General features: G+C 57.2%; 356 protein-coding genes, 3 tRNA genes and 7 pseudogenes (2 of these 366 running past the window's edge). 184 read left to right on the top strand and 182 right to left on the bottom strand.

What is annotated here, in order from left to right:
* Nucleotides 1-3,471, top strand: the 3' portion of a protein-coding gene (locus AC5S27_RS04670) for an Ig-like domain repeat protein (RefSeq protein ID WP_493933403.1). Its footprint begins 411 nt before the window's first position; 3,471 of the gene's 3,882 nt are visible here — the last part of the coding sequence; the start codon falls outside the window, past its left edge; the stop codon is at nucleotides 3,469-3,471.
* A gap of 8 nt (nucleotides 3,472-3,479) precedes the next feature.
* Nucleotides 3,480-4,061, top strand: a complete 582-nt coding sequence (locus tag AC5S27_RS04665; RefSeq protein WP_493933402.1) for an outer membrane beta-barrel protein — start codon at nucleotides 3,480-3,482, stop codon at nucleotides 4,059-4,061.
* 86 nt (nucleotides 4,062-4,147) lie between these two features.
* On the opposite strand, the gene AC5S27_RS04660 is transcribed toward AC5S27_RS04665, so the two are convergent.
* Nucleotides 4,148-12,058, bottom strand: a complete 7,911-nt coding sequence (locus AC5S27_RS04660) for a choice-of-anchor D domain-containing protein (RefSeq protein ID WP_493933401.1) — start codon at nucleotides 12,056-12,058, stop codon at nucleotides 4,148-4,150.
* Nucleotides 12,059-13,258: 1,200 nt separating this feature from the next.
* Between AC5S27_RS04660 and AC5S27_RS04655 the strand changes: the two genes are divergently transcribed.
* Nucleotides 13,259-13,567, top strand: coding sequence for a hypothetical protein (locus AC5S27_RS04655; protein ID WP_493933400.1), 309 nt, complete (start codon nucleotides 13,259-13,261; stop codon nucleotides 13,565-13,567).
* Between the two features lie 162 nt (nucleotides 13,568-13,729).
* Here AC5S27_RS04655 and AC5S27_RS04650 read toward each other — a convergent pair whose 3' ends face one another.
* Entirely contained in the window at nucleotides 13,730-13,888 is a 159-nt protein-coding gene (locus AC5S27_RS04650) for an SOS response-associated peptidase family protein (protein ID WP_493933399.1), read from the bottom strand.
* A 999-nt stretch (nucleotides 13,889-14,887) separates the two neighbouring features.
* Here AC5S27_RS04650 and AC5S27_RS04645 point away from each other — a divergent pair.
* Both AC5S27_RS04645 and AC5S27_RS04640 read left to right on the top strand, forming a co-directional pair.
* On the top strand, nucleotides 14,888-17,227 hold the full coding sequence (locus AC5S27_RS04645) for a glycosyl hydrolase family protein (RefSeq protein WP_493933398.1): 2,340 nt from the start codon (nucleotides 14,888-14,890) through the stop codon (nucleotides 17,225-17,227).
* 632 nt (nucleotides 17,228-17,859) lie between these two features.
* Entirely contained in the window at nucleotides 17,860-18,810 is a 951-nt protein-coding gene (locus AC5S27_RS04640; protein ID WP_493933397.1) for a hypothetical protein, read from the top strand.
* Nucleotides 18,811-19,140: 330 nt separating this feature from the next.
* Here the strand turns inward: AC5S27_RS04640 and AC5S27_RS04635 are convergent, their stop codons facing one another.
* From AC5S27_RS04635 to AC5S27_RS04565, 15 genes are all read right to left on the bottom strand, one after another.
* Nucleotides 19,141-23,265: a non-ribosomal peptide synthetase gene (locus AC5S27_RS04635; protein WP_493933396.1), complete on the bottom strand. Its 4,125-nt coding sequence runs from the start codon at nucleotides 23,263-23,265 to the stop codon at nucleotides 19,141-19,143.
* Between the two features lie 53 nt (nucleotides 23,266-23,318).
* Nucleotides 23,319-24,587, bottom strand: a complete 1,269-nt coding sequence (locus AC5S27_RS04630) for a cytochrome P450 (RefSeq protein ID WP_493933395.1) — start codon at nucleotides 24,585-24,587, stop codon at nucleotides 23,319-23,321.
* 204 nt (nucleotides 24,588-24,791) lie between these two features.
* Nucleotides 24,792-26,054 (bottom strand): cytochrome P450, encoded by a 1,263-nt coding sequence (locus AC5S27_RS04625; RefSeq protein ID WP_493933394.1) that lies wholly within the window; start codon nucleotides 26,052-26,054, stop codon nucleotides 24,792-24,794.
* A gap of 6 nt (nucleotides 26,055-26,060) precedes the next feature.
* A complete protein-coding gene (locus AC5S27_RS04620; protein ID WP_493933393.1) occupies nucleotides 26,061-27,893 on the bottom strand; it encodes a non-ribosomal peptide synthetase in 1,833 nt (610 codons plus the stop codon).
* Nucleotides 27,894-28,059: 166 nt separating this feature from the next.
* Entirely contained in the window at nucleotides 28,060-30,102 is a 2,043-nt protein-coding gene (locus AC5S27_RS04615; protein WP_493933392.1) for an alginate lyase family protein, read from the bottom strand.
* A gap of 165 nt (nucleotides 30,103-30,267) precedes the next feature.
* A complete protein-coding gene (locus AC5S27_RS04610) occupies nucleotides 30,268-31,095 on the bottom strand; it encodes a hypothetical protein (RefSeq protein ID WP_493933391.1) in 828 nt (275 codons plus the stop codon).
* Between the two features lie 34 nt (nucleotides 31,096-31,129).
* Complete coding sequence (locus AC5S27_RS04605) at nucleotides 31,130-32,422, bottom strand: flippase (protein ID WP_493933390.1); 1,293 nt, start codon at nucleotides 32,420-32,422, stop codon at nucleotides 31,130-31,132.
* Nucleotides 32,419-33,858 (bottom strand): O-antigen ligase family protein, encoded by a 1,440-nt coding sequence (locus AC5S27_RS04600; RefSeq protein ID WP_493933389.1) that lies wholly within the window; start codon nucleotides 33,856-33,858, stop codon nucleotides 32,419-32,421. Before AC5S27_RS04600 ends, AC5S27_RS04605 begins: the two co-directional genes overlap by 4 nt.
* A 67-nt stretch (nucleotides 33,859-33,925) precedes the next feature.
* Nucleotides 33,926-34,879, bottom strand: a complete 954-nt coding sequence (locus tag AC5S27_RS04595) for a hypothetical protein (protein ID WP_493933388.1) — start codon at nucleotides 34,877-34,879, stop codon at nucleotides 33,926-33,928.
* Between the two features lie 75 nt (nucleotides 34,880-34,954).
* Complete coding sequence (locus AC5S27_RS04590) at nucleotides 34,955-35,926, bottom strand: glycosyltransferase family 2 protein (protein WP_493933387.1); 972 nt, start codon at nucleotides 35,924-35,926, stop codon at nucleotides 34,955-34,957.
* Between the two features lie 184 nt (nucleotides 35,927-36,110).
* Nucleotides 36,111-37,037: a glycosyltransferase family A protein gene (locus AC5S27_RS04585; RefSeq protein ID WP_493933386.1), complete on the bottom strand. Its 927-nt coding sequence runs from the start codon at nucleotides 37,035-37,037 to the stop codon at nucleotides 36,111-36,113.
* A gap of 13 nt (nucleotides 37,038-37,050) precedes the next feature.
* Nucleotides 37,051-37,872, bottom strand: a complete 822-nt coding sequence (locus AC5S27_RS04580) for a WecB/TagA/CpsF family glycosyltransferase (protein ID WP_493933385.1) — start codon at nucleotides 37,870-37,872, stop codon at nucleotides 37,051-37,053.
* 288 nt (nucleotides 37,873-38,160) lie between these two features.
* The gene (locus AC5S27_RS04575; RefSeq protein WP_493933384.1) at nucleotides 38,161-39,000 is read right to left on the bottom strand and encodes an SLBB domain-containing protein; all 840 of its coding nucleotides are present in this window, start codon (nucleotides 38,998-39,000) and stop codon (nucleotides 38,161-38,163) included.
* Nucleotides 39,001-39,058: 58 nt separating this feature from the next.
* Entirely contained in the window at nucleotides 39,059-41,356 is a 2,298-nt protein-coding gene (locus AC5S27_RS04570; protein ID WP_493933383.1) for a GumC family protein, read from the bottom strand.
* Nucleotides 41,357-41,467: 111 nt separating this feature from the next.
* Nucleotides 41,468-42,007, bottom strand: a complete 540-nt coding sequence (locus AC5S27_RS04565; protein ID WP_493933382.1) for a UpxY family transcription antiterminator — start codon at nucleotides 42,005-42,007, stop codon at nucleotides 41,468-41,470.
* 222 nt (nucleotides 42,008-42,229) lie between these two features.
* Between AC5S27_RS04565 and AC5S27_RS04560 the strand changes: the two genes are divergently transcribed.
* A complete protein-coding gene (locus tag AC5S27_RS04560; protein ID WP_493933381.1) occupies nucleotides 42,230-42,664 on the top strand; it encodes a hypothetical protein in 435 nt (144 codons plus the stop codon).
* A 444-nt stretch (nucleotides 42,665-43,108) separates the two neighbouring features.
* Nucleotides 43,109-43,927, top strand: coding sequence for a helix-turn-helix transcriptional regulator (locus AC5S27_RS04555; RefSeq protein ID WP_493933380.1), 819 nt, complete (start codon nucleotides 43,109-43,111; stop codon nucleotides 43,925-43,927).
* Nucleotides 43,928-43,931: 4 nt separating this feature from the next.
* Here the strand turns inward: AC5S27_RS04555 and AC5S27_RS04550 are convergent, their stop codons facing one another.
* Together AC5S27_RS04550 and AC5S27_RS04545 are read right to left on the bottom strand one after the other, a co-directional pair.
* Complete coding sequence (locus AC5S27_RS04550) at nucleotides 43,932-44,147, bottom strand: hypothetical protein (RefSeq protein ID WP_493933379.1); 216 nt, start codon at nucleotides 44,145-44,147, stop codon at nucleotides 43,932-43,934.
* 251 nt (nucleotides 44,148-44,398) lie between these two features.
* Nucleotides 44,399-44,959 (bottom strand): annotated as a pseudogene (locus AC5S27_RS04545) (PDDEXK nuclease domain-containing protein).
* Between the two features lie 299 nt (nucleotides 44,960-45,258).
* Here AC5S27_RS04545 and AC5S27_RS04540 point away from each other — a divergent pair.
* A complete protein-coding gene (locus tag AC5S27_RS04540) occupies nucleotides 45,259-45,924 on the top strand; it encodes a metallophosphatase domain-containing protein (protein WP_493933378.1) in 666 nt (221 codons plus the stop codon).
* On the opposite strand, the gene AC5S27_RS04535 is transcribed toward AC5S27_RS04540, so the two are convergent.
* Complete coding sequence (locus AC5S27_RS04535; RefSeq protein WP_493933377.1) at nucleotides 45,921-46,052, bottom strand: hypothetical protein; 132 nt, start codon at nucleotides 46,050-46,052, stop codon at nucleotides 45,921-45,923. The two genes, AC5S27_RS04540 and AC5S27_RS04535, sit on opposite strands and share 4 nt — an antisense overlap.
* Nucleotides 46,053-46,849: 797 nt before the next feature.
* Here AC5S27_RS04535 and AC5S27_RS04530 point away from each other — a divergent pair.
* The 4 genes from AC5S27_RS04530 to AC5S27_RS04515 all read left to right on the top strand — a co-directional run bounded on the left by AC5S27_RS04530 (nucleotide 46,850) and on the right by AC5S27_RS04515 (nucleotide 48,602).
* Nucleotides 46,850-47,089 (top strand): hypothetical protein, encoded by a 240-nt coding sequence (locus tag AC5S27_RS04530; RefSeq protein WP_493933376.1) that lies wholly within the window; start codon nucleotides 46,850-46,852, stop codon nucleotides 47,087-47,089.
* A 79-nt stretch (nucleotides 47,090-47,168) separates the two neighbouring features.
* Nucleotides 47,169-47,423, top strand: a complete 255-nt coding sequence (locus AC5S27_RS04525; RefSeq protein WP_493933375.1) for a helix-turn-helix domain-containing protein — start codon at nucleotides 47,169-47,171, stop codon at nucleotides 47,421-47,423.
* Nucleotide 47,424: 1 nt separating this feature from the next.
* A complete protein-coding gene (locus AC5S27_RS04520; RefSeq protein WP_493933374.1) occupies nucleotides 47,425-47,655 on the top strand; it encodes a hypothetical protein in 231 nt (76 codons plus the stop codon).
* Nucleotides 47,652-48,602 carry a tyrosine-type recombinase/integrase gene (locus AC5S27_RS04515; protein WP_493933373.1) on the top strand — a complete coding sequence of 317 codons (951 nt, stop codon included), beginning with the start codon at nucleotides 47,652-47,654 and terminating at the stop codon, nucleotides 48,600-48,602. Before AC5S27_RS04520 ends, AC5S27_RS04515 begins: the two co-directional genes overlap by 4 nt.
* Nucleotides 48,603-48,766: 164 nt before the next feature.
* Here the strand turns inward: AC5S27_RS04515 and AC5S27_RS04510 are convergent.
* Nucleotides 48,767-48,859: transfer RNA gene (locus tag AC5S27_RS04510), tRNA-Val, on the bottom strand.
* Nucleotides 48,860-49,168: 309 nt separating this feature from the next.
* On the opposite strand from AC5S27_RS04510, the gene AC5S27_RS04505 reads away from it, so the two are divergent.
* Both AC5S27_RS04505 and AC5S27_RS04500 read left to right on the top strand, forming a co-directional pair.
* Entirely contained in the window at nucleotides 49,169-49,756 is a 588-nt protein-coding gene (locus tag AC5S27_RS04505; RefSeq protein WP_493933372.1) for a DUF6088 family protein, read from the top strand.
* Nucleotides 49,749-50,765, top strand: a pseudogene (locus AC5S27_RS04500) (nucleotidyl transferase AbiEii/AbiGii toxin family protein). Before AC5S27_RS04505 ends, AC5S27_RS04500 begins: the two are co-directional and overlap by 8 nt.
* A 232-nt stretch (nucleotides 50,766-50,997) precedes the next feature.
* Here the strand turns inward: AC5S27_RS04500 and AC5S27_RS04495 are convergent.
* From AC5S27_RS04495 to AC5S27_RS04480, 4 genes are all read right to left on the bottom strand, one after another.
* Entirely contained in the window at nucleotides 50,998-51,384 is a 387-nt protein-coding gene (locus AC5S27_RS04495) for a hypothetical protein (RefSeq protein WP_493933371.1), read from the bottom strand.
* Between the two features lie 715 nt (nucleotides 51,385-52,099).
* Nucleotides 52,100-54,148: a PKD domain-containing protein gene (locus AC5S27_RS04490; protein ID WP_493933370.1), complete on the bottom strand. Its 2,049-nt coding sequence runs from the start codon at nucleotides 54,146-54,148 to the stop codon at nucleotides 52,100-52,102.
* 95 nt (nucleotides 54,149-54,243) lie between these two features.
* Nucleotides 54,244-55,827 (bottom strand): tetratricopeptide repeat protein, encoded by a 1,584-nt coding sequence (locus tag AC5S27_RS04485; protein WP_493933369.1) that lies wholly within the window; start codon nucleotides 55,825-55,827, stop codon nucleotides 54,244-54,246.
* A 4-nt stretch (nucleotides 55,828-55,831) separates the two neighbouring features.
* Nucleotides 55,832-59,377 (bottom strand): carboxypeptidase-like regulatory domain-containing protein, encoded by a 3,546-nt coding sequence (locus AC5S27_RS04480; protein WP_493933368.1) that lies wholly within the window; start codon nucleotides 59,375-59,377, stop codon nucleotides 55,832-55,834.
* Nucleotides 59,378-59,605: 228 nt separating this feature from the next.
* On the opposite strand from AC5S27_RS04480, the gene AC5S27_RS04475 reads away from it, so the two are divergent.
* Nucleotides 59,606-60,925 (top strand): hypothetical protein, encoded by a 1,320-nt coding sequence (locus tag AC5S27_RS04475; protein WP_493933367.1) that lies wholly within the window; start codon nucleotides 59,606-59,608, stop codon nucleotides 60,923-60,925.
* Between the two features lie 587 nt (nucleotides 60,926-61,512).
* On the opposite strand, the gene AC5S27_RS04470 is transcribed toward AC5S27_RS04475, so the two are convergent.
* The 10 genes and pseudogenes from AC5S27_RS04470 to AC5S27_RS04425 all read right to left on the bottom strand — a co-directional run.
* Nucleotides 61,513-65,193: an ATP-binding protein gene (locus AC5S27_RS04470; protein ID WP_493933366.1), complete on the bottom strand. Its 3,681-nt coding sequence runs from the start codon at nucleotides 65,191-65,193 to the stop codon at nucleotides 61,513-61,515.
* On the bottom strand, nucleotides 65,190-66,452 hold the full coding sequence (locus AC5S27_RS04465) for a hypothetical protein (RefSeq protein WP_493933365.1): 1,263 nt from the start codon (nucleotides 66,450-66,452) through the stop codon (nucleotides 65,190-65,192). Before AC5S27_RS04465 ends, AC5S27_RS04470 begins: the two co-directional genes overlap by 4 nt.
* Nucleotide 66,453: 1 nt before the next feature.
* Nucleotides 66,454-68,205, bottom strand: coding sequence for a dynamin family protein (locus AC5S27_RS04460; RefSeq protein ID WP_493933364.1), 1,752 nt, complete (start codon nucleotides 68,203-68,205; stop codon nucleotides 66,454-66,456).
* Between the two features lie 36 nt (nucleotides 68,206-68,241).
* Nucleotides 68,242-70,389 (bottom strand): dynamin family protein, encoded by a 2,148-nt coding sequence (locus AC5S27_RS04455; protein ID WP_493933363.1) that lies wholly within the window; start codon nucleotides 70,387-70,389, stop codon nucleotides 68,242-68,244.
* A 61-nt stretch (nucleotides 70,390-70,450) separates the two neighbouring features.
* Nucleotides 70,451-72,019 (bottom strand): hypothetical protein, encoded by a 1,569-nt coding sequence (locus tag AC5S27_RS04450; RefSeq protein WP_493933362.1) that lies wholly within the window; start codon nucleotides 72,017-72,019, stop codon nucleotides 70,451-70,453.
* 4 nt (nucleotides 72,020-72,023) lie between these two features.
* Nucleotides 72,024-72,539 carry a hypothetical protein gene (locus tag AC5S27_RS04445; RefSeq protein WP_493933361.1) on the bottom strand — a complete coding sequence of 172 codons (516 nt, stop codon included), beginning with the start codon at nucleotides 72,537-72,539 and terminating at the stop codon, nucleotides 72,024-72,026.
* 48 nt (nucleotides 72,540-72,587) lie between these two features.
* Nucleotides 72,588-73,268, bottom strand: a complete 681-nt coding sequence (locus AC5S27_RS04440; protein ID WP_493933360.1) for a hypothetical protein — start codon at nucleotides 73,266-73,268, stop codon at nucleotides 72,588-72,590.
* A 92-nt stretch (nucleotides 73,269-73,360) separates the two neighbouring features.
* On the bottom strand, nucleotides 73,361-73,930 hold the full coding sequence (locus AC5S27_RS04435) for a hypothetical protein (RefSeq protein ID WP_493933359.1): 570 nt from the start codon (nucleotides 73,928-73,930) through the stop codon (nucleotides 73,361-73,363).
* Between the two features lie 22 nt (nucleotides 73,931-73,952).
* On the bottom strand, nucleotides 73,953-74,711 hold the full coding sequence (locus AC5S27_RS04430) for an RNA polymerase sigma factor (protein ID WP_493933358.1): 759 nt from the start codon (nucleotides 74,709-74,711) through the stop codon (nucleotides 73,953-73,955).
* Nucleotides 74,712-74,883: 172 nt separating this feature from the next.
* A pseudogene (locus AC5S27_RS04425) lies at nucleotides 74,884-75,045 on the bottom strand (IS30 family transposase); the annotation flags it as partial.
* Nucleotides 75,046-75,666: 621 nt separating this feature from the next.
* Here AC5S27_RS04425 and AC5S27_RS04420 point away from each other — a divergent pair.
* Complete coding sequence (locus tag AC5S27_RS04420) at nucleotides 75,667-75,798, top strand: AAA family ATPase (protein WP_493937268.1); 132 nt, start codon at nucleotides 75,667-75,669, stop codon at nucleotides 75,796-75,798.
* Between the two features lie 695 nt (nucleotides 75,799-76,493).
* On the opposite strand, the gene AC5S27_RS04415 is transcribed toward AC5S27_RS04420, so the two are convergent.
* The 12 genes from AC5S27_RS04415 to AC5S27_RS04360 all read right to left on the bottom strand — a co-directional run bounded on the left by AC5S27_RS04415 (nucleotide 76,494) and on the right by AC5S27_RS04360 (nucleotide 89,655).
* Nucleotides 76,494-77,129: a class I SAM-dependent methyltransferase gene (locus AC5S27_RS04415; RefSeq protein ID WP_493933357.1), complete on the bottom strand. Its 636-nt coding sequence runs from the start codon at nucleotides 77,127-77,129 to the stop codon at nucleotides 76,494-76,496.
* 34 nt (nucleotides 77,130-77,163) lie between these two features.
* Complete coding sequence (locus AC5S27_RS04410) at nucleotides 77,164-77,778, bottom strand: FkbM family methyltransferase (RefSeq protein ID WP_493933356.1); 615 nt, start codon at nucleotides 77,776-77,778, stop codon at nucleotides 77,164-77,166.
* Nucleotides 77,775-79,340, bottom strand: a complete 1,566-nt coding sequence (locus AC5S27_RS04405; RefSeq protein ID WP_493933355.1) for a carbamoyltransferase C-terminal domain-containing protein — start codon at nucleotides 79,338-79,340, stop codon at nucleotides 77,775-77,777. The genes AC5S27_RS04410 and AC5S27_RS04405 overlap by 4 nt, the downstream gene beginning before the upstream one ends.
* Entirely contained in the window at nucleotides 79,337-80,299 is a 963-nt protein-coding gene (locus tag AC5S27_RS04400) for an NAD-dependent epimerase/dehydratase family protein (RefSeq protein ID WP_493933354.1), read from the bottom strand. Before AC5S27_RS04400 ends, AC5S27_RS04405 begins: the two co-directional genes overlap by 4 nt.
* A complete protein-coding gene (locus AC5S27_RS04395; protein ID WP_493933353.1) occupies nucleotides 80,286-80,999 on the bottom strand; it encodes a phytanoyl-CoA dioxygenase family protein in 714 nt (237 codons plus the stop codon). The genes AC5S27_RS04400 and AC5S27_RS04395 overlap by 14 nt, the downstream gene beginning before the upstream one ends.
* A 780-nt stretch (nucleotides 81,000-81,779) precedes the next feature.
* Nucleotides 81,780-83,051, bottom strand: coding sequence for a methionine adenosyltransferase (locus tag AC5S27_RS04390; RefSeq protein ID WP_493933352.1), 1,272 nt, complete (start codon nucleotides 83,049-83,051; stop codon nucleotides 81,780-81,782).
* Complete coding sequence (locus AC5S27_RS04385) at nucleotides 83,048-83,956, bottom strand: radical SAM protein (protein WP_493933351.1); 909 nt, start codon at nucleotides 83,954-83,956, stop codon at nucleotides 83,048-83,050. Before AC5S27_RS04385 ends, AC5S27_RS04390 begins: the two co-directional genes overlap by 4 nt.
* 734 nt (nucleotides 83,957-84,690) lie before the next feature.
* Nucleotides 84,691-85,305, bottom strand: coding sequence for an ABC transporter permease (locus AC5S27_RS04380; protein WP_493933350.1), 615 nt, complete (start codon nucleotides 85,303-85,305; stop codon nucleotides 84,691-84,693).
* Between the two features lie 206 nt (nucleotides 85,306-85,511).
* Nucleotides 85,512-86,498, bottom strand: coding sequence for an ABC transporter permease (locus AC5S27_RS04375; RefSeq protein WP_493937267.1), 987 nt, complete (start codon nucleotides 86,496-86,498; stop codon nucleotides 85,512-85,514).
* 14 nt (nucleotides 86,499-86,512) lie between these two features.
* Nucleotides 86,513-88,291 (bottom strand): peptide ABC transporter substrate-binding protein, encoded by a 1,779-nt coding sequence (locus AC5S27_RS04370; RefSeq protein ID WP_493933349.1) that lies wholly within the window; start codon nucleotides 88,289-88,291, stop codon nucleotides 86,513-86,515.
* 330 nt (nucleotides 88,292-88,621) lie between these two features.
* Nucleotides 88,622-88,849: a ParB/RepB/Spo0J family partition protein gene (locus AC5S27_RS04365; RefSeq protein WP_493933348.1), complete on the bottom strand. Its 228-nt coding sequence runs from the start codon at nucleotides 88,847-88,849 to the stop codon at nucleotides 88,622-88,624.
* An 80-nt stretch (nucleotides 88,850-88,929) separates the two neighbouring features.
* Nucleotides 88,930-89,655 carry a zincin-like metallopeptidase domain-containing protein gene (locus AC5S27_RS04360; RefSeq protein WP_493933347.1) on the bottom strand — a complete coding sequence of 242 codons (726 nt, stop codon included), beginning with the start codon at nucleotides 89,653-89,655 and terminating at the stop codon, nucleotides 88,930-88,932.
* Between the two features lie 273 nt (nucleotides 89,656-89,928).
* Here AC5S27_RS04360 and AC5S27_RS04355 point away from each other — a divergent pair, with 273 nt between their 5' ends.
* Nucleotides 89,929-90,153, top strand: a complete 225-nt coding sequence (locus tag AC5S27_RS04355) for a hypothetical protein (protein ID WP_493932670.1) — start codon at nucleotides 89,929-89,931, stop codon at nucleotides 90,151-90,153.
* Complete coding sequence (locus tag AC5S27_RS04350; protein ID WP_493932671.1) at nucleotides 90,122-92,230, top strand: recombinase family protein; 2,109 nt, start codon at nucleotides 90,122-90,124, stop codon at nucleotides 92,228-92,230. The genes AC5S27_RS04355 and AC5S27_RS04350 overlap by 32 nt, the downstream gene beginning before the upstream one ends.
* A gap of 14 nt (nucleotides 92,231-92,244) precedes the next feature.
* On the opposite strand, the pseudogene AC5S27_RS04345 reads toward AC5S27_RS04350, so the two are convergent.
* Nucleotides 92,245-92,460: pseudogene (locus tag AC5S27_RS04345) on the bottom strand (DUF1738 domain-containing protein); the annotation flags it as partial.
* Between the two features lie 983 nt (nucleotides 92,461-93,443).
* Between AC5S27_RS04345 and AC5S27_RS04340 the strand changes: the two are divergent.
* The 7 genes from AC5S27_RS04340 (at nucleotide 93,444) to AC5S27_RS04310 (ending at nucleotide 101,290) form a co-directional block, all read left to right on the top strand.
* Entirely contained in the window at nucleotides 93,444-95,000 is a 1,557-nt protein-coding gene (locus AC5S27_RS04340; RefSeq protein ID WP_493933346.1) for a hypothetical protein, read from the top strand.
* A 213-nt stretch (nucleotides 95,001-95,213) separates the two neighbouring features.
* Nucleotides 95,214-95,471 (top strand): PqqD family protein, encoded by a 258-nt coding sequence (locus tag AC5S27_RS04335; RefSeq protein WP_493933345.1) that lies wholly within the window; start codon nucleotides 95,214-95,216, stop codon nucleotides 95,469-95,471.
* Between the two features lie 8 nt (nucleotides 95,472-95,479).
* Nucleotides 95,480-96,817: a phosphotransferase gene (locus AC5S27_RS04330; RefSeq protein ID WP_493933344.1), complete on the top strand. Its 1,338-nt coding sequence runs from the start codon at nucleotides 95,480-95,482 to the stop codon at nucleotides 96,815-96,817.
* Entirely contained in the window at nucleotides 96,805-98,823 is a 2,019-nt protein-coding gene (locus AC5S27_RS04325) for a prolyl oligopeptidase family serine peptidase (protein WP_493933343.1), read from the top strand. The genes AC5S27_RS04330 and AC5S27_RS04325 overlap by 13 nt, the downstream gene beginning before the upstream one ends.
* On the top strand, nucleotides 98,804-99,187 hold the full coding sequence (locus AC5S27_RS04320) for a lasso peptide biosynthesis B2 protein (RefSeq protein ID WP_493933342.1): 384 nt from the start codon (nucleotides 98,804-98,806) through the stop codon (nucleotides 99,185-99,187). Before AC5S27_RS04325 ends, AC5S27_RS04320 begins: the two co-directional genes overlap by 20 nt.
* 13 nt (nucleotides 99,188-99,200) lie before the next feature.
* Complete coding sequence (locus tag AC5S27_RS04315; RefSeq protein ID WP_493933341.1) at nucleotides 99,201-101,048, top strand: asparagine synthase-related protein; 1,848 nt, start codon at nucleotides 99,201-99,203, stop codon at nucleotides 101,046-101,048.
* Nucleotides 101,049-101,143: 95 nt separating this feature from the next.
* Nucleotides 101,144-101,290: a hypothetical protein gene (locus tag AC5S27_RS04310; protein ID WP_493933340.1), complete on the top strand. Its 147-nt coding sequence runs from the start codon at nucleotides 101,144-101,146 to the stop codon at nucleotides 101,288-101,290.
* A gap of 129 nt (nucleotides 101,291-101,419) precedes the next feature.
* Here AC5S27_RS04310 and AC5S27_RS04305 read toward each other — a convergent pair whose 3' ends face one another.
* From AC5S27_RS04305 to AC5S27_RS04290, 4 genes are all read right to left on the bottom strand, one after another.
* The gene (locus tag AC5S27_RS04305) at nucleotides 101,420-103,567 is read right to left on the bottom strand and encodes a prolyl oligopeptidase family serine peptidase (protein ID WP_493933339.1); all 2,148 of its coding nucleotides are present in this window, start codon (nucleotides 103,565-103,567) and stop codon (nucleotides 101,420-101,422) included.
* A gap of 57 nt (nucleotides 103,568-103,624) precedes the next feature.
* Entirely contained in the window at nucleotides 103,625-106,726 is a 3,102-nt protein-coding gene (locus AC5S27_RS04300; protein WP_493933338.1) for a TonB-dependent receptor, read from the bottom strand.
* An 89-nt stretch (nucleotides 106,727-106,815) separates the two neighbouring features.
* Nucleotides 106,816-108,084, bottom strand: a complete 1,269-nt coding sequence (locus AC5S27_RS04295) for an anti-sigma factor domain-containing protein (RefSeq protein ID WP_493933337.1) — start codon at nucleotides 108,082-108,084, stop codon at nucleotides 106,816-106,818.
* A gap of 32 nt (nucleotides 108,085-108,116) precedes the next feature.
* Nucleotides 108,117-108,755 carry an RNA polymerase sigma factor gene (locus AC5S27_RS04290; RefSeq protein ID WP_493933336.1) on the bottom strand — a complete coding sequence of 213 codons (639 nt, stop codon included), beginning with the start codon at nucleotides 108,753-108,755 and terminating at the stop codon, nucleotides 108,117-108,119.
* 232 nt (nucleotides 108,756-108,987) lie between these two features.
* Here AC5S27_RS04290 and AC5S27_RS04285 point away from each other — a divergent pair, with 232 nt between their 5' ends.
* From AC5S27_RS04285 to AC5S27_RS04265, 5 genes are all read left to right on the top strand, one after another.
* Nucleotides 108,988-109,203 (top strand): helix-turn-helix domain-containing protein, encoded by a 216-nt coding sequence (locus tag AC5S27_RS04285; protein WP_493933335.1) that lies wholly within the window; start codon nucleotides 108,988-108,990, stop codon nucleotides 109,201-109,203.
* 84 nt (nucleotides 109,204-109,287) lie between these two features.
* Nucleotides 109,288-112,428, top strand: a complete 3,141-nt coding sequence (gene mobF, locus AC5S27_RS04280; protein ID WP_493933334.1) for a MobF family relaxase — start codon at nucleotides 109,288-109,290, stop codon at nucleotides 112,426-112,428.
* 51 nt (nucleotides 112,429-112,479) lie between these two features.
* A complete protein-coding gene (locus AC5S27_RS04275) occupies nucleotides 112,480-113,208 on the top strand; it encodes a hypothetical protein (protein WP_493933333.1) in 729 nt (242 codons plus the stop codon).
* 282 nt (nucleotides 113,209-113,490) lie between these two features.
* Entirely contained in the window at nucleotides 113,491-114,867 is a 1,377-nt protein-coding gene (locus tag AC5S27_RS04270) for a hypothetical protein (protein ID WP_493933332.1), read from the top strand.
* A 745-nt stretch (nucleotides 114,868-115,612) separates the two neighbouring features.
* Nucleotides 115,613-116,806, top strand: coding sequence for an amidohydrolase (locus tag AC5S27_RS04265; protein WP_493933331.1), 1,194 nt, complete (start codon nucleotides 115,613-115,615; stop codon nucleotides 116,804-116,806).
* Nucleotides 116,807-116,944: 138 nt separating this feature from the next.
* Here AC5S27_RS04265 and AC5S27_RS04260 read toward each other — a convergent pair whose 3' ends face one another.
* The gene (locus AC5S27_RS04260; RefSeq protein ID WP_493933330.1) at nucleotides 116,945-117,799 is read right to left on the bottom strand and encodes a hypothetical protein; all 855 of its coding nucleotides are present in this window, start codon (nucleotides 117,797-117,799) and stop codon (nucleotides 116,945-116,947) included.
* Between the two features lie 582 nt (nucleotides 117,800-118,381).
* Here AC5S27_RS04260 and AC5S27_RS04255 point away from each other — a divergent pair.
* The 6 genes from AC5S27_RS04255 (at nucleotide 118,382) to AC5S27_RS04230 (ending at nucleotide 134,193) form a co-directional block, all read left to right on the top strand.
* The gene (locus AC5S27_RS04255; protein ID WP_493933329.1) at nucleotides 118,382-118,537 is read left to right on the top strand and encodes a twin-arginine translocase TatA/TatE family subunit; all 156 of its coding nucleotides are present in this window, start codon (nucleotides 118,382-118,384) and stop codon (nucleotides 118,535-118,537) included.
* A 410-nt stretch (nucleotides 118,538-118,947) separates the two neighbouring features.
* Entirely contained in the window at nucleotides 118,948-125,529 is a 6,582-nt protein-coding gene (locus AC5S27_RS04250) for a hypothetical protein (RefSeq protein WP_493933328.1), read from the top strand.
* Between the two features lie 14 nt (nucleotides 125,530-125,543).
* Complete coding sequence (locus AC5S27_RS04245) at nucleotides 125,544-129,860, top strand: hypothetical protein (RefSeq protein ID WP_493933327.1); 4,317 nt, start codon at nucleotides 125,544-125,546, stop codon at nucleotides 129,858-129,860.
* A gap of 604 nt (nucleotides 129,861-130,464) precedes the next feature.
* Nucleotides 130,465-130,773, top strand: coding sequence for a hypothetical protein (locus AC5S27_RS04240; RefSeq protein WP_493933326.1), 309 nt, complete (start codon nucleotides 130,465-130,467; stop codon nucleotides 130,771-130,773).
* A gap of 118 nt (nucleotides 130,774-130,891) precedes the next feature.
* On the top strand, nucleotides 130,892-131,905 hold the full coding sequence (locus tag AC5S27_RS04235) for a hypothetical protein (protein ID WP_493933325.1): 1,014 nt from the start codon (nucleotides 130,892-130,894) through the stop codon (nucleotides 131,903-131,905).
* A 1,271-nt stretch (nucleotides 131,906-133,176) separates the two neighbouring features.
* The gene (locus AC5S27_RS04230) at nucleotides 133,177-134,193 is read left to right on the top strand and encodes a hypothetical protein (RefSeq protein WP_493933324.1); all 1,017 of its coding nucleotides are present in this window, start codon (nucleotides 133,177-133,179) and stop codon (nucleotides 134,191-134,193) included.
* Between the two features lie 676 nt (nucleotides 134,194-134,869).
* Here the strand turns inward: AC5S27_RS04230 and AC5S27_RS04225 are convergent.
* A complete protein-coding gene (locus tag AC5S27_RS04225; RefSeq protein WP_493933323.1) occupies nucleotides 134,870-136,048 on the bottom strand; it encodes a metallophosphoesterase family protein in 1,179 nt (392 codons plus the stop codon).
* Nucleotides 136,049-137,375: 1,327 nt separating this feature from the next.
* Entirely contained in the window at nucleotides 137,376-137,720 is a 345-nt protein-coding gene (locus AC5S27_RS04220; protein ID WP_493933322.1) for a hypothetical protein, read from the bottom strand.
* A gap of 360 nt (nucleotides 137,721-138,080) precedes the next feature.
* On the opposite strand from AC5S27_RS04220, the gene AC5S27_RS04215 reads away from it, so the two are divergent.
* The 3 genes from AC5S27_RS04215 to AC5S27_RS04205 are packed head-to-tail and all read left to right on the top strand — an operon-like array spanning nucleotide 138,081 to nucleotide 145,328.
* A complete protein-coding gene (locus AC5S27_RS04215) occupies nucleotides 138,081-141,446 on the top strand; it encodes a helicase-related protein (protein WP_493933321.1) in 3,366 nt (1,121 codons plus the stop codon).
* On the top strand, nucleotides 141,436-144,672 hold the full coding sequence (locus AC5S27_RS04210) for an Eco57I restriction-modification methylase domain-containing protein (protein WP_493933320.1): 3,237 nt from the start codon (nucleotides 141,436-141,438) through the stop codon (nucleotides 144,670-144,672). The genes AC5S27_RS04215 and AC5S27_RS04210 overlap by 11 nt, the downstream gene beginning before the upstream one ends.
* A 2-nt stretch (nucleotides 144,673-144,674) precedes the next feature.
* Entirely contained in the window at nucleotides 144,675-145,328 is a 654-nt protein-coding gene (locus tag AC5S27_RS04205; protein WP_493933319.1) for a hypothetical protein, read from the top strand.
* On the opposite strand, the gene AC5S27_RS04200 is transcribed toward AC5S27_RS04205, so the two are convergent.
* The 3 genes from AC5S27_RS04200 to AC5S27_RS04190 all read right to left on the bottom strand — a co-directional run bounded on the left by AC5S27_RS04200 (nucleotide 145,318) and on the right by AC5S27_RS04190 (nucleotide 148,073).
* Nucleotides 145,318-147,255 (bottom strand): hypothetical protein, encoded by a 1,938-nt coding sequence (locus AC5S27_RS04200; RefSeq protein ID WP_493933318.1) that lies wholly within the window; start codon nucleotides 147,253-147,255, stop codon nucleotides 145,318-145,320. The genes AC5S27_RS04205 and AC5S27_RS04200 overlap by 11 nt on opposite strands.
* 100 nt (nucleotides 147,256-147,355) lie before the next feature.
* Nucleotides 147,356-147,652 (bottom strand): toxin-antitoxin system HicB family antitoxin, encoded by a 297-nt coding sequence (locus tag AC5S27_RS04195; protein WP_493933317.1) that lies wholly within the window; start codon nucleotides 147,650-147,652, stop codon nucleotides 147,356-147,358.
* 1 nt (nucleotide 147,653) lies between these two features.
* Nucleotides 147,654-148,073 (bottom strand): putative toxin-antitoxin system toxin component, PIN family, encoded by a 420-nt coding sequence (locus tag AC5S27_RS04190; RefSeq protein WP_493933316.1) that lies wholly within the window; start codon nucleotides 148,071-148,073, stop codon nucleotides 147,654-147,656.
* A gap of 447 nt (nucleotides 148,074-148,520) precedes the next feature.
* Here AC5S27_RS04190 and AC5S27_RS04185 point away from each other — a divergent pair.
* A pseudogene (locus tag AC5S27_RS04185) lies at nucleotides 148,521-148,727 on the top strand (DUF1738 domain-containing protein); the annotation flags it as partial.
* Between the two features lie 14 nt (nucleotides 148,728-148,741).
* Here the strand turns inward: AC5S27_RS04185 and AC5S27_RS04180 are convergent.
* Both AC5S27_RS04180 and AC5S27_RS04175 read right to left on the bottom strand, forming a co-directional pair.
* The gene (locus tag AC5S27_RS04180; RefSeq protein WP_493932671.1) at nucleotides 148,742-150,850 is read right to left on the bottom strand and encodes a recombinase family protein; all 2,109 of its coding nucleotides are present in this window, start codon (nucleotides 150,848-150,850) and stop codon (nucleotides 148,742-148,744) included.
* Complete coding sequence (locus AC5S27_RS04175; protein ID WP_493932670.1) at nucleotides 150,819-151,043, bottom strand: hypothetical protein; 225 nt, start codon at nucleotides 151,041-151,043, stop codon at nucleotides 150,819-150,821. The genes AC5S27_RS04180 and AC5S27_RS04175 overlap by 32 nt, the downstream gene beginning before the upstream one ends.
* Before the next feature lie 279 nt (nucleotides 151,044-151,322).
* Between AC5S27_RS04175 and AC5S27_RS04170 the strand changes: the two are divergent.
* From AC5S27_RS04170 to AC5S27_RS04130, 9 genes and pseudogenes are all read left to right on the top strand, one after another.
* Nucleotides 151,323-152,078: pseudogene (locus AC5S27_RS04170) on the top strand (zincin-like metallopeptidase domain-containing protein); the annotation flags it as partial.
* Nucleotides 152,078-152,494, top strand: a complete 417-nt coding sequence (locus AC5S27_RS04165) for a DUF6908 domain-containing protein (RefSeq protein ID WP_493933315.1) — start codon at nucleotides 152,078-152,080, stop codon at nucleotides 152,492-152,494. The pseudogene AC5S27_RS04170 and the gene AC5S27_RS04165, both read left to right, overlap by 1 nt.
* 85 nt (nucleotides 152,495-152,579) lie before the next feature.
* The gene (locus tag AC5S27_RS04160; protein ID WP_493933314.1) at nucleotides 152,580-153,356 is read left to right on the top strand and encodes a ParB/RepB/Spo0J family partition protein; all 777 of its coding nucleotides are present in this window, start codon (nucleotides 152,580-152,582) and stop codon (nucleotides 153,354-153,356) included.
* A gap of 100 nt (nucleotides 153,357-153,456) precedes the next feature.
* Complete coding sequence (locus AC5S27_RS04155; RefSeq protein WP_493933133.1) at nucleotides 153,457-154,452, top strand: tyrosine-type recombinase/integrase; 996 nt, start codon at nucleotides 153,457-153,459, stop codon at nucleotides 154,450-154,452.
* Nucleotides 154,449-156,866: a tyrosine-type recombinase/integrase gene (locus tag AC5S27_RS04150; protein ID WP_493933132.1), complete on the top strand. Its 2,418-nt coding sequence runs from the start codon at nucleotides 154,449-154,451 to the stop codon at nucleotides 156,864-156,866. Before AC5S27_RS04155 ends, AC5S27_RS04150 begins: the two co-directional genes overlap by 4 nt.
* A 252-nt stretch (nucleotides 156,867-157,118) precedes the next feature.
* Complete coding sequence (locus AC5S27_RS04145; RefSeq protein WP_493933131.1) at nucleotides 157,119-157,445, top strand: PadR family transcriptional regulator; 327 nt, start codon at nucleotides 157,119-157,121, stop codon at nucleotides 157,443-157,445.
* A gap of 56 nt (nucleotides 157,446-157,501) precedes the next feature.
* Nucleotides 157,502-160,120: an ABC transporter permease gene (locus tag AC5S27_RS04140; RefSeq protein WP_493933130.1), complete on the top strand. Its 2,619-nt coding sequence runs from the start codon at nucleotides 157,502-157,504 to the stop codon at nucleotides 160,118-160,120.
* 363 nt (nucleotides 160,121-160,483) lie between these two features.
* On the top strand, nucleotides 160,484-161,425 hold the full coding sequence (locus AC5S27_RS04135; RefSeq protein ID WP_493933313.1) for a hypothetical protein: 942 nt from the start codon (nucleotides 160,484-160,486) through the stop codon (nucleotides 161,423-161,425).
* A gap of 54 nt (nucleotides 161,426-161,479) precedes the next feature.
* Nucleotides 161,480-161,761, top strand: a complete 282-nt coding sequence (locus AC5S27_RS04130) for a hypothetical protein (RefSeq protein WP_493933312.1) — start codon at nucleotides 161,480-161,482, stop codon at nucleotides 161,759-161,761.
* A gap of 232 nt (nucleotides 161,762-161,993) precedes the next feature.
* Here the strand turns inward: AC5S27_RS04130 and AC5S27_RS04125 are convergent, their stop codons facing one another.
* The 3 genes from AC5S27_RS04125 to AC5S27_RS04115 all read right to left on the bottom strand — a co-directional run bounded on the left by AC5S27_RS04125 (nucleotide 161,994) and on the right by AC5S27_RS04115 (nucleotide 166,493).
* Nucleotides 161,994-163,322: a transposase gene (locus AC5S27_RS04125; protein WP_493933311.1), complete on the bottom strand. Its 1,329-nt coding sequence runs from the start codon at nucleotides 163,320-163,322 to the stop codon at nucleotides 161,994-161,996.
* Nucleotides 163,323-163,513: 191 nt separating this feature from the next.
* Nucleotides 163,514-166,162: an ABC transporter permease gene (locus AC5S27_RS04120; RefSeq protein WP_493933310.1), complete on the bottom strand. Its 2,649-nt coding sequence runs from the start codon at nucleotides 166,160-166,162 to the stop codon at nucleotides 163,514-163,516.
* 1 nt (nucleotide 166,163) lies between these two features.
* Nucleotides 166,164-166,493: a PadR family transcriptional regulator gene (locus AC5S27_RS04115; RefSeq protein ID WP_493933309.1), complete on the bottom strand. Its 330-nt coding sequence runs from the start codon at nucleotides 166,491-166,493 to the stop codon at nucleotides 166,164-166,166.
* A gap of 386 nt (nucleotides 166,494-166,879) precedes the next feature.
* On the opposite strand from AC5S27_RS04115, the gene AC5S27_RS04110 reads away from it, so the two are divergent.
* From AC5S27_RS04110 to AC5S27_RS04100, 3 genes are all read left to right on the top strand, one after another.
* Nucleotides 166,880-167,734 (top strand): RepB family DNA primase, encoded by an 855-nt coding sequence (locus AC5S27_RS04110; RefSeq protein ID WP_493933308.1) that lies wholly within the window; start codon nucleotides 166,880-166,882, stop codon nucleotides 167,732-167,734.
* Nucleotides 167,735-168,104: 370 nt separating this feature from the next.
* Nucleotides 168,105-168,476, top strand: a complete 372-nt coding sequence (locus AC5S27_RS04105; RefSeq protein ID WP_493933307.1) for a single-stranded DNA-binding protein — start codon at nucleotides 168,105-168,107, stop codon at nucleotides 168,474-168,476.
* Nucleotides 168,477-168,742: 266 nt separating this feature from the next.
* Nucleotides 168,743-170,524, top strand: coding sequence for a hypothetical protein (locus tag AC5S27_RS04100; protein ID WP_493933306.1), 1,782 nt, complete (start codon nucleotides 168,743-168,745; stop codon nucleotides 170,522-170,524).
* A 150-nt stretch (nucleotides 170,525-170,674) separates the two neighbouring features.
* On the opposite strand, the gene AC5S27_RS04095 is transcribed toward AC5S27_RS04100, so the two are convergent.
* Together AC5S27_RS04095 and AC5S27_RS04090 are read right to left on the bottom strand one after the other, a co-directional pair.
* Nucleotides 170,675-173,548 (bottom strand): hypothetical protein, encoded by a 2,874-nt coding sequence (locus tag AC5S27_RS04095; RefSeq protein ID WP_493933305.1) that lies wholly within the window; start codon nucleotides 173,546-173,548, stop codon nucleotides 170,675-170,677.
* Nucleotides 173,538-174,149, bottom strand: coding sequence for a hypothetical protein (locus AC5S27_RS04090; protein ID WP_493933304.1), 612 nt, complete (start codon nucleotides 174,147-174,149; stop codon nucleotides 173,538-173,540). Before AC5S27_RS04090 ends, AC5S27_RS04095 begins: the two co-directional genes overlap by 11 nt.
* A 475-nt stretch (nucleotides 174,150-174,624) precedes the next feature.
* Here AC5S27_RS04090 and AC5S27_RS04085 point away from each other — a divergent pair, with 475 nt between their 5' ends.
* Entirely contained in the window at nucleotides 174,625-174,972 is a 348-nt protein-coding gene (locus AC5S27_RS04085) for a hypothetical protein (protein WP_493933303.1), read from the top strand.
* A 295-nt stretch (nucleotides 174,973-175,267) separates the two neighbouring features.
* Here the strand turns inward: AC5S27_RS04085 and AC5S27_RS04080 are convergent, their stop codons facing one another.
* Nucleotides 175,268-175,888, bottom strand: a complete 621-nt coding sequence (locus tag AC5S27_RS04080) for a DUF6988 family protein (RefSeq protein WP_493933302.1) — start codon at nucleotides 175,886-175,888, stop codon at nucleotides 175,268-175,270.
* A gap of 220 nt (nucleotides 175,889-176,108) precedes the next feature.
* On the opposite strand from AC5S27_RS04080, the gene AC5S27_RS04075 reads away from it, so the two are divergent.
* Nucleotides 176,109-176,867 carry a TIGR02391 family protein gene (locus AC5S27_RS04075; RefSeq protein ID WP_493933301.1) on the top strand — a complete coding sequence of 253 codons (759 nt, stop codon included), beginning with the start codon at nucleotides 176,109-176,111 and terminating at the stop codon, nucleotides 176,865-176,867.
* Nucleotides 176,868-176,897: 30 nt separating this feature from the next.
* On the opposite strand, the gene AC5S27_RS04070 is transcribed toward AC5S27_RS04075, so the two are convergent.
* Both AC5S27_RS04070 and AC5S27_RS04065 read right to left on the bottom strand, forming a co-directional pair.
* Nucleotides 176,898-177,164: a hypothetical protein gene (locus AC5S27_RS04070; protein WP_493933300.1), complete on the bottom strand. Its 267-nt coding sequence runs from the start codon at nucleotides 177,162-177,164 to the stop codon at nucleotides 176,898-176,900.
* 16 nt (nucleotides 177,165-177,180) lie between these two features.
* The gene (locus AC5S27_RS04065; RefSeq protein WP_493933299.1) at nucleotides 177,181-177,996 is read right to left on the bottom strand and encodes a hypothetical protein; all 816 of its coding nucleotides are present in this window, start codon (nucleotides 177,994-177,996) and stop codon (nucleotides 177,181-177,183) included.
* A gap of 64 nt (nucleotides 177,997-178,060) precedes the next feature.
* Between AC5S27_RS04065 and AC5S27_RS04060 the strand changes: the two genes are divergently transcribed.
* Nucleotides 178,061-178,792, top strand: a complete 732-nt coding sequence (locus tag AC5S27_RS04060) for a hypothetical protein (protein ID WP_493933298.1) — start codon at nucleotides 178,061-178,063, stop codon at nucleotides 178,790-178,792.
* Nucleotides 178,793-178,937: 145 nt separating this feature from the next.
* On the opposite strand, the gene AC5S27_RS04055 is transcribed toward AC5S27_RS04060, so the two are convergent.
* The 18 genes from AC5S27_RS04055 to AC5S27_RS03970 all read right to left on the bottom strand — a co-directional run bounded on the left by AC5S27_RS04055 (nucleotide 178,938) and on the right by AC5S27_RS03970 (nucleotide 199,103).
* Nucleotides 178,938-179,201, bottom strand: coding sequence for a hypothetical protein (locus AC5S27_RS04055; protein ID WP_493933297.1), 264 nt, complete (start codon nucleotides 179,199-179,201; stop codon nucleotides 178,938-178,940).
* Between the two features lie 43 nt (nucleotides 179,202-179,244).
* The gene (locus AC5S27_RS04050) at nucleotides 179,245-180,093 is read right to left on the bottom strand and encodes a tyrosine-type recombinase/integrase (RefSeq protein WP_493933296.1); all 849 of its coding nucleotides are present in this window, start codon (nucleotides 180,091-180,093) and stop codon (nucleotides 179,245-179,247) included.
* A 219-nt stretch (nucleotides 180,094-180,312) separates the two neighbouring features.
* On the bottom strand, nucleotides 180,313-181,380 hold the full coding sequence (locus AC5S27_RS04045) for a PDDEXK nuclease domain-containing protein (protein WP_493933295.1): 1,068 nt from the start codon (nucleotides 181,378-181,380) through the stop codon (nucleotides 180,313-180,315).
* Between the two features lie 159 nt (nucleotides 181,381-181,539).
* On the bottom strand, nucleotides 181,540-185,202 hold the full coding sequence (mobF, locus tag AC5S27_RS04040; RefSeq protein ID WP_493933294.1) for a MobF family relaxase: 3,663 nt from the start codon (nucleotides 185,200-185,202) through the stop codon (nucleotides 181,540-181,542).
* A gap of 2 nt (nucleotides 185,203-185,204) precedes the next feature.
* Nucleotides 185,205-187,301 (bottom strand): type IV secretion system DNA-binding domain-containing protein, encoded by a 2,097-nt coding sequence (locus tag AC5S27_RS04035; protein WP_493933293.1) that lies wholly within the window; start codon nucleotides 187,299-187,301, stop codon nucleotides 185,205-185,207.
* Nucleotides 187,282-187,686, bottom strand: coding sequence for a hypothetical protein (locus AC5S27_RS04030; RefSeq protein WP_493933292.1), 405 nt, complete (start codon nucleotides 187,684-187,686; stop codon nucleotides 187,282-187,284). The genes AC5S27_RS04035 and AC5S27_RS04030 overlap by 20 nt, the downstream gene beginning before the upstream one ends.
* 208 nt (nucleotides 187,687-187,894) lie before the next feature.
* Nucleotides 187,895-188,221 (bottom strand): hypothetical protein, encoded by a 327-nt coding sequence (locus tag AC5S27_RS04025; protein ID WP_493933291.1) that lies wholly within the window; start codon nucleotides 188,219-188,221, stop codon nucleotides 187,895-187,897.
* Nucleotides 188,222-188,244: 23 nt separating this feature from the next.
* Nucleotides 188,245-189,195 (bottom strand): RepB family DNA primase, encoded by a 951-nt coding sequence (locus AC5S27_RS04020; RefSeq protein WP_493933290.1) that lies wholly within the window; start codon nucleotides 189,193-189,195, stop codon nucleotides 188,245-188,247.
* A 68-nt stretch (nucleotides 189,196-189,263) separates the two neighbouring features.
* Nucleotides 189,264-189,659: a single-stranded DNA-binding protein gene (locus AC5S27_RS04015; protein ID WP_493933289.1), complete on the bottom strand. Its 396-nt coding sequence runs from the start codon at nucleotides 189,657-189,659 to the stop codon at nucleotides 189,264-189,266.
* 578 nt (nucleotides 189,660-190,237) lie between these two features.
* A complete protein-coding gene (locus tag AC5S27_RS04010) occupies nucleotides 190,238-191,206 on the bottom strand; it encodes a TadA family conjugal transfer-associated ATPase (protein ID WP_493933288.1) in 969 nt (322 codons plus the stop codon).
* Nucleotides 191,203-192,000 carry a VirB8/TrbF family protein gene (locus AC5S27_RS04005; protein WP_493933287.1) on the bottom strand — a complete coding sequence of 266 codons (798 nt, stop codon included), beginning with the start codon at nucleotides 191,998-192,000 and terminating at the stop codon, nucleotides 191,203-191,205. The genes AC5S27_RS04010 and AC5S27_RS04005 overlap by 4 nt, the downstream gene beginning before the upstream one ends.
* A gap of 237 nt (nucleotides 192,001-192,237) precedes the next feature.
* Nucleotides 192,238-192,777, bottom strand: coding sequence for a hypothetical protein (locus AC5S27_RS04000; protein WP_493933286.1), 540 nt, complete (start codon nucleotides 192,775-192,777; stop codon nucleotides 192,238-192,240).
* Between the two features lie 16 nt (nucleotides 192,778-192,793).
* Nucleotides 192,794-194,074 (bottom strand): TrbI/VirB10 family protein, encoded by a 1,281-nt coding sequence (locus AC5S27_RS03995; protein ID WP_493933285.1) that lies wholly within the window; start codon nucleotides 194,072-194,074, stop codon nucleotides 192,794-192,796.
* 2 nt (nucleotides 194,075-194,076) lie between these two features.
* The gene (locus tag AC5S27_RS03990) at nucleotides 194,077-194,913 is read right to left on the bottom strand and encodes a TrbG/VirB9 family P-type conjugative transfer protein (RefSeq protein WP_493933284.1); all 837 of its coding nucleotides are present in this window, start codon (nucleotides 194,911-194,913) and stop codon (nucleotides 194,077-194,079) included.
* A gap of 36 nt (nucleotides 194,914-194,949) precedes the next feature.
* Entirely contained in the window at nucleotides 194,950-197,304 is a 2,355-nt protein-coding gene (locus AC5S27_RS03985) for a VirB4 family type IV secretion system protein (protein ID WP_493933283.1), read from the bottom strand.
* Nucleotides 197,288-197,548, bottom strand: coding sequence for a VirB3 family type IV secretion system protein (locus tag AC5S27_RS03980; RefSeq protein WP_493933282.1), 261 nt, complete (start codon nucleotides 197,546-197,548; stop codon nucleotides 197,288-197,290). The genes AC5S27_RS03985 and AC5S27_RS03980 overlap by 17 nt, the downstream gene beginning before the upstream one ends.
* Nucleotides 197,549-197,561: 13 nt before the next feature.
* Entirely contained in the window at nucleotides 197,562-197,963 is a 402-nt protein-coding gene (locus AC5S27_RS03975; protein ID WP_493933281.1) for a hypothetical protein, read from the bottom strand.
* A gap of 129 nt (nucleotides 197,964-198,092) precedes the next feature.
* Complete coding sequence (locus AC5S27_RS03970) at nucleotides 198,093-199,103, bottom strand: LysR family transcriptional regulator (RefSeq protein ID WP_493933280.1); 1,011 nt, start codon at nucleotides 199,101-199,103, stop codon at nucleotides 198,093-198,095.
* A gap of 324 nt (nucleotides 199,104-199,427) precedes the next feature.
* Here AC5S27_RS03970 and AC5S27_RS03965 point away from each other — a divergent pair, with 324 nt between their 5' ends.
* Nucleotides 199,428-199,652, top strand: a complete 225-nt coding sequence (locus AC5S27_RS03965) for a helix-turn-helix transcriptional regulator (RefSeq protein WP_493933279.1) — start codon at nucleotides 199,428-199,430, stop codon at nucleotides 199,650-199,652.
* A gap of 44 nt (nucleotides 199,653-199,696) precedes the next feature.
* Nucleotides 199,697-200,902, top strand: a complete 1,206-nt coding sequence (locus AC5S27_RS03960) for a tyrosine-type recombinase/integrase (RefSeq protein ID WP_493933278.1) — start codon at nucleotides 199,697-199,699, stop codon at nucleotides 200,900-200,902.
* A 6-nt stretch (nucleotides 200,903-200,908) separates the two neighbouring features.
* Here AC5S27_RS03960 and AC5S27_RS03955 read toward each other — a convergent pair.
* Nucleotides 200,909-200,985: transfer RNA gene (locus AC5S27_RS03955), tRNA-Val, on the bottom strand.
* A gap of 347 nt (nucleotides 200,986-201,332) precedes the next feature.
* Between AC5S27_RS03955 and AC5S27_RS03950 the strand changes: the two genes are divergently transcribed.
* The gene (locus tag AC5S27_RS03950) at nucleotides 201,333-201,992 is read left to right on the top strand and encodes a CDP-alcohol phosphatidyltransferase family protein (RefSeq protein ID WP_493933277.1); all 660 of its coding nucleotides are present in this window, start codon (nucleotides 201,333-201,335) and stop codon (nucleotides 201,990-201,992) included.
* Nucleotides 201,993-202,032: 40 nt separating this feature from the next.
* Here the strand turns inward: AC5S27_RS03950 and AC5S27_RS03945 are convergent, their stop codons facing one another.
* Nucleotides 202,033-202,197, bottom strand: a complete 165-nt coding sequence (locus AC5S27_RS03945) for a hypothetical protein (RefSeq protein ID WP_493933276.1) — start codon at nucleotides 202,195-202,197, stop codon at nucleotides 202,033-202,035.
* Between the two features lie 254 nt (nucleotides 202,198-202,451).
* On the opposite strand from AC5S27_RS03945, the gene AC5S27_RS03940 reads away from it, so the two are divergent.
* From AC5S27_RS03940 to iscX, 8 genes are all read left to right on the top strand, one after another.
* Entirely contained in the window at nucleotides 202,452-202,916 is a 465-nt protein-coding gene (locus tag AC5S27_RS03940) for an RrF2 family transcriptional regulator (protein ID WP_493933275.1), read from the top strand.
* 127 nt (nucleotides 202,917-203,043) lie between these two features.
* Entirely contained in the window at nucleotides 203,044-204,297 is a 1,254-nt protein-coding gene (locus tag AC5S27_RS03935) for an IscS subfamily cysteine desulfurase (RefSeq protein WP_493933274.1), read from the top strand.
* A gap of 112 nt (nucleotides 204,298-204,409) precedes the next feature.
* Complete coding sequence (gene iscU / locus AC5S27_RS03930) at nucleotides 204,410-204,832, top strand: Fe-S cluster assembly scaffold IscU (protein ID WP_493933273.1); 423 nt, start codon at nucleotides 204,410-204,412, stop codon at nucleotides 204,830-204,832.
* Nucleotides 204,833-204,910: 78 nt separating this feature from the next.
* Nucleotides 204,911-205,330, top strand: a complete 420-nt coding sequence (locus AC5S27_RS03925; RefSeq protein ID WP_493933272.1) for a HesB/IscA family protein — start codon at nucleotides 204,911-204,913, stop codon at nucleotides 205,328-205,330.
* A gap of 10 nt (nucleotides 205,331-205,340) precedes the next feature.
* Nucleotides 205,341-206,030, top strand: a complete 690-nt coding sequence (gene hscB / locus AC5S27_RS03920) for a Fe-S protein assembly co-chaperone HscB (RefSeq protein ID WP_493933271.1) — start codon at nucleotides 205,341-205,343, stop codon at nucleotides 206,028-206,030.
* Nucleotides 206,031-206,068: 38 nt separating this feature from the next.
* Entirely contained in the window at nucleotides 206,069-208,069 is a 2,001-nt protein-coding gene (dnaK, locus tag AC5S27_RS03915; RefSeq protein ID WP_493933270.1) for a molecular chaperone DnaK, read from the top strand.
* 134 nt (nucleotides 208,070-208,203) lie between these two features.
* The gene (locus tag AC5S27_RS03910) at nucleotides 208,204-208,575 is read left to right on the top strand and encodes a 2Fe-2S iron-sulfur cluster-binding protein (protein ID WP_493937266.1); all 372 of its coding nucleotides are present in this window, start codon (nucleotides 208,204-208,206) and stop codon (nucleotides 208,573-208,575) included.
* A gap of 25 nt (nucleotides 208,576-208,600) precedes the next feature.
* On the top strand, nucleotides 208,601-208,819 hold the full coding sequence (gene iscX, locus AC5S27_RS03905) for a Fe-S cluster assembly protein IscX (RefSeq protein ID WP_493933269.1): 219 nt from the start codon (nucleotides 208,601-208,603) through the stop codon (nucleotides 208,817-208,819).
* A 3-nt stretch (nucleotides 208,820-208,822) separates the two neighbouring features.
* Here the strand turns inward: iscX and AC5S27_RS03900 are convergent, their stop codons facing one another.
* The 7 genes from AC5S27_RS03900 to cysS form a co-directional block, all read right to left on the bottom strand.
* Nucleotides 208,823-209,269: a PIN domain-containing protein gene (locus AC5S27_RS03900; RefSeq protein WP_493933268.1), complete on the bottom strand. Its 447-nt coding sequence runs from the start codon at nucleotides 209,267-209,269 to the stop codon at nucleotides 208,823-208,825.
* The gene (locus AC5S27_RS03895) at nucleotides 209,266-209,571 is read right to left on the bottom strand and encodes a type II toxin-antitoxin system Phd/YefM family antitoxin (RefSeq protein WP_493933267.1); all 306 of its coding nucleotides are present in this window, start codon (nucleotides 209,569-209,571) and stop codon (nucleotides 209,266-209,268) included. Before AC5S27_RS03895 ends, AC5S27_RS03900 begins: the two co-directional genes overlap by 4 nt.
* A 68-nt stretch (nucleotides 209,572-209,639) precedes the next feature.
* Entirely contained in the window at nucleotides 209,640-210,116 is a 477-nt protein-coding gene (locus AC5S27_RS03890) for a YraN family protein (RefSeq protein ID WP_493933266.1), read from the bottom strand.
* Nucleotides 210,117-210,269: 153 nt separating this feature from the next.
* Nucleotides 210,270-211,664 (bottom strand): acetyl ornithine aminotransferase family protein, encoded by a 1,395-nt coding sequence (locus AC5S27_RS03885; protein ID WP_493933265.1) that lies wholly within the window; start codon nucleotides 211,662-211,664, stop codon nucleotides 210,270-210,272.
* A gap of 392 nt (nucleotides 211,665-212,056) precedes the next feature.
* Nucleotides 212,057-212,758 (bottom strand): hypothetical protein, encoded by a 702-nt coding sequence (locus tag AC5S27_RS03880; protein WP_493933264.1) that lies wholly within the window; start codon nucleotides 212,756-212,758, stop codon nucleotides 212,057-212,059.
* 227 nt (nucleotides 212,759-212,985) lie between these two features.
* A complete protein-coding gene (locus AC5S27_RS03875) occupies nucleotides 212,986-213,531 on the bottom strand; it encodes a DUF4337 domain-containing protein (protein ID WP_493933263.1) in 546 nt (181 codons plus the stop codon).
* Between the two features lie 10 nt (nucleotides 213,532-213,541).
* Nucleotides 213,542-215,020, bottom strand: a complete 1,479-nt coding sequence (gene cysS, locus AC5S27_RS03870) for a cysteine--tRNA ligase (RefSeq protein WP_493933262.1) — start codon at nucleotides 215,018-215,020, stop codon at nucleotides 213,542-213,544.
* 369 nt (nucleotides 215,021-215,389) lie between these two features.
* On the opposite strand from cysS, the gene AC5S27_RS03865 reads away from it, so the two are divergent.
* Nucleotides 215,390-216,508, top strand: a complete 1,119-nt coding sequence (locus AC5S27_RS03865) for a carboxypeptidase-like regulatory domain-containing protein (protein ID WP_493933261.1) — start codon at nucleotides 215,390-215,392, stop codon at nucleotides 216,506-216,508.
* A gap of 2 nt (nucleotides 216,509-216,510) precedes the next feature.
* Here AC5S27_RS03865 and tsaD read toward each other — a convergent pair whose 3' ends face one another.
* Entirely contained in the window at nucleotides 216,511-217,740 is a 1,230-nt protein-coding gene (gene tsaD, locus AC5S27_RS03860) for a tRNA (adenosine(37)-N6)-threonylcarbamoyltransferase complex transferase subunit TsaD (RefSeq protein WP_493933260.1), read from the bottom strand.
* A 42-nt stretch (nucleotides 217,741-217,782) separates the two neighbouring features.
* A complete protein-coding gene (locus AC5S27_RS03855) occupies nucleotides 217,783-217,938 on the bottom strand; it encodes a DUF3309 family protein (protein WP_493933259.1) in 156 nt (51 codons plus the stop codon).
* Between the two features lie 180 nt (nucleotides 217,939-218,118).
* On the opposite strand from AC5S27_RS03855, the gene AC5S27_RS03850 reads away from it, so the two are divergent.
* Genes AC5S27_RS03850 through AC5S27_RS03840 form a run of 3 tightly spaced genes read left to right on the top strand, consistent with a single transcriptional unit; the run spans nucleotide 218,119 to nucleotide 221,231 of the window.
* Nucleotides 218,119-219,534, top strand: a complete 1,416-nt coding sequence (locus AC5S27_RS03850; protein ID WP_493933258.1) for a CCA tRNA nucleotidyltransferase — start codon at nucleotides 218,119-218,121, stop codon at nucleotides 219,532-219,534.
* Nucleotides 219,531-220,706: a BaiN/RdsA family NAD(P)/FAD-dependent oxidoreductase gene (locus tag AC5S27_RS03845; protein WP_493933257.1), complete on the top strand. Its 1,176-nt coding sequence runs from the start codon at nucleotides 219,531-219,533 to the stop codon at nucleotides 220,704-220,706. The genes AC5S27_RS03850 and AC5S27_RS03845 overlap by 4 nt, the downstream gene beginning before the upstream one ends.
* A 39-nt stretch (nucleotides 220,707-220,745) precedes the next feature.
* Nucleotides 220,746-221,231: a DUF3592 domain-containing protein gene (locus AC5S27_RS03840; RefSeq protein ID WP_493933256.1), complete on the top strand. Its 486-nt coding sequence runs from the start codon at nucleotides 220,746-220,748 to the stop codon at nucleotides 221,229-221,231.
* A 58-nt stretch (nucleotides 221,232-221,289) separates the two neighbouring features.
* On the opposite strand, the gene AC5S27_RS03835 is transcribed toward AC5S27_RS03840, so the two are convergent.
* Both AC5S27_RS03835 and AC5S27_RS03830 read right to left on the bottom strand, forming a co-directional pair.
* Nucleotides 221,290-222,045, bottom strand: coding sequence for a hypothetical protein (locus AC5S27_RS03835; protein ID WP_493933255.1), 756 nt, complete (start codon nucleotides 222,043-222,045; stop codon nucleotides 221,290-221,292).
* A 166-nt stretch (nucleotides 222,046-222,211) separates the two neighbouring features.
* The gene (locus tag AC5S27_RS03830; RefSeq protein ID WP_493933254.1) at nucleotides 222,212-222,835 is read right to left on the bottom strand and encodes a superoxide dismutase; all 624 of its coding nucleotides are present in this window, start codon (nucleotides 222,833-222,835) and stop codon (nucleotides 222,212-222,214) included.
* 332 nt (nucleotides 222,836-223,167) lie between these two features.
* Here AC5S27_RS03830 and AC5S27_RS03825 point away from each other — a divergent pair, with 332 nt between their 5' ends.
* The 15 genes from AC5S27_RS03825 (at nucleotide 223,168) to AC5S27_RS03755 (ending at nucleotide 239,746) form a co-directional block, all read left to right on the top strand.
* Nucleotides 223,168-225,675, top strand: coding sequence for a glycoside hydrolase family 15 protein (locus tag AC5S27_RS03825; RefSeq protein ID WP_493933253.1), 2,508 nt, complete (start codon nucleotides 223,168-223,170; stop codon nucleotides 225,673-225,675).
* Between the two features lie 71 nt (nucleotides 225,676-225,746).
* Nucleotides 225,747-227,744 (top strand): transketolase, encoded by a 1,998-nt coding sequence (gene tkt, locus AC5S27_RS03820; protein ID WP_493933252.1) that lies wholly within the window; start codon nucleotides 225,747-225,749, stop codon nucleotides 227,742-227,744.
* A gap of 85 nt (nucleotides 227,745-227,829) precedes the next feature.
* Complete coding sequence (gene rpiB, locus AC5S27_RS03815) at nucleotides 227,830-228,297, top strand: ribose 5-phosphate isomerase B (RefSeq protein ID WP_493933251.1); 468 nt, start codon at nucleotides 227,830-227,832, stop codon at nucleotides 228,295-228,297.
* Nucleotides 228,298-228,453: 156 nt separating this feature from the next.
* The gene (locus AC5S27_RS03810) at nucleotides 228,454-229,086 is read left to right on the top strand and encodes an HAD family hydrolase (RefSeq protein ID WP_493933250.1); all 633 of its coding nucleotides are present in this window, start codon (nucleotides 228,454-228,456) and stop codon (nucleotides 229,084-229,086) included.
* Between the two features lie 106 nt (nucleotides 229,087-229,192).
* The gene (gnd, locus tag AC5S27_RS03805) at nucleotides 229,193-230,098 is read left to right on the top strand and encodes a phosphogluconate dehydrogenase (NAD(+)-dependent, decarboxylating) (protein WP_493933249.1); all 906 of its coding nucleotides are present in this window, start codon (nucleotides 229,193-229,195) and stop codon (nucleotides 230,096-230,098) included.
* Between the two features lie 172 nt (nucleotides 230,099-230,270).
* On the top strand, nucleotides 230,271-231,821 hold the full coding sequence (gene zwf / locus AC5S27_RS03800; RefSeq protein WP_493933248.1) for a glucose-6-phosphate dehydrogenase: 1,551 nt from the start codon (nucleotides 230,271-230,273) through the stop codon (nucleotides 231,819-231,821).
* 123 nt (nucleotides 231,822-231,944) lie between these two features.
* On the top strand, nucleotides 231,945-232,298 hold the full coding sequence (locus AC5S27_RS03795; RefSeq protein ID WP_493933247.1) for a four helix bundle protein: 354 nt from the start codon (nucleotides 231,945-231,947) through the stop codon (nucleotides 232,296-232,298).
* Between the two features lie 104 nt (nucleotides 232,299-232,402).
* Complete coding sequence (gene pgl / locus AC5S27_RS03790; RefSeq protein WP_493933246.1) at nucleotides 232,403-233,200, top strand: 6-phosphogluconolactonase; 798 nt, start codon at nucleotides 232,403-232,405, stop codon at nucleotides 233,198-233,200.
* Nucleotides 233,197-234,216 (top strand): glucokinase, encoded by a 1,020-nt coding sequence (gene glk / locus AC5S27_RS03785; RefSeq protein WP_493933245.1) that lies wholly within the window; start codon nucleotides 233,197-233,199, stop codon nucleotides 234,214-234,216. Before pgl ends, glk begins: the two co-directional genes overlap by 4 nt.
* A gap of 388 nt (nucleotides 234,217-234,604) precedes the next feature.
* Nucleotides 234,605-235,825: a M24 family metallopeptidase gene (locus tag AC5S27_RS03780; RefSeq protein WP_493933244.1), complete on the top strand. Its 1,221-nt coding sequence runs from the start codon at nucleotides 234,605-234,607 to the stop codon at nucleotides 235,823-235,825.
* Between the two features lie 11 nt (nucleotides 235,826-235,836).
* Nucleotides 235,837-236,289: a cytochrome c oxidase assembly factor Coa1 family protein gene (locus AC5S27_RS03775; protein ID WP_493933243.1), complete on the top strand. Its 453-nt coding sequence runs from the start codon at nucleotides 235,837-235,839 to the stop codon at nucleotides 236,287-236,289.
* A gap of 83 nt (nucleotides 236,290-236,372) precedes the next feature.
* A complete protein-coding gene (locus AC5S27_RS03770) occupies nucleotides 236,373-237,932 on the top strand; it encodes an amidase (protein WP_493933242.1) in 1,560 nt (519 codons plus the stop codon).
* Nucleotides 237,933-237,957: 25 nt separating this feature from the next.
* Entirely contained in the window at nucleotides 237,958-239,085 is a 1,128-nt protein-coding gene (locus AC5S27_RS03765; protein WP_493933241.1) for an alpha/beta fold hydrolase, read from the top strand.
* A 74-nt stretch (nucleotides 239,086-239,159) separates the two neighbouring features.
* The gene (locus AC5S27_RS03760; RefSeq protein WP_493933240.1) at nucleotides 239,160-239,567 is read left to right on the top strand and encodes a DUF6677 family protein; all 408 of its coding nucleotides are present in this window, start codon (nucleotides 239,160-239,162) and stop codon (nucleotides 239,565-239,567) included.
* Nucleotides 239,564-239,746, top strand: coding sequence for a hypothetical protein (locus AC5S27_RS03755; protein ID WP_493933239.1), 183 nt, complete (start codon nucleotides 239,564-239,566; stop codon nucleotides 239,744-239,746). Before AC5S27_RS03760 ends, AC5S27_RS03755 begins: the two co-directional genes overlap by 4 nt.
* Here the strand turns inward: AC5S27_RS03755 and AC5S27_RS03750 are convergent.
* The 5 genes from AC5S27_RS03750 to rbfA all read right to left on the bottom strand — a co-directional run bounded on the left by AC5S27_RS03750 (nucleotide 239,743) and on the right by rbfA (nucleotide 245,768).
* Entirely contained in the window at nucleotides 239,743-240,747 is a 1,005-nt protein-coding gene (locus tag AC5S27_RS03750) for a GNAT family N-acetyltransferase (protein ID WP_493933238.1), read from the bottom strand. The two genes, AC5S27_RS03755 and AC5S27_RS03750, sit on opposite strands and share 4 nt — an antisense overlap.
* A gap of 275 nt (nucleotides 240,748-241,022) precedes the next feature.
* Entirely contained in the window at nucleotides 241,023-242,846 is a 1,824-nt protein-coding gene (locus AC5S27_RS03745; protein WP_493933237.1) for an ArnT family glycosyltransferase, read from the bottom strand.
* Nucleotides 242,847-242,972: 126 nt separating this feature from the next.
* A complete protein-coding gene (locus AC5S27_RS03740; RefSeq protein WP_493933236.1) occupies nucleotides 242,973-244,229 on the bottom strand; it encodes a glycosyltransferase in 1,257 nt (418 codons plus the stop codon).
* Between the two features lie 44 nt (nucleotides 244,230-244,273).
* Nucleotides 244,274-245,305, bottom strand: a complete 1,032-nt coding sequence (locus AC5S27_RS03735) for a DHH family phosphoesterase (RefSeq protein ID WP_493933235.1) — start codon at nucleotides 245,303-245,305, stop codon at nucleotides 244,274-244,276.
* Nucleotides 245,306-245,333: 28 nt separating this feature from the next.
* Nucleotides 245,334-245,768, bottom strand: a complete 435-nt coding sequence (gene rbfA / locus AC5S27_RS03730; RefSeq protein WP_493933234.1) for a 30S ribosome-binding factor RbfA — start codon at nucleotides 245,766-245,768, stop codon at nucleotides 245,334-245,336.
* A 481-nt stretch (nucleotides 245,769-246,249) separates the two neighbouring features.
* Here rbfA and AC5S27_RS03725 point away from each other — a divergent pair, with 481 nt between their 5' ends.
* Nucleotides 246,250-249,963, top strand: a complete 3,714-nt coding sequence (locus AC5S27_RS03725; RefSeq protein WP_493933233.1) for a TonB-dependent receptor — start codon at nucleotides 246,250-246,252, stop codon at nucleotides 249,961-249,963.
* Between the two features lie 47 nt (nucleotides 249,964-250,010).
* Here the strand turns inward: AC5S27_RS03725 and AC5S27_RS03720 are convergent, their stop codons facing one another.
* From AC5S27_RS03720 to trxB, 5 genes are read right to left on the bottom strand one after another with little or no spacing between them, the layout of a single operon-like run.
* A complete protein-coding gene (locus tag AC5S27_RS03720; protein ID WP_493933232.1) occupies nucleotides 250,011-250,343 on the bottom strand; it encodes a DUF503 domain-containing protein in 333 nt (110 codons plus the stop codon).
* Nucleotides 250,344-250,361: 18 nt separating this feature from the next.
* Complete coding sequence (locus AC5S27_RS03715) at nucleotides 250,362-251,792, bottom strand: sodium:solute symporter family protein (RefSeq protein ID WP_493933231.1); 1,431 nt, start codon at nucleotides 251,790-251,792, stop codon at nucleotides 250,362-250,364.
* 50 nt (nucleotides 251,793-251,842) lie between these two features.
* Nucleotides 251,843-252,190, bottom strand: a complete 348-nt coding sequence (locus AC5S27_RS03710) for a DUF167 domain-containing protein (protein WP_493933230.1) — start codon at nucleotides 252,188-252,190, stop codon at nucleotides 251,843-251,845.
* Complete coding sequence (locus AC5S27_RS03705) at nucleotides 252,190-252,930, bottom strand: YggS family pyridoxal phosphate-dependent enzyme (RefSeq protein WP_493933229.1); 741 nt, start codon at nucleotides 252,928-252,930, stop codon at nucleotides 252,190-252,192. Before AC5S27_RS03705 ends, AC5S27_RS03710 begins: the two co-directional genes overlap by 1 nt.
* Nucleotides 252,920-253,852 carry a thioredoxin-disulfide reductase gene (gene trxB, locus AC5S27_RS03700; RefSeq protein WP_493933228.1) on the bottom strand — a complete coding sequence of 311 codons (933 nt, stop codon included), beginning with the start codon at nucleotides 253,850-253,852 and terminating at the stop codon, nucleotides 252,920-252,922. Before trxB ends, AC5S27_RS03705 begins: the two co-directional genes overlap by 11 nt.
* Before the next feature lie 99 nt (nucleotides 253,853-253,951).
* Here trxB and AC5S27_RS03695 point away from each other — a divergent pair, with 99 nt between their 5' ends.
* The 4 genes from AC5S27_RS03695 to AC5S27_RS03680 all read left to right on the top strand — a co-directional run bounded on the left by AC5S27_RS03695 (nucleotide 253,952) and on the right by AC5S27_RS03680 (nucleotide 259,913).
* Nucleotides 253,952-254,152: an allantoinase gene (locus AC5S27_RS03695; RefSeq protein ID WP_493933227.1), complete on the top strand. Its 201-nt coding sequence runs from the start codon at nucleotides 253,952-253,954 to the stop codon at nucleotides 254,150-254,152.
* 133 nt (nucleotides 254,153-254,285) lie between these two features.
* The gene (locus AC5S27_RS03690; protein ID WP_493933226.1) at nucleotides 254,286-257,279 is read left to right on the top strand and encodes an IPT/TIG domain-containing protein; all 2,994 of its coding nucleotides are present in this window, start codon (nucleotides 254,286-254,288) and stop codon (nucleotides 257,277-257,279) included.
* Between the two features lie 102 nt (nucleotides 257,280-257,381).
* Nucleotides 257,382-258,467, top strand: a complete 1,086-nt coding sequence (locus AC5S27_RS03685) for an acyltransferase family protein (protein WP_493933225.1) — start codon at nucleotides 257,382-257,384, stop codon at nucleotides 258,465-258,467.
* Between the two features lie 78 nt (nucleotides 258,468-258,545).
* Nucleotides 258,546-259,913, top strand: a complete 1,368-nt coding sequence (locus tag AC5S27_RS03680) for an NAD(P)/FAD-dependent oxidoreductase (RefSeq protein WP_493933224.1) — start codon at nucleotides 258,546-258,548, stop codon at nucleotides 259,911-259,913.
* A gap of 90 nt (nucleotides 259,914-260,003) precedes the next feature.
* Here AC5S27_RS03680 and AC5S27_RS03675 read toward each other — a convergent pair whose 3' ends face one another.
* Entirely contained in the window at nucleotides 260,004-260,846 is an 843-nt protein-coding gene (locus AC5S27_RS03675) for a helix-turn-helix domain-containing protein (protein ID WP_493933223.1), read from the bottom strand.
* A 150-nt stretch (nucleotides 260,847-260,996) separates the two neighbouring features.
* Here AC5S27_RS03675 and AC5S27_RS03670 point away from each other — a divergent pair, with 150 nt between their 5' ends.
* From AC5S27_RS03670 to AC5S27_RS03655, 4 genes are all read left to right on the top strand, one after another.
* Nucleotides 260,997-262,133: a hypothetical protein gene (locus AC5S27_RS03670; RefSeq protein WP_493933222.1), complete on the top strand. Its 1,137-nt coding sequence runs from the start codon at nucleotides 260,997-260,999 to the stop codon at nucleotides 262,131-262,133.
* A 103-nt stretch (nucleotides 262,134-262,236) separates the two neighbouring features.
* Nucleotides 262,237-263,574, top strand: coding sequence for a serine--tRNA ligase (gene serS, locus AC5S27_RS03665; protein WP_493933221.1), 1,338 nt, complete (start codon nucleotides 262,237-262,239; stop codon nucleotides 263,572-263,574).
* Nucleotides 263,575-263,595: 21 nt separating this feature from the next.
* Nucleotides 263,596-263,970, top strand: a complete 375-nt coding sequence (locus tag AC5S27_RS03660; RefSeq protein WP_493933220.1) for a hypothetical protein — start codon at nucleotides 263,596-263,598, stop codon at nucleotides 263,968-263,970.
* A 58-nt stretch (nucleotides 263,971-264,028) separates the two neighbouring features.
* Nucleotides 264,029-264,742: a LolA family protein gene (locus AC5S27_RS03655; RefSeq protein ID WP_493933219.1), complete on the top strand. Its 714-nt coding sequence runs from the start codon at nucleotides 264,029-264,031 to the stop codon at nucleotides 264,740-264,742.
* A gap of 152 nt (nucleotides 264,743-264,894) precedes the next feature.
* Here AC5S27_RS03655 and AC5S27_RS03650 read toward each other — a convergent pair whose 3' ends face one another.
* Nucleotides 264,895-266,595: a glycosyltransferase family protein gene (locus tag AC5S27_RS03650; protein WP_493933218.1), complete on the bottom strand. Its 1,701-nt coding sequence runs from the start codon at nucleotides 266,593-266,595 to the stop codon at nucleotides 264,895-264,897.
* Between the two features lie 241 nt (nucleotides 266,596-266,836).
* Here AC5S27_RS03650 and AC5S27_RS03645 point away from each other — a divergent pair, with 241 nt between their 5' ends.
* On the top strand, nucleotides 266,837-270,370 hold the full coding sequence (locus AC5S27_RS03645) for a trifunctional glycoside hydrolase family 18/polysaccharide deacetylase/glycosyltransferase family 2 protein (RefSeq protein ID WP_493933217.1): 3,534 nt from the start codon (nucleotides 266,837-266,839) through the stop codon (nucleotides 270,368-270,370).
* A gap of 13 nt (nucleotides 270,371-270,383) precedes the next feature.
* Here the strand turns inward: AC5S27_RS03645 and AC5S27_RS03640 are convergent, their stop codons facing one another.
* From AC5S27_RS03640 to AC5S27_RS03610, 7 genes are all read right to left on the bottom strand, one after another.
* Nucleotides 270,384-270,662, bottom strand: coding sequence for a HigA family addiction module antitoxin (locus AC5S27_RS03640; RefSeq protein ID WP_493933216.1), 279 nt, complete (start codon nucleotides 270,660-270,662; stop codon nucleotides 270,384-270,386).
* 19 nt (nucleotides 270,663-270,681) lie between these two features.
* The gene (locus AC5S27_RS03635; RefSeq protein WP_493933215.1) at nucleotides 270,682-270,960 is read right to left on the bottom strand and encodes a type II toxin-antitoxin system RelE/ParE family toxin; all 279 of its coding nucleotides are present in this window, start codon (nucleotides 270,958-270,960) and stop codon (nucleotides 270,682-270,684) included.
* A 42-nt stretch (nucleotides 270,961-271,002) separates the two neighbouring features.
* On the bottom strand, nucleotides 271,003-271,716 hold the full coding sequence (locus tag AC5S27_RS03630) for a hypothetical protein (protein WP_493933214.1): 714 nt from the start codon (nucleotides 271,714-271,716) through the stop codon (nucleotides 271,003-271,005).
* A 136-nt stretch (nucleotides 271,717-271,852) separates the two neighbouring features.
* Entirely contained in the window at nucleotides 271,853-272,131 is a 279-nt protein-coding gene (locus AC5S27_RS03625; RefSeq protein ID WP_493933213.1) for a HigA family addiction module antitoxin, read from the bottom strand.
* 205 nt (nucleotides 272,132-272,336) lie between these two features.
* A complete protein-coding gene (locus AC5S27_RS03620) occupies nucleotides 272,337-274,061 on the bottom strand; it encodes a hypothetical protein (protein ID WP_493933212.1) in 1,725 nt (574 codons plus the stop codon).
* A gap of 82 nt (nucleotides 274,062-274,143) precedes the next feature.
* On the bottom strand, nucleotides 274,144-274,542 hold the full coding sequence (locus tag AC5S27_RS03615) for a c-type cytochrome (RefSeq protein WP_493933211.1): 399 nt from the start codon (nucleotides 274,540-274,542) through the stop codon (nucleotides 274,144-274,146).
* Entirely contained in the window at nucleotides 274,539-275,423 is an 885-nt protein-coding gene (locus AC5S27_RS03610) for a hypothetical protein (protein ID WP_493933210.1), read from the bottom strand. Before AC5S27_RS03610 ends, AC5S27_RS03615 begins: the two co-directional genes overlap by 4 nt.
* 258 nt (nucleotides 275,424-275,681) lie before the next feature.
* On the opposite strand from AC5S27_RS03610, the gene pruA reads away from it, so the two are divergent.
* Nucleotides 275,682-277,271 (top strand): L-glutamate gamma-semialdehyde dehydrogenase, encoded by a 1,590-nt coding sequence (pruA, locus tag AC5S27_RS03605; protein WP_493933209.1) that lies wholly within the window; start codon nucleotides 275,682-275,684, stop codon nucleotides 277,269-277,271.
* A 61-nt stretch (nucleotides 277,272-277,332) separates the two neighbouring features.
* Here the strand turns inward: pruA and AC5S27_RS03600 are convergent, their stop codons facing one another.
* On the bottom strand, nucleotides 277,333-279,972 hold the full coding sequence (locus AC5S27_RS03600; protein ID WP_493933208.1) for a glycoside hydrolase family 38 N-terminal domain-containing protein: 2,640 nt from the start codon (nucleotides 279,970-279,972) through the stop codon (nucleotides 277,333-277,335).
* A gap of 234 nt (nucleotides 279,973-280,206) precedes the next feature.
* Between AC5S27_RS03600 and AC5S27_RS03595 the strand changes: the two genes are divergently transcribed.
* The 4 genes from AC5S27_RS03595 (at nucleotide 280,207) to AC5S27_RS03580 (ending at nucleotide 282,650) form a co-directional block, all read left to right on the top strand.
* On the top strand, nucleotides 280,207-280,428 hold the full coding sequence (locus AC5S27_RS03595; protein ID WP_493933207.1) for a DUF3185 domain-containing protein: 222 nt from the start codon (nucleotides 280,207-280,209) through the stop codon (nucleotides 280,426-280,428).
* A 121-nt stretch (nucleotides 280,429-280,549) separates the two neighbouring features.
* Nucleotides 280,550-281,353: an inositol monophosphatase family protein gene (locus tag AC5S27_RS03590; protein ID WP_493933206.1), complete on the top strand. Its 804-nt coding sequence runs from the start codon at nucleotides 280,550-280,552 to the stop codon at nucleotides 281,351-281,353.
* 21 nt (nucleotides 281,354-281,374) lie between these two features.
* Nucleotides 281,375-282,112: an SOS response-associated peptidase gene (locus AC5S27_RS03585; RefSeq protein ID WP_493933205.1), complete on the top strand. Its 738-nt coding sequence runs from the start codon at nucleotides 281,375-281,377 to the stop codon at nucleotides 282,110-282,112.
* Between the two features lie 58 nt (nucleotides 282,113-282,170).
* On the top strand, nucleotides 282,171-282,650 hold the full coding sequence (locus AC5S27_RS03580) for a nuclear transport factor 2 family protein (protein WP_493933204.1): 480 nt from the start codon (nucleotides 282,171-282,173) through the stop codon (nucleotides 282,648-282,650).
* A 43-nt stretch (nucleotides 282,651-282,693) separates the two neighbouring features.
* Here AC5S27_RS03580 and AC5S27_RS03575 read toward each other — a convergent pair whose 3' ends face one another.
* Complete coding sequence (locus tag AC5S27_RS03575) at nucleotides 282,694-283,416, bottom strand: response regulator transcription factor (protein WP_493933203.1); 723 nt, start codon at nucleotides 283,414-283,416, stop codon at nucleotides 282,694-282,696.
* A gap of 376 nt (nucleotides 283,417-283,792) precedes the next feature.
* On the opposite strand from AC5S27_RS03575, the gene AC5S27_RS03570 reads away from it, so the two are divergent.
* The 5 genes from AC5S27_RS03570 to AC5S27_RS03550 all read left to right on the top strand — a co-directional run bounded on the left by AC5S27_RS03570 (nucleotide 283,793) and on the right by AC5S27_RS03550 (nucleotide 290,046).
* A complete protein-coding gene (locus tag AC5S27_RS03570) occupies nucleotides 283,793-285,475 on the top strand; it encodes an FAD-dependent oxidoreductase (RefSeq protein ID WP_493933202.1) in 1,683 nt (560 codons plus the stop codon).
* 133 nt (nucleotides 285,476-285,608) lie between these two features.
* Nucleotides 285,609-287,066: an ATP-binding protein gene (locus AC5S27_RS03565; protein WP_493933201.1), complete on the top strand. Its 1,458-nt coding sequence runs from the start codon at nucleotides 285,609-285,611 to the stop codon at nucleotides 287,064-287,066.
* A gap of 179 nt (nucleotides 287,067-287,245) precedes the next feature.
* The gene (locus AC5S27_RS03560; protein ID WP_493933200.1) at nucleotides 287,246-288,229 is read left to right on the top strand and encodes a GGDEF domain-containing protein; all 984 of its coding nucleotides are present in this window, start codon (nucleotides 287,246-287,248) and stop codon (nucleotides 288,227-288,229) included.
* 9 nt (nucleotides 288,230-288,238) lie between these two features.
* On the top strand, nucleotides 288,239-289,123 hold the full coding sequence (motA, locus tag AC5S27_RS03555) for a flagellar motor stator protein MotA (protein ID WP_493933199.1): 885 nt from the start codon (nucleotides 288,239-288,241) through the stop codon (nucleotides 289,121-289,123).
* A gap of 38 nt (nucleotides 289,124-289,161) precedes the next feature.
* Nucleotides 289,162-290,046 (top strand): flagellar motor protein MotB, encoded by an 885-nt coding sequence (locus AC5S27_RS03550; protein WP_493933198.1) that lies wholly within the window; start codon nucleotides 289,162-289,164, stop codon nucleotides 290,044-290,046.
* Nucleotides 290,047-290,052: 6 nt separating this feature from the next.
* Here the strand turns inward: AC5S27_RS03550 and AC5S27_RS03545 are convergent, their stop codons facing one another.
* Nucleotides 290,053-291,918, bottom strand: coding sequence for a carbon starvation CstA family protein (locus AC5S27_RS03545; RefSeq protein ID WP_493933197.1), 1,866 nt, complete (start codon nucleotides 291,916-291,918; stop codon nucleotides 290,053-290,055).
* A gap of 155 nt (nucleotides 291,919-292,073) precedes the next feature.
* On the opposite strand from AC5S27_RS03545, the gene AC5S27_RS03540 reads away from it, so the two are divergent.
* Nucleotides 292,074-292,502: a hypothetical protein gene (locus AC5S27_RS03540; protein WP_493933196.1), complete on the top strand. Its 429-nt coding sequence runs from the start codon at nucleotides 292,074-292,076 to the stop codon at nucleotides 292,500-292,502.
* A gap of 22 nt (nucleotides 292,503-292,524) precedes the next feature.
* Here AC5S27_RS03540 and AC5S27_RS03535 read toward each other — a convergent pair whose 3' ends face one another.
* Nucleotides 292,525-293,778, bottom strand: coding sequence for a DUF3179 domain-containing (seleno)protein (locus AC5S27_RS03535; RefSeq protein WP_493933195.1), 1,254 nt, complete (start codon nucleotides 293,776-293,778; stop codon nucleotides 292,525-292,527).
* Between the two features lie 221 nt (nucleotides 293,779-293,999).
* Between AC5S27_RS03535 and AC5S27_RS03530 the strand changes: the two genes are divergently transcribed.
* From AC5S27_RS03530 to AC5S27_RS03520, 3 genes are all read left to right on the top strand, one after another.
* Nucleotides 294,000-295,946 (top strand): alpha-L-arabinofuranosidase family protein, encoded by a 1,947-nt coding sequence (locus tag AC5S27_RS03530; protein WP_493933194.1) that lies wholly within the window; start codon nucleotides 294,000-294,002, stop codon nucleotides 295,944-295,946.
* A gap of 90 nt (nucleotides 295,947-296,036) precedes the next feature.
* Entirely contained in the window at nucleotides 296,037-297,167 is a 1,131-nt protein-coding gene (locus tag AC5S27_RS03525) for an alkene reductase (RefSeq protein ID WP_493933193.1), read from the top strand.
* A gap of 119 nt (nucleotides 297,168-297,286) precedes the next feature.
* Nucleotides 297,287-299,578 carry an alpha-galactosidase gene (locus tag AC5S27_RS03520; RefSeq protein WP_493933192.1) on the top strand — a complete coding sequence of 764 codons (2,292 nt, stop codon included), beginning with the start codon at nucleotides 297,287-297,289 and terminating at the stop codon, nucleotides 299,576-299,578.
* Between the two features lie 69 nt (nucleotides 299,579-299,647).
* On the opposite strand, the gene AC5S27_RS03515 is transcribed toward AC5S27_RS03520, so the two are convergent.
* Nucleotides 299,648-300,823 carry an MBG domain-containing protein gene (locus AC5S27_RS03515; RefSeq protein WP_493933191.1) on the bottom strand — a complete coding sequence of 392 codons (1,176 nt, stop codon included), beginning with the start codon at nucleotides 300,821-300,823 and terminating at the stop codon, nucleotides 299,648-299,650.
* A 335-nt stretch (nucleotides 300,824-301,158) separates the two neighbouring features.
* Between AC5S27_RS03515 and AC5S27_RS03510 the strand changes: the two genes are divergently transcribed.
* On the top strand, nucleotides 301,159-302,757 hold the full coding sequence (locus AC5S27_RS03510) for a ribulokinase (RefSeq protein WP_493933190.1): 1,599 nt from the start codon (nucleotides 301,159-301,161) through the stop codon (nucleotides 302,755-302,757).
* 169 nt (nucleotides 302,758-302,926) lie between these two features.
* Here the strand turns inward: AC5S27_RS03510 and AC5S27_RS03505 are convergent, their stop codons facing one another.
* From AC5S27_RS03505 to AC5S27_RS03490, 4 genes are all read right to left on the bottom strand, one after another.
* On the bottom strand, nucleotides 302,927-304,927 hold the full coding sequence (locus tag AC5S27_RS03505) for an FUSC family protein (RefSeq protein WP_493933189.1): 2,001 nt from the start codon (nucleotides 304,925-304,927) through the stop codon (nucleotides 302,927-302,929).
* Between the two features lie 140 nt (nucleotides 304,928-305,067).
* Nucleotides 305,068-306,300, bottom strand: coding sequence for an HlyD family secretion protein (locus AC5S27_RS03500; RefSeq protein WP_493933188.1), 1,233 nt, complete (start codon nucleotides 306,298-306,300; stop codon nucleotides 305,068-305,070).
* Nucleotides 306,301-306,309: 9 nt separating this feature from the next.
* Complete coding sequence (locus AC5S27_RS03495) at nucleotides 306,310-306,576, bottom strand: YtcA family lipoprotein (protein WP_493933187.1); 267 nt, start codon at nucleotides 306,574-306,576, stop codon at nucleotides 306,310-306,312.
* Nucleotides 306,573-308,033 (bottom strand): TolC family protein, encoded by a 1,461-nt coding sequence (locus AC5S27_RS03490; protein WP_493933186.1) that lies wholly within the window; start codon nucleotides 308,031-308,033, stop codon nucleotides 306,573-306,575. Before AC5S27_RS03490 ends, AC5S27_RS03495 begins: the two co-directional genes overlap by 4 nt.
* A gap of 256 nt (nucleotides 308,034-308,289) precedes the next feature.
* Here AC5S27_RS03490 and AC5S27_RS03485 point away from each other — a divergent pair, with 256 nt between their 5' ends.
* From AC5S27_RS03485 to AC5S27_RS03465, 5 genes are all read left to right on the top strand, one after another.
* A complete protein-coding gene (locus AC5S27_RS03485; RefSeq protein ID WP_493933185.1) occupies nucleotides 308,290-309,762 on the top strand; it encodes a sodium:solute symporter in 1,473 nt (490 codons plus the stop codon).
* A gap of 19 nt (nucleotides 309,763-309,781) precedes the next feature.
* Nucleotides 309,782-310,675: an N-acetylmuramic acid 6-phosphate etherase gene (gene murQ, locus AC5S27_RS03480; RefSeq protein WP_493933184.1), complete on the top strand. Its 894-nt coding sequence runs from the start codon at nucleotides 309,782-309,784 to the stop codon at nucleotides 310,673-310,675.
* Nucleotides 310,676-310,706: 31 nt separating this feature from the next.
* Nucleotides 310,707-313,124 (top strand): exo-beta-N-acetylmuramidase NamZ domain-containing protein, encoded by a 2,418-nt coding sequence (locus tag AC5S27_RS03475; protein ID WP_493933183.1) that lies wholly within the window; start codon nucleotides 310,707-310,709, stop codon nucleotides 313,122-313,124.
* 158 nt (nucleotides 313,125-313,282) lie between these two features.
* The gene (locus tag AC5S27_RS03470; protein WP_493933182.1) at nucleotides 313,283-315,031 is read left to right on the top strand and encodes a glycoside hydrolase family 3 protein; all 1,749 of its coding nucleotides are present in this window, start codon (nucleotides 313,283-313,285) and stop codon (nucleotides 315,029-315,031) included.
* Between the two features lie 146 nt (nucleotides 315,032-315,177).
* Nucleotides 315,178-316,212, top strand: coding sequence for a LacI family DNA-binding transcriptional regulator (locus AC5S27_RS03465; protein ID WP_493933181.1), 1,035 nt, complete (start codon nucleotides 315,178-315,180; stop codon nucleotides 316,210-316,212).
* 68 nt (nucleotides 316,213-316,280) lie between these two features.
* Here AC5S27_RS03465 and AC5S27_RS03460 read toward each other — a convergent pair whose 3' ends face one another.
* From AC5S27_RS03460 to AC5S27_RS03430, 7 genes are all read right to left on the bottom strand, one after another.
* Complete coding sequence (locus tag AC5S27_RS03460; RefSeq protein ID WP_493933180.1) at nucleotides 316,281-319,619, bottom strand: alpha-mannosidase; 3,339 nt, start codon at nucleotides 319,617-319,619, stop codon at nucleotides 316,281-316,283.
* A 177-nt stretch (nucleotides 319,620-319,796) separates the two neighbouring features.
* The gene (locus tag AC5S27_RS03455; RefSeq protein WP_493933179.1) at nucleotides 319,797-320,747 is read right to left on the bottom strand and encodes a tetratricopeptide repeat protein; all 951 of its coding nucleotides are present in this window, start codon (nucleotides 320,745-320,747) and stop codon (nucleotides 319,797-319,799) included.
* 16 nt (nucleotides 320,748-320,763) lie between these two features.
* Nucleotides 320,764-322,248 (bottom strand): tetratricopeptide repeat protein, encoded by a 1,485-nt coding sequence (locus AC5S27_RS03450; RefSeq protein WP_493933178.1) that lies wholly within the window; start codon nucleotides 322,246-322,248, stop codon nucleotides 320,764-320,766.
* Between the two features lie 166 nt (nucleotides 322,249-322,414).
* On the bottom strand, nucleotides 322,415-323,542 hold the full coding sequence (locus AC5S27_RS03445; protein ID WP_493933177.1) for a tetratricopeptide repeat protein: 1,128 nt from the start codon (nucleotides 323,540-323,542) through the stop codon (nucleotides 322,415-322,417).
* 668 nt (nucleotides 323,543-324,210) lie between these two features.
* Nucleotides 324,211-327,810 (bottom strand): carboxypeptidase-like regulatory domain-containing protein, encoded by a 3,600-nt coding sequence (locus AC5S27_RS03440; protein WP_493933176.1) that lies wholly within the window; start codon nucleotides 327,808-327,810, stop codon nucleotides 324,211-324,213.
* A 522-nt stretch (nucleotides 327,811-328,332) separates the two neighbouring features.
* Nucleotides 328,333-329,994 carry a CRTAC1 family protein gene (locus tag AC5S27_RS03435; protein WP_493933175.1) on the bottom strand — a complete coding sequence of 554 codons (1,662 nt, stop codon included), beginning with the start codon at nucleotides 329,992-329,994 and terminating at the stop codon, nucleotides 328,333-328,335.
* A 68-nt stretch (nucleotides 329,995-330,062) separates the two neighbouring features.
* Nucleotides 330,063-331,835, bottom strand: coding sequence for a CRTAC1 family protein (locus AC5S27_RS03430; RefSeq protein WP_493937265.1), 1,773 nt, complete (start codon nucleotides 331,833-331,835; stop codon nucleotides 330,063-330,065).
* Between the two features lie 260 nt (nucleotides 331,836-332,095).
* Here AC5S27_RS03430 and AC5S27_RS03425 point away from each other — a divergent pair, with 260 nt between their 5' ends.
* The 25 genes from AC5S27_RS03425 to AC5S27_RS03305 all read left to right on the top strand — a co-directional run bounded on the left by AC5S27_RS03425 (nucleotide 332,096) and on the right by AC5S27_RS03305 (nucleotide 360,932).
* A complete protein-coding gene (locus AC5S27_RS03425) occupies nucleotides 332,096-334,129 on the top strand; it encodes a beta-L-arabinofuranosidase domain-containing protein (protein WP_493933174.1) in 2,034 nt (677 codons plus the stop codon).
* 118 nt (nucleotides 334,130-334,247) lie between these two features.
* Entirely contained in the window at nucleotides 334,248-336,425 is a 2,178-nt protein-coding gene (locus AC5S27_RS03420) for a tetratricopeptide repeat protein (RefSeq protein WP_493933173.1), read from the top strand.
* A gap of 49 nt (nucleotides 336,426-336,474) precedes the next feature.
* Nucleotides 336,475-338,601: a glutaminase family protein gene (locus tag AC5S27_RS03415; RefSeq protein WP_493933172.1), complete on the top strand. Its 2,127-nt coding sequence runs from the start codon at nucleotides 336,475-336,477 to the stop codon at nucleotides 338,599-338,601.
* Nucleotides 338,602-338,707: 106 nt separating this feature from the next.
* Nucleotides 338,708-340,240, top strand: a complete 1,533-nt coding sequence (locus AC5S27_RS03410) for a protein adenylyltransferase SelO (protein WP_493933171.1) — start codon at nucleotides 338,708-338,710, stop codon at nucleotides 340,238-340,240.
* A 55-nt stretch (nucleotides 340,241-340,295) separates the two neighbouring features.
* Nucleotides 340,296-340,505 carry a hypothetical protein gene (locus tag AC5S27_RS03405; RefSeq protein WP_493933170.1) on the top strand — a complete coding sequence of 70 codons (210 nt, stop codon included), beginning with the start codon at nucleotides 340,296-340,298 and terminating at the stop codon, nucleotides 340,503-340,505.
* A 447-nt stretch (nucleotides 340,506-340,952) separates the two neighbouring features.
* Complete coding sequence (locus AC5S27_RS03400; protein ID WP_114205728.1) at nucleotides 340,953-341,327, top strand: DUF2384 domain-containing protein; 375 nt, start codon at nucleotides 340,953-340,955, stop codon at nucleotides 341,325-341,327.
* Between the two features lie 11 nt (nucleotides 341,328-341,338).
* Nucleotides 341,339-341,968: an RES family NAD+ phosphorylase gene (locus AC5S27_RS03395; RefSeq protein WP_493933169.1), complete on the top strand. Its 630-nt coding sequence runs from the start codon at nucleotides 341,339-341,341 to the stop codon at nucleotides 341,966-341,968.
* A 257-nt stretch (nucleotides 341,969-342,225) separates the two neighbouring features.
* Entirely contained in the window at nucleotides 342,226-342,594 is a 369-nt protein-coding gene (locus AC5S27_RS03390) for a hypothetical protein (RefSeq protein WP_493933168.1), read from the top strand.
* Nucleotides 342,595-342,607: 13 nt separating this feature from the next.
* Complete coding sequence (locus AC5S27_RS03385; protein WP_158750584.1) at nucleotides 342,608-342,871, top strand: VirB3 family type IV secretion system protein; 264 nt, start codon at nucleotides 342,608-342,610, stop codon at nucleotides 342,869-342,871.
* Nucleotides 342,852-345,221: a VirB4 family type IV secretion system protein gene (locus AC5S27_RS03380; RefSeq protein ID WP_493933167.1), complete on the top strand. Its 2,370-nt coding sequence runs from the start codon at nucleotides 342,852-342,854 to the stop codon at nucleotides 345,219-345,221. Before AC5S27_RS03385 ends, AC5S27_RS03380 begins: the two co-directional genes overlap by 20 nt.
* A 30-nt stretch (nucleotides 345,222-345,251) precedes the next feature.
* Nucleotides 345,252-346,085, top strand: a complete 834-nt coding sequence (locus tag AC5S27_RS03375) for a TrbG/VirB9 family P-type conjugative transfer protein (protein WP_493933166.1) — start codon at nucleotides 345,252-345,254, stop codon at nucleotides 346,083-346,085.
* Between the two features lie 2 nt (nucleotides 346,086-346,087).
* Nucleotides 346,088-347,407 carry a TraB/TrbI/VirB10 family type IV secretion system protein gene (locus AC5S27_RS03370; RefSeq protein ID WP_493933165.1) on the top strand — a complete coding sequence of 440 codons (1,320 nt, stop codon included), beginning with the start codon at nucleotides 346,088-346,090 and terminating at the stop codon, nucleotides 347,405-347,407.
* Between the two features lie 14 nt (nucleotides 347,408-347,421).
* A complete protein-coding gene (locus AC5S27_RS03365) occupies nucleotides 347,422-347,655 on the top strand; it encodes a hypothetical protein (RefSeq protein ID WP_493933164.1) in 234 nt (77 codons plus the stop codon).
* A 236-nt stretch (nucleotides 347,656-347,891) separates the two neighbouring features.
* The gene (locus AC5S27_RS03360) at nucleotides 347,892-348,680 is read left to right on the top strand and encodes a hypothetical protein (protein ID WP_493933163.1); all 789 of its coding nucleotides are present in this window, start codon (nucleotides 347,892-347,894) and stop codon (nucleotides 348,678-348,680) included.
* Between the two features lie 31 nt (nucleotides 348,681-348,711).
* A complete protein-coding gene (locus tag AC5S27_RS03355) occupies nucleotides 348,712-349,629 on the top strand; it encodes a type IV secretion system protein (RefSeq protein ID WP_493933162.1) in 918 nt (305 codons plus the stop codon).
* A 161-nt stretch (nucleotides 349,630-349,790) separates the two neighbouring features.
* On the top strand, nucleotides 349,791-350,597 hold the full coding sequence (locus AC5S27_RS03350) for a VirB8/TrbF family protein (protein ID WP_493933161.1): 807 nt from the start codon (nucleotides 349,791-349,793) through the stop codon (nucleotides 350,595-350,597).
* Nucleotides 350,594-351,568, top strand: coding sequence for a TadA family conjugal transfer-associated ATPase (locus tag AC5S27_RS03345; RefSeq protein ID WP_493933160.1), 975 nt, complete (start codon nucleotides 350,594-350,596; stop codon nucleotides 351,566-351,568). The genes AC5S27_RS03350 and AC5S27_RS03345 overlap by 4 nt, the downstream gene beginning before the upstream one ends.
* 519 nt (nucleotides 351,569-352,087) lie before the next feature.
* A complete protein-coding gene (locus AC5S27_RS03340; protein ID WP_493933159.1) occupies nucleotides 352,088-352,480 on the top strand; it encodes a single-stranded DNA-binding protein in 393 nt (130 codons plus the stop codon).
* 92 nt (nucleotides 352,481-352,572) lie between these two features.
* Nucleotides 352,573-353,508 (top strand): RepB family DNA primase, encoded by a 936-nt coding sequence (locus AC5S27_RS03335; protein WP_493933158.1) that lies wholly within the window; start codon nucleotides 352,573-352,575, stop codon nucleotides 353,506-353,508.
* 23 nt (nucleotides 353,509-353,531) lie between these two features.
* Nucleotides 353,532-353,876, top strand: coding sequence for a hypothetical protein (locus tag AC5S27_RS03330; RefSeq protein WP_493933157.1), 345 nt, complete (start codon nucleotides 353,532-353,534; stop codon nucleotides 353,874-353,876).
* Between the two features lie 201 nt (nucleotides 353,877-354,077).
* Nucleotides 354,078-354,470, top strand: coding sequence for a plasmid mobilization protein (locus tag AC5S27_RS03325; protein WP_493933156.1), 393 nt, complete (start codon nucleotides 354,078-354,080; stop codon nucleotides 354,468-354,470).
* The gene (locus tag AC5S27_RS03320) at nucleotides 354,467-356,383 is read left to right on the top strand and encodes a type IV secretion system DNA-binding domain-containing protein (RefSeq protein WP_493933155.1); all 1,917 of its coding nucleotides are present in this window, start codon (nucleotides 354,467-354,469) and stop codon (nucleotides 356,381-356,383) included. Before AC5S27_RS03325 ends, AC5S27_RS03320 begins: the two co-directional genes overlap by 4 nt.
* A 3-nt stretch (nucleotides 356,384-356,386) precedes the next feature.
* Nucleotides 356,387-359,158, top strand: a complete 2,772-nt coding sequence (gene mobF / locus AC5S27_RS03315) for a MobF family relaxase (RefSeq protein ID WP_493933154.1) — start codon at nucleotides 356,387-356,389, stop codon at nucleotides 359,156-359,158.
* 34 nt (nucleotides 359,159-359,192) lie between these two features.
* Entirely contained in the window at nucleotides 359,193-360,086 is an 894-nt protein-coding gene (locus AC5S27_RS03310; protein WP_493933153.1) for a S1 family peptidase, read from the top strand.
* A gap of 75 nt (nucleotides 360,087-360,161) precedes the next feature.
* Nucleotides 360,162-360,932: a hypothetical protein gene (locus AC5S27_RS03305; RefSeq protein WP_493933152.1), complete on the top strand. Its 771-nt coding sequence runs from the start codon at nucleotides 360,162-360,164 to the stop codon at nucleotides 360,930-360,932.
* Nucleotides 360,933-360,966: 34 nt separating this feature from the next.
* On the opposite strand, the gene AC5S27_RS03300 is transcribed toward AC5S27_RS03305, so the two are convergent.
* The 5 genes from AC5S27_RS03300 to AC5S27_RS03280 form a co-directional block, all read right to left on the bottom strand.
* Nucleotides 360,967-361,623: a hypothetical protein gene (locus tag AC5S27_RS03300; protein ID WP_493933151.1), complete on the bottom strand. Its 657-nt coding sequence runs from the start codon at nucleotides 361,621-361,623 to the stop codon at nucleotides 360,967-360,969.
* A gap of 22 nt (nucleotides 361,624-361,645) precedes the next feature.
* The gene (locus AC5S27_RS03295; RefSeq protein WP_493933150.1) at nucleotides 361,646-362,614 is read right to left on the bottom strand and encodes a hypothetical protein; all 969 of its coding nucleotides are present in this window, start codon (nucleotides 362,612-362,614) and stop codon (nucleotides 361,646-361,648) included.
* A 176-nt stretch (nucleotides 362,615-362,790) separates the two neighbouring features.
* Nucleotides 362,791-366,024 carry a DNA polymerase III subunit alpha gene (locus AC5S27_RS03290; protein WP_493933149.1) on the bottom strand — a complete coding sequence of 1,078 codons (3,234 nt, stop codon included), beginning with the start codon at nucleotides 366,022-366,024 and terminating at the stop codon, nucleotides 362,791-362,793.
* Nucleotides 366,017-367,501, bottom strand: a complete 1,485-nt coding sequence (locus AC5S27_RS03285) for a DNA polymerase Y family protein (protein WP_493937264.1) — start codon at nucleotides 367,499-367,501, stop codon at nucleotides 366,017-366,019. Before AC5S27_RS03285 ends, AC5S27_RS03290 begins: the two co-directional genes overlap by 8 nt.
* A complete protein-coding gene (locus AC5S27_RS03280) occupies nucleotides 367,501-368,274 on the bottom strand; it encodes an ATPase domain-containing protein (protein ID WP_493933148.1) in 774 nt (257 codons plus the stop codon). The genes AC5S27_RS03285 and AC5S27_RS03280 overlap by 1 nt, the downstream gene beginning before the upstream one ends.
* A 184-nt stretch (nucleotides 368,275-368,458) precedes the next feature.
* Here AC5S27_RS03280 and AC5S27_RS03275 point away from each other — a divergent pair, with 184 nt between their 5' ends.
* From AC5S27_RS03275 to AC5S27_RS03265, 3 genes are read left to right on the top strand one after another with little or no spacing between them, the layout of a single operon-like run.
* Nucleotides 368,459-369,469: a hypothetical protein gene (locus tag AC5S27_RS03275; protein ID WP_493933147.1), complete on the top strand. Its 1,011-nt coding sequence runs from the start codon at nucleotides 368,459-368,461 to the stop codon at nucleotides 369,467-369,469.
* 2 nt (nucleotides 369,470-369,471) lie between these two features.
* Nucleotides 369,472-370,119: an SOS response-associated peptidase gene (locus AC5S27_RS03270; RefSeq protein WP_493933146.1), complete on the top strand. Its 648-nt coding sequence runs from the start codon at nucleotides 369,472-369,474 to the stop codon at nucleotides 370,117-370,119.
* Between the two features lie 28 nt (nucleotides 370,120-370,147).
* Complete coding sequence (locus AC5S27_RS03265) at nucleotides 370,148-370,990, top strand: competence protein CoiA (RefSeq protein ID WP_493933145.1); 843 nt, start codon at nucleotides 370,148-370,150, stop codon at nucleotides 370,988-370,990.
* An 8-nt stretch (nucleotides 370,991-370,998) separates the two neighbouring features.
* Here the strand turns inward: AC5S27_RS03265 and AC5S27_RS03260 are convergent, their stop codons facing one another.
* The gene (locus AC5S27_RS03260) at nucleotides 370,999-373,179 is read right to left on the bottom strand and encodes a hypothetical protein (protein ID WP_493937263.1); all 2,181 of its coding nucleotides are present in this window, start codon (nucleotides 373,177-373,179) and stop codon (nucleotides 370,999-371,001) included.
* On the opposite strand from AC5S27_RS03260, the gene AC5S27_RS03255 reads away from it, so the two are divergent.
* Nucleotides 373,111-373,293, top strand: coding sequence for a hypothetical protein (locus tag AC5S27_RS03255; RefSeq protein WP_493937359.1), 183 nt, complete (start codon nucleotides 373,111-373,113; stop codon nucleotides 373,291-373,293). The genes AC5S27_RS03260 and AC5S27_RS03255 overlap by 69 nt on opposite strands.
* Before the next feature lie 444 nt (nucleotides 373,294-373,737).
* Here AC5S27_RS03255 and AC5S27_RS03250 read toward each other — a convergent pair whose 3' ends face one another.
* The 4 genes from AC5S27_RS03250 to AC5S27_RS03235 all read right to left on the bottom strand — a co-directional run bounded on the left by AC5S27_RS03250 (nucleotide 373,738) and on the right by AC5S27_RS03235 (nucleotide 376,885).
* Nucleotides 373,738-374,838, bottom strand: coding sequence for a hypothetical protein (locus tag AC5S27_RS03250; protein ID WP_493933144.1), 1,101 nt, complete (start codon nucleotides 374,836-374,838; stop codon nucleotides 373,738-373,740).
* 143 nt (nucleotides 374,839-374,981) lie between these two features.
* The gene (locus AC5S27_RS03245; RefSeq protein ID WP_493933143.1) at nucleotides 374,982-375,815 is read right to left on the bottom strand and encodes a hypothetical protein; all 834 of its coding nucleotides are present in this window, start codon (nucleotides 375,813-375,815) and stop codon (nucleotides 374,982-374,984) included.
* Nucleotides 375,816-375,827: 12 nt separating this feature from the next.
* Complete coding sequence (locus tag AC5S27_RS03240) at nucleotides 375,828-376,469, bottom strand: hypothetical protein (protein ID WP_493933142.1); 642 nt, start codon at nucleotides 376,467-376,469, stop codon at nucleotides 375,828-375,830.
* 146 nt (nucleotides 376,470-376,615) lie between these two features.
* Nucleotides 376,616-376,885 (bottom strand): helix-turn-helix domain-containing protein, encoded by a 270-nt coding sequence (locus AC5S27_RS03235; RefSeq protein WP_493933141.1) that lies wholly within the window; start codon nucleotides 376,883-376,885, stop codon nucleotides 376,616-376,618.
* Nucleotides 376,886-377,108: 223 nt separating this feature from the next.
* On the opposite strand from AC5S27_RS03235, the gene AC5S27_RS03230 reads away from it, so the two are divergent.
* From AC5S27_RS03230 to AC5S27_RS03215, 4 genes are all read left to right on the top strand, one after another.
* Complete coding sequence (locus AC5S27_RS03230) at nucleotides 377,109-377,327, top strand: hypothetical protein (RefSeq protein WP_493933140.1); 219 nt, start codon at nucleotides 377,109-377,111, stop codon at nucleotides 377,325-377,327.
* Nucleotides 377,328-377,715: 388 nt separating this feature from the next.
* On the top strand, nucleotides 377,716-378,672 hold the full coding sequence (locus tag AC5S27_RS03225) for an ArdC family protein (protein WP_493933139.1): 957 nt from the start codon (nucleotides 377,716-377,718) through the stop codon (nucleotides 378,670-378,672).
* Entirely contained in the window at nucleotides 378,669-379,085 is a 417-nt protein-coding gene (locus tag AC5S27_RS03220; protein ID WP_493933138.1) for a DUF6908 domain-containing protein, read from the top strand. Before AC5S27_RS03225 ends, AC5S27_RS03220 begins: the two co-directional genes overlap by 4 nt.
* A gap of 86 nt (nucleotides 379,086-379,171) precedes the next feature.
* The gene (locus AC5S27_RS03215; protein WP_493933137.1) at nucleotides 379,172-379,543 is read left to right on the top strand and encodes a ParB/RepB/Spo0J family partition protein; all 372 of its coding nucleotides are present in this window, start codon (nucleotides 379,172-379,174) and stop codon (nucleotides 379,541-379,543) included.
* Here AC5S27_RS03215 and AC5S27_RS03210 read toward each other — a convergent pair.
* From AC5S27_RS03210 to AC5S27_RS03200, 3 genes are read right to left on the bottom strand one after another with little or no spacing between them, the layout of a single operon-like run.
* Nucleotides 379,457-379,909: a DUF6262 family protein gene (locus tag AC5S27_RS03210; protein WP_493933136.1), complete on the bottom strand. Its 453-nt coding sequence runs from the start codon at nucleotides 379,907-379,909 to the stop codon at nucleotides 379,457-379,459. The two genes, AC5S27_RS03215 and AC5S27_RS03210, sit on opposite strands and share 87 nt — an antisense overlap.
* Nucleotides 379,902-381,737: a tyrosine-type recombinase/integrase gene (locus AC5S27_RS03205; RefSeq protein ID WP_493933135.1), complete on the bottom strand. Its 1,836-nt coding sequence runs from the start codon at nucleotides 381,735-381,737 to the stop codon at nucleotides 379,902-379,904. The genes AC5S27_RS03210 and AC5S27_RS03205 overlap by 8 nt, the downstream gene beginning before the upstream one ends.
* Nucleotides 381,734-382,795 carry a tyrosine-type recombinase/integrase gene (locus AC5S27_RS03200; RefSeq protein ID WP_493933134.1) on the bottom strand — a complete coding sequence of 354 codons (1,062 nt, stop codon included), beginning with the start codon at nucleotides 382,793-382,795 and terminating at the stop codon, nucleotides 381,734-381,736. The genes AC5S27_RS03205 and AC5S27_RS03200 overlap by 4 nt, the downstream gene beginning before the upstream one ends.
* Nucleotides 382,796-383,027: 232 nt before the next feature.
* Between AC5S27_RS03200 and AC5S27_RS03195 the strand changes: the two are divergent.
* The 5 genes and pseudogenes from AC5S27_RS03195 to AC5S27_RS03175 all read left to right on the top strand — a co-directional run.
* Nucleotides 383,028-383,492: pseudogene (locus tag AC5S27_RS03195) on the top strand (ParB/RepB/Spo0J family partition protein); the annotation flags it as partial.
* Between the two features lie 100 nt (nucleotides 383,493-383,592).
* On the top strand, nucleotides 383,593-384,588 hold the full coding sequence (locus tag AC5S27_RS03190; RefSeq protein WP_493933133.1) for a tyrosine-type recombinase/integrase: 996 nt from the start codon (nucleotides 383,593-383,595) through the stop codon (nucleotides 384,586-384,588).
* Complete coding sequence (locus AC5S27_RS03185; protein WP_493933132.1) at nucleotides 384,585-387,002, top strand: tyrosine-type recombinase/integrase; 2,418 nt, start codon at nucleotides 384,585-384,587, stop codon at nucleotides 387,000-387,002. The genes AC5S27_RS03190 and AC5S27_RS03185 overlap by 4 nt, the downstream gene beginning before the upstream one ends.
* A gap of 252 nt (nucleotides 387,003-387,254) precedes the next feature.
* Entirely contained in the window at nucleotides 387,255-387,581 is a 327-nt protein-coding gene (locus AC5S27_RS03180) for a PadR family transcriptional regulator (RefSeq protein ID WP_493933131.1), read from the top strand.
* Nucleotides 387,582-387,637: 56 nt separating this feature from the next.
* Entirely contained in the window at nucleotides 387,638-390,256 is a 2,619-nt protein-coding gene (locus AC5S27_RS03175; RefSeq protein WP_493933130.1) for an ABC transporter permease, read from the top strand.
* Between the two features lie 40 nt (nucleotides 390,257-390,296).
* On the opposite strand, the gene AC5S27_RS03170 is transcribed toward AC5S27_RS03175, so the two are convergent.
* Complete coding sequence (locus tag AC5S27_RS03170; protein WP_493933129.1) at nucleotides 390,297-390,632, bottom strand: hypothetical protein; 336 nt, start codon at nucleotides 390,630-390,632, stop codon at nucleotides 390,297-390,299.
* 14 nt (nucleotides 390,633-390,646) lie between these two features.
* Here AC5S27_RS03170 and AC5S27_RS03165 point away from each other — a divergent pair, with 14 nt between their 5' ends.
* Nucleotides 390,647-391,537: a hypothetical protein gene (locus AC5S27_RS03165; RefSeq protein ID WP_493933128.1), complete on the top strand. Its 891-nt coding sequence runs from the start codon at nucleotides 390,647-390,649 to the stop codon at nucleotides 391,535-391,537.
* Nucleotides 391,538-392,074: 537 nt separating this feature from the next.
* Here the strand turns inward: AC5S27_RS03165 and AC5S27_RS03160 are convergent.
* Both AC5S27_RS03160 and AC5S27_RS03155 read right to left on the bottom strand, forming a co-directional pair.
* Entirely contained in the window at nucleotides 392,075-392,686 is a 612-nt protein-coding gene (locus AC5S27_RS03160) for an FMN-dependent NADH-azoreductase (protein WP_493933127.1), read from the bottom strand.
* Between the two features lie 124 nt (nucleotides 392,687-392,810).
* Entirely contained in the window at nucleotides 392,811-393,788 is a 978-nt protein-coding gene (locus AC5S27_RS03155; RefSeq protein ID WP_493933126.1) for an SDR family NAD(P)-dependent oxidoreductase, read from the bottom strand.
* A gap of 116 nt (nucleotides 393,789-393,904) precedes the next feature.
* Between AC5S27_RS03155 and AC5S27_RS03150 the strand changes: the two genes are divergently transcribed.
* Nucleotides 393,905-394,666 carry a TetR/AcrR family transcriptional regulator gene (locus AC5S27_RS03150; RefSeq protein WP_493933125.1) on the top strand — a complete coding sequence of 254 codons (762 nt, stop codon included), beginning with the start codon at nucleotides 393,905-393,907 and terminating at the stop codon, nucleotides 394,664-394,666.
* A gap of 150 nt (nucleotides 394,667-394,816) precedes the next feature.
* Here the strand turns inward: AC5S27_RS03150 and AC5S27_RS03145 are convergent, their stop codons facing one another.
* Entirely contained in the window at nucleotides 394,817-395,548 is a 732-nt protein-coding gene (locus AC5S27_RS03145; RefSeq protein ID WP_493937262.1) for an SDR family NAD(P)-dependent oxidoreductase, read from the bottom strand.
* A gap of 86 nt (nucleotides 395,549-395,634) precedes the next feature.
* Between AC5S27_RS03145 and AC5S27_RS03140 the strand changes: the two genes are divergently transcribed.
* A complete protein-coding gene (locus tag AC5S27_RS03140; protein WP_493933124.1) occupies nucleotides 395,635-396,033 on the top strand; it encodes a winged helix-turn-helix transcriptional regulator in 399 nt (132 codons plus the stop codon).
* A 150-nt stretch (nucleotides 396,034-396,183) separates the two neighbouring features.
* Here AC5S27_RS03140 and AC5S27_RS03135 read toward each other — a convergent pair whose 3' ends face one another.
* From AC5S27_RS03135 to AC5S27_RS03110, 6 genes are all read right to left on the bottom strand, one after another.
* A complete protein-coding gene (locus AC5S27_RS03135) occupies nucleotides 396,184-396,861 on the bottom strand; it encodes an EAL and HDOD domain-containing protein (RefSeq protein ID WP_493933123.1) in 678 nt (225 codons plus the stop codon).
* 152 nt (nucleotides 396,862-397,013) lie between these two features.
* Nucleotides 397,014-397,958: an NADP-dependent oxidoreductase gene (locus tag AC5S27_RS03130; RefSeq protein ID WP_493933122.1), complete on the bottom strand. Its 945-nt coding sequence runs from the start codon at nucleotides 397,956-397,958 to the stop codon at nucleotides 397,014-397,016.
* Between the two features lie 25 nt (nucleotides 397,959-397,983).
* A complete protein-coding gene (locus AC5S27_RS03125) occupies nucleotides 397,984-398,415 on the bottom strand; it encodes an ester cyclase (RefSeq protein ID WP_493933121.1) in 432 nt (143 codons plus the stop codon).
* 41 nt (nucleotides 398,416-398,456) lie between these two features.
* Nucleotides 398,457-399,191, bottom strand: coding sequence for an SDR family oxidoreductase (locus AC5S27_RS03120; protein WP_493933120.1), 735 nt, complete (start codon nucleotides 399,189-399,191; stop codon nucleotides 398,457-398,459).
* Between the two features lie 56 nt (nucleotides 399,192-399,247).
* Nucleotides 399,248-399,973, bottom strand: a complete 726-nt coding sequence (locus tag AC5S27_RS03115; protein ID WP_493933119.1) for an SDR family oxidoreductase — start codon at nucleotides 399,971-399,973, stop codon at nucleotides 399,248-399,250.
* A 21-nt stretch (nucleotides 399,974-399,994) separates the two neighbouring features.
* Nucleotides 399,995-400,186, bottom strand: a complete 192-nt coding sequence (locus tag AC5S27_RS03110; RefSeq protein WP_493937358.1) for a hypothetical protein — start codon at nucleotides 400,184-400,186, stop codon at nucleotides 399,995-399,997.
* On the opposite strand from AC5S27_RS03110, the gene AC5S27_RS03105 reads away from it, so the two are divergent.
* On the top strand, nucleotides 400,094-400,960 hold the full coding sequence (locus tag AC5S27_RS03105; protein WP_493937261.1) for a LysR family transcriptional regulator: 867 nt from the start codon (nucleotides 400,094-400,096) through the stop codon (nucleotides 400,958-400,960). The genes AC5S27_RS03110 and AC5S27_RS03105 overlap by 93 nt on opposite strands.
* 68 nt (nucleotides 400,961-401,028) lie before the next feature.
* On the opposite strand, the gene AC5S27_RS03100 is transcribed toward AC5S27_RS03105, so the two are convergent.
* Nucleotides 401,029-401,970, bottom strand: a complete 942-nt coding sequence (locus AC5S27_RS03100) for an SDR family oxidoreductase (RefSeq protein WP_493933118.1) — start codon at nucleotides 401,968-401,970, stop codon at nucleotides 401,029-401,031.
* Nucleotides 401,971-402,023: 53 nt separating this feature from the next.
* Between AC5S27_RS03100 and AC5S27_RS03095 the strand changes: the two genes are divergently transcribed.
* From AC5S27_RS03095 to AC5S27_RS03080, 4 genes are all read left to right on the top strand, one after another.
* Nucleotides 402,024-403,016: an AraC family transcriptional regulator gene (locus AC5S27_RS03095; protein ID WP_493933117.1), complete on the top strand. Its 993-nt coding sequence runs from the start codon at nucleotides 402,024-402,026 to the stop codon at nucleotides 403,014-403,016.
* 144 nt (nucleotides 403,017-403,160) lie between these two features.
* A complete protein-coding gene (locus AC5S27_RS03090; protein WP_493933116.1) occupies nucleotides 403,161-404,018 on the top strand; it encodes an NmrA family NAD(P)-binding protein in 858 nt (285 codons plus the stop codon).
* Between the two features lie 325 nt (nucleotides 404,019-404,343).
* A complete protein-coding gene (locus AC5S27_RS03085) occupies nucleotides 404,344-404,910 on the top strand; it encodes a TetR/AcrR family transcriptional regulator (protein ID WP_493933115.1) in 567 nt (188 codons plus the stop codon).
* A gap of 100 nt (nucleotides 404,911-405,010) precedes the next feature.
* A complete protein-coding gene (locus AC5S27_RS03080) occupies nucleotides 405,011-405,844 on the top strand; it encodes an SDR family oxidoreductase (protein ID WP_493933114.1) in 834 nt (277 codons plus the stop codon).
* Between the two features lie 161 nt (nucleotides 405,845-406,005).
* On the opposite strand, the gene AC5S27_RS03075 is transcribed toward AC5S27_RS03080, so the two are convergent.
* On the bottom strand, nucleotides 406,006-406,404 hold the full coding sequence (locus AC5S27_RS03075; protein WP_493933113.1) for a winged helix-turn-helix transcriptional regulator: 399 nt from the start codon (nucleotides 406,402-406,404) through the stop codon (nucleotides 406,006-406,008).
* A gap of 93 nt (nucleotides 406,405-406,497) precedes the next feature.
* Between AC5S27_RS03075 and AC5S27_RS03070 the strand changes: the two genes are divergently transcribed.
* Both AC5S27_RS03070 and AC5S27_RS03065 read left to right on the top strand, forming a co-directional pair.
* The gene (locus AC5S27_RS03070) at nucleotides 406,498-407,352 is read left to right on the top strand and encodes an SDR family oxidoreductase (protein ID WP_493933112.1); all 855 of its coding nucleotides are present in this window, start codon (nucleotides 406,498-406,500) and stop codon (nucleotides 407,350-407,352) included.
* A gap of 252 nt (nucleotides 407,353-407,604) precedes the next feature.
* A complete protein-coding gene (locus AC5S27_RS03065; RefSeq protein WP_493933111.1) occupies nucleotides 407,605-408,675 on the top strand; it encodes a saccharopine dehydrogenase NADP-binding domain-containing protein in 1,071 nt (356 codons plus the stop codon).
* 166 nt (nucleotides 408,676-408,841) lie between these two features.
* Here the strand turns inward: AC5S27_RS03065 and ilvD are convergent, their stop codons facing one another.
* Nucleotides 408,842-410,695, bottom strand: coding sequence for a dihydroxy-acid dehydratase (ilvD, locus tag AC5S27_RS03060; protein ID WP_493933110.1), 1,854 nt, complete (start codon nucleotides 410,693-410,695; stop codon nucleotides 408,842-408,844).
* Between the two features lie 96 nt (nucleotides 410,696-410,791).
* Here ilvD and AC5S27_RS03055 point away from each other — a divergent pair, with 96 nt between their 5' ends.
* Complete coding sequence (locus tag AC5S27_RS03055; protein ID WP_493933109.1) at nucleotides 410,792-411,715, top strand: LysR family transcriptional regulator; 924 nt, start codon at nucleotides 410,792-410,794, stop codon at nucleotides 411,713-411,715.
* Nucleotides 411,716-411,746: 31 nt separating this feature from the next.
* Here the strand turns inward: AC5S27_RS03055 and AC5S27_RS03050 are convergent, their stop codons facing one another.
* Nucleotides 411,747-412,316, bottom strand: coding sequence for a TetR/AcrR family transcriptional regulator (locus tag AC5S27_RS03050; RefSeq protein WP_493933108.1), 570 nt, complete (start codon nucleotides 412,314-412,316; stop codon nucleotides 411,747-411,749).
* Nucleotides 412,317-412,403: 87 nt separating this feature from the next.
* Here AC5S27_RS03050 and AC5S27_RS03045 point away from each other — a divergent pair, with 87 nt between their 5' ends.
* Nucleotides 412,404-413,444, top strand: a complete 1,041-nt coding sequence (locus tag AC5S27_RS03045; RefSeq protein ID WP_493933107.1) for an aldo/keto reductase — start codon at nucleotides 412,404-412,406, stop codon at nucleotides 413,442-413,444.
* 65 nt (nucleotides 413,445-413,509) lie between these two features.
* On the opposite strand, the gene AC5S27_RS03040 is transcribed toward AC5S27_RS03045, so the two are convergent.
* Nucleotides 413,510-414,472: an AraC family transcriptional regulator gene (locus AC5S27_RS03040; protein WP_493937260.1), complete on the bottom strand. Its 963-nt coding sequence runs from the start codon at nucleotides 414,470-414,472 to the stop codon at nucleotides 413,510-413,512.
* A 150-nt stretch (nucleotides 414,473-414,622) separates the two neighbouring features.
* Between AC5S27_RS03040 and AC5S27_RS03035 the strand changes: the two genes are divergently transcribed.
* The gene (locus AC5S27_RS03035; protein ID WP_493933106.1) at nucleotides 414,623-415,576 is read left to right on the top strand and encodes an SDR family oxidoreductase; all 954 of its coding nucleotides are present in this window, start codon (nucleotides 414,623-414,625) and stop codon (nucleotides 415,574-415,576) included.
* Nucleotides 415,577-415,843: 267 nt separating this feature from the next.
* Here AC5S27_RS03035 and AC5S27_RS03030 read toward each other — a convergent pair whose 3' ends face one another.
* Nucleotides 415,844-416,779, bottom strand: a complete 936-nt coding sequence (locus tag AC5S27_RS03030; protein ID WP_493933105.1) for a LysR family transcriptional regulator — start codon at nucleotides 416,777-416,779, stop codon at nucleotides 415,844-415,846.
* Between the two features lie 268 nt (nucleotides 416,780-417,047).
* Here AC5S27_RS03030 and AC5S27_RS03025 point away from each other — a divergent pair, with 268 nt between their 5' ends.
* Both AC5S27_RS03025 and AC5S27_RS03020 read left to right on the top strand, forming a co-directional pair.
* Nucleotides 417,048-417,308, top strand: a complete 261-nt coding sequence (locus AC5S27_RS03025) for a helix-turn-helix domain-containing protein (protein ID WP_493933104.1) — start codon at nucleotides 417,048-417,050, stop codon at nucleotides 417,306-417,308.
* 113 nt (nucleotides 417,309-417,421) lie between these two features.
* On the top strand, nucleotides 417,422-418,627 hold the full coding sequence (locus tag AC5S27_RS03020) for a tyrosine-type recombinase/integrase (RefSeq protein WP_493933103.1): 1,206 nt from the start codon (nucleotides 417,422-417,424) through the stop codon (nucleotides 418,625-418,627).
* Nucleotides 418,628-418,721: 94 nt separating this feature from the next.
* On the opposite strand, the gene AC5S27_RS03015 is transcribed toward AC5S27_RS03020, so the two are convergent.
* Nucleotides 418,722-418,798 (bottom strand) — tRNA-Met (locus tag AC5S27_RS03015).
* A gap of 152 nt (nucleotides 418,799-418,950) precedes the next feature.
* On the opposite strand from AC5S27_RS03015, the gene AC5S27_RS03010 reads away from it, so the two are divergent.
* The gene (locus AC5S27_RS03010) at nucleotides 418,951-420,156 is read left to right on the top strand and encodes a M48 family metalloprotease (protein WP_493933102.1); all 1,206 of its coding nucleotides are present in this window, start codon (nucleotides 418,951-418,953) and stop codon (nucleotides 420,154-420,156) included.
* Nucleotides 420,157-420,159: 3 nt separating this feature from the next.
* Here the strand turns inward: AC5S27_RS03010 and AC5S27_RS03005 are convergent, their stop codons facing one another.
* Together AC5S27_RS03005 and ffh are read right to left on the bottom strand one after the other, a co-directional pair.
* Nucleotides 420,160-420,819: a peroxiredoxin-like family protein gene (locus AC5S27_RS03005; RefSeq protein ID WP_493933101.1), complete on the bottom strand. Its 660-nt coding sequence runs from the start codon at nucleotides 420,817-420,819 to the stop codon at nucleotides 420,160-420,162.
* Nucleotides 420,820-420,854: 35 nt separating this feature from the next.
* On the bottom strand, nucleotides 420,855-422,246 hold the full coding sequence (ffh, locus tag AC5S27_RS03000; RefSeq protein WP_493933100.1) for a signal recognition particle protein: 1,392 nt from the start codon (nucleotides 422,244-422,246) through the stop codon (nucleotides 420,855-420,857).
* A gap of 134 nt (nucleotides 422,247-422,380) precedes the next feature.
* Between ffh and AC5S27_RS02995 the strand changes: the two genes are divergently transcribed.
* Nucleotides 422,381-424,942, top strand: a complete 2,562-nt coding sequence (locus AC5S27_RS02995) for a glycoside hydrolase family 3 protein (RefSeq protein ID WP_493933099.1) — start codon at nucleotides 422,381-422,383, stop codon at nucleotides 424,940-424,942.
* 103 nt (nucleotides 424,943-425,045) lie between these two features.
* Here AC5S27_RS02995 and AC5S27_RS02990 read toward each other — a convergent pair whose 3' ends face one another.
* Nucleotides 425,046-425,816: an alpha/beta hydrolase gene (locus AC5S27_RS02990; RefSeq protein ID WP_493933098.1), complete on the bottom strand. Its 771-nt coding sequence runs from the start codon at nucleotides 425,814-425,816 to the stop codon at nucleotides 425,046-425,048.
* A gap of 167 nt (nucleotides 425,817-425,983) precedes the next feature.
* Between AC5S27_RS02990 and AC5S27_RS02985 the strand changes: the two genes are divergently transcribed.
* Nucleotides 425,984-427,207, top strand: coding sequence for a Gfo/Idh/MocA family protein (locus tag AC5S27_RS02985; RefSeq protein ID WP_493933097.1), 1,224 nt, complete (start codon nucleotides 425,984-425,986; stop codon nucleotides 427,205-427,207).
* A gap of 129 nt (nucleotides 427,208-427,336) precedes the next feature.
* Here AC5S27_RS02985 and AC5S27_RS02980 read toward each other — a convergent pair whose 3' ends face one another.
* The 7 genes from AC5S27_RS02980 to AC5S27_RS02950 all read right to left on the bottom strand — a co-directional run bounded on the left by AC5S27_RS02980 (nucleotide 427,337) and on the right by AC5S27_RS02950 (nucleotide 436,740).
* Nucleotides 427,337-427,864 carry a hypothetical protein gene (locus AC5S27_RS02980; protein ID WP_493933096.1) on the bottom strand — a complete coding sequence of 176 codons (528 nt, stop codon included), beginning with the start codon at nucleotides 427,862-427,864 and terminating at the stop codon, nucleotides 427,337-427,339.
* A 106-nt stretch (nucleotides 427,865-427,970) separates the two neighbouring features.
* Nucleotides 427,971-429,368 carry a serine hydrolase domain-containing protein gene (locus tag AC5S27_RS02975; protein ID WP_493933095.1) on the bottom strand — a complete coding sequence of 466 codons (1,398 nt, stop codon included), beginning with the start codon at nucleotides 429,366-429,368 and terminating at the stop codon, nucleotides 427,971-427,973.
* A gap of 118 nt (nucleotides 429,369-429,486) precedes the next feature.
* Nucleotides 429,487-429,936, bottom strand: coding sequence for a hypothetical protein (locus AC5S27_RS02970; protein WP_493933094.1), 450 nt, complete (start codon nucleotides 429,934-429,936; stop codon nucleotides 429,487-429,489).
* 27 nt (nucleotides 429,937-429,963) lie between these two features.
* Entirely contained in the window at nucleotides 429,964-431,373 is a 1,410-nt protein-coding gene (locus tag AC5S27_RS02965) for an APC family permease (RefSeq protein ID WP_493933093.1), read from the bottom strand.
* 54 nt (nucleotides 431,374-431,427) lie between these two features.
* A complete protein-coding gene (locus AC5S27_RS02960) occupies nucleotides 431,428-432,795 on the bottom strand; it encodes a PP2C family protein-serine/threonine phosphatase (protein ID WP_493933092.1) in 1,368 nt (455 codons plus the stop codon).
* 11 nt (nucleotides 432,796-432,806) lie between these two features.
* Entirely contained in the window at nucleotides 432,807-434,708 is a 1,902-nt protein-coding gene (locus AC5S27_RS02955; RefSeq protein ID WP_493933091.1) for a PP2C family protein-serine/threonine phosphatase, read from the bottom strand.
* Entirely contained in the window at nucleotides 434,701-436,740 is a 2,040-nt protein-coding gene (locus AC5S27_RS02950) for a PP2C family protein-serine/threonine phosphatase (protein ID WP_493933090.1), read from the bottom strand. Before AC5S27_RS02950 ends, AC5S27_RS02955 begins: the two co-directional genes overlap by 8 nt.
* Before the next feature lie 99 nt (nucleotides 436,741-436,839).
* Between AC5S27_RS02950 and AC5S27_RS02945 the strand changes: the two genes are divergently transcribed.
* Together AC5S27_RS02945 and AC5S27_RS02940 are read left to right on the top strand one after the other, a co-directional pair.
* Nucleotides 436,840-437,481: a carbonic anhydrase gene (locus tag AC5S27_RS02945; protein WP_493933089.1), complete on the top strand. Its 642-nt coding sequence runs from the start codon at nucleotides 436,840-436,842 to the stop codon at nucleotides 437,479-437,481.
* A 204-nt stretch (nucleotides 437,482-437,685) separates the two neighbouring features.
* A complete protein-coding gene (locus AC5S27_RS02940) occupies nucleotides 437,686-440,079 on the top strand; it encodes a PAS domain-containing protein (RefSeq protein WP_493933088.1) in 2,394 nt (797 codons plus the stop codon).
* 106 nt (nucleotides 440,080-440,185) lie between these two features.
* Here the strand turns inward: AC5S27_RS02940 and AC5S27_RS02935 are convergent, their stop codons facing one another.
* The 4 genes from AC5S27_RS02935 to AC5S27_RS02920 all read right to left on the bottom strand — a co-directional run bounded on the left by AC5S27_RS02935 (nucleotide 440,186) and on the right by AC5S27_RS02920 (nucleotide 445,604).
* Nucleotides 440,186-440,728 carry a hypothetical protein gene (locus AC5S27_RS02935; protein WP_493933087.1) on the bottom strand — a complete coding sequence of 181 codons (543 nt, stop codon included), beginning with the start codon at nucleotides 440,726-440,728 and terminating at the stop codon, nucleotides 440,186-440,188.
* 209 nt (nucleotides 440,729-440,937) lie between these two features.
* Complete coding sequence (locus tag AC5S27_RS02930; protein ID WP_493933086.1) at nucleotides 440,938-442,104, bottom strand: acyltransferase family protein; 1,167 nt, start codon at nucleotides 442,102-442,104, stop codon at nucleotides 440,938-440,940.
* Between the two features lie 108 nt (nucleotides 442,105-442,212).
* Nucleotides 442,213-443,691 (bottom strand): alpha-L-fucosidase, encoded by a 1,479-nt coding sequence (locus AC5S27_RS02925; protein ID WP_493933085.1) that lies wholly within the window; start codon nucleotides 443,689-443,691, stop codon nucleotides 442,213-442,215.
* Nucleotides 443,692-444,014: 323 nt separating this feature from the next.
* Nucleotides 444,015-445,604 (bottom strand): sensor domain-containing phosphodiesterase, encoded by a 1,590-nt coding sequence (locus AC5S27_RS02920; RefSeq protein WP_493933084.1) that lies wholly within the window; start codon nucleotides 445,602-445,604, stop codon nucleotides 444,015-444,017.
* Nucleotides 445,605-445,756: 152 nt separating this feature from the next.
* Here AC5S27_RS02920 and AC5S27_RS02915 point away from each other — a divergent pair, with 152 nt between their 5' ends.
* The 5 genes from AC5S27_RS02915 (at nucleotide 445,757) to AC5S27_RS02895 (ending at nucleotide 450,405) form a co-directional block, all read left to right on the top strand.
* Entirely contained in the window at nucleotides 445,757-445,996 is a 240-nt protein-coding gene (locus AC5S27_RS02915) for a type II toxin-antitoxin system Phd/YefM family antitoxin (RefSeq protein WP_493933083.1), read from the top strand.
* Nucleotides 445,993-446,421, top strand: coding sequence for a type II toxin-antitoxin system VapC family toxin (locus AC5S27_RS02910; RefSeq protein ID WP_493933082.1), 429 nt, complete (start codon nucleotides 445,993-445,995; stop codon nucleotides 446,419-446,421). The genes AC5S27_RS02915 and AC5S27_RS02910 overlap by 4 nt, the downstream gene beginning before the upstream one ends.
* A 166-nt stretch (nucleotides 446,422-446,587) precedes the next feature.
* Entirely contained in the window at nucleotides 446,588-448,498 is a 1,911-nt protein-coding gene (gene dnaK, locus AC5S27_RS02905; protein WP_493933081.1) for a molecular chaperone DnaK, read from the top strand.
* Between the two features lie 348 nt (nucleotides 448,499-448,846).
* Entirely contained in the window at nucleotides 448,847-449,125 is a 279-nt protein-coding gene (locus AC5S27_RS02900; protein ID WP_493933080.1) for a helix-turn-helix domain-containing protein, read from the top strand.
* 287 nt (nucleotides 449,126-449,412) lie between these two features.
* Entirely contained in the window at nucleotides 449,413-450,405 is a 993-nt protein-coding gene (locus AC5S27_RS02895; protein ID WP_493933079.1) for a hypothetical protein, read from the top strand.
* A 542-nt stretch (nucleotides 450,406-450,947) separates the two neighbouring features.
* Here AC5S27_RS02895 and AC5S27_RS02890 read toward each other — a convergent pair.
* Complete coding sequence (locus AC5S27_RS02890) at nucleotides 450,948-451,292, bottom strand: hypothetical protein (protein ID WP_493933078.1); 345 nt, start codon at nucleotides 451,290-451,292, stop codon at nucleotides 450,948-450,950.
* Between the two features lie 314 nt (nucleotides 451,293-451,606).
* Here AC5S27_RS02890 and AC5S27_RS02885 point away from each other — a divergent pair, with 314 nt between their 5' ends.
* The 3 genes from AC5S27_RS02885 (at nucleotide 451,607) to AC5S27_RS02875 (ending at nucleotide 454,558) form a co-directional block, all read left to right on the top strand.
* Nucleotides 451,607-452,605 carry a DUF4434 domain-containing protein gene (locus tag AC5S27_RS02885; protein ID WP_493933077.1) on the top strand — a complete coding sequence of 333 codons (999 nt, stop codon included), beginning with the start codon at nucleotides 451,607-451,609 and terminating at the stop codon, nucleotides 452,603-452,605.
* 273 nt (nucleotides 452,606-452,878) lie between these two features.
* Nucleotides 452,879-454,102 carry a DnaJ C-terminal domain-containing protein gene (locus AC5S27_RS02880; protein WP_493933076.1) on the top strand — a complete coding sequence of 408 codons (1,224 nt, stop codon included), beginning with the start codon at nucleotides 452,879-452,881 and terminating at the stop codon, nucleotides 454,100-454,102.
* Nucleotides 454,103-454,150: 48 nt separating this feature from the next.
* On the top strand, nucleotides 454,151-454,558 hold the full coding sequence (locus AC5S27_RS02875; RefSeq protein ID WP_493933075.1) for a MerR family transcriptional regulator: 408 nt from the start codon (nucleotides 454,151-454,153) through the stop codon (nucleotides 454,556-454,558).
* Between the two features lie 159 nt (nucleotides 454,559-454,717).
* Here AC5S27_RS02875 and AC5S27_RS02870 read toward each other — a convergent pair whose 3' ends face one another.
* Nucleotides 454,718-455,182, bottom strand: coding sequence for an ABA4-like family protein (locus AC5S27_RS02870; protein ID WP_493933074.1), 465 nt, complete (start codon nucleotides 455,180-455,182; stop codon nucleotides 454,718-454,720).
* Entirely contained in the window at nucleotides 455,179-456,165 is a 987-nt protein-coding gene (locus tag AC5S27_RS02865; protein WP_493933073.1) for a hypothetical protein, read from the bottom strand. The genes AC5S27_RS02870 and AC5S27_RS02865 overlap by 4 nt, the downstream gene beginning before the upstream one ends.
* A 204-nt stretch (nucleotides 456,166-456,369) precedes the next feature.
* Between AC5S27_RS02865 and AC5S27_RS02860 the strand changes: the two genes are divergently transcribed.
* The 3 genes from AC5S27_RS02860 to AC5S27_RS02850 all read left to right on the top strand — a co-directional run bounded on the left by AC5S27_RS02860 (nucleotide 456,370) and on the right by AC5S27_RS02850 (nucleotide 459,353).
* The gene (locus AC5S27_RS02860) at nucleotides 456,370-457,002 is read left to right on the top strand and encodes a TetR/AcrR family transcriptional regulator (RefSeq protein WP_493933072.1); all 633 of its coding nucleotides are present in this window, start codon (nucleotides 456,370-456,372) and stop codon (nucleotides 457,000-457,002) included.
* Between the two features lie 53 nt (nucleotides 457,003-457,055).
* On the top strand, nucleotides 457,056-458,231 hold the full coding sequence (locus tag AC5S27_RS02855) for a glycosyltransferase (protein ID WP_493933071.1): 1,176 nt from the start codon (nucleotides 457,056-457,058) through the stop codon (nucleotides 458,229-458,231).
* Between the two features lie 192 nt (nucleotides 458,232-458,423).
* On the top strand, nucleotides 458,424-459,353 hold the full coding sequence (locus AC5S27_RS02850; RefSeq protein ID WP_493933070.1) for an Abi family protein: 930 nt from the start codon (nucleotides 458,424-458,426) through the stop codon (nucleotides 459,351-459,353).
* Between the two features lie 35 nt (nucleotides 459,354-459,388).
* On the opposite strand, the gene AC5S27_RS02845 is transcribed toward AC5S27_RS02850, so the two are convergent.
* Nucleotides 459,389-461,373, bottom strand: partial view of an ArnT family glycosyltransferase gene (locus AC5S27_RS02845; protein WP_493933069.1) — the 3' portion only. 25 nt of this gene lie beyond the right edge of the window; the window shows 1,985 of its 2,010 coding nt (coding positions 26-2,010); the start codon falls outside the window, past its right edge — the gene reads right to left on this strand; it ends in the stop codon at nucleotides 459,389-459,391.

Here is a 461,373-nt window from a genome sequence, read left to right as displayed (position 1 = left end):
ATCATTACCAATAATCCATGCAACGGGATTAACGTGGATTTTGGCGGCCCTCTCATTCAGGGCAATGTCATTAGCAACACGAACGAATCCAACAACGGAAGATGCGACAGCTTCACCGGCAGCGCCATTGTTCTGGGAGGCAATTATCCTCAGCCCAGCTTGGTGATCGGAAATACCATCATTCATAATCAGCACGCCGTGGACTACGATGGCGGTGGACTTCAAATCTGGGCTGGCGAAAACTCGGTGATCGAAGGCAACGTCTTCGCGGACAACGCCACTACGGGAGACGGCGGAGGAATCGCGACCTTCAATTCCGATAACATGATCATTGCCGGAAATCTGTTCTACGGAAACGTCGCCCAATTCGGAGGCGGAGCGATTGCCCTTCATCCGCCGGATGAAACGCAGGGGCCATTCATTGGGCTCATCCAGAACAACACGTTCATTGGCAATACATCTATCTCATCCATGGACGAGTACGGTGAGCCGGCAGCATCCCAGGTTTATCTCGATGGCAATCTCGCACAGTACGAATTTACCGATAATATTGCGGTCGGCGCAGACAAAAATGCCGTCCTGGTCTGCGGCCCGATCTATAACTATCTCAGCGCCACCCCTCTTGTATTCGATCACAACGATATCTACAATCCCGCAGGCCCAGGCTACGGGGGCGCGTGCCCCGATCAGACTGGCCAGTACGGCAATATCTCCGCGGATCCACTCTTCAAGAAGCCTGCCAGTAACGACTATCATCTGCTTGCAGGCTCACCCGCCATCGATACGGGCAACAACAGCGCACTTCAGCTTCTTGCCAATCTAGACTCTCCGCTCACCGGCGATCTTGACGGTAATCCACGGGTGCTGGATGCGACCGGCAAGGGCTATCCGGTTATTGATATGGGCGTGTATGAGAGCGCCGGTAAACTTACGGCCAATCCGACCACGGCCGTGCTCAACCCCTCCGCCTATTACGTCAATGGCGGCCAAAGCTTTACGCTGACCGCAAACATGTACTCACCGCTCGGGATACCCACGGGCACGGTGAGCTTTTTTGAAGATGGAAATCAGATCGGCGCTGCCACCATCGACGGTACGGGGGGTGCCTTGCTCACTCTGGGGAAGGGCCTCGTTCCCGGGACGCATGCTTTTCTGGCCACATACGCCGGAGAGGGCGTGTTCCCTCCCTGCGAGTCGGTCAAAATCTTTGTTCTGGTCAACGCCTACGGAGTCACTCTGAATTTGACTTCTGCTCCAAACCCATCGCTTGTCGGACAGAGTGTCACCTTCCAAACAAACATCTCCTCCGTCAACGGCGTTCCTCCTGGTGTCATCACGCTTACCGACAATACCACCAACACCACGTTGGCGACCCTCACCTCCAACGCAAGCGGCAACGCCAGCTTCCCCATTTCCACGCTTGCACTTGGTGCTCACGGGATTGTGGCTTCTTACCAGGGAAACTCGACCTATTCGAGCGCCTCTGCAAGTGTCCTCCAGGTTGTCGTGAGCCAAATCGCCACTGCGACAACGCTGTCCTCTTCGCTCGACCCATCTCCATATGGAACTGCGGTCACATTCACCGCAAGCGTATCCTCGTCCGGGTCAGGAAGCCCGACGGGTGCTATCACCTTCCTGGATGGCAGCGCTATTCTGGCGACGGTCAGTCTGGTGAACGGTGTTGCTTATTACACGACGTCAAGCTTATCTGTCGGGAGCCATGTCATTACCGCGAACTACCAGCCGACGGGGTCCCTCGGTTCGAGCACAGCTTCGCTGACCGAAGTGATCAACGGTTTTAAGACCAGCACTGTCTTCACATGCCTGCCGAACCCGCTGAATGTCGGGAATACGGCACAACTGATCGCCAGCGTTTCTTCCGCGGGTGGAACACCCACGGGGTCGATCAGCTTCACCGACAATGGAGCGCTGCTGGCAACGCGGAATCTGCTCAGCGGCACGACGAGCCTCAGCTACATTGGCTCGGTCGCAGGGACGCACAACATTGTCGCAACGTACACACCGACTGGTCCCTTTGCTGTCAGCTCGGCCAGCTGCTCCGAAGTGGTCGACGCCCTTCCAACGACCTCGACCCTGACTGTGGCTCCTGCGAGTTCTACTTATGGGTCCCCGGTCACGCTTACCGCGACGGTCTCGCCGGCCACATTGCCCGGCCCGAGTACGCCGACGGGCATTGTCACATTCCTCAACGGCGCGACTGTTCTGGGCACCGGAACTCTCGCGGGTGGAGTTGCTACCCTGAGTTCGAGCGGGCTGCCCGGCGGAACGTACAACCTTACCTGCGCGTACGGCGGCAGTTCTGTCTACCTGACCAGCACTTGCAATTCGTTTCCCGTTGTCATCCATGCTGCTGCGACTGCGCTTACGCTTGGTTCCAGCAGGAATCCTTCGCCCTTTCTCAATACGATCACGTTCACTGCTCGCCTGACCGTCAACAACCAATCCGCTGGAGCAGGCAACACCATCCATCTCAGCATCCATGGCCAGAACATCAGTCTTACGACGGATGCTAATGGATCGGCAACGTATACCCCTGGGAGCCTGCCGCCCGACAGCTATCCGGTCACTGCCAGCTTCTCGGGTACTAACGACCTTCTTGGGAGTACAGCGTCGCTAACGGAGGTCGTCACTGCCGCCGCTACTTCCACCACGCTTACCGGCGCGCCGAATCCGGGGAACGTCAATCAGGTGGTGACGTTGACGGCCACGGTCTCCGCGCAAGGGAATTCCACTCAAAGCAACGCCAGCCCGGTCGGCAGCGGCAGCGTCACCTTCTATGACGGTGACAAGCCGCTCGGCTCCTCCCAGCTCTCGGCAACGGGTACGGCGGACCTTACGACAAGTTTCTCGGTCGTTGGAGTGCATAGCATCACCGCTGTGTACGGTGGCGATACGGACTACTTCGGCAGCAGCTCAGCTGTGTTCCAGGAAACGATCATAGCCGGGGATTTCTCTATCCTCGCCACGCCTGGAGCGGCGAGCATGTATACCGGCGAAGCTGTTTCGGTTCAGGTCAGCGTGACCAGCTTAAATGGCTTCAATCAGCCGGTTGCGCTTTCCTGTTCCGGCTTGCCAGCGAATGCGACCTGCGCCTTCAGTCCGGCTTCGTTGCCGCAAGGTCAGGGTGCTGCGAAACTCGTCATCCAGACGGCGGCTCCGCACAAAGCTTCGTCTGCCTCAGCTTCCGGTCCCGCAGCGGTAATGGGCGCGCTCACATTGCTGCTACTGCCCGCGTGGAGACGCCGCCGTAGCTTGCTGGCGGGATTGTCTTCTCTGTTACTGATGATGGCCTTAGGCCTCGGGATCTCCGGATGTGGGTCAGTGAAACCGATCACCGGAGGCACGCCGCCCGGGACCTACCAGGTCGCAGTGACAGCCACGGCGACGGGAGATAGTACGGCTCTTACGCATTCCGCCGTCGTTACCCTGACCGTCAAATCCCTGTTTTGAGGCTAAGAATGGATTCCTTGAGAAAGCTCCGCTGCATCCCCGTGCTGGTAACGCTCTCCGCAGCGCTGTTGCTTGCACCTGCCCGTGCGCAGGTGGCTCCGTCGGCCTATCGCAATGTGAAGTCGATCTGGGTGGGCGCGGAGTACTCCAACGTCAACGCGTCCTTCCCGTACCAGAGCGGCCAGCGGATCTTCGGCGTTGGAGCGTTTGCTGATTTCAAGCTGAACGGACGCTTTGGTGTGGAGGGGGATGCGCGCTTTCTGCACTTCGGCGGATTTGAGAACTCGACGGAAAGCAGCTATCTTGCCGGGCCGAAGGTCTACTTTCTCAACAAGGGAAGATTTCAGCCCTACGGCAAGTTCCTGGTAGGTGAGGGCAAGATTCACTACCCGTTCGCGATCGGCGACGGAAGCTATCTTGCGCTTGCGCCGGGAGCCGGCACCGGCTATCGCCTGAGCCATCACTGGTTGCTGCGCGCCGAATATGAATACCAGATCTGGCACGACTCGCCGGGCTTCGCCAATGAGCCAAAACATGCATTGGCGCCGAATGGCTTTCATGTCGGCGTCGCCTATCGGCTCTTTCGATAAATATTCCTGATCGGCTCGATCCGTGGCACGAAAACGGGCTGGAGAGTGAGAGACCTCTCCAGCCCGCATTTGTTGGTACAGTTGTGCTAGTTCCCTGTTCCGGTCAGGGTCACGTTCTGGACTGTTCCCGCAACGTTGTTGGCGTTGTCTGTAATCGCTAGCGTGGCGGGACGGCTTCCAACCGCAGTGGGCTTGAAGAATACGACCACGATGCAGCTGCTGCCGGCCGAGAGCGACGAGCACGTGTTGTACAGCTGATAGTCGGCTGCAGCGGTACCGGTGATCGCGGCCCCGGTTACGGTGAGAGTTGAGTTGCCCGTGTTGGTGAGAACTACGGATTGTCCCGCGGACTCTGTGCCCACCTTAACCGTACCAAAGGCCATGCTGGTCAGCGAGAGGTTCACCTGGGGTGCACCTGTCGCTGTTCCTGTCACGGCTATCGTCTGCTTGGCTCCCGTTACGTTGTTGGCGTTATCGGTGATCACGACGCTGGCCGTTCGGGTGCCGGCAGCGCTGGGGATGAAGTACAAGGCTACTTCGCATTTCGCTCCGACAGCCAGGCTGGGCACGCAGGTATCGAACTCGAGGAAGTCGCTGGCGTTGGTGCCAGTCACGAGGATGGACGTCACTGTTAACGGCGCCGTACCGGCATTGCCGACGGTGATGCTGAGAGGGCCTTCCGGTTTCTCGACAGGGTCACTGGCAAAGGTAAGCGTGGTTGCGCTCAGGTTGGCCTGTGGGATACCCGCGCCGGTTCCGGAGAGTGCTACTGTTTGAGTCGCTCCTGTGACATTCCCGGCATTGTCTTTGAAGGTGAGGGTCGCGCTTCGAGTTCCCGCGGCCGTCGGTTTGAAGGTCAGGCTGACCGTGCAGGCTGCCGCCGGAGCCAGTGTGGCAACGCAGTTGGTCGAGGTTGCAGCGAAATCCGTCGCGTTGGTTCCGGACAGTGCGAAGGACGCAACCACCAGGGATCCGCTTCCCGTGTTTGTAAGGGTAACCACCTGCGCAGCGCTCGCTACCCCGATCGACGTTGATGGGAAGGTCACCGATGCCGCGCTCAACGTGACAGCGGGTACACCGATCGCGGTGCCGGTCAGCGGCACCGTCTGGGGTGAACCTGCAGCAGAGTCAGCGAAGGAAATGGCAGCGGTGCGCGTACCCGCCGCCTTCGGTGAGAAGATGACTGACACGGTGCATGTAGCACCTGCAGCGAGCGTAGAAGCGCAGGTGTTGGTCTGCGTGTAATCACCGGTGGGAACCACGCTGATGCTGGTCAGCGTGAGCGGGGCCGTACCGGGGTTGCCGACGTTGAACGTCATCGCTGCACTGCTTGCGCCGACATTCGTGGATGGGAAGGTCAGACTGATCGGCGAGAAGATGATCTTCGCGACTCCAGTCCCTGTTCCAGCCAGCGTTGCTACCTGTGTGGACCCGGTGGTGTTGCCCGCGTTGTCCGTGACGGTGAGAGTTGCAGAGCGACTCCCTACAGCTGCCGGATCGAATGTTACGGAGATCGTGCAGCTCGTGCCTGCGGTGATTCCGGTACCGCAGGTGTTGGTCTGCTTGAAGTCCGTAGCATTGGTGCCGCTGATGGCAACACTGGCTATCTTCAGTGTGTCCGTGCCTGCATTGGCGAGGGTCAGGGTCTGTGCAGCGGATGTCACACCGACCCCCGTGCTCGCAAAGGTAAGACTGGACGGCGTCAGGGTTGCCTGAGGAATACCGACACTTACGCCGGTCAAAGTGAGCGTTTGCGGCGATCCCGTTGCGTTGTCCGTCACGGAGATGGTCGCGGTTTGCGTACTGCCTGCGTTGGGGAGGAAGTAGACAGTGATGAGGCAGTCCTGCCCTCCAGCCAGAGTCTGGTTCAGGCAGCCGTTGCTGCTGATCGGGAACTCCGTGGCATTCGACGAAGTGACTCCCGTGATTTTGAGAGAGCTCGTCGATGGGCCGGTGTTGGTCACACTGAAGGTCTGCGGCGTGCTCTTGGTGTTCAGCACCTGGGTGCCGAAGTTGATGCTTGCCGGATAGAGCGCAACCGTCGGCGCGAGGGCAACGCCGGTCCCCTTGATTGTGATGACCCTGGGACCGCCGCTGGCCGTATCCGTCTCGGTGATCGTTGCTGTCCTGACGCCGAGCGAGGTAGCTGCCGGGTTGAATTGGATCGTGATCTGGCAATAGGAGTGAGGGTAGATGGACGATCCCACGCAATTATCGCTTTCGACAAAGTCCGTCGGATTGGCTCCGCCAAGGACAACCGTACTGACTGGAACTGTTGCCCCGCTCTGATTGCTGACCAGGACATAGACCGGAGCGCTCTTGGTACCGACCGTCTGGTTGGCAAAGGTAACGCTGCTCTGGGACAAGACGATCTGTTGCGTTGCTGCAATACCCGTGCCAGTCAGCGCTATCTTATGGGGCGCTCCAGTGGCGTTGTCGGGGATGGTCAGTGTACCGTTCACGACTCCTGTGGCAGTCGGCGAAAACGCTACGGAGATCTGGCAACCATAGTTGACGGGAACCGTCGTACCGCTGCAGCTATCGCTGACGAAGGAGAAGTTGCTGGTGATGGTTGAGGTTGCAATCTTGACGGGCAAATTGCCTGTATTCGTCAGGTTGAACGTCAGCACTTCGCTGCTGTCGCTGGTGGTGCCGACGATCTGCACATCGAACTGCCCGCTGGCCGGTGAAACTACGACCTTAGAGCTGCCCGCAACCGCCGTGCCAGCGAACGTGGATACAGGCGCGGCAGTTGTCTTGTCCGCGTAGGTCACGGGGAACTTGATGCTTCCCGCCTTGGCGCCGACAGTTGACGGGTTGAATGCTACCGTGACCGTGCAATAGCTGTTTGGGGAGATCGTCTGGCCGGTGCAGCCGTCGTAGCCGCCGACCGTGCCCGAGGTTGAGAAGTCACCGGTGGTCGCCGAGCCAATCACTGTATCCGAACCAATTAGTGCGCCAACAGTAAACGGAAGGTTGCCGGTGTTCCACAGATTGACCGACTGAGTTGCATCCGTACCGGAGCCGTAAACCGCCGACGCGGCCTGGTCCTGGAAGGTGATTGACGTCGGGGACAGCTCTGCCGAGTCCTTGACGGCCAGCCCTGTGCCGGTCAGCGCAACGCTGTACTGGGTGGTGGTTGCATTGGAGTAGGTGACCGGGAAGTTGATGGTCCCCGACGCTGCACCGGCAGCACTCGGAGCGAACGCAATGTACACCAGACACTTCTGGCGCGGTGCGACCGTGACACCGCTGCAACCGTCAGATCCGCCCTGCGTGCTGTTGGTCGAAAATGCACCCGTTGTGGTAGCGCCCACGATCGTGTTCGTTCCCGTCAATGTGCCTACGGTCAGCGGTATGTCGCCGGTATTGCTGAGCGTGACGAGTTGATAGGGAGAAATCGTCGTCAGCACCTGTCCGGGGAAGGCCAGGCTTACAGGATCCAGGTAAGACGAGGGTCCGACCGCCGGTGAGTAACCTGCGAGGCTGACAGGATAGGTGACGTTCTTTGAATCGGTGAAGGTCAGAGTACCGGTCTGGTATCCGGCCGTCGTCGGGCTAAAGCCCACATACACATTGCAGCCGCCGTTCGGTTGAATTGTTGCTCCGGAGCAGGTGTCCTGACCCGCTGGAATCAGGAAAGCGTTGCCCCCTGCCGTGATCTTTGCGGTCGAAACAACAAGAGCCGCAGCGGTGTAGTTGTGCAAGGTTACAGTCTGATTGGTCGCGGCGCTGGTGCCGACGGTTACCTGGTCGAAGGCCAGGATCTTAGGCGTTGGCATCACCGTAGACAACGCAGCGACACCGGTTCCCGTGACAGCAATTGTCTGGGTTCCTGCCGAATCAACGAGGCTGATCGTTCCCACTCGCGCTCCGGCGGCGGAGGGTGTGAAGTACACCTGGATATAGCAACTGGCGGCCGGCGCAAGCTGGTTCCCGTAAAAGCCGCAGCTGCCACCGCTCAAGCTGTAGTCCGCCGCGTTCGCTCCCGACATTGCACCAGAAGTGAGCGTAAGCGGAGCAGTCCCGGTATTCCTCACATAGATGTTGAATCCAGCCTGCGATCCGGTGACCAAATTACCGAAGTCGACAGCCGTTGGCGTCAAACCAATCGCAGTGGTGGCTGCAACACCGCTGCCTGTAATCGGAAGCGTCGCTGTTCCGCCAGAACTCGTAACCACGACGCTGCCTTTGTTGGGATTGGTCGCGGTCGTCGGCGTAAAGCTGATGTCAACGCCGCAGGTTCGCTGCGCGCCGAGAACATAGGGATAGGTTCCGCTGGTGCAGACGTTCACAATCGCATAATCGCCCGTGGTCGTGATGTTGGTGATGGTCGTCGGCGAATTGCCCGGATTGGTGATGGTCAGGTGCTGCGTTGCACTCGTGGTACCGATCGCCTGAACCGGATAGATCAGGGATGTAGGTTCAAGGAATACGCCGCCGGTCGCAGCAATGCCAGTGCCAGCAAGCGTGAGCACCTGCTGCGTTGTACCTGCCGTGTCGACGAACGTCAACGTTCCAGTCCGGGTTCCAATGGCCGTGGGCGTAAATACAACGCGTACGTTGCAACTGGGACTCGGCTCAAAGCCCGTCGCCGGATTTGGCTTCAGAATTGCCCCGGCGCAACTCGTGCTGAGCAGCGAATAGTCTCCGCTCACCAGAATCCTGTCGATGGTGACTGGCGAGGTACCGGTATTGAACGCGTAAAAATATGCTGCCGTCGTTGGTACCCCGATAGGCTGATCAGGGAATACGTAATTCCCAGGGGTGATCTCAATAGTCTGGCTCACCGCCAGGCCCGTGCCGGTGAGTGAAACCACCTGCGGAGTGCCGGAAGCGCTATCGGTGAACGACAGCGTTCCTGTCTCCGCGGCTGCCACGGTGGGCGTATATTGCACGGTGACCGCACACGATGACTGCGGATTGACCTGTACCACGGTTGTGGTGTTGACGCAGCTGCCGTTAAAGATGGAGAAATCGCTGGTCGCAGTCTGCCCCGTAGTAGCAATCTTGACGCCATAGATGGTGACGGGCGCGGTGCTGGTGTTGGTCAACACTACCGTCTGACGCGTCCCAGAAGTGTTGATCAGCTGCGCATTGAAATTGAGAATCGAAGCAGAAAGCGACACTGTTCCCTGTGCCGTGCCCACAATGCCGGTGCCATAGAGATACACGGACTGGTTCCCAAAGCCGTCGCCCTGCAGATAGAACGTCGCGGCGCGCGGGCCTGTCGCTAATGGTGCGAATGTCGATCCGACGGAACAGGTCGCAGCCGGGGCCAGTTGTGCGGGGCAATTCGACAACGTCAGGAAATCGCTGCCAGAGCCCCAACTGCCACGAACAGAAGAGAGTGTGATCGGTTGCAAATTCACCAGGGTCTGGCCAATGTTCGAGACCGTGATCATCTGCCCGCTGCTGATGCTGCCCAGCGCCGTGTCCGGAAAAGTCACCGTCGCGCTGGAGACCTGCAGGTAGCCGAGTGCCTCTCCTGTGCCGCTCAAAGCAATCGTGACCGGCGTAACGGTGGCGTTCGAAGCAATCGACAAGCTGGCAGTGCGCACGCCTTTCGCAGTCGGCGTAAAGGCGAGATTGAGCGTACAGGTACCGCCAGCCGGAATTGTCATCTGGCAGCTATCGGTCTCAGAGAACTCCGTCGCCGGCGTAAAGGTAATCGAGCTGATTGCAACCGGGCTGCTCCCCATATTGCGCAGCAAGAGGGGCACTGGAACTCCGGTCAGGGTTGAGCTGACGCCAATCGCCTGACCACTGTAGTTATAGTTATCGAAATTGACGCTCTTTGGGGAGGCGACGATAAGTCCGCCCGCCGCAGGACTGATCTTGGCGATATAACTTGCCGGAATGTTCGTGCCTGCCGGAAGTGTTACAGGAAAGTCCACTCCAGAAGCATTGCCTGCAAAGTAAATGTCCCCTGCTGTATCGACTGCGACCGTCGGGGTCGGAAACAGGGGCGTGCCGAAGGGAGAGGTAATCGTCCCTGTGATGGCACCGAGATAGCTTGAGAACGTTGCGCTGGATCCGCCTCCGGCGATCTGAGTAAGAAATGCAGTGGGACCGGAGTTATTCGGTATGACGGCTGTCTGGATCGGAGACACTGCCGGGAAATCAGTTGCATAGGTATAGCCGGCCACATAGGCAGCGCAATTCGAAGCACAGGCACGCGCTACCACAATCGATTGCGGAAAGACCGTGTTGGATGACGGGCTGTAAGCGCCACTTGGCCCACTTAGAAACGTTGAGTAAACGAGCGCCGTCGCCGACGGGTTTAACTCAGAGACAAATCCACCGGGATACTTCGTCTGATACGCACCGGCTGTTGTTGGGAAATCTTCAGCGTAGACCGATCCAGTGACGTAAGCATCCAGGCTGGTGTCAAGGGCTACTCCGGTAATCGCACCGGGTCCGAGATAAGCCGAGTAGAGCAGACCCGTTCCGGTCGGGTTGATCTTCGTAAGATAGGCTCCGAGCGTATAGCTATCTGAGTAACCTCCGCTGTAGGTGTAGGCACCCGATGTCACAGGGTATCCGGCATAGGATTGAATCGCGACGTAGGCATCGCCAGAAGGGTCGACTGCGATAGCAGCGCCTGCGCTCTGAATGCCCGATGCACCCACAAGCGTGGAGTAGACCAGCGACGCCGCACCCGAAGCTGCCGTATTGAGCTTGGCCACAAACGCCGCATAAGATGCCCCCGGATAAGCACTCAGATAAGCTCCCGTGGTCGTCGGGAAGGTGGTCGAGCTCTCATAGCCGGTAATAAATACCTGTCCGACGCCATTCACTGCTATGCCAGAAGCATAGTCGTAGTTATTGGTCCCGCCCAAGTAGCTCAGGTAGGTAGGCGCAGCTCCGCTCGCTGGCAATGCCGCAACAAACGGAACGGTGAAGTAAGTCTTAGTCGAAGGCGAAGTTGCCTGGTAGGCATTTGCCGTCGTAGGCAGCCCGGGGGCTGAAGATCCCGTCACGTAAATGTTATTGCTGGCATCAAGAGCAATCCCATTGGGATAACAGGTAACCGTGTTATTGCCGACGACAGTATTAAATAACAGCGCTCCCGTCGGGCCATATTTGCTGACATAGAAACCCTTGGTCTGGTTTTGCCCCGTAACATAGGTGTTTCCGGCACCATCCACGGTCATGCCACCGATGGTGTTATCGGCATAGGCAAGCTGTAGTCCATAACTCAGAACAGGATCGATGACCAGATCACGTGTCGGATCATGCTGACCGACATGGAAAGCCAGCTTCCACGACGAGTTGCCATCTGAGGCAGGTATGAGCCGATAACTTGAACTTATCGCTTCACGCTCACCGCTAGCCGAAAGCTGATAAGCGACAGGCTTCAAGAAGCGGATCGTTGTTCCGTTTACCTTCAACTCAAGGCTTCCGTTCGTACCAATCCGCGCATCTTCAGCACCGTCAATCGCTAGACGGATTTTTTCTGGGTCTGCTTTGGGATGAACATGGAAATCGTATTCCAGCATCTGTTTCTGGCCATAGAAGCTCAGATCGATTCCGGCATATACGTCACGGTAATTCACCTTTCCCCACCGGGGCACATTCAATCGCCAGGTCTTCGAATCGGAAGATGGAACGTAGTTCGAAACCCCTTCGCGCAGCGAGTCCGGAGTAATCTCAACGCCAGTACTGGAACCGACAAGACTGAGCGCAATGCCCGGTGTTATGCCACCCGCCTGGCTCGCTGGAAAGGAGATCTTCGCTCCATCTTTTCGGAGGGAAACCGCGTACCCATGTCCCCTGGCCTCGAAGAGACTCGTGGCTGCATCCGCGGGGTCGGCCGGCTCGAAAGCTAACGGCTTCTCCGCATACGATACTCCTGGGCTACGCGGCGTGTCCTGCGCTGCTACATCTGCCGAGGCAGCCAACATGGTCAGTGACGCTGAGGCAAGGACGAAACCAAGGAGCCGCAACGCTACGCGAACGCGGCAGAGCAAGGAATTGCAGATGGGATTAAGCACGGTCGATCTCCAGTAGTTCAATGGATTCAGATCCGGTACTTCGCCGCGAGAAGAGGTCCCATGGCGGGCAAGCGAGAGTACCGAGAATGACTTGTCTGGGGAGGAGTGGAGCGCAGAGCAGGATTGTGACACGAAATCTGGTTCTGCAGCGCCAGACCACAATATCACCGGAAATCGCCAGGAAATATAAACCCGGAAATATAAATTAGTCCGGTCGACTCTTGGCGTAGGCTTCGATCACCAATTCGCGGAATCCTGCGGGATACGGGAAGGGGTAATCCGTTACAGGGGAACTTCCCCGTTTGATCGGGATGTGCCACCCGCGACAAGCTGATCGCGATACCGCAACCTACGTAACATCCAGACTGTCTCTTTTGCATAGAGCGGAGCGCGCTACACGTTGTCCGCCATTCCTCTGTCTATCCGAATGGCCGCCGAGGTGGAATGGAACCTGAACCGGTACGAGAAATTTGCGTTATCGGAAAAAGAGGTCACGTACTGATCGGCACATAGCAGAATCAGAATTCGTGGGGGTGGCATTCAAATACGCACGCTCCCGACGCTCAGAATTCAGAGAGTGGAGGGGACCGCGAACAAAGTTGGACGATGGGTGAGATTTTATGGCCGACAGGCCTTGAGTTTAAGAGAAATATGGTAGGCACGAGGAGACTCGAACTCCTGACCTCTACCGTGTCAAAGTAATAAAGACCAATAGAATCAGAAACTTATAATGTAATCAAGGGAGCGAAGAGGCACTTTGGGAGCATATTTCGGAAACGAATGTGTCCTTATTTGTGCCTCCGTTTGAAACTGATCGATCGTCGTATCGCGCCGTATCGACCTGTCTACGACGGTGGCGGAACACTCTTGAACCTCAACCGCACTCGACGGGCTGGCACCCAAGAGGAAAAAGCGATCCAACGTATTAGCCTAAAATTCCTTGCGCTGTGCATGCCTACGCAGTACCGATTAGGAGAACAGGAGTAGACCGAAGAGAAGCCGGCTACGCCGGCATAACGTGCAAAAACTACCGATGCACCACTCGCTTGGGGCGGTTTGCAAAGCCAGAACACTATTATCTTCACGCCCGACAACCACAGCCGGCAGGCAATCAACCAAGCCATCCGCACGGAGCTGCACGCTACCGGCGCACTGGCAGACAACGACCGCTAGTTCCGCACTCTGACGCACCGATCCGATATGACTAGTGCAGATCGGGAATGGGCTGCCCGCTACCAAGGCGGCGACATCCTGAAGTACACGAACGGAATCAAGCTCCACGACGTCGAGCGGGAGGGTTCCGCAAGAGTGGATTCCACGAATGGACGCGACAACACCCTCACTGTGGAACGGGTGGACGGTCAAACCGTAACCTATGATCCAAAGCGGCTCAAGGGCGCGAACGTATACCAGGAGGTCACGCGAGAGTTTGCCACTGGCGACCGCATCAAGTTCATGGCAACAGACAAGCAACTTGAAGTCAACAACCGAGATCTCGCACCATCGTAAAGCTGCAAGATGAGCACCGTGCAGATGAATTCGAAGGGCCGGCGCTTCGTCACCTTCGACCCGGTGAAGATGAGGAGCTTCGATCACGGCTACGCGGTAACCTCGCACAGCTCCCAAGGGCTCACCGAGGGTCGCGTAATTGCAAATATCCATACCGGTTCATCACGCGCGCTTATCAACACGTGTTCCGACTTCCAATGCGCGCAAAAGTTCCGCCGGGCAGGGGCGAAGAGGATCGATGGGCGGATGTTGTGGGTCGCCGGAATCAAGCCAGCGATCATAGTCTTTCGGATCTAGGATGACAGGCATGCGGTCATGCAATTCTTGAGTGAGTTCATTCGTATCGCAAGGGAATATCGTAAAGGTAAGCAGGGTTCAGGGCGTTGGATCGGCATCCGAATCTGCTTTACCTCCCGGTTCTTCTGAGGTCAGTGGAAAGAGTGCCCCTTCCATCTCTTCCAGTCGATGACGTTCTTCAAGACACCTGACGCGTTCAGCCGTAGGTAAGGTCTATTTTCCGCGTAGAAGTCTCCCGTGGGCGTGTACCAGCTTATCGGCGACACAGACATCCTTCAATCGCAAGCTGGGTAGCTACGCGACGAAGCAGTCATAGTTGGCGTCCAGTCGTGCTTTCACAAGATCAGCGCTGTTGAGTGTCCGGTTGAAGTGGTCTTGACCGGTAGGCCCTGGTAGGTGATGGCGGGGTGGGGGAGGTCGGCGGCGGCCTGACATAGGTTCACGCTTGCTGCGGAAGCTGCTTTTGGAAGGGTAATGTCCGACTGCGGTGCGGGTTGCTGCAGGCTCGAGGTTGTTGCGAGGCGCCTAGCCTAGGTTACCAAAGGTCTTCATCAACGCATTCGAGGCTCGGACGTTTCAATGCCGCGACTGATTCATAGAACAACAGAGCCCCGATTCGCTGATTGGATAGATGAGCTGGGTAAAAACGCTTGACTGCTTGAACTTAAGTAACTATAACAAAGTTACCTTTTAAAACTTTAGTACACATTTCCGAGTAGCATCGGGTAAAGATACGACGGTCTCGCCGATGAACCAATTATCCACCGGATCAAGACGGCGGAGGAGTCGGTGTCGACTCAATCTTCTAAACGGGTGACCAATATGTTCGTTTTGTCAGCAGACATTATTACCGGTTCCGAGGTGGAGTCGTGGGATGTACGTCGGCAGGCTGAAGCATCGGGGCGAAGTATTCTTCTTGCGCCTCGGCAGCCTCGATGCTGGCGGATCAGGAGATGGTCAGTAAGGTTGATGGTGGTGCTGTGCGGTCTTTTCCCGATGGTAATGGCGGGGGAGGTGCGGGCGGTGGCGGCAGAGAGGACCGGGCAGGCCGCGAGCGCCGAATTTTCACGCATTATCGGAACTCCTCAGCGTACGACAAGAAAAGTGAGTTTCAGTCCGGCGGGAGTCTCGTTTCTTAATGTCGCGGTGGGCTCAACTGTGACCGAGTTTGTGACACTGACAGCAACGGGTACGGAGCCGATCACAATCATCGCTGCCCAGGTGAGGGGCGCGGGTTTCAGTGTTTTGGGAGCGAAGCTCCCGGTCAGGTTGCGCTTTGGTCAGCAAGTGAGGCTCACTGTGGAGTTCCATCCTGCCAGCGCAGGGGCAACGACGGGCCAATTGACCGTATCCACCAATGCTACGTCTGGGGGCGCTGTTATTTTGCAACTGAGTGGAAAAGGTGTGCTTCCAACGGTCAGCGGGTTGACCTGCGAGAGCGGGGCTATTACGGGGTCCGCATCGAATACCTGCACGGTTCAGGTGAAGTCTGTGCCGGTGATGAGTGCTGTGAGCGTGAAACTGTCGAGTAGCGATCCGGCAGTGACGGTTCCTGCAATGGTTACGATCCCAGCCAATAAGACGAGCGCCCCGTTTTCAGCCGCGGTGTCTCCAGTGTCGACGGCGCGGACCGTAACTCTGACGGCGAGCCAGTGGGGCACGTCAACGCAATTCAGTCTGAAGTTGAACGCGGTGGTCCCATTGCTGTCCGTGGGCACGACATCTGTTTCGTTTGGAGATGTCGTTGTGAACGGGCAAGGGGTGACGCGGAGCATTGCTTTGAGTTCAACGGGCACGGCACCGCTTCGCATCAGTGGTGCGACGGTGTCGGGTGTCGGGTTCAAGCTACTTGGGGCGACGCTGCCGATCACGTTGAATCCTGGGCAGACAACTTCGCTGGAAGTGGGGTTTGATCCGACATCCATCGCGCCCGCAATGGGGCAATTGAGTATCACGAGCAACTCTTCGGCGGCGGCTCAAGTGTCGGTGCAGTTAAGCGGAAATGGGGTTGCCCCTTCCGCCATGGCTACGGTGACGGTTGGGAGCAGTCCTGGACTGGCGATCTCGCCTACGTTTATGGGGCTTTCGCATGAGTGGGGTACAGCACAGACGATGATGGGCGATTCGACCGTCGGTGTCGACACGATTTACCGTCAGCTTTTGTCCAATCTGAAGAAGTACGGGTCGGGACCGATTGTTCTGCGAATTGGGGGCAATACGACGGACCATACAGGTGAGCCGACAGCAACGACGGCGCTTCCATTCGCAGAACTTGCCGCGTCGCAGGGGGAGCGTTTTGATCTTGGGGTGAACCTGGGATCGAATGATGTGCATCTTGCTGTTCGCCAGGCGACAGCGTTCGTAAACCAGATGCCGCCTGACTCTCTCGATGCGATCGAAATTGGAAACGAGCCGGACATTTACGGCGATAACGGAATGCGGACTGCTCCGTATACGTATCAGAATTATGTGGCCGACTTCAATCTCTGGAAGGAAAATATCTTGCCGTTACTCCATTCAGACACGAAGCTGATGGGTCCTTCCTGGGCAAGCACAGGGATGCTAAAGGATGCCCCTTCGTATCTCTCGGCAGAGGGCTCCGCTTTGGGCGTGTTCAGTACCCATTTTTATGTAGCGAATGGCAAAGAGGAAAATCCCCCCGATATCCTACTCGATCCAAAGTCGGCAACGATGGGTCCACAGGCAGTTACGAAGGCCGTCACCGAAACGCATGGCGCCGGACTGTCATTTCGAATGGGAGAGATAAATTCTCTCTATAACGGTGGAGAGGCTGGGATTAGTGATGCATTTGAATCGGCCCTCTGGTCAATCGATACGATGTTTGAATACGCCAATGTTGGTGTGGACGGAGTGAACTGGCATTCGGGCAATGGCGGTCCTTACGGACTGTTTTATTTCAAAATCCGAGCATCTGGGAACACCAATACCTATTCGCTATCTTCTGTTCGTCCACTCTACTATGGGCTCTTGTTTTTCCAGGAGGCTACGGGGAATGGTGCTCATCTGCTGGCTACGACCCTGGACACGAAGGCAAATGTGAAGGCGTGGGCGACGGTCGATGCTTCGGGAACACCTCGAGTTGCGATCATCAACAAGGACGAAAAGTCAACCGGTACTGTGAATGTTTCGCTGAGCGGATACAGTCACGCGCAGGTCTATCGCCTGACGGCACCCAGCTACAAGTCCACTTCCGGGTTGACGTTTGCGGGGCAGACGTTCGACGGGAGCACGGATGGTGTTATTCAGGGTACGGAAGAAATCGAGTCGGTAGATGTTGCCGGCGGGGTATTTTCAATTCCGATGCCGATCACCAGTGCGGCGCTGATAGTCTTTACGAAGTAGTATGGCGGATATTTCCGATCTGCCCTTCGGAAGGTAGACTCGCCTTCCGGAGGGATCTGAGGGGTTGGCGGGATTGCGATTGTATCAGATCGAGAATTTAGATCGATTGTATTAGACACCCGGCATCGCAGTGAGCTACCGCTTGAAACTTCAGGGCGATGCATGGCGCGCAGTAACAAGGATTCCAGCGCTCAAAATTGATTGACAACTTTTCACAATTGTCTCATCGGAATATTGCAGATATCTCTTGATCTCTCATCTTCTCTACTGTGTAATAACGTAGTTACTCCATTCAAAATAAGGCGAAGACTTATATTGCGTAAGTGAGTCCTGCGCTCATGCCATGAGTCTTCTTTATCAGTGCTACTGATTCACTTCAACCTAGAAGTGGAGGGTGAGTGCAAGCGAGGCGAATCCCGCTGTATGTCGCGGCACTGTTGGGCACATTCACAGCGTTGGTCTGGCCTGCCCTATGGAACCGCAGTCCCTTTTATTACTATGACACTCGAACATATGTCCGATCGGCGGATGCTGCCTTGTATCGATGGACAGGATTGGCGACCGAATGGACTGCACCCGAGAAGGTGGAGGCCAGACCGGCAAATGGGCCATTCATGCGAAGCGTCAGTGACATGTCCAGGAAGGGTGTAGTGCTGGGCCGTTCACCCTACTATGGCTTGCTTCTGTACCTGGGCGCCTATACTGGGGGGTTCTGGTTCACGGTATTGCTCCAGGCAGCTGCGGCCCTGTTGGCGACTGCCCTTGCGGTGCGGGCCTTTGGACTACCGCTCTGGCCACATTTGCCTCTGATCGCCCTGGCCTTGTGTGTCTTTTCCGACCTGCCCTTCTTTTCCAGCTTTCTTATGCCGGACATGTTCGCAGGGATTGCGATCCTGACGTGTGCTCTCCTGCTTGCATCTCCGCGGAAGTTGGAGGTGCGTGACTACGGATTGCTTTGCGGATTACTGGCTACGGCGATGCTTTTTCATGACTCCTGCATCGCCGTATCGATAGGCATGCTGGGGATTGCGTTGGCTGCGATGGGATTCCGGCGATCCTTCAGTGGCTGGGAAGGGCCGACGGCGATACTGATCTCGCTCGCGGTGGCGATGGCTGGCCAGGGTATTGTGGCTTACGGAGTGCAACGCGCGACCCACGTTCCGGCTCTTCGCTTGCCGTTCGTGTCGGCGCGATTGGTAGCCGATGGGCCGGGAACGGATTATCTTCGCGCCACATGCCCTGGGAGTGGTTTCGGATTGTGCGAGGACGTTTCGAAGTTTCCCATGATCGAAACAGATTTTCTGTTCGGTGAGACGCCCGGCCACAGCGTGTACGATCCGGCTGATTATGAACGACGCAAGCAAATCAGCCGTGAGGAACTGCGATTCGCGGTTGCGGTTTTCGAATACGATCCGATGGGTGTCGGTCTATCTGCAGTGCGCAACTTTGCCGGGCAGTTGGCGAAGTTCGGTATGAGCGACTTCAGTTATCGGCTCAGAATCAAGGCAATAGATGGCTCACTTCCTCCCGGCGCGTTGCGGCAGGTACGGTCAAGCCGGGGCTTACCTCGGAACACTGCATGAGAGCATTCTTTCGGCAGCAGTCTATGTCTCCACGCTCATCAGTTTGCTTGTTCTCCTGGCGGTGGTATTTGGAGTTCGAGGAGTGGATAAGGCGCGATCGGCATGCCGGGGGACGATCGTTTGGATTCTTGTTGGCATCGTGGTGAATGCTGGGGTTTGCGGGTGCCTGTCAGGCGTGGATGATCGATATCAGGCTCGGGTGATCTGGCTTCTCCCGCTGGTTGCTCTTCTATGTTGCTGCTCTGCTACGCGGTCCGTTCGCGGACTCCCGCAGCGCGGTGGTTTAAGGCGGATCCGTTTGTCCCGTTCGACCGCATCTCTTTAGCTTCTTCAGCGCCATCCTTCGCTGAAGGTCAAGGCGTCGTCGCGCTCATCCCGTCGGCCGGCGATGGTTGGTGGTGTGGCTTCGGTGCGGTAGGAATGCGAAGTCCCGGAGCTGTGCGAATCGAGGTGGAGGCGAATGGCTCCGGCCACACCACCAACGGATGGCGCTCTCAACAGCTCGGAGTGGTGGCCGTCGACGTATTGCCAGCACAAGCGGCTCGGTACTACTGCCTGCCATCCGGGGAGGGGCTCGACATCGGGTGGGCGGTCGGAGGCCAGAACGAGAAGGACTTTCCCGTCGTAGGTTTCGGGGCGGTAGCGGGATGCTGCGGCTTCTACCATCTCATAAGCGCTTCGAAGAGCGGTCCTGCCGGACATCGTCCTAGCCACGTATTTTCGCAGCAAGTGCCACCGAATACGGAGGTGGACGAGGCGAGACTGCCTGCCTATTCGGGCCAGTCTGCTGATTCCGTAGCGGAGGTAATTGCACTTGAGTGATAGGGAGTTGCGTGGCCGGATCCGTGAAGGATTGTACGAGTCGAGCAGGATCACCAGTGACACCTCGTGTCCCGCAGCCCGGAGTTGGGAGGCGATTTCATAGGCGAGAATGCCGTGCGCGCAAAATCCGCCGAGGGTGTATGGTCCTTCGGGCTGAGTGGCGATAATTTTGCGTCGATGGCGATCGGCGATGTCTTCGAGCCTGGGCGAGTTGCCTAGTGAGGCGACGTCTTCAGGGGTGAGGACGAGAGCGAGGAAGGGCTGATCGTCGCCGAGGGCCTCGGCCAGATTTCGATTGATGGAGTGCATCCAGAAGATGGTGTCGCGGGGACCGGCCGGCTGCAGGGCGATGACGCCGGGTGGCAGGGCGGGTTTGCCGCCAGGCTGCATCATAGCGGCCTGCTCCCGTATGGTTGGCCAGTGCAGTAACTCGGCTACCGGAATCTGTAGTTTGAACTCGCCGGCGATGCGCTGTTGAAGGGCTGCGACGAGGAACGAGTGTCCACCGAGGTCAAAGAAGTTGTCATCGAGGCCGACTGGACCGCGTCCCAGCAACTCCGACCAGATGGCTGCGAGACGGAGTTCTGCGCTGGATCCGGGTCTCCGGTCGACCAGGGCGGCTCGTGGGGAAACGGGTTCAGGCAGGCGGGCGCGGTCAATCTTGCCGTGCGGTGTTAAGGGGATCGTCTCAAGTGGGATCAGGTCTGAGGGGAGCATCGGGTCGGGGAGGGTGCTGCGCAGAAAGGAGCGCATCTCAGGGAGGGATAGAGCGGGGGCTTGATGGGCGGGGACGATGTAGAGCGCGAGTCGCAGGTTCCCGGAGGGCTCAGGCCAGGCGCGGGTGGCGGCTGCGACGACGCGCGGATGGCGCAAGGCAGCAGCTTCGACGGCTTCGAGTTCGACGCGGTGGCCTCGTATCTTCACCTGATTGTCCGTCCGGCCTAAAATTTCGATCGATCCATCCGGCCGGCGCACCGCGTGATCACCTGTGCGATAGACGCGCAGACCTCCTACGGACTCGACCACAGAGAAGCGGTCGGCTGTCCTCTCCGGTTGGTTTCGATATCCTTTGGCGAGCCCGGTTCCGCCCAGGAACAGTTCTCCTGGAACACCGATGGGTAGAGGCTGCCGTTGCGCGTCCAAAATGAAAGCAGTGGTATTAGCGATCGGCAAGCCGACAGGAATCTGAGAAGCTTCCCCTGGGAGGTCCGGAAGAACGCGGTGGATGAGGGACCAGATCGTCGTTTCTGTTGGTCCGTACATGTTCCACAACTCGGCGCCTGTGGCCAGAAGGAGGTTGGCGAGTTCGCGCGTTAACGGCTCGCCACCGCAAAGGATGCGCCGGACCGTGGACGTGGCCGATTTGGCTTGGGCGGGGTCTTGCAAAACATTCTTCCACCCGGAGAGCAACAATGCGCGCCATCTTGCGGGAGTGGTCTGCATCACGGTGCAGCACGAGTTGCGGATTGCCTGCGCGAGCAGGTATGGATCCTGGGCTTCCTGACGGCTCGCAATAACTACGGTTCCCCCACTGATTAGAGGCAGAAACAGCTCCAGCGCGGCGATGTCGAACGAGATGGGCGTGACGGCGAGGAGCACATCTTCGGGAGTAAATCCGGGAGCCGTCTGCATGGAGATCAGCAGATTGACGAGACTTTGCTGCGATATTTCAACAGCCTTGGGTTCGCCGGTTGTTCCAGATGTGTAGATGAGATACGCGGTATCTTCCGGTTCACATTCAACGGGCGATGTAGCCGCCCCTTGTGCTGTTGGGCCGACCTCAGTCAGATGTTGTCTATCGTTGTCGACCAGCACGACGGGGCACGAGGCTGAGCCGATCTGGTGCCGCAGAGACTGTTGGGTGACGACGACGGCGGGCTGGGCATCTGCCAGCAGGAGCGCGAGGCGCTCGGGGGATGTTTGCAGATCGAGCGGAAGATAGGCAGCTCTCACTTTGCTGGCTGCGAGAAGGGCAGCGAGCATCTCTAGGGAGCGATCGAGGAAGATGGCAACGATCGATCGCTTTACGACGCCGGCGGCGCGGAGGCGTGCAGCATCCACTTCAACACGGGAGTTGAGTTGCGCATAGGTCCAGCTTTCGCCGGCAAAGGTGGCTGCGATGTGATGAGGCGCTCGACTAACCTGATCTTCGAACAGATGGTTCAGGGTCGCCCGCGGGAGTGAATGGGATGTATCGTTCCAGCCGCGGGGTCCAAGCAACTGACCGCTCTCCTGGGTCGTAAGAATGGTGAGATCGGAGAGCGTACTTTGGGGATTACGACAGATCGATTGCAGCAGCACGAGCCAATTCGAAGCGAATCTGTGGATGGTCGCTACTTCCCAGATATCGGTGCGGAAGAAAAAGCGCGCGTCGATCTCGCTTTGAAGATCGCCGACCTCCAAATGCAGGTCGAATTTGGTCGTACCGGTGGTAGCGTCAGACGGGACGAGGGACCACTCTCCGATGGGGGGCGGGAGTACCGGGCGCATGGTGAAAAAGACCTGGAAGACGGGGTGGCGTCCAGGCTCACGCTCTGGCCTGAGCTCCTTCACGATGTGATCGAAGGGCGCATCGGCGACCGCAAGCGCGGCTAATACGGAGTCTCGCACGAGGGACAGGTACTCGGAGAAGGAACACTCCGCGTTGGGAGAGGTGCGCAAGGCAAACGTATCCAGAAAGTAGCCGATCACGCTCTCAAGTTCAGGACGTCTCCTGGCGTCGGTGGCACTTCCTACAATGAAGTCATTTTGCCCGGTGTAGCGGAAGAGCAAGACATTGAAAGCGGCCAGCAGCGTCATGTAGAGGGTGGCTCCGTGGTCGCGACTGAGTTGACGGAGGCTTCGGGCGAGAGGCGCTGGAATGCGGATGCGTTCCATGGCGCCGCGGTGATCTGTCGACGCGGACCGGGGATGGTCTTCAGGAAGACGGAGGGTTGGAAGTTGACCGGAAAGGTTGTCACGCCACCAGGCCAGGTGACGTCTGACGGCAGGCGACTCGACATGTTTTTCACGCCAGATGGAGTAGTCGCCGTACTGAATGGCTGGCGAAGGGAGCGTCACGGGTTGGCCGTTCTCCAGTGCGGTGTAGATGGCAACCAGTTCGGGAATGAAAATGCGCTCGTTCGAAACGCCATCGAAGATGATGTGATGGAAAGTGAGGAAGATGCGGTGCTCGTCTGGCGCCAGTCGGACCAGGGTTGCCCGGAACAGCGGGAAGCCGTCGATGGCGAGAGGAGCGCGAGCATCCCTGTTGGCGATGATGAGTGCTTGCTCTTCCCGTTCGGTGGGCGCCAGATGAGTGAGATCGATCAACGGCAGAGAGAGAGGCGCGTTGTCGTGAACGATCTGCTCCCCCTGAGAAGAGAAGCTTGTGCGCCAGGCCTCATGCCTCAAGAGAAATTCGTGGAAGGCGGCTTCGAGGATGAGATGGTTCAATGAGCCGTACTTAAGAAGGGTAACGGATTCGTTATAGACCGGCAGATCGGGCTGTTCGAGGGCATGCAGCCAGATGCGGCGCTGTTCGGCCGACAGCGGGATGCTCATGCCGGGAGTGCGGGCTTGAATGGCCGGTTCGGTCTCCTTCGCCACGCCGCGCATGCGCTGTTCGAGGAGGCGCCGCTTGACCTCAGACAAACTCGCCTTACGATCTTCTCCTATCACTTCATTGCTATTGTCGCCAGGGAGTCTCATTGTTGCACCGGGGTGAGATGGGAATCGAAGCTGATTCTTAGCGAGGTGAGACTACGAAAACCTGCGTTGCTGCGCCACTGAAGCTTTTCTTCGAGCAGTCTGGGATTTGGGAGACGCGCGAGGAGTTTGTTGAGGGCTATCTGACATTCCATGCGCGCCAACGGTGCGCCGAAGCAGAAATGAGCCGCCCAGCCGAAGGCCAGATGCCGATTGTCGGAACGCAAAAGGTCGAGATGCTCGGCATCGGGGAATCGTCTTGGATCGCGATTGGCTGCTGCAAGTCCTGCGACGATCCGTGCACCTTTCTTGATTTGTTTTCCGCCCAGTTCCATGTCCGCCGGGGCGACGCGAGCGGTGCTCTGTGAAGGAGATTCGAAGCGGAGGAGTTCTTCGACTGCGGTGGCGATGATCTCCGGATGGGTGCGGAGTTGGTCGTAGTGGTCGGTGCTCTGCAATAGAGTGAGGAATCCGCCGGCAATCAAGCTGGTGGTTGTTTCATGGCCGCCGATGAGGATGAGGATGGTGTTGGCGATGACTTCGTCGTCGGTTAGGCTCTGTCCGTCGAGGTCGGCCTGTAGGAGGGCGGAAAGCAGGCCCTGCCCGGGTTGGCTGCGCTGCTGGTCGATGTGCTGTAGGAGATATCCTTTCAGGTTAAGCAGGCTTTGCATGCCCTGAGCGACACGATTAGGGTGATGCTGATAGTTTCCGAGAATCTCGGCGAGGTCGAGAACCCAGGCGTGAAGGAGGCGATGATCCTCAACTGGAACTCCGAGCAGTTTTGCGGAGAGGATGGCAGGAAGCGGAGATGCGAAGTCAGCGATCAGGTCCATCGTTCCTGCGGCGGCGGTGTGATCTAGCAATTCATCGGCAACAATAGCAATGTCGGCTCGCAGTTGTTCAACCCTTCGCGGGGAGAATGCAGCCATGCAGAGTCCTCTCAAGCGGGCGTGATTTGCCCCGTCCATGAACATGATCTGCTGCCGCATGATCTCGGAGAACGGCTTCATGAACGAGAGTCCGAGTTGCTCCAAGTAGTCGGGTGAAACAGTGCGGTCTGCAGAGCAGGTCATGAGCACCTGCACTGCTTCGGCGTACCCAGTGACGACCCAGGCGCGAATGTAGGGATCCCAGCGGACTGGGTCAAGCTCACGCAGTGTTCGATAAAGGGTGTGGGGATCAGCTAGGACGTTCGGATCCATCAAGCGAACGAGGCTCAGCGTCTTGTCGGCTTCCCCCGTTGCCGCGCCAGCCTGAGACACTGCCATGCGTCCTTCGCTTTCCACCCAAATTCTGCCGCCGTTTCTCGACGGGGCGTATCGACATGTTCGTACAACTGAGGGTGATGTTTCCAGTGTATGGGCCAGGGAGAGTGAAGTGGGAGAAATTGCACTGCAGGGACAAACGCGTGAAGCCTGAGGAGCGCCAACCGAGTGAAGAACCGGCGGCCTGGGATCTGAAGCGACAACTGTTTAGGCGAGTCCAGTTTGCGGTTCGAAGGAGATGGGAAGGCTGATGAGACCGCGCAGGCCGGCGTTCTGTCGCCATTGCAGTGGACTGCCGCTAATGAAAGGGTTAGCGAGGCGCCGCACGATGGTGCTGAGGGCGATCTGGGTTTCAGTGCGGGCCATGAAGGCACCGAAGCAGAAATGGGCTCCCCAACCGAAAGCCAGATGACGATTGTCGGGACGAAGCAGATCGAGGCGATCCGGATCGGGAAAGCGGCTAGGATCGCGGTTTGCGGCGGCAAGGACTGCCACGACTTTAGCACCTTTGCGGAGGGATTTTCCTCCGAGTTGCGCGTCGTCTGGCGCGATGCGAGCGGTGTGTTGTACGGGCGACTCGTAACGCAGCAACTCCTCGACGGCGCTGGCAACGATCTGCGGGCGGCGGCGAAGCTGTTCGAGAGCCTCGGGGTTACGCAGGAGGGTGAAGAAGCCGCTGGCTATAAGGTTTGTGGTTGTCTCATGACCGCCGATGATCATCACAAGGGCACTGGCGATTACTTCTTCTTCGGTGAGCCTTTGCCCATCGATCTCTGCCGTCATCAGGGAGTAGATGAGGCCCTGGTTCGGTCGGTCGCGCAGAGCCAGCATGCGGGCGGCGAGATAGGTCTTCATCTCTTGAAGGCTGCGCAGAATCTCGACGATGCGATCCGGATGATGCTGGAAATTCCCGTGCAATTCAGCAATATCGTTGACCCATACGCTCAATTGAGTGTGATCTTCTTCCGGAAGGCCCATCAATTTCGCAGTCATGATAGCGGGCAACGGGATGGCGAGATCGGCGAGGATGTCCATGGCTCCGACAGGAATCACACGATCGAGCAGATCGTCGGCGACTGACTGGATGGCCTGCCGAAGCTCCTCCACCTTGCGAGGGCTGAAGGCGAAAGAACAGAGCGCGCGCAGGCGAGCATGTCCGGCGCCGTCCATGAATAGCATCTGCTGCCGCATCGTCTCGGCAAAGGGCTCAAGAAAAGAGAGCCCGAGGCGGCTGAGATGCTCCGCAGATGGTGTCCTTTCGGAGGAATAACCGGTCAGCACGGTCATTACTTCGCGATAGCCAGTGACAACCCACGCATGCATGTATGGATCCCAGTGCACTGGCTCGTACTCTCGCAACGCGCGGTAGAAGACATGAGGGCGTGCCAGTACTTGCGGATCGGCCATCCGGAGAAGCGTGAATCGTTCGCTATTCGCCTCGGCAGATGCACCTGACTCTGAAATTTGCATCTCACCCTATCCCACGAATTGCTGTTCGGCTTCTTCGTCGCTCATTGAGTCTACGGCTTCAATGAGTATCTTTTCTACAACAACAGCGAGACTTTCGACGGTTGCAGCATCAAAGAGTTGCCGCAGTGCAAGGTCAATACCAAAAGACTGCTGGATTCTCAGGACAAGCTGCGTCCCGAGTAGGGAGTGTCCACCTGCAAGGAAGAAATCGTCACCTACAGCGATGTTGTCTTTGCGAAGCAGTTCGCGGACAATGGCGAGCAGCTTTTCCTCGATGGGCGAGGCGAACGTATTAGCCGTCGTTCTCTCCGGCGTTGTTCTCTCGAGCAGGTTTGCTTCTGCAGGCGCCGGGAGCAAGTTGAGATCTAGCTTTCCATTCGGAGATATCGGGAGAGCCTGCATTCGCACAAAGACAGCGGGGACCATATAGTCCGGCAGGCTGGCTTGCATATGCCGTTGAAGCTCTGCTGGAGTGGGAAGGTGAGTCTCTGGCCGCATGAGCAGGTGCGCAACGAGCTGGGTTTCGCCCAGGTTCGATTGGGTGGCGACAGCCGCCGCGAAGGCTACGGATGGATGCTGCATGAGGACGTTTCCGATTTCGTCGAGTTCGATTCGGTGTCCGCGTATCTTCGTCTGGCGATCGAGGCGACCGCAAAATTCCAATTGTCCGTCGGGCCTTCTCAAGCCGCGGTCGCCCGTGCGGTACATGCGAGCCGCAGGGGCCGATGAGAAAGGATCCGGGAGAAAAGTGCGCTCGGTGAGATCAGGAAGATTGCGGTAGCCGCGCCCGACGACGTTACCGCCAATGTAGATTTCTCCCACCAGACCATCGGGGACCGATTGCCCATACTCGTCGAGCAGGTGAACGACAGCGCCCGTGATCGCGCGACCGATTGGCGGTATGCCAGCCAAGCCTGGCTCGAGGACTGCGTACGTGGAGACGACCGTACATTCTGTCGGTCCATATTCGTTGACAACCTGGAAGGGTAGATGGGCGGGTGGTCCGGACGGCAGTGCGTCTCCACCGACGATGAGCAGACGCAGAGCCGTTTCCAGCGGCCACTGCATGGTAATCAGATGCGCGCCGAGCACCGCGGGAACGATGCCGATGGTGACGCGCTCGCGGACCATCCAGTCCCGGGTTAACTCGGGAGAGGATCGAACATCTTCGTCAATGAAACATAGCGTGGCACCCGCGCAAAGATGGGGCCAGATTTCCAGGACGCTGGCATCGAATCCAAGTCCGAGCAGATGGCTCACGCGATCCTCGGGGACGACTCTGAAGGCAGAGCCATGCCATACGATGAGGTTCATCAAACTCGCATGCTCAATCTCAACCCCTTTGGGGTTTCCGCTCGAGCCTGAGGTGTAGATGACGTAGGCAAGCTGTTCCGACGATACGGGCCTGCGCAAGCTCTGTTCGGCGAGAGCGATCGATTTGGCGTCACGGAATGGATCGATGCCGCGAGCCTCAACCTGAAGACGATTGAGCAGTGCCTCGCGGGCAACGAGAACGGTTGCGCCGGAGTCTCTGACGGCATACTCCAAGCGCGCATCCGGCCATGCGGGATCCAACGGCACATACGCCGCGCCGGCGCGCATGGAGCCGAGAGCAGCTATGATCCAGTCGAAGGATCGCTCCAAGCAGATGGCTACTGTATCGCCAGATGCGACACCAAGCTGGATCAGATATGCGGCGAAGCGCTCTGCCCGAAAGCTGAGATCTGCATAAGTCAGGGACCGACCGTTGAGATTCAAGGCGATGCGTTGGGGGTGGGCTGCCGAAAGTTCGGCAATCTGCTCTGGAACAGACCGAACATCGATCGTCGACGAGTCCATGTGCGAGGTTCCCTTTCGAAGGCAAACTGAGAATGCAGCAAAGCAGGTTTTAGGGTAGTACAACCAGTTTGGAGCTAAGGATTAGGCGTACAAGCCATTCCCAGTTCTAGCCGGCTAACCTGGGAGCGACAGTTATGGGAGATGCATTTGTCCACAGAATCGGACATTACCAGATGTCGCCTTGAACGGAACGACTCAACTTGCCGTTGGGGAGGGTCTCACTGGCTAAAATTCCAATGGCTCCCGCACATGAGATAAACAAACGTCGCCCATCGTTGAATACCGCCGTTGCGGACACTCCATCTTTGCCCGGTTCTACTCTCTGAACAGGATTGGCCTCACCAGCTCGCAGCGGAACGAACATCGTAATCATGACATGGGTTCCTGAACCTGTAAGCGTCTGAAGTAGCGTAGTTGCAGGCACAAGTTCCGGAACAGCGTCTTTTCGGAAATTCCAACCCAGAATTTCTGGCTCTTCCTGTCCGGACACTGAGCGTACCCTCAGATGATCAACTAACAGGGGTACCACCGAAATGTTTGGGACCCCAGGATCCACTGTCACCAGGGTTTGGGTAGAAGGGTCTATTCTGCTATGCGTTGTCAGAATCTGCCAACGTGTCTGAAACTCGTGGGCAACGGAATCATTTGGATTGACGCGGTCTGCAACGACATAAATGTTCGGCTTCAGGAACAATACGTCGCGCCGTTGCGAAGCGATCTTCCTATGCGATGGACCATAGCCGTCGGCATAGACACCCGTCGCACAATCGAAGGCTGCATTGGTGTGCCAATGGGCGTCGATGGGGGCTTGACTTACAGCATTTGGGTCGTGAAATGGATCATCCTTGCTCAAGCGTTTGGTTTGCGCCATATCGTCCACGACCAACGTATTGTGCGCGAAGGCGGAAGTGGCCCACTGTCGCCATTTGCTCTTTTCGTAGCTTCCCCCACCACCATTGAAGATCAACTCACGTCCATAAGCCCACACGGTCAACCCGAGTGAATCTTGATGCTGATGCCCCATTCCCAATGGCCCGACGCGAAACAGAAGATAGTTGGCATCAGTATCCCAGCCGGAGCGCATCGCAGCCAATCCAGAACGGTTCAGGAAAACAGACTTGAATGCTGGTGGCGTTCCTCTTAGCCCATTGGTGACAAACCACTGAAAGACAGGTTGGTTCGGGAAGATGGTGGAGGCCTTTCTTAAGATTCCCGGAAGGTAAGTTGGCCATGAATCGTTGATCTTTGGCAAATACCTGTCGGGCGCAACAATGGCCGCCTGCCACTCGTAGCCCTTTTGCATTGGCGCTAGGTATCCAGCGGGAAGTTCGGCTGAATTGCCAGTCCAACGCGCAATCTCCGCAATCTTTAGAATGTTGTCCAGAGCTACATTCTGATACCCCGTTGAAAGCTCTAATTGGGCTCCATCGGGGAGAAATTGTTCTTGTCCCTCTTCAGCCAGAGTGGTTGCCGCGAAGCTTCTCCATGATGAAGCTTCCTTAAACTCCGGGAAGACCGCCCCGACTGCATAGAGCCCACTCATCTCCATTGTCAGCCAATTCAAGCGCGTATGGTAGCTCCGTAAATACCTGCCGTGCTCCAGAAAAGCTTGGACGAAGACGAGCAGATCATCGTCGGACATTGCCGGGGAATGACGAAAGGCATAAAATGCGTCAATCCAGGAACCGCCAGAACGAATCCCAGCCTCGATAGTTCTCCATGGTGATCCAGGCGCGTTGTCTGTGTGGGAAGGAACGGGACACTGCACGATCCAGGACCGTAATTCCCGTACAAACGTTTGGGCGTATCGCTCGTCTCCGGTCGCGGTATAGGCGAGCGCCAGGTCACTCCAAAAAGACATCCGGTTGAGTTGCCATTGCCATTCGTCGTTATGAGCAACTCCGGAAGTATGATCGCTGGCATTGAAATGCCAATCTATCTCCCCGTTAGGAAAGGAGTAGATAAGCGGAACAAGACCGCCCTGTAGCTTTCCTCTAACTGCCCCGTCGGCAACTGCTAGGTTCTGGGGTGAAAGATGAGGCGCTTCTTCTGTCTTCCAGCCAGTCGAGACGCGTGTACGGAAATACTGGGCAAGTCCTTTCTGAGTCCCAACTGCATTGTGACCTTTCCACGCGATTGCAACAGAAGCTAGCTCAGGGCGCGTCAAGTCGAGGGCATTGAGAAGATCGGCAGTGGTCTCAGCACTCACAACTTCGCTAACTACTCTCATTTCTTCGGCTAGCGGCGGATTGGCTGCAATACACGTGGGATACCCCAATCCAATGAGAAAGCACAATGATATATTGGCCGTCCTCGCCCATTTCATTTTGAAAGCTTGTTTCAGAACTCGCCCCTTGAATCTCAACTCGTGGATTTATTGGCACTCGCGGAGACTGACGATATCTGTAGGGCGATATGTAGCCACAATTTGAGGATCATTCTCGCCGCCTCCCAGATTACGAAGATGTAGAGCGCTAACCTGAGTCCCGGGAATATCCAGCAGACGAAACGCCTTTTTGCGGATCTGACGAACTTTGAATCCAGCGCGTATGGCTTGGAGGTGAAGCCAGACATCATCTGCTTTTGGGCAGCAGTCCTTAAAGGCAGTGCCTTCCCTCTTCAACTCTTTCTGCAGGGATGGGGGATAGAGTACCCCCCCAACCCCGATAGCAAAGTGTCTAAAGCTCGGATTTGTTGAATTAACAAACTGCCAGTTTTCATACTTGGCGATATTGTCATGGCGAAATCCCACAAAACGCGCTCGGTGACAGTGGACGACGTTTGGAAATAGCCGGAACGCCTCGGCTAGCTCCTTTAGCCAATACCTCGGATAGAGAACATCGTCGTCTGCCGTCACCAGAGGATCGGCAAACTCCGCGAGAGATTCAAGATATGGGTAATACTTCTTATGGGGACCTAGATTCACACACGGCTTTATCTCCAGCCCGCGGGCCTGCAGCCTCCGTAGGGTCAGCGGCGGATCATTCAGCGCCTTGCTATCGTCAAGCCAAAGAATGATTCGCGACGGGAGCACTTGTCCCCAACCGATCGATTCAATGGCAAGGTATACTCGTTCGATCCGACTACCGTAGCTAGTCATCGAAACGACAGGGCCGCCATCTGCCGTGACAGAGTAGCGTCCAAAATGATTCCTGAAGCGAAGAACCAACATACGCGTGTGCAGGTCAACTTCACGGAGCATTCTCAGTGAAATCCGTGCTATCACCTTTAAGCCTCTAAGCATTCTGTTCTCGTTTGCGATCAAGAGGAGAAGATGTAGATGAGATTACCTGTAAGATGCCCCAGGTGAACACGCAAAGCATCCCATCTGTGATTAAGCTTGCCCATGCTGCCCCCACCCAGCCAAACCGCGGGATAGCCCAAAGATTGATTCCAATATTGAGCACTGCGGCGCTTACCTGAGCAATGGTTCGCCTATGTTGCAACCCAGCACCTGTCAGCACACTGCCAATCATGATATGTACAGACCTAAAAACTGGGATCAGGCAAAGATAACGTAATGCGGTGACACTCTCAGCGAACCCAGCACCAGCAAAACGAGGAATCAACGGTGCTGCCAGAAAGAGGGCCAGTGCGACGAAAAGGCTAAAGGGCAAAACTCGCGTCAGTAGGCGAAAGGACAAAATGGAGGCTTCTCCAATTCCATCACGGCCGTGTTTGAAAAAGCGCGGCAAGACAGCTTCTCGGAGCGCGAAGATCGGAATCGTCGCCATGTCCACTACTCTGTACGCCATGGAATAAATACCGTTTGCTTCATTCATGCCGTAGTGGCTAAGCATCGTTTTGTCCACGTCGTTGTATACAGACATCGTTGACGAGGCGAAAGAGTAGCCGAATCCTTCAATCGCCCTCCTTCGAAACAGATGAAGTGAAAAGTGAGGCCTACCGTAGGACGCGGTGACGGTGCCAATCGCGATAACAGTCGCCAAAGTAGAGACGACCGTTGAAGCGACTGCCCACTGCCATGCCGTAGCTCTATGCAGTGTGAAGAACATCCCGACAACTGTCAGAGTACGAATCATGTTTGTCAGCAGATTCAGGACCATCGTCACACGCATCCGTTCAAACGTCTGAAAGACACGTGCTGTCTGTTCCGTCAAAGGGGCGCAAAGGCAATTCGAGATCGCCGCGAGGAGAACCAGTGAAGCGCTGGATGAATTCAATAGCCGCGGAGCAACAATGCACAGGCCACCAATGAGGACGCTACTCATAACGACAGTGGACATGAGGATATTGCCCCAGTATGCCGGAAAAGAACTGCGATCCCCTGAAACATATCGAACCAACAGCATGCCTGAACCCAGCGCGGCATACTGCATCACCAGGCCTGTAAAAGCAAAAGCGCCTACGAAGATGCCATATTCTGAAGCACCTAGCAACCTCGCTAAGACCACAAAATAGATCACCTGGAGTGTTACTCCAGTCCCCTGCCCAGCTAGCATCCAGCCAAAGTTCCGAGCTAAGACACTAGAGCGCAACCTTGCAATTTCTGCTTGAACCCCCGTCATAGAGACTGCACCCCTCGAAGTCGACGTGCTTCGGACTTCAATCCCACGAACGCTACAAACGGGAGGATGCATTCCAAGTTCGACTGCGTCATCAGGTTGCCGGCCCAGAGATTGGTGAATGCGACATAAAATAGGATAGACATGTACCACATGATCTGCTTGGAAGGGTCTTTTCGAAAGCAATAGACCGCATCCCTAACAGCGCTGAAAAAGACCCAACCATACATGACGAGAGCGACCGCTCCCAATTCAAGCCACAGTTCTATGACTCCATTTTCGGCATACCCCAATCCTGGCGAGTGCAATCGTACAATTACGTTAACTGATTCGCCGTGAAGGCCTTGCCAAAATGCCGCATAACCGTAGCCAAGAAGCGGATGCTTCAATGCTGAATCCATTAGAGTAGACCAAATTATGGTGCGACCGGTCATTGTCGGGTCTTTCCCAATTGCCATCAAGATTGCTTCGAAATTGATGGCCACAGCAATGAACGCTGCTAGCGCTACTCCAGAAGAAGCTGTACGTAAGGTTAGAGCATCGAGGGGCTTGAGTCTAATTGAAAGACGCATGGCTGCAATGAACGCAAGACACGCAAGGCATAGAACCCAAGAACCAGCAGACTGGGTCATTCCTATGATAAGCAGAAGAGTTATAGCGTATAAAAAACTATAAAACCTCGCTGAACGGCTGTTCAGTTTCACAAAGAAAATTGGTAAGAGAAGAAGCGTCATCATCCTTCCACAAATGTTTTTGTGCCCGAATATGCCTTGCCAAGCTCCCCAAGCATAATTCGCGTCTCGGCCCATAAGCCCATACTGCGGAAGAGCGATAACGAGTATTACACTGGAAAAAGCCGCGATACTCCCAACGAAGATAAGCACTATCAGCAGATCGTTTTTCGAAAAACGTGTGAACAAATAGAATGCCATTGCGACATCTAACGTCATCAGTATGGAATTTCTGAATGTAACCATCGGATCTTGTGACCAAAAACAGGATGCCATCGCCCAAACAAGTAATGCCACAATGATCATGTTCCGACCAAACTGATCTCCAATTTGCTTCGATAGTGGGAGCATCAAAGAGAAAGATACAAGGTATATCACAATCTTTTGAAATTTTATGCCGGTTGAATCATCCGAATCTTTTGCAGTGACACTGCTTTGTGCTGCTCCGACCATAGTATTTTGGCCACCGTGCTCGAACGAGAATCCGTAGGTCGAGGCAAGAACAAGGAGAATGGCACAGAGTACCCAAGTATTGATGTGGCGTATGAGCGGGGAACTAACTATAGGTTGTTCTATGAGCGTTGCGGCCGTCTTGCGATGCCGACTCGGAACGTAACGACTAGAAATGCTGGACGGCACACATCCTAAGGTTGTTGCGGTGACAGATTCTTGGTTAGCAGCTGTCATTCTTAGCTCACTTTCAAACATGACTTCACCTGCCTAAGTCAGGAGGGAATACTATACTGGGAACTACCTCACCGACTATCCTCACCACTCAGATCCCTAAAATCTTCTTCATGAAGCGTCTTGGTCTTCCGAGAAACATATCGTCCGATCGCAACCGGTCCCGCATGAAGATTAGGTGCTCCTTAGCAGTAACTCTAATTCGTTCCGGTGCACATCGAAGGTAAAGACTCAGTGCTTTCATCTTGGAGATAGTCGCGCGGAGTTGCAATAGTCTTAGTTGCTCTGCAGCTTTACGATATTCATAACAGCGTGCCCAGTCACCCGCAAAATGGATGATCTCTGGTGTCACCACCTGGCCGTACTTCATAAAGCTGCACGAGCCAAAGAGCACGTTCAAATGAATACGCCCCTTACACCCGATCGGCGTCCACATGCCTCCCTCGCGTATAGGTGTCGGTCCAAAGCCGTTGAGCGCCATGGCGACTGAAAAGATGGATTCATCATTAGGGCCGTCCTGACGAAAATCTCTGAATCGGAATTCAACACTATTTTCTAAGAGACGACGCGCTTCAGTGAAAACTTCAAGAGCTTTGGGCGATTTCGTGAAATAGTAGATTCCCCCATTGAACTTGGGAAGTCCATTGAGCTGAAAAGTATCTAGAATGAACCTCACATCCAGGAACGGATCAATGTCGCCCCTCTTCAAAATCTTGTGCCCCACGACTGCAAAGTCTTGTCCCTGAAAAGCGGACCAGATCGACGCCAAGTTTCCCAAAGCTATACAGTCGCTATCTATATACAAAGTCTCGTAGAATGGTGAATAACAATCGAGGTGAACTTTCTGTCTAACGTTTTTTCCATAGGCGGGTTCCAGTGCAATTATTTCGGAAAATAGAATTTTGAGTTCCGAGTCTAAAGAATCGGTTACCAGGGCAATCGGTATTTGAGGAGCGTGTAGCCGTAGAGAACGTGCTAGTGTTTTCGCCATCTCGATATAACGGTGGCCGCCAAACGCCAAGCTTAAGATACCACGTTGAATCATGATATTCCTCACCTTTCGAGATCGAACCTTTAATACCACATGTTGAATCTCATATGTATTACCTATTCAGTAATCCTAGTTTTCGTTTGTCTGACCCTCTCTTCGTCCGGCCCAGTTCCAATGATGACAGAGAGAAAGTGCTGCTTGATGAAGTAAGGCAATTCCGAAGCATAAGACGAGCGTTGGAGACCTCTTTACTGATTTTTCTATTTGACCCGAGAGAGAGAAGAGGGTGCCGAAGCCAGCACCCTGCCTGTTAGCATTGCGCGCGCATTGAGTCATCAGCAAGAAAGCCATAGCTCGATCAGTAAACAGAGAGCGGTTCTCCTTCGCCCATCGAAGGGTCTCCTGCCAATCAGGTGACGTGCTGATTCGTAAGAGGCCTGATTGGCGATAAAAGATCGCTGAAGCCTCGAGGAAATATGCTGTGTGGTTTTCGCATTCTTGGAAAGATCGCAAGAGCCAGTCGGTGTCCTGATTTCTTTTGAGACCAGCAGTGAAGGGATGTGCAAGGAAGAAGTCCGTTCGAACCAGCCAGGTTGATGTCTGTAGAAAGCTTGTACGACGACCTAGCGAGTCCATTTCGCAGAACAGGTATTCGCTTATGTGCTGTCGGGGAGCAGGAAAGAGCTTAGGTTGGATGGATGACCTACCAGCGTGTTTATCGATGTATCGAGTTGCGGAGAATACAACGTCCCTATCTCTCGTAAGGATCATTCCAATTTGTCTTTCGGTTTTCTTCGGAAGCCATTCGTCGTCGTCGTCTAGGAGGGCAATCCATTCGCCTTTGGCTTCGCGGGCACCGATGTTGCGTGCCTCGCTGCCGCCTACGTTTTCTTCAAGCGCGACGATTCTGAGGCGGGGTTCGTTGAGGGCTTCGAGTGCCTTTACGGTCGCTGGGTCGGGGCCGTCGACGACTACGACTACTTCCAGATTTGTGTAGGTCTGAGTCAAGGCGCTGCGAACAGCGCGGCAGACGAGGTCGGGCCGGTTGCGGGTCGGGATGACTGCACTTACCAGTGGTTGGGATGGATTCTCGTCACTCAAGATATGCCTCTGGAGTTGGTCAGCTTCGTTGCGTGATGGATGCATCTGCCTGAGAGTAGCTGTGCATTGCGGTTTCCGATCTGTGCCAGACAGGTGAACTGCAATTGGTTCGAGTGTGCGGACCGCTCGGGGTGCTGTGAATCTTCTCGCTGCGTAGGGCCTATGTCAGGCGGTGAGACTTGGCTTATGCTGCTCCCAGTTCCGAGCTCTGTTTGGAGGAACGGATTGGCATCTTGCGAATATCTTCTTTGCGAATTGATTGCTCTTGTTGTGGGAGAAGCCAGTAGTAGAAAAACAAGAGGATGCACTTCGGCGTTGCAGCGCCGTGTTTGAGGACTTCGCGGAGGAGTCGAAGTTTGATGGAGAATGGTTCCCGACACTTGACTGCTTCAGCCAGAACACGTGTTGCGATGCAATAGGCATACGCTTTGGGTAAGAAGAGTAGGCGATTCTCATGGATGGCAGCGAAGAACGTTCGCCAGGTTTTGGCCTTGAGAGCGTTGTGTTGCTGGAGACTACCGTCTGGAGCTGAAATAACGTGGACCTCGGGGAGGACTTGAAGACTTGCACCACCGAGGCCGACCGCTCTTACGATCCACACTAACTCCTGATTGAATGTGAGGCCGGGCAGGAACGGTATCGTGAGCAAGAGGGATCTTCGCGCGAGAATCGTGGATAAGTGAATATGTTCTCCAGCAGCCTGGAAGCCTCTGGGACAGCAAAGGTAAGTGTCTGCGGATTCCGACGGTAGAGGAACACGTCTTGGACACGAACGTGCATTCTCTTTCGTTGATTCCATATAGCCTGCGGCGACGATGAGATTCCTGCTTTCCTGCGTGTCGACCAGAGCCATTTGGCGGCTGAGTTTATCAGACAGCCAGTGATCTGAGTCGTTGAGGAATGCTACCCAATCTCCATTGGCTTCGCGGACGCCCAGATTGCGGCATTCCGGTTCATAGTTCGGCGAGTTTCCGGGTGCGCCGATTATGCGCACCTGTGTAACTTTCACATCGCCGAGGATCTCCGTGACATGAGATTCTGACTTGTCGGTGACTAGAATAAGTTCGACGGACGGATAGCTCTGTTCCAGGACGCTTGTAACAGCTCTCATGAGGTGGGTTGAGCTACTGTGCGAAAGGATCACGACACTCACCAAGGGGACATGGTTGCCAGGGGGTATGTACATGGCTTTCTCCCTTCAACAGCGATTGGAGGATTAGGGGTAGCAGAAAAAAGGGCTCTTGTAGGTACCGGCGGAATAGGGCTTTTGGATGATGGACGAGCCTAAACAGCCACTCCAGGCCCCATTGCCCCGTCCATCGCGGAGCGGCTTTCTGTGCGCCTACCACGTAGTCCATGGTGGCGCCACAGGGCAGAAATAGCTTAGTTGTAACGCGCTTGGAGGCGTAGGCTATCCATCTTTCCTGGAGGGGCATGCCCATACCAACCAGTACTATGTGCGGGGCAAATCCCTCGATTTCTTGAAATACCGTTGTGTCAGGGGCAAAGCCATCATAACCATGGTGAGTACGAATGTTCAGTAGTGGATACTTGACATACAAGAACTCTGGAACTGAACCAGATACCTGTGATGAACCTCCCACAAAGTAGATTCGCCATGCTTCTTTTTCCGCCATCGCCAGAAAATCATGGAACCAGTCAAGGTAACCGGTTCGGTGACAGCGCCCTAAGTCACAACCCAAAAGTCGTGCCATCAAGATGAGAGACATACCATCGATGTGGGTGAAGACATTGTGATGATAAAACCCTTGCATCTCTGGATGCCGATGATACAGATAGACGCTGTGAAGGTTGTGATTACCAATGGTGGAGTTCTGAGAATGGGAATAAACGATCGATTGTATTGCGTCCAATAAGCCATGCTTTGTGAGCGCATGGACTCTTACTCCCAAGAAGTGATATGTCAGCGCATAGACATTATCCATACTCTAGCCTTTCGAGAGTCAACGGTGTATCTTCATCGGGCGGAGTAACGATTACTTCGACGTGTCTGACACTGCGATTCAGAAGTAAGCAGCTATCCGGGAGTAATAACGGTCTCAATGACGAGATCGTGGTGAGACCTGGCAGATCTGTGCCCTGAGTAGAACGCGATATCTATGAAAAGCCGGTGACGCGAAGAGTAAGTTAGACCGTCCGGACCGTAAATGTTCAAATACAGGCTACGTATCTTTGGCTATGTTATTGTCGAGAGCGACCGGATCGTATTGAAACTAGTGGCCTGCGTAGATTGCGGCTGCGCCGGTGGCACCTACTATGCCGGCAGAACTTGTGATTAGCAGGTTCTTGGCGTAGCTAAAGGGAACATAGAGGATATCTCCTGCTGCCAGCGCAAAGTCGGGCTGCTTACCTTTCTGGATATCACCGAGGGAGATTTGGGTTTCGCTGTGATCGGCTTTCCGGATGAGACGGGCGTGGCCGAGTTTTGCGGTTTTGGCGGCACCGCCTGCGTTGGACAAGGCTTCGAGCAGCGACATTTTGGATTCATTGTTGCTCATGGTGAATCCGCCCGGCCGATTGACGTCGCCGAGAACATAGACGATGCCCGCTTTGGGGACTACTACTGTATCTCCCGGGCTGACCATGACCTGCTCCCGGAGAGCCTGGGTTGCGTTGTTACTGACGTTGTAAGGAATGGGATGGTCTTGATCTCCGTGGCGCTCTATCAGGATGTTTCGATCGGCGATCTCGTCGAGACCTCCGCCCAGGGCGATAACGTCCAGGATCGGCAGGGGCGTCGCTATGGTGTATCTGCCTGGCGTGCGGACTTCGCCGATGAGGGTAACGCTTTGTGTGGCGTATTGCTCGACGACGACAGACACCTCAGGATGGTTGAGGTAGTGAGCGCTGATCAGGCGATTGTGGATGGCGACTGCGGCTTCCGACGGGGATAACTGGATTACACGGACGTTGCCGATACCCTGAATGGGAACATCGCCGACGTCGGTGACGCGAGCGTGCTGGTCCATCTCCGGCATATCAAGGATGGAGATGTGTAGACTGTCTCCAGGGCTGATGAGCAGGCTATTTGAGGGAGGGGGGGCTTGAGCCATGCATGCAGACGCAGCCACGGCCGCCAAGGCAAGGATACTTATGGTGAAGGATTTCATGTCACACCTCGCTGTAGTAGATGGAGCCTTTGTAGCCGTAGAACTCGTTGAAGGAAGCGGAGTTGCGGTGTACGCCGTTCACAACTACCACCACGTGGCTGTCATCGACATCGCGAAGCATATGGTAGGCACGTTCCAGGCTCTTCTGGGTGCTCTGGCCATGCCGTGTTACGAGCACGGTGGTATCGACGAGCCGGGCCAGGATGAGCGCATCGGCGACGGCAAGGACGGGTGGACTGTCGATGATGACGTAGTCGTAGCTATAGGACCACTGCGTGAGATTTGCCTTGAGTTTTTCGGAGCCCAGCAACTCCGACGGATAAGTAGGCTCTGAGCCTGCGGTGAGAGCCTCAAGCTTGGGCAGTTGCGGAAATGGTATTACCATCCTGGGGACTTCACTTGAGTTGGACAGTGTATCGCTCAAGCCTTTGGTTTCGTGATCTACCAAACCATGTGGCTTTCTTTCGAATCCGATGTAACCGGATAGACCGGCGCTGCGCATGTCCGCATCAACGAGGAGAACCCGGGAGCCGTTCAGGACGAGCACCGCTGCCAGGTTGAGGCTCAGCGTGCTTTTCCCCTCCTGCTCGGCGGCGCTAGTAATCAGGATCGTTTTTGGCGGGGAGCCGCCGCGCGGGTAGAGGAGCGACGTTCGCAGACCGCGGAGGGCTTCCACGTAGGCTGTATTGGGGCCGTCCATGACTGCCAATCGCGTAGAGTCGTGATCCTGATTGCTACCGACCAACCGTCCGCGCACTCGAGCCGCGATTTGACTAAAGGCTCCTGTGGATGCCTTTTGCTGGGTCAGGGGTAGAACGGCGAGAACCTGTGCATTGAGGGATTGTTCGACTGCGGCGATGGCTTCGACGCGGTCATTAGTTGCCTCAGTGAAGAGGGCGCAGAAAGTTCCGACGAATCCACCCAGGAGCAGAGATGCGGCGAGGCAGATGAGAATATCGGGGAGCGGTTTCGACGGGACTCGCCCGGCGTCCACGACCGCCACATTTGAGGATCGAAGGCCTTCGATGACGCCGGCTTCCTTGAGGCGCGAGTAGAGTGTCTGGTAAAGATTTCGCGCGTCGCCTGCTTCCTGGCGGGCGATGAGGAGAGCGATGGCCTTATCGTTGAGGTTGTCAGCCTCCTTGCGCTCCTGATTGTAGACACCGCGCAGATTGTCCTCGACATTCTGAGCTGCCTTGTAATCGTTGGCAGCTCGCTCACCGATGCGCCTTACCTCGTCTTTAATTTGCACATTGATCGAATCCAGGCTCGCTTTTTCGTCGGCGAGCTTTGGATTAGCAGAACCGTACTTGGAGGTATCGGATGCAACCTGGCTGGCGAGTGCGGCCTGCTGCGTGCGTAGATTCTGGAGGAGCGCGAAGGAGTTATTGATGCCCGGTGATCCACCTGCGAGTGCGGAGCCAGCAAGGCCGGAAATCAATTCCGGATCAGCATTCTGGACTGTCTTGTAGAGTCCGCCCTTGAGGATCCGGCTGGAAGTAGCTGCCGCCAAAGCCTGCGTCGATTGCTGCAGACGGTCCAACGTCGCGCTGTAGGCGATCTCTTTGCCCTGGGCGTCGGAGATTCCGAGGCTATAGACTCCTGATTCCCGTTGCAGTTTTTCCACTTTGCCCTGCTGCTTTTCTGCCTCCTTCTTGATGTCTCCGAGTTGGCCGGCCAGCCAGCCAGACACCTGACTGGTCGCTGCATACCTGCTGTTGAGCGTGTAATCCACCAGTGATTTTGCAACGTCATTGACAACTGCTGCCGCTATCCTGGGGTCCGAACTCGTGTATTGAATATCGATCAGCCGTGTGCCAGACTGCGGCTTGATCTTTAGATGTTTCTGAAAGACTTTGACTGCGTGGTCTCTTCGATGCGGTGCGTTGTCAAGGGAGGTATTGGGCGCGTCCTGCTCTCCGCTAGGAGTGAGCAGGCCGAGAACCCAGCTGATCGGATTAAAGATGGGCTTGAAGTCTTCGGTGCTTTCAAGATTCAAGTCGTTGACCACTTTCAGAGCGAGGCTATCCGACTCTAGGATCTTGGCCTGGGTCTGCAGGGTGATGCTGGCGTCCAAAGCATCCGACGGACCTTCGCTGGGGCTGGTAAGATTTTGCAAACCCAAGCCGTCAGTCGCTGATTTTTGAATCTCGATTTCGCCCAATGCCTTGTATCTGGGCTTGAGGAAGATTGAAACGGTCACACCCATAAGAAGACAGATGGAGATCGACCAAAGAATCACCGATCGCCTTCGCTTGAGGATGAGCAAGAGGCCCTGAATAGTTAATTCATTGTCCATGGTGATACCTTCCAGTGCAAATTAGAGTGACCGATGATTTCCGCTGAAGCTGCATGAGCGAAGTTCGTGTTGCGGAACGGTGAATTTGCCAACTTATATAACTTCGATATGTCAGGCTGCGCATCGACCAATCACTTCAACGTCCTGACGCGAGACACTTACTGCGAGTGACTTATGAATCATCTCCATGGAGATCACCAGCCGCAAGGTGGAATTGCTCCTGAGGAGTTTACCTTCCACTCCCTGCAAGGCTCCCCGGACTACTCGGACACGATCTCCCTCGGCTAGTGGCGGGAGTACCAGGCAGTCAACGCGTCGGTCGAGTACGATTCGGATATCCTCGATTTGCCGATCAGGGATCGGCACAGGGCCTTGGTGGTTTCCCACCAAACCTACAATGCCTGGGGTTTTCAGAACCTGCAGCTTGTTCTCCTGCGATGGGTCGATCCGAACAAAAACGTAGCCGCTGAAGAGAGGTACTTCGACGGTCTGTTTTCGATCGCTCCACTGGCGGATTTCCGACTGCAGGGGCAAGAAGTGTGGAACGCCGAGAGCCTGGAGTAGAGAGGCTGCCGCTTTCTCCTGCCGTGAACGCGTCCAGGCCGCAAACCACCTAGAGCCAGGGGTGTAGCTCTCATCTTGATAATCCATAGTTCGATCCCTCAGAGCGTAGCGGCCGTCAAGGAACTTTCTGTACTGTCAGGAGCCGAGAGCTGACATAGCTTCGCCCTTTCAGTCCCAGGACTGTCTTCCGTTCTTGCCGGTTGTATACGAGGAATGAGTCACAGTGGATGTTATACGCCCCCCGATGAGCCGGAGTGGTTTTATAACAGCACCAGCATTTTCGAACTGCGATCCTAGCCAGATAACAGTATGTCGTTACCTTATTGCTGTGTAGCCGAAAGTCAGGCAGCGCGGTCGATCAAGCGCCCCAGTGTTATCGCCAAGTCAGTACAGAATCTGGCGGGTAAGGTGATCGTCGTCAAAGATCCCGTGCACTCCAAAAGCTCGACATCCGGGCTGCTCTACGACTCGTGTCACGACACCGACACACTCGATGCGAAGTTCCTCGCCGCTTTGATCGGGGGACGGAATGAGAACTTCGATGCGAACGGCGGAGCCAACCGGGGGGCACTTGCTACTAAGAATCAAAGCGCCATCGAGAGCTACGTCGCTGGTGAAGCCGCCTTCGGTGTGTTCTTCAGCTCCGTCCTTCCAATGAAAAATGACGGGCAGATGCAACTTGTACCGAATGGCTGCGCGTCGATACAGAGCGCGCTCAAGAATTGGACCCGTACTCATAGTTGAGCTGAGCTTAGAATTCCGCGGCGATCGTCGCAAGCCGTCGAAAGTTTGAAAATTTGAGGAGAGAGTTGGAGCCTGTTTCGCATCGAAACGTCTCTTGGGGGGCCCGAAGTGGTGAGGGATGGCCGGTTGACGACGGGGTGGAGATTCCTATGCGTACTAGAGACGAAAGTATGATTGTTGAAAAAAACCCTCAAATGAGTGTTTGTTGCCGTCTACAGTTATGGTAAAGATAATTAGACATACGCCCTGTTTTTTGTTTGGGTAAAGTTATAGAAGACACTGACTCTTGTAGCACTGCCTTGAGTTCCGCGCATTGACCTCCCCAGTCAGTGTGGTGATTTGAAGTTTGCGCTTGAAGCGCAGGCATGTCGACGTGTTCAATAACCGCGCCATCACGATTGTCGTTTCAGGCAAAGTTCCTGAAGCGAACAGGAGATTGAACGCATGCAAGGTTCCTCACCAAACTCACACACTGCTATTTCCAGACCGGAGGCAGGTGGCCATTGGAATTCGCTGAAGTTGAGTAAGGAAGAGAAAATCGTGAAGATCAATAAGGATGAGGATTTGCTATATAGAGTACTCATCGTGGATCGCGACTCGATGGCGAGCGGGTTGCTGGCCCATGCGCTTGTGAGCGACAGCAGATTTGAGGCCGTACCGATTCTGCCGAACGATTTGCTGCGCGCTGTATCAACGGGCGAAGTCGACCTGGTGGTGATAGCCGCTGATCTTAATGCCCGGTTGGGAACGGGGTTTCAACTGGCGGAGGCTGTCTATCGCGCCCATCCAGAGACGTACATCATTCTGCTGCTGAATGATCCGTCTCAGGAATCGCTTGCTAATGCATTTCGCGCGGGGGCGCGGGGGGTGTTTTCCCGGCAACAACCTGTCCCCGAGTTCATCGACTGCGTCGAACATGTGCGCAAGGGGTTTATCTGGGCGGGCAGAGAGGAGACCGGCTCTCTTCTGGAGCTTTTCAGGACGGTGCTCCCTGCAAATCTTGTTTCCGAGGGTGACTTACCGGAGTTAACGACGCGGGAACTGGAAGTGATCAAGCACGCCGCCAAGGGGAAGACCAACAAGACCATTGCCAACGATTTGCGATTGAGTGAACACACCGTGAAGAATTATCTGTTCCGTGCCTTTGCGAAACTAGGCGTTTCCAGTCGTGTCGAACTGCTCTTTTACCTTACAAATCGAAGACATGGTTTGCCGGCGGCGATGGTAGATATCCAAGAAGATGAAGAAGTGAGTTCTGAGTAAATCTTTAAAAGCTGAGCTTAATTTTCAGGCTGGCCAAAGTTGGATGGGCGATCTGACCAATGCGGTCGCCCGACTTTGATTCCGTACATTCTGTGAGAGGATCGGGTGTGTAAGCCTTTTCTCCCTTGCAAGCCCGGCGTTTGCCATGTTCGGTATCGAGCTTGAGGTCGTTGCCTGCACTCGCTAATGGGCTATCTAGCGTATCGACAATCAGTCGCACACTATTCATACTTCCCCTTCCATGGCGCTGGCTTGGAGTGGTAATTTCTACCACCTTGTGCGATCAGCTTCATCGCGCTTTGGCATAGTTTCGCTTGGAATACTCAGACACGGCAGAATTCAGCACCATCTCCCGCAACTCGCGAATGCAGCATTGCGGTTAGGCAGTGATTCGTCTGCCGAAAAGATCAGGGCCAGGGACGTTCTCATACTTGTATCTGAATTCGTTTCATTGCCTGGTTGCGAAACGTTTCACGAGGGAGATGAGTGTTCAAATCCCATTTGCAGCAGAATGCTGCAAAATGGGTTGACCTCGGCGAATCCGCTTTTTCTAGCGATTCCGAGGGTGTTATTCCCCATCGCTCGGCCCTTCCGCAACGTCTCTATCTTTGTGCTCCGCTTGTTTACGACCTCCTGGAGGTCCTCTACCGTGGGCAGCTCATCTTGAATTGCCACCGGCAACTCGCGGGTTAATCGATAGGTGGATACCCCGATGGGCTGGTTGATGTTTCCGAGAGCAAACCCCACCAAGGGACCGCTCCGGCTCTCGCACAGCAGAACCCCGATGCTCGGCCCCTCGACCGGAGTTCGCATCGTGCAATTCACAGCGGACAGGTAGAAGCTCAGCTTGCCGCCGTACTCAGGCTCGAAATCGCTGAACTTGAGTTCGAAGACAAAAAAGCGGTGCAGACGGGAGTGGTAGAAGAGCAGATCGATCTAGAACGTTCGATCGCCCACAGTGAGCGGAACCTGGCTGCCTACGAAGGAGAAACCGCGGCCAAGTTCCAGGAGAAGATCCCGGAAATGGCTCAGGAGGCCATTTCAACCTCGCCTCCTTCGCCGATGCCGTCACCGTTAGACAATTCACTCTGTCGTAGGTAACTTAGCGCGAGATTGCCTTCCTTTTATTGCTGTACGTCCTACAGAATCGTGCACGATAGGAGGCCGAATGCAGGAGAACGTGCATCTCACGGACATATCTTAGAATGAAAATCAAACTTTGGTAGTTGATGCAGAAGCTGCGGAAGCCATCACTATTCTGTGCCGTAAGTTTCTTGACTCAAAATTGTCGCAATCTTCCTCTCGGACGCTTGGGCGATGTAGATCTTGATATGACAACGAAAAAAGCAACTTCGCAACATGACAGCGTCACCATGGTGATGCTGGCTGATACTCACGAACTGCATCTCGAGTTGGATATACCTCCGGGCGACTTGCTAATTCATGCAGGCGACTTCACAATATTCAGTCGAAGCGCTGCGGCCATTCTAGATTTCAACGAGTGGCTAGGTGAACTGCCTCACCGCTTCAAATTGGTCGTGCTAGGCAATCATGAATTCTTCCTGGCATCTGACCCATCGAAGCGAAGCCTGATCTCAAACGCCGCTCTTCTCATCAATGAAAATATCGAGTTGCTGGGTCTAAAAATCTGGGGATCACCTGTTACCTCAGCCGTAGGCGGCGCTTTCGCCATGCCATCCGAAAGAGCTCGGCGGGAGCTCTACTCCAAAATTCCAGAAGACACCGACATAATTGTCACCCACACCCCGCCGTTTGGAATCGTCGACCAACATTCAGTGATTGATTCTCATGCAGGCTGCATCGCACTCCTAGACGCCATCAGCCGAGTCAAACCACGCCTCCATGTATTCGGCCATATACACGGCGGCCACGGGATGACCAGTAATGAGGACACCGTATTCGTCAACGCTGCGGTACTTGGGCCTGAAGGCGACCTTAGTTGGCCCGCAACTTCTCTTCGAATACCCAGAACCTAATTACGGTGCGAGAGGCTTTCCGGCAAAGTGAATGTTGAACAGAAGGTGATGTATTTGCGGTCCCAATACTTCCGCACCAGCTTGCGAGCCCAATCGTAATCATCGCCGGGACAGATCTCGATATCCATGCATTGAATCCCTCCCGGGCTCACGGGAGACACTTCGATTCCGTTGATCCGGACTTTCATCGCTGCATATCGGTCGATAACTACTCCAAAACACGAGCTCTCGGACGCAATCCATCGAGAGCTTATTCATGGTCGTATGAGAGTCTTTCCCCCAAGTCAATCGGATAGTCCTTCTAATCGCAGCCGAGCTTGCTTCCACATGACCTAGCCTTCCGAGGGTTGCCCGACGGTCGGGGCGTCTGAGGTATACATCATGTGCTGCCAGGCGTCGGCTACCGATCCAGAAGAGCAGGAAAGTGAAACTAACGAAAAGCCATCAGGCCGCTTCCTTCTGCATGCTATCTACGGCATGCGACGCCCAGCTGCCAACATGGAGTAGCTGGTTCGAGAATTTCTGCAAGAAAACACAACTCGACGTCACGATGTAACCCCCTTCCCGGATCTTGAGAAGGAAGCAGCAGAACGAAGTGGGCAGCCGGCGTAAGTCTGGGCTGAAGGCGAGGCCGTCACCCGTCCTTGCATGGCACTACACAACCCCTCGAGGCTTCGCTTCTATTTTGAGGGAAGGAATGATCCGGCCGGCGACAGCCGGGGTACCCGCCGATGAGCGACCGGTTGTTTGGTTTTCCTTACACCAGTATTGGGAGAGGACTGTGTTGAAAACATTTATGACTGATAGGGGTCCGGTAACTTAGGACATCGAAGGAATGGCTTTCTATGGGGTCAGCCCCACTCGGATCGGAGTGAGGGCCTCGGTTGCTCCGCACAGTTGGAAGGATCTGCAGGAGTTGAGTGGGATGGAACCACGGATGGCGAGTGGGCTGGCTGTTTCGGCGCGGGACATGGGCGCAATGCCGGAGCTTTGGCGCGGAACCTTCGAGGCTGTCACTCGCGATCTTTGGGACTCCGTTGAGTCATTTGACAGCAAAAAGTGGCGGCCAATCGCACTGCCCCATGGGAGGACGACTAGCAAGGCACGCAGTGGACAAAGGTCTAAGTGCGAGACGGTTCGCACCGACGAGGACAAGGCTGCATGATCAACATGACGGGATTCCAAGTTTTCAGTCTTCCTTTCATTCAACGCGGAATACAAAGTTTTAACTGGACCTGCTGACTATGACAGACACTCAGCCGCTCCTTGAAACCTCGCTGCGCCTTGCGACGCTCAACACGGAGCCACTTTGGCACCCGCGTGATGCTGGGCTGTATCTCGGCATTCACGAAAAGACAGTGCTTCGTATGGCTAGGGAACGTAAGCTACCAGCACTTCGTCTTGGGAAACACTGGCGTTTCCGGGCATCTGACCTGGTCGCCTTTGCCGGATCCCTGATAAACTCGTCTTGCCAGCCCGACCGAGTGGTGGAGACATAGAATGTCCATCACTTCATCTCGTTATCAGCAAGGAACAATTGAACGCGCCGCCCGCGCTAAAGGTCCGGATGTTTGGATCTTCCGCTGGCGTGAGGTCAGAGGCGACGAGCGCATACAGCGCAAGAGGGTCGTCGGCATCGTAACCAAATACAAGACTAAAAGCGCAGCGCTGAAGGCTGTAGAAAACCTGCGTACGCAAATCAACTCTGGCGAGGACCGCGTTGGGCGATGACGGTCTCTGAGCTCTGGGGTCACTTTCAAGAGCATGAGCTCTGGAGCGAAGAGCGGGACAGGTCTCCGACAACCATCGACGTGTATCTCCATAACATGCAGTCGATCATCATCCCGCACTGGGGCGACAGGTTTCTCACGGACATCATTGGTGCAGAGATCGAAGAGTGGCTGTCAGGGTTGATGGACAAGTCGAAGCCACCCAAGCCCTACATGCCCGCCACGAAGTCGAAGCTGCGCAACCAGATGTCGGCCTTGTTCAGCCATGCACTTCGATGGCGAAAGATGACGGGAAATCACCCTATGGAGTATGTGCGCCAGTCGCCCAAACGCGCCAAGCTGCCAGTCGTCTTGAGCTTAGCGGAAATGCAGAACCTCATCTATCATGTCGCAGACCCACTTGTCCGCACGGCGATTTTGGTGGCTGCTTCCACCGGCCTCCGACGATCGAAAATTCGCGGCCTTCGATGGTCTGACTTCGACTTCTCAAACCTGTGGCTGAACCTCTCACGAGGTATCGTCGGGAACTACACGACCAAGCTGAAGACGGAGGCCAGCCGCAAGGGCATCCCGTTCTCACAGGACTTGGCGAATGCCCTTGTTGAATGGCGAGGACAGTCGCTCTACAGAGCGGACGAGGATTGGGTGTTCGCATCCGTGCAACGGAACGGTGAGGTTCCGGTGTGGTTCGACATTTTAGTCGCCAGGCATCTCCATCCGGCTGCCAAGGCAGCCGGAATCAAGAAGGCTGTAAGCTGGAGCACCTTTAGACACAGCTTCGCCAGTCTGCTGGCGGAGAAGGGCGAGAAGATCAAGGTGGTGCAGGAGCTAATGCGCCACTCTAAGTCATCAACAACCTTGGACATCTACCAGCAGGCATATCCGGACTCCAAGCGCCTCGCGCAGAACCATATCCAATCTCTTTTCGTTGTGCCCCGCGCCAGTTAACTTGCCTATAACGCCAAATGCCTCCGCGATCAGCGGGGGCATTTTTGTTGGTCCAAACTCGACGAGCACTGTATATTTGCGGAAGTGCCTTTTCAGTGTCCTGAAGAAGTCTCTATAAGCTATGATTTCTGGTCTATAAACCCTGTTAATTCAAGGGTTTGATATGGTAGGCACGAGGAGACTCGAACTCCTGACCTCTACCGTGTCAAGGTAGCACCTAACCGGCCGACTGTTGATTCTAAAGTGGTTATAAGCCGGAAAAATCGGTAAAACCGGGTTAATCGGCGATATTTGCTACCAAATTGCTACCAAATTATAACCAGTGGGTGTGGGCCGACCGTGGGGGATCGGCCCTGACGCTTTCATCTACAGACCGGAGCTCCGATGCTCCCGCCAAAATCGTCTCCAGAGATTTGCCTCTGGCTGGATCAAGGTTTTCGCCCCTGGCATTTGCGAAGTTCTCTTCCCTTCTGTTGGATCTTGGAAAATCCTAAATCTAGTCGCCTTCAATCCTCTCCAGCGGTATTAGCGTCAGAAGTCGCTGTATACTTCTGACAAGTGATTCAATGGAATTCTTGGCGAACAGCATCATGCGAAAGGTCGAGAGACTGCCTGAGGGAACTCCCGTTTCCGCAAAGATGCTGCTTGGACTCGGTAATAGAGCCGGCATTGACCAGGCTCTGTCTCGCCTTCATCGACGAGGTCAACTCCTCCGTATGGGGAGAGGCTTATATGTATTGCCGGTCGAAAGTCGTTTCGGAAAGCGCGCACCCAATCCAGAAAATGTGGTGGAAGCATTTGCTTCCCAAAGGGGCGAAACGATCACGTCATCGCCTGCAACTGTGGCAAATGCTTTGGGGCTGACGACACAGGTCCCAGTGACGTCGATTTACTTCACCTCTGGGAGGAGCCGAAAACTCCATCTAGGCAAACAGCAGGTGGAGCTGAAGCATGCTCCTAGCTGGCAACTCGGTTCGGGAGTCGAGGGCGATGTGGTGCGCGCTCTCGTGTGGGCAGGCCCCGGCAGAGTCCACGAGACGCTGGCTGCGCTCTCAAATAGAATTTTGACTTCAGAACTGGAAAATATTGTCGAGCACGGCTCCCGCTTGCCGGTTTGGATGATCGAGCCTCTAAGCAGGCAGATCCATGCCTGAGAGTTTTTTGGCAATGTCCCCTCCCGATCGGCGAGAAGCTCTCAATATTGCAGCTTCGCAGATCGGTAGACCGGCCAATCTACTTGAAAAGGACGTCTGGGTGGTACAGGCGCTCGACGTCCTCTATTCCTCAAAGTTCGGACCGCACTTGGTCTTCAAAGGCGGCACTGGTCTCTCCAAAGTGCATCGCGTCGTCGACCGCTTTTCAGAAGATGTCGATCTCACGTACGACATCCGGGAACTCGCTCCGGATGAGAAGGCCCATTCCATGGAGAGGCTTGACGTTATCCCAGAAAACCGTTCTCAATAAAGCAAATTGAGCACGCTCATCAGAGAGGAACGGCTTCCTGAGTGGATCAAGACTCAGATCGTTCCGCTCCTTATGGAAAAACTATCCCGATATGCGGATCTCAATTTCCAACACGAATCGGACACCGTTCTCATCGAATATCCGCCGGCGGTTGCGCCGTCTAGATATGCTGCACCTACTGTGAGACTGGAGTTCGGAGGTCGATCAACGGGAGAGCCAGCTTCTCCCCACCAAGTAGTGTGCGATATGGCACCTTTTCTTCCGGATTTACTCTTTCCAACTGCGACGCCACGCACCATGGAGATCAGTCGCATCTTTTGGGAGAAAGCTACAGCGATTCACGTCTATTGCCTACAAGGGAAAGAGAAGCTCGCGGAACGCTTCTCCCGCCACCTTTATGACCTAGCCCGCCTAAGGGAGAAAGGCTACGTCGCTGAGGCTATCGCAGCCAAAGAGGTCGCCGAAACTGCAGCCAAACACAAAGCAATGTTCTTTCGGATGAAGGCAGCAGACGGGAATGTAATCGACTACGCTCCTGCGGTTGGCGGGAGCTTACTCCTAATTCCGAATGGAGCTGATCTTGATGCTTTGCGCAAGGACTATCAATCCATGATTGAGGAAGGTCTGTTGCGCGAAGATGCGTACGACTTCAATGAATTGATCGCTCAATGTACCAAGGCTCTGACCGAGGAGCCCTGACTCCACGTAGTGGTCGATGAAGCTGTGACAGATGTCATCCCGACTCGCCGACTAGTGCGGCTCTGCGTATGGAACCGCGCTGGCAAAACGGAAGCAAATGTCGTTGCTCAAGTGAGATCCGATGCCCAAAATGGTCAGAACAGCCGTAGCGGCGATCCACAAGAAACAGCTAGAGCAAGCAGTAGCTATTCCAGTGCACGAACTCTCGTGACTTTGCTATTTCGTGCCACTGTCATGCGTGGCCTTCTGGCTCTGTCTCTAAAAGCGCTTTCTGAAAAAATTCGTCTGGATCGAACCATGTCCCTTCGTCATTGGCGCGCAGAGGGCATCTCGCTATTGCCCGGAAGATAGCTTCATTGGTTACGGTGCATCCCTCTTCGAGGCCAGCAAAAGTCCAGCCGTGCATCCGTCGATCGTCCATCAAGGGTAGGAATGCTTGCATCCGCTCATTGATGCAAAATACGAGGGGAGCTTCATCCGGATAACGATCGAAAAGGATTGCCATGTAGGTAACCCAGTCCACCTCGTTTTTTTCCTGACGCCGGACGTTCATTTCGTAAACGAGAGAAATGATTTCATTGGGATCTACGACCATCCTCTGGACTTCGTCCAGGACCATGACTCTCCGTCCAGCGGCCTCGATTTTTTCGTCATGTCGCCACCTCTCACTGCCCAATATCTATATGATGCCTTTAATCAAAGGGTTCAGGCTATGATTCTGGGCTATAAGAGCGCTTCCGCCTTGATTCCAGAGTCAGCATGTTCCGCTCCGCCCAGGCGTCGCCATCCGCCCTAGCGTTTCATTGGTGACGTAGCGTTTTGCATACTGAGTATTAAAGGAAGTTTCTCAGGACCGCCCCGCAAAATCATTCATCCGGAGTTGAACAATGCCGTCGATGAACGTTCTAGGTTTATCCGGTTAATTTGCTGGAACAAGCATCGCTGGCCTAAATCTAGACAAGCCCAGATCGTTCGACAAGTGACTTGGCCTGTTTTCGTCAGTAGAAGAATTGCTCCAGCGTATCAGCCTCGCTGTTGTTCCTCCATTCCTGAATCAGAGCCCCTTCAGATAGAACTAGTACCGATTGTTCGTGGAAGATCGCTTCCATGGATTCTATCTAGTGAAATGGAGCAAGCAGACAGCGACAAAGAGCAACACGAGCGCGGCAACCATGAGGAGAACAAGTGTATCGGCACCTGGATTTACATTCAGTGTTCACTTCAACACGAGCGTCGGCAAGCGACGCGGTAAGTCCCCGTGTCGACGGGGACGATATTCTCAAGGAGGAACCGCGCAATTGATCAAGTCTACCGAAATTGATTCTCAAAAGGTCCTAAGGAGTGGCGAGTTCCAACGCAGAAAGCGGGATGCGTTCTAGTCGAATTGCGGGTCCTTCCCATAGAAGTTGCGCACCTGATTCAACATTTTCCGGCTCCGATCCAAGGGAGACCTCGATACGGTGAGTGCCTCGACTAAAAACTGAACTCAGACGTATGCGCTGAACTGCGCTGCCTGCTGACCCGCACACTTGGGGCCTCAGTTTTGAGGCATCTTCTCGAATTCCGTCGATGACCAAGGACGCTTTCGTGCTGGAAAGCAAAGTGATGGTATAGCCACCATCAGCTGGGATATGGAGATAGCCCTTGAATCCGTAGTCCGTTTGTTTGGCGTTGGAAAGCCTTTTCGTCGATGATCCATCGGTCTCTATTGAGGGTAGCGGCACGGACTTGGAGACTACAAGAGTTCGAGAAGCCCAAGCCTCACGCCCCTTCTTGTCGGTCGACAAGAGCAAAACATGATAGCGGCCGGTTCCATCCAAAAATGATCCTTCGCTGTCAGAAAAGACATGATGCACTATCGCGCCCGAAGCGATTGTGCCATCGCCAAACATCCACTTGTAGTGATAGTCTGCACCGCTGTCCGCTTTGAACGTTACGTCATTGCCTGGCTTAAGAATTCCGGCTGAGTACGTGAAATTGGCGCTCAGCGCACTGTTTTCAAAACTAGGCAGTTTCGCTCCGCCTTTGAGTTGCAACGGAAGCTCTCTTGACTCTTTTATCTGCCCCATCCCCAATTCAACATCCTGAAAGGAGACACCTGTGATATCCCCATCTATCACAGACGGAACCATGCCGGCTCCATCCATGGCCCAGATGCGATTGAAGTGCACATCTTCAACCCCCGGATTATGTTGCCTGAGTTGGACGAGCGAATACCAGTCTTCCAGGCGAATGTCGTCGAAACGGTAGTCAGAGTGGAGTCCCTTTCCAGCAGGATTTGCCCAGATCTCGAAGAGCGCAAACGGCACCCCGCAGGCTCCCATACCTGCGTGCAGGACGTCGGAGTTCCGCAAAGTAAATCTATGGCTGTCAAAGACCTTCCTGGGCCACCCCACTCGAACAATGTTTGAAATGCTGGTGGAGAGCACGCTGTTTTCGATGATGATGTTGTTGACTTCATGTCCCGGGGTGGTCAACGCCTCATCTGTATACCCATCCCAGTTGCCATACATCGCGAAGACATCGTCTGCCGCGCGGAAGAATGAGTCTTGTACCAGGGTATCGCCGCCCCCGAGCCAGTCCATGCCATCTTGATTTGCATTGCCGGTGCTGTTTCCGATGATCTTGATGTTGCGAAAGGTGATCCTGTGGGAGTCCTTCATCTGAATCATCCACGTGCGGCTTCGAGCAATGCCAGTAATGCCTTCGATAGTGATGTTCTCTGCCTTGTCCATGACGATGATGTGCCAGTTCGGCTTGTGCATCCAGCCTTCGTCGTGGTTCGGATCCTGGGGGCCGTCGTACACGATTGTTCCTTGCCCCCAGACATGGACATCATGGACCTGCCACAGGTTCAGCGAGCCAAAGATGACAGCCCCCGCAGCGATGTAGATCTTATCACCACTGTGGGCATCGATGTTCTCACGATGCACTCCGGCAGCATAGTAACGGATACCTGGAGTGGACGCGGAAATGTCACTGAGATCGGGTTGGTTGGCAAACAAGAAGAGCATTTCTGAATCGCCGAAGTGGTCCCCGGGACGCGTGATGGACAGCTTAGCAGGACCGGACAAAGGGAAACGAATTGAAGCTCCATGACGCTCCGGGCGAATACCGAAGCGCATTGGCTGAATCTCGACGCCCCGGTCCCAGTAATGTTCATCGTCTGCCGTGACCGTGATCTCAGTCGGACCCAAAACGTCGAAGTTCAGTAGGTAATAGCCTCCGGCCGCATGCAGGACAGGAGTCTGCCTACCGTCGATCGTAACTGTGAAATGGCTTGAGGACACTTCAGCTGGGACAGGTGCATATTCGGAGGCCTTTCCTGTTTCCGCATGGAGACTCAGATTCGACAGAGTGGTCGCGATCATAAGAAGAGTCAATTGCCGAATAATTCTTCGAAGTAAGGAACAAGGCTTAGACATGATGATCCTGTGCGTTAGTCCGATGTTATCCATGATTTGAAGAGAAGTTCGCCTCAATGACTCGTGCCCATGGATTCGCGCATGGCGATCGAGGCGTTCACGAGCCCTTGGTGCGCAAGTGCCTTGGCGCCAGCCTCGGCCATCTCCGCATCCTTGATCCTCCCAACTTTTCGATAGAGACGAGAGATCTGATAGTGCAGGCTCCCGTCGCGGTCGTTGGGAAGTGAGAGCGCAAGCTGTTGAATCGCTTCTTCGGTCTTGCCTTCTTCAGCGTCAACTTGACCCAACATGGCATGTACAGCAAGCGGAACTTCACTTGAGACCGCAATGCATGTTTCAAGAAATGGGCGGGCAGCGGAGAACTGTTGCTGCGCAATCAGAGCCTCAGCCATCAGTTGATTCAGCAGGGGATCTTTGGGACGATCAGCCAGACCTCTCTTTGCAAATTCTGCAGCTTTCGTCGGGTCTGCCTGAGCTAGACTCGCCGCCGCTATTCCCAAAAGGGCTGAGGAGTCGTGAGAATCTACCAAGAGCGCCTTCTGGTACTCGCCCAGCGCCTTATCCGCTTGGTCTTGGTGCCGGTAGAGGTCGCCGACCATGTCAAAAGTTGCCGGGCTTTGCGGAGCGAGCAGTTCAAAGCGAGCAAGCGCCGTAACTGCACGACGTTCATTGGCCTTAATCGACCAATACAACGCTTCCGGGTCGTGCGGGGATTGCTGCAGTGCCTTTCCAGCAGCGTCCGCCGAGTCTTCGATATGTTCATCCCAATAGGCGCAGGCGGCTTCTTTGACAAGAGTCCGTACTTGACCGGTAGCTGGGCCGCACCCGATTTCCGTATGAGCATCTTGGTGATTGGCTATATCTGCGGTTAGCTGTTGCACAGAATAACGAGCGTTGGGCGAAAGTGGGAAGAGTTCAGGATGTTGCAACACCATCTCAAGAGTGCGGCTCAGAGAGGCCGTTTCGGTTGGGGAGGCAATTGACATGGCCGTCCGATATCGTTCGCTTGCCTCGACAGTTCGTCCCTGCGAAAACAGCTCGTCGGCGTAAAGCGCATTGGACCAAACCGATTGCTGCGCAGTGGCTAACTCTCGACCGTCGCTCTCAATGAGTGAGAGCGACGCAACACCAAGCGAAAACCAGACACGTGGCTCCGCTGGAGCCAGCAGCGATGCTTCCGCATAGACTGCTGCCGCTTGTCGTGATTCCTTGAGTTTGTCGGATGCTTCACCAATCGAGAGCAGCACCTCAATATCGTGTGGCCGCTCCATGTGCGCCCTGTTCAGGTAAGGCATTGCCAGATCTGGCTTGTTTTGTTGCAGATTGAGCTTGCCCAGAAAAAGAAGCGGAGTGAACAGACCAGGTTTAATTCTCAATGAGCGCCTGAGACTATTGGATGAGTCGTCGAATCTTGCCGCCAGGTATTCCATGACTCCCCGGTTTGCCCACAACTCCGCCGACGACGGAATCCGGGCTGTCGCCGCGGCATAACTATCTGCCGCGGCGGCATACTGACCATTGGACTGCTCCATCTGCGCCCTCTGCAGCAAGGCCTCCAGGCATTGTGCCTGCCCTGAGTGCCACGCAAATGCAATCATGATCGTGAGAGAACAGGCCACACTCAATTGGTTTCGCATCGGATCACCAATACAACTTCATTGCGAACTGGATACTACGCGCTCCGAATGCCGCGTTGATCGACCCGAACGAGCCATCGCCAAGATTGGTGTCCGGCGCGTAGAAGTTGGGATGGTTGAAGATGTTGTAGAACTCGGCACGACCTTGCAGGCGCAGGCTTTCATGCAATTCCCATACCTTCTGTAAGGATGCGTCCCAATTGTCAAACCCTGGTGCGCGGACGTCTGAAGAGAATCGTGGAGCGTCACCGAACGTATACGGTGCAGGCGCCGCAATCGCCGCAGTGTTAAACCACTCCTGAATGTTGCGATGCGGAAGGTTAGGGTTACCAACGACGTTCGGTCTCTGATTGCCCCCAAAAAGATTCGAGTTACCTCCTCCGGTAAATCCCAGCGGAATGCCTGACTTAAGACTGGTAATGCCTGAGACCTGCCAACCGCCGATCACTGCGTCAGTGGCGCGATTGATATGGGATGCAATTTTGCGATTGCGGCCGACCGGCAACTCATAGATGTAATTCACTACAAGGCTATGAGGAGTGTCGCCACCGTCTACAGATTTCTCCGCAGCAAGATCGTAATAATTGCGAACCCCGGACGAGCCCACGTAGGACCAGTCGTTCGTGCCCGACACGTTATCCAGAAATTTGGAATAGGTGTATGAGACGAGCAGATTGAGTCCACCGTGAAAGCGATGATTGTAGTCCGCCAACAGGGCATTATAGAGCGAGAATCCCGCTGGCGATTGTGGCTCACTGACGCCGCAGTACTCAGGATAGGGCTGCAACAACTGGCCTTGCGGAATGGTAGGTTGATTCAACCCACAGCCGCTATTGGCGATCTTGCCGTAAAAAGGATTCGCCACCGGATTCAACAAAGCTGCGCCCACTGAGAGATCAGCGGGATTGATCTCGCTGTGATTGAAGCTGCTTAGAAGCATGTGTGTACCATGATTGCCGACATAACTGACGGTCAACACGTCATTGGTGGTGAATGCGTACTGAAGTCCGAGAGAATACTGCTGCACATAAGGAGATTTGCGGTTCCGCGGAACGCCAGTGGTACTCAACCCTACGTCCTGGAGGGCGCCCAACGTATTACCTGTCGGCTGAATCAGGCCATCCGGGAAAGGATTGCTGAGTGTGGTGAAGGGAGTAATACCACCATCAACGCTGCTGGTGTACGGCGTACTCTGGCTGAAGCCAGGATTGTATCCGCCGCCGAAGTATTGCGGTGCGAAGAAGATGCCGTACCCGCCGCGGGCTACAAGATGATTGGTCAACTGCGCTGTGAATCCGATGCGAGGAGCAACATTGCTGTAGTTCGTCTTGTACAGACCTCTTGTGTCACTCGAGTTGTACACAAGCTCCCCTGGAACCGTAAACCCGACTGCATTGCTGATCGGATTGGTCGCCGTGTAGTCGAAGTAGGCTTGCCGGTTTTGCCGCTCGGTCGGCGGCTGCTGCCATTCGTACCGCAGACCGAGGTTCAACGTCACCCGGCGATTGAACTTCCAGTCATCTTCGCCAAAGAAGCCCCAGTATTTCTTGGTAACAGCCGGATTGAAGTTGTTTGCGGTCGATCCTCCGTTCGCGGTTCCCAGCAGAAGAGAGGCAAAGCCGAAGCCCGTGTTTTGCGCCGTAGCGCTGGGGTCCGGGCCAGCCGTGAAGCCGTGATCAAACGAGAACGTAGTACTGGGTAGATTAGCGCCGTTGTTCTGCATGATTGCGCCCATCAATCCAAACGTCAGATTGTGTGGACCGCTGCTCCGGGTAAGATTCGCGCTGGCGCTGCCCACATTGCGGAAGGAAACACCCTGATTCCCCTGCACTGGGCCAAGGGCCGATTGCGCCTCCACATTGATGATGGGAAAGATCGGTGAGTTCGCATTGAGCGAAGCCGGCAGTCCAACCTTGGACTGGTCGAAAGGGTATCCCTGAGAATTCGACGCCTCGGCCCAGCGAGCCAACCCGGCATTCGCACTGATCGCCGTCTTGGCGTTGACGATGTGATTCATTCCGAGCACGAAACTGAAGCGATTGTTGGGGCGTATATTGCCCGGGCCAGCGGGGTCGGATGCACCGTAGAACGTCGGGGAGTTGGTCTTGAACTCGTACTTCTGTGCCCAGCGGCCGTAGATGCGAGTAGCCTCGCTCAGGTTGTGATCGACACGAACGAGGTATTCGTTCGAAGTCGCAGGCGCCGATGCCGACGCGGAAAAGTTGTTCGAGAGCGCAGACGTTGTCGGACTCGGATAGTAGCCAGCGAGCGCAGCGCCTACAGGGTTGATTGCGCTCTGAATCTGGTTATTCGCGAATGGATCACGATAGTGGCAGGTGGCCGTGGCCGGCGTCCCGGGACAGGCCACTGTGCGACCCGTCGCTTCATCCACAGTTCCATTGACGAGGGTTCGCGAAGTGAATGGGTTGTAGAGCTGGCCTGATAGGATCGGCAGTCCAAGAGCGTCTGTTCCAATCTGCGCGCCCAACAGCGCCGAGAAGTCTCCGCTGCGAAAAGCCGTCGTGGGTACCGTCGCGGTAAAAGTGGCTGGTGTGCTCTGCCGAAGCCCCTCATACAAGCCAAAGATGAATGTCTTCTCGGTTTGCTTGTAGAGGCCAGGAAGATAAAGTGGGCCGCCTGCCGAAACGCCAAACTGATTGCGCCGGAACGATGGCTTGGGATTGCCATAGTAGTCATTGAAGTACGAGTTTGCATCGAGCTTGTCGTTACGCAGAAACTCAAATGCATCCCCGTGAAACCTATTCGTACCTGATTTAGTGACAACATTGATGACGTTGCCGGTGCTGAACCCCGACTGAGCTGTGAACGAGTTGGTCTGAATCTTGAACTCTTCAACGCTGTCGACTGAAGGAACATACACGACCGCCCCCCAATCGGAAGCCGTGTCCCACACTCCATCCAGCATGAAAGCTGTCGTGCCGAAGAAACCTCCGCCGAAATTCAAGAAGGAGATGTCCTGATCGGCGGTGTCCTGCGTGCCGCCTCCGTTCACCTTTTGCCCTTCAGAGCTGTTCTGCACCGACGAGTTCAATGTCGCGAGTCCATACACGTTGCGCAGGTTCAGCGGAAGATCGAGAACCTGCTTGGAAGTGATCTCTGCTGAAAGATTGGCATCGCTGGTGTTGAGCAGAGGGGCCTCGCTGGTGACCACCACCTGTTCCGCTTCAGATCCGACCGTCAGTTGAACGTCCTGCGTGGCGATTTGTCCTGGAAGAAGCGTGATGCCTTCCTGTTGATAGGATTTGAAGCCTTTGGACTCAGCTCTCAACTGATAGGTTGCCGGGGGGAGCAAGCGGATGCTGAAGTTTCCCGTCCCGTCGCTTGTGAGAGTTCTGATCACGCCGCTGCCTGGAGCGGTGAGCGTCACCTTCGCTCCGGGAATAACAGCTCCCGCCGTGTCGGTGATGGTTCCGTTCAGAGTGGCGGTTGTAGTCTGGTCCTGCGCTGAACTTGATCGCGTGAAGGTGATCGAGGTCAAGATGACTAGCAAGAATAGCCATGGAGCGATCAGATGTCTGTGCTGCGTCATTGGAAGTGGTCCTCTCGAGGTGTACCTGCCATGGACATGATTTGCTGAGTGCTCATTGCCCATATCTAGGGAAAGCTGTTACGTTGGCCATGAGGCAATCGCAGACCGAAGACCGGTAAGGTGATCTACGGTAGATTTCCTCGGGGTAACGAGCCTAAACGCAGACTTTTCTGAGGTTTACCTGCCACGTAACGTACCCCGGGAATACCTTCCGGGAGCCCAGTTAACATGACTGCCACCCCTGCAATCACGGACGTCGAACGGCTGGACAGGCAAACGCCTTCACCCGTTGAAGTGCGTCAGGCTTTGCGCATGGTCCTCGAAAGCCAACCTTTTCGGACTAGCAAGCAGTGCCAGGACCTGCTACGTTACGTCGTCGAGAAGTCGCTTTCTGGCGACGACCCTTCACTCCGCGAACGGATAATTGGCATCGAGGTTTTCGGCCGCCAGCCCTCGTATGACACCAGCGAAGATCCAGTAGTGAGGGTTCGGGCAGCGGAAGTGCGCAAGCGGCTTGCCCAGTTCTACCAGGCGCACGATCACGACTCCCCGCTCGTTGCGATCGAACTGCTACCGGGCTCCTACCGCGCCACTTTTCGGGATCATCGGACAACGGAAGCGCCAATAACTCCTACGCCTCAGGCAGTGCAATCAGAACAGGCGAAGGAAGTTGTCTCGACTTCCTCCTCCCCCATCCGCGGCAAGTTTGCGCGCTATTCGGCACGAGTCACATGGAAGAATGGGCTGATCGCTCTTATATTGCTATTGCTTTTGGTTGCAGGAGGCGTGCGGACATTTCATCTTTTCTTGGCCACGCCTCAGCAGCGGTTCTGGGCGGCCTTCGCTGCCAGTAGACAACCCATCGTTGTCTACCTCGGAACAAATGCCGCCTACGTATTCAGTTCCAATTATCTGGAGCAATATCGGGCTCAGCACAGACTTCCTAACAACGGTCCTGAGTTATTCGTTGATCTGCCGCCGGAGAGCTCTGTTCGTAGCAGCGACCTGGTCCCCATCAAAGATACCTTTGTCACGGTGGGCGATCTTGCAGCCTCAGTGCAGCTCACGACGCAACTGCGCGATTGGAAGATGCCCTTCGTTTTGCGTTCAGGCAGAGACCTTACCATGGGGGAACTACGTAACCAGCCGAGCATAATGATTGGTGCGTTCAATAACCCCTGGACTCTCGAACTCACGAGCGACCTTCCTTACTCGTTTCGTCAAGGCACCATGATCCAGGAGAGGGACCATCCTGAACATGTTTGGGTGCGACCAATTGCGAACAACACAAGTACTACGGACGACTACGCCCTCATTTCCCGTCTGCTGGTTTCCAAGACAGGCGGCCCGCTTCTGACTGCGGCCGGCGTGGGGGAGTTCGGAACCCAGGCAGCGGCAGAATTCCTCACCAGCCCCGAAAAAATAAGTTCACTGGTCAAAGCAGCGCCGCCCGACTGGGAAGGAAAAAATATGCAGGTTGTACTGCATATTAAGGTTGTCGGGTATTCCCCGGTCGCCGTCGAGGTAGTTGCAACTAGGTATTGGTAAATCTGCGAACTATCTGAGAAATCGATCAGCTTATCATTAACACGCCTGCGGACGTGCCCGATTGGCTGTCATGCGGTCCGATCATCCTCCGGCGCCACCTGCTGTCTCTTGTGGCCGCCCTCTATTATTCGGTTTGCTCTAGCTAATCGATCGCCTTGGCCGGTAGAAGTCATAAAGAACTCTGGACGCGACTGAGGTCGAATCTTGTTGAGCAGGATGCACTAGAGCTCAAGAAGCGAGCGGTGCGGTGGGATCTCGCGATGCAAGATGAGCTAGATTTTTGCTGGTCAAGGCATTCAGTTCTACAGGTTAAGGAATGAAAGTGATGAATCATGTTCGATTTCTACCCGTTAAGGAATAACGACAGCAGCACTCTCCACGGGGCCGGGGACGGATAGAAGAAGATTATCCATCTCACCTCAAGCTAGATATACGACATTTAGCGCGAAAAGAATACGACGAAGATTGTGATAAACAATAGATCAAGACCGACCGGCGCAACTCGCAGAAGCTGGCGATCCTGCACCGATCTGGTGACCTAACGCAGGTGTGGGTTCCATCGTTTACAACCCCAGATTGTCGTTGATCTATCGCTGCGGTGAAAGAATTCGAAAGACGGCATCTTCCTGGAAGGGATCGAGACCCATTGCGCCTTCGTCCTTGAGGTAGTGCAGATTGGCGCCAACACAGTAGTTCCACGCGATCCATTCCGGATCGATGGCGTGGACGCTTTGCGCCTGGTTCTCAGGTAAACCCTTGTGCGCATTCGCAATGATCTCCGCGGCACGCAAGACTCTTCCCGGCTCCGTCTGATTCGCTGTGACTGCCGATGCCAGCTTCCTCACGAGTTCGCGCGCTGCTCCCGCAACGAATGGCAGCATGGTGCATCTGCTCGGGCATGCCGGGCACTGGGAGTTATCGCGAAACTGCTGAGGCGGCTCATTAAAGATCGCCGCCATCATTTCCGTCCTTGTCCAATCAAACACGTCAGACGCAGACAACTCGCGATCAGGCTCGCCCAGCAATACTGAAATCAGTCGCGCCATCGCCGCCGCAGCCCGCTCAAGGCGAACCAAATCGGCAGGCAGTATCACTGCACTGTCCTGAACGGCAATGCCGCGGTTGCACATCAACTCCCCAAACTGATAGTGAATCGCCTGAGCCGCAGCGCAATACAGCACTGGCTTGTTCTCCTCATCGCCAGGCAGGTTTGCCGCACGAATCTTTCGACGCGCGAATGCGCGCCAATTTCGAAATGCTTCCAACGCATCGTCACTGCGATTACCAAGCAGATTCGCAATCACCGGCATCATCGCAGTGCCCAGTACGCTCATCAAGCCAACCGGCTGATTGTGAGCAATTGCGTCTGCCCCTTTCGTTTGCGATGAACCTGCCTTCTGAACAATCCTGGGCACTGGCGAAAATGCCTCCGATGCCATATCGATATCATGAAAGTAATCGCATGGTGACGTGCAGTACTCACAGCCCCGATGGCGATGGAGAAAGATGGCATCGGAGTTGATTTTCCCGCCTGGCTCATCCACGCCTGCCATCTTAAAAACAGGCGCTGAATTGGCAGGTTTCATCGCATAATCCTTGATATTGGGCACGCGGCAAAGGATCGGTTCTCCTATGTCTTCAAAGTGCATCACAGCCATACCTGGTTGAAGATTGTTCAAGTGGCGCATCTGCCACTCATCTAAATTCATGCATTCGCCGACCGCTCTGCGATCGTCCGAAGCAGCGAGGCGATGCACGATCTTCAGGTTGGTGTTTTTCAGTGTTTCCGATGCCAGCTTGGTCGGAATCTGATCCACGATAACGAAGCCTTCGCCATAAGCACGCATCTCTGCGAGCATGTCGGTGAACATCGTTACAGCCTTTTGCGCAGGGTCAGCGGAGAGCTTGTTCGAGCCGCCGCTGGCAGGTTTGAGCAACCGGTGCGCTTCTTCGATCAGGGTGAGATGTTGCAGCCTTTCACGATGCGGCTCGGCTAGCCGCGTCACTCTTGTCTCGGCATATTCATAGAGCAAGCTGAAGATCAACGCCATCAGAAATGCTTTCTCATCCTCGTCCCCAACTTCCTTGAGTTCGATAATGCAAGGAGATTCAAACAGGCGCTTGAACGGCGTCGACCTACGACTGTTCAGTGTCAAGCCTTTAATGCCGCTCTTCAGCGAGCGAAGGCGCGTTGTGAGATACGCCTGAAGGTTTCCGCGAATCGTCGGATCATAGCCGCGCCGATCCACAATCTCCAGTAGTTTGGCCTCAAAGTCTCCAAGATCGGGCAATAGCGCCGATCTGACCTGAATGCCGCCTTGTCCTAGATGAGCGTTCGTAGACGCGTGCAAATCCCAGCCCTTCTCGACATAGATTTCCCAGAGCGCATCCTCCATCAGAAAAGGAAGCGGGCTGTCTTGTCCCGGAGGGAAAAGACTTGCGGTCAAGATAGCCTTGAGCAGCGTGATGTGCCGCAGCAGCGGTACTCCCTCGACCCAGTCAAATGGGTTCAAACGTAATGGTGTTCCTGTATGCCCGCCAACCGAATAAACTCGCAACGAACCCTTGAATTCAGGAAATTCAGCCAGCCTGAAATACTCGGCCTTCGCTGGTTCAATCACAAGAAACGGAACCCGTAGCTCAGTCCACGTCTGACGCAGCAATTGCCAGCATGTATTGGTCTTACCTGACCCCGGAATGCCAGTGACCATCAGATGCCGGTTCAGCGTATTCTCCGTGATCTTCACCGGCGACAAACTTCGGCCCATGGCGTCGGTCAGTGTTCCAATCTCGATAGATCGCTGCGAATCCGTCTGCACGCGGAGCGAATCTGTCGAAAGATGGAACTCACTCAGATCTCTCATCGGTATGCCTGGGACTTCAGTCCGCGGGAGATTGACGAGCACCGCCAATTCCTCCGAAGTCAGGCAAGTCGCAAGCGAGTCGAATGACTCTCCGAATGGATGTCCTTGATTACCCGCCGCGGGCCGGAATTCCAGCACCTGCCCTTTGATCACAGCCTCACGCAGCAGGTGCTCCGGCAGAGGATGAATCCGGATCGGGTCCAGTGATGTCGTCTCGCCCGCGCACAGGCTGCGCAGAGCTCCCGCGACATTGGCCAACACCGAATCATTCTCTGCCGCAATATATACAGCCGTCTTCCACCAGCCCATCGAATGCGCCGCTTCAAGGCGATGCACATAATCCCGCAATAGCTTCTCGCACGCTTCGGCGTTGGCGTCCAGAAAAGTAGCGGAGATCTGGTCGCTGCTTCCCTGGGAAGTTGTCGATCTGGGTGGCGCATTCTGATTGTTGCGACCCTGCATCGATTCCAAGCCTCTAGCAAAGACCGCTATACCACCAAACAGTTGCAATGCATTGGCCGCGCCACCAAGAGTCGCCCCGCCTACAAATCCAAGGACAACCTCCATGATGCCTAAAGCAACCTGGGCCTTCGCCGCATGATTGCTGCGCTTGGTGGTGTCCGCGGCAATCTCTTCGTTTGAAGTTCCATGCGTCGATCCATGACTTTTGGTCACTGCAGCAAAAGCATGCACAAATCCGATCAAACGCCGGCAAACATCAATCGTTGCGTCAATCACTTCAGGACGAATCGGTTCGGCAGCTACCACCAAGGTATAGCGCCCGCTGCCCGCTGCCTTAAGTAGTTGGTCGATACTCTGCAGCTCAAACGGCAAGCCCGCTACACCCTTGCGCCGGGACGGAATCCCAGTTACGGCAGCAAAGGCCGGGGCTACGCGAAGAAACTCGCTTAGTTCAGGCATCTCCTGCACATCGAGAGCACTTGCTTCTTGATCTAAAACCAGTCCGCCGAAGTAGGCGCGAAAAGCGCCCTCCTGCGCCTTGAGAAAATCCTCCGAGTTACGTCCACCCTCTCCGATCACACGACGTGCACCAAGATAGATATTCGGCCTTGCGCCGTCGTTGAACACACACATCGTCAGGCTGTTGCCTGGCTCATGGCACGCCGACAGCACGTGGGGCATCGCGGTGCTCCACTCCTCCTTGTGCCGTTGCTTGCCCAATGCTCGCACCGCGCGCAGAAGCTGAGGTGCGTTGTCGTGCGTCCGTGCCTGAATTCGCCACTGGTTCGCCTCCAGCTCATGGAGATAGCGCCGCTCCAGCAGATCCACGAACAGATGCGGCAACCCCTGGCTCGCCCGCATCAGATCCTGCTCCGGAGTCGAGACTACCGTACCCGTTGCTGGTGGCTCAGTACCGCTGTATTTGGTGATGGCCTGGGTCATAATTCTTCTTCCAAATCCTGCGACTGCGGCTCTTCCCGTCGCGTCCACTGCGTCAGCAGCGATTCCTTGCGCAAATGCGTCTCCTCAGCGGGTCTCGTCGTAACCGCCGACGAAATTGGGTTCTCCGTCAGCAATTCACCCGTTGGAATCGGCGCGCCCGTTGCCTCATCTTCGTCCATCCAGCTCACCGCTCGCGAAACCTTCGAAAACACAGGCCACAATGCTGCACCCCTGGCAAGGTCTTCAGTTGCGTTGGAGCTCTGCCAGACTGGTATCTCGTCTAATCCAGCGCTGGCTGCAAGAGCTTCTCCCGCAAATGGCCAGCACGCACCGCTGCCACCCAATAGAAGTAAGTCAGGCTTGCTGCCGAGAGCTGCCCAGGCTGCGCGCACCGTCTGGGGCAATTGCAGTGCAATCGTCAGCACTTCCCGGCCGTGCCGCATCATGCGTCTGTTGATCTCAAAAGGCTGAAACAGGTTCTCCGACAACGGTCCCTGCCACGGCAAGCTCGTCTCCTGATCACCCTGCCGCAGCTGCGTCGCAATCGCAGTAATCGCATCACGCGCCTCAAGCAAACGCGCCGCAGGAATCGAGGCATTCGCCCTTTCGACAATCTTCTCCAAGATCGAGCGCTCCCACCAGGCGCTGCCCGTTCCAATCACAGAATGGGAGACGCCGCAACGAAGGACGCGCGGCGTTGCCCCCGGCATAAACTCCACCTCATAGGCGCTTGCTGTAACCATCGCTTCGCCGATGACAACGGCAACCACCGTCATATTGCTCTCAGCGCGCGACTGAAACTCGGCCATCCACCGGCACAGCAGTGCGCGGTGCGCAGGAATGCAAACAGCCCCCTCCAATCCCCGGATCGACCCGCGTTGCAGCAGTGTCTCGATCGCGTTCTTCGTCTGAGCGAAGGACGGCGTATGCGGTGCAATCACCACCTGATAGCCGTTCTTGGCCAGCGGTTCAACCCGGCCTAGAAACGAGGTGATTCGACTTGCCAGACCTCCCCAGAAAACCTGAGCGGAGGGCATCTCATGCCACGGTACGCTATCGAGATTCAAGGATCCCGCCGACAGGCCAGCCGCATCTGCAGCAATAGCAACACTGCCCCAGAGGCCAGTGCCGTCCGCGGCATTGGGAATCCTGCTGTGCGCGCCATCTCCGATCGCGCGCCACCGGCAGACGGGCCATTCACCGTCGCACAGATAAGCAACCGTCGAAGCCCTGTCGAAATCAATTCCAATCGCACTCATATCAAACGCTCGCTGTCGCCAGTTCGTCTGCTTCAGTCGCAAGAATTCGTAATTCCTGCGCAAGATTGGCGAGACTCTGCTCGGTCGCGCGATTGACTTTTTCAGGAATCGCTCCGGCCGGTTGATACATGCGCAACGTGATGTTCTGCACTGCCAACTTCCATGAGGCAATCTGCTGCGCAGCGCGAGTCATCTCTTGCCCGATGCTCCACTTTGCGCCCGCGACATCAGCAGCGCGGGCCTTCTCTCCCTCTCCCTTCAGCATAAAGTACGCAAGAAATATCGCGATGAGGAATGCTAGTCCCATGGTGAAAAACGCGAGGAAGAAACCGATCGCCAATGCGGCCATGGCGCCTCCGGACTTCTTCGGCGTATTCGGCACAAACACGTTGATGACGGGCTGCGGTATCTCACTTCGAACCGCCGCGAGAAGATCTCCCGCGACGCAAACCAGTCCCGCTTCCCGGCCGGCCCCCTTAACTGCTTCAGCGAAGACTACCGTTGTTTTGTTCATCGCTTCCAGCAACTGATTGTAGAGATACCAGCTGTAAGTTCCATCCCGACGAATGTTGGCACTGCTGACAGATGCTGCAACCGTGCGTCCCGCACTATTCACCGCATTGAGATACTCTGCGGCCAGTGCCTCAACCGCGGCGCTCACACGGCGTTCGAACTGCGCACGCCTGCCGCCAGTAGTCCGTTCCCATTCCTCACGATCCTTCTCCACACGGTCGCTTTGGACCGCAAGTTGCTGTCGTCGCTCGTCGAGAACTTCCGCAGTTCGATTCAATGATCGCGAGACGCGTTGAAGCCGCGAGGCTGTCACCAATACATGATCCGGAGATGCAATGGAACGCACCAGTTCGTCGACGCTTGTCGCACCGTAGCCACCATTGGTCGTGCGACCAATGGCGGCGCCACACACCGACAGCATTCGCGGCGGATAGCCGTCAAAGCACATATCCTCGGCGTTCTGATTGATGCGGCTGCACAGCACTGGAAGCTGACGTGACACGAATGCCTGCCAACCTTCCTCGTATGTGCTGGAGTCACGGATAAATACATTCGTGACAAACAGCACACCCCTCGGGCCTGCCTCTTCGATGTAGTTCCGGACGTACTCCATCTCTTGAATGGAAAGAGCGGCTTCGGAGCTGAGCACCCAGATAAGAACATCCGTGTGACGAAAGACCTCGAGCGACGCATCATCCATCGCATTCGATTCATCGACGCCAGGTGTATCCACCCATCTCACTTGAGAAGGCACAGGAACATCGGCGAGCTCTATCTCCACACGCGCGGCAAGTTCCGTCGCCGTCTGCCCAATCGTGCGTCGCCAGAGAGACAGTTGGTCTCGAAGAGACTCGGTGTTACAGGGAATCTCAACCAGCCGATTGTGCTGGAAAGCGCTTGCGCGATCCCTGGCAGCTGCCCGAATGAAGCATGGAGCTCCGGTCTCAGCCTCGACATTCATCGGCAGAATCTGGCGTCGTAACAGGCGGTTCAGCAGGGTCGACTTACCCGAATTGAACCGGCCTCCAAAGGTTACGATGACCGTGTCCCGCACAACCAGATCGATCGTGGCCTTCAAATCACGCGCCAGCTCTTGATCGATCGCCTGCAGCTTCTCAGCGGCGAGTTTGGCACGCCCTGCAAAGCTTGACCTGGCCCTGCTATCGGTGCCTGTCCGCAAGATTTGCGGGGTCCAGTTCAGCCCGGCAGGGCTCCCCGAACGATTCTCCGTGATTGGCATGTTTTCCCCCGATCTACTCTTCTCTGCGTTCATACTTCAGACTGCTTGCGCTTGGCGCGGAGCGTTTGACTGCGCCGCGCTGGTCAAGGCTTGCTTCAGTTGGTTTCTCGATTGCCGAATCTGATCCGCGTACCCTTTGAGTACTTCGAGCTTGCTGGCGCGATCGGCCGCACTACGCAGCGCATCTTCCTGCTGATTGCGCAAAGCTTGATCCTCCGCCTGAATCTGGTCGTTGACCACTTTCATCACATTCGTCTCGATCTCGCCGAACTTCTTTTCCACCGCTTCCGCAATCGTCGAGCGCATTCTCCTCGGTTCGCTTGCCAGTCCGCCGAATGCGGGCACATCCTCTTTCTCATTGGCAGGATAGCCATTGAGCAGCGCATTGACCACCGCCTTCTTTACGTTGGCTTCCAGCTTGTCGACTCCACCGGCAATGCTCCATACCAATCCGCCCAAGGCCGCGAGCGGCACCACGACAATTGCCTGAGGTCCAAAGATCAGCATCAGCGGAACTGCGACGGCCAGACGTCCAATCAGGTCGCGGCCGATCGCGTTCCAGCCGCCCATACCGCCAGTCGCGATGTAGTCAATCTGACCTGTAGCCAGCCCAAACGCTGCGGCGGATACCCGGTTAGCCAAACTTGTAGGTTTAAATCCGGTCGCTGCGCTTGGCGGCGTCCAGCCGGAAAGATTAAGCTGTATCTCCTCGTACTGGCGTTCGATTGCCGTCACTACATCCGTGAGATCGGCCATCATATTATCCATGTGAAGCTTCAACGCCCTGGGTGCGCCATTTTCTTCCAGAGGCGCCTCCTGCCAGCGCTTTACCCGCTGACGAATGTACTCCAGTGCAATATCCTGCGCTTCCTTGGCGAGTGCTTTTTGAGACACTCGCGCCATCACGATCGCCTTCCACCGTTTTGTAAATTCCTCAGTGTGGATGGAACGCAACGGCTGTTGCGTCATGTACTCAGGTAAATCCCTTTCGATATCGGCATACAGTTCTTCCAAGCTGTTCTGGATTGAAGCCCGAGCCTGTGTCTTTGCGAACTTGATGATCTCTGGAATACGCCTTGCTCGTTTTGGCACATCTGCCAGCTTCGGCAGCAGTTCGGCCAGCTTATTCTGAAAGCCCTGCTGGTCCACTTCGAGTGCCTTGATCTGCTTGTCAATCGCCTGCTCAATCGAATTCAGAACTGGCTCAGCCCGTCCAAGGAACCTCTGTAAATGCACATAGCGTGGCTCAGCCTGCAAATAGTTCGCAAGCCGCTCTTCAAATTTGAGAACTCCCGATTTTCGGACAGCTTCCTCATCCTCATGCATGCGGCCTTTGAATGCCTGGAGCGCGTTCATGAAGAACACGTCTTCGCTCTCCAGAAGCTCGCCCTTATGCTCCTTTCGCCCCTTGATGGGCGCAACGACGCGGTTCCAGATCACCGATACCGTTGCGTTGGACGGTGGCATGGCGACAAACTCAGGCGGATCAGGATCGCGCGCGTTGACGATTGTCAGAAGCGAGGTCAGTCCGTCATCCATCAATTGTTGCAGATACTCCCGCTCCTGCATTCCCATTGTGCCGGGATGCGCGAGAGCCAGCACCGCCGCGTCGGCATCCTTAGCGGCAGCGAAGGTGATGAGATCCATCGTCGGGTCATCATCGGTTCCAGGAGTGTCGAACAACTCGACCCCGCCCTTGCAAAAGGGCGTAGGATAACCAACCTCAAAGCCCTTGATCCCTTGAAAAAACAGCTCCGTCTCGGCTTTGGATGTCTTTTGCTTGCCCTGCTTGATGTAGTCTTCAAACTTCCACTTCTCTCGTTTGTCGATGCCATTGCCCGCGTCTCGAATTGCAAAGACCTCGGGTTTGTCCGAGTAATAAATCTTAGTCGGCACAGCGGTGCAAGGATTGATGTCCACTGGCATTGGCCCCTCGCCCGGCTTCAGACCCGGGATAGGAATGGGAGATTTACCAAGCAATGCATTCAAAATTACAGATTTACCGCAGCGAAAACGTCCGAATATCATTACGGTGAATCGATCGCGCGCCAGTTCGCTTTGGATGCTATCCAGCTCCCGCGCATTCCCAGAAAGCTTCAGCGTCACAGCGACGCCTTCCGCTTTTTTTAATGCGGGTACGGCCTTCGCAATGCACTCTTGCGACTTACGCGCGAGTTCTTCCATTCCATTCTTCATCACAATCTCCTAGACCAAGTTGTACAGTTTCTGTCTCTTCAAGAATCAGTTAGTTGAGAAGCGCCGCAAGCCGCTTTCGCAGTCCCTCAATGTGTTCAGTAATCTCTTTGTTGTCCGGCCCGCTGGCGGAACGATAGCTCTCTTGCATTGCGTTGCCGAGTAGATCGTCGAGCTTGCGTACTTCTTCTCCGACCCGTTGCCGAAAACGAGCAGCCACCATCCGCGCCTCACTTTGAAAGTGAGAAATCGCGCGATCCAGAAAGTGCCTGACTGCTTCCGTGGCGAACTCGCGGCATTGCGCAATATCGCAACCGGCATTGGACTTCTGCGTCGCAGCTACCGTGCCGATCAGTCCTGCCAATACTCCTATGGGAATCCCTATAGGAAAGTGCATCAGCCACGAAGCCGCCGCGCCAACGCCAACCGTAATCGGTAGCCCCATTACAACCAGGTTGTGGCTGAACGCGCCCTCTCTCTGCCGTGGTGTACCCGATGGAAGTCCGCTTGAAACACGCTCTTCAAAGGCATCGCCACCTGCCAACGCCCGCGACAGCAGCGGCTCTGGATAATCTCCAGGCAACTCGGATCTCAGCGCTACCTCGTTCACAACCTTCCAATCCACAATCTCAAACAATCCTTCAGAATCGCGTTTCAGCTCGTTCCGCTGAGTTTGGATCACGGACGCAATGCCCTCGGCCCACACCGGTGAAGCTTCGCGCAGTTTCTTATCGACGATGGCCTGAGCAGTCTCTGGACGGATCGTCTTATTGCTGCCAAAGACATCGAGCAACGCTGACTGAATCGATTCCTTCAACTGCTCGCTCCAGTCGCGCATCGATCCAGCTACCTGCGTCACCAGCAACTCAGCATCGCCATCCAGCCGTCGATTTAACCGCGCACGAAAGTCGGAGATGTTCTCGATTGCAGCGGCCAGATCCTTGGTCCACGTAGCCTGGCTCGACAACCGTTTTGTGCGCTGCTGCCGATAGATATCTTCGGCGGCCTCTAACAGTGCATCAGTCTGACGAGCCTCCAGCACAGTCCTGTCCGCACCGGGCCCGCGCAGCCACGCTGCCAGCGCCAGCTTGTCAGCCTCCGCTCGCTGATTCAAGAACGAAGTAGCCCCACCGTTACTCCAGAAATACACACCAAAGGCCTGCAGCTCAGCGTGAGCCCAATTCGATGGTGGATCATTCACCAGCAATCGCCACGCGGTTCGCTCCACCAGCTTGAGATCTTCCTCCGACGCCAGCCCATCCACGCAAACGACAACGGCATAGGATCCCGCCGGACGGGTAAAAAACTCGCGCCCCAGTGCTTCCACATCCTCTGCCTCAATAAGGCGGTCACCGGGAAAATAGGCAATCAGATGAGGAGTTATCCGTGTATCAAGGGAGATCTCGCCAAAGCTGATCGCTCGTACTCCCGCAAGCGGTGTTGAGGTACTGAACCATGCCATAAACGCTGTCGGATCGGCCTGCGTGGCTGCAACGACCGCGACTTGTTGAGATTCCCCACTGTTCTTCAGCGCCTCGATACCTGCTACCACCAAAGGCCACTCCTGCTCGCGCGCCAGGCCCAGAAATTCATCGCATATTCCTGTCAATTCGCCGCTCACTCGATTAGGCCTCCAGCCACTGGTAAAAGTCAGGTACAAGGTCGCGATATTGTGGTTGCAGTTGCTGAGGAATCAGAAAATTGAGCAGCTCTGAAATCTGCACCCGCTCCTCTTTGTCCATCACCTCGCCATGAAAGAACTTTGGCGCTGCGGCGTCGAGTAGTTCGCGTACTCTTTTCAGCCGCGTCTTCAACTCCTCCAACGTGCACTGCGGCGGAGTCAATTCCTGCCGGCCGAACTGTGTGTCGCCGGAGAACGGCAGAACATCCTGCTGCGCATACATGAGCAGCTTCGCGTTCTCGGCCGAGATGACCCACCAGCGATCCGGAGCATCCTGTACTTGAAGCTGCCCAGGTACCCGCAGCGCCGGCGCCGCAAAAAACGCATACCCCGGCCGCCGGGCGCGAAGCGTCGGAAGCCCCAGCGCAATCGCATGCGTATCCGGGATTTCCTGCTGCTTGACCGCGTCGTTCCCACGCCGTTTGGCAAGCTGTTCGAATGAAATCAACTCGTTTTGCATTTCCATTTCCTCGCAATTTGCTTCAACAAAAATAACTCGTGGCAAAACCTATTGATGCCCAAGATCCGTAACAACCGACGAAGCGCCGTTCTGAAGCCAACCCTCAAGGGCAGGGTGTCCCACTGGCAGAAACCGGCGATACTGCCCCGCCCCGCTATCGTCGATATAAACGCCCTCAACCTTGCCTGTCTCCGCACTGAAGACCGCGTTCGTGACTGTCACGGCATGATTCGGCTCACCGGAATCGTAATAAGCTGCATCATCCCAAAGCTCGCCCGCGTTGACCTCAATGATGACTCCGTGTCCATCGCAAATCCTGTCCGCGATACCCTCCAGTGAACCGCCAAGCTCCAGGTGTGCGGGAACCCCAAAGGACTTGAGCACCTCCACCTGGTCCATTACACTTGTACCGCCGCTCATCTCAGGCGAACCTGGCACAATCTGGCAAAAGCCGTTGTCCATTGCATGCCGTACCACATCGTTCTCGCTGACCTTCACTCCAAACTGATTCAGCACGTCCCCGCACGAGACAAGCCCGCAATCTCCGTCGCAGCCGAACTCGTTTTCACCCTGCTTGTGGAAGTAGTCCTTGCTGCAATCGGGATTACCGACCAGCAGGCCTTCCCGGCCATCCGGCAACTCGATGAGTTCGCCATTCAAATCGCGGTTGATATCTGGCAGATCGATATTCCAGCGATCGCCATGATCTCCGCCAATGGGCATATCCATGTAGTTCTCCAGCATTCTCTGGCGTCTCTTGATCTTTCTTAAGACCCTTCACTGATTAAGTGCGTAAAAACGGAAACTTATGACGGATTTTTTCAAACAATATTTTCCGCTCCGGCAATCAGCATTCGACCACCTGTTTCAAGCCACGCTTCTTTCAACTTCTGAGCAGTCACAAAATCCCGCTTTGAGGCGGTCTCGCCGCTTGGAGAGTGAATATCGAACCCGATCAACCGCAGGCTCTCCGGATCGCGGTAGGCATACGCCGGCATCACAAGCTGGTTGGCATGGCCACAGTCAAAGAAGCTAGCGTTTTCCAGCAGTTCTCCGGCATTCACCACAAGCACTACTGCTGAATTCGCAACAATCGCCATGGCTACATCCTCAAGTGAGTCTGCTTGTGCAATCCTGGAGTAGACGCCAGCTTCCTCAAGTCTCACAGCAACATCGACCAGCGTATGACCGCCTTCCATGATCGCAGGAATCTCGTCCTCGGCGCCTAACAGGGATAACGAAGCGGCGATCAGAGACTTAAGGTCGCCGTGAAAAATCCTGCATATTTCAAGCCTCGATGCATCTCCTTCCTCAATAAGTTGCCGCTGGTCTTCAGTCACAATCGTGCGACCGCCTGTCAATCGCCGCCCAATTCGCTGTTTGTCCATCATGGAATCACGCCCCCAATCTCTCTTACTTCAAATCAAGCGAAAGCAGAATTTTGCGGCACGCGGACCGCAAGGCCGTTCTCCATCCCGCTCTGTGATAATCCGCATCCCCGTCCAGAACGCGTGCCTTGAAGACCTCAAACTCGAAATCGTACAACGCATCCTTTCCTGCATTCCGTGCTTTGAGCGCCGCCTTCATAAGCGCCTTCGTACCGCCGACTACCTCAGGATGGTGACAAAGAATCCAGGTTCTGATTTTCGGTATCGCACGGCAATAGGACGCCGCACAGTCGTTGGCGGAAATGCCAAGCGCACGCCCCGTCTGCTCCCATGACCTCTCGTCAAGATCGATATAGTGCTGCACGACCGCGGCTTCTTTTGCGGTCAACACACCAAGCTGCGTTACTTGCCCAATGACCGCATGCACCCAACTCGCATCTGGCATCGAACTTTCGGCCTCGTTCTTGAATGTCGAGTCTGGATCGGCTTCCTCCTGATCCTCAACCGAAACGATCTGCTCTCGTCGCCTGATCTTGGCGCGAATTGTCTTTTTGATCTCGACCTGCGCTAGCGAGAAAACCCAGGCATCAAACCGCGCCGGATCGCGAAGAGACAAATAACCACTCCAGGCATGGAAGGCAACCTGCTGCACAGCCTCTTCCGACTCTCCGTCGTCGCCAAGGCGTCTCATACAAAAACGTTCGATCGATGGCTTAATCGCAAGCCATCGCGACGTGAAGTCGTTGGGCGAAATGTCGATCTGCGGAGACTCCCAACCCGGCATTCCAGACTCCGAAGCGATAGTCAGACCTTCCAGCCGTGCCTTCCCATGACTTCAGGCGAGAAAGCCTTCAGGAGCCCGTCGGATATGCTCTGTCGTTTGAATGGCAAGTATGGTGCAACAGAAATGCGAAGAGTTCTTTCATTCCAAAAACTACGCTTTCAAATGGGTGGATTCAAGCTCCAAGTGCAACGTCGTTGATTTTAGCTGCCCAGTGCTTTTGGAATTCGAAGGAGCCTTCCGGGAGAAAGAGCTTTGCAGGTGCTTTCCATCCGAGGGATTTTCTGATTCTGGAGTTGAGCATGATGGCGATGTCGTCGAGCACTTCCAAAGCAAAAACAGCGGCTGCGAGCCAATCTCAAAGCCAAAACCTAAAAGAGAACCTCTAGTTATGAATGGATGAGTGAACGGGGGCAGGTCAAGAGGACCTTCATGCAAGGACGGCTGTTCCAGTCGCACCAAAGCCCTCAAAGCTCAAACGCTACTTCAACGAATAGTGAACTGCCAGTGTCTGTGGAGACTCTTGAATACAAACGATTCGTGGAGTTCTGCGAGGCTTGTAGGAGAGACCGATACATCGGCCTGTGCTACGGAACTGCTGGAGTCGGTAAAACCCTCTCCGCCTTCCACCATAGTCGCATCGAAAAGATCCTTCCTTTTGATCGATGGAGCGCGGAAAGCGTCCGACGACCTGCCGATCGATACAGTATTCTTCACCCCCGATGTGATCAACACGCCAGCTCGGATCGATGTTGACATACGCCAAGCTCGATCACTTGTCCGCAGTATCGTCCAAAGGACGACACGCACCGAACAAAAATCGACGCTTGATGCCCTACGAAGCCGTGATGAGGCATGGCAGGTTGAGCATCGGGACGACCGAGATTACCGGCCCAACCATCCTCCTCCCCTCAAGCCAACCTACTGGGAAACTCTGAAGTAATACGAGTCGAAGCTTCTGGCCGTACCTGATCCTACGACTCTGATCATCGTTGATGAAGCAGATAGCTTGTCAATGAGCAGCCTCGAGCAGCTGCGCTCCGTTTTCGATAAGAGCGAATTTGGCATCGTGCTGATCGGAATGCCGTGAATCGAAAAGCGCGTCGCTCGTTACCCTCAATTATTCTCAAGAATTGGATTCGTTCACGAGTTCCGACCACTCAGTGATGCCGACATCCAGGTTCTGCTGGAGGAACGATGGGCGCCTGTAGGATTTCACCTCCCTCTCTTTCCCCCTGATCCGGAGGTAATCGCAGCCGTCATTCGGCTCACTCGCGGCAACTTCCGCCTGCTCGTTCGCTTCCTGACACAGATGGAACGGGTCCTTGCAATCAACAAGCTTCAAACCCTATCGGTGGATGTTGTCCAAAACAGCCCGCGAGAATTTGGTCATTGGGCAGGCCTGACAAGCAGCCCCAGACCGGACTGGTGTGCCAAATAATTAGGACAGAAGTTAGCTAAATAATTTGAAAAACAACATCAATGGGTGAGAAAAAGGGGACACGTCATCCCCAGACTCCGCTTTCGCGCAAAACCCGCAGAATCTCCTCTTCGCTGTGTCCCTTCTTGCCGATAGTCCGTCTCTCCTCTCGTCCTTCCACATAACCATCACATGCGCAAATCCTCAACTTCAAAGCGGATGTTTTTGGGTTGTGAGTCATCGAACATCGAAGCTGTTTCGGAGTTTGGATTGGCGTACGGCCTAGTAGATCGGGCCTACTCGCTACCTCAATAGATGATTTTGTATCCTCACGTGTCATGATAAACACGAGATAAAGCTACAATTCATCGCAATCCTTGAGCGATGCAGACTGTGCAACGTGTGGTGTCCTTGGTCCACGTGGCCGGGACGCGACCAGCAAGATCCAACTCTTCTCTATATACGTCTTTGAATGCTGCGGATAAGATCCGCACCCGCTCCGCTGGAACCCTACCAATAGTAAAGAACGAAAAGCGCCCATCTGTGCGAAGATGCGTTCGACACACTTTTTCGATAAATCCCTCGAAGTCCGCGTTTGCTAAACCTGCAGGGGGCCAGGTGTCATACATAATGGCATCGTATTTCGAATATACATCCACCTCTTGCCATGCGCCCTGCAACACGCTAATCGCGGCATTATCGCACAGTTCCCGCAACGAAGCCCGAAGTTGTTCGCAGACCGCTGGATGAGGTTCGATTACAGTAAGTGATCTAATCCCGATTTGTACTACTTGTCCAGAAAACACGCCGAGGCCACCTCCAACCTCGAGAACATCCGCGTTAGAGCGATCCTCAAGAAGCAGTGATGCGTGGTGCCGCATGAGTTCTTTCTCTGCATAAAACATTACGTATTCAGTGCCAAGCCTCAATCCATGTTCATCCCAGATCGCGGGCCTTGCGCATAAGTCACTCAAATGCTTCTTGTGTACTTCAGTCAACACGCTTCACATCCACAATTTGATTTGGCATAAATAACTATTTCAGCTTGATTCTCCCACTCTTCGCCTCGAATATAAGGTTTGCTGGAGTCGCGTGTACTAATGCGTAATCGTCATCATGAAATACTTCTTCAATCAAAGATACATGCGAATTGGGTCTACTATTGGCGTATTCAATGATAACAACAGTCGGCATCCATCTATTTCTATCTAACGAATCCCACACCGCCAATTCGTGCCCCTCTACGTCGATATCTAATATATCTATCTCAGCGAGATTGTATTTGGCAGCAATGTCCGTTAGCGTTACAGCTTGAAGAGAGATTGCGTCATAGTTAACATCTTCACAAGGAACTAAGCTTGAACGAGTCGGGCGAAGTGGGTGCAGCCAAAACTCCACTTCTCCCTTGACATTAGAGATCGGCTCGAATTCACACAATTTCCGTTCACGGATCAGTGAATCTCGGTGGCGGGGATCTGGCTCAATGCAGACACATTGCCAGCCGGAAAGTTCAAAGATTAGGGAATTACTTCCTGATTTTCCGTCGCCGGCACCAACATCTATCATGACCCCGCCGTTTCTCGTGTCGTAGTGGTCAACAATCCACACGTCTTCGCCAAACTGTGAGTGACTTTCTAGCTTTTCCGTCATATGATCCAGTCCTCGTGAAGCCATAACTCTCCGTCGACTACGAATCCATCCAGACCACATTTTGAGGCAAACGGATCTAGTTCCGACATACTATTTATGAATCCAAGTCCACTCCAATTCAAGGATGTATTGCATAAGACTCCATATCCCGTCAGTTTACGGCATTCTTCAAGTAGATCCCATAATAAAACATTTTGCTGTCTCGAAACTGTTTGGGCTCGTGCTGTACCATCAACGTGAGTCACAGCCGTTAAAGATGGCGAACGCACCTTGTGAAAATACAACATGTAAGGACTTTCCTCCCTCCCTTCGAAATAATTTCCGGCATGCTCCACTTGACAAACGGGCGCAATCGGTCTGAATTGCTCCCTATTTTTAATAGTGTTGAGTCTAGTTCGTGTTTCTGCTTTGAAGGGGGACCCTATGATGGATCTGAATCCCAGCGCTCTCGGTCCCAGTTCACAGCGCCCGCATATCCACGCAATAATACCGCCACGGTGCACAATGCTGGCTATCCTAGTCGAGCCGCGTCCGACCTTTTTCCAGTGGCTGCTGGGTGCAGTATCTGCCACAAAAGTAGCACCGCAATCTATCCGCCATTCAAGCCTTCGTGGGCCGCCAAGAGCTTGCTGAGCGTCGATTGCAGCGCCCATGGCAACACCTGAATCATTCGGACAAGGCGGTACAAAGACCTCCGCCTTCCATTGTTGAGCAATTCGGGTGTTCCATTCGCAGTTCAACCCGCATCCACCCGCGAGAACCAGTGGGACTGTCTTGTCAAATTCGGTCTCGATCGCGAACCAGAATTTGTCGAATATCGCATCGCTTAGTAGCCTTGCAAATCGCTTGAGTTCTACAGACTCAACACCAGCATTGTAGAGGTGAGAACTCCTAAACGAACCTTTTCTCAGCGGATAAACGCTTTCGGAACCCATGATCTTGTCTAAGAGATTGCGCTCACTGAGATCTGGATCGATCCTGTGCTCTTCGAAGGCTGCCAGCGCCATCAGCTTTCCCGCATTCTCCAGCAAAAGCGCAGGGTCAGTATCATCATTCAGAGAACCATTTGCCAATGCATACGGGAACACGTACCTGCTTCCAGGCTCCGGCAAAACTGTTCGCACGAGTTCGATATCACATCCGGCGCGAATGCGATATATCCGCCCGAGATCGCCCTCCCACAGTAGAGCCTGACAATCCGCGTCTGGATCAATATTCGATAGGCCAAGGGAACACCACAAATGGCTCCGCTCGTGGGTCGTTTCGATGAGAAGTGTGGATCTGCCAAATACCCCTATTTTTCTCGCAAACGGTCTATCCAGACCGTAATAGCCAACTCCCGTCGGGAATGTCGCTGATCCATTGCCTTTCCACCAGCCACTGTGTGCGAGAACATCTGGTACCTCGGGAACGTGTTCCAACGCTGTCAGCATTGTATCGGCCCCGAAGCGAGAATGTCTCGGAAAACTGCTCTTTTCAGCCTCTTGAGCATAGATCAACTTGCCTTCGCTAAAATAGACAACTGAACCATCGTGCCCGCCATTGATGCCCAATATGTTCATATCACCTCATTTCGGAACAACGAACGCTTTCTCACGATTGTCTCAATGGAGTCCTGCCATTTGCTCCAACAGAAACCCATCTGGTAAGCCTGCTGTGAATCCAGGTTCATGAGGCACTCGGCAGCGCTATTCGGGGGAACCCACAAAGGGATGCCGGTCCAAGGGACGTGACCATCTCTCAGTAGTTCTGCTGAACTGATTGGTATAAGCGGACTGTGAGAGTGAATTGTATTGGCGACTAACCCTAGGATATCCCACAGACGAGGAGTTGTCTGTCTTGGGGCACTTCCAATGTTTATTGTCTCCCCATGTGACTTCTGCGTCACAATCATTGTGATGAATCTGGCGATGTCCTCCGCCTCAACAAACGCAAGAGTGGAATCATTCGGAACAATGATGGGCATATTCGCGGTCATCCGTTCAACCCACCACTCCAGCCGTCGGGACCTATCCCCGATACCTAAAGTTATCCCTAACCGCAAAACAGTTAGATCGCGGCAATCCATCTCAGCCCATTCACGAAGAGCCTTCTCGGCATGGACGCGACACAATTGTCGCGCCCATGACCACTTATCAATAGCACTATGAACGCTATCAACCAAGGCACCGTTTTCGGAAATGGGGTACTTGTTTCGGTGGTCATACACCGAGCCAGAAGATAGCACTATAAATGACTCAGATCGCAGAGACTTAAGGAGATCGACATGTCCGGGGTCGTGGAAACAGCAATCGATAACGGCATTCCACCGATCAGGAAAGCTCTTGGAAACGAGGCAAGCCTCAAACTCTTTCAGGCGAGTTCGGTCGCACCAAATTACCTGAGTATCCGTGGCTGCCGTGACTCTCGTTCTCGCGACTCGATATGTATCGTATCCATGTGCCATCAACGAGTTGACAATAGCAATTCCAAGGAGCCCTGTGGCTCCGATCACGAGAACAGAATTATCACGCTCTATCATAACCGAGAACCAACAGGCGACGTGGCAGTTTAGATGTGTTAGCTTCGGACGCATGTACAAGACAGGAATGCCAGATAATAACGCTTCCCATGGGCGCCGTTAGCGCAATACTTTGGTCATCTGGCGCCGATTCAGTACCTACAACAGGCCCGTGTAGGCCGCCGTCACGCACAACAACTTGCCGGTTGTGGGTCCCTGGCCATACTTTTAGTGGGCCGCTGTCAGAGCGTGCATCATCGAGTAGAATTCCGACTGAGATCACGTCCCGACTAAGCCCACGTTTTGTAAAATAAGCCGCGTCTGTGTGCCGGTGAACTTCCGGCCCAATGACGGGCAGATTCAATCCAGGAAACCTGACATTTAGTGTCTGCTTCATCATCAGCTTGTTCTCGATGAGCCTGGGACTGGCTTCCAAAATAGCTTTCACAATTGCGGCTAACGCCGTATTGTGAGTTAGCTTTGCCAGGCGGGATGATATGTCAAGTACGGGCTTTATCTTAAACAGATATGTCTCGCCGCCAGGCAATCTCCAAAGATGAGCTCGCTGCAATAGAGCGCTATCATGAGCCACAATCGACGCGACCAATGTTTCGCACTCGGCATGCATCGCTTCACATTCATCTTTCGCGAGCATTGACTGGAGAACGACATAGCCCTGCAATCTAAAGTGCTCGACCTGTTCTTTTCTCTCTGGATCCATCCACTGTAACTCTCATAAACGTTTCTGCTCGCTCATACCCACACGATGTCAATGAACAATGGTCGATGATCTGAAAGCAATCGCCCATCAGCCTCTCCTTGGAGAAATACCTCAGCTGACAGCACACGAGTCTTTCGGTTCGACCGTAACCAACACTGGTCAATGCGACCGAACACTTCCGGGATACATGTAGCGACTATCCCATAAGCACCATGACAATTCTCCCAACGATCTCTTGGGCGCGTCGCTGTTGGTCCGAGTATTCCCTCCGCAGCTAACCAACAATCTTCAAAACCTTGCGCTGTCATGAACTTCGATTCGGGGCCACCATGTAGACAATTAAAATCCCCACCTATTATGGCAATATCCGCCTCCATGAACAAAGGGGAAAGCAGAATTGACCGAAGCTCAGTATTACGCACCTGCGCAGCGCCTTTACTCCATGAGAGGTGGAGGGCGCACAAAGCAATTCTTACTCCCTCTGCGCAATATAGTCCCACCGCTGCAGAGCGTGGGGCTCCTCCAACCTCTCTGAGCTTTAGTTGCCAGTCCTGAGCTTTGGGGTACCGGCTCCATTCGTAGACCCCAACTTCGTGGCCATCAATGACCTCGGAACAAGCAACCGGGCCTAATTGTCTTGACGAAACAGTCTCAACGAGACACATGCAATCTGGCTCACACATATTAATAACGCGCTGTATCGCAGGCCATCGCGAAGGCCACGTTAGCGAGTTCCACCACAGATTCCAAATAAGTATACGCATAGCCGATTCCTTATGCTTACTGAGATGCCACCAGAGTGCGCGCTAAGCTTGTAAGCCCTCCCTTACGAAATACTAGATATGGAGAAGACCTCAAGATGGTCTTCCAGAGCGATGGGACCATATCTAGTGTTTCTTGAACTAAACTCTTTAAGCTTGATTCGCTAATCGCGTCGCCACGGAACGATATGCTGACAAAAGAAGGGTCAACTAAGGGTCGACCATTGTCGGTCGCGATCAATACTTCACTTGAAGATGCACCGAACTCTTCAACGACACGATTGGCTATCACCTGAGCACTTATCGTGTACAGCTTTCCGACATGATGTAGAGGATTCTTGCCCGAAGGGGCCTCCGCCGTCGATGCACGCAACGCGTTAATGACGCCGTTGATTTTATTCCCCCGTCCAACTGCTCCACAGTCCCCCTTCCCCAGGGATGTCCCGAAGGGACAAATGTACGCCGATGTTGCTGTATCCTTTGTATTTAGCGCAAGCTCCACTCTGGAGCATTTAAGTACTTCCGCGATCGAATCCAACCGTAGCGTCAATACGGTACCAATAGAACCAAGCATGTCTCTATATTCCGACATGCTTGAAATGCGGTCAGCATGGCCCGGTACGCATACGGTCGCCCGGAGCCAGTCATCTCTGCGAATAAGAACGACTTTTACATCGGTGCCGACTAACTTGTTTTGCGCTATCAGCCCTCTAATAGGATCTGTTATTGCATTTTCGAGCTCAATCGCGTGACTAGCCAGATCATCGACAGCTGCATAGGCCGAACACAGCACAGTATCATTGGCAACAGACTCCCTCCGGTGCACCTCTTTCAATTCCTCTACGGTCGATGGTTCGTAAAACGCGGCTAGATGATCAACACCAACGCCCGAAGTGTTTTCTATATTGAAATTAATATGTCGGTCGATGTCTGTTTCGCCCAACGCTGCTCTGAGAACATCCCTTGTGGCTTGACGCAAAAGCCCATCCAGATCGATCAATTCCCGGCCAATTCCAACAGTGACTTTCCCAAACAAATGTACAGTGATCGGTTTGTCGATAAGAAATCTGCCGAACTCAACCTTCGCTGCGCATCCAACTAGGTTGACTTTATCCACCCAATGATTAAGGACTACACCCCACCGCTCCAAACAAGCTTCGCAATACGCTCTGCTAAATTCATCTGCGATTATGTCTGCTAGAGAATCCGGATGCCCGATTCCCTTCCTTTCGACTGCATCCACGCTCGCGAGCGAGCCCTCGTATCCCACTTGCTTAGCAACTATCTTCATTGGAGGACCCGAAAAATAGGCTCGGGGATCGACTGCGTCTGTAGAGGTGGAGGGCTAACCAAGTTTGAAAGGCACTGCGAAACAACTAGTATTCGGCCTGCGGTGCAAGGTTTCGGTTCCGTTTGCAGATCAAGCGGTCCATTGTATATATTGCCCAGGACTCCGCCCACTGAGGCGCATCTTCGAACATCGCCATTGATCATAACTTTGATTGCACTTGCCCCAGCATTACACTCAAGCCCCTTAAAACACATCATGCCCTTAAGATAAGGCTCGTTGAAGGCATAATTCCCGGTGAGATCCATTACCAATTCTCTTTGACTCTTAGTGTAGGAGTCTGGGTAAGTTGCGTTGTTCCAACGGCCCTTAAATACTTTCCCGGAAAGGTTCGTTACGCCCATTCTTCGAAGAAGTGCCATATCCCGCTCAGCCCGATCCAGTAGTGGGGGATAGAGTACGTAGAGTGCAAGTACTGGAAACCCCGCATCGATTAGAACGCGGTAAGATTCCACGTATTGCTCGACGGTTTGGCGTAAACGTTCACGCTCTTCGATATGTAGCGCCGCTGCAATCCGCCGAACGCGTGATGGAGAGACCTCTCTTGCAAATTGGCTTACCAGCGGCGATGAAAGATTCGTATTGATACTGATTGTATGTTTATCCGTAAGACCCACGCAGAGGTCGATGAAACCGGGAAAAAGGAACGGCTCACCACCAGACATAGAAATGTGGCAATTGCGCCCCAAAGAATCGAACGCCGCGACACATTCCCCTGGCGATAATTCGTCAAGATCTCGGTTGTTTAGGACACGCCTTATCTGAGGATGACAGTACTCACAAAAAAAATTACAGCGGTTAGTGAGGTGCCAGTCCACATCCAGTTGTGATTCTGTATGAACTCCCATAAACGGACCTCTGAGGTCTTGCCTCTCATTCGCGACTTGTAGACAGTAACGTGAGTATAGCAAAACGAGTCGAAAACGACCATCACTCCATCTAACGCGCCCGCACGAGGCCGGCGAGGATTGCACGACGAGGTTCTCGAGTGCTGAGTTTTGCCGGATCTTCGTTTGGTTTCCTCGGGGTTGAAGCTCCCATGTAGCCACTCGCCGCGGGTCGGGCCGGACGGATGAAGTCAGCGTGCACGCTATTGAAGCGAGCCCAGTGATCAAAGGGCGCATGCTAGCAGAACTCAGTACGTTGTCCGCGGCGATCGACTGAAGTGCTCCGTGCCGTGCAATGGCAGGTCCAGCGCCGCCTACCTTCACACCGCCCAGCTTTGTGTCCATGGGAAGGCATGCGTGCTCGCGCGTGAGCTGATCCCCCCCCCGTCAGCGCAATCGCCCAACGCCCATCGCCGGTTCGGTCCCAGCGCCGCGCGTGCCGTTACGCATGTTTTTTGCATCTTGGTTCGCAGCATCCGGCCCTCCCCGGTCGAGAGCCTGTAGATGCGTTTCACGCCGAACTCGGAGCCTTCCCGTTTCAACAGCACCATCGGCTGGCGCCGCATCGCACACTGCTGCAGAATCTCCCTGACAGTGACGCCCATAATCAAGGTTCTTCTCTCCTGTTTCCTGAAAAACACAACAGGTCACAATCTCAACTTCCTTTCCATTTGACTTTTGCGCCTTGAGCCCACTCAATCGACAGGCAGTTGTCCTCCGCACCTCGCAATCACCGCCTCGCCGAGGAGAGTTAGGATTATCACTGTCGCAATGAAGGCCCCACCCGGTGCAATGAAAAGTAAAGGTTGAATGGGCAACGCCTGGACGCCCGCGCTCGCGAGCCCTCCTAGAGAAGGAAGTGGCGACGGAACTCCTAGACCTAAAAAACTCAGGATGGCTTCGTCAACGAGCACTTTGGGGATCGTTATGGCAAGACTCGTTACAATCTCATTCACCACGTTTGGCAACATGTGACGTATAACAATTTGCTTCGTAGTCGCTCCGAGAGCCACGGAGGCTTCGATAAACAACTGATTCTTAAGCGACCGGACCGCTGAGTCAACAACTCTTGCGGTTAAGGCCCATGATGTAGAGCCAAGTATGACCGTCAACATAACTACTCCGCCTCCGAACACGGATCTGCACAGAATCAGTGTTAAAGGAACTGGAATAGAGAAAAACACATCCAGGAGTGCCATCATTGATGATCTTATAAAACCATCATTAGCTCCGGCGATGGCACCATACACCGTGCCAACGGAAACTGCAATCAGCGCCGCTATTACTCCAATTGAAATACTGAGGCGCATGGCGACAACCAATCGCAACATTGAGTCACGTCCGAGCGAGTCAGTGCCCAGTAAATGAGGATAGCCGGGGGAGCTTAGTCGATTATGCAGGTCTTGACTCGCAAACGTGTACCCTCCGCAAACGTCTGATATATAGGGCACTATAAAAATGCTCGTCACCAAGAGCGCGAGAATGATTACGACATATTGAGACCTTATGATTGCAGTCATCGCTGACCCCGCAATCGGGGATCCAAGAGACTCTTACACGCATCTGCACAGAAATTGAAAGCTGATAATAACGATGCGGCGACAAATATTATCGCTAACATTAAGGGATAGTCGTGTTCGTTTGCAGCCTGCTGAAAATAGCGGCCGATTCCTGGAATTGCAAAGAGTGATTCCACGACAACCGAGCCGACTATTAATCCAGATATCGTTACGCCGGAGTACGATATCGTTGAGCCTAGTGCATTCGGTAAGACGTGGATGAGCATAACTCGTTTTTCCGATAGCCCTTTGGCTCGCGCTGTACGAATATAGTCACACTTCATCACTTCCATAACACTTCCACTGACATAAGTAGCTATCGCGCACGTTGGACCCACAGCGAGCACTCCTATTGGAAGAATCACGCTACGGGGAGTTGGGAGCCGAAACCCGTTACATACCCAGAACCATTGAATTCGGGCGGCTGGTAGCCAATAGAGAGTTAAAGAAAATAATAGAATCACCGAAGGGCCAAGGATGAATGTTGGTACAGCGATGCCAACTCTCATTAGCCATGTTGCGATCCTCGTCACCCAACAACTACTCCGGCGACACGCGTAGTACATACCTAGGGAGATTCCCCCGACAAGCGAAATAGTGTATGCACTGATAGCGAACAAAGTGGAGATCGGTAGTCCCTCGCGCAGCAGGTCTCTAACGGGCCGTTGCTGCGAAATAGATAGGCCGAATTCCGGATACGGATGCCACTCGCAAGTCGCACTGGCACATGAGAACCCAATAAAGCCTGCCGCAAATTGCTTATATTGCTCACCTATAGGTCGATCGAAACCATAGCGCCTTCGCAGTTCCTCTTGCAATCTCGGATTTGTGCTGTAAGAGGAGAAGGGATCTCCAGGCATGCATCTAGTAATAAAAAAACAGACGGATGTCGCGACGAATACCGTTAATATCGATGCTGCCAACCGCTTGCATATCGACACCATTATCATAATTTCTCCTATACAGAAGCAAACTTGAATCGTATTTTATAATTCTGATTCAGGGGCACGCCCTTAACATACGGCTTTTCCATCAACTGCCAGGCCCCGTGGACCATAGGAATGACCGGCATATCGGTCAAGAGTGATTTTTCTGCCTTGAGCATCGTGCTGAATCTAGATACAGAATCCAGCGTGACGCGGGCTTCATCGGAAAACTTGTTGAACTCGGCATTCTGCCAATTCGATCCACCGGCATTCGCGCCGATCCTTATGAAGTCAAACATTGTTGAGGCTTCTTGGCCGAGAACCCATCCGGACCACGCAACACCATCAAGCCGACCCTCCATAAGCGCCTCAAAATAGGGATTCAGCTCCATCCGATACAAACTAACGACAATTCCAAGGTGCATTTGCCATTGATATCTAATAGCTTCAAGCACGTCATCCTGAAGAGTGTCTGGCGTGAAGCCGAACAGCTTCACATGGAGCGGCTCGCGATCCTCGAAGATGTGCGACGACCGCAGAGCGTAGTTAAGCACTTTTCGTGCGGCAACAGGATCAAACGAGAGCACGTTAACTTTGGCGTGCTCGATATCGACATAGACAGTTGGCTTTTCGTCTGTTTTATTGGGCCTAAAGACGGAAGACGCTGGTAACTCCCCGCCATTATAGAGCGCCGCAATAGCTTGTTTGTCTATAGACATGTTTAATGCATAGCGCACATAGACATTATCGAATGGAGGAGTTGTTGTATTAACGACTAAGTAGTCCAGCTGATTAGATGGCGAACTATGGAAGTCTGCATATTCCTTGAGTGTTGGGAAATATTGGCGCGGTATCGATCCACATTGCAACGTATCTATATCGCCTGACTTGTATAGATTGAGGCATGTAAGGCTGTCTGAAGTGGGCAAGAAAACAATTTCCTCAAGAGACACTGTTGATTTGTCGTAATATGATGCGCTCTTTGCGACAACTAACTCATCATATGCCTCCCATCGTTTAAGCGTGAATGGTCCATTTGCGATTAGATGCTCTGATAGATACCAGGAACGCGGCGCTCCGCGCCCTATAGCGGATTCAATACACTGGCGCGGTAGTGGAGAAAATATCGGCTTCGCCAATAAAGGCAAGAAAAAGTCGGTGGGTTGCTCTAGGTCGACTTGAAGCGTGTAGTCATCTATCGCGATAACACCTAGTGTCTCGGGTGCCTTCAGGCCCAGAGTTATCTGAGACGAGTTGCGTATAAAGCTATTTGAATAGGCTTGCGGGGCAGCTGTCTTAGGATCAAAGAGCCGTTGCCAAGCATATACGAAATCGGCGGCAGTTAAAATACTTCCATCAGACCATAGGCTCGGTGGTTGTCGTCTACTTAATTCATCTCTTCCTGATTCGCCAATGGTTTGAGATGAGGGATTCGTAGTCGGTATGGACGTTCCATGCGGACTAGGATGGCCACGAAGATAAAACGTAAAGCGGGTCTTTTGGGAATTCGAAATGTAATTCGTAGCAACACCAGACATCGGTGCTAGTGTCCAGGGGTTGATGGTGACAAGACCCTCAAATAGAGCGTCGAGAATATTTCCTACGTTTTCAGCAAGATAGGCATGCGGGTCTAGCGAACTCGGCTCGGAGCTATTTGTAATAATCAACGACTTTTTTTGATTGTTGCGAACTTTACCGTAGTTGACCCTATTTCCTTGGCAGCCCTCTAGATAGAGCACTAATGATGCAGAAGATAATGAAGTCACAAATTGGCGACGATTGGCTCTCATCGATATGGACTTGGCAATCATTGATCAACTCCCGTGTGTGGATTGTCGAGGCGGCTAAACTGACAGAATCGAATCGTAGAGCGTAACTCTTGGTGCCTCTATATTTTCACAGTCATGGAAGATGTGAATAGTCAAAAGTCCATCGACTTCCGGTCAGGCTCACCGTTGTAGAAGATCGAATTGTCTCCTTCCCAAGGCATGGTGGATTACGCCACCGAAATTCCTTGCTCTTTGCTACTCATGCGCCATCTCCCACAAATTAGCTCTGCACCCATCCCGCACGTTGTTAGGTGCGCTGCCACCTCTTCATTCCAGGCGTGATTGTTTCTGCACGATCTCCTGTTTGTACGGTCACTCGGCCATCCGCGCGGCGCGATAGCGCCTCGCTCCGGCGACGATTTCGAAACTTTGGTCCGAGAGTGGCCGCACAAGCAAGGGCGAGAGCACTCCCTGAGTGCGAATGCTTTCGGCAAGCTCTTTCAGAGCGGAATCCTCAAAAATCCGGCGCGGGTTGGTGGATGACTCGGTGAGGACGGCGAGGGGAAGGTTGCGGTATTCGGTTGCGGTGTTCATGTTCATGGCTGCACTCCTTGAGCGGTTGGGTGTACCGTTGGCGGTTGAGCGGACAACGCGAAGCCATCCGCCCCGGACAGAGCGGGTTAGCTGGCTTGCGCCAGTTCGGGTTCGGCTTCTGTTTCGTTCGTGGCTTCCGTTGCGGGTGTTTCCAAGGCGGAAAGGATGACGGCGGAGGTCTTCTGAATGACTTCCAAGCTCTCTGCCAAGAGTGCGGCGTTGCCGTGGTACAGGTGGATATAGTCCGCCGATGCCCTGCCAGTGTTCAGGCCGATGGTTTTTCCTACAACAAAGGCGATTGCCTCGGCCTCGGTTTCCTTCACCGTCTTGGTAGTTGCGGTGCGCCGTTCGGCCTTGTGCAATATCTCGTGTGCGAGTTCATGCACAAGTGTTGAGAACTCCTCGGCGGGAGACTGGCCGGGAAGGATAGCGATCTTTCCTCCGTAGCTCACGCCCATAGCAGGGGCTATGCTTTCCTTGAACTCCAACGCGATCCCCTGGCCGATGACAAAATCCACAAGCCGTTCGCGGTACTCGCCGACGCTTCCTGAGACTCGCTCGGAAAATTCGGGAAGCTCCTTGCCTTCGGTCTGGCTCACATCGAAGACGTAGGCAGAGCGGAAGCCGCAAACGACGGCTTCATTCTGAGTGCGGATGTCCTTCTCGGCTTCCTTGTCCTTCTTGCGTCGAACGCCAATAACTGGGGCCAGAATGCGGATTCCGCGCTCTCCCTTCTTGACTCTGCGTCCAAGTTGGTTCCACGCATAGAGGCCAGCAACGCGGGTAGCGTCCGGCTTCTGCGAAGCACTCACACACTGCCCATGTTTCTCTGACGATTCACTATGCGCATCATCCTCAGTTTGGGCGGACGGTAACGCTAGTTCGGCGCGTTTCGTTTTCCGGGCAGCCTCGGAACCAGCTTCAGTTGCTTCTTCCCAGCGGCGATCAGCTTGTCGTTCCCGCATGGATGCTCGATGAAGAGCATTGCCGCGGCATGGCGGTGGTCGAACGACCAGTGATAGCGCTCTCCGCGCTTCTTGCCCTGCGCTCTCTGATCGACACCCAGCCAGAAGACGGCTGCCCCGATGACTCGCTACCTTCAGAAGCATCTTCGCCAGGAGGTGCATTCGGTGAGCCCACCACGCCAGGGATCTCTTCCCTGGGACAAGACCAAGCCCCAGCAGCTCCCGCAGACAGCGCAGGTGCGCTGTCGCGAGTTGCTCAGCCAGATGCTGCTCCGAACCATGAGCGGCGTAACCCCCGCAGAACAGGAGAGCGATGAGCGAGAAGATTCAAGCCATTCACATTGATCGGGAGGCCTGCGTCTATGTACGGCAGTCCTCCATGCAACAAGTCCGGACACGTCTTGAAGGGCAGCGTCGCCAGTACGACCTTCGCGAACGTGCGCAGACACTGGGCTTTCAGCGTGTCGTCGTGATCGACGAAGACCAGGGCCGCACTGGAACGGGTTCGGTCGAACGTCCCGGCTTCGGCAGATTGCTTGAGTCCGTTTGCTCCGGCAGGGTCGGCGCCGTCTTCGCTTTGGAGGCCTCGCGTCTGGCAAGGAACAACCGCGACTGGCATCACCTGATCGATCTCTGCGCGATGGCCGGGACACTCGTCATCGACCACGACGGCGTCTACGATCCCAGTCTGCTCAACGACCGGCTTCTGCTCGGTCTCAAGGGCACCATGAGCGAGTTCGAGATCAGTCTGCTGCGCCAGAGGGCGATGGAGGCGCATCGTCAGAAGGTGCGGCGCGGCATGGTGATGACGCAAGTGCCTTTGGGCTACGTCCGCACCGAAGAGGAAGGGATAGAGAAGACGCCCGACCGCCAGGTGCAGGAGGCCATCGCCGGTATCTTTCGCAAGTTCCATGAGCTGGGCAGCGTGCGTCAGGTGCTGCTCTGGTACCGCGATGAAAAGCTTCCCCTTCCCGTTCTCTCGCGTGAGTCCGGCAACCGCAAGACGGTCTGGATCGAACCCATCTACTCCAGCCTCTGCGGCATCCTCAAGAACCCGGCCTATGCAGGCGTCTTCGTCTGGGGCAGGAAGCATACGCGCACCTCCATCGTCGAGGGCCGCGCCCGCAAGACACGCGGTCACGCTCGACCGCAGGACCAGTGGGAGGTCGTCATCCCGGACCACCATGAAGGGTATATAACGTGGGAAGAGTTTATGCGCAACCAGCAACAGATTCGCTCCAACGCAGGATGGAACGCCCGCATGGGAGGACTGAGCGGCGCGGCGCGCAACGGGCCCGCACTGCTGGCGGGACTGCTGCGATGCGCACGCTGTGGCCGCGCGCTTCAGGTCTTCTATACCTCCAGCAAGCGGGACGGGCCGCTGCCGCGCTACGAGTGCAGCGGAGACCGCGCCCATAAGTTGAAGCGCAGTTGCATCACCTTCGCTGGTTGGCGAGTCGACCGGGAGATCGCAGCCGAGGTGCTCGAAGCCCTGCGCCCTCTCGGCGTGCAGGCCGCGCTCGATGCGCTCGAACAGACCCAGAACCGAACCGATGAGAAGCGGCGCTCGCTCGAACTCGCACTCCAGAAGGCACGCTATGAAGCTAGCCGTATCGAACGGCAGTACCAGGCAACAGAGCCGGAGAACCGTCTCGTCGCAGCAGAGTTGGAGAAGCGATGGAACAACGCACTGACTCATGCCGACGATCTGGAGCGCCGCCTGGAAGACGCGACCGCATCGGCACTTCAACTCACCCCGGAACAGCGGGAACAGTTGCTCACGCTCGGCGACGATCTCGAACGCTTGTGGGACCATCCCAGCTCGCCGATGGCGTTGAAGAAGCGCGTCCTCAGAACGGTGCTTGAGGAAGTCGTCGCCGATACCACCGATGAGCCTCCCGCCGTCCATCTCAAGCTGCACTGGGCTGGCGGTACCCACACGCAACTGACGGTGCGCAAGAACAGGACTGGCGACCATAACAACGTCAACTCGGAAGAAGTAACGGAGTTGATTCGTGAACTCGCTCTTGTCTGCGACGACCGCGCCATCGTGTCTATCCTGAATCGGTTGGGTTATCGAACGGGTCACGCTAACACTTGGACGGAGAAGCGTGTGCAGCACGTTCGACATACCAAGGGATTTCCGGCATGTCCGCCGCCGGAACAGCGCCTCTGGATCACGATGCAGCAAGCCGCCGTCGCACTGGGTATCAGTCAGGCGTCGGTTCGCCAATTGATCGAACGAAAGATCTTACCGGCAAAACAAATCGTCAAGTTCGCCCCGTGGACGATCGAACGCGCTCACCTCACGCTGCCAGCCGTCCATAGAGCCGTCCGTCTCATCCACACGGGCCGCCGATCTCCATCGCGCGTAACCAGCAACGCCCAAACCCCTATGTTTATTGACTCCAGCGAGGTGTAGCACTATGTCACTGCTTTCTGTCGGGCGATTTCGAGAATGTTCCCGAACGAATAGTTATGGAATTTACCCATTGCGGTGAGGTAGGCGGTGAGACCTTCGCTGTGTCCTGCCTCAAGCTGCTCGATGAGGAGCTTAACGTTGGCGGCGATGACTTCTTTCGCGATCTGCTTTTGCTGGTTGTTGTTCTGGGTGAACGGGGTAACGGGTGCGGTGGTGGCAGTGGTTTTCATGGGTGCTTTCTCCTTGGGTTTTTGCCGTTGCTTTTACATGCCGCGCGGCATGTACCTACATGCCGAACGCCTCCTGGCGAAGGCGGGGGTAGCTAGGCGCAATGGGGAGGGGGATCGCCCACCCTTGAAATGAAGCGCAGCGAGAATGGAAAGGGCGGAGCGCAGCGGAGGGCTGCACAAGCGCAGGCGGGGTCCCCGGCGGGCGGTGTTTGCCCGCTGGGGTGACAAGCGCGGAAGATTGGGGATCCCCTTGCGACGCGCGAGGGGCTGGCCCCTTAGTGAGTTTGTCTTCGTTTGGAGTGCGCGAAAGCGCAGATGCGTCTCAGGATGGGCGTTGCGGGCGGGAACAGCCCGCTGAGGAGGGTCGCGGAGGACGCCGCAGGTCCGTAGCCAGGGAGGATGCCTCCGCCCTCACAATGAGGATGCTATCGCAGTCACGATCATGTCTGAATTCCGCCAACAAATTGTCTACTGGTCCATTCCAGTAAGAGCGACGACTTGCGCACGCCGCCGCTATAGTCACTTGGCGTCAGACACTCGAATTAGAGGACTTCCCGGCAGTAACGATTTTTTGATAACTATTCCTTTTGCGAGTTATGGTCCACTGAAACTCCAACACACTTCTCTGCAATGCGACGGGAATCTTGGCCGAGAGTTTCCTCCTCTTTCGAAACGGAGTTTTCTTCTGAATTGAGTTGTGTCAGACTTGGCTCAGGACGGTTGTTTTGTGCCGATGGCCCGGGGCTTGAGCAAGAATGCGGTCTAGCCGGCGATTGGCTGAAACTCGCACTGCGTCGAGTTCGTCCTGAGTGTTTGCTCTTAACGCTGGAGAGCATCAAGATGGCGAGAGCAGGCTGAATGACGTCAACGGATGCCGTCGCCCCTCGGGTAAGACTGATTCTTGAACAAAGTCTGAAGATCGCTTTTCTCTTTTTCTATGGCTAGTAGCTCCCATGTTGAGCCTTCAGAAGGAGATTCTGATTGTGTATAACCCTGTCGCACGTGATGCGGTTCTTGAAGCCTTAACGCATATTCGGGAATTGCATCGACGATCCAAACCATTGAATGAGCGGGAGAAGCGTACACACGAACGCCGAGAGGCGACGATGCGAGATCTGCTGTCGAATCTCCCGCGAACACATGAACATCCAACGCTCAAAAAGCTGATCGAGGTAGCCGATAGTTGCTCGCTTACATTGGAGGGTGCGCACAGGTTGTTCGGGTACAACCTCGAAGAGATACGGAATTTCGACCTGCGATTGAACGGCGGCCGGACCCATATTTTCGAGTCCTATCCGTTCAATCGCGATCTTCCAGTCGACCTGCCAGCGCGGCTTGCGCCTCATTATTCCTTCAACTTCGATGCGCCGCTGCGGGAACTGGTGCTGGAATGGCAAAGCAATACGCCGATACGAGCGATCGAAGAAATTGGATGGAAAAAGCCGGGATCGTTCTATGTACATGTTGGGACGGAAGATAGTCTTGGCTCAAGCATTCCGCCAGGCGCTATGGCTTTGGTTGAGCCGATTCAGGAAAATGAGAAACTCCTGCCAAACCCGAGAGCAATCTACTTGCTTCAATTTGCGAATGGATACCGATGCAGTCATTGCGTTGTCACTCGCGGCAAACTCCGGCTATTCACCACAGAAAGAAGCTACTTCGGACGCGAGGAATTTTCTTACCCAGGCGCGGTACGAATTGCAGGACGCATCCGAATGTTTGCCTTGGGGCTTCCAGTTCCGGATCACCTCCGACTTCGACCACTTCCGAAGATTGGCCGTGGAGCCGAGTTGATTCTCCCATGGGAGCACCCTACCCGAGACCAATTGCTCGCAACGAAACGAAGACGCTTTATGAGGTCGAAGGAAGAAAAGGAATTTGTTCAAGAAGTGCTACAAGGCGAGCTGAATGCCCGCTTGAGTGAAAGAAGTGAGCGACGCTATCGCAGCGCAACTTCCCCCAATCCACATGTCAATGCGCTCCTACATCTGACGGTGGCAAATGTTGCCCGCTACACAGATGCTTTGCAGACTGGGGGCTCGTGGTTCTCGGATCGTGGTCGATTTTCACTCGACACGCTCCTGAACGTGACTTCGCTGGAGGAAGCGTTGGTGGCCGATCGCGATGCGCGTCTTCCATTACCCATCGATGTATGGGAGGCACGGCGCAAAGAGTTCGGAGAATGGCCACCTCTCTTGTCGATAAAGTTTCCGGAATTGCGGCGATGGGACGATCGCGTGGTTAGGCTTTCGCAAGGTGGCGGAATCAAAGATCTCGACCCCGCGATCGGCGCTGGATCGTGGCTTCTCCTTGAGAAAGTTTCATCGATCCCCGATACAAGGAGAGATGAACGACGTTCTGGTTGGTCTCGGCCCATTTATATCCTTCGCAGAGGGCTCGAGATGATCTGCGGGCGTCTCATAAGGGACGGAAACCAATTCGTACTTCTTGACGGCGCGACCGGCCAAGTGAAACATACCTTTGGCTTGGAATCTCTCACACAGCTCAATCGTGTCTCTGGTGTTGCCGTACCCGTATAGGTTTGGAAGGACAATCCACACCGTAAATATGGCCGAAACTGAGTTTCATAGTTGCACCGATATAGCTACATTGCGTTGTCTTAAATCCAGTTATAACAACAAGCGATAGTAATTATGGCCAAGATTTTGATATTTCCACTTCCAGATTCCAATCGGATTTAAGCTCTGCAACATCAGTGGAACCCAAGCAACCTTGGGAGGATCAGCATCTCCATGATTACTGGTAATGCACGTCTTCAATCAATGGTGGATCAACATGGTGGCGCAATTCTCGATGTTCAATACGGCACTATTTCTACGCTCAATCTGACCGGGGCGCATGTCTGGCAGGCCTTAGAACAGGGGCGAGATCCTGATGTGATCGCAGCTGAAATAGCATGCGAGACCGGCCAGCTAGTGGAGGAAGTGGTAGAGGACATCCGCAAGTTTATCGAAGCATTGAGATCGAACAATCTGTACCCTGGCCAATGAATACAACGATGACCCAAATCCAAACAAATTCGGAGAGTGCCAACTGTCGGGTTGTCCTAATGGAACCTTACTCCCAAGCAATTCTGGTGCAAGAGACTGTCGATTCCTACGCGCTGCCGCGCATATCGCTTCCTGAGTTTGCACGGCCAGCCCAACATCTGCAAGAGATTGCTTTGGCAACTTGGAATGTATGTGCTTTCGTCGCCGATTTCCTTTTCGATGATTCAGGTTTAGGCGTATGTATCGTCGCTGAGGTACACGATTCTAGGCCCAGTTCTCAGTTGAAAGCAGTCCGTCTGGATGAGATACCTTCGTCACAAATAACGGAAATGGAGCGAGGGCAATTGACCCGGATGCTGCAAGTCGATCGAGCAGCCAGCCCCGGTGATATTGGCTGGATCGATGAAGCAGTGACATGGACCGAGCTTGTCACAGGTAGAACGTTTTCGGAAATCAGACAGGCGAAGCAAATGAACGCTGGCGGTTCATTTGCACTTCTGACACTCCTCTCCGACGACAGCTCGCGCTATTGGCTCAAAGCCACCGGAACGCCAAACCTGCACGAGCTTCAGGTCACGGTATGCCTCAGTCGCCTATGTCGTGAATCTTTGCCAAGACTCGTCGCGATCCATACAGAATGGAACGCATGGATCACCGAGGACGGTGGTCGACCTGCGGGACTATTCCAGGATAAAGAACACTGGGCCTCTGGACTACGAGCTTTTGCAGCACTGCAACTCAACACGATCGATCACGCAGAGGAGTTGCTTGCAGCCGGCGTATACGACCACCGTATCGCATCTCTCCGGAGCCACATCGAACCGGTATTTGCATTTCTTGTCGAGGCAATGGGACGTCAAACCTCAGTCAAAGCTGTGCGGCTCGATGCAGTGCGTCTCTCGAACCTTGCCCGGCTAGTTCGAGAAGCCTCATTTGAAATGGAAGCTCTTCAGATACCAGACACGCTCCTGCATAACGACTTCAACGAAGGGAATATGCTCTTCGACGGAACAAAATGGTCCTTCATCGATTGGAGCGAAGCAGCTATCGGCAATCCCTTTCTGTCGCTAGATCGCTTCCCCCCGTTGAAGACACACGACTCTGACATCTTCAAAGCCGCATATCGGGAAATGTGGGCACCCTACCTGCCTCAATCGTGTATCGATCGAGCTCTGATTCTGATGCCTTTGCTCTCGATCTTCGCTTATCTCTACGGTCGTGGTGATTGGTTAAAAGAAACAACTAAGGTTCGTCCGGGCATTGAGAGTTATGCGCGCAGCTTGGCTCGGCATATGGACCGTGCCGCTCGTAATTCCCTTCTGCAGGAGGCGCTATGCCGTTCCTAAGCCGAGACGAGGAGATCATTCACGGAGTACGTGTTAGTGACCCTTTCCGATGGTTAGAAGACCGCACATCTGCGGCCACGGAGACGTGGATAGCCGAGCAAAAGGAGCGGTGCGATGCATATTTTGCGAGTTCTCCTGAGGAGGATGAACTTGAGACCCGAGTGCGAGCATACCTCGACATTGAAGTAGTGGATCAAACTGCTCGGGTCGGGACACGCTATTTCTTTCGAAAACGTTGTAAAGGGCAAGAACAAGGAAGCCTCTACGTGAGAGAAATCGCAAATGGCTCGGAACGTTTGCTAGTTGATCCTTGGTCAGAAACCGGGTCTGACTCTGTGGGCATTTACCGTGTCTCGCCAGATGGCGCTTTCCTCGCGTATGAGATGACTCGAGGCGGAGAAGACCGGAAGGAAATTCGGGTAGTCGATGTCGAGAGCGCTCTAGTCATACCCGGCAGCATACCGATTGGCTATATACGGGGATTCGTATTTGCGGCCAATGGTTACTTCTATTCGCATGACTCAGACCTTGCCCTAGATGAACTAACGATCCTCTACCACCAAATGGGCTCAATGGAACGGGACGTTGTGGTCTTTCGTGTCGCGCGACTTCCCGGCAGCCGACTGACAGTGATTGGGAATTCTTGCAGACTTGGAGCGATCTGGACCTATTGGGAAGGCGAACTTTCAGTGACGGAATTTTGGGTTGCACGACCGGTGTCAAACCCAGGATGGAGTCGAGTTTTACGAAACGATCAATTCCCCTGTAGTCCGGTCTTGTGCCACGATCTCATCCTCCTGGTCAGTGAGTCTGACCCCGGATGTTCGAGGCTAATTGAATTATCTACAGAAGGAGAGGAGCTCCGCACTCTGTTCCCAAAGAAAGCTTCTCGCATTCAACAACTTGTCATTGCTCGTGATCGCGTGTTCGCGAAGTATACCGAGGGCGGCGTCGATTCAATTGAAGGCCGGCTTCTCACTGGCGAGCTTCTCTGTCCGATAAAGCTCCCGCCGCAAGGCACAGTTCAAATACAGCCTTCTTATTCTGAGGACGAGGATTCTCTCTTTTACACGTTCGAATCATTCGATAGCAGACTCGCAGTCTACGAGCATTGCGTCCTGACAAACGCTTCAAAGCTCTGGTATCGGCACGGGGAGACCATTCCCGACGCCTCATGTGTGGTTGAAGAAAGGACCTACCCCTCTCAAGATGGGACCGAGATTCCATTGACACTTGTCCACCGGAGTTCTGCCCAAACAGGGGCGTCCGCTCCAATCTTGATGACAAGCTATGGAGGGTTTGGCACGACATTGACTCCGAGGTTTTCAGTTCTGGTCACCATCATGATGGAACTCGGCGCTGTGTTCGCAGTTCCTCATATTCGCGGCGGTGGTGAATTTGGCAAGGAGTGGCATGATGCGGGGCGCGCGCTGAATCGCCAAAATTCATTCGATGACTTCATTGGGGCCGCTCGGTGGCTAATTGCCGAAGGATTGACTACTCCGAACACACTAGCGATTTTCGGTGGCTCGAATTCCGGCCTCCTCGTGGCAGCCGCAATGACGCAACGGCCCGAACACTACAAAGCGGTGCTTTGCATCGCTCCACTGCTCGATATGGTCCGTTATGAAGCGTTGGACCACGTTGGACGATGGCGCCGGGAGTACGGCAGCGTATACGATCCCCGGGAATTCCAGGCTCTGCTTGCCTATTCGCCGTATCACAGGATCGCCTCTGAGATAAATTACCCGGCCACCATGTTTGTCTCAGGCGACATGGACGACCGGTGCAATCCGGCCCATGTACGTAAGACGGCGGCTCTGCTACAGAGCCGCTCAGCGCAGAAGTCACCCATCATCGTCGACTACAGCAAAGAGCGCGGCCACTCTCCCACGCTGCCACTGTCGGTGCGTGTACAAGCACTGACTCGACGTTTGGCATTTCTTTGCCGAGAACTTGAACTTTCTGTACCCAAAGGAGGCCGCGATGAAACGACTTGTCGTTGAAGGCTGGCTTCTCCTGGTCTATTTCGAGTTTTTGATGTCGTTCCGCAAATTTAGGGATCTCCATGCAGTGTTGGCCAAGAAACAGGTCCAACGGTGTTCATCATTGGATCAAGTTCCGAAAGAGTCAATTTGCAAGGCAATGGACTATGCATGCACTCTCTACTTCAAACGAGTCCTGTGTCTGCAGCGATCTTCCGCAACGACGGTTCTCCTTCGCCGGTACGGATGGAACGCAGAGATGGTTGTTGGCGTTCAAACGCTGCCCTTCAAGTCCCATGCGTGGGTCGAAGTTGGGGGGACGGTGGTTAACGATAGAGCCGAAATCATCGGCTCGTACAAGGTGCTAAAGCCGGCAAGTTTTTAGTTAGGAAACAACCATGAGCGTAGTCTTCGGCGTGAAGAGAACTCTCGACAATCCGGTCACCGAGCAAGAGCTGTCCGATATGGCCACGCACACAATGCGATGGACTAAGGGTGAACCAATCCTTCTACGCAACGGCCAGGTAGGGATGGGGCAACAGACAGGCGTCAGTGAAGCTGCCAACGGTTCTCAGCGGTCGCTGCTTGCTGACCGACATGGCAACGTAGTCGCTTTGGACGGACGCCTCGACAACGGGAAGGAACTATGCGAACTCTTGAGTCTTGATCAATCTTCCGTCTCATCTGCTGAAATTGTGCTCTCGGCTCTTGAGCGATGGAATGAAGCGACTTTCAGCTATTTCGTCGGAGATTGGGCGATCGCTCTTTGGATCCGAAACACGAATACCTTGTACCTGGGCCGTGATCATGCTGGCACTCGAACGCTCTATTACAAGAAACAGGCGGACGCGGTTTTTTGGTCCTCTTACCTCGAAACCTTGGTCAACAGAGAGAGCAGCCACTCGTTGAACAGCGTCTTTGCGCATCGATTCCTGGCTCATCTTCCCATCGAAGAAGCGACGCCTTACGCCGGGATTCATGCTGTACCCGCTGGACACTGCGTCCGATTCAAAGAAGAACAAAGCCATATTTCGCGGCATTGGAACTTGCCTCGGATCGCGAGGCTCGAGCTGCGTGATGACAGAGAGTACGAGGAGCGTTTTCTGTTCTTGTTCCGGCGTTCGGTTGAGCGGCGAATTCAAGGAAACGCCGAAGTTCTCGCCCAACTCAGCGGTGGAATGGACTCGACATCGATCGTTTGCATGGCTGATGAGATCCGAAGAGACACCAATCCCCAACGAGGCTTAGTCGATACGGTTTCTTATTTCGACGAATCGGAACCGTCCTGGGATGACCATACCTACTTTAAGATCGTTGAGAATTCTCGCGGCAAAGTTGGTTATCACATCAAGATCGACGGGACTCGACTCTCATTGAGCGAACCGCCGAATGCTTATTTGTTCCCTGGAGCTTCAGGCAATTCCGAACAATACGAGCGGGAATTCAACTCGGCCATCAACATTGAAAGGTATGGGGTCATTCTCTCTGGTTTGGGAGGCGACGAATTTCTCGGCGGCGTCCCTTATCCCTATCCTGAGCTTGCCAGCTACCTGCTTCGGGGGCGCCTGCGACAGGTACTCAAAAGTAGCCTCGCTTGGGGACTATCTCGACGCCGCCCGGTAACCGAATTCCTGGGAGGCACAGCCTCCTTCGTTCTAGACATGGCTACAGGCCATGACATAACGACAGGGCAATTGCCAGGCTGGATCGGTAAAAGTGGGATCCAGTTGCAGGCCGAAGACCAGAGGCACCGACTTCACCACTCGCGATCACCTCTCGAGAACTACTACTTGAGGTTATTGGCAGCTGTGCGAGAAACCCTGCCACACCAACGGCCCCAAGCGAAGATGCGGCTCGAATATGGTTATCCGATGCTCGACCGGGACTTGCTGGAATTCCTGGTGCAGATTCCCAGAAATCAATTGCTACGTCCCGAAGAAAGACGCTCCTTGATGAGGCGTGCGTTCCAGAATTTGGTTCCTTCCGCAATCCTCAATCGTCGACGGAAAGCCGCCTTAGTTCAGGGCCCTTTGCGGGCAATCATATCTCGCAGCGCAGAGATCGAATCTCTCTTCAAAGACTCTTTGCTGGAATCGATGGGATTGATTGACGGCCCATCTTTGCTCGCTTGTCTCACTGCAGTCGTCTCTGGGAAGGACATCTCCTTCTATCCGGGGATTTGCAGGGCAATCGAGATGGAATTGTGGTTGCGAGCAATGACGTCAAGAGGCCAGCTCGCGATTTAAGAAATGTGGTTGAGACTTTTCAACCCATCAAGTTCCGATGCCCAGCATGACCTCTATGTTGGGTATCGGGAAAACCAAACCTAAGGAGAAACGACATGAAATACGAAGCACCACAAATCCTGCAAACTGTCGACGCAACCTCCCATATCAAGGGGGGCAACAAGGGGACGAATATTCTGAAGGACGCAATGCATCCTACAGAATTCAACGCAACCTCGAGCGCGTATGAGGCCGATGAGTAAGTTCCAGGTATGACCTTGAACCTCACTCATTGTTCGTAACAGCGTGAGTCGGGAGTTCTTTGCGTGACGTTATTCAGTCTCGCCAGAGCTCCCGGCACGCGATAGAGGCTGTCGTGGATTAAGGCACTCTTAGGGCGTGGCACTTCTCTTCATTGCGGCCGACATCGGCGGGGACGACCGAGGGCTAGTACTCTGCAGCCAAGATGCGAACCAGTCAACCATACCTTGCATCGCTCGATAGCGATCAAGCGGTTTAGTCAAAATGTGGGACGCATGAGGGAAGATTATCAATTCGACTGGTTTGTTCAATAGTCGCAGTCCCGCGAACCATTCCCACTGGAGCAACAGGCTTGATCCGAAATCGAAGCTGACCAGCCGGACAGGGCAAGCGACACGATCCAGATTGAATCCAGGCGCTTCCGAACGCCATTGATTGAATCCTTCTCTACTAAACGGTGCGAGGCCGCCATTGTCTATCTCAGACTCGGTGTCTTCGAAAGCTAAATAGCTGAAGTAGCCACTGTCGATTCCGTCTACCAGTAGTGCTGCTTTGAATGGGACTGCCGAGTGTGTCAACGTGTATTTAACGAACCATACGGTTCGACTGAAGCCGCTGATACCAACCCGTGTGGGGTCAATGACCCCTCGCCTGTCGAGTTCCTTGACTGCGCCCTCGTAGACGAGGCTAGCGAAAGTGCGGAACCGTTCCTCCGGTGTGTGGCCGAGCGATTCATCCCTACTTACCTTTTCATAATCGTCATGATCCGGAATCTTGTAGGTTTGCAACGCCGCAATTCCTCTCGCGGCGAGCAAACGAGCCGCGAAGGCGCTACTCCATTCCTCGTTTCCATCCATAGAAAAGTGCTCCCCTCGAAACCCGTGTGTCTGAATGACCAGGGGATAGCGCTGATGCGCGTCGTAGTTAGTGGGTAGGTAGAGACCGCTCGTCACGTCTATGCCGTGTACCTTCCAAGTGATGACGCTAACATCGCCGAACCGCAGAGAATTGAATTGTGGGTTTAGATCGATTGACAGGAGGGCTTTGCCGCTTGCCCGTTCAGTACCTAAGAGTCGAGGCGCAGAGTTCAGGTCCTGTTCAATAGTTACTTTGAGCGGTGCAAGCCGCTCTCCTCCCTTAGTCCAATCGACGTTTGAACGTGTGCTCCAAGTGTGCGTGACAAGATCCACTTCAACGTCGAATTGAGTGTTGAGGAAACTTCGCTGTTCACTCGACGAGTTGACTTGATGGGGCAGAAAGACCTGGTGCAAGAAGACGGATCTTTCATCTGCACTCCATTTCAGATCGAGGAAACCAATCGAAAGCCTGGGTCCCTCCCAGAGAGGAGACGTCGTGTGTTTGAGAAGGTCGATGACCCAATACGTTTGAAAGGGTGCAACCGAGTCGGTAAGGGCGGTTCGAAATAGCGGTTGGATCAATGCACTGTGGGATCCATAGTCGTATTGCGACCATTCTTTTGATAATTCACGAACGAGCACCGGCTTGCAGAAGACGACGTAACGGCCATTAGGAGAAATTGAAAGAAAGTTGTGAATGGATCCGGACCCCTCCCATATCCTCCTCGGAGGTTGACCAGCGAACTTTGTATAAATCGAGTAGGCCGGCTTTACCTGCTTCTCGTTGTCAGACAGTAGATCGACCAGTGACTGTCCTTGCACGGTGAAGGGCGCATCTCGATTGGCTTTTTGGTTTGGCGCAGGGCGAGGGGCCTTGCGAGAAATGTAGATGATTTCCTTCTCGTTTTCGGTGAGTGCGTATCTCAGTATTGAAGTGCTGGATGGTGTCAGACGCCTGAGTCTACGAGTCGAGATATTGAGCGAATAAATCGCCGAAATCCCTTCCCGGTTCGCTCCAAGGAAAACAATTGTACGGCTATCGTTCATCCAGCATGCGTCGCTGATTGCCGGTTGATCGGACGACCTCATCTTGACTAGAGTCAGCGCCTTGAGTTTGAGATGCAGGTTCTCGGACTCCACAACTTGAAGCGAGTATTCGTTCACGTTCTGCTCAAGGTTTCCCTTGGTGAGAACGAAGAAGAAGCGCTTGTTATCAGGAGAGAATTGGACGGCATCGGATGATGTTGGAGCACCGAACGGACAAGCCACATCAGCCATCTGCGTCATCTCGATAGCGTCCCTCGCCTCAATCGGACTTTCAGTTTGACCGTCGATAGCCCGCGCGGAATCTACTGATGTGAAATACAACCCTAACGCCACGATTGCGGCATAAGAGCCTTTTGGAGACAAAAAATGTTTCATCGCAGCACTCCACGCAAGAAGCGGCTTAGGTCTTAAACTAGGTCGGATGGCGGAAAATTAGAAGAGGAGTTTCAAGGCGAACTGAGCGGAGCGAGGGCCACCTTGTTGATACTGAGCCGCAACTGTGCCTAGGCTTTGGTTCAACATCATGGTGGCGTATCCGAATTGAGCGTCGGACAATCCTGGATCAACAAAGCCGAAATTAGGGTGATTCAGGAGATTGAATGACTCGGCTCTAAACTGGAGACGTAGCTGGTCCTTCAAGGGGATTTCACGACGAAGAGCCATATTCAATTGAGCTTCTCCGAATCCTCTTACAAAGTTCCGCGGGGCGCTTCCTTGGCTCATGCCATTCGGGAGCGCGAACGCGTCGGCGTTGACGATTCGGCCGCCTGGGTATTGAGGGCCCCGAAGATAAATAGGGACGTTGGGGACGATGTTGACACTGCTGTAGTAGTTTCTACCTGTCGCTGGATCGGTCAGGTAATTGCCCGTAATCGTGATCGGAAACGCCGTGCGCAGCATCACTCGTCCGTCGACTCCCCAGCCTGAGGAGACCACTCTCAAAAAGGATTTCCTGGTTTGTTGAGGAGCCTCCCATGACAGACCTGCTTGAAAGTTGTGACGAAGGTCAAAATCAGAATTTCCCCTCGTAACGGTCAACGCACTGTAAGTCGATCCATAGTCTAGAGAATGAGCCCACGTGTAGGACGCAAGCGCTTGAATGCCCCGTTGGATTGAACGCTGAAATTGCACCTCCAAAGCTTGGAAGTTCGAAGTGACTCCGGTTGCGAGGTATGCTATCGAAGAGAAATCAGGATTCAATGAGTCAACAGTTCGTGTCTGACTTTGAAGCAATCTGCGGCCATTCGCCCCTACATAGGTAATCGAGAGCGACTGCTGTTTTCCAAAAGCTTGCTGAACCGCCACGTTCCACTGCAACGTGTAGGGCAATTGCAGGTGGGCTGGAAATGCATACGCGGTACTAGAGGTGTAGGGTGCGACTGGCGTTGTGGAGAAGTTTAATTGCTCGCTCGTCACCGGTAGAGAAGTGCCCGAAAGCACCTGGTCAGCAAAAAATCCCAGCCCGCTGAACCCGAGCGAAGCAAATTCATTATCGGTATCGAAGAAAACTCCAGCGCCCGCTCGAACGACAGTTTCGCGACCTTGTTTATTGTGGAGCTGCCAGGCAACGCCGACGCGAGGCGCGAAGTTATAGTCGCTTGTCTTCCAAAGCGGCGTGCCCCGAGGTGCCAGAGACAACGTGCTCGGCTGTGCAATGTCGCCTAGGAGCGTGAACGCGTCATCTCCATGTGCATCTACGGGAGGTGGATTCCGCTCCCAACGAAGGCCTAGTGAAAGTGAAAGCCGCTCGTTCATCTTCCACTCGTCCTGGATGAAAGCGGCAAATTCGTTGTAGACGGGTGTCGCGTGAAGATATTTTGCCAGGATTTCTTCGAATACCTGATTTTCGATGAGAGACGATGTTGAAGCGAAGATGGCCGCCGCTTCCACGTTTCCAGGCGCGATTAGCGACTTGAAGCGCCGGAAGTCGATTCCGGCTTTGATTTGATGATGTCCAGCCGATAGATGGACGATATCGACGAGGTTCCATTGGCGAAGCGCATTCTGAGTTTGGTTCAGGTTTACATATGAGAGGCCCACTCCAGGCGCGAACAATTCAAAGTCCTCTTCTGATCCTGGATAAGCGCCTAGCCCCATTTCGGTGGCCAGGTCGGCGGGTACAGCTCCACCGAAAGAATCCAGGGTCGTGACTTGTTTTGTCTGGCCCGTGGTGAACCCAAGTCGAAAGTCGTTGTCGATAGCTGCCGTCGCTTGGGCAGTGAATCCCAGCGTATACGTCGAGGAGCCGAAATCCTGTTTTGCAACATTCGAGAGATAGCGACTTGAAGTTTTGCTTGGGGTGGTCCCGTAGCGGAAGAAGCCGAAAATACGTGGTGTAAAGGCTTGATCAATGCGGACGCTTCCGGAGTCCAGACTGCTTGGGATCGAATAGGGTTGGATAAACTGAGCCAGGAATCCATAATCGATCCCACCTGTTGTTGGTAACGGGAACGCATTCAATGCTGCACGAAGGTCCGGGGACGCTTCGCTTCGAATGGCCATGTCGGGCACGTATTGGACCTGAGCGGCTTGGGGCTGAGTTAATCGCAATCCCTCATAAGAGCCGAAGAAAAATGTTCGACGGCGTCCATCGTAGATGCGCGGGATGAAGATCGGTCCTCCGAGTGTTCCACCAAAGTCGTTCTGCCGTAATGCAGACTTGGAATTGCCATAAAAGTCGTTGAACCAGTCATTCGCGTCGAATACATCGTTACGAAGATATTCGAAGGCAACGCCGTGAAACTGATTCGTTCCGGACCGCGTCAGGAACGAAAATTGGCCCCCAGGTGAACGCCCGAACTCCGCAGAGTATGTCGATCCTTGCACTCGGAACTCCTGAAGAGCGTCTACGGAAACAAGACTCTGGGTTGTGCCCAAGGCGGTAGTCGACGCGATCGAGCCTCCACTGGCTGGCTGAGCCCCTCCATAGCCATTCCCTGCGCCTGCATTTGCCGCGACTCCATCTACCGTGTAGTAATTCGATTCGCTGCGCTGCCCGTTGACACTGAAGTCTCCTGAATAACCTATAGCGGAGCCAGCCTGCGGACTTTCGGTCGTGACACCCGGAGTCATGGACACAAGATCCTGAAAGCTACGTCCGTTAAGAGGCGTGTTCTCAACGAAGTTTCTATCAATAACCGTGCTGACAGATGCATCGGTTGTATTGATCGACAAGGATGATGCATCGACGGTAAGACTTTCCGAGGTAGCGCCAACGGGGAGAACAAAGTTGAGTGCAAGAGCACTCTGCACATTCAGAATGACGTCCGCTTTGATGATCGTCTTGAATCCTGGCTTTGACACTTGAACGTGATAATGACCAGGAGGAAGAATCGGCAAAAGGTACATACCCACACTGTTTGTCTTTGCCGAATAAATGACACCGGTGGCATCATTCGCGATCTCGACATCCGCGCCCTGAATGAATTGTGCGGACGGATCCGTCACTCCGCCGCTGATTGTGGCGTTTGTCGATTGAGCAAATGCGATGGAACTAGACAGAAATAAGACAAAGAGAATAAATCCACATTTCATGCGGTGTGCTCCGAAAGCTCGAGAGTGAGTTGCGTTCACTCTGTCTACCGACGGTAGCCGCAATCTGTACCAAGGGTGTTTGGAAAAAATCAGGGATGATTCGGCTGAATCTGTAAATATGCCCGCAACAAGGGTTTTCCAGTAGGCTTGTTGCTGCCACCGGGAGGCTCTACAGTAACGAAAACCATGTCTAATCGAGCCAGCGATTTGGCGTCGTTGCATCGCAGTACCCAGCGCTTATGAGCGTCATCCTGATAAAACAGCCCAAGGCTCACAGGAGTCGGTCGATCGCTGCCACTCCCCCAAACTTGGAAGGACGCATCCTGCTTATGAGCCGCCTGGCTGTCGAGATCAAATCCGTAAAAGACGAGAGATCGATCCTTGGTATAAAAGATGCGCCCAAACTGTTTCGCGGTTCGGCCAGATTCGGTTGTATCGAAAATGTCGGCGATATAGAGATTGCGAGCTCCAATGAGGTCTCGAATGTCGCGGTCGTGAGCAAGGAAATCCTTGTCCAGCGTCAACATGCGATCCTTTTCGCTGAGCTCGGTGTTCTTCTCATCAAGGGAAGCGCGGAGTTCACGGACCTTTGACTCAAGTGCGGTCATTCGCAAGGCCTGTTCAGCCGGATCGGCTGCTGTAGGCGTCGTCTTGCTACGTAAAAACTTTGCTTCATCTTCTGCAGCAATCAGTTGTTCGTTCAGTGAAGCTTTCTCTGCGTCGATTTGTTTTCGCGCCGCCTGCTCCGACTCGAATTGCTCTCTTGCGTTTTCGGCAGCTTGATTCGCTTGCTTGAAACGATTTTCAGCAATATCCAACTGGTGCTGGAGTCTAGCGATCTCTTCCTGAGCGCTCTGCAGGTCTTGCGACACACCCGCATCCGGTACGGTTGATGGGGTTTGGGGCGGAAGTTGATGGACGGGTACCCTTTGGACCTCTTGCCGGTGGGAACGATGATTCTGGCTGAAATAAACTGCAGCTCCTAGGCCGGCAATCACCAAAGCGAAAACTGCTGCCAATGTCCATGGCAGACGCCCATCGAACCGACGGCGAACGGGCTGTTCCTGCATTGGAGAGATCGAGTCGAGTTGGCTCATCAGCTTGCGTTCCGCAGCATCCAGGGAGGCCTGTGACTCTTCCGCGGCGTCGCTTGCTTCGACAGCGACAAGTGCTGCCATGGCAGGGATTACCTCTGAGGTAATCTGCTGATATTGAAGGAATTTGTCATGGCACTCATCGCAATACGCCATATGAATTTGCAGCAGCGCCCACTCTTCCTCTGAAATCTCGCCGGAGAAGTAGAGAGCGCTTAGAGCAACGAACTCGTCATGGAATTGAGGATTCACAGGTTCAGCCATGCCCGGGAGCTTTTTCGTACCAATTCTCTCACTCAAATATCCTTTTGGGGAAAGACGTTGGAGCGTAGGCGTTCGAGACCTCGATAGTAATGATGGCGCACGTTCCCGATTGCTTGGCCGGTCTTTTCTGCAATTTCGCGAAGTGTATAGCCTTCAAAAAAATGAAGTTCTAATGTATGCCGTTGCTCCTCTGAGAGTTGGTCCCTCATCCGTCTCAATAGAGACTTTGCCAGGACCGCATCAACAAATAGCGGAGAGGATTTGCCCTGGGTCGTTTCTTCAATCAGTTCCTGGGCGTTGTAATGCTGTCTAGTGGTTAAATACTGCCTGCGATTCAAAGCTCGACTGTAGGCGATCTGAATGATCCAAGAGGATGCTGTTCCCTTTGCAGGATTAAATGAATTCGCCTTCTGAAATACCTGTAGAAAAACTTCTTGGCATAGATCCTCTGCCTCGGAGAGGTCTTTCAAGATTCGCCAAGCAACGTTTAAGACTGAACGCCTGTGGCGCCTGAAAAGAAACCCGAGGGCATCCCTTGAGCCATTGAGCACTTCCGCCAGCAAAGCCTCGTCTTCTGAATTTGACAATACCGATGGGTGAATTGCGAGTTGTGTCTGCAGGGAGTCTTGCGTCGCGGACTCTAATTCGGCCTTTTCATCGTCAGCCGTCAAGACCGGGGACCCACAAGCAACGCTATCGGAAATCATCGTGAGTTCACCCCAGAAGCGAATGGTCCTTGGCTACCCAACCTGAACAGAGTCAAATCAGGTGGCGCCCGATCTCAATCTCTTGGCATAAATCGAACGACAATTAGCTGGTCTTGCTACCGTGTGGAATCCGATTGATACCGCCTTGTCCTCTATAGAGGGTGTGTCTCCGATAGAGTACACCGAAACTTGAGGAGTGGCAACAGACATTTGCGTCGTGGTGGGCCAGAGAATTCGGAAACTCAGATTGGATAAAGGGTGGACGCAGATCTACCTTTCAGTCCACGCGGGCGTTGGACGTAATTACATATCCGATGTAGAACTTGGAAAGAAAGAAGTGGGTTTACGGAACCTCAACTTGCTTGCTCAGAGCCTTGGAGTCAAGCTCGAGGTACTGCTCCGCGGTCTTTGAAGGGCAAACGATAAGTAACCCGATTTGGGCACGCGCGGTCCCGAGTCAGAGTGCACAAAGGTGCCGAGCCGACCGGAAAACTCATTGGGCCAACTTTTGTGCGTAAAAGCTCGTCCAGTCGACGGCTATGCTGCGCCTCAGCTCCACACCCACGCCGTCATCTTCAACGTGACCGAACGAGAGGATGGTTCGACCCGCGCTCTCCAACCGCAGAGCTTGTTCGATTCGCAGAACTTCGCCACAGCGGTCTACCAGTCTGCATTGACCTATAGTCTCCGCAATCTCGGGTATGAAATCGAAGCGGGCAAGAGTGGCGCTCCCGAGATCAAAGGATATTCCCAGGAATACCTTGACGCTTCAAGTCCTCGTTCGCAACAAATCAAAGATCATCTCGAAAGAACAGGTCACAGCGGGGCCGAGGCTGCTCAAATCGCCGCCCACGCGACACGCGACAGAAAGCAGATCCTGACCCCCGAGCAGGTACTCGCCGCCCACAAAGAGATTGCAGAATCCTTTGGGAACGAGGCCGCTACGGTTGTTGCACAGGCGAGAGAACGTGCTCAAAGCCAAGTCCAAAATCGCGAATCCCAGGCCGAAGAGGTCGTAAAGGCGAGAGAAGCCGTCGCGTATGCTCGCAGCAGCAACTTCGAGCGGGAGGCTGTTGTCGACGAGCGAGCGCTTATGCGCGATGCGCTACGACACGGCATGGGAGAGACGACCTATGCCTATATTCGCGCGGAGTTCGGCTCCCGCCAAGTGCGAGGCGACTTCCTAAGAATTGAGAGCCTGAAGCACGCTACGGGGCGCAGCTTCAGCACCTCCGAAACCATCGCGAATGAACGGGCGAACATCGCGCATGTGATGCGTGGTCAGCAGACTCAAGAACCGATGATGAGCGAAGAACACGCGGCGGCCCAGGCCTCGCGCAAGTCCTTCCTCAACTCCGCACAACGGACGGTCATTCAGGAGGTGCTTACTTCTCCCGATCGCATCCACGGCCTGCAAGGACTTGCCGGAACTGGCAAGACCACCGTGCTTTCGAGCATCCGTGAAGGAGCCGAACAGAGCGGCTATGCCGTCGAAGGATTCGCCCCCACATCTCGGGCAGCAGCCCAGCTCCGCGAAGCCGGAATCAGCGCGGCTACCCTCCAGAGCTTCCTAGCCCGAGGCAGCCAGGGCCAAGTCGCGGGCGACCCTGCCAGCCGACATCTCTATCTGCTCGATGAATCGAGCCTCGCCAGCACGAAGCAGATGCGGGCTTTCCTTGACAAGATCCAGCCGCAGGATCGTGTGCTCGTGATCGGGGATACACGGCAGCATCAAGGCGTTGATGCCGGCCGGCCGTTTGAACAGATGCAGGATGCGGGGATGCGGACCTCGCAGCTCGACCAGATCATGCGCCAGAAAGACCCCGAGCTGCTGAAAGCCGTGCAGCACCTCGCGACGGGAAAGACAGTCGAAGGCGTCAGAATGCTAGGCGACCAGGGCCGGATTACTGAGGTTAAGGATGGCAACGAACGCATCGCGGCCATCGCGAGAGATTACGTGGCGAGACCCGAGAACACTATCGTCATCTCGCCCGACAACCGCAGCCGGCAGGCAATCAACCAAGCCGTTCGCACGGAGCTGCACGCTACCGGCGCATTGGCAGAAGACGACCGCGAGTTCCGCACATTGACCCACCGCTCCGATATGACCGGCGCGGATCGGGAATGGGCTGCCCGTTACCAACCCGGCGACATCCTGAAGTACACGAGCGGAAGCAAGCTCCACGGCATTGAGCGTGACAGCACGGCAAGGGTGGTCTCCACGAATGGGCGCGACAACACCCTCACGGTGGAACGGGAGGATGGTCAAACCGTAACTTATGATCCCAAGCGGCTCAGAGGCGCGAACGTCTACCAGGAGGTCACGCGAGAGTTTGCCACTGGGGACCGCGTCCAGTTCACCGCAACGGACAAGCAACTTGAAGTCAACAACCGGGATCTAGCCACCATTGTAAAGATGGAAGATGGACAGATCACCGTGCAGATGGATACGAAGGGCGGGCGCCTCGTTACCTTCGACCCGGCGCAGATGAGGAGCTTCGATCACGGCTACGCCGTGACCTCGCACAGCTCTCAAGGGCTCACCGAGGGTCGCGTGATCGCAAATATCGATACCGATTCATCCCGCTCGCTTATCAACACGCGGCTCGCGTATGTCGCAATCTCACGTGCTTCCGAAGATGCCAGGGTTTACACAAACGATGTCGAGGCGCTTGGGACGCGCCTTGCCACCGAGATCAGCAAGACCGCTGCGGTCGATTTTCGCCAGCCGAAGGCAGAGGTTGAACACGCCGGTCCCGAGCCCACCGTCCACCAATACGCCAATTCAGATCACCGCCTCGCCGCTGTCGCTCTGGCTTACGCCGAGCGTCCCGACAGCACAATCGTGGTCGCTCCGAACCGGGCCGAACGTCACGAGCTGAATCAGCTCATCCGCTCCGATCTCCAAGAGCAAGGGCGTATCGCCCCTGACAGCAGATCCATCGTCGTCCATATCAAACATCCGTTGAACAATCCCAAGGTCGCAGCCCAGTACACGCCGGGCGACCTCATCCAATACCGGCAGGGAAGCCCGACTATCGATGGAATCCCACACAACAGCATCGGGACAGTGGTTTCGGTCGACGCCAAGACCAACAGCTTGACGGTACAGACCCCAAGCGGAGACGAAGCCACATACGACCCAAATCTTACGAAGACGATGACAGCCGAGAGCACCGTCTACCGCCAGGAGCCACGCGAAATCGCGCCGGGGGATCGCATTCAGTTCACCGAGGCAGACTCGACGCTAGGTATTCGCAATGGCGAGCTGGGCACTGTGATGGCGATCAGCGACGCGAACGGCCTTGACGTGAAGCTTGATAAAGGGAGGATGGTCCAGCTCAACGCCGAACAAGCCCGCCACATCGAACACGGCTATGCGGTCGAGAGCATCAAGCCGGGCGCACCGGAACGAGTTCTGTTCACCCAGGAGGCAGCCGTGAACGAGCGCGAGGCTGTCTCACTCTCGCGCCAGGGGAGGGAACTGAATCTATATACGTCTGATGGTTCAGCCTCCAACAACCAAGGACAACAGAACCAAGTAGCAATTCCTCAACAACAGCAGATCGAAGCCCCAGCGAACCTGATCGCACCCGAGCTGGTCCAAACCGAGATTCGCCGAAGCCTCGGACGGTAGACGACAGCTATGCCCTTGATGATTCAATAGCCCTAAGCGAAAGGATTTCTCATGTTTCTCCCCTCGTTCCGCTCGCCCTCACTCCGTGTGCTGCTCATCGCCACGGTCGCCGCTGCAACCATTCCGCTCACCGCTTTCGGCGCTCCGAACAGCAGGGCCATGCGTGAAGCCCTGGTTGTCGATTACCCGCTCACCAAGGTTGGCGTCGTCATGTTCAAGACAGACTATAACCGGATCACTCAGCCGGGCGTTATCCTCGCCGTGCGTCTCCCAGGCATCTATGCAGATGTCGCGAACACCCAAGACTCCATCGTGAATACAAACTTTGCAAATGGACAATTGAGCCAAGCCACTGGCTTCGCCGCGGCCTTCGGCAGCAATACAGGCCATTCGCGCACGCTGAATCCCAACGAGAAGGTGTACGTCACGGATGTGCTCGTAAAGCGTGATGCCATTCAACTCGAACTACTCACCGTCGATGTCACAACGCTCGCGGACGGTCAGGGTACTCGCTATCGCGCAGAGCTGAACGTCAAGCTTCCAGGTCTCGACACCATGACGCCCGATGACGTGAAGAAGTCGATTGAAACTGTGGTTGCAGATCCCCTAGTCGCGTCCGCAGTCCAGAGCAAGACCGTGAAGCTTGGCATGAGCGCCGATGAGGTAAAGCAGTCCCTCGGTAATCCAGACAAGATAGTCGATTTAGGCGCGAAGCTGGTCTTCATCTACAAGGATATGAAGGTAATCCTTATAAATGGCAAAGTGTCCGACGTTCAGTAAGTCTTCTTCCTATTTTTCAAAAAACAATACGGCGTCTCACTATGGCTTTGTCAATGTGCGCAGGAGTTCCAGTACCTGCGCCTTCCAATGAGCGGAGAGAAGGGTGGGAAACAGGAGCGATAATTTCGACCCTACCGACCGCCCGGCTACTTAGAGCTATATGAACTTCTGAAATGGCTGAACAACGCTCTAGCATTTCAGGTTGCTGAATATATGGCCGAGGCGTATGGTCGAACTAGCCTCCGCAGTTCGAAAAAAGAAATTCCATCACCGAGGAATTCCATGGTCGTGGATGTTTATGGTTCTGCCAATGTGCTAGTGGCGCTGATTCTTGTGCTGACACCTGTAGTTTCCGCGCAAAACACATCCAGTCCGCCCACTGGTGCTCCTACAGCCAACAAACAGCTCGCCTCAATCGGCGATGCCCTTCGTCGACCAGGAAAAGAGCCCGTGCATCTGCTTTACATCCACGGCATAGGTGCGACTGAACCGTATGATTCCTCCGATCTGCGAGTAAGCATCTGCAATGAATTGAAAGACTGCGTAGTGAATGGGGGCGTTACAACAGGTCGTGAGTACGCCGACGAGGGTGCTTTTGATCCGAAGGCTCACGTGCCGGATATCACCTACATGGGTAGCCCGTTGTGGCGTTCGAAGGAAGAATGGATGGCGGCGTCGCCATTTGTTGATCATTATGTCATTCAGCTCCGGCGAGGCAAGAGCATCTTCCTTGATGAAATCAACTGGTGGCCCATGGTCTTTTCGCTCAAATGTCGCAATATGCTGCCTAATGAAACGCAACTCGCGGGTCACGACGGGAAGTACCTTGAGCTGTGCGCAGAGACCCGGCCACATCAGGGTGCCGGCAGCACAGGGCGCTTTGATAGATATGGATGGATCTCCGCTGCCGATGCCACTTCGTGGACCGCAATCGCTAATCACGGCGTTTTGATTAACCGGAAGTTGAAGATCAACCTGATGGATTGGCGATTCTCCGATGCGCTTTTAGCCGTGGGCCCACTCGAGAAGTACTTGGTCGAAGCGACTCGGCAGTTGCTGATGAAGAGTGTCAGCAACGCCAGTATGACAGCCGCGGTGCTTACATCGGGCCAGCCATCCTCACTTGATCAGAACGCTGAATACATCATCATTTCTCATAGTCTGGGAAGCTTCCTCATCTTCTCTGCGCTACACCTAGAGTATGAGCCAACGGGCGGATCTCTTGATGGCTCCGATCCGCAGCGCGTTTTCGTTTTCAATTACCTCCTCGGACACCTCACCCAAGCTTACTTCTTCGCAAATCAAATCCCATTGCTGGAGTTAGCCAAGCTGGGCTCCCAGAACAAGTCGAAGTCGTTCCTGGATCTGAAGAATTGGTCCGATCAACGGAGGTTGGTTGTTGAAGCAAAGGGTACAAGCACCGAACCGCTCGCGCAAATTGTCGCATGGAGCGATCCCAACGATCTACTGACGTGGTACCTTGGTTCTGACTTCCAATTCTGGCAGTCTTCCGACACCAACGGCGTTCAAGTTGTCAATCGCGTGGTCAAAAACGCGCACCATTGGTTCTGGCTTCTCGAAGGCCCCACCTCTGCTCACGACAATTACGCCAAGAATCGCGAAGTGATTCGTTCTCTTTTGAAGCCGTTGCAGCCATGACGCCCTTCGAAGGTGCCGCACCTATACGACCTTGCAAGTGAACGAGTTGGCGATGACGACGCAGTAGGGTCGATTCTCGCGTCACCGATTTACGCTGTCCAAGGCCTTATGAGAATCAATTTCCCGATTTCCTTTAACATCTTTATCCCGAACAATCATGCTGTTCGGGTTGGATCGACAGTAGCCGGTGAAAGTCGTGAAATAGTCATGGCGAATAGAAAGCGCGATGCATTTAGGACGGAACGGTGCACTTCGGAACGGTTTCATAAGCTAGCCATCCAACTTGTATCTGCGATGCAGTGATGAACTGGACTTGCTGCAGACGGAGTGCCTCATTTCCTGCCCGCTCCGCGACCGTCCCAAATCTACCGTTCTTCACGGCAAGCGCAAAATCATCTTGCAATCACTGTGCGATTTGCTTTACTTTGCAATCTGTCACAGTAGCTACATATATCGTTGCTTTCGGGAACCGTTCGGGATGGAAAGTCCTATCAGCTGCAGCAGATCAACGAGCGACGACTGCCTATTTTAAGAGTTTCTTGGAGAGTTAGTTTCATTCACGGACGGCATCGCGCCGGACCATGCGACACGTAAAAGCCCAGTTGCATAAATAACTTGGTTGATCTTGGCCACGACCACAATGCGATTTCGAGTCGAATGAATACTCGGAATTGCCGGCCGACCTTGGCTCCAAGCGTTAGCACTCAATGCAGGATCGCAAACACGGGGGAAGAGACGAACCGAAATGGACGCTGACCAGAGCAAACTAATGCTATCCATAGCCGCCGAGGCGACGGAGTGGCGGCACACACTTCACCGCCATCCACAAACTAAGTATGAAGAGGTGTTCGCGAGCGACCTTGTCTGCTCCAAACTGGCCGAGTGGGGAATTGAACACGAGCGAGGCATCGCAGGTACAGGTGTCGTAGGCACGATTGTCGGACGACGGAACAACATGGACCGCTCTATTGCGTTTCGTGCCGACATGGATGCACTGGATATTACTGAGCAGTCCGGGCAACCGTGGAGTTCAAACATTCCCGGTAAAATGCACGGCTGTGGTCACGATGGTCACACGGCCACGCTTTTGACTCTCGCGCGCTATTTGCAGGAAACCCGTTGCTTCGATGGAGTGGTAAGACTCATTTTCCAGCCAGCTGAGGAAGAGGGGTGTGGCGCATTCCGAATGCTTGAGGAAGGTTTGTTGGAACGGTTCCCATTTGATGAGATCTATGGTTATCACAATTGGCCGGGTCTGCCTCGGGGCACATTCGCCATCCGCTCTGGACCGATGCTCGCAGCCGTAGATATCTTTGAAGTGGGACTGGTAGGCCGAGGTGGGCATGCTGCCTTTCCACACATGACGTGCGACGTAATCCCGGCTGCCGCGCAATTGATATTGGCGCTTCAGACGCTTGTGAGTCGAGAAACAGATCCGATAGCTTCTGCCGTTGTAAGCATCACAAACGTGCATGCTGGCTCAGGATCTCAAAACATCATCACTGGAACTGCTCAACTCAGCGGAACCGTTAGAACCTTCTCCAGTAGCGTTCGGGACAGCATTCAGACGAGGATCGCTTCTATGGCCACGGGCGTTGCTACCACGTTCGGCGCTCATTCGGATTTTAAGTACACAAGACTGATGGACCCCGTGGTAAACCATGAGAGCTCGACGGATATTTGCCGAACAGCGGCCTCGGAAATTGTGGGTAGCAGCAATGTTCGCGAACTAGACCAAATGATGGGAGGCGAAGACTTCGGCGGATTTTTACGGGTACGCCCTGGAGCGTTCATGGCTATCGGCCAGGCGGAAGAGGACGCGTCAAGTCCTCACAACGCTGGGCTTCACTCGCCCCGATATGACTTCAACGATAAAATCATACCAATTGCGGCTTCTTACTTTGCGAAGATAGCTCAAAGCCGTTTGCCGATTGAATAGATAACGGGTCCGAATGAAACTGGCGAAGCCCCTGTCGAGCATCCGTGGCAATGAAGGGCAGCTGCCGGCAAGGACAACTGACTCGAGATTCCCTTTGGCTCTTAAATCGTTGCGGAGCTTCCGTGAAATTCTCAAAAACTAAGCAACATGAGAATCTTCTTCCGTAACTAAGAGAGGTGGAACTTTTTTGACAATCTTGACCAGAAACGCAAATTTCCCTACAAGGTCCTGCGTATAAGTCAAAGTTAGCTGTACGTCATCATTTTCCGCCAGCACTTTTTCCACCGCAACAAGGGTGCCCCATGCCTGCTCGAGTGCGTTCTTGTCGGTAAGCGTCTTCAAGGTAGCTGGTAAATTGAGCAGCGCAGTCCATTGTTTGATCTGAGTGCATTCGGCCTCGGTCAGAGTACCCGAAGCCTTTTCTTGGTCGGCAACGGCACTCATAAAATTTAGAATTAACCCACTTAGAGCCGCAACCACATCAGCCCCGCTATTCAATTCCAGCAATCCAAGAAATAGGCCGATATCCAGCGGCCCGGTAGCCAGTGCAATTGCGAAGACCGCGGTACCGAGAATGCCCGCAACAATATTGTCACGCAGCCAATTCCCCAAATCCGCAGCAAGCGCGTTATTAATCGTTTTCGAATCAAATCCGTTGAAATATTTCACCAACAATGCGTCCGGTGGCGGTGCCGAAGTAATTGACGACACAGGTCCCGGAATCTGGGCCCAAGAAAGAACTTGATTTCCGTCACAGGTAACAAATACTCCTGTTTTATCTGCACCGTAGTCAAACTCGAGCACAAAGATGCCAGCGGAGGGCGGACCGAGGGTGAATGCGTAGTGCGTGCGAAGAGAGAGCGCAAGATACGTGTCCGTACGAAGCCCCACGCCGTTTGCTATGCCTAGATCGTCTCCATCCACAGTTGTCAACTGGACGGTAAGGTTTCCGGAATTGTCCACAACAAAATCGTCGAAAGTTAACTGCGACACAATGCCTCCGTAACATGTTAGCTACCCAGTCGCCTGCAGGCTGTCAACAAACACTAGGCCTGTTGGATACGGCCATATGCCCAACGAGCCGGGGGCCAGTCCTTGTGTGTTGAGACTCGCTGATAACCATTTGTCAATGTTCAGGGAGAATACGGCGGAATAGTAGCACACGACTCGGCCGCATCGCCAGTTCCTGGAGACATCGCTGATCAGTATTGCCTGTTCTCTGAAAACCTCTGGGATACGATCGTTCATTCTGACAACGATACCGGGGCGACTCCATCAACCTCGGTTCAATCGAAAACGAGAAGAGCTGATGCGCTAGAAAAAGAGGATTGACGATTCACGTTAGCGATGCTATAAGGAATTTCTCCCGTAGCTTTCTTGTTCTGAGTAACCGAGAGTGATCCCGAGCGTCGATTTTGGTGACTTCGGCCAACGTTTCATCATTGACCTTCTTTTTCTTCGCTGCCCCGTGCCGGGTTTCTTTACTTGGGCCCGAAATGCATTTTGTCGCACATGTAAAAGTAACCTAATTCACTTTGGATTGGTGTCGAGCCACATTCAAGGAGCAAGGAACCTATGCTCGCGGAACTTCTGCAGCCAACACACCTGCTTATCATCGCTGCAATTCTGCTCTTATTCTTCGGGGGACGGTGGTTCGCAACCGCCGGCACTGGATTCAGAGATGCAGTGCGTAATTTCCGTGATGCCAACAGGATGAAGCACCACAAGTAAAACAAATTCGAATGTAGCTTCACTCCACTCTCGAAAGTCTCTTAGTCAAGACATCCCTTCTTTAGCATTTGTACCCTCAGCTGCAGGAAAAGGCTACCTCAGGTTTCCTGTTCTGTGAGATTTCACGATTGGTTATGAGGTCCGGAGAAACGTGCATGCCAACATCCCCCTAGCTTGAGATTCTCGCCGCTTCGTTTGCATAGGACAAAGCCGTCCTCTTGGAAGGCTGGCGTCATCTACTTTGCTTAACCTTCTTTTGGCACCTTGAGCAGGACAGATAGAAAGTCAGTACCGCACTGCGCGGCCACCTTTCGATTTCAAATTGTGCTCTTTGTGAGGCTCATGTGGAGATACGTTCTAGGCTGAATCTGGAATTTCTGCGTAAGTTTTCGTCTCGGCCCAAGTCGACGATGGCTACGACAGATTTCCCTTATCTAACGCGGCGCACGTTTCTCGCGCTTTCTGCCTCAAGTGCAACGCTAGGGGCCATCCCATCTTCTTTGCTTGGAGCGGGCTTCCGCGTTGTTCGCCGGGGAGACTCAGTCCATGTCCTTGTCGGCGAGCAGACGCGGTGGATCATCAATCCCACCTGCTTCGGTCCTCGCGCTCGTGTAAAAGTGACCCATGCGGATGGAGCCATCACTATCGATTTGCGCCGGGCATTCTTCGCCGGAACGACGCTTGTGGCTGATTTCCGATGTACCTTCCGCCGGTCCCTCGGCGCCTGGACTGTGGAGATTGTCACGAAGAATGGCACCACCCTTCATGCGGAGGCGCTGCCTTGGTTGCTCGGCTCGCAGAAGGCAGCAGGAAACATGGCCGCAACCCAGCTCAATGCTTTTGATGGATTTTCTCTCAGTTTGCTCAGGTCTGCGCGAGTAGAGCTTTCATCGGAGTGGGAACTGGACATTACCGGTCCCATGGTGGCGCGGGTGGATAGTGTGCAGGCTCAGCTTCCGTCCTCTTGCTGCCGCATTCGCCCGTGTACGACCACAACTCTCGCAAGTGAGACAGGGGTGCCCGCGACATCCTTCCTGCTGGAACGGGGTGACGCTTCCTGGCCCGTGAGCCTCCATCGAAGTTCAAGTGAAGGCTGGAGCCTCCAGCATGATGCCTCGACGAATGTATTCTCGGCCCTGCAGGTTGAGTCGGCGCGCGGAGACCAGGCCGCATTACATACTGCGGTCTTCATGCCAGACATGGAAAAGACCGGCGCGGGGCTCTCTTTTCTGCCGAGCCCCAGTCTCGTGGGTGACAAAGGCGACACCTTTGCGCTTCCGTTGTTGCGTCCGCGGCTTGCATTCACACTCGGGATACGGCAACCGGTGTCCGCCCTGGTAGCCGACATCCATGCAACGCCTCGTTGGGCGCATGGCCTTGGGGCCAGCTACCTACTTTCCGGCGCTGGCACGGAGGGTGGAGCGCGACAGTTCGAGCTGATCGAGGACAACTCTTCCAGCAAAGCCACGCCGTCCGCGCATCCGGCCGTCCATAAGCTTTCCTTTCCGCAAAGCGATTACTCAGCCGATCTTGTGATACATCAGCCGCGAACCATCTGGCCTGACCTGACGGCTCCCTTTGAGCGGCTCTGGGGAATGCTGGACCTCATGCCTTCGGAACATGTAACTCCGTTTCCGTTGTTGGAGCAGGACGCGCTACACATTCAACGACCCATCGATTTCCTGTCGCTCAAGTTTCAATTCCTGAACATGAGGCTGCATCCGGGTCTTTGCCCTAGTGTGGAAGCTACTGGCGCGGGACCAGCGCGTATCACGGTGATCTTTCCTCCGCAAAACGTAGCCGAGGAAGCCGTCTTTCACGCGGACGACAGCACGGGATGCTCCGGAGGCTTCCCGAAGCCGGAGTCCGGAAACTATACTTCGCCGGCCTCGCCACTACCGGCGAGCTCTGTTGATCCTGCGGTGTCGATGCGGGCGCGTCTAGCTGGTGAATCCCGTCTGGTGTTCACGCTTCCGGATAATGTGAAGAAAATTCCACTGCATCTCGACGCGCTGCTCGACTGGAGCCGATGGGTTCCTTATGTGGCACCGGTGGCGAAGAAGCTGCCGCAGCCGCCGGCGATGACGCATGACGCCTCGGCACCGCCCATGCAGACCCAGGATGACCCTTCAGTCACCAGCATCGAGATGCCCTGGCATCTGCATCTTTCCCCCAACGATCTTGGCCGCTGGTCGCATTCGCTCGTCCCTGTAACTCACGGAGAAACGGCGGTTGAGCTCTGGCACACGCGGCTGGGAGTGGCGCCCGCGCCGGCAGCGCCCGGCGCCAAGCCGAGGAAGCTGCACATCGACAACATCTCCGCGTTCACGACCCATCCTCCGGCCGGACGAGAGGCCGAAGAAGCCCGCCTGAAGAGGATCACCATCGAAGGGAAAGCGGCCTTAAGAGCCGATGAGATCACCGCGACTGACCGCACTGTCCGCGCCATCTGGACCGATGGTTTTCAGAAGGATGCAGTCTTGCCCCCGCATTATGCTCCTCCTGCCCCGGGCGTTCCAATCGATCCTCTGGACCCCTTCCTGACGTCGCTCGACCATGATGACCGCACCGAGCTGGTTCATCTGACGACGAACTACGATATCCCGGACGTCTTGCCGGCCTGCAGCGTTCCTCCTCCCCGGCAGCTCCTGCGGCAACCGCTGCCGGTCAATGTGAACCGGATGATGCTGACCAGCCTGGGAGGGTATCTCGATGTACTGGGCAAGTGGAACCCAGGCAAACTGGAAGCGGTAACGTCCTCCAACGTGCTCAATTGCCAACGTCAATTGGAAGTCGAGGAGTGGGCCCATCTCGCTACGCTTGGCCGCGATCAGTATGTGCGCGTGGTCTACAAAGGCTATCTACTTCCGTTTGGCCACGCCGCGTCCCTGATCAAGATCACCGAACGGCGCTTCGCCAAGCGCACCGGCGGTAACAGTTACTTCGCCACTCTGCACCAGCGATTCTTCATCGTCGTGCAGGAGCCCATCCGGAAATATCCCACGCTTGGCCAGTCCTTCGGCGGCCGGGAAATAGCATACTCCCAGATCGAAGCGGTCACGCTGATCACACCCGATCTGGAGATGCCGCGCGAGCCTTTTCCAGGGACGACATTGCCTCAGAATCAAGATCTATTTTGGCCTTCTGTCACCGCAGCGTGTGCCGGCGGCGCTCCCAGTACGACCATCCCTTTCAAGTTTCGCTTTCGTTACTACGACGTGGACGGGAACACACCAGAGGCTGATCTTCCGGTCCTGTTTGCTGGTGCCGCCGTAGCGCAAAACTTCGGTGCTTCCGGTGATGGAAACACAACACCCTATACCGTCGACGATGCGATCAAGTTCTACGGTGTGGGCTCGAACACGACCAACGCCGATGGCGACGATGATCGCACAACGGCTGCGTTTGCCGATCAGCGCACAGCGTTCGCTCCAGCGAAAAGTCCGAATGACACGCAATACATCACTCACAGTGTCAGTTTCGCTGTGAAAGGTGTCACGCCGGGACCGGCTCCCGCGGGGGTGAACCCACCGACACCGCTTGACGCATCGATCTGTGGGCAGTTGTATCAGAACAATCTGCCGTACTTCTTTCCCGCGATCAAATATATGCGGGTACAGTCGCCGACGGTCCAGCGCGTCGTTGGTTCCGACAAGCCTGCGAAGGTGTCGTTCTACCCCGACTATCTAAGTTATGGCTTTGACCCGTCGAAGAATGCTGGTGAGGTCTTCCTGAAGGTTCAGGGGACGATGCCGGAGCTCTCTTTCGGCGGCGCGAATGCAAAGGTAGATCAATCAGGCGGCTTGGCTAGCCCGGACATTAAGATCGCGGGTTACTCACGCAAGGGCGGACCTGTTGGCGGACGTGATATCGGCGATCCTCCCCAGGGCCAGGAGCATCCTGCCCTCACCTCGTTCAGTTCGGGAACCTTCGATCCCACGCAATTCTTCGGTGGCCTCACCTCGGCGCGTATCCTGGGTGCCGTCAAGCTGAGTGACATCATCGCGCCCCTCGTCTCAGGAGCCTCTTCGAATCTTGAAAAAGCTCCTCAGATGTTGGAGCAGGCGGTCCACGACGCAGTCGCCGCTGCCGAGGCCTTCAGCGACCCTGCGAGGAAGGTCATCAGCACACTGCAAACGCCCATGATCGACGATCCGCTGTCGACCGCGACTCCAGCCCCGCAGATACCGAACCCGCTAAGCACCTACCTGGCTCCCCAGGCCGCGGCCGTGGATGCGGCTTACGCGGCGGTGCGGGCATGCGCCGACCCCACAGGTCTCGAGGCCGGCATCTGTGAAGGTCAGCTCATTGCGAGGATCCTAGACTACGGCAAGGCCCTGGAGGCCGTGCTCGCGCATCCGCAGGGACTCGCCGAAGAGTTCCTGGTCGATGAGCTGAACGCTCTGCTCACGACGCAGATCGTGCCGAAAATCACGGCCGCCGTGAATAGTCTGACCGATGCCGTACTGAATCAACTGAGTCCTGTCCTCCTTGCGGCCCAGCAAAACCTTGTTGCTCTGCAGACGTTCCTCAATAATCAGACTGGCTTGATCGAAGACGACATCTGGAGGCTCATCTACAAGGCGGGGCACGCCGGGGACACGACCTTCAAGCCGGTAATGCGCAAGCTCAACGATATGATTCCGGAACTGGCTGCCCTGCTCAATTTGATTCCGGTCGCGCAGGACTTCGCCACGCAGGTGACTGCACTGCAATCGACGGCTCACGCCAGTCTTCTGACGCAGGTGCCTGCCAAACTGGGGAATATCGCCGCGGCGTTCAACGATGCCGCGATCATCTATCAGCAGGCCGGCCTGTTGGGTCTCATCGGAGGAGATCCTAATGCGTTACTTAACGCACAGGACAAGACCCGCACATTCCTCATGTCGATTCCCATCGCCATTGCGGACCATACGGATGCCGCTTACATCGCAGCCGCCAATGCACTGGCTAACTTCAACACCGTTTGCCTGACGCTGGCTGGCCAATGCGCGAACGCGGAGGCCACAGGGCGCGATGTGCTAAAGCAGCTTCGGACCGTACAACGGTGTGTGGGCCAGATGCAGGATTGCTGTGCGCTGGTGGCTGGCGGCGGTCTATCCGCCAAGACCAGTCAACGCGCACTCGGGGTCCTGCGGACGGCACAGCGCGACACGCTCGCGGCCCTTGCGGCGCTGCAGACGATCACCCAAACGCAACCCTTCCCCGCCGGCGACGCCGCCAACGCCGCTGCAGCCGTCAATGCGAGCGCGCAGGCGATGGCGCAGCAGATAACCGTCGTTGGGAAGCTGCTGACACCGGGCAACGATTACGATTTGCTGCGCTCCGGACTCATTGCAACCGGCCAGCCTTTCGCAGCACCGTTGGGCGCCACCTACGCGGACATCAACAGCCGGGTCAGCGCCCTGCAAAGCCGAATCGCATCCACAAGCACAGATCTGGGCCTGCAGGTCTCGCTCTTCAACACGGCGTTTGAAGCCGATATTCCGTTGGCCGCTGCAGCGGAGTCACAAGCGTTTTCCCTCGCCGTAGCCTCCATGCAGCCGGTACTGGCGGGCCTGTGCACTGCCATGCAGACTGTCGACCAGGTGCTGAATGTCGTGGCAGGGGCGAATGCGATGGCGACCCAGACCGGCGTCGCCGCCGTGTGCACGCTCAATGGAGTATGGAAGACTTTCGAGGCAGCCCTACCACCCATCCTGGCAGCCGCGATGGCTCACTCGCTACAGGTCGTCGATGTCGCGTTTGCGGCTGTTTGTCCGCCAGGGGGAGCTGCGCCCGCACTCAACGGACCGGCAGACCTCGTCATCAAGGTGCGGGCCATCGTGCAGGCTTTCGTTGCGCTCGTAGCCGAAGTCCGGCAGCAGGTCATGCTGGGTTCGGACATCATCACGAAGATCGAAGCTTGGGCAAGGGCACAGCTTCCCGCGTTGCTGCAAAACCTTCCCATCCCAACTTCAGTCAGCGTGTCGTACGATTGGTACCCCGACATCCAGAATGTGGATCCGATTTTCTCGCTCGATGATGATGCAGAGTTCGTGGTTACTGCGAAGGCCACGCTCGCGCTCAACCTCGCCGACGGCTCTGTTCAACCTACTGTTGACATCCAGGCAACGCTTTCCAACTTCACACTGAATCTCATCGGCAGTCCGAGTTTCCTGCTCGTGCATGTGAAGAGCCTTCAATTTACGTCCACCAATGGCCAGGCGCCTGACTGCAAGTTGGCGATGAAGAATGTGGAATTCGGCGAGGACCTTGGCTTTGTGAAGGAGCTTGCCGATCTGCTCGATCCCGAGGACGGTCCGTTCCTGGAGATCACAGCTCAAGGCATACGCGCGGGCTATCGGTTCGCCATTGACACGATTCCTGTTGGCGAGTTTCTGCTGATGCAGCTCTCCTTCGATGTCTCAGTGGCGCTGCCATTCGACGGAGAGCCTGTTCGAGTGCAGTTCAGCATCTCCGACGAGACCTATCCTTTCCTCCTCGTCGAAGGTATCTATGCTGGCGGCGGCTACCTAATGCTCGAGTTGGGTCTGGACGGCGTGCAGGCCATTGAAGGCGCACTCGAGTTCGGGGTGGCCGGTGATATTGCGATCGGCCCTGTGACGGGATCCGGCTATGTTCTGGCGGGCATCTACTTCCGCATTGCGGGCGGCGATGCCAAGGTCTGCGGCTTCGTTCATGGCCACGGCCATATGGATATTTTCGGCCTGATTCAACTGACCATCGATATCTACGTAGGCACTTGCTACGACAGTGATTCGGGTAAGGTCACTGGCATCACCCGCTTCACCGTGAATGTGAGCATTCTGTTCTTCAGTGAGACGTTTCACATGGAGGCGCAGTATTCGTTCGGTGGCTCGGGAGGCAATCAGCATCTCGCTGCGCTGGCGGTCCATGCGCCAGCGGCCACACCCGACGAAGAAGACACTCCAACGACCTTTGTCACAGCCGATGTTTGGAAGAACTACTACAACACCTTCGCAGCCTGAGAGTGACGCGACCTATGCAGAACAATCCAGCCAACGCTACGCCCGATCTGCTTTCGATCACCGTGCTCCCCAATGGAGTTGTTGCGAATGGGCCTGCCGATGGGGGCTACAATTCCGGCGATCTCCGCGCGAGTATTGTCGTGACGCCGTCGCTGCAGAGTGCCAGCATACTCGACGCGGCGAACTTCAGCCACTGGCCGGAGTGCGTGCCCCATTTGAAGTGGACCGTTACCAGCAATGGGCACACAGCCAACGCCTCCTTCGAGACCGCCGTCGAGACGACCCAGAACATTCGACGGTACTGGAACGCCATCTTTGGGACGGGCCGGACCGTTAGCCCACGCACCGGCAAGAAAGCCATTACGGACCCCTCGACCTGGCTCGCCACTCACAACATCGTCAAGGTTGGCGATCGGCACAGCCGTCACCGGTTCCACCACGCCAACGCTCACCTACTGCGTAAAGCGAACCTGATGCAACAGGCGGTGTCTGCTCAGCTTTCCATGGCGGCGACGGCGGCGCCCGTCATCTACCTTTTCCCGCAGTTGTCTCCGAAGATCTCAGCCGAGTTGGCGGCAGTGAAGATAGCCAGCGATCTCATCGGGACGCTTACGGCGGCGGATGCGGAACACCAGGCATGGCTCTCGCGCCTGGCGAGCGCACGCAAAATGCTGGAAACGGATGAGAATGAGACCCTGCGTGGTTGCTCGTTACTTGCCCTGATGGCCGTTTGCGCGACCAACAACGCCGGTGTGGCGCTGCCCGATGTCATCACCCAAACAACGGCGGCCTATGCCGCTGCAAGTGTTCCGTCGGAGACGGACTTCGACACAATGCAGCAATACATGGAGACCCTGCTGTTTCAGCGCCGAAAGCCGAAGATGATTGCGCAGGATTCGCTAGATGTTCCTGATTTTCACCAGACCTTAGGACTCCTTCAGAGCTATCCTGCCCTGCTGCGTCCACTCGGATTTATTTTCGACATCGTTATACCGCGCGCGGGCATCGGGGACGGCGACTTTACGCTGAGTGCAACGTTCACCTGCAACGAACTTCCCGTTGCGCTGGTGCAACCGGTGTCGAACACAACGAATGTCAGGCTCAAAGCAACGTCCTTCTTCCTGGTTCCGCAGGACACGACCTACATTGACGAAGGCATGCTCGCACTCAACCCTAGTTCGGCGCAGGAGCCGAAGTTTATTCTTATTACGGAAGATACTGACGGTACGGCCGCTAAGTTCATGCAATCGAGTAACTCCGATGGCCGCGCCGCGGAGTATTCCGACGCTTCTCCGGCGGCGCTTGATGTGCAGGACGCTAATGACGCCAAAACGCGGCTGACGGCTCTGCAGGCTGGATCGCCGGACCCGACCAGCGTTCCTCCGATCGCTACGGCACGGACCTGCGGCATTGCACTGCAGCAGGAAGACCGGCTGCCGACTCTTCAGACCGGCGCGAACGCAATCACGACGAATGCACCGACGAACGCGCCGCAGAATCTTTTTGCGGAACAGCTTGTCCTGGGTTTCCGAGTCGACGTACTTTATAAAGGCGTCTGGTACTCGTTGTGCGAGCGGACGACAAAGCAATACCTTTTGGGCATTCCATCCGCGCAGCAGATTTCATGGAACCCAAGGAGCCTGGCGGAGTTATCCGCAGACGAGGGCTTCGTGAGTCTCGGAGCAACATCCACCGACACATCCGATCCAGATGCCACAAGCCCGACCCAACAACTTCACGTCCACCAAACCATCTTCAATTGGTCCGGCGGCTCACTCGTGCTGGCACCCAGGCCGGCGCCCGAGCCCACGCCATACACTCCTACGCTGGCTCCCAACAGCGAACATCGGCTCTATGTGTACGCCACGTACAATGACCCTCGCGAACACTCGCTCGCGCCACTGCGTTTCAACAGCAAATACGCCTTCCGGTGTCGAGTGGTGGACCTGGCAGGAAACAGCCGTCCGTTTGTGCAGGGGGAGATCAAACTTCTGGATGGAACCACGCCAAAGTTGCAGGTCACCTTCGCCCGCCAGGAACCCATCCGCGGACCACAAATCCTCTTGACCCGGCCGCTCGACCTGCAAATTCGGCCAAGCGAACATATTAATCGCATTGTCGTGCGCAAGGGTGCGGACGATAGCGCGCAGGACCGCATCCTCGTTCCCCCGCGCGAGTCCTTACGGTTCGCCGAACTGCACGGCATTCTGCGGAACGACGACCTGCCGCCCACGGCGTTCGGCAACCGGGCACTCACCAAAAAAGGCGCATTTCCGTCCACGAGGCTCGCACTGAGCCAGCAGTGGTATAAAGGTCCCAAGCCGGATCCGAAGGCAAAGAACTCGGAGTTCTCCGATCCAATCTTCATCACAATGGACTCGACGGGCAGAGTCTCGAGCCGGTACTATCCCGACCCGCTGGCGAACTACATCCGCGTCGAAGCATGGCTCTTATCCGACAGACCTCCGCTTGGAACGCTGCTCAAAACCGAACAGGGAAAGGAGGCTATTTGGCTCGAGATCAATCCTGGCAACATCTGGCCTGAACTTCTTCCCGCGCGAATCCAGCTCGTTGCCTCTGAAAGCCACGCTCCCGTGAAGATTGAAGCATCATCACTGCCTTTGAACCGGAACAATCTGCTGGATCAGGCGCCTACCGTTACGGTGACACTGCCACCTTCGGCTACAGTGATCCTCAACATTTCGTCGGCGGCAGTGCCGGGGGATCGATCTTCACCCCCTCGCCCCATCGCCACAGACGTAGCCGCCTACCACCGCGCAGTGTACTACGCGAACACGCCGGTCCTGCCGGCGGGCGAGTCGTATTCGTTTCTCAGCTCAACGACGTCGAACGCATACGTAGACGGCACGCTGCCTCCGGTGACGCCGCCCGCCACCATGACGCTCGTCCATGCGGTGCCGACACCGGAAGCCGAGCCTTATCTCGGCACGAACTTCGCCATCGTCCGCAACGGAGGTGAAACCGCCGGCCAGGTTTCGGGCGATATATTCGCCCATTGGCTCAGTACCGGCAAGGTCACCTGCCACGCAACGTATACCGATATGGTCGACGACCCGAAGAACCCCGCACCGGTGTATCAAACCTACAGCGAAGCAGCCTTCGATCTGACTCCGGCAACCACGCCGGCGGGTGCGAATGCGCCAGACCCAGACCCATCCACTCCAGCCCGCGTCTACCCCCGGGCGCTCACAAGTCTGGTGCATAAGTTTCGCGACACCCGTGCTCACGATGTCACCTACACTCTCGAGGCTTCGACGAGGTTTCGCGAATACTACCCGAGCCATGAAGCCGACGCGAGATTCAGCATCAAGAACAAGACGAAGTTCCCCGTCACCGTGAAGAGCTCGGTACGCCCATCCGCTGTATCGATCGCCTACATTCTTCCAACCTTCACTTGGGCACACTCGAAGGAGCGCGGCAACCCAGTTCTTCAGCGTGTCGCCGGAGTCAGGGCCTACTTCAATCCGCCCTTCGGTCTGAGCGGCAACCGGGAATGTGTTTGCGCCGTCCTGGCGACAACCCAGAACCCCACAGCAGCCGAGGACCAGCCAATGGTTTCGCGTTGGGCTGCCGATCCAATCCGCAACTCAGCCGGTCTACCAACGAGCGTCATTGAAGCCACACAAATCGGCGACTCCGGCGACACCACCAACGGCACCGTCGCCCTGCTAGCCGAGGGTGGCCTGGCAGAGGTGAACATCTTTGCTGTGACGCATGCTCCAGAGCGGCGTCTATGGTTTGCGGACATCCCATTTCGCGCGCCAGACGCCTTGAGTATGCCCTTTTTCCGTCTTGCTCTCGCACGCTGGCAGCCAGACGGACTATTCGACTCGACCCATGCAACACTGCTCGAAGCACGGATATCGAACGTCGTCTTTGCCGACTTCATGCAGCTCGCGCCCGGGCGCTGGGCCTCTGTCAGCAAGCGGTCGAACACCCACTATACGATCACACTCTCAGGTTTCTTCGCTCCACCTTCCGGCGAACCCATCACTTCGTCGATAACCATCGACTTACAAAGCCGCTGGTATGCAATGGGCATCGACTTGGGGTGGCGCACAATTGAACAAGATACATCGTCTTCCAATCCGTCCTCTGTCGGCACACCGATGTTTACGTATCGTGCACCGACGGTAGAGTTGCCGATTGCGCAGTGGACTGTCGACGTTCACTTGCCGCATTCCGCGTTTTTCCGAAAATACCGCGTCCTCGTGCGCGAAAGAGAACAGTTTGCCGCGCCCGAAAGCGGAACCGGTCCAGCGTCTTATCCTTCTCGCCCCGTCTTCACCCAGTTCATCGACCTGCCATAAGAATTCGACCAGAAAACCTGAGGACCGACCTACCGCGACATTTTGTGCTCCTTGAATTGAAGTCTCCCCTCTCCGAAGGAGCAGTAGATTAGGGAGAAACTTTCTTGCCATTCTTATCTTTGATTCTGAAGAAGGGGTTCGGGAGTGGCGAAATACCTTTGTCTTAGGCTCTATAGCAGCGTAGGAGCTTGAAAATAATTTTGTGGTCTTAAACCCTTCGAGGCGGCCCCGCTCTCGTCTACGACCATGAAGATCTCCGATGGATCACTTCTTTGAACACAAGTATGATCCAAAACCTAAAAGGCAAAGGCCATTAACTGATGTTTTCACGCTTTGACGGTCTGCACCGAAAGGCACTCGCGAACGACAATGTCTCTACGGATCTGACTGAGGATCGAGGAAACTCAACCAGGAAAATTAGTGTTACGAATTAGCTTGACGCAAGTTAATACCACCCTTACGATCCGGTAGTGACGACGATTGCTGATCGCCTTAGTCTAGAGCATAGTTGTACGCTTATCGTGGCCAGGCACGCCGTAAGTTATTGGGACCGAGTGGGCTGCCAGAACCAACCAGACGAGGGATTTCTACTAAGGAGGGATCGATGGCGGATTTTGTCTCAATCAGCGGAACTGCTAGTGACGGAAGTCAAAATAAATTCAATTTGACTGTGATGTTGGACGGAAGTATGGCGTGGACGGCAGGAGAACCTGGTGGCTTGTCGAATATCTTCAACACAAAAAGCGGTGTTTGGATGAGGGCCGTCAACATCGTGACATTGTTTCAAAATGATGCGACGACTAGAGTTGCACAACTCACTCCACTTATCCCCGACAAGGCCAAGCCGAATGACAAAGGACAGGGACACAATTTTGAGACAGCTGTCGACTTCAATTGGGTCGTGCTTCCCTGACGGCGTTTCTGCTCGCAAAGCTCCCTCGCTGAAGCGCAGGAGTGAGTAGACCCAGAGATGGAAATCGCGAAGTGAGAGTTTCAGGAGCGGCTTGCCCAGCGGATGAAAGATCTTGCTGATGAGTGATGTTCCGGCAACACCGTGCCTATATGTGCCGCAACTCGAGCCGAATGAAGAGTGGTGGGATGTAATTCTTCACTTCCACGCTTCTCATCCCCAAAGCGCCGCAAACAGCAAAAACCCGCCCATTTCAGAAAGATTTCCGCTTGCGCAGAACATATGGATTGAGCGCCTTGATGCTGTCGTTGCAACGCAGATTGCTGAGGCATGCAGTCCTCGCAACCTCGGCCTCCCCATCCAAGGACAACACGGGCACACATACGCATTCGTTCGCAGAAGCTCACGCCCTGGTCTCTTTGAAGACTTCGGCGGCCTAGAAGAGCTTTCGGCCGTTCTGGCTATGTCGAGATTGGTGCATCCCACTACGATGGGCATTCGATTCGCTGCTCGCGTCTCCATCATGAATGGAAGCGTCAAGCAAGTCCTCGCCTACCAGCCGAGGGGCGCACTACTAGATGTTTTTTGCTCGAAGGTGGGCGATCAAGATTGGCTTAGCACCGCCGATGGAGTACGGCTTAGATCGCTGATGCCGTGGATCACAACCCGTGAGCTTATGCCACGCCGTATCCATAATGCGTACTGGCATCACGAATACGCGGTTCGCACCTATTATGCTGACCATCGGTGGTCCCTGGTCTGCACCGGCCTCGAAGCGATCGTCCATGCGAACGAAGGTGGCAGCACTTATCAGTTCTCAAACCGCGTCAGAAAGCTCGCAGAAAAAGAGGGCATTACATTTTCAACAGATGAATTGATCGCGGCCTATCGCACGCGTTCCGGACTCCTTCATGGCAGTCAGTTTCTTACTGAAGCGGTTCGACTCACGGAGTCCGAAATCAATCTCTACGACCGCCTCGAGGAGTCTCTACGAAGGATTCTTCTCCACGCCTTCGAGGACCGCACCTTTGCTGCGAACTTCCAAGATGAGAAAGCAATTGAGGCTTTCTTGCCGCTGCCGCCTCCGAAAAAAGTGAAGGGCGCTGTGTCGGCCCAATCTGGCCCAATCACCTGACGTGATGGAAGCTGGGTGACTCAATCGTCGCCCCATTGACCGTGGCCGCGTCATATCGTACGACGAGGTTAACACCTTCTTGGGGAAGCCATTCGTATCGAAGGAGTTCGGTGATCGTCGATTGCAAGTCGGTGCTGTGCGAATCTTGCCAAGAACGCCTGAAAATCCACGGCAGCGAAACCTTCCTCCGGCTCGACCCAGAACCATTGGTCCGCCGGAATCAACAAGTAGTGCACATTGGCGTATGCATCGATGCGTCGAGACGGCCTGCGGCTGTTCTCAGGAAATCCAGAAAAGCGCGGGAATACTCCCGAATCCGGCGGATCTGCCTAAGCCCTTTCTCGAAGTCGGCATTGCGCTCGCGCCGCTCATGCGGTCTGAGTGGTTTCCGCAACCATTTCAACTCGGCGAGCACTAGGGGTTGATGACTGTTCATCCTCGATGATGAGATCTATCTGGGTTGATTTGTCGGGAAGATCTACCGGATCGGTTAGATTGAACGATTGAACCGGCTATTGGCGGCCTTGAGTCTCGTTCGAAGACCGGCTTCTTTCTCTGTATTGATTCGTGAAAACTACTTTTGGTCACGGTATGGAGTGCTCGCAAAATGTTTTCGTCGGCATTGGCTGCAAGCGTGAATTGCGGCGCGACTCCAAGCTGCTGCCCTTGCTCGTTATCGCGCTGCAGTTAAAGCCCGGATTCGCGCTCTTCATTTATCAATGGTTGTCCGGGATTTAATTACATCGTCCTTGTGCTTAAATCCCGGATTCGTATACTTAAGCCCCGGACGAAGTTACGCCTGAAGTTTGTCAGCGTTTTAAGTGCAGTCCAACGGGCTGAAAGCGGGAAAGCCCTGCACATCTCCCTTTTCGAGACTCGTTCTGTCCGGGATTTATGCGCAGTGAGGCCATCGTTTTCCGGGACTTAGCTGCAGTAAAGTGACCGTTCTGCTGAAAATCCGGGATTCAAGTGCAGCGCGACACCGGCTGTTACTCATCAACCTTCCCCTTCCTTCGTCCAAACCGTATTCCAACTTGGCGAATCTAGGGGGTCAGGTCAAGTTCATGCTCAGTCAAAAGCTGCATCTGGTATGCTGCTGGACAGTTCTCTAAGTTACTTCTATTCGAGGGTGTCCCTTTTCACAGGCGAAGTACGCTTCATAATGTAAGGAGTATGCTATGCGCTCAAGAGCTGAGTCGTGTTTGCGGCGGGTAATCGTTGGAATGATGGCTACGGGATGTTTGCTGGAGTGCGGATGCCGTAAAACAGTAATGGTATTGGGACCATCGGCACTGCCTGCGGCTTTGGCGCCTAACGCAAGTGAAGCTGACAAGGTAGCGGCAGCTAAAAAAGAGCTTCCGGGCATTCCGTTCTACAACCATTATGGTGTTTGCACCAAAGAGACAGTTTGGCTGGAGCCGCAGACCACATTGACCTTAACTGTGACAGCCGACGGCGGCAAGCCGGTGACTCAGGCGATTTCGCTGAACAATCTGGCGTTTCATGACCAGATTCCAGCGCCGGACCGTAATGCGAACTCTCTTGTGACCGCTTTAAATGAGGCGCAGGGCAAGCATCATCTTGAGAGTACAGGCAAATTTTGCCCGGCCGAGGTCGCGAAGGATTGGGGTGCGGTCCGCGATGCGTACAAGGTAACGCCAATCAAGGAAATCTCCTCCAATGCCATCCAGACAGCTGAAAACGATAAGACTCTGGTGAGGGTATCGAACACCGCCGATATCGGGACAGCGGTGGATTATTCGCGGGTCTATTACCTGAATGCGAGGTCACCGCTGATTGGGACGGGAACCGTGGACGCCAAGTTGAATCCCGATGGGACACTCGGCGAAGGCAGCGCTTCCGTGGATGATGAGACGCTGGCCGACGTGCTAAGTGCCGCGGCGACGGTGGGCAGTGGGGGACTGACCGCATGGAGTACCGTAGCGGCGGCGCGGATTAGCGGCGCTGCCAGCATACAAGCCGCAGGTGCCACACCTGCAATCGCGGAACCCAGAGACAAGCAGCTCAAGCCTTCTCCATGTGCAGCCGAAGATGGTTGGCCTGAAGTTACGGACAACGTCACCTATGAGTTCGCGGTGACGCCCAGTGGTTTCAAACACGATTACAAGAGCGTGACGCCGCTTGAGCAGCTCGGAGGCAAGTGTCTGGCTTTGGATATTGTCGTCGGCGGTAGCTATACAGTGACCCCTTTGGGCGAGGACAGCAAACCCGACAAGAAAGGCACGCAACCAAACGCGAATGATGGAGCACCGCCACCGAAGTCTTAGGGCAACCGCTCGGCCAAACGGGATGTTTGCGCACGCTAAGAAACAAGACTTAACACCTCGGGACTTTGATTGTGGCCAACTGGATTCCGTCGGCAATTTGGTGAAAGGTTGTGGCATAACGGTAAGAGTAGGTAAAAGACTCGCAGAGCTCGTCCATCTCGTATCGCGTACATTTATTCATCAGGCGCTTAAACCCAGGCGTATAATCCGCCAGTTGGCCGAACAGCGTTACATCACGAGCCCGGCTGCAGCGAGTTCTTGAACCCGTTTGTAAAATCAGCAAAGCAATTTGGATTTGCTCTGCGCGGAAGTTCATACGTATAGATTATTACCCCTCGTGACAGTCGAACAACGGCAGTTTTCGGGGCAAGTCGGGAACCTGGAATCCGGGTAACAATGGAACAGCCAACCGACCTAAGGGTCCCCAACAGACGGCTTGAACAATCGTTCATTTTGTCGAACCATTCGTTTGGTAGTGTCCGAAGGCGCTATAGATATGGCGAAGATCTGTATGGACAACCCGTTCGTTAAACAAAAATTCAGTCTTCTCCTGCTATGACGGGCTACCTGAACACAAAGTGCAACTTCAATAATGCCCGTTTCTCCAGAAATCCGGCTCGAGTCGGTTGGCTGTTCCATTGCTCTCCGGACCCCCAAAATCACGCCGTGAAAGTCGCTACTTTGAAGGCGAGGGCACACACTCAATTTGTCGTCCGTGTTGCTGACATTTCGCTAGGACTGCGTCGTCGATGCTGTAGAGGGTTCCCATCCATCCTTCCTTCTCTCGATCCATCACAAAGTAGCCAAAAGTGTCTTTTACTGAATATTTGGCCATGATGCCGTCTACCATTTGCTCGCCGCTGCGGACATCGGCAACGTCAAGTGCGGTACCGCTGTCGCCTACGATCAACTGCGCCGGACGCAGGGCATCGTCCTTGCCCTTCGCCTGCATGGGCCTGTCTGAAAAATCTAACGTTCCGAATAGATGGATGTGCCCGGCGATTAGCAGATTTATGTTTGGCAGTTGCGGGCTCTTCGGGTTGTCCCTCATTCCGGCAGTAGCGTCAGGCAGCGGATTTTGTACCCCCAGGCTTCGGCCAGCGGTTGTGAACTCATAGCCCCAGAGTGGCTTGTGCGTGAGGATCCAGGTTTCCTCCACTTTCCGTTCCGCCGCCACCGGGATGTTGTCAAGCTGCGTCTGGTAAAAAGCTAGCCGGTCGGTGCTTAACTGCTTATCAACGACGTCGGCACTGTCGAGAACCTCTAACCTGAGAGCTCCGAGAAATACCGAAAAGGGCTCCGCAGTTGCCGGACACGATAACGGCGCGGTACCCGCGTCAAGGAAGCGGAACCAGCCATCGGCGCCGCGACCGCACTGCTCATGGTTGCCGCGTGCAAAGATCCACGGAGCGGCAGCCAGTAGGGTAGATGCGGGATCAAAAAAATCAACCCGCCAACTCTCCCAGCTGTCACCATGCGGACTTCCCGCACAGCCCTCCCGTCTCGGCGGGCACGGAGTCTCGCGATAGTAGTAATCACCAACGTGAATCACCAAGTCCGGATGCTTGGCGGCGGCATTTTTCGCTATTATTGAGAATGGCCACTTATGTGGATCATTGCAGTCCTGAACCTCAGCTCCTTTGAGACGGCAGCCAGTGTCGCCAATGACCACAATCCGCTTTGCCGCCGGCGGTTCAAGCGCTAATCTCTGTCCGCCGACAAGTGCAAACTTCGAACCATGAGGAGTCGCTGCCTGGCATGTTGTAACCGGAAAGTACTCGCTTGGAATGTCGCGCACCTTCAGCGCCAGTGACTTGCCATCAATTTTGACCGTTGGACATTCCGTACCGGCCACGATGACTCGGACGCTCACTCCGCTGCCAGTAAGTTCTGTCCATGCAATGATGGAGCGATCCTCAGCATGCATCGAGGTCCATACCAATGTCACCAGTAGCCATGCGAGCCGTCCGCCACACAGACCCTTCCCCATCGGATCCTCCAAAGTTAAGGCTCTAAATTGCAGCAATTTGATTCTTGCATCGAATTGGAACCCGTAGGGATGTCGGGATCAAAAAATGCTGAAGAAGCTGATGTCCAGCCGAGTCTGCTTAAAGGCCTGTCGCAGTGAATTCGTTACTGCGTACGAGAACCTCTGGCTATGAATGGTTGAGCAGCATCGAGGGCAGGTCAGATAGACGCCCAGAAACCACGCTTACGAGAGGCCGACGCACTCGAGCACGGCAGAATGGGAATGAACCTTCATCGCGCGGCAACGAAATCTCATAAACAATTGAAGATAAACACCTTAAGTCCGATAAGAAAGCTTCTGTAAAGTGCTTACAGTGCGGAATCAGTTTTCGACCAGGCTGGCCCCACATGATTTCTGAGATTGACAAGCACAACAGGCACTTGTGCTCGTCAAGAATTGTCGACCGTGGTTCTGTCTGCAAAGCAAGAGGGGCGTTTAGCTCGCGTCGCAAACCCTCGTTGCGTGATCGCTGATAAGCTTCCTGGATGGGAACAAAACAGATAATCGCAGAACTTGATACCGAAATAGCCCGTCTCCAACAAGCCAAGAACCTCTTGAGCGGGACCTCCGAGAAGCGCAAGCCTGGCAGACCGAAGGGGAGCACAACTCCGATTGCGACGAAGAAGCGAAAGATGTCCCCCGAGGGACGTGCGAGGATCGTAGCCGCCGTCAAGGCACGCTGGGCGAAGGCGAAGAAAGCCGCGAAATAGCGTCCCTCCCGCCTGTTTTTCTTCAGGAAAGAGCTCCACAGGCTCAGCAGGCATTTCCCTAACCGTGAAATCGATCATGACCTGTTCATGGCCGTCTGGATGCTGTTCCCGCCAAAGCAGCAGCAAGAGCGGCGGCATCTCTGAGAGCACGCATTTGGTCCGCCCAACCTTCGCGTGGCAACGCAGGCACAGCGAGATCATCAGGTGAAGAAGCGACTTGCCCGGTACACGATGATGGACGACAATCGACCGCTTCCGGCGTCCCGAGGCTCCGCATACGCGGCAGCAATAGCCATCGCGTTCTAAAACCGCTTCGCGCAGTCCGCCGAAGTATTCCTCATCCTGTCGCTTGAGCGTGTAGCAAGTCGCGCAGAGGCCGAGGGCCAGGATCTTCTCATTCCCGCACCGACAATAGAGTGCCCTCTGTACGCCTGCCTTCACTGCTACTCCAGTCCATGTATTCCGAGATTAACGTCTGTTTCGATCCAGCCCTCTTTCCAAGGGGCCGTTCTCTCTTCAGCGAAGAGGATGCCGTTCACCCGTGCATCGCCGCCAGCGTCAAAGAGCAGGCCCCAAGTATCGGTGTAGTCGTCTTCCCTGCCCTCTGCGATAGCCTGGTTGTGACGGGCCAGCTCCAGCATTTCCGTGTCGGCGTCTTCCCAACCGACGCGCCAGCAGTGATGTGCTCCGTCGAAGTCAGGGATCGCCGTGAGACGCGCCCGATAGCCAGCAGCGTACTCGTCTTTGTCCCAGTGGCCCTTCAGCGCTTCCAGTCCGGGGTGAATCATTCGGTAGTCTCCTCTGCCGCTTCCCTGCTGTAGTTCAAGCCTTCTAAATCACTGCGCTTCCTTGAGACGAGGGCGCCTGAAGTGTTTCATCAAGTCTCGGTCGCCCGCCAGGACCTCTACAGGCGATTGTCGTCCATGTTCGATCACTGCATCGGCTTTCTCTGCATGAAGATCCAGCTTTCGCGGAAACGTAGATTGCAGGACCCGCCTCGCGCCTCATAGACGTGCAATCATTGGATGCATCGTTTCTTTCTCTTAGCTGTCGCCCAGTACATCGCTGAACTGGTAAGACAGTACCTCGATCGTCATCGGTTACAGTCAGTATATTCTCGACAAAACCAGGACTTGAACACCGAACCCATGCCACGAATCTTCGACAATATCGACCAGCAATTGCTTCCCACTCTCAAGACAACTCTGTCCGTGTCTCACCGGTCCGACTTTTGCGTCGGATACTTCAACCTGCGAGGCTGGCGGCAACTTGATGAACACATTGAGAGTTGGGCTGGAGGAGACGGCGAATGCTGCCGGCTTCTCGTAGGAATGCAGACGCTCCCCCAGCAGGAAATTGCCGGTGCGTACGGCATCATCAAGCAAGATGCTGAACTCGACAACCAGACCGCGATCCGCCTGAAGAAAGCGCTCGCGGAGCAGTTCCGCATACAACTCACTCTTGGTGCTCCAACAAATGCTGACGAGGCTGGACTTCGGAAACTTGCCGCACAGATTCGCGCTAAGAAAGTGGTTGTCAAACTTCATCTACGCCACACTCTACACGCGAAACTCTATCTGCTCTTCCGGCATGATCCTGTGAGCCCGGCTATTGGCTTCTTGGGGAGCAGCAATCTAACTTTTGCTGGCCTATCGAAACAGGGCGAGTTGAACGTCGATGTGACTGACCACGATGCCTGCGAAAAGTTGGCCCGGTGGTTCGACGACCGATGGAGCGACAAGTGGTGCCTGGACATTTCCAATGAAATCGCAGACATCATCGACCAAAGCTGGGCACGTCCAGAGCCGATCCCGCCGCATCACATCTACGTGAAAATGGCTTACCATCTCTCCCAAGAAGCGCGGGAAGGAATCGTTCGCTATGGTATCCCGAAGGATTTCGGAGATCAGCTTTTTGAGTTTCAAGAGAAGGCCGTCAAAATTGCCGCCCACCATGTGCAGAAGCGCGGCGGCGTCTTGCTCGCTGATGTAGTCGGCCTCGGCAAGACCCTCATGGCAACAGCTCTCGCTAGAGTTCTGGCCGACGAGTTGCTTCTCGAAACGCTCATCCTCTGCCCGCTGAATCTCGTCAAGATGTGGGAAGACTATTGCCATACTTATAGGCTTCCATCGTGCAAGGTTCTGTCTTACTCCAAGGTATTGCAGCAACTTCCAGATCTTCGCCGTTTTCGGCTCATCATTCTGGACGAGAGCCATAACTTGCGCAATCGCGACATCAAGACCTACAGGGTCATCTCCGAATACATCCAAAAGAACGATAGCAAGTGCATCTTGCTATCGGCGACTCCGTACAACAAGGATTATCTCGATCTTGCCAGTCAGTTGCGTCTGTTTGTGCCGCCAGACATGGAGCTTGGGATTGGGCCGGAGCGCAAGTTTCAAGAAGTAGACCGGGCGCTGTTCAGAGGGAAGTTTCAATGCGGGGCCAACACGCTCGCCGCTTTTGAAAAGAGCCAATATCCAGACGACTGGCGCGATCTTATGCGCCTCTACATGGTTCGTCGTACCCGCGGATTCATAAAGGCAAACTATGCCAAGACAGACCTGGACAACGGGCGCAAGTATCTTGAGTTCAAAGATGGGAGTCGTTCGTACTTCCCTGATCGCCTTCCCACGAAGCTCCCCTTTATTGTCAATGAGAATGACCCAAACGATGAGTATGCCAAGCTCTACTCCTCCCCCGTCGTTAACATTGTCAATGGCCTAAGTCTTCCTCGCTACGGGCTGGGCAATTCTGTTTTGCAGAAACCCCCGATAACCGCCTCCAAAAGCGACGAGGCGATTCTTGCAAACCTCTCTGCCGCTGGCACTCGGCTCATGGGCTTTTGCCGGAGCAACCTATTTAAGCGTCTGGAGAGCAGCGGCCATAGCTTCTTGCTCTCCGTCGAGCGACACATCCTCCGCAACTTCATCTTTATCCACGCCATCGAAAATGGCTTGGATATTCCCATCGGCACTCAGGATTCCGGCCTCTTGGATACCAACGCGTCCGACGAGGATTCCGCGACAGCGGAGACATTCGACGAAATCAGCGCACCCCAAGGGCATCTGCGCACAGTCAGCACATTCCGCGCCCGAGCCGCCGAGGTGTACGCGCTTTATGCGGGACGTTTCCGAACTCGATTTGACTGGATTCGTCCAGGGTTCTTCCGGCCACAACTCTGTAGCGATCTTCTGGCGGATGCCAATGCGCTAATGCAAATATTTGACCGTTGCGCCATCTGGAATCCTAAAAAAGATTCAAAGCTCCAGGCTCTCATCACGTTGGCGAGCCAGAAGCACAAGACAGAGAAGGTACTGGTCTTCAGTCAGTTCAGCGACTCGGTCAACTATCTGAGTCACCAGCTAGCGGCTGCCGGCATCAAGCGGGTTGCAGCAGCGACGGGAGATTCTGAGAACGTCACAGATCTTGTCTATAGGTTCAGCCCGCAAAGCAATAAGAAGACCATTGCGCCGGAGCAGGACCTGCGCATCCTCGTTGCCACCGATGTCTTGAGTGAAGGACAGAACCTCCAGGACGCTTTCATCATCGTCAACTATGACCTGCCGTGGACGATCATTCGGCTCATCCAACGGGCGGGCCGCGTGGATCGAATCGGCCAGAAATCCGACAAGATCCTCTGCTACAGTTTCCTGCCAGCAGACGGTATCGAAACCATCATCAATCTTCGTGCCAAAGTGCGGGCGCGGCTCCACGCCAACTCTGAAGTGGTTGGCACCGATGAATCCTTTTTCGATGACGACAAACACAATAAGATTGTTGCCGATCTCTACAACGAAAAGGCCGGACTTCTCGACGGCGAGGAGGACTCCGAGGTTGACCTCGTCTCTTACGCCTATCAAATCTGGCAAGATGCGATCACCACGAACCCCGCGCTCAAAAAGACCATCGAGGATATGCCGAACGTAGTCTACACGGCCAAGCAACACGATCACGCTGAGCCATCAACCCAGGGAGCCTTGGTCTATTTGAAAAATGCCAGCGGAACCGACTCCCTGGCTTGGGTAGATTCTTTTGGGAAGCGTGTCACCGATTCACCCTTTAAGATTCTCAAAGCTGCGGAATGCCTTCCAACAACGGTGGCTGCGACTCGGCTTCCGAACCATCACGAGCTGGTCGAGGCCGCAGTCAAGGAGCTTGCCGCAGAAGAGAAGATTGTCGGCGGTGGTCTGGGCAGCGCCACGGGCGCGCGTTACCGCTCCTATGAGCGGCTCAAGCGCTACACCCAGGAAGTGAAGGGTACCCTCTTTGACACTCTTCTATTGCAGCGAACGCTTGAAGATGTATATAAGTACCCGCTCCGTTCCGTTGCAGCAGACATTTTGAACCGGCACATGAAGACTGACTGCACAGACCAAACTTTGGCCGAGCTTGCCACGGGTCTGCGGGAGACCGGACGGCTCAGCATCGTTGAAGGCGACGAGGATCAGGAAACAGTAGCGCAGATTATTTGCTCACTTGGGCTTGTAGAAAGTCAGGGAAATGGCAATTAACCGCGAACACGCCAGGCAATGGCTAAAAGCATTTGACTTCAAGTCGCTGTTCATCGAGGAGCTTGGCTGGGACAACCTCGCCACCAATCTCGTGAAACAAATTGACAGCGCCGAATATCGCTTTCATGCCGTCGCCGAGAAGCGTGGTGTGGTGGTTCTGATCTCAGACTCCATTCCTGAATACGCCATTCGAGTCAAGCTCGACAAGCTCATTGCCAAGGATCACTTCGAGCACCTGATTGTCTTCACCGACCAGTCACAAGGCCGGCAGGTATGGCAATGGGTGCGCAAGGAGCCGGGTAAGCCCACGGCGGTTCGCACATATCATTATTCCCTGGCTCAATCTGGCGAGTTGCTCTTCCAGAAGCTGGACAGCCTGGTCTTTACGTTGGATGAGGAGGAAATCCTCAGTCTGACCAACGTCACCGGGCGACTGAAAGCCTTCGATGTAGAAAAAGTCACCAAGAAGTTTTACGAGCGATTCAAGACCGAGCACTCCAGCTTTCTAAGCTTCATCAGGGGCATTCCAGACAAGCAGATGGAGAGCTGGTATGCCTCCGTCATGGTCAATCGGCTGATGTTCCTTTACTTCATTCAGGAGAAGGGCTTCCTGAACGGAGACAAGGAATACCTGCGTAACAAGCTCGCTGAGAGCCGCGACCGCAAGCCAAATGCCTATTACAGAGATTTCCTCTGCCCGCTCTTCTTTCAGGGTTTTGCTCGGAAGAAGGCAGAACGTTCCGCCGCCACGAACAAATTACTCGGAGAGATTCCTTATCTAAACGGCGGTCTCTTCCAGAAGCACCAGATCGAGGAACTGCACGGCAAGACCATCGTTATTGCCGACACTGCCTTTGAGAAACTCTTCAGCTTTTTCAAGGAGTACGACTGGCATCTCGACGAGCGCGAGAACCGAAACGGCAACGAGATCAACCCGGACGTGCTCGGCTACATCTTCGAGAAGTACATTAACCAGAAGCAGATGGGCGCGTACTACACCAAGGAAGATATTACCGAGTACATCACCCAGAACACGATCATTCCCTTCCTGTTGGACGAAGCACGCAAAGGCTGCGCCGTGGCCTTTGCTCCCGAGGGCTCTGTCTGGCGGCTTCTTCGGGATGATCCGGACCGTTACATTCACGATGCGATGAAAAAAGGAGCTGGCCTCGCATTGCCCGCAGAGATCGAATCTGGAGTTGCCGACGTTGGACAACGCACTGGTTGGAACAGAAAAGCACCAGAGGAATTTGCCCTACCCACCGAGATTTGGAGGGAAGCAATTGACCGCCATCAGCGCTATCGCGCCATCAAGGCCAAGCTAGCTGCCGGTGAAGTCCATCAGGTAAACGATCTGGTCACGCTCAATCTGAATATCCGCCAGTTTGCGCAAGACGTGATTCAATTCTGCGAAGGGCCGGAACTGCTTCGTGCCGTCTGGAAGGCGATCGAGAAGGTCTCTGTCCTCGATCCCACCTGCGGCTCCGGCGCCTTTCTATTCGCCGCGCTCAATATCCTCAAGCCTCAATATGAAGCCTGCCTGATTCGAATGCAAGGCTTCATTGAGGACATGGAATCCGCAGGGCCGCACCACCCAGCGAAGTTCAGCGACTTCAAACAGATTCTTGAAGAATCGAAGCGCCACCCCAAGCAGGACTACTTCATCCTAAAGGCCATCATCGTCAACAACCTCTTCGGCGTTGACATCATGGAGGAGGCGGTCGAAATCTGTAAGCTGCGGCTCTTCCTCAAGCTGGTTGCCCAGGTGGAATCGCAAGACAAGATCGAACCGCTGCCCGACATTGACTTCAACATTCGCGCCGGGAACACGCTGGTTGGTTATGCACGATACGACGATGTGAAAAAGGCGGTATCGTCCAAGCTCGACTTTGGCGATGCCATGAGCCGCATTGAAGACAAGGCCACAGTGCTTGATTCAGCCGTGGAGCTTTTCCGAAAGCAGCAGACACAGCTTGATGGAACCGTGACGGCAGAGGATAAGGCAGAACTACGCCGTCGATTCTCCGAGCTTGAAGAGGAACTCAACGACCATCTTTCCGGCGAATATGGTGTCAAGAAATCTGGAATTAAGAAGTGGAAGGAATCGCACAAGCCATTTCACTGGTTTTGCGACTTTCACTCGATCATGCTGTCAGGCGGATTTGATGTAATCATCGGCAATCCGCCATACGTTGAGTACCGTCGATCCCAAGTTGAGTACGCCATCGAGAACTATAAAACAATAGATTCCGCCAACCTTTGGGCCTTCGTACTGGAACGGTCAATCAGCCTTCTGGAAGGGGATGGGTATTGCAGCCTCATCGTTCCACTTAGCTTGATTTCCGCTGAAAGGATGCTTCCGTCATACCGTCACATGACCGGTCGCGCCTCGCATGTCGCGTTGCTTGCATTGTCAGGTGATGCACATCCATCCGTACTATTTGACGGTGTAAAGATGAGTTACACAATCGCATCGCTCCGGAACGGGGACGGAAAACAATCCTCAATTTCCTCGTCAAAGCTTTACAGGTGGCTCGTCGCAGAGAGACCCATGCTGTTCAAGACGGTCTCCTATCAAAAGACCCTTGGGCTTGGAAGCTCCCACAATAAAATAGGTTCTCCGATTCACCTATCCGCCTTATCAAAGATCTTCGCTCGAAGGTCGCCTATCGGACACCATGTTGTGTCTGCAAATGGTTCCCTGATTTTGTATCACCGCATCGTTCGACACTTCGTAAAGAGTGTGCTGAAAACGCCATATTTTTCGAATGAGCGCGACGGCGAGAAGAAATCGGAAGACTATAAAGAGTTGCGACTAGACAATGAGTCTCACGCGAAGGCCGTAAGAGCAATCTTGATTTCCAGCACCTTCTACCTTTACTTCTTAAGCCTGTCTGACTCCTATCACCTAGGGAGAGATTTGATTCTTCAGTTCCCTGTGGACTTACCAGCTCTGGCACCCGCATCTTTGAATGAGCTGACCCGCCTGGGAACTCGCCACGAGGAGGACCTCCGCCGGAACGCTGTGCGCCGACGGATTCGTTACCAAGCAACAGGGTGGATCGAATATGACGAGTTTTACCCACGTAAGTCGAAAGGCATTTGCGATGAGGTCGATGCCGTACTCGCTCGGCACTATGGGTTCACGGAGCCTGAACTCGACTTTATCCTCAACTACGACATCAAGTACCGCCTGGGGGCCGAAGCAGATGAAGATGAGGAATAGGCATGATCCTCAACGAGCAGGTCGCGACGATTCACCTGGGAAGTCCAGCTTACCCACCGGCCTTGATTGCGGGCCTTGGCAAGGACGTGCCCGCTGAGATCTGGGTCGCAGGCCCACTGCAACCGCTCGGCCAACCCAAGATCGGCTTCTTCTGCTCCTCGCAATGCCCCGGCTCCATCATCCTCAAAACCTTCGATGCGATTACCCGAATGCGCGACGACGGCCAGATTTTCATCGGCGGCTTCCACTCCGTCATGGAATGGGAGTGCCTGGGCATCCTGCTCCGTGGCCGCCAGCCCGTAATATGGGTTCCAGCCCGCTCCATCGCCGGAATGCACTTGATGCCGGAGTTGGTTCCCGCCTTCGATGCCGGGCGGCTCTTGATCCTTTCTCCATTCGCACCCAGGCACAAACGCATTACCACCGCTCTGGCCGAAGAGCGCAACCGCTTTGTAGGCGCACTAGCCGACCGCATCTTCGTCCCCCACGCAAAATCAGGTAGCAAGACAGCGACTCTGTGCCATAGACTTCTGGCTAACAGCAAGATTCTTTACACCGTTACCGACCCCGCCAACGAGAATCTGATGTCACAGGGAGCCTCTCCCCTTGCCGTCAGTCAATTGCAGGTCTCTGCGGCAGTTAATCTCAGGTCTTAAATCGGCTGCCAATGGCTGAGGCGAGGACAGTCGCTTGCGCCCACCCGGCAAGAATCAAAAACCAGCGGAACCAAGAAAGAACTGTATAGTTTGCGATCCAGGATGTTGACTGGTGGCTCGAATCGGGTGCCCACTTATCGTCCTGGCCAAGTTTGACAAGGGGAAGGCCGTTCTCGAGGGAGTAGATGATTGGATTGAATCGCGGATAAGCAACATCGTATGGCCGGCCTTTAGACCATGCGATATAGACTTCCCTGTTTGTGGGCGCTATAGATCCTTTTCTTTCGGCATACTTGAAAACACAAGAGCCTAACAATGTTAGGAGCAAAATAGGGAGGAGAATCCGAAGCGGCTGCTCTTCGAGGCGCGCGAAAAGGATCTTACCCCAGCGAGGAAGCAACCAGCTCGATGCGGCCTTCTGCTGCCTCATCTCAAAAATGACCCTCTTTGCCCCTGGGTTGTCACCTTTCGTTTTCAGCAATTCTGCGAGTTGCATCCAAGGCTGGGGCTCTGTCCTGTCAGTTCCGGGCTGGAGGGTTAGCCATTCGATTCGATCAACCACCTTGATTTCATGTTCCGGACCATAGCTATTGTTCTTGCGATCATCCAATGTCCTCGCATTATGCAGCGTCAATTCCCGGTATGTTAACCCGTCCAGATGGAGACCTCCCGCATCAGGCCAGCTCTCACGGTCATCGCGAATATTCTTGATGCTGGCCCCATTGAGCCAAAGCGAGGTCTTCTTTGGATTTTGGATGTCGGTCCAGATCAAATCCCCGTCAAGCTTCATGTTCGCGCAATAGAGAGCTCGCAGCGTTGCACCATCACAAGCGAGGTTGCCGCTTACATGGGCACCTTGTAGCTCAACCCTGCCGAAGGAATTAAATCCATCACAAAGAGCAACCGACCCAACGACCGTTGCTTCCTCCAGCGATATCGCAGTGACGGCTTCTGTCAACGTAGCGCCACTACAGTCAACGCTGTTGCCAATACGCGCACTGTGCAGGCAGATTTGCCCCGAGGACTCAAAGTCCCGCCGTGTGTCATGACGAAGATCGCTACGAAGATATAAATGCCCTCGAATGTCCGCTGTTGCCAAATTAAGTGCAATCCCGGCCGCAGTGAGGTGGGCACCGCCGCAATCGAGATCGCCGAAAATCTGGCTGCCTGGGAGTCTAATTGAGCCCGACGACTGAAAGCCGTCGCTGAGGGACATGCCCCCCTCGATGATCACTTTGTCGAGCGAGAGCGCATTACCCACTGGCGTCAATTCAGCTCCGTTGCAACCAAAATCGCCTCCTATTCTTGCGTTCAGCATCCGAATCTCCCCCGAGGATTTGAAACCCTCGTGGAGAAAGACGCTGCCAAGAATTCTGGCTCCGTCGAGTATTAGTGCGGGATCTGCTACGTCGAGGCTAGTGCCGCTGCAATCGAGGTTTCTATCGATCCTTGCGCCGATCAGTCTGATTGCACCGCTGGACTTCAGGTTCTTTATAAAGAGTGGGCCACGCACACTAACCCCATCAGCCAGGATGCCTCTCGAAATCTCACCACCGACCAGATAAAGCGCGGGTATATCTGCTGTTGCGAAACAGATATCCTCCTTAAAGTGGCATTGGATGAACTTCAACAGGTGCGTTATGTGACATCCGTGTAGATCGAGCCTGCCTGGGAATGTTGCTGATAGTACGCGGATTCCCTTGGGGTCGATGAGGCGAGCCGCTTCGGGGTCGGTAGCAAGCCAACGGAGAAATGCAGGCCGGATGTTCGGTTTTGGATCTGAGTCAGTTTGCGGTTCAAAATCAACCGATCTCACGGAATGCTGCATGACCTGCCCTTCGACCTCAAGAAGGTTGGTGTCAAAGCGGGCTCTTGCGAGTTCGATAAGCTCCAGAAAATGGATCTTCTCGATAAGTGGCTCTGTCATAGACCTGGCACATTTCCGGTAGTCGAGCCGAGTTGGTCGCGAGTCGGGTAATGGGTAGCCTTACCGTACTATTTTTGACGTTTGGTGTAGTGAGCCCTCTTCAGCGGCGCGTAGCCCGGTAGCCCTTCGGCAATTCGTCTCCCGGTTCCACCGGCTTGCTGCCAGCCTTATCGAGCAGGCTCAATGCCCTTGCCGCAAGTTCCCTGCTTGGCTGTTTGCGTTTTCGCATCCATTCCTCATGTTCCAGATGGGCCAGCTTTTCAGCGACCGCCACATTGATGAACTGGTTCAAAGAGACACCCTCCTTCTCTGAAAATACCTCTGCGGTCCGCCGCACTGACGGCATCAGCCGCAGCGGAAACTTCGGGATCGCGGTCTTGCGCGCTTCAGTCGCCATCTTAGTTCCCTTTCCTCATTTTTTCTAACAGTTCCGCCGGAGAAAGCACCGGAATTCCAAACCTCTTCCCTGCCGCCGCGAAATGCTTCTTGTTACTCGTAACCAGCGCCTCTGCCCGTCCGTTGATAGCAACATCCAAAACCATGTCGTCGCTCGGATCGGGCGACAAGGGCCGGGTCTTCATCACGACTTCTACCGGCTCCGCGAAGGCTTCCATTGCTTCGATCAACTCCACAATCTCTCGCTTGCTCAACGCCGACTCTCTAACGTGTTCCAAACGAAGAGCGACATCTCGATATTCCAAGCCGAGTTTGAGGTCCATCAGAGGCACGAGTTCTTCGCGAAATATCATCCGCAACACTTCTCCTGCAGCCCCATCACTCGACCGGACAGCCGTCACGAACGATGCCGTATCGAGCACAATTCTCACAGAGACATGATACCACCCATGACGCCACGCAAAGCGCGGTTTTGAGGGAGGACGTTTCCTCCCTGCTCCAGCCGGCGATCAAGCTGCCGTCTTCCGGCACCCGCCTCTGCGGGACTTTCCTTCCCGCAACGCCCTCCCTAAATGCAAAAGCAGTCATTCATGCGCTGCGCGCAAAGCTAAGGAAAACAAGCCTGCTAAGGGGCTCTGCCCCGATCGCGCGCCACAAGGGGCTTCCCCAATCTTCCGCGCTGCGCTTGTGCAGACCTCCGCTTCGCTTCGCCCTTTCCGCTCCGGCTTCGCCTCCTCTCCAAGGGTGGGGAGACCCCTCCCCTTGCACCTTGCTACCCCCGCCTTCGCCAGGTGGCGTTCGGCATGTAGGTACATGCCACGCATGGCATGTAAAAGCCAAAGCCAGAACCCAAGGAGAGCAAAGCCATTATGAACAACACAGCCAACGCCAACGTCGCCACCCTTCCCACCGCACCCAGGCCGCAGACCAGCAAAGAAGTCATCGCCGCCAACGTTAAGCTCCTCATCGAGCAGCTTGAGGCAGGACACTCGGAAGGACTCACCGCCTACCTCACCGCAATGGGTAAATTCCATAACTATTCGTTCGGGAACATTCTCGAAATCGCCCGACAGAAAGCAGTGACATAGTGCTACACCTCGCTGGAGTCAATAAACATAGGGGTTTGGGCGTTGCTGGTTACGCGCGATGGAGATCGGCGGCCCGTGTGGATGAGACGGACGGCTCTATGGACGGCTGGCAGCGTGAGGTGAGCGCGTTCGATCGTCCACGGGGCGAACTTGACGATTTGTTTTGCCGGTAAGATCTTTCGTTCGATCAATTGGCGAACCGACGCCTGACTGATACCCAGTGCGACGGCGGCTTGCTGCATCGTGATCCAGAGGCGCTGTTCCGGCGGCGGACATGCCGGAAATCCCTTGGTATGTCGAACGTGCTGCACACGCTTCTCCGTCCAAGTGTTAGCGTGACCCGTTCGATAACCCAACCGATTCAGGATAGACACGATGGCGCGGTCGTCGCAGACAAGAGCGAGTTCACGAATCAACTCCGTTACTTCTTCCGAGTTGACGTTGTTATGGTCGCCAGTCCTGTTCTTGCGCACCGTCAGTTGCGTGTGGGTACCGCCAGCCCAGTGCAGCTTGAGATGGACGGCGGGAGGCTCATCGGTGGTATCGGCGACGACTTCCTCAAGCACCGTTCTGAGGACGCGCTTCTTCAACGCCATCGGCGAGCTGGGATGGTCCCACAAGCGTTCGAGATCGTCGCCGAGCGTGAGCAACTGTTCCCGCTGTTCCGGGGTGAGTTGAAGTGCCGATGCGGTCGCGTCTTCCAGGCGGCGCTCCAGATCGTCGGCATGAGTCAGTGCGTTGTTCCATCGCTTCTCCAACTCTGCTGCGACGAGACGGTTCTCCGGCTCTGTTGCCTGGTACTGCCGTTCGATACGGCTAGCTTCATAGCGTGCCTTCTGGAGTGCGAGTTCGAGCGAGCGCCGCTTCTCATCGGTTCGGTTCTGGGTCTGTTCGAGCGCATCGAGCGCGGCCTGCACGCCGAGAGGGCGCAGGGCTTCGAGCACCTCGGCTGCGATCTCCCGGTCGACTCGCCAACCAGCGAAGGTGATGCAACTGCGCTTCAACTTATGGGCGCGGTCTCCGCTGCACTCGTAGCGCGGCAGCGGCCCGTCCCGCTTGCTGGAGGTATAGAAGACCTGAAGCGCGCGGCCACAGCGTGCGCATCGCAGCAGTCCCGCCAGCAGTGCGGGCCCGTTGCGCGCCGCGCCGCTCAGTCCTCCCATGCGGGCGTTCCATCCTGCGTTGGAGCGAATCTGTTGCTGGTTGCGCATAAACTCTTCCCACGTTATATACCCTTCATGGTGGTCCGGGATGACGACCTCCCACTGGTCCTGCGGTCGAGCGTGACCGCGTGTCTTGCGGGCGCGGCCCTCGACGATGGAGGTGCGCGTATGCTTCCTGCCCCAGACGAAGACGCCTGCATAGGCCGGGTTCTTGAGGATGCCGCAGAGGCTGGAGTAGATGGGTTCGATCCAGACCGTCTTGCGGTTGCCGGACTCACGCGAGAGAACGGGAAGGGGAAGCTTTTCATCGCGGTACCAGAGCAGCACCTGACGCACGCTGCCCAGCTCATGGAACTTGCGAAAGATACCGGCGATGGCCTCCTGCACCTGGCGGTCGGGCGTCTTCTCTATCCCTTCCTCTTCGGTGCGGACGTAGCCCAAAGGCACTTGCGTCATCACCATGCCGCGCCGCACCTTCTGACGATGCGCCTCCATCGCCCTCTGGCGCAGCAGACTGATCTCGAACTCGCTCATGGTGCCCTTGAGACCGAGCAGAAGCCGGTCGTTGAGCAGACTGGGATCGTAGACGCCGTCGTGGTCGATGACGAGTGTCCCGGCCATCGCGCAGAGATCGATCAGGTGATGCCAGTCGCGGTTGTTCCTTGCCAGACGCGAGGCCTCCAAAGCGAAGACGGCGCCGACCCTGCCGGAGCAAACGGACTCAAGCAATCTGCCGAAGCCGGGACGTTCGACCGAACCCGTTCCAGTGCGGCCCTGGTCTTCGTCGATCACGACGACACGCTGAAAGCCCAGTGTCTGCGCACGTTCGCGAAGGTCGTACTGGCGACGCTGCCCTTCAAGACGTGTCCGGACTTGTTGCATGGAGGACTGCCGTACATAGACGCAGGCCTCCCGATCAATGTGAATGGCTTGAATCTTCTCGCTCATCGCTCTCCTGTTCTGCGGGGGTTACGCCGCTCATGGTTCGGAGCAGCATCTGGCTGAGCAACTCGCGACAGCGCACCTGCGCTGTCTGCGGGAGCTGCTGGGGCTTGGTCTTGTCCCAGGGAAGAGATCCCTGGCGTGGTGGGCTCACCGAATGCACCTCCTGGCGAAGATGCTTCTGAAGGTAGCGAGTCATCGGGGCAGCCGTCTTCTGGCTGGGTGTCGATCAGAGAGCGCAGGGCAAGAAGCGCGGAGAGCGCTATCACTGGTCGTTCGACCACCGCCATGCCGCGGCAATGCTCTTCATCGAGCATCCATGCGGGAACGACAAGCTGATCGCCGCTGGGAAGAAGCAACTGAAGCTGGTTCCGAGGCTGCCCGGAAAACGAAACGCGCCGAACTAGCGTTACCGTCCGCCCAAACTGAGGATGATGCGCATAGTGAATCGTCAGAGAAACATGGGCAGTGTGTGAGTGCTTCGCAAATGCCAGCAGCTTCGAGAGTAGCCGGGATGTATGCGTGGAACCAGCTTGGGCGAAGGGTGAAGAAGGGGCAGAAGGGCATCCGTATTCTGGCCCCTTTGATGGGCACCAAGCGCAAGAAGGACTCAGAAGCCGAGAAAGACACACCCTACCAGTATCAGCCTGTATTGGTAGGATTCCGCGCCGTGTACGTGTTCGACGTGAGCCAGACCGAAGGCGCAGAGCTTCCGGACCTCAAAGAGCGCGTCAAGGGAGACGTTGGCGAGTACCGCGAACGCCTGCTCGACTTCATCCTCGCCCAGGGCATCGAGCTTGAATTCAAGGAGAGCATCGCCCCCGCTTTGGGCGTGAGCTATGGAGGCAGGATCGCTATCCTTCCCGGCCAGGTCGCAGCGGAAGAATTCGGCACATTAGTTCACGAACTCGCACACGAAATGCTCCATAAGGCTGAGCGCAGAACAGCTACCACCAAGACGGTACGAGAGACGGAAGCGGAGGCAATCGCCTTCGTTGTTTCGCAGACCATCGGACTGGACGCAGGACACGCCAGCGCCGACTATATCCATCTTTACCACGGAAACGCGGCACTTCTAGCCGAGAGCTTGGAAGTCATTCAACGCACATCGGCCCTGATTCTCTCTGCAATCGAGACCCCGGCAGTCGAGCAGGAATCGACCGAAGAGCAGCTAGCCGAGCAGCCCACCACCACAGAGGAAGCCACCGATGCAGCACTCGCGGAGGTGGCGTAATGCAGACCCTCCTCAACATCCTCAAGAGAGCCGGAGGCTGGAATCCCAGCCTCTATCTCAAGATCGAGAACGCGCCGTATATGGCGCTTGTGATCGAAGCCACCGGCGAATCAGGCCCCAGCGGACTTCCCGCAATTTCCGTAGCCCACTACGGCGAACAAAACGGCGACCTGATGCGCGACCCGGAGATGTGTTTCGAGCTTGGCTCTGCGGATGAGCCTCACCTTGACCCGTTCTATTTTCGAAACGACTACATAGGCGTAGAGCAGTGGAGCCGCACCATCGAGCGCGGCCACAACATTCACCTATCCCGTTTACACGAGCAACACAAGCAATTCGCCAACGAGTGGGACAACAACCTGCGTTTGCAGGGCTTCGCCGGAGCCTTCGAGCGGCAGCAGACCCCACGCGCCTAAACCCTCGTCCGTTGCGGGGCGGACACAGGGCATCGTGTTCGCTCCACATCTCCAAGACCTTTCAACCCGCCCAAGGAGGGCAATCATGCAGAACAGCAGCGAATTCCAATACATCGCCATCGACCAGCTTTTCGAATCCCCTACCAACCCCCGCCAGACGTTCGACCAGAAGAAGCTGGAGGAACTTGCCGAGTCCATCCGCACAGGTGGCCTCATTCAGCCCATCGTGGTTCGTCCGAAGGACAACCGCTTTGAGATCGTTGCAGGTGCGAGGCGATTCCGTGCCGGGCAGCTTGCCGAACAGTTTTCACTCCCCGCCCGCATCAAGGAGCTAACCGATGCTCAAGCGATGGAGTGGCAGCTAGTGGAGAACTCGCAGCGCGTGGACGTTCACCCCTATCAAGAGGCGCAAGGCTTTCAGCGTCTCCTAGACCTGCCCGGATACGATGTGGCCGCTCTTGTTGAGAAGTCAGGCAAGAGCGCAAGCCACATCTATGCTCGCCTCTCACTCTTGCAACTCATCCCAGAAGTGGCCGAAGCGTTCACACAGGAGCGCATCACCGCCAGCCACGCCAACCTTATCGCCCGCATCCCGCAAGAGTCGCAAGCCGCAGCTTTCGAGCAGTGCTGGCGCAAGGATTGGAAGGACGACGAAGCCCACCTGCTACCCGCCAAGTTCCTTTCCGCTTGGATACAGAGTAACCTTTATCTCTCCCTGGCCGATGCGCCGTTCGACCGCGAAGACGCGACCCTCAACTCCGCCGCAGGGGCTTGCACCACTTGCCCCCGCCGCAGCGGATATAACACTTCCCTCTTTTTGGACGTAACTGACGGCGATCAATGTAAGTTATGTGGAATCTGAGCAACCGCAAGTATTTTCTGCCGGATCGTTGCCGCCGCGCATCCTGACACCCTTCGCACCGCCGTATCTGTTCTTATTTGATCTCCAGAAGGAGGTCTACTTGCCATTTGAGTTCGTTGTCCATCCTATCCGTTGGGACCGTTGCCCGCTGGTTGCGGCGGACCCTCATGCCAGCTCGTGGCTCACGTTGCAGTCGCATCGAGGCCTGGCTCTCAACACACTGGACGCCTACTCACGGGCTTTGGAGCGGTATCTAGCTTTTCTGAAGGTACGTTGCGTCGCATCCATCTCTGCAACCCGTGGCGATTTGGGTCTTTATCTCGCTGCGTTGCACGGTGGCGAGAGCAAGTTGTCCAACGCTACGGTTCAGCAGTTATTAACAGTAGTTCGCCTGTTCCATGCCTATCTGATGGAGGAAGGAGTACGTCCGAACAACCCCGCGGCGCAGACGGGCAGTGGACGTGGCATGGTTGCTCGGCATCATAAGCTTCCCTGGATACCGAACGAAGAGGACTGGCATTCGATTCTTGCTTCAGCACGTCAGGAGTCGATTCGTAACAGGACCATGTTGGCGTTTGCCTATGATGCAGGGCTGCGTCGCGAAGAACTCTGCAGCCTTGAGAGCAGCGACATTGACCCGGCTCGGCGCATGCTCAGGATTCGCGCGGAGAGCACCAAGGGACATCGCGAGCGCGTTCTTCCGTACTCCGCTTCAAGTGGCGAGCTGCTTTTGCGGTATCTCGAACACCGCCGAGCGTTGGGCAAGAAGCGTGGTCCGCTCTTTCTGTCTGAGTCTCGCCGTAACTACGCCAGGCCGATTTCGATATGGAGCTGGTCGAAGATCGTCCTGCAGCTTGCACGCAGGGCTGGCATTGAGCGATTCTCGACGCACACTCTTCGCCACCTCTGTTTGACCGACCTTGCCCGCGCCGGTTGGGACATTCATGAGATCGCCAGTTTCGCCGGCCATCGCAGCGTGCAGACCACATTGCTCTATATCCATCTCAGTGGCCGCGACCTATCTCTGAAGCTCGCGGCAAGCATGGCGCAGATCCATGCCCGTCGCGCACAGATGCTGTCGGAGGTGGGCCAGTGAAGCAGAAGAGAGTACGAAGAGATGGCAAGCCATGGCATAACAACATCGGCCTATGGTACGAGACATTGACGACTGCAGAACGGAAGCAACTCGTCCAGAAGTGCGCGCGAGCGCAGTGGGGACCGGAAAAGGAGAAGCCGAAGAAGGCCGACGACGGCCCGTGGGTTTGGCCGCTTGATCTGGACCGATACGATCGCTCCAGCACGCTAACCGCCGACGAAGAGGACGTGCTGACTCGCTACGCAGAAGCCTATCGCTTCTATCGGTATGGGCGAACGATGGATTTCGGACCGTCGCTCAAGAGACTGGTGCAGCCATTGAACGATGCTCTGGACTACACCGGCATCATCCCCAACCAGCGTAAGTACGTATTGCTGTTTTTTCTTCGAGAGATGGCGGAGCGCAAGCTGTCCTTTTGGGGATGGAGCTCCGAGGAATGGATCGACTCCATAGACCGACGGCAAGCGGGACGTCAGCACATCCTGGCGATTGCCTACCTGATCTGTGGATTCTCCGACCTGCACCGCCTCAAGAGCGACCACCTCGTCTATTCGTGTCTCGCCCGCAAGGTGTTTGGCCGCGAGTACATGAAGACCGTGGCGGAACGTGTGCAGGCGTTGCTCCTGGAGTGGGGATATGCGAAGGCTGGCACACGCAACAACGTCATGCGAACTGCTTTTGAGGCTTTGCTGTTCATCCGCTCGCCCCACCTCGGCCAACTGACGGTCGAACATCTTGAGGCTACCATTGCGCGTCGACCGCGCCGGATCGGAAGCTGGTGTATTGTTGCCTTTTCGCGCGTGTTGGCCAGCATGGGTACGATACCCGAGGCGATGGAGATTAAGCGCCCGGTCTTGGACAAGAAGTCTTCCCCCGCACTTACCACTGGTGTGCCCGCGGAGTGGGTCCGGCTTTGTCGCATCTGGTTTGACCGCTCCGTGGATGCGAAGCGTTCCAGAACAAAGAGCTATTACTTTCTGCTCAACGTCGGGCGGTGGCTCGGTCAGACGCATCCAACAGTCCTGTCACCCGCCGACTGGACCCGCGATCTTGCCGCCGAGTTCATCTCCGTTGTCTGCCAGTGGCATGGCGGCGATTGGTGCAGCGTCGATCCGGTGCATGTCAAGAGCCGCGGTAAGATGCTGGCGCCAGGCACCCGGGCGGATCGCATCTGCTCGCTTCGCATTCTCTTTCGCGATCTACAGGAGTGGGAACTTATTCCGCGTAGGTTCGATCCCATGCGGCATCTGACCGCCCCGAAGAGTCTGACCGCACTGATCGGCCCCAACCCCCGCGTGATCGCCGACGATGTCTGGGCCAAGCTCGTATGGGCCGGTCTAAATCTCGTAGCAGAAGATCTTCCGTATAAAGGTCCCTCGCGGCGTAGTCGGCCGCGTCCGACCAGCTATCCAATTCAGATGTGCGGAGCGCTCGCAGTCATCTGGCTCTTCGCTGGCCTTCGCAACAACGAGATCCTCCGTCTGCGGGTAGGCTGCATACGCTGGCAGCGGGACGATGCCACGGTGCCAGGCACAGGCGAACTCCTTCCCGCCGATGCCGTCTGTTTGCTTGATGTCCCGGTCAACAAAACCGGAAAGTCGTTCACCAAGCCGGTTGACCACCTTGTTGGTGAGGCCATTTCCGCATGGGAGAAGGTGCGTCCCCAAGGCACAAAACTACCGGATTGGAAGACTGGCGAGGTCGTCGCCTTCCTCTTCTTGATTCGGAACACGGCCATAGGCAAGACATACATAAACAGGACCCTCATCCCGCTGCTCTGCAAAAAGGCTGGCGTTCCGCTCGCCGACGTTCGCGGCAACATCACCACGCATCGTGCGCGCTCGACCATCGCTTCACAACTCTTCAACGCGAAAGAGCCCATGACGCTCTTCGAGTTGCAGGAATGGCTTGGCCATGCCAGCCCATCCGCAACCCAGCACTATGCTAAGATCACTCCGCTCAAGTTGGCCAAGTCGTATGCCGACGCCGGCTACTTTGCCCGCAACCTTCGCGCCATCGAAGTCCTGATCGACCAGGACGCGGTTCGCGCTGGCGTGACCTTAAGTGAGCCGTGGAAGTTCTATGATCTCGGACACGGCTACTGCACCTACGATTTCTTTGAACAGTGTCCACATCGCATGGCCTGTGCGAAGTGCGATTTCTACATGCCGAAGGACTCTACCGCCGCTTTGTTGCTGGAAGGCAAAGAACACTTGCTGCGTTTGCTGCAGGAAATCCCGCTCGGTGAGGCAGAACAGGCCGCCGTCGAGGACGGCATTTCCGCCTACGAAAAGCTGCTGCTCAAACTAGCGGATGTACCAACACCTGCTGGCCCGACACGGCGGATCTCTACGGGCCTCGTGCAAATTACAACCGTAAGGCCGACGTTAAATGTCGCGGTCCTACAAGATTGAGAACGTCTCGATAGTAAAGATCTGAAGTAGTATGACGACTCTCCGTGGGACGATTCGGGAAGGGTAGGCGTATCACGTCGAAGAACTGGTCATGGAAATCCACCCTGCATACTCAGAATACGCAAATTACCCTTCATTGAGCTGGCCTCATCAAGATGAGAAGCAGGCTTCCGAGTAAAGTTACGGCGCGTATTGACACCCCTATACAACTAGGCGTATCGTTCATCAGATTGAGCGGTGCAGGTGTATCGAATGGCTAAGAACGATCTGCAGGGCACGATGGATCTACTGGTATTGAAGACTCTTGCGCAGATGAGAGAACTGCATGGGTATGGGATTGTGTTGCATATTCAGCGGGCTTCTGCGGAGCTGCTGCAGGTTGAAGAGGGTTCTCTTTACCCGGCGCTGCATCGAATGGAGCAGAGTGGGTGGATCAGCTCCGAGTGGGCAATGACGGAGACGAATCGCAAGGCGAAGTTCTACAAGCTTACGGCTCAGGGGCGTAAGCAGTTGCTTGCGGCGGAGGAGAGCTTTGAGTACCTAGTGAAGGGAATTCGCGCGATTCAGTCTTATGCATGAGTCGTTTGTGCGTTTTTATTTAAGAGCATGTTGGTTTGAGGTGCTGAATGTCTCTGATGCGCCGTATTCAAAATCTCTTCCGTCGTGACGCCGTCGAGAGTGAGATCAATGCCGAAATCCTCGCGCATCTTGAGCTGCGCATTGAGGATAACGTGACGCGTGGGATGACGCTTGCGGAAGCGCGCCGCGATGCGATGCTGCGGTTTGGCAACACGACTCTTATCAAGGAACGGACGCATCGTTCGGACGCTGCGGTCACGATTGAAAGCGTCTGGGCGGACGCGCGATACGCCGTGCGAAAGTTGCGCAACTCGCCTACTTACAGCATTACGGCGGTATTGACGATTGGACTTGCAATTGGAGCGAACACGGCGGTGTTTACCTTAGTGCATGCGACTCTTCTGCGACAGTTGCCCTTCGATGAGCCGGCCCGCGTATTCGACCTGGATAACTTCTATAGAGATGGGCTAGCGCCCGACATGAGTTCCAAGAATTATGAGAGTGCTTTCAACGCGCAGGCTGCGAGCTTTAAGACGATTGAGGCGGCTTCGATGTACTCCTCAGGCGGTGTCAACTTCAGCTATGAATCTAATGGTTCACAACGGCTGCAAGCCTCGGAGACGAGCGCGCGTTTCTTCGATGTGCTTGGGGTTAAATCTTGGCTTGGCCGTGCGTTTCAGGCGAGCGACGACGTTCCGGGAAACGACGCGGTAGCGGTGATCAGCGACCGACTCTGGCACAGCAAATTCCACGGTGAGACTTCTGCGTTAGGTAAGACGATCACGCTGAATGGGCAGACGTTCAAAGTGATTGGCGTGATGCCGAAGACGATGGATTTTCCCTCTAATACTGATGTCTGGACGCCAACGATATTTGACGAGAATACCTTTTTGCGCGAGGGCGGGGCATACATGACGTGGGTGATTGTACGGATGCGCGATGGCGTGACGCCAGAACAGATGCGCGCAGAATTCACGGCTCGTGCTCAGAATCGCAATGGTAATCAGAAAATGGCGGAAGATCAGATACCAGTGCTTAGTCCTATTGCAGGCAAGCTAACCAAATCTATCCGGAGTTCACTTCTTTTGCTAAGCGGGGCCGTGACGTTGGTGCTGCTGATCGCGTGCGCAAACATCGCTGGACTTACTCTGGTACGCACTGCTCAGCGCAGGGCGGAGTTTGCTTTGAGGGCTGCGTTAGGTGCTGCGCGAGGGCGGTTGGTGCGACAACAGTTGATCGAGTCGGTGACCCTTGCGTTGGCGGGGGCTGCGATTGGAATTCTATTTGCGAAGTTGGCGTTACAGTTGCTTTACGTGTTCAAGCCTGCAGCATTGGAGAACTTTCCGCGGCCAGCGATTGATACCGGAGTACTGATCTTTACAGGCTTGATCGCGGCACTGACGGGCCTTGCGTTCGGCATGATTCCCGCCTGGCAGGCGAGTCATGAAGACCCGGCAACGGCGTTGAAGGCCGGGGTCTGGCGAGTGTCTAAGTCGGGCGCGCGGCTGAGGAAGATTTTGGTTGCCGGGGAAATCGCGACGGCCTTTGTACTGCTCATTGGAGCGGGGCTGATGATGAGAACGATAGTGAATCTGAATCGGGTTCCGCTGGGTTATGAGACGCGCAGTGTTTTGAGCTTTTCGATATCCTTGCATGGCGCGCCATACGCGGTGGAGAAGACAACGCCCGCGTTGGCACAGTTCTATACGAATGCTCTTGGACGCTTAGGTCAATTACCTGGAGTGAAGTCCGCTGCCGCGGTCAGTACGCTTCCGCTGGATACACGGGCTGATATGGAGTTCCCTGTTCAACCGGACGGTACCAAAACTGGGCGGCAAACAGCAGCCCCGCGTATTATCAGCAGCGGATACTTCAGAACGATCGGGACGCCATTGATTGAGGGCCGCGACTTCAATGAGCGTGACACGAAGACGAGTAATGCGGTTGTGATTGTCACCCGTGATCTGGCGGAGAAATTATGGCCGAATCAGAATCCGCTGGGACATACGATTCACTGCGCATTCTTTTGTGAACAGAACCCGACAGTGATCGGGGTGGTTGGCGAGAGTCGACGGTTTGGTCCGCGAAGTGAAGCGTTAGCGCAGTTTTACGTTCCCTACACTCAACGCGATTGGACTTATATGACCTTTGTGCTGAGTAGTGAGGAAAGGGCGAGTATCCTGGCTCCGTTGGTGCGAAGTGTTGTGGCGGCTATTGATCCTTCGCAACCGATCTATGACATGAAGACGATGAAGGAACGGCTGGATGATAACCAGTCGCTGGTGCGGTTTGAGATGTTTGCGCTAGGGTTCTTTGCAATGCTTGCAGGGTGCCTGGCATTCGTTGGACTGTATGGGGTCATTGCTTACACGGTGACTCAGCGAACGCATGAGATCGGATTGCGGATTGCGCTGGGGGCGCAACGTAGGCGCATCCTATTGGCAGTCCTTCGCGAGGGCGAGGTGATGGCTGTGAGTGGAGCTGCAATTGGCTTGATCGCTTCTCAGGTGCTTACGAAGCTGATAACGGCGACTCTTTATGGGGTTACGGCGCATGACCGGGGGACTCTGGCGTTAGCCGTGTTGCTGTTCCTTGGGATTGCGTTCCTGGCGAGTTTCATTCCGGCGCGACGTGCGGCGTCGGTTGATCCTATGGTGGCTTTGCGGGCGGAGTGAACGGCAGTGGCAGAGTAAGGGCGATAGTAGGGTGCTCGTCTCAGGTAGCGATCTTGTCTTGATACGTAAGTGCTGATACCTCCCTATTGGTGGTGGTGTTTGAAATGTCGTGACGGGCGATACGACTATTAGGGTGATTTATGGGGACCTCACGACAACATTCGTGAATGAACTCCGCAATATGATGTTCCGGGCAGATTGTAGTCGGCTCGGAAGTCATTCCGCCAACAGATGATCTCTGGGTGGCGACGAAGGTCATGCGAAACGGGAGTTCCATTAAGTTCCATTTCGTCTCCCCCAGGATGCGCGGCGGCAACGATCCGGCGGAAAATACTTGCCAGTTGCTCAGATTCCACATAATGCTTGGACGGAAAATGCTTTCAAACCAAGATCACGGAGCATATCGACCGCGAAATCGCAGCCCGTCCCGGCCTCATCCAGATCGAGAACGCATGGAGAAGCGCCAAAGAGCAGCGGCCCGGAGCCGTCCAGCGCAATCAGTTCCGCGAGATAGAAACGATCATCGAAAACCCCGATGCCGAGTCAGTCTCGCCATGCGCCGCCGCGAGGACTGCAATCATCGTCTACGGCAAACGCATCGGCACCACGACCACGGTATGCACGGACGACAACTGCCCGGTACACGACCCACAAGCGGCGGCGGCGCAGGCCGCCAATCCTGCCCCCACCATCGCGCCCGCACCCGAAGCTGAAACGGACGAAGAGGCCGAGGAGCGTCAACGCAACTACGAACAGCAGCGGAAGGAGTACGAGGAAGAGCAGGAACGCAGAGCCGAGATGCGCAAACAGGAAGAAGAGCAGAGAGAGCAGGAGTATGAAGCCGAACGCGCACGTAAGGAAGAGCTGCAAAAAGCGCGTACCGCTACCTTCGAGCGCATCATTCAAAACGCCCCCGCCACTTTCTCCGCAATCCAACTTCGGGTACTTCTACGCGCCCTCGTCAACCTTGACCCATACACGTTCACTGACGACCTGGCCGAGCAAATCGCGGGCGAGGACGAGAACGAACAGCGCACCGCCGAGGAAATTCTGCTTTCCGCCATCGACGGCCTCGAAGACAACAAGCTAACCGGCTTCGCGCTGCGTCTTGCGCTCACCGGACACATCGATATCCCCCGTGAAGGAGAGTTCGACTTTCTCGCAGAGGCCGAGGCTGTCTTTGCATCCCCGCAACCGAAGAACGCGGCCAGCAAAAAACCCAAGGTGAAGACACCGACGCCAATCAAAGCGGCTTCGAAATCCGCACCGAAGAAGGCCGCAGCAAAGAAGAAAACCGCAGCCTAACTCGCAGCGGGAGCCAGACCAGCGGCTCCCGCTCTTTTCCAAAAGGAGGAGACGATGTTTCAGTTCAACTACAAACTCAAGGTTTCCGAGCGGGTGAAAGCGAAATGCGACCGGCACCCGCGTTACAACCCGGAACGCGATGGACGAGGAGGCATCAAAGGTGGATGCTCGACCTGCTTCTCTCTCTTCGACCTGCATCAGGCGAGGCTATCGCTTGACGCTGCGCACCGGGAGTTTCTGAGAAGAGCATTGCCGTGGACACGGATTCGTCTGCCCCGCGCCAAGTTGCGCTCAGCGAAGCCGGACGAACCACCTTTGCTAGGGACAAGCCTCTGAGCCGAAGGGCTGCGTTCGCAGCCTTTCTCTTCGCAAAATGGACGCAATAGTGTCAAAAAGTACGCCTCTCATCTCGCTTAGAAGGTGGATGGTATTGCATCCGCCCTCAAATCGGGCGGCGGGGCCAGTTCCGAGGCTGTTACAAAACTCAGCTCCGTAGATTTTAGAAGGACGCGACCCTCTCGATGAGGCTCTCACCACTTGAGATTATGCATCGCGTTATTGTGCTCTATCAGGCGCGATGAAGCGCTTCCGTCAGTTTGGTTGCGCCGAGCACGTTCGTCATGCGTTTGATGTTGTATGCCATCGTCGCCAGACCGATTTCAACCCGTGCGCCTGACAACCCGCGCATCAGCAGACGTGGATGTCCGAAGATGCGGTACTTGATGGTTGCGAAGGGATGCTCAGCAATACATCTGCGTAGTCTCATTACTGCAGGAGTCACTCGCTCTTGCATCCGGTTCAAAGCGTCTTCGTACAGGTGTCGAGATACACTGCGCTTCTGAGCCTGGGTGCAGCGCCGTTTCAGAGAGCATGTACCGCAATCACTGGCAGCAGCCTCATAAACTATATAGCGCTCTTTTCGATGGATCTTCTTTCGCCGGAGCGTCTTGTCTCCAGGGCAGATATAGGTATTAGTCTCTGGTTCGTAGCGGAAATCCTCTCGCCCGAACAGGGTGCCGTCGCCCTGGTTGTTTACCGTGCGCATCACGGGGACATGGGGCAGCATGCCTGCTGCTTCACACTGTGCAGCCTGTTCACCGTTGGAGTAACCTGCGTCTGCCACGATTTGGAAGTTATCGATGCCGAGTGCCATTCTTGCAGCTTCGGCCATTGGTTGCAGGCAACGGCTATCTGCCGCATCAAGAACCACAGTTTGCGCTATTATCAACGAATGTTCCGCATCAACCGCAGTTTGCACGTTGTACGCCGGTAGAGTGTTTTGACGCATCAACATGAAGCCCGCCTCGGATTCCGGATGCTGCTTCAATTTATCTAGTGCGGCCTGTACAGCAGATGGATCTATGCTCGTTTGTTGCTCTTCATCTGCCTTCTCTATGCTGTCTAGATAGCGTTGTAAAGCGAGCCGTTCGCGTGCGCTGTCGATGCTGGCCACAGCGCGAAGCTTTGAGCCGTCTATGGCGATCCACTCACCACGAATCAGTCCGCAACTGCGTGCAAAGCGAACAAGTTCGGCTCCTGCTGCCGTAACAGCCTCGCGATGCATTCGCCGAAACTCTGCAATGCTCTTATGATCCGGATACAAACGTCCTAAAAGCCACATCAACTCGACATTTCGACGGCATTCGGCCTCTAAGCGCCGCGACGAGCGGATCTGGTTCAGATAACCGTACAAATAAAGCTTCAACAAGTCGCGCGGATCGTAGCCAGGTCGTCCTGTCTCAGCGGCCTGGGCGCGCTCGAAGCCAAGGTCAGACATCACAAGCTTTTCGACAAACGCGTCAATCACGCGGCATACATGATCGACTGGAACAAAGTCGTCCAGTACCACAGGAAACAGTGTTCCTTGATTTCGTCCCTCGCCCTCGATGTAACCCATAGAAGAGATACCTCCGCTTGGCAAGACAATCTTCTCATCTATCCCTGTACAAGAATCACTGATCGCACAGCCACGAAGTCATTTTCTAACCACCTAGAAGAGCGCATTGGTGATTTCTCATTCATCAAGACTGATTGTCACCGAAAATTCAGATCACGGGTCGCTGTGGAGTAACGCATGAATCTAAGGAACTACTCCGAGCGCAGTGTCTCGGCAGGATCGATCCGCATCGCTCGCGAAACGCCGGGTAGCATTGCGAACAATGCAACGAAGAAAACAGCTCCGGAAGGTATCGCAAGCATCACAGCGTCGGAGGACTTCACATGGTAGAAAAGCGTCTCAATATACCGGGCGGCACCCAACCCCATTGCCGCGCCCAGGGCAACGCCGGCGATCACCACCAGGAAGACTTCCCCAGTCACCATTCTCGCTATCGCTCCGCGCTGCGCACCCACTGCCAATCGAATGCCGATTTCGCGCCGACGTTGCAACACTGAGTAATTCAGTACACCGTAGAGCCCAATCGCGGCCAGGAGCAGCGCCACACCCGCAAAGAACATTCCCAGCATTGCGAGCAGGCGTTCGCGAATGGTCTGAGCATCGAGAATCTCCTGCTGTGTGCGAATATTGCTCACCCGAAACTCCGTCTCCTCCCGGTGTACTTCCTGACGCAGAACGGACTCAAGCGCGACAGGATTTTCATTCTTTGTGCGCACCACGATTGTTGCGGAATCGATGGCTCCGAAGGCGCCATCCTTGTCCATCGAGCGAAACGGGATATACACAACGGGCAAGATCGGTTCCCGGATGCCGCGATAGCCAGCGTCGCCAGCCATTCCAACAATCTCATAATCTGTCTTTGACCCGGCCGTCTTGAATCGCTGCCCGACTACCCTCTCGCCGCCGAAATATTGCCGCGCGAATTTCTGATTGACGATAGCGACCTGAGGAGCCGCGTCGTTGGTGCGAAATCTACGGCCTTCGAGCAGAGGAATTTGCATCGCTTCCATCCAATCCGGCGAGGTGGACAGGAAATAGGCAACAATATCGCTCGGAGGCGCGTCGTGTACGGATATCGGTTCGTTATGTTGTGTTCCTCCCATCAGCGGCCACCCGGCGAGGGCTACCGTCTCCACACCCGGCATCAAGCGCAGGTGATCCGCCATCTGCTCCCATGCCACTGGCGAAAGCCCTTTGTGTGTCACCGTGTCAAGCGTCAGAACACGATCTGCCGAAAATCCCGTGGGCACATGCGATAAGCGGTCGAAGGTCGCTACAAATAGCCCGCCCACAAATACGACCAGGAAGCAGAAAGCCACCTGTCCCACGATCATTCCATGCATCAACTGGCGCCGCGCATGTGGGTCATCCCCGCCCTTCAGGGCATTCACCGGTTTCACCGCAGAAGCGCGAAGCGCCGGCAGCAAACCAAACAGGAGCGTCACTCCAATGATCAGCGCCACGCCAAATCCCAGCACTCTCCAGTCCGCCGGCAGCACGAGCCGCGCAGGGTTGTCCGGCGGATTGATCATCCGCACCACGTATGGAGCCGACCACCACGCAAACAGGCCGCCGATTGCTGCTGCGAGCGAAGCTACCAAAGAGCTTTCGACCAGCACCATCTGCACCAGGCGCAGGCGCCCCGCACCAATCGAGACCCGCAGCGCCATCTCTCTGGCCCTGGCTGCCGCTAGCGCCGTCATCAGATTGGCCACATTCACACACGCAATCAACAGCACGAGGAGCACCAATATGCCGAGGGTGGCCAGCGCGGTTCGGTAGTCCTGTTGCATCCCAGAGACACCCTCGGCCGCAGTCACAAGCAAGAGTCTTGTCTTTGGAATCGCGTCACTTAAGGCTTTGGGAGGATTCGTCCACCCTTTCGATCGCTCTAACTCCATGGCGACGTACAGGGCTTGCAATTTGTCCCGCAAGGGTCCGATTGCCGTGCCCGGCTTGATCCGCACAAAGGTTCGGAACCAGAACGAATTCACGTTGTGAATGGAACGGCCTTTCATCATGGTAGGAACGAAGATATCCGTGATCGTTCCCGGTTCCGTCCCGGTGAAGCCCTTTCCTGCCACTCCCACGATCTCGTAGAGATCATTTCCTATGCGAAATGTGCTGCCCACGACCTTCGGATCGCGCGCGAACCGATGCTCCCAATAGTCGTACGAAATCACCGCCACAGGACTCTGCCCAGGCTCCCGATCATCGTCTTCTGTCAACAGGCGCCCCAATGCAGGCTCTATGCCGAAGTTCCCAAACATCCGGCCAGATACAAATTGCCGGTACGCCTTCTCCATATCCTGATCCGATGCAAAGGTCAGGTCCGTCTGTTCCGAGTACGACATCGCAATCAACTCGGCATCCTCTCTGACCGCAGCACGCATCTTTTCGAACATCGGATACGAGCAGCTATCCCATGTGTGCGCCTTGGCGGTGAGCGACGGTCCAGAGAACGCGATGGAATATAAGCGCTGCGGTTCCACCACAGGCAACGGGCGCAAGAGCACAGCGTCTATCAATCGAAATGCCGAAGTACAAGCCCCCATCGCCAGAGCCAAGGACAGCACCGCGGCTGCAGATGTGACCTTGTTCCGCTTCAGTTGTCGAAATCCGAAAATTACGTCCGCGCGCAAGGCATCCAGCCAGGCCACAACGCGCGTATCGCGGCTTGCTTCCCGCTGCCGCAGCGGCGAGCCGAATGCTCTTCGTGCCTCGCCAGGGTCCCTACCCGCTTCGACAGCCTCCGCTATATGCGACTCGAATTCTTCATCGATCTCGTGATTCAAAACGTCTCCGCGAAAGACATTCGCAACGCGTTTCCACAACGACATATCAAGCCTCCCGAAGCACCCTGTTGATAGCCAAACTCACCGTCTGCCAGCGTGTCTCTTCTTCCGCCAGTTGCTTCTTACCGGCCGCTGTCAGTTGATACACCCGCATCCGCCGCCCACTCTGCTTCGTCATCCACTCCCCGCAAATCCAACCTGCTTCTTCCATGCGGTGTAGCGCGGGATACAGCGAGCCTTCTTCAGCGTTCAACACTTCGCCGGAGAAGTCCTTGATGGCAGTCATGATGGCGTACCCATGCAACTTGGGCCGCCGAGAGAGAATCTTCAGCACCAGCAAATCGAGTGAACCCTGCAATGAATCGGCTCTTCGCATACTAAGACATCTTAATACATAGATGACTTAGTAGTTGTCAAGCGGGAAATGGGGAATTCGCTGTTCTGTAGCGTCTAATTCCGATGATTCAACGAAATATCCGAGAGGCTCAACGCCTGGTTGGTGGACAACTGGGATGTTGTCGGCTGGAGTGCTGCTTACAGGCCAAGTCACACATCCAGTGTGACGTTCGTGGTTCGCAACCAAAAAGTTGCCATCGCAACGTCGATTTACCCGGGGTCGTTCAATTTCCTCTCTTGGCTTCGGCCCCCGATCAATTGGAATGCTGCGCCAGCGAGAATTTCGCCCGATCAGGAGTTTCGTAACAGCCTCGTTCCCTCCCCTGCACCCCTCCCACGGTGAAGCAAATTTGAAGGGTGACCTCGATGGACAAGACCGAATCCGCAGTTCGCAATATGCTCACGGCGATTGAGGCGCCGCTCTACGATGTCGGAGTCCTAAGTGATCGCGGAATGCTTCCCGGTCTCTCCGGCATTCCAGCCGCGGCGGTACTCGACCGGCTTGCGCTGCTCAAGTACCGCAATGCTCGAGGCTCGCATATCTACATCCGGCCATCGGGCGAGCACCGCTTCACCACGCTTGACGACCTCGCCGAGACCTCGCTCGCGAGGCTCTCGGCGGACGGCTTCACTCCGTGCGCCGTCGTCGAGACCAGCGCCGGGAACTTCCAAGCGTGGCTTAAACACCCGAGAGTATTTTCAAAACTCCTCTCAACCTTCGCCGCGCAGACCCTTGCAACCCGCTACGATGCCGACCCAAGCGCGGCGGACTGGAGGCGGTTTGGGCGACTCCCCGGCTTCACCAACTGCAAACCTAAATACCGCAGGGAGGATGGTCTCTTCCCTTTCGTTCGGCTCAAGAGTCACAGCGGCGAGCAGTATCCGACAGCAGAGGTCTTCACGCAGGAAATCACAAAGCTCTATGAAGAGCGAGAACAGGAACGAGAAGCACGACGCATACAGGCGTCTCTTTCTCCCCAACGGGGACCGAGGTTATCGAATCTGTCTCTCGAACGCTTCCGTACCTCCACCAAGTACCAGGACCGGCCCGCCGCCGCAGACATAGCGTTCTGTGTCGCGGCTTTCGCCAATGGCATGACCGAAGACCGGATCGAACGCGCCCTTGAAGACGACTATCTATCCCGCGATCCCAGCCCTTCCAAGAGAGCTGCCTACATCCGCAGAACTAGGGAGAAGGCGAGGAGATGGGTTGAGCGATAGCATCGGTGCTTCGAGTCCCGTTGTCTCTTCCCTATTGCATCGTGATTGACTCTTCTAGTTTTTGAGTTGGCTTTTGCTACTCGCGCCATGAGGGAATGCCGTTGAACAGGCCGGCTCCCTTCCGGTTTGCCTTTCTGTCTGCGTTCAGCGTGCCGCGCTCAAAGCACCCCCGCCCTTCGGACGCACGCTCTCCTTCCCAGAATCCACTACGCGCCTCTCAAAAGGTGCGGACTCCTTGCCCCAGGCGAGCTGGGGTCCCTTTCCGCAGATTCTGTCCAGTCGCCTTGGGAGTGGGTCGCGACGGCACACCCTCCGGGCAAGCATGTACCGCAGACAGCGGACAAACCAAAAGAAACGGAGCCAAACAAAAATGTTCAACAAAGTAACCCTCATCGGCCGCCTCGGACAGAACGCAGAAGCCAAAACCGCTCAGAACAACAAAGAGTACGTCGTCCTCAACATCGCAACCCAGGAGAGCTGGAAGAACGACAAAGGCGACTACGAAACCCGCACCGAATGGCACCGAGTCTATGCCTGGAGGAATCTCTCGAAGTTCGCCAAGACTCTTCAGAAAGGGCAGCTCGTCACCCTTGAAGGCACCTTGCGGTATCGCGAGGTCGAGGATGAGATTGAGGGCACTACCTTCAAACACCGGATCGCGGAGATCCACGCCACCAGCATGAAGCGGCTCTCGAAGATCGAGACCGCTGACGATCCCGCAGACGGAGCCGGCGACGAGTAGTCGCCGGCTCCGTGGAAGAGGCGAGAACTCTCGCCTCTTCCATCATTTGTTGTCAAGATGGAGGCTGTGAGGTCGAGTACAGCCAGATCGCCTCAGTGTCAGCGTTGCTGGGTTTGCACAATTGCGTCAGCTGAGAATCGTTCCTGGCGGTATCGGCGCTTACCGTTAGTAATTTGAGGGAAAGGACAGAGTCAACGCCGAGCGAAGTGTCCGCAGCGGAGTTATATGATTGCTCTGAACCTGCCCAGTGCATAGATGGAGGCCGCTTGACAGTGGATCAATTCGCCATACGGGTCTCCTTCGTCCCTCTCGAAACGGGCGCGCCGAAATTCTTCGGTTTTGCCGAGTTTCTTGCAGGCCTTGCGCTTATGGTGCTGGCTTGGACTATCGCAGACGTACGCTACCGTTTCCGTATCCGATCCGCCCCAATCCCTCTCCAAGGACTCACTTTCGCAATCGTCGCCGCAATTGGGTTACTCACGCTCTTAACAGATCTTTGGCGCGCTCAAAGTTGGCTCGTTCCCAAAGTCAGCTTCATCACTCCGGCATTGTGGCAGGCACTCCTTGCAGGACTTTATCTCTTGACCTTCTTGGTTTGGGTGATCTTCGCCTTCATCAAACCGGCAATCTTCAGCAAATGGAACACTAAGCGCTATGCCGAGACCCTTTTCAGAGTAATAGTGAAAGGCTCTCCGACGGAGCTAGCTGTCGTTGCTGATGAGTTGATACGCTCGGCAAAGACGCTCGTGTTTCACGCAACAGATAGAGATGCATTCCGGCACCATCTCCCCGCTTCCGCTAGAAACAAGAGAAAGCCCTCAAAGGTGGAGGCTTTTGCAAACGACATCCTGTCCCTCATCGCAGACAAGCGATTCTGCCGAGCCATTGTCGAGTCGTCGCCCGGCACCGCGTGGGCGTTTTTCGGTGAGATGGGAGAGCTAAAGAAGTACGGCATCCAGATCCAAACTTTCGCCAACAATATTGTCAATGAGGCGCTGGAGAACAAGAACTCATTTATCTACCATGAAACTGCGGGCTACGAGTCGGGATTGATTGGCCACTATAGGCCCCTCTGCCAGGCCATATTCTCCAATTACGAAATGGTCGAATCTATCGGCACGTTACTTGATACCGACTTCGGGAGCAGATCTAAATGGGATAGCGAGCAGTGGGAGGCCTATTGCCGCGTGGTCCTCATGACCTTTCGCGACTACATCGAGAGAGGGAAAAGCAGCCACTCTTACGTATTGTACGGAGCGCTAAAGAACATCGAGAACGCGCCATTTGATCTTTACAGGCTCAACGGGATGGCGAACAGTAACTGGAATGATGACGTCTTGGACCGTCTCCGAACAGTTGTAGAATTCATCAAAGAGACAGTAATTGTCTTAGAAAAAAAAGATGTTCCTGTTGGGTTGAGGACACGAAACAAAGAGAAGATACCGATTCAATCCAAGAGTATCTACGACCACATCGCCAACCTGACCTACGAAATAATCTTTAAAGCGTCTGCCGTGAGTTCCCCACGCGACCTTTGCTGGTGGATTCAACACAATCTGCTCTGGGTCGAGTTGTTTAACTTCGGAAACCTTGAGGGGCAAGCAGGTAGTGTTATCAAGTCTTTGGTTTGCCGACTTCTGTACAAAGAAGTCGCAGAGATGAACCATTTTCCAAATTACAAAGGAGCAAGGATCCTCGGCTTTTGCCTCAACGTCTTGGGATTGGAGCGAAAGAAAGATGACAGTTTCAAAGACAGCCGCGCCCTACACAGGGCGATCCTTATCTGGACAAGGAAGAATTTCGCGCGGCTGCACGATTACGACCCGGGCGTCGCTGAAGCCTGCCTCGTAGAAGGCATGACTTATGATGCCCCGAACCATAGAATTGTAAGAACCTACCGCCTCGGACTGGGGCAAAGCGTGGCGCAATGTACGTATCTAAATATCGACCCCCAGCCACTTACGTCAGAAAACACGAGGCAGACAGCGACGCCCCCGACGAAAGTGAGGGCAGCTAAAGGCCCGCGCCACCAGCGTAGACCGAAATGAAACCCCGCACCTTCATCAATCGGAGGTCAGTACTGGGATGCCGGCTTGCTGTCAGTGATCCTGAATTTAGGGCAAGCGCGTTTGCGATGAATCTATTGCGAATGTTTCGCAGACACGGTCGCTTGACAGTTCTCGACAAGGAAGGCAGTTCTACCTTTCGTCGCTCGTGCGGAGATTCCGGTATCCTCGGAATCCGCGCGAAACAAGCAATTCAATCATTTCTTCGGCTTCCTTCCGCGCCATCTCGCCATCGCGCAAGGCTTCCTTCAGAATACTGTCCAGATGTTGGTTCCAACCGTGAATAGCCCAGCCGTCCCGGTCCTCTTCAAAGAGCACATGCACGACCCGGACTGCCTCATAGGGATACTTGGGAGACAGCCTATCGAGAGCTTCAACCACTGCAAAATCGGGGCGCAATGACCGCACCCGCTCTAGGATCGGCAGCGCTTGTTCGATGGCCCAGTCGTCGGGAAACTTGCTGCAGGCCAGCCACCAGCCGAAGGTCGCCAACTCCTCAGCTTCTTCTTTCGAGCCGGTCTTGAGCAACTCCATCCGGCTCTCCCAGAGGCGCATGAACCGCGCCTGAATCTCAGGTGAGAGAACCGCGCCCTCATGGATCAGGTTCCAGCCGATGTCGCCAACGGCCTGGGCCCGAAGCTTGATGCTTGCCGAAGCGAAAAATTGAACCAGTAACTCGTCATCGAGTTCAATGACCCCGTGCGCGTAGTACTGCATGAGGTGACTCGCCAGCGTCCGGTCGTTCTCGCCGACAGTGGCATCTCCTTTCGGCAATGCCTTGATCGCCATCAGGTAGCGCTTTCGCGTCGCGGGCAGCGTTTCGCCAACCGGCCCAGAGTATTGGAGATAGGAGCTCCAGGCGAACCGATCGAGTGTCTTCTCTTCTTTTGTTCCGTCTTTGCCGGGAAACAGCTTCGGAATGACTGACAGAAACCACTCAAGGCCCAGCCATGCCACGGTGCGGAATTGCATCCCGAACATCTCCCGAACAGCAGCGGAAGGCTCCTGCGCGGCGTCGAGCTTCTGCTCCAGGATCGCGAAGACCGGAGCGAGTCGTGCCTGCGTAAATTCTGCCTCGGGTGCCGCAAGCTTGATCCACCGCCCATAGCGAATCATGGCTTCCACACCGACGGGGCGAGGGGTATTCAGGGCAAACGAGGTATAGCGGCTGGGCTCTTTCTTATATTCGGCCTCGTCTTCGACGGTCGGCCGCGGCAGGAAGCAGACGGCGTAGGCAGAGGGAAACAGTTCATCCGCCCGCGTAAGATCCAGGCGCTTCTCCTCAAGAAACAGGTCCGACAAAAAGCGCGCCGCCGACATGTGCGCCCAATTCCAGGTGGCCTCCCGGTTCCAACCCTCGCGGTCCACCTCCATAAGAGCATCAGTATTTCCCGCTACCCACTGCGCCGCCCTTGCCACCGCATATACGTCGAAGGGTTTCTCCGTTTTGAGAGCGCCCGCAAAGGCATCGAGCAGCCCGGTCACATACGCCGGGTCGAGCTCGGTCGTCAAAAAACTCTCTAACACGTCGCTTGCGTGTTGCGGATCGTCCGCCACCCATTCCCGCAGGGTATTGGCTACCCCGGCGCGCGAAGGTTGCTCGAAGGGCTGTCCCGTGGAGGGCGGTGTCCACTCCTTCAGGTACTTCACCAATGCTTCAGTAGCCATTCCCCGGAAGGACTCAAGATCGGTGGGGCTATGATCCTGCAGTTGCCGCACGCCCCCGCTGCGGAAGCGGGGCCGCGGCGCTTCGTACTTTTCAAGTAGTCGATTGAGTTCGCGTGCGTGTGCCACATCGAGCACCGCCGCCAGCGGATGCAACCAGTTCAGTTGCCAGCGTTCGATGATAACGGTCGTTTCCAATTCAACATTTTCGGGAGGAACCCGATGCTGCAGATGGTATGCGTACGATGCGGGGTCCGGACCCCGGTCGATCCGTTCGAGTATCTCTGCCAACACATCCTTTGGTAGCGCCGGTGCTTGCTTCTTCAAGAGTTCCGTGAACTCAGGATTCCCTGAGGCGCGTGCATACCTATGCGGTTCGTTAAGGAATCGCGCTACCAAATCCGGGTCGGCATGGGTCCCATGAAGGAGCGTGAAGGCTCGCATCCGGTCAAAGATCGGCCAGGTGTAGGGCTCCAGCGCGCGCAGGATTTGCCGCGTGTGGTCCGCCGGTTGACTGCAAAGAAACTTGATAGCCCCGATGAGCGCGCTCACCGTTTCATTCAGCGCTTCGTAATGAGAACTATGTTCAAGATGCGGGCGCCAGATCGTCGAGTAGTCATCCGACTTATCCTGTCGATTGCTGCTGTGGATGGTGACAGCGCGATTGAGATTTTCTGCGAGCGCAGCCAGAAAACCGACTGGAATTGACAACGATAAAGGTTCGGTGACCGTCCTCAGAAATAGTTGCGACCAGACGGGTTCTAACTTCGCTTCCGGATCGGGTGCGGGTTTCCAATCAATGGTGCGGCCGTCTTCGGCTTCGCTCGGCGTACCCTTCCGCGTGTCTTTGGGCTCGCGGACCTCCAGGATTGCGGACGCGAGTTCGAGCGCAGTCCCCGGTTCTCCCCCCGTTGCCAGATGCTCCACTAGCGCCGCCGCCTTTTCGGGATACAGCGGTATCAATGAGTCTTGTCCCCGAACCCACGCGGCTTCCCGGAGGGCAAGGTCTCTCGCCAGTGCCGGCCGCAGCTTGCCAGCAGTCTCGACCAGCAACCGATGAACGATATGGTTGTCGCTCGCAAAGCAAACAGGCTTGATTGCCGCGGCCACCTCCTCCGGTGCAACGTCCGCCATGCGCAACAGATACTCCCCCTCCGGCCAGGGAGGGAAGCGATACATGTTCCCGATACGCTCGATGCCAGGTGGGTGATCGAAGCGCCCGCGCTTGGCGAGCGGCTCGATCCATGAGGGGCTGGATAGCTTCTCAAAGAAATACTCGTAGTTCCCACCACTCTTTTGGATGAGTTCGAGGGCCTTATCCACCTGTGCGTCAGTCGGCATTTTCGCCCTCCGCTAGCAATGCATCGATCTCGTCCAAATCACTGACCGGACGGGGTTGCATCCGTCGTAGCAAAATGTCCTCTACGGCAAACAGCTTGCCGACGAACTCGTCTCGTTCGGCGCTTTGCCCACTGTGTGCTACCGATTTGAAGTATCCATCCGAGTCCATCCATTCGGAGATTTCGTCTGCTACCACATCGGAAGGCAGCGCCGGACCTGGCCCAGCCAGTTGTGTCAGCAGCAGAGCTGTCTTCTTCCGGTTCTCTGCCCGATTGTTATCCGACCAGTCAAAGAAATCGTTGAGTGCTCCGATCAGGGTGTCCGAGACGCCCGATGGACGGCCGGTTGGATCGGGCGCCAGCTGACTGGCCTTTTTCAGCGCGAAGAACGCATTCTTCACCGGGACGAGGCGCTGTTTCATCCCGTCTCCGAACACCGCCCTTCCGCCGGTCATCCTGAGACAATGGGCGATCAACTCGCGGAAGGCGTGAGCCGCCAGTTGAAAGCGATACGGGTTGGTTTCGTCCGCGAACGCTCGTAGGCCGCCGACATAGATATCGGCAATCAACGGGTCGCGCCGCCCGAACTGTTCAAGGAGCATCCCCTGCTCCTGCCGAAGAAACATGTTATGCCCGCCGCCCAGACTAACAATGCCCGAGCCGATTCACTGCGCAGTAGCCTAGAGCCACGCAGCTCTATTAAGCTGCGCTCCGCGCCAGAGGAGATGAAAATAGCTGGGTCTATCCACACCAATCATATGCCCGTCGGGCGGGACGCAAACGGTTTTGAGGTGGCGGAAACTGTATCGCGATTGGTACCGGGAGCTCGGCCAGCGTTTACGAACGTCTCCGCTCCGCCGGCCTCTGCGCGCCCCAATCCCGCACGCAAGATCCGCCCGAAGAACGACTGCCCAAGCAATCTCTACGTCTAAAGCTGATGCAAGGAAACCAAGCCTGCCGAGGCCAAGACGTAAATATGGACCGAGAGATCACTCCGGTTCCTGAGCGTACGATTTTGGACGTTTGGTGTGGTGCCCACTACCTCTATTCCGTATATTCTGAAGGCCAGAGGTTGCGATGAAACGGGTCATCATCGTGCCAGTTACCGAGACTCGGCAATTCCCCGGCATGGAGATACTCGCGCGTGGGGGATCGATTGCTGCGCTTGTGGGCGATACCTTTGAAGAGAGAACCCGAAGCGCCTTCGATTCGGACGACTCGTTTTTCTATTCAGTCGCCGGCGGCCAGGCAGATCTCTACACCTTCAACACCTTGGCAGAAGCTGTTCGTTTTGCGAAGGACAAGATTGAGACGTTGATGGCGATCGAACGCAGCATTGATACCAGCCCGGCAGACGCGACTGAATACTTAAAAATCACGCCTATTGCCGTTCCGAATCCCGGGCGCCGCAGGAAGCAAGCCTGATCTGTCGTTTTGCTAATTATTTGGCACATTGTTGTTCGGATTATCTGGCACACCATCGTTCCTGACGCGCCCTAACCTACCCCGAAAAGGCCTCTGACGACAAGAATATGCCGGGGCCACTCATTCTCTCCGCAAATTTGCTGTCGTTATGCCAAATAGTGAGCACAGAAGTGCGCCACATCATTAGGAAAGCAACACACTTGGACGTTTCCACGGCAGTCACCGTGCCCGTGGGTAATTGCTGAATTGACAGCTTGTCGTCAGCCGGTATCAAGCCCGGCTCGCTCCACGCCCTTCATTTTTCGCGGGCCGGAATGGGATATAGCTCAATGTATTTCAAGCTAACAGCGTCGGCCGCATGATCTCGTTGCATCACGTTTAGAAATGGAATTACAGTACGGGTCAAAAGTGCCGTAGAACTGGCTAGTAGGCTCTGAATCTCTTCAGCCTCAAAATGGTCGCCGAGCGCTCCTTGTGAATCAATGCGCCTCGCAAGCTGCTCCAGGCCGCCATGTGTGTAGCCGTTCAGCATCTTCCAGGATTGGCCGGCATATTGAGTGAAAAGTTCATCTGTCTTGAAGGCAACATCGAGGGCAGCAGCAAGTTTGTTGAAATGCCCATATGGCTCCCCACCGTTCTTGATGGTCTCCACCTGTGGATCTGTCGCAAGGAATGCAGCGAACAACCCCCGGTAGGCGACTTCGACCATTGGGCGGAAAAGCGCAAAAGCTGAACCGATCAGACGCTCACGGCTGGCGAGAACAAGAATGGCCTCGTGGTGAGACTGGGCAAGCGATAGGAATGCTGCGAAGAGAGTCCGCCGATCATCGTCCGGATATTTTCCAGCAAGCCGATCGGTAATGAATTGATGCATTTCCTGCGCCCGATGCATCTCCAATTCGGTCTTGGTATCCATGCCCACAATAGTACGCGAGCAAGAAGGTTTTTAAGTTGCTGGGCAGGCGGCGGCGATGCCACCTGTTCCTTGCGCTCGAACTGTTCGTCCCGCCGCTCTTCTATACTGAAGCCTTGTATCGACTTGACATGACCTCGCAATCAAGTGAGCCATTTGTCGGGACGAGGGATCGTGAATGATTAGGCCAGAACCATTTTTCATTTCGACTTACGCTCGCGATTTGGCAGAGCTCAAAAAGCTCCCCATTGAAACGCAGGCGCTGCTGCTTCTCAAGCGGTTCAAGACGATTTACCTCGACCACAAGGCCCAGCCCGAGCAATTCTGTAAGCAAAATATCCTCAACCGAAGTGCCGGCTGTGCAGACCCACACGCTGTCGCGACTGGCTTTCCGGATGACGAGAAATGGGCGGTGGTCGAGCACCTTCTTGTGCAGCCGTGGTTTTACCTTGAGCAGAATTTCTACATCGCCAGCATGTCCGGCAATGGGTGGTTCCACATCACCGAGCCCGGCCTTCAGAAGGTGAATGACCAGCCAACGGCGCACCTTCCGGATCGAGAGATTCTTACCGCGCTGAAGTTCCTACATCCCGATTTGCAGGGCTACGCTCAATACTTCTACGACGCCAAGCTGACGGATGCCGTCGCGGCGGCATTCAGGCGTGTAGAAAACAGGCTGATTGAGATCCGGGATCGCTCAGGAATTGCGATTGTGGGAACGTTTAGCGGGGTCGCGCTCCCTCGAAAATTGATCGAATTCGGAGTCCTGAAGTTTCCGTTTAGCCAGCTCTCGGCGGGAAATCCAACCTGGCGGAAAGCATATACCGGGGAGATCGAAAACTTACTGTGTTCGTCAATCGGTTGGTTCCGCAATTCCTTCCAACATGAGCCGCATAATTTTCCGCCGCTGTCAGAGCGGGACGTGCTTGAATATCTGTTCGTAGCAAGTCATGTGCTGCACACGATAGACAAGATGGTTTGAACCGCCAGCGCGTCCAATCACAACAGGCGCTCAACGCGCAGTTGGCTTGAGGAACTTCTTCGTCGCCTCTGAGGGCGTGAGGATCTCGCCATCCACCAACATGCGCCCGGTGTATGAGCGATTGGCGCCGAACTCCCAGGCGATGTCGTGACCCTCACTAGCCAGCACCGCCCACTTCGACCGCTTCGTAGCGTTCTGTTCGAGCCAAAACGACCCGTCATCACCTTTGAATGATCGCAACCGATCGTGGCCTGTGCGATCAGTCCAGGTCGACATGTCGGTGGGGATGGGCTTCACTTGATAATGATATCGCTCACGGCTTTGTCGGCTGCTGCTGCGGAGCCGGTATGTTATATCGCTTGATGATCTTCTGGCGCAGTTCTTCCTTATATTTATAAAAATCCATTCGCATGGCGACCAACTGGGGATCGAGTTTCAGCCGGGCTACAAAGTCGGTGAAAAAGGTTTCTTCCATCACGTAGCAAGTCAGTAGCCGAGTGAATAGCTCAAGGGCAAACGACTGTTCGTCCGCAATACCCGAAAGGTGAATCAGCATACTTCTCGAATTCGGTGTTTCCTGAAAGACGAGCCGGTTTTGAAGGGATTGCAAAGTCGGGTGCGAGCCCGTCTCAGAAAGATCGGCGTACTCCGAGTGCAGATGGGGTATGTCCCTAAAGAGGCCATTCTTCTTGTCTTGCTCAAATGACGCTTTGAATTTCTTCTTCTCCGGCTCACCGTCATCCTTCTTCACCCAAAGCTCGATATTCGCGGGGTCTCGGAGCATGTGATGAGCGTGAGCGACGTTTTCAACTGCGTCTCTCAATATCGACCTTCCTTCCCCCATACAGCAACTGAACGCAAGCTCCATGCTGACCCGCACTTTGGCGTGGGCGCTGGCGTAAAGAACCACTGGGAACATGTGATCCCCGTTCACCGCTATTTCGAGGTCTTCAAGTCCGCGATGCCATTGCTCGTCTAGGCGATTGAAGAACTCCCACAGCTCTGGATACGTGTGGATTGATGCAGCGAGGTTGTTTCTCTTTATCTTGTAATATCGGCGGTAGTCACCTTTGATGTTTTGCTGTTCAAAGGGGGCGAGAAGATCAGCATCTGTCGGATCAATGGGCATGAAGTAGTCTCTGATCGAGAATACGCTCAACTGGCGGAAGGGATTGCTTGGAAGCGAGGACTGAGTGGCGGACGAAGACGAAAAAGGTGGCGGTTGGCGGCTGAGGCCGTGGCAAGGTCGACTTATCGCGGGGCTTTTGATTCTTGCTGGCGCCATTCACGCTTTCAAACCAGCGTGGCTGACGCTGGACTGGCCCTCGATCGCACTGATCTTTGTCGGCGTTCTGCTGTTATTTGTGCCGCTAGAAGATCTGGGCGCGGTGATCGAAAGCCTCGAATTCGGAAAGACCAAGATTCTCTTCCGCAAGGTCAAGCAACTAGATGAAAGCGTCGAGCGCGCAGTGAACGAAGAAGTTGCCACTACGCCCCAGCCAAAAATAGAAGAGACCCCAAAGTCCACACCAAATGCGGGTGCTCGCCAAGTCGAAGCCGAGGGTCAGCGCTCACCCTGGGGCGATTTTTTCTCCGATTCGCGAAACCGAACGCTATTCGATACCGACAAAGAGATCATGCTGGTCCGGATCGGCATCGAAATCGAGCGCGTCCTTGTTCAGCTAGATCAAAATGATTCCCCTTCGCCGAGGCCGATCGTTTGGAGCCGAACTGTCAACAACTTGGCGACGGGAGGAGTCATTACACCACAGATTGCGAAGGCCCTCTTAGAATTTCGCGACGTTCGAAATCAGCTGATCCACCCTTCCGGCGGTTCGGTGACAGATGCACTGATTGCGAGCGCGGTAGACAGCGGGATAAAGCTGTTGCGCCTTCTCACTGGACTCCGAGACATAAATCACTGATTTTGCCAACTTCCATCGGAAACGGAACGGGCTAGAATTGGGAATGAGGTGGCGACATGACAATCAGGCTATTTTTGCCCAACCCCTCCAATCGGTCTAATTGGCCTCATTAAGCGAGTTTTCTGTTTTATTGCCCGTAGAACGCCTACTTCGCGGCCTTTTTCTGCGCAGCCCAACGCCGCTTGACTGCCTCTGCAATCCGGGCGCGGCCCTCCGGCGACAGGTTGCGCTTCTTCGTCGTTTTCGCGGTTGTCGTGACTGATGTCAGCAAAGCGTTTTCGGCCTTGCGAGGCCGGCCGGCTTTCCGTGGAGCGGCGCTCCATGTCGAGTCAGCCTTCAACAGTTGGCGAGCTTCTTTCAAGGTCGCAATTTCTGCGTCGAGTAATGCGAGAAGGTCCTTGATTGCCATAGCCCGTATTATATCCAGCACGCCACAGAGCGCCTTCCATCGCTTACAGCCCAAGATTGTCGTTCACAGCGATGACAATCTCCTGCTCAGAGCCCAGATAACGTTCCGTCGTCTGGATCGAGGAATGGCCGAGGAGAAATTTGATTTGCTCCAGGTCGCCGCCGCTCCTTCGGCAGAGTTTCGCGCAAGTGCGGCGCAGGTCGTGCGCCCCAAAGTGCTCGATCCCGATCGCTTTCGCGGAGGCCTCGACCACACTCCAGATTGCCCAATCGCCCAACTCTTTCCGCAGGATGCGGCCGCTTTTCGAGAGCGGGCGCAGAAGCCGGCCGTCTTCAATTTTGGCCACCGTCTGCCACGCGTTGATCGCGTTTTTCACCCAAACCGGAATTGCGACCGTCCGCACCCGGCCGCCTTTGCCAACCAGGTCCACGATGACCCACCGACCTTCGCGGAGCTGAATGTCATCGAGCGTTAGCGTGGACAGCTCTTGACGTCGCAGAGCGCAGCCGACCAAAAGAGCGAGAATACAGTAATCGCGCTTGCCCTTGATCTTTGATCGATCCGGAACGGCAAGCAGTTCTTTCGCCTGGTCACGCGTCAGCCAGTTCCCCAACCGTGTCCCCTGCTGACGCAGGTTCGGTACATCGGTCATCTTCGCGGCTTGCTCCGCATCGAGAATGCCGTTCCGTTGTGCTTCCCCTACCAACTTCCGGATTGCAGAGAGCCGGACGTTCACCGTCGAGGCGCTCAACTTTTTCTCCAGCATGGCTGCACGATATTCCATCAGCAGCGCACGAGAGAGAGGTCGGCTGGCACAGAACGCAAACAGATCGTCGACCGCTTTGGCATAGTTTCGTTTGGAATGGTCGGAGCCGACCGAGTTCAGCACCATCGCCCGCAACTCCCGAAATGCAGCATTGCGGTCGAGCTGCGATTCGTCCGCCGAAGGGATCAGGGCCAGGGACGTGCTCATACGATGACCCGAGGACTACTCATCCCCTGGTTTCGAAACGTTTTACGGGCTAGATGAGTGTTCAAGATCCAATTTGGCAATGGGCCATTGCCAAATTGACAGGACCTCACGATCTGTCTCCCGTAGGCACGGAACGCCTTATTCCTCATCGGGCACTCCTTTCCGCAGAGACTCGATCTCCGACCGGAGCTTATTGACGACCTCCTGGAGGTCCTCAACCGTTGGCAGCTCCTCCTGCATAGGCGCCGGAAGCTCTCGGGTCACGTGGTAGGTCGAGACGCCGATCGGCTGATTGATGGTCTCAAGAGTGAATTCCACGATGGGACCGCTCCGGCTCTCGCATAGGAGAACTCCGATGCTGGGCCCTTCTACCGGCGTTCGCATCGTGCCGTTCACCGCAGCCAAGTAGAAGCCCAGTTTGCCGGCATGTTCGGGCTGGAAGGCACCCACCTTCAATTCGAAGACGAAATAGCGGTGCAAGCGGACGTGGTAGAAGAGCAGATCGATGTAAAAGGTCTGCCCGTCCACGGTCAAGGGTACCTGGCTCCCGACGAACGAGAAGCCGCGGCCCAGCTCCAGGAGAAGGTCGCGAAGATGGGTCAGGAGTCCCCGCTCGATCTCCCGCTCTTTTGCAGCCTCGGTCACCGTCAGGAAGTCGAAGTTGTAGGGGTCTTTGAGGATCTTCTCCGCCATATCCGATTCTGGAGGCGGCAGCTCTCGCTGGAAGTTGGTGAGTGACTTCCCTTCCCTCTCGTGCAAACGGCTCTTGATCTGAAGGACCAGGACATCCTGACTCCAGCCATATTCGAGGGCGGCCCGCAGGTACCACTCTCGCGTGGGACGATCCTTGATCCGGTCCAAAACCCTCAGATTGTGGCCCCAAGGCAATTTGGCAATGAGCGATTGCAAAATTGCCTCCTCCGGCCACGCCTCGGCCAAAGCGCGCATGTAACGGAAGTTCCGGGGGCTGAAGCCTTCGACTCCGGGGAACTCGGCCTGCAGGTCGCTCGCCAGGCGCTCGTTGATCTTGGTTCCCCACCCCTGCGACGCAAAACGTTGGCTGAGATCCTTGCCGATGGACCAATACAGGAGGACCAATTCCCTGCTGACGGCGAGGCCTGCGCGGACTTGGGCGGTGCGGATGCGTCCTTTAAGCTCCTTGAGGAGCTCTTGGTAGCCGGAGGGGAGCTGGAGGCTTTTTTCCACGGAATTAGCGTAGCACAAAGATTGCCCACGACAATTGGCATTGTCGTGGTCTATAACTCAGCTTAAAGATGGGCAATTTTTCAGGCAGTTTAGAGCATTGAAGCCTCCTAACTGCATGCGTTACGTAGCTTAAGTGATCACTACAAGTTTGTAGCGAAATTAAAGTCCAATACCATATCCTTCAGGCTCGATCTGAGGCGGGGATGCTGTAAGCGTGCCATCGACGGGCTGAGAGAGAACCGGCGACTGCACTGCCGTTTCCAAGCTTGATACGGATTTCATCAATTCTCGACGGTCGGAAATGAAGAGATCAAGGTCGCGGATACGCGGAGATAGTCGCATAAATGTCTCTTGCTGTCGTGCGAGTTCTATCGAATCACCAGTGATAAAAATGCGTTCGCCATCGGCAGCCCTTATGCTGTCGACTACGTACCCGTATTCGATATGCTTGGCTAAATTGAAATCTAACTCCAGCCTCCTTCCGCTATCTAGACGGACCGACAATCCATCGTTCGTTCCGATTCGCTCCACTGTCGCGACGTCTCCCGCACGGATATTAAATTCTGGGTTCCAATCCGTGAATCGGATGCGCTCGCCCATAGCGATCTCTCGTTGCTCCTGGCGATACGTGGTGCTCTGTGCGGTCTGTTTTTTCAGGAGCGCAGGGTCATAAGAGACCTCGCTTCCGTCGCGAGTCACGATGACCAGCGTATTCGCTTTGGGATTAACCGCCAGCACAGTGACAACGCTGTTATCTGCAATGCCATGCTCGCCAGGGCTGCCGGATTTGTAGTGGATCTCGTCCCTTGGCAAGTAGTTCGCCGCCAGACGAGGATTGCCCAAATCCTGCCGAACTAGGACAGAGACAGTGCGAGTCTCCGTGGCAAGGGTCCCTTGATCTCGGAGTTCATCGCGGATGAGTTGAGTTAATTCTTGTCGCTCTTTGTCGTCAGGAGCAACAACGACGGTTCGGCCCGGGTGTGCAGCGTAAGCAAAAGACACCGCTGCGAGACGATGCTCAGAGCTTGCGTACTCATGGACGCGTCCCTCCTCCTGCAACCATGTTGTTGCCGTCTTCAAATCACGCGCGCGGTAGGCCACCACAGCGACTTCCACCTCGAGCTGAGAACTCCTCGGACGGAAGTCTACGGCTGCCGTTTTGGAAACATCGGTGGCCAATCGGCGGCCAAGAGTCTCAGCATTATTCGTATAGATGTGGGCGTCGTGAGAGGAACGTGAGATTGCGACGTAGGCTAGCCGTGTGTTAATCAGGCTATACGAACTGTCCGTGTCGAAATGCGCGAGAACACGGTTAGCCGTGAGTCCTTGTGAGCTATGTGAGGTCATCGCATAGCCATGGTCGAACTGCCGGAATTGTGCGGCGTCGAAGCTGACGGTGCGGTGGGTTTTGCCATCCATGCGAACCGTCAGCCGGCTGTTTTCGATTCCTGTGATTGTGCCAAGCTCGCGATTAGCAAGGGTGAGTTGTTTACTAGGTGCCGTCATCTGAATCCGATCGCCAGTAGCGAACTCGCGCTCAATCTCACGAAAGACGTTGACACCGCGCAACCGTCGCGGGTCATACGTCACATTCGTTCCGTTTCCAAGTTCTACGGTGAGCATATTAGCACGGGCATCCACGGTGCGGACGGTGGCGAAACTATCCCGCTCGATGCCTTCGGCCTTGCTACCGGTTGTGTATTGCAACACGTCGCCAGCGTTGTACCGCGCCGCCCAGGTGCGGTCGGCTCCGGTCATATCGGAGCGATGGGTAAGGGTGCGGAAGGTCTGGCCGTCTGCCGCCAAAACGCCTCTGTCCAGCAGCTCGGCACGTACCGCCTCATTGATCTGTTGACGACTGCGGTTGTCGGGCGAGACAACGATGGTGTTCTCCGGTTGCGCGGCATAGTCTTTCGCGATAGCTGCGATGCGTTCCTGCATGTAGGGGATCTCTGTGATACGCCCCTGGCTGGCGAGCATATCGATGCCTTGCTGCGTGTTGTTTTTCGCAAGCTCCTCGACGGCTTTCAGCAATTCAGGGTCCTTCTGCCTCATGATGTGGTCAAGTTGCGAGGTGCGCATCCCGGCATCTTGCATCTGCTCGAAGGGCTTTCCGGCCTCCACGCCCTGATGCTGGCTAGTGTCGCCGATCACCAATACGCGGTCATTGGTATTCAGCTTGTCGAGGAAAGCTCGCATCTGCCGTGTGCTGGCGAGACTCGACTCGTCCAGCATGTATAGGCGCCGAAATTCAGGGCTCGCGCTGGGCTGGTTGTCGCCGCGCGCAAGAAAGCTCTGTAAGGTTGTAGCGTCGATTCCGACCTCGCGAAGCTGCGCCGATGCTCGGGAAGTTGGGGCAAAACCCTCAACGGTGTAGCCGCTCTTTTCTGCGCCTTCACGGATCGAAGCCAGCACGGTCGTCTTCCCACTTCCCGCGCGTCCCTGCAAGCCATGAATGCGGTCGGTGGAATTGAGAACTTCCTCGATCACGCGGCGCTGGGTGTCGTTCAGGAAGTCCCGCGAACACGCTTGATCCTGTGCCAACTCGGCACTCATGATCGGTTGGACGGCATTCCATCCCGCAACAACATGAGCAATGTTGGCGCGTTCCGCGGCGATCGTTTCCGGTGTAGTGAAACTGCGTCCCGAAGCGTATTTGGCGGTCTCGACAGAGCGGAGTTCACCACGCTGGCGCCTTGCTTCGAAATCGGCGCGAACCTCGGCATAAGTCGTCTCTCCCATGCCACGCCGCAGCGCATCCCGGAAGATGAGCCGTTCATCTGCGACGGCCTCGCGCTCAAAGAGACTGTCCCGCGCATAGGTGATGGCTTCCTTCGCGCGAGTCGCTCGGTCTGGATTACGCTCCTGCGTCTGGGCACGTTCGCGAGCCTCCTGCACGACTTGTCGCGGCTGGTTGCCAAACTGGGCGGCGACGTTGCGATGGGCCTCCCGGACCTCTTCTCGCGTGAGGGTCAGCTTCTTGTCGCGTGTGGAGTGCGCCGCGATCTGCGCGGCTCTCGGGCCGCTAACGCCACTCCTTTCCATCTCATCTTTAATCTGTTGTGACCGCAGGCTCGATGCGTCGAGATAGGACTGACTAAACCCCTTGACCTCAGGTGCTCCGCTCTTTCCGGGCTCGATTTCATAGCCGAGATCTCGCAACCGATACATCAACTCGGACTGGTAGACAGCCGTGGCGAATTGCTTGCTTTCAAAGAACGGCCGTTCCTGAAGAGCCCTTGTCGAACCATCGGATTGCTCGGTGACATTGAAGATGACGGCATGGGTATGGAGCTGCGGCGCGGCGTAGCCATCGACGGGCCGGGCGGTATCGTGTTCAAACTTCGCCGCGATGAACTTCCCGGTATTCTCGGCAGGGTTGTTGCCGCCGATCCGAGCGTGCGTGTACTTCTCCAACTCATCCAGTGCTACCGTTACAGCGGCGGCGTGGGCCGCACGAACCCGGTCATCCCCTCCGACCAGGGCAATCAACGAAACGGACTTCGGCGCGGAAAAGGTCGCATCCCAGCCAGCACGATGCTCTACGGCTTTTACGGTCTTGCCGCTGGCCGTCTGGTACTCCACGGCTTCTCGATGCCGAACCATCTGTGCCTTGGTTTGCGGGTGCTGCCCCTCCGACAGACGGGAAAACTCCTGAGCGGTCACCTCGCCAGAGAGTCCCAACGAGGTTGCGAGCCGCCCCTGCCACTCGCCCTTTACCTCGTCTCCCTGTTTGTAATAGCTCTGAGCGGCGGAGGTGTACTCCAGCTTGTGATACGTCTGAGCCTGTCCTGAACTGAGCGCCTTCGGAATAGTCATCATCGCTACATCTCCCGGATGTATTCAGGACCATGCACCTCTTCCTGTTCGGTGTTGGCATCAGCAACCACGATGGGAGTAGGGTCAGGCGCGGGCAGGCTCACTTCGCCGGCACGAGTAGACTCATTCCCATCTTGCTTGGGCCACGGAATGGGACTCTTCTCTAGGGCCAGAGGCGCATCGTTCGCCATCTCCCCTGCTGCGTTCGCAGCATTCTCCGGTTCCGGTTGCCCTTCGGGCGCGGAAGTCTTCGGAGAGCGGGGCTTCAGCGTATCGGGATCGAAGCTCATCTCGCCGTCCGGGGACCTACGGGGCAGGAATCCCGGTGTTGGCGTTGGCAGGTCCATGTAGTCAAATGCGAACCTGGCCACATTGTTGCCCAATTTCAAATAAGCATGGCGATCATCGAGCCCCGTGATCTCCGAACCCATCACAAGAGGCTCTATCTGGCGTTCCACGGTGAAGTTCTTGCCTGATCTTGAGCCATCGAACTTCGTCTCTTTGAGCCGTTCGATTTCGACCTTTCCGATGGCCTCCGATATCCATTCGGCGGCTTTGGGCTCCGCGGTCTTCATGAAGATTTTGGTGGCGGGCTGGGAAAGCATGACCTCGGCGAGGTGGCCGTAGATGACCTCAAGCTGGGCCTTGCCCTGGAAGCCCAACACCAACGGATTTTTCGACTTTCTGTTTTCGGTGATAGCCGTGTGGAGCTGCGGGAGCTTCTGCAAGCTCGCCAGCTCGTCGATCACAAACCAGACGGGTTTCTGCCCAGGCTGCGGCGCGGTGAGCAACCGCATGACGAGCAAATCTATCCACAGCGAATGCAAGGGACGGAGCGTTTCCCGCTCGGGCGGACGCGACGTAATGAAGATCCAACCCTTGCGCGTCTTGGCCCATGTCCGTGCATTCCAGACGGGCCGCTTCTCATCCTTTTGTGGTAAAAGCCGGAAACATTTAGCGACCAGGCCAAGGGACGAAAGGACACCGGCGCGCTGCGGGCCTGCCTTCCTATCTATATAGAAGGCCATTTCGGTTCCTTCTACCCGCTTCATCAACTCCGTGTCGTTCGCCATCCATTCGGCAAGCTGATGCGGTGTCGGCCCCAGCTTCAGCAGGTGCGCAAAGATTTGCGCGGGCGTCTGATGAAAGAACTCATCTTTGTCGGCAGTGGCCGGTTGATAGAGCGAAGCCGCAATAGCATCAGCCTCGGCATTCGACTCCATCTCCTGCGCCGGTCCCCAGTAGGGGCAGCGGGTGTCGAGCGGATTGAGAACGATGTCCCCGCGTCCAGCGTCGTAGAATCTCTGGATGTACTCGCACGCGGGATCGTAGACGATCGCTGAGTCTCCCCGCTGGCGAATCTGGCGAAGGCATTGCATTATTAATTGCGTTTTTCCCACTCCGGTATCGCCCATGAGCTGAAGGTGCTGTGCCTCTTTCCGCAACGGAATCCGCATCATTTTGTCTGATTCCGTGGTCTTGAAGCCGATGCCATCACCCTTCTGTACCTTGTTGAATTCCTTCGGCGAGAGCATGAGTGGGCCGCGCAGAACGCGCCCGTACTTCATCTGCCGGAACCGCTGGATGTCTTTTGGAATGGCAAACCAGAGCATCGCCAGCAGGCAAACACCACCTTCGATAAAGCTGATAATGAAGACGCCGAGCAGCCCCTTGCCGTCGAAGACGGCATAGCGTAGCCAATGATTCATTGCGGCATCCGAGAGCTTTTGGCTAGGCCCACGAAATGGAAAACGGTAGCCCTGCGTCTGTGCCAACTCCGACAGTGTGAACGGAACGACTTTGCCGTCTGGGAGCGTCATCTGCCCTCCGGCGAAGTCTACCGGCAGAGCGAGACGCGGCTTGGGCCTGCCGCCGCCGAGATACAGGAGCCGGTAGGAGCTATGCGTATGGACGGCGGCTCCAACCCGGGCGCGGATGTACTCGGTGATGTAAGACTGCTGCAACGGAGACAGCGAGAAATGAAGCCGCTGCCAGACAAACAGCACCGTGCAAAGCAGGGCCGTTGCGATGGCCGTGTAGCTGATGACCGGAGCGTGCGGCGGCCAAAGGATCGTCTCTTTTCTACCCCATTGCGTTGCCATCGTTAGCGCTCCTTCCAGCATTCTGCGTGTACTGTTGCATCACGTCTTGAGCGGCCTTGTGCTTCTCTTTGCGAACCATCGTCATCGCTTCGGTGATCCACGTTGGCGATACCTTTTCACCCAGGATGAGGGGCTTGATGAGATTCACTAGCAGCATTCGCGTGGCTACCAATTCTGTGAAGAGAGCTTCGCTGGCAGTGGCCCCCGCTGCATCGAGAAGCACATGACGCGACCATTCGCGTAGCGTGGTTCCGTCGCTCTGAGCTGCCGCATTGAGCGTGGCGGCCTCTTCCTCGGTGAATCGGATGGCTACACTACGTACACGCGAGGGCCGGCCTATTCGCTGTCTCAATCGTTCTTCAAGCTTCAATGTTCCGTTTGTCATTGGGCTGCTCCTATGACTTCTAACCTTGTTTCCGCCCGGAAACAAGGTGTTTCCGGGCGGAAACGGAATCCCTCTAAGTCGCTGTGGCGAAAGATGTTTTCGCCGGGAAACATTGACCTTGCAAAACACCACCCTGGAAGGGATCAAGTGTCAATATTCTTCCGGTGCGCAGCACCGTCGTGGCGTTGCTACAGATTTGGGCGGGGGATCATGCCTTCGATCCCCCCACACCAGCCGGGGTTTGCAACTGCGAATGCGTAGCATTTGCAGGCTTCTTTGCGGGTGCCTCCGTTGCATCCAGAGCAGGAGCCTTCCGGATACGAAGCGTCGATGCAACATGCCGCGCTTCCGGCGTCTTCAGATAGTCCTGGAAGTCGCGATCTTTCGAGAAAACATAAGCCAGTGCCTGCTCCACCACATCATCCGCAGATGCATGGATGAACGCGGCATACTGATCGACTTGAGTTGCGGTTGAATCGGTCAACCGGATGGAAGCACTTATCTGACGGGTTTGGGTTACTTCAAGTAGAGGCATTCGATTCTCCTTTAAGTGTTGAATCAAGCGATTCTTCTGCGAGAAACCATGCGCTGTGCTGTGCGCGCAATCTCGTGCGCACGAGCAGAGCAAAGTGAGGGTGCAATCTCAAAGCGGCGGCGAACTTCGAGCATGGTCACGACATCGTCAATGCGGATCCCTTCGGCCAGCCACAATCGGGCCGACGCTATGTCAACCGTCCGTTGCGCATAGTAGAGAGGATTGGGTTTGTCGGATCGGCGAGAAGCCAGTTCTCGCGTGACTTTCATGGCATCCGTACCGTGAGCAAGCTCATGCGAAACCCAAGCCCAATCGGTTTCGGAATTACTGTGCTTTCCTGGCTGCCTTTGTGATCCAGTCGCATACCGATACGGCATGGCACCGACAGCGACAGGATCAATCTGAAAATCTGCGGGAGTCCACACCGATTCACAGAGATATTCGGCAGTGACAAGGTGCACAGGATCGTACTTGCGATTGAAAAAGCCAGGGACTCTTAGAACTCGATTACGGTCCGTGCAAGCCGGATCGCCGCCGAACGCAATGGCGAGCTGTTTCAAGATAGTCTCTTGGCGCTCGAAGTCGAATCCTGCGACTTGCCAAAGCACCTGATACTTCCCAGGCGAGGTCGACACAATCACGCTGGGCTCGGGTACGCCAGCTGACGCCTTTATCGCAGCCAGGCAGGTGTCTCCATCGGTATCGAGATCAATATACAGATGTCGGACCAAATCGATGTTTTCTTTCGTCCTCTTCCGACTGCCGGCACGGAGCGGATTGGCAGCGACATAGACGTTGGCTCCGCCAGCATTCTCATGGGCGAGCCAAGCGAGATAGCGTCGCGATAGCACGGTTTCGAGCCTCACGATTCGCTGTGTAACCTTCATCGGATTCTCATTCCGCAAGAGCAGTGCGATCGTCTCCTCAGGAGAGAAGCATCGGGTCAGGAACTCGTGGGCTGATTTCAGGTTCATTGCAAGACCCTCGACAGTAGTGGAAGCCCGGCGTCCGCCGAGCTTCCGTTAAAGGGAAAGAAAGCGGCCTATGCGGCCGCTTCCTCCTGCGGAGCATCTTCCTGCTCCTGGTCTTCGGTGCTGGCCTTGGCGGCCCGATCCAGCTTGAGAATCGAGCTCACCCGGATCTCCCAGATGGTCTTCTTCTCCGGTTGCTTCTTGCCGACCTTCTTGGGCTCGTATTCCCGGCTGCGCAACTCGCCTTCGATCTGGATATGAGCGCCCTTCTTGAGCGTGCCGGCGAACTCTCCGAGCTTGCCGAAGACAACGCAACGGTGCCATTCGGTGTGCTCGATGTACTTGCCGTCTTTCTTGTAAGAGCTCTTGGTTGCGAGCGAGAGTGTGGTGAGGCTGCGATCGTTGTTGGTACGAACCTCTGCGTCGTTGCCGAGGAAGCCGATGAGGGTGACTTTGTTCTGGTACATGGTGGTGATCTCCGTTTCGTTGAATTTCCCGTATCCTGCTCGGGTCACCCTTCACGCAGGTGAGCGAGTGGGCCCGGCTCCCAAGTGCCAAGGAGTGCTTTCCTGGAGGGGCCCGGAAGAAGTTTGAGCGGTGCTCTTTGCCGCAGCTTTCAAACTTGTTCTGGGAGGTCCCGGGACCCCACAGGGGCGCTGTAATCGGGGTCCCCGGCAAGCCTGTTGTTGGCTTGTTGGGGTGGTTAGGCGAAGCAGAACGACGCCGAGCCGCAGGGCGCCGGATAGGACCCGAAGCGTGACCCCGAGTAGAGGACGGGATACGGGACGGAAGACTCCTCGATGCACCGAAGTCACACTTCCCTTCCCGGCTACTTGAGGTCGTTGGCATCGCAGCCATAATTCGAGTGCAATGAAGCCCGGTTAGAGACGGCTTCGAGTACCCTCTGTTGCGGCCTCGAAAGCTCGGAATCGGCACGCTGGGCGCTTTCAGAGACGAGTTGGGCTGTACAGCCGGAATATCGGCATATCGGAACATCGAAGTGACCTCGGATTCGGATTCGATTCTCTAGCTGGATTGCCAGCCTTTAGGCGGCGGGAGCACGATAGATGTCCTCCGTTTGGAAGCTTTGGTCCGCATGGGTGTAGCCGTTTACTTTCACAAGCTCGCGGACTCGACGCCGGCCTGTCTGGTCTCGTTCGCAATACAAAACGAAATCGATTGCCTCTGCAGTCTCGGAGCGTATGAAGGCATGATTCAGGTTGGCCCGTGCACTCAGGGCCAGGTTGGAGAGGCGATTCAGGGCGTCCCAAGCCGATTTTGCGTGAATGGTGGACAGAGTTCCACCATGCCCGGTGTTCATCGCCTGAAGCAGGTCATAACCGCATTCATTCCGAATCTCTCCCATGATGATGCGATCCGGACGATGACGTAGCGCCGCCGCTAAGAGCTCGCTTGGAGTGATTGCAACCTGGCCGGGAATTGCTTCGACCGCTTCCCATCGAACTGCATTTGGATGTAACACTTTCAACTCCGCAGGTTGTTCAATGATGCATAGCCGTTCATGCAAAGGAATGTGATCCAGGAATGCCTTCATCAAGGTTGTCTTGCCCGAACCGGTTCCTCCACTGATGATGCCATTCTTCTTCTCGAGGATCATTTCGATGACGACGTCACGAACACCGATAGGAAGACTGCCGGATGCGATCAATTGATCCGACGTATACCAGTGATTAAACTTGCGAATTGTCATCGTAACGCCATGGATAGATGCCGGAGGTCCTACGACAGCAACACGTGATCCGTCCGGGAGCCGAGTGTTCAGAATGGGGTTCTGGTCTGATAGGTTCTGGCCAAGCTTCCGAGCAATCTGCTGGGTCGCTGCGAGCAAAGTTTCTGTGGTCAAAGCGCAAGCGAGAGGTATCGGTTCAACCACGCCATTTCGATCCGCAAAAATGCCGGTTGTGCCGTTGATCATGAGGTCAGAAATCGTGGTGTCGAGAATGAGCCTCTGCATCTCTTCCGGAAAGAAGCCGAGTACAAGATCCCAGCTCATCGATTCACCGCCTTTACGGCAGGAATGATTCCCGCAGGAGTTGTCGCGTCCAGAGGCGAAGCGGAAGGCTCGATAGGTTCTACAGACAATCGATTCTCATGGAACTCAGTAATCGTGAGACCGAGCGGATTGATGGTTTCAAACTGAGGATAGCTCTGGGCTGCAACGCTGACTTGAGCCGGGTTTAGGTAGTAAGTAACGGAGAGCGTCCAGTGCTCCTTACGCGGCTGACGGGAGTTCCGAGGTGAATAGATCTTCGTGATGTTCACAAGCGCCGTCCCACGGGCTACGGCCGAGTCTTTAATCGTCTCTTGCGACATCGACGTGATGGTGACTCCATCGATCTCAACATCGTTCTGTTCAATCTGGTTTGCCAAGACCTGCGAGACCAGGTGCATTGCATTGTCATCCGCCATGTAACGGTTGGCGAGTTGGGCTGACAAGAAGTAGTAGTTCATTGGGTATTTCTTCGAAATGGTCTCCCGGTTGATTGTGTATCGATAGTTGGCCCAATCGGTAAGGTAGGTTCGGACCTCGCCCTCTCGGGGCGAGTAGGCCAGATCCGAATACTGAATGGCGGTCGCCTTACCCATCTCGTCAATCCGAATGTAGCGGTTCTGGACGGGCCGATGGGCGAGTGCAACGATCACTCCGAACGAGCCGACAAGAAGTACGCTCCCTGCCGCGATCACCAGTCGGCTTAGTTTGCGTTCAGCATAGAAGCCAACATACTTCTCATTGGCAATCTCATCGGTTAGCAGGATCTGGTCCGATGTTAAGCTCTCAGATTTCACGTTGCCTCCTTGGAACGACAATCCGATGCGGATGGTAGGTGATGAAGTCTGGTGAAAAGGGTTGGTGTGGTTGCGGATTCAGAAGTCCTCCGCGTTGCAAGACGAGGCCGTAGATTGCCCAGGCCAAAAGAGCGAGTACAGCAATCTGCACGAGGAACAATAGGAACTCAGCTAGCCAGCCAATGATAAATCGGAGCCGGCCCGGAACGGCGAAATAGGAATGAATCGTTGTAAGCATTACGCCCCCATAGCCGCAGCCCTTACGATCAGAGCTTCAGCGACTTGCATGACCCGTCCAGCAGCACCCGATCCACCGCCAAAGAGCGTCTGCGTGATTGTCGGTACCATCGTCATATTCAGGATGAAAGCGATGAAGATGGCAATGACTCCGTAGAGGTTTGCAATCCACATGGGGAGTGAGTAGTCCCCGTTGAAGGTCTGCTGTAGGAAGGCCACTAGAAATCCCGACCACACAAAGATGAAGGCGGCTGCGACGGCTCGAATCATGGCGAAGCTGACCAGCACATCGACGAAGTTGTACGTCGTGACTGCCTGCAGATAATCCTTGTCAGCGGTCGCTAGCAGCTTGATCGTGTTGGCAAGCTGCTGCTGCCAGGTAGCGCTGTCCTTCACTTGTTGAGCAATCTGTTGCAGTGCATGACCTGATTGCACAGGGTCGACAAAGGTCCCGCCGAACTGGGCGTGACCAGGCAGGGCGGTGAGGGCAAGGAGAGCGGCCACTAACGGGCCAATCCAATTTCTGATAAGTCGTTGCATGATGAACTCCTTTTGATCAGATTGCGGGTTCGACGCGGTGTTCGGCGTAGGAGGGGATGAGGAGGTCACGGCCAATGTAGACCCGTGCCCGAGAACCTTCCTTGAGCGTGATGATTGGAAGGCGATTGAGAAAGTGATTCAGGATCTGCTCGGCCTCTTCGCTCGATTGGGACGTAATGCCGTTCCGTATCTGGGCCGAAGGATCGAGAATGTTGTTATTTCCGACTTGCGCCAGACCTGCCAATCCGCCAATCGCTGCGGCTACAGCGAAGGTCTGAAAATAGCGGTTGTCGACTTTGCTTGCGAGGCCGGTAGTGCCGAGGGGATCGAGACCCGCAAACTTGTTCAGGTCAACCGAAAAGCCGTCAGGGCAGATCGCACGATGGAACGAGACAACCATCTTCCGGGCTTGACTTGAATTGACGGCCTGAACGCTGCCCACCAACCTTGTCCCCTGGGGCAACAAGAGCTGTTGATGGTCGTGCGAGTAGTAGTCCGTCGTGAGCATAAGCAGAATGGGCCCGGACAGGCCGCCGTCAATATGGTTGGTGACCACTCCCTCGAACACACTCCCTTCGAAGACTCGATAGAGCTTGCCATCGTAATCATCGAAGTCATACTTATCGATCGCATCTTTCGAATCAGACTTGAGGGCGACGGCTGCCTCCGGTTCTGACTTCGACGCCGGACTCTGCTCGCCCTGCTGACCGTTCGCAGCCGGTTTCGGCGCAGGCATAGAAGCGGCGGAGACCTCTGGTGGCGCAGTTTCGCCCGTCGTCCGTGAGAAGTCTACGGCGAGTGTGCCACTGTTCAGTGCATCCTGATGTTGCTTCTCCCGTGCAAGCGCCGCTTGTTTTCTCTCAGCCTGGCGCTCAGACATCTGCGAGGTTGCTTGCGGCGCGTCCGGATTGTTCGATCCATAGAGAGCCGCCCGTTGCGCAGCCGTCATCGGCGGTGCATTCGGCGACTCAGGACCTGGGGTCTCTGCTGGCTGAAGCTGTGCGAGCAACGCAGCGGTCGCGGCACGTTGCTGCTGTTCTTCCTGGTCCTTCTTCGCGACTTGTTCTTGCTGGGTTTCGAATGTGTTGACCTGTTGTGGATTCGCAACAGCGGGGCGAGTCGTCATCTGGCTCTTGGCCGGCAATGCCTTCTTTCCTGCGTTCACAACGCTCGATATGACGAAGACAAGCAAAATGAAGAAGAGCAGGATAAGCAACGGCTGCTTCTTGTTGATTGGTGCCGATGCCTGGGGCTGCTCCGGCACTGTTGCTGGGGGAGTAATGGGTGTCTCTGCCATGGCTAGTTCCCCGCCTTGGACTGTCGGAAGTCCACACGCTGCTTGCCGATCGACAGATAGCCCTGCGCCACAGTCTTCGGAATGGTGTACAAGCCATTGGCAAAGTCATAGTTGATGAGCGAGCCTTTGCCATCCTTCAGTTCATAGAGTGCAGGGGTTTCCTGGAACTTGCCTCGCAAGTAGGTGAACTTGTCATCCCGCCATATCTGCTCGATCCCAAGCAAGGTCCCCTTTTTCTGGTCCCACACGTAATCGAACCGCAGAGTACCCGGATAACTGGCCTTAAACGTCTCCATTGCCGTGGCAACGGACTTGTGCTCTGCCTCCGCAGCCTTTCGAGCGTCTTCGGCCTCCTTCTTCAATTGCGCTTCTTTAGCCTCAGCCTCGGCAGCAGGAATGAAGACTGGCGCTTTGACGATGTTCTCCGCAGCCTTTGGATCGCTCGATGAAACGTAGATCTTCGAATCGAAATGAGGATTATCCTTATCACTCGAGATCTCTCGCAATTCGATCGTGTATTCGTTGTTGTGGTCAGACACGATATGGAGGTCGGTCGAGCTGTCCGCAATTTTCGGTTTGATGGATACGTAGCGGCTAGCCACATGCCCTGCATCGATGACCCAACTGACAGTGTCGCCACCAAATACCGTCGCGACTTTCTCTTCAGCCGGCAGTTCGATGAGCGTCGACTGCAGCAGACCGGCCCGAACCACGGGAGGTGCCGACCCGTCTGCAATGACAACGGTGCGTGGAGCGTTCGGTTCGAGATGGGAAGTTTGAGCGTAGGTCGCCACTGGAACTACCAGGGTGGCGATAAGGATAGAGGTGCGTAGATGCATGCCTGATCCTCCTAGAACAATGTTTGTGGAACCTTGCTAAGCACTTTCGCCTTGGGCGAAACGCTCGATGCCTTCATGAAGTCCGTACATCTCGACCAGCTTCGAACGCCGAACCTTGTCCTTAGGCTTGGTCGAAAACTTTGCATAACTTCGAGCGTCAAGATTGAGTGTGATGACCTTTGTGATCCCGTCTCGACGCACATAGAGCCCTTCGCGCGGACGCAGGCTCTCGAAGAGGTCGAGCTGATGCACAGAGAGCTTGAATAACTCGCCATAGAACTTGCGGTTGAACGTAGCGTCCGGAAGAAACAAGAACGACGTGCAGGAGTTCACAATCGAATCTGCGTTCTCTCCGAGATCGTTGGCGGATTGCCCTATCAGCGTTACGCCGCCAAGGTGCTTTCGCACTGTCTTGATCGAAGCGAGGGCACCCTCAAGCAGCTGCTTGTTCTTCATGTTCGAGAAGATCTCTTCAATCAAGACATGCTTCGGCACACCTAGGTTTTGCGGATCGTAGACGATCTCGTCGATGCGACGCAGGATCCAAACCATGAGGGGCTCGATCAGATCGGCATACTGCTTGTTGTTGACACCCTGGAAATCGAAGCACTGCAGACGAGACAGACGCAGGCTGTCCTCGGCGTTATCAAAGATCGCATGATAGACGCCGTGATCCTTCCACTTCGCCATGTACCGATCAAGATGCTTGGGAAGAGTAAGATTTCCAAGCCTGCGCATCCCTTGCGGCAGGTTGTAGATTCCTTTGACAGACTTGAAAACATCGTCATCGTCTTCAGGTCCAATGGTCGCGCCGGAGTTCGTAAGCAAGAGCTTGATGAATGAGTGGAGGAAAGCTACGTTGCTTTCTGTCGGTTCCAGTGCAAATGGGTTGATGTGTGGTCCATCTTTTCCCACCCGATCGATGCGGCCCTTATAGAGTTCGACAACGCTTTCGTAGCTGCCTCCAATATCAAAAATGAAGGTGAAGCCACCATACTTTTGTTCCAGGCTCAACATCTGATTCGCATGAACACTCTTGCCTGTGCCCGTCGGCCCGATGATGAGTTGCACCCGTACGCCGTTCACATACGCATCTTGGAAGTAGGGCGTCCGTGTTCGGGTCTCAAAGATGTTCAGATACTCCGCGTCGAGGTCGTCCGAATGAAGGTTACCGAGATGTGGGGCAAAGATGCTGGAGAGCCGGGCATGATGATCTTCCCTCAGCCAGAGGGGATAGACATTGAACTGCCGGTTGCCAGGGAACATCGCGTAGAAGGCAGAGAGATTGCCGTAGGTCTCTTCCATGATCGGAGCGCGAGCATCCACAAAGAGGCGATGAACTGCTGGCGTTGCAGCACGTAATTCCTCGGCGGAGCCTGCCGACAAAAGCAAGCGCAGTGCATAGTCGCCCTGGCTCAACTTGTCGAGCGACGAAACGACCTCAGCGAGATTGTCTACATTCCCTGTAACCGCTTTGGCCGTTGCTGTCGCTTCGAGCGGTGCGGTATTCCTCCCGCTCATCAGTCGCTGAAAGGGTGAGAGCTTGAAGAACTCAAGAAACTTCTCCTGACTTGTGACTTCCTTGCGGGTCGCGTGATCGGGTTGAGGTCGCCAAACCGAGCATAGGATGCTGTCGCAATCAAGCTCCATCAGATTCGTGAAGAGACCCGGCCGGGATATTTCCGGCGTATTCATCAGTGGAAACATCTGGACGTAGCGGCGTCCGATCCGGAGGTAGTCGCTATGCCATTCAACCGGTGATTGAACCAGTTGTCTGTCAACGCCTGCGTCTGACCGAAGATGAACCCCTGAAGCCCACTCCTCAAGGTTGAAAAGATGGCTGAAGAACTGAAAAGCTTGCTGCTTGCTGAGAAGCTTTAAGCCGATCGAATCGCTCATGTGCGATTCAAGGATGATGGCCGCCTTTTCGAGCTCGAGTAGTTGATGATCGGTCGCTCGTCTCTGCTCCTGCGGCTTGCGACTAAGCAGCTTGCTGGTATCCGGTTCGATCGTGAGGCACCAGTGAAGGTCGATCCTGCGAAATCGAGCGGTTCGATTGAGGAACTCAATGCGATCGTTTGCGAAAACCTCGGTGATCGGATCTGGATAAACATCCTGCCTAGGAAGATCGAAGCCGGCCATAACGCGGGTGTACTGGTAGAGGCAAGCACCCTGCGGTAGACCGCGTAAAGAGGCTTGGACGCCACGGACACGAACGTCCAAGTCTTCATCTGTTCGACTCTCCATGTCGATTCCTGCCAACGAGAACAGGCAACCATAGCCACCAGCCTTGAGCGCAAAAATACTGTCCCCGACAAAGTGCGAGATCGGCATGATTCCACTCGCAGCTCTTGCCGTGGTAAACCACGGTGCATTATTTGCGCGGGTCATAGTAGCTCCTTTGCTTCAGGCTCAAGGTCCAGAGTTGAAACATCTTTGGGTGTTTACGGACGACCAGCCATGCACCGATCAGCAATGCTGGGAAGGCGAAAATGGCGAGCCATTTGAAACCAGCGAGGAAAACCGTCACCGTGACGAAAACAATGGACATCCACGCTGACAGTTCGAGACCTAATTTGGTCCTGGGTCGGTTCAGTGCGCCATTGATTGGTAACGGTTCTCCACGCTTGGTCATGTCGATGCACCTCCTACATCGACTGTCCGGTTAGGGAGCCAATCCAACCAGCACCCCAGCCGAGCACTCCGGCACCGAACAGCGCACCGAAGAGTCCTGGAATAGCATCTTGAAAACGACCGCTAAGCATCCTTATTCCGGCGAAGATCAGACCGCCGAAGCAGATAACGGCACCCGCATAAATCGCGAAGGTTTTGAATGTGCCCATCAACGTTTGGGCACCTGAGAAGTCCATGGTTCCTTGTGCGTGAGCTACTCCCGCAAAGGAGAGCGCGACAATCGTCGGCCCAATGAAACGGACAGCACGATTAAGTTGAAGGGTGAAGGCAAGGTGTCTCACTCGTCTGTAGAAGGAGACGAAGAGATCACGGCTGACGGTATTCCTGTAGAGAGTGAAGCGGCTCTTGCAAAGCATCGGCACCTCCACCGACTGGTCTCAGCCGGGGTATGCAACGATCATTTGGCAAGTTTGTTTTTGCGTCTAATACTTCCTATTTATCGGCCGATAATTCGGGATTATCGGTCCCGCTTATCCATCGTGAAATCAGACAATTTCCTCTGAAAAAGACAACTGAACCGGCGTCCTTTCTGCCGGTTCAACCGCTGTTTTCGTGACAACACTCTGAGCCGAATGGACTAGGGAAAGCGCCGTTTTTCTATCAGCCTTCATGATTTGTCGCTTAAGAGTTCTTACCAGCGGAGGAAGGTTCCTAGGGTAAGTGTCTTTGCGATAGATGATGGCAGTGTCGACTGTCCAATCGACGCCAACGATTGGCCGGGAAACCAAGCCATCGATCAGCACCGTCCCCTCGCGAATGAGGGCGAGACCATGCCCCTCGCGGACCAAACTCTGCAGCTCCGACGGATGAGACGCACGTGAAAAGTCCTCTACAAAAATCCCCACATCACTCAGGAGTTCTATGAGCCTCTTGTGGGCATCCGGATGACGCTGCGGATGGTAGAAGATTGTCAGATTATCGACAAGATCCGAAGGCTGGATTGCAGCCTTCGCAGCGAGCGGATGATCTTTTCTCAGGCAGACGACTATTCTTTCCCGTCTAAGCTCTTCAATGTGCAAGTTTGGGTTTGCGAGAGGCAAAGTAACGATCGCAGCGTCGACGAGACCTGATAGCACTTCCTGAGCGAGTTGATTAGTGTCACCGTGTGTTGGCCTTACAACACATTCAGGCAGAACTTCCTTGTGCAGCTTACACAACCCGCGAAATACACTCTCATTTACGAGAGGCGTCGAGCCTAAGCGAATTGCGTTGATCTCCTCTCGTTCGATGGCCACGATTGCGTCAATCACTTCATCTCGAAATTCAAGTAAGCTGCGGGCGAGAACGATGAAGGCCATGCCGGCTTTCGTCGGAATGATTTGACCACTCTTCGTTTTACGAAAAAGGTGCACTGAAGCGTTGTCTTGAAACTGTCGCGCCTGCACCGTCAAGTTCGGTTGCGATGTAAAGAGTTCTTCTGCAGCGGGTCGAAAACCACGCTTCTCAAGAATCTTCAGCAAATATCGGAAATGACGAAATTCAGCCCAATCGTACATAGCCCTCCAACTCAGACAACCAAGAGCGATGCGTTTAGGGACGGAAATCCACAATCCGCCTGTGGAAATCTTGCCAGCGGGCAACCGAAGGCGCAATAAAAGTTATGCGTTTCGGCCAAAATTACGCCAAGACTGACGCGGGGCGAGTATGCCCGCTCGTCACAATTGCTGACTAACCTTCGAAATATCTAGAAGATGCAAAGCCCGATAACTGTCGATTATCGGCCGATAAATGCGAAGTATTGGACGTCGTTAGCTTGACACGACACGCTGTTTCTAATCGGCATCACCTGCCGGTGTTTATTGACGAAACGGAGATGATGTATGGCCTCAATGCTTGCACAGACAGATCCTCTTCTCACTGTTGATGACGTCGCCGAACGGCTCAATGTAACCAAGGACTGGGTCTGGGATCATTCGTCTCGAAAAGCCCCGTACCTGCCCGTTATTCGAATCGGTGATGGCACCTTGCGGTACAGGTTTAGCCAGATTGAAGAATTCGTCAATGAACGCGAACGGCTTTCCGTCCTGCGTCGCAAACGCCGATAAAATGAAAATACCCACTGTTTTCCCCCACAGAAAACGAGAAACCAATGGGTAGATCGCACCAGGCGGGATGGGTGGTCTTACGCGGGAAGCGCTGGTATGGGTATTTCCGTCAAGAGCGACTCAATCCTACGACAGAGGAGACTGAGGCCAAGCCGGTATGCGTTCGCCTCGAATTGAAAACCAAGATGACAAAGTCCGAAGCGCGAACCGCGCTAAGGGCTGAAATCTTGAAGCGAACAAAGCAGGTTCCCGAAGGTACTGTTCTGCGAGATGGAACCGTTTCCTTCGGCTGGTTTGTTCGTGAGCGCTACATCCCTCTTCGTGAGGGAGATTGGCGACCGGAGACGGCGAAAGTGAAGATCATTCAGATCGAGCAAGACCTGCTAGCGAAATTCGAAAAAGATCCACTCGACTCGCTCGACAGGTTCACGATGCAACGACACCTGAATGATCTGGCGGAACGGATGTCCCAGGACCGAGTCAAACAGGCTCGTTCCTACCTGATGTCCATCTTCGACGAAGCTATAGAGCAAGAGTTCCTTTTGAAGGATCCGAGCCGGAAGCTGAAGGTCCCCAAAAATCTCCGACCGAAAGACAAACAGGTTCTCACCTGGGAACAGATCTGGGAAGCACTCAGACATTTGGGCAGAAGAGACAGGCTTATCGTAACTCTTGACTTGACCGAAGCTCTGAGACCCAGCGAGTTGTTCGCTCTTCGCTGGCGCTCTTTTGATGACAGGGAGACCCTCACGATCACCGAAACCGTGTACAAGGGAAATATCCGGCCGTATGGCAAAACGGACGGAAGTCTAACCGACGTACACCTTCCACCCGCGCTCACGGAGGAACTTCGTCTCTGGAAGAGTGAGAATCCAAAAGCTCGACCGGACTCTTTCATCTTCCCCAATACTCGGGGAGGATTTCTAGACACAAAGAACTACCGCAATCGCGTCCTTATGCCCTTGGCGGAGAAGTTGGGAGTGCCGAAGGTCAACTTCCAGATCCTGCGCCGCACCATGGCAACACAAGCTCAGAGCATGGGGTCAGTGAAGGACATCCAAGCGCACCTCCGGCATGCGAAGGCTGATACCACCGCCAACGAGTACATGCAGGAGTTACCGGAAAGCGTGAAGACGATGGTCGGATCGGTCTACGCGATGATCAAGAAGGGAGGAAATTCCGAACAAGGTTTTGGAGATTTGCTACCAAATGCTACCAAATCGTCCGAAGCAACTTCTGTAAGTTATTGAGAAATATGGTAGGCACGAGGAGACTCGAACTCCTGACCTCTACCGTGTCAAGGTAGCGCTCTAACCAACTGAGCTACGCGCCTGCAATTCAACCTTTTTAGTTTAGCAGCAAGTTCGCTTGCGGACCAAATTCCTGGTATCACGGCCTCTGAGTTCCCTCCTTCAGAGGAGCATGGTTCGGACAAGCACAGAAGCTGGCCGCGTTGTGCCATCCAAGGATGGGAAGCCTGGCCTGGAGGCAGGTGGCCGTGTGCAGGGAAAGCACTGCGCAGGAAGCGCTGCATGCACATTCCAGTCTTGGACTTTACTGGCAAGAAATTGACAGAAGAGGGAAGGGTTCACAGTCATGGAGAGGACTGGATAACTCTTCAACTTCTTGCTGGAAATCAAGATGGGCAGCCCTTGTCATACTGCGTTAACATGCTTGGTGATGAGTACCAGCCCAGATATCACCAGTTTGAACATGCACGCCGTCGCGTCAGTGCGGCGGGTCAATCCGTTGCGCACAGCGCCGAATCTCCTAACGCTGCTCCGGGTTTGCCTTGCGCCATTTCTTGTTGTGGCTGTACTGGAACGCCGGTTCGGGCTGGCTTTTGGGCTATTCATCGTTGCCGCCTTTACCGATGCCATGGACGGACTGCTGGCGCGCTGGCTCGAGCAGCGCACGATGCTGGGCCAGTACCTCGATCCAGTGGCGGACAAGCTTCTGTTGAGTTCGCTCTTCCTGGTGCTCACGCACATGGGCATCCTGGAGCCTCGCGTCACCGTAATGGTCTTTGGCCGCGACCTGGGAATGCTGCTGGTGGCGGTGATTCTCTACGCGACAACCAGCCTGCGCGATTTCCATCCTTCCCTGCTGGGTAAGGCGAACAGCTTCTGCCAGGTGCTGGCAATCGGAGTTGTGCTGCTCAGCCAGTTCTACGCACAGCCGTGGGTCGTCGCGGCGCGGGTCGCTGTGCTGGACGCGACGATCTGCTTGACCGTCGTTTCCGGCTTTCATTACGCCTGGGTAGCTTCGCAGCGGATAGGCGTGGCGATCAACTCCGAGCCCACCGGCCCATCTGGCCGAGATCAGCAGGGGCGGCCGTAATCACCGAGCTCCAGCGCGATCGTTGAGGGAAGTTCAGGTTTTATTCCGCATCCGGCTCCTGAACGGCACTGCCCTTTTCTTCGATCTCCATATCGCGGAACTCATCGGAGTCGAAGACCTCTCCGCATTCCACGCATTCGACGTACTCCGCATCTTCCGTGCGAGAGACGATCCGGACTTTGGGATGTTTGCAGGGACTCGCCATGTAGGGTTTTGACCGTTTTGTTCAGGAGGCCTTTCCGCCAGATTGTACCGAGCCTTGGCAGTTTGTCAAAGCAAGTTTTGGTGGGCACAGCCGAGTTTTGAGAAAGATTCCTCAGGAATTGATACGTTGGGCTGAAAACCACGGTTCCAGCCCATCAATCCGGGTTGGCGGCAGGCTGTGATTATCTTTGCAGGCCATTGAATTCGTAGTCAAAGTAGACGTACACTAATATAGGACCATAGGGGTCGCACTTTATGCTGAGGCTCACCAAGAAAGCGGATTACGGCCTGATGGCGCTCAAGTACCTTGCTGAGCACCCCGAGACGCCGTCGGTCAGCGCCAAGGATATTGCCGACACGTACGGCATTCCCGCGCAGTTGCTGGCCAAGGTGCTGCAGCGGCTGGCCAAAGTGGGACTTCTGAAGTCGCATGCCGGCATGAATGGCGGATACGGGCTTGCCAAGCCATCTCCCAGCATCACCGCCTTTGAGGTCATTCACGCCATCGATGGGCCGCTTTTCATCACCTCGTGTGTCAAAGGCGCGAAATCCTGTGACGTGGAACCAAACTGCACGGTGAAGGAACCGCTGGCTCGCGTAAATGAGAGCATCGCAGCAGTGTTGAAAAGCATCTCTGTATATGATCTGGTCGATCACGAAACGGCGTCGACACGCGCCGCGCAATTACATCAATTGGTGACGCTGCAACTCACCATGTAATGAAAGTTTTAGGGTATCTTTCCGCTGCTGGTGACTGTTCCCGCGCGGTTAGCTGACAGAGGAAAGTTTTGGAGAGCCGCCGGCGACCGGTCAGGCTCGCAACAGCAGGTTTGAAGTGGAGAAGAGTATGAGCACAGTCACTACCAACGTTGAAGTTCCAGCAGGCGTCACCCTGCCCATCTACATGGACAACCACGCGACGAGTCCGATGGACCCGCGTGTACTCGAAGCCATGATTCCCTTCTTCACCGAGAAATTCGGAAATGCGGCAAGCCGCAATCACTCCTTCGGCTGGGACGCCGAGCAGGCCGTCGAACACGCCCGCGAGCAGATCGCAAAGCTCATTGGAGCCTCGGCGCGCGAGATCATCTTCACCTCCGGCGCAACCGAGAGCAACAACCTCGCCATCAAGGGCATTGCCGAGATGTACAAGGAGCGCGGCAACCACATCATCACCCAGGTCACCGAGCACAAAGCGGTTCTGGATACCTGCAAGCGCCTCGAAAAGTACGGCTATCGCGTGACCTACCTGCCGGTGAAGGCCGATGGCCTGATCGACATGGAAGACCTGAAGCGCGCGATCGATGACAAGACCATTCTTGTCTCCATCATGGCCGCTAACAACGAAATCGGCGTTATTCAGCCGATCGCCGAGATCGGCAAGCTCTGCCACGAGAAGGGTGTGATCTTCCACACCGACGGTGTGCAGGCTGTGGGCAAGATTCCGATCGACGTGAACGCCATGAACATCGACGTGCTGTCGCTGACGGCGCACAAGCTCTATGGTCCAAAGGGTGTGGGCGCGCTGTATGTTCGCCGCCGCAACCCCCGGGTGCAGATTTCGGCGCAGATTGACGGCGGCGGCCACGAGCGCGGCATGCGTTCCGGAACGCTCAACGTGCCCGGCATCGTCGGTCTGGGCAAGGCCTGCGAAATCGCCGGCCAGGAGATGGCCGCCGAAGCAGCGCGCCTGACCAAGATGCGCGATCACCTCCGCCAGAAGCTCGAAGCTGAGCTCGATTACATCGAGGTCAACGGCAACATGGAGCATCATCTGCCCGGCAACCTGAACATGAGTTTTGTCTACGTCGAGGGCGAAAGCCTGCTGATGGGCATCAACGATGTGGCGGTTTCGAGCGGTTCGGCCTGCACTTCGGCCACACTCGAACCCTCGTATGTGTTGAAAGCACTGGGTTTGGGCGATGATGTAGCGCACAGCTCGATCCGGTTCGGTCTGGGCCGCTTCAACAACGAAGCCGAAGTGGATTACGTGGCAGACAAGGTCATCAGCATCGTCAAGAAACTTCGCGAGCTGTCTCCGCTCTACGAAATGGTCAAGGAAGGCATCGACCTGACTAAGATTGAATGGGCGGCTCACTAAGGCGCATTTGACCGGGATGCTGCTCAAACAGCATCCTGTATGTGGTTTTCTTCATCCAACAGAATGTCAGTAAGGTTTGCAACCGTAGTTAACGACCTGAGGAGGTCACCCAATGGCTTACAGCGATAAGGTAATCGATCACTACAACAATCCCCGCAACGTCGGCCAGATGGACAAGAGCTCCGATGAAGTTGGCACCGGCCTAGTTGGCGCACCGGAGTGCGGTGACGTCATGCGCCTTCAGATTCGTGTGAATCCGGAAACGCAGATCATCGAAGAAGCCAAGTTCAAGACCTTCGGCTGTGGCTCTGCCATCGCCAGCTCGTCGCTCGCGACCGAGTGGGTCAAGGGCAAGACTGTTTCCGAAGCCCTGGAAATCAAGAACACCGACATCGTGAAGGAACTGGCTCTCCCGCCGGTCAAGATTCACTGCTCGGTTCTGGCTGAGGACGCAATCCGCGCCGCCATCGGTGATTGGAAGAAGAAAAATGGCGTTGCCGAAGCTGCAGAAGCAGTTGCGGTCGCCGCACACTAAGTTTGCATCACGGCAGAGCCCGCATCGCCTCAAAACTACTGGCATGTGGGTTCTGCGGTTTTAGGAAAGCAGAAGAAAATGCAGGACTTTGTCACAATCCAGGCCCCGGGCGCTCCCCAGCAGGAGCAAGCTCCGCTTCCCTCCGCTGCAAAGCCGACAGGCGCTGCGAAGGGGATCGAAGTAACTCCCCGCGCTCTGGATAAAATCCGCAGCGGCATGGATAAGGAAGGCATTTCCCCGGAACAGGGCGGTTTGCGCCTCGGCGTGCTGGGTGGCGGATGCTCCGGTCTTTCCTACAGCATCAAGTTCGACACGCGTCCTCGCGAGCGAGACCGGGTATATGAGTTCGACGGTGTCCGTCTATTCGTCGATCCTAAAAGCTTTGTTTACCTGCACGGCATGACACTCGACTACGAGCAGTCGCTGATGAAGCAGGGCTTCAACTTCATCAATCCCAACTCCCACCGCTCCTGCGGATGCGGCTCTTCCTTCTCCTAAAATCAAAGACATGCCCACTGAAGCAAACACTTCCGCAGCCTGCTGGGCATGCGGTGTAGCTCTTACGTCCTCTGCACTGTTGTGCCCTGCCTGCGGTAAGGTGCAGTCTGCCTCAAACGCAGACTACTTCCAGGTCTTCGGACTTCAGCGAGCTTTAGCCGTCGACACCGCGGCTTTAGAGCGTGAGTTTCACCGCTTGAGCCGCAAGCTGCATCCCGACCGTTTTGCCCGCGCCTCCGCCGAAGAACAACAGTGGAGCCTGGCCAACACCGCCCTGCTCAACGATGCCTATCGCACCCTCAAAGAGCCCATCACGCGTACGGAATATCTGCTCAAGCTCGAAGGCCTGCAGATCGGCGAGGAAAACTCCGGCAAGAGCAAGTCCGCCGACCGCCATCCTCCAGCCGATCTGCTCGAAGAAGTCTTCGACCTGAATATGCAGCTCGAAGAGATGCGCATGAATCAGAAGATGGGCGAAGACGATCCAAACCTGCAGAAAGATCTCGCTTCAGCCCGCACTCGTTTTGAAACGCTTCTGGCTGCCGTCGATAGTGATCTCGCTGCAAAAGGCGCGGAATGGGACGCCGGGGATGCGGCAATTCGCGATGGAGCCGCAAAGGCCATGGCCGCACTGCTCGACCGCCGCCGCTACCTGCGCAACCTCGTCCGCGACGTCAATGAAGTCCTTGCAACGGCTTAAAATCAAGCCAGACATAGAAATCCAGGAATACGCAAATCATGCCCGAATCCACTGCCCCCGAACGCGTTATCGGAATCGACCTCGGCACCACCAACTCCCTCGTTGCCTACATGGAAGGCGACAAGCCGGTGGTGATTCCCGGCGTGGACGGGTCGAATCTGGTGCCCTCAATCGTCGCTTTAGACGTCGTTGAGCCGGGCGCGGAATCAACGCGCGCCACCGTAACCGTTGGCAACTCCGCCCGCCGTGCCCTCATCGAAACCCCGGAGCGGACGATCTACTCCGTCAAGCGCCTCATGGGCCGCGGCCTCGAAGACGTCGAAGAAGAGCTGAAGCTCTTCCCTTTCCGCCTGGCTGACGACATCGAGCCCGGCGAAGTCCTTCGTATCCGTCTCGGCGACAAGACCTTCACGCCCTCTGAAATCTCCGCCTACGTCCTCCGCCAGCTCAAGCGCAACGCTGAGCGCTATTTCGGCGCTGAAGTGAAGAAGGCGGTCATCACTGTCCCCGCCTATTTCAACGACGCGCAGCGCCAGGCCACCCGCGACGCCGGACGCATGGCCGGGCTCGACGTGCTGCGGCTGGTCAACGAACCGACAGCAGCGGCCCTCGCCTACGGTCTCGACAAAGCCCAGGACGGTCCCCAAGTAGCCAGTACCGTAGCGGTCTATGACTTCGGCGGCGGCACCTTCGACGTTAGCGTTCTCAAGCTCAACGACGGCATCTTCGAAGTCATCGCAACGAATGGCGACACCCATCTCGGCGGCGACGACATCGACAACCTCCTGCTCGCCGTCGCACTCGACGAAATCCGCAACGAGCACGGCGTCAATTTGCGCCAGCAACCCGACGCGATTCAGGCACTCCGTAAAGCCGTCATCGAAGCAAAGATCACGCTCTCCTCGGAAGCCTCCGCGAAGTTCGACATTGAGCTGCCCTCGAAAGATGGCGTCGCCGATCGCTACCAGCGCGAAATCCCCCGCGAAGTCTTCGAGCAGCTCATCGCACCCATCCTCGCCCGCACCGCTGCTCCCTGCAAACAGGCGCTGGCCGACGCCGGCATCACTCCGGACCAGATCGACGAAGTCGTCCTCGTCGGCGGATCGACCCGCATTCCGGCGGTTCGCGTGCTCGTCGATCAGGTCTTCGAACTGAGCAAGCGCGGCAAGCAGCCCCACACCGAGCTGAACCCTGACGAAGTCGTGGCTCTCGGCGCGGCGGTTCAGGCGGGCATTCTCGCTGGCAGCTCCACCACCACCGACGAACTGCTCCTGCTCGACGTAACACCCCTTTCCCTCGGCATCGAAGCCCTCGGCGGAGTCGTCGCGCGCATCATCCAGCGCAACTCGACCATCCCTGCCTCAGCCACCGAGCACTTCACCACCGGCGTCGAAGGCCAGACCAATGTCGCCATCCACGTCCTTCAGGGCGAGCGCGAACTGGCCTCTGACTGCCGTTCCCTTGCTCGCTTCGACCTCAAAGGCATCCCGCCCATGCCTGCTGGTCTGCCGCGCATCGAGGTGAAATTCCTCATCGACGCCAACGGCATCCTGCAGGTCACCGCCCGCGAGCAGCGCAGCGGCCTCGAATCCCAGATCGAAGTGAAGCCGACCTACGGCCTCACCGACGAGCAGGTCGAAACCATGATCCTCGACTCCTTCGACCACGCCGAGAACGACTTCGCCGCCCGACAGCTCATCGAAGCCCGCCTCGACGCCGACACTATCCTCTCTGCGGTCGCCAAAGCACCGGAAAGCCCCGCATGGCAGTTGATCTCCGACGAAGAAAAGGTCAAGATTGAAGCGGCGCGGGTGCACCTCATCGCAACCAAGCCCAGCGATGACCTGGAAGCGATTCGCACGGCTACGACTGCACTGGACCAGGCCACGCGGAATTTCGCAGAGAAGATGATGGAAGCCGCAGTCTCCGGAGCCATGCGAGGCAAGACCATGCAGACCGCCGGAGAAGAGCTCGGCCCAGCCGCCGACAGCCCTGAAATCCACGCGCCGCATCCCTTTGCACGCGCAGAATTCGACTAGATCGCAGTAAAACGGATTAAAGTAAGACAAGCGGAATCGAGAACAATATGCCAGATATCTCCCACAAGCCCGTCAATCCCACCGTTCCCGGCGACACCACCATTGAAGCCTCAGGGGACGACTCCCTCGATAACATGGTGGCGGTCACCTTCCTGCCCGAGGGCAAGGTAGTCCAGTTCGAGTTCGGCACCATGCCGTATGACCACCACGGCAAGCCGATGTCGATCCTCGACGTGGCAGAGAATTACGACATTTTCCTCGACCACGCATGCGGCGGCGTCTGCGCATGCACCACCTGCCACATCTGGGTGAAGGAAGGCGATGGCCTGAGCGAAGCCGAGGACGACGAAATCGACCGGCTCGACATGGCTGCCGACCAGCAGCTCAACTCGCGCCTCGGTTGCCAGGCCGTCATCACCAAGCCCGGCAACTATGTCGTCGAGATCCCCAGCTGGAATCGCAACTACACCTCAGAAGGCAAGCCACTCACGCTCGCCGACAAGTAACCGCTTTCAGCTCGGAGAAAACTAGATGCCCCGCGAAATTCTATGGACCGACTCCGAAGAGATCGGCATTCAGCTGCAGGAAAAGTTTCCAGACATCGATCCACTGACCGTCCGCTTCACCGACCTGCACAAAATGGTTACGGAGCTGGAGGGCTTTGCCGACGACCCGGTCAAGTCCAACGAAGGCCGGCTCGAAGCAATCCAGATGGCCTGGCACGAAGAGTATCTCGACGCCCAGGGATGAGTTCTAAGGCAGGATAAGCCCCGGTTCCAGAGTGAATCCTGACTGGGCGGCGGCCTCCGAAAGCCTGCGATCCGCCGTGAGAAAAGGCAGGCCGTTCGGCTTGCCTTCGCACCATTCCATGGCAGCAGCTAACTGAAGCGCGTCTGCCGCACGCAAAGGATATTTTTCGAGAACCTCAGCAGCCACCGTTTTCACTTTGGCGGTCGGCTTGATCGCGAACCATCGTGATGTCAATCCTTCGAGCTGCAACTTGGCCTGCTGGAACTCGTCGGGTGTAACAACGCCAGCACGTTTTACACGAGTCATTGCACTCAGAATGTCGACCGATGTTCCCCACCAGACCGTAATGGTGTAGCGGGCTATGAGACTCTCAGACTGACGTGTGAACGGCGGTTGATCGATGCACAGAGGCACCAATACGCTCGCATCCCAAAACGCATCCGCAATCATACCCGGTCAGCACGCTCTTCTTCCCAGAATGCGGCCATAACCTCCCGAGAGATTGGCCGACTCGGAACGACTGGATTCGGGACAAACCGAGGCTCCCCCGCAGTGCGCTGCGGTGGCTCTATTACACCCTTTGCAATCAGCCGTTTTGTTCGCTCCGAATAATCGGAATCGGCCATGTCGATCGGCACAATGCGAGCAATCGGCCGGTTGCGGTCGCAGACCAGCACCTCTTCCCCACTGCTCACCAGCCGGAGATTTGCGCTGAGATTGGCTTTCAACTCACTGATTTTGACCGTCTTCATAGCAACACCCTATCAGAACATGACCTACTTGACCATGTTCCAAGCCCGCTACACGACTTGAAAGCTCATCAGTAGACCTCGCTCCATCCAAACGCCGCCGGGATACGCTGAATCTCCCTCGGCTGCCCCGGCAGGTCATATACCGTCACAATGTCGAATCGAACCGGAGGCGGCTCTGCTTCCGGAAGATGACGCAGGTACATCCTCGCCATGCGCCGGAGCGTCTTCCGCTTGTGCCGGTCAACGGCGGATGATGCCGTGGCCACATCACGGCTGGAACGAGTCTTCACTTCGATAAAGCAAAGCGTATCTCCCTGCCATGCGATCAGGTCGATATCGCCCGGCGCAGGCCCCTCGTTCCACCGTCGAGCAACCACGATAAAGCCTTGCTGCTTGAGGTAGAAACAAGCCGCTTCTTCGCCAGCCAATCCCGTTGCGAGATGTTTCGGCAGATCATGGGAACGCCCACGCTTCTCAGCGAGCCATCGCAGGGATAGCAGACTGCGCACGAGTCCCTGATCAACGAGCTTCGCCACCACGTTCATGCGATTTCCTCAGCCAGGAATGAGTCAGGAATTGGTTGGAGCAATTCTGCGCGTCCTGGCGGGAAAGATCAAGCGGCAGACAAAAGGCCGTCGCGAAGACGGCCTTTTCCCAAGGATGCTGGTTCGGATGAACGGACGAAAGACCGGCAGCGGCTATGCCCCGACAGTGGCCAGTTCCCTCGACTGCGCATGCTCAACCTCAACTTCAGCCAGTGCTTCTTCGAGGATGTCGAGAGCCACAGTCGCTTCCTCTTCGCTGACGATCAGCGGCGGACACAGACGCAGCGAAGTTTCGCCGCAGCCCAGGATCAATAAGCCTTTCTCAAAGCAAAGTGTCTCAATCCGGTTGCGGAGTGCAGGCGCAGGCTCGCGCGTCACCTTGTCCAACACCAGCTCGATGCCGATCATCAGACCGCGGCCGCGTACGTCGCCAACCAAAGCATGCTTCTGCTTCCAGCCCTGCAACCGTTCCAGCATCTTGCCGCCCACTTTGCCGGCATTCGCAATGCCTTCGCGCTCCAGGATATCCATCGTCGCCAGCGCCGATGCAATCGCGATCGGGTTGCCGCCAAAAGTGGAAGCATGCGAGCCGGGAACCCAGTCCATGATCTCCGCGCGCGTCATGCAGATACCGAGCGGCATGCCCGAAGCGATGCCCTTGGCCATGCAGACGATATCCGGCTGCACGCCGGAATGCTCAATCGCCCACCACTTGCCCGTGCGCCCCGCGCCCGACTGCACTTCGTCGGCCACCAGCAGAATCCCGTGGCGATCGCAAATATCGCGCAACTCACGCAGAAAATTGTCCGGCGCAACCACGTAGCCACCCTCGCCCTGGATCGGCTCGACGAAGATCGCAGCCACTTCTTCCGGGGCAATCGTCGTCTTGAACAATTTCTCCTCAATGAACCGTGCACAGCCAAGGGCGAAAGCCTCCTCCGCCTGCGGACCACCGGAGCAGCCGCGATACGCGTAGGGATAGCGGATGTGGGTCACGCCGGGAACCATCGGCGAGAACCGGCGCTTCTGCTGTGGCTTCGATCCGGTCAGCGAAAGTGCACCCATCGTCCGGCCATGGAAAGCGCCGAAGAAGGAGATTACATGCTGACGCTTGGTGTGGTAACGCGCAATCTTCAGAGCGCACTCTACGGCCTCCGCGCCCGAGTTGCCGTAGTAAAAACGGTGCGGCCCGGGCATCGGTGCAATGGCTGAAAGCCGGTCCGCCAGCACCGACATCGACTCATAATAAAAATCCGTCCCTGAGATATGAATCAGCTCCGCAGCCTGATCCTGAATCGCCTTCACCACTTCGGGATGGCAGTGGCCGGTCGAATTCACGGCGATGCCAGCGGCGAAATCCATAAATTCGTTGCCGTCCACATCCTCTACGCGAATCCCGCGGCCTCGCTTGGCCACGAGAGGATAGGAGCGTGTATAGCTCGGCGAAATGACGCGGTCATCGTGTTCCACGGCGGCTTTTGCCTTGGGTCCGGGCAGGGGACAAAGCAGTTTGGGTCCAAATTTGGCGTACAGATCGGAATGCGACATGGCAGAATCTCCTCAAAACAATAGGCTTCGGCGGTATGGAGATATCCCGCGACTTCCAGCGCCGCGAATAGCGAAGCTGAAGTTTCGAAGCGGGACAACAATTCAATCTGGAATCGAAATCGTACGAGGACTAGTCGCCCGCGTAGAGACTCGGCCGTGTTCGGCTCGGCAGTACGCGCAAATGGCGGCGCGGACCGATCACGCGAGCCCGCACCCTGCTCCAGCGTTTGCTGACAGGTGCGCTGATTCGGCCTGCGGAACGGTGCGTCTGCATGGAGTCCTCAAGAAGAGTGCGGATGGCGTGAGAATAGCACGCCACCGAAAAATCCGAAAGAGCGCAGGGCCGCCTCAAGGGCGGACGGATCGCTCCACGACCGCGTTTGGCCGTTCCACTATTTTGACGCTGCGAAGGCCGTGGCCGGAACGAGAGCAGCTGGCTTGTCGGTTTCAAGGGTCACGAGGGAGTTCTCAAAAAGCTTGAGCGCGGCCTCGTCCTTCAACATACCCATCCAGCAGATCATGCCCTTGTCGAGCAGGCTGCAGACCGTCTCGATCGTGTAGGTCATCTCCGGATGCGCCTTGGCACTGCCCGCGGCGCGCTCGATCCACAGATTGTGCGTGCCGGACTTGTACGCGCCATAAACGGGATCCTTGAGATCGAAGCTGCTCTCGAGCCCCTTCGATACTCCCGTTCCAACCCCCGCAAGATCGCTTTGAGCGAACTTTGACCCATAGCAGTCATACGGCAGCGCCACCGTCACGATCACCGACGCCGGATCGCCATGACGCACCAGCAGAGCCACCTGTGTACAGGCCGCGCCGCGCTTCTCCAGGTCGCTATCAGCTTTCTGCTCCGCTTGCAGGTGAACCGCAGGCATCATCGGCTTGCTGTCCACCACTTCCCAACCCTTCGGATAGTCGAAGCTGAAGCCCAGATCACTGGTGAATCCAGGGCCGACATCTGCAGCCGCGGTAGCAGCAGGCGACGACGCGGCCTGCGAAACCAAGGCCGCCGAGAGCGGAGTATGCGGTGTAAGCAGCGCGCCGGAAAGCAGGAATGCAGCAGCAATCGTGGGATTCGAAGGGGTAAACATGATGCCGGGAGTGTATCACGGGGAAGTTTCGACAGCTTTGCGAGGCCTCGGGCGGGCGGAAAATTCACACGTCCAGCAACGCATCTACCTTGCCGCGTCAGGCGAGAGAACGGATACATCGTCCCCATGCACAGGATTTGGCGGACGCACCCAACGGTGCCCGGTCCGCACCAATGACCGGTCGAACCACGCGGTAACTTTCTCGCCCGCGGCCGCCGCCTGCGCAGCTATTTCAGCAGCAGTACCGAAAGCGAAGAAGCAATTCCCAAAACGCCAAAGACCAGTCCCAGGTACCAATAGAGGCGGTTTCTGGTTAGGAGAGTAATCGAAGAGGTGACCAGCGCGATCTCGAGCAGAGCCTCACCCAGATCAAATCGAGTGGCTCTCGCCTCGGCCCGCTCAACCTTGGTTTCAAACGCCTCCGCCTTTTCCTTTTCCTCTTTCAGGTCATCTGCCCACTTGGCCTGCTTGTCAGCGTCTTTCTTGGCAATCTCGGCGGCTTTCTTTGCGTCGGTTACCTGTAGCACCGAAAGCAATGCAGCCGAGTTATCTGTATCCGTATTGCGAATGTTCTTTGCCTGGTAAAAATTCCACTGGTCAGAAGCCTTCGCCTGGTTCAGAACAGCCTCGGTGTGTGTGCGATGCCCTAGTACGGTGGTGATAGCTACCAGCACCGCCAGTACGGACATCGTAAACGCTACCGGCCGCATTGATGGCTCATGGGCGCCGTGTTCCGCGTGTTCCTGCAATTCGCCTGCTTCGTTGGCTTCCATTTCCCGGCTCCTACTTCCGCTTCCAGCGAACGCCATCTTTGGCGTCCTCGATGATGACACCTTTGGCCGCCAGCTCGTCGCGAATCTCATCCGACCGCTTGAAGTTGCGCTGCTTCCGCGCCGTATTCCGCTCGGCGATCAGCCCGTCAATCTCTTCATCGGACAGCCCCTGCGCCACGAGCAACTCCGGCGCAACCTTATCCGCCAGCCCCTGCTCTTCAGCCCACGCGACCGCAGCCTTCGTCGGCGCAGCATCGTTGTCGGCAATCACGGCAAACACCGCGTCAAACTTCGCCAGAACTCCCAGCACGCGCTCCCGATCCCCAGCCAGCACCGAGCCGGAATCGAGCGCAGAGTTCACCGCCCGCACCAGGTCAAAAATCGGTGCGCGCGCCTCGGCTGTATTCAGATCATTCGCCAGCGCGGCAATGTAACCAGCCTCAGCCTTTTCAGCAGCGGCCTGCAAGGCATCGCTCTTGCCATCTGCCAGAGTCGCCTTGGACAGCCGGGCCACAAAAGTACGCAGCCGGTCGATCGCATTGGTCGCCTCAGTAAGTCCCTCGAAGGTGAAATTCAACTGGTGCCGGTAGGGAACGGAAATCAGCGCGAGACGAATCGCCGATGCCTTGTAGCCCTTCAGCAGCAGATCGCGCAGCGTATAGAAATTCCCTTCGGACTTGGACATCTTGCGCCCGTCCACCAGCAGAAAGCGCACATGGAACCAGTGCCGCGCGAGTGGCTTGTGCGTCACCGACTCCGACTGCGCAATCTCGTTCTCGTGGTGCGGGAACATCAGATCCTCGCCGCCAGCGTGGAGATCGAAGCTGTCGCCCAGGTACTTCATCGCCATCGCCGAGCATTCCAGATGCCAGCCCGGCCGCCCGGTGCCGATCGCTGTTTCCCACGAAGTTTCACCCGGCTTGGTCGCCTTCCATAGGGCAAAGTCGCGCGCCGAGTCCTTCTCGTACTCATCTACATCGACGCGGGCCCCGTCGGTCATGCCTTCCAAATCCTTCTTGCTTAGCTTGCCGTACTCCGGGAAAGCCGCTAGCCGGAAGTACCAGGAACCGTCCTCAACCTTGTAAGAAGCGCCCGCTTCCTGCATCCGCTCCACCAGATTGACCATCTCCGGAATGTGCTCCGTCGCGCGCGCCAGCACCTCCGGCCGCTCAATCTGCAAAGAATCGAGATCGTCGAGAAATGCCTGGGTAAAGCGTGGGGTGTATTCGCCGATAGGGATGCCCGCTGCGGCCGCATTCCGAATGATCTTGTCGTCCACATCCGTAATATTCATCACGTGGCGAACGCGAATCCCCTGCAGATGGAGAAACCGCCGCAGCACATCGACCTGCAGAATTGTCCGGAAGTTGCCGATATGGCCGTAGTCGTACACGGTCGGCCCGCACGCGTACATGCGCAACTCCGCCTCATCGGCGGGAGCCAGTTCATCCAGTTGTCCACTCAGGGTGTTGTAGAGGCGAAAGGTCATCGGGTGGGCGCTAACTCTTGCTCAAAGCACGGGAAGTTGGGCCTTTCAGCCTCTCCGATTGTACCAGCGGGCGGTACCCGTTGAGCTTTCACACCGGACAGCGCTGCACTTTCGCAAACCCAAATCAAGCCTCAGTTCAAATGCCTGAAGATCCTGAAAGGATTGCAACCTAGCGTTCCACCGTATCAGAATAAGTCCGGCACCAAAATCTGTCTGCGTGCGACATGGCAACGGGTGAGCCTTTCATCCGTCTAACAGAAGGTGTGGCGGAAAAGGGTCATTGGTCCTGCCGCCATAAGCGGATATGCTCGCTCCAGAGCATTCCCATTCTCGGACCGGACGGCGCCACTGATCGGACGCAATTTGCATTTGAGCATCAATCGAGCCGCTACGCGGAGTGGAGCGGGCGTGCGCGGCTGCCTGCTATCCCTGGCCATCGCAGCAGTGACGGTCCTGCCGGGGCACTCGCAGGAGTCTCCTGGCAGCCATGCTGCAATCCCTGCGCTGCCAGACGCCCCGCTCGCCGCCACCGTAGCGCAGCAAGAAAGTCCCGAAATCACCACCGCCGGCATTCATGGCACCGTCGCCGACCGTGACGGAACAGCCTATGAGGGCGTCCATGTCACTCTGACCAGACCGGGCCCAGCCTTCCCCATCAAGATCTCTGCGACCACGGACGCCGGCGGACACTTTACATTCACTCAGCTTGCTCCGGGGCCATTTGAGATCAACGTGGACGCCAGCGGCTTTTCCGCACAAAAGCTGACCGGAACGCTCCACTCCGGGGAGAGCTACGAAGCCCCCAAATTCACCCTGCTCGTTTCGTCTGCCAACAGCAGCGTCGAAGTGACTGCCTCCCGTTACGAAATCGCCCAGGAAGAGCTCAAAGAGGAAGAAAAGCAGCGCGTCTTCGGCGCCATTCCCAACTTCTACGTCGTCTACGCACCCAACGCGCCGTCCCTGACCACCAAGCAGAAATTCCACCTGACCTGGCGCAACGAAATCGACCCTTTCACTTTCCTCGTAACCGGCGCAATCTCCGGCATTCAGATGGCTGAGGATGACTTCAAGGGCTACGGACAGGGCGCACAGGGTTACGCCAAGCGCTACGGCGCAAATTACGCCGACGACTTCATCGGCAATATGCTTGGCGGAGCCGTCTTCCCCAGCATCTTCAGGCAGGATCCGCGTTATTTCTACAAAGGCACCGGCAGCACAAAATCTCGTGCCATCTACGCCGTCGAGAGCGCCTTCATTTGCCGCGGAGACAACGGGCGACGCCAGTTCAACTATTCCGGCATCCTGGGCAGTCTGGCGGCCGCCGGGATTTCGAATATCTATTACCCCTCGGCCGACCGCAACGGGGCGGGGCTGACCTTTCGCAACACCGCGTACGGCATCGGCGGCAGCGCCATCGGCAATCTCTTCCAGGAATTCCTGGTCCGCAAGTTGACCCCAAAAGTCCCTGACTACAGCACAAAACCCTAGGCTCAGCTCAACGTTAGCCGCGGATTTGCTTCAAGGCCCAGACCGGCAAAATCCTTCGCCAGCAATCGCGGCCACGCAGCGGCGGCAATCATCGCCGCGTTGTCGGTCGAGAGCGCAAGCGTGGGAAAGGCCACCGGCAGTCCACGCTCAGCGGCTTCGGCCGTAAACCGCACGCGTAGCTCGCGATTCGCCGCCACTCCGCCAGTCACCAGCACCGAAGCCGCGCCAACCGCTTCGGCCGCCGCGAACGTTTTCCTCAGCAGATCGCCGACCACAGCATGCTGAAAGCTGGCGATCAGGTTAAGCGTCTGTTGGTCGCACAACTCCCTAGCATCCTGCCAGGTAGGCTTGCGCCCCGCGTCGATCATGGCCATCAACGCCTGCTGCCGGGCCTCGCAACTGGCCCGAAGTCCGTTCACTTCAACATAGCGAAGAACGGCGGTCTTGATTCCAGAAAAGGAAAACAGAAAATGCCGGTCCAGGCCGGCGATGGGGGCTGTCTTCTCGCCTTTGGTCCGCGGAGCCTTGCCTTCCAGATGCGACTTGACCTTGATCTGCGTAAAAGCAAACGGCACGGCCTTCGGGTCGCCAAACTGCGCCAGATGATCGATCCATGGTCCCCCGGGATAGCCCAGCCCGAGCAACTTGGCCACCTTGTCGAACGCCTCTCCGGCAGCATCGTCTAGCGTCCGTCCAACCAGCGAATAATGCCACGCCCCCAGCGCGTCACCCGTCACGGGTGGCTTCGCCAGGAACAAATGTGTATGCCCGCCGGAGACCACCAGCGCCAGCGCCGGCATCGGCAACCCGCCCTCATCCGCTACGAGTGAGCCAGACTGAGCGCGCACCTGACGGTCCTCCAGCAGGACCGCGTGGATATGACCCTCAAGATGATTGACGGCGATCAGTGGAATGTTGCGCGCAAACGCCAGAGCCTTGGCATACGTAATGCCAACCAGCAACGCACCGGCCAGCCCGGGCCCGTTCGTCACCGCAACCGCTTCGATATCATCGAGCCCACAGCCAGCCTCCGCCAGCGCGGCTCGCGTCATGGGGACAACGTTGCGCAAATGCTCCCGGCTAGCCAGCTCCGGAACGACGCCTCCATACGGCGCATGCATCGCGATCTGCGAAGCAACGATCGAGGAGCGTGTGATCATCCCACGCTCCACCACCGCGGCCGCTGTCTCATCACAGGACGACTCAATACCCAGAATCAGACCACTACCCATCGTTCAAGTCTAATGGCTGGCTCGCGATACCCGAAGATGCCTCTACAAAACGCCGAGCAGGTACGCAATCAGCAGGATGAGAAGAATGGTGCCCAGGCCAATGCCCGCGCCGCCGCCGTAGCCCCAGCGGCTGTGTCCGTAATACCCGCCGCCACCTCCAAGAAGCAAGATCAGAAGAATAATCACAATGATGGTCATTTGAGTTTTGTCCTTTCGTCGCATCTGGCCCGCCGGAGTAGGGCGCAAGTGAGCATTTTCCGTGCAGTCGCCGATGTCGTCCGTTCTCCTCAGACGATAAGAATCAGCCCTACCCTTTACTGACCCACGTTGGTCACTTTCGAGGAAATTCTGTCTATAACGCGAGACAATACAGAAGTCATGAGCGAAATCGCACAGTCCGAAACTCCAAATTGGAAAGCTGCCCGCGCGATCCTGTTACGGCTGCGCGAAGAGGGCTACCAGGCCTATCTCGCCGGTGGCTGCGTGCGTGATCTGCTGCTCGGCCGCGAGCCCAAGGACTTCGACGTTGCCACCTCGGCCACACCGGATATCGTCCTCGACCTGTTCCCCCGCACCTTCGCTGTGGGCGCGCACTTCGGTGTTGTGCTCGTCTCCGCCGAGATCGATGGCGAAGCGACCTTAACGGAAGTTGCGACCTTCCGCCACGACGGGGCCTACTCCGACGGCCGCCACCCCGACGCAGTCCGCTACACCACTGACCCGCGCGAAGACGTCGAGCGCCGCGACTTCACCATCAACGGGCTGCTCTTGGACGGCATCAACCCGCACACCGATTTGCGCGACTCCGTCCTCGACTACGTTGGTGGCCTTGCCGATCTTGACGCAGGGATACTCCGGGCCATCGGCGATCCCGTCCGCCGCTTCGAAGAAGATCATCTCCGCATGCTGCGCGCGGTCCGCTTCGCCGCAAGGCTGAACTTCGTGATCGACCCCGCAACGAAAACCGCGATGCGCGCCCTCGCTCCAAAAATCAAGGCCGTAAGCGCCGAGCGTATTCGCGAAGAGCTCACCCGCATCCTCACCCAGGGCAATGTCCGCCGCGCTTTCGAGTTCCTCGACGAGACCGGTCTGCTCGCCGAAGTCCTGCCCGAAACCATCAAGCTCAAAGGCGTAGCCCAGCCCGAGCAATATCACCCCGAAGGCGATGTCTGGGTGCACACCATGCTCCTGCTCGACCAGCTGCAGCCGGGCTGCCCGATGACCCTCGCATGGGGAACCCTGCTCCACGACATCGGCAAGCCCGCCACCTTCACCGCGCCGCAATATCCCGGCGATCGCATCCGCTTTAACGGCCACGTCGAGGTCGGCGTGAAGATCAGTGCGGAGATCTGCCGCCGCTTCCGCTTCTCGAATGAAGAAACCGCGCAGATCCTTGCCCTCGTCCAGAACCACATGCGCTTTGCCGACACGCCGCACATGAAAGCTTCAACCCTCAAGCGCTTCTTCCGCCTGGACCGTTTCGAAGAACACCTTGCGCTGCACAAAATGGACTGCCTCGCCAGCAGCGGCAACCTCGACCACTACGACTTCGCAAAGCAGCAGTACGAAACGATGCCCGCCGAACAGGTCCGTCCCACCCCTCTGCTCACCGGCCGCGAACTGATCGCAGCCGGCTACCAGCCCGGACCGCTCTTCAAATCCATCCTTCGCGCCGTCGAAGACGCGCAATTAGAGGGCTCCATCCACACACCGGAAGATGCCATGGCTCTCGCCCAGCAACTCGCCGGCTCCGCCAACTCGGCTAACTCGGCTAACTCGGCTGGCCCGGCATGACCCCTCCACTGCAGGAATACGACGTAATCGTTGTCGGCGCAGGAGCCGCCGGCCTGATGTGCGCTGCGGTCGCGGGGCAGCGCGGCCGGCGCGTCGCGCTGCTGGACCACGGCAGCCTGCCTGGCCGCAAGATCCTCATCTCCGGCGGCGGCCGCTGCAACTTTACCAACATCCACTGCGAGCCGAACCGCTTCCTCTCCGCCAATCCCCACTTCGCCAAATCCGCGCTGGCGCTCTACACCCCGCGCCACTTCCTCGAACTCGTCCATAAATACAACATCCCGTACCACGAAAAGACGCTCGGCCAGCTCTTCTGCGACCACTCCGCCCACGCCATCCTGAACCTGCTGCTGGCTGAGTGCGAACGCGGCGAAGTCACCCACATCCCCGACGCCCACAGCATCCAAATCGACCGCGACGCCACAGGCTTCCGACTCAACAGCGCCAAGGGCGAATTCCGCGCGCAGTCGCTGGTCATCGCCACCGGCGGGCTCTCAATCCCCAAAATGGGCGCAACCGGTTTCGGCTATGAGGTCGCTCGCCAATTCGGCCTTGGCATCATCGACCCGCGCCCAGCACTCGTACCACTGCTGCTCTCCGGGAAAGAAGCTCCATGGACGCAACTGGCAGGGGTTTCGACGCTGGTGCGGGTCAGCACTCCAGGGACAAAGACCAGCTTCGTAGAAAAGCTGCTGGTCACGCATCGCGGGCTGAGCGGCCCGGCAGTGCTGCAAATCTCGTCTTATTGGAAAGCTGGACAGCCCGTCGAGATCGACTTCGCGCCAGAACAAGCCGTCCTGGCCCCAGTCCTCGCTGGCCGACGAGACGCAGCAACCCTGCTCAAATCCCTGCGCGAACACCTGCCCCAACGCCTCGCCGAACATCTGTCGCAGGTAGCGGCTCCGAAAGGCTGGTCCAACCCAGCCCTCGAAGCCTGCGAACACCACCTGCACAACTTCCCGCTCCACCCCACCGGCACCGAAGGCTACCCCAAGGCCGAAGTGACAGCAGGCGGCGTGAACACAAATGACCTGCAAGCCCGAACCATGGAAGCCAGGAATATCCCGGGCCTCTTCTTCATCGGCGAAGTCGTCGATGTCACCGGCCATCTAGGCGGCTTCAACTTCCAATGGGCCTGGGCCTCAGCAGTAGCCGCTGGAAACGCTGTTTAAGGAAGGACCATCCGGTATGGCCGTGGTAATCTGCGGTCGATGCTTAAGCACTCTATCCTCCGGAAGCTCTTAACAATTTTTCGAATTGTCTTTACCGTCTCATTTGTCTGCTGTTTTCTAATCAGCCTAGGATTTGCAATTCGCACTTCATTCTTTCGGCTAACCGCCCTACACGCCAGCGGCATAGTATTGAGCTTGGACGAAAGATTGGATGTAGAAAATCATACGTTCCAGTACGCACCTGTGTTTCAGTTTCAAGCGGATGACGCGAAGTACTACACGATCACCTCAGACACCGCAACGAATCCTCCGTCCTTCTCAAAGGGCCAGCTGATCGAGGTCCTGTACGCGAAGGGGAAACCCGCCGAGGCACGCGTGAATTCGTTTTGGCAGCTTTGGCTGATGCCAATGATCCTACTTTTCATCGGGATAGCACACGGAATTATCGCGGGAATATTGCGGACGATCGAGCGAAAGTTCGACAGAAAAAATGTCGACTTATTAAACCAGGAAGCTTCGGCGTAGTGGCAAACGGGGATGCGAGCAAACCACATCCCCCTGATATCGACAGTCAGCAAACACCCTACTGCTGCGGTTGCCCCTGAGGCTGCCCTTGCGGTTGAGCCGGCGGCGCCGCATTCGGCCGCTTCGGAGGCGTCAGTTTGAATCCCTGCCGCACCAGTGCAAAGCCCTCATCGGTCCACTCCGCCTGTAAGAGCTCATTCGAAGGGCCGGAGAAAATCTCAGTCGTGCTCGTATCCTGCGTCACCGTCAAGTGATGCACAGCGATCGCGCGGCCATCCAGAGTTCCCTGTTCATCCGGTTTGGTTGCTACCCGCAGAGCCGCCAGCGACCCGGCCTGTTTGGGTATCAGCGCCCAAAGGTCGCGGTTGTTGTTCGCCGCGCCAAGATTCAGCAAAACCTGCAGCCCTGCCGGATCAAAATCCGGCAGAAACACCGCTGACGGGTGAAAGGCTAGCGGCGTATTCGTGACCTGTCCGTTGGCATTGATCTTCAGAGAAAACTGCTGTCCCTGAGGTGCAGCATTCAGGCTCACTGCCGTCCCGTTGACTGAACCCTTGAGCTGAACGCTGGTCAGATGAAAGCCGCCATCCAGCATCTGCGTCTGGTTAAAGCTGTATTTCAGCCCCGGCATATCGATCTTCGTACCCGAGGTAGCGTCCCAGCCGCTGCCACTCTGTTGCAACGACAGGCTAGCCGTCCCCACACTCTTGCCATTCTGACTCACCTGAAAACTCTGCGCCGAAGCACCCACGGCAAATACAGCCAATCCAGGCAACGCCAATCCGGCAAAAATCATCGTCCGCATCCAACGCATCGCAATTCTCCTCATAGGTAAGAACCCCAAAACTCTGTAATGGTTGCGGACCAGCGCCACCCCAAAGAAAGCAAAAGGGGCAGGCCAGAAGCCCACCCCAATGCCAAATCGACCAGAAACGGGGGCTTTTCTGTTCCCTGACCCCTGTTGTCTGTTCCCTGCCTTATTACTTCTTAGCCGTCGCAAAGCGCTTGTTGATCTCCGTCCAGTTCACCACGTTCCACCAGTTTTCCAGGTACTTGGGGCGTAGATTCTGGTACTTCAGGTAGTACGCATGCTCCCAGACGTCGTTGCCCAGGATCGGATACAGCCCCTGCGTCAGCGGCGAATCCTGGTTCGGCGTGCTAATCACCTTCAGCTTGCCGTCGGAGTACACCAGCCAGGCCCAGCCGGAACCGAACTGCTTCACGCCAGCCTCGTTGAACGCCTTCTTGAACGCCTCAAAGTCGCCGAAGTCGGCTGTAATCTGCGCAGCGATCTCGCCGGTCGGTTCGCCACCAATGCCGGGAGTGCCCACCGGGCCCATGATGCTCCAGAAGATGGTGTGGTTGGAGTGACCGCCGCCATTGTTCTTCACCGGCCCCTTGATCGCTTCTGGCACATCGGCCAGTCCAGCCACCAGATCGTCAATCGACTTGGCCGCAAGCTCGGGATAGTTGGCCAGCGCGGCATTAACGTTGGTCACATACGCCTGATGATGCTTGTCATGGTGAAACTTCATCGTCTCCGCGTCGATAAAAGGTTCGAGAGCGGCATAGTCATAGGGTAGCGGTGCAAGTTCATAAGCCATTGGGTATCTCTCCTCAAACTGGATTGTACTGGGGTTAGCGGTCAACCGGGAACAGGGTCCTCGGTTCCCACCGCTGCACGAAAATCTTGGCGCCAGCCGGATTCCGCTTCGAAATCCCTGGCAGGAGGTGCTATTCCATAGATGCACACTCCCGCACGAAAGGTACTTTCAACTTCCGGGGAACTTCTGCCTCCTTTCGTACATCAGACTGGAAGCAACGACGACGGTTGGATGAGAAGATAGTGAAATTCACACTGTGCACGACGAGTGAAGCTGGACAATAACAACAACGAGAACGACAAGAACAACCAGAACCCCGAGAGGTTTCCCCCTTGATTCAAGACTCGCTGCTGGCAACGCCCCAGGACTCCCTCTACCGATGGCTCGATCAGCAAGGCGAAGCTTTCGGCTCGCCCGGCCTGTCGCCCCGATGGACCTCAAGCGTCAAGGACGCCGTCGGCACCGCCTACTCGGCCTCCAGCCGTATCTGGTTCACCGTCTCGCACGGCATCCTCAACGAGATCTACCACCCCACCATCGACCATCCCCAGACCCGCGACCTCGGCCTGCTCATCTCCGATGGCTCCACGTTCCTGCATGAGGAAAAGCGCGACCTCATCCCGGCCTTCGAATACCTCCACCCCGAAGCGCTCGGCGTCCGCTACACCAACCGCGACAAGGAAGGCCGCTATCAGCTCGTCAAGGACATCATCTGCGACCCGCACCATAGCGTGGTCCTGATGCACGTCCGCCTGGAACTCGGGCCGAACGGCACAGAGGAATTCCTCAATAAGCTCAAAATCTACTCCCTGCTCGCCCCGCACATGGACGGCGGCGGCTCGGGCAACTCCGCGCGCGCCGTCGACGTTGCCGGCCGCAAAGTGCTCGTCGCCTGGAAGAACCGCTGGACCCTCGCCATGTCCGTCGACTGCGGCTTCTCCCGCGTCAGTTGCGGCTTTGTCGGAGCCAGCGACGGCTGGCGCGACCTGATCAGCGACTTCCACATGGACTGGCAGTTCGGCTCCGCCACCAACGGCAATATCTCCGTGATGGGCGAAATCGACCTCGGCGGCAGCCGCGAATTCACCCTCGGTATCGGCATCGGCGACAGCCACCACTCAGCACTATCGAAGACCATGGGTGCTCTTTCCCTGCCCTTCTCGCAGAACGCCGCCCGCTTCCTCGAGCAGTGGCAGCGTGCCGCGAGCCCCTACCGCCTGGCCGTAAAATCCGGCGACCGCGGCCTGCTCATGCAGACCAGCCACAATATCCTTCTGGCCCACGAAGATAAAACCTACTCCGGCGCGTTCGTCGCCTCCGCATCCATTCCCTGGGGCCAGGCAAAGGGCGACGACGACCTCGGCGGCTACCACCTGGTTTGGACCCGCGACATGGTCCAGACCGCAACCGCCCTCCTCGCCTGCGGCCGCGTGGACACAGCCCGCCGCGCCCTCGTCTACCTCGCCTGTACCCAGCGGCCCGACGGCAGCTTCGCCCAGAATTTCTGGATCGACGGTCGCCCTTACTGGACCGGCCTCCAGCTCGACGAAGTAGCTTTCCCGCTCATCCTCACCTGGCGCATCTGGAAGGCCGGCGGACTCGGCAACTGGGACGTCTTTCCCTTCGTCGAACGCGCCGCCGGCTTCCTCATCCGTCACGCCCCCATCACGCACCAGGAACGCTGGGAAGAAAACTCCGGCTATTCGCCCTCGACTCTCGCCGCAGTCATTGGCGGCCTCATCTGCGCCGCGGAAATCGCCCGCGATCACCAATCCCTCGAACTGGCCGAGTTCATCGAGCAGTTTGCCGACTGGATCGAGTCTCACCTCGAAGACTGGACCGTCACCAACGACGGCATCCTGCTCCCCGAAGTCAAACGCCACTACATGCGCATCCGGCCACCGGAGCAAGGCGACGCCATCTACAAGGAAGGCCCCGGCACAGAGAAAATTCACCTCAACAACCGCCCGCCAGGCACCCGCTACGAGTTCGAAGCCCGCGAAATCATCGACGGCGGCTTCCTCGAACTGGTCCGCTACGGCATCCGCCGCGCCGACGACCCGCTCATGATCGACTCACTCAAGGTCGTTGACGCCATCATCAAGCGCGAACTTCCCCAGGGCCCCGGCTGGCTGCGCTACAACTGGGATGGCTACGGCCAGGGCGCCGACGGCGGTCCCTTCCACACCTACGGCCAGGGCCGCGTTTGGCCGCTCCTGACCGGCGAACGCGCGCACTACGAAATCGCCGCCGGGCACGACGTCAGCCACCTCATCAAGACCTACGAAGGCTACGCCACCGCCGGAAACATGCTCCCCGAGCAGATCTGGGACGCAGCCGACCGCCCGGAGGACCACCTCAAGCTCGGCGGACCCGCCGGATCCGCCTGCCCGCTCGTCTGGGCGCACGCCGAATACCTCAAGCTGCTCCGCTCCGCCCTCGACGGCAAGGTCTTTGATCGCATCGAGCCCGTGTATCAGCGCTACAGCAAGTTCCCCTCCGCGCACAACCACGCCCGCTCCGAGCACCACGGCCGCGCGCACCAGAAGTGCATCGAGATCTTCAGCCTGCATCGTCCCATCCAGGTGATCTCACCCCACGCCACCCTGCGCGTCCTCGAAGACAAGCGCTTTACCGTCCTCTGGTCCGATAATGGTTGGAGCACCAGCAACACCACGGAGAGCCGTGGGCTGGGCAGCGCAGGCTTTTCAGCCGACATCCCCGCCACCGCAAAGCAGGGCGCTGATACCGCAAACCCCGGTCAGATATCATTAACTTTCTTCTGGCCAGAGGAAAACCGCTGGCTCGGCCATAATTACGAAGTTCGCATCGAACAGTAGAACAGAGGAATCACACCAACATCCGCATCGCCAATATCGGTGCCGAGAACCGAAAGGAACACCAAAAGCTTATGTCCGACATTGCTAAAGATCTCGATCATCTTTCCATCGACACGCTGCGCATTCTAGCCATCGATACAGTCGAGAAAGCCAAGAACGGCCACCCTGGCGCCCCCATCGCACTCTCGCCCGCCGGCTACGTGCTCTTCCACAATGTAATGAAGCACAATCCCGGCAACTCCAAGTGGGCCAACCGCGACCGCTTCGTCCTTTCCAACGGCCATGCCTCGCCGCTCATTTACGGCCTGCTCTATCTCTCCGGCTACAAGCTTTCCCTCGACGACCTCAAGAGCTTCCGCCAGTGGGGATCCAAGACCCCCGGCCACCCCGAGTACCACCACACCGACGGCGTTGAAGTCACCACTGGCCCCCTCGGCCAGGGTTTCGCCATGGCAGTCGGCCTCGCTATCGCGGAAAAGCACCTCTCCGCGCAGTACAACAAGCCCGGCTACGGCATCATCGATCACTTCACCTACGGCATCATGGGTGATGGCGACATGATGGAAGGCGTCACCCACGAAGCGGCCTCGCTCGCCGGTACCCTCGGCCTCGGCAAGCTGATCTTCCTCTACGACGACAACCTCATCTCCCTCGACGGCCCCACCGAGCTGTCCTTTACGGAAAATGTCTACGCCCGCTACGAAGCCTATGGCTGGCAGGTACTCCGCGTCGCCGACGGCAACGATATCGCTGCCATCGAAGCCGCCATCAAGGAAGGCCAGGCCGAAACCACCAAGCCAACCCTGATCGGCGTTCGCACCGTCATCGGCTACGGTTCACCCAAGGCTGGCACCAACAAGGTTCACGGAGAAGCCCTCGGCGCCGAAGCTACAGCAGCTACGAAGAAGTTCTTCGGCTTCCCCGAAGACCAGAGCTTCTACATCCCCGAAGAGGCCCTCGCCAACTGGCGCCAGTCCCTCGACACCGGCGCAAAGTACGAGTCGGAGTGGAACGATCTCTTCGCCAAATACAAGGCTGAATTCCCCGAATTGGCAGCTGAATTCGAGCGCACCTGGAAGAACGAGCGTAAGGCCGACTGGTACAAGGCGATCCCGAGCTTCCCAGCCGGCAAGCCCCAGGCCACCCGCACCGCCGGCGGCACCGTTCTCAATGCTCTCGAAAAGACCGTCCCCGAGCTCTTCGGCGGCGCGGCCGATCTCACCAGCTCCACTAAGACCATCTTCAAGGACAGCCCCAGCTTCCACGTCGATCCCACCGGCCGCAACGTCTTCTGGGGCGTTCGCGAATTCGCCATGTCTGCCGCCGTCAACGGCATCGCCGCGCACGGCGGTCTGATTCCATTCGGCTCCACCTTCTTCGTCTTCTCCGACTACTGCAAGCCGGCCCTGCGTCTCGCAGCGATCATGCAGACCCACTCGCTCTTCGTCTACACGCATGACTCGGTCGCAGTCGGTGGCGACGGCCCCACGCACGAGCCCATCGAGCACCTGATGGCCCTCCGCGCGCTGCCTTGCTTCACCGACTTCCGCCCCGCGGACGCCAACGAAACTGCGGCCTGCTGGCGTTTGGCTCTCGAGCGCAACAGCCCCAGCTTCATGGCCCTCAGCCGCCAGGATCTTCCTGTTCTCGACCCCAACACCATCGACACCTACGCCGGCGCCAGCAAGGGCGGATATGTGGTGGAAGACGCCGAGAACCCCGAAGTCGTCCTCATCGCAACCGGCGCGGAAGTCTGGACTGCCCTTGATGGAGCCAAGCTGCTCAAGGAGTCCGGCATCGCAGCCCGTGTCGTCTCCCTGCCCAGCTGGAAAATCTTCGACGAGCAGACCGAAGCCTACCGCGACTCGATCCTGCTGCCCGGCATCCCCAAGGTCGCCATCGAAGCCGGCTCCCCGCTCGGCTGGTGGAAGTACCTCGTCGGCGCCAAAGGCTCGGTCATCGGTCTGGAACGTTTCGGCGCCTCTGCCCCCGGCGACATCGTCCTGAAGGAACTCGGCTTCACCGGCGAGAATGTAGCCGCACACGCCAAGACCGTGCTCGGCAAGTAAGCAACGACAGTGTGAGTGCGAAGTGTGAGTGTGAAAGCCACTCCGCACTTCACACTCACACTCCACACTCACACTAGGACTTCCCATGAAATTAGTCATCGGTTCCGACCACGCCGGCTTCCTCCTGAAAGAGGACGTACGCGCTTATCTCGCCGCGAAAGGCCACGAAGTCGTGGATCTCGGCGTCCACTCGACCACGCCCTCCGACTACCCCGACGCCGCCGAAGCCGTCGGCGACGCCATCAACGCAGGCGTAGCCTCGCGCGGCATCCTCATCTGCGGCTCGGGCGTCGGCGTATGCGTCGCAGCCAACAAGATCCCCGGCATCCGCGCCGGCATGTGCCACGATCACTACTCGGCCCACCAGGGTGTCGAACACGACGAGATGAACGTCCTCGTCCTCGGCGCGCGCGTTATAGGCACGGAAACCGCTCACGATGTCTCCGACAGCTTCCTCGCCGCCAACTTCGTCGCCACCGAAGAGCGCTTCGTCCGCCGCTACAAGAAGCTGCTGGCCATCGAAGCCAAGTACTCGAAAACCACAGCGTCATAACGGGACTGGCGAACTCCCCAATTCGCCCATCCCAGCCAAATCAGACCAGAACAAGTCAAGACCCGATGAATTTCGCTGAATTGACCGTAACTCGCTGGCATTACAACTTATCCTGCAAGAGCATCCGCTGTGACTCACCCGAAAGGTTCCCCGCGCATGTCCAATTCCGCAAGCAACCCGTCTGAATTCGACGTAATCTTGTTCGACGTCGGCGGAGTGCTCCTCACCAATGGCTGGGACCACAACGAACGCGCCGTAGTTCTCGCCCAATTCGGTATCGACAAAACAGAGTTCGAAAAGCGCCATCCCGAGCCCTACGACGCATGGGAGCGCGACACCATTTCAGCTGACGACTACCTCAACGCCACCCTCTTCTACGAGCCGCGCAGCTTTACCCCGGACCAGTTCATCGCAGCCATGAAGCTGCAGTCCGTCCCATTAGCTGATAACGCCATTGGAATCCTCGGCGAAATTGCGGCATCAGACAAGTGGTTAGTAGGTTTATTGAATAACGAATCGCGTCTGCTGCATGAATATCGCATGGAAAAATACGACCTCAGCCGTCACCTCGACGTACAGTTCAGCTCCTGCTACGTCGGCTTGCGCAAGCCTGAAGCAGAAATCTATCGCCGCGCCGTCGACATCCTCGGCGTACCCGCGAGCAGAATCATCTTCATCGACGATCGCAAGGGCAATGCCGACGCAGCAGCCGCCGTGGGCATGCACGCAATCCAATTTCTCGGCGAAGCAAAATTACGCTCCGACCTGCAGCAGCTCGGAATACTTTGAGAAACAAGTGTTTAGTGATGAGTGGTTAGCGGTCGCGAACCCTAATCTGCAAAAAACACTAATCACTCACCACTAGCCACTAACCACTCGCTACAAGGAGAACCAAATGCAACTAGGACTCATCGGACTCGGCAAGATGGGCGGATTCATGGCGGAGCGCATTCGCCTCGGCGGCCACCAGGTCGTCGGATTTGATTTCAACGCGGAAGCGGTCGCCAAACTCTCTGCCAGCGGCAACGTCGGCGTATCGAGCCTCGAGGAGCTGGTGCAGAAGCTCGAAGCCCCCCGCGCCATCTGGCTCATGGTTCCCGCCGGCGCGCCCGTCGATGAGACCATCGCCAAGCTGGAGCCATTCCTCGCTCCCGGCGACACCATCATCGATGGCGGCAACTCCAACTACAAGGACTCGATGCGCCGCCATGATGAAGCCAAGGCCAAGGGCTTCAACTTCGTCGACGTAGGCACCTCCGGCGGCGTCTGGGGCCTGAAAGAGGGCTACAGCATGATGATCGGCGGCGACAAGGATCCCGTCGAGCACCTGCGCCCCATCTTCGAAGCACTCGCTCCCGCCAAGGACAAGGGATGGGGACACGTCGGCCCCGCCGGGGCCGGCCACTTCGTCAAGATGGTCCACAACGGCATCGAGTACGGCATGATGCAGGCCTATGCCGAGGGCTTCACCATCCTCGAAAAGAAGGAAGTCCTCGACCTCAACCTTCCCCAGATCGCCCGCATCTGGCAGGTTGGCTCCGTCGTCCGCTCGTGGCTGCTCGACCTCACCGCCGACGCCCTCGAAAAGAACCCCACCCTCGACGGCCTCGAAGCCTATGTCGCCGACTCCGGCGAAGGTCGCTGGACTGTCTTCGAAGCGATTGATCTGAACGTCTCCGCGCCGGTCATCACCGAATCCCTCATTCGCCGCATCCGTTCGCGCGAAGAAAACAACTTCACCGACCGCATGATCGCCATCCAGCGCAATGCCTTCGGTGGCCACGCTGTCAAGAAAGACTAGCCACCGCAGACTACGGTGCCGCATCTCAAGAATGCGGAAAGAAATAACCTCGGATGCTCCGTCCCTCGTCGCCGCGCGGCACGGGATGGAGCATCCGCTATCGAATCAAGCCCCAGCATCAAGCTCGAGGCTAAAAGCTGGCAGCAACAAGCTGCCCCCAAGAGGCAAAGCAATGGCCACAGCACAGTTAAGTGTCAGCCCTGAAGATCTGTCCAAAGTCACCGCCGGCAGCGTCCGCATCCCCGAACCAACCATCATCGTCATCTTCGGCGCCTCTGGCGACCTGACCAAGCGCAAGCTGCTCCCGGCGCTCTATCATCTCCAGCAGGATGGCCTCCTTCCCAAGGAATTCGCCATCGTCGGCGTTGCCCGCCGCCCCCTCGGCGACAGCTTCGCCAAAGACATGCGCGAAGGTATCGTCGAGTTCGGCAACGTCAAGACGGACGAGTCCGCGCTGGATGATTTCATCAAAAAAGTTCGCTACTTCCCCATGAACTTCGACGATGCTGCCGGCTACGACGGCCTCAAAGCCGAGCTGGACAAGATCGCCAAAGAACTCAATATCACCACCGGCAACCGGCTCTTCTATCTCGCCACTGCCCCCGAATACTTCACCGAGATCGTCGAGAACCTCGGCGCCAAAGGCCTCGCCAAGCCGGAACACGGCTCCGTCCGCGCTGTCATCGAAAAGCCTTTCGGCCACGATCTCGAATCCGCCAAAGAGCTGAACCGCGACGTCAACGCCGTCTTCTCCGAGCGTCAGGTCTTCCGTATCGACCACTACCTCGGCAAAGAAACCGTCCAGAACATCCTCGTCTTCCGCTTCGCCAATGGCATCTTCGAGCCCGTCTGGAACCGCAACTACATCGACAGCGTTCAGATCACGGCCGCAGAAACCCTCGGCGTAGAAGGCCGCGGCCCGTTCTACGAAAAGGCTGGGGCGCTGCGCGACGTCGTCCAGAACCACGTCATGGAGCTGCTCTCCTTCGTAGCCATGGAGCCGCCCATGTCCTTCGAATCCCAGTCCGTCCGCCTCGAAAAGCTGAAGGTCTGGCAGGCCATCCCATCCATCCCGATCACCAACGCCGTCCGCGGCCAGTACGGCCCCGGCCAAATTGGTGGCAAGGACGTCATCGGCTACCGCCAGGAAGACCGCGTCGATCCCGAGTCCAGCACCGAGACCTACGCCGCGGTAAAGCTTGAGATCGACAACTGGCGTTGGGCCGGAGTTCCCTTCTACCTCCGCGCCGGCAAACGCCTCGCCAAGCGCTCGACAGAAATCAGCGTCCAGTTCAAGCAGCCCCCGCAGCTCATCTTCAACAAGTCCGGCTCAGGCGGCGACTGCGGCGAAATCCAGCCCAACGTCATCACCATGCGCATTCAGCCCGACGAAGGCATCTCCCTCCGCTTTGGCGCCAAAGTCCCCTCTACGCAAAACATGTCCGTCTGCCCCGTCACCATGGACTTCGACTACGCCAAAGCCTTCGGCAAGAACTCCACCAACGGCTATGAGCGCCTCCTGCTCGACGCCATGCTCGGCGACCAGACCCTGTTCGCCCATCGCGATGGCGTAGAAACCACCTGGGGCCTCTACACCCCGATCCTCGAAGCCTGGGCAGACAAGAAAGCAGAAACTTTCCCCAACTATGCCGCCGGCTCCGCAGGCCCGGACTGCTCCGACGAGCTCCTCAAAAAAGACGGCCACACCTGGCGCAAACTGTAAGTCGAGGGAACAGGGATTAGGGAATAGAAAACAAGAGCAAGAGCAGTTCACTTGCCGGCCCGAAATCCCATGCATCACTTGAATCAGTCGCCCAGATCGCGAGAAACCAAGAGGCAATCGCAGATGGGCGACTCTTTCAAAGACCTCATTGTCTGGCAGCGCGCAATCGAACTGACCACAGCAATCTACAAATTCACGGCTGCATTCCCGTCATCAGAACAATTTGGACTAAGCAATCAACTCCGCCGTGCATCAGTCTCGATTGCTAGCAATATCGCGGAAGGATACGGTCGCAACACGCGCGGAGAATATCTTCAATTTCTAGGTCACGCACGCGGTTCTAACTTTGAAGTCGAAACACAACTGGTAATTGCCCGCAAAGTGGGATTCGGAAATGAGAAGGAAGGCAAGCACGCCGACGATCTTTCAGACGAAGTTGGACGCATGCTGGTAGCTCTGATGAAGAAACTTCGATAACAAGCTTACCCACAGGCAGGGACAAACAAGTCTGAGCACGATACAGTGCATTTGTTTGCTATTCCCTATTCCCTAATCCCTATTCCCTTGTCCCCGGAGCTTTCATGTCAGCAACCCTCAAAGTCAGCTACGTCGTCGAACCCGATCCCGCAGCACTCGCCTACCGTGCCGCCCTCCATCTCACCGAACTCGCCGAAGAAGCAGTAGCCGCCCGTGGCCGCGTTCGCATCGCCGTATCCGGCGGATCCACCCCCAAGGCCACCTTCGCCCTGCTCGCCGACTCCGCGCACACATTCTTCAGCCGCTTCCCCTGGCAGCAGCTCGAACTCTTCTTCGTCGACGAGCGCACCGTCCCGCCCACCGACGCCGACAGCAACTACCGCATGACCAAGGAAGCCCTGCTCGACAAAGTCAACCTCCGCCCCGAGCAGATCCATCGCATCCAGGGCGAACTCGAGCCCGAAGTCGCCGCCGCCGAGTACGAATACGACATCCGCCGCACCTTCCGCCTCGAAGGCGCCGAAGCCCCGCGCTTCGACATCATCACCCTCGGCATGGGCGACGACGGCCACACTGCCTCGCTCTTCCCCCACACCGAAGCCATCCACGAGATGGGCCGCATCGTCGCCGCCAACCATGTCCCGCAAAAGGACACCTGGCGCATCACCCTCACCTGGCCCGTCATCAACCATGCACGCGAAGTCTTCTTCCTCATCGGCGGCGCGGACAAAGCCACCCCGCTTCACGAAGTTTTCCTTGGCCCCAAAGATGTCGAGCGTCTGCCCTCGCAACTGATCTGGCCCGCAAGCGGTATACTCACTTTGATTTTGGATAAGGCCGCCGCAGCCCAGCTACCAGCACCGGACGCAGACGGCAAAGGCCATTTGGAGAGAACTCGATGATTCTGGCAGGCGACGTAGGCGGTACCAAGGTCCACCTGGCGCTGTACGACTTTACCAACGGCAACCTGCAATACAGCCGCGATGAAAAATACCCCGCCAAGGACTACTCCGGTCTCGAAGAGATCGTCCGCGAGTTCCTCGGCGGAGACAGCGTCACCTCAGCCTGCTTCGGCGTCCCCGGACCCGTCCGCGATGGCCGCCTGCGCCTGACCAACCTGCCCTGGACCCTCGACAGCCGCGAGCTCTCCCACAGCCTCAAGATCGATCACGTCTTTCTGATCAATGACCTCGAAGCCAACGGATACGGCGTAGCCGAGCTGAAGCCGAACCAGATCTACACCCTCTCCGAAGGCGACGCTGGCCAGATCGGCAACCGCGCCCTTATCGCCGCCGGCACCGGCCTGGGCGAAGGCATCCTCGCCTGGAACGGCCGCATCCACATCCCCATGCCTTCCGAAGGCGGCCACACCGACTACGGCCCGCGCGACGAAGACGAGATCGACCTGCTCCGCTTCCTCAAGCAGCGTTACAACGGTCGTGTCAGCTACGAACGTGTCGTCAGTGGCATGGGCTTCACCAACATCTACGACTTCCTCCGCGACGTCCGCGGCATGGAAGAGCCCACCTGGCTCCGCGACCGCATGGCCTCCGAAGACCCCAACGCCGTCATCACTGAGCTGGCTCTCTCCGCTAAAAGCGAGATCTGCGAGCGCACCCTGGACATGTTCGTCTCCGCCTACGGCGCGGAGGCCGGCAACCTCGCCCTCAAGGTGCTTTCCATCGGCGGCCTCTACATCGGCGGCGGCATCGCACCCCGCATCCTCGAGAAGCTCAAAGACGGCACCTTCATCAAAGCCTTCACCGACAAAGGCCGCCTGAGCCAGCTCCTCATTCACATGCCCGTCCGGGTGATCCTCGAACCCCGAGCAGCCTTACTCGGCGCAGCCGCCTACGCAGAAGCCCGCGCAGCCGAGCTCAGTGGAGTGAGCCCGCGCGCCGCCTCCGTCTCTTTCTAAATCAACCCAAAGGCTAGCTTGCCGCGTCTGTGGGCGGCGGCAAGTTAGCGTTTTCGCTGAATATTCAACATAAAGTCAAGACCCGCCCTCGCCGTACGCGCGCGATTAACCTTGTTTTCAGTGACTTACCTCATCCTCCTGTCTTGCGTTGCATTTCTGGCGGAAATTGCATAATTGAATCATCCGTCACGGCTCGATCTTCCCTGCAGCGCATTCAGCCAAGATCGGGAAGCTCCGAGTGATAGTCGCACGAGGAAAAATAAATACCCCTCCCCCCCATATCCCATACGCTCTTTCTTCGCTCAGCTTAGCCTCGTTGTTGATGGGCGCGAAGCCGCCTCGATCCGGTAACATCCGGCCTCCGGGCCAGATGCCGTATGCTTTTTTCATGCAACTGGAAGCTATCCAAGCCGCTCTCCGCGATGCCTCCGGCCAAACCCCGATCGACGGCTGGCTCTTCTACGACCACCATCACCGCGACCCCATCGCCAACCGTATCCTCGGCATCGACCCGCACGCCCACGTCACCCGCCGCTGGTACTACTTCATTCCCACCCACGGCGAACCCCGCAAGCTGGTCCACCGCATAGAAGCCGGCCGCCTCGACCACCTGCCCGGCACAAAAGCCGTCTACTCCAGCTGGCAGGAACTCGCCGAACGCCTCGACACCATGCTTTCCGGCACCCGCCGCATCGCCATGCAGTACTCGCCAAAGAACGCCATCATGTACGTCTCGATGGTGGACGCTGGCACAGTCGAATTTCTGCGCGGCATCGGCAAAGACATCGTCAGCTCTGCCGACCTTGTCAGCCACTTCGAAGCCGTGCTGACCGCTGACCAGGTCGCCAGCCACGTCGCCGCGCAACGCAAGATCGACACCATCCTCGCGCAGGCTTTCCATGAGATCGGCCGCGTACTCCGCCCGGCAACCGGCAAACCAGCCAGCATCACGGAATTCGACATGGTGCAGTGGTTCGCCGAAGCCATGCGCATCGAAGGCCTCGTCTGGGAAAACGGGCCCAACGTCAGCGTCGGCCCCAACAGCGCCGACTCGCACTACGAGCCAACCGCAGCCAGCGCCAAACCGATCCGCAGCGGCGACTTCCTGCTCATCGACATCTGGGGCCGGACGGATACGCCCAGCAGCATTCACTACGACATCACCTGGACCGGCGTCATCGGCCGCGAACCTACGGCCCTCGAACAGATCGTCTTCAGCACCGTCCGCGACGCCCGCGATGCTGCGATCTCCGTGGTCGAACAAGCCTTCGCCGCCGGTCGCCCGCTGCATGGCTATGAGCCGGACGACGCAGCCCGCGCCGTCATCCGCAATGCCGGCTTCGGCGAATACTTCACCCACCGCACCGGCCACAACATCGCAGTAGAACTGCACGGCTCCGGCGCCCACCTCGACAATCTCGAAACCCACGACGAGCGGCTGATCCTGCCCAACACCTGCTTCTCTGTCGAGCCAGGCATCTACCTTTCGCCGGACTACCAGGGCGGAACGCATCCGCAGTTCGGCGTCCGCAGCGAAGTGAACATGCTTACAGCTCCGGGGAGAGCCTGGGTCACGGGGCCGCGCCAGCAGGAACTGGTCAGGATTTGAGCAGACAAGATTTGAGCAATCTGGATTCGCACCTGCCAAGCAAGGAAACCAACAGCGCGGCGAAGAAGTCGAAGCTGGTGCGCAACGCGCTCATCCTCGCGCCGGTCGCGCTCTTTCCGTTTCTGCTGCTTGGCGTGCTGTTCGCTTTCAAGAGCAGCAGCCAGAAGCGCGCGATCGCCGATCCTGCCATCTACCAGGCGCAGATCTCGCCAAAGGTCGAGGCTGCGCTTGGTCTACCCATTCAGCCGGGTTGGCCCGTGCGCGGCACCGTCATTTCGAAACACGGCTTCGGCAACGCCGACCTGCAGATTCCGCTTAACGGCAGTCGCGGCAAGGGCACTCTGAGCGAATGGGCGCAGCAGGAGAAGGGCAAGTGGCACATCTGCGGGCTGCGATTGGCCGCACCAGACGGAACCCTGCTCACTTTGGTCGATGAAGCCACGACGCATTGCGAACCTGAGTAACGCGCCGAATTTCAGCGCCTCGAATCTTCCGCCAGATTTTCCGTGCGTTGCCCGGTGGAGCATGCTATCAATCGAACATCCTGATGACCCGAATCAAGCCTGCCATTCTTGCCCTTTTCCTTCTCCCGACCATGCTCGCCGCGCAAAAGCCAATACCCTTCGAAGTCACCGGCGCTACCATTGCCGAAACGCAAGCAGCGATCCGCGAGGGGCGCACGACCTGTCGAGCCATCGTCGAAGGCTATCTCGCACGCATCAAGGCGTATGACCAGACACCGCTCGGTCCCGATCACCTGCCGCTGAACGCTATCGTCCTCGTCAATCCGAATGCGCTTGCGGAAGCAGACGAGTGCGACCGCAAGTTCGCGGAAACGCACAAGCTGCCTCCACTGGGCGGCATCGCCGTGCTTATAAAGGACAACTACGACACGGCAGGCCTGCAGACGACAGGCGGCTCGCTGGCCATGAAAGGCTTCATCCCAGAGCACGACGCTACGATGGTGGCCAAGCTGCGCGCTGCGGGAGCGATCGTCCTGGCCAAGACCAACATGGCCGAATGGGCCTTTAGCCCGTATCTCACGGCAAGCTCCATCGCCGGGATCACACGCAATTCTTACGACCTGACGCGCGTTCCCGCTGGCTCGAGCGGCGGCACCGGAGCGGGCGTGGCAGCCAGCCTAGGCCAGTCTGGCCTGGGCACGGACACAGGCAACTCGATCCGCGGGCCATCGTCCCACAACGCATTGGTCGGCATTCGACCAACAATCGGACTCACCAGCCGATCCGGTATTATTCCACTCTTTGCGCATAACGACGTAGGCGGCCCGATGGCCCGTTCGGTCGCCGACGCGGCTGCGCTTCTGACCGTCTTAGCCGGACCCGATCCTGCCTATCCGGTCACTGCCCAGGCTGCTGACTATCCGCATCTTGATTACACGCAATCGCTCGACCGCCACGGACTCAAGGGTGCGCAGATCGGTGTCTTCCGGCAGTACTTTGAGACCAAAGACACTGACCCAGAAGTAAAGGCCGTCACTGAACAGGCTTTAAAGACACTGGTGCAGGAAGGCGCTACGCTGGTCGATCCATTCACCATTCCCGACTACGAAGCGCTTGAGAAGAACCTGTGGTGTGGGGACTTCGAGGCTGACCTCAATCACTATCTCGCACAGCATCCGAACGCGCCGTATCACGACCTTAAGTCGATTGTTGCGTCAGGTTTGTATCTGCCGTATATCGAGGAAGAGATCAAGGGATCTGTCGCTCCGCCGCAGAAGGATGACCGCCGTTCGCCTTGTGAGGATGTCTACCACGATCCGGCAAAGATCGCCTTCCGCAACGCCCTGCTCGCGGCGATGGCGAAGGATCATCTCGACGCCATCGTCTACCCGACGTGGAGCAACGCGCCGCGCAAGGTGGGCGACATGACCAGCCCTGCGGGAGACAATAGCCAGGTGCTCTCACCGCAGACCGGCTTCCCGGCAATCACCGTTCCCATGGGCTTTACCCACGGCAACCTGCCAGCTGGGCTGACCATCCTTGCGCCTGCGTTCCAGGAGGACCGCCTGATTCGCTACGCCTACAATTTCGAGCAGGCCACGCACCATCGCAAAGAACCTGCGCTCTTCCCTGCCCTACCTTAGCCACTCAATCCTGGAGTCTTTCCACATGAAGCTTTTCGCCGCCGTCCTTCTCGCTTGCAGTGCCATCGCGTCCGCCGCGCAGACTCCAGTTGCAAAGCTGGAGCCGGTAGAGCACACATTCATCCTCCACAACTTCAAGACGGAGAGCGGAGTCGTGCTGCCGGAGGCGAAGATCGTCTACGGCACCTACGGCAAGCTGAACGCAGCGGGCGACAACGCCGTGCTGCTGCCCTCGCACTACATGGCCGAGATGCACGGGTACGAGTGGCTCATCAAGCTGGACAACTCCCCCAAATCGCAAGCGCATGTTCTGGACCCCAGCAAGCAGTTCCTCATCGCGACAGAGCTGTTCGGCAACGGCCGATCTTCCTCACCCAGCAATACGCCTGAGCCATTGCACGGGCCGCGCTTTCCGGTTACGACCATTCGCGACAACGTAGAAGCTGTTCACGAGCTGCTCACGAAGGAGCTCGGCGTTAAGCATCTGCAGGCAGTGATCGGTTTTTCGATGGGCGCACAGCAGGCCTTTCAATGGGCCGTCTCCTATCCGGATTTCATGAGCTATGTGGTGGCGACTTCCGGCACCGCGAAGACCTACGGTCACGGCATTGTGCGCAATGAGAGCGAGATCAACGCCATCATGACCGATGCGGCGTTCATGAATGGCGACTACAAGACGCAGCCGGAGAAAGGTATCCAATCCTTCTCGCTGGTATGGACAGGCTGGCTCTATTCACAGGAGTGGTGGCGCAGGGAGTTGTGGAAGGTCGGCGCACCAGCGGGTGCGACTCTGAGTTCAACCATCGATGAATACCGCAAGAACTTCATTCCTAACGCCGACGCCAATAACCTGATCCTGCAGATGCGCACCTGGGAAAAACACGATGTGGGCACCACTCCGGGTTTCAACGGAGACCTGCAGAAAGCGCTGGGCAGCATCAAGGCACCGGTGCTCTACATGCCTTCCGCAACCGATCTCTACTTCCCTGTCGGGGATGCCCAATACGAGACGCAGTACATCCCGAAATGCACGCTGCTGCCGATTCCCTCGCTCTGGGGACATCCAGCCGGTGCGGGCGCAAGTCCGGAGGATGAAAAATTTCTGAATGAGCACATCGCGGCTTTTCTCAGCCAGCCATCTCCGCGCCCATAACTCCGTCTAACTCCCAATGAGCACGATGTGTGGAACCGAATCCCGCAGCGTGCGTACTGTAGAATGAGAGAGAAATGGCGACATCGACCACCAAACCTGCAGCAGTCAAGTCTGAACGCTCAGGCTTCCAATACGGACCGTTGCTGGCTGGCTGGCTGTTGCCTGGCGCGGGTCACTTCATGCAGCGCAAGTGGATTCGCGGCGGTCTGCTGCTAGCGTCGATCGGCGGCATGTTCGTTCTCGGCATCCTGATGCAGGGGAAGCTTTACACGGCTGCTCATGACATCCTGGACATTCTCTGCATGGCCGGGGACCTGGGCTCGGGGCTTTTTTACTTCGTGAGCCGCCAGTTGAACCTGGGCGCGGACTCGGTCCAGGTCACTTCAGCGGACTACGGTAGCCGCTTTATTGTCGTAGCCGGCCTGCTCAATATCATCGCCGCGGTGGATGCGCACAATCTCTACACTGGCAGGAAGAAATGACCTTCGCGCCCTCTCATTTCACCGCCGTGCTGCTTTTCGGTCTATTCGTGTCCGTGGTGTTTGCCATCACCATGCGCAGCACACCAAAAATGATGGTCCGCTTTGGCGCCTGGTGCTTTTCGCTGTTTATCGGATCGGCGATCGCGCTGAGCTGGATTATGTATTTTCTGGCCCGCTAGCGCCTGACCCAGACAGCTGCGTTGAAGCTGTGGGCCACGGTATAGCCTTCGGACTTGTATAACTCGACGGCCTTGGTGTTTGCTTCTGTTACGGTCAAGGTGAGATCCGTCATGCCCTGGCGCTGAAACTGCACGGCTGCCATCTGCAGCAGCATCCGGGCCAGCCCCATTCGGCGATAGGCGGGATGGACGCATAGCTGCGTAATGTGGCCGCACTGCGGACTGACGCGCGAGCCCAGCAACAGGGCAATCGGTTCCCGATTATGCCGCTCAACCACGACGTGCGAAGCCTGGGGTGAGAACACGCCGCATCCGGGGAAGCGAACGATATTCTGCAGAAACCGCTGTGAACCGTGGACAGAGCGGTATTGGTCATTGATGCGGCTGTCGGGATGATCGCGATAGGCTTCGGCGATCAGCCTACCAGCGGCGTTGAGATCGGAGTCCTGCCAGGGACGCAGTTCCAACTCCGGCGGCAGTTCAATGGAAGCCTCGAGTGCGCTGGAAACAAGACTTCGGCGCAGATAGAGACGCTTGTATACGTCGAAGCCGGCCTTGAGAAACACCTCGGAGTGCTCTCCGTCCCGATGAAGGAGTAACTGGGACTCGATGCGGTCCACACCGGGAGAATGCAGCAATAGTTCGAGCAGTCGCAGCAGCAGACTCTCTTCGACTTCCCGGCCAGCGTTTGTATCGCGGCCAAGAAAGGGAACGTCCGCTCCGCCTGCAAGGCCTTCGGGAAGAGCAAACACATCACCGATGACGGCCTTCGAATCCTCGTAAACGCAGAAGATGTAGCCTGTCACTTTACCGGCATCGACAGCGACATAGCCGGGAAGCGAACGGGAATCGAGATATTGCAGGAGTAGTTTGGCCGAGGCGAGATAGTCCCAGTTCAGGCGCTCACGCCAGATGGCGCTCTCCGCCTCCAGCACCGGCCGCAGCATCGGTGCAGCGAAGTGCCGCAAGTCCAGGATTTCTAGCGAAACACCGGAAGCCATGCCATGCCTCAACTTCTGCTACGCATCCCTTGAGACGGATGCCAGAAACATTGGACGTAAACTGTTGGACGGACTCGAACCGTATGCGAGTTCCCTGCAGTGTTGCCGCCCGCTCCGCAAACTACAGGCCAGAATTCCCGCGAATCCGGGGATTGTGGAAAAGCATACAGTACTTCCAGTCCCACGTCCTTGCCAGATTGCTGACCGGCACCCCATGCTGCCCACTTCGGTTAGACTCACTGCCCGCCGCTCCGGACTCAGGATCATCAGACAAGCTACCGTTTGCCGACGAGATACACCACAAGTTCCTGCTCCGGCCAGTTGAAAAGAGGTTCGTAGTGGCGGCCTTCGAGATACTCATGCAGTGCAGCCTGCGAGCGCAGATCCACTCCGCCCTTGCCCATCACCCGGACGACGAGCACATGCTCCTCATCGGGCACGCCAACGCCTTCGTAATTCGCAACTTCGTGATTGCGATAGAAGGCGAGCCCGTACTCCATGTCCCGGCGTACGCGGAAGACAGCGACGGTTTCATCGGCCGGCACGTAGGCTGTCAGACGTTCTGCGAGTGGCCGGGCTGAGTAGGATCGGTCCAGCAATTCGATCGAACGCTTGCTCGCTGCCACTCCCGGGATCCCGAAGAACGGTCCGACTCCGTACAGGAAGAGCAGCAGCACGACCGTGACGGAACAGGTGGCCACGCGCAGCCGGGCCACTCCCCAGCGTTGCACGACCAGCAGGATCAGCAACGCTGCCGAAAGCGCGGAGATCATCGCGACCACCAGAGCGGGAGCCGGCGGCATCGACTGCGTGCCATGGGCGACAAACCATGGCAGGAGCAACACCGTCGCGGTCACGACACCCACAAGGACGGCATGCCCGATCAGTACCCAGCGCTCCAGCCCGCGTGCACGGGAGCGGAAGAGGAAGTCTCCCGTAAGAATGGCGATGGGGGGAATCGAAGGCAGGATGTAGCCGGGCAGTTTGGATTGCGAGAAAGAGAAGAAGAGGATCGGGATCAATGCCCAGAGCACCAGGAATTCAGGAAAGGCATCTCCCGGCTGGCTGTCTCCGATTTTTTTCGGCACCAGTCTGCCCAGGCGCGCGTGGCGGATGCGCCACTCCACCAGCGATGCACGCAGACCGTCCGCTACAGAACGGATTGCGATCACCGTCCAGGGCATCGTTGCCAGTAGAACGACCACAAGGTAGTACCAGACCGGTTGCTGATGCTGGTACTTGTTGGTCGCAAAGCGCTCTAGATTGTGCTGCAGGAAAAACTCGTCGAAGAAGGTGGGGTTCTGGTGCTGCACGGCGATGAACCACGGCAGCACGATGGCGAAGTAGAGCAGGATGCCCGGCCACCAGAGCGACTTCCAGAAGATCCACCACTCCTTGCGCAGCGCGGCAAAAGCACCCACGATGACCAGCACCAGGAATGGCGCTACGGGTCCCTTCGCCAATGTGGCGACGGCGGTAAAGAAGTAAATGTCGAAGAGCCAGAATTTGGACTTCGTCTCGTACCAGGCGTACCAGCCCAGCAACCCGATCGAGAGTGGTGCTGCGAGTTGCATGTCCGTGGAGGCGCCGCGAGAGAAGCCGATGATGCCAACGCAGGCTGCGGTGATCAATGCCGCGTCCAGGTGGCCTCCGCGACGGAAACGCCGCATGTGCAGATACGTCAGGCCGACGAGCCAAAGCGCGAAGCTAACGGAAGGCAGCCGGGCGGCCCAGTCGGAAACGCCAAACTCCTTGAAGATGTACATCGCGCGCCAGTAGTAGAGCGCGGGCTTTTCCAGCCACGGACGGCCATAGAGATAGGGCGTAACGTAGGCGCTCAACTGCTCGCGCAACGTATGCGCGTTGTTGAGCTTCTGCAACATCTCATGAGCGATCTGCGCATAACGGGGTTCGTCGGCGCCCACCAGGCCCATACCTGCTCCGCCCAGCCACGGCGTCACGCCGTAGAGCAGAAAGAAGACCATGAAGCCGACGAGGCTGATGACCTCCCAGCGCGTGGTGCGCGAAGGCACCTTCCAGTAAGGCGACCACCAGCGCGGGCGGTCAGGCGTAATCGAGGTATCTGGTGGCAGAGTCATCTCCACTGGGTTCGGCGTTAGACCGTTCGTCTCAGTGTAAAAAAGCTAAGGCTTACTCGGCCACTTCGGGGGGAATCTGGCCCAACCACCCAAGGCTAACAGATTTTAGCGAAGGCCCCTGTGCGTTTAAGAAACGGCAAGCCGACTGCCCGTGAACTTCGCCTCGATTGCATCTATGGCCGAGATTAGGGCAACTTCACTGCCAATCTGTCGTCCGACTTCTCTGGCCCGGGTCGCGATGCTTGAGTCTTCAAGCAGCCTACGCAGGGCAGAGGCAGCCGTCCGGACCGAATACTTCTGCTTTGCCAGGCTTAGCCCTGTACCCAGCCGGGCGATCCGCGCGCCATTGTCCGGTTGGTCCCAGCCATAGGGCACAATCAGCTGCGGTTTGCCGGCGAGCAGGGCCTGTCCTGTTGTTCCCGATCCGCCCTGATGCACGATCGCCGCGGCATGAGGAAATACCTGGGAGTACGGCGCATAGGGAAGTGCGAGCACATCGGCAGACGACGCTCCGGGAGCCATTTCGAGCCCAATCAAGAGAGCTCTCCGTCCCAGGTTCCGTGCCGCATCCACGCTGGCCTGGTAGAAATTGCCGGGATTGTGGACTGCGGTCGAGCCGAGCGTAAAGACGATCGGCGCGTCGCCTTCGGCCAGAAACGCAGCCAGCTCCGGCGGAACCGCCGGGCCGGCATTCCCACGGTCGAAGAAAACAAATCCCGGCTGGATCGTTTGTCGTGGCCAATCGGGCTGCGGCTCTGCCAGCAGGCGTGAAAAGAGCGCGAGCACAAGGTCAGGCGAGAACTTGTCGCGGATCAGTGGATCGCAGTCCGGGCGCAGACCAAGCTCCCGCCGTAGCTGGCGCACCGGCTCCCACCAGTGGCGGGCAGCCAGCATGCCGAGCCGCAGAATTCCGCGATTGACCAGCCACCCTGCCCGCCGCAGCCGATATAGAGCCGGCGCGTTTACCAGCAGCGACGGATCGTGCGCGGAAAAGAACGAGCAGGGTGAAAGGATCACCGATGCCCAGGGCAGGCTGAGCTTCTCCGCAACCAACGGGGCGGCGTAGCAAAGCTCCCCGGCCAGCATCAGGTCGGCATCCCTGCCCGCAGCCAGCAGGTCGTCGTAGGTATCGCGCAGGTGGGGCAGAACCAAGCGCCGAAACAGAATCTCGGGACCACTCTTCAGGTCCTCGCACTGGGCAATCAAAGTTTGATCGGTCGGATCCCAATTCGGGCGCATGGCGCGGAATCCGATTCCCAGCGATTCCACCCTGGCGCGATAGAACTCCGTCGAAGCCACCGTAATCGAGTGCCCTCGCCGCTTGAGCTCTACGGCGAGCGCGAGCATCGGGTGCAGATCGCCGAGCGAGCCGATGGTCGCCATCAGAATCCGCTTCGGCAACACGGCCGCGGCGCAACCTTCCTGGCTCACAATCCGAGCACACGCATGTCATGGCGAAGCGCAGACAGAATCTGCTCTGTCGCACGATCGACTGGACCGTCGAGCGTGCAGCCGGCAGCGTTCTCATGGCCCCCGCCACCCAGCCGTTCGCTGATTGCCGCTACATTGATCTTGCCCTTGCTGCGCAGGCTAAGGCGGATACGGCCTTCGGGAAGTTCCCGCAGAAAGACTGCCGCCTCTACGCCAGCCGCCGAAAGCGCATAGTTGACCACGCCTTCGCAATCCTCTTCCGCGGCGCCGGCCTGAAGCATGTCGTCATGCGTGACCCAGAGCCACGCGAGCGCTCCATCGCGGGTCAGCGTGCTGAGCGCCCGGCCAAGCAGCAGCAACTTCGAGAAGGGATTGGCAAAATACACATCCCGCGCGATCGACACCGGATCCGCGCCGGCGGCCACCAGTTCGCCAGCCAGCGTAAAGGTATTCGACTGGATACCGCCGTAGCAGAAGCCGCCGGTATCGGTGAGGATCGTGGTGTAGAGGCAGGTCGCCATTTCCGGCGTAACAGTGCCCCCGGCAGCCCTCACCATCCGATGCACCAGTTCCCCAACCGAGCAGGCCGTCTGGTCGATCCAGTTCAGATCGCCGAATTCCTTGCCACTGGCGTGGTGGTCGATGTTGATCTGGAACATTCGTTCCAGACCACGCAGGCGGGTGCGCTCCAGGCTGTCGCATTCGAGCAGAATGACGGCGTCATACGGGCCGTGCACACGCATCACGGTTCGAATCGCTTGCGCGCCGGGCAGATTCCGGTACACGGCAGGAATCCGGTCGGCAGCCACGAGGTCTGCGCGCTTGCCCATCTGCTGGAGCAGCATGCCCATCGCCAGCATGGACCCGATTGCGTCGCCATCCGGCCGGGAGTGGGAACAGACAAGAAAACGCTCGCCCTCCTGGATAGCCGCCAGAATCGCCTCAGCCCGTGGGCCGAACGCAGCCCGGCTCAGCGCGTCATCTGCGCGCCTGGACTGGGCAAACCGGATCGGTTGAGGACTGGCCATTCGTGTCAAAACCTCTACTTGCCTCTGCTTATTTGGTTGGAGACGCATCGGCGGCCGGCTTGTCACCGATGTCCGCCACTGCGGCTGCAACCTTCGCCGCCTTCTGCCGCTTCTTCACTCGTCCCAACAACTCGTCAATGCGGGTCTGGAACTTCTCTGACTTGTCGACGTGAAAGCTCAGGTCGGGAATACGCCGCGTTCCCATCCGCTCCAGCAGCTCGTGCCGGATATACCCCTTGGCCGCAATCAGCGCTTCCACCGTCTGCTTTTCAGCTTCTTCGCCGCCATCGACAGCGATATAGACCCGCGCCGACTTCGACCCGGGATTCATTGCTACTTCGGTCACATAACAGAACGCGATGCGCGGGTCGGAAAGCTGACCTTCCAGCATGGTTCCAATCTCTTCACGCAACGTTTCCGCAACCCGGTTCCTGTGGTACACACGTGCTCTGGGCTCAGCCATCGATTTCCCTCCGGGTAAACCACTTAGGATACCAGAGCTGGTCATTTGGCCCAATTCGCCGCGTCCAGACCAGTATGCCAACTCAAAACGCGCTCCTCAATCGCATACTCGCCTATTCTTTTTCTTGACCCAGCCACGGCGGTGATTTACAGATAAGTGACATGTTTAGTTGACGCGGCCTACATGCCCCGCTAAACGATACCCCTTACATCAGCGAGTCTTGATGGGTCTACGCGACGCCTTCGATTCTTCGTCTCTCCATCTGTCCAGCGGCAGCAACCCGCTTGATGGGCAACGTCCGCGTGACCTGCGCGGGGATCCCATGTTCTGGTAGTTCACCTACTCGCGCCAATTCCGTGCGATCGGTCTAACCTCCCAGGCTGCATTCCCATTTCGGACAAGGAGCAGATGAGCCCGTTTGCGCAATCCATTTCGCCGCGTGATCGATTCAAACCAACATCTGCATATCAAGGAGAAGACTTTGAAACGGTTCTTCCTCGCACTCCTGCTCACTCTGACCGTCTCCGCTGTCGCCTTCGCGCAGTCCGTCACTTCTCTGCAGGGCCGTGTCACTGACCCCAGTGGCGCGCTTGTCCCGCATGCACACGTTAAGATCACACTCGTCTCCACTGGCGCCATCCGCGAAGGCGAAACCAACGAGAGCGGCGACTTCCAGTTCCAGCAGCTCATGCCCGGCACCTACTCTGTACTTGTCGAATCCGCAGGATTTGCACCTGCACTGCGCGAGAATCTTGCCCTGCAGGTCGCGTCCCCGGCATCGATCAATGTCGTGCTGACTGTGGCGGGTTCGCAGCAAACCACCGAAGTCGTTTCCAGCGATTCAGCATTGCTCAACACGGTAGACGCCACGCTCGGCAACACGTTCGACAGCCGCCAGGTATCCACCCTGCCCATCGAAGGCCGCAACGTGGTCGAACTCCTCAGCCTGCAACCTGGCGTTACCTTCATCGGCAGAAACGCAGGCAACAGCGACAGCGACTCCCGCTCCGGCGCGGTCAACGGCTCGCGCAGTGACCAGTCCAACGTCACCTTGGACGGCATCGATGTGAACGATGAAAACGGCGGCTACGCCTTTACCAGCGTGCTGCGCATGACCCAGGATTCGGTGGGCGAGTTCCGCGTCACCACCAGCAATCCCAACTCTGACGCCAGCCGCGGAGCCGGAGCGCAGATCGCGCTGGTGACCAAGAGCGGCACCAACTTGATTCACGGCGCGCTCTACGAGTACAACCGCAACGTTCTCTTTGCCGCCAACGACTACTTCAACAAACAGACAGAGATCGCCAACGGCGAACGCAACCAGCCCGACAAGCTGATCCGCAATGTTTTCGGCGCGGCGGTCGGCGGCCCGATCTGGAAGGATCGCGTCTTCTACTTCGGCAATTTCGAAGGCGAGCGCCGCATTGAGAGCTCGTTCCCCGAGCGCATCGTTCCCACCGCCACTTACCGCCAGGGAATCCTGCAATACCAGACCAGCGATGGCGGCACTTATGCACTGACCGCCGCGCAGATCCAGGCCATGGACCCGCTGAAAATTGGCGACAACGCCGCCATGCTCACGCTGCTGCAAAGCTATCCCATGCCCAACGATCCGACTGCCGGAGACGGGCTCAATACCGCTGGCTACCGCTTTTCGCAGCCCGTGAAGAGCTCCTACAACACCTACATCGCCCGCCTCGATTGGAATATCTCGCAGAAGCACACCATCTTCTGGCGCGGCAACCTGATCAACGACGATGCTCCCGGAGTTTCGCAGTTTCCCGGCCAGCCCATCGCCAGTCGAACGCTCGCCAACAACAAGGGCTTCGCGCTTGGATATACCTACGTCATTACCCCAAACCTGGTGAACAACTTCCGCTGGGGACTGACCAGGCAGGGCGGTTCCAACGCCGGCATCTCGTCCGCTACCCAGGTCAGCCTCGAAGAGATCGACTCACCGGTGTCCTTCTCCCGTTCCAGCAACAATCACATCCCGGTCAATAACTTCATCGATGACGTGGCCTGGACCCGTAAGAACCATAACTTCTCCTTCGGCTTTGACCTGCGCCACATCGACGACTGGCGCTCCAGCACGGCGAACTCCTTCCCCGATGCGCAGATCAACATCGGATGGATGCAGCCTTCGGGCATCGCCAATACCGGCGCTCCGCTCGATCCTGCCATCTACGGCTACCCCACCGTCGCCGGCTCTTTCGGCGGCAACTACGACGATGGGATCATGAATCTCGTCGGCCTCGTCTCGGAAGTGGACGCTGTCTATAACTACGACAAGACGGGCAAGTCCATCACCCTCGGTGCGCCGCTGCTGCGCGAGTATAAGTGGAACGAATACGACGGCTACGCGCAGGACTCCTGGAAAGCTACGCGGGATCTCACGCTCACCTTCGGCCTGCACTACTCCTACCTGCAGGCGCCTACCGAGGTGCACGGAACTCAGGTTGGCGCCTGTCAGATCACCAGCAATGGATGTACTCCTTATGCGCTGAGCGACTTCTACAACGCCAGCTACGCGCAGGGTGTCAGCGGCGGCTCTGCCAGCAACGTGCCTACACTCTCCTTTGATCTGAACGGCCGATCCAACCATCGCGCTGACTTCTGGACGCCGGACACGAAGGATTTCGCGCCGCGCTTTGCCTTCGCCTATTCTCCATCGAAATTCGGCGCAGGCAAGACCTCCATTCGCGGCGGCTATTCTCTGGTCTTCGACCACTTCGGCGCGGGCATCGTGAACTCCTTTGACACCTCTGGCTCCTTTGGCCTGTCCAGCAACGTCTCGAACCCTGCCGGCGTGCAGACCGTCGCCACAGCGCCGCGCTTCCAGGGCATCAACTCCATTCCCACGACGCTGCTTCCGCCCGCGCCAGCCGGAGGATTTCCCGCTACTCCTGATACCGGCGCGTTCGCCATCAGCTGGGGTCTCGACTCCAAGCTCAAGACGCCTTACGAGCATGTCTTCGACTTCTCTGTGCAGCGTGAGCTCACCAACCACGCATCGTTGGAAGTGGCCTACGTAGGCCGCCTGACTCACCGCCTGCTCGAACAGGAAGACGTGGCGATGCCGCTCAACCTCTCCGCCGCCGGCACGAATTACTTCACCGCTGCCTCGGCTTTCTCCGCGCAGACGCATGCCGGTGTGCCCGTCGGGCAGATCGGCAAAGTTCCCTACTGGGAAACGCTCTTCGGGCCGCTCGCCGGCCAGACCGGCATCTGCAACGGCGACGACGCTCCCACCAATCCCACCGCCAGCCAGAACGTCTATTGCCTTTTCGAGCAGAACATCGGCAACGAGACCAATGCTCTCTTCACGCTCGACCTTCCCGGCAACGGAACGGGCGCAGGTGACACCTATCCCGCGTACCGCTTCTATCATGATCAGTACTCTGCCCTCTACGCGTGGCGCTCGATCGGCCAGTCAAACTATCACGCCATGGAGGTCACCTTCCGCCAGCACTTCGGAAGCGGCCTCGAAGCCGACTTCAACTACACCTGGTCGCACTCGATTGACTGGACCTCGCAGGCTGAGCGCCTGAGCACATCGGGCGGCAACAACGGCGCGCAGATCATCAACAGCTGGAAGCCGGATCAGCTTCGTGGGACGTCGGACTTCGACATGACGCACCAGCTCAATTCCAACTGGATCTGGGATATTCCCGTAGGCCACAAACGCCGCTTCCTGGGCAGCGCCAACCGCCTCGTCGATGCAGCCATTGGCGGCTGGCAACTGACCGGGATCCTGCGCTGGACTTCGGGGCTTCCCTATGCCGTTGACGATGGCTCCCGCTGGCCGACCAACTGGGACATTGAAGGCTTCGCAACACTCCCCGGCAAGATCCCCAGCGCGGCCCTCAAGCGCGGCAAAGGACAGCAGCGCTACGCCGATCCGGTCGCCGTTTACGACAGCTTCCGCCAGGCCTATCCCGGCGAAAGCGGCACCCGCAACCCGCTGCGCGGCGACGGTTTCTATGACTGGGATGCGGGCCTGAACAAGACTTTCCAGATCTACGGGCGAACACATCTCCAGTTCCGCTGGGAGACCTTCAACCTGACCAACAGCGTTCGCTTCGACCCGCAATCGATCAGTTCGCGCCTCGACTCGGCAAACAGCTTTGGCAACGCCTTCAGCGTGCTGACGCAACCGCGCGTGATGCAGGTCGCTGCGCGCATTGAGTTCTAAACAATGAGCTGAAAAGGGCCGCGCGGAGATGATGCCGCGCGGCCTTTTTATTCCTCTGCGTCTGCCGCAAAGCCGGTCTCAAGACTGGGCTCGACAAACTCCCACCAGGAGTCGGTGACCTCAGCCCCAAGCTCGCGAATCATCCGCTGCGCCGCGCGCTCCACTTCTTCAATTTGTCCGCGTAGATAGTCGCGCGAACTGGAGATGCCGGCCACGCCAATCGTCGCCGATTGCCATGTGACTGCCTCGTCCAGTTCCGCGACAGAGACATTGAACCCCTGCCGTAGTTGATCCTTCAGCGAACGCACCACCTGCCGCCTGTCCTTGAGCGACCGCGCATGTTCGATGCGTACTTCCAACGTGAGTTGAGCCAAAGCCATGTGCATTTTGCGAGCTGTCTAGGAGAATTTCGCCAGTTGCGCCGCACTTGGCCTGGCGGTAAAGAAGCTCACTACGATCATCGCAAACACGGCAGCAAAGAGCGCGGGAAAGATAGCGTCGCGGTCGGAAATGATCTGCGGAAACAGCGCCTTTACCGCCGCCTGATCCCAAACCAGCGTGACGGCAGTACCCGTCGCGATGGCCGCCACCGCTCCCCACGGAGTAACGCGCTTGGAGTAGAAAGCCGCCAGAATGACTGGCGTGAGCGCGGCGGAATAAATCGTGTAGGCATACAGCATTTTCTCCAGAATGCTCTCTGCATACACAGCCTGATAGAGCGCCCAGCATCCCAACAACACCACCGTCAGCCGCGAAACAATGAGGACACGCTTGTTGCTCGCATCAGGGGAGATATAGCGCACGAAAACATCGTTGACCAGGTTTGTCGCAGGCGAGAAAAGGAAGTTCGACGCAGTGGAGATCACCTTGGCAAACACGGACGCCAGTAGCAAAGCTCCCAGGAACGCTGGAAGCCCATGGCGTGCGGTGTACGGAATAATTTCGCGCGGGTGAAGTGACACTTCCCCGGTTGGGAACATCGCCGACCCAGCCACGGCAATCGTGATGATCGCCACTTCCAGGATGACCGTTCCGATGATCCAACCCACGACTGCTCTGCGTGCGTCCTTTTCGCTCTTCGCCGAGAAGAACTTTTGATACATGGCCTGGTTGCCAAGCATCAGCAGCAAAGTTGGAACGAGAAATTCGAGCGCCCGCACCAGCGTCAGATTGCCCAGCACCTGGAAGTGCGTGGCAGGCAAAGCAGCCCGCACCCCTGCCCAGCCTCCTGCGTGAATGACCAGGTATGGCGCCGCGATCAGGCAAGTCACAGAAACCAGTCCGCCGATGATTAGATCCGTGTAAGCCACCGAAGACATGCCCGCAAGCGCAGTCATCACGATGACAAAAAAAGCAATCAGATACGTTCCCATCGTCGGCGAAACCACATCCGGAAAGATGAGGTGGAGTACATCACCGCCACCCCGAAACTGGTAGCTCGTAATGCCCACATACGCGAAGAGAATTGCGATCACGCCCAGCACCCGCGCCGTCTGGTTGTAGCGCGCCTCCAGCAGATCCGGGATGGTGAACTGCGCAAACTTCCGTGCTCTGGGCGCGATGAAATAGATAAGCAACAGCCCGAGCCATCCACCGGCAGGCTGCCACAACGCCGCAAAACCATTCTTGTACGCATTCTCCGCGCCGGCAAAGAGCGAACCGGCGCCGATCCACGAGCTCAGCAGCGTGAACACCAGCACGATCGCCGGCAGCGAACGCCCCGCGACCAGGTAATCCGCCTTGGTCTTCACCAGCGAAGCACGAAAGATCGAAACGCCCATGAGCGTGACAGCGATGACAACCAGCAGGATGATGTAAAGCGACGACATGGGCGGGTGTTCCCCTCAGAAAGGAATTAACCCGAGTGTAACGGATGCAGCTACGCCTGGACTCCCATCGCCGTTTGGAGGATCGCCTCGACAGCCGCCACAGTCGTTCCGCGCAGCACCAGCAGCTTGAACCGGTCATGCTCGCCATGAACGATCGAAATCCGCGACCTCGGGATACCCAGAAGCTTTGACATGTACGCGACCACGACCTCGTTCGCGCGCCCTTCGACCGGAGGCGCCTTGACCGCAAGACTTAAGTGTGGCCGGTTGCCTTCCCCGTATATGCCGGTGATGCCGGTTCGCCTGGCCCCCGGCTGCACACGAATTGCCAGGCTGCACCCCTCCGGATGCACGCGCAGATAGTGGTCGGTGTTGGGGGACGCTTCAGGCGCGACCATCAATCGTACTGGCGCTTGCCAAACAGCGCAGTCCCCACGCGAATCCGGGTCGCGCCTTCGGCAATGGCCAACGGAAAATCACCGCTCATGCCCATCGAGAGGACAGGCAGATTCAGCCGCGGATGCGCCTGCGCCAGCTTGTCCCGCAGCACTCGCAGCGCCCGGAAACAGGCTCGCGTCTCATCATCCGGAGCGCCCCAGGGAGCAATCGTCATCAACCCCTGCGCCTCCAGGTTGGCCAGCGAAGGCAGCAGCTCCATGAGTTCGGCCAGTTCCGGCGAATCCGGATCGATCCCGGCCTTGGTTTCTTCGGAACTCAGCTTGACTTCGACCAGCACCGGCAACCGCTTGCCGAGCTTCTCCGCAGCCTCATTCAGCCGCTCGGCCAGCTTCAGCGAATCCAGCGAATCGATGCCGTCGAAGATCTCGACCGCCTTGGCCGCTTTATTCGACTGCAGATGCCCGATCAGCAGGGCACGCATCTTGCCGCGCACGCCCTGCTCGGCCAGCTCAACGGATTTCCCGGCGAACTCCTGAACGCGGTTTTCTCCGAACAGCGTCAACCCAAGACCCACAGCCTCCACAATGGCCGAAGTTGGATGCACCTTCGAAACTGCGACCAGTTCGACCTCGTTGCGGGGGCGGCCTGCGGCTCGGCAGGCAGCCGCTATCCCCTCCTCAACGCGAGCAAGGTTGTCCGCGAGTTCAGACACCAGTTCCGGCATCCGCTCAGTGACCATGCTCTTCGAGGAACTTCTCGGCCTCAAGCGCAGCCATGCAGCCCGAACCGGCAGCGGTAATCGCCTGGCGGTAGTGCCGGTCCTGTACGTCGCCGCAAGCGAAGACACCCTCCACCTTGGTGTGCACGTTGTTCTTGGTCAGGATGTAGCCGTCTTCGTCCAGGTCAATCTGCCCATGGAACATCTTTGCATTCGGCTCATGGCCGATGCCCAGGAAGAATCCCGTGACCGGCAAGACCGACTTTTCGCCTGACTTGACATTGCGAATATGCAGCCCGCAGACCGACTTCTCCTCAACGCCCAGCACTTCTTCGACAACCGTGTTGGTCATGATCTCGATCTTGGGATGCGCGATCACCCGCTCCATCATCACCTTGGAGGCACGGAAGCTCTCGCGGCGGTGCAGCAGGTAAACCTTGGTCGCAAAGCGTGTGAGGAACAACGCCTCTTCCATCGCTGTATCGCCGCCGCCGACCACGGCAATGTCGTGTCCGTTGAAGAAAAAGCCGTCACAGGTCGCGCAGCTGGAAACGCCATGCCCGATCAGCGCCTGCTCGCTCGGCAAGCCCAGCCAGCGCGCACTGGCGCCCGAAGCAATGATCAGCGTCCGCGTACGAATGTCGCCGTGTGAGGTCTTCAAGTGGAACGGGTGCACGTTCAGATCCACTGAAACGAGGTGGCTGGTCTTAAACTCCGCCCCAAACCGCGCCGCCTGCTTCTTCATGTTCTCGATCAGCTCCGGGCCTTGAATCCCATCGGGCCAGCCGGGAAAGTTCTCCACCAGCGTAGTAATCGAAAGCTGCCCGCCGGGTTCATGACCCTCCAGGACCAGCGGTTTCAGGTTCGCCCGAGCCGTGTAAATGGCGGCAGTAAGGCCTGCGCAGCCGGAACCGAGAATGACTGTATCGCGAATTTCTTCCATGACGTTTTTTCCTAATCCAAACAAATGCAGACCTGCTGATTGTATCGGAGTACCTGCGACCGCCGCTTCTGCATAGTCTCTAGGGATAAGATGAGGCTCATGGCTAATCTGACTCTCATCTACGGTATGCGCCTCCTGCCCGAGGGCGAAGTCGCCCAGGTACAGGATGCAACCCTCAAACTCGCCAACGGCCACGAAGCCCACGTCACCATGCACGTCCTCGAAGGCTCCCGCGAACAGATCGAAGCCCAGCTGCGCATGAGCATCGAGGCTTTCTTCGATTTCTACCCGGAGATCTAGGACTCGGATTCGATCCCTCTCATTAGAAAATCCCGTTACTTAAGAATTTCTAGTCTCGGTCCAGCTCAGCCGATGAACGCTCTGTGGATGGTTTAAGAACGCCTCCACAGACTCCTCCGCTGAAGGCTGTGCTGTGAATCCTGGTCCCATTCCGTCCCCAAATTTAGGAAAATTCCAATCCTTTGCACGGCGGGTTGCCGCCTTTGCCTCCTTTCTCCTTGTTTCGGCCGCGGCCTTCGCCGGCGGACCCAGGTATGTCGCCGGGGTCAGTTACTTCAATCCCGGCGTCAAGGGGCAGGCGGTCCATTGGGCGGGCGGGCAGGTACGGTATTTCGTGGACCAGGGACCGCTCAGCGCCAGTGTCTCCAACGCGCAGGCGACGGCGATGGTGGACGCGGCGGCCGCACTCTGGAGCGCTGTTCAGACCGCAGCTGTGACACTCACGGACGCGGGCAATCTCGCCGAAAATGTGAATGGCAGCAACGTTCTCGGCGGAGGGAGCCATTTTCAGCCCTACTTTGCCCAACCGGCGGACATCACTCCCAGCGCGACGACGACTCCGGTGGCGGTGATCTTCGATGCCGACGGCTCAGCCATTGACGCTCTCGAAGGCACCGGCGCCAGCCAGCCCGACAATTGCTCCCAGAACGGAGTTCTCGTCTGGATCGACGCTATGAATCCCGACGCGACCCTGGCCCACGGCGTGATCGTGCTGAACGGCCGCTGCGCAACCAACGCCAATCTTATTGCCATGATGCAATTCCAACTGGAGCGTGCCTTTGGGCGGATTCTCGGCCTCGACTTCTCGCAGGTCAACGACGGCGCACTCTCGGCCGGGTCAGCCCAGCCGAACGGCGCGCTGGCGTGGCCGGTCATGCTGCCGCTCAACGGCCAATGCGGCCCAGCCGGCGGCACCTGCATTCCCAACCCGGGCACACTGCGGCTGGATGATATCGCCGCGCTGAACCGCATCTACCCGGTGAACGCAGCCAACCAATCCAGCTTCCCCGGCAAGCTGCTCACGGCAGCCAACACCATTTCCGTTCAGGGGACGCTGTCGTTTCGGACCGGGCAGGGCATGCAGGGCGTGAATGTCGTGCTGCGGCCACTCGACGGCAGCGGAAACCCTCTCTACCAGTACACGGTCAGCTCTGTCTCAGGAGCGTACTTCGGCGGAAATCACGGCAACTCGGTCACCGGCTGGACCGACTCGCTTGGTAACCGGCACGACCGCTTTGGCAGCGACGACGCGACCTTGCAGGGCTATTTCGACCTGAGCGGCGTCCCGCTCCCTGCTGGGCTCCCTGCTGGATCGAACAGCGCCAGCTACCAGCTCAGCTTCGAGACGGTCAACCCGCTCTACATCAACGCAACCTCGGTCGGTCCCTACCTGCTCGGCTCGCCCTCACCCTCCGGCACAGTCCAGACGGTGCAGCTTGGCAGCCTGCAGGCCGGAGGCACGCGGACCGTTTCGGTAGCCGTCGCCAACTCCGCCGGGGCCGCCAACAACCCTGTGAGCAGCGCAGCCGTCAGGAGCCGCCAGCCCTATGTCATCGGCAGCGAACCGCAACCGCAGCCCCTGCCCCGAAGCGGCTCCTGGACAGGCCGCCTCAGCCAGGTTGGCCAGGCAGACTGGTTCATCCTGCCGGTGCGCGGCAACCGCATCTTCACCGTGGTCACCCAGGCACTCGACGAAACCGGCAAGCCCAGCGCATCGAAGGCCATGCCTGCTCTCGGTGTCTGGGACGGCTTCACCCAGACCGGCACTGCAGCGGCGGGATTTACCCCCGCACAGAACGGCCTTGCCACCGGCGCAACCTGGCTGCAGGTGGCCACCGCTGGGAATGACATCGTCCGTCTCGCCGTCACTGACCAGCGCGGCGACGGCCGTCCTGACTACTCCTACCGCGGTTGGGTTCTCTACGCGGACACTGTCTCACCGGCGCGCCTGCCAGCCAGCGGTGGAACCATCGTCATCCGCGGCTTCGGCTTCCGCGCCGGAGACACCGTCCAGATTGGCGGTGTTCAGGCGCAAGTCACGAGTATTCAGGCCAGCGCGATCACGGCCATCGTTCCGGCGGCGGGCGTCGGCGTTACCGGCTCCCAGGACGTTGAGGTCGACGATCTGCCCGGCTTTTCCGCCCTGGCTGTAATTCCAAGCGGCCTCAGCTACGACTCAGCCAGCGGCGACGCACTCAGCCTGATCAGCGCGCCATCCAACCAGGTGCCGCTGAACGTGCCCCAGGCCTTTTCCGTCCGCGCCCTCGCCGCAGATGGCACCCCTGCTGGGGGAGTAACGGTCCTCTACTCGGTCACCAGCGGCTCGGCGGCACTCGGCTGCGGACTTACCATCTGCTCGGTAGCCACCTCGGGCGATGGCCGTGCCGCGCTGCCTGTGACCGCCACGAGCACAGCAACCGCCGTCGTCACCGCTACTCTCACCAACGGAGCCAGCATCCAGGCCCACTTCTACGGGGGAGCCGCACCAGCGCTTTCCGCCATCACCCCCACCCTCTACCTCGCGGCTGGAGCAACCGCCACCTGGCCGGTCCAGGCTCTCGTCCAGAGTGCTGGAGCGCCTTCGGCCAACCAGCAGGTGGCATGGAAATCCGCCACGGGCATTACCGCGCCCGTCACGGCGTCGACCACCAACACCGCTGGAATTGCATCGACTACCCTGAGCGCCGGGCCCCTCGCGGAGGGCCAGACCGTCACCTCGAATGCCTGCCTGAACAGCGGATCGACCTGCGTTCCCTTCAACGTCTTCGGCTCTCGGCCCGAATTTGCCAGCCTTGTCGCCGTCTCCGGCGCCAGCCAAAGTATGGCGGCTAGCACTGCCCCGGCCGCCATCACCCTCTGCGTGTTGGATATGAACGGCAACCCGATGGCCGGCGGAACCGTGACCATCAGCCAATCCCTCTATGCCTGGGCTCCGCCCTGCCCCACGCACGGCCGTTGCGTACAACCCCAACGCCTCGCAACCCAGAGCACCACCATCACTTCCGCTCTCGACGGAACAGTCACTGTCACGCCGCTTACCCTCCCCGGCACTCCCACGAGCCTGATCGGCCTCGCCATCACAGGGAATGCAGGCGCACTCAGCTTTTCTGTCGAGCAGCATCCGTAGGCAACACTTCGGATGACCGGAGTAACCATGCTACGCCGCGGAAAGTCACAGATCAGAATTCGCCCACATGTACACTGGAGGTCCGGAGGGCGGAATTTGCCGATGCCGCAAGACACCGACATTCCAGTGAAACCCGAAGTCCAACACACATCCAATCCGGCACAAACCCCGAGCGCATGGGCACCGCGCCGGGACGCGTCACTCGATATCGCTAAGGGTTTCGGCATCCTGCTGGTGGTGCTGGGACACTGCCTGATCGGTCTCAGGGGCTCGAATTTCTTCTCTCCCACGCTGGCATGGCCTGCAACCGCTATCTTCCTCATTTATCTGTTCCACATGCCCTTATTTTTCGTGGTCTCGGGCCACCTGGCATCGGGAAAACACCGTCCCGCAAAGACTACGATCGGCAAGCTCATTCCAACCATCGTCTACCCCTATTTCCTTTGGTCGATCCTTCAGGGGCTGGTCGAAATCTACCTCAGCAAATACACGAATGGCCACGCGTCCTTCATCTCTCTCTATCGCATCCTCTGGGTGCCGATCGTCCCATACTGGTTCCTCTACGCGCTCTTCTTCAGCCACCTGGGCTATCTGGCAATTCGCAAGCTTCCATACGCCGTCCAGTTAGCAATCGCGTTCGCATGCTTCCTGGTTCCGCTGTTCTTTGCCGAGGCTTTGACGCACGCTTACCTGATCATCGTCATGGAGACCGGCCGAGGATTTCTGTACTTCATCCTCGGCGTTGTCTCGGTGACTCAAGTGAAGCAATTCGGCCGCTGGGCAGCCATCACCGCGACCCTGCTTTTCGTCGTCTTTGCCACGGTCTGCAGCCAGTCCGATCTGTACGGTGTCACGGGTGACGTTGCCTTGCTGCCTGGAGCCATCGCCGGCATCGTCGCCACGCTCGCCTGGTCCCGCCTGCTGGCATCGCGCCAGAACTTCATCGTGAATACATTGGCCTTCCTGGGCCGCTACTCAATGAGCATCTACGTGATGCATATCTTCTTCACCGCCGGAACGCGCATCGCTCTCCAGCGTCTGCATGTTCAACCGACTCTGACAGGCACTGTCATCGAAATCGTCGCTGCGACAGCCCTAGGCATTCTGATTCCGCTGGGGTTCAACTGGATAACCAGCAAAATGAACCTGGACGCGTGGTTCGGCCTTCAGCACATGGAGACTCGCTAACTTTTCCGTAGATTCACGCTCCTCCTGCTTCCTTTGACTGCAACTGGCATCTGAGATGAGTAGAGGATTGCAATCGCAATGAGCCAGTTGACCCAGAAATATCCCCAGGAGACAGGACGAAGGCCGCGTGTGGCCGTCGTTGGTGGAGGCTTCGCCGGCATCAATGCTGCGTTGGCGCTCGGCAAACTACCCGTCGATGTCACCATCATTGACCGGCGCAATCACCACACCTTTCAGCCGCTGCTCTATCAGGTAGCCCTCGCCGTGCTCTCCCCGGCGCAGATCGCCCAACCCATCCGCACCATTGTCAGTAAATTTCCCAATGTCGAAGTGCTCATGGACGAGGTCACCGGCATCGACGCCTCAGCCCGCAGGCTGAGCCTTGCCAGCGGAGCCGTCTACAACTACGACTATCTCGTCCTCGGTACGGGCGCGACGCACTCCTACTTCGGCCACGAAGAATGGGCGCAATTTGCCCCCGGTCTCAAGTCGATTGAAGATGCAACCGAGATCCGCCGGCGCGTCCTGTTGGCGTTTGAACTCGCCGAACGGCACCAGCTCGAACATGGCTGGCATCCACCGCTCGACTTCGTCATCATCGGCGGCGGACCTACCGGGGTCGAACTCGCCGGGGCCGTTTCCGATATCGCCCGGCTCTACATGAAGAGCGATTTCCGCCACATCGACCCGGCCAAGGCCCGCGTTCTGCTCATCGAAGGATCCCCGCGCGTCCTGGCGACTTTCCCCGAAGACCTCTCCGTCAAGGCGCAGAAGCAGCTGGAAGAAATCGGCGTCGAAGTCTGGACCAATAAGCACGTCACCGAGGTCGGCGCCGGCTTCGTCAAGGTGGGCAACGATCGCATCAACGCGGTCGTCATCCTATGGGCAGCCGGAGTGGCAGCATCGCCCCTGGGCCGCATGTTGGGCGAGGAGCACGCAGAATTCGACAAACGTGGTGCCGTCATCGTCGACCAACAGTTGAATCCGAAAGGGTTACCGGAAGTCTTCGTCTGCGGCGATCTTGCTCATTTTGAGCAGGACGGCAAGCCTGTGCCCGGCGTGGCCCAGCCCGCCATGCAGATGGGCCGCCACGCCGCGAAGATTATCGCAGCCGATCTGGCCGGCAAGCCGCGGCCAAACTTCCGTTACTGGGACAAGGGCGATATGGCCACCATTGGCCGCCTCGCCGCCGTGGCTAAGATCGAGTGGCCTTTTAAGGCACATTGGGGCGGATTCATGGCCTGGCTCACCTGGCTGGTGGTGCACATCTACTTCCTGATCGGCTTCCGCAACCGGATCACGATCTTCGCAACGTGGGCCTGGACCTACTTCTCTTTCAAAGATGGCGCACGCCTGATCACAGGCAACCAGAACCTCTCGGGCTGGGAAGACGCTACCAAAGGACAGGCTCAGGATCCCGTTGCGGAACCCACACCTACAACGTGAGCGAGGCCGAAAACTTCCAGCTGCCCTGGATTCGTTCTTGAACTAGAGATCGTAAGCCTCAAGCCGCCGCTGGGCGAGTCAGGCTTCCGATCATCCCAAAGCTGCCCGGTATCTGGCTGGAGATAGGCTGCGCACAGCTTTAAATGTCGCAGCAAAGGTCGAGTAGCTCTCAAAGCCCGACATGGCTGCCACTTCCGCGAGCGTTAGCGCGGAGTCCTGCATCAACCCGGCCGCTAACTGGACGCGCCGGCGCGAAACATACTGCCAGATCGAGCATCCTAGCGCGCTGCGGAACGACCTGCTGAGATGGAACGGGCTGGTTTCCGCTGCCTGCGCGATCGAGCCAATATCCAGATCCTGCTCCAGATTGGCATGGATGTAATCGAGGGTTCGTCGCACGCGGCGGTCGCCGATTCCTTCCCGATAGTCGCGTTCGATGACGATGCGGCCATCGTTCACCATCAATCCAGCCATGCTGACAAAAATCGAGTCGCCCAGCATCTTGCCATACGGATGCCCATGGGCGGCATCGTCATGCAGGGCGCGCACCAGTTTCGCGAGTGTCGGCGATTGCACTCCGATCGCCGGGCGCACCTCGAATCCGGCTTTGGAAAGCATCTCTTCTCCCGCCGCCGCTCGAAGCGAGTCAGGGGTGAAGTAGAGGCAGGCGAAATCCACCGGACGGTCCCACCATCCCTTGAGACTTGCGCCGGCCGGGATCACCGAGACGTGGTCTGCCGGGAGGTTGGTGTCAGCCCGCTTCCCGTCGAGAATCCACCCCATCTTAAGAGGCGCGCGATCGAGCCGGACACCGAAGTGGTGGAATGGTGCAGACGGCGTGAGATCGTGCATCGGCCCAAAGCAGGATTGCTCCAGAGTACAAAGCTTCCATACGCCTCTGCGCGAGATCGTGTGGCGAAACCATGGGGGCACACGGCTCAGCTCTGTCGATGCCTCAGAACGGGTGAGAAGCGACATAGGAAGAAAATAGCAGGATTCTGAGAGTGCGGAACGCTTTCCCGAAGACAAGGGTCGACTAGCCTCCTAAGCTGAATCCTGTCAGACCAATCCCCGGAGATCCCCATGTTTCGTTCCATCGCTGTTTCCTCTTTGTTGCTGATCGCCGTTCTTTCAACAACGCGTCCGCTGCCCGCCCAATCGGACCTTCCACAGCAGTTGATTGCCGCCGACCGCGGCCTGCTGGAGGCAATGGCGGGACCGAAGGTAAACCAGGAAAAGTATGAGCAGGGTCTCGCTGCGGATTTTCTCGACATCGAGCAAGGAAGCGCTCACTCGCGCCAAGAGGTAGTGGACCAGTTGAAGATGATCCACGGGTTCTCCTTCCAGTACGAGAACCCGAAAGCGGTGCTGCTCTCGCCGACCTCCGGCTTTGTAGTCGCGGAGGTCAGCTATTCCGGCATCATCGGCGGATCGGGTTTCCAGAGTCACGTGCTGTCCACAACGGTCTTCTCGCTGGAGCAGGGCCGATGGCTGGCGCATCTGCAAATGACCGAGCCCATGAATGCGAAGTCCAACGCCAGCGTCGTCCCAGATAGCGACCCGACGCTGATCCAATTGCGCAGCCTCGCCGCGCAGGTTGAGCAGAAGGTTCAAGTTCCGGGGTATGCCAAATTCGCTTCGCCCAAGGTGATGCTGGATGCGGGAACGGGGGTTTCCTATTACACCTTTGGGAACAGGACCGTTCACGAAGCACAGTTCGCCGATCTGCCTGCACCCATGCAGGATATCTGGAAGCAATGGAGCAGCTTCACGACCGACGAGCCAGACGGCGAGGCCCTCTTTGACGATATGTTTCATCGCTTCTTCTTCGTGCACGAGCTGGGTCACTGGATGGCAAGCGAAGTGATTGCGGGGCTTCCGGAAAAGGAGATGCTCGTCGTGGGTAAGAATGAATCAGGCAATAAGTGGGAGAGCGAGACGACGGCGAATCGCGTCGCGGTGGCGTGGTATCGCGAGCACGATCCGCAGTACCTGGCAAAGCTGGTCGCCGACTTCCGGGCGATCCAGGCGCACTTGCCGGACCCTGTCCCGGCCGGTGTGGACAAGAAGACCTACTTTACCCAGAACTATGCGAAGCTCGGCAAAGACCCGATGGCCTATGGCTGGTATCAACTGCAGATGGTCCTGGTGGTCTACGACGAGCCCGCGCACAGCTTCCAGCAGGTGCTGAAGGATCTGCCCGCAAACCGGTATGAGTGATGTCAGCAAGCGCTAGCGTCCTAGGGCTCCGGCGCGCGTGTTCGAGTTGCGCAATCGCAACCGAGACCTCATCCGCGCCGGCATCTAGTAATCTGTTAGAGCCATGCTGGACCTGAATTTTGTACGCAACAACCTCGCTCTGGTCGAAGAGAAACTGCGCGCGCGCAATGCCGATCCGGCCGCGCTTCTGGGTGATTTCCGTTCGCTCGACGCGCGACGCCGCGAGGCCATTACCCAGGCCGAACAGCTCAAAGCCCGCCGCAACGAGCTGAGCCAGCAGGTCGGCACGCTCAAGAAATCCGGTCAGGATGCGACCGCGCTTGTCGAAGAAACCAAGGCGCTCAAGGACCAGCTCGACTCGCTCGACACCACCGCAGCGGCGCTCGACGAAGAGATGCGGCAGTCCCTCGCGCGTATTCCCAATCTTGTCCGCGACGAAGTTCCTGCTGGAAAATCCGAGGCTGACAACGTTGTGGTCAAAAGCTGGGGTGCGATTCCGGAGCTCGATTTCACGCCGAAGCCGCACTGGGAGCTCGGCGAAGCGCTGGGAATTCTCGACCTCGAGCGCGCCGCCAAGCTGAGCGGCGCACGATTCGCCGTCTACAAAGGCGCGGGAGCGCGTCTGGAGCGGGCGCTGATCAATTTCATGCTCAACCAGCACACCGAAGAGCACGGCTATACCGAGATCCTGCCGCCCTTCATGGTGAACAGCAAGAGCCTCTTCGGCACCGGCCAATTGCCCAAATTTGCCGAAGATCTCTTCCGCTGCAGTGATGGCCCGGAAGATGCCGGATTTGTGCCGGGCGAGTATCGCGATAACGACCACTGGCTGATTCCGACTGCGGAAGTACCGGTGACGAACTTGTATCGCGACGAAATTCTGGACGACGCCAAGCTTCCGATCAACTTCACCGCGTACACGCCCTGCTTCCGCGCGGAAGCAGGAGCGGCCGGGCGCGATACGCGCGGGATCATTCGCCAGCACCAGTTTCAGAAGGTCGAGCTGGTCAAGTTTGTGCGTCCTGAAGAGTCCGACGCAGAGCACGAGAAGCTGACAGCGCATGCCGAGGCGATTCTGGAGGCTCTCAAGCTGCCTTACCGCCGCGTGCTGCTGTGCGGCGGCGATACCGGGTTCTCTGCCGCGAAGACGTATGATCTCGAAGTCTGGCTGCCGGGACAAGGACTGTACCGGGAAATTTCTTCCTGCTCGAATTTTGAAGGCTTCCAGGCGCGCCGGGCCAATATTCGCTATAAAGCTCCTGGAATCAATGGGGCCAAGGCGAAGAACGAGTTCGTCCATACCCTCAATGGAAGCGGCCTGGCGGTCGGGCGGACCTGGCTCGCGATTCTCGAAAACTATCAGCAGGCCGACGGCTCGGTGCTCGTTCCCGAGGTATTGCGGCCGTACATGGGTGGCCTGGAGAGAATTACGGCCCAGTAATTTGGAAAGACAGAAGGTTTCATGCGACAGACGTTAAAGAGCTATTTTTTCTGGACCCACCAGCGCGGCAGCTTCCATTACGACGTGATGGTGACGCTGATTCTGGTGTTTATTTTTGTCACGCCGCAATTCTGGGCGTATGGAGACAAGCCGGTGCGCGAGTCGAACCCGCCGGGGCCGACGCTGGTGACCAGCGATGGCGAGCGCGGGCTGATCATTACGGTGCCGTTTCAGGATGTACACGTCGATCTCAAGGCCAGCGACTGGCACGTGCGGCGGGCGCTGCACCAGGCGATCGAGCCTGTCACGGGTGACACTGTGGCTGTAGTTCACTGGGAAACGGCGGGCTATGTGAATGGCCAGCCGACGCAGTGGAAGGTCTGGGCGCACCGCTAGAGTCCTGTTTCCGAGCATCCTTCCGCTGGTTTCGCTCGTCCAATGCTCTGAGTGACCTATGACCAATTTTCGTAAGACGCTATCTTTCAACTACTTGGCAGCGGCGGCACTGGCGCTAGCGATGATTCGGCCTGCGGTGGCGGCTGACGACCTGGACAAAGTGATTACGCGACTGGATGCTTCAGCGGCCAAGTTCAAGTCGGCACAGGCCGATATTACGTGGGACAACGTGCAGGTGGCGCCGATCGAGGACAAGGATTCTCAGGTCGGAACCGTGGTTTTTGAGCGCAAGAACGGGCAGGTGCAGATGGCGCTGCACATCAAGACTGATAACGGCAAACCAGTGCTGAAAGACATGGTTTACGCGGACGGAACCGGCAAGCTCTACGAGCCGCGGCTGAAGCAGATGCAGGTCTTCAAGCTGGGGGAGAAGAAGGCGCAACTCGATACTTTTCTTACACTTGGCTTCGGCGGCAGCGGGGCTGATCTGAAAAAGAACTGGAATGTGACCTACGCTGGAACCGAATCCGTCAGCGGAGTGAACGCAGCCAAGCTCCAGCTTGTACCGAAGGATCCGGAAGTCCTGAAGTCGGCTCCGAAGGTGCTTCTTTGGGTGGATCTGGATCGCGGCGTGGCTGTGAAGCAGCAGCGGTTCGATCCTGCCGGGAATTATGTGATCTTCAGCTATGCCAATCTGAAGCTGAACGGCGGTGTGCCCTCGAATGCGTTTGAGATTAAGACGGCTTCGGGCACGCAGATCGTGAACCACTAAGCTCGGCTGGCCTTGAGACCGAAAAACGGGTATGGCGAGCGTCGTCGTTTGCGCAATATTCGTCGGACGATGCGCAATCCGCGTCACGCAATGCGCAATCGACCTTAGCATCATGCGCAATCGGCGCCGGGCACTGTGTAATGCGCCTGCGGTTATTTGTCTGTTCCGGCCGTTTGGCGCGGAGATAAAGATGCGGATTGGCCGACGGCCTTCCGGCCTGGTCGCGAGAAGAGTTTCTGCAGCGTGATGCCGCCCATTGCAAAAAGCACCGGGAAGAATTCCAGGGTGTAGCGGGTCTCGGGCGCTTCGATGGTCATCAGGAGCAGGCTGCGCAGGACCAGATACGCAGCCATGTACGGCCAGAGATTTGGACGCCACCAGAAGCCAGCCAATCCCAGAATCAGAAAAATCAGATTGATTGCGGCGTAGGCGTAGCTGAAGCGCGTCTCGGGGCGGTGGTTCCAGTACTCCCACCAGCGGAGGTCGATGGTGAGATTTTCGACGCGCGGGCGGAAGGTCATGTCGGCTAGCCGGCCCATAGGCAGTAGCAAGTGCGTGCGGAACGGGTGCTCGGCAGCGCGCTGTCTGGCGAGGGCTCCGAAGCGGGCGTCGATCTCGGGGGTCAGCTCCTGATTCTGGTTGTAGTCGGCGATCAGCGCTTCGGTCTCGGCTTTCTGGGCGGGTGAGTCGTAGGCGGGGTTGGGGGATGATTTGGGCAGGTCGGCGAAATCAATCGTGCCGTCGGGGACGTTCCAATAGATATTGCTGGTACAGGTGAAGTCGAGGCACCAGGTTTTGACCCAGTGCTGCCAGCCGAGGTGCGGGTCTTCGCCGGGGTCGTTAGCATAGCGCGGGGCGAGGGGCTCGAAGACGTGGAAAGTGCTCCAGTTGCGGGCGCTCCAGACGGCGAAGGGGAGGATGGACAGGACTCCGCAAAGAAGGGCTTTGGTCAGGGCTGGCTTGAGCTGTGTGCCGGCCGGGCGGGAGAAGATCAAAGCGGGCCAGAGGGCGAAGGCCAGGATTGCTCCGTCGGGGCGGAGGAGCGCGGCGGCGCTAATGGCTAGGGTGAACAGGATGAGGCTGGTCCAGCGACTGGTCCAGCCGGAAGGCTTTGCCTCAGGGGCTAAAGCCCCCGCCCTCTTGTCTCCACTTGTGCCGGGGATAAATCCCCGACCTACCTTAAAGCCCGACAAGCCTGGCTCATCGCCGGAGTTGGCCAAGCTGTTTGGATACAGATAGCGTTGGAGGGACCAGAGGGCGAGGCAGATGGCGTCGAAGGTGAGCGATTCCGTCAGTGGGGCCGAGGTGTAGACGGCGGTGAAGGGACACATCGTGGCCAGCCAAAGGGTGTTCAGGCCGGCGCGGGTGGTGCTGATGCGGCGGACGAAGTCGGCGAGCAGGAGGCAGGCGCCGAGTTCGAGGGGGATCTGCAGCCAGGCGACTGCGTCGTAGTTTTCGACGCCGAAGAGGCGGAAGCAGGCGGCGAGGAAGAGCGGGTAACCGGGCAGGCGGATGAGCGTGGAGTGCAGGACGCCGCTGTGGTCGATAAGGGCGTATTGCCCTTGGAGGATGGCTTTGGCGATGTTGCCGTAGATGAGGGCGTCGCCGCTGGCCTGGGGGAAGGCGTGGAGCATCCAGAGGCGGAGGAGAATGCCGCCGATCAAGGCGCCCGCGATGCGGACGGCGATTCCCGGAGTCCGCCAGCTTACACTATTCAAAGACGTGGGCGATGGATGGCTTTCAGCTTGCGCGACTTTGCTGTTTCCGGCGGCCGGGCTCCCGGTGCTGGACTGTTGGATTGAGTCTCCTGCCTTGGGTTGGGCCTTGGATTGACGCGCTGAATCGGCTTTCATACGATTCGAGTGTAACCTTCTGACAATTTTGATGCAGCGAGTGTTGGACTCGCCGTGCCACGCAATGCTGGTGCATGCCAGGGCGACAGCAGATTGGCTGCGGGAATGACGAACAACAAGAGCAAGTGCGCCCTGGTGTTGTCTGGATTGCAACGTTTTGTTTTGTGTGGGGTTGCTATGGTGGTAGTGCTGAGTTGTTGATTCCTGGCTGGAATCGGAAATTGGATGCTCTCTCCCCTTTATGACGCCTGATAGACAGATTTTTTTCGATCCGCAACGGAAGCGCTGGAAGCGGCTGCGCCGGGTGCTGGATGTTTCGGCATTGCTTTTCACCATTGTGGTGATTGTTTTTATCTACAACGTATTTCGTGCGCAGCACTTGCCGGAGCTGCTGTTGCCGGCGCAGAAGCATAACTACAAGGCGCTGAAGGATAATCCTTCGAACACACTGCGGGCGGCAAAGGCTCACGAGCGCAAGGCTCAGCGCAAAGACGCGCGGAAGGCCTCGGATGTGCCGTTCAATACGGGCGAGGGTGTGCGGGCTGCTTTCTACGTGGAGGACGACGCGGCCAGCTATTCGTCCTTCAAAGAGCATGTGCATCAGATCGACATTCTGTTTCCCCAGTGGCTGCATGTTTCAGAGCCTGACGGGCAACTGATGGCCATGACAGCGGACCTGCGCAGCGAGTATCCAGTGGTGGACAGCCACGGGGTGCATGATCCCGACGCGCTGAACAAGATCAAGCATGTGATCCAGGAGGCGAAGGAAGATACGGAAGTTTTTCCGCATCTGACGAGCTTCAATCCGCAATCGCAGAACTTCGATCCGGCGATTGGCGCAGTGCTGATGGATGCCGGTAAGCGGCAGTTCCTACAGCAGCAGATTCTTAAGTTCTTTGCTGGATTACCTGCGTATCACGGGCTTTCGCTGGACTTCGAAAACCTGCCGGACAATGCGGATGAATCGTATCTGCAGTTCATTGAAGAGCTCTATCCGCAGATGCATGCTCGCAACCTGAAGCTCTACGTCAACGTTGCCGCGTCGACCGAAGACGACGATCTGAAGCGGATTTCTTCTCATGCGGACGGCGTGCTGGTGATGAATTACGACGAACATGAGGAAGAGAGCCAGCCGGGGCCGGTGGCTTCGCAATCGTGGTTTCTGGCAAACCTGACGCGCATCCTGAAGATTGTTCCGAAGGAAAAAATCATCTGCGGCGTGGGCAATTACGGGTACGACTGGACGATGTCTATTCCTGACCCGAAGGATAAGAAGCATCCGCAGCCGAAGGTGCTGAACACGGTGGATGTTCGGGTGCAGGAGGCATGGCAGCGTGCTTCGGATGCGGATGCCGATCTGGATCTCGACTACGACACGCTGAACCCACACTTTTCTTACATCGATGAAGACGAGCATGTGCGGCACGTGGTGTGGTTCCTGGATGCGGTGACACTGCTGAACGAGATGCGTGGTGCAAAGGCACTGGGATTGCAGACGTTTGCGCTGTGGCGGCTGGGCGAGGAGGATCGTTCGCTATGGGCGATCTGGGATAAACCGAATCTGCCGGAGGCGCTGACTTCGCTGGGTGTGGTGCAGCCGGGGCATGATGTGGACGATGAAGGCTCGGGCGACATTCTGCGGATTACCGGGACACCTCAAAACGGCAAGCGTAGCGTGCAGCTGGATACGGACGAGAAGGATCCGCGGCGGCAACTGATTGTGGACGAGCACATGGATGTGTATCCGCAGGCTTACCGGGTGCAGTATTACGGGTACCATGCGGGGCAGGTGGCGTTGAGCTTTGACGATGGGCCTGACCCAACCTGGTCGCCGAAGATCCTGGACATTTTGAAGCAGAAGAACGCGAAAGCGACGTTCATGCTGATCGGTTCACAGGCGCAGGAAAATGTGGGCATCATGCAGCGGATGGTGCGAGAGGGCCACGAGATTGGCAACCACACATATTCGCATCCGGACATCAGCGAAATCTCCGCGCGGCAGGTGCAGCTGGAGCTGAATGTCACGGAGCGGCTGTTCGCCAGCAAGCTGGGGATTCAGCCGCTGTATTTCCGGCCGCCGTATGACATTGACGAGGAGCCGGATACCGACGACCAGGCGGAGCCGGCATATCGCATTCAGCAGATGGGCTATGTCATCGTCGGAAACAAGATCGATACCGATGACTGGAACGAGCGCCCGAGGAAGTCTCCGCAGGAGATTACGAATGCCGTGATGTCGCAGCTGGAGCTGATGAAGACCAAGCCGCAGTTCGAGTCAAGCATCATCCTGATGCATGATGGCGGCGGGAACCGTTCTGCGACGGTGGCGGCGCTGCCACTGCTGATCGACACGCTGCGGGCGAAGGGATATCAGATTGTGCCGGTGTCTTCGCTCATGGGCAAGACTTCGGCCGAGGTGATGCCGAAGATCAGCCGGATGCAGTACTGGCGGGCGCGGGCGGACTCTGTTGCGTTCACGATTCTGGCCTTCTTTGGACACTTTATCGTCTATGTCTTCTTTGTTGGCGATGTGTTGATGAGCGCGCGGCTGATCCTGGTTGGGATTCTGGCGATCATCGACCGGCTGCGGAAGCACAAGGATGGCACGCCAGGGTTTACGCCTCCTGTTGCCGTGCTGGTGCCGGCTTACAACGAAGAGACAGTCATTGTGCGGACGGTGCGGTCAGTGTTGAATTCGACCTACCCGAACCTGCACGTGATCGTGATTGACGATGGTTCGAGCGACCGCACTGCGGAGGTAGCGCGCGAAGCTTACGGGCCGGAGATTGCTTCGGGCAAGGTTGCGGTGTGGACCAAGGCCAACGGCGGCAAAGCGGCGGCGCTGAACTATGCCGTCGAGCAGTTGACTGAGGAGTTCTATGTCGGCATTGATGCGGATACGGTGATTGCTTCGGATGCGATTGCGAAGCTGATGCCGCATTTTGAGGACCCGCTGGTGGGTGCTGTGGCGGGCAATGCAAAGGTCGGCAATCGCGTGAACCTTTGGACGCGTTGGCAGGCGCTCGAATACATTACGAGCCAGAACTTTGAACGTCGGGCGCTGAATTTGTTTAACGTCGTGACCGTCGTTCCGGGCGCGATTGGCGCCTGGCGGACTGGGCCGGTGAAGCTGGCTGGCGGATATCCGCTGAACACAGTGGCCGAGGATGCCGACCTGACCATGAGCCTGCTGGAGCAGGGGCTGAAGGTGGTCTACGAGGACCGGTCGCTGGCGTTCACCGAGGCTCCGATTGATGCGAAGGGGCTGATGCGGCAGCGCTTCCGGTGGTCGTTTGGAACGCTGCAGGCGGTGTGGAAGCATCGCGCGGCGTTTGTTCGCAACAAGGCGATGGGGCTGTTTGCGCTGCCGAACATTGTTGTCTTTCAGATGCTGCTGCCGCTGGTTTCCCCGTTTATCGATCTGATGTTTCTGATCGGTGTCGTCCAATTCTTTCTTGACCGCCACTATCACCCCGAAGCTGCCAGCACCGCGAGCTTCGAAAAGCTGCTGGCGTACTTCCTCAGCTTTATGGTGATCGACTTTGTCACGTCTTCCGTGGCGTTCAGCCTGGAGCGAAAGCATCCGGCGAACAAGGGCGATGGTTGGCTGCTGTTCCATATCTGGCTGCAGCGGTTTGCTTACCGGCAGGTCTTCTCCGTGGTGCTGTTCAAGACGATTAAGCGGGCGATCGATGGACGGCCGTTTAACTGGGACAAGATTGCGCGTACGGCGAAGATGAGCAAGCAGACGGATCAGCTGATCGAGGGCTCTTAGGGCTATTTCGCATCTAGTCGGCGGCGATCGCTTCGAGGGGCTTGACCTTGGCACGGCGCTTTCTGGATGCGATCCAGAGGTCGTGCTGCGACTGCAGGCGGAGCCAGAAGTCGGGCTCGGTGCGGAAGGCCTCGGCGAAGCGCAGGGCCATGTCGGCGGAGACTCCGGCTTTCCCGTTCAAGACGCGGGAGAGCGCGGCGCGGGTGACGCGGAGGTGACGCGCGACCTCTGTCACCGAGCGACCGGTCAAGTAGTAAGCGAGAATTCTGCCGGGGTGGGAGGGGTTGTGCATTTGCATTGCTTCTGTCCTCTCAGTGATAGTCCTGATAATCGACGAGGATCGCGTCTTCGCCCTCAAAGGTGAAGGTGAGACGCCAGTTTCCATTCACGCTGACCGACCAATGACCTGCCAGATCACCTTTCAGTTCATGCCACTGCCAGCCTGGCAGATTCATCTCTTCCGGCCTGCGGGCGATGTTCAGGGCGGTCAATTGATCGCCGAGTTTATTGGCATGGCTTGGCTGGATCCCGGCCTTCGATCCGGAGAGGAAGAACTTCTCGATGCCCTTGTGCCGGAAGCTCAGGATCATGCAATCACACTGTACAGCGAAACGCTACGCTATACAAGCGTTCTAGGCTGAGGTGTCGACGAAGTTGCCGTTGGCTTGCAGGTAGGCGAGGGCCGGGGTGATGGTGCCCTGGCCGGCGGAGAGGCTGGCCTGGATGGCCGAGACCAATGCGTCGTAGGGTGTTGAGTTTGTCAGACTTGTGTCGGTGGCCGGCGTACTGCTGCCCGACGAGCTGATAGACGGGCTGGCGGATGGATTACTGGCCGGATAAGCTGCGTTGAGGATGCTGATGAGGCTGTCGGTGTTGCTGGACGATGGCGCTGCGGCCGGAGTAAGTGGCTTGCCGGCGGCTGGGCCGAGGAGTTCGGTGACGAGGTTGAGTTGGACTTCGCTTTGGACGAGGCTGGCGGCGATGGCTGCTGCGTTAGCACCGCTGGCTGGGACGGGGGATGCAGCGGCGGCGGGCGCGTTGGTCTGGTAGGTGGCCAGTGCAGACTGGGCTTCGGGGATGCTGCCGTCGTTGATGGCACTGCCGAGGCTGGTGAGATAGGCGCCGAGCGGGCTACTGCTTCCAACCGAAGACGGGGATAGAGCGTCGATGGCGTTGACGAGCGTGGCTGCGCTGGTGAGATCGCCGAGGCTGACCGCCTGCTGGAGTTGATTGAGCAGGTTATTAAGGACGGTCTGCTGGGCGGGCGTGGCGGTGGCTGCGCCGAAATCGATGCCGGTGAGGCTGGGGACTGCGCTTGAGACGGGAACGATGGCTGAGGTGCTCATGAGTGCGCTCCTTCGCTGGACAAAAATCAGCGCTCAGGAAGACGAGAGTCTCCCTGAGTCGGAGTTCGGCCGAGTGCGCGGGAACTTTATGATTTCTCGCGTAGCCGGGCGGTACTTTTGTACTTCAAGCCAACGGCTAGGATGCTGGAATTGCCTCGAAGGGCTTCACACGCGGTTTGCGCTTGCGCGAGGCCTGCCAGAGATCGTACTGGAGCTGCAGGCGCAGCCAGAGGTCGGGCTCGGTGCGGAAGGCGGCGGCGAGGCGCAGGGCCATGTCCAGCGAAACCGCGGCGCGACCGTGGATGAGGCGCGAAAGCGTGGGGCGGGCGACGCCGAGGTGCTTCGCGACGTCGGTAACAGTGCGGTCGGCGATGTAGTTGGCAAGAATGCGGCCGGGATGAGATGGGTTGCGCATCGGGTTCTTCCTTCTCTGCGTTCAGTCTGAGCTGCCTGGTTCCTAAAGCGAGAAACTTCTAAAAACTGTGGTTCTTGAATTACGTTTTGTGACGCGTAACGGTTCCCTGTTCGAGCTGTGCCGGGAGGGTTGTCCCGGCATTTGGAATAGACCGAATCCGATCCGGTTCGTGAGCTTTCGTTTTCGGTCTGTGTGACGCGGCAAGTTACGCGTCGTCGTAGTCCTCGGTGAGTGATTGCAGGAAGGCGACCAGCGCGGCTACGTCGTCTTCCGACAGGGACATGTTGGCGAACTCCGCTGGGGCGTTGCGTAGCAGGCCATTATGGGCCAGCTTTGAGTTGCGGATGTAGAACTCGATGACGTCGTTGAGCTTGAGCGCGCTGCCGTTGTGGAAGTAAGGCGCGGAGTCTTCGAGGTCGCGCAGGACCGGCGTCTTGAACTGGGCGATGGTGCTGGCCAGGCCGTTGTCGACGGAGCAATCCTTGGTTCCGGCGCAGACAAAGGTGGCGAGGTTGGCCTGCGGGTTGGGAATGTCTGGGTTCAGGTAGACGTTCCAGAGGCCGAGGTCGGCGTAGTTGATGTTGTCTGCCGTGGCTTCGTGGCGGAAGCTCTCGGTGGCATTCGGATGCGCAGGGCTCGCGGGCAGGTAGAGGTCGAAGGACGCGTTACGCTCGGTGAGCGACGGAACGTGCAGTTTGACGAAGGATCCCGTGCCATGGATGTTGTCGTACTCTTCCTGGCTGACGCCGGTGGTGTGGAAGATGAAGTCGGTAAAGTCGGGAGCCTGGTGGCAGGCGGCACAGTTGCCGGCGTGCTGGTTGTCTCCTCCGCCCGCGGTGGCGGCGGTAAGGAATATCTTCAGACCCGCGAGTTCGGTGGCGCCGAACTGGTAGGGATTGGCGTGGTACTTGAAACTGCCGTCCTTGGTGGTGATCCAGGTCGGATTGCTGAGGGCCTGGACTGCCTTGAGCAGGCGCTGCTGGTAGGCGGCGCGGGTCTCTCCGGCTAGGACCTGCTGCGGCAAGTGGTTCACGCGGAGGAAGTTGTCATACGGGCTGCCGATGTATTGCTTGTACTCATCGCGCTGGAAGAGCAGGTCTTTCATGTACTGGGTGACGCAGGTGGCAAGGAGGTTGACGACCTGCTGATCGCTGGCGGTCGAGACGTCGATGCGCAGGTTAGCGGGGATGAGCAGGTCGCTGGTGATGCGAGGGTCTTTGCCGAGGAAGAGGACGCCGTACGACAGGCCGTTGGTGCGGTCGGCGGCGAGTTGGTCCGAGCCGTTGTCTTCGCGGACGATGCGCGCGATGTGGGCGATGGCCTGGGCCTGCTGCGAGGGCGACCAGCCGAAGTTGCGTCCGGTCATGGTGCCGACGACGAGGTCTTCGCCGGTGGCGAATTCGCCGTCGAAGTGCAGGAACTGCGGCGTGTTGCGGGCGGTGAAAGAGTCCACCATCTGCATGGAGTTGCGTGGGGTGTGGGTGAAGCTGCCCATGGTTTTGGGGATGGGGCTGCGGGTGGTGAAGTCGGAGTAGGTGCGATTGCCCGCGCCGGCAACGCCCTGGAACTCGGTGACGAAGTGGCAGCTGCGGCAGTTGATGGCCTGGCCGGCGAAGGGTCCGGGCAGCGTTCCCGTAGTGGTGTCTACGGTATTCACGACGGGGTCGCCGACAGGAAGCGGATCGTTGGTGCCGGTCATGTGGGTGGCGAAGTATTCGCCGAAGCGGGTGTCGAGGAAGATGCGTTCGCCGATGGAGTCGGTGGCGGGCGTGGTGGCTTCACTGGCCGGGGCGAGCGGAGCCTTGCCGGCGCCGCAGCCCTGGATGACCAGGGCCGCGGCGAGGCATACGATCGCGGAAACGGTGGTGTAGACGGTGAGTTTGGCGACGCCTCTTTGGCTTCTGCCGGCTCGGTTGCGGGACTGGCTCACGATGAAATTCTCCTGCGGAGGCTGGATTCAGCTCCGGCTGTACCTCAGGGGCGGAAGCCCCGTCGGAATTTGTCAATTGCGGCTACTTCTGTGGTGGCAGGGTGCGGAGGTAGGCGATGATCTGCCAGCGCTGTTGTTCGGGGAGCGAACTCCACGGTGGCATTCCTTTGTAGGGATTGCCGTTCTTGAGCATCCAGGCGAGGTCGCCGTCAGTTGCGGTGCGTATGCGTTCGCTGCGCAGGCTGGGGCGATTGTGCAGGCCGTTGGCGTCGTTGCCGTGGCACTTGGCGCAGTTTTCCGCGAAGAGGACTTTGCCTGCCCCTTCGGCCTGGGCCTGGTGCGCGACGGGGTTGGTGCGCGCATGGTCTTCGGCGGGGACGCGATGGAGCCATTTGCCGTCGGCCTCCGCGAGGAGAATGGCGGGGATGCTGACGGTGAGGGCGAGGACGAAGAGAGCGAGTTTGTGGGTGTTCAGGATCATTTGGACCTCCGGAACAAGTCTCTCAATTGCTGGACTTCATAGGAAATCTTGAAGCGCCAGAGGGTGCCGATGCTGTTGTCGTTCAGACCAAACTGGGGAGAAAAGCTGTAGGTGACTCCGGCCGGGGTGCGAAAATCGACGGTCGGGCCGGCGTATTGCGAGGTCTGCTTGAGGCCGAAGCTGTAGCGGTCGCCCAGGCCGCCGTAGAGTTCCGCGCCTGCGTCGAAATTCTGCAGGCAGAGCCTGCATTTGCGCGGGCTCGCGGCGAGGACGAGCGGACGGGCTGCGCCGAGGGCGTAACCGAACTCCCAGGGCTCATTGGAGACATTCTTCTCGGCGATGAAGTTCTCGGAGACGTTCCAGCCCTTGAAGTTGCTGGAAAGGATCAGCTTGCCTTCAATGGACTTCTCGACAATGCCGTGGCTCTGGCCGTTATTGACCTGGAAGCGTTGGATGCCGTCATGACCGGTAATTTCAAGGATGCTCTTGTCGGCGTTGGAGACACGCTCGTACTCGACGTAGAGCACCGGGTTGATCCAGTATTCGCGGGGGAGGGGTTTGAACCGGTTTTCCCAGCGGAAGCCAGAGAAGACGGTCGAGTCGTTGTCCGTGGCCTGGCCCTGACCGTAGAGTTCGGTGGTCCACCACGCGGTCGCGCCGTATTCGATTTCGATCGTCGGGCTGACGAAGGGGTTGGCGTTCTTGGGTGAGGCGGTTAGGCCTTTCATGGCGATTTCGAGGTTGCCGGGCTCTTCCAGATCGGTCGAGTAGGTGACGAAGTAAGGCTTTTCCTGGGCTTGTCCGAATTGAGCGAACTGGCCAAGGCCGAGGATGGTGCCCAACGCGAACAGGCTGAGTTGGGCAAACGAACGAGAACGCATGAACTGGAACTCCACAGTGGGGGTGTGACATTACCGGGATGCATGGCTACATGCCAACCCGGACTCATTTAGTCGGATACTTCGCTAAACGGAGACTAAATTGGTCGGATATCAGTGTCAAGGGCGTTGGCGAAGTTTTTCTCTGGATGTGAGATGGCGGGATGAGCCCAGTCTCGATGAAGGCAACAGCAGATTCCCTGCGGGAATGACAACCAAAAGAAGGAGTGTGCGCGGTTCCTCGGATAAACTTGAATAGTTATGACTTTCGATACGCTTGCCGGAATCCCGATGCGCTCGCCTGTGGGTGGGTTTGTGAATGAGCCGTTTGTCAACTTTGCCGAGCCAGAGAATGCGCGGGCGATGAAGGCTGCTCTGAGCCTGGTTGAAGGCCAGCTGGGCCGGGAGTATGACCTGATCATTGGTGGACATCGGGAGCGAACGACGGGGAAGATCACGTCGATCAATCCCGCACGGCCGGCGCAGGTGGTTGGCGTTCACCAGAAGGCTGGCGCGGAGCATGCGCAGGAGGCGATGGATGCTGCACTGCGGGCGTTCCATACGTGGAGCCGGGTGCCGGTCGAAGTTCGCGCTTCTCTGCTGCTGCGCGCGGCGGAGATTATTCGCGAGCGTAAGTTCGAGTTTTCGGCATGGCTGACCTATGAAGTTGGCAAAAACTGGGCCGAGGCGGATGCCGATACGGCCGAGACGATCGATTTTCTGGAGTTCTATGCACGTGAGGCTCTGCGGCTGAAGGAAGCGACGACGCCGATCCAGTATCCCGGCGAGCGCAACCGTCTGATCTACATTCCGCTGGGCGTGGGTGCGGTGATTCCGCCGTGGAATTTCCCGTTTGCGATTATGGCTGGCATGACAGCGGCCTCGATTGTGACAGGAAATACCGTGATCCTGAAGCCATCGAGCGATTCCCCGACGATTGCCGCGGTGTTCATGGAGGTGCTGGAAGAGGCTGGTATGCCTTCTGGTGTGGTGAACTTCTGCCCCGGTTCCGGCGCTACGTTTGGCAACGCGATTGTGGAGCATCCGAAGACGCGCTTCATCGCCTTTACCGGGTCGAAGCCGGTGGGGCTGGACATCCACGAGTTGGCGGCGAAGACGCAGAAGGGCCAGATCTGGATCAAGCGGACTGTGCTGGAGATGGGCGGCAAGGATTCTATCCTGGTCTGCGCCGATGCGGATGTGGATTCGGCTGTGGACGGCGTGGTGGCTGCTGCATTTGGGTTCAGCGGGCAGAAGTGCTCGGCCTGCTCGCGCGCGATTATCGAGGCGCCGATCTACGACACCTTTGTCGAGAAGGTTCGCGAACGCGTGGCGAAGCTGACGGTGGGCGATCCGGTCGAGAATCCGAACATGGGCCCGGTGGTCAACGAGGCTGCCTTCAAGAGCATTCTTGGGTACATTGAGACTGGCAAGAAAGAAGGCCGGCTGGTGGCTGGCGGCTCCGCGGTTGAGACTGAGGCGGGTGGATACTTCATCCAGCCGACGGTGATTGCCGACATCGATCCGGATGCGGTGATTTCGCAGGAAGAGATTTTCGGACCGGTGCTGGCGCTGATCAAGGTGGATTCTTACGAAGAGGGCCTGGCGGTTGCGAACAACACTGAGTTTGGCCTGACTGGCGCGATCTACACCGCCGATAAAGACCGGCTGGCGCATGCGGCGCAGGAGTTCCATGTGGGCAACCTATACCTGAACCGGAAGTGCACGGGCGCGATGGTCGGTGCGCATCCCTTTGGCGGATTCAATATGAGCGGCACGGATTCGAAGGCTGGCGGGCCGGATTACCTGCTGCTGTTTACGCAGGCCAAGTCGGTGGCTGAGAAGTTGTAGCTTTCCTGATTCTTAGAGTTAAAGCCCTGCTCTGATGTTCTGGAGCAGGGCTTTTGTTTTGTTAGCCGGTGGGTGGGTGTCCAATGACATCGGGACTGTAGGCGTGCAGCGCCTTCAGTTTGTTTTGAGGAACGAATTTATCCCATGCGGTGACGGGTGTTTCTTCTTCCACTGCGGACTCTGTCTTGAAGTGCATGGTGACGATCTGCTGCGGGTGAAGTGGGATGTGATACTCCGCGCCGGTTGGCAGGTCTTTCACGAGGTTGCCGACAAGGTCAGTGAGGGCTGCGGACTTATGCGGTACCAGCAACTTCACGCGTGCTTCGCCTGTAACTCCGAAGGCTTCGGCAAAGCGCACGATGATGTGATCGCCCTGCCTGCGCAGGGATTCGACGATGATGTTGCTGGAGGTTTCAAGACAGGACTGGCTATTACTGGCTTTACTGTCATTGAGCACCACGGGGGCGAGGTTGTACTCCCACGCTGCGTGCGGAACTCTGGCTTCTTCCCATGTGGATTCGTAGGGTAGCAGCGCGTATTCCAGCACGTGCTTTCCCTTGCCGGTAAGCCATGGATTGGGGTAGCCCTGATACTTGTCTTCGGCGTTGAAGAGATAGATCGATGCTTCGCGGCCGTTAAGTTCGCGGCCGCTTAGTCCGCGATCAAGCAGCGCGGCACCGCCTTCGCCTGCGGTGGCGTAAGCACTCCATCGCACTGCGGGCACGATCCCTTTCGTCCAGCCGTGGAGGTTGGGATTGGGCTTGGACCATGCGCCATGTGAGAAGCCGAATGGAATGCCACGCATGACTTCCTCAACGTCGTTCGCCATGGGGAAATTTGCGTAGACCATGGTGTAGTCGGGGATATCGTTCAGCTCTGATTCGAAGTCGATGCGTGGGTGTGTTTCATAGAGCCTGATGGTTCGCTTGAGAACTCCGCCGCCGTAGAACCTGCCTGTAACTACTACAGTTGTGGAGAGCGGTCCTTTGTGTACTTCAATCGTTGATGGCTCATCCGCGGAGGCCGCGATCTTGTCCTGCTCCGGCATGGGAGGAAGGACATCGGCTGGGTCGGGTGCTTTCTTCTTTGGTCTTTCAGCGACGATGACGTTTGCTTGAGGGCCGAGAAGTTCACGCCCAGTCTTCTTGCTTTTCAGACTCGCGATGGCGCCGGTCTTTGTGTCGATGGTGAGGACATAGAGCGACGTTTCGACTTTATCGATGGAGCCGAGCCGTTTTGGTTTCTGCGGCTCGCCATTCACTAGCTTCAATGGATGAATGCTTACGGATGCAATGGGGATGTTGCACAGGACTTGGCCGTCGGACTGAAGTTCGCAGGTTGCTCCCTCGACTACTTTGCCAGAAGGCAGTGTGAGCGTAGTTGGGTCGTTGCGGTGCCAGTTCAGCGGATTGAAAACAGTTGTGTGCTCGCTCGCTGAGGCGAGGGATTTGAGTGCGCTGATCTGAACGTCTGCAGCAGTCTTTGTCACGTAGTTGAACCGGTCCTGCACATCCCAGGATTCTTCACTGACGAAGACCATGCCGCCTGCGGAGCCCCACAATGTATTGCGGTCCATGTTGAGGAACATCAGTGTCCACGCTTCGTACAGGCTCTGCGATGGATACGTGTATGAGCTGCTGAGGCTAGCGATGGTGGCTAACGCTTCTGCAGCCTGTAAGGCTTGTTCGCTGCTGCGATAGAGTGTCTTCACTCTGGGCGTTTCGATCCAGAAGGCGTCGAAATCATAGTCCGTTCCGCCGCGATGTGTTGGTATTTCGATCGCGCCGGATGCGATGCCGGGATGAATGGCATCGAGATACTTGCCGAGCGTCGTGAAGCGGATGTTATGACGCGTGCCGGGCTCTTTCCATTGCGTCAGCAATGCGGTCGGATAGCTCTTCACTGGAGGCGCAAGGGAGTAGTCACCGCCACCTCCGAGGATCAGGATCGGAGCGCCCGGCGGGGTCTTGCTTTCCTTTGAGGCGAACTCGGATTCCAGTTTGTCGAGTTGCTCCGTAGTCAACACTTCCTTGCTCTCGTAGATGCTGCTGGCTTCGGAGTAATGCCCTGGGCAGAGTGTGAGTATGCGCGATCCATCTGGCGAAACAGTCCAGTAGAGTGTCTTGCCTGTCGGGTTCCTGCGGGTGTAGATGAGAGCTTCGAGCCCAAGGCCTTTGGCGATCTGCGCCATCTGGTCGTGCACGCCGCAGGTGTCAATGCAGTAGGCAAATCTCGGCCTGATGCCGAACATCTTCTCGTACCAGCGCAGGCCTTCGGCACCGATGCGGACGAGCGCCTCTCCGCCGGAGAGATTGATGGTTGATTCGAGGAAGAAGCCATTCACCAGCTCGACGCGCTTCTCCGCCACGCGCTGCTTCAACTCGGCGACACGCTCGGGACGAAAGTTCATGATGCCGATGATGTTGTTGATCTCGGACAGGACAAACTGGTATTGCGGGTCGTCGCGCACGCGATCCAGATGCGAGAGATAGCTGTTGACGCAGTAGACGCGTTCCCTGGAGAAGTCCGCAAGCCAGCCACAGCTGGCCGGATGGAAGTTGGAGACGATGTAGACGTCGCGCTTGGTCGCGCCATCGTTGTTGTTGCCCGGCAAAGCCAGACTCCAACGACCGAGAGCCAGCGTCGCTGCCCCGGCAACAAACTCTCTCCGGTTCCATCCTGTGCGCTTACGATGTTTCATCCTGCCCTCGCTTTCGGCAGAACCACTTTACATACGAAAAAGTGTGTTTGTGAATAAAAAACCTCCCTGAACCCTGGGAAGGAGTGCTGGCTTCAGCTTGAGCATTGGTTTCTTCCATCCAGGGGCAACTCGGCAGGGCGCTCGGGGCTACTAAGGCTGTAGTTGGCTTTGCCAGTTCTCCACTGCCCGGCTTGCCCGACTCGCTTCAAAATTCAGAGGAAGAAAGAAGGAACCATGAAAGCTCCTACCGTGATTGGCCTAGTGCTGATCGTCATCGGGATTATCGGATTTGCCGTTGGTGGCGTTTCGTTTACGCACGAGAAGAAGGCGGTTGATCTCGGGCCCTTGCAGATTGACAAGAAGGAAAAAGAGTCGATTCCGATCCCGCCAATTCTCAGCGCGGTGGCCCTGGTGGGTGGCATCGGGCTGGTGATAGTCGGATCACGCAGCCGATAAGGTCCCGGCGATCCGGCTGCATTCGATGGGGTGGGCCGGATCGCATGGAATATCGGAAACCTATAATTGAAGGGAAGGCATATTCCTACAGCCGGTGAACTGACCCGGCATGAAAGCTGCAATGACAACGAATTCTCTGGAGCATTCTTTAGAGCACAGGCTTTTGATTGCCTGCGCAGTAGCGCGTGAGGCTGGCGCGCTGCAGAAGCGGCGCTTTCTGGACCGCGAGAACATGATCTACAAGTTCAAGGGGCCGCAGGACTATTTGACTGCGACCGATGGCGAAGTGGAGAAGCTGGTGCGCGGGCGTTTGCTTTCTGCGTTTCCAGAAGATACGTTTCTGGGCGAGGAAGATGGCGGGCAGGTGAGCGACTGCACCTGGGTCGTCGACCCGATCGACGGCACCTCAAATTTTGCGCGTGGCATTGCGCATTTTTGCGTTTCGATTGCGTTTGTGCTGAATGGCGTGGCTTCGATTGGGGTAATTTACCAGCCGATGCTGGATGAGCTGTTCGCCGCGGCGAAGGGCATGGGCGCAACAGTGAACGGTGAGCCAATTCACACGTCGAAGGCGACGAAGCTGAACGAGTCATTGCTCGAAGTTGGGCGTGCTCTACGGCAGCCTCAAGGGCCTTACCTCGAATTGCTGGACAAGGTGATGAGTACAGGCGCCGCGATTCGTGGTGGCGGGTCGGGTTCGCTGGCGATTGCCAGTGTGGCCGCAGGCCGCGTGGATGCCTGCTATGAAACGCATATGTATTCATGGGACTGCCTTGCCGGGCTGGTGCTGGTGGAAGAGGCCGGTGGCCGGGTGAACGATTTTCTGGCGGGCGATGGCCTGCTGAAGGGCAACGTCATTCTGGCTTCGGCTCCGGGAATTGCAGGAGCAGTTTCTGAGCTGGTGGGCGTGCCGCTGAAGGCTTAGCTTCAAGAGGGCGGATGCAAGATGTGCGGACGATACCAGCGACGGTCAGACAAGCAGCGGATTGCCGAGGCATTTGCCGTGGGCAATATCGACGATCTCGATCTGAGCGTTGAACTTGAGCTTGCGCCGAACTACAACGTGGCTCCGGGGACGATGCAGCCGGTTATCGCCTGGGACGACGAGGTTGGCATGCGCGCGCTGCGGATGATGTACTGGCGCATGCTGCCGCCCTTCTGCACGGACCCGAAGAAGTTCAAACTCGACACGATCAATGCCAGCGCGGAGAAGCTGCTTTCGAGCAACATGTGGAAGAAGTCCTTCCTCTATCGCCGATGCCTGGTTCCTGTCGATTCGTTTGTCGAATGGAGACGGGTCAATTCCAAGACGAAGCAGCCGTTTGTCTTTGGCATGGAGACAGGCGAGCCCTTTGCGCTGGGCGGTATCTGGCAGCGTTGGCGATCGCAGGATCACACGGTGGAGATGGATACCTTTGCCATCGTGACGGTGGAACCAAACGAGATCCTGCATGATCTGACCGGCCATCATCGCATGCCCTTGATCGTTCCGCAGAGCGGCTATGAACGCTGGCTGACGGAGAGCGATGAAGAACGGCCACCGGTCGATCTGCTGCGGCCGTTCGATTCCGACAAGATGAAGGCCTGGCAGGTAGGGACGGCGATCAACAGCGTTCGCAACAACGACGCCTCGTTGATCGAACCACAGATTGAACTGCCACAGATGGAGATGTTTGGCGACTAGCCTGTCGCTCTGCCTGCTTTGATTCGACGCTGTTGACTTCGCGTGAGGCGATATAGAATTGGGCGCTATAACGAACTTTCGCCTTTCCCGTCTGATTTCGTGCACTGCGGTTTGCGCTCTATTGCTTTCCACGGCTGCTTCCATTCATGCTGCGACGCCGGAAGAACAGGCTGTGCTGGCAACAGTGCAGGCAATGTTCGACGGCATGGCGAAGCGGGATGCCGCGGCGATCAAGGAGCCGACTCTACCGGGTGGCGTGATGGTGCTGATGCGCGACGGCAAGCCGACGCAGATGACCTTCGAGGATTTCGCAGCGCGGGTTGGCAAGCCGGGTAAGACAAAGATCGAGGAGCGGATTCATGATCCGCTCGTGCGCATCGACAACGACCTGGCGATGGTGTGGGCGCCATTTGAGTTTTTGAGCGATGGCAAGGTGGACCACTGTGGCACGGATCTGTTCAACCTGGTGCGCAAGGATGGGAAGTGGCTCATCGCGAGCGTGGCCGATACGGGCCGCTCGGACTGCGCGGCCAAGTAGGCAGCTGCCTGGGCGGTAGTCTCCGCAGACGCTCGCCGGCCATCTAAGTGCCAGTGCGAACGATGCTCTGGACTTTCTGGGGCACGCTGGGCATTGTGGCCGTGTCGGCGAGTTCTTCGGCTTCGATGTGGCTGCCTACAATGGCCGCAGCTTCCGCCAGGACGCGGTGGTGGAGGGTGAAGAGGGCGAGTTCGAGGCGGTCACTGACTCCGGTTTTGTCGTAGATGGAGCGCAGGTAGTTCTTGATCACCTGCTCGGTGGTCTTCAGACGGGTAGCGATCTCGCGGTTCTTGCAGCCCTGCACGATGAGGGCGACGATGCGCATCTCTTTTGGCGTGAGGCGATCGCGGACGCGGGTGCCGACCATGTCTTCTTCTGCGACGTTGGCAAGCATGGCCTGAAGAGGCTGCCAGATTTCACCGGCTGCTACTTTGCGGACGCAGTCCACCAGGGCCGAACCGGTGGTATTACGGAAGATGACGCCGCTGAAGCCAGCCTGCATGAATGGGGTTGGAGACTCGTTATTTTCAGCGATGACAATGCCGCGGCTGCCGCTGGTTTCAAGCAGGAGGCGCAGACGGGAAAGCTCCGGCTTGAGGGCGGAAGCAAAAATGACAATGGAACCGGGAAAGGTGCTGAGAGCGTGCATCATACGTTCGGCGTCGGAACATTGTGCGATGATGCGCAAATCTTCGTCGAGGGCAAGAACTTTTGCGGTTCCTGCTCGAAAGATCGCCTGTGAGTCTGCCAAGATAACTTTATTCATAGTCCCCGTCGCGCCTCCTGAAAGTCGCAAAGTTGTTAGACCACCACGAATCGAACCCCCCGGTCACGATTCCTGGCGCAGGTTGCCCCGTTTCAGCTCTATCGGCGGCAATCGCTTGTCCATCGCTTTGCTCTATTTTGCAACATCTCGGAGGCGGTGCATTCCTTTGGTAAGGCTTAAAAAGAGGATCTGGGGCCCGGTAACGCAAAAATCACGTTACGCTCACAGAGTACCGTCATGTTGTACTATGCGCTACAGAAATTCTCTGTTTTTGTCCTTAGCGGAAATAATGCGCCGTAAATTCACCTCAACGAGGCGTCACCCAGGCCTCGGGCTACACTGGTAGACGGAACAGATACACGGACGCAGAACCTTTATGAGCAGACCAATTCTTCTCGCGATTGACGATGACATCAGTGTTCTTGAGGCAGTGGTGCAGGATTTGCGCCGGCAATATGGCTCGACCTATCGCGTGTTGCGGGCAGGCAGCGGACAGGCGGCGCTGGATACTCTCAAGCAATTGAAGATGCGCGAGGAGTCCGTGGCCTTATTGCTGAGCGACCAGCGGATGCCGGGGATGACGGGGGTTGAATTTCTGCAGGCGGCGCAGTTGATTTATCCCGAGGCAAAGCGGGTACTGCTGACGGCCTATGCGGATACAGAAGCGGCTATCCGGGCGATTAATACGGCGCGGATCCACTACTACCTGACCAAGCCGTGGGATCCGCCGGAGGAGAAGCTGTATCCCGTTCTGGATGATCTGCTGCAGGACTGGAATGCCGGGTATCAGCCGAAGTTTGAAGGACTTAGAGTCATCGGGCACCGGTGGTCGCTCAAGGATCACCAACTGCGGAGCTTCCTTTCCCGGAACCATGTACCCTACCGCTGGCTGGACGCGGCGGCGAGCGACGATGCTCAGCAGCTCCTGGCGGAGCGATCTCTCGATCCGGAGGCGCTGCCGGTGGTGTTGTTCGCCGATGGCAGCGCGCTGGTGGATCCGGAGCCGGAAGTTCTGGCGGCGCGGGTGGGTCTGCGAACGCAGGCGGCACAGGATTTCTACGACATTATTGTGGTCGGAGCGGGACCGGCGGGGCTGGCGGCAGCGGTGTATGGTGCTTCGGAAGGCTTGAAGACGCTGGTGATTGAACCCGAGGCGCCGGGTGGTCAGGCCGGATCTTCTTCGCGCATTGAAAATTATCTCGGGTTCCCTTCCGGCATTTCCGGCGCGGACCTCGGACGGCGTGCGCACATGCAGGGCGTACGGTTTGGGGCGGAGTTCCTGACGCAGCGGGCGGTTGGGCTGCGGGTCGCTGGACAATACCGGTTTGTCGTCTTGGCGGATGGTCGCGAGGTTTCAAGCCATGTGCTGCTGCTCTCGACGGGAGTGCAGTACAAGCGGCTGGAAATCCCTGGAGCAGAACAACTTACCGGACGCGGCATCTACTACGGAGCGGCCCTGGTCGAAGCGGCGGCCTGCAAGGATGAGGATGTTTACATTGTCGGCGGAGCGAATTCCGCGGGTCAGGCGGCGCTGCACTTTGCCAAGTTTGCCTGCAAGGTTACGATGCTGGTGCGTGCGAGCAGCCTCGAATCCAGCATGTCGAAATATCTGATTGACGAAATTGAGCGCACGCCGAATATAGTGGTGGAGCCAAATACACAGGTTTTAGCTGCTGAAGGCACGGAGCACCTGGAATGCCTGCGGCTCAAGGGGCCGGATGGTGAGTCTGTGCGTAAGGCGGGTTCGCTGTTCGTCTTTATCGGAGCTGTTCCGGGAACAGAGTGGCTGCCGGACTCGATCTTGCGGGATGATAAGGGATTTGTCCTCGCGGGGCCGGATCTGGCCAATCCTGAGGTGCTTGGGCCTGAGATGAAGGGTACGGGGAAGTTTGCCCGGATCTGGAAGGAAAATCGCGATCCGTATCTTCTTGAGAGCAGCGTACCAGGGGTATTTGTAGCCGGAGATGTTCGGCATGGTTCCGTGAAACGGGCGGCGTCGGCGGTAGGGGAAGGGTCGATTGCGGTACAGTTTGCACACCAGTACCTGGCCAGTTTTTAGGGTGAATGGGGTTTTTCGAGGGTTCGATGGCGAAAAACAAAAGTGGGATCGAAGAAACGCATCGTATTGCGGCACGCTACATCCATATAAGAGGTAAGTAGACCCTATGACAAGGGGAGCCTTCGCCGGAACAATGGCAGCAGCAACGGATATGGACAACGGGACGCCTTTTACGGTCGAGCGGGTATCGCTGGATGATTACGCTCAGCAATTAAGCACGGTATTTTCTTTTGCGGGTGTGACCCCGGACCAGCTTTGCGGACTTGGGGAAGCCGACCTGCTCCGGATCCCGGCGGGGGTGTTGTTTCATGACACCGCCGAGGAGAGCCGGACCTTCTGGGTGCTGCTCGAGGGCGAAGTACTGATCGACAAGTACGATGTGGATGGCAGCAGCTATCGCATGTACGTTGCCAAGGCTGGCGACTCGTTCGGCGAGGTAATCCTGCTGACCGGCAAGGTGCCTTCGCTGAAGATGCAGGCATCTCAGGATTCGATTGGCCTGCGCTTTGATGAAGATACGTTCTGGAAGCTGATGGCCTGCTCTCCCACGGCGCGGAAGATGGTGCTGGAGAACATGGCGAAGCGGCTGCATGCGCACATGGCCGAGGCAGCCCACCGCGAGAAGCTGGTTTCGCTGGGTACTCTGGCCGCTGGGCTGATGCATGAGCTGCATAATCCCGGCTCGGCAGCCAAGCGTGCTGCTTCGCAGCTGCGGGTAAACCTTCTCCGGCTACAGGAACTGAGCCTCACGTTTTGCGATAAGCCGGTAACTCCCGAGCAGTTAATCTGCATGCACAATCTGCAGACGGAGGCCATCAACCACGCCAAGCCGATCGCGATGAGCTCGCTGGAGCAGTCGGATGCGGAAGAGGCGCTGGCGGAGTGGCTGGATTCGGCCGGGGTTTCTAATGCTTACAAGATGGCGCCAACGCTGGTGGGGATTGGGCTGAGTTCGCGGGAGCTGGAATGCGCCAAATCTGCTTTTGCCGCTGAGGATTTCTCGAATACGCTGAACTGGCTGGAGTCGCTGGTGTCGAGCGTCTCGCTGGTGGGGGCGATCGAGGAGAGTATTACGCGGGTTTCTGACCTGGTGATGGCGGTAAAGAAGTTCGCCTACGACGACCGCTGCACGCTGCGCAACGTCGACGTCCATGACAGCATTCAGAGCACGCTGACGATTCTGGGTCACAAGATGCGGCAGAAACAAATCACGGTGGCGAAGCACTTCGACGCCGAGATGCCGATCATCAATACGACGGGCGTAGCGATCAGCCAGGTCTGGACCAATCTGATTGACAACGCCATCGACGCTTCGCCGGACGGTGGCGAGATCGATGTGCGGACCTGGGGCGAGCCGGGCAAGCTGGCGGTGAGCATTGGCGACCATGGCTCGGGAATTCCGGCGGAACTGAAGCAGAAAATCTTCGACCCTTTCTTTACGACCAAACCGGTAGGCAAAGGCACCGGGCTGGGGCTTGAAATCGTGCAGCGAATCGTCACGCAGAGCTTTGGCGGATCGATTGAGATTGATTCCAAGCCCGGAGATACGCGGTTTGTGATCCGGCTGCCGCAAGGCGGAGCGGTAGCTTAGGTTCTGGGGAAAGGCCCGGCAGAGGGTGACTCTGCCGGGCCTTTTTGCGTCTGGATAAGCCCATTCCGGCTCAGATGTTTCACATAGTTCTCTTTCCTCATCTCTCCGCCAATTTCGCCTTGAAGTAACTTGGGGGACTGCCGATAGACCCTGCATGTAGCTTTGTGGGGCAATTGGGCATGGCTGTTAGTACTGATTTGCAGGTGGAGCTGCTAGGCGCAGCGCTGGGCGAGCTGGACGAGGCCATCGCGGTGCTCGATGCGGGCTCGCGGGTGGTCTTCTGGAACGCGGCCGCGGAGGCGATTACCGGATATCACAGTGGGGACTTGCTGTCGCGCCCGTTTCCGGCGGAGCTTTACGAAGTAGACGCCCAGCGAAGGAGTCTTGCCGAACCGGCACCGGAGCCGCGACCGCTTTTGCGCATTGAGCGGCGAGCAACATTGAGAAACGACCCGAAGGCGGGACGGCCGGTTCTGGTGACGCTGCGCCATGCCCAGGGGCATTCGCTGCCGGGGATGCTGCGGACGACGCCACTGCGGGATGAAACGGGCAAGCGGTTTGGGACGCTGCTGCGGTTTCATCCGGTGGAGGAGATCGACACGCTGCCGCGTGGCGAGGTAGCCGACGAAGGCTTTAGGAGTGACGCGCGAGTGGAGCAGAGCCAGGCGGGGATGGAAGACCGGCTGGATGAGGCGTGGCAGGAGTGGAAAACGAATGCAGTTCCGTTCGGGTTGCTGTGGGTGAACGTGGACCAGGCCGCGACGCTTCGCCGCACCCATGGGCGGGATGCCGCTGAGGCGATGCTGGAGATTGTCGAGCGGACGCTGTTGCATGGGCTGCGACCGACGGAGATGCTGGGGCGCTGGGGAACGCATGAGTTCCTGGTGATCTGCCACGAGAGAACAACGGAGATGCTGCGGGCGCATGGACAGCATTTGGCGGCGGCTGTGCGGACGGCGGATTTTCGCTGGTGGGGGGATCGGGTGCCGCTGACGGCAAGTGTCGGCGCAGCACAGGCGGGCGAGGCCCAGCCTGGGATGCCCCAGTCCGAGACTCTTTCGGCGCTGCTGCGGCGGGCGCAGTTGGCCATGCGGGCTGGGTCGCCGGTTTCGATGGGCGCGACGGTTTCGATTACGACGGGCAAGGAAGAACAGCACATTTAGGGGGCGGGAATGTTCGCGATTATCGGGATTGTGGTGGTCTTTGGCGCGATTGTGGCCGGCTATCTGATGGAGAAGGGCAATCTGGCGGTGCTGGTGCAGCCGGCGGAGCTGATCATCATTGGCGGCGCAGCGCTGGGGACGCTGTTTATCGCCAATCCGATGCACATCATCAAGGCGATGGTAAGCGGGGTGCTTGGAGTTCTGAAGCCGTCGCCGTTTGGCAAGAAGAGGTATCTCTCGACGCTGCAGATGATGTTCGAGCTTCTGAACAAGGTGCGCAAGGAGGGGCTGCTCTCTGTCGAGAACGATGTGGAGAAGCCGAAGGAGTCGGCGATTTTCAAGAAGTATCCCGAGTTCCTGAAGGATCATCATGTTTGCGATTTTGTCTGTGACACGCTGCGCATGGCGATCACAGGCGGCGTGGAGCCCTTCGACATGGACCAGATGATGGAGCGGGACATGGAGGTGCATCACCACGGTGCGGCGATGCCGATCGCTTCCCTTTCGACGGTGGCCGACGCGCTGCCGGGGCTGGGCATCGTGGCGGCGGTGCTGGGGGTGGTGATTACCATGGGCGCGATTGGTGGACCTCCCGAGGAGGTTGGACACAAGGTGGCGGCGGCGCTGGTGGGCACCTTTCTTGGGATCCTGATGTGCTACGGCCTCGTAGGACCACTGGCGGCGAACATGACCAAGGGAGCCGATGAGTACAACGAATACCTGCAGGTGCTGCGGGTGCTGATGCTTTCGTTCCTGAAGGGGAATGCGCCGATCATCGCGATCGAGATGGCGCGACGGGCGATCCCGGCGCATGTGCGGCCTTCGTTTGCGGAGATGGAGAAGGCCTGCAAGGGCGGTGGCTCGGCTGCGCCGGAAGCTGCTGCGGCAGCCTAGGACGACCCAACAGAACAACTGATTGAGGAATTGAGAAAATGCCGCTGACGAAGCAGCCGATCATCGTGATCAAGAAGAAGGGCGGGCACGGCGGGCATCATGGTGGCGCGTGGAAGGTAGCCTATGCCGACTTTGTGACAGCGATGATGGCGCTGTTCATCGTGCTGTGGCTGCTGAATTCGAGCGTGAAGGTGAAGAAGGCGGTGGCTGGATACTTCAACGATCCGAAGAGCTCGCAGAAGGAAACCGGGTCGGACAAGATGGGCGATGCGGACAGCGTCACCTTGGACAAGACCAACGTGCAGAAGCTGAAGGAGCAGATCGAAAAGGCGATCAAGGAGCAGAACAATCTGGAGAAGCTGGCCAAGCAGATCGAGATCACGATTACGCCGGAGGGGCTGCGGATTGAACTGATCGAGGACAAGAAGGGCACGTTCTTTGAAAGCGGCAGCGCCAAGCTGAGCGAAACCGGGCAGCAGCTATTGGCGATGCTGGCGGGGCAACTGAAGCCTCTGCCCAATCACCTACTGCTGGAGGGACACACGGACGCGAAGCCCTACTCGAACGACAATGGATATACGAACTGGGAGCTATCCGCGGACCGCGCCAACGCAGCACGCAGGCTGTTGCAGCAGGATGGAGTAGGTCCAAGCCAGATTTCGCAGGTTCGGGGCTACGCCGACCAGATGCTGCGAGTCAAGACAGATCCACTGGACCCCACGAACCGGCGGATCTCTCTTATCGTTCAATGGGCCGATGCGCCGGTCGGCGTTCAGACAAAGACTGCGAGTGCGACGAAGCAGGAGGCCGGGAAAGCTGAGGCTTCGCCTCCCGCTTCCAAAGGTCCGCCGACCCCCGACAAGGCGGCGCTGATCGATCAGCTCAACAAAGGTCTCGCGGACAATAAAACGACGAAAAAATAGGACGACTCAGCAGCATCGATAAGGAGCGGCTGGTTCCAGGGTGACTTTGCCAGGTTCGGTAATTTCCGAAGTAGCGGAGGGTGGTGCAACGCCGCGCAGGGTCTTGAGGCAGCGCAGTAACGAGAGTCCAACGATGACGATGGCGCCGACGATGAAGATTGCCATGAGAGCGGTTTCGATCCAGCCCTGCAGCTGCGTGCCGGGATGCTGCGACATGGGGTAGAAGACGTTCTGAATGGACATGGTGCCCGCTGCAACCGTCGTCACAAGGACAAAGAGTGCGGGGATCAGCGTGCACCAGCCGAATATCGCTTTCTTGTGGTTGACCAGGTACGTCGTCATGGTCGCAAGCGCAATTGAGGCGAGCAGCTGATTAGCCGTACCAAAGAGCGGCCAAATCGTCGAAATTGTCCCACCCCAGATGAGGTATCCCCAGCAGACAACGATGATGCCGGTGGCGAGCAGGTTCGAGGGCAGCCAGTTGGTGCGGCCGAGCGGCTTGTAGAGCTTGCCCATCAGCTCTTGCATCACGTAGCGGGCAACGCGGGTGCCGGCGTCGATGGTGGTCAGGATGAAGAGCGCCTCGAACATGATGGCGTAGTGGTACCAGTAAGCGGTCAGCGACTTCATGCCGGGGATACCGCGGAAGATCTGCGCCATGCCAATTGCCAAGGACACGGCGCCGCCGGTACGTCCTGCGAGTTGTTCGCCGGCTTGCTGCGAAAATTCGGGCAGGTTCACAACGTGCATGCCGAGCTTGGCGAAGACCGCCGGAGGAGTGTTGATGGCGAAGTAGTCTCCGGGCATCATGGAGCAGGCGGCGATAAGCGCCAGCACGCCGACGAGCGACTCGGCCAGCATGGCTCCGTAGCCGATAAAGCGCGCGTCTGTTTCCTTGTCGATGAGCTTGGGCGTGGTGCCGCTGGCTACCAGCGAGTGGAAGCCGGAGATGGCTCCGCAGGCGATGGTGACGAAGAGGAACGGAAAGAGCTTGCCGGGGATGATCGGGCCGCCGCCATGGACATAAGGCGTGAAGGCCGGGAACTGCAGGTTTGGGTGGACGACGAGAACGCCAATGATCAGCGCCGCGAGCGTGCCGAGTTTTACGTATGTCGAGAGGTAATCGCGTGGCTCCAGCAGCATCCAGACAGGCAGCACCGAAGCCAGAAATCCGTAGCAGCAGAGGATGATGACGATCTGGTGCGGACTGAAGAGCAGCAGGTGCGCGAAGTTAGAACCGGCGAACCAGTGGCCTCCGACGAGCGCAACAACAATGGAAGCAATGCCGAAGATCGACGGGCCAAGAACACGGACTTTTCCGGCGTTGCCGCGGAACATCCACACGCCCATAATCATGGCGATGGGGATCGTGAGGCCGATGGTGAAGATGCCCCACGCGCTCTGGCTCAGTGCATTGACGACAATGATGGCGAGGCCGGCCATCGCGACGATCAGAATCAGCAGCACGGCGATCATCGCGAGCAAGCCGGTGACCGGGCCGACTTCGCGCTGGACGATGTAGGGCAGCGATTTGCCGTCATGGCGGAGGGAACCGATCAGAACAGTGAGGTCCTGCACTGCTCCGGCGAGGACTGCTCCCGCTACCAGCCAGATGAGGCCGGGAGCGAATCCGAACTGCGCTGCCAGCGTTGGCCCTACCAACGGACCCGCGCCGGCGATGGCCGCGAAATGGTGTCCGAAGACGACCCACTTGGGCGACGGGACGTAGTTATGGCCATCTTTGAAACGATGAGCGGGAGTGATGTTGCGGTCGTCTAGCATGAAGGCGCGCGTGGCGAGCAGCGCGCTGTAGTATCGGTACGCAACCGTAAAGATGCCTAGAACGATCAGCAGCAGTGGGAGAGTATTCAACGCAATCTCGGTTCCTGGAGTTTGGCCGTGCTCATGGGTTGGAGTATATCAATCAGCCACATGTGGCAGCGATACGTGGAACTGTAGAAATGGACCTGATTCGAAGGGTAAATCACCGCAGTATGAAAGAAGCTTCTATGCGAAAGAGCTGTTTCTTGATTGGGTTTCTTTGGATTCTTCTTGGGGCCACAGCCTTCAGTGTCGCCGCGTCAGGACAGGGCCCAAAGCCCTCGTCTGAGAGTGTGCCCCCGGTGATCCTGGAAGGGCTCGACGCGCTCAGGCAGTTTGGACCGGATGAGGCCGCGAAGGCATGGTCCAAGGGCAGCAGCTGGGAAGGTAACGCTGACCGGAGTTTTGCCAACAAGCTGCGGTCCATGCAGGAATCGCTTGGCGCATACAGGTCGTTTGAGATTCTCAGCGTCCGGCCGCTATCCGCCACCACGAGGATCGTCTATCTGACCTTGAACTATGACAAGGAACCGCGATTCGCAAAGTTTCTCGTCTATCACACCGCGCACAGTTGGATCCTGCTGGGCTACTACCTGGATGGGAATGCTGACTGGTTCCAGGCGGAGCTCAGATAGGCCTCATCCACTCACGCAGCGATCAGTTCTTGAAGACGTCGGTCTTGGGATAATGGTTCAGCCAGTCGAACCAGTAATCTTTATGGGCGTCAAGCGACTTGAGGCATTGGCCGGTGAGCTTCCCCTGGACTGCGCAGCCGCGGAAGTCCCAGAGGCTTTGCGTTTCCTGATCTTGTGCTACGACGTTCTTGTCGGCATTGCCGGGCTGGGGCTGCAGGAAAGTAAGTTTCTGTCCGGGCAGGTCGCTGCGGAAGGTGCGGATGGATGCTTGATCCGGGCCGACGAGAATGAGGACCGGCGCGGCGTCCCAGCTATCCTCGATGACCTTGGCGGCAAGGATCGTCTTGATGGGATACGCCTTGCTGCTGCCGTTGACGGTGACGCCGAGCATCAGTTCGTGTGGGGCGATGCCGGACTTGCTGGTATCGATGACGGTGCGGGTTTTCAGGACCTGCTGCTCCCAGTCCTTGTCCTCGTACTTCTTTTCGTAAGGCGCATCCGGCTTTAGAACAAGGCCGGTAGGGTTCTCCTTGCTCCAGAGAGCGAAGGTCAGCTCGTCGCTGTGGACGAGGGTTAGCTGCTTGCCCTTGAGCGGGCCGTAGATGGCCTGTCCGGTGCTCTGCTGCCAGATGCTGCTGGTCTGCTCGTCGCGCATGAGGGCGTTGCCGTTGTTGATGCCGGCGAGGCGGAACTTCAGGGTCTGGCCGTCGAGGATGCGGCTCCAGATAAGTCCGGTGTGACAGAGGGTGCAGTAGGTTGCTGCGATGGGCTGGTCGCCGATCATGTCGTTGACGATGTGGTGATAGCCCATCGTTCGGATCGGATAGGCGTGGGAGGCAAAGCCTACCTGCACGGCGAGAACCTTGTCATCAGGATCGACTTTGACCGCGCTGATGTTGACGAAGGCTGGGTCTTTGTAAGGGTGGAACATGATCTCGAAGATGTTGATGTGCGAGGCGACGGCTCCTGCCACAACGATGACGGCGCAGAGCGCGAGTGCGACGCGACGGAGGATGCGGGAGCCTTTCCATGTACGGAAAAGGACGAGCAGGACAGCGGCGGCGCAAACTGCTGAGATCCACGGGGCAAGGTCGCGAACGGTGAGAGCCAGAGCGAGCTGCGAGGGCTCCTGAGGGCGGAAGGGGCGAATCACGTACATCGGAATCGCCAGGCAAGCCAGCGGAATCAGGGTCGCGATCACGGCGATGACCAGGAATGTTTTGCCTGCGGATTTGGCCTTGGGAATTGCGGCTGCCTGAACGCCGGTTGCGTGCATGGTGACTTCCCTTCCGGAGAAACCCAATCGTTATACCACTGGCAGGCGAGGCGAACATCATGCCTAAGGTTGATATCGAATGTGGATCGCATATTTCCGCATTCTTCTCCCAATTCGCGTGACAGGAAGTGGGACAGGGATTGAGACTTGGGTGTTCGCCGCAGCGCTTATGATTTGCGTTGCTGGCTTTTGTCAGGTAGCGGGCTGTCAGTGGAGGGTGCATGTTCGGTGGGCTCAGTCTTGAAATGGTGCGGTTGGTCTTGCGCAGAGGTTTCGTTACAGCTGGCTGCGTTGTCTTGACGATGGCGATCCTGTCACCGGATGGCGTAGCTCAGGATGGGGCGAAGCTGGCGATTGACGTGACGAAGGTGGTGTCGCCGGTAAGCCCTACGCTGTATGGGCTGATGACGGAAGAGATCAATCACTCCTACGACGGCGGGCTCTATGCGGAGATGGTGCAGAACCGCGCGTTCCATTCCGACTGGGAGGGAGAGCCGCCGTGGGATCTGATCCGGCGCGGCAACGCTGTGGCTTCGCGCGCTGTTGATAAGTCGAACGGGCCGAGCGATGTGTTTCCGTTCAGCATGAAGCTCACTGTGACGTCGGCTTCGGCGGGCAACGAGGCTGGACTGACCAATCCCGGCTACTGGGGATACGGGATGAAGCCCGGAACAACGTACTCCGGCTCGCTGTACGCGCGGCTGGAAGATTCCAGCATCGGCCCGATTACGGTTCGTATCGTGAACGACAAAAGCGGGGCGGTGTTGGCGAAGGCTGACGTGGTCGTGAAGCCCGGTCCATGGCAGCGATACGAGTACAAGCTCGTAACCGGACAAATCGCTCCTTCAATCGCGAACCATCTGGAGCTGACGGTGGCGCATCCGGGCGCGGTCTGGCTGCAGATGGTTTCTCTGATGGAGCCGACGTTTCATGGCAGGCCGAACGGAAACCGAATCGACCTGATGGAGCGGATGGCGGCGATGCATCCGAAGTTTCTGCGCCTTCCCGGCGGCAATTACCTCGAAGGCATGACCGTCGCGAGCCGGTTCGACTGGAAGAAGACTCTGGGGACGGTTGTCGATCGGCCCGGGCATGAGGGGCCGTGGTTCTACTGGTCGAGCGATGGGCTAGGGCTGCTTGAGTTCCTGGAGTGGTGCGAAGACCTGAAGGTGGAACCAGTGCTGGCGGTCTATGCCGGCTATTCTCTCGGAGGCGCCCATGTGGCAACGGGCAAAGATATGGAGCCGTATGTGCAGGACGCGTTGGACGAGATCGAGTATGTGACCGGCGATGCGACCACCAGGTGGGGCGCGGTCCGGGCGAAGGATGGGCATCCGGCGCCGTTTCCGCTGCACTATGTCGAGATCGGCAACGAGGATTATCTGGACCGGTCGGGCAGTTACCCGGCGCGCTATGCGCAGTTTGCCGAGGCAATCCACGCCAAATATCCGCAATACAAGCTCATCGCGACCGACGGCAACAGCGAGTACACGACCAAGGTGAATCCCGACGTTTCAGACGAGCACTACTACAAATCTCCGGCAGACATGATGGACCTGGTACATCACTATGATTCGGTGCCGCGAACGGGGCCGAAGATTTTCGTGGGCGAGTGGGCGACGCGGTCTGGCTCACCGACGCCGAACTTCGGGGACGCTTTGGGTGATGCGGCCTGGATGACAGGGATGGAGCGGAACAGCGATCTCATCGTGATGGCCGCCTACGCTCCGCTCCTGGTGAATGTGAGCCCCGGCGGGATGGAGTGGCCTACCGACCTGATCGGCTTCAACGCGGGCACGACGTATGTTTCGCCAAGCTACTGGGCACAGGCGCTGTTTGCCGGGCACCTCGGCGAAGGGACGGCGCGGAGTTCCATCTCCGGCGAAAACCCGCGATTCTTCTATTCAGCAACAGTGGGTGCGGGAGTGCTGCACCTCAAGCTGGTCAATGCTTCGAGCGTAGCGCAGCCACTGGCGATTACGCTCGCCGGGGCTCATGGCGCGAAGAATGCGAAGATGTTTTCGCTGCATGGCGCAACGTATGAGGCAACGAATTCGTTGGCGGATCCAAATGCCATTCATCCGGTGGAGTCGACCGTCTCCGTTGGCGGCGAGTGGAAGCACACGGTGCCGCCGCTGACGATCCAGGTTGTTGATATCCCGTACTAGATTGCCGTAACCGGTAGTCCAATCAAAATGGAGTGTTGAGCCTTTCCCGATTGTGCATCGGTTGTGCCCTCGCTCGCATCTACTGGTCCTATGTCCAATTTTCCAGAGTTGTTTTCTTCTTTGCAGGTGGGTGAGTTGCGGTTGGCTCACCGTGTTGTGATGGCTCCATTGACGCGCATGCGCTCGACGCAGCCCGGCGATGTACCGAACGCCTTAAATGCCGAGTATTACGGCCAGCGGGCGTCGGAGGGCGGGCTGATCATCTCTGAGGCCACGCAGATTTCGCGACAGGGTAAGGGCTATCCCGCCGCGCCGGGCATCCACTCGGCGGAACAGATCGAGGGATGGAAGCTGGTCACGGAGGCTGTCCATGCCAAGGGCGGGCTAATCTTTCTGCAACTCTGGCATGTAGGCCGCGTGAGCCACACATCGCTGCATCCGGAGACGGGGCTGCCGGTTTCGGCTTCCGCCGTGGCGATTTCCGACGGCTCCAAGGCTTTTACCGCCGACTTTAAGCAGGTGCCGTACGAAACTCCCCGTGCGCTTGAGATTGAGGAGATCGAAGAGATCGTCGATGACTACCGTGCGGCTGCCCTGAATGCCAAGGCAGCAGGTTTTGACGGCGTCGAGGTCCACTCTGCGAATGGCTATCTGCTGGATCAGTTCCTGGAAGACAAGACCAACCAGCGCACCGACGAGTATGGCGGTTCCATCGAGAACCGGGCGCGGTTGCTGCTGGAAGTCGCGGATGCGGTGATCGAAGTGTGGGGCAGTGGCCGGGTAGGTGTTCGGCTGTCGCCGTACGGCACCTTTGCCGATATGGGTGACTCTGATCCGGCGGCGCTGTTCACCTATGTGCTGGGTCAGCTTTCAACCAAGAATATTGCCTACGCGCATCTGATTGAGCCGCGCTCCTCGGGTGCAGGCGGCGGCAAGCCGACGGATGAAGCGGCTCCGCGAACATCGCACCTGTTCCGCAAGGCCTTCGAGGGCGTGCTGATTTCGGCTGGCGGCTATACCGGGGAGACGGCCGAGGAGACCATCGCCGACGGGTATGCCGATGCGGTGGCGTTCGGACGCCTCTTCATCGCAAACCCGGACCTGCCGGAGCGGCTGCGGACGGGTGCTGCGTTGAATGCGCCGGACCGCCGCACGTTCTATGGCGGCGCCGCGAAGGGCTACACCGACTACCCGGCGCTGGATGCTGTAGCGGCCGACTAAGGCAGCTTCGGTAAGGGAAAGATTGAGGCAGGCGAGCGTCCGTTCGAGCTCGCCTGCCTTTTGGCTTTTCCAGAGGCTACGGGCGAATGTTAGGATGACTCGGATTGGAGAAGTCGCCCATGTTCGCCAGCTTGTTCGTTTCTATTTTGAAAACCTTTCCATATTTGCCTTCCATTCAACCCCTGAAGAATTTTGCGAAGCCTCTTGCAACGGGAGTTGCCGCCACTTCCCTGCTGGCCTTCGGCTCGGGCGTGCTCGCGCAAACACCCGCTCCACCGGCGTCTGCCCGCACGACGTATCAGCCGGTTTTCCGCCTGGATGGCGGCAACACGACCTATGCGTTTGGCGTAAACGAACGCGGCGAATTGCAGCAGCTTTACTGGGGCGGACGCATCGCGGCGACGGATACGATCGTTCCGGCAAAGGGTCTGCCCGAGCAGGCATCGTTCGACTCCTCCTACAACGACACGCCGCAGGAGTACGCCGGCTGGGGCGCGGGGCTCTACATGGAGCCGGCACTGAAAGTCACCTTTGCCGACGGCAACCGTGATCTGGTCCTTCACTACGCCTCCAATAAGAAGATCGACGACCAGACGCTGGATATCGTGCTCAAGGACATCAGCCGCGCCGTGACCGTCACGCTGCACTACCAGATGGACCCGGAGAGCGGCATCCTGGCTCGCTCAGCCACTGTCGAGAACAAGGAGCCGAAGCCGATCGTCATCGAGCAGGAAGCTGCCGCAGCCTTCGCGCTGCCCCCGGCGCGCTACACGCTGAACTACCTGACCGGGCGCTGGGGCGGTGAATGGACACTGAACCGCGAGACAATCCACCAGGGCCAGCGGGTGCTCGAAAGCCGCCGCGGCAGCACCGGCCATCAGAACAATCCGTGGTTCGCCATCGGCAAAGGCAGTGCCGCTGAAGAAGGCGGCGAGGTCTGGTTCGGTGAGTTGGCATGGAGTGGCAACTGGCGGATCTCCGTCGAGCAGGACACGCTGGATGCAGTGCGCGTGACGGCCGGGTTCAATCCGTTTGACTTTGCCTATCCGCTCAAGACGGGCGAAAAGCTGGAGTCGCCGGTGATGTATGCGGGTTACACGCGGCACGGCTATGGCGGCGCTTCGCGGGTGATGAACAAGTTCACCGTCTCGCACATCCTGCCCAACGGTCCCACACCAAAGCCGCGTCCGGTCATTTACAACTCCTGGGAAGCGACCGAGATGAACGTCACCGAATCCGGCCAGGAGAGGCTGGCGGAAAAGGCTGCCGAGCTAGGCATCGACCGCTTTGTGATGGACGATGGCTGGTTCGGCCAGCGCAAGACAGATCACGCCGGTCTCGGCGACTGGTACGTGAACAAGGAGAAGTTCCCCAACGGTCTGAAGCCGCTGATCGACAAGGTGCATTCGCTCAAGATGGACTTCGGCCTTTGGGTCGAGCCGGAGATGGTCAATCCAGACTCCGACCTCTACCGCAAGCATCCCGACTGGGTGCTGAACTTTCCTGGCCGCCCACGCAGCGAGGAGCGAACGCAGCTGGTCCTGAACCTGGCCCGGCCCGATGTGCGCGCCTACATCTACGGCTTCCTGGACAAGCTGCTCAGCGAGAACGAGATCGCCTTCCTCAAATGGGATTACAACCGTAACTGGAGCGAGCCGGGCTGGGACCAGGTTCCGCCGAATGAGCAAAAGAAGGTCTATGTGGAGTTCACGCGCAACCTGTACTCGATCCTCGAAGAACTACGCAAGAAGCATCCCAAGGTCGAGATTGAAAGCTGCTCCGGCGGCGGCGGGCGCGTCGATCTCGGTATCCTGCAATACACCGACGAAGTCTGGCCTTCGGACAACACCGACCCGCTGGACCGGCTGACACAGCAGGACGGCTTCACTCGCGCGTATCCAAACCAGATCATGCTGAGCTGGGTCACGGATTCGCCGCACTGGCTGAACTTCCGCTCGACATCAATGACCTACCGGATGCTCGTTTCGATGGAAGGCGCGCTGGGCATCGGCGCCAACCTCGACAAGCTTTCGCCGGAGGACCTGGCGACCATCAAGCGACTGACCGCGGCGTATCACGAAGTGCAGAAGACAATCGCCCAGGGTGAGTTGTACCGGCTGATCTCTCCAACCAATGGCAGCGAGTTTGCCGCGACCGAAATGGTCGCGCCGGACAGGTCGCAGGCGGTGCTGTTTGCTTACGTCCACTCAACCCAGGAAGGACGCGGCTTTCCGAGGCTCGAACTGATGGGGCTCGATGCCAAGGCGACCTACACGCTCACCAGTATCGAAGGCAAGACGCTGGATGGAACTCCGACCGAGGCAAGCGGTGCGTGGTGGATGAACCACGGCATCGATCTCGCACTGCGTGGAGACTTCCAGGCTTCCGCCTTCCGGCTCGACAAGAAATAACTCACGTCCTAAGCCAGAAGAGCCTTCCTGCAGAACGCGGGAAGGCTCTTCTGTTTGCCGCCGATGTTGTTACTGGGGAAGCTGCTCGTTGAGGGCTTTGCGAATGGGTGCAGCAGGAACCGGAGCGGCCTGCGATTGTGGTGTCACCGGAGTCGCGGGCAGGATTCCCGTATGCACGACAGCATCGGGTGTCGCGGCAGTGAGTGAGCTCTCCGCGTAGTTGGGAATGACAGCGGAGCGAACCGGAGCAGGAGCGGCTACGTCGACAATCGCCGCGTAACTCAGGGAAGGAGGCGCAGCAGATCGAATCGACGGCGGAGTTCCAGCACGGTTCGCGGTCCCGGCGGCAGGCAGAAGACTGTCCGAGATGGCGACGGCTGCGGCAGGCGGCGCGAGCGGGCTGACCGTTGGCATGGTCAAGGTGGAAACAGCGGCGGGGCTGCCGGAGAGCGAAAGATCGGTGGTCAGCGTGGCGGTGAGCTGCTTGATCGCGGTCCGCACCACTCCCGGCTGATGCGATGCCGGGGAGTTCGCAAGAACGACAGGATCATCGTCCGGCAGCGGGCCGTCAATGACCGCGAGCGTGCCGAAGCCTGCGGTGAAGACATAGTTGGGCGAGTCGAGCGTACCGGGGTTGCCCTTGATGGCGTAGTTGCCGAAGCGGCTGCCGGCGGTGGCGGTGGTCGTGAGCGATGGCTCGCCGGAGATCTTTGCCGTGGCCATCGTGTCGCCGTTGACGAAGCCCTGAATGGTGTAGCTGGAGATGGAGGGCAGGGTTCCCGCGCTGGTCTGGTGGTCCGTGGGAACGACGATCAGGGTGGCTTTATTCACAACCAGATTGTCGAAGTGAACCGCAGCGGCTGGAAACTGGGTCACTTCGGCGGTGACGGCTCCCGTGGAGGGCGTAAGCCCGATGGCTGTTACGGAAGCCAGGCCGCGCTCGTCCGTGAGTGCGTCCGTCACGCTCAGCCCAATGGTTGCAGGGGCTCTGAAGTGAATGCCAACGCCGGCCAGTGGCTGGTGCGTCGATGGATCGGCGACGAAGACCACCAGCGGCGCGGCAAACTGCGAGGCGTAGATGGTTTGCTGGTCGGACCCGGACAGAATTCGGACCTCAGGTGGGCCAGTAAGCGATGCCGGACGTGTGCCCGCGAGCGAAGAAAGGGGCAGTGAAGAGACTACGGCGAAGCAGAATACGGCCTTTGGGATCGATACGGCTAGGCAGGGTGCGGTGAAGCGTTGCATAACGACTTCCTGGAGTTCAGCGGCTCATTCGGGGGAGATGGCTGCAAAACTCGTCGGTGCGCCGGCCTTATCTGGGAGCGGCGGCGAAACGCTGCACCGCAATTGTCGCGTTCCTTACTGATCTCTCATGCTCATCCCACCATTGCGGCCTGTCCATGGCACAACGGGCACCAAAAGAGGCACCTTATGTAACTGTTACCGGACGGTGAAGGCCCGTTTTGGGCTTGCTCATGACGGGAGATCGCCAAAAGCGCATCCGATTTTGGCTACACCATTCCGGGAAAATGGATTAGACTTTCGAGAGTCTCAGAAATCGTTTTCTCGGAGTAGCTTGCATGCCTGTTGTCGCCGGTGTTGATTTTGGAACTTTGAGCGTTCGCGTCACCCTTGTCGATAGCGTGAAGGGCCCGATCGGCACCGCATCGGCGGAATACCCGCTGCACCGGCGGCGCGAAGACCCCGACTTTGCCACCCAGTCCCACTTCGACCAGATGCAGGCGCTGGCCAAAGCCAGCCGCGCGGTGCTGGAGAAGACTGGCATCGCCGGCAAGGACGTCGTAGCCATCGCTCTCGATACGACCGGCTCCAGCGTGATCCCGGTCGGCGAAAATCTCGAGCCGCTGGACGACTACTATCTCTGGTGCGATCACCGCGCAAAAGAAGAAGCCGAACAAATTACAGCCAAAGCGCATGCGGTGGGTCTTGAAGCCATCGAGTGGTGCGGCGGTGTGTACTCGCACGAATGGGGATTCGCCAAGCTGCTGCACTGGCTGCGTCACAATCCGGACAAGCGCGATAAATTCGTGACGGCTCTCGAGCACTGCGATATGGTCGCGGCAACGCTGGCTGGCGTCACTTCGACGAAGGACCTGAAGCGCAGCGTTTGCGCAATGGGGCACAAGTGGCTGTGGAATCCGAAGTGGGGCGGCTTCCCTTCCGAGGAATTCCTCGTCTCTCTCGACCCTCTCATGGCCGGCATTCGCGAAAAGCTTGGGGGGGAGTTTCTGACCTCGGAGCATATTGCCGGGCACCTCTCGCCCAAATGGGCTGCAGAACTCGGACTCGAGCCTGGAATCCCGATCCCGGTCGGCGCCTTTGACGCGCACTGGGACGCAATTGGCTCGAACTGCCGCGAAGGCGATGTGGTCAACGTCGTGGGCACCTCGACTTGCATCATCGCCATGGCTAAAAAGACGGAATTAGTCCCGGGAGTCTGCGGCGTAGTGCCGGGAAGCGTCCATCCGGAGTACACGGGCATCGAAGCTGGGCTGTCGGCAACAGGCGATATTTTCGAAGCCATCGCCCGCCGCGCCGGAACAACGGTTGCCAACCTTTCCGTAGGATTGGCCAGCTACCGGCCGGGGCAGACGGGCCTGCTGCGCCTGAGCTGGGACAACGGCGACCGCACCGTGCTGGTGAATCCGGAACTCGGCGGCGTGACTCTGGGCTGGAATCTGCTGCACACGGCTCAGGACGAGCTCTTCGCAGCGATCGAGGGAACGGCATTTCATACCCGCATCATCCTGGAGCGCATGGCTGAGCATGGCGTGCGCGTCGACCGCGTGATCAACGCAGGTGGGATTCCGCAGAAGAACGAAGTGCTGAACCAGGTCTATGCCAATGTATTGAACAAGCCGGTGCTGGTCCCGGCTGGCGTGCCAACGAGTCTCGGCTCCGGAATCTTCGCTCTGCTGGCGGCTGGGGTCTATCCGACAATCGAGGCAGCCCAGGAGGCGGTATGCCTGCCACTGCGGACCATCGAACCGGTCGCTGCCGATGCTGCCGTGTATGAGGAGCTGTATCACCATTACCGCGATGTGTACTTCTCGCTGGGGTCGAAGAATGCCGCGCCGATCGCCTTGGGTGCCGTGCTGCCGGCGCTTCGGCGAATTGCAGCCGGGGCGATGAAGCTGCCGAGCACCGAAACTCTGTAGCTGAAATGCTCCATCGGAAACCCGCCGCCGTGCACCCCTTCTTGATTGCGCATTGCACGGCGCGGATTGCACATTGGCAGCATATGGATTGTGCATTGTGCCACACCGATTGCTTATTGTGGCGCAAGGATTGCGCTTCGTACAACGGGCATTGCAACTCGGTTTTGGCCTAAAGCTGCGTGGCAAGCCCTGACACCAGGGCCTGTAGTTCGCTGCAACGGGCGATGGTGTTCTTGGCGTATTCGCCGTAGCGCGGGTGGTCGAGAATGTCGCTGCTGACGAAGCAGGCAGGATTTTGGAAACTCTCGGCTACGGGCGGTGGTGCGTCGCCCGGCGCGCCGGATTTGGCATCAATTCTGTAAAGGACGACCGCTTCCAAAGTCTCAAGCTGGCGGGCGATCTCGCTTCTTAACTCAATCAAACATGGGTCAGTGAGGAAGTCAGCATCCTCTTCCCTGTGAAGGACGGCGATCTCGTTCCAGATGAGCGCGACGGAGGCCAGTGCGGAGCGCAGAATCTGCTCTGCCGTGTCGATCTGCTGCTGACGGGTGCGGCTGAACTCGTACTGGACAGAATCGTTCATGGTGCGAATGGCGGCCATGGTCTTGCCGATGTGGTCACGGAGCTGGTCGGTCTTGCGGACAAGCTCTTCGTGCGGGGGGCGGGCAACTTCAGCGCGGAAAAGGTCGGCGTGGTTCTTGAGCATCGACGCAAACGCCCGGCGCATGGCAGTAACCGTGCGGACAGGCCAGAGCTGGTCGAAGACGATCCACATGACAACCAGCGCGAGCAGGATGCCGATGAGGCGATCACGCGCCGGGGCTAACTCTGTGGGGGCCCGGAAGTCCTCAAACGCGACCAGGTAGAAGGAAAAGATGATCTGCAGGCCGACGTAGTTGAACTGGCGGCCTCCGGTGATCCAGGCACTACCAAAGGCAATGATTGCGGTGAGAACGGCGAGCGAGGTGATCGAGTCCATCTCCGGGAAGAGGAAGACTGTGCAGCCGAGCGCGAGAATGAGTCCGCCGATGATGCCTCCCGCAATGCGGAAGGCCATCCGCTGCTTGAGCGCGCCGGTGGTGCTGAGCCCGGCGATGAGGACCGTCGTAACGGCGGTGGAGATGCCGGGCCAGTCGAGGGCGAAGTAGATGATGTAGCAGAGCGTGGCGCAAAGGCTGATTTTGAAGCCGAACTTCCAGGTGCTGTGCTGGCGCAGAGCTCCGGGGATGAGCAGGCCGACTTTGTTGGCCGGCAGAGCGACGAGCTCCTGGTCGCGGACCCTCGAGGTTTCGCGCGGCATGGAGGCGATGACGTGGAGAACGCCTTCGACGCGGTCCAGCAGGGTCAGCCTGAGCTCAGAGGAATAGGGCACGTAACCGTGGTGCTCAGGCTCGTTGTCATCCAGGATGGCCTGGCACTCGCGGGCGATCTGGGCACAGCGCTCCTGCATCGCCGGGCCGTCAGCAGTTGGTTGCTGGAGGGCGAAGGCGGCGGAGATATCCATGAGTTGCGCGATCATCGGGATGCGAACGCGAGTACCGATCGGCAGCGTGTCGGTCGAGAGGTTGCGGTCGACGATCGTGTTGTAAAGGCGCTGCATGCCGGACTGTCCGGCGGCGGCGAGGCGGCTGACGCGTATCGCAGCCTCATGGATGACGGCGGGTGAGGCTCCCTCGGAATAGAGCGTGTAGAGCCTGACCAGCGCGTGATACCGCTGGCGGCGTTCGGACTCGAGCTCATGAGCAGGGTCGCGTGAGCTGAAGAGATACTCAACGAAGACTGAGCAGCAGACCGCAATGGCAATCGACCCGATCAGGTAGAGCGACGTTTCGACGAGACGGTTGGCCGGCGCGTGGCGCTCCCAGAGGGCAATGAGGGTGCAGAAGATGAATCCCCAGGTAGAACCAAGGGTCGGCACGGTCAGTGAAACCACCAGCATGCCAGCGATGTAGCTGACGATGGCCACGCTAAGGACGCGCGCCATCGGGTCATTGTCGGTGAGGCCGACAACGGCCAGCTCCGTCGCAACTGACGCGGTGAGCGTGAGCAGGGAGAACAGGCTGGAACGGAGGGAGACCGCTGGACTGTCGCGCCCGACCAGAAAGACGAAGTAAAGCGCGAGGCCGGCGAAGGGCATCTGCCAGACTTCGAGGAGGATCAGCGTGAGCATCGACGCGAGGACGATGCGCAGTGCTCCGGCGAACCGCCCGGGGGTGGGTTGCAGGTCGAGCCAGATGCGCTGGGACCAGCCCGGCGATGTTGATGCTGGGCCGATGGGCTGCGTGCCGACTTGTGAGGCGGTGGCCAGGGCTACCTCACGACCGTCACGGCTGTGGAACCAATGCGGAAGAGTTCCGGATCGGGATTTTCAACGCGAATGCGGACTGGAAACCTGGATGAGAGATGAACCCAGTTGAGGGTGCGATCGATGTCCGGCAGACCGCCGGCGACGCGGCCATCCTCGGGGAAGACACCATAGCCGATGCTTTCAACGATCCCATTGAATTTCCGGTCAGGATGGCCCATGAGATACACGTCGACACGTGAGCCGATGCGGATGGTCTTGAGCTTGGATTCGCGATAGTTGGCGATCACCCACCAGGTGCGGGTGTCGATGAGTGTGAACAGCGGCGTGCCGGGGTGCGCGTACGCCCCCTCGGAGATGTTCATGTTGGTGACATAGGCGTCAAAGGGCGAGACAACGCGGCAGCGCTCGAGATCAAGGCGCGCGGCGGATACCTTCGCGGCGCGGGCCGGGCGCTGAGATTCAAGCGTATCCAGCGTATCCACGGTGTGAATGGCCTGGCCTAAGCGAGCCTGTGATTCCACGGCGAGCGAGTCAGCTTCCTGTTCGCGCAGCACCGACTGAGTCTGTTGCGCCTGCGCCTGCATGAGCGCTGCCTGCGCTTCGTCATAGTTGCCCTGGGCGACGTGTTGTGCCGTGCGGACCTGATCCACCTGTTCGACGGTCACATACTGCTTGGCCAGGAGCGGCTCAATGCGAGTGAGGTTGTTGTTGGCCAGCTTGAGCTGGGCCTCCGCGGCCGTGGCTGCGGCTTGAGCGCGCACGACTGCGGCTTTGGCGACGTCGATGCTGCTGCCGGCGGTCTTGATACTGGTTTTTGAGTTGAAGACGCCGGCCTTGGCTGCATCCACAGCACTGCGCTGGGCTGCTATGTGACGCTTCGCGTCAACAATCTGCTGCTCGAGCGCTTCCTGGTCCGAGAGCGCCTGCTGGAGCGCGTACTGGTAAGGGCGCGGGTCGATCTCGAAGAGCAGGTCCCCCTTCTTCACGAAGGAGTTATCTTTGACAGGAAGCTGCACGAGCAGGCCGCTGACTTCGGGAGCTATGCCGATGAAGTTGGCGCGAACGCTGGCGTCATCCGTTCGCGGGTTGCGATCGGTTTCAAAGATGACAATGGTCAACAGGATGGCCGCGGTGACGACCGTGCCGATGCCCAGGATGCGTCCGATGCGTTTGCGCTGCAACTGGTCAGGAATGGGGTCGGAGGCGACTTGGCCGATTGAATCGATCTGGGGCACGGGTGCCTCCTAGCGAAAGAAGATGAGCCAAAGAAGGCTGGTGATCAGGATGACTACGCTGGGGTAAAAGATGGCCAGCGGGCCGACTTCGGTTTCGAGCTTGTATCGCAACAGCAGGTAGCGAACGCCGAAGGTCAGCACGACGGCAATGGCAACGCAGAGCATCCACACCGGGAAGAAAGAGCCGATGACGTCGATCGAAGGCGCTCGGCCACAGCCGCTAACGAGGACGAGCGAGAGGGTCGCGATAAGGGCGCTTATTCTTCGTTGCATCATGGCTTGGGCGCGTCCTGTGCTGGTGTGGTTTGCGTTGGAGTGGTTGTCGTTTGCGTCAGTGTGGACTGCTTGCGCAGCAGGTTGCCGGTGACGAATTCGAGATCGACAGCTTCCAGGAAAAGTTCGGAGCGGGCAGAGACGCCGGAAAGCCGTGCTTGCGCCAATTGCTTCTCCGCAGTGACAACGTCGATTAGATTCTTTACGCCGTACTTGTAAGCATCGAGCGAAGCTGAATACGATTCGCTTGCCGAATCAAGCAGCGCCTGAGCGGCCTGTTGCTTGCGAACAGCAGTGCGGAAGCCGATGTAGGCGGTCCAGACTTCGCGGGTGGCAGCGTCCTGTTTCGCGCGGAGTTCATCACGGGCTTCGCGGGCTTTGGACTGCGCGATAGCCAGTTCATTTTTTCGCGCCCCGCCGTCGAAAAGCCGCCACTCCACGCCGAGTTGCACGGCCCATGTGGGCTGGCTGGCTGGACCGAGTTCGCCGAAGTCAGTGGTGGGCCAGACCGAGGTTTGCGCGCCGTTGGCCGAGAGCCGGATGGTAGGCAGATATTCAGCCTTGGCGGCACGGGCCTCCTGGTCGGCGGCACGAATCTCCGAAGCCTGCGCGACGAGGTCGGGACGGTCTGCGATGGCGCGGTCGATGAGGGCTTCGATCCCTTCAGTGAGGGTCTGCGGCAGGGGCGTCTTCTCCTGCGACTCAATCGTGATGTTGGGTGAGGGCTCCGCGCCGATGACCTCTTTCAACGCCACACGGGCGACCTTCTCATCGCCGTCTGCGGATTCGCGGTCGAAGACAGCCTGTGCGGTCTCCGCACGAGCGTTGAGCAGGTCAGGTTTCGTAGCGCGGCCGTTGCTCAGGCGGGCTTCCGCTGCGTCCTCGGTGGTTTGCGCTGTCCTGAGCGTATCGGTCGCGGCAGCAAGACGCTCCTGCGCGGTGAGCAGCTTGTAATAGGCCGTGGCTACGCGGAAGGCCACCTGCTGATTGGCGCGAATGAAGCCTGCCCCAGCTGCGAGCTTCTGCGCCGTCGCCGTATCCACTCTGGCCTCGCGTTTCCCAAAATCGAAGATGAGGTAGTCCAGGGTCAGCTCGGGGACGACAGCGGGTATCTCAACCATCACGTAGCCACGTGGCGCAAGCGGCTTTGGAAACGGGTTGATGATTCGCTGATCGCCGAAGGCAGCAAGTCCGGAAAGAACGGGATAATAGGAGCTCTTCGCAATGCCAAGCCGGTCGGCGGCTTGCTTGGCTCGCTCCCAGGCGATGTGTGTTTCGGGGTTGCTGGTCTCCGCGATGTCGATGAGTTCGGCGAGCGAGTAGGGATGGTTCGGATCGATCTCGGCGATGCGGTCAACAGGCGTTGTGTGGCGGGCGCAATCGGCAGCTGCGATGGCCGTAGTTGCTGGACATTGAGCGCTGGCGATAGACGCTGTGAGCAGTGTTAGGCCTAGCAGCACAGTTACGAAGACCGCACTGTCCGGGCCCTGCTTCCGCGATGACGAACGTTCCCTCAGCGGACTCTCCCTACCGGAATGATACCGGGTTTCTCTGGAACCATCGCAGAGTACGCCCGCACAAATCAAATTAAGGCCGTTCCCGGCGGAATCCGCTGGTCAACAAAGATGAGGCCCCAGCAAAGGCAATGCCGAGACAAACCTGACACGATAAGCTGAGAGAAGAGCCCGTAGTCTTCACCGAAGCGAAGAGGCAATCATGGGATTGAACTCGGTGGACCTGATCGTAATCGTCCTGTACCTGGCAGGCGCCACGCTGTTCGGGCTGCGCTTTCGCGGCAAACAACGCACGCTCCGCGACTATTTCCTGGCCGGCAATACGACCCCGTGGTGGGCAATCTCGCTCTCCATCGTGGCTGCTGAGACAAGTACTCTCACCATCATCAGCGTGCCCGGATTGGCTTACGAAAAAGACTTCCGGTTTCTGCAGCTGGTCATTGGCTATCTCGTTGGCCGGGTGATTGTGAGCTTCCTGTTGATACCGCAGTATTTTCGTGGCGAACTGGTGACCGCGTATCAGCTGATCGAACGGCGATTCGGCCCGACGCTTCGCTCGGTCACGGCGGGATTGTTTCTCATAACTCGCGCTGCTGCCGAGGGTGTACGCGTCTTCGCCGTTGCCATCGTCGTCCGCATTGCACTGGGTGCCTACCTGAGCGGCATGAGCGACTATGGCCGCGACGTTGCGGCAATCGGCATCGTCACGCTGCTGACGCTCGTCTACACGTTTGAAGGCGGCATGGCTGCGGTGATCTGGACCGATGTGATCCAACTTGCCATCTACATCGCCGGCACGCTGGTTGGCTTCTTCACCATCCTGCATCTTGTTCCGGGTGGATGGCATAACGTTGTTTCGATAGCAGACCGTGCTCATAAATTCCGCGTGCTTGATCTCTCCTGGAATCTAACCACTTCGTACACGCTATGGGCTGGGATCATCGGCGGCGCGTTCCTGACTACGGCCAGCCATGGAACGGACCAGTTGATCGTTCAGCGGCTGCTCTCGGCGCGCAGCGAACGGCAATCGAAGCTCGCGCTCCTCTCGAGCGGTGTTGCGATTCTGTTTCAATTCACGCTCTTTCTTCTGATTGGCGCGATGTTGTTTGTCTACTACAAGCTTTCACCGCCAGCCGTAGCTTTCACGCGCACCGATACGATCTTTCCTACGTTTGTCGTATCTCGCATGCCGCATGGAGTGAGCGGCCTGCTCATCTCTGCTATCCTCGCAGCGGCCATGTCGAACCTGAGCGCGGCACTGAACGCGCTTTCCTCGACAACCATCATGGACTTCTACGCGCGGCTCCGGCCTCACTCCACGGAGCAGCGGCAGGTTTGGCTTTCGCGCGTGTCGACAATAGGCTGGGGAGTTATTTTGTTTGGACTGGCGCTGCTGGCCCGGCATGGTGGCAAGGTGCTGGAGATGGGCCTGTCGATCGCCTCCGTCGCCTACGGCTCACTCCTCGGAGTGTTCCTGTTGGGCGTGCTCACAAAGCGCGCTTCAGAACGCGGAGCGATGGTGGGTATGCTGGTTGGCTTCGCGTTCAATGTGTTTCTGTGGCTCGACACGCCAGTCGCGTTCACATGGTACGTTGTCTTCGGAAGCATCACGACATTTACAGTTGGATACGGGATGAGTTTGTGGATGCCGCGAACGCAGTCCGAACATACGTGACTCCAACAGGAGAAGTGAATTGTTACTGAAGGATCTGACTACCGAAGCACGCAATCCGGCAACAGAGAATCTCGATACGATGACTCCGCTGGAACTGGTCACAGCGATGAATCAGGCAGACGCCACTGTGCCGCGCGCCATTGAAGCCGTACTGCCGCAGATTGCGCTCGCAGTCGAGGCGATCGCGCAGCGCCTTGCGCAGGGCGGACGATTGATCTACGTTGGCACCGGTACCAGCGGACGCATCGGTGCACTCGACTCTTCTGAATGCCCGCCTACGTTTGGCACGGATCCTTCGATGGTCCAGTTCCTGATCGCTGGTGGAGAGCATGCACTGGCCCACGCAGCCGAGGCCAGTGAAGACTCCGCGGAACTGGGTCGGAGCGATATGGCCTCGAAGCAACCTACAGAGAAAGACGCTGTCGTCGGATTGGCAGCGAGCGGGCGCACACCGTATACCATCAGCGCACTCTCCTATGCGCGCGAACAGGGCGCCGCTACCATCGCAATCACTTGCAACAAGGGCTCCGCGCTGGGGCAGACGGCGGCCATTCCCATTGAAGTAGAAGTCGGCCCGGAAGTCTTGACCGGATCGACACGACTGAAGGCAGGAACGGCGCAGAAGCAGATCTGCAACATGCTGACGACCGGGGCTATGGCGCAGCTCGGCTATGTGTACAGCAATCTGATGATCAATCTACTTCTCAAGAATGAGAAGCTGGTCGAGCGAGGCGTTTCGATCCTGCAGACACTGGCCAATGTCGATCAGGAGACAGCAAAAAACACTCTGCACGCAGCCGGCATGCGCGTGCAACTCGCACTGGTAATGCTCAAATCAGGGCTGGGCAAAGATGAAGCGGAACAGCGCTTGATCAAAGCGAATGGCAATGTACGCAAAGCTCTCGAAGACTGACACCCAACTTAGCTCCGGAAGGACTCTCTTCATGAGAATTGCACCCCGCTACAGAAGCCTCAGCTGTTCACTGCTCAGTCTCATGTTCATTGCCGGCAGCATACAGTTAGAGGCAGAGAAGAAATCCGCCCCGGCAGGCGCACGTATCGAACAGGAACGCACAAGCCTGAATGCGACGCTTGCTCCTCTCATTAACAAGGCAATCACCGACGGCAATATTCCGGGCGCTGTTGTGCTTGTTGGCCACAATGGCGCGGTGGTGTACCGCAAGGCATTCGGCAGCCGCTCGCTCGAACCCGTCCGCGAGGCGATGACGGAAGACACCATCTTCGATCTGGCTTCTTTGACCAAGTGCATCGCGACTGCAACTTCCGTGATGAAGCTGGTGGAGCAGGGACGTGTACGACTGAATGATCCCGTGTCTGCCTACCTGCCCGAATTTGCGCAGAATGGCAAAGCCGATATCACGGTTCGCGAACTGCTGACTCACTACTCCGGGCTGCGCCCCGATCTTGATTTGAAGGAACCATGGCAAGGCCACGACGCGGCCTTTCGCATGATCATGCAGGAGAAGCCAGCGAACCCTCCGGGCACTCGCTTTGTTTATAGCGACATTAACTTTGAAACGCTTGGCCTTATCGTTGAGAAGGTCTCTGGCATGTCACTCGATACCTTTGCCAGCGAGAATATCTTCAGGCCGCTAGGCATGAAAGACACGCGCTATCTGCCGCCCGCTGACTGGTCCGCGCGTATTGCGCCAACCCAATATGACGAGCAGGAACATATGCTGCGCGGTGTAGTCCATGATCCAACAGCGCGCAGGATGGGCGGTGTTGCGGGACACGCCGGACTCTTCTCGACCGCGGATGACCTGGCGCTCTTCACAGAAGACATGCTGCATGGATTCAAGGTACTCAACCGCATGACTGTAGAGAAGATGTCTACTCCCCAGCAGCCTGCAACCGCAGCCAGCCTGCGCGGCTTTGGATGGGATATTGACTCGCCATTTGCAAGCAACCGCGGAGAACTGCTGCCTGTCGGCTCCTACGGTCATACAGGATTTACAGGCACTTCATTGTGGATCGATCCGGTGACAGACACTTACATCATTCTACTTACCAATGCTGTTCATCCGCGGGGTCACGGATCTGTTGTGTCATTACGTTCGCGAGTCGCCACTGCTGTCGCCGCCTCACTCAATCTGACCGTCGGCGAGCAGCAGCAGCTTCGCCTGGCACGCATCACCGGGTACAACGAATCTATGATGGCGGCGCGACGCTTCTCGAATCGCAACGGCGACGTCAAGACCGGCATTGACGTGCTTGAGGCCCACGGATTTCGTGAGTTGCAGCCCGATACGAACCATCCGCGACGCATCGGTTTGGTCACCAACCAGACCGCCATCGATGCAACGGGAAAGCGAACGGCCGATGTACTAGCCCATGCTCCAGGCTTGCAGTTGACCGCTATCTTCAGCCCGGAGCACGGCATCGCCGGCAAGCTTGATACGACCGATATTCAGAACTCGCAGGATGCTGCAACAGGCGCAACGATCTACAGCGTGTACGGAAACAGCAATGCCAAGAGGCGGCCCAGCAGCGACGCGCTCGCTAACGTGGATGCGCTTGTCTACGACATTCAAGATGTTGGAGTACGCTACTATACCTACGAAAGCACGCTGGGCTATTTTCTTGAAGAGGCGGCCAAGACGGGGAAGCCCATCCTTGTTCTCGACCGGCCAAATCCAGTCAATGGCGCATACGTGCAAGGACCGGTTGCTGACGCGGGCCGCGAATCATTTGTCAGTTATTGGCAGACACCGGTGCGTCATGGAATGACAATCGGCGAGTTGGCGAAGATGTTCAATGCAGAGCGCGGCATTGGAGCAAAGCTGACCGTCGTAACGATGGAAGGATGGATGCGTGGCGACTGGTTCGACTCAACAGGCCGTCCCTGGATCAACCCTTCGCCCAACATGCGCAGCCTCAATGAAGCGACTCTCTATCCAGGCATCGGCATGATCGAAACTACAAATATCTCTGTCGGGCGCGGGACAGATACGCCCTTCGAAATTGTAGGCGCGCCGTGGATCGATGGCGTTGCACTGGCGCGTTTCATGAATGCACGTGAGATCAGCGGCATCCGCTTTGTCCCCATTACGTTTACGCCAACCAGCTCTGAATATGCAAACCAGGTATGTGGTGGCATCAATATCTTCGTAACGGATCGCGGTGCCCTGGATGCGCCGGAACTGGGCCTAGAGATTGCCTCTGCTCTTCAGCAGCTTTATCCCAATGCGTATAAGATCGACGGGCTCAATACATTGATGGTAAACAAAGCCAGCGTCGATGCTGTCAAGGCAGGCGAAGACCCGCGACGCATAGCGGAACAGTGGCAGGACAGTATCGATCAATTCCAACAAGTAAGAAACAAGTATCTCCTCTACTAACCAGCTCTCGGAGAACCCATTCGATGCGTATCCAAACACCAGGCCTTATCTCTTGCGGGCTGATTGCTTCGACATTCCTATCTATCGCAGCCTCAGCGGCAGCGCCCGTTCATTTGGATCGACGCGGAGAACAATGGGCCGCTGCGACACTGAGGAAGATGACGATCGAAGAGAAAATTGGGCAGATGATTATGCCGTGGGCGCGCATCCAGTTCATGAATGTGAACAGCCCCGACTATCTGCTTCTGCGGGAGGAGATGCGCAAGTATCACGTTGGAGGATTCGGCGTCACAGTCTTTACCGATGGTCCTGCGTTGCTCAAGAGCGAACCACTGGAAGCCGCTGCGCTCACCAATGGCCTGCAAGCTGATTCGAAGTACCCGCTGCTCTTCGGCGCCGACTTCGAGCGTGGTCTTTCGATGCGTCTTAACGGTGCGACAGCTTTCCCTGCGGCGATGGCCTTTGGCGCTGCAGGAGATACAGAGTTAGCACGACAGTTCGGTAGCATCACAGCGCAGGAAGCGCGGGCCGTTGGCATCCAGTGGAACTGGTTCCCTGTCGCCGATGTGAACTCAAATCCATCCAATCCCATCATCAACACGCGGTCCTTCGGAGAAGATCCTGCGCTGGTCGGTAAGATGGTTGCGGCATACATTCGCGGCGCCCGCAGCGAAGGCCTGCTCACGACCGTCAAGCACTTCCCCGGGCACGGAGATACAGACACCGACTCGCACCTGACGTTGGCTCGCTCCAATGCCAGCCGCGAGCGGCTCGACAAACTTGAACTCATTCCCTTTCGCGACGCAATCGCAGCTGGCGTGGACTCCGTGATGGTTGCGCATATCACCGTTCCGGCCATTGAGCCTGACCTAAATCGGCCTGCAAGCATTTCCTCGAACGTGATCACCAAGCTGCTCAAGGACGAAATGGGCTTTTATGGACTGGTTGTGACAGACGCACTCGATATGGGCGCACTGACACGCGTCTTTCCTGGTACTCCAGCCGAGGTCTCCGCAGCGGAAGCAGTGCAGGCAATTCAGGCAGGCAATGACATGGTGATCATTCCTGCCGATCTCGAAGGCGCTTACAACGGACTCCTGCAGGCGGTGAAGCAAGGCACTCTCACAGAAAAGCGCATCGATGCCAGTGTGTTGAAGATCCTTCGACTGAAAGCCTCCGTGGGGCTCGATCGAAATCGCTTTGTGGACATGAATGCGGTCGACAAGCAGATCGCAGATCCTGCGCATCTCGCGATCGCTCAGTCAGCGGCTGATCGTGGCCTTACACTCGTCTCAGACGCACATCAGCTGCTGCCGCTGCCGCGTCCAGGCGCAGGCACGCCTGCGAAATCCCTCGTGGCAATTCTATTTACAGACGATGCGCGCAACAGTGATGGAGGTCATGCTTTGCTGCGGCAGCTTCGCGAACGTGCACCGAACGCGACCATCTTTGTGGTAGACGGCGCTAACTCTGCCTACATAGCGCCGAACGTACTCGCGGCCGTGGCTGACGCGTCCACGGTCGTTGCTATCGCGGAAGCGTTTCCCAGCGCGCGCAGAACTACCCCAGGCCATCCATCCGGCTCAGCGGGGATGAATGAGAGTTCGGGAGAACTCCTGCAGCACATTGTGAACGTAGCAGGAGACAGGACTGTGGTCGTAGCGTTTGGCAGTCCATACGCCGCTGCAGCGCTACAAGGGCCAGGCAATGACGCGCCTACATCCACAGCGATCGGAACGTATCTCTGCACCTTCTCAAACACGCCAGGGTCTGCGCTGAGCCTGGCTCGCGCGCTCTTTGGCGAAATCCCGATCAGCGGTCATCTACCCGTTGCCATTCCCAACATTGGCAAGCGAGGCGCTGGACTTGATCGGCCAGCCGCTGGCCTGTCGACGGAGCGTCCTTAGTTGCCGTTGCGCGTCTTTCCGTATCGGTCGTGGCAGGCTAATTGTGAAGCTAAAATAACATGAAGCGCCCTGCTACTACTGCTCTAAGTTAAGAGAAAACGATTTATACCGATAGGTTGTTTCCATTGTGTATCATGGGTGGATCAATGAAGAAGAGTGCACATCCGACTTTAAGTGAAGTAGCGAAGAAAGCTGGGGTCGGCACCACTACCGTTTCCCGCGTGATCAACGGCGGCGACCGCGTCAACGAAAAGACCCTGGCGCGCGTACTCAAGGTCATTGAGACACTCGGATATACGCCTAACCAGGCGGCTCGCACCCTCAAAGGCCATCGCACCATGACGATTGGGCTGATGATTCCAAGCATTGCCGATCCGTTTTTCTCGAGTTGTGCAGAGGCTGCGCAAGCGGTTGCGCGCACCAACGATTCTCTGCTGATCGTGACCACCACGCAGAATGATCCAGCGACGGAAGTGGAAAGCCTTAACGTTCTTATCCGCCACCGCACCGATGGCCTTCTGATTACTCCGGCTGTTGCACACGGTTCGGCGTTGCATGACCTGCTCAGACGTACCATTCTCCCCGTAGTTTCAATTGACCGACCCGTGGATAACTCAATGATTCCATCTGTCGTCGCTGATAACTACGAAGGCGCCAAGACTGCGACGGAGCATCTCATCGGTCATGGCTACAAACGCATTCTTTGCCTGACAGGCGAAGCCAGTCTCTACACAATCAGCGAGCGCATCAAGGGTTATCGCGAAACGATGACCAAGGCCGGACTCGAATGCCTGCTGGATGAATCGGTTACAGACTATAAGTCCGCGGAGTCTGCGATTCAGCGCTGGATGGATGGGCCAGAGCCGCCTGAAGCGATCTTCGCACTCAAGAACATCACCACAATCTATGCTTTCGAAGCATTGCAGAAGCTGAATATTTCCGTACCTGGGACCGTTGCGCTGTTGGGCTTCGACGACTTTGAACTCGCCTCAACCGTGCGCCCTTCCATCAGCGTCATCCAGCAGCCCATTGAAGACATGGGACGCATCGCAGCTGAGCTTCTCTTCAAGCAACTGTTCGATGTTGCTAACGGAGTTACCCAGACACGGCCGAAAGTGGCGCAACAGGTAAAGTTAGAAACGCGCCTCATCGTGCGTAGCTCCTGCGGCTGTAATCCCTAGTTCAACTTACAAGATAACGCCCGTTTCGTTGCATCACGAAGCGGGCGTTGTCTTTTGTGGCTAGAAACTTACTTAGCCGGGTAATTCACCTGGACAGTAAGGATCTCCCATGGGTGGATCGGCACGGTGACGGTATCACCGCTAACAGTCAACGCTGAACCTTCCGACTTCTCCAACAGGTTGGTGACAGTTGCTCCGGTTGCGCCCTTAGGAAGATGAATGGCTACGTCGGACGTCTTACCCGCTGACTCGTATACGCGGAAGATGAGACCATTCGTATCTTCTGCCTTCTTCAGCGCGGTCAGCACTACGTTTTCCGGCTTCACGCTTACATAGGAATACTTCGCAGGCAAGCTGCCGGTGTGAGACTCCACCTGCATCGCTGCCAGCTTGTAGTTATACTCATAACCGTGACGCACGGTGAGCGCCTGCTTCCAGTCTCCGCCGTGAGGATACACTGCGTAGCTGAAGTGATGATGACCGATATCGGCTACTTCGTCCGGCCACGTAGGCGAGCGGAGCAGCGAGATACGAAGCACATTGCCTTCGTCGTCATAACCATACTTCGATTCGTTCAACAGACTGAATCCATGCTGTCCATCGCCAAGATCAGCCCAACGAAGTGCCGGCACTTCGAACTGCGCCTTCTCCCAGCTATTGTTGCGGGTTGTCGCGCGTTCGATGCTGCCGTAGGGAACTTCATAGGTTGCCTTGCTGCTCGTCGCTGCAAGCGGGAAGGCAGCCTTCAGCATGATGTGCTTCTCATGCCAATCGATGTCGTTGACGATATCGACCTGATCTGAGCCAGCGGCGAGCGTGATTTCCTGCACAAACTTAGAGCTCTGCCAGGTGTGCGTTACGCGAATGACAGCGTGCAGCGGTCCCTTCTCGACCAGCTCGACCGAGTCTGCCTTGTCGATCGATGTGAAGTGATCGAATGTACCGGGATCGATGTTCCACGCGTCGTAGTCCTTCGGCAGATCTTTAAAGGTCTGCAGCTGGTTACCGCACGCGCCGGATGCAAGCGATTCGAATTTCGTTTTCTTATCGAAGATGCTGGTGATGCAGCCCGTCTGCTTATCGACAACAACCTTGAGCAACGCGTTCTCGATCGTCAGACCGTCTGCCTTCAGATCGCTCGGGAAAGTCTTTGTGCCGGGCACAACATGCAACAGCTCATAGCCCAGGGAAGGAACTTCCTTCGCATGGATCAGCAGCTTGTAGCTGTTAGTCTTCGCATCCTGCTTGATAACCTGCGAAGGGGCAACATGCCCGGCAGCGTCGACAACGGACACGCCACTGGCTGAAGCAGCAGGCAATTGAACGTCAACCGTCACATCACCCGAACGCTCCCAGGCGAGCGAGTTATATACGATCACCGGAACGCCTGCGCCCTTAGTGTCCACATCCGCAGTGAGCGTGTGCAGAGCGCCATGTGAGATTTCATTCGTCGCCCAGCGCACATCGTCGTAGTCCTTCTGCGCGTCCTTGTAGATGATGCCGATGCCCGAACCGGCCGCAAGATCATGGAAGTCGTTGAACGTGACTTTCTTCCACGCTTCCGTGAACTGGTCCCCCGGATATGCCTTGCCCTGTAGCCACGCCAGGGATGCATACTTCTCTGCATCCAAGACCTGGATCTCGCTATCACGCATGTTGCGCTTGTGATTGGCCTGCGTGGTCATTACGCCGCGGTGGTACTCGAAGTACATTTCGCTGTTCCACGTCGGAATCGAAATCTTCCCATCCGCAGGAGTCGGCGGCGCCGTGTATCCCTTTGCGATCGACTCGTAGTTCCAGACCGGCGAGTTAGGCTCGATCTTCCCTTCTACATCGGTGAAGAAGCTTTGCGCTGTGCCCATCTTCATCTTGGGCATGACCTTGTCCGGCTGCGCCCAGTGCGCACCCTCGTCCAGTACAGCACGAGTCGGTCCGCCACCGTGATCACCCACTCCGTAGAGGTCCATCATCTCCTCCAGCCCAGGAGCCTGCTTGCGCGCCGTGGCCAGATCGTAGGTCAGACGAACAGGATTCAGATTGCCATTCGCGTAATCATGCGGGAAGTAAGCAAGCACCTTGCTGCCATCCGGAGACTGCCACCAGAAAAGCTTGAAGGGCAATTGATTCGTATCGTTCCAGGCCATCTTCTGCGTGACAAAATAATCGATGCCGGAACGCTTATAGATCTGCGGTAGCTGCCACATATAGCCAAAGGAATCCGGATTCCAGCCAATGCGCACGTCAACGCCATATTCCTTCTGGAAGAAGCGCTTGCCCACCAGGATGGACCGGACCTGCGCTTCGCCATCGGGCATGTTCAGGTCCGGTTCGACCCACATGCCGCCCACGATCTCCCAGCGCCCTTCCTTGATGCGCTGCTTGATCTGCTCGTTCATCGCCGGGTACTTCTGCGCGATCCATTCGTTATATTGCGCAGCCGACTGCGTGTACGTGTAGTCGGGATACTCATTCATCAACTGCAGAGCTGTGCCAAACGTGCGCTTGACTGCATCGACTGTTTCGGTCCATGGCCAGAGCCATGCCGCATCGATATGAGAGTTGCCCGTGAGATGCAGCGTAGCCGTTTGCAGCATGGGGCGCAGAGCGCTCAAGGTGGTCTGCGCCTGCTTCAGCGAAGCATCGAATTTCGCCGCATCATTGCCATCAAGCGCCTTCAGGTCTATCGCACCCACAGCCTTTTCGAGCGTTGCCGTATCGCCCGCCACATTCTTCGAGAGGCTTGGAATCAGCAAGGTCGAAGAAAGAATTTCGAGACGCAGGTCTTCGGGGTTTGGTCGATCTTCTGCAAAGTCAATCTTGAGATTCGTTCCGTAGAAAGTCTTCGTATCGACGGTATTCAACAGCTTTACGGCAACCAACACCTTCTCGCCCGGCTTGACCTTATCGAAGAGCACGATGGGCTCAAGATCATCGCCGAGAGCCACGCGGCGGCCGTTGAAGTAAATGATCTCCGGTATCGGTCCGTTTGCTCCAGCCTCGAAGCGGAACCAGATGCGAGCGCCCGTCAGGTCGTAGCCGTGAAAACTCTTTGGCACTTCGATCGTGCGACGGAACCAGACTGCATCTTTACCCGCCTCGGTGCGCGGCTTTACTTCCTTCCATGAGGAGTCATCTAGATCCGGGCTCTCGCCGTGCGCCAGGTCACCGGCGTGAAAGCGCCACTCTTCCGCAGGCAGGCTGTCCAGTTGCGACAGGCGTTGCACCACACTTTGCGCATTCGCCGAAAGAGACTTCGTGATTTCCCCCGCCTGCTGGGCAGACTGCGCATCGGCATGCGTCAGTCCAAAGAAAGCCATCGCAGAGGCGCACAGGCCAACGGCAACGGTGCGATAGATCGTGTGAGTCAGCGCGTGCTTTGAAATCGCGCTCCGTATCAAAACTTTCATTGGAAGTTCTCCTGGTTCGCTTCGCATGGAGGTGGCACTGCACTCAGCCTGCCGCCGATTTTGAAAATTTGGCTGCTGCTTGTACACTCCCGGATGCTCAGTTGGAAACGATACCATTCCAGGGTCCATGCCAGCAAAGCAATTGCAACTTCATCGCGAGAATTCACGGAAAGCACGTTATTGCGGCTTGTCCGGCACCGGCTGGAATGGGTTGGGAGTTGTGCGGGAAGAATGCGTACTGTTGAGTTTGGCGCAGATCGCGAACTCCTGCTGGGCCTGCTCGTGCATCTTCTGCTTCCGGTAAATTTCCCCCAGCTTGAAGTGCAGCGCGGATGTATCCGGCGCCAGCTTCACCGCAGCCTGCAGCTCACTCTGAGCCTTGGGCAGATCGTTCTGCGCGGCATAGGCCGCACCGAGCTGTTCATGAATCGTCGGGTTCTCGGGAGCCAGTGAAGCGGCCTTCTCAAGCAATGGCAAAGCCTTCTCCGGCTGTTGCTGCTCGATGAGGAGCGTACCCAGATTCAAAAGTGGCTGCGGATTCACAAGTGTTTCGCCCTGCCAGGCAATGGCTTGTTCGAAGGCCTCTCTGGCCTGATCCTGCTTGTTCAATTCGCGCAACGCCAGGCCAAGATTATCCTCAGCTTCCACGTATTTTGGATGCAGCGCAAGAGCATGTTCGAAGCTGGCGACCGCCTCTTCATGGCGGCCTTCCTTGTACTTCGTCCTGCCCAGAAGATACCAGGCATGATCATCCTTAGGGCGCTCAGTGACGACCTCCGTGAACCACTTATCGGCATCGGAAAAATCCTCGAGCTGAACATAGTCAGAGGCGATGATTTCGAACTCTGGAGCGGCCGGCCGCCTAAACTTTGCACCGGCCGTAAACTCGGCGAGAGACTCCGTCGGCTTCTGCCTACGGAATAGGACATAGCCCAGCAGAAAGTGAGCATCGGCGGAGTCAGCATGGACCGCTAAATAGCTTCGCAAGGTCGCTTCGGATTTCCCAAGCCTACCTGAAGCTAGATACTCGCGCGCATCGGACAGCGGACTTGAGGCAGCCTGTCCGAAGGACAGCAGCGCACTCGAAGAAACAAAAGCCAATGCAGCAAACTGAAGCCTGAGCGCCATTTTCGCCATGCGATCCTTACCTGTTCGCGGCCTTGCCGCAGTCACCGAGTCCCTGCATCAATCGTCGCACACTCTCAAGATCCGGATTGAAGGTGAGGGTGGATTCGAGCGTCGCACGTGCGGCCTTCGCGTCCCCTGCTGCACACTCCACACGGGCCAGATTCATCGCTAACCCGGAGACATTGGCATTGCGATCGAAGGCCGTCTGTAAGAGCTTGGTTGCTTCTGGAAGGTTCCCATGCCTCGCCACCAGGATGCCAAGGTTGGAGAGTGCAGTAAGGTCAAGCGGACTTAGCTCCAGGACATGCCGGAAGATCAACTCCGCATCCCTGCTGTCACCACTCTCAGCCATCATCACACCCAATGCGTCCAGCGCCGGAGCATCCCCGTTGATCTGATCCTTTTGCTTACTCAGGAGTGACCACGCCTTAGGCGCCGCGGCGCGATTCCCCTCCAGCAGCTGTGTGTAGTACGCCATTGCAAGGTCCCGCTTATTCGCAGTAGGAGAAAAGACCGGTGCCAGCTCTTCTTTCCCATCTGTTTGAATCTCCTGCGTTGCATTCGCAGGCTCTCTGAGAATGCGGTGATCGGTCCACGCCACGTGTGGAATGTTCTGTGCGCCGGTGCGTACCATATGGCAGCTAGTGCAATCCTGATTTTCGGGATGATGCTTCACGGCGAACTGCGGCTCACTATGACATGCAAGGCACTTGGCACGGAAAAATGAAGCGCGTTGCTGAGCGCTCGGAGTGTAGTGCGGGTCGTGGCAACTGGTGCAGGACATTGCATCGCCGCTCATGCGCTTGCAGGTGCTCTTCGCGAACTGCTCCACTTCGCTCACCCCGCGCGAAGTGGGGTTCTCCCCACCATAGACGAAGAATGCCAGATACTTCGAGATCGGCTCTCCGGGTTGATACTCCAGTGGCGAATGACCCGCGCGCTCAACAGTCACGTCGCCCTCAAGGTGGCAGTTGATACAGACGGAATCGCGTTGATCTGCGCTGAGTTTCGCCGGATTCACGACCATCGCTTTACCGCGTGTCGCGGCATGGTTCTGCGCGTCTCCATGGCATGCTTCGCAGGTGATGCCGGTATGAAGAAACGGCTCACCACGGTAGAGGTTGAGTGTCCCTGCTTCACTGGGCTGCACGGCGCTCATGTGACATCGCAGGCAACTGCTCTGCATCGGCAGAGCCGGCGGAATGTCTTTCATCTCGGCGAGACCAGGTTTCATGTCATAGGCTTTGAGATCCGAATACCACGCTACCGGGGACTCGAAGAGATGATCGTCGACTGAGTAAAGATACGTAGTGCCGAGATGACCCGATCCTAGAAAATAACTCAGAGGCAGCGAGCCCTTCGCGGAGCCAGGGCGCAGACTCTGATAGCTGAGCGTCGCTGTACTTCCTGCAATCGCGAGATCGTATTCGATGCCAGCTTGCTTCTGGACGTAGGTGCCGGGAAGAAGTTTTTCTGCGGCAACTCCACTTGCGTTGGCCATCGGAGTGGCGAGATACCGTTTATATATTTCCAGGTGGCATTTCGCGCATTCCGCGTCAGCCACTCTAACGGGTGTCACTTGCGATTTCAGATCGAGCGGGGTTAGCAGGACAACGAACGCCGATAAAAGAGCCAAAAGGTGAATCCGCGGACCTGCCGCGGTGGGGCTAGTTTGCATCCTTCTTGATGGCGTTGGCTCCACTTGCATGTCCAGCGACAGCCTCACTGGCCTCTCGTTGTAAGCGGCCGTAAGTTTGCATCTCTTGCTGTGCGTCTGCGGTCTTGCCTTGCGCTCTGTAAACCGATGCGAGAAGGAAGTGGATCGTAGGTTCCCTGGGACTATCCGCAACGGCCAACTCTAAGTCCGGTAGTGCCTCGGCATGCTTGCCGAGGCGAATCAGTGCGCGGGCGCGGTCTACGCGCGCCTGCATCAATGTCGGGCAGCGATCGATGGCCTGATTCGCTTCCGCGAGGGCATCGTCGTTGGAGTCATTTGCCTCCAGCATGGCATTGGCCATCTTCCAATGCGCGGCGCAGTTATTGGGGTCGATGGCGAGCTCCGCCTTGAACTCCGTCTGCGCCGAGGCCCACTTGCCGATCAGCCAGTAGGCATTGCCCATGTGCATGTGCGTGCCGGCCTTTTGCGGAGCGAGTTCAATGGCCTTCTTGTATTCGACGAGCGCGCTGTCGTAGTTATGCATGCTCTCGTCGATTTCACCCGTGATCTCATGTGCCACCACGGAGTTCGGATCGATCTCATTGATCTTCGCCAGTGCATCTTCCGACAACTGAATGTAGGTTTTCCCCAGCAGATACCAGGCGTCCTGGTCCTTCGGGTTGCGGCTCAGATAGTGATTCAACATCTGCGTCGCATCCTCGAATTTCCGCTGCCGGACCAGCACCTGAACCAGCGTCATTTCGGCCTGGTCGTCTTTGGGATTGGCCGTCAGCACCGCCCGGATCAGCGGTTCAGCCTTGTCGTTTTCGCCAAGCTGGTAATAACTCATACCCAGCATCGCAGAGGCTGTGGGCATCTTCTGATGCAGCTTGAGTCCACGCTCGAGGATCTCAGCCGCATGCGCATAGTCCCTGTCGTTGTAATAGAGCATGCCGAGATTGTTATAAGCCGCCGCCAGATGCGGGGCCAGCTTGATCATGGCTCGATATTTTTCGATCGCCGTGGGTAGGTCGTTGCGTTGCTGGGCGGCCTTTGCCTGGGCGTATAGCTGCTGTACCTGCGGAGTTACTTCGTCGTCAGCCGATTGCGCTTGCCCCCGCAAACACGGAACAAACACGAGCCCTGCGACGAGCAGCAGGCGGAACGACAAGCGCAGACAGTTTGTAGCAACGGCTCTCATTCAATGGCAATTATAGAAGATCAAGAGGTTGCCCGCGCCTGATTGGATCGCTCTTCCCCAAGCGGAATGATTCTCATCCAATCCTACCGATGACTACGGAAAGACTATCGTGGAGACTGGCTTCGCCAACTCCTCAATTCGGCTGCTCGTTGTGAAGCGCCTCTCTTGCGAACTCTGTTTCGGGTGATATATATGCGTTTTTTATGGAAGGGGGGGGGCTGTGCCATTTTGCCGGTAAGCTTTTCATTTGAAACGACTTACACAGCTTATATGTGCACGTTTGTAACGCTTTTGTGCCGCTATGCTGCGATGACTTGCTGATTTATCTCTTGCATCTTCGATTCGACTGCCGGGTGATCTGATGGGTTCGTCCTATTATGCGCTATTTGATGATAATTCAACGCAATTCAGGTGAAAGAAATTTTGGCTCCAGCTTTGAGGAGACCTTCTCTTTACGAAAGAGCTCAAGTGTTTAAGGAAACATTCGCTTCGAGCGGTATTTCGGAGTGTCTTGCGCTCATGAAAAACCGGGCTACTCGTGAGAGCAGCCCGGTGGAAGTAAGCACATTCATGAGACTTCAGGTACGCGAATGTTCTCGCGTTGTTTAGAAGGTGACCTCGAGTTTGGCCTGTCCCTGACGGTTGTTATAGCCCGAGCCGGTCGACGTGTCTTGCGAGAAAGTTCCGTCGTTTGCGTTGGTATCCGGGCCGCCGAACTTCGTGCGGTTGAATGCGTTGAAGTAATCTACCTGGAAAACTGCCTCAAACCTGTCTCCAATGTAGAAGTGCTTTCGGGCATTCAGGCTTTCCTGAGCGGTGCCAGAGCTCCGGAGCGCACCGTAGTTCCTGAGTGCGTTGCCGATGACATACTGGGTAGGTGTTGGGGTGAAAGCCGCCGGGTTGAACAACGAGGGTCCGGGGCCTGTGCCTCCCTGCTTGGTGAAGTAGTCACGAACGCGCTTGTAAGAACCAGTCTTCAGGCTGACAGACGAGTTGCGATCAGGACGGTTGAAGCCGTTCGGGAAGGGCGAACCATTCTCGCCGACACCGAAGGGCGTGCCGGACTCGTAGTCGAGGATCCAGCCAACCTGCCAGCCACCGAAAACCTGACCGGTAATTCTGTGATTGTTGAAGAACTTCTTCTTGGGTCCGATGGGCAGTTCGTACGTTCCGCTGATCTTGAGGGTCTGCGGCTCATCCGCGTTCGAAACCACGTATTCCGGCTTCTGGTTGTACTTGTTGATGCCGCCGTTGGAGAAGCTGGAGAAACCGCTATCCGCGTTGGAGAGCAGGTGCGAGAGGGTGTAGCCAGCGAGGAAGGCAAGGCCGTTGGAGAAGCGCTTGTCCACTTCGATCTGGAGACCCTGGTAGTAGTCAGTACCCTTGGCTTCAAAGTTATTGAAGATTTTGTTGTACTGCGGATAGGGCGTTAGCGATTGCGCGACCGAGGAAGAATTGCCGAAGTCACCCGCAAAGCTAGTGGGGCTGCCGGCTCCGCCGTACGGTTGCGTGAAGCCGTCTGCAGCAGCGCAGCCGCTCGGGTTAAGGAATGCATCGTATGGTCCGAAGTTGTCGGCCAGGACCGACGTGCCTGGGTTGCAGCTGCTCATGACGTTCCCGTAGAGAGCATCGTACTTCGGGTCCATCTGGTTGATTTCGTTGTTCTGGCTGGGCAGGTGGATGACACGGTTGCCTACGATTGCAGCCGTGAGCAACATGTTATACGGAAGCTCGCGCTGGAGGTTGAGATTCCACTGCTGGCTGTAGGGGGCGTAACCAAAATTCTTGCCCAGAACATTGATCTGGTTGCCGCCGCCGAGGCCGGGTGAGAAAGGGGTCGGGTTGGCAGCCGGGATTTGGTTATTGGGGTTATCCCACTCTCCAACTGCTGAAGTATTGAGGCTGGTGCTGGCGCGGTTGAATTGACCATTCAGCAGGTTCGCGTAGTTGACGGCGACCTTGCTGGTGCCATACTCGTAGGCGCCGCCGTTGAGAACGGCAACTGCAAAGCCGCCCTGGACAACGGTCTTGTTATTGATTTTGTAGGCAAACCCGACACGGGGTCCGAGATGCTTCCAGCTCATGTCAGCACGGTTCCAACCAACATGGCCGGAGCCGGTTCCAAGCAGATTTGCCTGACCAGGGATGGGACCGTTAGGGCCGATCGCGGAAGGATCCGATCCCGGATGATTCGGGTCGAAGAAGACAATGCGGTTGTTAACTTCGGTGAAAGGCTGTTCCAGATCCCAGCGCAGGCCGACATTGAGGGTGAGTTTGGGCGACAGCTTGATGTCGTCCTGAACGTAAGGGGCGACGAGCAGGTTGCGCAGTCTCTTTTCCTCAGAACCCGAACGATTGGCCGAATCCGGAAGTCCCAGCAGGAAGCTGGCAAACGAGCTGCCGTAGTTGCCAAAGTTTTGATCACTGGGGCTGCTGAGCGAGGTCTGCTTCTGGCTGAAAGCGTAGTGCCCACCCTCGGTCTGCTCTTCATTGTCGTCCTGGTAGGAACGGCGAATTTCGTAGCCGATGTTGAAGGTGTTGCGGCCCTTATTCCAGAGGAAGTTGTTGACGAATGCGATACCCAACTTACGGTTGACAGAGCTAGCATTCGAGCCGCCCGTACCGAAAGCGGTGGTCGCATGCTGTCCGTCAAAAGTGATGCTCGGCATGATGTCTTCCTGCTGCACACCGAAGAAGAAGGGTTTCGGAGCAAACTTGTTGATGTTGAACTGGTTGTTGATTTCACCAATCCAGCCCAGTCCGGCTGTCATGACAAGTTTCGGCGTAAAGCTGTTGGAGTAATTCAACAGGAATACGGTGCCTACGTTTGGGTAGTACCGGACGCTTTGCAGCGGGTTGGGCAGGAGCACGATGGGCGCATTATCCGGACCTTCGCTGCTTTGGGTGTTGCGCCACATGGCAAAGTGTATGCTCTGGGTCTGCGTGAGGGTCTGGTCGACGGTAAAGCCCCACACATGGTTGATGGTCGGCGTGATAAAACGCTCAGGGTTCTTATTGTTGCTCTGGTTGCCAACACCGTTGCCGGGAGCGTCCGGATCAGGAATGTACTGAAGGAAGGTCGTGGAAAGGGCGCTAATACGGTCCTGTGGGATGATGTTACCCGGGAAGGGCTTACCAGTCGTAGGATCGTAGATGGGAACCACACCCGTCACATCGTTCCCATTAACGTCCTTAAAGGTTCCCAAGTAATTGGAGAAGTCGCCGGTCTTTTCAGCCGCCGTGGGCACTGTGCCCTGAGAGAGGTTGGCGCTGTTCTGCTTGTACCACTCCTGGCTGTAGTGACCGAAGGTCTTGTCGCGACCATCATAGAGATGCGGGATGCGGATGGGGCCCTGAACCGAGAAACCGTAGTTGTTTTCGTGATCTACGGGAGGAGCGTCTTTGGTGTTGGACGAGTTAAAGTTGGGGCCGTTGAAGAAGCCGACCGAGTCAAAGAAGCTGTTACGGTTGATGTAAAACAAGTTGCCGTGGTACCGGTTGGTACCCGATTTGGTCTGGTAGGTCAGCGCGCCCTGACCAAGGCCGTACTGCGCGGAGAACGTGGTGCGCTGGACTTTGAACTCTTCCACCATGTCGAAGGGCGGGTTGTAGTTCGAGGTGTAACCTTCCGTTTCCGACTGCGGAACAGGGATACCGTTATAGACAATTTCTTCTTCGAAATCGACGCCGCCGCTAACGCGGTGGGAGAAGGTGCTACCGGTCGTGCCGGGAGCCAGGAACTGCAACTGGTCGATTTGACGCCCGCGACCGCCTGCGACCTCGGTGGGGAGCGCCGCAACGACTTCCGGTTCGATCGTGCTGCCCAGTTCCGGCTGCGTTGTGTTCAGTGCGATCTGGTCGGAACTGACTTCCACGGTCTCTGTGCTTTTGCCGAGAGTCAAGCCGAAGTCGACCGTGGCAACAGTACTGACTTCGATGGTCTGCTCCTGGACTGCCTTCTTGAAGCCAGTGGCCTCAATGGCGATCGAGTACCGGCCGGGATTGAGTCCCCTGAAAGTGTAGGTGCCCGAACTGGTGGTGGTTGTGTTCAAAGCGACCGTGGTACCGACATTGGTGATCGTCACCTTTGCCCCTGCGACGACGGCACCGCTGCTATCGGTGACCGTACCGGTGATACCTGCGCTGGCCTGAGACTGAGCGGTTTTTGGCGCAAACAAGACCACGCAGGCTAAGGCTAAGATCACTTGAAATAGTTGTATCGACTGGCGAAGTCGATGGCGCTCCTGAAGTCTCGGCTTTGCTATCACTGGATGTCCCTCAATTCTTTCTGTCTCTTAAAACGGGTCGAACTTTCGGACATGGCTGCGAGTCAGAAGCCTGTCCGAGGTGTTTTTCCATGGGTGTGGAATAAATTCCAACCAATGGTTGATGGTATCGTTTCCATCGACGGCGACTATAAGTTCGCGACAACAGCACTGTCAAGGTTTTTTTTGATTGAATGCATCGTGTGTGGAAACCCACGGTGAGCATTTAGACATCAAACGAAAAGGTTTTTCCGGCTGTAAACGGTTACCACGCCTCCGGGGCTACTGAAGAGGTGCCTGTAGCGTCCACTTAAACGATTAAGCGCTTCCGGATCGGCTCGATGCGGCTTCTCCTGTCCCTGTGGAAATCCTCGCGAAAGTGGCTTCGGGATGGCTGCTGTGACGCCGGTTCAGACGTTGTCGCGCGCATGTTTTCATGGAGCCGGGACGGACGGACGGCCGTCAGGGAACCACCGGTTCGTCGATTTGCATCTGCCGGTCACCCGGCACAGCTTTCAGCGTCTGGACGATCCCGCTCGGCCACTTGATCTCAATCGTGTCCGCTACCGCGCTATCTCCCAGACCAAAATGCACCCTGGGGTCGCTCGCCGAGAGGTAGCCGCTCGACGTGGTCACCGTCGCCCATTGCGACCCGTCCGCAGTCGTCAGCTTGACCACAGCACCGATGCCGTCGCGGTTGCTCTTGTGCCCGGTCAGGCGGAGCGTCAGCCAGTGATTGGCGGTTGCCGTTTCGTTATGGAGGACATAGGCCTGCCCGCCGTTGGTGCTGACAACGGCATCGATCCGCCCATCGTTGTCGATGTCCCCGATGGCCATCCCACGCCCGACCCACGCCTGCTTGAAGACGTCCCCCGACACCGCCGAGACGTCTGCGAACTTCTTTCCGAGGTTCCGCGCCAGCAGCATTGGCTCCTTGTACCGGAGATTCGGCGACTGCTTCTCGATGGTGTCGAGGTCGTGCCCCTGGGCGATCAGGATGTCCTTCAGGCCATCATTGTCGTAGTCCAGGAAGCGCATGCTCCAGCCGGAGTGCAGCAGTGTCATGGCGCCGACGCCGTTGGCGTTCGAAGCGTAGTCGAATGTGCCGTCCTGATTGTTGCGGTAGACCGCATAACGCTGATTGGCGAGGTTGGTGACGGCAAGGTCTGGCCAGCCGTCATTGTCGTAGTCGGCGAAGTCCACGCCCATGCCGGCGTAGGTCTGGCCCTCAGCGTTCACTGCCACTTCCGACTCGAGGCCAACCTCCTCGAATGTTCCGTCCTTTTTCTGGTGGAAGAGAAACTCGGGCATCGAGTCGTTGGCGATATAGAGGTCGATGCGCCCGTCACGGTCGTAATCGGCGATGGCGATCCCCAGCGCCTTGGCCGGCTTGTCCAGACCGAGTTTGTGCGAAACCTCGGTGAAGTGCCCGTTGCCGTCATTGTGATAGACCAGCATGGGAATCGCTTCGAAGACGTCCGGGTGGCAGTAGCCGCGAAATCCCTCTTTGTGTTCGCCGCAATAGACGTCGTCCCAATCCCACTTCACGTAGCGCTCGACCACGAGATCCAGCAAGCCGTCGTTATCGAGATCTACCCACGCTGCCGAGCTTGACCACCCGCCTCCCGCAACGGCGGCCTTGTCCGTCACATCGGTGAAGTTGCAGTGGCCGTCATTGTGGTACAGCCGGTTGCCGCCGTATGCGGTTACAAACACATCCTCGTTGCCGTCGTTGTCATAGTCGGCCACGGCCACGCCCATCCCGTAGCCGACGCCCTTCAGGCCGGACTTTTCGGTGATGTCCTCGAATGTGCCGTCGGGCTTCTGGTGATACATGCGGTTCCAGAACTCAGGCCCGGTCTTTTGCGGGATTGATCCTTTCGGCTCCGGGTCGGAATAGGGCGCGCCGTTGATGAGGTAGAGATCGAGCTTGCCATCGTTGTCGCAATCGAACAGCGCCACGCCGGAGCCCATGGTCTCCAGCAGATATTTTCGCGAGGTATGGGGCGCCTGGTGCTGGAAATGCACCCCGGCCCGTTCTGTGATGTCTACGAACTTCCCGGGAACCAATACGGACGCGGGAACGTCGGCCTTTGGCGTCTGCGCCATTGCAGCAACGCTCAAGGCAGTCCCCAATACCGCTGCCATGACCGCAGCTAACCCCATTCTTATCCGACTCAAACCATGCCTCATCATTTTCCGGCCGGCTCCTTGGCTGTGTCCGGCTTCGAGTCCGAGCATGGCAACCCGGCGCACATCGCTACGGTAAGCCCCTTGCCCTCTGTAATGTAGTAGATCCTGTCGACCGCGGGCAGTTTAATGGTCTCCTTCGCGCCGGATGGCCAGTGAATCTCCGCCGTACCGGCGTCCGTCGCGTCGCCCAGGCCGAAGTGTACCCGCTGATCATTCGAGGATACATAGCTGCCGGTACTCATTACGTCCTCGCGATGGCGCATGCCATTCGCTGTCAGATACACAGATGCCCCGATTGCGTCCCGTGGGCCTTTCGCGCCGCCTACGAGCTTCAGCTCCACCCAGTGGTGATGGTCCGGGTCGACGTTTCGCAGGAGCGTCGGCGGCCCGTCCTCAGGATTGATGATCACGTCCACCTTGCCGTCATTGAATAGATCTCCAAATGCTGCGCCGCGTCCGGGAATCACCACCGCCAACCCGCTTCCCTTCACCGGCAGCACCTCTTCGAACTTGCCATCGCGGGTATTGCGAAAAAGCTGCGGCCGCTGCTTGTAAGACGTACCCCAGTCCTCTTTGTCCGCCACCGGGTAGATGTGGCCGTTGATCATCATCAGGTCGAGCCAGCCATCGTTGTCGTAATCCAGAAACCCCGTGCCCCAGCCGAGAAACGGGATCGATTTCCGCCCCACGCCAGCGCGCACAGCCAGTTCGGTAAAGCTGCCGCCACCATCGTTGTGGTAGAGCAGCTTAGCCTCGTCGGAGAAGTCGGTGATGGCAACATCGAGCGATCCATTGTTGAGATAGTCGCCAACGGCCACGCCCATCGCCGCCACTTCACGCCCATCCTCGTTCAGCGCAAAGCCCGAGGTGTAGCTCGCATCTTCAAAGGTGCCGTCGCCCTTATTAATGTAGAGGTAGCTGAGCGTCGAGTCATCGGCGACCAGCAGATCCACCTTGCCGTCGCCATTCACGTCGGCAAAGACCGGCGTGAGCCCGTAGTATTTGTTCGTCGCGTCGGCCACGCCAGCCTTCACGCTCACATCGGTAAAGGTGCCATCGCCATTGTTGTGAAAGAGATGGTCCGGCTCGCCCTCGATATTCTTCGGCCCACACATCACCGAGACTCCGCGAAACTCGCAATACGCAAAGCCGACGGCCTTCGTCTTTTCGTACGGCAGATTGTCGCGGTCGAAGTGAACGTATCCGGCGACAAACAAGTCGAGGCGGCCGTCCCCGTCGTAGTCGCCCCAGGTCGCTCCAGCGGACCAGTTGCCCAGCGTCACGCCGGCCTTCTCCGCCATATCGGTAAAGGTCCCGTCGTGATTATTGTGGTACAGCCGGTTCTTTCCCCAATTCGACACAAACAAATCCGGCCAGCCATCGTTGTCATAATCGCCAACAGTCACTCCAAATCCCCAGCGGTCGTTGGTGACCCCGGCCTTGGCAGCAACGTCGGTAAACGTGCCATCGTGATTGTTATGAAAAAGCGCCGCGTGGGGCATGGTTTCCTTACCGTCGAGCGCATCGAAGGTCGAGCCGTTGACCATATAAATGTCCAGCCAGCCATCGTTGTCGTAGTCGATCAGCCCGACGCCCGACCCGTTGGTTTCGAGGATCAGCCGCTTCTCAGCCGTACCCATGACGTGGTTCCAGCCGGTCAATCCCGCAGCCTTGCTCACGTCCTCAAAGATCACAGGCCCGGAATCGACCATTCCGCCAGCCGTGATCGGCACCTTCGACCCTGCGGCGGCGACGGTCCCGCCCCCGCCCATGCCGGATTGCGGCTGGGCCGATTGCGTTTCTACAGATTGCCCTTCAGCCGGTATGCACAACAGACTGAGCAAGAGAAACCCGACGCTGACGAACAAGCGACGAAACAGCGGCACCCGCGACCCTCCAACAGCCGAAGTGTATCCAGTCCACGACTCGATTGGCTACTCGAATCTCCGGCGGTGTTGTTTATTTTGGGCAATGGGCACGATACCATCGCGTCATCTACTATGCTTGCAGTGCAGTTCCGAGGAGTTTCTGTTTGCCCTCAAATCCCTTCGATGAACCGAACCGCCGGCGATTCCTCAAGCTGATCAGCTCCCTCTCGCTTGCGTCCGCGCTTCCCGCGATGGGGCTTCGAGCTGACTCGATCCACACAAAATCGCCCGCCGGAACGTCATCCCCAGCAATCAAAAACAGACTTCCGCTCGCCCCGAACGCCTACAGCCTGCTGCCCCTTGGCTCGGTGAAGCCCACCGGCTGGCTCCGCACCCAGCTCGAAATCCAGGCCAACGGCCTGAGCGGCCATCTCGACGAAACCTGGCCGGACGTCGGCCCTGACAGCGGCTGGCTTGGCGGCAAAGGCGAGTCCTGGGAGCGCGGCCCCTACTACCTTGACGGACTGATTCCGCTCGCCTGGCTGCTCGACGACGCCCGCCTCAAGGCCAAGGCGCAGAAATACATCGACTGGACACTGAACTCCTCGCAGCCCAGCGGCATGTTCGGCCCGGCGTCAAACAACGACTGGTGGCCGCGCATGGTCATGCTCAAGGCCCTCGCCCAGTACCACGAAGCCACCGGCGACGAGCGCGTTCTGACCCTGATGTCCCGCTACTTCGACCATCAGCTCGCCGAGCTCCCCAGACGCCCGCTGCGCGACTGGGGCAAATTCCGCTGGCAGGACAATGCACTCACCGTCTTTTGGCTCTACAACCGCACTGGCAATCCGAAGCTGCTCGACCTCGCCGAGATTCTCCACAAGCAGGGCTACGACTGGGTCGGCGAGTTCAGCGATTTTCCTTACAAGAAGCGGATTACCGCCGAGTTCATCAAGCTCAACGAAGACAAGGGCCTCGAAGACCTCGCCTTAGCCACCCACGGCGTGAATAACGGCCAGGCCGTCAAGACCGGCGCCATCTGGTCGCAACTCTCGAAGTCTCCTGCCGACAGGACGGGCGTACAGAAGATGATCGCCGAGCTGGACCAATATCATGGGCTACCCAACGGCATGTTCTCCTGCGACGAGCACCTGGCCGGCCTCAACCCGTCGCAGGGGTCGGAACTCTGCACCGTCGTCGAGTACATGTATTCGCTCGAAAATGCGATCGCCATCACCGGCGACCCGGCCCTCGCCGACCGGCTCGAACGGCTCGCCTATAACGCCCTGCCCGGCACCCTCTCCGACGATATGTGGACCCACCAGTACAACCAGGAGCCCAACCAGGTCGAATGCAGCCTGCACCACAAGCCCTGGACGACCGACGGCCCGGAGTCCAACCTTTTCGGGCTTGAACCCAACTTCGGCTGCTGCACCGCGAACTTCCACCAGGGCTGGCCAAAATTCGCTGCCAGCCTTTACATGGCGTCCGCCGATGACGGCCTTGCCGCAGTTGTCTATGCTCCCGGCGACGTCCACACCATCGTCCGGAATACGCCCGTTCACGTTGCGCAGGAGACGAGCTACCCTTTCCGTGGCTCCATCCAGATCACCGTAAACCCGGCCGCGCCGCTGGCTTTTCCGCTCTCACTGCGCATTCCCGCCTGGGCTGCCGGAGCGACCGTCAAAATCAACGGCCAGCCGCAGCCATTACCCGCTGCCGGATCGTTCGCCAAACTCGACCGCACCTGGAAATCCGGCGACCGCGTCGAGCTGGAACTCCCCATGCAGCCCCGCATCGAACCCGGCTACAACGGCTCGGTCTCCGTCCACCGCGGTCCATTGGTCTTCTCTCTCGGCATCGGCCAGGACTGGCTCAAGATGCGCGACCGGGGCATGACCGCAGACTGGCAGATCTATCCCACCACCCCATGGAACTACGCCCTCGAATCGCCCGAAAACATCGCGGCATCCGAATCGGAGATCGGCAGGATCCCCTTCGCCGCTGAGTCCGCCCCGGTCAAGCTGCACCTGAAAGCCCGCAAACTCCCCGAATGGCTCGCAGAAGACGGCGTCGCCAACGAACCGCCCAAGAGTCCCGTCCAGAGTAAGGAGCCGGTCGAGGAGATTACTCTCATTCCCTACGCAGCCGCCAAGCTGCGCATCACGTCCTTCCCGACCCTGGGAAAAACCACATGAGCCGCCCTGACCGTCGACGAGAAACAACCACGAGCGGCCCCAATTCCCGTGTCGAAAGCTGCACTCACCCCGGCGTATACTCCTGCTGACCCGGAATCATGGTCTCCCAATACACCCTATGGCCAAGCTCAAGCGCACAATTCGCAGGTTTACGCCGCAGAGCTCGCTGCTGCCGGCAATCGTATTCGCCCTTGCCGCATCCAGCTCTGGCATGGCGCAATCCCCGTCCTGCCCGGCAGTTGCCGAGCACGAGCCGACACCCGCGGAAGCTGCCTTCAACTCCGGCAGCTTCTCGGAGGCTGCCGACCTCTATACGCAAGCCCTGGCAAGCCAGCCAAACGACGCCGGGACCGCCGCCGCTCTTGCGCGCGCCCAGATACGCCTGGGCAAGATAGATCAGGCGGCTGAAACAGTAAACAAAGGGCTGCCCGCGAATCCCAAATCCGCGCCTCTCCTGACCTCACTCGCTGAGATCCAGCTTCGTCAGGGTCAGCCCTGGCTTGCGCTCGACTCGCTCAAGACCGCGGAAGCCGCCGATCCCTGCTATGCACGCCTCCATCTCATCCGCAGCAGGATCTACCGCGTCGATTCGATGTATGCCTCCGAGCGTGCCGAGATCCAGCGCGCCAACGACATCGATCCGAGCAACAAAGAGATCCACCGCGCCTTTTCGACCACGATCACGCCGGCGCATGAGATCGAGTCCCTGGCCAACTCGCTCGCAACCATGAAAGACCTGGACGCCGAGAGCCGCCAACGCGCCGAGCAGTCCATGCACAGCATGATGCCTCTGCTCTGGGAGAACAATCAGACCTGCCAGGTGCTGCCCACCACGCCTTCCGCCACGTTCCCGCTTCAGCCGACCTACCAGGACGCAAAGCACGTCGACGGCTACCGCATCGAGGTCGAATTCCCCAAGAGCAAGGCGCATCTCCAGGTCGATACCGCCGCATCCGGCCTGTTCATCAGCCGCGCGCTCGCGGATCAGAACGGCTTCAAACCCTCCGAAGGCGGACCGCCGGGCACTGTCCACGTCGACAGCTTCCACGTCGGCCCGCTCGAATTCCGCGATTGCGTGGTCGGCGTGAATGACGCGCCATTTGCCGGCAACGCCGATGGCTTCATCGGCACTGACATCTTCGCCGGCTACCTCATTACGTTGAACTTCGCGACAGGCCGTCTGACCCTGGCGCCGCTGCCGCCAGAGCCCGGCATTCTCCCCGGCGACCGCATCACATCACCAGAGTTGCAGGGCTTCAATCCCGTCTACCACCGGCAGCAGTTTCTCCTTGTTCCGGCGATGCTCAACAACAAGGTCCGCAAGCTCTTCATGCTGGACTCGGGAATCCGCTACAGCACTATGAACTCCGACGTGGCGCATTCGGTTTCCACCACCAAGGTCAACTTCACCAACACCATGGACACCGCCTCTGGCGCGAAGCTGCAGGTCTACCGCGACAGCTTCGACTTTCAGCTGGCCAACCTGTCGCTGACCCATCAGAGCCACATCCTGGAAATGAACACCACCAACGAAGACCGGCAGGCGGGCATGCAGATCGCCGGCAAGCTCGGCTTCGACATGCTGCACTCGCTCGTACTCAACCTCGATTACCGCGACGGTCTCATCAAGCTCGAAGCGCCGGAAGCGCAGGGCACAGCGGGCGCGAACGGCGTCACCATGACCGCCTCAAAGGACAAAGCAGCGGAGACTCAAGAGTGCCCGCCGGAAGACACGCGCGACCGGCCGCTCTCCTCCACCATCGTCGCCAAAGTTACCGGCCTGATTGAATCCGGACACATCAAAGCAGGCAAAGAGATCACCGTTCAGATCGGCAATGAATGGAGCTATCCCGACTGCAATCTTCCCGCCAACTCCTTTCTCTACGGTCACGTCACCGCGTCCTCTTCCGCAAAGGGCTCGGACCCTTCCGAACTCTCGCTCGTTTTCGACCACGGCGACTGCTACGGGAAGGATAAGCGAGCTATTTCCCTGCGCGTGATTGGCCTCGTCGGCCCTCCTGATCCGGACGCAAATTTGAATGGAGCCATGCCCAGTCAGGTCGCAGGGTCCGGGCGCAGCATCAGCAACCTCGCATCCGATACTGGCGCTAACCTCGACCTCAACCCCGGCGGCCCGCCGCATACCGTACACCCCGGCATCGTGTCTGGCATGCCCAAGGTGAAACTCGAACCGCAGGGAGGCCCTGGCTGCAGTACCCGCATCACCAGCAGCGAGCACAGTGTTCGACTTGGCGCCGGCACAGAGCTGATCCTCTCCATGTACCAAACACGCTGAACTGTCTTCACAGCAACATAAGCACTTCATACCAAATCCCGGAGTATTCATGATCGATTTTTCCGCAAGTGGACTTATTGCCTTCGCCTCAGTCCGTCGGGCCACAATCAAGAAAGCCGTCACCTCCTTCGCGCTGCTAGCATGCGCTGGTCTCGTCGGTGCTGCGCAAAGGCGTCCGCCCGCCGTCCCGCTGATCGCGCACAACCCCTACTTCAGCGTATGGTCCACGACGAATAAACTCACCGATGGCCCAACGCGCCATTGGACCGGCTCAGAACAACCGATGCTTGGAATGGTGCAGATCGACCATAAGCCCTACCGCTTCATGGGCGGTTGGCCGGACGAAGTTCCAGCCATGCAGCAGACTGCGCTTGAGCTCACGCCGACGCATACGCACTACACCTTCACAGCAGCCGGTATCTCCCTCAAGGTCACCTTCCTTTCGCCGCTTATCGCCAGCGATCTCGACCTCGTCTCGCGGCCTGTGACCTATCTCACCTGGACGGCAACAGCCACGGATGGCCAGAGCCATGATGTAAGCCTTTACCTGGACGTGGACCCGCGCATCGCCGTCAATCACGGGGACCAGCAGGTTGTCTGGGGACGCACGCAGACGCAGAACCTCACCGTGCTCAACGTCGGCTCGCGCGACCAGCAGCCGGTGAACCGCAGCGGCGATGACCTCCGCATCGACTGGGGCTACTTCCACCTCGTCGTGCCAACTTCCGAGCATGCCATCACCGCCGAATCTACAGAAGCCATGCATGAATTCATCGCGCACGGAACTGTGACCGGCGCTGACGACATGGATATGCCTCGCGCTCCGTTTTCAGATGCGCCACACCTTACCGTCGTTCTCCCCCTTGGAGAAGTCGGTGCATCTGCCGTCAGCCGTCACGTGCTGCTTTCCTACACGCAGGGCCCGGCGATCGAGTACCTCGGCCGCCGCATGAAGGAGTACTGGCAGCGCGATAACCAGCCCGTCGAAGTGATGCTGGAACTCGCCGAAAAAGATCGCGAATCCATCGAAGCCCGCAGTAACTCGTTCGACCAGGAACTTACCGCCGACCTCAAGCACGTTGGCGGCGATAACTACGCCTATCTCGCCACACTCGCCTATCGCCAGGCCCTCGCGGCCAACGGCCTCGTCGCGGACTTCGATGGCACACCTCTGTTCTTTCCCAAGGAAAACTTCAGCAACGGCTGCATCGCCACGGTGGACGTCATCTATCCTGCCGCGCCCATCCTCCTGCTGCTCAATCCCAAGCTGCTCGAAGCCCAGCTCAAGCCAGTCTTCGAGTACGCCGCGCTGCCTCGCTGGAAGTTCCCATTTGCTCCGCATGATCTCGGCCAGTATCCGCTCGCCAACGGCCAGGTATACGGCGGCGGCGAACGCACCGAGGAAGACCAGATGCCGATTGAAGAGACCGGCAACCTGCTCATCCTCGCAGCAGCACTCAACCAGGCCGAAGGCGATACTCACCTCATCAAGGAGTACTGGCCTACCTTCACCAAGTGGGCAAACTATCTCCTCGAGAAAGGCCTCGACCCGGAAAACCAGCTCTCCACCGACGACTTCGCCGGCCACCTCGCGCACAACGCCAACCTGTCCATCAAGGCCATCGACGGCCTCGGCGCCTACGCCAAGATGGCCCGCACTCTGGGCCTGAAATCCGTAGCCGACGAGTACTCCTCCAAGGCAAGAACCATGGCTGCCAAGTGGGAAACCATGGACAAGGAAGGCGACCACTACAAGTTAGCCTTCGACAGCTCCAACACCTGGAGCCAGAAGTACAACCTCGTCTGGGACGACCTGCTCGATCTCAAGCTATTCAACCCGCAGATCAAGCGCACCGAGCTCGCCTACTACAAGTCGCACTTCAACACCTACGGTCTACCGCTCGATGTTCGCAAGACCTACACCAAGCTCGATTGGGAGATCTGGACAGCGACGATGGCCGAGACCCCGGAAGAGTTCCAGGAGTTCATGGGGCCCATCGCCAAATGGCTCGATGAAACTCCAACCCGCGTCCCGCTCACCGACTGGTATGAAACCACCAACGGCAGACAGGTCGGCTTTCAGGCCCGCTCCGTCGTCGGCGGAGTCTTCATCAAGGCTCTGGCGGACAAAGCAGTCGCAGCGAAATGGCAGGCTAAGGCCAACAAGCCTTCGTGAATTTGCAAGGTCTGATCCACTCCTGTGCAGTACCCGCGCCTCAGACTCCGGCCACCGTCGGGGATGGGGCGCAAGTCATTTCTGCGCACGCGCGTAAAATGAAGCGATGGGCTTCTCCGGCGATCCAGCACTCGCGACCACGTCATCCACCGGTTCGCTCCGCTTCAACTTCGATAACTCCTATGCCCGCCTGCCGGAACACTTTTACGCCCGCGTGAACCCTACCCGCGTAGCCGCGCCGCAACTGATCAAAATCAACACAGAGCTTGCGCATTACCTGGGCCTCGATCCCGAAGCTTTGGCCAGTCCTGAAGGTATCCAAATCCTGGCTGGCAATGTCATCGCTGAGGGCTCCGAACCCATCGCCATCGCTTATGCCGGCCACCAGTTCGGACATTTCGTTCCGCAACTCGGTGACGGCCGCGCCAACCTGCTAGGTGAAGTGAAAGCCCGCGACGGACTCCGATACGACATCCAGCTCAAAGGCTCAGGCGCCACGCCATTCTCCCGCCGCGGTGACGGACGAGCCGCTCTCGGCCCCGTGCTGCGCGAATACCTGGTCAGCGAAGCCATGCATTCCCTTGGAGTACCCACCACGCGCGCACTTGCCGCCGTCACCACCGGCGAACGCGTTATGCGGGAAGCGTTCTTTCCCGGAGCAGTGCTCGCCCGCGTTGCCAGCAGCCACATCCGTGTCGGTACCTTTCAGTACTTCGCCGCGCAGGGCGACGTAGACGCGGTCCGCACTCTGGCCAACTTCGCGATTGCCCGGCACTACCCCGGAATTGCACAGTCCGATCAGTCGTATCGGAGCTTCCTTGATGGCGTCGTCCAGCGCCAGGCCAAACTCATTGCGCAATGGATGCTGCTCGGGTTCATTCACGGCGTCATGAACACCGACAACACATCCATCTCAGGCGAGACCATCGACTACGGCCCTTGCGCCTTCCTGGAAGCCTACGATCCCAACACCGTCTTCAGCTCCATTGACCAGAACGGCCGCTACGGCTACAGCAACCAGCCTCCGGCGGCACTCTGGAACCTCGCCCGCCTGGCCGAAACCCTGCTTCCACTTTTCGCGCTCGAAACCGGCAGCCAGGAGGCCGCCCTGGCCGCCGCTCACGAATCACTCGGAACCTTCGAGCCGACATTCCTTACCGCTCGCAAGGCAGGTCTGCGCCGCAAGCTAGGCTTATCTACCGAACGCGAAGGCGACACGGAGTTAGGCGAAGACCTGCTCAAGCAAATGGCCGCCAACCGCGCCGACTTCACCCTCACCTTCCGCCTTCTCTGCGACGCCGCGGCTGCACCCGAAGCCGATCAGCAGGTCCGCGCACAGTTCGCTAACCCGGCAGCCTACGACGAATGGGCCGTCCGATGGCGTGATCGCCTGCAGCAGGAATCAGACGCGCCAGAAGCAAGCATTGCGTCCATGAAACTCGCTAATCCAACCTTCATCCCGCGCAACCACCTGGTCGCAGAAGTCATCGACGCCGCAGTCCAACGCCAGGAATTTCAACCATTCGAAGACCTGCTCGCCGTCGTCACACGCCCTTACGAGGACACACCCGGACTCGAAAAATACCAGCAGCCCGCCAGCCCCGAAGAACGCGTCCTCGAAACCTTCTGCGGAACCTGATCGAAGAGCAACTCCACAGCCCCAGATTCCTGTCAGGAATCTTGGGATTGGGGCAATGTTCGTCGATAAGCAGAAGCGGCTCCGGGAAGGAAAAGGGCGCTATCTGGGGGCTCAGTCGCCGAAGTTCGCCTGCGACACGATCGCTGTTCTGAGTCACGCGCATATTCGTCGTCATCAGCAGGTAGGCAGCACCGCTGCGCTTGATGCGGTTCACCGCGAGATGGGCATGTTCGTACGAAACGTCAAACAGGCAATCGCGGCATAACAACGTCCGAGTGGGTCACCGATCTCCGACCAGAACCCTGCAAGCGCAAGACAACGCAAATTCGAGTCCTGGTTCAGCACATTTCTGCGTGAGGGAAGCTGGTAAGTCTGAGGAGGCAAACGGGCAAAAATCCGGGAGACGAAGGGTCCGCTACGGTTCAACTTCTATGTTACGTAAATGTCGATTTGGTTGCGGGGGTAGGATTTGAACCTACGACCTTTGGGTTATGAGTGAGAGTATAAACGTAGTTTCAACGAGTTGCAAGGCCCGATCGGGAGCCTTAAGTAGCTGTAAGTCGTTGAAAAGACGTAGAGCGATTTTTTGCTCCGGGTCGAAACCGGGTTGAAAACCCAACGACCTTTGGTTTCCAACCCGGCGAGAGTCACGTTTGCGATACTTTGACGATACCTCAACGAGACTCTATACTGCATGTAGAGGTGACCTAAAATGTTGGCGACTTCTACGTTCGCGAGTGCCGATCCAGCTCTCTTCAATCCACAGTCAGGACGACTTGATGCGTCGCGCATCGCAAGTGAAATTCAACTGCCCGTCTCAACAATCGCCGAGGCCATCGGCAAGAAGGCCCCAAGCGTTCGCAAGCATCCCGACGCAAGCAGCCTGCAGCCAGAGCTGCGCCGCGTTTACCGCATCTGGGTGGCAATCGTGGAACTTTATGCCGGGAACAAGAAGAGCGCCCGGATATTTCTGAACGCACCAAACAAGCATCTCGAAAATCAGGCCCCCGTCGAGTTCATCGAAGGCGGCGACCTCAAACCCCTAGAGGCTCTCGTCGAGGCCATGACCACTAGGCAGCCAGCCTAGCGAGGGCGACCGTGCATTCTCCCGATCGACTTTTGCGAGCCTTAGAGACCGCCCCGGTTCAGCCGTTTACGGGATTCGTCTATCGGATCATCGCCGAGCGGCACCGGGATTCACCTCTATCAGCCATTGGGTCTGTCCGATCCGGTGGGCGCTACAACGCCCCAAATAGCTTTCCTGTTCTTTACTGCGCTGATAGCCAGATGACCGCCCTGCTCGAAGTCGAAGCCCTCTTCGCCACTGCTGATGGACAGTTGAAGGGAGCCCCACGAGATCCCGATTTGGTTCTTTCAATGCGTTGCAATTTGGCTCGTGTCCTTGACTTGACCGACGAGCGCTTTCACCGCGAACTCGGAACGACTCGTCACGAACTCGTGAGCGTGTCGCCGTCGCGGTTCATTTTGAACGCACAGGGGAAGGAAACGCCGACACAAGTCCTGGGTGCAGCATGCTCTTTCAGTGGCCGCATCTCTGCGTTGAAGGTTCCCAGTGCAGCGCATAGCAGCGGCTACTGTCTCGACATCTTCCCAGACTCGTTACTCGTGGGTGAGCGAGTCCATATCATGGACGAGAGCGGCAGAATCAATGCCCAAATTGACGGCCTGATTCCTATCCCGGTGATCGCGCGAACTCGCTCCTCATAAGCCACAACCGAATTTCAATCCTTAATACATCAAGCATTTTTGTGTCACGCAGAAGTGCGTAACGCCAAATCGTGCTGACCTTCCCAAAGGGCGAGAGGCCCTAGCGCGACGCATCGGGTACTTCGGACGGAGTGCCTGAAAGCTGACGCTTATTCTCCTGATGAATAAGCGACCCTCTCCCATTTATTGGACTCCGTGAACCGAGTGATTCTACGTTGCCCATATCGCAACCGAATCCACGGTTGATTGAGGTGCCAATGCAGATCAAAGTTAGGCTCGATTCCCGGCCCATCCAGAGGTGGGCAAGACTCTTCTCAACACAGACGCTACTCCGTGCCGCGCGCGTGATGGGGCCGACTCTGGTCGCCCTTACATTCGCCGGCGTTGCTCATGCCCAGGGAACGATGGATTTCTCCGGGGCGCAAACCTTGATGGGCACCTTCAAAACTTTTGCGATTTACGCAGGTGCCGTTATCTGCTTCGGCGGGCTCATTTTCGCGGGAATCCGCATGATGAGTGGTCGTTTTCAAGATGCTATACCAGGCCTCTTCGGTGCGCTATTCGGTGCCGGAGTGCTCGGCTGGGGTGCCGGTTGGATAGGCAGCCTGACCGGACAGTCGATGTAGGAGGTGCATCGACATGACCAAGCGGGGAGAACCGTTACCGATCAATCAGGCCATGAACAGGCCCAGAGCCAAGCTAGGGCTCGACCTCTCGACATGGATGGCCATTGTGTTTGTGAACGTAACGGTTTTCCTCGTTGGGTTCCGACTGCTGGCGATTTTGAGCTTTCCGACGATGGCCGTCGCGGCTTGGCTCATCATCCGCAAACACCCAAAGATGTTCCAGCTCTGGGGCCTGAGCCTCAACCAGAAGAGCTACTATGACCCGCGAAAACACTGAGCAAATCAAACATACGCCGTGGTTCGCGAAGGCCGGAGCCGCGTGCAGCATCGTTCCGATTGCACGCTTCGTTAGCCCCAATATCTTCGCGCTGAAGGGAGGTGGCTATGGATGCCTTTTCTCTCTGATCGGTATCGACGAAGAGGGTGTCACCGACCTTGAGCTTGACTCGCGTATGCGCTCCATTGAAGGCGCACTCCGTGGACTGCCCGAAGGCTCCTGTCTCTATCAGTACACGCGAGTGATGTCGGGCTTCGATCTTCCACGCCAGGCGAACTATACGAATCCCATCACAGAGGCGTTCGCATCTGACCGGCTAGACTTTCTCAGGCAAAATGCAGCCTTCCGCCGCATTGACCTTCACTGGTGTTTGACGCTGGAGCCATCAAAGGCCAAAGCGTTCGAGCGCAAGCCACAAGAGAATGCCGTCGATACCTCGCGTATGTTGTCCGATCTTGAAAAGACGGCAACCATTCTTCAGTCCCATCTCGGCAGCTCGTTAGGACTGGGTTTGCTCGACAAGACCGAGACCTTCCAGTTTTTCAGCTATCTCTTCAACCTCGAAGAGTGGGCCGAGCGGGATCAGCTTCGCAGCGACGCCGGAGTGGACAGGCAGATCGTGAAGAGTCCGGTCGCATGGCACAGCGACCACGTCACGGTGGGCAAACGCCACGTACAGATGTTCTCTCTCAAGACGACACCTGAAGCGTCGCGGCCCTGCCTTTTCTCCGGCTTGCTCACTCTCGACTGCGATAGCGTGCTGTGCTCGACATGGCGGGTGAAGTCCACGGCGGCAGCTCGCAAGGAAATCGACTCCCAGGAGAAGTTCATCTCTTTTTTCAAGGTCGGTGTTCTGACCCGTGTGATGAGCGGACGGGATACTGCGTCGCTCGAAACCGGCGCGAAAGCGAAGGCCGCCAATATCAACGTCGATGACCTCAGCGAAGTCATCCGTGGTCTCGATAAGAAGGCGCAGGGCGAATTCTCTTTGCGTCTCCTACTTGCAGCGCGAAGCCAGGAGCAACTTCGCGACGTTGTCCCGGCTGTGCATCGGATCTTCGTCGATGCAAGGGCGCAGGTGATGGAAGAGACGCTTGGAAACCTTTCAGGTTTCTACGCTATGTTCCCCGGCAATCACAAGTTCAACGTCTTCCCGCTGTGGTTGTCAGAGGATCATCACGCGCGGCTGTCCTCCGTCTTCGCACCCCATATCGGGCATCCGCACTCGGACGACTTGGATTCGGAATACCTCAACATCTTCGAGACGAGGACGCGGACGCCGTTTTTTCAAGACGTGTATGTGGAAGGTGTGCGCGTCATGCTCATCATCGGGCCAACCGGCTCCGGTAAGTCCGTGCATGGGAACGCAGCGATTGCTCTTGAGCAGAAGTATGGCGGTTTTACCTACATTTTCGACATTGGCGGCAGCTACGAAAGCGTGGTCGAGCTATACGGTGGCAAGGTTGACCGAGTAGGTAAAGACGGCCCGCGCATCAATCCATTCTCACTTGAACCCACCGAGAGCAACATCAAGTTTCTTTACTCCTTCATCAAATTGCTGCTTACCAACGGCGGCGCAGAGCTGGAGCCGGAAGACGACGACGTGATCCACAAGGCCGTTCAGGATATGTACCTGCTCGATCCTGAGAACCGCCGCCTCTCGAATCTCTTCCTTCCCAAGAAGCTCGACCGCTATCTCTCGAAATGGGTTGGCAAAGGCATATATAACGCTGTCTTTGACAACATTGAAGACAGCCTCTCGCTTTCGCGACTCCAGTGTTTCGACTTCCAGGGTGTGAACAACGAGCAGTACGCGGACCTCATCGAGCCGTTGATGGTGTGGCTCCTCCGCCGGATCAACGATGTGCTGTATAACCCCGCCAATCTTGGGGTTCCGAAGCACATCCTCATTGAAGAAATCTTTTCTTCGATGAAGAACAAGCAGCTCTTGGATGGTGCGCTCGCTTCCATCAAGACGGTTCGCAAGAATCTCGGCGGCGTGACCATGATCGGCCAGTCCGCCGATGACCTCGGCGGAAACGCCGACAGCATTGTGAATTCCTGCACGTCATTCCTGTTTCTCAAAGATGCGACCTTCAATCGGCAGCGTTACGCCGAACTGTTCAAGATGAACGAACAGCAGCTCGCTCTCTTCGAGAGCTTGCAGGACCGCGAGGGCTTGTACATCCGTCGCGATGGGCTCACCAAGGTGGTGACGCTTCGGCTCGACAAGCGCAGCTACGCCACGTTCTCTACCAAGCCGAAGGATCGTGTTCGCCGCAGCAAGTTGATCGAAAAGTACGGACTCACCGAGGGCATCACGCGCTTTGCCCAGGGCGAGACTGTGTAACCAATCCCACCCCCACCGAAAGGACTCCCTGTGAAACCGCCCATTATCCTCGTCATCTCCTGTGGCCTCGCCTTCGCTGCTACTGCCAATGCAGCGATCGACCAACCGCACCATCTGGAACCAGCCGCGCCGCGCACCGTTACGGTGTCGGAGGCAGACACGCCTCCCGCTATCCGTGCCGGCCTCCTGCAATCGACGCTCATCATGCTGCCTGCTGAGGAGAAGGTCGCCAACGTATTCGCCGGCGACACGGTGAATTGGGTATTTGACGGCGGCCACGTCGCCAGCCGCTTTATCAGCGTTAAGCCAAAGGTGGCGAACGCCACGACGGACATTCACATCGTGTCCGACCACGGCAACGAGTACACCCTTCAGCTCCGCGAAGTGTCGAGTGACGCTGACGCTCACTTCGATTCCAAAGTCTTCATCACGCCGGGCGACAAGGCCGCAAAGGAGCGACTGACCGAGTTGCCGGTGTTCGTGCCGGCTGCTGACTTGGAGAAGGCGAAACAGGAAGCGGCAGCCGCCAAAGCTGCGCAGATCGCCGAATTGAAGGCCGAGGACACAAAGGCCGAGACCTACCGCAGCAAATATCCCGGCACACTCCACTTCGACTACACCTGGGACACCAAGAAAGGCAATGCGCTGGGCCTTGAACAGATATGGCATGACGACAAGTTCACCTATTTGCGAGGCCACTTCCAGGAGACACCCGCGCTCTATGAGGTGAAGGAGAAGAAGCCGTCGCTCATAAACTTCGATTTCAGTAACGGTCTCTACACCGTGCCGAAGGAACTCGACAACGGCTACCTCGCCATCGGCAAGCAGAAAGTCGAGTTTCACCGTGCGGAAGGAAAGGAATAGTCATGGCCGACGAAAATCTGAATCAACCCGCCACCGTTCCAGAACAGCCCGAAGCGAAGCCGCCCGTGCGCAAAGGAATGCCGTTGGTCATTGCGCTTGTCGTCATCATCGCGCTGATTGGCATCGCCAACTTGTCGAGTCTGGTTAGCGGCAACAAAAGGGCGGCGTCGCAAAGCGCGTTGCCGATGCGCCCGGCCACGGCAAACCCGCAGCAGGTGTCGAGCTTCCAGACCCAGCAACAGGCGCAGGCCCGGCAGGATGCCGACCTCGCCCAGAGGCAACAGCAGCTCGCAGCCGCCATGCAGCAATTACAGGCGGCGCAAGAGACGCCCGGTCCGGAGGCCGCTGGCGCACCTCCGATGACCGTTGCGCAGCGCGACGCGATCTACGGCAACAGCGCGAATGCGCCACCCCACACTTCCAACGTCTCGGAAGCGCAGGCGGAGGCCAAGCAAAAGCAGCTTGCGCGGGAAAAACAGCAACAGGACGCCATCAATAGCGATACCGTCGCCATCGACTTCCAGCACTCCGGCAACGCCGCCGTGGTCGCGCCCACGACTACCGCTGTACTCGGCGAACGTCAGGAGGCGTCGTCCAAAGCCAGCGGCGAAGCCATTCCTCCCGCACTTGATGCCTCTGCCAAGAAGCTCGCCATTGCGGAGGCGAGCGCAGATCAACAAACGAGACCGAGCGCAAAGGCCGACCCGATGGGGCCGTATGACTTCGACACCTACGATGGGCGCCTGTATCGGATTTTTGAGGGCACAGTGTTGGAGGCGGTCGTCACTAATCACATCGACGGCGGATTCAGTGGGCCGATCATGCTGGACCTGACCACCGATCTCTACTCCCATGACCACCAGCAGCTTCTCTTGCCCCAAGGAACGCGGTTGCTTGGAACTGTGCAGAGCGTTGGTAGCGAACAGCAGCGCAAGATGTTCGTCACCTTCCATCGCGCAATCTGCCCGGACGGATTCTCTTTGGAGTTCGCGAAGTTCATCGGCCTTGACCAGATCGGCACAACCGGTATGGCCACGAAGGTGAATCATGGCTATCTCGAAGCATTCGCAGCCGCGGCAGCGATCGGCGGCTTGGGCGGCCTTGCTCAGATCGGCAACAACGGAAGCGTCTTCACGCCTTCAACCGAGATTCGCAACGGCATCTCCGAGCAGTCCGCTCAAGAGGGCGAGCAGGTTCTCAATCACTTCCTGAATCGCCTGCCCGTCATCACGCTGAAGGAAGGTTCGCGCGCCCGTGTGTACATTGGCACGGATTTACTTGTCCCGTCCTACGCGGAGCATCGCGTCAGCCCCACTTTGTAGACAGGAGTACCGAGATGGATGATCGCTTCGTACATTTGCTTCGCAAGTCCCGCGATGCCAAGCAGGGCGGTTCCGAAGCGTGGGCTGTGCAGTCGACCGGCGAGAAAGTTGCCGTCGCACTGGTTCTCAACCGCGCCGATTGGCTCGCCGAGATCGGATACACGCTTCCCGAGGCTATCGAGCGCAGCGGCGCGGAGTGGATGGCGATGATTCCGCAGATCGCCCGCCAGCTTGCAGAGGAGGAGTGAACGCGATGCAGAGGATTAGTCTCGATCGCTTGTATCAGGTCTCCGCAATCACGACCGCTATTGTGCTCGTTCTCCTGCTCACCGGGACAACTACCGGGCGCGAAACGCTTGCATGGATTTACCTAACAGCCACGGACGCGATGGCAAATGCAACACACTTTCACGGTTTTCCCCTGGACAGGTTGGACCCGACCTGCCCGCAATGCATGTAGTTCAACCCAAACACAGGAGGCTTTATGAAAGTCACACTGACCAAACGCCGCAAGTGGCTCTTAGGGGCAGGCGCGGCTCTGCTTCTTACCGCGACCCCGAGCTTCGCCCTGTTCGGCATCGGAGATATTGTCTTCGACCCGACCAGTTACGCCAGCCTTGTATCGCAACTCACCACACTGGAATCGCAGTACAACATGCTGAAGAACAACATCACGCATTTTTCTGCGAAACAACTGTGGCAAACCGAACTCCATGCTCTTGAGAACGTGAACGTCGCCAGCATGTTTGGCGAAACTGCCGGCATCAAGATTGCGCTGAACTCTAACAACCCGAGTGCATCGTTGACCGGTTGGCAGACGGCCACGGTGCCGATGAACAGCAACGCCAACACCTACCTTGCTGGACAGCAACTCGGCAGTTCCCGGATGTCACAGCTCGCCATGATCGAAACTTCGGACGGCGTTTCGCCCGACTGCCTCACGGCTATGGGTCAGTACCGTTCGGGCAGGACAACGAACCTCACGGCCAATAGCTCGCTGATGTCTAGCCAGTTCGACAACAGCGATTCGACCAACGCGGAGGTCCAGCAGCTCAATCTCCTGAACGCTGCAGAAGGCCAGCGGATGTCGGAGATGCAGTCCCAGGGCAGCTTGCAGGTCTGCCTTGCGGGACAGATGACCGTCGCCAACATGGAACGCCGCAATGCGGCTGCGGAGGACATGAACACGGCAGCGTTCGTTCAGCAGCAGCGCTCCACGAACGATGTGAGCGCCGCGAATGAAGGTGGTACCTGGACAACGTACCTTCCCTAACCCAACCACAACCCACGATTGAGAGAGCGATATGGCGTCCATTCTTGTGTTAGCGCAGGCCCTTCCTTCCGCCAGTTCCGGCGTCGATTGGCTGTATCAGTTCACCAACAATCTGACGAACCTCACCACTCAGAACGGCGGTGCGCTGACGCAGCTCGGTCTTACAGAGCTAAGCTGTATCGCTCTCTTCACTCTGGTGAGCATGTCCATCAACTGGAGCACCACCGGCATGACCTTCCGGCTCCATCAGGATCATGTCCATTTGGGCGACCTTACCAATTTCCTGTTGAAACTCATCATTTGCTGCCTGCTCGAAAACTATTGGGTGAACCCATTCCCCGGTGCGAGCTTCGGCATCAATCACTTCTTTTCATATATTGCCCAGGCAATGGTCGCGGCCTTCGATCAAAGCTCGCTCAACAATTTGCTACAGCTCCTCAAGACCGCTGGCGACAACACCGCCATGCCATCTTTCACCGCACCACTTCAGATCCTCTGTTACGTCGTCGTGCAGCTCATGCTCGGTTTGGCTTCAGCCATTCTGTTTGTCATCAATTGCAGTTCCTTCATTTTGTACGGCGTGACTGCTCTCTTCGGTCCGGTGTTTATACCCCTTCTCATGACCAAGAATTTCCGCGCCAAGTTCTTTCACTTCCTTGATGTGCTCATCAGCTTCGCCATGATTCGCGCCGTTGCCGCTGCATTTATCTTCGTCTGGGCGGGGTTCATGAACGGGTTTATTCAGCAGACGTTCAACGGCAACTATTCGATGGAGATGTGGATGGCGAACCTCATCCCGTGCTTGATGGTGTTTGTGGCGTTCATCATCAACATGCTCTTCATCCCCAGCATGACGCAGGCGATCTTTGGCGGCGCCGCTGGACTCACGTCCGCAGCGACGCAAACAGCCGCAGGTGTAGCCGCGTTGGTGGCGAAAGCAGGTGCTTGATATGTGGAATTTCTTACTCGCATTTTTCTCCGCACGAGCCGTAGGCAGGTCACGTGTCCTTCGACGTTTGCTGGCACTCTTCTTATTCGGAGCGCTGATTGCCGCGCTGATTTATACGGCTGTCGTGTTCCATGCGGTAACGGAAAGGAGTCATCCGAGCCATGTCCACCCACACTCTTCCAATTGATACGTCTCTCACACCGAAACAGGCTGCACTTGCCGACGAGATCGGCAATGAGGTCTATGCCTCCCATTACTCAGAACGGAAGGCGTACCGCCTCATCATCGGATGCGGAACAGTTCTACTTCTAGGTTCAATGGGCTTGAATCTTTCGCTCGCCCGACGCCCCATTGCCAACCGCTACATCCGTATCGACGAGATGGGTCGCGCTCAGGCGATTCAGTACAGCGACTTGAACTACAGTCCGCGCGAAGGTGAGGTCCGAACATACCTTACGGATTGGGCCAACTATCGCTACACGATCAGCCGCGACACAATCGCCAAGAAGTATCCGCTCAACTACTACTTCTTGTCAGGAAATCTCTCTTCGCAATTGATGACCGAAGACAATGCCAATCACCTCGTCTCGCAGGTTATCGGAGGGCAGATCGAGCAGAGCGATGTCGAGGTCAAGAACGTCACCATCACTTCCATGTCGCAGGAGATCGTGCAGGGCGTCACGATGGCGCGTGGAACGGCGCTTGTAGCCATCGACAAGCTTTACTCTCCGCGCAACTCGCACGAACCGCGCGTGGAGCATTGGGGCATCAGTGTCACCTATTACCTGAATCCCAAACAGGTCAGCGATCAGGCCCGCATCTTCCCGCAGTTCGAGACGATCAATCCGCTTGGATTGACCATCACAGAGTTCCACGAGAACCGGCTCTCCGTAGATCCGATTGCACCCGGAGCAACTACCGCGTTGCCGGCTGTACCGGCGACGCCACCCGCAGGAGCATCGCGGTGAGCTACCAACTGATATTGCCGTTCTTCCCGGAAGAGCTGCGTGAGCTTCTGCTAGACCCGTCCATCTCTGACCTGATGATTAATGGAACCACGGGTGTCTACGCAGATCGTGGAGGGGTCGTTCAGCATATCCCGCTGGCGACCCCGTACACGAACGACCGGCTGCAGGCGGCGATTGAGCGCGTCGCACGGCTCCTGGGACAAGACCTCACGAGCCAGAATCCGATCCTGAATACGCGCCTTCCCGATGGCTCCCGTGTCGCCGTCGTCGGCGCTCCATCCTCCATTCATGGGCCTACGCTGACCGTCCGCAAATTCAACCGCTGGTACACCAGCGATGAATTGATCGCTTCCGGCAGCTTACCGGCGCATGTCCGGGATACGGTGGTCGACCTTGTCAACGCGAAAAAGAACGGCATCATCAGCGGCGGAACCGGTTCAGGAAAGACAACTTTGATGAAGTCGCTGCTCGATCATGTACCCCACCATGAGCGCCTCATCGTCATTGAACAACCGGCGGAATTGAAAATCGCCCATCCCAATGCGGTTCGTTGGGAGGCAGTGGAGGCCATTCCTGGCCAAGTCGCCGTCACTCCTAGCCAGCTATTGGCCGCCGCTCTTCGGCATCGGCCCGACCGCATCGTCATGGGCGAAATCCGTGATGAGTGCGGCTATGACCTCTTGCAAGCCATGAACACCGGCCACGGCGGAACGCTTTCGACCATCCACGCAAAGTCAGCGTGGGACGCTCTCAATCGGCTATCCGACTTGGCTCTCAGCGCCAGACCGAATCTGAATCATGGTTTCGTGCGGTCAGAGACCGCAGAAGCCATCGACTTCGTTCTGTACTGCGAGCGAAATGCCGCAGGCCGCCGCCGCGTGCGCGAGCTAATCTCGGTCACCGGATACGCCCATGCCGAGCAAGCATTCCAGACGGAAGAAATCTACCGCGCTCCGGCCGAGGCCGACTAACGCCCGGCCACGAGGTGAACGATGACAACCGGATTCGTTGCTGACAGTCTTCTTACTAGGCATCGGGTGTCGATACCTTCGACGGAAAGACGTGCCCTTGGGCGTGAAGACCGGAGCCTGAATCGCATGGCCAGCGGTGATGCTTTGCCGCTCGTCTTTCCAGCGTTCGTGGCAAGAGGAAGGAAGTTGCATTGCCGGGACATGGCATCGTCAGGAACCCCTGAAGACGCTCTGTCTTTGAGGCGTATCTCTCCACATCAATTCCTCGTCATGCTCGGTCACTGCTTCGGGGCCAAACCGGCGCCCTGCGGCTCGGCGTCGTTCTGCTTCGCTTGCAGCGCCCCTGCGGGGTCTCGGTTCCTCCCAAAACAAGTTTGTAAGCGCGGCCAAGAACGCCGCACAAACTTCTTCCGGGCCCCGCCAAGAAAGCACTCCTTGGCACTTGGGAGCCGGGCCCACTCGCTGGCTTTGCCAAGGGTGACCCGAGCAAGAACGGGAATTCAAAACGGAGACACGACCATGAACAAGAACAGAGCAGAACTGATGGGATTCCTCGGAGCCGATGCCGAAGTTCGCACCGGCAAGAACAACAGCAACTTCACCACCTTCTCCCTGGCCACATCGGAACGCTACAAGGACAAAGAGAGCGGCGAGTACAAGCAGATCACCGAGTGGCACCGCTGCATCGTCTTCGGCAAGTTCGGCGAGTTTGCCGCCACGCTCAAGAAGGGCGAGCACATCTACCTCGAAGGCAAGATTCGCCACTACGAGTACACGCCCAAGAAGGCCAAGAAGCCGGTACGCACCGACAGCGTCCAGGTTCTCACCATCCTCAAACTTGACCGGGCCGAGAAGGCGGCCCAGGAGGATCTGGACAACGAGCCGGAGCCGTCCGATGACATCCCGTTCTAGGGCCTGGCATCGCGCGCAGGAAGGCCCGGTGGGAGCCGGGCTTTTATCACGCTAAAGGCCTGCAACATTCCATCGCATCCGAGGTATTCGCCATGAGCCAAACTGCCACAGACTTTCTTACCCGTTGCTTCGCTCCGGGGGAGACGATTGCTCTCTTGCTTCGCAGTGATAGCGCCGCCCGTCCCGCGCAGCGGATCGTTCGACTGGAACAGGCGCTTGCACCCGCCTACCTTCGGTGGCTCGCTCACGAGAACCACGCTGGTGCCAACGTCTATGTAGCTGCCAATCCGCTCCGCTCCGGCAGCCGCCGTCGCACCAAAGAGTGCATTGCATCCGTCCGTCACCTGTATATAGATATCGACTTCGATGGGGATGCCCAGGTCGCTGCGCTTCGGACGTCAGATGTCGTCCCTTCTCCGACCGTGGTCCTCGCCACATCCCCAGGCAAGTATCAGGCGCTTTGGCGTGTTGACGGCTTTGACTTCGAGCGTCAGGAAAATACGCTGAAGCAGCTCTCCATCGTCTTTGGCGGCGACCGTGCTTGCACGGACTGCAACCGGGTACTCCGCATTCCCGGATTCTTGAATCAGAAGTATTCGCCGGCACACCTCGTCACCGTTGAATATCTATCCGACTCCGGCTGGAAGCCTGGCGACTTTCATCTCGACAATGCCGCGCTCCCGCTGCGCGGAATCGCACGGCCAATGCAGCCCGGAAAGCACACACATTCCGAGCAGGATTGGGTTTGGGTTCTTGACGAACTCGCCCAGGGCAAGGATGCGGTGAAGCTCACGCATACGCTGGCTTCCCGCCGCGCCGACAAACCCAATCCTCTCTATTACGCCCAACGCACTGTGGACATGGCTTCAGCCCGTCTCTGGCTGCTCGAAGGCGCACCCATTGACGACGTAATCACGTTGCTCGAAGTACGCCGTCGCTCCGAGATTCCCACCACGCTTTGTTCCGCTCGTGCGAGAGAGATCGCGACGACGGCTAACCGCATGATTGCCCGCTCGAAGATTGCCTGATTTATCAACCAAAGGAGAATGCAATGCCACTGCTAGAAATCACTCAGACCCGCCACGTCAACGCCTCAGTTCGGTTTACTGACGCAACCGCTCGCTTGGTCGATCAGTACGTCACCTTCCTCCGCTCCCATGGACAGCCGCGCGCAACTGCCGATGACGTGATCGAGCAGGGTGTCGGCTACACCTTCAACAAGGATCGCGAGTTTCAGGAGTATTTGAAAACGCCACAGGCGGCCAACGTCACGCAGACCCTGCGAGTTCGTAAGGCCCCCGTTTCGGATGCCGTTGAGCAGGCCAGCAAAAAGCCTGCTCTGGCGACGCAGCCCGCAGTACAAACCCCGGCTGTAGCGGCAGGATCGAAAGCATGATCCTCCATCCAATTCCGGGGCAGGGCCACTACGGCGCTGCGCGCCGGAAGAACGTAGACAATCCATCCCTGAAAGGGTTGCGTTGGGAACCAATTTGGTTCCAACGGGAAACACGCAGAAAACAAGCGGCTTGCCGCCGAGGCCAATTTCGGGCGGTTCCATTGGGAACCGCGCCCGAAGCTGGTCTCAGAAGGATCAGCGATGCTTTCACAGACCTCTGAAATCGAAGACCGCCTTCAGCGGCTTAAGGGACGGGAGGCCCGCACCCAGAGCATTGCCACGCGGTTTACCCGCAATGAAGAAAGAGCACTATTGCGGGTCGCCACAAGCAGCGGAAAGAACCTCCGCGAATGGGCACGGGAAGTTTTGCTGGATGCCGCGAACGCACAGCAACACGGCGATGGGGCGGCATTGTTTGCCGAAGTGCAAGCCTTACGTCTCCTGCTCATCAATACCCTTGAGCCGTTGCTGCGCGGCGAAAAGATGACTCCGGAGCAGTTCAAAGAAATGCTCCGGTACGTGAAAACCAATAAGCGCAAAGCGGCTGCAGACATGCTCGCCAGCTATGCGGAAGGGACAACAGAACAGCCATGACCGACACACAATGGGGCCGCAAAGAAACCATCGTTCGTCCGCCGCACTATCCCGTCTACAGCTTCGGAGCCGTGTTTGTTGCGCTCACGGTGACCGTCGTCTGCGTTTACCTCCACCTCGCTTTTGTCATGACTCCGCTGCAACGCTACTACCTCTCCTGCTATGCCGAAACGGGTTTCCTTGGCACCATGCGCCAGAGCAGCGAGTACCAGCTTGTTACGGTGGCAGACCGCCAGCGCCACACCCGGCCTGTCACGGAAGCCGATGTGCAACCAGGTTCTACGCCGCAGCTAATCGGCAAGCCGATACCCTTGGCGCTCTCCCCAGCGGCCCATGCCTCCGGCGTCGTTTTTCTCTATCGGGGACCGAAGGTTGCCTACATGAACCGCCCTCTTCATGACTACCTTCGCCGCTTCGTTTATGACGGTGCTTCTCTCTTAGGCATCTTCGGCATACCGCTGTGGTCAGGGCTTGCCGTGTTTCTTCTCCAGCTCCCATTCGCCGTCCGCAAAGACGTTCGACGGCTCAAAGAACTGAAATATGGACGGCTGCTAAAAGGTCCCGTCCTGGTCTCTCCAACCGGCTTCAATAAGGTCGTCAAGGGCGATGGCATCGGGTTCAAAACCACCGAGTCCAAAGAGCTCATGCGCATCCCCCTACGCGCCGAAGGGCAGCACATCGAAATCATGGGCGATACCGGCGCGGGCAAGTCCCGGCTGGTCATGCAGCTCCTCGTACAGATCAAAGAGCGCGGTCATTCTGCCATCGTGTATGACCCGGCCTGCGAGTTCGTGCAGCGGTTCTATGACGCCGACCGTGGCGACATCATTTTGAATCCGCTCGATGCGCGCTGCCCCTATTGGGGACCATCCGAAGAGTTGCGCCGCCGTGCCGAAGCCCGAGCCATTGCCGCGTCCCTGTACCAACCGACCACAGACAAGAAGGGCGAATTCTTCACCGAGACACCGCAGAAAATCTTTGCACACCTGCTGACGTTCGGCCCAACGCCGCAGGAGTTGGTGGAGTGGATGGCGAACCCCGACGAGATCGACCGGCGGGTGCAAAATACCGAGATGGCGATGATGATTGCGAAGGGTGCGCAGCAGCAGCGCAACGGCGTCCTGGCCTCCCTTGGCTTAATCGCGGACAGCCTGCGAATGCTCCCACGGAAAGAGAAAGCGACGAGCCATTGGACCGCGACCGAATGGTCGGAGCACCGCAAGGGATGGATCTTCATTACGTCGAAACCGAGCGAGCGAGAGGCGCTGCGTCCCCTTCACAGTCTATGGATCGACCTGCTTGTGCTCCGTCTCCTGAATGAGCCCAAAGAGAGCCAGCATCCGGTCTGGTTCGTGCTGGACGAGTTGGCGAGTTTGCAGCGTCTCCCGCAGCTCCACACTGCGATCACCGAGAACAGAAAGGCAAAGAACCCTCTTATCCTTGGCTTCCAAGGTAAGGCCCAGCTTGAGATGATCTACGGACATCTGGCCGAGGTGATGCTGTCGCAGCCGGCCACCAAGATATTCCTGAAAATCACGGAGCCCAAGGCCGCCGAGTGGGTGTCGAACGCCATCGGCAAGGTCGAGATCGAGCGGCTACGGGAGACGCACTCCACCGGCCTACGCGCTGGAAACAACTTCAGCGTGGAGCGCCAGGTCGAGCCCTTGGTGCTGGACTCGGAAATCTCTGGACTCCCTGATAGACACGCATTCCTGAAGCTGGGTAACACGGTAGCCAGATTCTCATTTGCCTATCACGACATCCCCGCCACCCAGCCCGCGTTCGTGCCGCGCCCGCTGGACGATGACGACCTTACCTTCGACCCGAAGACGCTTACGAAGAAACCTTCCCAACCCGATGCGCTCGAAGAAGCCGCAGAATCCGTACAGGCCGGATTCTCCCTCGGAGATTAGGCCATGCTGCAAATCTCCAAGGCTCTTTCGGCCTCTAAATTACAGGACTATCACAAGCGCGAATTCGCCTCGCCCGACCAGAACTACTGGAGTCAGGGACAGCAAGTGCAGGGCCAGTGGCAGGGGCAGCTTGCGAAGAAGTTTGGCCTGTCCGGCGCGGTAGGGGCGGAAGAGTTTCAACGTCTCTCTGAAGGGCAACATCCGTACACTGCCGAGCAGCTTGTCATGCACCGGCAGTCCTTTGAGTACGCAAACGCCGATGGAAAGACCGTCACCTCCGTACAACATCGCGCAGGATGGGACGCTACCTTTTCGCCACCAAAGTCGGTGTCGCTGACCGCTCTGGTAGGCGGCGATGAACGAATACGAACAGCCCACTCCGAGGCCGTGACTATCGCCTTAACGGAGTTGGAACGCTACACGCAAGCACGGCTTGGCGGAAACCACACAGCCGAAACCACCGGGCAGTTCGTCGTTGCCAAGTTCGAGCACGACACCGCCCGTCCGGTTGACGGATACGCCGCGCCGCAACTCCACACCCACGCTGTCATCTTCAATGTCACCCAGCGCGAGAATGGACAAACCCGCGCGCTCCAAGAGCACGGCTACTTCGATTCTCAGCAGTTCGCCACTGCCGTATATCAATCAGAACTGACGTATCGACTTCGGAAGCTCGGCTATGAAATCGAAGCCGGTAGAAGCGGAGCGCCTGAGATCAAGGGATACACCTTGGAGTATCTCGACGCCTCTAGCGCACGCCGCGACCAGATACGCGAACGCATGGAAAAGCACGGCCTCCACGGGTACGAGGCAGCGGACATCGCCGCACACGCCAGCCGCAGCGAAAAACTGATGCAGACGCCCGCCGAGGTGCTTGCCGCCCATCGGCAGCTTGCCGCCGAGTACGGTAACCAGCCCGATGTAGTAGTGGCTGAGGCTCAGGAGCGCGCGCGCACGCACACCGCCGAACGCACTCCCGAAACCGCGCAGAAAGTCGCCCGCGAAGCGGTCACCTTTGCCCGCGAGCGCAGCTTCGAGCGCGAAGCTGTCACCGATGAACGCGACCTCTTCCGCGACGCCCTGCGCCGCGGCATGAGTGAAGTCACCTATGCCGAAGTTCGGGCCAGCTTCGAGTCGCGCGTAGCCTCCGGTGAGTTCCGGCTTGTCCCGGGACAGAAACACGAGACCGGGCGGCAGTTCACGACGGCAGAGACGATACGCACCGAGAAGGAAATCCTGCGTCAGATGCAGCAAGGCCACGGGCGTGCCGAACAGATCATGTCTATCCAGGCAGCGGTCGCCCACACAGAAAAGCAGCCGCATTTGAACGCCGGACAGAGGGTGGCCGCTGAAGAGATTTTGACCTCGCGCGATGTGTTACAAGGGCTGGAGGGGCGGGCCGGTGTCGGCAAAACGACCCTTTTGAAATCGGTTCGCGAAGCCGCAGAACAGCGAGGGTATGTCGTCGAAGGATTCGCCCCGACCTCCCGTGCCGCGAACCAGCTCCGGGATGCCGGGATCACCGCAGACACCCTCCAGGGCTTCCTCGTCCGCGCCCGCCAGCCGAACCCCGACCGCCATCTGTACATGGTCGATGAATCCAGCCTCGCCAGCACCAAACAGGTGCGCGATTTCCTCGCCAAGCTGGAATCCGGCGACCGTGTATTGCTTATCGGGGATACGCGACAGCATCAGGGCGTCGAAGCTGGCAAGCCCTTCGAGCAGTTGGTACAGGCCGGGATGAAGACGGCCCAGCTTGATCAGATCGTGCGTCAGAAGGACCCCGAGCTGTTGAAGGCGGTCGAGCATCTGTCGCGCGGCGAAGTGGCCGAAGGTGTCGCCTTATTGGAGCAGCAAGGCCGCGTCACTGAAATTGTTGACCCGCAGAAACGCATCGCCGCCATTGCTCGGAACTATGCCGCCAGCCCGGACAACACCCTCGTTGTCTCGCCCGACAATGCCTCGCGGCGCGAGATCAATCAGGCCGTCCGCGCCGAATTGCAGGCTCTTGGTGTTGTGCAGAGCGAAGACCATACCTTGCGCGTGCTCGCACTACGCTCCGACATGACTGGCGCGGATCGTACTTGGGCCGCCCGCTACGACGCGGGCGACGTGCTGCGGTATCAGAGGGGCAGCAAGGATATCGGCATCGACAAACAGAGCTACGCGCGCGTGGTCGCCACGAATCGCGAAGAGAATCTGCTAACAGTGCAGAAAGAGAATGGAGAGAAGATCACCTATAGCCCCGCCCGCCTGCATGGCATCAGCGCCTACCGCGAGATCGAGCGTGAGTTCGCTGTGGGGGATCGGATGCAGTTCACGGCTCCCAACCGGGAGCTTGGCGTCGCCAACCGCGACCTCGGCACTGTCGAAAACATCGGCCGGGATGGGCAACTTGCTGTGCGCTTGGACAGCGGCAAGTCCGTTACCTTTGACACCACTGAGATGCGGCACTTCGATCATGGCTACGCCGTCACCAGCCACAGCTCCCAGGGACTTACCGCCGACCGCGTACTGGTCAATGTCGATACCCAAACCCATCCCGACCTCATAAACTCGCGCTTTGCATATGTGTCGGCCTCGCGAGCCTCGCACGACGCGCAGATTTATACCAACAACGCCGCGTCGCTTGCCGAAAGTCTCAGCCATGATGTCACCAAGGCATCGGCGATTGATTTCGGCAAAGGACGAAGTGCTGTTGAGAGTACAGGGCTAGACCAGGCAGCGACCGTGCTACAGAAAACACGCGATCTGGGGCCGGGGTTGGCACTTTGATGATTTAACTGCGGGCGCTAGACTACGATAATTCATGCCTCTCACCGATCTATACGAATCCGCTACTCCTTGTGTCGTCGGCTTCATATCCAAGATGGTCACCGCGCCGGTTGGGGAACCACCGCCCCCGTTTCCCGACATCATAGGCACTGGTTTTCTTGTCACGGATGATGGAGTCGTTGCAACCAACCGTCATGTCGTCGAAGCCCTTTGGAAGCTGCCAACGATACCGGGAACTGGAGAGCGCGTAGGCGGAGCGTTCATTTTCATGCTGTCTGACGATAATCTCGGCGGCCAGATGTTGAACTTGAAGATTCGTGACGTAGCCGCCCTGCAAGGTTTCTCCTCTGCCGACGATTGGTATGGCCAGGATGTTCCGGACGTTGGATTCGTGCAACTCGAAATAACAGGTACGCCATTTTTGCAGCTTGCGACCGAAGACTTCGCCATAAGACCTGGGATGGATATAGCCACGATGGGCTATCCTCTCGGGACGCAACCGTTGGTGTTACAAAGCAAAGTCAATCAACTAGGGCCGTTCATACGAAGAGGGATCGTGAGTAGTGTCTATCCTTTTTCGAGTCCCCAGCCACATGGTTTCACTATCGACATCATGCAACAGGGAGGTTCCAGTGGTTCGCCAATCTTTGCGAATGACTCGCCGCGTGTCGTAGGCATGATGTGGGGCGGAGTCCTCGAACCCCGGCAAGCTCAGTCAGCAACCATGTCCCTCACCTACACGCTCAATACCAACATCAGCATCGCCGAACCGGCGGACATTATTAATGATGCACTGATGAAATACCTCAGCGGGCGCAAGCCATTGGACTCATCGACGCTATCCCTCCGACAACTTCAGGAGAAGTATCCTAGACCCGAAAGGACAACAGGCTTCAAGTGGAGCATGAATCCTATCGACCTCGCGTAGATGCTCGACCTCGCGTAGATGCTCGAACCCGCGCGATGACCTCCGTGGTGTCACCCTAGGAATAGAGGGCAGTGCATGACTATCCATGTTAAGTCCAATATCTTGTTAATCCGAGAGGCCCGGGAATCCGCGTGCCAGCGTGTATTGAAAGAGTTTCAAGAGGACCTTCCCGACCTACCGTTTCTTTGCTTCATAGATGATGAAGATTCACCGGAAATGAAAAGTGCTCTGGGCCTCACCAATCGGGCACTGCATTTGGTTCTGAACAGGCATGACGCCCTACCGGCATTACGGCGGTTGCCTCTACCCGCCTATGTCGATTCGATGCTCAAAGATCCCATATCGGAGAAAAGAACTATCGACGTCTTGATTTACCTGCATGGCAGCACATCTGTGGTGGAGGTAAGCATGATAATTTCCCTCGCCCATGAGATGCAGCATTTATTGCAGTATGGCAACGCGCGCAAACTGTGGGCCGTCGATGGACTCATTCGAGACTTAGCCAGGTCAGGTCAAATCCTCGGCTTCTCAAACTGGCAGGATCATCCTTCCGAGTATCAGGCGATACAGACATCGAAACGAATCGCCACGAAGCTGTGTGGGGCAGAGCCGGTAGAACGCTATGCGGATTCGCAGATCAGTGAAGCACCAGACAGCGGGGAGAAATCGAGGTGGGAGTTTTTTCGCAGCCTTCCTCTTGAGGCCAACTACGACTTCCCGGTGGAGGTTATCAAGCTCGTTGAGGCACACCGAGTCGCGCTGCAGGATTTCATCGCGCAATACCGGCGAACCGACCCGATTTGCTCTTCTCTCGATTTCGGAGATGGTAATTGGTGGAAAGAGTGAAGGAAGGAAGGGCGGCGACGTTCGCCTGCCGTCATCAGGAAGGTAGGGTGTTACCCGACTGTTTGAGAGCGTGGGCTGCAATCAGGACGTTGGCCTTGATGTCGTCCGGTCGATTGTGAATCGTGGAAAGCATCGACCAGATAGCCTTGAGTTCCTGACCCGCCATGTGGCGATACAGCAGAATCCGAAAGATGTTGAGGTCCAGTTCCGCCCTTGCCAGCAGGCTCTTCGTGTCGAAAATCGTATCGAGCCCCATTCCGATCATGCGTACCGAGATCGGATTTCCATGAGTCAAGGCGTGGAGACAGTGAAGAAATGGCTCGTTGATGCCGGGAACCAGATTCATGAGCGGGGAAACCTTTCCCTGTCCAAGTGCCTTATGCAACCTTGCATCCATATCGGGAAGTGACGGGCTGCCTGCCTCTTGGAATGTCAGATGCTCCGCCTTCTTCAGTTTCACCTCACCCGCCCACGCCAGAAACCATATCCCGCGACGCGAGTATTCGATGAAACTCCGCAGCGTCACCAAAAAGTGAAAATCGTTGACGCCGCATTGGCGCTGCAATCCTTGCCAGATCGCCTCACTCGCATTGAGGTAGCGGATCGCCACTAACTGGCGATAAGGCTCCAGAGGCAGTTCTACGGTATCGCCCGGTGCGGGGTTTGGGTTGACACTTCCGCCATCATCCATCTCTCATTGCCTCATTGGCCCGCTACGACGACCCACCCGTTTCCTCCGTCGGCCAACTCCTCTTCAGGATGTCCAGAAACGACGGCACTCCGGCGTATCGCGCTGCTTCCCGCCTGTCGGTTTCGTCGCGCAACTGCGTCAGCAGTGTGGTGACTGCCGGCGGCAGCGCACAAGATGGTAACACTCCTGGGTTCTCTACAAAATCAACCTTGTATTCGATGCCCGTTCCCACGGACTCCGGCTGGAGAAAGAGTACTCCGCCCAGGCGTTCGTAGGTGAACCGGTCGTCCGGGTCATCGGGATCGTGCGCGGGGTTGAGAAACTCGTGGGTCACATACTCCGACAGCGACGGGAATCCAACCACAGTGACCTTACAATCATCCACCACAATCGCCAGATTGGGGCGCTGGTCGGTTAACTTAGGCAGCGCGTTGCGCCGCACCACACTCATCGCAAAATAGGGAGAACCCACCGCGCCGCCCTCAGCCACGTCGGGGAGATATTTTCCTTGCTTCATCCGCTGATAGCGTTGCGCCGTCTCAGAGGGGGACAGCCGTTGCCGTTCCGCGATGCTTAACGGCAAAAACTCTCCCTGCCAGCTCGGTTGCTTGACTTCAACGAAGATCTCCGGCGAACCCGGAAATGAGGCCAGGACCTCGCCCTTGGTCGTGCCTTCGCCCTGCGGCTCCCATGCCAGAATCCGAAAGCCGTTCTGGTTCAGGAAAAAGCTGCCACGGGCCTCCGCCAGCGCCGCGTCCCGGTGTTGCGGTGTGCGTGCCTTCTGAATCATTGTGAAAAACATCGGCAGACGGTTCTCGCGGTCTAAAAAGGCCAGCACCGATTCAACGTCATCTGCCCATACTTGCCAGGCGGGGAATTGGTCGGCACCCTGCCACTTCGATCCGGCGAGCAGGCGCTGAGTAAGTGGTCCCAAGCGGACATGCGCCGGTGGACCTGCGATCACGGTAGGAGTAGAGACATTCTGAGGCATTCGCCTCCTTACAAACAGGTCAACCTCAACCTGTATCAACTCATCTTTGGAGCCCGAGAGCTGACCATCTAAGGGCAAGTGACACATTCCATTCTATCAGGAAGGACGTCTTCCTCCCTGTCCTCAGCCGCTTCGCGTCTTCCGCCACCTGCCGGAAGCCATATCCATCCCATGACTCAATGAAAGTTGCGCGACACCACATCGACATCCTCGACATTGACCACCCGCACGGCTGACGCCCGTACATTGATAACGCCGTCCTGGTTCTGTAGCACCCCCTCCACCAGAAGGAAGTTCTTCCTTGTTACCGTCACGCGATTTTGTTCATAGAGCCTGGGATGGATGATGGCGTTAGAGATGCCGGTTTCGTCTTCGTTGCTGAGGAAGATAAAACCGCTGGCTGTGCCGGGGCGTTGCCGCGCAATGACGGCACCGGCAATCCGTACAAACGTCCCGTCCGGCACACCCTTGAGGTCGGCGGCCCGCATGACCCCGAGCTTGTTCAGCTCTGCGCGCTGGAGGGCCATTGGGTGGTGCCCCAGGGTGAAACCGGTAATGAAAAAGTCTGCGACCATCCGATCATTGACCGCCATACTCACCAGCGGAGCCGACAGGTCTATCTCAAACTCATCCGGGATGTTGCCGAAGAGCGGGCCGACATCCTGGCCGGCTCGCTCCGCTCGCCAAAGCGCGGTGCGGCGGTCGTGCTTCTCTCCCGTCCAGTTGAACGCTCCTGCCTTCGCCAGAAGCGCCAACTCATCCTTGCGGATCGACGCCACGCGGCGTTTCAGATCGTATTCGGAAGCAAGCGGTCCCGTCGTTTGCCGCGCTAGCGAGATCGCGTCACCGATGGACTGCCGTAGCCCCTTCACATAACGCAGTCCCATTCGTACGGCAAAGGAGCCGCTGTTCTGTTCTCGTTCTCGTTCGTCCAACGTCTCCAGCGTGCAGTTCCAGTCGGAACGCTGCACATCAATGGGTCGCACCTTCAGGCCATGCCGTTTGGCATCGTTGATGAGCGTTGACGGGCTGTAGAAGCCCATCGGTTGATTGTTGAGCAGCGCACACAGATACGCGGCGAGGTAATGAAACTTGGTGTACGCGCTCGAATACGCGATGCTCGCAAACGAGTGAGCGTGCGACTCGGGAAACATGAACTCGCGTACTGTCGAGAGAATACGCATCACCTCCGCTTGCTGTGCTGCGTCGAAACCGTTGGCGGTCATGCCGTCGATGAGCCGCGTCTTGAGGCCGGCAAGCACGGCATCCGATCGTTTGCCCCCCATCGCCTTGCGCAGCTCCTCGGCTTCGCCGCCTGTGAGATTCGCCGCCACCATGCCGACTCGCATGACCTGTTCTTGAAAGAGCGGAACACCTAGAGTCCGTTCAAGGAAAGGTTGAAACGATGGATGCAGGTACGTCACGGGTTGACGCCCCAGCCGTCGCTCGATATATGGGTTCACGAACTTGCCCGTCACCGGACCTGGCCGAATGATGGCAACTTGCATGGACAGGTCGGCGAAGCACTTCGGCTTCGTGCGCGGCAGGGCGGACATCTGTGCTCGGCTCTCAATTTGAAAGAGACCCACTGTATCGGCTTCAGCGATGGTCTTGTACACAGCATCGTCCTGTGGGATCTGCGCATAGTCGAGCGGAACGCCGTAATGCTTCGGCACCAGCTCGCGGCAGTCAGACAGGACCGCCAGCATCCCCAAGCCGAGCAGGTCGATTTTGACGATGCCCATGTCCGAGCAATCGTCCTTGTCCCACTGCACCACCGTTCGGCCTTCCATCGAAGCCCGTTCGATGGGAACGATGGACGAGAGATGTCCCTGGCAGATGACCATGCCGCCGGAGTGCTGTCCCAAGTTGCGAGGGAGACGCAACACGTCGTAGGACTTTCGCAGATAGTGCGCGATGCGCGGCTCTTTCATATTGAGGTTCGCGGCCTTGAAGGTACTTTCGAGCGAATCGCTGGGAGCCTTGTACTCCCACGAACTCAAGAGGCCGGCGAGCTTCGAGGTCATGTCACGGTCGAATCCCAATGCCGCACCCACCTCGCGCGATGCGGATTTGTTCCTGAAGCTGATGACGTTGGCCGTCATCGCCGCGCCTTCCGCACCGTAAAGGTCGTAGAAATACTGAATTCCTTTCTCGCGCGGCTGGGCGCTCGCCATGTCGATGTCAATATCCGGCATTACTGTTCGCTCTTCGGAAAGGAACCGTTCAAAGAGCAACTTCTGGCCCACCGGATCGACGATGGTGATTTCGAGCGCGTAGCACACGACGCTGCTGGCGGCGGAGCCGCGCCCCTGCGCCATGATGCCGTTCGCTTTGCAGAACTGCACCAGATCCCAAACGATGAGGAAGTATCCGGCGAGGCCACGACTCTTGATAACGCGTAACTCATGCTCCGCCTGTTGCCTGGCGCGTTCGTACAGGGCCGCATCCTTCTTGGGGAGATAGCGCAGGCGCAAGCCTTCGTCTACGCGTTTGCACAAAAACGAATCCATCGTCTCCCCATCCGGCACTCGATACGGCGGGAAGTCGTATCCGACCGTCCTCAGATCGAATTGCAACCGTGCGGACAATTCGCCGGTGTTGCCGATAGCCTCGGGGTAGTCGTAAAAGAGCTGGCCCATCTCTTTCGCCGTGCGCAGATGCCGCGAGGCATTACGTTCGAGCAAACGCCCGGAGCTGTCCAGTGAGGTGCGATGACGAATGCAGGTGAAGATGTCCAGCGTCTCGCGCTCTTGCGGTATTGCGTAACTGACGCCGCCCGTTGCCAGCAACGGCAGATGCAGCGACCTTGCAATGCGGACGGCTGCGCGATTGCGATGTTCTTCTTCGCGGCTCGAATGACGTTGCAGTTCGACATAGACGTTGTGCTGTCCGAAAGCATTCGTCAGCCGCTCCACCGTCTTGTAGGCAGCGTCGTATCCGCCTTCGGCTAATGCCGCCGCCAACGGGCCTTCGTTGCCACCTGTCAGGCATACCACGCCTTCGGTATACGGTTCGATTTCTTTCAGCCAGCTTGCGCCTTCCGCCTTCGTCGTCTCCCGCAGCTTCATCTGCGTGATGAGCCGGGAGAGGTTCCGATACCCCGTAGTGGTTTCGGCCAGCAGCGGAAGACGCGCTGGTTCGGCCAAGTGCTGGTGCGGCAAATACGACCGTGGACGCAGACGCTCTCCGAAGTCCGTCACCGCAACTTCCGCGCCGATGTGCGAGCGCACACCGAGCTTCTTTCCTTCCATGTGAAAGCGCACCGCACCGTAGAACCCGTTGCGGTCGAGCAGCGCCATCGCCGGCATCTCCAGATGCGCCGCTTGTTGCATGAGGTGTTCGGGCAGCGTCGCGCCTTCGAGGAAGCTGAAGGCCGACCGCGCATGGAATTCGACGTATTCAGTCATAGGTGCCCTGCACATACCAGCAACGCGAGCCAGGATCGAAGGCGATGCGGCACAGGCGTTCCATTCCGTCCGCCGCCAGGCACACGTCCCACTCCGCACGCGACCACTCCTCCTTGTCCCACCACTGGCCGCTGAGAAGCTCCGGCCCGGCCGCTTCGCGGATCGTATAGGCAACCGAGTTCCAATAGACGCGCACGGGCCGTTCGTTCACGAGCTGCACGTTGATAACTTGCGGCGGGCGGTTGACCCGCAGTGCAACCGGCACCGGCAACAGCGAAGGCTCTACGCGCCGGGGCACGGGAGGTGTGAAGGGAGCCATGCGAAATGCGTTTGGCCGATGGCCGTCTACCAGTTCCGGCGAGCCTACGCGGTCCTCTCCCAGTAGCTTGCGCAGCTTCGCCACCAAAACCTCCGTCTGTCCCGGTTCCGGCGCCTGCGGAAGAAACAGGCCGTGTTGCGCCCGGTAGGGAGGGGCGGATTGTGCCCGCAGTTCGACAGCCACAATCGCGGCGCTGGGTGGATGCGCTTCGAGATCGAGTTGCATCAGTTTGAGCAACGTCGCTGTGTCTTGTAACGGGAGTGCCGGACGCACGATACGTTCATGCTGCGCACCACCATCGAGTAGAAGCACAACCTGCATCGAAGCGATGGCGCGCGCCTTCGCCCGCACGCGCTCCAGCAGTTCGGTGGTCATACGCGACAGCACGAAGAGCAGGCGTTCCAGATCGTCTACCGGGCAGTCCAGTTCCATCCGTTCTGCCAGGCCCGATTCAAAGCTCACTTCGAGCGGCATCATCAAGTGCGGCAAGGTGCCGCAAGCGAGCGCGTGTAGTTTCTTGCCGACCTGTCCCAGACGGGAAATCAAATCCGTCTCCGCAAGCGCAGCCAGTTCGCCACAGGTACGGATACCCCATGCCTTGAACGTCTCGGCATGTTCCGGTTCGAGCGGCAGAACACTGAGCGGTAAAGCACCGACGGCCTCCGCATCGCATCCCGAGGGAACAACCGAGACACCCACCCGCCCCCAGGCGAGACACGCGGCCACATGAAAGTTGCCAGCCGCAGCGACATTGGCGAGGAAGCCGGCAGCCATCACACTCTGCCGCAGCTTCGCGGCGAGTTGCGTGGCATCGCCAAAGATCGTGTTCATGCCGCGGATGTCGAGTGCATACGTGCCGGGCCGCTCTGCAACCAGTTCCACGCGCGGCGAAAAACGGCACGCGATTTCATGCAGCCGCCCTAGTACCTTCTCTTCGCCCGCCACGTAGCGACGGATCATCGTTACGTCGCAGCTCTCCGCCTGTAGGAGGGACATGCCGACCTCCACGCCTCGCATCCGCGCGGCCTTATTTATTGCGAACACGAACTCCCTGGGCGCTTGACCATCGAACACCGCAAACGCACGTTTGCGCAGCTCTGGATATTCCAGCGCCGCAGCTTGCGCAAAGAAGTTCGGCGGATGCAGGACGGCGTACATCACCGGCACCTCGTCCACTGTGTCTCCGCCGCCCAGCTCACGCGGCCAACAGGTTTCTTCTGTAGAAATGGGTAGCCCTCGTTGCGGTTGCGTTCGCGGAGAAGCTGGTACTGTCGCCGCTCGAAAAGCGGCGTCTCGCCGTGATCGCTGAACGCCTTCGTCTGTGCTGCATCGCAACGCAGCGCCAGCGTCGCGCAACTACTCGCACAGGGAGATTGCGTGAGAAACACTAGCGCCGTCCGCGCGTGTTCCGCAGCCAGTCGGAAGCGATACCACGTTGCCAGCGGTATCCGCATGGTCTGCTGCGGCAGCACATCACTCATGTCGAGCACAATGGCCGCGAAGCCTCCCGTTTGCAGCAGCAAATCGGTGGCTTTGAGGGCTTGCTCCAGCCGTGACCACGGCTTTTCGGTGAGTTTCTGTCTGCGCTCTGCCGACATCCGCAGCCAGAGCATCCGCCGCAACTCGACGCCCGCCGCCGCCGCCGATTCCGGCGATAGGGCATCGTTTACGTCCACCCAGGCGCAGGCGTTGCCGAGCTGCGTGACGTTTGCCAGCAAGGACAGGGCAAAGGAACTCTTGCCCGTCGAAGCTGCGCCGCTCACTTCCGTAATGCTGTTGCGGGGGATGCCGCCGCCCAGCAGCGCATCGACTTCGGCCACGCCGGTCGAGAACAGCTCTGGGGCCTGCTTGATTTTGAGCGTGAGGGCGGCAGGCACACGCTGCGCCAGCGTTGCTTCGACCTGCACCCGGATGACGGCGGCGAAATCCATATTCGCCTTATATTCGCCTATCGAGTGGCCAAGCGGCAACTTGGCTTGTCGCGCAAGTTGTGCAGTTTCTTGTAAGTAGCTAAGGAATAAGGGAAAACAGACGTTGCCCCGGCTCGCACCTCACTCCTGACTGCGATCACTCCGTCAGCAGATAATGAACGTGTAACTGCGAGGAAGAAACAACATGCCCAGTTGGATTGATGAGACTCCAGACGCCTCAGCCTGGGTGGAACGAAATCTGGATGCGCTGCCTGACGGTAAGACTGTTGGACGCCTTGCCAGTGCTGTCATATGGACAGACAGTTACTTGCAAAATGGCGAGCCAATCGGCGGTAGCGATCCATCCGCGATTGTGGATGAAATCAACGAACAGGGGCTTCCGCTCCTGCATGGACATGACCCTGGCCGTCCAGCCGGGCGATTCATCGCTGCACACGCATTCATCCACCCCAACGGCACTCGGTTTGTCGCCGCGATCTTGGCATATTACGTGCCTGAATCTCAACTGAGCTTTGCGACTCTTTCGATTGATCCTTTTCCAGAAGCAGTCTTGTCAGTGACTCTTGGACCACTCGACGGCGCACGCATTGAATTGGCCGCTGACTCAAGAGATGTGCCTGTGGGCTGGCTAGAAGAGGTCTCGGACGACGCACCACTTTTCGTAAAGCGAGTCGAGGCATCCCACAATGAAGCCGAATCGCTGAAAGAGCTGATACGAATTGGACTGCCCTATGCGGCATTGGTCTGGAACCCGCTCGCGAAGACCATCGGCGAGCAAGCCGGAAAGGATATCTATAACGGCATTCAACAATGGCTCCAAAAGCTCTGGACAAAGTTGAAGGAACTCCGCGACCCAATCGTCTCCATTCAGGCATACCACCACGGATGCCACGTATCGTTTCTCCTTCGTGGCCGCGACGTCGAACTACTCTATGCCGCCCAAGCTGCCTTGCCCACGGCGGCTATCCAGGCGGCGAAGTTGATCGACACGTTTGCTTCGGAGAACCCGAAGCTAACCACTCTCACCTACGAATTCGAGCAGTCCCGATGGGTTCCTTCCTATGGCATTCTCGCGGACGGGCGCATCGTCTCGGACCGCAGTATTCTCATCGCTTACGAGCAGATTCCCAAGACTCTTAGCCTGGGGCTTCTTCTTCGGGAGGGAGACGATGAGAAATTGGAAGATGGCGGCTAGCGATGTGCGGAAGGTTCAAACGGAAGTCGGACAAGAAGAAGGTCTCTAAAACCTTCGAGGTGACGGCAGGAATCGAGGAGGCGGACTTTGATCCCGGCGATGACCTGCGTCCTCAATCCATGCAGCCCGTCATTTATCTGGACGACGACGGCGAGCGTCGAATCGAGATGATGCGCTGGGGTTTCAAGCTTCCTGACCGCTTGCTGTTTAACGCACGCTCCGAGGGCATCGCCCAGGCGAACTTCTGGAAAGATGCGTTTCTCACCGGCCGCGCGATCGCGCCCGGCGACTCCATCTTCGAGTGGAAAGAGATGCCGAAAGGGCAGAAGAAGCCAAAGTATGAAATCACGATTCCAGGACAGGAACCCTTCGGCATGGCCGCCGTGTGGAAGCTCTGGAAGAATCCGAAGACAGAACAGTGGGAGCGCACCTTCGCTATACTCACCGGCGATCCCAACGAGCTGGTTGCTCCGATCCACCCGCGCATGACGACGTTTGTCGAACCGCGCGACTACGAAGAATACCTTACCTCCGCTGACAGGCCGCCCGTTCACCTCTTGCGTATCCTTCCTGCGGACAAGATGCAGGTACGCTTGGTAGACGCCAGTCCCATCACTAATCTGCAAGTCAATTTGTTTGACCCCCAGTAATAGCCAACGAGCGACATGAGGTTCGAGTTTGCAATATGCGCTGGTCGATGGAGAACGACGAGAAGCCTTTCCCGCAGGACGAGGACAATGTCCCCTATGCGGTGCGCCGACCTTGGCGAAATGCGGCCCTCGTGTCATCCATCACTGGTCTCATGCCGGACGTAAGAATTGCGATCCTTGGTGGGAGAACGAAACCGAGTGGCACCGCCAATGGAAAAGCTTGTTTCCTCCCGTCCATCGCGAGGTTTCCCACACAGCGCCGGATGGCGAGATTCACCGCGCCGATGTCGTCACCCAATCTGGAATCGTGATTGAGTTCCAGCACTCCCAGATGACAGACGCGGAGCGTCTGTCGCGGGAACATTTCTATAAGAACCTCGTTTGGGTTCTTGATGGCAGAGAGTTCCGGCGCAACTTCGACATCTACCATCCGCTCCCGCATCCCGCATCCGAGTTAGCACAGGACATCGTGTGGCTCAAGGCCACTCGACCGATGCAGGGGGCCGCGCGTGGAATCTTTTTGCGCTTGTCGGAAGGAATCCTCGAAGATCCCAACACGACCAAAGCGACACTGCGCGGTGGGTACATGCACTTTATGCACGAGATTCAAACGAAGATGCACGAAGCGTATGCCGGCCATCATCAATACGACTGGGTAAGACCGCGGCGCACTTGGCTCGATGCTACATGCCCCGTGTACGTCGATCTCGGATTTGATGCCCTGGCAAGACTCGAAATCTACGACGAGTCGGGGTTGCTATGTGTTCGTTTGATTCCCAAGCGAGTTTTCGTCAATGACGTAATGACCAAGCGTGACGCTGCGGAAATCGCGAAGCACTATTACCCACTACTGCCGGCTGAATCTGTTTAGAGGCTGACCTATTCCGTAGATGCGTTTTCAGGCTCATTGTTTGGTGAGTGAATCACAGCAAAGACCCCGTCCAACGCACGGGAGAGACTCTTCTCCATTCTTTTCGCACGTTTTTTCGTCTTTGGCTCGCTGATCTCTTCCAACGAGGAGGCCGCTACATAAAGGCGCATCAGAAGCGCCGGGTCGCCGTCCTCGATGCTCTCGTTGACGAACTCATCCATGAAGCTGCCGTAACGCTGTATCGCAAGCTGCATCGCATAGACAATCGGTTCCACGATGCCCCGCGCAGGACATGGGACAGTCCCGAAACCGGGCAGATTGTGTTCATAATTTCCCACTTGGTCGGCGATCGTCGCAGCACCGAAATTTTTCAACGTAGAACGAAATCGTCCGATGCGATCCATGATGCCTGGACCAAGCGGCACCTCTTCTCCCTCTCGCACCATTCCCACAGGAGCGTAGGCAAGATGGGAAAGGATATTCCACGGATGAAGATTACTCGTCGTGCGCATCGGCCCGTCATCTTCGTCGATAGGAAACACAACCTCCGTCCCGTCCTCCTGCTCGATGCGGATGGAATTATCGACGTATCGCATCTTTGCAGGTTCCCCATGCGCCAACTGCATCAGAAAGTTGCCGGGACGCATCTCTTCATGTTTCGGCTCATCCTCCAACAACGCAAAAAACATGGAATTGAACAGCGATGGGTTGTGGGATACGAGATGTTGGAGCACAAGAGCGGCCACCCGGTCTCCAAGTGGGATTCCACTTGTAAACCGGAGTAGCGCCTTGGTCGCGGCTTTTTCGCCATCGGATTCGCTAATTGCCAGCACTGTCTTCTGAAGAATGGAGACCAGGGCGGCACTCAGAAATTCAGGCACGGTCGGAACGACCAACATTCGACCGGCCCCGTTCATGCGCTTGATGTATCCGTTCTGGAGCAATCGCTGAAAGACAGCCTCACCTAAAACCTTTTGGGCAGTTTGGGCCGTCATCGTGCCGACTCCGATGCTCATGATCGTCAGCTCGGAGCTCTTCGCGCGTTCTTCTTCATCTTCCAAGTACGCTTCGGCCAGAGCGATAAGGTCGGATCGTAGTTCGGTCGCATCAGCCGTGGTTTCCCAAAGCTCCACCAGGACATCAGACGGAACAATCGAGGGCAGCCTGCCGTGCAGGCCTTCAGGAATGTCGGTAACAGGTCCTTGCATCGCAATCAGTATCCGCAGTATGCGCGGCTCGCGCATGGGGCCTTCAAACCGTGACCCTGGAGGAAGTTCAATACGGAAGAGAGCCGACAAGTTTCGAGCTGCAACATCAATCTCACTATCATCGAGACCCCGTAACAGCAGCACCTTCGTGTCCCGCCCCAGCTTTGTGAGCGTGGTACGACCAGGTGTAAATCGGATCTTCTCAAGCGCAGGATCAGTCAGAGAAAACAGAATGCCTACGTTATCCCCAACATTCTTCAATAGGCCTGTGGCCTGCTTGATGAGGTCATTCGCGTCTTCGGGCACCAGCGAATCCAGGACGAGAATCAACCGAGGTCGGCCTTCGCGTTGGTCGCCGACCCCGATCCGTAACCAATCGTAGGCTTTCTCCGCTGAGACGGAAGCGCCAAAGGAGTCGGTCAACGCATGGGCGACCTCTTCGAGCAAGTTTGATGTCTGAAGGCAATCAATATATAAGACAGCGTTCCCAAACTCTTCTGCTCTCTCACAGAATTCGGCGATGACATTCGTCTTGCCGGAGATGGGCGGCGCAACCAATGCGAGCACACGCTCCCCCTGCTCGAAAGCATGTGCGAGCTGGACTGTCGCCTTCCGTGGAAAGCGGAAATCCTCCCAAAGCGGCAGCGTGAAGTCCGCAATCGAGCCTTCCATCTCTTTGAGAGACTCTTCGGTGCGCGACCGAATGGCCGCGCCCCATATTTCCGGATTGCCTTCAAGTAGATTTCGGATCGCCTGTTCGACAGTCAAGCTCGCTTGCTTGCTTGACGCACTCACCACAGCCGCAATACGGGCTTCATCGAGAGACGTACCTCCGATGGGAGAGCGATCAAAGCTCGAATAAATTTGGACATCCGATCCGTTCGTCAGCACGACGATGGGAATCATGGGCTCATGCAGACGGCAATAGCTGACGGCTTGCGACAGGTCTTCTTCTGTGAGTTCGACACCGGGAGCTTTCATTTCGAGCAGGACGGTAGGCTGACCGCCAATGCGAAGCACGATGTCGGCGCGTCCATTGGCGTAAGAGGCCGGGCCATCAATCGCGAGAACGCGGTGCCCGAGCTTGAGCGGTAAAACCGTTTGGGTCTCAATGCTGGAAGTCGCGATCGTAGGAAATGCGTTGGAAATACAAGCCGCGAGGTGGGTCTCAAAGGTGGACTCGTTCATTGTGCCGCTCCATATCTATTCTCTCAGGTGAGCGATGACAGTCAGGGACGGAAGCCAACTAAGGAACCTGATACCTCTAGATACTCGTTCGGAGGTGTTCGCGAATGAATCGGTCGCTATGGCAGTGTGCGTCTTGTGGCTGTCTACTCCTATTAGCCCAGGTCGCCGCAGTTCCGCAAACCCTTTGGAGTACCCCTGTGGCGACTTCTGCGACGCCTGCACCGACCATTACCCTTGGTACGACGGACGGGTGCAATCGAAAACTCTTCCGCATCACGTCGGTTCTGTTCTGCCCCAAGGCGCCCTTGAGTGGAGCCGAACCCCAGTTGGTGCAAGAGCAGAATTCAAATCTCAGGCCTTCTGGGAGGAGGGTTTGAATATCCATTGGTCAGGCGCAACCTGCACGAAATCCGGGGACTTCAGCAGTACACGCCGGAGATAAGCTCGGGAGTTGGAAGAGCGAGGTTTGTAGCCGTCCTGTCGAATTCTCAACTCGAATTGAAGCAAGGATATGGGACCTCGCGCCATGATGCTGACCGCACGGGCGTGCATGATAAGTGTCGTCTTTACGGGTGGGGGAAAGGCTGCCTCGATTGCGCGCAAATGGTTGGCGGCGTCTTGTGATGCCTGGGCAGCTTCCAAAGCGAGAGGCGTAAGGGTTTCCACCGCAAAGTTTCTCAATGTCGGAGCGATCATCCGCCAAGCGCTCACGAATTTCGCCCGAGACTTGGGATGTACGGCGAGGGCCAGAACGCAACAGACAATCGCAACCTGTGTCATTGGAGGCTGTCGCTTCAACCAACTAGCCACGCCTTTGAGCGTCCGAAACAAGACTGGAATCATTTCGAAACTGATCGTGAATGCCATGCCCGAGCCAAGGACTACACCGATTTTGACGGTCGAAGCGCGGGCATAATCACGCAGCGCTACATCAATCCGCTCCATGACAACGGGCTCGCCCATTTCTTTGAAATGGGGATCGCGAGTCAGTATGGCTCTGGCCCCGACCTGCTGTCTGACGATGCGATAGGGCTCATCATCGTGATCCACCAGTTGCCGAACCTCCACAGGAACAGTGTCCATCGGATAAAGCTGAAGGCTCATCCGCATTGCGACCCATAGCCTGCGGACCTCCTCCTTCGTCGTCCCGGTATCAGCTGCAATCTCTTCTTCGTGCTCGATTATTTCGCCCTCAATGTAGCTCGGGGCAAATGCTACGACAACACCGGAGACGATGGCTTCATGAATCGATGTAGTCGCAGACGCATTGGTACGCTTACCCAAAAGCCAACGTAGATGCTCCTGTGCTGCAGAGGCATCGAGCACGATTCTGAACTTGACGAAATCCCTCAAGAAAGGCGAGAAGGCAGAAATGCTCTGTGCCAGATTGAGCAATGTCGGGAGCTTATCAGAGCGGAAAACGTCTTTGAGGTAAATCTCCTCCTTCATCATCTTGTCCTCAACTATCAAGCCTCAGGTGTTCAGAGAAGATGGCCACACAGGTTCGCTGACCGACTTCCGACACGAAAAGACAAATCGACACAACATGCTGATCGGCTGTCAGAGCTTAAAATGGCTCACGCCGTATTACCCTCTCATTCATCTATCTGTTCGAGAGCCGCTGCCAGGAATGTCGATGCAAAACGGTAGTCGGTACGTCCCCGGACGAAATCTGTCAGGTTGATTTGACGACGTTTGAACCATCGGTTGGCGACAGAAAACACCGCAAGGATGTCGGGCTCAGCCGGGTGAAAGGGCATCAGCAGCCGTCGCCAGTGATAGGTTCTTGAACGAGCCGTAGACATTGCAACCTCATATGCATTCAGGAATGGCAATAGGTGGTATTCAGTCTCGCTGGCGTCTGCACCTTCTTCCATTGAGGTTGCCAAGCCAAGGTAGCTGGCAATGGGGATTCCCATCATGCCGAGAGGCGTGGTAGAGAATGCTTTCAATTCGCTTGCCACTGTCCGAAGGCGCCTTGTTCGCGCTTGCGGGTTGTCCACCGGCTGCTCTTCCAAATTCGTGACACTCTCGACCAGTAACGAATAGGCCATCTGACCCGATCCCTCAGACTGATATCTGCCTTCGCTCGCGATGAACTCGAATACGCTCCTGTCCGAAAACGCTGAGGCCAAATCGACGTTCCGCGCGAGCGTCCACATCATCGCAGAGTACGGACGATGCAAGGCCTCATAGCATTTAGCACTATTTCCAAACAGTTCAGCGGCAAGTCCGGCATCGTCGAGAAGAAGTGCGTGGGAGGCAGCTCTTCTAAAAGCAGTCGCGGCATAGGCGATCGGTTCCCAACTACGTCGCTCAAGATATTGTCCGATGTGCGACAAATACCCCGTACCAACCCCGCGATAGAACGCCAGGTCTCGTGCGACTAATTCAATGTCAATTCCCAGTTCTTTAGCGATCTCTTTCACGCTCGCCTCCGGTCACGCCAGCGCCGATCGCACGTTGCTGTAAATTGCAGGCTCGATAAAGCGAGGGTTGGCGAGTGTCCGAGCGGGTAGAGGAATATTTCCTTTTGCGATGGCACTTTGAATATCGATCAACTTCCATTCCTCGGCGCGCTGAATCTGTGCCATAGGAATTTGTATTTTCGCCGTGATCTCGCCTTCGGGTTGGTACGGAGAGAAATCGGTGTAAACGTGGAGCTCCCGAAGCTCTTCTGCGAAGGCCTGATGCCCAACGGCCTTTCTGCCCAAAATCCAAGCACTACAATAGAAAATCCAGCCATCTGCCTGCCAGAAATCTGTAGCGAAATACAGCGCTTGCCACCAAGCTGGCTGCAGGTGATTCACGTTGTTGAAGGCATCCTGTACCACGCTGCCGGCAGTAGTTGAGATGAATGGCGTGTGCTCTTTGAATTCCTCATTACCTTCGAGAGGGTCTGGGTCTTCATACCGATTCTGGTGCCATTGAAGATTTCGGTCAGTCAGTCGAACGGGAATCTCAGCCGCCGAAATTTGACCGACGTTCCGCCACCAGTTGCAGAGGATACCCGTTGCGAAGATACGGTTAACGTCGATCTCGCTAATACCACTGATGCCCTTCAGAACCTCTTGAATGATCATTTTGGCTTGTCCAAGACGAAAGTAAGCGTAGATGCGCCGATATCCGAGAATACACCGGCTCTATCGCCACCGGGGAGCAGACAAGTGTGGCCGAAGGAAACCGATGTGGGGCGAGCGTTATCGCCTTCGATTAGCAGCAGCCAGTCTTAGGTGGGCAACTCAAAATTGGCCGCTTTCTCTACCCGACGGAGAAAGACCGAGGGCCGGATATCCAAAGCAGTGCAGATATCGAATATGGAACGTAGAGATGGGTTGGTCTTGCCGCGTTCTATGAGACTAATGAACGCTCTCTCGTATCCGGCCTTCGCCGCCAGAGCGTCTTGGCTCATTTTTTGCTCTGTTCGTCGCTTGCGTAACAATTCACCAAAGACAACGGAAGGATCGCTCTTCGGATTGTTTGTCTTGGATGTCGCCACACCTCACTGTGGCACCGCAAGTATATTACGCGCTGCGTATAATAGTTGCGGAGGCCGATCAGCGTATAACGTAGCCTCCGATCAACCGCCCCAGACGCAGTGCCAGAGAACGGCAAATGACTATGGGGATAGCCGATTAAGAGCGATAATTCTCACCGAAAGCCGTTCCAGTTTGGGCAGTCTTGCATTAACGTAATTTCCATCACACCGGGAGGACATCCCCATGATTGAATGCAGCGACCTTGCCGGAAAAGTCGTCCGGTCTATCACACTCTTTGAAGACGGCAGATACGGTCCGGAGATCATCATTGATTTCGAGGACGGTTCCAGCTTCAATGCCTGTCTCGGCGTCAAAATGACACTCGAAGCCAAGTGGACGCGCGACGAAGGCGGACAGCCACAGGTTTTGAAGGACTACACCACGCCCGCAATCCCTAGCTAATTCTTCTTCTACATTTCCAAAAACTCTTTCTTAGCACTAGGAAGGGAGGGAGTTTCCTCCCTTGCCTCTGGCCGCCCTGCGTCCTGAGTCACCCACCTCAGCGGGACGTTCCCTCCCGCAACGCCCTCCCAATAGATCTCCGTGCTACGCACGCTGAATAAGGAAAACAGGCCTCTCTAGGGGGCGCTGCCCCCCGCGCTCTGCAAGGCCATTCGCCCTCCGGGTTTTGGCTCCCCCACGCTGCGCGCGGTCCCCCCAAAAAGCTCCGCTCGAAGACCTTTCCGTTTGCTACCCCCGCGTTCGCCACTTGGGCGTCCGGCATGTCCCATGCCGCCGCTTTGCGAGCGGACAAGCAAAAGCAACAGCAACCGCGAGGGGAGTAATAACCATGAGGAAAGCAAACACCAGCAACAGGCCGAGTATCTATCAGACCGTTACCGACCGCATCATTTCCAGCCTCAAAGCCGGGGTGATTCCGTGGGAGAAGCCGTGGAACACACCGCGATTTACGGGCGGCCCCTTCCCGCGCAACTTCTATACGGGCAAACCGTACCGGGGTATCAACATCCTCTTGCTTTGGTCGAGCGACTTCAGCTCTCCATTCTGGCTCACCTTCAAACAGGCGCAGGAGCTAAAGGGCAATGTCCGCAAAGGCGAACGCGGAACGCCCATCGTCTTTTTCAAGCAGCTTCCCCACGCCGGGAAGGACGACACAAAGACGGACGAAGACGAGCGCACCCCCTTCGTTCTCTGCCATTACACCGTCTTCAACGTCGAGCAGTGCGACGGTCTCACCGTGCCGGAGATCGTGCAGCCCACCAACGCGCCAGAGATCGACGAGGACGAAACCTGCGAAGCCATCGTGACCGGATGGGAGAGCCGACCCGCACTCCATCTGACGAGCCCCACCGAATACCGCGCCTACTATCGACCGCGCACCGACTCCGTACACATGCCCGCACGTTCCCGCTTTGTGGATGCAGCCCACTACTACAGCACCCTCTTTCATGAGTTAGTCCACAGCACAGGCCACGAAAGCCGCTTGAACCGCACCTTTGGCGACCACTTCGGGGATGAGCTTTACAGCAAAGAAGAGTTAGTCGCCGAGATGGGCGCGGCCTTCATGTGCGCTATCGCTGGCATTGCCAACGAACACACCGACCGCAACACCACTGCCTACATCCAGAACTGGATTTCCAAGCTGGAAGAGGATAACCGCCTCATCGTCCATGCTGCTGCGAACGCACAACGAGCCGCCGATTGCATCCTCGGGCAAACCTTCGAGGAAAAGACCGATACCATCGACCGCGCCAACGACGAAGAAGTCGCGGAGGTTGCGGCATGAAAATCATTCTCGACATTCTGCAAAAGGCCGGAGGTTGGCACCACGGCCTACATCTTCACATCGAAAACCCGCCTTATATGGCGTTGGTCATCGAGGCCACCGACGAGTCCGGCCCATGCGGGCTTCCCGCCCTCTCTGTCTGTCATTACGGAGAACAGAACGGCGATGCCGTGCGCGACCCCGAAATGTGCTTCGAGCTTGGCTTTGCCGGGGGCGCACACCTGAACCCGTTCTATTGGCGCAACGATTACGCGGGCATTGAGCAGTGGAGCCGCTTCATCCGCGATGCCCATTACTGCTATCACCCGCAGCTACACGCCGAGCATGAACGCTTCGCCAAGCTGTGGGACAAGAACCTGCGACAGCAGGGCTTCGCCGATGCCTTCGAGCGGCAGCGAAAGCAACACGCCTAACCCAAGTTTCCCGCCTACGAAGCGGTGACAGGGCAGCGTGTCCGCTTCACAACCCCAACCACCAACCACAGCCCAAGGAGCGCATCATGCAGAACAGCAGCGAATTCCAATACATCGCCATCGACCAGCTTTTTGAATCCAAAACCAACCCACGCAAGACGTTCGACCAGAAGAAGCTGGAAGAGCTGGCCGAGTCCATCCGGTCAGGCGGACTCATCCAGCCCATCGTCGTGCGTCCCAAAGACAACGCCTTCGAGATCGTTGCTGGTGCAAGGCGCTTCCGAGCGGGACAGCTTGCCGAAGAGTTCTCACTCCCCGCCCGCATCAAGGAACTCACGGATGCCCAGGCGCTTGAGTGGCAGCTTATTGAATTATCTATAGTGGTCAAGCGTTTTCTTTCTGTTTTTGCGGGTCTGCACGTCGTGGATATGTCCACGACGTGCGGATTTGTCAGTTGAGGAAGGCATCGCAAGCTGTCCATAGGCACGTTCGAGTTGTTCCTTTAGCTCGTCGTTGCTGGCCTCCAGTTGCTTGATGCGAAGCCGCAACGTGGCGATGACGCGATCCAGCGAGATGATCCGTCGATGGGTCGCATCGTTCTGTGCAGGCGTCTTCGAGGCAGTGCGCAGCTTCATGATTCGTTCGCGTAGAGGTTTGGTGTTGTAGAGCCAGGCGGTCGAGACACCGGCACTGGCCGCGACCGTGCGGAAGTTGATCGGGATCTCTTCTGCCTGCATTTGACGGATGGTGCTTTGTGCTTTCTTGAGAGCGGCGGAGGTTCTGAGCTTCGCGCTTTGCTTCAGCCCTTCTGTATTTCTAAGCATGTGTCTCCTCCAGAGCGGTGATGATGTTCACCAGATTCGTTCGTTTGCGCGCGTTCATCTCGCTTTGCCGCGTCCAGCCGTTGGCATCGGCTTTAGCGATGACCCGTTCGGTTTCACGCAGCTCGGCGCGATGGACGTCGAGGAAGGTGATGTCCGTGCGGAAGTGGGCGCAGTTCAGACAGGCGTTCGGATGAGGGCAAGGGCCGGCCACCGTGGGGATCGCACAGTAGCCGTTGGTGAGAGCTTGCGCCAGCACGTTGCGGGTGAACCACTGCAACTCAGCCGTGTCGTTGGCGCTCTCTTCCACGACCTTATGGCCACTGACGTCGACCAGCGTGCCTGCAAGATATTCCGAGAGTTTCTCCCGCATGGTGCTGTCGTGGATGTGAGCGTAGCGGTTGGTCATCTCAGGGCCTTTGTGCCCGAGGTAGCGCTGGATGATGTGGTGAGGCACGCCGAGATTGATCATCCGCGTGCCTACCGTGTGACGGAACTGGTGTGACTGGAAGCGGAAGAGGTTCCCATTCGCATCGATGATGCGATGGTTGTATGCGAACTGATTGATGGCCTGGGCGAAGCTGGCCTGTCGGATCGGACGACCTCGTTCGCTCGGGAACAGAAGGTCGAAGCCTTGCTGACGTTCTCGAACATACGCTTGCTGCTCCTGCACGACGCGCGCTATCTCCTGCGATACGGGGATTGCGTTCTCTCGTCTGACCTTGCCTTGCAAGTAGCGGAGATAGTAGACGCCACGCGCGTCCTGCGAGAGACAGTCCAGTGAGAGCAGCAGTAATTCGCTGATGCGCATACCGCACTCCTGCAGGATGAGCACCTTTCGCATCCACGATGGCCTCAGACCATGAAGGTGCTGATTCAGTTGGTCAAGCACCGTCGAAGGGATATAACGTGGCTGATGCTTCATTGGCTGCGGAACCTCTTCGTCGTGGATCAGCCGCTCAGGACCAACCGGCAACCACCGCTCGCGATGAGCCATTTCCAAGAACGTCCGCAGGTTGATGACGTGGTTCTTTCTCGCGCCGGTACACACCCGACTCGGAAGGTAGCTCAGATACCGCAACAGCCGTGGACGAGTGATCGAACGCGCCGTGGCGTGAGGCTTGTCGGCAGCGAGGAACTCCGAAAAGCAGACCAGAGATTGCAGCCGTGTCCTACACGTTCCCTCCGCATAGATCGTGAGACTGTAGGCAAGATGCGACTTTGCCGCCGCTCGAAGCCAAGGCTGTCTGATGTTCAGGAAGTTCAGCGGTCCCGTCGATATCGTCGGGTTGTTCAGCATCGACACGCGTTGCAGATTCCAGATGTCCTTTTCCTGCTCAGGTCGGTCATCATACGCGTCCCTCAGAACAAGGTATGCCTGCCGCAGAGTGCTCACATACGCGCTGTCGCGCGGCGTCACGCGCGGCTGTTGACTCTTATCCATTCGACGGGTTGTGCCCGTGCGATACATCCCGCAGCGTCGAAGATAGGCCGTGTACGAACGCCTCCACCATTCCAGGTCGCGCTCCATCAGCGACACAGGAAGATGCTTCAGGCCATTGAGCCACTTAACCAACAGATGGACCTTCGTCAGCTCTTGCGTGCTGGTCCACTGGCCTTCGGCGAACTTCTTCGAGAACGCATATTTGAGCTCTCCATTGATCGTTTGCGACTTGCATCCGAAGCGGAGACGGCGTTGGTTTGCTTTTACCGATAGGCCCTGCACCGGGCAGCTTTGCATGTCCCAGACATCTTCCGCCCAGAAGCTGCCTAGCTGGGTAAGAAGCCGGTGTTGCTTGGCGCGATTCCACTCCGCACTCCGTCGGCTCATCGTTCACGCTCCCGCAGGTAGCGGCTGTACGCTGCTCCCATGTCTTCACCGGACAGATGTGCGTAGATGCTCGTCGTGGTTTGGATATGGGCGTGCCCCAGCCGCTTCTGCACATAGGCCGCATCCCAGCCAGATCGCAGCAGCTCGGTTGCATGAGTGTGCCGGAACATATGTGGTGTCACACGCACCCCCGTTCGTCTTCCGAGCGCACGGAACAGGTCGATGACGGTGGCATAGTTCATCGGAGCCCCGATGCGGCCGCCCCACCAGTTCACGAACACATAGTCGTGCGTGGTTTCTCGGCACTCGTGTACAAGGTAGTCTGCATATAGCGTCATCGCCTCTTTGGAGACGTGAACAACATAGGCGGTGCGCGACTTTGCGCGCGCCCCGTTCAGATTGGTGCGCGGGACGATTTCGATCTCGCCATCGAACGAACGGATGTCCGCGTGTCGCAAGCCAAGTACCTGGCCGATGCGCATGCCGCCTTCATAGAGCAGGCACAACAGCAAGCGATCCCGAAGATGGACGCAGGCATCCAGCAACCGCTGAACATCGGCGGCGCTAACGACTTTAGGCAACCGCTTCGTTGTTTTCACACGCATCACAGCATGTCGCAGAGATTGTGCCCGGTTGATGTGGTGAAGGAACGGCTTGTAAGAACTCTTCGCTCCGAAGCGGCGTGAACGGCTGATCTCCGTCTCTACACCTAGCCGGTCTTGATACTCATAGAACGATCCCACTGCTGCCAGCACGACGTTGATGGTCGAGTCGGAACGCGGCTGTTGGGCCTTCGTCGAGTGCAGACGTAACCAGCCCACGAACGTAGCCAGGTCGGTAAGAACCAGCTTCCTCCAGTCGCGGCGCGTGTCCATCAAGAACGCGTGGAAGAGCTGAAGGTGATGAGCATAGGCCCTGACCGTATTCGGTGATCGCCCGAGCTGGTGAAGGTACAGCAGGTATTCATTGACTTCCGCAACGGGCCTCCCACTCGCATCCAGGACGATCCAACTGCGTTCATGGCTATCCACCATGATGATTCGTTGCACTTTAACCACATCTACCCCCAGAGGTTGGGCGCCAGCCCGCATTGGCGCAGTTCGCTACGCTCACTGCGCCAACGCGGGCTACCTTCCTCCGGCAAGCAGAGAACTTCACTTACAAATGCACGTCATAGACGTTCTACAGTTAACGATTCCACGACGTACTGAAATGTCACGTCGTAGACGTCATGGACTGCTTCTGAAGGACTAAAGATAAGTCGAGAACTCGCAGCGTGAAGACGTACACCCCTACGAAGAGGCACAAGGCTTTCAGAGCTTGCTTGACCTTCCGAGCTACGACGTTGCCGCGTTGGTCGAGAAATCCGGCAAGAGTGCCAGCCACATCTATGCGAGGCTGAGTCTGTTGCAGCTTATCCCCGCAGTAGCAGAGGCATTCCAGCAAGAGCGCATCACCGCCAGCCATGCAGCGTTGATTGCGCGTCTACCGCAAGAGCATCAGGCCGACGCGTTCGACAACTGCTGGCGCAAGGACTGGCAGGACAAGGAAGCTCACCTGCTTCCGGCCAGGCACCTCAGCGCGTGGATTCAGACCAACCTTTATTTGAACCTTGCCGACGCTCCCTTCGACCGCGAAGACCCAACCCTGAACTCAACTGCCGGAGCCTGCGTCACCTGCCCACGGCGCAGCGGTTTCAATACCAGTCTGTTTGCCGACGTGCAGGGTGACCAGTGTAAGTTATGTGGAATCTGAGCAACCGCAAGTATTTTCTGCCGGATCGTTGCCGCCGCGCATCCTGACACCCTTCGCACCGCCGTATCTGTTCTTATTTGATCTCCAGAAGGAGGTCTACTTGCCATTTGAGTTCGTTGTCCATCCTATCCGTTGGGACCGTTGCCCGCTGGTTGCGGCGGACCCTCATGCCAGCTCGTGGCTCACGTTGCAGTCGCATCGAGGCCTGGCTCTCAACACACTGGACGCCTACTCACGGGCTTTGGAGCGGTATCTAGCTTTTCTGAAGGTACGTTGCGTCGCATCCATCTCTGCAACCCGTGGCGATTTGGGTCTTTATCTCGCTGCGTTGCACGGTGGCGAGAGCAAGTTGTCCAACGCTACGGTTCAGCAGTTATTAACAGTAGTTCGCCTGTTCCATGCCTATCTGATGGAGGAAGGAGTACGTCCGAACAACCCCGCGGCGCAGACGGGCAGTGGACGTGGCATGGTTGCTCGGCATCATAAGCTTCCCTGGATACCGAACGAAGAGGACTGGCATTCGATTCTTGCTTCAGCACGTCAGGAGTCGATTCGTAACAGGACCATGTTGGCGTTTGCCTATGATGCAGGGCTGCGTCGCGAAGAACTCTGCAGCCTTGAGAGCAGCGACATTGACCCGGCTCGGCGCATGCTCAGGATTCGCGCGGAGAGCACCAAGGGACATCGCGAGCGCGTTCTTCCGTACTCCGCTTCAAGTGGCGAGCTGCTTTTGCGGTATCTCGAACACCGCCGAGCGTTGGGCAAGAAGCGTGGTCCGCTCTTTCTGTCTGAGTCTCGCCGTAACTACGCCAGGCCGATTTCGATATGGAGCTGGTCGAAGATCGTCCTGCAGCTTGCACGCAGGGCTGGCATTGAGCGATTCTCGACGCACACTCTTCGCCACCTCTGTTTGACCGACCTTGCCCGCGCCGGTTGGGACATTCATGAGATCGCCAGTTTCGCCGGCCATCGCAGCGTGCAGACCACATTGCTCTATATCCATCTCAGTGGCCGCGACCTATCTCTGAAGCTCGCGGCAAGCATGGCGCAGATCCATGCCCGTCGCGCACAGATGCTGTCGGAGGTGGGCCAGTGAAGCAGAAGAGAGTACGAAGAGATGGCAAGCCATGGCATAACAACATCGGCCTATGGTACGAGACATTGACGACTGCAGAACGGAAGCAACTCGTCCAGAAGTGCGCGCGAGCGCAGTGGGGACCGGAAAAGGAGAAGCCGAAGAAGGCCGACGACGGCCCGTGGGTTTGGCCGCTTGATCTGGACCGATACGATCGCTCCAGCACGCTAACCGCCGACGAAGAGGACGTGCTGACTCGCTACGCAGAAGCCTATCGCTTCTATCGGTATGGGCGAACGATGGATTTCGGACCGTCGCTCAAGAGACTGGTGCAGCCATTGAACGATGCTCTGGACTACACCGGCATCATCCCCAACCAGCGTAAGTACGTATTGCTGTTTTTTCTTCGAGAGATGGCGGAGCGCAAGCTGTCCTTTTGGGGATGGAGCTCCGAGGAATGGATCGACTCCATAGACCGACGGCAAGCGGGACGTCAGCACATCCTGGCGATTGCCTACCTGATCTGTGGATTCTCCGACCTGCACCGCCTCAAGAGCGACCACCTCGTCTATTCGTGTCTCGCCCGCAAGGTGTTTGGCCGCGAGTACATGAAGACCGTGGCGGAACGTGTGCAGGCGTTGCTCCTGGAGTGGGGATATGCGAAGGCTGGCACACGCAACAACGTCATGCGAACTGCTTTTGAGGCTTTGCTGTTCATCCGCTCGCCCCACCTCGGCCAACTGACGGTCGAACATCTTGAGGCTACCATTGCGCGTCGACCGCGCCGGATCGGAAGCTGGTGTATTGTTGCCTTTTCGCGCGTGTTGGCCAGCATGGGTACGATACCCGAGGCGATGGAGATTAAGCGCCCGGTCTTGGACAAGAAGTCTTCCCCCGCACTTACCACTGGTGTGCCCGCGGAGTGGGTCCGGCTTTGTCGCATCTGGTTTGACCGCTCCGTGGATGCGAAGCGTTCCAGAACAAAGAGCTATTACTTTCTGCTCAACGTCGGGCGGTGGCTCGGTCAGACGCATCCAACAGTCCTGTCACCCGCCGACTGGACCCGCGATCTTGCCGCCGAGTTCATCTCCGTTGTCTGCCAGTGGCATGGCGGCGATTGGTGCAGCGTCGATCCGGTGCATGTCAAGAGCCGCGGTAAGATGCTGGCGCCAGGCACCCGGGCGGATCGCATCTGCTCGCTTCGCATTCTCTTTCGCGATCTACAGGAGTGGGAACTTATTCCGCGTAGGTTCGATCCCATGCGGCATCTGACCGCCCCGAAGAGTCTGACCGCACTGATCGGCCCCAACCCCCGCGTGATCGCCGACGATGTCTGGGCCAAGCTCGTATGGGCCGGTCTAAATCTCGTAGCAGAAGATCTTCCGTATAAAGGTCCCTCGCGGCGTAGTCGGCCGCGTCCGACCAGCTATCCAATTCAGATGTGCGGAGCGCTCGCAGTCATCTGGCTCTTCGCTGGCCTTCGCAACAACGAGATCCTCCGTCTGCGGGTAGGCTGCATACGCTGGCAGCGGGACGATGCCACGGTGCCAGGCACAGGCGAACTCCTTCCCGCCGATGCCGTCTGTTTGCTTGATGTCCCGGTCAACAAAACCGGAAAGTCGTTCACCAAGCCGGTTGACCACCTTGTTGGTGAGGCCATTTCCGCATGGGAGAAGGTGCGTCCCCAAGGCACAAAACTACCGGATTGGAAGACTGGCGAGGTCGTCGCCTTCCTCTTCTTGATTCGGAACACGGCCATAGGCAAGACATACATAAACAGGACCCTCATCCCGCTGCTCTGCAAAAAGGCTGGCGTTCCGCTCGCCGACGTTCGCGGCAACATCACCACGCATCGTGCGCGCTCGACCATCGCTTCACAACTCTTCAACGCGAAAGAGCCCATGACGCTCTTCGAGTTGCAGGAATGGCTTGGCCATGCCAGCCCATCCGCAACCCAGCACTATGCTAAGATCACTCCGCTCAAGTTGGCCAAGTCGTATGCCGACGCCGGCTACTTTGCCCGCAACCTTCGCGCCATCGAAGTCCTGATCGACCAGGACGCGGTTCGCGCTGGCGTGACCTTAAGTGAGCCGTGGAAGTTCTATGATCTCGGACACGGCTACTGCACCTACGATTTCTTTGAACAGTGTCCACATCGCATGGCCTGTGCGAAGTGCGATTTCTACATGCCGAAGGACTCTACCGCCGCTTTGTTGCTGGAAGGCAAAGAACACTTGCTGCGTTTGCTGCAGGAAATCCCGCTCGGTGAGGCAGAACAGGCCGCCGTCGAGGACGGCATTTCCGCCTACGAAAAGCTGCTGCTCAAACTAGCGGATGTACCAACACCTGCTGGCCCGACACGGCGGATCTCTACGGGCCTCGTGCAAATTACAACCGTAAGGCCGACGTTAAATGTCGCGGTCCTACAAGATTGAGAACGTCTCGATAGTAAAGATCTGAAGTAGTATGACGACTCTCCGTGGGACGATTCGGGAAGGGTAGGCGTATCACGTCGAAGAACTGGTCATGGAAATCCACCCTGCATACTCAGAATACGCAAATTACCCTTCATTGAGCTGGCCTCATCAAGATGAGAAGCAGGCTTCCGAGTAAAGTTACGGCGCGTATTGACACCCCTATACAACTAGGCGTATCGTTCATCAGATTGAGCGGTGCAGGTGTATCGAATGGCTAAGAACGATCTGCAGGGCACGATGGATCTACTGGTATTGAAGACTCTTGCGCAGATGAGAGAACTGCATGGGTATGGGATTGTGTTGCATATTCAGCGGGCTTCTGCGGAGCTGCTGCAGGTTGAAGAGGGTTCTCTTTACCCGGCGCTGCATCGAATGGAGCAGAGTGGGTGGATCAGCTCCGAGTGGGCAATGACGGAGACGAATCGCAAGGCGAAGTTCTACAAGCTTACGGCTCAGGGGCGTAAGCAGTTGCTTGCGGCGGAGGAGAGCTTTGAGTACCTAGTGAAGGGAATTCGCGCGATTCAGTCTTATGCATGAGTCGTTTGTGCGTTTTTATTTAAGAGCATGTTGGTTTGAGGTGCTGAATGTCTCTGATGCGCCGTATTCAAAATCTCTTCCGTCGTGACGCCGTCGAGAGTGAGATCAATGCCGAAATCCTCGCGCATCTTGAGCTGCGCATTGAGGATAACGTGACGCGTGGGATGACGCTTGCGGAAGCGCGCCGCGATGCGATGCTGCGGTTTGGCAACACGACTCTTATCAAGGAACGGACGCATCGTTCGGACGCTGCGGTCACGATTGAAAGCGTCTGGGCGGACGCGCGATACGCCGTGCGAAAGTTGCGCAACTCGCCTACTTACAGCATTACGGCGGTATTGACGATTGGACTTGCAATTGGAGCGAACACGGCGGTGTTTACCTTAGTGCATGCGACTCTTCTGCGACAGTTGCCCTTCGATGAGCCGGCCCGCGTATTCGACCTGGATAACTTCTATAGAGATGGGCTAGCGCCCGACATGAGTTCCAAGAATTATGAGAGTGCTTTCAACGCGCAGGCTGCGAGCTTTAAGACGATTGAGGCGGCTTCGATGTACTCCTCAGGCGGTGTCAACTTCAGCTATGAATCTAATGGTTCACAACGGCTGCAAGCCTCGGAGACGAGCGCGCGTTTCTTCGATGTGCTTGGGGTTAAATCTTGGCTTGGCCGTGCGTTTCAGGCGAGCGACGACGTTCCGGGAAACGACGCGGTAGCGGTGATCAGCGACCGACTCTGGCACAGCAAATTCCACGGTGAGACTTCTGCGTTAGGTAAGACGATCACGCTGAATGGGCAGACGTTCAAAGTGATTGGCGTGATGCCGAAGACGATGGATTTTCCCTCTAATACTGATGTCTGGACGCCAACGATATTTGACGAGAATACCTTTTTGCGCGAGGGCGGGGCATACATGACGTGGGTGATTGTACGGATGCGCGATGGCGTGACGCCAGAACAGATGCGCGCAGAATTCACGGCTCGTGCTCAGAATCGCAATGGTAATCAGAAAATGGCGGAAGATCAGATACCAGTGCTTAGTCCTATTGCAGGCAAGCTAACCAAATCTATCCGGAGTTCACTTCTTTTGCTAAGCGGGGCCGTGACGTTGGTGCTGCTGATCGCGTGCGCAAACATCGCTGGACTTACTCTGGTACGCACTGCTCAGCGCAGGGCGGAGTTTGCTTTGAGGGCTGCGTTAGGTGCTGCGCGAGGGCGGTTGGTGCGACAACAGTTGATCGAGTCGGTGACCCTTGCGTTGGCGGGGGCTGCGATTGGAATTCTATTTGCGAAGTTGGCGTTACAGTTGCTTTACGTGTTCAAGCCTGCAGCATTGGAGAACTTTCCGCGGCCAGCGATTGATACCGGAGTACTGATCTTTACAGGCTTGATCGCGGCACTGACGGGCCTTGCGTTCGGCATGATTCCCGCCTGGCAGGCGAGTCATGAAGACCCGGCAACGGCGTTGAAGGCCGGGGTCTGGCGAGTGTCTAAGTCGGGCGCGCGGCTGAGGAAGATTTTGGTTGCCGGGGAAATCGCGACGGCCTTTGTACTGCTCATTGGAGCGGGGCTGATGATGAGAACGATAGTGAATCTGAATCGGGTTCCGCTGGGTTATGAGACGCGCAGTGTTTTGAGCTTTTCGATATCCTTGCATGGCGCGCCATACGCGGTGGAGAAGACAACGCCCGCGTTGGCACAGTTCTATACGAATGCTCTTGGACGCTTAGGTCAATTACCTGGAGTGAAGTCCGCTGCCGCGGTCAGTACGCTTCCGCTGGATACACGGGCTGATATGGAGTTCCCTGTTCAACCGGACGGTACCAAAACTGGGCGGCAAACAGCAGCCCCGCGTATTATCAGCAGCGGATACTTCAGAACGATCGGGACGCCATTGATTGAGGGCCGCGACTTCAATGAGCGTGACACGAAGACGAGTAATGCGGTTGTGATTGTCACCCGTGATCTGGCGGAGAAATTATGGCCGAATCAGAATCCGCTGGGACATACGATTCACTGCGCATTCTTTTGTGAACAGAACCCGACAGTGATCGGGGTGGTTGGCGAGAGTCGACGGTTTGGTCCGCGAAGTGAAGCGTTAGCGCAGTTTTACGTTCCCTACACTCAACGCGATTGGACTTATATGACCTTTGTGCTGAGTAGTGAGGAAAGGGCGAGTATCCTGGCTCCGTTGGTGCGAAGTGTTGTGGCGGCTATTGATCCTTCGCAACCGATCTATGACATGAAGACGATGAAGGAACGGCTGGATGATAACCAGTCGCTGGTGCGGTTTGAGATGTTTGCGCTAGGGTTCTTTGCAATGCTTGCAGGGTGCCTGGCATTCGTTGGACTGTATGGGGTCATTGCTTACACGGTGACTCAGCGAACGCATGAGATCGGATTGCGGATTGCGCTGGGGGCGCAACGTAGGCGCATCCTATTGGCAGTCCTTCGCGAGGGCGAGGTGATGGCTGTGAGTGGAGCTGCAATTGGCTTGATCGCTTCTCAGGTGCTTACGAAGCTGATAACGGCGACTCTTTATGGGGTTACGGCGCATGACCGGGGGACTCTGGCGTTAGCCGTGTTGCTGTTCCTTGGGATTGCGTTCCTGGCGAGTTTCATTCCGGCGCGACGTGCGGCGTCGGTTGATCCTATGGTGGCTTTGCGGGCGGAGTGAACGGCAGTGGCAGAGTAAGGGCGATAGTAGGGTGCTCGTCTCAGGTAGCGATCTTGTCTTGATACGTAAGTGCTGATACCTCCCTATTGGTGGTGGTGTTTGAAATGTCGTGACGGGCGATACGACTATTAGGGTGATTTATGGGGACCTCACGACAACATTCGTGAATGAACTCCGCAATATGATGTTCCGGGCAGATTGTAGTCGGCTCGGAAGTCATTCCGCCAACAGATGATCTCTGGGTGGCGACGAAGGTCATGCGAAACGGGAGTTCCATTAAGTTCCATTTCGTCTCCCCCAGGATGCGCGGCGGCAACGATCCGGCGGAAAATACTTGCCAGTTGCTCAGATTCCACATAATGCCTTGACGCGCCATGCTTCCAAGGGAAGGTGACGGCGCACATCGACCGCGAGATTAGCGCGCGGCCTGAGCTTGTCACCATCGAAACGGCATGGAGAGCGCCGAAGGAGCAGCACCCCGGAGCCTTGCAAAAACACCAGTACCGCGAACTCGACATCCCCGACAACCCGGACGCCGAGCCGCCATGCAGTCACACCAAATCTGCCCTCATCGTGTTCGGCAAACATGCCGGACGCACACTGACAGTCTGCGTTGACCCCGATTGCCCGGTACACAACCCGCGCGAAGCCGCCCGCGTCGCCGCCGACCCGCCTCCCATCATGGCACCCGCTGCCGCACAGGAGACGGAGGAAGAGGCAGCACAGCGCGAGGCCGAGCACGAGGAGCGGATGGCCGAGTACAGAGCCGAACAGGAGCGCAAAGAGGAAGAGCGCAAAGCCGAGTCCGAACGCCAACAGAAGGAGTACGAAGCCGAACAAGCCCGCCGCGAAAATCAACGCAAGGCACGTCTTGCCACCTTCGACCGCATCCTCGAACAGACTCCCGCCGTGTTCACGGCAACGCAACTTCGGTTGTTCCTGCGATTGGTGGTCTACATCGACCCCTATAGCTTCCTTGAGGAAGTCGCCAGCCACTTCGCCGGGGACGACGAAGATCACGAACAGACCGAGCAGGAGCTTGTGCTTTCCGCGCTCAACACGACCGCAGACGAAAAGCTAACCAGCTTTGCCCTGCGTCTTGCGTTGACCGATCACCTGGCCTTGCCTCGCGACACCGACACCGACCTGCTTTCCGAAGCCGAGGCCCTATTCGCTCCACCCATCGCCAAACCGAAGAAAGCTAGGAAGCCGAAGGCAGCACCCGCCCTCGTCAAACTAGGCCAGAAAAAGACAACTGCCAAGAAGCAGAAAGCGGCCTAACTCCGTCCACTCTGGCCCCGGATTCGTCCGGGGCCGTTTTGTCTCTCGCTCCGCTTCTAAATCGTGGCGGGAGAACCCTCTTCGGTTTCTCCCGGCCCTCATCCCGCCTTTTGTCCGGCCTCCACTCGCCGGCTGCGCGCCAGAAGACGTTCCCCCTTCTGGACTTTCCCCTCTGCTGCCTGCGGCGCACCTTGGACCTTTTGATGGAGAAGCGTTGACGCCCCTAAGCCCATCTCGACTGGTTTTCTTCACACACAGGTTTTTGTTGCTGCGTCGTTCAACTTCAAAAGCGCTTCCTTGCAAGCACTGCGGAGACACTCTGATTCTGGTAGCCTGCGTCTGCCTGTGACTGACGTTACGTAAAGTGAAGTCGGAAGCAACATCACGGAGGAAGTCCATAAAGGAATTGCCCTCAATGCAGGATTCATCAAAAAGGCGCGCTTCTTGAAGAATGCATCTCTGCCTGAAGGAGCGGCAGTCGTTACGCCGATGAACCGGATGCAATCATTCAAGATCTGTCAGCCGCATTCGAGGCGTTCAGCCGAGCTGCCCAATCTGCGCATAGGCCTGTCGTAGAACGGCTTCGCGCCTATCCGGAGAACCAACGCCCTCGGCGCGCACAACCGTGAAGTCGCTGATTCCCAGGAACTGGAACATGTCTCGTAGGAACGCTTCCTGATAGTCGAAACGCTCCCACGATGTTCCTGGCGCAAACGACATGCCGCGTGTACTAACAGCGATGATCCGCTTGTTACCGAGAAGTTTCATCGGGCCATTCGGTCCGAAGCCAAACGTGACACCGGGGACGACAAGGTGATCGATCCACGCTTTGAGTTGCGACGGAACGCCCAGGTTGTACATCGGAGCACCCACGATAACCACATCTGCCTTTCGGAATTCATCGATTAGTTCCTGCGCAAGCGACAGCTCCGCCCTTTGCGAATTGCTGAGTTCCGACAGCCTCCGGCGATGCCGGGCCGTTGCGGTGTAGTGATTTGGCGGTTCCTGAGCGAGGTCGCGATAGACGTACCCGGCTTCAGGATGCAGAGTCTTCAGCCTCGCCACTACGGCCTCGGTCAATGCTCGGCTTACAGACTTCTCTCCAGAGATGCTTGAGTCAATATGCAGAATATTCAAGACCGAGCTCATCTTTCCTTGGTGACCTGCATTCGATTGCACGAATGGCCCTATTGCGATGGCAGTCCGTCATACCGTATTGAAGCGTTGCGGGGTCGAATTCGAAGCTCCACTTCTATCTACGGGGCCACTCCCATTAGTAGTGTTCTCCCACCAGTTCTCCAGCTTTTGCCCACAGTTCCTCAGCGTGGTCAGGATTGAGGGCATAGCTGCGAACCCCTGGGCTAAACGGGCTGACTTGCACATCGTCCGACAGAACATTGGCAACACTGCAATCCTCGCAATAGCGTCCGCCAATTGTTTCGGCATCTGCCACGACGGCCGCCCACACCGTTGTCGCTGCACCTTGTGGAATCGACTTTCCTTGAAAGGGGGGATTCCCGAGAGCGAGGTGCTGCTCGTGCATCGCTGCGAAGGTCGCTCGAAACTCTGCCGGATCGATATGGCGAGTGAGTTCCGTGTGGATTCCGCCGGGGTGAACACTCGCCGCCCTCACGCCGCGTTCCTTGTGTCGGTTATCGAATGCTACGGCAAGCAGAGCATCCCCCGTTTTGGAGCGGCCATACGCGGTCCACGGGTAGTAGGTTGACTGCTCAAAATTAGGATCATTCAAATCGATGTCGGCCATGCGGTGGCCGTTCGACGAAAGGACAATCAGTCTGGCTCCTTCGCGCATTAGCGGCGCCAGCCTGTTCACAAGGACATAGTGTCCGAGAACGTTGGTGCCAAATTGAAGCTCGAAGCCATCCTTGGTGTGTCCAAACGGTGTCGCCATGATGCCCGCATTGGCAATGACGAGATCGAGCGGCTCGTTCCGTGCAACCAGAGAATCAGCCACCGATCGCACCGAGGACAGGTCGGCCAGGTCCATCGGCAAAATCTCAAAGCTGCCGCCACTCTGTTCCGCTGCATCGCGAATCACCTTTGTCCCGCGCTCGCCCTTCTCCAGATCGCGTGCTGTGCCGATCACAGCAGCGCCATGAGCCACGAGCGTACGTGCGGTTTCGAGACCGAGGCCGGCAGAGACACCCGTGATGAAGACGCGCTTTCCGTGGAGATCAATGCCTTCGAGTACGTCATCAGTTGTTGAGTTTCGATCAAACGTCTTTGCCATTCCACAATCCTCCGGGGCGACTCACTTGAAGCGTTCGCCGATAGTATCAGTGTTACCATAGATTGCGGTAACAGCGATATTGATTCAAAATTTGCCTCGGAGGCGACAATAGATAAATGAGCGCTCCGAAACGCAACGTGAAGGCGCAGGGGTCTGCGCTAAAGAAGCCCGTCTCGCAGTCGGATCTGCGGCAACGGATACTCTCGGCTGCCTCCGAGTTGCTTTCTGCCGGAGGGTCGGAGGCGGTTACAACCCGCGCAGTCGCGGAGGCTGCCGGCGTCCAGACACCGGCTCTTTACCGGTTTTTCCGAGACAAAACCGCCCTGCTCGACGCTCTCGTGGAGTTCGGCTTTGCCGCCTATCTGGCCAGCAAGCCGGCAAGTCCCGATCCTGGCGATCCAATTGCCGCACTATGGCGAGGATGGGATCTGCACGTCGAGTTCGGTTTGTCCAATCCGGCGCTCTATCGGCTCATGTACGCAGATGGGCGATCGGCATCCGGCGCCGCTCTTGAGGCATACCGTCGCGTACAGCACCAGATTTCTCGGATTGCTGCATCCGGCCGCCTCCGCATAGACGAAACCAGAGCAGCGCAGCTTCTGCAGTCATCCGTTACCGGACTGGTATTCACGTTACTGAACCTCCCGGAGCGACAAAGGGACATGTCCCTATCTGCGATTGCCCGCGATGCTGCGTTCGCATCGATCACGTCCAAAGTACCCGTCGTAAAAACTCCGACAGTCACTGTGATCGCTGTCTCATTGCGAGCACGGTTAGATGAGACCGATGCACTTACCCCTATGGAGCGTGGATTGATGGACGAATGGTTGGGGCGCATCGCTCAGTATCGGAAACGTGACCAAGGGCAGCGCAGCTAATGGTTAATGCTCAAGTGCTTCTTTCTTCATTGCATTGGTCGATAGCGCACCTGTGACAATCGATCCGCCGACGACTTGTCTTGCCGGGCGGATAGCTGCCTTCCCGGAGGGTTTCTCTCCCATTCATTTCCAGGCGCTTGTCTGATCCGATCAAACCTGGGTCATGCCGCCATCCACTACAAGTTCCGCTCCACTGATGAAGCTGCTTTGATCTGAGGCAAGGAACAGGGTGGCCGCGGCAACCTCTTCCGGCTTGCCCAACCGGCCCAGCGGAATTCTGCTGATAAAGAAATCTCGCATAGCGTCGGGAGCTCCCTCCATCATTCCTGCATCAATCGGCCCAGGGCTGATGGTGTTGACACGAATACCACGCGGCGCGAGTTCACTGGTCCATGTACGTGCGAAAGAACGCACCACCGCCTTGGATGCGCTGTAAGCCGTGTGCGCGGGCAGCCCTGCAGAGCCAGCAACCGACCCAACCAGGATGATAGAACCCCCGGTTGTCATTAGCGGGAGCGCCTTCTGCACCGTGAACAGCGTCGCGCGTGCGTTCAGATCGAAAATCGTATCGAAGTGTTCGCCAGTGATTCCATCGAGCGGGCTGGCTCCGCCCACCCCTGAATTCGCCACCACGACATCTAGCCTCCCGGCATCCTTGGTGATCGCCTCATACACCCGTTCCAGATCTCCGACAAGCGTTAGGTCGCCTTGAATTGCCTGTGCGTTGGTTCCGAGCAGCTGCGCTGCTGTCTCCAACTCCGCTTGGCGTCGGCCTACGATGAAAACCCGCGCTCCTTCTGCAATAAAGCGCTTTGCAATGGCGAAGCCAAGCCCACTCCCGCCACCCGTTATCAATGCGATCTTTCCATTCAGCTGCATGATTCATCTCCCTCTGCAGTGATGGTATATCGCATATACTTGGTGTCAATTAGGTACTGGTAGTAGACCAGGTATACGCGAGGAAACCAATGACCGCTACAAAAAGCCAGACCGCGCATTCCCCAGCCTCTGTTCGAGCCATCCTCGAACAGGTGGCGAACAAGTGGTCAGTGATGATCCTGACTTTTCTTTGTGAAAAGCCGCAGCGGTTCAACGCTCTAAGGAGGAATCTCGACGGGATCACACAGAAGGCCCTCACCGAATCACTGCGGCGTCTTGAACGTAGCGGACTTGTGGCCCGTCGTGTGATTCCTGTTTCACCGGTGGCCGTCGAGTATTCGCTTACGCCCTTGGGACAATCTCTGCGGGAGCCATTTGCGGCTCTTTATAAATGGTCGATTGAACATCAGGCCTCGATAGAAGAGGCACAGGCCAAGTTCGATGGACATAATCGGACTTCGTCAGCAGGAAGCCCTGTCCCGTCTTGAAATCATCAACGCAGATGGAGCGACCGTACCGCATGCGGTAGGGCAGTCCCGCTGAATCAATGAAACGGAAAAGTCTAAAACAGAGTGTTGCATCCCGCGTGAGTCCTTCCTCAACTTCACGCCAGATTAGCTCCGGCTTTGACACTGCCTTCAGCTGTTGGATGTAGGACGCTCGATTTGAGATCGGCGTCCTTGGCGCATGATTTGTGGTTTCTGAAAGAAGTAGCCCTGGAAAAGTTGAAAGCCCATTTCTTTTGCGCGAGTAAATTCCTGCCTGGTTTCGACTTTTTCCGCCAGCATCTGGCACGATGCATGGCCAAACCGATGCACGATATCCGCAGCGTCGGCAAAAGAAGTCTGCTTGAGGTCGACCTTAATGAAATCAGCCACATCAGCCATGACTTCTCGTGGATCATTCGGTGTGAAATCGTCCAGCGCGACCCGGTAGCCCACAGATTTCAACTGACGGCAAACTTGTATCACGTCGGGTTCAGGAATAACGGTTTCGAGAACTTCAATAACGATTTGATCTGCCGGTAAGAGAGCGATGTATTCGCAGAGTAGAGTTCCTCTCGTGCAATTAATAAAAGCGAGGCCCTTGCCACACAGTCTTTCCAATCCCATCAGGGCCACTGTATCTATCACGGCACAGGACGCACCATCCTGGCTACTATTCTGAAAATGATTCTCGATCCCCGAACGGAAGAGAAGCTCGTAGCCTATGAGTTGCTCATTCGCGGAAAGTATTGGTTGCCGAGCCACGTATCGATGGCTGCTCTGAACTGGTTGCAGGCGGACTGGAATGCTGTTTGCGTTGTTGGAGGACATGATTCTAATCTCACGACCAACCCATCCTGAAGATTTGTGCCGATGGGCGCTCTTCCCGCCGGCCCGAGTAAATGATGAGAAGAGCGTCTCCGGTTTATCCAATTCTTGAGAAGCAACAAGATGTCCCATTTCGGATATAGACGACACAGCTCTCAGGAAATCGAGATGAGAACCTTGCCCTTTGTCCGTCCTGTTGCAACCTGCTGTAGTGCGGCTACTGAGTCTTGGAGAGGGAATACGCTCGCAATCTCAACATGTACGTATCCTTCCGCAACGTGCTGGGCAATCTGATGCAGCCTCTCGCCGCTCGTTGTGTGGAAGACGAAGCTCGCCGTCACGCCAAAAGACGTAGCCTTACTCTCGTCGGGCGGTTGGACGGTTGAAAGAAGCAGGCCCCCCCGTCGTAGTACGCCGAAAGACCTTTCCAGCGTGTCGCCGCCGACCGTATCCAAAACGAGATCGACTCCTTGAACAACACTCGCGAAATCCTGATTGCGATAGTCAATGACGGTTGATGCGCCGAGCTTCTGAACATAGTCCAGATTGGCACCTGAAGCTGTGGCGATCACATGGGCACCGACGCGGTGAGCAAATTGAACTGCGAAGCCTCCAACACCGCCAGCGCCGCCGTGAATCAGCACAGTCTGACCCTGTTCAACCTTGCCTGCTTCATGAATCGCCTGCCAGGCTGTACCTGCTGCTGTGGGCAGGGCAGCGGCAGTCTCGGTGGAGAGGGCATCCGGCACTCCAGTCAGCGAAGCGACTGGGACGTTTGCGAATTGTGCGAAAGCTCCTGTTCTACCGAACTTGTTACCGTCCACAGGGAGAGGCTCCAGCCGTCCGAACACTCTCTGGCCCTTCTCGATCTGCCCTGCACTTTCGGCCACGACACCAGCGAAGTCCGTACCGACGATGAACGGCAGCTCCAAAGGGAAATAGCCTTGCATCGCCCCGCTAACGAGCTTGATATCGAGAGGGTTGACGCTGGCCGCGAGTATCTCCACGAGAACCTCGCCTGTCTTAACTTGCGGAGCATCTGCCTCCTGCACCGCCACCTGATCCAACCTGCCATAGTTCGCTGCAATAACTGCTTTCATCCTCGGTCCTTTCTGAGCTAGTTCGCTACTTAAGAGGCCAGGCCCCAACTTGATTCAGCATTCCGAACCAATCCTCGAGATGCCATGTATGCGTGATCTTGCCGTCGCGGATGTAGTGGAACTCATGGAGAGCAATCGAGACGCTCTTGTTCGTCGGCTCGATGCCAAAGAACTCCGCGCGATGCGTTCCCCTGATTTCGGCACGCACTCCGACACGTTCACCGCCCCCGAAGATCTCGTGGATGAGAATTTCCATGTCGGGGAACGCCGCCGAGAAATAGCCAAGCATTGGAGCAATCCCTTCTGGTCCGGGGCCCTGTCCTGGGGAGAGCGGAATATCCTGCCAGTCCGGGGTGACAACCGACTTGAGCAACTCCAGGTTGTTTTCCGCAAATGCCCGATAGAAGTTTTCGAGCAACTGTCGTTCATCGGGCGTGTCGTGATTCGTAATTGTCATCAATTCTTTCTCCTTTGCTTACTGCTCTTGTCTTCGGCGGCTCAGGCAAACCCACCGTTCGTTCGCACGCTCTGCCCATTGATCCACGCTCCATCTGGGCCCGCAAGGAACGACGCGATTGCTGCGACATCTTCGGGCTCACCTAGACGTTCGAAGGGCGAGAGACGCTTGATTGCGTCGACTTCTTCGGAACTCTTCCATTGAAGGAAGAACTCAGTGGCAACGGGTCCCGGAGCAATGGCATTCACGCTGATGTTTCGTCCCCGCAATTCATTTGCCGTCACGCGCATGAGGCCATCGATCGCAGCTTTGGACGAAAGGTATGCACCATAGCCCGGTCCGGGCCTCGCGATCACGCTGCTGGACATCACTGCGATGCGGCCACGTTCCCGAACGTATTTGGCAGCCTGTGCCAGTACGAGAAACGTTCCCCGAAGGTTCACTCTGATTGTCCGATCAAACGATTCCAGCGATGCTGAATCCGTTGATATGGCGGCAGGCTGCATGAATCCCGCGTTATGCACCACTACATCGATTCCACCGAATTCACGCAAAGTCTTCGTGAATAGCGCACGAACGTCTTTGTCCTTAGTCACGTCTGCCGCAATCTGCGTGACCCTGACTCCATGCGACGCTACTTGCAGGGTTGCTTGATCGAGGTCTGGATCATTGGGTAAGCCGCTGAGCACGACAGAGAATCCGTCTCGGGCAAGCCGTTCAGCTATGGAAAGTCCGATTCCACGTGCAGCGCCTGTAATGATTGCCACTTGCTCCATATGTCTCCATTTCCTGTCTGGCATAACCATGTGTCTAAAGAAACAATCGCTCTGCCTTAGGCAAATCCACCGTTTGCTCGGAGCACCTGGCCGTGGATCCAACCACCGTCCGGACCCAGTAAGAAGGAAACAACACCGGCAATATCCCCGGGTTCGCCAAGTCGCTCCAGCGGAGCCATATTGGCCAGTTGGGCGATCTGTTGTGGCGTCTTGCCTTGCAGGAAGAAGTCTGTCGCGACGGGACCAGGAGCAACCGCATTGACGCAGATGTATTTTCCTCGCATCTCCTGCGCCAGTACGTGGACGAGCCCTTCAACGCCCGCCTTTGAAGCGATGTACGCACCATAGCCAGGGGTCGATTTGGCGATTACGCTACTGGAAAGAGCCACGATTCGACCACCCTTGTCGACATACTTGGCCGCCTGTGCCAACACGAGAAAGGTTCCACGCAGATTCGTCGCGATCACTCGATCGAAAAGCTCTGTATCGTTCTCGACGATGGGCGACAATCCGAGTATGCCGGCAGAATGAACGACGCCATGGATCGTCCCGAACTCTGACGAACGCTTGAACAGATCAGCAACCGACTGCGGATTGGCTATATCTGCGTATAGTGTCGCGGCCTTCCCACCAGTTTGTTCGATGGACCTAGCAAGTTGGTCTGCTGATCCTTGGTTGCCTCCGTACTGAAGTACGACGTCCCATGAGTCCTTTGCGAGCCGCTCGGCTATTGCCTTTCCGATGCCGCCGGACGCGCCCGTCACAATTACCACGTTTCCCATCTCGGTCCCTCTTGTTGCTCTTCATGGATCATCGCGTAGCTGGAGCGGTGCGTCCAATGCATAATAGTGATAGTCGATATGCGCATAGAACATCTTCGCCAAGCCGATCTCAACCTCTTCGTGGTTTTTACCGTGCTCGCTGAGGAACGCAATGTGTCGCGCGCTGCGGATCGACTCCTTCTCAGCCAGCCTGCTGTGACTCGTGCGATGCAACGGCTCCGTGAGACCTTCCGCGACGAGTTGCTGATTCGCACCTCCGGCGGATACCAGATGACCCCGAAAGGAGAAGCTCTGATCGCCGAACTCGAAGCGATGTTCCCAAGGCTCGATAAGCTCTTGAGCGGAGGAGCATTCGACCCGGCCAAGGAAAGCGCTCGGTTCCGAGTCGCAGGTAGTGATTACAGCTCCTATGTGATCGGTTTGCCCCTCATGCGTCAGCTCCTCGCTCTCGGCCCTCGCCTGTCTCTTGATCTGCTGCCCTTGAGCGATGAGATTTTTGCCGCTATGGAACATGGTCGTATCGACCTGCTGCTTTATGCAGATGATGGAAACATCCCGTCCAATCTGCAGCGACAGCTTTTGTACGAGGAAGATTTCGTCTGCGTTGTTTCTCAAAAAAGCCGTTTCGAACAGCGTCTCTCTGAAAAGCAATACTTGGACGCGAAACACGTCGGCGTGATGACGCTTGGAGGAGCTCAGACAATTCCTGAGCAGCGTCTTGCAGCATCGGGCAAGCAGAGAGATTCTCTTCTGCGAGTACCGTCCTTTGAGCTTGCAATCCAGATGGTCGTGGACTCAGACCTGGTGGCCACGGTGCCACGTCGGCTGACGACAGGTAGGCGAGTTGCCAAAGGCTGGAAGGTAGTAAGTGCGCCCAACCTCCTCGGCACGTTCAGTTATCTGATGGCCTGGCATCCGCGCATGAACGATGACACGGCGCACACCTGGCTGCGCAGCACTGTCGCAAGCATCTGCAAAGGTATGTGACACGGTTTGACTTCGCATTTGCTGTGGCTTGCATACAAATGAATCGAACCCGTCCGCCCCTTCGGGCTTCAGGAACTTGCAGGTTCCGTCAGCCCCCTGTCTTGGCAATAGCGGGCAACAGAGTCCTCGATCGTTGGCAGTTCGCCGAACAGCGCCCTCTGCTTTGGGCCCTCGTGGCTGACATAGCCTCCCTTTCGAATCCACGACAGCACTTTGACCTGATCTCTCAAACGGGGAATAAACCACGCCACGAACGGTAGCATGGTGACAACAAAGCCAGGGAAAACAGGCTTGGCGATCACCGGTCGGCCAAGGATGCGAGTGAAAGCTGCGGCTACCATAGGCCCGGTGGCCGGAACGTTGCAGCGGATATCGACGCTCTGGTTCAGCAGAGAACTTGGCAGGTCGAGTGCAGCCTCCGCCGCATACCGAGCCAGATCTCGGGAGTAGATCATGTCGAGCGCGACTCCGGGAGCAATATCGGGGAAGACTCCCTTTAGCACCCTCTGAGCCACAACGTCTTGAGCCCGGTCAAGAAAAGCACCGGCGCGCAGAGCGAGGTAAGGTAGTTGTTTCTCGGAGAGATATTTTTCGGTGGCCAGTTTTTGAGAGAAATGTGGCACATCGGGTGCCTTGTCGCATTCGAGGATCGAGATCAGGATGAATCGAGGCACGCCAGCGTTCTTTGCTGCGTCCACAAGCGCCCGATAACCCTCGGTGTCCGCCCCGGAGTTGTCTCCCTTCGTGCGAGCCGAATGAACACTAAAACCCGCGGCGCTAGCAATAACAGCCTCGGCAAGCGGTTCGGCGGTCATCGCACGTTGCAGAGAATTGGCGTCTCTCAAATCGGCCACCAGAAAGTCTGTGATCCCGAGGGATTTGAGTTTAGTACGATCACTGGTAGCTCGGACCATGGCTCGGACATGGATGCCTTGTTTGAGCAACGCAAGCACGATCTCAGTTCCCAAGGCTCCCGATGCTCCCACCACCGTGACGATTCTTACGGCCATGTCTTCGGCCTCCTGCGAACATCTTAGGATGGGCAACCGATACAATCTATGCGATGAAGTATTCAATTCTGTCGAGATCGTCCACAGTCGCAGGCGATCCGCTCTCTGACGTACTCTCGCTCCTCAGGCCACGCAGCTTTATGTCGGGCGGAATCGATGCCGGAGGAGACTGGTCCTTTCTATTCGAGCGAAGCCAGTGCTTCATGTGTTTTGCGTTGGTGTTGGGCCATTGCTGGCTTTCGGTTGAAGGTATTGATAAGACCGTGCATTTAGAGGCGGGAGACTTTGTGGCACTGCCGCACGGGACTGAGTTTCGCCTTGCAAGCGATCTCGCGGTCTCCCCGGTTGACATCCGATCGATCGTTACCGGGCCCCTCAATGGGCGTATCGTCTCGTGGCAAGGCGGGGGAGTGTGTGTGGGTCTCACAGCGTTTTTTACGTTTGCGACCGAACACGCGAGCATTCTGCTGGGTTTGTTGCCTTCTCTCGTACTTATCCGAGGCGATGCCGAGCGTGCCGTCATGCAGTGGTATCTACAACGCATGATGGAAGTATTGGGAAACCCGCAGCCGGGTAGTGTGCTCCTCGGAGAACACCTCGCACACATGATGTTGATCGAGATGCTCCGACTTCATCTGACACAGCAGGAAACGGAACGAGTCGGCTGGCTCTTCGCGTTGTCCGACCGACAATTGAACGCAGCTATTACGGCGATGCACCAAAAGCCAGGCCATCGTTGGACGTTGCAACAACTTGCCGGACAAGCCGGCATGTCGCGCTCGGCCTTGGCACTTCACTTCAAGAAGAAGGTTGGAATCTCGGTCATGGAATACTTGATCCGGTGGCGCATGTTACTGGCCGGTGAGCGACTCAGGAACTCCAACGATTCTGTCTCAGCCATCTCTCTTTCTCTGGGCTATCGATCCGAGAGCGCGTTCAGCTTCGCCTTCAAGAGAGAGATGGGCTGTACGCCGCGTCAGTATTGCCATCCCACGGGTCCGACCGGGGCAAAGTCCATTGATTACCAGCGAGAAGCCGATTCGTGAGGTCAACTTGTAAGCAAAGTTTTCTCGCGTCGCCTTGCCTCGTTGTGCATCCAAAGGACGGACGCGAAAACCGGCCGACTGGGAACAGGTGGCCGTCCGCTCTACGCCGAGAGCGAATCTCATTACTCTTAGGAGCGGACAAACATGTTTTTTATCTCTGGCATTTCGGGACACGTGGGCGGAGCTGCGGCACGGCACCTCCTCGCGGAAGGCAAACAAGTACGTACACTGTTGCGTGCACCGGAGAAGGCAAAGGCCTTCGCAGATCAGGGCGTGGAGATACAACAAGGAGACCTGAATGACCATGAGGCGCTTGCCCGTGCGCTGGATGGCGTTGAGGGAGCCTTCTTCCTCATGCAACCCACGATGACCCCACCATCTGACTTCAGCGATGCAAAGGCATCGCTCGCAAGCTACACTGCGGCTCTTGCGAAAGCGCCTGTGCCACGTCTGGTTGCCCTTTCATCCATGGGTTCAGAAAAGGCCGAGAAGCTCGGGAATATCACTTCGACGTCGCTGATGGAGAGAGCATTCAGCGACTTGCCGTTTCCGACTGCTTTCGTGCGCGCCGGTTCGTTCTATGAGAACTACGCGAGTGCTGTAACAACTGCACAGCACTCCGGCAAGTATTTCAGCTTTCAGCCTGTTGAGTTCCCGTTTCCTGCTGTCGGTTCAATTGACATTGGCAACCTGGTGGCGGAACTGCTTCAGAACGGATGGACGGGCAAGAAAGTCATTGAACTGGGCTCGTTGACGACGGCAAATGAGATGGCTGCTGCTGTAAGTAAGGCGATTGGTCGCGATGTCCAGGCCCAAGCTATACCTCGGCAGGCTTGGGCTGAGACCCTCGAGCATTTCGGTTTGCCATCGGGTTCCACGGGCCCTTACGAGCAGATGATGGAATCGATTGGCAACGGATGGATCGCTTTCGGCCAGTTGGGCACCGAACCGGTGCCCGCAACCGAAACGCCCGAAGAATTCTTTACGAAGATGGCTAACTAGCGGCTCTGTTTGGATGGGACGCGCGGTATTCAAATAGGAAGCAGATTCATTCTTCCGCTCTGAGTACTGCGCTCTCGTTTCTGCAACTTTTTGCGTTGCTTTTCCCAAAAGCAGCTTGCGGTCAGTTTCGATAAGCCGCGCGCCTTCTGTTGAAGCGATCTATCGCCGTTGCACTATGCTATTCGTCCTCCAGTATGTGAAGGGCTGCCTAGACCACTGCGATACCCAGGTACTATCTACCGCGACGTGCCTTTCGTCCTGATCCATTGAATCGCAATTTGTCTGATAGTTGACTGTCTAGACGCTTACGCTGTACGATCCTTCTATGCCAAGACCACGCAGCGACGATAAACGGAATCGAATTCTGGATGCGGCAACGCGCGTAATCGTGACGCAGGGACTGAGCGCTCCGACGATGGGCATCGCTAAAGAGGCGGGTATTGCCAATGGTTCACTGTTTACCTATTTCGAAACCAAGTCGGAGCTTTTTAATCAACTGTATCTTGAGTTGAAACAGGAGATGGCGTCGGTAGCCATGAGGGATTTTCCATCAGAGGCCGAACTTCGAGAGCGGTTCTTCCACATCTGGCGAAATTGGGGCAACTGGGCGCTTCGCTTCCCCGAGAAACGGAAAGCCTTGGCACAACTCACCGTTTCGGATGAAATTACGCAAGAGACGCGCGCGGCGGGGCACAAAATCATGGCTGTCATCGCTGAGTTGCTGGATCGGGTCCGCGTTGCAGGGCCTATGCGCAGAGTCCCAATGAGCTTTGTTGCCGCACTCATGAACTCGGTTGCGGACGCAACGATGGATCAGATGATCCACGATCCAGGCCACGCAAAGACTCATTGCAGAAATGGTGTGGAAGCTCTTTGGAGGATGCTCTCATAGGTTGTTCTTGTCTTCATAAATGACTGTCCAGACAGATAACAACGCGTCTACAAACCAGACGAATCAAAACCAATACAACGCTCGGAGTTATTTCATGCAAATGTCCAACAACACGATACTCATCACCGGTGGAACCAGTGGCATCGGTTACGCGCTTGCCGCTCAGTTCCTTGAGCGTGGCAATACAGTCCTTATCACTGGAAGAACAGAAGAGAGATTAGCGTCAGTTCGGCAGTCGCTGCCTGGAGTCCACACATATGTCAGCGACGTGAGTGATCCTGCTGCGATCCGGCGACTCTACTCAGAGGTTACCCGCGCGTTTCCAGATCTGAATGTCCTCATCAATAACGCGGGCATTGGTCTGAAACGTAATCTGAACGACACGACGGGCCAGTTAGAGGACCTGGACACGGAGATCAAAACGAACTTGATCGGACCTATTCAGATGATCAAGCAGTTTCTTCCCCAGCTAAAACGCCAGAGAACGGCTGCGATCGTGAACGTAAGTTCGGGGCTGGCGTTCGTTCCGCTGGCGGTGAAGCCGATCTACTGCGCGACCAAGGCTGCGATTCACTCGTACACGCAGTCTTTACGTGTGCAGTTGAAAGAGTCGTCGGTCGAGGTCATCGAGCTTGCGCCGCCGGCGGTAAGGACCAATTTCAATCAGGGGCAGGAGGAATTGAATTCATCTTCTGCCATGGACGTGAACAAATTTGCCAAAGCGTCTCTACGTGGTCTGGAGCGAGGCCAGAAAGAGATACTCCCGGGTTTGAGCCGCTTGGCGCGCTTGATTGGGCGCGCGGCTCCTCACGCGGTCTTTATGAAGGCCGAGGCCGAGCGAATGGTCGCGGAGAGTCAAAAGGACGCAAGCTGCCACGGTGAGCCCGAGCGCCCGCATAAACCCCAAGACGAGACGGAGGGAGCTTCCAATTAGGCCATTACAAATGGATAAATTGGCAAATTGCCAATTCTTTATCAGGTGCAAATGATCATCCCTTGCGGCGATAGCAGAAGTTTCTAGTGTGAGAGGACGAAGGTTTGAATCTTGGATCGCCTCCCGCGAATGCGTTCAAGCATGAAGACCGAACCCGGTTCCTACCCCAATCTCTTCGTAACGTTCGCTCTATGCGCCATGACGTGTGCGACATTTTCCTCGATGTAAGCAGTCAGCGCCTGCATTCGTGTGGCCAACTCCTTACCTAGCATTGTCAAGCTGTATTCGACTTTCGGCGGTTTGGTTGCGTGGACAGAGCGCAGTACAAATCCGTCCTCTTCCAGTGCCCGCAACGTCTGCGCTAGCATCTTCTCACTCACGCCGCCAATCAGATAGGCAAGCTCACTAAAACGATAGCTGGCGCTTCGGAGTAGGAGTACAAGCACGAGAGATCCCCAGCGCGATGTGACGTGGTCCAAAATGCTGCGCGTCGGGCAGTCTGACGAAAACAGGTTTCCTTGTTTGATACGGCTTGTCTTGGTGCTTTTAGGCCATGGCATCGATGCAGCTTACCTTAAGGTACGTACTTACGTAAAGTAAGTCGCAACGATACGCTGACTCAATCCGTCGGATTCGACGTAAAGGAGATTCTCATGATCGCCGTCACTGGTGCAACTGGGCAGCTTGGAACACTTGTCGTAGAGGGTTTGCTTCAAAAAGTACCTGCGAATGAAGTCATCGCCGTGGTTCGCACACCCGCCAAAGCCAAAGCGTTCGCCGAAAAAGGAGTACAGATCCGTACCGCCGATTACTCCGCTCCCGATACCCTGGAAGCCGCATTTGTGGGGGTGGAAAGGCTTTTGCTGATCTCAGGTAACAACCTAGGCCAACGTGTTTCGCAGCACAAAGCCGTGATCGATGCTGCAAGAGCAGTAGGCGTAAACCTCGTCGCATATACCAGCATTCTGCGTGCGGATACGTCGAAGCTCTTGCTGGCAGCAGAACACCTTGCGACTGAGCAGTATCTTCGGGCAAGCGGCCTCGCGTTCATTCTGCTGAGGAATGGCTGGTATTCCGAGAACTTGACCGCGGGCATCGTTCCAGCGCTTCAGCGAGGGACATTTGTAGGAGCATCAAAATACGGCCGCTTTGCTGCCGCACTGCGTGCTGAGTACGCAGCGGCTGCTGTTGCTGCGCTTACCGGTAAGGGGCATGACAACCAAGTCTATGAGCTTGCAGGTGACAGTGCTTTCACTCGCGCCGAACTGGCTGCTGAGGTTAGCAGGCAAACAGGTAAGACCCTTACGTATCGGGATCTTGAAGAGGCCGAGTACGAGAAGACGCTCACCACCTTTCTACCGCCTGAACTTGCACGCGTCCTTGCTGACGCCGATACACGATCTATCGATGGAGCTATCGACGATCAATCACATACGCTGAGTTCTCTCATTGGTCATAAAACGACTTCTCTAGCGGAGATCGTTGCTCAGGTGTTGAAGGCGATTTAGTCGAAGCTGCTCCCCGGGTGCTAGCGCGGCTGCTTCGGTTTGACCTCCGCAGCATGCCGCACTTCTCACCGGCGCATTGCGACACTTTTATCGAGCTGCTTTTGAACAGATCCCGGTAGCGCAGAGAGCACGGACGATAGAACGAATATTGCGGACGAATGGCGTGGATTCAGTATGTCAGCGTGACTGATGCTTAGGGAACGACCGAAATTCAAGTCGTTCGGACATATCAGGAGATACGGTGCGCTGGCTATGAAAGAGATTTGGATACTGGGAGCGACGGGCAGAATTGGAAAGAGCGTAGCCGAGGATCTCTCTCGGAGAGGCTGCAAGCTGTTCTTGGTCGGACGAAACGAAGCCGAGCTGAGAGGCCTTGCGACCGAACTTGGACCAAACTGCAAGACGTATGTCGCGGCTTCGATTGAAGATGCAGCTGCGCTGCTACGTTGGCCGACGGAAGTCGTGGTCTGCAATTTCATCGGTCCCTTCACCAACACAGGAGATGCCATCCTCTCGGTTCTGAATCCTGGGTGCGACTATTTGGACCTTTCAAACGATTCCGCCTCCGTGCTGCGAACTCTAGGAAAAGATGATCAAGCCAAGACAAGCAATCAGTGCTTCATTACGGGAGCTGGTTATGGAGTGCTTGCCGTTGAAAGTCTAGTATTGGCCCTCGCAGCAGGGAAAACATCGCCGGATTCCGTGCGCGTAGACAGCATCCCGTATATCGATAGTCCGGGCCCCGTTGGCGCAACTGTCGCGGCCACTATCGTAGATGCGATCCCTGCAGGAGGTGCCGTCTTTGCACAGGGCGTATACCGCAAATCTCGCATGGGCGCTCACTATCTCAAACTTGTCCTCCCTGACGAATCGACAGCAGGGACCGGGGCTGCATCTACCGGTGACCTGATCGTTGCTCAGAGAAGTAGTGGAGCCAGGAATGTAGTGGCAGGTTCAAGCATGGTGCCCGGATCACCCATCATAGGCGTCATCATGTCGCTGATGGCCCCGCTCTTCAGGGTTCCGGTCTTGAAGAACTTTTTCAAAAAGCAGTTTGCCAAAATGCCCGGATCCCCAGCGTCTCCGACGAGGAAGCATTCTTGGGTACATGCGAAGTTAGATTGGGGCGGCGGGATCAACATTGAGGGATGGCTCAAGTTGGGTGAGGGTATGGATTTTACTGCCAAAGCAGCGTCAGAAATCGCTTTCCGGTTAGCCAATAACCAAGGAAGGCCTGGAGCATTCACACCTGGAGCGATCTTTGGCGTTGCTCTCGCGCTTGACCTGGGCGCAGAGCTCGTCACAGACCACACCCAGTCCTAATGATGAAATGTGAACCCCTATGAAGCTCAGGCTCTGAAGACATCCGGATAATACCGGACCATCCAGATGACGCTCTTTGATCTCTAAGGATTCCCGTTGGAAACCTACCTGAAAGCCAGATTGCACTCCGACACTAAACCTGGATTTGGAACGCGGAATGTGTTCCTTATCCCACGCGAATCTGATTCAGGTCCCGAATTGCACCTCGCGCGGCGTTGCTGGTGAGAGCAGCGTATGCCTGAAGCGCCGGGGAAACGACGCGTTCACGATTGGCTGGTTTCCAGGCGTTACGCCCGCGAGATGTCATTGCAGCGCGACGCTCATCGATAACCTCTTTGCCCAGTTCTAGGTGGATAGAGCGAGCGGGAATATCAATTCTTACGGTGTCCCCAGTCTCGATTAGTCCAATGAGTCCTCCCTCCGCGGCTTCAGGAGAAACATGACCGATAGAGAGCCCAGAACTTCCGCCGGAGAAGCGTCCATCCGTTAACAGCGCGCAAGACTTCGCCAACCCTTTCGACTTGAGATAACTCGTCGGATAAAGCATCTCCTGCATGCCGGGGCCTCCCTTAGGGCCTTCGTAGCGGACCACAACGATGCTCCCCGCGATGACTTGATCCCCGAGGATTCCAGCGATGGCGTCTTCCTGGCTCTCGAAGACGATCGCCTCGCCAGCAAGTATGAGCATGGATGGATCGACGCTCGCTGTCTTGACGATGCAACCTTCCGGAGCAAGATTGCCAAAGAGGATAGCCAGGCCGCCATCCTTGCTGAACGCGTGCTCGACGGATCGTATCGCTCCTTCCGCGCGATTCTTATCCAGATCATCCCATCGAGCAGATTGAGAGAACGCCTTCTGTGTAGGGACATTACCGGGACCCGCCCGATAGAAGGTATCCACGAGCACTTCATCAGTCCGCATGATGTCCCAGCTCTCGAGAGCCTTCGCAAGGGTCGGAGCATGAACAGTCGGCACATCTGTTTCGATCAAGCCACCACGTTCGAGTTCGCCTAGAATTGCCATGACGCCGCCTGCCCTATGCACATCCTCCAAATGAACATCACTCTTAGCAGGTGCAACCTTGCAGAGGCATGGCACTCGACGCGAGAGTCGATCGATATCAGCCATCGTGAAGTGCACTTCGCCTTCGCTCGCGGCCGCCAGGAGATGTAGTACGGTGTTTGTCGAACCGCCCATAGCGATATCCAGGCTCATGGCATTTTCAAAGGCTTGCCGACTCGCGATACTGCGTGGCAGCGCGCTCTGGTCGTCTTTCTCATACCAACGTTTCGCGAGATCGACGATCAATCGGCCAGCGCGTCGAAACAACTCTTCACGATCAGAGTGTGTCGCCAGAACAGATCCGTTTCCTGGCAATGCAAGCCCCAGGGCCTCCGTCAGACAGTTCATTGAGTTCGCCGTAAACATGCCTGAACAAGACCCGCAAGTTGGACAAGCGGATCGTTCGACGACCGCGATTTCTGCGTCACTGTAGCTGTCGTCGGCAGCGAGGACGATGGCATCCACTAGATCGAATGCTTTCTTGATGCCCCTCATCGAGGCCTTGCCCGCTTCCATCGGTCCACCGGAGACAAAGATCGCAGGGATATTCAATCGCATGGCCGCCATCAGCATTCCAGGTGTGATCTTGTCGCAGTTCGAAATACAGACAAGTGCGTCTGCACAGTGTGCGTTGGCCATGTATTCGACAGAGTCTGCAATTAGTTCGCGCGAGGGAAGCGAATAAAGCATCCCTCCATGCCCCATCGCAATACCGTCATCTACTGCAATGGTGTTGAACTCCTTAGCGACCCCGCCCGCCGCTTGGATTTCGCCTGCCACTAATTGGCCCAAGTCTTTCAGATGAACGTGTCCGGGGACGAACTGCGTAAAGCTGTTGGCGACAGCGATGATGGGTTTGCCAAAATCTCCATCCTGCATTCCAGTCGCTCTCCAAAGACTACGAGCGCCTGCCATGTTGCGACCGTGGGTGGTCGTCCGTGACCGATAGGGCGGCATACTCTCTCCTGTGAAGCACTAGCCCAACGCTAACCAACGGGAGATGAGTTGTAAAATATATTGTTCTCATGTGATTAGGTCGCTCAGCATATCAATATGGATCAACGTCAACTCAAACACTTCGTGGCGGTTGCGGAGACGCTGCATTTCGGTAAAGCCGCTCACCGCCTTGGCATGACCCAGCCTCCTTTGAGCCAATCCATCAGAGCGCTTGAAGCTGAGATCGGTTCGCCTCTGTTTCTACGGACCAATCGCAGTGTGGCTCTGACCTCGTTGGGAGAGGAGTGGCTAGACTCCGTTCGCGCTGCTCTTGATGGGATCGACGCCTTGACGGGATTGGCTCAACGCCTTCGCAGCGGAGACGCTGGGCGGCTCGAAGTATCGTTCGTCAGCACCGCCGACTACAGCATCCTGCCAGCATTGGTACAACGCTTCAGGCATCTTTATCCGGCAGTTGAACTGCTGCTCACGGAGGCAACCAGCGATGTACAGATTGCATCTCTGCTTGAGGGGAACGGCAACGTGGGTATCATCATTCGGCACGCTTCCGCTGGTTTGCCGCCCGGGCTCTCCTATCGCAGACTTGTCTGCGAATCACTGATCGCTGCGGTCCCCGAAGGCTGGATTAAGAATGGCCGAATAACTCCTGTGAAAGGCCGCCTGAGTTCAGCCGAGATGACCTCATCGCCTCTGGTTGTCTTTCCGAGACGCGTAGCACCTTCTTTCTACGATCTCGTAATGGACTACTATGCTGCCCGTGGAGGCAACGTTCACATCATCCAGCATGCAATCCAGATGCAGACCATCATCAGCCTGGTATCGGCTGGAATGGGCATAGCGCTCGTGCCTTCATCGATGCGTCGTTTGGCACGTTCTGGGGTTGCTTATCTTTCACTGGGAGGCAAAGCTCCTCAGCTTGAGTCGGGGATTGTGTGGCGTGATCGTGATTCAACGGCAGCCGTTGCCAATTTCCTGCAGGTCGCGACTCCATCCCGGATCAAGAAGCGCTTCGCTGATTGAACTTTTAAGACCTGCTCAGCAAAGCGAAAAGTTAGGTACTCGGTGCATCTTGGGCTCCCAAGCCACGAAAAGCAAGCGCCAGGAGTCTTTTCACACGTGCTTCTCCCGCGGCACTCGGAGGAATTCGCCATAAAAGCCCGACGAGTACAAGGAAGTCCTCGGGATCGGTTCCGAGACGGATGTCACCAGACGCTTCGCAAGCCTTCATGAGTTGGCGAACGGCACCCAGCATCGGAACATAGACATCCTGGAGATCCTGATCCGTCGTCGCAGCATGGACGATGTCAGCTACGCCGTACTTCATCCGTCCGAACTTAGCGAGCCTGTCGCACCACAGACGGAAGGCGTGGAGCGGTGGGTACTTGCTGAGCAACACAGGAGCAAGTGAGACCAGTGTGTCGATCTCCTTGCGGTACACGCCAAGCACCAGGGACTCGCGACTCGGAAAGTGACGATAGAGCGTGCCGGCGCCGACTCCAGCCGCCTTAGCAATCGAGTTGAGCGACGTAGCGGGGTCGATGGCCAGCGCGTCACGCGCCACATCCAGGATGCGATCTCTATTGGCTCGCGCATCGGCGCGCAAAGTTTCATCTACGACCATAAGCTGCCTTGACTAAACGGAGAGTTCTCCGTTACGCTCTAACCGTAACCGGAGAGTTATCCATTTTTATCCCGGTTCGGAGGGAATATGCAATACAAAAAACTTGGTCGCACAGGTCTCGACGTGTCCCCCATCTGCATCGGCTGCATGGGATTCGGTGATCCTTCTCGTGGGCACCCGACTTGGGCACTTGGCGAAGAGGCCAGCCGCCCCGTGATTCGGCATGCCATCGAGGCGGGCATCAACTTCTTCGATACCGCCAACATGTATTCGCAGGGAACGAGCGAGGAGAATCTGGGCAAGGCGTTGAAGGAATTTGCCAATCGCGACAGTGTGGTCATCGCGACCAAGTTGTTTGCGCCCATGCGTACTGGACCCAACGCCATGGGCCTGTCCCGCAAGACGATCATGACCGAGATCGACGGCAGCTTGAAGCGGCTTGGCACCGACTATATCGACCTTTACCAGATTCATCGTCGCGACCAGAGAACTCCTTGGGAAGAGACGCTGGAGACACTGCACGATCTGGTAAAGATCGGCAAGGTGCGCTATCTCGGTGCATCCTCGATGATGGCATGGGAATTCAGCAAGGCGCTTCACCTCCAGAAGACAAACGGTTGGGCGAGGTTTGTATCGATGCAGAACAACTACAGCCTGGTCGCCCGCGAGGAAGAGCGGGAGATGCTGCCGCTCTGTGCCGACGAAGGTGTGCAAACAATCGTCTATAGTCCACTTGCACGTGGTCGGCTGGCCCGACCGTGGGGCGAGTCGACCGCTCGCACGGAAGCCGAGCCGTACGTGGCCAAACTCTCTGAGGCGACAGCGGAGAGCGACGAGAAAATCATTGAGACGGTAGGTCAGGTTGCGATCGAACGTGGAGTTAGCCGCGCGCAGATCGTGCTCGCGTGGCTGATGCGCAATCCGGTCGTTGCGGGACCAATCGTAGGCGCTCTCAAAACCAGCCACATCGACGAAGCAATCGCGGCGCTCTCAATCACCTTGACCGACGAAGAAGCCGCTCGATTGGAGTCTTCCTACTCTCCTCGTAGGGACATTCAGGGGATTTCCGATCCGGCCATCCTGGCTCGTATGGCAGCCGCCGTCGGGGTCAAAACTGCCGCGGCCTGATTTGATCGAGGCAGAACCGCGCCGCGATTTTCTACGCGGCGCGGCTGCCCAGAGTACGCACCGTCTTATGCCATAACTCCGTAGTCTTCCTCCACCCGTTCAAAGCTCCTGGTTGCAATCATTCCACCGACTGTTTCTCCCTCTTGGATGGGAAACAAGCGGTTGGGCACAGAAATCGCGCCCTTGGCATATTGGCGGGGCGATTGCCCTATGGTTCGCTTGAACGCCTTGCCAAACGCGCTCTCCGACTCATAACCGACTTTCCAAGCGATAGTCGAGATCGAATCGTCCGTATTCCTCAGCTTGTCTCCCGCCAGAATCATTCGCCAATGCGTCAGGTATTCCATGGCCGAGATTCCTACAGCAGCCTTGAATTTCTCCGCGAAGATTGATCGCGACATACCTGCTTGACGAGCCAAAGTAGCCAGCGTCCAAGCACGGGCAGGATCGGTGTGGATAGCGGTCAAAACGGCCTTCATCTGAGTGTTCGCCAAGGCAGAAAGCCACCCCACGCCTCCCCTCTCCTCCTCAAGGTGTAGGCGAAGAACTTGCACCAGCATCATGAGGGCGAGTTGTTGAACGATGACAAGCGCTCCAGGTCTGTTTTCTCGAATCTCTCGTCGCATTCGATCCAGACACCAACGCATCTCGGCTCGCCCGCTCTTCGAGCGGACATGAACGACGGGAGGAAGAACTGCCAGGAGCACCTCGGCATGGCTGCCCGTCAAGACGAAGTGCCCAGCGAGCATCAGAGAGTCACCGCCCCCATTCACTGTGACGATTCCGCCGTTCTCTCCGCCGGACACGAAACCCGCACCATCCATTGGAGTGAGACTCAGGTCGCTCGTCAGACCGAAAGGGAGACCGTGAGGCAGCAGAAAGCAATCACCGGCCTTCAGATGGATTGCGTCTTTCACCCCGTCGACAAGTAGCCATCCTTCTCCCGAGACAAGGGCATAGCACTTAATCCCCTCGTGCTTTTCAAACCGGACGGACATCTGCCCCCCGGTGTCAAAGCCACCACACATGTAGTTATGAGGCTTCAGCAACAGAATTACTTCTGAGAGAGGGTCCATAAAACCTCCGGACGATTGCGCCAAAATTGCGGACTATCCAGCATAGATCGTAGCCTGTTGCGCCACCTATTGTCAGCATATGGCTATTCGTTGGAGGACACGATGCGAGTCTTTGTGACCGGTGCAACAGGCTTCATCGGCTCGGCCGTCGTCAAGGAACTTATTGAGGCAGGGCATGATGTGACGGGTCTTGCACGCTCCGAGTCATCCGCACGTAAGTTGGCGGAGATGGGTGCTCATGTCCGGCATGGATCAATTGAAGATCTTGCGTCTCTGCGCCGTGGCGCGCAGGATGCCGATGCCGCCATTCACCTTGCGTTCTATCACGACATCTCGCATATGCCGTGGTCGACCCGGCTCCGCGTCCTCATGGGAGGCTCCCCAAAAGGCATTGCCCCACGCTTTTTTTCAGAGGCAGTTAGAACGGACCGGAACGCGATCAGAACTCTTGGAGAATCTCTCACAACGCATGGCGGCGCCTTGGTGGCCGCTTTCGGAACACTCGCGATGAGACCAAGCCACCTCGCCAAGGAAGACGAGTCACACGACCCTGCCTCCCTCGGATCGATGCGGGCTAATTCCGAGCACATACTGACGGAATTTGCATCGCGGTCAATTCGCACCTCGGTTGTTCGCTTACCCCCGGTGGTTCATGGAGCTGGCGATGGAGGATTTGCAACGCGGCTTATACAAATCGCCCGCAAGCGTGGAAAGTCTGTGTACATCGAAGCCGGCTCCAATCGGTGGCCATCAGTTCACCGAACTGATGCTGCCCGTCTCTTCCGGCTCGCGTTGGAACGTGGACGCGCAGGGGCGACATACCACGCTGTTGCTGAGGAAGGCGTCCGCTTCCGAGACATCGCTGAACTAATTGGTGGGCGGCTAAACGTCCCGGTCGTAAGCAAGTCGGCGGCAGATGCGGCGAAGCAGTTTGGATTTCTTGCCCCCTTTGTATCCATCGACAATCCCGTTTCGAGTTCCATGACTCAGGTGAGGCTCCTTTGGAAACCTACGCAACCGGGCCTTTTGGCAGATCTTGACCAGGCTTATTTTTAGGAAGCTAAACATTAGCCCACCAGAGACGAATGTGGCGTTTGGGAGAGCCATGAACGCAGATTCCGCAAGTGAGCAAGACGGACAATCATGGGAGAGCGTTCACGTCTGTCCAAACTGCGGACACGTCATCAATCTCGCGGAATTGGATCTGAGAGCAATCACTACCGGAATCGTGACGTGTCCGAGCTGTGATTGGTCAGGGCAGATAGAAATACAAATTGTCGATCAAGTGCCTCGCAAGAAACCGTCTTCAGTCCGTTCATAGCGCTATGCCGAAATGGGGAGTGGCAGTTGTTGGTGTCTCATCTTGTCAGGGACTTTGCGCATGTATGCGCGGACAAGTTCGCTAGCGATCTTCGAATCATCATCTGCACGGCAAACCAGGCATGTCTTCAGTTTTAGGCTCGACTCGTTGAGAGGGCGAACGGTCACTCCGTTGCGCGCCATAAGCAAAGCACCCGTCTTCACTACTAAAGCAATGGCGGAGCCGTCCGCCACAAAGGGAAATGCCTCCTCCGGGGCCGTCACATGCTGAATGCTCAGGGGACGAATTCCTCGCTGTGTCGCCTCATGAATGATGGCGTCATATACCGGAGGATGCATTGGACGGTCGAAAAGTATCCACCTGCGTCCTCGCATTTGATCGAGCGATACCGAGGGATAGCGCGCCAATTCCTCTCTCTTGGACATAGCAATATAAAACGGTAGCTCCGCAATCTGAACACAGGTGAGCAAGGGCGATTCAGGCGGTTCGTTCGCAATGACTAGATCGAGCACCCCTGCCAGCAAATCATCGATGAGATTCAACGAAAATTTGCTGACCAATTCGATCTTCAGGCGCGGGAACAGCGGGAGTTGAATCGAGAGGAGCGTGGAGATCAAGAACGGGTCGGCATATGGCGTACGCCCCACATGGAAAGTCTCATCCATACCCTGCATTACCGCTCGCGCAGATTGGACGGCTCGTTCGCCGTAGAGCAGTGAGAGCCGTGCCTGTTGGACATAGGCGCGGCCCGCATCGCTAAGGACAACGTGTTTGCGGTCACGGAGAAACAAAGGACCGCCAATCAGCGCTTCGACATCTTGGATATTTTTCGTCAGCATGGGCTGACTAATGCGTAATCTGCGGGCAGCCCGGCCAAAGTGCAACTCCTCAGCCAGGGCAATTACCGATTCCATCAGCTTCGTGTCGTTCTTTGACATGCAGCACCCCATGAACTCCGCGGAAATGGGGACAGGACGTTGACTGGCAGTCGGTTCTTCAACGTATCGGCGCGCAGGCGCGTCCCATCGTCAAGCTATTGAAATTGGATGACAGCCCTGTGGAAAAGGTGGGCCGATATGTGCTTATCAGCGTCATTGATAAGTAACCCCGTCCGATGAATTGGACTCTGCTGGCATCTTCGGCCATCTTCAGAGCACGTACGTTATCTCCGCCCCTCTTTGGGGGTTCTTTCAAAAGTGAGGTTGTATGCTCTCAGCCGCAAAAGCAGATCCACGAACCCTTACTCCGGCCTTCGAGCCGCTTCTTGATCTACATGAAGCGGCCAGTGTGCTGGGGATGCACTGGAAGACCCTTGAGGGCAAGGCCCGCCAGCACGAAGTCCCCGCTTTCAAGGTAGGAAAACGTTGGAGATTTCGGCTCAGCTCGCTGAATCACTGGCTTGAGACTGGCCTAAAATTGAATACAACCGATCGGGCCGATGTGACTAGACAGGAGCAGCTTCCTTGAAGCACACACGGCAACGTTACCAACGTGGCTATTTGCGGCGGGTGCCGCGAGCCAACAACAAGTCGGCTTGGGAGTATCGGTACGCAGATCCCCAAACCGGCAAGGAAAAATCCATGTACTTCAGCACAGAGCAGTTTCCAACGCAGACCGCGGTCGAGCGGCACTTGGAAACCTTTGTGCTCAAACTCAATACTGACAACCCGACGTTAGCCGTCCTTGAGCCCACCTTCGATACGTTATTGGATCGCTTCATTGAGGAAGAACGCCTGCTTGAAATCAAGAAGGTTCGACCCGGTGAATCCTGCGACAACGTAGGCGAGCTGAGCTTTTCGACAGCCAGTTCCTACCTCAGCGTCATCAAGCGAGTGCGTGCGAAGTGGGGAACCACTCGGATCACTCGTCTGAAGCCGATGAACGTCCAGGAGTGGTTACGAAATCTGGAAGCCGCGCCCAAAACCAAAGGTCACATAAAGGCAGTCATACATCGGCTGTATGAGAAAGCCATGCTGTGGGAGATGGTGGAGTGGCAACGGAATCCGATGGAGTTTGTCGAAATCAAGGGCATCAGCAAACGCCGGAAACGACCGGTGATCCTCACCGTCGAGCAGTTCTTTTTGATCCTTCCCCTGATTCCGCAGCCTTACCGCATGATGGCGCTACTCGCGCAATGCTCGGGTCTCCGCGTTGAGGAAGTCTTGGCTCTCGAAAAGCCGGACATCCACTTCGGGAAGCTCAGTATGCAGATCGTTCGAGCAGTTGTCCATGGTCGGCTGAAGCTGGTTAAAACGGAATACTCGGAGGACGAACTGCCTCTTGATCCGGACCTCGCCGCCATCCTGCTCGACTTCATTCGTGAAGCCGAGAGGGAGGCGCTCGCCAAGTTGGGAGACGAGAGCGTCGGAATCATCGAGTCGGACCTGCTTTTCGTCAGCCCCATGACGGGGCGGCATTTCCACGCGTCGCCAATCGGGCAGGACTACATCCGTCCCGCTGGTTGCTGTCTCGTGGATTGCCCGAACTGTGGGGCCGTCGCAGGTGAATGGTGCAAGACCGATTTTCCCGTTCCGAACGGGAAGCGCCTTCCGCTGCACGATGAGCGGTGGGATGCTGCCGGCAAGTACGGCGGCATCGGTTGGCACACCTTCCGGCATACCTACCGGTCCTGGCTGGACGAAACCGGAGCACCGATGGGAGTGCAGCAGAAACTTATGCGGCACGCCCAAATCTCGACCACGATGAACGTGTACGGCAACGCGCTGATGGAAGCAAAGCGCGAGGCAAACGCAGCAGTCGTTAACAGGATTTTGAGGAGCGCATAACCCATGAAGGTGAGCGTCCAAACGTGCGAAAACCCGGCGGAGCAAATGTTGCTGCTCTTACACCGGGTTATTCCGGGTTGGAAGTTTCGCTAAGTGGTTGCGGGGGTAGGATTTGAACCTACGACCTTTGGGTTATGAGCCCAACGAGCTACCGGGCTGCTCCACCCCGCAATCTGATTGTAACAAGCTTCGGCTGGTGGGGTCAAACCAAGGCAATGCGTACGCATCCCTTTTAGAATCATGTAGAAAGAGGATTTCTGGGTGTTTTCAAGCTATACTGAGTTCACTTTTCTTCGGGCGCTTGCTGAAAGCGGGAGATATCCATGATCAGCTTGTTGAAATTAGACCGGTCTGTGCCAGGAAATGCCCCCTTTCTCCGCGCTGCATTGCTGACGGCTTGCGCGCTTGGCTTCGCCGTGACCGCTCATGCGCAACAAGCCCATGAAACCGGCGCGGCCGCCGCAAAAACAACGTCGCGAACCCCGCCCTCAGATGCCCCGGCGGCGGCTATCCCCTACGATCCAAGCCAGGACATCACCAGTGGAAAGGTTTCCGGCCTTGCAGTGATCGATAAAGTGATTTCCAGCGGTCGCGATCCAGTGTTCCGGGCCGACGGCTATCGCCTCCAAATCACACCGTCAACCGATCTGTTCTTTTCCGGCCAGCTCAACTCGCTTGCCGACATCACCACCAACGTCTGGGTCCAGTACGAAGGCAAGTTCAGCCCATCCGGCGACGTTGCCGTCTCCAAGGTGACCTTTGTCCCTGCCGGACCAAGCAAATTTGTCGCCCTCGCGCACCTGAAAGTCTCCCCGGCCACCGTCGAGTTCCCCAACACGACACCGCCCGCACAGGGCGCACACAAGGAAAAGCTCCGCTACAGTGATTCGGAAAGCCGCTTTCGCGCTATCGACGATCCCGCATTGCAGGCGAGGGTGCAGCGAATCGGCATGAGCCTCGTACCCGCCTATCAAAAAGCGCTCCCTGACGATCACCCGTCGAAGATCCGCTTCCAGTTTTACGCCGTCGATAATGACAAGCTTCGCGGAGAAGTCTGCTCACCCGACGGCCTGATCCTGCTTCCGAAACCGGTCCTCGAGCGACTCAAGACAGACGACCAACTCGCCGCCATCCTCGCAGACGGCATCACCGCGAATTTCCAAAGACAGGCAGTCCGGCTTTCGAGCGCCACCCGCGCAGCTGTCGGTGCTGAAATCGCCGGTGGCGCGGCTGGGCTGGTCATTCCGGGAGTATGGCCTGGGACCTGGTTCGGTTCGAACATCGCCGATGGCCGCCTGGCCCTCATTCTGCAGCGCCAGCGCAATCGCATGACTCTCGCTCTGATGAGCGATGCAGGATACGACTTAAAACAGGCTCCGGAAGCGTGGCGGCTCCTCACACCAAAAAGTCTGCCTTCGGACACCAGTTCTCTCAAGTACCCCGACCAGAGCCTCTACCTGCAAAAACTCATTGAGGCTCAATATAACCAGGCTGCAACAGGGACAGGCCCGGTAGCGGCGACTCGATAGGAACTACCAGGAGCCGCCGGCAGGAAACAACGCCCACAACACATCCTGCGGCTCCGGACGAACGCGAAAATCAGCGTGCGCCTCGGCAAACAGCACCCGCCCATCCTGCCCGATCGCGTACGTCGCCGGCATCGGCAACCGCCAGCTTGCCTCGCCGTTCAGGAACGGCAGATTCACCAGAATCGATTTCAAATAGCGCTGGTGATACTCGGGCACCGTGTACACCAGCCCGAACTGCTCCGCCACCTTTGCCTCAGGATCATGCAGCAGCGGAAACGCGAGCCCATGCTGCTGCACGGCAAAATCCGACTGCCGCTGCGTCTCCGGTGAAATCCCCACCAGCAGCGCGCCCTTTTCGCGAAGCGGCCCATACAGGTCGCGCCAGGTCTCAAGCTCCGTCACGCAGTACGAACACCATCGCCCGCGAAAAAATGAGACGACTAGCGGCCCGACCGCCAGCAGATCCTGGCTCTTCACCAGCCGGTTCGCAGAATCCCGCAGCGTAAACTCCGGCGCCTTGGCTCCCACCGGCAGGATGCGATCCTCGATCCCCGAAGCAAACAGCTCTTCAACCGCCCGCTCACCCACCGCGAGCCGCTCCGCCTGCACCAGCTTCCGCGTGTTGGCAGTGATCTCGTCGAGTTGGTCCTGAAGACTGGTCATCTGAATCAAGTGATTCCGCCTGCTGCAAGCCGGGCTTACCGCCCGAACTTCTGCTTCCCGCCCATCAGCCCGGCCATGCCGCCGCGCATCATCTGCTTGGCCATGCCGCCCTTGCCCATCTGCTTGAACATCTTGCTCATCTGCGAATACTGCCTGAGCAGCGCATTCACATCCTGCACGTCAACTCCGGCACCGGCAGCAATGCGCTTGCGCCGCGATCCGTTGATGATGTCCGCGTTCAGGCGTTCCTTTTTCGTCATCGAATTGATGATCGACTCCAGCCGCGTGAACTGGCTCTCATCCACATTTTTCGAAGCCTGCTGCAATCCCGCAAACGGCCCCACCGAAGGCAGCATCTTCAGAATCGACTCCATCGACCCCAGCTTCTTGATCTGCCGCAGCTGATCGCGAAAGTCCTCCAGTGAGAAGCCGTCGCCCAGCAGCGCCTTCTTGGCAAACTCTTCGCCCTTCTTGCGGTCCAGCACACCCTCGGCGCGCTCCAGCAGGCCGGCGATATCGCCCTGCCCCAGAATGCGCCCGGTAATGCGGTCCGGATGGAACGGCTCAAAGGCATCCGGCTTTTCGCCGACGCCGATAAACTTGATCGGCTGCCCCGTGACGTGACGGATCGACAGCGCCGCGCCACCGCGAGCATCGCCGTCCATCTTCGTCAGCACCACACCCGTCAGGCCCAGCCGGCGGTGAAAGTCCTGCGCCGAATTCACTGCGTCCTGGCCAGTCATGGCGTCGGCCACAAACAGGATTTCCTGCGGGTCGAGCAGCTTCTTCAGCCGCTCCATCTCCTGCATCAGCTCTTCGTCAATGCCCAACCGTCCGGCAGTATCGACGATCAGCGTGTCGCAACCCATGATGGTCGCCTCGCGCCGTGCCTCTTTCGCCAGCCGCTCCACCAGCGCCGATCCTGCAAGCTCGCCCTTGGTATCGCCCTCGTAGATGCGCGTCTCGGTCGACTTCGCAACCACCTTGAGCTGCTCGCGCGCCGCTGGACGATACACGTCGACTGACACCAGCATTGGCCGGTGCCCGCCCTTCTTCAGCCACACCGCCAGCTTGCCCGAGGTCGTCGTCTTACCCGAACCCTGCAACCCGGCCATCAGGATGACTGTCGGCGGCTTGGAAGCAAATTTGAACCGAGCCGTATCCTTGCCCAGCAGCTCCACCAGTTCGTCGCGAACGATCTTGACGATCTGCTCGCTCGGCGAAAGCGCCGTCATGACCTCGGTCCCGATCGCCTTGGCGCGAATGTGGTCGATCAGGTCCTTGACCACGCCCAGGTTCACGTCCGCTTCGAGCAGCGCCACGCGGATCTCCCGCAGTGCCTCGCTGATGTTCTCTTCGGTCAACACGCCCTGACCACGCAGGTTCTTAAAGGCGCGCTGCAGTTTCTCTGTCAAATTCTCAAACATTGTTTTCCCACTTTTCCGTCCCTTCAAGTGTATCGCGGGCCGGCCCACCTCAGAACATCGGCCTCGGAAACGACGTGCATGCGACAATTCCCGTTCAAAGAGACTAGAATTCCCCCGAATTCCAAGAGGGCCCCATGCAAGCAAACAAGTCCAAAGATTTCCGCAACTTCTGCGCCACACTCGTCCTGTCCTTAACAGTTTTCGTAGCCGCCGCCGTCGCCCAGGCACCCCACACACCCACCCCCGCAGACGTCCAGAAAGTCGACGCCCTCATCAAGCAGATGACCCTCGAAGAGAAGATCGACTATATCGGCGGCACCGGCTTCGGCCTCCGCGGTGTGCCCAAACTCGGCATTCCCGAGCTCAACATGTCGGACGGGCCCTATGGCACCCGCTCGAACTCCGGCTTCCCGTCGACCACCTACGGCGCCGGCATCAACCTCGCCGCCTCCTGGGACCGCAAGCTCGCTGCCCGCGTCGGCGGTGGCATTGGCCGCGACGCCCGCGCCCGCGGCGTCCACTTCATGCTCGGCCCCGGCATCAACATCTATCGCTCCCCGCGCAACGGCCGCAATTTCGAGTACTTCGGCGAAGACCCATTCCTCACCGGCCAGATCGCCTCCAACTACATCTCCGGCATGCAGCAGCAGGGTGTCAGCGCCACCGTCAAGCACTTCCTCGCCAACAACAGCGAGTTCCTCCGCCACGATTCCGACTCCATCGTCGACGAGCGCACCCTGCGCGAAATCTACCTGCCCGGCTTTGAAGCCGCAGTGAAACAGGGCCACGTCTCCTCGGTCATGGACTCCTACAACCTCATCAACGGCACCCACGCCACCCAGAACAGCTACTTCAATATCGACATCCTGCGCAAAGAGTGGGGCTTCACCGGCGTCCTCATGTCCGACTGGGACGCAACCTACGACGGCATCGGCGCAGCCAACGGCGGCCTGGACGTCGAAGAGCCCTCCGGCAAATTCATGAACAAAGAGAACCTGCTTCCCGCCATCAAGGCCGGCAAAGTCACCGAAGCCACCATCGACGAGAAGCTCCGCCACGTCCTGCTCCTCGCGGCCTCCTACGGATGGCTGGACCGCGCTCAAAAGGACACCAGCATCTCCTTCACCGACTCCAGCAACAAGGCCGCCGCACTCGACTCCGCCCGCGAAGGCACCGTCCTTCTGAAGAACACCGGCGCTCTCCTGCCGCTCGACAAGCCTAAGACCATCCTGGTCATCGGCCCTGACGCCTACCCCGGCGTCCCCGTCGGCGGAGGGAGCGCCGGCGTAGTTCCCTTCCATCAGGTCAGCGCCTTCGAAGGCATCTCCAATGAAGCCGGCACGGCAACCACCGTCCTCTACGACCGCGGCCTGCCCACGCTTTCGCACCTGGCGTCCACCACCAGTTACACGACGGAATCCGCCGGCGGCAAACCCGGTCTCACCCTGGAATCCTTCAGCAACACAACGCTCTCCGGCACACCCAAAGTGACCACCGTCCCCCACGTCGTCCTCGCCGGCCTGAGCCTTTCCGCGATCATTGCCAATCTTGAAGCTCTGATGGAGCAGCTTTTCGCAACACCGCCCAGCGAGATATCCCACCGCTTCACCGGCTACTACCAGGCGGCGGCAGCGGAGAAATACGTCGTCGCGCTTGAGTACTCCGGTGAGGGAAATGGATGCCGCCTCTACGTCGACGACAAGCTCATCTTTGACAACTGGACGGTCGTCCGGGCCTTTCAACCCACCGTTACGCTCGACCTGGCCGCCGGTCCGCACAAAGTCGTCGTGGAGGAATGGCAGAAGAGCCCCGTGGGAGGCCATCTGTTCCTGGCCATCACCCCGCAGGACAAAATCGTCAACCCCAGCGCCATCGCACTCGCGAAGAAGGCAGACGTAGTCCTGGTCGAAGCCGGCTACTGGCCAGACAACGAAAGCGAAGCCGGCGACCGCACCTTTGCCTTGCCGTTTGGACAGGATGAGCTCATCCGCGAAGTAGCCACCGCCAATCCGAAGACGATCGTAGCCATCACCGCCGGCGGCAACGTCGACTCCGAAACCTGGATCGACAAAGTCCCCGCCGTTCTGCAGAGCTGGTATGGCGGCCAGCAATCCGGCCAGGCCCTCGCTGAAATCCTCTTCGGCAAGATCAACCCCTCCGGCCACCTGCCCGCCACCTTCGAGCGCCGCGCAGAAGACAACCCCACCTTCGCCAACTATTACCCAACCGGCGACTCGATCAAGGTTGAATACAAGGAAGGCATCTACGTCGGCTATCGCGGCTACGAAAAGAACCACACCGAACCGCTCTTTCCCTTCGGCTTCGGCCTCTCCTACACCACCTTCAAGTTTTCCAATCTGAAGGTCTCCCCAACCTCAACAGGCGCGACCGTCACCTTTGACCTGACCAACACCGGCAAGCGCGAAGGCGCGGAGGTCGCCCAGGTCTACGTCACCGAAGACGCCCCAAAGATCGACCGTCCAGCCCACGAGCTAAAAGGCTTCGAACGCGTCTCGTTAGCCCCCGGAGCAACGCAACACGTCTCCATCCCACTCGACAGCCGCTCCTTCTCCTACTACGACGTGACGCAGAAGAAGTGGACCATCGGCTCAACGAAATTCACCATCTCCGTAGGCGATTCCGTAGCATCGCTCCCGCTCAAAGCCAGCCTCACTCTGACCAGCACCAATCACTAGCCGCACCCCACGCAAAAAAGGCAGGAGCGAATCAAACCGCTCCTGCCTTTGCTTTTTAGTTGTCATTCCCGAAGGGAATCTGCTGTTCCCTCTGCCAAGGAACCTAATCCCACCCAATCCACCGCAGCACCGGCCCCCAATAGGGCAGTAGCGGCAGCAGATAAGGCTCGTTGTGCCCAACCCCCGGCACCACGACCAACTCCGAGTCCTGGCCACAGCGGCCATGCAGCTCGCGCGCCATCTGCACAGGAAACAGCGAATCCGCCGAACCATGCACAATCATCACCGGAACGGCGCAATCCCCCACCGTAGCCGCCGAATGCCAGATCGGCGGCACCGCAAACCGCATCCATCCCGGCCAGCCACCACTTAAGGCCGCATCGCGAAATGAGGTAAACGAAGCGCACAAGACAAGGCGTGCAGCTCGCACCCGCGAAACCACCGCGGCAGCGATCCCGCTTCCCAGCGAAAACCCCATGATCGACACCGGCAGTTCAGCCACCTGCGCTTGCAAAAAGGCAAACGCGGCTTCAGCATCCCGCTCCAGTTGCGCAACATCGATATGCCCCGTACTCCGCCCATACCCCGAATAATCGAAGACCAGCGTAACCGCCCCATGCGCCGCCAAAAACTGCTGCGTCGCCAGCCAGTACTCCACCGTCTCGCCAATCCCGTGGCAAATCAACAGCGCCGAATCCGCTCTTTCGACCGGCGTAACCATCACCGCGTCCAGCACATTCCTGCCGCTGGCAATGCGATGCCGCGTCACAACAGACTTTGCGGCAACCTCGGGAGCAGCCTCCGGCAGCCGGCCCATCCACCGGTCCCGCGCCACAATGCCTTTGCTGAGGCACGTCAGCGAGAGCGTAAACAACCACCGATGCGCCCTGCTTGCCCTGCCAGATTTCCCTGCCAACATTCCTTCACGTACCTTCCGTATTCATCAAATTTTAACAGGAATGCAGCACCAGAAATTTGCCCGCGCCCAACCAACCCTTAGTCGTGCATAATGGTCCGCGGCCTTCAACCCACAGGAGCACCATGACTCTGCAGCCCAACCGTCGCAGCTTCCTCATCGCCAGCGGACTCACCGCGCTAGCTTCCTCCCGCGCCTTCGGGGCTAACGAAACCCTGCGCCTCGGCATCATCGGCCCCGGTGGCCGCATGGGCACTCTGCTCGATTGCGCCGACCGTGTCGCTCCTGTCGAATTCGTCGCTGTCAGCGATGCCTACAAGCCCCGCCGCGACGCCGTCGTCGAGCGCTCCGTCACGATGGGCTCCAACCCGGCCGCCAGCCATCTCGACTACCGCTCCGTGCTCGACAACAAGGAGGTTGACGCAGTCCTCATCGCCGCCCCTGACCACTGGCATCTCAAGATGGCCACCGACGCCATCGCCGCCGGCAAAGACGTCTACCTCGAAAAGCCCGTCACCCACACCATCGAAGAAGGCGCTGCCCTCACCAAGGCCGTGCGCGGGTCCAATCGCATTGTCCAGTGCGGCATGCAGCAGCGTAGCTGGGACCACTTCCGCAACGCCGTCTCCCTCATCCAGTCCGGCAGCCTCGGCAAAATCGTCCAGATCCGCACCTACTGGTGGCAGAACTATCAGTCCCCCTATACCAAGAACCCGACGTGGACCTCCTCCAACCACCCCGTCGACATCGCCAGCCTCGACTGGAAAGCCTGGCTCGGCAACGCCCCCGACCAGCCGTTTACCAAGGAAAAATTCTTCCACTGGCGCTGGTTCTGGAACTTCGGCGGCGGCGCCATGACCGACCTCTTCACCCACTGGATCGACGTCGTTCACTGGGCCATGCAGTCCGACACGCCGCGCGACGTCCAGATGCTCGCCGACAAGTACGTCTTCCTCGACTGGGACTGCCCCGACACCATCCAGGCACAACTGCGCTACCCTGCCGCGAATGGCAAAAACAATTTCGACGTAAGTTATCAAGGCATGATGGCCAGCAGCATCGATGACGGCGGCCTCGAATTTCGTGGCACCGAAGCTACCCTGAAGCTCACCCGCAGCGGCTTCAGCCTCTACCACGAAGGCGTAGGCGGCAAGGAAAACCCGGTCCTCGCAGAAACCAGCCACCGCGACGGCACCATCGACCACATGCAGAACTTCATCGACTGCGTAAAGTCCCGCAAAGAACCCAACGCGCCAGTGGAAACAGGAGTATCCGCAGCCAGAGCAGGCCACATCGCCAACCAGGCCTACTTAGGCAACGGCCACCTGACCTGGCCAACAAAGTCATAGGCAGATGTAAGACGTCTTAAGGCGTGGTTGTCTTCTTGTTTGTCATTCCCGAAGGGAATCTGCTTCTGCCGTCTTCTGTTCTGCCGAAGTGAGGCGCTCCAGTCCCAGGCAGTCTCACGCGCCGACGCTTCACCCAACTGACAAAAACACTACGAGCAAGTCGATAGCCCACACCCCACCGCCCACCACGATCCCCACCCAGTTCCACCCCGTCAACCGGGCATTGCGATCATGTTCCGGCGCTTCCAGTGCGTTGATGCGGTTCCCATATGCCTGAATGAACAACAGCGGAAGAAAACTGAACAAAGACAGCAAGACCAAAGGCTCAGGAAGTAGCGCACACAGCTTAATAAGCAACCAGACAAGGCTCAACAGCGCAATCGGCGGCGCGGGAACAACGGCTCGGCTGGCGCCATAAGCCTTGATCCGCGCACAGCACGCGAAGCAAAAGAAAATACTGAAGAGCGCTCGCAACGAAGGGCGAATATCCAGATCTTCACGCACCCGGATGCGCTGCCAGTTGCGATAGAACCAATAAAACTCGTAAAGCCCAAATGTAGCCAAATACATTAGCGCCAGCTTCCAGACCGGCACCGCGAAAAACGGTGGCAGCGGCTTGACCGCTACCACCGCAATTGCATCTGGAGCAGCGAGCAAAGCAACGCCGCAATGCCCACACACAGTCTCTTCGCCAGAGACCAACCCACCACACGAAGGACAGTTCACACGTGCCTCAAAGCCTCGCGGCTATCGACATACCCAATCAATCCGCCGGATCCACCAGAAACTGCTCCAGCTTCCCATCCGGATACGTATACGTACTCAACGAAAGCCGCTTCCCCGGATACACAATCCGGTACACCCGCAGCGTCATGCCGCCCCGCAGCTGCTCTCCGCGCTTGGTAAACGACAGCGGCTCACCCAGCGGCCCCAGGCTGTCGCGAAAATCCGCCACTGTCTGCTCCGAAAAATAATCATTCAGATTCGGCGCCAGCAGCGAGCGATCGATCTTCCCGTGCTGTAAGTCCGTATACATCGCCAGCGCCTGCTTTTCCTCCGGAGACTTCTCACCCGAACCGGCCACCAGCGAGCCCACCAGCTGCGCAATCTGCTCCGCGCCACCAGCCATGTGGTTCGTCAGCACGACGACAGCAACACCATCATCCACCAGCACTTCGTTATCGGAAACAAACCCCGTCACCTCGCCCGAATGCTCAATCGAACGATGGCCATCTTCCTCCGTCACCTCAACGCCAAGACCATAATGCGTGCCCTTGCCATCCTTGAGCTTCACCTCGGTAAACATCTCTTTGTAGCTCTCCGGCTTCAGCACCGTTTGCGCAATCAGGCTCTCGTCCCACAGCGCCAGGTCATGCGCCGTCATTGCCAGTTCGCCCGCTGCAAACATCCAGCCGCGGCCTTCCTTCGGAGCCAGCCGCAGCGGCCCCAGCGCCGCCCGCACATAGGGCGTAGCATCGGTCGACGTCAGCTTCGTTTCATCGGAATCCCATACCGACTTCATCCCCAGCGGATGAAAGATATGCTCGCCCAGAAACTCCATCAGCTTCTGCCCGGAAACCTTCTCGACGATCAACCCGGCAATCACGAAATTCGTATTCGAGTACTGCCACTTCGTTCCCGGCTCAAAGTCCAGCGGCTTCTTCGCCCACGTATCCAGGATCTGCTGCGCCGTCTCCGGCTTCATCATCGGAGTCATGAGATAGTCTTCCGGCCAGTAGTCCTGATACCCCGCCGTGTGGCTCAAAATCTGCCGGATCGTCACCTCATCCCCACGCGTCAACCCCGGCACATACTTGCCGACAGCATCGTCCAGCGAAAGCTTCCCCTGCTCCTGCAAGAGCAGAATCGCAGCCGCGGTAAACTGCTTCGAAACCGACCCAATCGAGTACCGCATCTCCGGCGTAGCCATCTTCACCGGCTCCAGATGCGCCTTCCCATAGGCATGCGTGTAGACCAGCTTCCCGCCCTTCACCACAGCAATCGAAGCCGACGGCACACCACGCGCCTCGAGCACCTGCGCCGCCACGCGGTCGATCCTGGCGCGCAGCGCGCTATCAATGGTATCGACCGTCTGCCCATAAGCCGCGCTGTTCAAAGTAAATCCGAGCACACACAGGACAGCAGCGCACATTTTCTTCATGATCCGATTCTTCTCCTCGTTCTCACTAAGCCAATCTATCAGCAGTACAAAAACTCCCCTGAAGAACGGAACACGCTTTCCACTTCCGCGTCACGTTCGCCTCAACTGCCGTGGAAGCTCAGCGCCATCGCTCTCCCGGAGCACTGACATATTGCCGCCACACATAGCCCCACGGAATCAGAGGTAGAAAGATCACCACCATCAGCACAGAGATCGCATCCGCCTGCATCGCGTCACTCAGCTGGTGCGCTCGCCACAGCGGCCAAACAAAAGCCGCCAGATAGATCGCCTTCCAGATCAGTTCGAAAAGCAAGAGCGGAATCATCCGCACCGGATACCGCAAACCCAACACTGCGGTGAGACCCAGCCCAGCTAGGAGGCTGAGTCGCACGCCCGAGGTCTCGGCGGTCGCTGATGTATGCGTGATCACGTTTGGCCAGATGAAGGTTCCCAACCCGGCAGCAAGGATCAGATAACTGAGTCGCAGCGTATACATCCGCCAAAGTGGCACCGTTGCTTCCGAACGCGACCGCAGCCAGTCTCTTTCCTCCGCTTGTACCTGGAGCATTTATCCCTCCCCAACACGTGCCCAGGACTACGCAGCGCGGCGTCGCCGAGTTCCTGTCCAATATACGCCGGCGCCCACCAGATTAATCACCAACCCCGCCCCACCCACCTTAGCCGCGTAGCTCCACGAACTGCTCACATCCACGATCGGCACCAGCGAAAGCACCGTCTGCGCCACCGTCACGATCAATCCCAACACAGCGCACACCTTCAACCAGAACCCCGGCGCCTTCCCAAACCGTTTCCCGGCAAACAGCGGCACCGCAAACATCGCGCAATAGTAGAGCCCGAACAGCAGTTGCCCGCTCGTAATCAGTAACTGAAACGCCTCCTGCCGCCCCGCATTCACGCTAGCCAGCACGCTGAAAACCGCTGCCGTAGCCACAATCACCACCAGGCTCTTCACCGGCGTGCCAAACTTCGGATGCAGCTCCGTGAACCACTTCGGCAGTAAGTCGTCCCAGCCTGCCACCAGCGGCAACCGGCTTGTCTCCGCCGTAATCAGCGCATAGGAACAGATGGTGTAAGCCGCCAGCGCCAGGATCATCGCCCGCCCCACCCACACGCCCGTCCCACTGCCGCCAAAGGCCGCCGCCAGCGTCTGCGGAATCGCCCCTGCCAGATCGATCTCCCCCGAAGGCACATAGGTCAGCATCGACCCCGTCATCAACACATAAATCACCACAATCGCCGGCGCCGCAATCCACGCCGAAAGCACAATCAGCCGCCCCGGATCGCGCATCTCCCCGGCAAAAACCGCCACCTGCTCCAACCCGCTATACGCGTTAAAAGCAACCTTCGTATACAGGTTCAGCGCCAGCAGCGTGAAGGCCGGTAGCACGAACGAAAAAGGCACCTGCGGATTCACATGCGGATGCGCCGCCGTAGCCGCCGGATGCCACACCAGCAGCACGCAGAACGTCAGCGCCAGAATCACCATCATCCACGCGCCAAAGTGGCTGATCCATTTTCCAAAATGAAAACCGACAACATTGATCGCCAGCACTCCACCCAGCAGCACCCCGTCGATCGCCAGCGTTAACGGCGTGCTATTCACCATCCACGCCGCACTCGGCCCCAGGGCATAGCTCAGGCTCGTCACCGTAAGAATGCCCAGCTGCGACACCAGGAAAATTGCGTAGAGCGCATAATTCCACGCGCTCATAAACCCCGCAAGCGGCCCCAGTGCAAACTTTGCCCACTGGTACACCCCGCCCTCGATCGGCCATTGCAGCGCACAGTACCGCACCACGAAAGCCTGCGGCAGAAAGAAGATCAGGATGCCCATGATCCAGATCGTCGGATGCGTCGAACCCTGCTTGGCCGCAATTCCCGCCCAGCTCACGCCCACCATCAGCAGGATCTGCATCGGCACCAGATCCCGCAGCCGCAGCTCTTTCTTCAGCCCTTGTTCAGCATTGACAGCAGATGTACTCACGCGCCTCCGTCTTCAACAAGAATTGGCGTGCCCGAATATGTGCATTGAATCACATCAACCTTCGCGCACCAGCGTCAGCACAGTAATGTCATCATCCTGACCAAACGCCTGCGCTGCATCGGCAATCTCTCCAGCGGTCTTCCGCGCCATCGCCGCTACACGTTCAAACCCCAGCAACCCACCACCCGCCGATCGCGCCTCCACCACCCCATCTGTCATCAGCGTCACCTGCTGCCCCGATTGGAGCATCACCCTGCTTTCCGAATACGGCATATCCATCGCCAGTCCCAGCGGCAAACCATTCTCCATCTCAAGTTCACATCCGTCCACGTAAGGAGCGATGTGTCCGGCATTGGCAATCGTCATCAACCCACCCCGGTCCACGTGCATCACCAGGCATGTCGTAAAGCCGCCGTTGCTCCGTCCGATCATGTGGCGATTGATGGCCGCAAGTATCTCCGCTGGGCTCTGTAGGTAGTCTGCTAAGGCACACACGTAGCCAACCAGCAGCGAAACCTGCATCGCAGCAGGAAGTCCCTTCCCGCTCACATCGCCGATGACCACCAGTGCGCCGCCGGCCACAGGCAGGATCTGAAAGAAATCCCCGCCCACCTCACCGAACGGTCGATACACAGCGGCAATCTCAAAGCCAGCCACCGCCGGAATCTCCTCCGGCACCAGCACCTGCTGCACCGCTTTTGCCGACTCAAACTCAGTCGCCAGCCGGTGCTTCTCTGCCCGGTCGCGCATCAGGACTCGTGCAAAGACAATCAGCGTTGTAGCGCCCAGCGTGGTCAGCGTCAACGCGGTTAAGCGAACACGCCATCCACCGATCACCATGAAATTGCTCTGGCCGGTCAAGCGAGATACCGTCGGGAAGATCGTGATTCGTACCAGAAGATGCAGGGACAAGGCCACGGCAATCAACCGCTCCACCCGTCCGCCGCGCCGGAACCCCTGATAGATCAGGATCCCCAGAGGTATTTCCGATGCCGCGCCAAGATCCCGAAGTCCCCTCAAGGACGGCACCCACGCCCCCACAAACACCAGACAATAGAACGGCCAAAAGAGACGCGTCCAACGGCGATCCCGAATGCTCAACGCCTGCCCGGCCACCTCTACAATCACGCCCACAGCCAGCGCGCGCAGCGTCCAGTCGATCGGATCCGCTCCGGCATACTCCATGAACTGTTCCAGGCCCAGCAGCACATAGAAGAGACTTAGGATGCGAAACACGCGGAAGTCCCGAGCGACCCAATACAAAGAAAGAAAAGCGATTGACAGCGATAATTCGAGAGCCCCCAGAATCAGGTCCGGACTCTGGTGCAGCCGGTCCGCCATGGACATCGGCGTAAACAACGGATTGAGTGAAATCGGAAACGCCGCCGTAAGCAGCACAGCGGGGGTTCTCGCACCACCCAAAATCCCCATCTCTAAGCCCCCACCCGCGCCAGAGTCAGCACCGTAATATCGTCATCCTGCCCAAAGGCCTGCGCCGCCTGCGCAATCTCAGCCGCCGACTGGATGCTCAACTCCGCCATGCGTTCAAACCCCAGGAGCGCCCCATCCTCCGCCCGCGCCTCCAGCACTCCATCGGAAAGAAACGTCATCCGGTCCCCCGCAGCCAGAGTCGCCACCGTTTCGCCATACTCAGCCCCGGCAACAATCCCCAGCGGAAACCCCGAATCCACCACCACTTCTTCCCCATTCCGATACGGCGAAAGATGCCCGGCATTGGCAATCGTGAGCTTGTCATTTTCCAGCCGCGCGCAAATGCAGGTAATAAACCCGCCATCCTGCGCCGCCCCAATCTGCTCGTTCAGCCGGCGCAGTAACTCCGCCGGTCTCAGACCTTCCGCCGCCAGCGTGCGAATCGCCCCAATCGCCAGCGCCCCCGTCATCGCCGCCTTCAATCCTTTGCCGCTCACGTCGCCCACGATGACAAGCGTTGAATCATCCTCCTGCGCCAGCACCTGATAAAAATCCCCGCCGACGTCATTTGCGGGCAAATACGCCGCTTCCAGCGCATAGCCCGGCACGCTGGGCAGTTGCATCGGCACCAGCCGCTGCTGCACCTCGCGCGCCGCTGCGAACTGCACTCGCAGCTCCGTGCTGGCGCGCCATTGCCGCCATCCGCCACGCATGAGCACCCCCGCAACAGCAAACTCCCAGAGCAGCAGGCCAGTACTGAAGATCGAAATAACCACGCCACCCAGCACGATGGTTTGATCTCGGATCAATTGTTCGGTAAAGGGTGTGCTTGCAAAAACCACCAGCACAGCAGCCATGAGCCGCCGATTTTTCCTGGCAAACAGCCCCCACAAGGCACCAATGAATTCAATGACGCTGCGAAGATCGAACAGGCGATCCTCAAGAGTCTCGCACAGAGCCACCACACTCGTGCCCTGGTGCGCCCAGTTGAACCCCACCATCGCCATACATCCAAAAAACGACGCCGCGAATCCGAGATATTTCCAGTAACGCCCGCCCAAAGCAAGCGATGTCCAGATGAATTCCAGCAACATCAGGGAACCGACCAGCATCAGCGGGAAGTAAATCAAGATCCACACGCGAGTGGGGATCGGCAGAAATCCGGCCGAGGTCGCATCCTGAAAGACAATGGTGAGCGGCCCAAGCAGCAGGATCAGCGCAAACAGTCCCAGCTCGCGCCGCCGAGTCGCCACCCAGAGCGCCAGAATGCCCAAGCCAAGCAGCAGTAGCAGCAGACTCAACCCGTATTCAACGGATTGGGCTACAGCCGCCGTCCGCCGCGCATCCCGGTCCCGGAGAGTCACCACGTCCAACCGGTCGATCACCACGCGCGATTCGCTCGTAGCCCCGTCGCGATACGCTGGCGGAAGCCAAATCCGCATAGCCACCACGAACGCTTCCCCTGGCCTTTCCAATTCCTTCGCCCGCAACGGAAACACAGCCTGCCTCGGGGACACAAGCGACTCCGCATGCGGTGGGAGTCCTCCATAGCCGCCCAGTAGCTTCCCATCCACAAAGATCTGCCGCGCTCCGCGCTGCTCGCCCAAACCCTCACACAGGCACAGCGCCAGCGGGCCCAGCGGGCTGGTCGAGTTGCCGAAGCCGTGCGGCAGCTGCACATGAACCCGCACCCAGATCATGCCGTCCGAGTCGAACGCGGGCGTAGGCCATCGCCCCTCCGGCGCAATCGGCCAGTGACTGTCGTCCAATCCCGGATCGGCCCACCGCACGTCATCGCCAAAGTGATACCGCGTCCCCGGCGCTGCTATCCAAGACTGCGCCAGCGCTGGCGGTCCCAGAAGCGCTATCCCAACCAGCACCGTCGTCAGCCAAAGCTTAAACATGGCTCACCTCGTCGCTCGCGAACGTAACCGTCAGCACCGTAATATCGTCATCCTGCCCAAAGGCCTGCGCCGCCTCCGCAATTGCCTCCGCAGACTGCGCCGCTATCCCAGCGATCCGCGCAAATCCAAACAGCTCGCCGTCCGCACTGCGCGCCTCCAGCAGCCCATCCGTATAAAGAGTCAGTCGATCGCCAGCAGCCATCTGCAATTCGGAACACTCGTATTCCATAGCAGGCGCAAGGCCCAGCGGCAGCGACGGCACAATCTCCACTTCCCGCCCGTTGAGAAACGGCGGCAGATGCCCCGCATTGGCAATCACGCACCTCCCCGCCGCATCCATGCGCATCGCCAGGCAGGTGGCAAAGCCGCCGCGCAGACGCCCATGCAGACGGCGATTCAGCGCCTCCAGCATCGCCGCCGGATCCTCCGTCGCCTCAGCCGTGCTGCGGATCGCTCCCACAATCATCGCCACCGCCATCGCCGCCGGCAATCCCTTACCACTTACGTCGCCAATCACCAGCAGCGCCGCATCCTCCGGCAGCGGAATCAGCTGAAAGAAATCCCCGCCTACCTCCTGCGCCGGCCGGTACGCGCTCGTCACGGAATAGCCAGCCAGCGCCGGTAGCGCCTCCGGCACCAGCACCTGCTGCAGCGCCTGTGCGCTGCGGAACTCCTGCATCAGCGCGCTCTGCCGTTCGCTCTGCTCCGTCGAATACCGCCACGCCGCATACAAAAGGGAGATCAGCAGCAACGTAGACGCGATCGTAGAAACGGTCACCGGACTCTCGCCGATCTTGAACAGCGGCGCTCCCATGAATTCAAAAAAGCTCCAGTGCGTCCAGCGTTCGCCAAGCCCGCCAATATCCTCCACAGCCTGACGCAAGTCGCTCAAGAACACGGCAACTGCCAGAATCCACCGCGCCAAATCCAGCCGCTTGCGTAGCGCCGCCAGCACCAGCACAATGCCCCAAAGCTCCATCAGCACGGCAGGCACAGTCACACCCACATCGATATGCAGAAACAGATGATTCGGCCAACTCGTCCAGTCAAAAAATTGGCAGACCGTATCCACCAGGTCCAGGCATAGCGCCGTCACCCCAATAATCCACGTCCATCGCACCAGCCGCGGACGGTCCTCCAAACCCAGCAACGCGATCAGCAGCATCCAGACGGCCAGATCGTTGATTGCCACCGTCGGCCCGATCAGCGCATAAGCGAGCTTGAACGATACCTGGTTCCCGGCAACTCCAACCAGATACACCTCAAACGGAAACGCCATCGCCAGCGCCAGCCAAAGCAGCATCCGCTGCCTTCGCTGCTTACGATTGCCCAGCCAGATCAGCAGCGCCACCACGGCAACCAGGGCTGATACCCGCGCCACGGCCATGTTCAGCTGCGTGCGCTGCATACTACGGTAGACCGCTGCAGTCGCCCGTCCCTGCACCGCCTCCAGGCTGCCTACGCGGGGCATGTCGATCCCGCCCTCGTTTTCAAAGCTCAAATAGACATACGGAGCCTTCCACACCCGAATCGCCAGCACCCCGCTCCTCGCCGGTCCCAGGTCTATCGTCAGCGGGGTATGTGGGGCAAAGCCGTACCAGACGGGATTCGGCGGCACCCTGCCGTAACTGCCCACCTTCACCCCGTTCCAGTACACCTCCGCCGCGCTGTCCACATTCGGCAAGTACAAGCCCAGATGCCAATTCGCCGTCTTCTCAATCGTCGCGTCCAGCACCAGTTCCCGCCGGTACCACGCGAACCCCGTGTAACCCGGATGCCCCTGGCTCTCCCAGTCCCGACCCACCAGAATCGGCTGCCAACCCGAATCGTCAAAGCCCGGCTCAGCCCACCTGAGATCATCGCCCGTGTGAAACTTCCACAGCCCGTCCACCGGTAAAGTCGCTCGCCCCACGCCGGCCAGTTTCAACGGGCCGCCTGTTGCCTGAGCGTAAGTCGGCACCGCGCCGCCTATCGCAGCGAACAGGACAAACAGAACCGCAAAGAACCGCGGAAAAACTGCAAATCGAGGCATTGCACCCAACTATATCGCAGCACGAGACGAACGCACCCCCTCAATCGCCGACATGCGCTACGCTATCCAAGGCAGTAAGTTAGCGGAGGACACGAACCCATGGCAGACAAACCAATCGACCATATCGAAACACTCATGGAAGGCCATCGCCGCTTCCTCAGCGACGTCTTCCCGCAGAAGAAAGCCCAGTACCATCTCCTCGCCGAGATGCAGGCTCCCGAGTGGCTCTTCATCACCTGCTCAGACTCTCGTATCGTCCCAGACCTCATCCTGCAGACCGGCCCCGGCGACCTCTTCATCACTCGCAACGCCGGCAACGTAATCCCCGTCACCGGCAACGACATCGACGGCTGCACCGCCACCATCGAATACGCGGTGGAAGTCCTGCACGTGAAGCACGCCATCGTCTGCGGCCACTCCGACTGCGGCGCGCTTAAAGCCGCCATCAACCGCCCCGACCCCGCCAAGCTCCCCAAAGCCAGCCGCTGGCTCAACCACGTCGAAGGCGCCTTCACCCATAAGCAGCCGCTCAATCCCGCAGACGGCGAACACGCCGAACTCGCATCCATCATCCGCGGCAACGTAGTCGCCCAGCTAAATAACCTCCGCGCCCAGCCCAGCGTAGCCCGCGCCCTCGCTCACAAAAAGATCGAAATCCATGGCTGGTACTACGACATCCTCACCGGCCGTATCGAGCAGTACGACGAGCAGGAGCGGAAGTTTCTCCCGCTCCTGGGCTAGCTGTCTTTCGGCTTGACCGACATAGACCCCAAGCGCGAAAGCGTAAACATTGACCTTATCCAAGCAACCGTCTTTCGCCTTGACGTCTCTGTTGACGCACGAAACAATGCCGCTGATACATCGCCGTGAAATCCTTCTGCATCCCATTTCTTGCATACACTTTCAGAATTGAGAGCGAAAGTGCATCCCACAGGCTTACTCAGTTTGGCGACATCCGCAGATTCGTCGAGAGCGCCGTCTACCGCGCCCTCCATCTCTCCGTCCAGCCGCATCTTTGGCACGGGTGAGATGGCCGACCGGGTACGCGCCTTTGACTGGTCCGCCACCCCCCTTGGTCCGATCGAGTCCTGGGCAGACCCCCTGCTGACATGCGTCAACCTCGTGCTTTCGTCGCGTCATCCCATGTTTCTCTGGTGGGGTCCCGAACATATCCAGTTCTACAACGACGCCTATCGTCCTTCCTTCGGGGAAGGAATGCATCATCCCAGCGCTCTCGGTCAGCCGGGGCGCGAGTGCTGGACCGAGGCCTGGGACCAAGTCGAGCTTCGTCTCAACCTCGTTGTAGAGCAGGGAGAAGCTACGTGGTATGAAAACCAGCTTGTGCCGATCCTCCGCAATGGCCGGCTTGACGAAGTCTACTGGACCTGGAGCGACAGCCCTGTTCGTGATGCCGCGGGCAACATTGTCGGTGTACTGGTCACATGCACTGAGACAACCGACCGCGTGATCGCCGGGCGCGAACTCAGTCGCAGCCGCGAGCGGCTCCAGCTTGCCCTCGAAGCCGCGGATCTGGGGATGTGGTCCTACAACCCTGGTGACGACACATTCACCGCCGACGCCCACATGCAACGTATCTTCGGCGCCCCTGAGCCCACCGGCGGCCACGACTTCTGGCAGCAGTTGCTCCATCCAGATGATCGTGAACGGGCACGCGAAGCGTTTGCCGACGCTATTGCGGGCTTGCGGACGTACAACCTTGAGTACCGAATCCTCCACCCCGAAGGGGTACGATGGATTCGCTCCAAGGGCAAGGTCCTCGCAGCCGAAGGCACAACCAAAGGCATGTTCGCCATCGTGGAGGACATCACCGAAAGCAAGCTCGCGGAGATCGAACTGCAGGCCAGCACGCGCGATCTGCGCGAATCGCAGCGTATCGGGAAAATGGGCTCATGGCGCCTGGTGCTGGCCAGCGGCGAACTCACCTGGAGCGAAGAGGTCTACCATTTGCTGGATCACGATCCCAGCCTGCCCGTGCTCAACTTTGCCGAGCGCCCCGAGATCATGGAGCCCGATAGCCTGCGCCGTTTGGAGGCTGTCGTGGCCCAGTGCATCGCCACCGGCCAGGCCTACGAGATCGATACCAAAATGTTTATTCCGACCACCGGAAAAGCGGTCTGGTTTGCCACCCGTGGGGAAGCCGTATTCGACCCGCAGGGCAAAGTAGTGGAACTGCGCGGGACAGTACGCGACATTACCGACCGCAAGCTCACCGAAGAAGCCCTTCGCGACAGCGAAGAACGCCTCAGGCTGGCTCTTTCCGCCGCCCGCGATATGGGCAGCTTCGACTGGGATATCCAGGCCGACCGCTGCATCGCCGATGCCCGCTTCTGTGCCATCTTCGGCCTCGACCCGGAACTCGGCAAACATGGCCTCACGATGGCCGCCGCGCTGGCCCATATCCATCCCGAAGACTGGCCGGAGGTTGAACGCCTGGCCCGACTCACGATGGATACCGGCGAAGACTTCATCAAGGACTATCGCGTCCAGACGGCTCCCAATGTCCTGCGTTGGGTCTCAGCTCGTGGCAACTGCATTCGCAACGCTGAAGGCGCGCCGGCACGCTTCACCGGGGTGATCCTCGACATCACCGAGCGCAAAGTCACGGAACAGGCTCTGCTGCGCTCGGAAAAGCTGGCAGCCGTCGGCCGCCTCGCCGCCTCCATCGCGCACGAGATCAACAATCCTCTCGCGTCCGTCACCAACCTGCTTTACCTGGCAAAAATGACCGCCGTGAACCCGAATACGATCGAGTATCTAGACATAGCGGAGCAGGAACTGAGCCGTGCCTCGGCGATCACTACCCAGACACTTCGCTTTCACAGGCAGTCTAGCGGTCCTACGGAAGTCACTTGCGACGATCTGCTCACCAGCGTCCTGGCAATTCTGCGCAGCCGACTGCTCAACACCCAAGTCACGGTCGAAATGCGTAAGCGAACCAACGGGCCGGTCCTCTGCTTTGAAGGAGAAATCCGGCAGGTCATCTATAACCTGCTCATCAATGCCGTCGATGCCATGCAAATCCGCGGTGGCCGCCTTCTCGTGCGCAGCCGTGAGGGTCACGACTGGCCCTCCGGCCGGCGCGGCCTGATCCTGACCGTCGCGGACACGGGCACCGGCATCGGCCCCCAAACCCTCACCAGGATCTTCGAGCCCTTCTACAGCACCAAAGGGCTCGCCGGCACCGGCCTCGGCCTCTGGATCAGCAAAGAGATCATCGACCGCCATCATGGCCAGTTGCGCGTTCGCAGCTCCCAGCAGCCAGGCCACACCGGCACAGTCTTCACCATCTTCCTGCCATTCGACAACGCCATCCAATGACGTACTGAATTTTCTCGGCCACTCGGCTAGAACTGCTTTTCCCGTGCGTTTCCTTCCTTCCAAATCAGAGAAAGGATGTCGTCCTGAGCAAAGCCGAAGCACCTGCTTACAGCCCAGCTCCAACAATCCGCAAGGCCTCCCCAAACCGCGGCGACCAGGCATTCTCAAAAACCTGATTCAAATGCACCCGCCCATCACGCGACCCCAGAGACAAAGACACCATTGCATCGAAGATATAAGTAAGCAGCCGCATCAGATAGAACCGCGCACTCTGAGCAGCATCCGGCGAAGCTCCCAGATAAGCCCGCAGATACCGATATTCCTCCGCCTCATCCGCATCGATCATGTTCGCCATTTCCGCCAGATCCGAATACCGGGCATCTGGAAAACCCGCCTCCCGATCTGCGAGCCATACCCGCTCGCCATCGAAAAATACACCCTTAAGCCCCAGGAATTGATATTGGCAAAAAGTCCGCGGATACACCGCCCGCACCCGCTCATATACGGCAAACAGCCCTTCCATCTCATCCTCAGGCACGCCCTCAGCCCGGCGCACCTTCGCAAGAAACCCCTCCAGCTCGATCCCCTCCGTCAGCAGAAACGTGCAGCAAATTCGACGCACCGCCGCCGTCTTCTCCGCAGGAACCATTCACACCTCCTGCCGCCGGATAGCATCGGCTGAAATCAGCCGCGTCCTATCCATAAGGCAATCGTTTGTTGATACGCGGAATGGAGCAAAAAATCGAGTCTCGTTTTTTATGAGGAAGCTTGGTATCCTAATAGTAGAGAGATAGCTCGCCGCTCCCGGCAAGCTATCTCTTTTTACTTATCCCTAAACTGCTTCAACTGCAGCAATATCTACCCTTCCACCCGCGAAGGCACCACCGTAAACCGCCTCTTCAGCCGCAGAAACGGCCGCTCATACAGCTGGTACGAAACATGCGCCACCAGGATCGTCATCCCCAGCGCAATCGCCGTTCCCAGCCCGTTCTTCCACTCCCCTACGTGCAGCCACGCGCTCAACTCCGCCAGCCGCGCCTTGCCCACCTGGAAGACGAAGAAATTCATCGTCTCGTGAAAGAGATACAGCCCATACGAAATCCGCCCCAGGTACACCACCCAACGCGGCAGAAACCTCCCCGGCAGCCCCAGCAGACTCAAAAAGATCAGCACCGTCCCCAGCAGCACCAGGGCCCAGCCCACCGGCGCCTGCGCCACGGTCGAGTGCGGCGTATCCGCCTGAACGCCGAACTGGGTAGACGCCACAAACCAGCAAGCCACGCCCGCAAGCCACACAAGTAGCCGCATCGCAGGACGCCACTCCGGCACACGCCCCCTGAGATAAATCGAAAGCAGCGTCCCCGCCGCAAAGAACTGGAACTGCACAAAGCTGTTCGTCCACTGGCTGCTGAACCCGCCCCACCCATGCACTGCATACAGCGTTACCGCCACGTACGAGCCCGCCAGCAGCAGAAACGAAATCGCCTTCACACCCAGCCGCCTGCCATAAAGCGCAATCAGCGGCACCGCGATATAGAACTGCTCCTCCACCGAGATGCTCCACAGCGGATTCACCGGATATGCCGGCACCCACCCATGCACGCAGATCCACCAGTTGCCCGCAAACAGCGTAAACGCCAGCCACGCCGCCGGATCGCGCACCCCGGCCCACGGCACAAAGTGCACCAGCACCGCCAGCCCGTAGAACACCAGAAAATAAAGCGGCCAGATCCGCAGAATCCGCCGCATATAAAAGTCCCGCAGCTGGATCGTCCCAGTCCCGTCACTCTCGCGAAACAGCAGCTCCGTAATCAGAAACGCGCTCAGCAAAAAGAAGACCGGCACACCCAGATTACCCAACAGGCAGATGTTGTAGAGCCAGTAATGCTGCCCCTCATCGATCGGCACCCAGTCCATCCGGTGCACGATAAACACAATCAAGAAAGCAAACAGCCGCAGCGCATCCAGCTCTGGCCGGTAATACCGCACAATCGTGCCGTACCGCGTTACCGGAACATCTCTCATCAGCCTCCGCTCTGCTTCTGTATTTCTTTCTGTCATTCGCTTTCGGATATGCCGTTGCATTTTGTTGTCATTCCCGAAGGGAATCTGCTTTTGGCCATCCACTATCCCCTAACGCCCAATCTTCAGCACCCAGGCCGGCTCCCCACGCAGCTCCTCCGGCAGATCCGGCAACTGCACCGCCAGCCCCTTCCCCACCGTCCGGAACCGAATCGCCCCCGAACTCCCCAGCAGCGAAACCGACTTAGCCCCGCCCAGATCCTTCAGCGTCAGCGTCCCATTCACCCACCGCGGCAAGATCGCATAAACATCACTCCCCTTGCTGGTAAAGAAAGCCTCAATCCCCGCCTTCCCCGGCGCAGGCTTGCCGGTCAGCTTTCCGATGTCGTACTCGCTGTTGTACTCGCCCGAGTAGTCCGCCTTCGGCACCTCGCCCGCGCTCCACTGGCGCGTCGCCGTCCAAGGCTTCGTCCCATAGATCGCCTCGCCATTCACCTTCAGCCAGTCGCCAATCTGGTGCAGCCGCTCCTCCATCACCACCGGGATCGTCCCATCCGCATCCGGCCCGATATCCAGCAGCAGGTTCCCGCCGCGGCTCACCGTGTCCGTCAGCATGATCACCAGCTCACGCCCCGTGTGGTAGTCCTTCAAATGCTCGGCCCGGTTAAACCCGAAGCTGAACCCGATCCCGCGGTCCTCTTCCCACGGATGCGCCGAATCGCTCATCCCCGACGTGTACTCCGTCGTGTAGTAGCCGCCATGCTTATGCCGCGTGTCCTTGCCCCAGCGGTCGTTGATCACCACGTTGTCCTTCACCGGCGAATCGTTGAACAGCCACGCCAGCAGCTCCGGGCTATGCCATTCCGCTGAAGTCTGCTCCCACTCGCCGTCGCTGAAGATCACCTCCGGCTTGTAGTTCGTCACCATGTCCTTGAACTGGGGAAACATGTGCTCGCGCGTGTATTTCTCCTTGTCCTTCAGCCAGATCGGGTTGTACCACTCATACAGCGAGTAGTAGTAGCCCATGTGCAGCCCCTTGGCCCGCACCGCCTCGCTCAAATCGGCCATCAGATCGCGCTTCGGCCCCTCGTCTACCGCGTTCCAGGGACGCCCCCAGTCCCGCGTCGCCTCCTTGCTCGGCCACAGCGCAAACCCCTCATGATGCTTCGAAGTCAGCACCACATACTTCGCCCCGGAGCCGGCCAGCACATCCGCCCAGTGCGCCGGGTCAAACAGCTCCGCCCGGAACTGCGGCGCAAAGTTCTGGTACGGATAGTCGGCCCCGTACGTCTTCTTGTGGAATTCCCACGTGCCCTTCTCGATTCCATTCGCCTTGGGATTGTCCCGCCCCTGCGTCATCTGCTCCCAGTACCACTCAGCGTAAGCCAGCTTCCCCGGCAGCACCGGCGCATACGCCGGCACGGAATACACGCCCCAGTGGATGAAAATCCCAAACTTCGAGTCCGTAAACCAGGCAGGCGTAGGCCGCTTATCCAGCGAATCCCAGTTCGCCTCATACTTCTGCGCCTCCATGCGCCCAGCAAGGCCAAGCCCGCCGACCAGCAGCGCGAACACCAAAAACTTCTTCATCCGATTCCTCCTGGGAGCAAGCGCCCCAACTATAGAAACCAGACCGCGCTACAGTCAACGATTAAGTACGCTCTTTGCAACGCGCCTCAGCCCTGCCTGGCGAAGGTCTTAAACCCCGGCAAAACAAAGGTAACGTCGGCTCGAGCAGTCACAGCGAGAGCGAGCAGAGGAAACCTGCGAGGGGCTTGGGCCCTTAGGATTTGCTTCTAAAGACTCGCAGTTGCCGCCAGTTCCGGGTGACTTTGAACCAGCGTCGCACCCAACTCTTTTCGCTTTTCTTGCCTGTTCCCCGCCGGCAATTGCAGCGCCCCGAGATCAGCTTGCTACGCCTGAGGTGAGTGGAGTCCATGGGTCTCCTCAACACTGCCATACCATCGGATAATCTCTCCGGCAGGTCCGAACCGCGGTGCCCCTCGGGAACGCATCCACCGCCATCCGCCTTCCAGATCCACTACCCGGTACTCGATATCGATCGGATTCCCTGTACGTAATGCCTCTTTCATCTTCCGCACCGTGTCTTCCAGATCGTCTGGATGCAGCGCTTCCAGCCACAGCAGGTTCCGCGTCCGGTCTTTGCCCAGCGGCGTCGTCGCCACCCAGCGCGAACTCACCTGCAGGTTGTTCCCCTCCGCATCCATGACCCACGGCACCTCGGGATTGACCTCCGGCAGGCTCGCCTCGATATGCGCGTCTGCGGCTCTCCTTTCCAGTGCTTTCTTGCTTTCGGTCACATCCAGGAGAGAAACGGAAATCCCGATGACCTCGTCTGACTCGTCCCACGCCGGCTGATAGGATGCCAGCAATTGCTGATCCTCTTGATTGGGCCCCGCCGAGGGTCGCGTGATTTCCACGCCCGTAATCGCCTCGCCTCGGAGAGCACGCAACAGGTACTCTTCATAAGCCGGAAACCAATTCGGGAACATCTCCTTTGCAGACCGGCCAATGTGCGCCGCTACAGTCGATCCGTTCATCTCCGCCAGCCTGCGGTTCAGGCTTACATATCTCAGTTTGTTATCCAGAAAACACAAGCCCACCGGCGCGCCATCGTAGATGGCTTGCAATTGCGCCAGACGCAGGTTCGGTAGCGCCTCCAGGTTGGACGACGCCCAGTCTTCTCCCGGCGTCGACAAGCCCTTTGCCGCCGCCACTGGCTGTCGTGCAATCACCTGCGGCAGTCCTGATGCGTCGCCCGGCCTTCCATACCGATATCCCTGACCGAGTTCGCAGCCCAGCCAGAGCAGCATCTGCGCCTGCTCCGCCGTCTCAATGCCCTCTGCCACCGTTGCCAGTCCCAGGCTCTGACCGAGCCCGATAATGGCCGCCACAATCTTCCGGCTGCCCCGCTTCTTCGTCATGTCCATGACAAAGCTGCGATCGATCTTCAGCTTGTCAAACGGGAGCGCCTGCAGGTGCCTGAGGCTTGAGTACCCCGTGCCAAAATCATCCAGAGCCAGCCGGCAGCCCAACGCCTTCAGATCTTGGGCCACCCTCTGTGCGCATTCGAGATCATGCAGCAGCGCACTCTCGGTAACCTCCAGCACCAGCCGGTCGAGAGGAAAGCCTGCACTGTTGGCGATCCTGGCGATATCGTCTGGAAGCGTCTTACTGGTGAGTTGCATCGGCGACAGGTTCAAGGCCAGGGTCAGCGGAGCCGGCAGTAGCGGATACGCCGCAAATGCCCTGCTAAAGATCTGTTGCGATAACTCCCCGATCAGGTTGTGTTCCTCAGCGAGCGCAATGAAGTTACCCGGCAGGATAGCTCCATGCTCTGGATGCAGCCACCGCGCCAGCACTTCGAATCCCTGGAACTCGCCTGTCCGAAGGTCCACGATCGGCTGAAAATAGGGAACGATACGCTTCTGATCCAAAGCGTTTGCCAGGTCAGCAAGACTGACCCCGTTATTCTGACCCATATCGATCCACTCTCCTCGAACGAACTTCAACACTAACGCTGGTATGCCCCCAAGGGAAACACAACTTTCGTTTTTAGCGGGGTTACGAATCCCCCAAACCAACCAGTTGACAAACTGGTTGGCTGTATTCAACATTTTTCGGCGAGGAAACCATGCCCACAGAAATCGGCTCCTTCGAAGCCAAAACCAAATTCTCCGAACTCCTCCGCAGGGTCGAGCAAGGCGAAACCTTCACCATAACCCTACGCGGGCGCGTAGTGGCGGAACTGACTCCACCTTCCAAAAAGATCAAAGAAGTCCCGCAGGACGTGATCGATCGCCTCATGCATCCCAAGATCCATGGCATCACCGGCGATGAAGTTCTCGAATGGATACACGAGGGCCGGAAGTGAGTCTGGTCATTGATGCATCGATGGCACTTGCCTGGCTAGTCACGCGCGCCGATCCCAAGGAAGCAGGCATCGCTCAGCAGGCGATTCATACCGTCATGTCCGGCAGCACTTTTATCCCGCAAATCTGGTTCGTGGAGGTGGCAAACGCCCTCCTGACTGCCGAGCGAAGACAGGTCTCGACCCGTGCTGCCGCAACGCGCTTTCTAGCCGATCTGGATGCGCTGCCAATCACAGTCGACAGTTGGACTCCTGGCGATTTGCGACCCGAAATTCTCAGACTCGGGCGTCTCCACGTTCTGACCGCGTACGATGCTACCTACCTTGAGCTTGCCCTTCGCACCAATTCGCTTCTCGCGACGTTCGACCGTAAGCTTGCTGCAGCCTGTCGTACGGCTGGCGGTCTTGTTTTCGGCGATCGGCCCTGATCTTCCCCCATCAACCGAAACCGCTTTATCTGGCGATTGGGGACTTGCTGCGTCCAATTTTGCTCGCCCTAATGCATTTACACTAAAGAATCCTTGACAACAACTCACTCATCTATTGATACTGAAAGAGTACAAAAGTCCGATCCCCAGGTAGGTAAACAACATCATGGCAAAAATTATCGGTATCGATCTCGGAACCACCAATTCCTGCGTCGCCGTTCTCGAAGGCGGCGAGCCTAAAGTCATTCCAAATGAAGAGGGTGCGCGTACTACCCCCTCCATCGTCGCCTTTTCCAAGAGCGGCGAACGCCTCGTTGGCCAGGTAGCCAAGCGTCAGGCCATCACGAATCCGGAAAACACCATCTTTTCGATCAAGCGCTTCATGGGCCGTCGCTACAACGAAGTCAACGACGAAATGAAGATGGTTCCCTACAAGGTTGAGCAGCAGGGCGATCACATCGTCGTCAACGCCCAGGGCAAGCCCTACACCGCCCCTGAAATCTCGGCGATGATCCTGCAGAAGCTGAAGAAGGCTGCGGAAGCCTATCTCGGCGAGACTGTGACCGAAGCGGTCATCACCGTTCCCGCGTACTTCAACGACGCACAGCGCCAGGCCACCAAGGACGCCGGCAAAATCGCTGGACTTGACGTCAAGCGCATCGTTAACGAGCCCACGGCTGCAGCTTTGGCCTACGGTCTCGACAAGAAGAAGGACGAAACCATTGCCGTGTATGACTTCGGCGGCGGTACGTTCGACATTTCGATCCTCGAAGTCGGTGAAGGCGTCATCGAAGTGAAGTCGACCAATGGCGACACGCACCTCGGCGGCGACAATCTTGACCAGCGCATCGTCGAATGGCTCATCGCTGAGTTCAAGGCGGAAGAAGGCCTCGACCTCGCCTCCAAGGGCAACGAAATGGCCCTGCAGCGCCTGAAGGACGCAGCAGAAAAGGCCAAGATCGAGCTCTCGACCACGGTTGAGACCGAGATCAACCTGCCCTTCATCACGGCCGACGCGACCGGACCGAAGCATCTGGTTCGCAAGCTGACCCGCGGCAAGCTGGAGCAGCTCGTCGAAGACCTGCTGCAGCGCTCGCTTGAGCCGACCAAGAAGGCTCTCGCGGATGCCGGAATTACGGCTGCGAAGATCGACGAAGTGGTACTCGTCGGCGGCCAGACCCGTATGCCTCGCATCCAGGAACTGGTCAAGCAGCTCTTCGGAAAGGAACCACATCGCGGCGTGAACCCGGACGAAGTCGTGGCTATCGGCGCGGCTGTACAGGCTGGCGTGCTCGCGGGCGATGTGAAGGACCTGCTGCTGCTCGACGTGACACCGCTGACGCTGGCGATTGAAACTCTGGGTGGCGTGGCCACTCCGATGATTCCGCGCAACACGACCATTCCGACCAAGAAGTCCGAGACCTTCTCGACCGCGGCTGACAACCAGACCGAAGTCGAAGTTCACGTACTGCAGGGCGAGCGGCCGATGGCGGCGCAGAACCGCACTCTGGGCAAGTTCAAGCTGGCTGGTATTCCTCCGGCGCAGCGCGGCGTGCCGCAGATCGAGGTCACCTTCGACATCGACGCGAACGGCATTCTGAATGTCACTGCCAAGGACAATGCGTCCGGCAAGGACACCAAGATCACCATCACCTCCAGCTCAGGTTTGAGCAAAGAGGAAGTGGAGCGGATGGCCAAGGAAGCCGATGCGCATGCGGCCGAGGACAAGGAGCAGCGTGAGTTCATTGAAGCCAAGAACTCGCTCGACTCACTGACCTACAACATCGACAAGATGCTGAAGGAAGCAGGCGACAAGGTGCAAGGCTCTGAGCGCTCTGAAGTGGAAACGGCTCTGGCCGATGCCCGCAAGACGCTTGAAGGCACTCCGACCACAGCTGAGCTGAAGGCCAAGCAGGAAACTCTGACCGCCGCCAGCCACAAGATGGCCGAGGTTCTCTACAAGGCCAATGCGGCGGGCGCACCCGGAGCAGCACCGACCGGCGAGCCGACAGTCGAAGCCAAGAAGGACGAAGGCGTGATCGACGCCGAGTACGTCGACGTAGAAGACAAAAAGTAAGCGGAGTCAGCGCGGTTAGTGGCGCTGGCGGAGCTTGGAACAACTCTGGGGTGGGCGACAGCGATGTCGCTCACCCTCTTTCATTTTGCGCGGAACGGTTTAGGGGGCGCAGAACTTGCTTAGAACTAGCGTGGAACAACTCTGGAACGAGCGTGGAACAATGCTTTGTTCTACAGATTGTTCCTCGTAGAACAATTTTCCGAGCGGCTCTCAAAAATATCTTGTCAAGCATTTTTGTTGTAAGTCCTGTAACTCGCTAGAGATAGATTTGCGTTGAATTATGGCCTTTTGTGCATTGGCGGTTTCTGCCGAAAGTTGCTTATCACGTATCCGTTATGATGGCCCATCATGCCCATCGAAATCAGTAAACGCCAGACGCGCGATGCCGCCTTTGCCCGGCTTTTAGAGTCAGCCGATCCGGAGGAGCGGTTCCGGCACCAACTCATTTCTGCCCGCCTGCGCATGGGCTGGACGCAGAAACAACTGGCGCAACGTCTCGGCACGCAACAGTCCGCCGTAGCGCGCATGGAGAACGGCGGCATCTCGCCTACGGTCAAGGCGCTGCGCAGGCTCGCGGAAGTGACTCACAGCCGCCTCGTGCTGAGGCTGGATGACTTGCGAGACTAGCTAACCGTTCTCAATACGTGACGGGCACCAAGCCTGACTCAAGATCTCAAAACGAGGGATAACGTGTTACCTCCTAAACCTGAGAGGAGGGAGAAGTTGGGCGCTAGCGAGGTTTGTTAATGATCGGAAATCTTGAATCAGATCTTTGCTAAATTATAAAAATGTCCCATTCACTTAGTCGTTCTGACCGCTTTGACCGGTTGCCCGGTTCATCGCTTCGCAGAATTTCCCGATTCTTGAAATTTGATCCAACGGTCCCGATAAGGCAGTTCAGTGCTGAGACAAAATTGCTTTCTGAACTTTCCGAAGCGCGCCAAGAACAATGGCTCGAACTTAACAGGGAAGACCTGTGGAAGGAATTCGCCTTTGCGGGTACCCCCACTGCAGAATATTGCAAGAATGGCCCGGCGACGTATGAAGCCATTCTGAAGACATTGACGATACAGGTCAACCAGGAACCGTCATCGGGAACCGCCGAATATCTTGAGATACAGATTCTCGTAGGCGTCTGGAAGAGATTCTCTGGAACCAACAATCCATCGATGGTAAGGATCGCGACGATCGATGAAATTCGAGAGAAACTCGGGATGCCACAGAATATGAAAGACGTTCAAGGGGCATTAGTGCAGCTTATGTTAGGTCAAGATCGGAAAGCTATCATTCTCACCGCTTCAGCAATTCTTACGGGAATGCGCAGAGGTGCTATCGATATCGAAAAGCTTATGCCCGCTCCGCCCCCTAGACCGGCGGGGATTCTTGGGTGGCTCAGCAACGCCGTCGATAAGACCATTGAATTTGTAGATGAACCTAACTATAAGAAGACAATACCTGTGGTATTTGAAATAATTTTCGACAGATGCTCTAGCACTCAAGGCGAATTGGAGCTTATTCACAAGATTGAGACTTCGCAACGTATTGGACTTTCCCCGCAGCCTCAGATTTCCGGTGCAATCCAACCAATCTCGCGCGCGCAGGCTGTTGAGGACTTCAGATTAGCCATTCTTGATCTAGAGCGATGCCTCCGAATCCATTTCCCGCAAGAACACAGTCTCAGTCCCGATCGTAGGACATTTGGTCAAATGATTGAAACTGCATGGGACTCGGGAAAATATAGTGAGCAAGAGATTCAAGAGCTTCGCAAAATCAATTGGACTCGCAACGGCCTTTTTCATCCGTTGGATCGGAAGATCGAAGACCATTCGCTGATTAGTAACACCAATGTTGCCAAGCGGTGGATCCAGGATAATAGGCATGTGAGTGAGAAATCTGAAGCAGGTTGACACTCGTTTAGAGTAGAGTCCAGTGATCCACTTCTTCGAAACAACTAGGCGTCGTGGCGATCTACGACGATTCCCCTGCACTTTTTATCGACATATCAGTGCCGGGGGATTGTCGCCCGAATGCAGATGCGATTTGGGGCACAGCCTCTACAGTGAATGATCTTGCTCAGATTTCGGGGCACGAATGCTCTGCGGAATAAAATGGCCCTCTGCGAATAAATGCGGTTCGTGTTTCGCACGAATTTGGTAACAGCAGATTCCCTTCGGGAATGACAGAAAGAAAAGCCAACACTGCGGCGAGAACAGGGGTTGCTTGGGTCGGCATTTGAACACCGCCTGCGTTGAGCTAGTGCTTTAGCGTGAAAACTACGCTGACGTCTGCGTTTACTTCTAAAGGCTGGCCATAAATTTTCAGGCATTACAAAAGCCCCAGGTTATCAAGCTGGGGCTTTTACTTATTGGGTATCCGTGGGTGTGGACGCCACCTGCGAAGCTATTGCTAGTTTACGACACTTGCATTTCAACTTAAGGGCTGACTTAGGTTAGTTGCTTGGGGGCGGTGTTGGAGGAGGCGGGGGAGGGGGTGTTGCCTGGTCTTGCTTCTGAGTCGATTTTTCCTGGTCCTGGACGCTCTTGTCGTCGGCCTTCTTGGCTTTGGCTTCGCTCTTGGCTGCCTTGGCTTTTGCGTTGGCGGCTTTTTCTTCGAGCTTCTGTTGCTTTCTCTGTTGCTTCATCTGATCCTTCGTCATCGGAGTGGACGGATCAGCCTGAGAACTTGCCGGGGGAGTTTGTGGGTCGGAGGCCGGCTGCTGGGCGGACGCTACGCCCACGCTTAGGACTGCGAGAAGAGCGGATTGCAGAAGAAGCGACGTGTTACGGATGTACATATTTTCCTTTCGAACTATCCATACCTGTTGTTTGATGAGCTTATGTGACTTTGAGATGCCCTGGGAAATAGGGTGCGGCCAAGCGAGTGTTCGAGATGTGGGATGGACCGCTTGCTCTTTGGCGGGACCAGATTCGACGTACAATCTGTGGGAGATTGACGCGTCTGGCAGGCGCGGGATTGGGGCATTGGATGAGGTGGAACCGGCGGAGTTTTCTATCTGCGCTTGGATGGAGTGCAGCTGGGTTGGCGGGGTCGCGGCGAGCGGCTGCCTGGCCTTTGATCGCTGCGTCTCGGCCGGCGAGTGTTCCGCTCATGACTCAGTCTGGGGCTGAGGCGGAGGTCATAGCGGGGACTGCGCCGGGGACTAAGCGGATTACCGGGAGCTGGTTTGAGTTTCAGCATCATGCGACGGTGGAGGGTGTGGATTGGAATCCGGCGCTGGCGCGTTTTACGGCTGCGCAGTGGGATGCGAAGGTGAAGGAGATTGCGGAGGCGGGGATTGAGTACCTGGTGCTGATGGCTACGGCGGTTTACTACCGCTCGTTTTATACGTCTGCGATCTTTCCGAAGTGGGAGCTGGCGTGTGACGATCCGCTGGAGGCGGTGCTGGCGGCGGCGGACAGGTATGGGGTGAAGTTCTTTGTGGGCGGCGGGTTTTATGGGGATTGGGAAAGTGCCGCGACGATCTCTGACATGGTGGCGGAGAAGCGCCGGCTGCGGTCGATTGAAGAGGTGGCTGGGCGGTATGGGCACCATGCGAGTTTTTATGGGTGGTACTGGCCGGATGAGGCGGAGATCAGTCCTCGGTATAGCGCGGAGTTTCTGCGCTATGTGAATGCGAATTCGCGGGTGGCGCGGCAGGTGAAGCCGGAGGCGAAGATCATGATTGCGCCGTATGGTACGCGGGTTGCGATTCCCGATGAGGCGTATGTGCGCCAGCTGGACGCGATGGATGTGGACATTGTGGCGTATCAGGATGAGGTGGGGGTGCGGAAGTCGAAGGTGAGCGAGACTTCTGCGTTTTACGAGGGGCTGCGGAAGGCGCATGACCGTTCGCGGAAGGCAAAGATCTGGGCGGATGTGGAGATCTTTGAGTTTGAGGGCGAGGTGTACAAGAGCGCGCTGGTGCCGGCTGCGTTTGAGCGGGTTCGGCAGCAGCTGGAGGCGGTGTCGCCGTGGGTGGACCAGATTCTGGTGTACCAGTATCAAGGGATGATGAATAAGCCGGGTTCGGAGGCGTTTGCGGGGGGTGCGGCTTCGACGCGGCTGTATACGGATTACATGCGGTGGCGGGGTGAGTTGGGCGTTTAAAGGCCTGTCTGTTCACGATTATGGGGCGGGCCTTCAGCCCTTCGGAGTTTTTCTGGCTTCCGTACCCTGGGGCGTTGCCCCAGGCTGGTATGGAGCGGGCCGTTGGCCCTGCAGTGCGGATTCCCTTGGCAGTAGTCCGCGCGATGATCCGTATTGGGATCTGGATTGGCGGATGGAGCGCGGCCGGGTCTGGGAGAGTGGATTTATAGAGATTGACTCAGGTTATCGCATACATTGTGGCGAAGATTGCCGTAAACTTATAGACAGGCGACTATGTCCACGACTCAGAACAAGGATTATTACGGCACACTCGGCGTCAAGAAGACGGCGACTTCGGACGAGATCCGGAAGGCGTTTCGTAAGCTGGCGCGCAAGTATCATCCGGACGTTAACCCCAATGACAAGAAGGCTGAGGAGAAGTTCAAGGAAATCTCCGAGGCTAACGATGTGTTGAGCGACGAGAAGAAGCGCAAGGTCTATGACCAGGTGGGTTTCTACTCGGACCAGATCGACCCGGCGACGGCTGAGGCGTATGCGCGGCAGCAGGCGGGTGGCGGGCGGCAGGGGCCTCCGGTGGACTTTGGGGGATTTGATTTCTCAGGGTTTGGCGGGACACCGGGCGCGGGTGGCGGTATGCCTCCGGGGGCCGGCGGCGGGGCTGGTTCGGCTTCGTGGGGTAGCTTCAAGGATATTTTCTCGGGGATCTTTACGGGGAATGAGGGCCAGCGGCGCGGTGGTGGTATGCGCGCGCCGGAGCCGGGGTCGGATCTCGAGTACCAGGCGCAGATTGATTTCTGGACGGCAATTCGCGGGGGAAATGCACGGCTGGAGATTCGGCGGCAGGAGACTTGCCCGACTTGTCATGGGCAGGCTTCCACGGGCGCTCCGATGACATGCCCGGAGTGCAGCGGGAGCGGCCAGGTGACGCAGATGGGCGGGCGGATGAAGTTCAATATCGCTTGCCCGCGATGCGGGGGGTCGGGGCGGATTTCGAATGAGTGTCCGACTTGCCATGGCGAGGGACTAGTGAACAAGACCGAGCCGATCGAGTTTCGCATCAAGCCGGGGACGCGGGATGGACAGCGGATTCGGCTGCAGGGCAAGGGCAATGCCGGAACCAATGGCGGGGCGCAGGGGGATCTCTACATCATCGTGAAGATCGGGACGCATCCGGTGTTCTCGCGGGTGGGGGATGACATTCACCTCACGGTGCCGATCACGATTGCTGAGGCTGCGCTGGGCGCGAAGGTGGATGTGCCGACGATCGATGGGCGGGCGCAGTTGAAGATTCCGCCTGGGACGCAGAGTGGGCAGAAGCTGCGGATGCGGGAGCGGGGCGTCGAGAATGCTTCAGTGCCGGGGACGCGCGGGGATGAGATTGTGACCGTCGAGATTGTGGTCCCGCAATTGAATGATGAGCGCAGCCGGGAGATTATGCGGGAGTTTGCGAAGCTGAATAACCAGGATCCGCGGGTTACTTTGTTTGACAAGCTGTAAGGGCTGCAAGGACGCCCCTCAAGCTTGATATGTTCTCTGTAAAAGCCTATGACAGCGAAACGTAAATCGAAGGGCGCTTACATGATCTCGGCGGTGGCTGAGATGTATGAGATTCATCCGCAGACGCTGCGTCTGTATGAGCGCGAGGGGCTGCTGAAGCCTTCGCGGACGGATGGGAATACGCGGCTGTATACGGACGAGGACCTGGAGCGGCTGGAGTTCATCTTGAACCTGGCTCGGGACCTTGGGGTGAATATTGCCGGGATTGGGATCATCCTGCAGATGCGTGAGCGCATGGAGGAGATGAACCGGCAGATGCACAGCTTTGTGGAGTATGTGCGGACGGAGATGCTGGCGCATGTGAACCAGGCTGCGGGGATGGGTTCGAAGTCGGCGATGGTGCCGATGCGGAAGCCTATCGTGGTGGCTAAGGCTGGTGGGCGAAAGCAGTCCTGATTCGGGAAAAGCGAACAGCAGATTCCCTTCGGGAATGACAACCAGAAAAGCAACTGCAAGAGCAACGGCACAAGTAGATTCACTTCTGGTATTACGATCACCGCTCTCGGGAAGGCTCACCTCGGCTCTGCTGAGGTGAGCGAGTTTTGGCTGGGCATTTTAGTTGATGGCTTCCGGTACGCTGCGCTTGCTGAAGATGGCGCGTATTCCCAGGTACGTGAGCAGGCCGATCGGGCCGAAGAAGAATGTCAATAACAGGCAGGGTATGACGGCGAGGTGATGGATGCCGCGCTGGCGGCTGTCTGAGAGTTCCCAGCCTCCGATGAACAGATCGAATGCCAGGTAGTGGACCCACCCTGCTGTGACGAGCCAGCGGTCGGTGAAGAGCTGCATGACGGCATCGAGCGAGTTGAAGCCGCCGGGGTGGCCTGCCCAGTGGGTGGCAATGATGGCCGTGTAGACGATGGCGATGATGGCTGGAATGGCGATGGCGAAGATCGGTCGCGGGTAGCGGTCCCGCGGGATGGCTGGCCAGAGTGGGGCGAGCACGAGGCCGAGCCAGCCGAACATGGCGAGCGCGCCGCAGAGGCTGAAGAGTGCGTCTGGCGTAATCGTTTGGATCATTGGGCTTTCTCCAAGGTGAGTGGGTGACGGTTTGCTGCGGACCAAAAGAGTCCTGCTGCTGTGATGGCGGCCCATGCCAGCCAGGCTGTGGTGATCTGGGCATCGGGATGGAGGATGGACTGGCCTTTCAGGGCTTGCAGCAGGACGATCGCGAAGGCAAGGGTGCTGCTTGCTGTCAGTGTGAGGACAAGGCGGAGTTGGCTCTGGCCCGTCCAACTGCGACGGGTGAGAAACCAGCCTAGCAGCAATATCTGCATGGCGTGCAGGCCGAGGAAGTGGGCGATACGGAGGTCGCCGTGATCGGCGCTCCAGTTGGTGAGTGGGAGGCCAGGACCGCCGTCGGGGGCGCCTACGGTGTGTGCACCGGAGCGGGGGAGTTGGCCGGTGACTTCGGCGGCTGCGAGTTGTTGTGGGGTGGGAAGGACCATGAGGACTCCGGTGCCCATGCCGGCGAGGGAGAGCAGGAGGCCAAGACGGATTGCCCAGCCTACCGCCCTGTTACCGAAGCGCTCGAAGCAGGTGAGGAGGAAGAGGATCGCTGTCGATGCGTAGAGGAGGGCGATGGAGACGCCCATGATGGCGAAGATCTCGCCGTCGAAGGTCTTGCCGATGTTGAAGTGGCTTGTGTGGTGGCGGGCGGCCTGCATGTCGATGAGGATGATCTCGATGATGAGGGCGATGGCGATCACCGCGCCAAGGAGTCTTGCGAACCAACGGCGCTTCTGCAGTTTGCCGATCATCCAGGCAAGCGTGAGACTGAAGAAGACAGTGGAGATGGCGAACTTGAGGGGCTTGAGCCAGGCTGGGGCGCCGGTGATCAGGGTGGGGTCTGCCGCGAGTCCGATGAGGCAGACGACGATATCCGCGAGCATGAGGGCACCGGTGAGGGTGAGCCAGCTGGAGCCGGTGTAGAGAAGCTTCCAGAGGGCTGACGCGGCAGGCCGCTGGGTAACCGTGTACGGATTGGGGATTGTTTCGACCATGGTGGCCTCCCTGTGCGGCGGATCGTTGCGTCCGGCTGCAATGTTAATCAAAATAACATTGATTTCGAGGAATGCAAGGAAAATGTTAGATTGATTTACATTTGGATGTGGAATCACCGCTGTGTGTCGAAGGCAACAGCAGATTCCCTTCGGGAATGACAAGCCAAAAGGCAATATCGAGTGCTTAGTGAAATGGCGGAGACTTTGACGAGGAAAAAAGCGGGTGAAGACGGATCACAGAAGCGCAGGGCGTATCACCACGGAGATCTGCGGGCTGCGCTGATGACGGCGGCGCTTTCGCTGATTGACCGGCATGGCGTCAAAGGGTTCAGTTTGAAGGATGCGGCGGTGATGGCAGGGGTGAGCACGGCTGCGCCTTACCGGCATTTTGCGGACAAGGATGCGTTGCTGGGGGCGATCCAGGCGCAGGGGTTTGAGCTGTTCAACGCGGCTTTGGGCGATGCTTTTGCTGGGGGGGAGACGGCTAGGGCACGGATTGAGGAGTTGGGGGTGGCGTATGTGCTGTTTGCTCTGCGGCATCCGGCGCATTTCCGGGTGATGTTTGGGGTGAGGGATATGAGCGCGCCGCCGCTGGAGCAGGACGAGCAGGTGAGCGGGTTTCATTTGCTGGTCCGGGGAGTGGCAGAGCTGCATCCGGAGGCTTCGCCTGCTGTGAGGCACGATATGGTGCTGGCGTGCTGGTCGGTGGCGCATGGATTTGCCATGCTGCAGATGGAGACGGCGTTTGTGGGGATGACGGATGCGCGCGAAATTGAAACTCAGTTGAGGCGGACGCTGCGACTGATGATTGGGATGGATGTTGGCCAATCCAACTGAGTTCCCGGTAAGTTCCCTGTTTCTGCGACTGCGGCGGGTATGCTGATACAGGCATGCTGCACGCGTATATCTGGATATCTCATATTCTTCTTGGTTTGGCGGTCTTTGGACTGATCACCTCGACTGTCTTCGCGGGGATGGTGGTGGCGGGGGCATGGCATCATCGGCGTTCGGCGATTCCTGTTGGAAGCGAGGCTCCTCCGCTTAGCTTGCTGAAGCCTTTGCATGGAGCTGAGCCGGGGCTTGAGGCCAATCTGGCCACCTTTTACGAACAGGACTATCCGGAGTTTGAAGTGCTGTTTTGCGCTCGCTCGGAGGATGATCCGGGGCTGACGATTGCGCGGCGGGTGGCGGCGCGGTATCCGCGGATTGCTACGCATTTCTTTCATACCGGAGAGCCCAAGTACATCAACGCCAAGGTGCATTCGCTGGAGGTGATGGGGGCGGCGGCGCGGTATTCCATTCTGGTCATCAGCGATTCGGATGTGCGGGTGACGCCTGAGTATCTGCGTGAGGTGGCGGCTCCATTTGCGGAGGCTCAGGTGGGGGCGATGACATGCCTTTACCGGGGAGTAGCGGCTGAGGGCGGGCTGTGGGCGCGGATCGAGGCTGTAGGCATGTCGGTGGAGATGACTGCCGGGGTGCTGGTGGCGAACATGCTGGAGGGGATGCAGTTTGTACTGGGGCCGACGATGGCGGTACGCGCGGAGTGCGTGGCGACGATGGGTGGATTTGGTGCGCTGGGCGATTATTGCTCGGATGATTATCTGCTGGGGAACTGGGTTTTCAAGCAGGGGCGGACGGTGGCGCTTAGCCAGCATGCGATCGATCACATTGTGATCAACGAGAGCTTTGTGCATTCGCTGAAGCACCAGGTGCGGTGGATGACTTCGACGCGGTTTTCGCGGCCGAAGGGGCACTTTGGGACGGCGTTGACGTTCAGTTTGCCGTTTGGACTGCTGGGGCTGGCGGCGGGGATTGCTGCTGGGTGGCCTCTGCTTGGAGTCAGCCTGCTGGCGTTCAGTGTAGTGACGCGTTGGGCGATTGCGTGGGCGGCCGGCCGGGTGGTGGTTGGGGACACGGATCTGTTTGGGTTGCTGGTGTTGTATCCGCTGCGGGATTTGATGGGGTTTGGATTCTGGGCGGCTAGCTACGCTTCGAGCCGGATCTTGTGGCGTGGGCGGCTTTACGATCTGCTGGCCGAGGGGCGTATGCGGGCTGTGGAGTAAGACTCTTCTAAATAAATACAAGATAGAAGAGATTGACTTTGCAATCTCTTCTATCTCATACTGATTACATTATGGCCGGTCCCTCTTCGCGAAAGCGTACGGGCCGGTCTTCCGTTTATATAGGCAATTATGGGTTTACCCTCTGTCCCTCCATCCCCGTACTCCAAACCGTTTCTGTCGATTTCGCAACAGTTGAACCTGCTGATCAGTAGGGGTTTGATCATCGATGACCAGCAGACGGCATCTGACTGGCTGCGAACAATTGGATACTATCGATTCTCTGGATATGCCTATCCCTTTCGGAAAAGCAAGGTCGTGGTCGATCCGGCGACGCTTGCTTCAACGGTGTTGATTCAAGACGATTTTCAGCCGGGAACAACATTCAAGCACGTGGCCAATCTTTGTCTATTTGATAAGCGATTGCGCATGCTCTTTCTCGATGCGATAGAAACCGTCGAAGTCGGACTTCGCGTTGAGATTGTTTTGCGGCTTGGGTCAAGAAACAGCTTTGCTCATCTTGATGTCAAGCAATTTCATCCGCGGTTCGTTTCGCGTGGGCTTTCAGGGCGTTCGCGGCACGATGACTGGGTTGTCAAACAGTCCAAGAAATTCAACGAGTCAAAGGACGACTATATACGCCACTTCAAGTCTCGTTATCTTGGCGACCCGCCTATATGGATAGCTTGTGAACTATGGGACTTTGGCATGATGTCGGTGTTGCTCAACGGGATGAAGATACCCGATGTGGCGTCAATATCATCCAGATTTCTGCTACCCAGGCCAGACATTCTACCTAGTTGGACAAAGAATTTGAATGTTGTTCGGAACATCTGCGCACACCACGGACGGCTATGGAATCGGTCGTTAGCCTCTGCGCATCCAGTACTGACCAAGCCGGGCGAAATTCCCGAATTTGATCACCTTATCCTTGATATGACAGCGCAGTCGAAAATCTACGGTTCAGCAGCAATTCTTCTGCACATGCTGAGAACGATCCATCCTGGAAGTGATTGGAAGGATCGACTCAAGGCACTGATCGCTGCTTTTCCACGTGCTGGAATTGCCAGTCCAGCGCAGGCAGGTTTTCCTAAGAATTGGGAATCACTGCCGTTTTGGCAGTGATTCCACCTAATTGGCGGGTGCTAGAGTGGGTGGACTTATAGTGGCCGGTCCGTCCAGAGGGTCTTGTCGGCGATGGTCTGGACTGGGATTAGTTTGGCGCCTAGCAACTGCTCGACTTTGGAGCGGTTGGTGTCCTGGGCGAAGAGCCAGTGGCGTGGGCCCTGTCCCCACTGGGATGCCAGCTGGTCCTGGGTGAGGAAGATATTCGGCGCGTCGGGCCAGCATGATCCCCAGAGGAGCGATGAGCCGTTTCCGTGCTGCGAGCAGCGTTCCATGACGAGCAGGGCTGGTTTGCCGAAGAAGCGGTGGGTGTAGAAGACGACCGAGGACGCGTCGGACTGGTCGCCGAAGATGATGAATTCGTCGGCGGCGCTTCCCTGCTGCATGATGGTGTCGGCTAGCTGCTTGGAGCTGAGCATGGGTTCGAAGCGGGCGAAGGCGATGTGGGCGGCGACGAGGAAGACGGCGGCGGTGAGGCCTACGCTTACAGTTGCTGCCACATTGCGGCGGATGAGGCGCAGTCCTAGTCCGGTGGATGGACCGAGCAGCAAGGCGATCGCTGCGAGGGCGGCGGGCAGTCTGAGTGCGGCGAAAGATGGGCCGGTGAGATCGAAGAAGTGCGACATGGAGAGCGAGTAGTCTCCGACGGCGCGGTGGGCCAGCAGGGTGCCGATGTCAGGGACAAAGGGAAGATTGCGTGATTCCCACAGGCCGAGCAGCAGGGCTGCGGCGATGCCGGCTCCGGCCATGGTGAAGGCTATGTGCGCGTTCAGGACCCAGAGGCTGCCGGGGACGCGGACCTTGTCATACTTGTCTTTCTTGTTGCGGTGGCCGTGTTCCCAGGCTTGCTCGATGCCGGCGAGCATGGCGGCGGTGAGCATGATGATGGGAATCCACGAGGGCCAGGTGTAGTACTCCTGATTCGTTGACAGCGAGAAGAAGAGCAGGGTGAAGGCGGCGAAGATGCCGAGCAGCCAGGCGGAGCGGGTGCGGAATTTGAGGCGCTCGATAAAGCTGCCGACATCTTCGCGAACGGCGTGGTCGAGGTAGAAGTCGACGGTCTGGCCTGCGTCCTTGCGGAGATGCTGCATCCATTGACCGCGCGTGCGCCAGGCGATGATGAGCGCTGCGGGGAAGAAGAGACTCCAGGGGAAGATCCAGATGAGGTGCATCAGCCAGTAGAAGATGAACGGGATGCGGTTGTAGTCGTGGGGGTAACGGGTGCCGAGAAAGCGGAAGAAGTGTTCGTTGAGGAAGTAGAAATACCAGAATCCGTGGACATTGCCCAAGGTGGGAATATTCCCGATGGGGTGGCCCTGATCGGGATTGCGCAGACCGGCAAGGATGTGCCACGGGGCTGCGATGGCGAGGAAGAGAAGGATGCCGGTGACGGGCTTGAGCTGGCGCCAACGACGCCAGTGGCCGCTGAGCAGGAGAACGGGGATAGCGGCGGCGAAGAAGAAGACCGGGGCGATGAGGCCCTTGGTGAGCATCGCGAGCGCCAGGGCGGCCCAGGCTACGTAGAAGCGGCCGGAGCGGCGGCTTTCGATGCCTGTCAGGAAGCAGTAGAGCGCCAGCAGCAGGAAGAAGCTGAGCAGGGCTTCGGGAATGTAGAAGCGGGTGTAGAAGAAGGGTCCGACGGCGGTGAGGGTGCCGAGTGCGGCAAAGAGCGCGGCGCGGTCTCCCCAGGCGCGGCGGCACCAGAGCCAGGCGATCCAGGCGCAGCCGAGGACGGCGAGCGCGTTGGGCAGGCGGGTCGCGTAGGCGTTTTCGCCGAGGACCTTGTAGAGGCCGGCAACGATCCAGTACGGGAGTGGAGGCTTTTCGAGGTAGCGGATGCCATTGACCTTGAGTGTGACGAGGTCGCCGGTTTCAGCCATGTGCGCGGCGGCCTGCGCGTGGGTCGCGTCGGCGTCATCGAGCAATGGCGGGGTATGGAGCGCAGCCAGGTAAATGGCGGCGAAAACCAGAAGCAGGAGAATCCACGCCGCGAGAACGGAGGGAGAGGACTTCAGAGGAG

It is taken from the genome of Acidicapsa borealis, from assembly GCF_059115245.1.
Note: the sequence above shows the minus strand (reverse complement) of the source record. Positions and strands in the feature narration are given on the sequence as shown.

What these genes read in the sequence shown, in the direction of transcription:
- AC5S27_RS04610 (WP_493933391.1), bottom strand. Translation starts at nt 31,095, where the DNA reads ATGCTCCGTGAAGTTGACCTGCACACGCGTATGTTGGTTCTTCGCTTC.
- AC5S27_RS02995 (WP_493933099.1), top strand. Translation starts at nt 422,381, where the DNA reads ATGCAAGCAAACAAGTCCAAAGATTTCCGCAACTTCTGCGCCACACTC.
- AC5S27_RS04230 (WP_493933324.1), top strand. Translation starts at nt 133,177, where the DNA reads ATGGTATTGGGACCATCGGCACTGCCTGCGGCTTTGGCGCCTAACGCA.
- mobF (WP_493933294.1), bottom strand. Translation starts at nt 185,202, where the DNA reads ATGATGACTATTCCGAAGGCGCTCAGTTCAGGACAGGCTCAGACGTAT.
- AC5S27_RS03420 (WP_493933173.1), top strand. Translation starts at nt 334,248, where the DNA reads ATGGCCAAGCTCAAGCGCACAATTCGCAGGTTTACGCCGCAGAGCTCG.
- AC5S27_RS04180 (WP_493932671.1), bottom strand. Translation starts at nt 150,850, where the DNA reads ATGAGCGAGAAGATTCAAGCCATTCACATTGATCGGGAGGCCTGCGTC.
- AC5S27_RS04575 (WP_493933384.1), bottom strand. Translation starts at nt 39,000, where the DNA reads ATGGCTCAAGCCCCCCCTCCCTCAAATAGCCTGCTCATCAGCCCTGGA.
- cysS (WP_493933262.1), bottom strand. Translation starts at nt 215,020, where the DNA reads ATGACCTTTCGCCTCTACAACACCCTGAGTGGACAACTGGATGAACTG.
- AC5S27_RS03595 (WP_493933207.1), top strand. Translation starts at nt 280,207, where the DNA reads ATGAAAGCTCCTACCGTGATTGGCCTAGTGCTGATCGTCATCGGGATT.
- AC5S27_RS03095 (WP_493933117.1), top strand. Translation starts at nt 402,024, where the DNA reads ATGAAGTATTCAATTCTGTCGAGATCGTCCACAGTCGCAGGCGATCCG.
- AC5S27_RS03635 (WP_493933215.1), bottom strand. Translation starts at nt 270,960, where the DNA reads ATGATCCTGAGCTTCCGGCACAAGGGCATCGAGAAGTTCTTCCTCTCC.
- AC5S27_RS03530 (WP_493933194.1), top strand. Translation starts at nt 294,000, where the DNA reads ATGTTCGGTGGGCTCAGTCTTGAAATGGTGCGGTTGGTCTTGCGCAGA.
- AC5S27_RS03005 (WP_493933101.1), bottom strand. Translation starts at nt 420,819, where the DNA reads ATGACCAGTCTTCAGGACCAACTCGACGAGATCACTGCCAACACGCGG.
- AC5S27_RS03650 (WP_493933218.1), bottom strand. Translation starts at nt 266,595, where the DNA reads ATGAAAGCCGATTCAGCGCGTCAATCCAAGGCCCAACCCAAGGCAGGA.
- AC5S27_RS03300 (WP_493933151.1), bottom strand. Translation starts at nt 361,623, where the DNA reads ATGGATGATGGCGGAAGTGTCAACCCAAACCCCGCACCGGGCGATACC.
- glk (WP_493933245.1), top strand. Translation starts at nt 233,197, where the DNA reads ATGATTCTGGCAGGCGACGTAGGCGGTACCAAGGTCCACCTGGCGCTG.
- AC5S27_RS04485 (WP_493933369.1), bottom strand. Translation starts at nt 55,827, where the DNA reads ATGCGAAACCAATTGAGTGTGGCCTGTTCTCTCACGATCATGATTGCA.
- AC5S27_RS03925 (WP_493933272.1), top strand. Translation starts at nt 204,911, where the DNA reads ATGCAGGACTTTGTCACAATCCAGGCCCCGGGCGCTCCCCAGCAGGAG.
- AC5S27_RS03385 (WP_158750584.1), top strand. Translation starts at nt 342,608, where the DNA reads ATGACCAAGCGGGGAGAACCGTTACCGATCAATCAGGCCATGAACAGG.
- AC5S27_RS04370 (WP_493933349.1), bottom strand. Translation starts at nt 88,291, where the DNA reads ATGATTGCCAAGTCCATATCGATGAGAGCCAATCGTCGCCAATTTGTG.
- AC5S27_RS03990 (WP_493933284.1), bottom strand. Translation starts at nt 194,913, where the DNA reads ATGCATCTACGCACCTCTATCCTTATCGCCACCCTGGTAGTTCCAGTG.
- AC5S27_RS04295 (WP_493933337.1), bottom strand. Translation starts at nt 108,084, where the DNA reads ATGGCTGAACCTGTGAATCCTCAATTCCATGACGAGTTCGTTGCTCTA.
- AC5S27_RS04460 (WP_493933364.1), bottom strand. Translation starts at nt 68,205, where the DNA reads ATGCCAATCACGGAGAATCGTTCGGGGAGCCCTGCCGGGCTGAACTGG.
- AC5S27_RS04030 (WP_493933292.1), bottom strand. Translation starts at nt 187,686, where the DNA reads ATGACAAACGGAACATTGAAGCTTGAAGAACGATTGAGACAGCGAATA.
- dnaK (WP_493933081.1), top strand. Translation starts at nt 446,588, where the DNA reads ATGGCAAAAATTATCGGTATCGATCTCGGAACCACCAATTCCTGCGTC.
- AC5S27_RS03765 (WP_493933241.1), top strand. Translation starts at nt 237,958, where the DNA reads ATGAAGCTTTTCGCCGCCGTCCTTCTCGCTTGCAGTGCCATCGCGTCC.
- AC5S27_RS03845 (WP_493933257.1), top strand. Translation starts at nt 219,531, where the DNA reads ATGACCCCTCCACTGCAGGAATACGACGTAATCGTTGTCGGCGCAGGA.
- AC5S27_RS04080 (WP_493933302.1), bottom strand. Translation starts at nt 175,888, where the DNA reads ATGGATACCAAGACCGAATTGGAGATGCATCGGGCGCAGGAAATGCAT.
- AC5S27_RS03695 (WP_493933227.1), top strand. Translation starts at nt 253,952, where the DNA reads ATGGCTAATCTGACTCTCATCTACGGTATGCGCCTCCTGCCCGAGGGC.
- AC5S27_RS02950 (WP_493933090.1), bottom strand. Translation starts at nt 436,740, where the DNA reads ATGCCTCGATTTGCAGTTTTTCCGCGGTTCTTTGCGGTTCTGTTTGTC.
- AC5S27_RS03565 (WP_493933201.1), top strand. Translation starts at nt 285,609, where the DNA reads ATGGCAGCAGCAACGGATATGGACAACGGGACGCCTTTTACGGTCGAG.
- AC5S27_RS03980 (WP_493933282.1), bottom strand. Translation starts at nt 197,548, where the DNA reads ATGACCAAGCGTGGAGAACCGTTACCAATCAATGGCGCACTGAACCGA.
- AC5S27_RS04220 (WP_493933322.1), bottom strand. Translation starts at nt 137,720, where the DNA reads ATGATTCACCCCGGACTGGAAGCGCTGAAGGGCCACTGGGACAAAGAC.
- AC5S27_RS03835 (WP_493933255.1), bottom strand. Translation starts at nt 222,045, where the DNA reads ATGCGTTGGATGCGGACGATGATTTTTGCCGGATTGGCGTTGCCTGGA.
- AC5S27_RS03380 (WP_493933167.1), top strand. Translation starts at nt 342,852, where the DNA reads ATGACCCGCGAAAACACTGAGCAAATCAAACATACGCCGTGGTTCGCG.
- AC5S27_RS04595 (WP_493933388.1), bottom strand. Translation starts at nt 34,879, where the DNA reads ATGATTCAACGTGGTATCTTAAGCTTGGCGTTTGGCGGCCACCGTTAT.
- AC5S27_RS03600 (WP_493933208.1), bottom strand. Translation starts at nt 279,972, where the DNA reads ATGAAACATCGTAAGCGCACAGGATGGAACCGGAGAGAGTTTGTTGCC.
- AC5S27_RS04245 (WP_493933327.1), top strand. Translation starts at nt 125,544, where the DNA reads ATGCAGAACAATCCAGCCAACGCTACGCCCGATCTGCTTTCGATCACC.
- AC5S27_RS03465 (WP_493933181.1), top strand. Translation starts at nt 315,178, where the DNA reads ATGAAGAAGAGTGCACATCCGACTTTAAGTGAAGTAGCGAAGAAAGCT.
- AC5S27_RS04320 (WP_493933342.1), top strand. Translation starts at nt 98,804, where the DNA reads ATGAAACGACTTGTCGTTGAAGGCTGGCTTCTCCTGGTCTATTTCGAG.
- AC5S27_RS02880 (WP_493933076.1), top strand. Translation starts at nt 452,879, where the DNA reads ATGTCCACGACTCAGAACAAGGATTATTACGGCACACTCGGCGTCAAG.
- AC5S27_RS03405 (WP_493933170.1), top strand. Translation starts at nt 340,296, where the DNA reads ATGTTCGTCGATAAGCAGAAGCGGCTCCGGGAAGGAAAAGGGCGCTAT.
- tsaD (WP_493933260.1), bottom strand. Translation starts at nt 217,740, where the DNA reads ATGGGTAGTGGTCTGATTCTGGGTATTGAGTCGTCCTGTGATGAGACA.
- AC5S27_RS03935 (WP_493933274.1), top strand. Translation starts at nt 203,044, where the DNA reads ATGAGCACAGTCACTACCAACGTTGAAGTTCCAGCAGGCGTCACCCTG.
- AC5S27_RS04085 (WP_493933303.1), top strand. Translation starts at nt 174,625, where the DNA reads ATGAAACGGGTCATCATCGTGCCAGTTACCGAGACTCGGCAATTCCCC.
- AC5S27_RS04400 (WP_493933354.1), bottom strand. Translation starts at nt 80,299, where the DNA reads ATGATAGAGCGTGATAATTCTGTTCTCGTGATCGGAGCCACAGGGCTC.
- AC5S27_RS02985 (WP_493933097.1), top strand. Translation starts at nt 425,984, where the DNA reads ATGACTCTGCAGCCCAACCGTCGCAGCTTCCTCATCGCCAGCGGACTC.
- AC5S27_RS04315 (WP_493933341.1), top strand. Translation starts at nt 99,201, where the DNA reads ATGAGCGTAGTCTTCGGCGTGAAGAGAACTCTCGACAATCCGGTCACC.
- AC5S27_RS04130 (WP_493933312.1), top strand. Translation starts at nt 161,480, where the DNA reads ATGTTTCAGTTCAACTACAAACTCAAGGTTTCCGAGCGGGTGAAAGCG.
- AC5S27_RS04470 (WP_493933366.1), bottom strand. Translation starts at nt 65,193, where the DNA reads ATGACCCAGGCCATCACCAAATACAGCGGTACTGAGCCACCAGCAACG.
- AC5S27_RS03290 (WP_493933149.1), bottom strand. Translation starts at nt 366,024, where the DNA reads ATGACTGAATACGTCGAATTCCATGCGCGGTCGGCCTTCAGCTTCCTC.
- AC5S27_RS02915 (WP_493933083.1), top strand. Translation starts at nt 445,757, where the DNA reads ATGCCCACAGAAATCGGCTCCTTCGAAGCCAAAACCAAATTCTCCGAA.
- AC5S27_RS03715 (WP_493933231.1), bottom strand. Translation starts at nt 251,792, where the DNA reads ATGTCGTCGCTTTACATCATCCTGCTGGTTGTCATCGCTGTCACGCTC.
- AC5S27_RS03135 (WP_493933123.1), bottom strand. Translation starts at nt 396,861, where the DNA reads ATGTCCTCCAACAACGCAAACAGCATTCCAGTCCGCCTGCAACCAGTT.
- AC5S27_RS04605 (WP_493933390.1), bottom strand. Translation starts at nt 32,422, where the DNA reads ATGACGGGGGTTCAAGCAGAAATTGCAAGGTTGCGCTCTAGTGTCTTA.
- pgl (WP_493933246.1), top strand. Translation starts at nt 232,403, where the DNA reads ATGTCAGCAACCCTCAAAGTCAGCTACGTCGTCGAACCCGATCCCGCA.
- AC5S27_RS04480 (WP_493933368.1), bottom strand. Translation starts at nt 59,377, where the DNA reads ATGACGCAGCACAGACATCTGATCGCTCCATGGCTATTCTTGCTAGTC.
- AC5S27_RS04090 (WP_493933304.1), bottom strand. Translation starts at nt 174,149, where the DNA reads ATGCTCCTTGAACAGTTCGGGCGGCGCGACCCGTTGATTGCCGATATC.
- AC5S27_RS04265 (WP_493933331.1), top strand. Translation starts at nt 115,613, where the DNA reads ATGGACGCTGACCAGAGCAAACTAATGCTATCCATAGCCGCCGAGGCG.
- AC5S27_RS02945 (WP_493933089.1), top strand. Translation starts at nt 436,840, where the DNA reads ATGGCAGACAAACCAATCGACCATATCGAAACACTCATGGAAGGCCAT.
- AC5S27_RS04390 (WP_493933352.1), bottom strand. Translation starts at nt 83,051, where the DNA reads ATGAAGATAGTTGCTAAGCAAGTGGGATACGAGGGCTCGCTCGCGAGC.
- AC5S27_RS04200 (WP_493933318.1), bottom strand. Translation starts at nt 147,255, where the DNA reads ATGACAGAGCCACTTATCGAGAAGATCCATTTTCTGGAGCTTATCGAA.
- AC5S27_RS03390 (WP_493933168.1), top strand. Translation starts at nt 342,226, where the DNA reads ATGCAGATCAAAGTTAGGCTCGATTCCCGGCCCATCCAGAGGTGGGCA.
- AC5S27_RS04600 (WP_493933389.1), bottom strand. Translation starts at nt 33,858, where the DNA reads ATGTTTGAAAGTGAGCTAAGAATGACAGCTGCTAACCAAGAATCTGTC.
- AC5S27_RS04430 (WP_493933358.1), bottom strand. Translation starts at nt 74,711, where the DNA reads ATGCCGGGTTGGGAGTCTCCGCAGATCGACATTTCGCCCAACGACTTC.
- AC5S27_RS04000 (WP_493933286.1), bottom strand. Translation starts at nt 192,777, where the DNA reads ATGCAACGACTTATCAGAAATTGGATTGGCCCGTTAGTGGCCGCTCTC.
- serS (WP_493933221.1), top strand. Translation starts at nt 262,237, where the DNA reads ATGCTGGACCTGAATTTTGTACGCAACAACCTCGCTCTGGTCGAAGAG.
- AC5S27_RS04305 (WP_493933339.1), bottom strand. Translation starts at nt 103,567, where the DNA reads ATGAAACATTTTTTGTCTCCAAAAGGCTCTTATGCCGCAATCGTGGCG.
- AC5S27_RS04665 (WP_493933402.1), top strand. Translation starts at nt 3,480, where the DNA reads ATGGATTCCTTGAGAAAGCTCCGCTGCATCCCCGTGCTGGTAACGCTC.
- AC5S27_RS03150 (WP_493933125.1), top strand. Translation starts at nt 393,905, where the DNA reads ATGAGCGCTCCGAAACGCAACGTGAAGGCGCAGGGGTCTGCGCTAAAG.
- AC5S27_RS03960 (WP_493933278.1), top strand. Translation starts at nt 199,697, where the DNA reads ATGGGTAGATCGCACCAGGCGGGATGGGTGGTCTTACGCGGGAAGCGC.
- AC5S27_RS04210 (WP_493933320.1), top strand. Translation starts at nt 141,436, where the DNA reads ATGGCAATTAACCGCGAACACGCCAGGCAATGGCTAAAAGCATTTGAC.
- AC5S27_RS04275 (WP_493933333.1), top strand. Translation starts at nt 112,480, where the DNA reads ATGTTTCTCCCCTCGTTCCGCTCGCCCTCACTCCGTGTGCTGCTCATC.
- AC5S27_RS02935 (WP_493933087.1), bottom strand. Translation starts at nt 440,728, where the DNA reads ATGGTTCCTGCGGAGAAGACGGCGGCGGTGCGTCGAATTTGCTGCACG.
- AC5S27_RS03030 (WP_493933105.1), bottom strand. Translation starts at nt 416,779, where the DNA reads ATGTCAAAGAACGACACGAAGCTGATGGAATCGGTAATTGCCCTGGCT.
- AC5S27_RS03100 (WP_493933118.1), bottom strand. Translation starts at nt 401,970, where the DNA reads ATGGCCGTAAGAATCGTCACGGTGGTGGGAGCATCGGGAGCCTTGGGA.
- AC5S27_RS03320 (WP_493933155.1), top strand. Translation starts at nt 354,467, where the DNA reads ATGACCGACACACAATGGGGCCGCAAAGAAACCATCGTTCGTCCGCCG.
- AC5S27_RS04630 (WP_493933395.1), bottom strand. Translation starts at nt 24,587, where the DNA reads ATGGCAGTGTCTCAGGCTGGCGCGGCAACGGGGGAAGCCGACAAGACG.
- AC5S27_RS02870 (WP_493933074.1), bottom strand. Translation starts at nt 455,182, where the DNA reads ATGATCCAAACGATTACGCCAGACGCACTCTTCAGCCTCTGCGGCGCG.
- AC5S27_RS03645 (WP_493933217.1), top strand. Translation starts at nt 266,837, where the DNA reads ATGACGCCTGATAGACAGATTTTTTTCGATCCGCAACGGAAGCGCTGG.
- AC5S27_RS03275 (WP_493933147.1), top strand. Translation starts at nt 368,459, where the DNA reads ATGCCCAGTTGGATTGATGAGACTCCAGACGCCTCAGCCTGGGTGGAA.
- pruA (WP_493933209.1), top strand. Translation starts at nt 275,682, where the DNA reads ATGACTTTCGATACGCTTGCCGGAATCCCGATGCGCTCGCCTGTGGGT.
- AC5S27_RS04195 (WP_493933317.1), bottom strand. Translation starts at nt 147,652, where the DNA reads ATGGCGACTGAAGCGCGCAAGACCGCGATCCCGAAGTTTCCGCTGCGG.
- AC5S27_RS03985 (WP_493933283.1), bottom strand. Translation starts at nt 197,304, where the DNA reads ATGACCCGCGCAAATAATGCACCGTGGTTTACCACGGCAAGAGCTGCG.
- AC5S27_RS03115 (WP_493933119.1), bottom strand. Translation starts at nt 399,973, where the DNA reads ATGGGAAACGTGGTAATTGTGACGGGCGCGTCCGGCGGCATCGGAAAG.
- AC5S27_RS04095 (WP_493933305.1), bottom strand. Translation starts at nt 173,548, where the DNA reads ATGCCGACTGACGCACAGGTGGATAAGGCCCTCGAACTCATCCAAAAG.
- AC5S27_RS04025 (WP_493933291.1), bottom strand. Translation starts at nt 188,221, where the DNA reads ATGCCTCTACTTGAAGTAACCCAAACCCGTCAGATAAGTGCTTCCATC.
- AC5S27_RS04020 (WP_493933290.1), bottom strand. Translation starts at nt 189,195, where the DNA reads ATGAACCTGAAATCAGCCCACGAGTTCCTGACCCGATGCTTCTCTCCT.
- AC5S27_RS03890 (WP_493933266.1), bottom strand. Translation starts at nt 210,116, where the DNA reads ATGAACGTGGTGGCGAAGCTCGTTGATCAGGGACTCGTGCGCAGTCTG.
- AC5S27_RS03430 (WP_493937265.1), bottom strand. Translation starts at nt 331,835, where the DNA reads ATGGGCGGGGGCGGGACCGTCGCCGCCGCAGGGTCGAAGGTGCCGATC.
- hscB (WP_493933271.1), top strand. Translation starts at nt 205,341, where the DNA reads ATGCCCACTGAAGCAAACACTTCCGCAGCCTGCTGGGCATGCGGTGTA.
- AC5S27_RS03535 (WP_493933195.1), bottom strand. Translation starts at nt 293,778, where the DNA reads ATGCACGCAACCGGCGTTCAGGCAGCCGCAATTCCCAAGGCCAAATCC.
- AC5S27_RS03270 (WP_493933146.1), top strand. Translation starts at nt 369,472, where the DNA reads ATGTGCGGAAGGTTCAAACGGAAGTCGGACAAGAAGAAGGTCTCTAAA.
- AC5S27_RS03310 (WP_493933153.1), top strand. Translation starts at nt 359,193, where the DNA reads ATGCCTCTCACCGATCTATACGAATCCGCTACTCCTTGTGTCGTCGGC.
- AC5S27_RS03170 (WP_493933129.1), bottom strand. Translation starts at nt 390,632, where the DNA reads ATGGCGCGTCAAGGCATTATGTGGAATCTGAGCAACTGGCAAGTATTT.
- AC5S27_RS04140 (WP_493933130.1), top strand. Translation starts at nt 157,502, where the DNA reads ATGCGCCGTATTCAAAATCTCTTCCGTCGTGACGCCGTCGAGAGTGAG.
- AC5S27_RS04175 (WP_493932670.1), bottom strand. Translation starts at nt 151,043, where the DNA reads ATGACTCGCTACCTTCAGAAGCATCTTCGCCAGGAGGTGCATTCGGTG.
- AC5S27_RS03240 (WP_493933142.1), bottom strand. Translation starts at nt 376,469, where the DNA reads ATGATCATTCAAGAGGTTCTGAAGGGCATCAGTGGTATTAGCGAGATC.
- AC5S27_RS03020 (WP_493933103.1), top strand. Translation starts at nt 417,422, where the DNA reads ATGTACTTCAGCACAGAGCAGTTTCCAACGCAGACCGCGGTCGAGCGG.
- AC5S27_RS03950 (WP_493933277.1), top strand. Translation starts at nt 201,333, where the DNA reads ATGAGTACCAGCCCAGATATCACCAGTTTGAACATGCACGCCGTCGCG.
- AC5S27_RS02930 (WP_493933086.1), bottom strand. Translation starts at nt 442,104, where the DNA reads ATGAGAGATGTTCCGGTAACGCGGTACGGCACGATTGTGCGGTATTAC.
- AC5S27_RS02900 (WP_493933080.1), top strand. Translation starts at nt 448,847, where the DNA reads ATGCCCATCGAAATCAGTAAACGCCAGACGCGCGATGCCGCCTTTGCC.
- AC5S27_RS04255 (WP_493933329.1), top strand. Translation starts at nt 118,382, where the DNA reads ATGCTCGCGGAACTTCTGCAGCCAACACACCTGCTTATCATCGCTGCA.
- AC5S27_RS03515 (WP_493933191.1), bottom strand. Translation starts at nt 300,823, where the DNA reads ATGCAACGCTTCACCGCACCCTGCCTAGCCGTATCGATCCCAAAGGCC.
- AC5S27_RS03230 (WP_493933140.1), top strand. Translation starts at nt 377,109, where the DNA reads ATGATTGAATGCAGCGACCTTGCCGGAAAAGTCGTCCGGTCTATCACA.
- AC5S27_RS03685 (WP_493933225.1), top strand. Translation starts at nt 257,382, where the DNA reads ATGCCGCAAGACACCGACATTCCAGTGAAACCCGAAGTCCAACACACA.
- AC5S27_RS04165 (WP_493933315.1), top strand. Translation starts at nt 152,078, where the DNA reads ATGCAGACCCTCCTCAACATCCTCAAGAGAGCCGGAGGCTGGAATCCC.
- AC5S27_RS03130 (WP_493933122.1), bottom strand. Translation starts at nt 397,958, where the DNA reads ATGAAAGCAGTTATTGCAGCGAACTATGGCAGGTTGGATCAGGTGGCG.
- AC5S27_RS03740 (WP_493933236.1), bottom strand. Translation starts at nt 244,229, where the DNA reads ATGGCGACCATCGGCTCGCTCGGCGATCTGCACCCGATGCTCGCGCTC.
- AC5S27_RS03260 (WP_493937263.1), bottom strand. Translation starts at nt 373,179, where the DNA reads ATGAAAGCTCCCGGTGTCGAACTCACAGAAGAAGACCTGTCGCAAGCC.
- AC5S27_RS04215 (WP_493933321.1), top strand. Translation starts at nt 138,081, where the DNA reads ATGCCACGAATCTTCGACAATATCGACCAGCAATTGCTTCCCACTCTC.
- AC5S27_RS04145 (WP_493933131.1), top strand. Translation starts at nt 157,119, where the DNA reads ATGGCTAAGAACGATCTGCAGGGCACGATGGATCTACTGGTATTGAAG.
- AC5S27_RS02875 (WP_493933075.1), top strand. Translation starts at nt 454,151, where the DNA reads ATGACAGCGAAACGTAAATCGAAGGGCGCTTACATGATCTCGGCGGTG.
- rbfA (WP_493933234.1), bottom strand. Translation starts at nt 245,768, where the DNA reads ATGGCTGAGCCCAGAGCACGTGTGTACCACAGGAACCGGGTTGCGGAA.
- AC5S27_RS03070 (WP_493933112.1), top strand. Translation starts at nt 406,498, where the DNA reads ATGATCGCCGTCACTGGTGCAACTGGGCAGCTTGGAACACTTGTCGTA.
- AC5S27_RS03355 (WP_493933162.1), top strand. Translation starts at nt 348,712, where the DNA reads ATGGCGTCCATTCTTGTGTTAGCGCAGGCCCTTCCTTCCGCCAGTTCC.
- AC5S27_RS04540 (WP_493933378.1), top strand. Translation starts at nt 45,259, where the DNA reads ATGACAACGAAAAAAGCAACTTCGCAACATGACAGCGTCACCATGGTG.
- AC5S27_RS03710 (WP_493933230.1), bottom strand. Translation starts at nt 252,190, where the DNA reads ATGGTCGCGCCTGAAGCGTCCCCCAACACCGACCACTATCTGCGCGTG.
- AC5S27_RS03035 (WP_493933106.1), top strand. Translation starts at nt 414,623, where the DNA reads ATGCGAGTCTTTGTGACCGGTGCAACAGGCTTCATCGGCTCGGCCGTC.
- AC5S27_RS04560 (WP_493933381.1), top strand. Translation starts at nt 42,230, where the DNA reads ATGTCGTTACCTTATTGCTGTGTAGCCGAAAGTCAGGCAGCGCGGTCG.
- AC5S27_RS04395 (WP_493933353.1), bottom strand. Translation starts at nt 80,999, where the DNA reads ATGGATCCAGAGAGAAAAGAACAGGTCGAGCACTTTAGATTGCAGGGC.
- AC5S27_RS03285 (WP_493937264.1), bottom strand. Translation starts at nt 367,501, where the DNA reads ATGTACGCCGTCCTGCATCCGCCGAACTTCTTTGCGCAAGCTGCGGCG.
- AC5S27_RS04625 (WP_493933394.1), bottom strand. Translation starts at nt 26,054, where the DNA reads ATGCAAATTTCAGAGTCAGGTGCATCTGCCGAGGCGAATAGCGAACGA.
- AC5S27_RS03525 (WP_493933193.1), top strand. Translation starts at nt 296,037, where the DNA reads ATGTCCAATTTTCCAGAGTTGTTTTCTTCTTTGCAGGTGGGTGAGTTG.
- AC5S27_RS04105 (WP_493933307.1), top strand. Translation starts at nt 168,105, where the DNA reads ATGTTCAACAAAGTAACCCTCATCGGCCGCCTCGGACAGAACGCAGAA.
- AC5S27_RS03155 (WP_493933126.1), bottom strand. Translation starts at nt 393,788, where the DNA reads ATGGCAAAGACGTTTGATCGAAACTCAACAACTGATGACGTACTCGAA.
- AC5S27_RS04240 (WP_493933326.1), top strand. Translation starts at nt 130,465, where the DNA reads ATGGCGGATTTTGTCTCAATCAGCGGAACTGCTAGTGACGGAAGTCAA.
- AC5S27_RS03250 (WP_493933144.1), bottom strand. Translation starts at nt 374,838, where the DNA reads ATGATGAAGGAGGAGATTTACCTCAAAGACGTTTTCCGCTCTGATAAG.
- AC5S27_RS02865 (WP_493933073.1), bottom strand. Translation starts at nt 456,165, where the DNA reads ATGGTCGAAACAATCCCCAATCCGTACACGGTTACCCAGCGGCCTGCC.
- AC5S27_RS04530 (WP_493933376.1), top strand. Translation starts at nt 46,850, where the DNA reads ATGGAACCACGGATGGCGAGTGGGCTGGCTGTTTCGGCGCGGGACATG.
- AC5S27_RS04455 (WP_493933363.1), bottom strand. Translation starts at nt 70,389, where the DNA reads ATGGAAGAACTCGCGCGTAAGTCGCAAGAGTGCATTGCGAAGGCCGTA.
- AC5S27_RS04620 (WP_493933393.1), bottom strand. Translation starts at nt 27,893, where the DNA reads ATGGACTCGTCGACGATCGATGTTCGGTCTGTTCCAGAGCAGATTGCC.
- tkt (WP_493933252.1), top strand. Translation starts at nt 225,747, where the DNA reads ATGTCCGACATTGCTAAAGATCTCGATCATCTTTCCATCGACACGCTG.
- AC5S27_RS04125 (WP_493933311.1), bottom strand. Translation starts at nt 163,322, where the DNA reads ATGGGTTACATCGAGGGCGAGGGACGAAATCAAGGAACACTGTTTCCT.
- dnaK (WP_493933270.1), top strand. Translation starts at nt 206,069, where the DNA reads ATGCCCGAATCCACTGCCCCCGAACGCGTTATCGGAATCGACCTCGGC.
- ilvD (WP_493933110.1), bottom strand. Translation starts at nt 410,695, where the DNA reads ATGCCGCCCTATCGGTCACGGACGACCACCCACGGTCGCAACATGGCA.
- AC5S27_RS04065 (WP_493933299.1), bottom strand. Translation starts at nt 177,996, where the DNA reads ATGCCCATTGATCCGACAGATGCTGATCTTCTCGCCCCCTTTGAACAG.
- AC5S27_RS03350 (WP_493933161.1), top strand. Translation starts at nt 349,791, where the DNA reads ATGTCCACCCACACTCTTCCAATTGATACGTCTCTCACACCGAAACAG.
- AC5S27_RS02920 (WP_493933084.1), bottom strand. Translation starts at nt 445,604, where the DNA reads ATGGGTCAGAATAACGGGGTCAGTCTTGCTGACCTGGCAAACGCTTTG.
- AC5S27_RS03485 (WP_493933185.1), top strand. Translation starts at nt 308,290, where the DNA reads ATGGGATTGAACTCGGTGGACCTGATCGTAATCGTCCTGTACCTGGCA.
- AC5S27_RS03615 (WP_493933211.1), bottom strand. Translation starts at nt 274,542, where the DNA reads ATGATCCTGAACACCCACAAACTCGCTCTCTTCGTCCTCGCCCTCACC.
- AC5S27_RS04375 (WP_493937267.1), bottom strand. Translation starts at nt 86,498, where the DNA reads ATGGTGTCGATATGCAAGCGGTTGGCAGCATCGATATTAACGGTATTC.
- AC5S27_RS03970 (WP_493933280.1), bottom strand. Translation starts at nt 199,103, where the DNA reads ATGTACGATTGGGCTGAATTTCGTCATTTCCGATATTTGCTGAAGATT.
- AC5S27_RS04555 (WP_493933380.1), top strand. Translation starts at nt 43,109, where the DNA reads ATGCAAGGTTCCTCACCAAACTCACACACTGCTATTTCCAGACCGGAG.
- AC5S27_RS04380 (WP_493933350.1), bottom strand. Translation starts at nt 85,305, where the DNA reads ATGCGCCTCAGTATTTCAATTGGAGTAATAGCGGCGCTGATTGCAGTT.
- AC5S27_RS03640 (WP_493933216.1), bottom strand. Translation starts at nt 270,662, where the DNA reads ATGCACAACCCCTCCCACCCCGGCAGAATTCTCGCTTACTACTTGACC.
- AC5S27_RS04565 (WP_493933382.1), bottom strand. Translation starts at nt 42,007, where the DNA reads ATGGATTATCAAGATGAGAGCTACACCCCTGGCTCTAGGTGGTTTGCG.
- AC5S27_RS03590 (WP_493933206.1), top strand. Translation starts at nt 280,550, where the DNA reads ATGACAACGAATTCTCTGGAGCATTCTTTAGAGCACAGGCTTTTGATT.
- AC5S27_RS02855 (WP_493933071.1), top strand. Translation starts at nt 457,056, where the DNA reads ATGCTGCACGCGTATATCTGGATATCTCATATTCTTCTTGGTTTGGCG.
- AC5S27_RS03995 (WP_493933285.1), bottom strand. Translation starts at nt 194,074, where the DNA reads ATGGCAGAGACACCCATTACTCCCCCAGCAACAGTGCCGGAGCAGCCC.
- AC5S27_RS03510 (WP_493933190.1), top strand. Translation starts at nt 301,159, where the DNA reads ATGCCTGTTGTCGCCGGTGTTGATTTTGGAACTTTGAGCGTTCGCGTC.
- AC5S27_RS03085 (WP_493933115.1), top strand. Translation starts at nt 404,344, where the DNA reads ATGCCAAGACCACGCAGCGACGATAAACGGAATCGAATTCTGGATGCG.
- AC5S27_RS03625 (WP_493933213.1), bottom strand. Translation starts at nt 272,131, where the DNA reads ATGCGCAACCCATCTCATCCCGGCCGCATTCTTGCCAACTACATCGCC.
- AC5S27_RS03520 (WP_493933192.1), top strand. Translation starts at nt 297,287, where the DNA reads ATGTTCGCCAGCTTGTTCGTTTCTATTTTGAAAACCTTTCCATATTTG.
- AC5S27_RS03470 (WP_493933182.1), top strand. Translation starts at nt 313,283, where the DNA reads ATGACGATCGAAGAGAAAATTGGGCAGATGATTATGCCGTGGGCGCGC.
- AC5S27_RS04570 (WP_493933383.1), bottom strand. Translation starts at nt 41,356, where the DNA reads ATGGACAATGAATTAACTATTCAGGGCCTCTTGCTCATCCTCAAGCGA.
- AC5S27_RS03220 (WP_493933138.1), top strand. Translation starts at nt 378,669, where the DNA reads ATGAAAATCATTCTCGACATTCTGCAAAAGGCCGGAGGTTGGCACCAC.
- AC5S27_RS04410 (WP_493933356.1), bottom strand. Translation starts at nt 77,778, where the DNA reads ATGACGGAAAAGCTAGAAAGTCACTCACAGTTTGGCGAAGACGTGTGG.
- AC5S27_RS03840 (WP_493933256.1), top strand. Translation starts at nt 220,746, where the DNA reads ATGCTTAAGCACTCTATCCTCCGGAAGCTCTTAACAATTTTTCGAATT.
- AC5S27_RS04205 (WP_493933319.1), top strand. Translation starts at nt 144,675, where the DNA reads ATGATCCTCAACGAGCAGGTCGCGACGATTCACCTGGGAAGTCCAGCT.
- AC5S27_RS03585 (WP_493933205.1), top strand. Translation starts at nt 281,375, where the DNA reads ATGTGCGGACGATACCAGCGACGGTCAGACAAGCAGCGGATTGCCGAG.
- AC5S27_RS03945 (WP_493933276.1), bottom strand. Translation starts at nt 202,197, where the DNA reads ATGGCGAGTCCCTGCAAACATCCCAAAGTCCGGATCGTCTCTCGCACG.
- AC5S27_RS04440 (WP_493933360.1), bottom strand. Translation starts at nt 73,268, where the DNA reads ATGGATATGCCCATTGGCGGAGATCATGGCGATCGCTGGAATATCGAT.
- mobF (WP_493933154.1), top strand. Translation starts at nt 356,387, where the DNA reads ATGCTGCAAATCTCCAAGGCTCTTTCGGCCTCTAAATTACAGGACTAT.
- AC5S27_RS03040 (WP_493937260.1), bottom strand. Translation starts at nt 414,472, where the DNA reads ATGTGTGGTGGCTTTGACACCGGGGGGCAGATGTCCGTCCGGTTTGAA.
- AC5S27_RS03215 (WP_493933137.1), top strand. Translation starts at nt 379,172, where the DNA reads ATGCAGAACAGCAGCGAATTCCAATACATCGCCATCGACCAGCTTTTT.
- AC5S27_RS03255 (WP_493937359.1), top strand. Translation starts at nt 373,111, where the DNA reads ATGCAGACGGCAATAGCTGACGGCTTGCGACAGGTCTTCTTCTGTGAG.
- AC5S27_RS03065 (WP_493933111.1), top strand. Translation starts at nt 407,605, where the DNA reads ATGAAAGAGATTTGGATACTGGGAGCGACGGGCAGAATTGGAAAGAGC.
- AC5S27_RS04535 (WP_493933377.1), bottom strand. Translation starts at nt 46,052, where the DNA reads ATGGATATCGAGATCTGTCCCGGCGATGATTACGATTGGGCTCGCAAG.
- motA (WP_493933199.1), top strand. Translation starts at nt 288,239, where the DNA reads ATGTTCGCGATTATCGGGATTGTGGTGGTCTTTGGCGCGATTGTGGCC.
- AC5S27_RS04505 (WP_493933372.1), top strand. Translation starts at nt 49,169, where the DNA reads ATGGAATTCTTGGCGAACAGCATCATGCGAAAGGTCGAGAGACTGCCT.
- AC5S27_RS04010 (WP_493933288.1), bottom strand. Translation starts at nt 191,206, where the DNA reads ATGAGCTGGGATCTTGTACTCGGCTTCTTTCCGGAAGAGATGCAGAGG.
- trxB (WP_493933228.1), bottom strand. Translation starts at nt 253,852, where the DNA reads ATGGAAGAAATTCGCGATACAGTCATTCTCGGTTCCGGCTGCGCAGGC.
- AC5S27_RS03680 (WP_493933224.1), top strand. Translation starts at nt 258,546, where the DNA reads ATGAGCCAGTTGACCCAGAAATATCCCCAGGAGACAGGACGAAGGCCG.
- AC5S27_RS03895 (WP_493933267.1), bottom strand. Translation starts at nt 209,571, where the DNA reads ATGAAGACGGTCAAAATCAGTGAGTTGAAAGCCAATCTCAGCGCAAAT.
- AC5S27_RS03795 (WP_493933247.1), top strand. Translation starts at nt 231,945, where the DNA reads ATGGGCGACTCTTTCAAAGACCTCATTGTCTGGCAGCGCGCAATCGAA.
- AC5S27_RS03045 (WP_493933107.1), top strand. Translation starts at nt 412,404, where the DNA reads ATGCAATACAAAAAACTTGGTCGCACAGGTCTCGACGTGTCCCCCATC.
- AC5S27_RS03055 (WP_493933109.1), top strand. Translation starts at nt 410,792, where the DNA reads ATGGATCAACGTCAACTCAAACACTTCGTGGCGGTTGCGGAGACGCTG.
- AC5S27_RS03780 (WP_493933244.1), top strand. Translation starts at nt 234,605, where the DNA reads ATGCAACTGGAAGCTATCCAAGCCGCTCTCCGCGATGCCTCCGGCCAA.
- AC5S27_RS03305 (WP_493933152.1), top strand. Translation starts at nt 360,162, where the DNA reads ATGACTATCCATGTTAAGTCCAATATCTTGTTAATCCGAGAGGCCCGG.
- AC5S27_RS04350 (WP_493932671.1), top strand. Translation starts at nt 90,122, where the DNA reads ATGAGCGAGAAGATTCAAGCCATTCACATTGATCGGGAGGCCTGCGTC.
- AC5S27_RS02890 (WP_493933078.1), bottom strand. Translation starts at nt 451,292, where the DNA reads ATGTACATCCGTAACACGTCGCTTCTTCTGCAATCCGCTCTTCTCGCA.
- AC5S27_RS04235 (WP_493933325.1), top strand. Translation starts at nt 130,892, where the DNA reads ATGAGTGATGTTCCGGCAACACCGTGCCTATATGTGCCGCAACTCGAG.
- zwf (WP_493933248.1), top strand. Translation starts at nt 230,271, where the DNA reads ATGGCCACAGCACAGTTAAGTGTCAGCCCTGAAGATCTGTCCAAAGTC.
- AC5S27_RS03010 (WP_493933102.1), top strand. Translation starts at nt 418,951, where the DNA reads ATGATCAGCTTGTTGAAATTAGACCGGTCTGTGCCAGGAAATGCCCCC.
- AC5S27_RS03475 (WP_493933183.1), top strand. Translation starts at nt 310,707, where the DNA reads ATGAGAATTGCACCCCGCTACAGAAGCCTCAGCTGTTCACTGCTCAGT.
- AC5S27_RS04495 (WP_493933371.1), bottom strand. Translation starts at nt 51,384, where the DNA reads ATGGTCCTGGACGAAGTCCAGAGGATGGTCGTAGATCCCAATGAAATC.
- AC5S27_RS04435 (WP_493933359.1), bottom strand. Translation starts at nt 73,930, where the DNA reads ATGATGGACAAACAGCGAATTGGGCGGCGATTGACAGGCGGTCGCACG.
- AC5S27_RS03830 (WP_493933254.1), bottom strand. Translation starts at nt 222,835, where the DNA reads ATGGCTTATGAACTTGCACCGCTACCCTATGACTATGCCGCTCTCGAA.
- ffh (WP_493933100.1), bottom strand. Translation starts at nt 422,246, where the DNA reads ATGTTTGAGAATTTGACAGAGAAACTGCAGCGCGCCTTTAAGAACCTG.
- AC5S27_RS03410 (WP_493933171.1), top strand. Translation starts at nt 338,708, where the DNA reads ATGGGCTTCTCCGGCGATCCAGCACTCGCGACCACGTCATCCACCGGT.
- AC5S27_RS03210 (WP_493933136.1), bottom strand. Translation starts at nt 379,909, where the DNA reads ATGCTTAGAAATACAGAAGGGCTGAAGCAAAGCGCGAAGCTCAGAACC.
- AC5S27_RS04515 (WP_493933373.1), top strand. Translation starts at nt 47,652, where the DNA reads ATGACGGTCTCTGAGCTCTGGGGTCACTTTCAAGAGCATGAGCTCTGG.
- AC5S27_RS03850 (WP_493933258.1), top strand. Translation starts at nt 218,119, where the DNA reads ATGAGCGAAATCGCACAGTCCGAAACTCCAAATTGGAAAGCTGCCCGC.
- AC5S27_RS03180 (WP_493933131.1), top strand. Translation starts at nt 387,255, where the DNA reads ATGGCTAAGAACGATCTGCAGGGCACGATGGATCTACTGGTATTGAAG.
- AC5S27_RS03025 (WP_493933104.1), top strand. Translation starts at nt 417,048, where the DNA reads ATGCTCTCAGCCGCAAAAGCAGATCCACGAACCCTTACTCCGGCCTTC.
- AC5S27_RS03120 (WP_493933120.1), bottom strand. Translation starts at nt 399,191, where the DNA reads ATGGAGCAAGTGGCAATCATTACAGGCGCTGCACGTGGAATCGGACTT.
- AC5S27_RS03075 (WP_493933113.1), bottom strand. Translation starts at nt 406,404, where the DNA reads ATGCCATGGCCTAAAAGCACCAAGACAAGCCGTATCAAACAAGGAAAC.
- AC5S27_RS04050 (WP_493933296.1), bottom strand. Translation starts at nt 180,093, where the DNA reads ATGGTGCTGAACTCGGTCGGCTCCGACCATTCCAAACGAAACTATGCC.
- AC5S27_RS04300 (WP_493933338.1), bottom strand. Translation starts at nt 106,726, where the DNA reads ATGAAATGTGGATTTATTCTCTTTGTCTTATTTCTGTCTAGTTCCATC.
- AC5S27_RS04580 (WP_493933385.1), bottom strand. Translation starts at nt 37,872, where the DNA reads ATGGATAATGTCTATGCGCTGACATATCACTTCTTGGGAGTAAGAGTC.
- AC5S27_RS03175 (WP_493933130.1), top strand. Translation starts at nt 387,638, where the DNA reads ATGCGCCGTATTCAAAATCTCTTCCGTCGTGACGCCGTCGAGAGTGAG.
- AC5S27_RS03910 (WP_493937266.1), top strand. Translation starts at nt 208,204, where the DNA reads ATGGTGGCGGTCACCTTCCTGCCCGAGGGCAAGGTAGTCCAGTTCGAG.
- AC5S27_RS03940 (WP_493933275.1), top strand. Translation starts at nt 202,452, where the DNA reads ATGCTGAGGCTCACCAAGAAAGCGGATTACGGCCTGATGGCGCTCAAG.
- rpiB (WP_493933251.1), top strand. Translation starts at nt 227,830, where the DNA reads ATGAAATTAGTCATCGGTTCCGACCACGCCGGCTTCCTCCTGAAAGAG.
- AC5S27_RS04160 (WP_493933314.1), top strand. Translation starts at nt 152,580, where the DNA reads ATGCAGAACAGCAGCGAATTCCAATACATCGCCATCGACCAGCTTTTC.
- AC5S27_RS04405 (WP_493933355.1), bottom strand. Translation starts at nt 79,340, where the DNA reads ATGAACATATTGGGCATCAATGGCGGGCACGATGGTTCAGTTGTCTAT.
- AC5S27_RS04465 (WP_493933365.1), bottom strand. Translation starts at nt 66,452, where the DNA reads ATGAGTGCGATTGGAATTGATTTCGACAGGGCTTCGACGGTTGCTTAT.
- AC5S27_RS03975 (WP_493933281.1), bottom strand. Translation starts at nt 197,963, where the DNA reads ATGCTTTGCAAGAGCCGCTTCACTCTCTACAGGAATACCGTCAGCCGT.
- AC5S27_RS04310 (WP_493933340.1), top strand. Translation starts at nt 101,144, where the DNA reads ATGAAATACGAAGCACCACAAATCCTGCAAACTGTCGACGCAACCTCC.
- iscU (WP_493933273.1), top strand. Translation starts at nt 204,410, where the DNA reads ATGGCTTACAGCGATAAGGTAATCGATCACTACAACAATCCCCGCAAC.
- AC5S27_RS03570 (WP_493933202.1), top strand. Translation starts at nt 283,793, where the DNA reads ATGAGCAGACCAATTCTTCTCGCGATTGACGATGACATCAGTGTTCTT.
- AC5S27_RS03760 (WP_493933240.1), top strand. Translation starts at nt 239,160, where the DNA reads ATGGCGACATCGACCACCAAACCTGCAGCAGTCAAGTCTGAACGCTCA.
- AC5S27_RS03750 (WP_493933238.1), bottom strand. Translation starts at nt 240,747, where the DNA reads ATGGCTTCCGGTGTTTCGCTAGAAATCCTGGACTTGCGGCACTTCGCT.
- AC5S27_RS03670 (WP_493933222.1), top strand. Translation starts at nt 260,997, where the DNA reads ATGTTTCGTTCCATCGCTGTTTCCTCTTTGTTGCTGATCGCCGTTCTT.
- iscX (WP_493933269.1), top strand. Translation starts at nt 208,601, where the DNA reads ATGCCCCGCGAAATTCTATGGACCGACTCCGAAGAGATCGGCATTCAG.
- AC5S27_RS03450 (WP_493933178.1), bottom strand. Translation starts at nt 322,248, where the DNA reads ATGGCCAACGCAAGTGGAGTTGCCGCAGAAAAACTTCTTCCCGGCACC.
- AC5S27_RS04055 (WP_493933297.1), bottom strand. Translation starts at nt 179,201, where the DNA reads ATGGCAATCAAGGACCTTCTCGCATTACTCGACGCAGAAATTGCGACC.
- AC5S27_RS03460 (WP_493933180.1), bottom strand. Translation starts at nt 319,619, where the DNA reads ATGAAAGTTTTGATACGGAGCGCGATTTCAAAGCACGCGCTGACTCAC.
- AC5S27_RS03560 (WP_493933200.1), top strand. Translation starts at nt 287,246, where the DNA reads ATGGCTGTTAGTACTGATTTGCAGGTGGAGCTGCTAGGCGCAGCGCTG.
- AC5S27_RS03360 (WP_493933163.1), top strand. Translation starts at nt 347,892, where the DNA reads ATGAAAGTCACACTGACCAAACGCCGCAAGTGGCTCTTAGGGGCAGGC.
- AC5S27_RS03755 (WP_493933239.1), top strand. Translation starts at nt 239,564, where the DNA reads ATGACCTTCGCGCCCTCTCATTTCACCGCCGTGCTGCTTTTCGGTCTA.
- AC5S27_RS02970 (WP_493933094.1), bottom strand. Translation starts at nt 429,936, where the DNA reads ATGCTCCAGGTACAAGCGGAGGAAAGAGACTGGCTGCGGTCGCGTTCG.
- AC5S27_RS04520 (WP_493933374.1), top strand. Translation starts at nt 47,425, where the DNA reads ATGTCCATCACTTCATCTCGTTATCAGCAAGGAACAATTGAACGCGCC.
- AC5S27_RS04385 (WP_493933351.1), bottom strand. Translation starts at nt 83,956, where the DNA reads ATGGGAGTTCATACAGAATCACAACTGGATGTGGACTGGCACCTCACT.
- AC5S27_RS02955 (WP_493933091.1), bottom strand. Translation starts at nt 434,708, where the DNA reads ATGTTTAAGCTTTGGCTGACGACGGTGCTGGTTGGGATAGCGCTTCTG.
- AC5S27_RS03415 (WP_493933172.1), top strand. Translation starts at nt 336,475, where the DNA reads ATGATCGATTTTTCCGCAAGTGGACTTATTGCCTTCGCCTCAGTCCGT.
- AC5S27_RS03705 (WP_493933229.1), bottom strand. Translation starts at nt 252,930, where the DNA reads ATGGTCACTGAGCGGATGCCGGAACTGGTGTCTGAACTCGCGGACAAC.
- AC5S27_RS04325 (WP_493933343.1), top strand. Translation starts at nt 96,805, where the DNA reads ATGCCGTTCCTAAGCCGAGACGAGGAGATCATTCACGGAGTACGTGTT.
- AC5S27_RS03295 (WP_493933150.1), bottom strand. Translation starts at nt 362,614, where the DNA reads ATGCCTCAGAATGTCTCTACTCCTACCGTGATCGCAGGTCCACCGGCG.
- AC5S27_RS03225 (WP_493933139.1), top strand. Translation starts at nt 377,716, where the DNA reads ATGAGGAAAGCAAACACCAGCAACAGGCCGAGTATCTATCAGACCGTT.
- AC5S27_RS04585 (WP_493933386.1), bottom strand. Translation starts at nt 37,037, where the DNA reads ATGAGAGCTGTTACAAGCGTCCTGGAACAGAGCTATCCGTCCGTCGAA.
- AC5S27_RS03330 (WP_493933157.1), top strand. Translation starts at nt 353,532, where the DNA reads ATGCCACTGCTAGAAATCACTCAGACCCGCCACGTCAACGCCTCAGTT.
- AC5S27_RS03205 (WP_493933135.1), bottom strand. Translation starts at nt 381,737, where the DNA reads ATGAGCCGACGGAGTGCGGAGTGGAATCGCGCCAAGCAACACCGGCTT.
- AC5S27_RS04330 (WP_493933344.1), top strand. Translation starts at nt 95,480, where the DNA reads ATGACCCAAATCCAAACAAATTCGGAGAGTGCCAACTGTCGGGTTGTC.
- AC5S27_RS02885 (WP_493933077.1), top strand. Translation starts at nt 451,607, where the DNA reads ATGACTCAGTCTGGGGCTGAGGCGGAGGTCATAGCGGGGACTGCGCCG.
- AC5S27_RS03340 (WP_493933159.1), top strand. Translation starts at nt 352,088, where the DNA reads ATGAACAAGAACAGAGCAGAACTGATGGGATTCCTCGGAGCCGATGCC.
- AC5S27_RS03365 (WP_493933164.1), top strand. Translation starts at nt 347,422, where the DNA reads ATGGATGATCGCTTCGTACATTTGCTTCGCAAGTCCCGCGATGCCAAG.
- AC5S27_RS03050 (WP_493933108.1), bottom strand. Translation starts at nt 412,316, where the DNA reads ATGGTCGTAGATGAAACTTTGCGCGCCGATGCGCGAGCCAATAGAGAT.
- AC5S27_RS03325 (WP_493933156.1), top strand. Translation starts at nt 354,078, where the DNA reads ATGCTTTCACAGACCTCTGAAATCGAAGACCGCCTTCAGCGGCTTAAG.
- AC5S27_RS03735 (WP_493933235.1), bottom strand. Translation starts at nt 245,305, where the DNA reads ATGGCCAGTCCTCAACCGATCCGGTTTGCCCAGTCCAGGCGCGCAGAT.
- AC5S27_RS03610 (WP_493933210.1), bottom strand. Translation starts at nt 275,423, where the DNA reads ATGCGTTCTCGTTCGTTTGCCCAACTCAGCCTGTTCGCGTTGGGCACC.
- gnd (WP_493933249.1), top strand. Translation starts at nt 229,193, where the DNA reads ATGCAACTAGGACTCATCGGACTCGGCAAGATGGGCGGATTCATGGCG.
- AC5S27_RS03400 (WP_114205728.1), top strand. Translation starts at nt 340,953, where the DNA reads ATGTTGGCGACTTCTACGTTCGCGAGTGCCGATCCAGCTCTCTTCAAT.
- AC5S27_RS03125 (WP_493933121.1), bottom strand. Translation starts at nt 398,415, where the DNA reads ATGACAATTACGAATCACGACACGCCCGATGAACGACAGTTGCTCGAA.
- AC5S27_RS02975 (WP_493933095.1), bottom strand. Translation starts at nt 429,368, where the DNA reads ATGAAGAAAATGTGCGCTGCTGTCCTGTGTGTGCTCGGATTTACTTTG.
- AC5S27_RS03720 (WP_493933232.1), bottom strand. Translation starts at nt 250,343, where the DNA reads ATGGCTTTGGCTCAACTCACGTTGGAAGTACGCATCGAACATGCGCGG.
- AC5S27_RS03370 (WP_493933165.1), top strand. Translation starts at nt 346,088, where the DNA reads ATGGCCGACGAAAATCTGAATCAACCCGCCACCGTTCCAGAACAGCCC.
- AC5S27_RS03880 (WP_493933264.1), bottom strand. Translation starts at nt 212,758, where the DNA reads ATGTTTACCCCTTCGAATCCCACGATTGCTGCTGCATTCCTGCTTTCC.
- AC5S27_RS03090 (WP_493933116.1), top strand. Translation starts at nt 403,161, where the DNA reads ATGTTTTTTATCTCTGGCATTTCGGGACACGTGGGCGGAGCTGCGGCA.
- AC5S27_RS03455 (WP_493933179.1), bottom strand. Translation starts at nt 320,747, where the DNA reads ATGGCGCTCAGGCTTCAGTTTGCTGCATTGGCTTTTGTTTCTTCGAGT.
- AC5S27_RS02925 (WP_493933085.1), bottom strand. Translation starts at nt 443,691, where the DNA reads ATGAAGAAGTTTTTGGTGTTCGCGCTGCTGGTCGGCGGGCTTGGCCTT.
- AC5S27_RS04365 (WP_493933348.1), bottom strand. Translation starts at nt 88,849, where the DNA reads ATGAACATGAACACCGCAACCGAATACCGCAACCTTCCCCTCGCCGTC.
- AC5S27_RS03160 (WP_493933127.1), bottom strand. Translation starts at nt 392,686, where the DNA reads ATGAGCTCGGTCTTGAATATTCTGCATATTGACTCAAGCATCTCTGGA.
- AC5S27_RS03965 (WP_493933279.1), top strand. Translation starts at nt 199,428, where the DNA reads ATGGCCTCAATGCTTGCACAGACAGATCCTCTTCTCACTGTTGATGAC.
- AC5S27_RS04335 (WP_493933345.1), top strand. Translation starts at nt 95,214, where the DNA reads ATGATTACTGGTAATGCACGTCTTCAATCAATGGTGGATCAACATGGT.
- AC5S27_RS04445 (WP_493933361.1), bottom strand. Translation starts at nt 72,539, where the DNA reads ATGCAAAACGAGTTGATTTCATTCGAACAGCTTGCCAAACGGCGTGGG.
- AC5S27_RS03495 (WP_493933187.1), bottom strand. Translation starts at nt 306,576, where the DNA reads ATGATGCAACGAAGAATAAGCGCCCTTATCGCGACCCTCTCGCTCGTC.
- AC5S27_RS04120 (WP_493933310.1), bottom strand. Translation starts at nt 166,162, where the DNA reads ATGTCGTTGTGGAAACGCGTTGCGAATGTCTTTCGCGGAGACGTTTTG.
- AC5S27_RS03140 (WP_493933124.1), top strand. Translation starts at nt 395,635, where the DNA reads ATGACCGCTACAAAAAGCCAGACCGCGCATTCCCCAGCCTCTGTTCGA.
- AC5S27_RS03900 (WP_493933268.1), bottom strand. Translation starts at nt 209,269, where the DNA reads ATGATTGCGGATGCGTTTTGGGATGCGAGCGTATTGGTGCCTCTGTGC.
- AC5S27_RS03745 (WP_493933237.1), bottom strand. Translation starts at nt 242,846, where the DNA reads ATGACTCTGCCACCAGATACCTCGATTACGCCTGACCGCCCGCGCTGG.
- AC5S27_RS04035 (WP_493933293.1), bottom strand. Translation starts at nt 187,301, where the DNA reads ATGGCAACGCAATGGGGTAGAAAAGAGACGATCCTTTGGCCGCCGCAC.
- AC5S27_RS03770 (WP_493933242.1), top strand. Translation starts at nt 236,373, where the DNA reads ATGACCCGAATCAAGCCTGCCATTCTTGCCCTTTTCCTTCTCCCGACC.
- AC5S27_RS03575 (WP_493933203.1), bottom strand. Translation starts at nt 283,416, where the DNA reads ATGAATAAAGTTATCTTGGCAGACTCACAGGCGATCTTTCGAGCAGGA.
- AC5S27_RS04250 (WP_493933328.1), top strand. Translation starts at nt 118,948, where the DNA reads ATGGCTACGACAGATTTCCCTTATCTAACGCGGCGCACGTTTCTCGCG.
- AC5S27_RS03080 (WP_493933114.1), top strand. Translation starts at nt 405,011, where the DNA reads ATGTCCAACAACACGATACTCATCACCGGTGGAACCAGTGGCATCGGT.
- AC5S27_RS03550 (WP_493933198.1), top strand. Translation starts at nt 289,162, where the DNA reads ATGCCGCTGACGAAGCAGCCGATCATCGTGATCAAGAAGAAGGGCGGG.
- AC5S27_RS03655 (WP_493933219.1), top strand. Translation starts at nt 264,029, where the DNA reads ATGACCAATTTTCGTAAGACGCTATCTTTCAACTACTTGGCAGCGGCG.
- AC5S27_RS04355 (WP_493932670.1), top strand. Translation starts at nt 89,929, where the DNA reads ATGACTCGCTACCTTCAGAAGCATCTTCGCCAGGAGGTGCATTCGGTG.
- AC5S27_RS03280 (WP_493933148.1), bottom strand. Translation starts at nt 368,274, where the DNA reads ATGGATTTCGCCGCCGTCATCCGGGTGCAGGTCGAAGCAACGCTGGCG.
- AC5S27_RS03855 (WP_493933259.1), bottom strand. Translation starts at nt 217,938, where the DNA reads ATGACCATCATTGTGATTATTCTTCTGATCTTGCTTCTTGGAGGTGGC.
- AC5S27_RS03875 (WP_493933263.1), bottom strand. Translation starts at nt 213,531, where the DNA reads ATGGAAGCCAACGAAGCAGGCGAATTGCAGGAACACGCGGAACACGGC.
- AC5S27_RS04475 (WP_493933367.1), top strand. Translation starts at nt 59,606, where the DNA reads ATGACTGCCACCCCTGCAATCACGGACGTCGAACGGCTGGACAGGCAA.
- AC5S27_RS03885 (WP_493933265.1), bottom strand. Translation starts at nt 211,664, where the DNA reads ATGTCGCATTCCGATCTGTACGCCAAATTTGGACCCAAACTGCTTTGT.
- AC5S27_RS04640 (WP_493933397.1), top strand. Translation starts at nt 17,860, where the DNA reads ATGTCCAGGAAGGGTGTAGTGCTGGGCCGTTCACCCTACTATGGCTTG.
- AC5S27_RS04115 (WP_493933309.1), bottom strand. Translation starts at nt 166,493, where the DNA reads ATGCGAAGAGCCGATTCATTGCAGGGTTCACTCGATTTGCTGGTGCTG.
- AC5S27_RS03335 (WP_493933158.1), top strand. Translation starts at nt 352,573, where the DNA reads ATGAGCCAAACTGCCACAGACTTTCTTACCCGTTGCTTCGCTCCGGGG.
- AC5S27_RS03810 (WP_493933250.1), top strand. Translation starts at nt 228,454, where the DNA reads ATGTCCAATTCCGCAAGCAACCCGTCTGAATTCGACGTAATCTTGTTC.
- AC5S27_RS03505 (WP_493933189.1), bottom strand. Translation starts at nt 304,927, where the DNA reads ATGCTCACGCTGATCCTCCTCGAAGTCTGGCAGATGCCCTTCGCCGGC.
- AC5S27_RS03660 (WP_493933220.1), top strand. Translation starts at nt 263,596, where the DNA reads ATGCGACAGACGTTAAAGAGCTATTTTTTCTGGACCCACCAGCGCGGC.
- AC5S27_RS04015 (WP_493933289.1), bottom strand. Translation starts at nt 189,659, where the DNA reads ATGTACCAGAACAAAGTCACCCTCATCGGCTTCCTCGGCAACGACGCA.
- AC5S27_RS04525 (WP_493933375.1), top strand. Translation starts at nt 47,169, where the DNA reads ATGACAGACACTCAGCCGCTCCTTGAAACCTCGCTGCGCCTTGCGACG.
- AC5S27_RS04110 (WP_493933308.1), top strand. Translation starts at nt 166,880, where the DNA reads ATGGACAAGACCGAATCCGCAGTTCGCAATATGCTCACGGCGATTGAG.
- AC5S27_RS03630 (WP_493933214.1), bottom strand. Translation starts at nt 271,716, where the DNA reads ATGAGCACCTCAGCCATCGTTCCCGTCTCAAGCGCAGTCCCCAGCCTC.
- AC5S27_RS04270 (WP_493933332.1), top strand. Translation starts at nt 113,491, where the DNA reads ATGGTCGTGGATGTTTATGGTTCTGCCAATGTGCTAGTGGCGCTGATT.
- AC5S27_RS04655 (WP_493933400.1), top strand. Translation starts at nt 13,259, where the DNA reads ATGACTAGTGCAGATCGGGAATGGGCTGCCCGCTACCAAGGCGGCGAC.